This is a genomic window from Rhizobium leguminosarum (assembly GCF_019798305.1).
Lineage (GTDB): Bacteria > Pseudomonadota > Alphaproteobacteria > Rhizobiales > Rhizobiaceae > Rhizobium > Rhizobium leguminosarum_U.
This window is the reverse complement of sequence record NZ_JAAXDD010000007.1, coordinates 1-354,777: the sequence shown is the minus strand read 5'-3', so window position 1 is coordinate 354,777 and position 354,777 is coordinate 1. Positions and strand designations below refer to the sequence as shown.

At 61.6% G+C, this 354,777-nt stretch carries 318 protein-coding genes, 2 tRNA genes, 1 other RNA gene, 6 pseudogenes and 1 riboswitch; of the genes and pseudogenes, 169 read left to right on the top strand and 158 right to left on the bottom strand.

Features of this window, described 5'->3' with window-relative positions:
* Positions 1-464: 464 nt before the first annotated feature.
* From HFO99_RS15255 to HFO99_RS15190, 14 genes and pseudogenes are all read left to right on the top strand, one after another.
* A complete protein-coding gene (locus tag HFO99_RS15255; RefSeq protein ID WP_020051470.1) occupies positions 465-803 on the top strand; it encodes a hypothetical protein in 339 nt (112 codons plus the stop codon).
* Between the two features lie 139 nt (positions 804-942).
* Positions 943-1,149 (top strand): hypothetical protein, encoded by a 207-nt coding sequence (locus HFO99_RS15250; protein WP_003542611.1) that lies wholly within the window; start codon positions 943-945, stop codon positions 1,147-1,149.
* Positions 1,150-1,371: 222 nt separating this feature from the next.
* On the top strand, positions 1,372-2,178 hold the full coding sequence (locus HFO99_RS15245) for a pseudouridine synthase (RefSeq protein ID WP_222334348.1): 807 nt from the start codon (positions 1,372-1,374) through the stop codon (positions 2,176-2,178).
* Complete coding sequence (locus HFO99_RS15240; protein ID WP_261323161.1) at positions 2,175-2,879, top strand: phosphoribosyltransferase; 705 nt, start codon at positions 2,175-2,177, stop codon at positions 2,877-2,879. Before HFO99_RS15245 ends, HFO99_RS15240 begins: the two co-directional genes overlap by 4 nt.
* A gap of 102 nt (positions 2,880-2,981) precedes the next feature.
* A pseudogene (locus tag HFO99_RS15235) lies at positions 2,982-4,713 on the top strand (SLC13 family permease).
* Between the two features lie 84 nt (positions 4,714-4,797).
* Complete coding sequence (locus tag HFO99_RS15230) at positions 4,798-5,742, top strand: phosphoribosylaminoimidazolesuccinocarboxamide synthase (protein WP_222334346.1); 945 nt, start codon at positions 4,798-4,800, stop codon at positions 5,740-5,742.
* 210 nt (positions 5,743-5,952) lie between these two features.
* Positions 5,953-6,555 carry a TetR family transcriptional regulator gene (locus HFO99_RS15225; protein WP_222249986.1) on the top strand — a complete coding sequence of 201 codons (603 nt, stop codon included), beginning with the start codon at positions 5,953-5,955 and terminating at the stop codon, positions 6,553-6,555.
* Between the two features lie 167 nt (positions 6,556-6,722).
* Positions 6,723-7,934: an efflux RND transporter periplasmic adaptor subunit gene (locus HFO99_RS15220; RefSeq protein WP_222334345.1), complete on the top strand. Its 1,212-nt coding sequence runs from the start codon at positions 6,723-6,725 to the stop codon at positions 7,932-7,934.
* Between the two features lie 48 nt (positions 7,935-7,982).
* Positions 7,983-11,093, top strand: a complete 3,111-nt coding sequence (locus HFO99_RS15215; RefSeq protein WP_222362078.1) for an efflux RND transporter permease subunit — start codon at positions 7,983-7,985, stop codon at positions 11,091-11,093.
* A gap of 149 nt (positions 11,094-11,242) precedes the next feature.
* Positions 11,243-12,676: an efflux transporter outer membrane subunit gene (locus HFO99_RS15210; RefSeq protein WP_222362077.1), complete on the top strand. Its 1,434-nt coding sequence runs from the start codon at positions 11,243-11,245 to the stop codon at positions 12,674-12,676.
* Positions 12,677-12,851: 175 nt separating this feature from the next.
* On the top strand, positions 12,852-13,895 hold the full coding sequence (locus HFO99_RS15205) for a LacI family DNA-binding transcriptional regulator (RefSeq protein ID WP_222362076.1): 1,044 nt from the start codon (positions 12,852-12,854) through the stop codon (positions 13,893-13,895).
* A 34-nt stretch (positions 13,896-13,929) separates the two neighbouring features.
* A pseudogene (locus HFO99_RS15200) lies at positions 13,930-14,058 on the top strand (ABC transporter ATP-binding protein); the annotation flags it as partial.
* Between the two features lie 4 nt (positions 14,059-14,062).
* Entirely contained in the window at positions 14,063-14,983 is a 921-nt protein-coding gene (locus HFO99_RS15195; protein ID WP_222362075.1) for a nucleoside hydrolase, read from the top strand.
* A complete protein-coding gene (locus tag HFO99_RS15190; protein WP_222362074.1) occupies positions 14,980-16,767 on the top strand; it encodes an adenine deaminase in 1,788 nt (595 codons plus the stop codon). Before HFO99_RS15195 ends, HFO99_RS15190 begins: the two co-directional genes overlap by 4 nt.
* A 172-nt stretch (positions 16,768-16,939) precedes the next feature.
* Here HFO99_RS15190 and HFO99_RS15185 read toward each other — a convergent pair whose 3' ends face one another.
* The 8 genes from HFO99_RS15185 to HFO99_RS15150 all read right to left on the bottom strand — a co-directional run bounded on the left by HFO99_RS15185 (position 16,940) and on the right by HFO99_RS15150 (position 25,894).
* Positions 16,940-18,109: a M20 aminoacylase family protein gene (locus tag HFO99_RS15185; RefSeq protein ID WP_222362073.1), complete on the bottom strand. Its 1,170-nt coding sequence runs from the start codon at positions 18,107-18,109 to the stop codon at positions 16,940-16,942.
* 214 nt (positions 18,110-18,323) lie between these two features.
* A complete protein-coding gene (locus HFO99_RS15180; protein WP_222250392.1) occupies positions 18,324-19,829 on the bottom strand; it encodes a tripartite tricarboxylate transporter permease in 1,506 nt (501 codons plus the stop codon).
* Between the two features lie 9 nt (positions 19,830-19,838).
* Complete coding sequence (locus HFO99_RS15175; RefSeq protein WP_222362072.1) at positions 19,839-20,300, bottom strand: tripartite tricarboxylate transporter TctB family protein; 462 nt, start codon at positions 20,298-20,300, stop codon at positions 19,839-19,841.
* A gap of 222 nt (positions 20,301-20,522) precedes the next feature.
* Positions 20,523-21,506, bottom strand: coding sequence for a tripartite tricarboxylate transporter substrate-binding protein (locus tag HFO99_RS15170; RefSeq protein WP_222334334.1), 984 nt, complete (start codon positions 21,504-21,506; stop codon positions 20,523-20,525).
* 209 nt (positions 21,507-21,715) lie between these two features.
* A complete protein-coding gene (locus HFO99_RS15165; protein ID WP_222362071.1) occupies positions 21,716-22,165 on the bottom strand; it encodes an SRPBCC family protein in 450 nt (149 codons plus the stop codon).
* A gap of 167 nt (positions 22,166-22,332) precedes the next feature.
* Positions 22,333-22,656 (bottom strand): ArsR/SmtB family transcription factor, encoded by a 324-nt coding sequence (locus HFO99_RS15160; RefSeq protein ID WP_222362070.1) that lies wholly within the window; start codon positions 22,654-22,656, stop codon positions 22,333-22,335.
* Between the two features lie 110 nt (positions 22,657-22,766).
* On the bottom strand, positions 22,767-24,101 hold the full coding sequence (locus HFO99_RS15155) for a sigma-54-dependent transcriptional regulator (RefSeq protein WP_222306892.1): 1,335 nt from the start codon (positions 24,099-24,101) through the stop codon (positions 22,767-22,769).
* Positions 24,098-25,894 carry a sensor histidine kinase gene (locus HFO99_RS15150; protein WP_315860482.1) on the bottom strand — a complete coding sequence of 599 codons (1,797 nt, stop codon included), beginning with the start codon at positions 25,892-25,894 and terminating at the stop codon, positions 24,098-24,100. Before HFO99_RS15150 ends, HFO99_RS15155 begins: the two co-directional genes overlap by 4 nt.
* A gap of 191 nt (positions 25,895-26,085) precedes the next feature.
* On the opposite strand from HFO99_RS15150, the gene HFO99_RS15145 reads away from it, so the two are divergent.
* Complete coding sequence (locus tag HFO99_RS15145; RefSeq protein WP_222334330.1) at positions 26,086-26,748, top strand: sulfite oxidase-like oxidoreductase; 663 nt, start codon at positions 26,086-26,088, stop codon at positions 26,746-26,748.
* On the opposite strand, the gene HFO99_RS15140 is transcribed toward HFO99_RS15145, so the two are convergent.
* From HFO99_RS15140 to HFO99_RS15130, 3 genes are all read right to left on the bottom strand, one after another.
* Positions 26,733-27,365, bottom strand: coding sequence for a hypothetical protein (locus HFO99_RS15140; protein WP_222362068.1), 633 nt, complete (start codon positions 27,363-27,365; stop codon positions 26,733-26,735). The genes HFO99_RS15145 and HFO99_RS15140 overlap by 16 nt on opposite strands.
* 69 nt (positions 27,366-27,434) lie before the next feature.
* Entirely contained in the window at positions 27,435-28,181 is a 747-nt protein-coding gene (locus HFO99_RS15135; protein WP_222362067.1) for a CbtA family protein, read from the bottom strand.
* A 13-nt stretch (positions 28,182-28,194) separates the two neighbouring features.
* Entirely contained in the window at positions 28,195-28,404 is a 210-nt protein-coding gene (locus tag HFO99_RS15130) for a CbtB domain-containing protein (protein ID WP_003542661.1), read from the bottom strand.
* A 13-nt stretch (positions 28,405-28,417) separates the two neighbouring features.
* Positions 28,418-28,555: riboswitch (adenosylcobalamin (AdoCbl) riboswitch) on the bottom strand.
* A gap of 76 nt (positions 28,556-28,631) precedes the next feature.
* Here HFO99_RS15130 and HFO99_RS15125 point away from each other — a divergent pair.
* Together HFO99_RS15125 and HFO99_RS15120 are read left to right on the top strand one after the other, a co-directional pair.
* Positions 28,632-29,186, top strand: a complete 555-nt coding sequence (locus HFO99_RS15125) for a histidine phosphatase family protein (protein WP_222362065.1) — start codon at positions 28,632-28,634, stop codon at positions 29,184-29,186.
* Between the two features lie 455 nt (positions 29,187-29,641).
* Complete coding sequence (locus HFO99_RS15120; RefSeq protein ID WP_222362063.1) at positions 29,642-31,213, top strand: putative bifunctional diguanylate cyclase/phosphodiesterase; 1,572 nt, start codon at positions 29,642-29,644, stop codon at positions 31,211-31,213.
* An 8-nt stretch (positions 31,214-31,221) separates the two neighbouring features.
* Here the strand turns inward: HFO99_RS15120 and HFO99_RS15115 are convergent, their stop codons facing one another.
* Positions 31,222-32,823, bottom strand: a complete 1,602-nt coding sequence (locus HFO99_RS15115; RefSeq protein WP_222362061.1) for an inorganic phosphate transporter — start codon at positions 32,821-32,823, stop codon at positions 31,222-31,224.
* A gap of 293 nt (positions 32,824-33,116) precedes the next feature.
* Between HFO99_RS15115 and HFO99_RS15110 the strand changes: the two genes are divergently transcribed.
* The 3 genes and pseudogenes from HFO99_RS15110 (at position 33,117) to HFO99_RS15100 (ending at position 37,135) form a co-directional block, all read left to right on the top strand.
* Complete coding sequence (locus tag HFO99_RS15110) at positions 33,117-34,295, top strand: acetate/propionate family kinase (RefSeq protein WP_222334321.1); 1,179 nt, start codon at positions 33,117-33,119, stop codon at positions 34,293-34,295.
* Between the two features lie 71 nt (positions 34,296-34,366).
* Positions 34,367-36,751, top strand: a complete 2,385-nt coding sequence (locus HFO99_RS15105) for a phosphoketolase (protein WP_222362059.1) — start codon at positions 34,367-34,369, stop codon at positions 36,749-36,751.
* A 79-nt stretch (positions 36,752-36,830) separates the two neighbouring features.
* A pseudogene (locus tag HFO99_RS15100) lies at positions 36,831-37,135 on the top strand (hypothetical protein).
* Between the two features lies 1 nt (position 37,136).
* On the opposite strand, the gene HFO99_RS15095 reads toward HFO99_RS15100, so the two are convergent.
* A complete protein-coding gene (locus tag HFO99_RS15095; RefSeq protein ID WP_222362056.1) occupies positions 37,137-38,027 on the bottom strand; it encodes a helix-turn-helix domain-containing protein in 891 nt (296 codons plus the stop codon).
* Between the two features lie 117 nt (positions 38,028-38,144).
* On the opposite strand from HFO99_RS15095, the gene pobA reads away from it, so the two are divergent.
* The 3 genes and pseudogenes from pobA (at position 38,145) to HFO99_RS15080 (ending at position 41,027) form a co-directional block, all read left to right on the top strand.
* Entirely contained in the window at positions 38,145-39,317 is a 1,173-nt protein-coding gene (gene pobA / locus HFO99_RS15090) for a 4-hydroxybenzoate 3-monooxygenase (protein ID WP_222362055.1), read from the top strand.
* Positions 39,318-39,394: 77 nt separating this feature from the next.
* Positions 39,395-39,816, top strand: a pseudogene (locus HFO99_RS15085) (ABC transporter substrate-binding protein); the annotation flags it as partial.
* Positions 39,817-40,193: 377 nt separating this feature from the next.
* Positions 40,194-41,027 (top strand): VCBS domain-containing protein, encoded by an 834-nt coding sequence (locus tag HFO99_RS15080; protein WP_222362054.1) that lies wholly within the window; start codon positions 40,194-40,196, stop codon positions 41,025-41,027.
* Positions 41,028-41,476: 449 nt separating this feature from the next.
* Here the strand turns inward: HFO99_RS15080 and HFO99_RS15075 are convergent.
* The 3 genes from HFO99_RS15075 to HFO99_RS15065 all read right to left on the bottom strand — a co-directional run bounded on the left by HFO99_RS15075 (position 41,477) and on the right by HFO99_RS15065 (position 45,420).
* Positions 41,477-41,553: transfer RNA gene (locus HFO99_RS15075), tRNA-Met, on the bottom strand.
* Between the two features lie 135 nt (positions 41,554-41,688).
* Positions 41,689-42,888 (bottom strand): tRNA 2-thiouridine(34) synthase MnmA, encoded by a 1,200-nt coding sequence (gene mnmA, locus HFO99_RS15070; protein WP_222334281.1) that lies wholly within the window; start codon positions 42,886-42,888, stop codon positions 41,689-41,691.
* Between the two features lie 447 nt (positions 42,889-43,335).
* Positions 43,336-45,420 (bottom strand): putative bifunctional diguanylate cyclase/phosphodiesterase, encoded by a 2,085-nt coding sequence (locus HFO99_RS15065; protein WP_222362053.1) that lies wholly within the window; start codon positions 45,418-45,420, stop codon positions 43,336-43,338.
* A 231-nt stretch (positions 45,421-45,651) separates the two neighbouring features.
* On the opposite strand from HFO99_RS15065, the gene HFO99_RS15060 reads away from it, so the two are divergent.
* Complete coding sequence (locus HFO99_RS15060) at positions 45,652-45,915, top strand: hypothetical protein (RefSeq protein ID WP_222334279.1); 264 nt, start codon at positions 45,652-45,654, stop codon at positions 45,913-45,915.
* A 77-nt stretch (positions 45,916-45,992) separates the two neighbouring features.
* Here HFO99_RS15060 and serA read toward each other — a convergent pair whose 3' ends face one another.
* The 14 genes from serA to ybgC all read right to left on the bottom strand — a co-directional run bounded on the left by serA (position 45,993) and on the right by ybgC (position 62,011).
* Positions 45,993-47,588, bottom strand: a complete 1,596-nt coding sequence (gene serA, locus HFO99_RS15055; RefSeq protein WP_170279767.1) for a phosphoglycerate dehydrogenase — start codon at positions 47,586-47,588, stop codon at positions 45,993-45,995.
* 81 nt (positions 47,589-47,669) lie between these two features.
* Positions 47,670-48,848 carry a phosphoserine transaminase gene (locus HFO99_RS15050; RefSeq protein ID WP_222362052.1) on the bottom strand — a complete coding sequence of 393 codons (1,179 nt, stop codon included), beginning with the start codon at positions 48,846-48,848 and terminating at the stop codon, positions 47,670-47,672.
* A 187-nt stretch (positions 48,849-49,035) separates the two neighbouring features.
* On the bottom strand, positions 49,036-49,872 hold the full coding sequence (locus HFO99_RS15045) for an outer membrane protein (protein WP_222306941.1): 837 nt from the start codon (positions 49,870-49,872) through the stop codon (positions 49,036-49,038).
* Between the two features lie 264 nt (positions 49,873-50,136).
* Complete coding sequence (gene glmM / locus HFO99_RS15040) at positions 50,137-51,489, bottom strand: phosphoglucosamine mutase (RefSeq protein WP_017968094.1); 1,353 nt, start codon at positions 51,487-51,489, stop codon at positions 50,137-50,139.
* A gap of 241 nt (positions 51,490-51,730) precedes the next feature.
* Complete coding sequence (gene ftsH, locus HFO99_RS15035; protein ID WP_064247630.1) at positions 51,731-53,662, bottom strand: ATP-dependent zinc metalloprotease FtsH; 1,932 nt, start codon at positions 53,660-53,662, stop codon at positions 51,731-51,733.
* A gap of 96 nt (positions 53,663-53,758) precedes the next feature.
* Positions 53,759-55,234: a tRNA lysidine(34) synthetase TilS gene (tilS, locus tag HFO99_RS15030; RefSeq protein WP_222362084.1), complete on the bottom strand. Its 1,476-nt coding sequence runs from the start codon at positions 55,232-55,234 to the stop codon at positions 53,759-53,761.
* An 11-nt stretch (positions 55,235-55,245) separates the two neighbouring features.
* Positions 55,246-56,232: a tol-pal system protein YbgF gene (gene ybgF, locus HFO99_RS15025; protein WP_222362050.1), complete on the bottom strand. Its 987-nt coding sequence runs from the start codon at positions 56,230-56,232 to the stop codon at positions 55,246-55,248.
* Between the two features lie 163 nt (positions 56,233-56,395).
* Positions 56,396-56,923 carry a peptidoglycan-associated lipoprotein Pal gene (gene pal, locus HFO99_RS15020; RefSeq protein WP_162118843.1) on the bottom strand — a complete coding sequence of 176 codons (528 nt, stop codon included), beginning with the start codon at positions 56,921-56,923 and terminating at the stop codon, positions 56,396-56,398.
* Between the two features lie 153 nt (positions 56,924-57,076).
* Positions 57,077-58,384 (bottom strand): Tol-Pal system beta propeller repeat protein TolB, encoded by a 1,308-nt coding sequence (gene tolB / locus HFO99_RS15015; RefSeq protein ID WP_222362030.1) that lies wholly within the window; start codon positions 58,382-58,384, stop codon positions 57,077-57,079.
* A 22-nt stretch (positions 58,385-58,406) separates the two neighbouring features.
* Complete coding sequence (locus HFO99_RS15010) at positions 58,407-58,835, bottom strand: hypothetical protein (RefSeq protein WP_222362028.1); 429 nt, start codon at positions 58,833-58,835, stop codon at positions 58,407-58,409.
* Positions 58,836-59,981, bottom strand: a complete 1,146-nt coding sequence (locus HFO99_RS15005; RefSeq protein ID WP_222362026.1) for a hypothetical protein — start codon at positions 59,979-59,981, stop codon at positions 58,836-58,838.
* Between the two features lie 8 nt (positions 59,982-59,989).
* Positions 59,990-60,442, bottom strand: coding sequence for a protein TolR (gene tolR, locus HFO99_RS15000; protein ID WP_017968102.1), 453 nt, complete (start codon positions 60,440-60,442; stop codon positions 59,990-59,992).
* An 18-nt stretch (positions 60,443-60,460) separates the two neighbouring features.
* A complete protein-coding gene (gene tolQ, locus HFO99_RS14995; protein ID WP_222362024.1) occupies positions 60,461-61,180 on the bottom strand; it encodes a protein TolQ in 720 nt (239 codons plus the stop codon).
* A gap of 375 nt (positions 61,181-61,555) precedes the next feature.
* Entirely contained in the window at positions 61,556-62,011 is a 456-nt protein-coding gene (ybgC, locus tag HFO99_RS14990) for a tol-pal system-associated acyl-CoA thioesterase (protein ID WP_018495087.1), read from the bottom strand.
* A gap of 119 nt (positions 62,012-62,130) precedes the next feature.
* Between ybgC and HFO99_RS14985 the strand changes: the two genes are divergently transcribed.
* The 7 genes from HFO99_RS14985 to HFO99_RS14955 all read left to right on the top strand — a co-directional run bounded on the left by HFO99_RS14985 (position 62,131) and on the right by HFO99_RS14955 (position 68,835).
* Complete coding sequence (locus HFO99_RS14985; protein ID WP_222334266.1) at positions 62,131-63,351, top strand: NAD-dependent epimerase/dehydratase family protein; 1,221 nt, start codon at positions 62,131-62,133, stop codon at positions 63,349-63,351.
* Positions 63,352-63,679: 328 nt separating this feature from the next.
* On the top strand, positions 63,680-64,519 hold the full coding sequence (locus HFO99_RS14980; protein ID WP_222362022.1) for a glycosyltransferase: 840 nt from the start codon (positions 63,680-63,682) through the stop codon (positions 64,517-64,519).
* Positions 64,516-65,433, top strand: a complete 918-nt coding sequence (locus HFO99_RS14975) for an NAD-dependent epimerase/dehydratase family protein (RefSeq protein ID WP_222362020.1) — start codon at positions 64,516-64,518, stop codon at positions 65,431-65,433. Before HFO99_RS14980 ends, HFO99_RS14975 begins: the two co-directional genes overlap by 4 nt.
* A 59-nt stretch (positions 65,434-65,492) precedes the next feature.
* Positions 65,493-66,191, top strand: coding sequence for a hypothetical protein (locus HFO99_RS14970; RefSeq protein ID WP_222362019.1), 699 nt, complete (start codon positions 65,493-65,495; stop codon positions 66,189-66,191).
* 117 nt (positions 66,192-66,308) lie between these two features.
* Positions 66,309-66,896, top strand: a complete 588-nt coding sequence (locus HFO99_RS14965) for a 5-formyltetrahydrofolate cyclo-ligase (protein WP_222362017.1) — start codon at positions 66,309-66,311, stop codon at positions 66,894-66,896.
* 3 nt (positions 66,897-66,899) lie between these two features.
* Positions 66,900-67,724, top strand: coding sequence for a TIGR00282 family metallophosphoesterase (locus tag HFO99_RS14960; RefSeq protein ID WP_222362015.1), 825 nt, complete (start codon positions 66,900-66,902; stop codon positions 67,722-67,724).
* A 265-nt stretch (positions 67,725-67,989) separates the two neighbouring features.
* On the top strand, positions 67,990-68,835 hold the full coding sequence (locus HFO99_RS14955) for an MBL fold metallo-hydrolase (protein WP_222362013.1): 846 nt from the start codon (positions 67,990-67,992) through the stop codon (positions 68,833-68,835).
* A gap of 135 nt (positions 68,836-68,970) precedes the next feature.
* Here HFO99_RS14955 and HFO99_RS14950 read toward each other — a convergent pair whose 3' ends face one another.
* Positions 68,971-69,474 (bottom strand): pyridoxamine 5'-phosphate oxidase family protein, encoded by a 504-nt coding sequence (locus HFO99_RS14950; RefSeq protein ID WP_222362011.1) that lies wholly within the window; start codon positions 69,472-69,474, stop codon positions 68,971-68,973.
* Between the two features lie 140 nt (positions 69,475-69,614).
* On the opposite strand from HFO99_RS14950, the gene HFO99_RS14945 reads away from it, so the two are divergent.
* On the top strand, positions 69,615-70,049 hold the full coding sequence (locus HFO99_RS14945; RefSeq protein ID WP_222362009.1) for a DUF6636 domain-containing protein: 435 nt from the start codon (positions 69,615-69,617) through the stop codon (positions 70,047-70,049).
* Between the two features lie 116 nt (positions 70,050-70,165).
* Positions 70,166-70,912: a YebC/PmpR family DNA-binding transcriptional regulator gene (locus HFO99_RS14940; RefSeq protein ID WP_222334255.1), complete on the top strand. Its 747-nt coding sequence runs from the start codon at positions 70,166-70,168 to the stop codon at positions 70,910-70,912.
* 96 nt (positions 70,913-71,008) lie between these two features.
* On the opposite strand, the gene HFO99_RS14935 is transcribed toward HFO99_RS14940, so the two are convergent.
* Both HFO99_RS14935 and HFO99_RS14930 read right to left on the bottom strand, forming a co-directional pair.
* A complete protein-coding gene (locus HFO99_RS14935; RefSeq protein ID WP_222362007.1) occupies positions 71,009-72,010 on the bottom strand; it encodes an LLM class flavin-dependent oxidoreductase in 1,002 nt (333 codons plus the stop codon).
* Between the two features lie 125 nt (positions 72,011-72,135).
* On the bottom strand, positions 72,136-74,451 hold the full coding sequence (locus HFO99_RS14930; RefSeq protein ID WP_222362005.1) for a methyl-accepting chemotaxis protein: 2,316 nt from the start codon (positions 74,449-74,451) through the stop codon (positions 72,136-72,138).
* 243 nt (positions 74,452-74,694) lie between these two features.
* Between HFO99_RS14930 and ruvC the strand changes: the two genes are divergently transcribed.
* From ruvC to HFO99_RS14880, 10 genes are all read left to right on the top strand, one after another.
* Positions 74,695-75,204, top strand: a complete 510-nt coding sequence (gene ruvC, locus HFO99_RS14925; RefSeq protein ID WP_222362003.1) for a crossover junction endodeoxyribonuclease RuvC — start codon at positions 74,695-74,697, stop codon at positions 75,202-75,204.
* Between the two features lie 57 nt (positions 75,205-75,261).
* Positions 75,262-75,513, top strand: coding sequence for an AbrB/MazE/SpoVT family DNA-binding domain-containing protein (locus tag HFO99_RS14920; RefSeq protein WP_222362000.1), 252 nt, complete (start codon positions 75,262-75,264; stop codon positions 75,511-75,513).
* Positions 75,513-75,926, top strand: a complete 414-nt coding sequence (locus tag HFO99_RS14915) for a type II toxin-antitoxin system VapC family toxin (protein ID WP_222361998.1) — start codon at positions 75,513-75,515, stop codon at positions 75,924-75,926. Before HFO99_RS14920 ends, HFO99_RS14915 begins: the two co-directional genes overlap by 1 nt.
* A 13-nt stretch (positions 75,927-75,939) precedes the next feature.
* Positions 75,940-76,554: a Holliday junction branch migration protein RuvA gene (ruvA, locus tag HFO99_RS14910; RefSeq protein WP_222250071.1), complete on the top strand. Its 615-nt coding sequence runs from the start codon at positions 75,940-75,942 to the stop codon at positions 76,552-76,554.
* Positions 76,555-76,608: 54 nt separating this feature from the next.
* Complete coding sequence (locus HFO99_RS14905; protein ID WP_017968119.1) at positions 76,609-76,869, top strand: AbrB/MazE/SpoVT family DNA-binding domain-containing protein; 261 nt, start codon at positions 76,609-76,611, stop codon at positions 76,867-76,869.
* Complete coding sequence (locus tag HFO99_RS14900; RefSeq protein WP_017968120.1) at positions 76,866-77,264, top strand: PIN domain-containing protein; 399 nt, start codon at positions 76,866-76,868, stop codon at positions 77,262-77,264. The genes HFO99_RS14905 and HFO99_RS14900 overlap by 4 nt, the downstream gene beginning before the upstream one ends.
* Complete coding sequence (gene ruvB, locus HFO99_RS14895; protein ID WP_017968121.1) at positions 77,261-78,301, top strand: Holliday junction branch migration DNA helicase RuvB; 1,041 nt, start codon at positions 77,261-77,263, stop codon at positions 78,299-78,301. The genes HFO99_RS14900 and ruvB overlap by 4 nt, the downstream gene beginning before the upstream one ends.
* The gene (locus tag HFO99_RS14890; RefSeq protein WP_222361996.1) at positions 78,302-79,204 is read left to right on the top strand and encodes a metallophosphoesterase; all 903 of its coding nucleotides are present in this window, start codon (positions 78,302-78,304) and stop codon (positions 79,202-79,204) included.
* Positions 79,205-79,211: 7 nt separating this feature from the next.
* Entirely contained in the window at positions 79,212-79,724 is a 513-nt protein-coding gene (locus tag HFO99_RS14885) for an NUDIX hydrolase (protein ID WP_222361994.1), read from the top strand.
* Between the two features lie 91 nt (positions 79,725-79,815).
* Positions 79,816-80,379 (top strand): DinB family protein, encoded by a 564-nt coding sequence (locus HFO99_RS14880; RefSeq protein ID WP_222250079.1) that lies wholly within the window; start codon positions 79,816-79,818, stop codon positions 80,377-80,379.
* A 90-nt stretch (positions 80,380-80,469) separates the two neighbouring features.
* On the opposite strand, the gene HFO99_RS14875 is transcribed toward HFO99_RS14880, so the two are convergent.
* The 3 genes from HFO99_RS14875 to HFO99_RS14865 all read right to left on the bottom strand — a co-directional run bounded on the left by HFO99_RS14875 (position 80,470) and on the right by HFO99_RS14865 (position 84,769).
* Positions 80,470-81,852 carry a virulence factor family protein gene (locus HFO99_RS14875; protein WP_222361992.1) on the bottom strand — a complete coding sequence of 461 codons (1,383 nt, stop codon included), beginning with the start codon at positions 81,850-81,852 and terminating at the stop codon, positions 80,470-80,472.
* Positions 81,849-84,452 carry a bifunctional lysylphosphatidylglycerol flippase/synthetase MprF gene (gene mprF / locus HFO99_RS14870; RefSeq protein ID WP_222361990.1) on the bottom strand — a complete coding sequence of 868 codons (2,604 nt, stop codon included), beginning with the start codon at positions 84,450-84,452 and terminating at the stop codon, positions 81,849-81,851. The genes HFO99_RS14875 and mprF overlap by 4 nt, the downstream gene beginning before the upstream one ends.
* Positions 84,453-84,544: 92 nt before the next feature.
* Complete coding sequence (locus HFO99_RS14865; protein WP_222362086.1) at positions 84,545-84,769, bottom strand: hypothetical protein; 225 nt, start codon at positions 84,767-84,769, stop codon at positions 84,545-84,547.
* Here HFO99_RS14865 and HFO99_RS14860 point away from each other — a divergent pair.
* Positions 84,689-85,066, top strand: a complete 378-nt coding sequence (locus tag HFO99_RS14860; RefSeq protein WP_222361988.1) for a DoxX family protein — start codon at positions 84,689-84,691, stop codon at positions 85,064-85,066. The genes HFO99_RS14865 and HFO99_RS14860 overlap by 81 nt on opposite strands.
* A gap of 6 nt (positions 85,067-85,072) precedes the next feature.
* Here HFO99_RS14860 and HFO99_RS14855 read toward each other — a convergent pair whose 3' ends face one another.
* The 3 genes from HFO99_RS14855 to HFO99_RS14845 form a co-directional block, all read right to left on the bottom strand.
* Positions 85,073-87,181, bottom strand: a complete 2,109-nt coding sequence (locus HFO99_RS14855) for a mechanosensitive ion channel family protein (protein WP_222361986.1) — start codon at positions 87,179-87,181, stop codon at positions 85,073-85,075.
* A 272-nt stretch (positions 87,182-87,453) separates the two neighbouring features.
* Positions 87,454-88,485: a phosphogluconate dehydrogenase (NAD(+)-dependent, decarboxylating) gene (gene gnd, locus HFO99_RS14850; protein WP_222361984.1), complete on the bottom strand. Its 1,032-nt coding sequence runs from the start codon at positions 88,483-88,485 to the stop codon at positions 87,454-87,456.
* A gap of 135 nt (positions 88,486-88,620) precedes the next feature.
* Entirely contained in the window at positions 88,621-89,103 is a 483-nt protein-coding gene (locus tag HFO99_RS14845) for an SRPBCC domain-containing protein (protein WP_222334234.1), read from the bottom strand.
* Positions 89,104-89,158: 55 nt separating this feature from the next.
* Here HFO99_RS14845 and HFO99_RS14840 point away from each other — a divergent pair, with 55 nt between their 5' ends.
* The 3 genes from HFO99_RS14840 (at position 89,159) to HFO99_RS14830 (ending at position 91,211) form a co-directional block, all read left to right on the top strand.
* Positions 89,159-89,491: an ArsR/SmtB family transcription factor gene (locus HFO99_RS14840; protein ID WP_162119440.1), complete on the top strand. Its 333-nt coding sequence runs from the start codon at positions 89,159-89,161 to the stop codon at positions 89,489-89,491.
* 77 nt (positions 89,492-89,568) lie between these two features.
* Entirely contained in the window at positions 89,569-90,105 is a 537-nt protein-coding gene (locus HFO99_RS14835) for a multiprotein-bridging factor 1 family protein (RefSeq protein ID WP_222334233.1), read from the top strand.
* A gap of 98 nt (positions 90,106-90,203) precedes the next feature.
* Positions 90,204-91,211, top strand: a complete 1,008-nt coding sequence (locus HFO99_RS14830; protein WP_222361982.1) for an NAD-dependent epimerase/dehydratase family protein — start codon at positions 90,204-90,206, stop codon at positions 91,209-91,211.
* Between the two features lie 84 nt (positions 91,212-91,295).
* Here HFO99_RS14830 and ssrS read toward each other — a convergent pair.
* From ssrS to HFO99_RS14815, 3 genes are all read right to left on the bottom strand, one after another.
* A non-coding RNA gene (gene ssrS, locus HFO99_RS14825) (6S RNA) lies at positions 91,296-91,454 on the bottom strand.
* A 59-nt stretch (positions 91,455-91,513) separates the two neighbouring features.
* Positions 91,514-91,900 carry a cell division protein ZapA gene (locus HFO99_RS14820; protein WP_222334232.1) on the bottom strand — a complete coding sequence of 129 codons (387 nt, stop codon included), beginning with the start codon at positions 91,898-91,900 and terminating at the stop codon, positions 91,514-91,516.
* Between the two features lie 16 nt (positions 91,901-91,916).
* Complete coding sequence (locus HFO99_RS14815; protein WP_222334231.1) at positions 91,917-92,192, bottom strand: DUF4164 domain-containing protein; 276 nt, start codon at positions 92,190-92,192, stop codon at positions 91,917-91,919.
* A gap of 333 nt (positions 92,193-92,525) precedes the next feature.
* Here HFO99_RS14815 and tkt point away from each other — a divergent pair, with 333 nt between their 5' ends.
* From tkt to HFO99_RS14775, 8 genes are all read left to right on the top strand, one after another.
* Positions 92,526-94,499, top strand: a complete 1,974-nt coding sequence (tkt, locus tag HFO99_RS14810; protein WP_222334230.1) for a transketolase — start codon at positions 92,526-92,528, stop codon at positions 94,497-94,499.
* Between the two features lie 81 nt (positions 94,500-94,580).
* Positions 94,581-95,591 carry a type I glyceraldehyde-3-phosphate dehydrogenase gene (gap, locus tag HFO99_RS14805; RefSeq protein WP_222361980.1) on the top strand — a complete coding sequence of 337 codons (1,011 nt, stop codon included), beginning with the start codon at positions 94,581-94,583 and terminating at the stop codon, positions 95,589-95,591.
* 220 nt (positions 95,592-95,811) lie between these two features.
* Entirely contained in the window at positions 95,812-96,129 is a 318-nt protein-coding gene (locus HFO99_RS14800) for a hypothetical protein (protein ID WP_222361978.1), read from the top strand.
* 240 nt (positions 96,130-96,369) lie between these two features.
* Positions 96,370-96,549, top strand: a complete 180-nt coding sequence (locus HFO99_RS14795) for a hypothetical protein (protein ID WP_222361975.1) — start codon at positions 96,370-96,372, stop codon at positions 96,547-96,549.
* 491 nt (positions 96,550-97,040) lie between these two features.
* Complete coding sequence (locus HFO99_RS14790; protein ID WP_222361973.1) at positions 97,041-98,915, top strand: potassium/proton antiporter; 1,875 nt, start codon at positions 97,041-97,043, stop codon at positions 98,913-98,915.
* Between the two features lie 70 nt (positions 98,916-98,985).
* Positions 98,986-100,188, top strand: a complete 1,203-nt coding sequence (locus HFO99_RS14785; RefSeq protein ID WP_222361971.1) for a phosphoglycerate kinase — start codon at positions 98,986-98,988, stop codon at positions 100,186-100,188.
* 225 nt (positions 100,189-100,413) lie between these two features.
* Complete coding sequence (locus tag HFO99_RS14780) at positions 100,414-101,439, top strand: class I fructose-bisphosphate aldolase (RefSeq protein ID WP_222334223.1); 1,026 nt, start codon at positions 100,414-100,416, stop codon at positions 101,437-101,439.
* 156 nt (positions 101,440-101,595) lie between these two features.
* Entirely contained in the window at positions 101,596-102,519 is a 924-nt protein-coding gene (locus HFO99_RS14775; RefSeq protein WP_222334222.1) for a PhzF family phenazine biosynthesis protein, read from the top strand.
* A 45-nt stretch (positions 102,520-102,564) separates the two neighbouring features.
* Here HFO99_RS14775 and HFO99_RS14770 read toward each other — a convergent pair whose 3' ends face one another.
* Positions 102,565-102,729, bottom strand: coding sequence for a hypothetical protein (locus HFO99_RS14770; protein ID WP_165406136.1), 165 nt, complete (start codon positions 102,727-102,729; stop codon positions 102,565-102,567).
* 173 nt (positions 102,730-102,902) lie between these two features.
* On the opposite strand from HFO99_RS14770, the gene HFO99_RS14765 reads away from it, so the two are divergent.
* From HFO99_RS14765 to HFO99_RS14755, 3 genes are all read left to right on the top strand, one after another.
* Positions 102,903-104,201, top strand: coding sequence for an MFS transporter (locus tag HFO99_RS14765; protein ID WP_064247672.1), 1,299 nt, complete (start codon positions 102,903-102,905; stop codon positions 104,199-104,201).
* Between the two features lie 214 nt (positions 104,202-104,415).
* A complete protein-coding gene (locus tag HFO99_RS14760; protein WP_018481035.1) occupies positions 104,416-104,607 on the top strand; it encodes a DUF1192 domain-containing protein in 192 nt (63 codons plus the stop codon).
* A gap of 390 nt (positions 104,608-104,997) precedes the next feature.
* Positions 104,998-105,513, top strand: a complete 516-nt coding sequence (locus HFO99_RS14755; protein ID WP_003542804.1) for a DUF1465 family protein — start codon at positions 104,998-105,000, stop codon at positions 105,511-105,513.
* A 190-nt stretch (positions 105,514-105,703) separates the two neighbouring features.
* Here the strand turns inward: HFO99_RS14755 and rpmE are convergent, their stop codons facing one another.
* Positions 105,704-105,925: a 50S ribosomal protein L31 gene (gene rpmE, locus HFO99_RS14750; protein ID WP_003542805.1), complete on the bottom strand. Its 222-nt coding sequence runs from the start codon at positions 105,923-105,925 to the stop codon at positions 105,704-105,706.
* A 192-nt stretch (positions 105,926-106,117) separates the two neighbouring features.
* On the opposite strand from rpmE, the gene HFO99_RS14745 reads away from it, so the two are divergent.
* The 5 genes from HFO99_RS14745 to HFO99_RS14725 all read left to right on the top strand — a co-directional run bounded on the left by HFO99_RS14745 (position 106,118) and on the right by HFO99_RS14725 (position 111,279).
* Positions 106,118-107,920 (top strand): ABC transporter transmembrane domain-containing protein, encoded by a 1,803-nt coding sequence (locus HFO99_RS14745; RefSeq protein WP_222361969.1) that lies wholly within the window; start codon positions 106,118-106,120, stop codon positions 107,918-107,920.
* Between the two features lie 143 nt (positions 107,921-108,063).
* The gene (locus tag HFO99_RS14740; protein ID WP_222361967.1) at positions 108,064-109,056 is read left to right on the top strand and encodes a Bug family tripartite tricarboxylate transporter substrate binding protein; all 993 of its coding nucleotides are present in this window, start codon (positions 108,064-108,066) and stop codon (positions 109,054-109,056) included.
* Between the two features lie 174 nt (positions 109,057-109,230).
* On the top strand, positions 109,231-109,419 hold the full coding sequence (locus HFO99_RS14735; protein WP_017968150.1) for a YegP family protein: 189 nt from the start codon (positions 109,231-109,233) through the stop codon (positions 109,417-109,419).
* 275 nt (positions 109,420-109,694) lie between these two features.
* Positions 109,695-110,033, top strand: coding sequence for a YciI family protein (locus tag HFO99_RS14730; protein ID WP_222334215.1), 339 nt, complete (start codon positions 109,695-109,697; stop codon positions 110,031-110,033).
* Between the two features lie 7 nt (positions 110,034-110,040).
* Positions 110,041-111,279, top strand: a complete 1,239-nt coding sequence (locus tag HFO99_RS14725; RefSeq protein WP_222361965.1) for an RNA polymerase sigma factor — start codon at positions 110,041-110,043, stop codon at positions 111,277-111,279.
* 110 nt (positions 111,280-111,389) lie between these two features.
* On the opposite strand, the gene HFO99_RS14720 is transcribed toward HFO99_RS14725, so the two are convergent.
* From HFO99_RS14720 to HFO99_RS14665, 12 genes are all read right to left on the bottom strand, one after another.
* Positions 111,390-112,421 (bottom strand): peptidoglycan -binding protein, encoded by a 1,032-nt coding sequence (locus HFO99_RS14720; protein WP_222361963.1) that lies wholly within the window; start codon positions 112,419-112,421, stop codon positions 111,390-111,392.
* A 3-nt stretch (positions 112,422-112,424) separates the two neighbouring features.
* The gene (locus HFO99_RS14715) at positions 112,425-113,528 is read right to left on the bottom strand and encodes a MotA/TolQ/ExbB proton channel family protein (protein ID WP_222250115.1); all 1,104 of its coding nucleotides are present in this window, start codon (positions 113,526-113,528) and stop codon (positions 112,425-112,427) included.
* Between the two features lie 112 nt (positions 113,529-113,640).
* Positions 113,641-114,441, bottom strand: a complete 801-nt coding sequence (locus tag HFO99_RS14710) for an inositol monophosphatase family protein (RefSeq protein WP_221951001.1) — start codon at positions 114,439-114,441, stop codon at positions 113,641-113,643.
* Between the two features lie 197 nt (positions 114,442-114,638).
* Positions 114,639-115,736, bottom strand: coding sequence for a chemotaxis response regulator protein-glutamate methylesterase (locus HFO99_RS14705; RefSeq protein ID WP_222334211.1), 1,098 nt, complete (start codon positions 115,734-115,736; stop codon positions 114,639-114,641).
* Between the two features lie 61 nt (positions 115,737-115,797).
* A complete protein-coding gene (locus HFO99_RS14700) occupies positions 115,798-116,652 on the bottom strand; it encodes a CheR family methyltransferase (protein WP_222361961.1) in 855 nt (284 codons plus the stop codon).
* A 27-nt stretch (positions 116,653-116,679) separates the two neighbouring features.
* A complete protein-coding gene (locus HFO99_RS14695) occupies positions 116,680-117,162 on the bottom strand; it encodes a chemotaxis protein CheW (protein ID WP_222361959.1) in 483 nt (160 codons plus the stop codon).
* Positions 117,159-118,964 carry a methyl-accepting chemotaxis protein gene (locus HFO99_RS14690; RefSeq protein WP_222361957.1) on the bottom strand — a complete coding sequence of 602 codons (1,806 nt, stop codon included), beginning with the start codon at positions 118,962-118,964 and terminating at the stop codon, positions 117,159-117,161. The genes HFO99_RS14695 and HFO99_RS14690 overlap by 4 nt, the downstream gene beginning before the upstream one ends.
* A 185-nt stretch (positions 118,965-119,149) precedes the next feature.
* Positions 119,150-120,859 carry a methyl-accepting chemotaxis protein gene (locus tag HFO99_RS14685; RefSeq protein ID WP_222361955.1) on the bottom strand — a complete coding sequence of 570 codons (1,710 nt, stop codon included), beginning with the start codon at positions 120,857-120,859 and terminating at the stop codon, positions 119,150-119,152.
* 31 nt (positions 120,860-120,890) lie between these two features.
* The gene (locus tag HFO99_RS14680; RefSeq protein WP_064249493.1) at positions 120,891-121,400 is read right to left on the bottom strand and encodes a chemotaxis protein CheW; all 510 of its coding nucleotides are present in this window, start codon (positions 121,398-121,400) and stop codon (positions 120,891-120,893) included.
* Entirely contained in the window at positions 121,397-123,442 is a 2,046-nt protein-coding gene (locus HFO99_RS14675; RefSeq protein ID WP_222361954.1) for a chemotaxis protein CheA, read from the bottom strand. Before HFO99_RS14675 ends, HFO99_RS14680 begins: the two co-directional genes overlap by 4 nt.
* Positions 123,439-123,807, bottom strand: coding sequence for a response regulator (locus HFO99_RS14670; protein WP_222334200.1), 369 nt, complete (start codon positions 123,805-123,807; stop codon positions 123,439-123,441). The genes HFO99_RS14675 and HFO99_RS14670 overlap by 4 nt, the downstream gene beginning before the upstream one ends.
* Complete coding sequence (locus tag HFO99_RS14665; RefSeq protein ID WP_222361952.1) at positions 123,804-124,133, bottom strand: STAS domain-containing protein; 330 nt, start codon at positions 124,131-124,133, stop codon at positions 123,804-123,806. The genes HFO99_RS14670 and HFO99_RS14665 overlap by 4 nt, the downstream gene beginning before the upstream one ends.
* Before the next feature lie 340 nt (positions 124,134-124,473).
* Between HFO99_RS14665 and HFO99_RS14660 the strand changes: the two genes are divergently transcribed.
* Positions 124,474-126,216: a chemotaxis protein gene (locus HFO99_RS14660; RefSeq protein WP_222361950.1), complete on the top strand. Its 1,743-nt coding sequence runs from the start codon at positions 124,474-124,476 to the stop codon at positions 126,214-126,216.
* 156 nt (positions 126,217-126,372) lie between these two features.
* Here HFO99_RS14660 and HFO99_RS14655 read toward each other — a convergent pair whose 3' ends face one another.
* Positions 126,373-127,455, bottom strand: a complete 1,083-nt coding sequence (locus tag HFO99_RS14655; protein WP_222361948.1) for a tetratricopeptide repeat protein — start codon at positions 127,453-127,455, stop codon at positions 126,373-126,375.
* 10 nt (positions 127,456-127,465) lie between these two features.
* Entirely contained in the window at positions 127,466-128,119 is a 654-nt protein-coding gene (locus tag HFO99_RS14650; RefSeq protein WP_164578633.1) for a thiamine phosphate synthase, read from the bottom strand.
* 107 nt (positions 128,120-128,226) lie between these two features.
* Here HFO99_RS14650 and HFO99_RS14645 point away from each other — a divergent pair, with 107 nt between their 5' ends.
* Both HFO99_RS14645 and HFO99_RS14640 read left to right on the top strand, forming a co-directional pair.
* The gene (locus tag HFO99_RS14645; RefSeq protein WP_064249487.1) at positions 128,227-128,991 is read left to right on the top strand and encodes a sulfite exporter TauE/SafE family protein; all 765 of its coding nucleotides are present in this window, start codon (positions 128,227-128,229) and stop codon (positions 128,989-128,991) included.
* Between the two features lie 137 nt (positions 128,992-129,128).
* The gene (locus HFO99_RS14640) at positions 129,129-129,389 is read left to right on the top strand and encodes an ArsR/SmtB family transcription factor (RefSeq protein WP_003542830.1); all 261 of its coding nucleotides are present in this window, start codon (positions 129,129-129,131) and stop codon (positions 129,387-129,389) included.
* A 204-nt stretch (positions 129,390-129,593) separates the two neighbouring features.
* Here HFO99_RS14640 and HFO99_RS14635 read toward each other — a convergent pair whose 3' ends face one another.
* Positions 129,594-129,767, bottom strand: coding sequence for a YdcH family protein (locus HFO99_RS14635; RefSeq protein ID WP_003542831.1), 174 nt, complete (start codon positions 129,765-129,767; stop codon positions 129,594-129,596).
* A 227-nt stretch (positions 129,768-129,994) separates the two neighbouring features.
* Between HFO99_RS14635 and HFO99_RS14630 the strand changes: the two genes are divergently transcribed.
* From HFO99_RS14630 to HFO99_RS14605, 6 genes are all read left to right on the top strand, one after another.
* Entirely contained in the window at positions 129,995-130,198 is a 204-nt protein-coding gene (locus HFO99_RS14630) for a YdcH family protein (protein ID WP_017968168.1), read from the top strand.
* 18 nt (positions 130,199-130,216) lie between these two features.
* A complete protein-coding gene (purE, locus tag HFO99_RS14625; protein WP_222361946.1) occupies positions 130,217-130,711 on the top strand; it encodes a 5-(carboxyamino)imidazole ribonucleotide mutase in 495 nt (164 codons plus the stop codon).
* Entirely contained in the window at positions 130,708-131,784 is a 1,077-nt protein-coding gene (locus HFO99_RS14620) for a 5-(carboxyamino)imidazole ribonucleotide synthase (protein ID WP_222361944.1), read from the top strand. The genes purE and HFO99_RS14620 overlap by 4 nt, the downstream gene beginning before the upstream one ends.
* A 164-nt stretch (positions 131,785-131,948) precedes the next feature.
* The gene (gene ykgO, locus HFO99_RS14615; protein WP_003566454.1) at positions 131,949-132,074 is read left to right on the top strand and encodes a type B 50S ribosomal protein L36; all 126 of its coding nucleotides are present in this window, start codon (positions 131,949-131,951) and stop codon (positions 132,072-132,074) included.
* Positions 132,075-132,186: 112 nt separating this feature from the next.
* Positions 132,187-132,822 carry a hypothetical protein gene (locus tag HFO99_RS14610; RefSeq protein ID WP_222361942.1) on the top strand — a complete coding sequence of 212 codons (636 nt, stop codon included), beginning with the start codon at positions 132,187-132,189 and terminating at the stop codon, positions 132,820-132,822.
* 114 nt (positions 132,823-132,936) lie between these two features.
* Positions 132,937-134,013, top strand: a complete 1,077-nt coding sequence (locus HFO99_RS14605; RefSeq protein ID WP_222362083.1) for an alpha/beta fold hydrolase — start codon at positions 132,937-132,939, stop codon at positions 134,011-134,013.
* Between the two features lie 50 nt (positions 134,014-134,063).
* Here HFO99_RS14605 and HFO99_RS14600 read toward each other — a convergent pair whose 3' ends face one another.
* Positions 134,064-134,780 (bottom strand): SDR family oxidoreductase, encoded by a 717-nt coding sequence (locus tag HFO99_RS14600; protein WP_222361940.1) that lies wholly within the window; start codon positions 134,778-134,780, stop codon positions 134,064-134,066.
* A 117-nt stretch (positions 134,781-134,897) separates the two neighbouring features.
* Between HFO99_RS14600 and HFO99_RS14595 the strand changes: the two genes are divergently transcribed.
* The 3 genes from HFO99_RS14595 to HFO99_RS14585 all read left to right on the top strand — a co-directional run bounded on the left by HFO99_RS14595 (position 134,898) and on the right by HFO99_RS14585 (position 138,727).
* Positions 134,898-135,755 (top strand): helix-turn-helix transcriptional regulator, encoded by an 858-nt coding sequence (locus HFO99_RS14595; RefSeq protein WP_222361938.1) that lies wholly within the window; start codon positions 134,898-134,900, stop codon positions 135,753-135,755.
* A 138-nt stretch (positions 135,756-135,893) separates the two neighbouring features.
* Positions 135,894-137,630 carry a gamma-glutamyltransferase gene (gene ggt, locus HFO99_RS14590; RefSeq protein ID WP_222361936.1) on the top strand — a complete coding sequence of 579 codons (1,737 nt, stop codon included), beginning with the start codon at positions 135,894-135,896 and terminating at the stop codon, positions 137,628-137,630.
* 122 nt (positions 137,631-137,752) lie between these two features.
* Complete coding sequence (locus tag HFO99_RS14585) at positions 137,753-138,727, top strand: threonine/serine dehydratase (protein WP_222361934.1); 975 nt, start codon at positions 137,753-137,755, stop codon at positions 138,725-138,727.
* A gap of 116 nt (positions 138,728-138,843) precedes the next feature.
* Here the strand turns inward: HFO99_RS14585 and HFO99_RS14580 are convergent, their stop codons facing one another.
* Positions 138,844-139,662 carry a phytanoyl-CoA dioxygenase family protein gene (locus HFO99_RS14580; RefSeq protein WP_222361932.1) on the bottom strand — a complete coding sequence of 273 codons (819 nt, stop codon included), beginning with the start codon at positions 139,660-139,662 and terminating at the stop codon, positions 138,844-138,846.
* 198 nt (positions 139,663-139,860) lie between these two features.
* Positions 139,861-140,793: a LysR substrate-binding domain-containing protein gene (locus HFO99_RS14575; protein WP_222361930.1), complete on the bottom strand. Its 933-nt coding sequence runs from the start codon at positions 140,791-140,793 to the stop codon at positions 139,861-139,863.
* Positions 140,794-140,910: 117 nt separating this feature from the next.
* Between HFO99_RS14575 and HFO99_RS14570 the strand changes: the two genes are divergently transcribed.
* The 3 genes from HFO99_RS14570 to HFO99_RS14560 are packed head-to-tail and all read left to right on the top strand — an operon-like array spanning position 140,911 to position 142,285.
* Positions 140,911-141,330 (top strand): tautomerase family protein, encoded by a 420-nt coding sequence (locus HFO99_RS14570; protein WP_222361928.1) that lies wholly within the window; start codon positions 140,911-140,913, stop codon positions 141,328-141,330.
* Entirely contained in the window at positions 141,327-141,731 is a 405-nt protein-coding gene (locus tag HFO99_RS14565; RefSeq protein WP_222361926.1) for a cupin domain-containing protein, read from the top strand. Before HFO99_RS14570 ends, HFO99_RS14565 begins: the two co-directional genes overlap by 4 nt.
* A complete protein-coding gene (locus tag HFO99_RS14560) occupies positions 141,728-142,285 on the top strand; it encodes a DUF4865 family protein (RefSeq protein WP_222361923.1) in 558 nt (185 codons plus the stop codon). Before HFO99_RS14565 ends, HFO99_RS14560 begins: the two co-directional genes overlap by 4 nt.
* A 2-nt stretch (positions 142,286-142,287) precedes the next feature.
* Here HFO99_RS14560 and HFO99_RS14555 read toward each other — a convergent pair whose 3' ends face one another.
* The 3 genes from HFO99_RS14555 to HFO99_RS14545 all read right to left on the bottom strand — a co-directional run bounded on the left by HFO99_RS14555 (position 142,288) and on the right by HFO99_RS14545 (position 144,973).
* Positions 142,288-142,923 carry a LysE family translocator gene (locus HFO99_RS14555; protein ID WP_222361921.1) on the bottom strand — a complete coding sequence of 212 codons (636 nt, stop codon included), beginning with the start codon at positions 142,921-142,923 and terminating at the stop codon, positions 142,288-142,290.
* 125 nt (positions 142,924-143,048) lie between these two features.
* Positions 143,049-144,488 (bottom strand): pyruvate kinase, encoded by a 1,440-nt coding sequence (gene pyk, locus HFO99_RS14550; protein WP_222361919.1) that lies wholly within the window; start codon positions 144,486-144,488, stop codon positions 143,049-143,051.
* Positions 144,488-144,973, bottom strand: coding sequence for a DUF1036 domain-containing protein (locus HFO99_RS14545; RefSeq protein ID WP_017967841.1), 486 nt, complete (start codon positions 144,971-144,973; stop codon positions 144,488-144,490). Before HFO99_RS14545 ends, pyk begins: the two co-directional genes overlap by 1 nt.
* A gap of 201 nt (positions 144,974-145,174) precedes the next feature.
* On the opposite strand from HFO99_RS14545, the gene HFO99_RS14540 reads away from it, so the two are divergent.
* From HFO99_RS14540 to HFO99_RS14530, 3 genes are all read left to right on the top strand, one after another.
* Positions 145,175-145,963: an N-formylglutamate amidohydrolase gene (locus HFO99_RS14540; protein ID WP_222362082.1), complete on the top strand. Its 789-nt coding sequence runs from the start codon at positions 145,175-145,177 to the stop codon at positions 145,961-145,963.
* Positions 145,964-145,995: 32 nt separating this feature from the next.
* Positions 145,996-146,301 (top strand): DUF1244 domain-containing protein, encoded by a 306-nt coding sequence (locus tag HFO99_RS14535; protein ID WP_164578625.1) that lies wholly within the window; start codon positions 145,996-145,998, stop codon positions 146,299-146,301.
* A gap of 91 nt (positions 146,302-146,392) precedes the next feature.
* A complete protein-coding gene (locus HFO99_RS14530; protein ID WP_007631616.1) occupies positions 146,393-146,656 on the top strand; it encodes a DUF2312 domain-containing protein in 264 nt (87 codons plus the stop codon).
* Between the two features lie 163 nt (positions 146,657-146,819).
* Here HFO99_RS14530 and HFO99_RS14525 read toward each other — a convergent pair whose 3' ends face one another.
* Both HFO99_RS14525 and HFO99_RS14520 read right to left on the bottom strand, forming a co-directional pair.
* Positions 146,820-148,661 (bottom strand): DUF882 domain-containing protein, encoded by a 1,842-nt coding sequence (locus HFO99_RS14525; protein ID WP_222361917.1) that lies wholly within the window; start codon positions 148,659-148,661, stop codon positions 146,820-146,822.
* A gap of 178 nt (positions 148,662-148,839) precedes the next feature.
* Positions 148,840-150,384: a sigma-54-dependent transcriptional regulator gene (locus HFO99_RS14520; RefSeq protein WP_222361915.1), complete on the bottom strand. Its 1,545-nt coding sequence runs from the start codon at positions 150,382-150,384 to the stop codon at positions 148,840-148,842.
* 311 nt (positions 150,385-150,695) lie between these two features.
* Here HFO99_RS14520 and HFO99_RS14515 point away from each other — a divergent pair, with 311 nt between their 5' ends.
* From HFO99_RS14515 to HFO99_RS14465, 11 genes and pseudogenes are all read left to right on the top strand, one after another.
* Complete coding sequence (locus HFO99_RS14515; RefSeq protein ID WP_222334172.1) at positions 150,696-152,552, top strand: M3 family oligoendopeptidase; 1,857 nt, start codon at positions 150,696-150,698, stop codon at positions 152,550-152,552.
* A 93-nt stretch (positions 152,553-152,645) separates the two neighbouring features.
* Positions 152,646-153,806 carry an aminodeoxychorismate synthase component I gene (locus tag HFO99_RS14510; protein WP_222361913.1) on the top strand — a complete coding sequence of 387 codons (1,161 nt, stop codon included), beginning with the start codon at positions 152,646-152,648 and terminating at the stop codon, positions 153,804-153,806.
* Positions 153,803-154,432 (top strand): aminotransferase class IV family protein, encoded by a 630-nt coding sequence (locus HFO99_RS14505; RefSeq protein ID WP_222361911.1) that lies wholly within the window; start codon positions 153,803-153,805, stop codon positions 154,430-154,432. Before HFO99_RS14510 ends, HFO99_RS14505 begins: the two co-directional genes overlap by 4 nt.
* A 2-nt stretch (positions 154,433-154,434) precedes the next feature.
* Positions 154,435-154,719: a YciI family protein gene (locus HFO99_RS14500; RefSeq protein WP_222361909.1), complete on the top strand. Its 285-nt coding sequence runs from the start codon at positions 154,435-154,437 to the stop codon at positions 154,717-154,719.
* Between the two features lie 238 nt (positions 154,720-154,957).
* Complete coding sequence (locus HFO99_RS14495) at positions 154,958-156,409, top strand: homospermidine synthase (RefSeq protein WP_222361907.1); 1,452 nt, start codon at positions 154,958-154,960, stop codon at positions 156,407-156,409.
* A gap of 171 nt (positions 156,410-156,580) precedes the next feature.
* On the top strand, positions 156,581-156,949 hold the full coding sequence (gene omp10, locus HFO99_RS14490) for an outer membrane lipoprotein Omp10 (RefSeq protein WP_222361905.1): 369 nt from the start codon (positions 156,581-156,583) through the stop codon (positions 156,947-156,949).
* 24 nt (positions 156,950-156,973) lie between these two features.
* Positions 156,974-157,295, top strand: a pseudogene (locus HFO99_RS14485) (hypothetical protein).
* Positions 157,296-157,470: 175 nt separating this feature from the next.
* A complete protein-coding gene (locus HFO99_RS14480) occupies positions 157,471-159,459 on the top strand; it encodes a bifunctional metallophosphatase/5'-nucleotidase (RefSeq protein WP_222361903.1) in 1,989 nt (662 codons plus the stop codon).
* Positions 159,460-159,580: 121 nt separating this feature from the next.
* Positions 159,581-160,615 carry a ferrochelatase gene (gene hemH, locus HFO99_RS14475; RefSeq protein ID WP_222334166.1) on the top strand — a complete coding sequence of 345 codons (1,035 nt, stop codon included), beginning with the start codon at positions 159,581-159,583 and terminating at the stop codon, positions 160,613-160,615.
* A gap of 184 nt (positions 160,616-160,799) precedes the next feature.
* Positions 160,800-161,840 (top strand): SPFH domain-containing protein, encoded by a 1,041-nt coding sequence (locus HFO99_RS14470; protein WP_011653489.1) that lies wholly within the window; start codon positions 160,800-160,802, stop codon positions 161,838-161,840.
* Positions 161,841-161,843: 3 nt separating this feature from the next.
* Entirely contained in the window at positions 161,844-162,299 is a 456-nt protein-coding gene (locus HFO99_RS14465; protein ID WP_222361900.1) for an NfeD family protein, read from the top strand.
* Between the two features lie 14 nt (positions 162,300-162,313).
* On the opposite strand, the gene HFO99_RS14460 is transcribed toward HFO99_RS14465, so the two are convergent.
* Positions 162,314-163,309 carry an SIS domain-containing protein gene (locus HFO99_RS14460; protein ID WP_221946888.1) on the bottom strand — a complete coding sequence of 332 codons (996 nt, stop codon included), beginning with the start codon at positions 163,307-163,309 and terminating at the stop codon, positions 162,314-162,316.
* A 143-nt stretch (positions 163,310-163,452) separates the two neighbouring features.
* Here HFO99_RS14460 and HFO99_RS14455 point away from each other — a divergent pair, with 143 nt between their 5' ends.
* A complete protein-coding gene (locus HFO99_RS14455) occupies positions 163,453-164,985 on the top strand; it encodes an outer membrane beta-barrel protein (RefSeq protein WP_222361898.1) in 1,533 nt (510 codons plus the stop codon).
* A gap of 215 nt (positions 164,986-165,200) precedes the next feature.
* Here the strand turns inward: HFO99_RS14455 and galU are convergent, their stop codons facing one another.
* Positions 165,201-166,088, bottom strand: coding sequence for a UTP--glucose-1-phosphate uridylyltransferase GalU (gene galU, locus HFO99_RS14450; RefSeq protein ID WP_003542870.1), 888 nt, complete (start codon positions 166,086-166,088; stop codon positions 165,201-165,203).
* Between the two features lie 204 nt (positions 166,089-166,292).
* On the opposite strand from galU, the gene HFO99_RS14445 reads away from it, so the two are divergent.
* Together HFO99_RS14445 and HFO99_RS14440 are read left to right on the top strand one after the other, a co-directional pair.
* On the top strand, positions 166,293-167,516 hold the full coding sequence (locus HFO99_RS14445) for a lytic murein transglycosylase (protein ID WP_222361896.1): 1,224 nt from the start codon (positions 166,293-166,295) through the stop codon (positions 167,514-167,516).
* 174 nt (positions 167,517-167,690) lie between these two features.
* Positions 167,691-168,932 carry an SGNH family hydrolase gene (locus tag HFO99_RS14440; RefSeq protein ID WP_205931693.1) on the top strand — a complete coding sequence of 414 codons (1,242 nt, stop codon included), beginning with the start codon at positions 167,691-167,693 and terminating at the stop codon, positions 168,930-168,932.
* Between the two features lie 128 nt (positions 168,933-169,060).
* Here HFO99_RS14440 and HFO99_RS14435 read toward each other — a convergent pair whose 3' ends face one another.
* Both HFO99_RS14435 and gltB read right to left on the bottom strand, forming a co-directional pair.
* Positions 169,061-170,515, bottom strand: coding sequence for a glutamate synthase subunit beta (locus HFO99_RS14435; RefSeq protein WP_168269737.1), 1,455 nt, complete (start codon positions 170,513-170,515; stop codon positions 169,061-169,063).
* 226 nt (positions 170,516-170,741) lie between these two features.
* The gene (gene gltB / locus HFO99_RS14430; protein ID WP_222361894.1) at positions 170,742-175,466 is read right to left on the bottom strand and encodes a glutamate synthase large subunit; all 4,725 of its coding nucleotides are present in this window, start codon (positions 175,464-175,466) and stop codon (positions 170,742-170,744) included.
* Positions 175,467-176,003: 537 nt separating this feature from the next.
* On the opposite strand from gltB, the gene HFO99_RS14425 reads away from it, so the two are divergent.
* Complete coding sequence (locus HFO99_RS14425) at positions 176,004-177,056, top strand: threonine aldolase family protein (protein WP_222361892.1); 1,053 nt, start codon at positions 176,004-176,006, stop codon at positions 177,054-177,056.
* Between the two features lie 55 nt (positions 177,057-177,111).
* Here the strand turns inward: HFO99_RS14425 and HFO99_RS14420 are convergent, their stop codons facing one another.
* Positions 177,112-177,966 (bottom strand): LysR substrate-binding domain-containing protein, encoded by an 855-nt coding sequence (locus HFO99_RS14420; RefSeq protein ID WP_222361890.1) that lies wholly within the window; start codon positions 177,964-177,966, stop codon positions 177,112-177,114.
* An 89-nt stretch (positions 177,967-178,055) separates the two neighbouring features.
* On the opposite strand from HFO99_RS14420, the gene HFO99_RS14415 reads away from it, so the two are divergent.
* On the top strand, positions 178,056-179,060 hold the full coding sequence (locus HFO99_RS14415; RefSeq protein ID WP_222361889.1) for a bile acid:sodium symporter family protein: 1,005 nt from the start codon (positions 178,056-178,058) through the stop codon (positions 179,058-179,060).
* Positions 179,061-179,121: 61 nt separating this feature from the next.
* Here HFO99_RS14415 and HFO99_RS14410 read toward each other — a convergent pair whose 3' ends face one another.
* Positions 179,122-179,592, bottom strand: coding sequence for an Hsp20 family protein (locus tag HFO99_RS14410; RefSeq protein ID WP_064249454.1), 471 nt, complete (start codon positions 179,590-179,592; stop codon positions 179,122-179,124).
* A 407-nt stretch (positions 179,593-179,999) separates the two neighbouring features.
* Here HFO99_RS14410 and HFO99_RS14405 point away from each other — a divergent pair, with 407 nt between their 5' ends.
* Positions 180,000-180,974 (top strand): alpha/beta fold hydrolase, encoded by a 975-nt coding sequence (locus HFO99_RS14405; protein ID WP_222361887.1) that lies wholly within the window; start codon positions 180,000-180,002, stop codon positions 180,972-180,974.
* Between the two features lie 24 nt (positions 180,975-180,998).
* Here HFO99_RS14405 and hisN read toward each other — a convergent pair whose 3' ends face one another.
* Positions 180,999-181,772 (bottom strand): histidinol-phosphatase, encoded by a 774-nt coding sequence (gene hisN / locus HFO99_RS14400; RefSeq protein WP_222361885.1) that lies wholly within the window; start codon positions 181,770-181,772, stop codon positions 180,999-181,001.
* A 275-nt stretch (positions 181,773-182,047) separates the two neighbouring features.
* Positions 182,048-182,929 (bottom strand): N-formylglutamate amidohydrolase, encoded by an 882-nt coding sequence (locus HFO99_RS14395; protein ID WP_064249451.1) that lies wholly within the window; start codon positions 182,927-182,929, stop codon positions 182,048-182,050.
* A 186-nt stretch (positions 182,930-183,115) separates the two neighbouring features.
* On the opposite strand from HFO99_RS14395, the gene cpdR1 reads away from it, so the two are divergent.
* The 4 genes from cpdR1 (at position 183,116) to HFO99_RS14380 (ending at position 184,633) form a co-directional block, all read left to right on the top strand.
* Positions 183,116-183,478, top strand: coding sequence for a response regulator CpdR1 (gene cpdR1 / locus HFO99_RS14390; RefSeq protein WP_003542883.1), 363 nt, complete (start codon positions 183,116-183,118; stop codon positions 183,476-183,478).
* Positions 183,479-183,562: 84 nt separating this feature from the next.
* Positions 183,563-183,637, top strand: a tRNA-Val gene (locus HFO99_RS14385).
* Positions 183,638-183,820: 183 nt separating this feature from the next.
* A complete protein-coding gene (locus HFO99_RS33805) occupies positions 183,821-184,015 on the top strand; it encodes a hypothetical protein (RefSeq protein ID WP_315860481.1) in 195 nt (64 codons plus the stop codon).
* A 123-nt stretch (positions 184,016-184,138) separates the two neighbouring features.
* The gene (locus HFO99_RS14380; protein ID WP_261323150.1) at positions 184,139-184,633 is read left to right on the top strand and encodes a hypothetical protein; all 495 of its coding nucleotides are present in this window, start codon (positions 184,139-184,141) and stop codon (positions 184,631-184,633) included.
* A 71-nt stretch (positions 184,634-184,704) separates the two neighbouring features.
* Here HFO99_RS14380 and HFO99_RS14375 read toward each other — a convergent pair whose 3' ends face one another.
* A complete protein-coding gene (locus tag HFO99_RS14375; protein ID WP_222361881.1) occupies positions 184,705-185,430 on the bottom strand; it encodes a hypothetical protein in 726 nt (241 codons plus the stop codon).
* Positions 185,431-185,662: 232 nt separating this feature from the next.
* On the opposite strand from HFO99_RS14375, the pseudogene HFO99_RS14370 reads away from it, so the two are divergent.
* Positions 185,663-185,827, top strand: a pseudogene (locus tag HFO99_RS14370) (MgtC/SapB family protein); the annotation flags it as partial.
* Positions 185,828-185,841: 14 nt separating this feature from the next.
* Here the strand turns inward: HFO99_RS14370 and HFO99_RS14365 are convergent.
* Complete coding sequence (locus tag HFO99_RS14365; protein ID WP_222361879.1) at positions 185,842-186,018, bottom strand: hypothetical protein; 177 nt, start codon at positions 186,016-186,018, stop codon at positions 185,842-185,844.
* Positions 186,019-186,079: 61 nt separating this feature from the next.
* Entirely contained in the window at positions 186,080-186,325 is a 246-nt protein-coding gene (locus tag HFO99_RS14360; protein ID WP_222334152.1) for a hypothetical protein, read from the bottom strand.
* Positions 186,326-186,678: 353 nt separating this feature from the next.
* Between HFO99_RS14360 and HFO99_RS14355 the strand changes: the two genes are divergently transcribed.
* Positions 186,679-187,770: a DUF475 domain-containing protein gene (locus HFO99_RS14355; protein WP_222310682.1), complete on the top strand. Its 1,092-nt coding sequence runs from the start codon at positions 186,679-186,681 to the stop codon at positions 187,768-187,770.
* Between the two features lie 103 nt (positions 187,771-187,873).
* Here HFO99_RS14355 and HFO99_RS14350 read toward each other — a convergent pair whose 3' ends face one another.
* From HFO99_RS14350 to HFO99_RS14320, 7 genes are all read right to left on the bottom strand, one after another.
* Positions 187,874-188,044: a hypothetical protein gene (locus HFO99_RS14350; RefSeq protein ID WP_222361877.1), complete on the bottom strand. Its 171-nt coding sequence runs from the start codon at positions 188,042-188,044 to the stop codon at positions 187,874-187,876.
* A gap of 262 nt (positions 188,045-188,306) precedes the next feature.
* Positions 188,307-189,824, bottom strand: a complete 1,518-nt coding sequence (locus tag HFO99_RS14345; protein ID WP_222361875.1) for a tripartite tricarboxylate transporter permease — start codon at positions 189,822-189,824, stop codon at positions 188,307-188,309.
* An 88-nt stretch (positions 189,825-189,912) separates the two neighbouring features.
* Positions 189,913-190,404, bottom strand: coding sequence for a tripartite tricarboxylate transporter TctB family protein (locus HFO99_RS14340; protein ID WP_222250197.1), 492 nt, complete (start codon positions 190,402-190,404; stop codon positions 189,913-189,915).
* Positions 190,401-191,345 carry a Bug family tripartite tricarboxylate transporter substrate binding protein gene (locus HFO99_RS14335; RefSeq protein ID WP_222334147.1) on the bottom strand — a complete coding sequence of 315 codons (945 nt, stop codon included), beginning with the start codon at positions 191,343-191,345 and terminating at the stop codon, positions 190,401-190,403. Before HFO99_RS14335 ends, HFO99_RS14340 begins: the two co-directional genes overlap by 4 nt.
* A 371-nt stretch (positions 191,346-191,716) precedes the next feature.
* Complete coding sequence (locus HFO99_RS14330) at positions 191,717-192,763, bottom strand: ABC transporter substrate-binding protein (protein ID WP_222361873.1); 1,047 nt, start codon at positions 192,761-192,763, stop codon at positions 191,717-191,719.
* Between the two features lie 89 nt (positions 192,764-192,852).
* Positions 192,853-193,365: a GNAT family N-acetyltransferase gene (locus HFO99_RS14325; protein WP_222334145.1), complete on the bottom strand. Its 513-nt coding sequence runs from the start codon at positions 193,363-193,365 to the stop codon at positions 192,853-192,855.
* Between the two features lie 70 nt (positions 193,366-193,435).
* Positions 193,436-194,305, bottom strand: coding sequence for an ornithine carbamoyltransferase (locus HFO99_RS14320; protein ID WP_222361871.1), 870 nt, complete (start codon positions 194,303-194,305; stop codon positions 193,436-193,438).
* Positions 194,306-194,643: 338 nt separating this feature from the next.
* Between HFO99_RS14320 and HFO99_RS14315 the strand changes: the two genes are divergently transcribed.
* From HFO99_RS14315 to HFO99_RS14250, 14 genes are all read left to right on the top strand, one after another.
* A complete protein-coding gene (locus tag HFO99_RS14315) occupies positions 194,644-196,512 on the top strand; it encodes an adenylate/guanylate cyclase domain-containing protein (protein ID WP_222334144.1) in 1,869 nt (622 codons plus the stop codon).
* 197 nt (positions 196,513-196,709) lie between these two features.
* The gene (locus HFO99_RS14310; RefSeq protein ID WP_017967883.1) at positions 196,710-197,387 is read left to right on the top strand and encodes a response regulator transcription factor; all 678 of its coding nucleotides are present in this window, start codon (positions 196,710-196,712) and stop codon (positions 197,385-197,387) included.
* Positions 197,384-198,766 carry a sensor histidine kinase gene (locus HFO99_RS14305; RefSeq protein WP_222361869.1) on the top strand — a complete coding sequence of 461 codons (1,383 nt, stop codon included), beginning with the start codon at positions 197,384-197,386 and terminating at the stop codon, positions 198,764-198,766. The genes HFO99_RS14310 and HFO99_RS14305 overlap by 4 nt, the downstream gene beginning before the upstream one ends.
* Positions 198,767-198,873: 107 nt before the next feature.
* On the top strand, positions 198,874-202,200 hold the full coding sequence (locus tag HFO99_RS14300; protein WP_222361867.1) for a DUF2126 domain-containing protein: 3,327 nt from the start codon (positions 198,874-198,876) through the stop codon (positions 202,198-202,200).
* Positions 202,201-202,227: 27 nt separating this feature from the next.
* Positions 202,228-204,645: a circularly permuted type 2 ATP-grasp protein gene (locus tag HFO99_RS14295; RefSeq protein ID WP_222250212.1), complete on the top strand. Its 2,418-nt coding sequence runs from the start codon at positions 202,228-202,230 to the stop codon at positions 204,643-204,645.
* Positions 204,642-205,529 (top strand): transglutaminase family protein, encoded by an 888-nt coding sequence (locus HFO99_RS14290; RefSeq protein ID WP_222361865.1) that lies wholly within the window; start codon positions 204,642-204,644, stop codon positions 205,527-205,529. Before HFO99_RS14295 ends, HFO99_RS14290 begins: the two co-directional genes overlap by 4 nt.
* A gap of 117 nt (positions 205,530-205,646) precedes the next feature.
* Entirely contained in the window at positions 205,647-206,882 is a 1,236-nt protein-coding gene (locus HFO99_RS14285; RefSeq protein WP_222361863.1) for a pilus assembly protein, read from the top strand.
* A gap of 273 nt (positions 206,883-207,155) precedes the next feature.
* A complete protein-coding gene (locus tag HFO99_RS14280) occupies positions 207,156-209,618 on the top strand; it encodes a glycogen/starch/alpha-glucan phosphorylase (RefSeq protein WP_222361861.1) in 2,463 nt (820 codons plus the stop codon).
* The gene (gene glgB / locus HFO99_RS14275) at positions 209,615-211,822 is read left to right on the top strand and encodes a 1,4-alpha-glucan branching protein GlgB (protein WP_222361859.1); all 2,208 of its coding nucleotides are present in this window, start codon (positions 209,615-209,617) and stop codon (positions 211,820-211,822) included. Before HFO99_RS14280 ends, glgB begins: the two co-directional genes overlap by 4 nt.
* 19 nt (positions 211,823-211,841) lie before the next feature.
* A complete protein-coding gene (gene glgC / locus HFO99_RS14270; RefSeq protein WP_222361858.1) occupies positions 211,842-213,104 on the top strand; it encodes a glucose-1-phosphate adenylyltransferase in 1,263 nt (420 codons plus the stop codon).
* A gap of 3 nt (positions 213,105-213,107) precedes the next feature.
* Positions 213,108-214,550: a glycogen synthase GlgA gene (glgA, locus tag HFO99_RS14265; RefSeq protein WP_222361857.1), complete on the top strand. Its 1,443-nt coding sequence runs from the start codon at positions 213,108-213,110 to the stop codon at positions 214,548-214,550.
* 6 nt (positions 214,551-214,556) lie between these two features.
* A complete protein-coding gene (locus tag HFO99_RS14260; protein WP_029871878.1) occupies positions 214,557-216,188 on the top strand; it encodes an alpha-D-glucose phosphate-specific phosphoglucomutase in 1,632 nt (543 codons plus the stop codon).
* Between the two features lie 12 nt (positions 216,189-216,200).
* On the top strand, positions 216,201-218,180 hold the full coding sequence (gene glgX, locus HFO99_RS14255; RefSeq protein ID WP_222361856.1) for a glycogen debranching protein GlgX: 1,980 nt from the start codon (positions 216,201-216,203) through the stop codon (positions 218,178-218,180).
* 90 nt (positions 218,181-218,270) lie between these two features.
* The gene (locus HFO99_RS14250) at positions 218,271-218,759 is read left to right on the top strand and encodes a MaoC family dehydratase (protein ID WP_222334136.1); all 489 of its coding nucleotides are present in this window, start codon (positions 218,271-218,273) and stop codon (positions 218,757-218,759) included.
* Positions 218,760-218,774: 15 nt separating this feature from the next.
* Here the strand turns inward: HFO99_RS14250 and HFO99_RS14245 are convergent, their stop codons facing one another.
* The 6 genes from HFO99_RS14245 to HFO99_RS14220 are packed head-to-tail and all read right to left on the bottom strand — an operon-like array spanning position 218,775 to position 224,758.
* Entirely contained in the window at positions 218,775-219,173 is a 399-nt protein-coding gene (locus HFO99_RS14245; RefSeq protein WP_222334135.1) for a VOC family protein, read from the bottom strand.
* A 48-nt stretch (positions 219,174-219,221) separates the two neighbouring features.
* A complete protein-coding gene (gene soxG / locus HFO99_RS14240) occupies positions 219,222-219,770 on the bottom strand; it encodes a sarcosine oxidase subunit gamma family protein (protein WP_222361855.1) in 549 nt (182 codons plus the stop codon).
* On the bottom strand, positions 219,763-222,753 hold the full coding sequence (locus tag HFO99_RS14235; protein WP_222361854.1) for a sarcosine oxidase subunit alpha: 2,991 nt from the start codon (positions 222,751-222,753) through the stop codon (positions 219,763-219,765). The genes soxG and HFO99_RS14235 overlap by 8 nt, the downstream gene beginning before the upstream one ends.
* Positions 222,750-223,091, bottom strand: coding sequence for a sarcosine oxidase subunit delta (locus HFO99_RS14230; protein WP_222361853.1), 342 nt, complete (start codon positions 223,089-223,091; stop codon positions 222,750-222,752). Before HFO99_RS14230 ends, HFO99_RS14235 begins: the two co-directional genes overlap by 4 nt.
* A 12-nt stretch (positions 223,092-223,103) precedes the next feature.
* On the bottom strand, positions 223,104-223,505 hold the full coding sequence (locus HFO99_RS14225) for a hypothetical protein (RefSeq protein WP_222361852.1): 402 nt from the start codon (positions 223,503-223,505) through the stop codon (positions 223,104-223,106).
* Positions 223,505-224,758 carry a sarcosine oxidase subunit beta family protein gene (locus tag HFO99_RS14220; protein WP_064249426.1) on the bottom strand — a complete coding sequence of 418 codons (1,254 nt, stop codon included), beginning with the start codon at positions 224,756-224,758 and terminating at the stop codon, positions 223,505-223,507. Before HFO99_RS14220 ends, HFO99_RS14225 begins: the two co-directional genes overlap by 1 nt.
* Positions 224,759-225,012: 254 nt before the next feature.
* On the opposite strand from HFO99_RS14220, the gene HFO99_RS14215 reads away from it, so the two are divergent.
* A complete protein-coding gene (locus tag HFO99_RS14215) occupies positions 225,013-226,002 on the top strand; it encodes a FecR domain-containing protein (protein WP_222334131.1) in 990 nt (329 codons plus the stop codon).
* Positions 226,003-226,008: 6 nt separating this feature from the next.
* On the opposite strand, the gene HFO99_RS14210 is transcribed toward HFO99_RS14215, so the two are convergent.
* On the bottom strand, positions 226,009-228,180 hold the full coding sequence (locus HFO99_RS14210) for a CHASE2 domain-containing protein (protein WP_222361851.1): 2,172 nt from the start codon (positions 228,178-228,180) through the stop codon (positions 226,009-226,011).
* Between the two features lie 287 nt (positions 228,181-228,467).
* Here HFO99_RS14210 and HFO99_RS14205 point away from each other — a divergent pair, with 287 nt between their 5' ends.
* The 5 genes from HFO99_RS14205 to HFO99_RS14185 all read left to right on the top strand — a co-directional run bounded on the left by HFO99_RS14205 (position 228,468) and on the right by HFO99_RS14185 (position 234,111).
* The gene (locus HFO99_RS14205; protein WP_222361850.1) at positions 228,468-230,069 is read left to right on the top strand and encodes an adenylate/guanylate cyclase domain-containing protein; all 1,602 of its coding nucleotides are present in this window, start codon (positions 228,468-228,470) and stop codon (positions 230,067-230,069) included.
* Positions 230,070-230,246: 177 nt separating this feature from the next.
* Positions 230,247-230,462 carry a 30S ribosomal protein S21 gene (gene rpsU, locus HFO99_RS14200; protein ID WP_003542939.1) on the top strand — a complete coding sequence of 72 codons (216 nt, stop codon included), beginning with the start codon at positions 230,247-230,249 and terminating at the stop codon, positions 230,460-230,462.
* A 134-nt stretch (positions 230,463-230,596) separates the two neighbouring features.
* Entirely contained in the window at positions 230,597-231,466 is an 870-nt protein-coding gene (locus HFO99_RS14195; protein WP_222361849.1) for a tetratricopeptide repeat protein, read from the top strand.
* 448 nt (positions 231,467-231,914) lie between these two features.
* Entirely contained in the window at positions 231,915-233,567 is a 1,653-nt protein-coding gene (locus HFO99_RS14190; protein ID WP_222361848.1) for a sensor histidine kinase, read from the top strand.
* Positions 233,568-233,628: 61 nt separating this feature from the next.
* A complete protein-coding gene (locus tag HFO99_RS14185) occupies positions 233,629-234,111 on the top strand; it encodes a DUF992 domain-containing protein (RefSeq protein ID WP_222361847.1) in 483 nt (160 codons plus the stop codon).
* Positions 234,112-234,194: 83 nt separating this feature from the next.
* Here HFO99_RS14185 and HFO99_RS14180 read toward each other — a convergent pair whose 3' ends face one another.
* The 6 genes from HFO99_RS14180 to HFO99_RS14155 form a co-directional block, all read right to left on the bottom strand.
* Entirely contained in the window at positions 234,195-235,589 is a 1,395-nt protein-coding gene (locus tag HFO99_RS14180; protein WP_222334126.1) for an NAD(P)(+) transhydrogenase (Re/Si-specific) subunit beta, read from the bottom strand.
* Positions 235,590-235,596: 7 nt separating this feature from the next.
* Positions 235,597-235,995 carry a proton-translocating transhydrogenase family protein gene (locus HFO99_RS14175; RefSeq protein WP_222361846.1) on the bottom strand — a complete coding sequence of 133 codons (399 nt, stop codon included), beginning with the start codon at positions 235,993-235,995 and terminating at the stop codon, positions 235,597-235,599.
* Positions 235,995-237,143, bottom strand: a complete 1,149-nt coding sequence (locus HFO99_RS14170; RefSeq protein ID WP_222334124.1) for a Re/Si-specific NAD(P)(+) transhydrogenase subunit alpha — start codon at positions 237,141-237,143, stop codon at positions 235,995-235,997. Before HFO99_RS14170 ends, HFO99_RS14175 begins: the two co-directional genes overlap by 1 nt.
* Positions 237,144-237,297: 154 nt before the next feature.
* The gene (locus tag HFO99_RS14165; RefSeq protein ID WP_003552834.1) at positions 237,298-237,522 is read right to left on the bottom strand and encodes an aa3-type cytochrome c oxidase subunit IV; all 225 of its coding nucleotides are present in this window, start codon (positions 237,520-237,522) and stop codon (positions 237,298-237,300) included.
* Between the two features lie 225 nt (positions 237,523-237,747).
* Positions 237,748-238,500: an N-acyl amino acid synthase FeeM domain-containing protein gene (locus tag HFO99_RS14160; protein ID WP_064249417.1), complete on the bottom strand. Its 753-nt coding sequence runs from the start codon at positions 238,498-238,500 to the stop codon at positions 237,748-237,750.
* A gap of 145 nt (positions 238,501-238,645) precedes the next feature.
* A complete protein-coding gene (locus HFO99_RS14155) occupies positions 238,646-240,949 on the bottom strand; it encodes a putative bifunctional diguanylate cyclase/phosphodiesterase (RefSeq protein ID WP_222334123.1) in 2,304 nt (767 codons plus the stop codon).
* A gap of 329 nt (positions 240,950-241,278) precedes the next feature.
* Between HFO99_RS14155 and HFO99_RS14150 the strand changes: the two genes are divergently transcribed.
* Both HFO99_RS14150 and HFO99_RS14145 read left to right on the top strand, forming a co-directional pair.
* Positions 241,279-241,818: a TRAP transporter small permease subunit gene (locus HFO99_RS14150; RefSeq protein ID WP_222334122.1), complete on the top strand. Its 540-nt coding sequence runs from the start codon at positions 241,279-241,281 to the stop codon at positions 241,816-241,818.
* Between the two features lie 21 nt (positions 241,819-241,839).
* Complete coding sequence (locus HFO99_RS14145) at positions 241,840-243,333, top strand: TRAP transporter large permease subunit (protein ID WP_222361845.1); 1,494 nt, start codon at positions 241,840-241,842, stop codon at positions 243,331-243,333.
* A gap of 76 nt (positions 243,334-243,409) precedes the next feature.
* Here HFO99_RS14145 and HFO99_RS14140 read toward each other — a convergent pair whose 3' ends face one another.
* On the bottom strand, positions 243,410-244,516 hold the full coding sequence (locus tag HFO99_RS14140) for a TRAP transporter substrate-binding protein (protein WP_017967915.1): 1,107 nt from the start codon (positions 244,514-244,516) through the stop codon (positions 243,410-243,412).
* Between the two features lie 291 nt (positions 244,517-244,807).
* Between HFO99_RS14140 and HFO99_RS14135 the strand changes: the two genes are divergently transcribed.
* A complete protein-coding gene (locus tag HFO99_RS14135; protein ID WP_222334120.1) occupies positions 244,808-245,587 on the top strand; it encodes a gamma-glutamyl-gamma-aminobutyrate hydrolase family protein in 780 nt (259 codons plus the stop codon).
* 63 nt (positions 245,588-245,650) lie between these two features.
* On the opposite strand, the gene HFO99_RS14130 is transcribed toward HFO99_RS14135, so the two are convergent.
* From HFO99_RS14130 to HFO99_RS14120, 3 genes are all read right to left on the bottom strand, one after another.
* Complete coding sequence (locus HFO99_RS14130; RefSeq protein ID WP_222334119.1) at positions 245,651-246,607, bottom strand: 2-hydroxyacid dehydrogenase; 957 nt, start codon at positions 246,605-246,607, stop codon at positions 245,651-245,653.
* Positions 246,608-246,636: 29 nt separating this feature from the next.
* Positions 246,637-247,659, bottom strand: coding sequence for a LacI family DNA-binding transcriptional regulator (locus tag HFO99_RS14125; RefSeq protein ID WP_024322297.1), 1,023 nt, complete (start codon positions 247,657-247,659; stop codon positions 246,637-246,639).
* A 117-nt stretch (positions 247,660-247,776) separates the two neighbouring features.
* Complete coding sequence (locus HFO99_RS14120; RefSeq protein ID WP_222362081.1) at positions 247,777-248,289, bottom strand: MarR family winged helix-turn-helix transcriptional regulator; 513 nt, start codon at positions 248,287-248,289, stop codon at positions 247,777-247,779.
* A gap of 85 nt (positions 248,290-248,374) precedes the next feature.
* On the opposite strand from HFO99_RS14120, the gene HFO99_RS14115 reads away from it, so the two are divergent.
* The 5 genes from HFO99_RS14115 to cysE all read left to right on the top strand — a co-directional run bounded on the left by HFO99_RS14115 (position 248,375) and on the right by cysE (position 252,789).
* Complete coding sequence (locus HFO99_RS14115; protein ID WP_222361844.1) at positions 248,375-249,163, top strand: creatininase family protein; 789 nt, start codon at positions 248,375-248,377, stop codon at positions 249,161-249,163.
* A 148-nt stretch (positions 249,164-249,311) separates the two neighbouring features.
* Complete coding sequence (locus HFO99_RS14110; protein WP_222361843.1) at positions 249,312-250,412, top strand: CobW family GTP-binding protein; 1,101 nt, start codon at positions 249,312-249,314, stop codon at positions 250,410-250,412.
* Positions 250,412-251,401, top strand: coding sequence for a WD40 repeat domain-containing protein (locus HFO99_RS14105; RefSeq protein ID WP_222334116.1), 990 nt, complete (start codon positions 250,412-250,414; stop codon positions 251,399-251,401). The genes HFO99_RS14110 and HFO99_RS14105 overlap by 1 nt, the downstream gene beginning before the upstream one ends.
* 15 nt (positions 251,402-251,416) lie before the next feature.
* Positions 251,417-251,881 (top strand): GNAT family N-acetyltransferase, encoded by a 465-nt coding sequence (locus tag HFO99_RS14100; protein ID WP_222361842.1) that lies wholly within the window; start codon positions 251,417-251,419, stop codon positions 251,879-251,881.
* Positions 251,882-251,970: 89 nt separating this feature from the next.
* On the top strand, positions 251,971-252,789 hold the full coding sequence (cysE, locus tag HFO99_RS14095) for a serine O-acetyltransferase (RefSeq protein WP_222334115.1): 819 nt from the start codon (positions 251,971-251,973) through the stop codon (positions 252,787-252,789).
* A gap of 67 nt (positions 252,790-252,856) precedes the next feature.
* Here cysE and HFO99_RS14090 read toward each other — a convergent pair whose 3' ends face one another.
* From HFO99_RS14090 to odc2, 3 genes are all read right to left on the bottom strand, one after another.
* On the bottom strand, positions 252,857-253,885 hold the full coding sequence (locus HFO99_RS14090) for a serine hydrolase domain-containing protein (RefSeq protein WP_222362080.1): 1,029 nt from the start codon (positions 253,883-253,885) through the stop codon (positions 252,857-252,859).
* 265 nt (positions 253,886-254,150) lie between these two features.
* The gene (locus HFO99_RS14085; RefSeq protein ID WP_222272660.1) at positions 254,151-254,741 is read right to left on the bottom strand and encodes a GNAT family N-acetyltransferase; all 591 of its coding nucleotides are present in this window, start codon (positions 254,739-254,741) and stop codon (positions 254,151-254,153) included.
* A gap of 94 nt (positions 254,742-254,835) precedes the next feature.
* Positions 254,836-255,969 carry an ornithine/lysine decarboxylase gene (gene odc2 / locus HFO99_RS14080; RefSeq protein WP_222361841.1) on the bottom strand — a complete coding sequence of 378 codons (1,134 nt, stop codon included), beginning with the start codon at positions 255,967-255,969 and terminating at the stop codon, positions 254,836-254,838.
* Between the two features lie 527 nt (positions 255,970-256,496).
* Here odc2 and HFO99_RS14075 point away from each other — a divergent pair.
* The 3 genes from HFO99_RS14075 to HFO99_RS14065 all read left to right on the top strand — a co-directional run bounded on the left by HFO99_RS14075 (position 256,497) and on the right by HFO99_RS14065 (position 259,242).
* Positions 256,497-257,390 (top strand): LysR family transcriptional regulator, encoded by an 894-nt coding sequence (locus tag HFO99_RS14075; protein WP_222334114.1) that lies wholly within the window; start codon positions 256,497-256,499, stop codon positions 257,388-257,390.
* Between the two features lie 140 nt (positions 257,391-257,530).
* Positions 257,531-258,172, top strand: a complete 642-nt coding sequence (locus tag HFO99_RS14070; RefSeq protein WP_222361840.1) for a DUF1007 family protein — start codon at positions 257,531-257,533, stop codon at positions 258,170-258,172.
* Positions 258,166-259,242 (top strand): nickel/cobalt transporter, encoded by a 1,077-nt coding sequence (locus HFO99_RS14065; RefSeq protein ID WP_222361839.1) that lies wholly within the window; start codon positions 258,166-258,168, stop codon positions 259,240-259,242. Before HFO99_RS14070 ends, HFO99_RS14065 begins: the two co-directional genes overlap by 7 nt.
* 1 nt (position 259,243) lies before the next feature.
* Here HFO99_RS14065 and HFO99_RS14060 read toward each other — a convergent pair whose 3' ends face one another.
* The 4 genes from HFO99_RS14060 to HFO99_RS14045 form a co-directional block, all read right to left on the bottom strand.
* Positions 259,244-259,450: a hypothetical protein gene (locus HFO99_RS14060; protein WP_017962148.1), complete on the bottom strand. Its 207-nt coding sequence runs from the start codon at positions 259,448-259,450 to the stop codon at positions 259,244-259,246.
* Positions 259,447-260,142: a GNAT family N-acetyltransferase gene (locus HFO99_RS14055; RefSeq protein WP_222361838.1), complete on the bottom strand. Its 696-nt coding sequence runs from the start codon at positions 260,140-260,142 to the stop codon at positions 259,447-259,449. Before HFO99_RS14055 ends, HFO99_RS14060 begins: the two co-directional genes overlap by 4 nt.
* Positions 260,143-260,286: 144 nt before the next feature.
* Complete coding sequence (locus HFO99_RS14050) at positions 260,287-261,006, bottom strand: tellurite resistance TerB family protein (protein WP_222334109.1); 720 nt, start codon at positions 261,004-261,006, stop codon at positions 260,287-260,289.
* Between the two features lie 265 nt (positions 261,007-261,271).
* Positions 261,272-261,910 (bottom strand): 2-dehydro-3-deoxy-phosphogluconate aldolase, encoded by a 639-nt coding sequence (locus tag HFO99_RS14045; RefSeq protein WP_018483505.1) that lies wholly within the window; start codon positions 261,908-261,910, stop codon positions 261,272-261,274.
* A gap of 155 nt (positions 261,911-262,065) precedes the next feature.
* Here HFO99_RS14045 and HFO99_RS14040 point away from each other — a divergent pair, with 155 nt between their 5' ends.
* The 4 genes from HFO99_RS14040 to HFO99_RS14025 all read left to right on the top strand — a co-directional run bounded on the left by HFO99_RS14040 (position 262,066) and on the right by HFO99_RS14025 (position 265,072).
* Positions 262,066-262,554, top strand: coding sequence for a CYTH domain-containing protein (locus HFO99_RS14040; RefSeq protein WP_164577290.1), 489 nt, complete (start codon positions 262,066-262,068; stop codon positions 262,552-262,554).
* Positions 262,532-263,440 carry a CHAD domain-containing protein gene (locus tag HFO99_RS14035; RefSeq protein WP_222361837.1) on the top strand — a complete coding sequence of 303 codons (909 nt, stop codon included), beginning with the start codon at positions 262,532-262,534 and terminating at the stop codon, positions 263,438-263,440. The genes HFO99_RS14040 and HFO99_RS14035 overlap by 23 nt, the downstream gene beginning before the upstream one ends.
* Positions 263,441-263,594: 154 nt before the next feature.
* The gene (locus HFO99_RS14030) at positions 263,595-264,071 is read left to right on the top strand and encodes a VOC family protein (protein WP_222361836.1); all 477 of its coding nucleotides are present in this window, start codon (positions 263,595-263,597) and stop codon (positions 264,069-264,071) included.
* Between the two features lie 71 nt (positions 264,072-264,142).
* A complete protein-coding gene (locus tag HFO99_RS14025; RefSeq protein ID WP_222361835.1) occupies positions 264,143-265,072 on the top strand; it encodes a rhodanese-related sulfurtransferase in 930 nt (309 codons plus the stop codon).
* 52 nt (positions 265,073-265,124) lie between these two features.
* Here the strand turns inward: HFO99_RS14025 and HFO99_RS14020 are convergent, their stop codons facing one another.
* Both HFO99_RS14020 and HFO99_RS14015 read right to left on the bottom strand, forming a co-directional pair.
* Positions 265,125-267,338 carry a putative bifunctional diguanylate cyclase/phosphodiesterase gene (locus HFO99_RS14020; RefSeq protein ID WP_222361834.1) on the bottom strand — a complete coding sequence of 738 codons (2,214 nt, stop codon included), beginning with the start codon at positions 267,336-267,338 and terminating at the stop codon, positions 265,125-265,127.
* Positions 267,339-267,536: 198 nt separating this feature from the next.
* The gene (locus HFO99_RS14015) at positions 267,537-268,910 is read right to left on the bottom strand and encodes a GH1 family beta-glucosidase (protein ID WP_222361833.1); all 1,374 of its coding nucleotides are present in this window, start codon (positions 268,908-268,910) and stop codon (positions 267,537-267,539) included.
* A gap of 239 nt (positions 268,911-269,149) precedes the next feature.
* Between HFO99_RS14015 and HFO99_RS14010 the strand changes: the two genes are divergently transcribed.
* Complete coding sequence (locus tag HFO99_RS14010; protein WP_222361832.1) at positions 269,150-269,584, top strand: DoxX family protein; 435 nt, start codon at positions 269,150-269,152, stop codon at positions 269,582-269,584.
* A gap of 41 nt (positions 269,585-269,625) precedes the next feature.
* Here HFO99_RS14010 and HFO99_RS14005 read toward each other — a convergent pair whose 3' ends face one another.
* The 5 genes from HFO99_RS14005 to HFO99_RS13985 all read right to left on the bottom strand — a co-directional run bounded on the left by HFO99_RS14005 (position 269,626) and on the right by HFO99_RS13985 (position 275,953).
* The gene (locus HFO99_RS14005; RefSeq protein WP_222361831.1) at positions 269,626-270,813 is read right to left on the bottom strand and encodes a Gfo/Idh/MocA family protein; all 1,188 of its coding nucleotides are present in this window, start codon (positions 270,811-270,813) and stop codon (positions 269,626-269,628) included.
* Positions 270,814-271,005: 192 nt separating this feature from the next.
* The gene (locus HFO99_RS14000) at positions 271,006-272,061 is read right to left on the bottom strand and encodes a sugar phosphate isomerase/epimerase family protein (protein WP_222361830.1); all 1,056 of its coding nucleotides are present in this window, start codon (positions 272,059-272,061) and stop codon (positions 271,006-271,008) included.
* A 249-nt stretch (positions 272,062-272,310) separates the two neighbouring features.
* Positions 272,311-273,258, bottom strand: a complete 948-nt coding sequence (locus HFO99_RS13995; protein WP_003543021.1) for a substrate-binding domain-containing protein — start codon at positions 273,256-273,258, stop codon at positions 272,311-272,313.
* Positions 273,259-273,342: 84 nt separating this feature from the next.
* On the bottom strand, positions 273,343-274,347 hold the full coding sequence (locus HFO99_RS13990) for an ABC transporter permease (protein WP_222361829.1): 1,005 nt from the start codon (positions 274,345-274,347) through the stop codon (positions 273,343-273,345).
* A gap of 79 nt (positions 274,348-274,426) precedes the next feature.
* The gene (locus HFO99_RS13985) at positions 274,427-275,953 is read right to left on the bottom strand and encodes a sugar ABC transporter ATP-binding protein (RefSeq protein WP_222361828.1); all 1,527 of its coding nucleotides are present in this window, start codon (positions 275,951-275,953) and stop codon (positions 274,427-274,429) included.
* A gap of 170 nt (positions 275,954-276,123) precedes the next feature.
* Between HFO99_RS13985 and HFO99_RS13980 the strand changes: the two genes are divergently transcribed.
* On the top strand, positions 276,124-277,155 hold the full coding sequence (locus HFO99_RS13980) for a LacI family DNA-binding transcriptional regulator (protein ID WP_072640525.1): 1,032 nt from the start codon (positions 276,124-276,126) through the stop codon (positions 277,153-277,155).
* Positions 277,156-277,236: 81 nt separating this feature from the next.
* On the opposite strand, the gene xylA is transcribed toward HFO99_RS13980, so the two are convergent.
* From xylA to HFO99_RS13955, 5 genes are all read right to left on the bottom strand, one after another.
* Positions 277,237-278,547 carry a xylose isomerase gene (gene xylA / locus HFO99_RS13975; RefSeq protein WP_222361827.1) on the bottom strand — a complete coding sequence of 437 codons (1,311 nt, stop codon included), beginning with the start codon at positions 278,545-278,547 and terminating at the stop codon, positions 277,237-277,239.
* A 181-nt stretch (positions 278,548-278,728) separates the two neighbouring features.
* Positions 278,729-280,183, bottom strand: a complete 1,455-nt coding sequence (gene xylB / locus HFO99_RS13970; RefSeq protein WP_222361826.1) for a xylulokinase — start codon at positions 280,181-280,183, stop codon at positions 278,729-278,731.
* 21 nt (positions 280,184-280,204) lie between these two features.
* Positions 280,205-281,227: a LacI family DNA-binding transcriptional regulator gene (locus tag HFO99_RS13965; RefSeq protein ID WP_222361825.1), complete on the bottom strand. Its 1,023-nt coding sequence runs from the start codon at positions 281,225-281,227 to the stop codon at positions 280,205-280,207.
* A gap of 210 nt (positions 281,228-281,437) precedes the next feature.
* Positions 281,438-283,036 (bottom strand): DHA2 family efflux MFS transporter permease subunit, encoded by a 1,599-nt coding sequence (locus HFO99_RS13960; protein WP_222361824.1) that lies wholly within the window; start codon positions 283,034-283,036, stop codon positions 281,438-281,440.
* A 129-nt stretch (positions 283,037-283,165) separates the two neighbouring features.
* Positions 283,166-284,380: an HlyD family secretion protein gene (locus HFO99_RS13955; RefSeq protein ID WP_222334076.1), complete on the bottom strand. Its 1,215-nt coding sequence runs from the start codon at positions 284,378-284,380 to the stop codon at positions 283,166-283,168.
* A gap of 151 nt (positions 284,381-284,531) precedes the next feature.
* Here HFO99_RS13955 and HFO99_RS13950 point away from each other — a divergent pair, with 151 nt between their 5' ends.
* From HFO99_RS13950 to lysS, 5 genes are all read left to right on the top strand, one after another.
* Positions 284,532-285,224, top strand: coding sequence for a TetR/AcrR family transcriptional regulator (locus HFO99_RS13950; protein WP_222361823.1), 693 nt, complete (start codon positions 284,532-284,534; stop codon positions 285,222-285,224).
* A gap of 93 nt (positions 285,225-285,317) precedes the next feature.
* Positions 285,318-286,157: an AraC family transcriptional regulator gene (locus HFO99_RS13945; RefSeq protein ID WP_222361822.1), complete on the top strand. Its 840-nt coding sequence runs from the start codon at positions 285,318-285,320 to the stop codon at positions 286,155-286,157.
* A gap of 219 nt (positions 286,158-286,376) precedes the next feature.
* A complete protein-coding gene (locus HFO99_RS13940; RefSeq protein ID WP_222361821.1) occupies positions 286,377-287,126 on the top strand; it encodes a TerC family protein in 750 nt (249 codons plus the stop codon).
* Between the two features lie 246 nt (positions 287,127-287,372).
* On the top strand, positions 287,373-288,839 hold the full coding sequence (gene gltX, locus HFO99_RS13935) for a glutamate--tRNA ligase (RefSeq protein ID WP_222361820.1): 1,467 nt from the start codon (positions 287,373-287,375) through the stop codon (positions 288,837-288,839).
* A 21-nt stretch (positions 288,840-288,860) separates the two neighbouring features.
* Positions 288,861-290,357: a lysine--tRNA ligase gene (gene lysS, locus HFO99_RS13930; RefSeq protein ID WP_222361819.1), complete on the top strand. Its 1,497-nt coding sequence runs from the start codon at positions 288,861-288,863 to the stop codon at positions 290,355-290,357.
* Positions 290,358-290,424: 67 nt separating this feature from the next.
* Here lysS and HFO99_RS13925 read toward each other — a convergent pair whose 3' ends face one another.
* Complete coding sequence (locus HFO99_RS13925; protein ID WP_222334067.1) at positions 290,425-291,165, bottom strand: hypothetical protein; 741 nt, start codon at positions 291,163-291,165, stop codon at positions 290,425-290,427.
* A gap of 179 nt (positions 291,166-291,344) precedes the next feature.
* On the opposite strand from HFO99_RS13925, the gene HFO99_RS13920 reads away from it, so the two are divergent.
* The 6 genes from HFO99_RS13920 (at position 291,345) to HFO99_RS13895 (ending at position 297,953) form a co-directional block, all read left to right on the top strand.
* Positions 291,345-292,253: a LysR family transcriptional regulator gene (locus HFO99_RS13920; protein WP_017967962.1), complete on the top strand. Its 909-nt coding sequence runs from the start codon at positions 291,345-291,347 to the stop codon at positions 292,251-292,253.
* Positions 292,254-292,372: 119 nt separating this feature from the next.
* On the top strand, positions 292,373-293,533 hold the full coding sequence (locus tag HFO99_RS13915; protein ID WP_222361818.1) for an ABC transporter substrate-binding protein: 1,161 nt from the start codon (positions 292,373-292,375) through the stop codon (positions 293,531-293,533).
* A gap of 228 nt (positions 293,534-293,761) precedes the next feature.
* Entirely contained in the window at positions 293,762-294,748 is a 987-nt protein-coding gene (locus HFO99_RS13910) for an ABC transporter ATP-binding protein (protein ID WP_222361817.1), read from the top strand.
* A complete protein-coding gene (locus tag HFO99_RS13905) occupies positions 294,745-295,710 on the top strand; it encodes an ABC transporter permease (protein ID WP_222361816.1) in 966 nt (321 codons plus the stop codon). The genes HFO99_RS13910 and HFO99_RS13905 overlap by 4 nt, the downstream gene beginning before the upstream one ends.
* Positions 295,700-296,512, top strand: a complete 813-nt coding sequence (locus HFO99_RS13900) for an ABC transporter permease (RefSeq protein WP_130701620.1) — start codon at positions 295,700-295,702, stop codon at positions 296,510-296,512. The genes HFO99_RS13905 and HFO99_RS13900 overlap by 11 nt, the downstream gene beginning before the upstream one ends.
* Positions 296,513-296,525: 13 nt before the next feature.
* Positions 296,526-297,953, top strand: coding sequence for a gamma-aminobutyraldehyde dehydrogenase (locus HFO99_RS13895; protein WP_222361815.1), 1,428 nt, complete (start codon positions 296,526-296,528; stop codon positions 297,951-297,953).
* 138 nt (positions 297,954-298,091) lie between these two features.
* On the opposite strand, the gene HFO99_RS13890 is transcribed toward HFO99_RS13895, so the two are convergent.
* A complete protein-coding gene (locus tag HFO99_RS13890; protein ID WP_222361814.1) occupies positions 298,092-298,706 on the bottom strand; it encodes a YjbE family putative metal transport protein in 615 nt (204 codons plus the stop codon).
* A 167-nt stretch (positions 298,707-298,873) separates the two neighbouring features.
* On the opposite strand from HFO99_RS13890, the gene HFO99_RS13885 reads away from it, so the two are divergent.
* The gene (locus HFO99_RS13885) at positions 298,874-299,047 is read left to right on the top strand and encodes a DUF1328 domain-containing protein (RefSeq protein WP_004678026.1); all 174 of its coding nucleotides are present in this window, start codon (positions 298,874-298,876) and stop codon (positions 299,045-299,047) included.
* A 285-nt stretch (positions 299,048-299,332) separates the two neighbouring features.
* Here the strand turns inward: HFO99_RS13885 and HFO99_RS13880 are convergent, their stop codons facing one another.
* Genes HFO99_RS13880 through HFO99_RS13870 form a run of 3 tightly spaced genes read right to left on the bottom strand, consistent with a single transcriptional unit; the run spans position 299,333 to position 301,296 of the window.
* A complete protein-coding gene (locus HFO99_RS13880; protein ID WP_222250326.1) occupies positions 299,333-299,779 on the bottom strand; it encodes a DoxX family protein in 447 nt (148 codons plus the stop codon).
* 57 nt (positions 299,780-299,836) lie between these two features.
* Entirely contained in the window at positions 299,837-300,301 is a 465-nt protein-coding gene (locus HFO99_RS13875) for a tetratricopeptide repeat protein (RefSeq protein ID WP_222361813.1), read from the bottom strand.
* Between the two features lie 20 nt (positions 300,302-300,321).
* Positions 300,322-301,296: an MBL fold metallo-hydrolase gene (locus tag HFO99_RS13870; protein WP_222361811.1), complete on the bottom strand. Its 975-nt coding sequence runs from the start codon at positions 301,294-301,296 to the stop codon at positions 300,322-300,324.
* A gap of 298 nt (positions 301,297-301,594) precedes the next feature.
* On the opposite strand from HFO99_RS13870, the gene HFO99_RS13865 reads away from it, so the two are divergent.
* Positions 301,595-302,350: a sigma-70 family RNA polymerase sigma factor gene (locus tag HFO99_RS13865; RefSeq protein WP_222361810.1), complete on the top strand. Its 756-nt coding sequence runs from the start codon at positions 301,595-301,597 to the stop codon at positions 302,348-302,350.
* Positions 302,347-303,147, top strand: a complete 801-nt coding sequence (locus tag HFO99_RS13860) for an anti-sigma factor family protein (RefSeq protein ID WP_222361808.1) — start codon at positions 302,347-302,349, stop codon at positions 303,145-303,147. The genes HFO99_RS13865 and HFO99_RS13860 overlap by 4 nt, the downstream gene beginning before the upstream one ends.
* Positions 303,148-303,201: 54 nt before the next feature.
* Here HFO99_RS13860 and HFO99_RS13855 read toward each other — a convergent pair whose 3' ends face one another.
* Positions 303,202-303,870, bottom strand: a complete 669-nt coding sequence (locus HFO99_RS13855) for a DUF1345 domain-containing protein (protein WP_222361807.1) — start codon at positions 303,868-303,870, stop codon at positions 303,202-303,204.
* Positions 303,871-303,963: 93 nt separating this feature from the next.
* Entirely contained in the window at positions 303,964-304,929 is a 966-nt protein-coding gene (gene tal / locus HFO99_RS13850; protein WP_222310136.1) for a transaldolase, read from the bottom strand.
* A 425-nt stretch (positions 304,930-305,354) separates the two neighbouring features.
* Here tal and HFO99_RS13845 point away from each other — a divergent pair, with 425 nt between their 5' ends.
* Complete coding sequence (locus HFO99_RS13845) at positions 305,355-306,335, top strand: sugar-binding transcriptional regulator (protein ID WP_222361804.1); 981 nt, start codon at positions 305,355-305,357, stop codon at positions 306,333-306,335.
* A gap of 198 nt (positions 306,336-306,533) precedes the next feature.
* On the opposite strand, the gene HFO99_RS13840 is transcribed toward HFO99_RS13845, so the two are convergent.
* Positions 306,534-307,406, bottom strand: a complete 873-nt coding sequence (locus HFO99_RS13840; RefSeq protein WP_064249366.1) for a methylated-DNA--[protein]-cysteine S-methyltransferase — start codon at positions 307,404-307,406, stop codon at positions 306,534-306,536.
* A gap of 179 nt (positions 307,407-307,585) precedes the next feature.
* Complete coding sequence (locus HFO99_RS13835; protein ID WP_222362079.1) at positions 307,586-308,083, bottom strand: DUF2244 domain-containing protein; 498 nt, start codon at positions 308,081-308,083, stop codon at positions 307,586-307,588.
* Between HFO99_RS13835 and nth the strand changes: the two genes are divergently transcribed.
* Entirely contained in the window at positions 308,082-308,888 is an 807-nt protein-coding gene (gene nth, locus HFO99_RS13830) for an endonuclease III (protein ID WP_222334047.1), read from the top strand. The two genes, HFO99_RS13835 and nth, sit on opposite strands and share 2 nt — an antisense overlap.
* Before the next feature lie 39 nt (positions 308,889-308,927).
* Here nth and HFO99_RS13825 read toward each other — a convergent pair whose 3' ends face one another.
* Complete coding sequence (locus HFO99_RS13825) at positions 308,928-309,641, bottom strand: sulfate transporter family protein (RefSeq protein WP_222361802.1); 714 nt, start codon at positions 309,639-309,641, stop codon at positions 308,928-308,930.
* A gap of 235 nt (positions 309,642-309,876) precedes the next feature.
* On the opposite strand from HFO99_RS13825, the gene HFO99_RS13820 reads away from it, so the two are divergent.
* Positions 309,877-310,731, top strand: coding sequence for a MurR/RpiR family transcriptional regulator (locus tag HFO99_RS13820; RefSeq protein ID WP_064249362.1), 855 nt, complete (start codon positions 309,877-309,879; stop codon positions 310,729-310,731).
* 53 nt (positions 310,732-310,784) lie between these two features.
* Here HFO99_RS13820 and HFO99_RS13815 read toward each other — a convergent pair whose 3' ends face one another.
* The 9 genes from HFO99_RS13815 to HFO99_RS13775 form a co-directional block, all read right to left on the bottom strand.
* Positions 310,785-312,368 carry an FGGY-family carbohydrate kinase gene (locus tag HFO99_RS13815; protein WP_222361800.1) on the bottom strand — a complete coding sequence of 528 codons (1,584 nt, stop codon included), beginning with the start codon at positions 312,366-312,368 and terminating at the stop codon, positions 310,785-310,787.
* The gene (locus tag HFO99_RS13810) at positions 312,368-313,057 is read right to left on the bottom strand and encodes an HAD family hydrolase (protein WP_222250339.1); all 690 of its coding nucleotides are present in this window, start codon (positions 313,055-313,057) and stop codon (positions 312,368-312,370) included. Before HFO99_RS13810 ends, HFO99_RS13815 begins: the two co-directional genes overlap by 1 nt.
* A 97-nt stretch (positions 313,058-313,154) precedes the next feature.
* Positions 313,155-314,636: a mannitol dehydrogenase family protein gene (locus tag HFO99_RS13805; protein ID WP_222334039.1), complete on the bottom strand. Its 1,482-nt coding sequence runs from the start codon at positions 314,634-314,636 to the stop codon at positions 313,155-313,157.
* A gap of 83 nt (positions 314,637-314,719) precedes the next feature.
* Entirely contained in the window at positions 314,720-315,718 is a 999-nt protein-coding gene (locus tag HFO99_RS13800) for an ABC transporter ATP-binding protein (RefSeq protein ID WP_164579363.1), read from the bottom strand.
* Between the two features lie 18 nt (positions 315,719-315,736).
* Positions 315,737-316,567 carry a carbohydrate ABC transporter permease gene (locus HFO99_RS13795; protein WP_222250345.1) on the bottom strand — a complete coding sequence of 277 codons (831 nt, stop codon included), beginning with the start codon at positions 316,565-316,567 and terminating at the stop codon, positions 315,737-315,739.
* 1 nt (position 316,568) lies between these two features.
* Positions 316,569-317,441: a carbohydrate ABC transporter permease gene (locus tag HFO99_RS13790; protein ID WP_222310120.1), complete on the bottom strand. Its 873-nt coding sequence runs from the start codon at positions 317,439-317,441 to the stop codon at positions 316,569-316,571.
* A 139-nt stretch (positions 317,442-317,580) separates the two neighbouring features.
* Positions 317,581-318,891: an ABC transporter substrate-binding protein gene (locus HFO99_RS13785; RefSeq protein WP_222250350.1), complete on the bottom strand. Its 1,311-nt coding sequence runs from the start codon at positions 318,889-318,891 to the stop codon at positions 317,581-317,583.
* Positions 318,892-319,037: 146 nt separating this feature from the next.
* Entirely contained in the window at positions 319,038-319,991 is a 954-nt protein-coding gene (locus tag HFO99_RS13780; RefSeq protein WP_222250352.1) for a sugar-binding transcriptional regulator, read from the bottom strand.
* A gap of 150 nt (positions 319,992-320,141) precedes the next feature.
* The gene (locus HFO99_RS13775) at positions 320,142-320,720 is read right to left on the bottom strand and encodes an exopolysaccharide biosynthesis protein (RefSeq protein WP_196767119.1); all 579 of its coding nucleotides are present in this window, start codon (positions 320,718-320,720) and stop codon (positions 320,142-320,144) included.
* A gap of 396 nt (positions 320,721-321,116) precedes the next feature.
* On the opposite strand from HFO99_RS13775, the gene HFO99_RS13770 reads away from it, so the two are divergent.
* Positions 321,117-322,028, top strand: coding sequence for an ROK family protein (locus HFO99_RS13770; protein WP_222361798.1), 912 nt, complete (start codon positions 321,117-321,119; stop codon positions 322,026-322,028).
* Positions 322,029-322,079: 51 nt separating this feature from the next.
* Here HFO99_RS13770 and HFO99_RS13765 read toward each other — a convergent pair whose 3' ends face one another.
* From HFO99_RS13765 to HFO99_RS13720, 10 genes are all read right to left on the bottom strand, one after another.
* Complete coding sequence (locus HFO99_RS13765) at positions 322,080-323,990, bottom strand: beta-N-acetylhexosaminidase (RefSeq protein ID WP_222361796.1); 1,911 nt, start codon at positions 323,988-323,990, stop codon at positions 322,080-322,082.
* Positions 323,991-324,219: 229 nt separating this feature from the next.
* Complete coding sequence (locus HFO99_RS13760) at positions 324,220-327,363, bottom strand: efflux RND transporter permease subunit (protein WP_222361794.1); 3,144 nt, start codon at positions 327,361-327,363, stop codon at positions 324,220-324,222.
* 27 nt (positions 327,364-327,390) lie between these two features.
* A complete protein-coding gene (locus HFO99_RS13755) occupies positions 327,391-328,530 on the bottom strand; it encodes an efflux RND transporter periplasmic adaptor subunit (protein ID WP_222361792.1) in 1,140 nt (379 codons plus the stop codon).
* A 50-nt stretch (positions 328,531-328,580) separates the two neighbouring features.
* Positions 328,581-329,189, bottom strand: a complete 609-nt coding sequence (locus HFO99_RS13750) for a TetR family transcriptional regulator (RefSeq protein ID WP_222361790.1) — start codon at positions 329,187-329,189, stop codon at positions 328,581-328,583.
* A 268-nt stretch (positions 329,190-329,457) separates the two neighbouring features.
* Complete coding sequence (locus tag HFO99_RS13745; protein WP_017967997.1) at positions 329,458-329,889, bottom strand: OsmC family protein; 432 nt, start codon at positions 329,887-329,889, stop codon at positions 329,458-329,460.
* A 207-nt stretch (positions 329,890-330,096) separates the two neighbouring features.
* Positions 330,097-330,876 carry an SDR family oxidoreductase gene (locus HFO99_RS13740; RefSeq protein ID WP_222361788.1) on the bottom strand — a complete coding sequence of 260 codons (780 nt, stop codon included), beginning with the start codon at positions 330,874-330,876 and terminating at the stop codon, positions 330,097-330,099.
* On the bottom strand, positions 330,877-331,767 hold the full coding sequence (locus tag HFO99_RS13735) for an aldose 1-epimerase (RefSeq protein WP_222361786.1): 891 nt from the start codon (positions 331,765-331,767) through the stop codon (positions 330,877-330,879).
* Positions 331,764-332,714 carry an L-arabinose ABC transporter permease AraH gene (araH, locus tag HFO99_RS13730; protein WP_222361784.1) on the bottom strand — a complete coding sequence of 317 codons (951 nt, stop codon included), beginning with the start codon at positions 332,712-332,714 and terminating at the stop codon, positions 331,764-331,766. Before araH ends, HFO99_RS13735 begins: the two co-directional genes overlap by 4 nt.
* Before the next feature lie 17 nt (positions 332,715-332,731).
* Positions 332,732-334,237, bottom strand: a complete 1,506-nt coding sequence (gene araG, locus HFO99_RS13725; RefSeq protein ID WP_222334021.1) for an L-arabinose ABC transporter ATP-binding protein AraG — start codon at positions 334,235-334,237, stop codon at positions 332,732-332,734.
* A gap of 70 nt (positions 334,238-334,307) precedes the next feature.
* Positions 334,308-335,291, bottom strand: a complete 984-nt coding sequence (locus tag HFO99_RS13720; protein ID WP_222361782.1) for an arabinose ABC transporter substrate-binding protein — start codon at positions 335,289-335,291, stop codon at positions 334,308-334,310.
* Between the two features lie 213 nt (positions 335,292-335,504).
* Between HFO99_RS13720 and HFO99_RS13715 the strand changes: the two genes are divergently transcribed.
* From HFO99_RS13715 to HFO99_RS13700, 4 genes are all read left to right on the top strand, one after another.
* The gene (locus HFO99_RS13715; protein WP_222361780.1) at positions 335,505-336,260 is read left to right on the top strand and encodes a FadR/GntR family transcriptional regulator; all 756 of its coding nucleotides are present in this window, start codon (positions 335,505-335,507) and stop codon (positions 336,258-336,260) included.
* Positions 336,261-336,326: 66 nt separating this feature from the next.
* Entirely contained in the window at positions 336,327-337,475 is a 1,149-nt protein-coding gene (gene dgoD, locus HFO99_RS13710; protein WP_222361778.1) for a galactonate dehydratase, read from the top strand.
* Between the two features lie 153 nt (positions 337,476-337,628).
* Positions 337,629-338,024: a DoxX family protein gene (locus tag HFO99_RS13705; RefSeq protein ID WP_222361776.1), complete on the top strand. Its 396-nt coding sequence runs from the start codon at positions 337,629-337,631 to the stop codon at positions 338,022-338,024.
* Between the two features lie 82 nt (positions 338,025-338,106).
* On the top strand, positions 338,107-338,883 hold the full coding sequence (locus HFO99_RS13700) for an SDR family oxidoreductase (protein WP_222361774.1): 777 nt from the start codon (positions 338,107-338,109) through the stop codon (positions 338,881-338,883).
* Positions 338,884-338,900: 17 nt separating this feature from the next.
* On the opposite strand, the gene HFO99_RS13695 is transcribed toward HFO99_RS13700, so the two are convergent.
* Together HFO99_RS13695 and HFO99_RS13690 are read right to left on the bottom strand one after the other, a co-directional pair.
* Positions 338,901-340,118, bottom strand: coding sequence for an adenylate/guanylate cyclase domain-containing protein (locus HFO99_RS13695; RefSeq protein WP_222361772.1), 1,218 nt, complete (start codon positions 340,116-340,118; stop codon positions 338,901-338,903).
* A gap of 64 nt (positions 340,119-340,182) precedes the next feature.
* On the bottom strand, positions 340,183-341,208 hold the full coding sequence (locus tag HFO99_RS13690) for a LacI family DNA-binding transcriptional regulator (protein ID WP_222361770.1): 1,026 nt from the start codon (positions 341,206-341,208) through the stop codon (positions 340,183-340,185).
* Between the two features lie 95 nt (positions 341,209-341,303).
* On the opposite strand from HFO99_RS13690, the gene HFO99_RS13685 reads away from it, so the two are divergent.
* From HFO99_RS13685 to HFO99_RS13675, 3 genes are all read left to right on the top strand, one after another.
* The gene (locus HFO99_RS13685) at positions 341,304-342,491 is read left to right on the top strand and encodes a phytanoyl-CoA dioxygenase family protein (RefSeq protein WP_222361768.1); all 1,188 of its coding nucleotides are present in this window, start codon (positions 341,304-341,306) and stop codon (positions 342,489-342,491) included.
* A gap of 202 nt (positions 342,492-342,693) precedes the next feature.
* Positions 342,694-343,515 carry an SDR family oxidoreductase gene (locus HFO99_RS13680; protein WP_222361766.1) on the top strand — a complete coding sequence of 274 codons (822 nt, stop codon included), beginning with the start codon at positions 342,694-342,696 and terminating at the stop codon, positions 343,513-343,515.
* A gap of 95 nt (positions 343,516-343,610) precedes the next feature.
* Complete coding sequence (locus HFO99_RS13675; RefSeq protein ID WP_222361764.1) at positions 343,611-344,522, top strand: SMP-30/gluconolactonase/LRE family protein; 912 nt, start codon at positions 343,611-343,613, stop codon at positions 344,520-344,522.
* Position 344,523: 1 nt separating this feature from the next.
* Here HFO99_RS13675 and HFO99_RS13670 read toward each other — a convergent pair whose 3' ends face one another.
* From HFO99_RS13670 to HFO99_RS13650, 5 genes are all read right to left on the bottom strand, one after another.
* A complete protein-coding gene (locus HFO99_RS13670) occupies positions 344,524-345,273 on the bottom strand; it encodes a ThuA domain-containing protein (RefSeq protein ID WP_222361762.1) in 750 nt (249 codons plus the stop codon).
* A gap of 18 nt (positions 345,274-345,291) precedes the next feature.
* Positions 345,292-346,374: an ABC transporter ATP-binding protein gene (locus tag HFO99_RS13665; RefSeq protein WP_222361760.1), complete on the bottom strand. Its 1,083-nt coding sequence runs from the start codon at positions 346,372-346,374 to the stop codon at positions 345,292-345,294.
* Between the two features lie 19 nt (positions 346,375-346,393).
* A complete protein-coding gene (locus HFO99_RS13660) occupies positions 346,394-347,305 on the bottom strand; it encodes a carbohydrate ABC transporter permease (RefSeq protein WP_222361758.1) in 912 nt (303 codons plus the stop codon).
* Position 347,306: 1 nt separating this feature from the next.
* Positions 347,307-348,194: a carbohydrate ABC transporter permease gene (locus HFO99_RS13655; RefSeq protein ID WP_003543165.1), complete on the bottom strand. Its 888-nt coding sequence runs from the start codon at positions 348,192-348,194 to the stop codon at positions 347,307-347,309.
* Positions 348,195-348,300: 106 nt separating this feature from the next.
* Positions 348,301-349,593, bottom strand: a complete 1,293-nt coding sequence (locus HFO99_RS13650; protein WP_222361755.1) for an ABC transporter substrate-binding protein — start codon at positions 349,591-349,593, stop codon at positions 348,301-348,303.
* Positions 349,594-349,795: 202 nt separating this feature from the next.
* Here HFO99_RS13650 and HFO99_RS13645 point away from each other — a divergent pair, with 202 nt between their 5' ends.
* The 3 genes from HFO99_RS13645 to HFO99_RS13635 all read left to right on the top strand — a co-directional run bounded on the left by HFO99_RS13645 (position 349,796) and on the right by HFO99_RS13635 (position 354,157).
* Entirely contained in the window at positions 349,796-350,803 is a 1,008-nt protein-coding gene (locus HFO99_RS13645; RefSeq protein ID WP_222361753.1) for a Gfo/Idh/MocA family protein, read from the top strand.
* 9 nt (positions 350,804-350,812) lie between these two features.
* Positions 350,813-351,811 carry a LacI family DNA-binding transcriptional regulator gene (locus tag HFO99_RS13640; protein WP_222333995.1) on the top strand — a complete coding sequence of 333 codons (999 nt, stop codon included), beginning with the start codon at positions 350,813-350,815 and terminating at the stop codon, positions 351,809-351,811.
* A 102-nt stretch (positions 351,812-351,913) separates the two neighbouring features.
* Positions 351,914-354,157, top strand: coding sequence for a glycoside hydrolase family 2 protein (locus HFO99_RS13635; RefSeq protein WP_222333993.1), 2,244 nt, complete (start codon positions 351,914-351,916; stop codon positions 354,155-354,157).
* 104 nt (positions 354,158-354,261) lie between these two features.
* Here HFO99_RS13635 and HFO99_RS13630 read toward each other — a convergent pair.
* Positions 354,262-354,777: TOBE domain-containing protein (locus tag HFO99_RS13630; RefSeq protein ID WP_222361751.1), on the bottom strand; the 516-nt coding region annotated here is incomplete at its 5' end.

Genomic DNA, 354,777 nt, shown 5'->3' with positions numbered 1-354,777 from the left:
GTTCCAAACTCGCGCCCAGAACACAAACCAGCAATCCGCCAATCCGCTTGAGTTTCTTTAGAACGAAAGACTTCGTCGCCAGCAGCGCCGCCGCCCTCGTTCAGTGAGTGGGCTTATAGAACTAACCAATCTCATCCGTCAACACACCCAACCAAAGTTTTTTGACATTTTTGTAACAGGTTGATTCGGCTTGTGTTTTGCTGATGGGCATTATCCACAGGACGCGTTTTCGGAACGGATTCTTGAAAATTCCTTTACCGACTGGTCAAAAGTCCATCGGAAAGTCGCTCTTAGCCACCGAAAGATAGTGAAAAAACAGGATCTTGCGCGGCTTTATGGTTAACAGAGGATTAAAGTGGCTCCAGCCGGCAAGCTTTAAATTTCCGTCACACATCAGCGACTGAGATTTCGGAACCTATCACCGAGTTGGGTGTTGTCTTTCCCATTGAAGGAAGGAGACCAACATGGCTGCCAACACCGATGATATCAGAGCATCTGTCAGCAAGGACATTGCCGCACTTCAGCAGGAAGTCTCGCGCCTACAGAAGATGATTTCCGCTCAGGGCGCCGAAGCCTATTACGAAGTGCGCGGCCGCGCCGGCAAGGCTTATGATGAAGCCCTGCCTCGGGCGAAGAACGCGGTCGCCCAGATCAGGGCCGAAGGTGTCGCTGCCGCCGACGCCGCCCGCGAGCATCCAACCGCAACGACCACTGCTCTGGTGCTTGCGGGCGCCATTGGCTTCCTTGCCGGATACCTGCTTTCCGGCAGCCCGCAGCCGCAGCCTCGCCATTGGTGGCGCTAAACAGGCCAATCCACCCATAAACCGGCTTTTTTACGCACCCGCCGATCCGTTTTCGGCAGGGTGCGTAAATGCTTATGTCTTACAAAAACCAATTTTTAATGTGAGCTATGGGAACATAAAAAACGAAGGGAGGACTACCATGGAAAACAAGAGGGCCAACTGCATTATCGAAGTCAGCGTCGACAGCGCCAATGGCCGCTATGCGGTCGGCATCATGAATATGCGCCAAGCACTCGATCTGCCGGAAATGCCTAGTCTGTCCTACACCCATCCGGACCCGGTCAAGGCCGCCGCCGGTATCGTCGTCAGCCGTAAGGAACTGGCCGGCTTTATGGCCTGCCGCTAAGGCAGCGACACCCTATCAAGCCATGACGGCGCTTTATCCCAAAGCGCTGAGCCTCTTTTGCCGCTGCGGTTATTCCCTCTCATTTTTAATTTGCCTTGCTGGCATCCTTACGCCGTTCATGCCAAGAAAGCGGCAGCAAAAGCAGGACTACAGCGCCGCGCGCGTCTTTTCAGACGCGCAGACGACGCTGCAGCACATTGAATTATGCAGTAAGGATGGCAGATGAGGGAGCGGCGCCCACCGCACAAGACGCGTGAGCGGACAAAGCCCGCCGACAACGCCGCGGCTAAGCGGGTTACCCTTCCTCGCGCCCTTTCCAAGCTCGGTTATTGCTCCCGCACGCAAGCCGAACGTCTGATTGTCGAAAATCGCGTTGCGGTTGACGGCCGCACCGTCAGCGATACCTCCGCATGGGTCGATCTTGCCACGGCAAGGATCAGCATCGACGGCCTCGTCATCGCTGCCGAAGCGAAAATCTATCTGATGCTTAACAAGCCCCGCGGTCTCGTCACCACCCGCCACGATCCCGACGGTAGGCCGACGGTCTATGATTGCCTCAGGGACTTCGACATCCCGCATCTCTCTCCGGTCGGCCGGCTCGACAAGGCGAGCGAGGGCCTGCTGCTTTTCACCAACGACACCGAATTCGCCCAGATCCTGCTCGATCCGGTCACGCATGTGACAAAGACCTATCATGTCCAGATCGACCGCATCATGGAGGATGAGGACATTGCCGCCATGACATCGGGCATCCGCCACGATGGCGAGTTGCTGACGGCGACCGCCGCGCGGCGCCTGCGCCAGGGCGACAGGAATTCATGGATCGAGGTCGAGCTTGACGAGGGCCGCAACCGCCAGATCCGCCGCATGCTGGAGGCGCTGGGAACTGAATGCATGCGCCTCGTGCGCGTCGCAATCGGCGGGCTCGAACTCGGCGAACTGCCAAAAGGCGCCGTGCGTGCGCTGAGCGAACCGGAATTGCAGGCGCTGCGCCGGAGAACCGGCATGGAAAGGACGAGACGCAATTGACTGCTGCGACGGAGATGGCGCCGCACGATTTCTGGCAGGAGCTTCACCCGCCCGGCACCTTTGCCGGCAATGGGGAATTTACCTCCTTCTATGTCGCCGTGCTCGAAGACGGTCGTCAGCTTTGCCTGCCGATCCGTGTGCTGGCGGATGGCGATCACGCCCTCGCCTCGCTGATCGTCAACCAGGCAAGCTTCGCCGTGCTCGATGCGCTTGCCGAAAGCCTTGCCGAAATGATCAGCTCCATGCGCATCGATGTCGTCGCCGGCCTGCCGACACTCGGCCTGACGCTGGCCGCCGCCGTGGCGCAGAAGCTCGGCCATGACCGCTACGTTCCGCTCGGCACCTCGCGCAAATTCTGGTATCGCGACGAGCTCTCCGTTGCCCTGTCTTCGATCACCACGCCGACACAGCAGAAACGCCTCTATATCGATCCGCGCATGTTGCCGCTGCTTGAGGGACGGCGCGTCGCACTCATCGATGACGTCATTTCCAGCGGCGCATCGATCGTCGCCGGTCTTCATCTGCTGACAGGCTGCGGCATCGAACCCCTCGTCATCGGAGCGGCCATGCTGCAATCGGAGCGCTGGCGCGAAAGCCTCACAGCTGCCGGGCCGCAATGGATCGCGCGCACCGTCGGCGTCTTCGCAACCCCCATTCTGGAGCGGAACGCCATGGGCCGGTGGCAGGCACCACCAGCCTGACGCGAGATATGAGGATTGTTCAATCTTTGCCTGAAGGCGCTCTGTACAGCGCATGAGGAACGATTACAGTCCCGCCTGATCGATGAAACAACGGACCCGCCTATGTCGTTCGAGCAAGCATCCCTGCTGATCCTTCTGCTGGCGATGCTCATTCTCTTCTCGCTCGATCGCATCCGTATCGAAGTGGTCTCGATCGCCGGCCTGCTTGCCGGCTATGCGCGGCCTTTATCCCGCCGACCAGATCTTCACGGGCTTCGCCAGTCCCGTCGCCATTACCGTCGTCGAGATCCTGCTGATCGTCCAGGTGCTGGCGCGCGCCAGGCTCTTCGACAGTCTCGCCGCCCGTTTCGCGGCCGTAAAACCCTCGGACTTCACGGTCATCGCCGGCACTTCCGCGCTCGCCGGCTTCATGTCCATCTTCATGAACAATATCGGCGCCTTTGCGATCACCCTGCCGGTGGCGTTGCGCCTTGCCACGGTCCTGACGTTCCCCCGCCGCCAACTTGTCATGCCGGTCTCGTTCGCGGCCCTGCTCGGCGGCCTCGTTTCGCTGATCGGTACGCCGGCCAACCTGCTCGTCAGCGATGCGCTTACCAGGACGACCGGAACCGGCTTTCGCTTCTTCGATTTCGCCTATGTTGGCCTGCCGGTCGCAATCCTTGGCATTCTACTCGTCGCCTTTCGCGTGCAGCACCTGTTTCCGGAACCGGACGAAACACCCGCAACGATCTCCCCGGCGGCGCGGCGCATCGTCGTCGAGCGTCGCATCCCTGACGTCTCGCCGCTGATCGGCGCAACGATTGCCCGGCACGGTTCGCCATCAAGCCGCACGCGCTGATCCGTGACGACAACTTTGCATTCGGTCCACTCGACCAGTTGGTGATCGAACCCGGCGACGTACTGCTTGCCGAGGGCGCCGATGCGACCTTGCCGATCTTGCCGCCACACAGTCGCTGACGGCCGACGTCCACGCGCTTGGCCTGCAGCCGGATTTCACCCGTATCGAAGCCGTGGTCATGCCGGAAAGCACGCTGGTCGGTTCGCGCGTCCGCTCGCTTGAAGTCTTCCATTCTCGCTGCGTTGCTGTCACCGCTCTTTCCATGCGCGCGCCGCGCATCGAGGGCCGCTTCCTCGACCTGCAATTGTCAATCGGCGATATATTGATGCTCGAGGGGCGGCGCGCGGCGATTGCCGAAGCGCTGGAGGGAAGCGAGTGCCTGCCGCTCGCCTCGACAGCACCGGCCGAACCGGCTCTCTTCTCCTGGCGGCCCTTCGCGCTCTTTGCCTGCGGCGTCGCCGCCTCCGCGGCCGGCCTGCGTCCCGACGTCGCTTTTGCCGGCGTCGTGCTCGTGCTCGCCCTGCTCAATCACCTCAACATCCGCCAGGCGATGGCCGATCTCGATTGGCCGATCATCATCATGCTCGCGGCGATGATCCCGATCGGCCAGGCGGTGGCGAGCACCGGAGCGGCCGAGACCATCGCCGGCTGGCTGAGCCTCGTCGTGCCGATCATCCATCCGCTCATCGGCATCGCCCTCATCCTCTTCCTCGCCATGACGTTGACGCCTTTCGTCAACAACGCGACGGTCGCAATCGTCCTGACCCCGATCGCACTTGAATTCGCAAGAGCCGGCCGGCATCCGCCTGACGCTTATCTGATCGCGGTCGCCGCCGGCGCCTCCCTGGACTTCCTGACGCCCTTCGGCCATCACAACAACACGCTGGCAATGGGGATCGGCGGCTACCGATGGGCGATTTCCTGCGCGCCGGCTGGCCGCTTGCCGCCACAAGTTACGGCCTCGCCCTGCTTCTTACCGCTCTGTTCTGGCTGTGATGCGATACCCGATCGGCTTGACTTCCCCAGCAATGAAACTAGAGCAGGAAGTCTTCACCCAATAATAAAGGACAGTCGAACGCCGTGCGAATTCTCTCCGAAGCCCATTTCCCGGAATTGCCCAACTATTACCGCGGCAAGGTGCGCGAGAATTACGATCTTCCGGACGGACGGCGCATTATTATCAGCACCGACCGGCTGAGCGCTTTCGACCGCATCCTCACCTGCATCCCCTATAAGGGCCAGGTGCTCACACAGACGGCGCGCTACTGGTTCGAGGCGACGAAGGACATCTGCCCGAACCACGTTCTCGACTATCCCGATCCGAATGTCGTCATCGGCAAGCGGCTCGACATCCTGCCGGTCGAGATCGTCGTGCGCGGTTATCTTGCCGGCACCACCGGCACCTCGATCCTGACGCTTTATAAAAAGGGCGAACGCGAGATGTACGGCATGCGTCTGCCCGGCGGCATGCGCGACAACCAGATCCTGCCGGAACCCGTCATCACGCCGACCAGCAAGGAATTCGACGGCGGTCACGACGAACCGCTGACGCCGGCCGAAATCGTCACGCGTGGCCTTCTCACGACAGAGCAATGGCAGACGCTGTCGACATATGCGCTCGCCCTCTTTGCCCGCGGCCAGGAGATGGCGGCGAGAAACGGCCTGATCCTGGTCGATACCAAATACGAATTCGGTACTGATGGTGACGGCAACATAATCCTCGCCGACGAGATCCACACGCCGGACAGTAGCCGCTACTGGCTTGCCGAAAGCTATCCGGCAAGCTTTGCCGCCGGAAAACGCCCGGAAAGTTTCGACAAGGATTTTGTCCGCGCCTGGGTGGCGGAGCGCTGCGATCCCTATAAGGACGAGATCCCGGAAATTCCCGCCGAACTGATCGAGCAGACCTCGGCCGTCTACATCAAAGCCCACGAGGCGATCACCGGCGAGCGTTTTGTTCCAGACAACAGCGGCGAGACGCCGCTTGCCCGTGTCCGAACCAACCTCGCCCGCTATTTCCCTTGAAAAGACGAATGCGAAGGCCGCCAAGCCGTTCACCGGCTTGCGGCGTTTCGCCCAATCGCGCTAGAGCGCCGCGCGTCCGACAGGACGCGCTAAGGACGCTTTATCACTTTGAATTGGCGCATAATCCTTTCCGAAAATCGATTCCGATTTTCGGGGTAATGCGCTAGCATTGCCAAAAAGGGGTATCGGGCTCAGCCCGGCGGGGAACAAATGACAAGAAGGCCAAGACGCAAGGCCGAGGAAACGCGGGAAGATATTCTCTCAATGGCGGAGATGCTGTTTCGCGAGCGGGGCTTCGTTGCGGTGTCGATCGCCGATATCGCCGGCGCGCTCCACATGTCGCCCGCCAATGTCTTCAAGCATTTTCGTTCCAAGGTGGCGCTCGTCGATGCGATCGCCGGACGCCATCTCGACGATGCCGCTGAGCGCTTCGCGGCCTTCGATGAGAAGCTGCCGCCAAAGGAAGAACTGCTCCGCTTCATCCTGCGCCTGCTGGAAAGCCACCTGCAGGACATCCAGAAGAACCCTTACATCTTCGAAATGGTACTTTCGACGATCGAAGCCAAACTCGAGGCCGGCAATCGCTATCGCGCCCGCATCGAGGTGAAACTCGGCGAGATCATCCGCGAAGGCATGGCGGAGGGAAGTTATCATTGCCGCGATCCCGAGAGCGCGGCGCGTACCGTTGCAGACGTCCTGGCCTGCGTGCTGCACCCTGTCCTGATCGCTCGCGACGACAAGGAGACCCTTGTGCACCGCGCCGAAAAAATCGTGTGTTTCGTCGATGCCGCACTGCAAAATAGCGCTTGCTAAGTGATGATTGCTGAATTACGTCACTTCGTAAAGCTTTTGTTAAATTCGGATAACGGCATTTGAACCCAAACCAATCCTGACGCTTATACAAGCCTGTACTCGGCCCAGCCGAGCGCTGGACCGAGCGCGTAGATTGAATGGCGAATGCCACCGCACAGGAATTCAGCATGATACGGCGTGCCCTCCTCGTCTCCTCGGCCCTGGCATTCGCAGCCCTTCTCGCCGCCTGCAGCGACAGTGGCTCCAAGCCCGCGGGCAATGCGGGCGCAGGCGCGGCACAGCAGGCTGCCCCGGTCGGCGTGATCGCGTTGACGAAGGGCACGTTCCCGATCACCACGATCCTGCCTGGCCGTGCCGAGACATTTCAGACCGCCGATATCCGGCCGCAGGTGAGCGGCCTGATCCGCGAGGTAGCTTTTAGGGAAGGCGGCGAAATCAAGAAGGGTGACCTTCTCTACCAGATCGAGGATGCACCCTACATAGCTGCCGTCGAGCAGGCCAAGGCGGCAATCTCTAAGGCGCAAGCCAGCGTACCGAGCGCTGAAAGCAATCTCGACCGCTACCAGCGCCTCGTCGGCAGCGGCGCCACCCAGATCGAATATGAGACGGCAAAGACGACGCTGCTCCAGGCCAAGGCCGAAGTCGAGTCGGCGAAGGCCGCGCTTTCCGCTGCACAGATCGACCTCGACCATACCAGGATCGTCGCCCCTTTCGATGGCATCATCGACCAGACGGCCGTTAATGTCGGCAACGTCGTCTCTGCCAACCAGACGACGGCGCTGACGACGATCCGCCAGCTCGATCCGATCTATATCTCTCTGACGGAATCGAGCACCAACCTGCTGAGGTTGCGCGATGCGATGGCCGCCGGCGACATCGAGGGTGCGGAGAACGTCGCCTTCCACCTGATCCTCGAAGACGGCAAGGAATACAATCAGCAAGGCAAGCTCGACATGTCGAAGCAGGTCGTCAGCGAGACCACCGGCACCTTCATCATTCGTGTGCTCTTTCCCAATCCCGACCGTATCGTGCTGCCCGGCATGTATGTCCGCGCAACCGTCGAGCTCGGCGCCGAGGCCGGTTATGCGCTGCCGCAGTTGGCGACAAGCCGTGACGCCAACGGCAGGCTGACGGCACAATTCGTTTCCGCCGACGGCAAGGTCGAAACCCGCGCCTTCGAGAACAGCTCGCCCTCCAACAATTCCTGGCTCGTGACCGAAGGCATCAAGGACGGCGATCAGCTGATCGTCAGCGGCCTGCAATCGATCACCTCCGGCATGCCGGTGAAGCCGGTCCCGATGAAGATCAACGACAACGGCGTGGTCGTGGCTGCCGAGCAGCCCGCGGCCGGTGACGCGCAGAAGCCCGCAGCGAAATAATCGCTGCAGGCCCGCATCGTCACCGTCTCAGCCGCACAGGAACAACCGATGGCCAAGTTTTTCATCCGACGTCCGATTTTCGCCTGGGTCATTGCGATCACCATCATGCTCGCCGGCCTGCTGGCGATTTTCACGCTGTCGATCTCGCAATATCCCGACATCGCCCCGACGACGGTTCGCATCAACGCCACCTATCGCGGCGCCAGCGCCGAGACCGTCGAGAAATCGGTGACGACGATCATCGAGGACGGCATGACCGGCCTCGACGACCTCACCTACATGACCTCGACCTCATCGACGGGTTCGGCCAGCATTCAGCTCACCTTCGGGACGAGCGCCGACCCCGATATCGCCCAGGTGCAGGTGCAGAACAAGCTGCAGCTGGTTCAGTCGCAGCTTCCAAGCGATGTCATCGATGCCGGCATCAGCGTCACCCGCTCGACCTCGAGCATCCTTCTGGTCGGCTCGCTCGTTTCGACCGACGGCAAACGCAACTCCGTCGACCTCGGCAATATCATGTCGACCTCGATCGAGGATCAGATCCAGCGCCTGGAAGGCGTCGGCAGCATCAACGTCTTCGGTTCAGGATACGCCATGCGCGTCTGGCTCGATCCGTTCAAGCTGCTGAAATACCAGCTGACGCCGAGCGACGTGACGTCAGCCATCCAGGCGCAGAACACCCAGGTCTCCGTCGGTTCGCTCGGTGCCCAGCCGACGATCCCCGGCCAGCAGCTTAACGTCACCATCACCGCCCAAAGCCAGCTGACCACCGTCGCCGATTTCGAGCACATCATCCTGAAGGTCGAAAAGGACGGCGCGACGGTGCGCTTGAGCGACGTCTCGCGTATCGAGATCGGCCAGGAAAGCTATGGGGGCAGTTCGCGGTACAACGGCCAGCCGTCGACCGGTTTCGCCGTCAACCTTGCGATCGGCGCCAACGCCATCGATACCGCCGCCCGCGTGCGCTCCGCGCTTGAGGTTATCGGCCGTGGTCTGCCGGCGGGCGTCGAGATCACCTATCCCTATGACACGACACCCTTCGTGGAGCTGTCGATCGAGAAAGTTGTCCACACGCTGATCGAAGCGATCGTGCTCGTCTTCGTGGTGCTGCTCGTCTTCCTGCAGAATCTGCGTGCGACGCTGATCCCGACGATTGCCGTTCCCGTGGTGCTGCTCGGCACCTTCGGGGTGCTGGCGGTCACCGGCTACTCGATCAATACCTTGACGATGTTCGCCATGGTGCTGGCGATCGGCCTTCTCGTCGACGACGCTATCGTCGTCGTCGAAAACGTCGAACGCATCATGTCCGAAGAGAAGCTTTCGCCGCTCGAAGCGACGGAAAAATCGATGGGCGAGATCACCGGCGCCATCGTCGGCATCGCGCTCGTGCTGACCGCGGTCTTCATTCCAATGGCCTTCTTCGGCGGTTCGACCGGCATCATCTATCGGCAGTTCTCCATCACCATCGTCTCGGCCATGCTGCTGTCGGCGCTCGTCGCCCTCGTGCTGACGCCTGCACTTTGCGCCACGATGCTGAAGCCGGTCAGCGAACACAGGAAGCACCGCGTCGGCGACTGGTTCAACCGCAACTTCACGCGTTCGACCAACCGCTATATTAGCGCCATCGGCTATCTGCTGAAACGGCCGATCCGCGTCATGCTGCTCTTCCTTCTGGTCGGCGCCGGCTGCGCCTATCTCTTCACCCGCCTGCCGAGCTCCTTCTTGCCGCAGGAAGACCAGGGCGTGCTGTTGACCATCGTCACCACGCCGCCTGGCTCGACTACGCAGCAGACCCAGGCCGTCGTTGAGAAGGTGGAAAACTATTATCGCCAGAATGAGAAGGATGCCGTCGAATCCGTCTTCGGCGCCCTCGGCTTTGGCTTCAACGGCTCCGGCCAGAACAGCGCCATCGTATTCACCAAGCTCAAGGATTTTTCGCTACGCACCGATCCAAATTTGAGCGCCCAGTCGGTTGTCAGCCGGGCGCTTCGCAGCTTCTTTGCGATGCGCGAGGCACAGGTCTTCGCGCTCCTGCCGCCGGCAATTCAAGGCCTCGGCGTGTCGAGCGGCTTTTCCATGTATCTCGTCGATACCGGCGGCCACGGCAACGACGCTTTGACGGCAGCCTCCAAGCGGTTGATCCAGATGGGCAACAGCTCGGGTAAAGTCGTTGCGCTGCGCAGCAGCAACAAGGAAGTCGAGCCGCAGATGCGCATCGTGCTCGATCAGGAAAAGATCGGCGCCATGGGCGTCGACATCGCCTCGGTCAATTCGATGCTGTCGATCATCTTCACCGGCCGCGACGTCAACGACTTCACGTTGAACGGCGAGATCAAGCCGGTCTACGTCGAGGGCGATGCGTCCTTCCGCATGCAGCCGAGCGATCTCAACCACTGGTACGCCCGCAACAATGACGGCGAAATGGTGCCCTTCTCCGCCTTTACCCGCACCGAGTGGGTGAAGGGCGCGCCCTCGCTTGCCCGCTTCAATGCCGTCAGCGCCATTCCGCTTGACGGCGCTTCCGCACCTGGGGTTTCCTCCGGCGATGCGATGAACGAAATGGAAGCCCTGACCAGTGAGCTCGGCGGCGGCTACACAGTCGCCTGGCAGGGAATTTCCTATCAGGAGCGCCTTTCCGGCTCGCAGGCGCCGATGCTTTATGCGATCTCGGTTCTCGTCGTCTTCCTCTGCCTGGCAGCGCTTTACGAAAGCTGGTCGATCCCCTTCTCGGTGATCATGGCGGTGCCTGTCGGTATTCTCGGGGCGCTGTCGGCGGCAACTCTCTTCGGCCAGGCGAACGACGTCTATTTCAAGGTCGGTCTGCTCACCACCATCGGGTTGGCGGCGAAGAACGCGATTCTGATCGTCGAATTCGCCAAAGATCGCATGGAAAGCGGCATGGGGCTCTACGAGGCGACCTTGGAAGCGGCCAGATTGCGCCTGCGGCCGATCATCATGACCTCGCTTGCCTTCATTCTCGGCGTCGTGCCGCTGGCGATCGCGACAGGCGCGGGCTCGGCGGCACAGAATGCCATTGGTATCGGCGTTCTCGGCGGCATGCTGGCGGCGACGATGCTCGGAATTTTCTTCGTGCCGTCGTTTTTCGTCGTCATTCGACGCATCTTTGCCACACGCGGCAAAAATGCGGCAGGACTGTGATATAAATGCACTGTGATATTGCTGTTCCCGTTGCTACATTGCGCCCGACTGCTTCGGAATGGTGTTTTGGCAGATCGAGGCGCGGCGGCCGATAGTGAAGCATGAAGCTTCGGACAAGAATTGACTTGCTCGAGTACAGGATGAAATGAATGGTATCTCTTCGTTTTGCCACACCGGCATTATTGTTATTGTTGTCGGGCTGCGTTGTAGGCCCGGATCATGTTCCTCCTGAGATGCCGCTGCCCGCCAAATTCGGAGAGGGTGGGACCAAGAGTGATGGCGATGTTGCTACTGCAGCATGGTGGACCGCCTTCAAGGATTCAAGACTGAACGGCTACGTCAAGGCCGGCCTCGATCAGAACCTGACAGTTCAGCAGGCGATCGAAAGAATCAACGCAGCTTCTGCAAACGTCACCACCGCCGGCGCCGGCGGCCTGCCGAGCCTGACGGTCGGCGCCTCGCAGACGGTCAGCGGCGAAAAGGGCGAGCTGCGCACGCAGCTCGACACGCGCCACACCAGTGCCGGCGAAGTCCAGCTGAGCTGGCTGCTCGATCTCTTCGGGCTCTACAAGCGCAGTACGGAGAGCGCGCTTGCCTCGCTCGATTCCGCTTACGCATCGGCTGACGTTGCCAGGCTGACCCTCATACAGGACCTTGTCTCGAGCTATATCGACGTTCGCTTCTTTCAGCAGCGCCTGGCGCTTTCGAAGGCCAACCTGAAGTCTCGCCAGGAAACCTACGAACTCACCAAGTTCCAGCTGGAAGCCGGCGCCGCCTCGCGTCTTGACGTCGTTCAGGCAGAAGGTCTCGTCCAGTCGACGCTCGCCGAAATTCCCGGCCTCGAAACCAATATCCGCATTTCCGCCCATCACATCGCCACGCTGCTCGGCCTGCCGGCTTCGGCTCTTGTCGATGAATTGCTGAAGGGCTCCGGTCAGCCGGTATTCCGCGGCGGCATCACCTCCGGCATCCCGGCCGACCTGATCCGCAATCGTCCGGACATCCGCGTCGCGGAACGTGATCTTGCCGCCGCAACGGCCAATATCGGCGTTGCCCAGGCGCAGCTTTATCCGAGCATCTCGCTTAGCGGCTCGATCTCGCCGACCTACATCAACCAGCGTGGCGTCCATGGCGGCCTGACGCCCTGGTCCTTCGGCCCGACGCTCAACCTGCCGATCTTCGATGGTGGCCGGCTTCGCGCCAACGTCAAGTCGGCACAGTCCGATGCCGCCACTGCCTATCTCAACTGGAAATCGACGGTGCTGACTGCGGTCGAGCAGGTCGAGAATGCGCTTTCGGCCGTCCGGCGTGACGCACAAACGGTCGCGGCGCTTCAGGCCCAGGTGAAGACCACGCAGGAAACGCTGGAACTTTCGACTGCATCCTACAAGGACGGCGCCTCCTCGCTGCTCGACGTTCTCGACGCGCAGCGCCAGGTTTCGCTGGCCCAGGCAAGCCTTGCCGCATCCGTCCAACAGATGGCAAAGGACTATGTCTCGCTGAACATCGCAGTCGGCGGTGGCTTCGCCCCCGGCGGCAAGACGACCGCACCGGCGGCGAAGATTGTGGCTGTCAAGGGCTGACAGCTGCTGCAATCGAACTGAGAAGTACAAAGCCTCGCGATCGCCTCGCGGGGCTTTTTCTTGTCTGCGGCGTGCCGCAACCGAATAATTGCGCATAAGATGCATTCGGATTCGACACGCGGAAAAAGCTAAGCTATCACTTTGATTAAACGATTAATCAGAGTGATCGTCGATCATGGCAGCACCGCGCCCGGGACCGAACCTCAGCAGGATAGCAACGTCGCTCGGCGTCTCCGTCGCCACGGTCTCCAATGCGCTTTCCGGCAAAGGCCGGGTCTCCGGCCAATTGGTCGAAAGAATTCGCGAGCATGCGGCCGAACTCGGTTACGTCCCGAGCCAGGCTGGCCGGGCGCTGCGGACCGGCCGCAGCGGCGTTCTCGGCCTGGTGCTGCCCGATATCGCCAATCCGCTGTTCCCGAAGATCGCGCAGGCGATCGAATTCGCGGCCTCCGCCGCCGGCTACGGCGTGCTGATCGCCGATTCCCGCGGCGATGTCGCCGCCCAGACCGAGGCGATCAACCGGCTGGTCGAGCGCGGCGTCGACGGCATGGTCATCATTCCCCGCCGCGCTCCCCGCATTTCGGCCGCCGCCTGTCCGGTCGCCGTCATCGACACTCCCTCGACGCCTGGCAACACCGTTGCCGCCGACCATTGGCAGGGCGGCCACGAAATCGCCGTTCATCTCGCGGGCCTCGGCCATCGCCGTATCCTCATCATCGGCAACAATCAGGAATCCAACGTCCAGAATGACCGCGCCGGCGGCATCCGCTCCGGCATGCGCCCGAGCATGCATTCGGAAACCCTGTGGATCGACTGGCTGGAGCAGGAGAACGGCAGTGGCTGCTCGCTCGGCCTCGCCGAGAAAGTCAGGCAGGGTTTCACCGCCTTTGCCGCTCTCTCTGACCTGCAGGCGCTGCGGACGCTGACGGAGTTGCAGCAGGCTGGCATCAACATTCCCGCAGATGTCAGCGTCACCGGTTTCGACGACCTCATCTGGTCGCCTGTTGTCACGCCGTCGCTGACGACGGTCCGGATGGACATGGATAGGATTGCCGAAATTGCCGTATCGGCGCTGGTGGATACCATAAAAGCAAGCACCATCCGGGAGGGCATGCTAGTTACCGCGGAGATCGAACGCGTCGCCATGCAGCTGATCGTCCGCCAATCATCCGGTCCCGCGAACCTGGCACAAAAGACTTCAGAGATGGAGAATATGTGAGATGAAAAAAGCTTTCATTGCCTCGGCAGCACTCCTCCTCGATACCGCGCTCGGCCCGATCAAAGCCGAGATCGATGCAGGCCTGCCGCCGCACGAGCTCGGCAGCGCGCTCCCCTTCGATCTGCCGGTTGCAGGTGCTGCAAACCTCAAACATTTTGGGTGAAATCATGGGCGTCTGGATCGACACGGATATGGGCTTCGACGACATCGCCGCCATTCTGGTGGTGGTGCAGTCGGAATTCGAGATCGACGGCGTATCGCTGGTCTTCGGCAATACGCCGCTACCGCAGGTAAGGGTGAACGCCGCCGGCGCCGCCAGTGCCTTCGGCTGGAAGTTCCCCATCCACACCGGCCGCGCGATGCCCGTGCTCGGCAAGCTCGAAACCGCGCAGGCGATCCTCGGCGAAACCGGCATCCCGACATCAGGCAAGAGCCTGCCGAAGGCGGCGGCCCTTGCCGACAGCGATGCCTTCGCAGCACTCTGCCGTTGGCTGGAGCGCCAGGGCCAGCACCGTATCCTGGCGCTCGGGCCCCTCACCAACATCGCCGCCGTGGCGCTTGCCCGGCCCGATCTTGCCGGCAGCATCACCGAACTCGTCTGGATGGGCGGCGGCGTCACCAGCGGCAACCACACCGCCTCCGCCGAATTCAACGCGCTCGCCGATCCCGAGGCCCTCTCGATCGTCGTCGCCCATGGCCTGCCGCTACGCATGGTCGATCTCGACCTTTGCCGCAAGGTGCTGGCAGGGCCCGAAGACGCCGAAGCGATACGCCAAGCCGGCGGCGCCAATGCCGAGCTGATCGCCGATATGTTCTCGGGTTATATCCGCATCGGCACCAGCCGCGGCCGCCCGGCCATGGCAATCTACGACCCCTCTGCCGCCGTCGCCTTCGTCGCTCCAGATATCTTAAGCTTCCGTCCCGCCCGCATCGACGTCGAGCTACAGGGTGCCCTCACCCGTGGCCGCACCGTCGTCGAGACCCGCGCCACGCATGCGACCTTCAATGCCCAGTTCGCCGCCGACATCGATGCCGACATGGCGCGTGTCATCATTCTCGCCGCTTTGGTCAACGAGGCCCGTAAATGAACGCCACCCCTCGTCAGGAACCCGCCGATCTAAATGATCCCGTCCTGCGCGCCCGCGCCGTCACTGCGGCGCGCGGCGATGCACCCTTCGACATGCTGATCACCGGCGGCCGGCTGCTCGATGCGGTGACGGGCCTGATCCGGCAAGCCGATATCGGCCTCGTCGGCACCCTCATCGCCAGCGTCCATCCCCCGGCAAGCCGAACGGATGCCGTCGAGACGATCGATGCGTCGGGCGGCATCCTGACTCCCGGCCTGATCGACACGCACATGCATGTCGAAAGTTCGATGGTGACGCCGGGCGAATATGCGAGCGCCGTCTTGCCGCGCGGCGTGACTACGATCGTCTGGGATCCGCATGAATTCGGCAACGTCCATGGGCTCGACGGCGTGCGCTGGGCGATCGAGGCGGCGCGCGGCCTGCCACTGCGCGTGATCCTGCTCGCGCCCTCCTGCGTGCCTTCCGCGCCAGGCCTGGAACTTGCCGGCGCCGATTTCGATGCTGCCGTCGTCGCCGAGATGCTGCGCTCTCCAGCCGTCGGTGGCGTCGCCGAAGTGATGAACATGCGCGGCGTCATCGACGGCGATCCGCGCATGACCGCCATCGTCAATGCCGGCCTTGCCGCCGGCAAGCTCGTCTGCGGCCATGCCCGCGGCCTCGAAGGCGCCGATCTCAACGCCTTCATGGCATCGGGCATCACCTCCGACCACGAACTTACCTCCGGCGCCGATCTCCTTGCCAAGCTTTCCGCTGGCCTGACGATCGAGCTGCGCGGCTCTCACGACCATCTGCTGCAGGAGTTCGTCGAGGTGCTGAACGGTCTCGGCCACCTTCCCCCGACCGTCACGCTCTGCACCGACGACGTCTTTCCCGATGAGCTCCAGGAAGGCGGCGGCCTCGACGACGTCATCAGGCGCCTGGTGCGCTACGGCATGAAGCCGGAATGGGCCATCCGTGCAGCCACCTTTAACGCCGCACAACGTCTAAAGCGCTCCGATCTCGGCCTTATCGCCACCGGCCGCCGCGGCGATATCGTGCTCTTTGCCGACCTCTCTGAATTCCAGGCGCAGCTCGTGATATCAGGCGGCCGCATCGTCGCCCGCGCCGGCAGAATGCAGGTTGCCGTCCAGCAGATCGATACGGCGCCGCTCGTCAATTCCGTGAAGCTGCCACCGCAGGCCGAGAATGACTTCCGAATTCCGTCGAGAGGCGAACGCGTCCGCGTCGCCACCATCGACCGTCCGCGCTTCACGCAATGGAGCGAGGCCGAAACCGAGGTCAGGGACGGTTTCGTCGTGCCGCCGGCCGGCAGCGCCATGATTTCAGTCGTCCATCGCCACGGCAAGACCGACGGGATTCCGCGCATCGGCTTCCTCACCGGCTGGGGTGAATGGCGCGGCGCCTTCTGTACCACCGTTTCGCATGACAGCCACAACCTCACCGTCTTCGGTGGCAATGCGGGTGACATGGCGCTCGCCGCCAACGCCGTCATATCAGCTGGTGGCGGTATGGCGGTCGCCAGGGACGGCCGGATCGAAGCGATGCTGCCGCTACCGCTCTCCGGTCTGGTGACGGATGCATCGCTGAAGGACACCGCCTTGGCCTTCGTCAGCATCCGCAGTGCAATGGAAAAGATCGTCGACTGGAAACCACCCTATCGGGTCTTCAAGGCCTGCTTCGGCGCAACGCTCGCTTGCAATACCGGCCCGCATCAGACCGATCGCGGCATTGCCGATGTGGTAACGGGGACAGTGATGGAGAGCCCGGTGCTGGAGGTTCTGTAAGCCGGGATGCACAGACAACGTGACGATGGGTGCGCCGTGTGGCCCCTCATCCGGCTGCCGCCACCCTCTCTCCGATGGGGAGAAGAGACTCGCCGCAACGTCTCGATTCCACCTTCTCCGCTCGGGGAGAAGGTGCCCGTAGGGCGAGTGAGGGGGCGGCAAACGCCGGAGCTTACCCTTGCAACTCCCGCTCTACCAACGCCACCCAAAAAGCCGCTCCATAGCCAAGCGCTCCATCGTTGAAATCATAAGCCGTATTGTGGTGCAGCGCCCCGTCCACCGCCGGACCATTGCCGAGCCAGACATAGCAGCCCGGCGCATTCTGCGCGAAGAAGGCGAAATCGTCTCCCGCCGTCGATGGCGGAAAGCTTGTCCGCACCTTCTCATTAAAGACCGCACCAGCCGCACCAAGCGCCCGTGCCGTCGCATCCGCATCGTTGACGACAGGTGGAATTCGCCGTTCGAACGCATAGTCCAACGCGATGCCGTACATGGCCGCCGTGCCATGCGCCAAGCGTCCGATCTCGGTCTCGAGCTGATCGCGCACCTCAGGCGAATAGGCCCGCGCCGTTCCGCCAATCTCGACGATATCAGGAATGACGTTCAGCGCCTTCGGGTCACCAGCCTGCAGGAAACAGGCGCTGACGACCGCCGGTTGCAGCGGATCGATCACCCGTCCGACAATCGTCTGCAGCGATGACAGCAAGGTGCCGGCGGCCGTGATCGGATCGCGGCCGAGATGCGGCTTGGCGCCATGCGTGCCGGTCCCGCGGAAAGTAATCCGCCAACTGTCGGAGGAGGCAAGCTGCGGTCCCTCGACCACGGCGATCTCATCGACCGCAAGCCCCGGCATGTTGTGCAGCCCATAGATGGCATCGCAGGGAAAAAGCGTGAACAGCCCCTCCTCCACCATGCGCCTTGCCCCGCCTCGCCCTTCTTCGGCCGGCTGGAAGATGAAATGCACCGTGCCGGAAAAATTCCGCGTCGCCGCAAGATGCCGGGCAGCGCCGATGAGCATTGCGGTATGGCCGTCGTGGCCGCAGGCATGCATCTTGCCAGGCGCCGTCGATTTATAAGGCCGCTCCGCCATCTCAGGTATGGCAAGCGCATCCATGTCGGCGCGGAGCCCGATCCTGTGCGTGCCGTTACCGATTTGCAGCGTACCGACCACGCCAGTTCCACCGAGCCCGCGATGCACTGTGACACCAGCCTCTTCGAGAAGCTTCGCGACGATGCTGCCGGTGCGTTCCTCCTCGAAACCGAGTTCGGGATGGGCGTGCAGATCGCGGCGCAGGGAGGTGAGAAAAGGCAGATCGTCCTTGATCCGGGCGGGGATGCTCATCGGGCAATGCTCATGGGCCTGGATATCCTGTCAAGCGAAATGGGCGCCCAACCGGCGCCCGCGTCAGATCATCCGTTGTTCATCAAACGGCCCACAAGTTCAACCCCCAGAACAGGATGATTTTTGGCTGGGGCTAAAATCTGAATCCTGTTCTCAATTAAAGAGTTAGAGCATGATGTCGTCCGAAAACCGGCACACTTTTCGGCATCATGCTCTAGGTCTCTTCGACGAACACCTCCTCGCGCTTCTTCTTGACGCTCGGCAGGAAGACGACGATGAGGACGGCGGCCGCAATCGCCAGGAGAATGGCGCTGATCGGTCGCGTGACGAAGGTCGTGGGATCGCCGCGCGACAGGATCATGGCGCGACGCAGGTTCTCCTCGAGCAGCGGCCCGAGCACGAAGCCGAGCAGGAGCGGCGCCGGCTCGCAGCGAAGCTTCGCCAACACATAGCCGATGAGCCCGAAGAAGGCGACGGCATAGAGGTCATAGACATTGGCGTTGACGCTGTAGACCCCGATCGAGCAGAAAGCCATAATGACGGGGAAGAGCACGTAGTAGGGAACGGTCAAGAGTTTCACCCAGAGCCCGATTAGCGGCAGGTTGAGGATGACCAGCATCAGGTTGCCGATCCACATCGAGGCGATGATGCCCCAGAACAGCGCCGGCTGTTCGGTAGCGACATTCGGCCCCGGCACGATGCCCTGGATGATCATCGCACCGATCATCAGCGCCATGACAGGATTGGCCGGAATGCCAAGCGTCAAGAGCGGAATGAACGAGGTCTGCGCGCCGGCATTGTTGGCGGATTCCGGTCCTGCAACGCCGGCAACCGCACCCTTGCCGAATTCCCCCGGCGTCTTCGACATCCGCTTTTCCACCGTATAGGAGGCGAATGAGGCAAGGATGGCGCCACCGCCCGGCAGGATGCCGAGCGCCGAACCGATCGCCGTGCCGCGAATAATGGGTGCGATCATCTCCTTGAATTCCTGGCGGGACGGCAAGAGGCCGGTGACCTTCGCCATCAGCACCGTGCGTGTCGACTCGCCCTCGAGGTTGCGAAGGATTTCGGCAACCCCGAAGACGCCGACGGCAAGCGCCACGAAGTTCAGACCGTCGGCATATTCGCGGATGCCGAGCGTGAAACGCGGCGTGCCGGTATAGATGTCGGTGCCGACGAGACCGAGTAGCAGCCCGAGCGCGACCATCGCCAGCGCCTTGACGACAGAACCGTGCGCGAGAGCGATCGAGGAAACGAGACCGACGATCATCAGCGAGAAATATTCCGCCGAACCGAATTGCAGCGCGATTGCGGTGAGCGGCGGCGCGAAGATCGCGACGAGGAAGGTTGACACGGTGCCAGCGAAGAACGAGCCGAGGGCCGCGATCGCAAGTGCTGCCCCCGCCCTGCCCTTGCGGGCCATCTGGTAACCGTCGATCGCGGTGACGGCCGAGGAGGATTCGCCCGGCATGTTGATGAGAATCGCCGTCGTCGAGCCGCCATACTGTGCGCCGTAATAGATGCCGGCGAGCATGATCAGCGAGGAGACTGGTTCGAGCTGGAAGGTGATCGGCAGGAGCATGGCGATCGTCGCCGTAGCGCCGATGCCGGGCAGCACGCCAATCAGCGTGCCGAGCAGCACGCCGATCAGGCAGAAGAACAGGTTTTCCGGAGTGCCGGCTGTTGCAAAGCCGAGCGCGAGATTGCTGAAAAGATCCATCATCGCCTCCTAGAACCGGACCCAGGGGCCGAAGCGCTCGAACGGCAAGCCGAGCCCGTAGCTGAAGACCGCCGCCGAAAAGATCGTCAGCAGCAGCGAGAGGATGATCGCGAAGAACACGTTCATCTTTTGCGATGCGAAGCAGGCGATGAAGGCGGTGAGGAACAGTGACGGTGCAAATCCGAGACCCCGCACCGTCAGCCCGAAAAAGACAGGTGCCGGCAGGATGAAGAGCATGCCGCGCCAGGCAAACGGGTCGATAGGCTCGCCCTCGACGCGGAGTGCCTGAATGAAGATGATCGCGCCGAGAAGCACGAGCACACCGGCAAGCACCAACGGAAAATAGCCAGGCCCCATGCGCACCGCCGTGCCGAGGTCGAGCCCCAGCGACTGGATGGCGAAGAAGGCACCGGTCGCGACGAAAAGCGCGCCGCAGATCGCATTGGTGGTATCGAAACTGATGGACTTCATGGTGTCTCCTGGGGTTGGAGATGGTTGATGTGACGCGGTCACAAAGAAAGTAGCCCCTCATCCGCCTGCCGGCACCTTCTCCCCGCACGCGGGGAGAAGGGGATACGCCGCAGACCTCTCGCCCTTTCCCACCGTTGTGTTAGGCAGGTCCCCTCTCCCCGCACGCGGGGAGAGGGTTAGGGTGAGGGGCTTGGCCGACACGCCCAGGATGTGGGTATACTCTCAGTCGGCATACTCGCCGGCGGCCTCGATGATCGGCTTCCACCGGGCGATCTCGCTTTCGAGCTTGGCCTTCAGCGCTGCCGGCGTCGCGTCAGCATCGGAGGATGGCGCCGTGCCGAGCTCGGCGAAGCGGGCGCCGACATTCGGATCCTTCAGCGCGACCTGCAGCGACTTCGACAGACGTTCGTTGATCTCAGCCGGCGTGCCCTTCGGTGTATAGATGCCGTGCCAGATGCCGACTTCAAAACCCGGCAGGCCGGCTTCGACGGCCGTCGGAATGTCCTTCATCACGTCGAGCCGCTTGGGCGAGGTCACGGCATAGGCCTTGATCGTGCCGCCCTGAATCTGCTTCGTCGTGTTGGTCGTCTGGTCGCACATCACGTCGACCTGACCGCCGAGCAGATCGGTCATGGCAGGGCCGGTGCCCTTGTAGGGAACGGTCGTCAGCGGAGTCTGGATGGCGCTCATGAACATCATGCCGCAGAGATGCGAAGCCGCACCGATGCCGGCATTGGCGACCGTCACCTTGTCCTTGTTGACCTTGATATAATCGATCAGCCCCTTGAGGTCGGCCGGCTCCATGTCCTTGCGCGCGACGATCGTCATCGGCACCTCGGTGACGAGGCCGACATAGTCGAAGGCGCCGAGCGTGTCGTAGGCAAGCTTGCGATAGAGTGTGGCGCTGGTCGCCATGCCGATATGATGCAGCAGGATGGTGTAACCGTCGGGATCGGCACTCGCCACGCGGCCAGCGCCCAGCGTGCCGCCGGCGCCGCCGACATTTTCGACGACGATCTGCTGGCCGAGATCCTTCGACATGGATTCGGCGACCAGGCGCGCGACGGTATCGGTGGGGCCGCCGGCCGCAAAGGGCACGACCATGGTGATGGTGCGCTCGGGATAGGTCTGCGCCGAAGCGGCGCCGGCGAGAAGAGAGACCGCGGCAGCCGCGGTCAAGCCGAGCATGGCCTTCAGAATTTTCATCGTTTCCTCCCTTGATGAAATAAGCGAGCCCGCCGACGCATCCTCCGCGCCGGGGATGACCTATTTGCCGCCGGGAAAAACCGACCCGCAATCATTGTAGCCGATTTCGAAAGACGATTTTGCGACAGTGCGATGCAGCATGGGTCGATTCGGAAACAAACGGCCAGTGCGATGGGTGGAAATCCACCCATCGCACTATGACGTCTGCCTTATTTTTTGGGAGGCAGCACCACTTCGCCGGTCTCGATGAGCGACTTGAGGTTGGAGAGAATGCGTGGCCAGCCGCCGGAAACGGCGTTGATAAGCTTGGAATTCTCGACTGCAATGGAATGGGTCACCGTCAGCTTGGTGGCCGTGTCGTTGACCGCCTCGATCTCCATCACGCATTGCGAATAGCCCTCGGCCTTCAGCTCCGGCATGAACTCGTTCCGCCATTTCAGCACGAGCCGTTTCGGCGGATCGCATTCCAGGATCTCGCCGGTATCGGCGACCGATCCGTCCTCGAACAGAAGCTTCCAGGCAGCGCCCGCTCGCCACTCGGTCTCAAAATGAGCGCCGAGCCAGAATTTCTTCATGAACTCGGCCGTCGTCAGTGCAGCCCAGAGCCGCTCCGGCGTCGTGCGGATAAAGGTGACATAGTTGTATGTACTGCCAGCCATGATGATACTCCCTTTTGACCAGGACCAGAACAGAATGATTTTAGGCCGACCCGGCCTAAAATCTGAATCCTGTTCTCAATTAAATGGCTCGAGCATGATGTCGTCCGAAAACCGCTTACAATTTTCGGCATCATGCTCTGGATACTCTCGATGGCCAGGCCGCGCATCTAGTTGCCGCCCTTGCCTTCGAGGGTCTGCTTCAGATCGGCGAGCGCATTCAACTGCTGCCGCTCGAATTTGTTGATCCATCGTTGCGCGATTTCGTTGATCGGCACGGGATTGATGAAGTGCCGTTTCTCCCGGCCCTGGCGCTGCGACGAAACGAGGCTCGCCTCCTCCAGGATCCCAATATGTTTGGCCACGGCTTGGCGAGTCATCGTAAGCCCCTCGCAGAGCTCAGCCAGAGTCTGGCCGTTTCTTGCATACAGCCGATCTAGCAACTGCCGCCGGCTCGCATCCGCCAGAGCCCGGAAAACTGCATCATCATCCATGTTTTAATACGGAACCATTTGGTTGCCTATTGCATTCCTTATAGGCAACCAAATGATTGCATGTCAAGTCGCAAAATGTAGTTTGGAACGCATGTGCTATAAAAAAGGCGCTAACCTTCGGTGATCAGCATCCGCTTGTCGAGACCGTATTTCTGCATCTTTTCGTAGAGTGTCTTCCGGGAAATGCCGAGCGACTCATAGACCGGCCTGAGGCTGCCGCCATGTGCCACCAGCGCGCTGGCAATGACCCCGCGTTCGAATTCAGCGACGCGCTCCGCGAGCCCGGTCGCCTCCTCGGCTTGGCGCCCGCCATTGTCGAGACCGAGGACCAGACGGTCAGCGGCATTCCTCAATTCACGCACATTGCCGGGCCAGTCGCGCTGAGCGATGTCGGAAATCACCTCCGGCGGCACGGCCATCTCATCGCGGCCGTAGCGGGCCGCCGCTTCTCGCATCAGTTGCAGGAAAAGCAACGGAACATCCGCCCGCCGCTGCGACAGCGACGGAACATGCAGTGTCGCGACGTTCAGCCGATAGAAGAGGTCGGCGCGGAAGCGCCCCGCCGCCACCTCCGCCTCCAGATCGACTTTGCTTGTCGCGATGAAGCGCACGTCGAGCGCCACCACCTCGTTCGATCCGAGCCTGGAGATCACCCGCTCCTGCAGCACCCGCAGAAACTTGGCCTGCAGATCGAAGGGCATGGAGCCGATCTCGTCGAGAAGGATCGTGCCGCCGCGCCCATGTTCGAATTTTCCATAACGCGGCCTCACCGCGCCCGGAAAGGCACCTACCTCATGGCCGAAAAGTTCGCTCTCGATCAGGTTTGCCGGCAGTGCGGCACAATTGATCGCGATGAACGGCCTGCTCGCGCGGGCGCTGATGTCGTGGAGCGCCCGCGCCACCACCTCCTTGCCTGCCCCCGTTTCCCCGACGATAAGCGTATCGGCATCGCTCGCCCCGATCGCCCGGATGCGATAGCGCAAATCCACCATCACCTGCGTGCGCCCCGGCAGCCGCGCCTCGAGATCGTCGCGCTTGCCGGCGACCGCCTTCAGCAGCCGGTTTTCGAGCACGAGGCCGCGCCGCTCCATCGCCCGGCGGATGACGCCGGCAAGCATCTCCGGCGTGAACGGCTTCTCGATGAAATCATAGGCGCCCTCGCGCATCGCCTTCACCGCAAGCTGAACGTCGCCGTGGCCGGTGACGAGAATGACCGGCACCTCCGGGTCGAGCTCGCGGATCTTCTGCATCAGCGTCATGCCGTCGATGCCGGGCATGCGGATATCGCTGACGACGACGCCGGGAAAGCTGTAGCCGATCAGCTCCAGCACGTGGTCGCCGTTCGAATAGGTCTCGACGCTGAAGCCGGAGAGCTCCAGCGCCTGCGCCGTCGAGCGGCGCAGTTCCTCCTCGTCGTCGACCAGCAAGATCTTCGCGTCGTTCATTCCGCTGCCTCCGGCATCAGTCCTGCCGCCGATTGCAGCTCGATGCGGAATACCGCGCCTCCTTCGGAATGATTGGCAGCAGTGAGGCTGCCGCCGAAATCCTTGATGATGTTATAGGAGATCGAAAGCCCGAGGCCCAGACCCTTGCCGACGCCCTTCGTCGTGAAGAACGGGTCGAAGATGCGCTCGGCGATTGCGGCTGGCACGCCCGGCCCATGGTCCCGCACCGTCAGCACCACCTTGCCGGCCTCCTCAAAGGCCGAAACCTCGATGCGCCGGTCACTAAGCTCTTCCACGGCATCGGCCGCATTCGAGATCACGTTCACCAGCACCTGCTGCAGACGCACCGAACCGGCGCGCACCACCGGCGGACGCGGCCCGAGATCGAGCAGCAGTTCGGCATCTGCCGCCTTCAGCCGCCAGGCGATGATCTCGAGCGTGTCGCGCATCGCCTCGTCGAGGGAAACGGGACCGAGCTTCTCGTTCGGCTTGCGGGCGAAGTTGCGCAGGTGCCGGCTGATCGACGCCATCCGGTCGATCAGCCCGCCGATACGCCGGATATTGTCGCGCGCCTCCTCCGTCCGTCCGCGATCGATGAGCACCGAGGTACTGTCCGTATAGGTCTTGGCCGCGGCGAGCGGCTGGTTGAACTCGTGCGAAAGAGCAGCCGACATCTGTCCGAGACCGGCGAGTTTTCCGGCCTGGATCAGGTCGGCCTGCGTTTGGCGCAGCTGCTGCTCGGTCAGCCGCCGCTCGGCGATCTCTTCTTCGATACGGCTGTTGACGCGGGCAAGATCGGCCGTGCGCTCATCGACGCGCCGCTCCAGCTCGTTGCGGGCCTCGGCCTGCATCTGCATGCGCTCGGCAAGCCCCGCCCGCCGCTGGCGAAGGACGGCCACCGTAAGCCCGGCAATGCAGAGGATGAGAAACACGGCAGCAAGCGCCGTGCGCGCCTGGGCGCGGATGGAACTCGTATCCATCAGCACGTTCACCGTCCAGTCCTCGGCCGGCATGTAATGCGAGAGCACCAGATATTCGCTCGAACCGCGCTCGCTGGCCAGCGTCATCAGCTCATGCTGCTCGAAGTGGTGACGCGTCACCGGCAACGCCGCCAGCCTGGCATTGGCATAACGCCGCGAGGACTCGGTGCGGGCGATACGATCGGCCGTCAGCGGCAGGATGGCGCCGTAAAGCCATTCCGGGCTGCCGGACATGAAGATGATGCCCTCGGGATCGGAGACGAAGATCTTGTATTCGCCGCCGCCCCAGGAGGATTCGATCGTGTCGATATCGACCTTGAAGACGATGACTCCGCGAATATCCGCACCGGTCCGGATCGGCGCGGCAAAATAATAGCCGCGCTTCAGCGAGGTGGTGCCGAGCGCGTAAAACCGTGCCTGCCGGCCTTCGATTGCATCCTGGAAATAGGGCCGGTAGCTAAAGTTCTGTCCGACGAAGCTTGCAGGCCCATCGTAATTGCTGGCCGCGATCGTCTCTCCGTCTGGCTTGACCACATAGATATCGGAGGATTTCAGCAGCCCGTTGATCTCCTTGAGATAGAGATTGGCCGCATCGCGCAGCGCCACATCCTCAGGCGCGCTCACCAGTTCCTTGATGTCGTGGTGATCGGCGATCAGCGCCGGCAGCGCCTCGTAGCGGTTGAGATGGCCGCTGAGTGCCGAAACGGCAAGGCGCAGCGCCGTTCCTGCCTGCCCCGAGGCTTCCTCCATATAGGCGCGCGTCGCAATCGCGCTCCCATAGGTGAAGAAGGAGAAGATGATCAGCGGCGCCACCAGCAACGCCGCTATCGCACGATATTTCGAAGACAGAACCGGCTCCTCCCCTTTCTGCCTCCACTCCCCAGCGAGGCATACCCGACGGACCGAGTTTAGTGGGGTGGGTAGGGATTTCCAAGGGGCCGTCGAAACTTGACACCCGGCAGGGGTGGATGTCCTATTGCTGCACCGCAAGGAGGCCCCCGCCCATGAGCGACGACCAGACGCCCGCCGATAACAAACTCACTACATCCAAGCGCCGCTGGGCGGCAGAGGGCAAGTTCCTGACCGGCCGTATCAGCCGTCCCGAAGCCGAGCGCCTGCCGCCGGGCCAGCACCTCGTCAAGAACTGGCCGGTGCTCGATCTCGGCCAGCAGCCTGTCATCTCGACCCATACATGGCGGCTCGACGTGCGCGGCCTCGTCGAAACGACGCTCACCCTCACCTGGGCTGCCTTCCAGGCGATCGAGCAGAGCACCAAAGTCAGCGATATCCACTGCGTCACGACATGGTCGCGCTACGACAACAAATGGAAGGGCGTTTCGACGCGCGATCTGCTCGACCTCGTCATGCCCAAGCCGGAAGCAGCTTACGTCATGCTGACGAGTTATGACGGCTATACCACCAACCTCCCGCTTTCCGATTTCGCCGCCGAGGATGCGATCCTCGCCACCGCCTGGGAAGGCCTGCCGCTGACGCCGGAGCACGGCGGCCCGATGCGGCTCGTCGTGCCACACCGCTATTTCTGGAAAAGCGCCAAATGGCTGCGCCGCATCGAGCTGATATCAGCCGACCAGGCAGGCTTCTGGGAAAAGAACGGCTACCACATGTATGGCGATCCGTGGCGCGAGCAGCGCTATTCCGACGATTGAGCCTTCGGCTGCGAGAAGCGGCGAAGCGCAAACACACCGAGGCCGAACAAAGAGGCAAGCCCCGTCAGAGACGCCATGCTGGCGGCATGGAATGGGATTCCGCTCCAGCGCGGCTTGACGATATCGGCTGTGTTGAAGGCCTCGCCGCTGAACCGGCAGGTGATAAGCGCAAGACCGCGCCGCACCATATCAGCATCGACAGCGGAAATGATTTCGCCTGCAGCAGCCCTCTCCCGCGGCATCTCGCGCATCGAAAGCAAGACGGCCTTTGTCGCCGCCAGATAGGCATGGGCGCATTCGTTGAACGGGCTCTCCTCATCCGTCACGCTGTCCGGCATCCGCCCCCACAGACAGTAGGAATACTGGATTTCGGCATAGTTCAGCATGCGGCGGAACGGCTCGTTCGTATCGACTGCACGGAATGCAAGGTCGATAATCCCACTGCGATAGTCAGACATGACAACCATCTCGCCATGGGAAATTTCCGGGATATCCAGGCCCGCATGGCTACCGCCATCGCTGCGGCTATGAGCAAAAGCGCTTCCGGCAGCCACACAAAAAACGGCAGCCGCTGCAAATGCCGCCGACAGGAGTGGTGTGGTTCTGCTGCTTTTCATACTCGCTCGAAAAAGTCAGGCCTGCTCTAAAAGTTCAGGGCGCCGGCAAAGCGGCGCCCTTCGATGCTTTCAGTGGAATGCCGTTGCCGGCCGACCTCGTTGCCCGCCCTTAACCGCAAGCCGCCTTTCGGCAAGCGCTCCGAAGGCCAGCCCCAAGGCTGCCCAGAGGATCACATGCATGCCAAGCGAGGTCGTGCGGAACCGCCAGAGCACCATCGCCGAGAAGTTCTCCGGCACCTCGTTGATCGGAGGCAGCAGATAGAGCACGACGCCGATGAAGACGAGATAGACGATGCCGGCGACGATCGCGCCGTTCCAGAGACCGAAACCCTCGGAAAGGCGGCGCGACAGCGCCACTGCGGCAACCAGCGCCGCAAGCGAGACGACGACCATCAGGAAGAACAGCTCGGTCCTGGCACCGATCGTGTCGGGATTGCCGACCGCCGGCGGGTTGGCCGGATACTTGATACTGGGAACGAGGACAACCGCCACGAAGGCGGCAATGGCGATGACGGCCGAGGTGCCGCGCGGCGAAAGGCTGCTAAACCGGCCTTGCACGAAAGCGAAGGCGAGCGCGAAGAGCCCGCCGACGGCGACGCTATAGGCCATGACGCCGGTGAAAAGGCCAAGACCGGCCTGTGTGGCCCGGCTGACGATTTCGAGTTCGGCAGCCTCGCCGGCGGCCTGAGCGCTTGCCTCCTCGAAGGCGATCGCCGCATCGACCAGCGGCTCGCCGAAAGTATAGGCGAAAGCGAAAACGAGGATGCCAGCCATCAGGCCCGCGAGCATGCCGCGAAGCAGAAGGTTTCCAACCATGTCAGGAACTCCCTTAGTGGCAGGGAAAGCCGAGGAGATGGCGGCCGTCATGCACGAATTCGTGCACATACATGCCGTTGAACAGCGCCATCGCGCCTTCCTCGGTGCCGACGAAATAGAGGACGATGAGCATCAGCAGGCCGCCGAAGATCGCCCAGGGCAGGATCTCGCCTACAGGGATCGGCGCCGGTACAGCAACGGGCGCGAAAGTGGTGTCAGACATGTATTCCTCCGGGAATGACGCGTTCAGTCGAAAGAGTGCTTGTGCAGTAGGGTCTGACTTCCAGCGCGAAGAGCTCACGCTGGTCACAGTGGCGCGACCGCGCCGGACTTACACCGGCTTCCAAACCCGCAACAGCACGGTTATATCTGCACGCCGAAGAGACTGTCAACGAAACTTCACAAGCCGGCGAAGGACGCTGTCGCCGCATTCGGGAGACAAGAACGACTGTGAACACGCGCCTCACCTGGATCTGCCACGGCGCGACGGCAGCAACCCGCAAGGCCCTGTTCCCGCTCGACGAACCGCTGGAGGACAAGGCAGTGAAGAAGGCCGGCAGGATGATCGCCCCGCCCCGCGCCGATCGTATTGTCACGAGCCCCGCCTTGCGCGCCCGTCAGACTGCTGATGCGCTGCGCCTCGAAGCCCGGATAGATCAGGCGCTTTGCGACTGCGACCATGGCCGCTGGGCCGGCAGGTCGATCGCGGCGATCGGGACCGAAGAGCCGGAAAACCTCATGGGGTGGATGAGCGATCCGGGAGCGGCTCCGCATGGCGGCGAGAGCCTTCTTGATCTGCGCACACGCATCGCCGGCTGGATGGATGGACAGACCGCCCTCGACGGCCACATCATTGCAATCAGCCATGCGGCCGTTATCCGGGCAGCGATCGTGCATGTGCTTCAGGCGCCACTCTCCTCCTTCTGGCTGAGCGACGTCGAGCCGCTTTCCGTTATCCGCATGACCAGCAACGGACAGCGCTGGTCTCTGCGCTTCCAGCATTAGAGACTGCTGATCTTATCCAGCTTTGCGCAAGCAAATCGCGTCATCTCTGTTGAACCCGGCTTTGCGGGGACTACTTCCTTGTCCAAAGGAGATGGAAGAATGACATATGATTGGAGTGGCGAGCGCACACGACGCCTGCGTTTCATGCGTGTCGCCACAGTCACGGTTCTGGTCGGTCTCATTGTCAGCGTTCCGCTGCTGATCGTCACCGCCTGAAGCACTGGAAAGGGCGAGCGATGCATTAGCACGCTCGCCTTCGTTCTTTCCCGCATGAGCCAGTCTTCCGAACCATGAAGGGGATCGCGCTGATAACGACGCCCTGATTCCCCACAAGCCTGTCGGGTCTCTCTGCGGCACAGCAACAGGCTGCCGCCTCTGATAATTCGGCTTCTGGTTTCAACAAACATTTCAGACTTTCGTGATATTTCCGCGAAGGTGGAGATGGAGATGGCATAATGCCGGTGTTTTTCCAAAGCAGGGCCGGACGGCAATGCGTGTCGATCTTGGTGTCTGGAGTGACCCTCTGGCTTCTCGGCACGTTGCTACAGCTCGACGACAGCCTGGTCGCCTTCATGACCGGTTTCGGCGAGTATGGCGCCGACAAGCTCGTTCTGGCGCTCGGCATCGCCGGCGCCATGAGCTTCATCTATTCGGTGCTGCGCATCGCCGACCTGCGTAAGGAAATGGAACTGGGCGCGGCCGCCCAGGCAAAAGCCGATTGGACCGCGACCCACGATCATCTCACCAAGCTGCCCAACCGCTACGCCTTCGAGCGCAAGATCCTCTCACGGCCGATCAAGGACGACGAGGCCGAGATCGAGGAGTGGGACCGCAACGTCACCATCTTCTCCGTCGACCTCGACGGCTTCAAGAAGGTCAACGATCTTGTCGGCCACAAGGGCGGCGACATCCTGTTGATCGAGGTTGCCAGACGCATCTGCGCGCTCGGCAATGCCGACTGCGTCTATCGCTTCGGCGGCGACGAATTCATCATCGTCGCCTTCGCTCTGACGGCACAGCGTGAGGAGCGTTTTGCCAAGCTGCTGATCCAGGCCGTCACCCGGCCCATCCATATCGATGGCTTTGCCGTCGAAGTCGGCGCCAGCGTCGGCTATGACCGCTGGGCCGAGGAAGCCGAACCGCTGGAAGATGCCGCCCACCGTGCCGATCTCGCCATGTACGAGGCGAAATCACGCGGGCCCAACCATTATTTGGTCTTCGAACCTTCGATGCAGGACAAGGTAACGGAACGCGCCGCGTTGGAAACCAGGTTGCGCGCCGCAATCTCCAACAAGGCAATCAAGCCCTTCTATCAGCCGCTGATCGACCTGAAGACCGGTCAGCTCTGCGGCTTCGAGGCGCTGGCGCGCTGGATCGGCGACGATGGCATCAACATCCCGCCGCCGGTCTTCATCGATATCGCCGAGGAAACCGGCATGATCACGGCATTGTTCGAAGATCTTCTCGCCCAGGCCTGCAGCGACGCCCTCACCTGGCCGGAGCATGTGACGTTGTCCTTCAACGTCTCGCCGGTGCAGATGGAAGACAGATTGCTGACGTCGCGCATTCTCAAGGTGCTTTCGGCAAGCCGGCTGCCGCCGCAGCGCCTGGAAGTGGAGATCACCGAAAACGCGCTGATCCAGGATCCCGCCGCCGCCGCCCTCATTCTCGACGAACTGCACGCCGCCGGCATCCAGATCGCACTCGACGATTTCGGCACGGGCTATTCGAGCCTCGCCCAGCTCTCCCGCTATCGTTTCGACAAGATCAAGATCGACAAAAGTTTTATCGCCACCTATCGCGACGACGAGCGCCAGGAAAAGATCGTTCGCGCCATGCTCGGTCTCGGCAGGAGCCTCAACATCAAGACGACGGCCGAAGGCATCGAGGAGCATGGCCAGCTCGCCTTCCTGCTGCAGCTCGGCTGCGATATCGGCCAGGGTTACCTTTTCGGCAAGGCGATGCCCGCCGCCGAAGCGGGCATCTTCATCGGCGATCGTAATGCCAGCCTGGCCTCCACGGCCTGACGGGATGCCTAAAAAATCTGACGCATGATCACGAAGAGCACGAAGGCGATTGCGATCGAGGCCGGCAGCGTCAGCACCCAGGCCATCAGCATGTTGCGCACAGTCGACCATTGCAGGCCGGACCCGTTCGCCGCCATAGTGCCGGCAACGCCCGATGACAGCACATGCGTCGTCGAGACCGGCAGGCCGAGATGATCGGCCGAAGCGATGGTGACCATCGCCACGACTTCGGCTGCCGCACCCTGACCATAGGTCAGATGCGTCTTGCCGATCTTTTCGCCGACGGTGACGACGATGCGCTTCCAGCCCACCATCGTGCCGAGGCCAAGCGCAATCGCGACCGCCACTTTCACCCAGAGCGGGATAAACTTCGTCGCGTTGTCCACCGCCTTGTGATAGTTCGTCACTGCGCTGAGGTCGCCGGCATCCATCGGCAGCAACTTCTGCTTGTCGATCAGCTTCAACGCCTCGCCGATCAAGTAGATGTCGTTGCGGACGTTGCCGACCAGATTGGTCGGCACCGCTTCGAGCGTTGGGAAGGCGGCGACTTCGGCACTGGTCTGGTGGATATATTGCTGCAGGGCCGGCGTCGTCGCATCCGTCCAGATCTTGTTCTTGACGGCGTTGCTGACCTCGGCCTTGTAGTCCGCAACGGTCACCCCAGGCTTCACATATTTGCCGAGCGCGGCTTCCATCTGGGCCGATGCCGACTTGTAGGCTTCGAGATAGTTGACGTCGGGCGTGCGGTTCAGCGCGAAAGCCGTCGGCACCAGGCCGATCAGGATGAGCATGATGAGGCCCATGCCCTTCTGGCCGTCGTTGGAGCCGTGGGCGAAGCTGACGCCGGTGCAGGTGAAGATCAGGATGGCGCGGATCCAGAGCGGCGGCGGCTGGTTGCCCTTCGGCTCCGCATAGAGCGCCTTGTTGCGCACCAGAAGCTTCATGACCAGCAGGAGAACAGCGGACAGGCCGAAGCCGACCAGCGGCGAGATCAAAAGCGACAGGCCGATATTGGTCGCCTGCGACCAGTCGACGCCGCTGGTCGCGGTGCCTGCCGGCGCCAGGAACTGGTTGGCAAGGCCGACGCCGATGATCGATCCCACAAGCGTGTGCGAACTCGACGACGGCAGGCCGAGATACCAGGTGCCGAGGTTCCAGAAAATCGCGCCGATCAGCAGCGCGAAGACCACGGCAAGGCCGGAGCCGGAACCGACCTGCAGGATCAATTCCACCGGCAGCAGCGCCAGAATGCCGAAGGCGACGGCGCCGCTCGAGGTCAGCACGCCGAGGAAGTTGAAGAAGCCGGACCAGATGACGGCGAATTCCGCCGGCATGGAACGGGTGTAGATCACGGTTGCGACGGCATTGGCCGTATCATGGAAACCGTTGACGAACTCGAAGCCGAGCGCGATGAGCAGCGCAAGGCCTAGGAGAATCCAGGGAACGGCGACTGCGGTTGTCAGGTCGCGGCCGAGTGCATAGGCGACATAACCAAGGCCGCAAACCAGAACGAGCGCGAACAGCGGCAAGAACCACTTGCCGGCCGAATTCGAACTGTGGAGCGGGTGGGAAGCGTCGCTATGAACCTGGCTGGGCGCAATATCGGCCATGGCATAGTTCCTTGTTCCGTTTTGCAATTTGCCTTTTGTTAATAATTCCGCAGCGTGAAGCTCTCATGACGCCTTCCCGGCCCGCCTCGTAAGCCACTGACATCGGCCAATATTCACTGTCACATGCCTCCATCCCGGCACGTTCATGCAGGATGCCGCAGCACGATTCCGGCGGCACAAGAGGATAGGCCGGGCAGCGACAAAAATGAGGGAATGGCGATGAGATACCTTTCCGTCCAAGGCCCCGGCACTAAGTTCGGCCATCGTCACCTCCACACGGAGTCTGAGAGGACATGTCATCGACCGACCTCCTGCTGACCTTCAACGCCGGCTCCTCCACGATCAAGATCGGCATCTTCGCGATAGACGGCGCCGAGACGCGGCATATCGGCAAGGGCGTCATCGATTTCCGCGCCGAACCGCTATCGCTCGGCCTGACAAAAGGACAGCAGATAGTCGAGATGCCGTTGAAGGCCGAGGTGACGGAAGACCTGCACGGCGTCATCGATGAGACTTTTGCGCGTCTCGCCGATCACTTCGACATGACCGCGACGCGTGCTGCCGGCCACCGTGTCGTCCATGGCGGAGACCGCTTCACCAGGCCGATCGCCCTCGACGCCGCCGCAATCGATGCCGTCGATGCGCTGACCCCGCTTGCGCCCCTGCACCAGCCGCAGGCGCTGCGTTTCATCCGCGCCCTCCGGCATCTGAAACCGCGTCTTGCCCAGACGGCCTCCTTCGACACGGCTTTTCACGCCACGCAGGACGATCTCGTTCGCCGCTTCGCCATTCCCCGGGCGCTGCATGACGAGGGCATCAAGCGCTACGGCTTCCACGGCCTCTCCTATAGATTCATCGCCGGAGAGCTTCGCCGCAAAGCGCCGCACGCGGCAAAGGTGGTCGTCGCCCATCTCGGCAGCGGCGCCAGCCTCTGTGCGCTGGATGACGGCGTCAGTCGCGATTGCAGCATGGGCTTTTCGACGCTCGACGGCATCCCCATGGCGACGCGCCCGGGCTGGCTCGATCCCGGCGTCATCCTGCATCTGGCCGGTCAGAGGAAACAATCCTTCGCGGAGATCGAGGACCTGCTCTATCATCGCTGCGGCCTGCTCGGCGTCTCCGGCATCAGCGCCGATACGCGCGACCTGCTGAAAGATGGACGCCTGGAGGCACGCCAGGCGATCGACCTCTTCACGCTGCGCATTGCAGGCGAAATCAGCCGCATGGCGGCGACGCTAAACGGCCTTGACGCCATCGTCTTCACCGCCGGCATCGGCGAGCATCAGCCGGAGATCCGCGCAGGCGTGGCCAAGCGGCTGTCCTGGCTTGGCCTTGCCATCGACGAAAACACCAATGCCGCAAATGATTTCACGATCAGCACCAGGGAAAGCCGCATCGCCGCCCATGTCATCGCCACCGATGAGGAGCAGATCATCGCCGAGGAGGCGTTGACCGTTCTTGGCAGTGGCTGATCCAGGTCAACAGCTTGCCGGCATCAGCCGGTAGAATTGACGTTGAAGACGTTTTCGAACGGGAGAAACCCATGGAAAAGCATGTCTCGACCGCCGCCCTGACCGACACCGAACTCACGCTCATCGACCGCTACTGGCGCGCCGCCAACTATCTCTCGGTCGGCCAGATTTATCTGCTTTCCAATCCTCTTTTGCGTGAGCCGTTGAAGGCCGAGCATATTAAGCCCCGCCTGCTCGGTCATTGGGGCACGACGCCCGGCCTCAACTTCATCTATGCGCATCTGAACCGTCTCATCCGCGCTCGCGACCTCGACATCATCTACATCTGCGGCCCCGGCCATGGCGGGCCGGGCATGGTCGCCAACACCTATCTCGAAGGCATCTACAGCGAGATCTATCCCGATATTTCCGAGGATACAGAGGGCATGCGCAAGCTCTTCCGGCAGTTCTCCTTCCCCGGCGGCATTCCGAGCCACGCAGCACCCGAAACACCGGGCTCGATCCACGAGGGTGGTGAACTCGGTTACGCCCTGGTCCATGCCTATGGCGCCGCCTTCGACAATCCCGATCTGATCGTTGCCTGCGTCGTCGGCGACGGCGAGGCCGAAACCGGGCCGCTGGCTGCGAGCTGGCACTCCAATAAGTTCCTGAATCCCGCCCGTGACGGCGCTGTGCTGCCGATCCTGCATCTGAACGGCTACAAGATCGCCAATCCGACCATTCTTGGCCGCGCCAGTCATGAGGATTTGCAGAGCCTCTTTGAAGGCTACGGCTACGAACCTTTCTTCGTCGAGGGCCACGAGCCGCGCGACATGCACCAGCAGATGGCCGCGACCTTCGACAGGGTCTTCGACCGCATTCGCGAAATCCAGGAGGAAGCCCGCAATGGCAAGGCGCCCGATTTCCGCCCGCGCTGGCCGATGATCGTGCTGCGCAGCCCGAAGGGCTGGACAGGACCGAAGGAAGTCGACGGCAAGAAGGTCGAAGGCTTCTGGCGCGCCCACCAGGTGCCGGTCTCCAATTGCCGCGAGAACGAAGGGCATCGCAAGATCCTCGAGGACTGGATGCGCAGCTATGATCCGCAGGACCTGTTCGGCAGCGACGGCCGGCTGAAACCCGAGCTGCGGGCGCTCGCCCCTATCGGCGAGCGCCGCATGGGCGCCAATCCGCACGCCAATGGCGGTTTGCTGCGCAACGAGCTCGATGTTCCAAGTATACGCGACTACGCGGTCGATATCGGCAAGCACGGCAGCGCCATGGTGCAGTCGACCGAAATCCTCGGCCATTACCTGCGCGACACGTTGAAGCGCAACGCGAAGGCTGCCAATTTCCGTATCTTCGGCCCCGACGAGACAGAATCGAACCGTCTCGGCAGCGTCTTCGAAGTCACCGACCGTGTCTGGATGGAGGGTATCGAACCCTACGACGTCCACTTGTCTCGGGATGGACGTGTCATGGAGGTGCTGAGCGAACATCTCTGCCAGGGCTGGCTGGAAGGCTACCTGCTGACTGGCCGGCACGGCCTGTTCTCCTGCTACGAGGCCTTCATCCACATCATCGATTCCATGTTCAACCAGCACGCCAAATGGCTGAAGGTGACGCGGGAACTCGAGTGGAGAAAGCCGATCTCGTCGCTGAACTACCTGCTGACCTCGCATGTCTGGCGTCAGGACCACAACGGCTTCAGCCATCAGGATCCCGGCTTCGTCGACCTCGTCGCCAACAAGAAGGCCGATATCGTCCGCATCTACCTGCCGCCGGATGCCAACACCCTGCTCTGGGTCAGCGACCATTGCCTGCGCACCTATGACCGCATCAATGTCATCGTCGCCGGCAAGCAGCCGGAGCCGCAATGGCTGTCGATGGACGAGGCGGTGAAACATTGCGAGGCCGGCATCGGCATCTGGCACTGGGCGAGCAACGAGGACGACACCATCCTGCCTGATCTCGTCATGGCCTGCGCCGGCGATGTGCCGACCATGGAGACGCTTGCCGCCATAGACCTGCTGCGCAAGGCAATTCCGGAACTGAAGATCCGCACTGTCAACGTCGTCGATCTCCTGGCGCTGCAATCCGGGGATCAGCATCCGCATGGCCTGACCGACGAGGCCTTCGACGCAATCTTCACCGCCGACAAGCCTGTCATTTTCGCCTATCACGGCTATCCCTATCTCATCCACCGCCTGACCTATAAACGCACCAACCACCGCAACATCCACGTCCGCGGCTTCATTGAGGAAGGCACGACGACCACACCCTTCGACATGACCGTCCTCAACGAACTCGACCGCTTCCACCTTGCCATCGAAGCGATCGAGCGTGTACCAGGCCTGAAGGAAAAGGCAGGCGAAGCGCTCGCCGCCTTCCGCGGCAAGCTTGCGGAGCACCACGACCATGTCCGGGAATATGGTGAGGACATGCCGGAGGTGCGGAAGTGGACATGGCCGACGGCGTGAAGCGAAAACCAAACAGAATCGCGCGGAACTGGTCGGCGGAGATCATTCGGCGGGAGCAAGCGTCACGCAAAGTCTAAAGTTGGTGAAAACCGTCGGCGCACTGTCCCTGGAAGACCGCATCGTAGCTATGTGTCTCGGGCAAGCTTCAAGGCCGTCGACCGAGGAAACGACATGAAAAGTTTCGCTGCCACGCTTACCGCCGCCCGGCTCGAAAAGGCGCTCGCCTTCTACGTGACGCCCGAAGCCCAGCGCGATGGCTCAGACGATGCCGTCAAGTCAGCTGAGCAACGAGACGCATACGAGACCCGCGCCGGCGAACGCGCCCGCGACACGGAAGAGGGCGTCGAAGCCTGGGCAGTTGCACTCCGCAACCCTTGCGGGTGACCTATACACCTTCAAGCCGAACCTTCTCCTTCATGCGCCAGACCCGCGGCGTTTCTCCGGTGTATTTCACGAAGAATCGCGAGAAATAGGCGGGGTCGGCAAAGCCGAGCCGAAATCCGATCTCCTGAACGCTGCCCAGCGTAAAAACCAGCTGGCGTTTCGCCTCTTCGACGAGTTTGCCGGCGATCAATTCATGAGGAGTATTGCCGGTCATCGACCGGACGATACGGGTAAGATGTGTCGGCGAAAGCCCAAGCTCCCTGGCGTAGAAGGACGAGGGCTTGTGTGATCGGAAATGTTGCTGGATGAGCTCGCTCAGCATTTCCATCCGCCGCTCGTTCTCGTTTGCCGGAAGCTCGTGCGCATTCCCCTCATGGCAAATCCTCGCCGTCAGCCGCAGCGCCAAGGCGACATAGGCGGCCAAGGCCTCGTTGCGGCCGCTGCGGCGGTTTTCGAATTCGTCGCCCAGCCGTCTCAACGTCTGCATGACATAGGCAGCCTCGGCATTATCGGGATCAAGCGGCGTCAGATGCGGCGTCGCAAACCAGTCGCCGAGGTGGCTTCGGTCGCCGGGCGGATGGCTGAGATGGGATCTCAACAGGGTGATCACCAGGCCGTCGATATCCCGTGAAAAACGAAAGCCGTGATTGAGCCCAGGCGGCACAGTGATGATTGCCGGCGGACGGATGGCATGGCTGTTTTCGCCGAAGATCGCATCGCCCGACCCCCCTTCGATGTACAATATCTGAAAGAAACTCTCGTGACGGTGCGGGCGAATCTCCCATTGATGCAAGCTGCTGCGGGAGCGAATTGTTTCGCAATGCAACCAAAAATCGGGCTTTCGTCCGGTATTCTCACCGTAGAGTTCGTAGGTAGGGATATGTCTGCTCATAGGGCTTCTCCCGCACCAATGTTCGATTAGTGCAATTTTTTGGCCGGAATGTCCATTGCTGCGGCAGGGACGACACGGCAGAATCTGGCAAAACGCAAAAATGCAGGGAGGAAGCAGTTGCGAACGCAGGTCGCCATCATTGGTTCGGGACCATCCGGCCTGTTGCTCGGCCAGCTTCTGACCGAAGCCGGCATCGACAATGTCATTCTCGATCGTGTGAACAAGGATTACATCCTCGGCAGGGTTCGTGCCGGCGTTCTGGAGGGAGGCACCGTCGGGCTGCTGGATCAGGCAAAAGCCGGGACACGGCTGCACGCCGAAGGCCTGCCGCATGACGGTTTCTCATTGGCCTTCGACGGACGCGACCATCGCATCGACCTCCACGAATTGACCGACGGTAGACGCGTGACGGTTTATGGACAGACCGAGGTGACGCGCGACCTCATGGAGCGGCGTGAAGCGAGCGGCTCCCTGTCGATCTACGATGCCGTCGATGTTGCGCCGCATGATTTCGACGGCCATTCTCCCTTCGTCACCTATGTGAAAGACGGTGTTGCCAAGCGCATCGGTTGCGACTTCATCGCCGGCTGCGACGGGTTTCACGGCGCCATCCGCAAGGCCGTCCCGGAACGGGCGATCAGGAGTTTCGAGAAGGTCTATCCCTTCGGCTGGCTGGGGGTGCTTGCCGATGTGGCGCCTGTCAGCCATGAACTGATCTACGCCAACCATCCAAGGGGCTTTGCGCTCTGTTCGATGCGCTCGGCGACCCGCAGCCGCTACTACATCCAATGCGCGCTCGACGAGAAGATCGAGGACTGGAGCGACGATCGCTTCTGGGACGAGTTGAGGCGGCGTCTGCCGATGCATCACGCCGAGGCCTTGGCGACCGCGCCGTCCTTCGAGAAATCGATCGCGCCGCTGCGCTCCTTCGTCACTCAGCCGATGCGTTTCGGCCGGCTTTTCCTGGCCGGCGACGCCGCCCATATCGTCCCGCCGACCGGCGCCAAGGGATTGAACCTTGCGGCCAGCGACGTTCATTATCTTTTCTCCGGGCTGATCGAGCATTACCGCGAAGGCTCGAATAGTGGCATTGACGCCTATTCGCAGAAGGCGCTCGCCCGCGTGTGGAAAGCCGTACGGTTTTCCTGGTGGATGACAACGATGATGCATCGTTTTCCGGATACTGGGGATTTTGACCAGAAGATCCAGGAGGCGGAGCTTGACTATCTCACCCATTCCCGCGCCGCCTCGACGGTGCTTGCGGAGAATTATGTGGGACTGCCATTCTGATAGAAGTGTCTGAGGTGGGCCATGGACCAAATTCGACCGTAGAGCAGGCCGGCGATAGTACAACTCCTCGAGTCACAATCATAATCAAGGCCGGCATCGACGCCTATATGACGGTCAACGGCAACACGGTCGGCAGCGATACGGTGGAAATCCTCTATCGCCACGTGCCGTAGGCCGATCCCGCCCAATCCAAGGCGCTGGCGCAGGAACTGATCGCCAAGGAAAAGGTCCAGTATCTGGCCGGCTTCTATTTCACCCTGATGTCATGGCCGTGACGCCGATCCTGAAACAGGGCAATGTGCCGATGGTTATCATGAACGCCGCCACCTCGGCGATCGTGACCAAGAGCCCGCTCGTCGTCCGCACCTCGTTTACCACCTGGCAGACATCGACGCCGATCGCCAAGGTCGCCTTCGACGCCGGCGTCAAGAAAGTGATCTCGGTCGTCAGCGATGATTACGGCCCCGGCATCGACGCATCAAGTTCTTCGCGCCGGGCGATCTGACCCAGAAATCCGATCTACCGGCGCTCGGCGATGCGGGCAATTCATGCAGTATATCGTCATGACGACGTCATGATTGACCCGTCATTATTATCCTGCCTTAAAGTTTTCCGCTGGCCAAATTGATGGATCGCCTGAAAAGGCGAGAAACACGATGGTCGCTGAAGCGGCAGCAACGTAAGACAAGACGTAAATCCTGGTTCATAAAACAGAATCGACGTTTATGCCGCTCTCTTTACTTGTACAGTTGAGCTGTAATCGACCGGAATTTGTGGCGTTGACGGGCGGAATTGCTCTGACGCTCCATCAATTTCGGTTGCCAGATACCCGATATGGTTGCATAGTCGAATAGAACATCAAACGGGGGGATAGAAATGGCAAACCACAAGCCGGTCGCAGGTGACGTATACCAGCCTATTTTCAACATCGACAACCCGATCGACGGCAACATCCTGGACAATACCAGTTCCACGGATGCCGACGGAGATCAGGTGCGTCTCAACTTCGTCAATGGACAGCGAATTCCGCAACCGTCCGATCCGAACGGGCCTGCCACGACCACCACAGTCGAGGGAAAATACGGCACGCTGACGGTCTATTCCAACGGCAATTATACATATGAGCTCGATCACACCAACCCCGTGGTATCAGCGCTCGGTCCGGGAGATCAACTCGTCGACCAGTTCAATTTCAAGATCTCGGATGGCAAAGGCGCCACCGACTTCGGCTTGCTCAATATCGCGGTCGACTTGCCGGAGCACGGCGACGTCTTCGTGAATTTCGAGGATGTCGGCAACCACGACTTCCCGACGGGCTACAAAGGCTTCGATTGGGGTGCCTGGCACGATGGTGACGACGCGACTGTGCGGGAGGAAGCGGATGGCAACCACTATCTGGGAGGAGGCGTGTTCTGGACACCCATCCAAGCCGCCGATGGCGGCCACTTTCAGATCGAGCAATTCAGTGTCGCAAACGGCACGTCGGACTATGACAACGTTCTGACGATCGAAGGTAAACTGAACGGCGATACCGTATTCTTGGTCACGGTCAACGTCGCCGCCGACAGCATTCATGACCCGCAAGTGATCGATCTCAGCGCCTACGGCGAAATCGACTATCTCATCCTCGACACGGAGCCCGTCATCACAGAGACGAGCGGCCCGGATTATTACGGCGCGCAATACGACAACTTTCATTTCATCGTTTGACGGAGGGGGAAAGCGCGCGCCGCATCACCGGAATCTGTGCACCTTCACCGACTGCGCTCTGCGGCGGCTATCTGGGTACCAATTTCTTGCGATAGCTGACGGGCCTGCATCTTGCTAGCATTGGATCGTTCGAGGGGGCACGATTATGCTGGGATGGAGGAAATGATGCAGCCAGTCGGGATCAGGTTAGCGGCGGTCATGTTCTCGCTCGCCGTATGGGCTATTATTATCGCTGTCGCATCTCACTTTTGGGCGACAAAGATGCCTCTGTTGCTTTTGACGCTCTACAGATAGGCCTGTTCTTGGCGTTGGCGGAAATGCTGCAGATCAGGGCGCAACGGGTTTGGTCCCCTCGCCGCCACGTTTGGCGCTGCGACCAGTATGCTACCACGGCCGTCGGAACCGGCCCAAAATCGAGCTGCAAAAACCGCTAATTCTGCGATGAGGAATGGTAGCGGAGGAGGGATTTGAACCCCCGACACAAGGATTATGATTCCTCTGCTCTGACCTACTGAGCTACTCCGCCACTGGTCAACGATACCCGCTCGCGAAGCGATGCCGGTTCGTGGGATGAGCGGCTTATAAGGTGCGCTTCGGCTTTGTGTCAAGCGCATGATCGAGAAAAACGGTGGGCTTTGCCGCCTCCCGTTTCCGATGGATTTCAAGCGGCGACGGGACTGGCCAAAAGGGCCTTCAGGCAGGCTTCCGCCGAAGGTTCGCGCTCGGAACGTTCGATGAAACCGCCACCGAAGACGCGAGCGTTGTCGCCGGGGGCCGAATAAAGCGCGCAGGCCTGGCCGGGCGCGATGCCCGCCTCGCCGACCGTCAGGTCGACATAGGTGCCTGTTGCATCGACATGCAGCACGGCGGGCGCCGGCGCCCTTGTCGAGCGGACCTTGGCATAGCAGGCAAAGCCCTTGCCGGAAGCGGCTTCCGCAAGCGTCTCGTCGCCCAGCCAGTTGATGTCGCGCAGGTAGACGCGGTGCGTTTCCAACGCCTCCTTCGGTCCGACGATGACGCGGCGCGAACGGGCGTCGAGAAAGACGACGTAGAGCGGCTCGCCGGTAGCGATGCCGATGCCGCGGCGCTGGCCGATCGTGAAGTGCAGGATACCCTCATGAGTTCCGAGCACGCGGCCATCGAGATGGACGATCTCGCCGGCGAGCGCCGCATTCGGCTTCAGCTTGGTGATGACGTCGGAATATTTGCCCTGCGGCACGAAGCAGATGTCCTGGCTGTCGGCCTTCTTGGCAACGACGAGGCCCATCTCTTCAGCAAGCCTGCGGGTCTCGGCCTTCGGCAGGCCGCCCAGGGGAAAGCGGAGATAATCGATCTGTTCCTGCGTCGTGGCGAAGAGGAAATAGCTCTGGTCGCGGTCGGCATCGGCCGGGCGGAAAAGCGCGCGGCGGTCGGGATTGTCCGGCGAAGGGTTCAGTCCCGAGCGGATATAGTGACCGGTCGCCAGCGCATCGGCGCCAAGTTCCTTGGCGGTCGCCAGCAGATCGGCGAATTTGACGGTCTGGTTGCAGGAAACGCAAGGGATCGGCGTTTCGCCCGCCACATAGCTCTCGGCGAAGGGATTGATTACCGTCTCGCGGAAGCGCTTTTCGTAATCGAGCACGTAATGCGGGATGCCGAGCGTTTCACAGACGCGGCGCGCATCGTCGATATCCTGGCCGGCGCAGCAGGAACCGGCGCGGTGAACGGCGGCGCCATGATCGTAAAGCTGCAGCGTAATGCCGAGCACATCGTAACCCTGCTGTTTGAGAAGGCCGGCGACGACGGATGAATCGACGCCGCCCGACATGGCAACGACGACACGGGTCTCTTCCGGCTTCTTGTCAAAATCCAGTGTGTTCAACGATGGTGCCATTCTGCTTGGGTCACGATCCGCCCTTGCGCTGCAATTGCGGCGGATTGCTGATCTCCGGCGGGATCGGCCGCCGTCTCTCGATGAGGCACCGATATAGAAAGGATTGTCCTTGGGCGCAAGGGGCAGCCTTCGGGCACCGATATTTCGCATTCCCGCATGAAGAGAAGGCGCAGCCAAAGCCGCGCCTTGGAGGCGGGGGTGCGGCTCAGGTGCCGATCAGCTTGTTGCAGGCGAACGCGATGCCCGGATTGGCGACAATGGCGGTCACGAGCGCCAGTCCGATTATCGAGAATGAAAAGCGTTTCATAGACATCCTCCTTTTCAGCCCACGGGAATTATGCCGCTTCTGCCGTCGTTCTCAAAATGACGAATGCTTGATGGCATCAGGCGGCATGCCTCCCCCGGACGGCTGATCCAGCTACAGAACAAGCGCTTCTATCTGCGTGACGAAGCGGCCTTGAGAGCGCGGCCGCGAATCAGCGCCTCCGCCTCGTGCTGCGGCATCGGCCGGCCGAGCAGATAGCCCTGCACCTCACTGAAACCTTCGGCGCGCAGCTTCTGCAACTGCTCCTCCGTCTCGATCCCTTCGGCCAGCGTCGTCGCATTGAAGCCGGAGCCGATGCCGACGACGGCGCGCACGATGGCGAGATTGCCGGCATCCGTTTCGATGCCCGAGACGAAGCTGCGGTCGAGCTTGATCTTGTCGAAGGGGAAGGACCTGAGGTAGCTCAGCGACGAATAGCCGGTGCCGAAATCGTCGATGGCGATGCGGACGCCGAGCGCCTTCAATGCCCGCAGCAGCGGCAGGCTTTGGTCGGCATCGGCCAGGAATACGGACTCGGTGATCTCGATTTCAAGCCGGTCGGCATTGAGGCCCGTCTCGTCGAGCGCCGCGACCACGGTCGAAAGCAGGCTCGCATGCCGAAACTGGCTGACGGAGAGATTGACGGCGATCCTCAAATGAGCGGGCCAGCCGGCAGCCGCGCGACAGGCTTCCCGGATCACCCAATCGCCGATCGGCACGATGAGGCCGGTCTCCTCGGCAAGCGGAATGAATTCCATCGGCGCCACCAGCCCGCGCTTGGGGTGGCGCCAGCGGATCAGCCCCTCGAAGCCGCCGATGCCGTCATTGTCGAGCCGCACGATCGGCTGGTAGTGCAGCTCGAACTGGCGCTTCTCTAGCGCTTCCCACAGTTCGGCGGTCATCACGTGCCGGCGCTCGGCGGCAAGCCGCATTTCCGTCTCGTAGAAACGATAGGTCGAGCGTCCGCTCTCCTTGGCGGCATAGAGCGCAAGATCCGCGTGCCGCATCAGCACATCCGCGTCGCCGGCATGATCGGGCGCCAAGGCGATGCCGATACTGCAGGTGACGTGCTCCCGGACGCCGTCGAGATCGAAGGCACGGCTCAGCGCCTTGAGCAGCCGCTGCGCAAAACGCACGGTCCGCTCCGGCTCGTCGAGCTCCAGTACGACGGCGAATTCGTCGCCGCCGAGACGGGCGACAAGATCGCCCTCCTCCGCCAGTTGAAGCAGCCGCTCCGACACCTGGCAAAGCAGCGCGTCGCCGGCGGCATGTCCCTTGCTGTCGTTGATATGCTTGAAGTGATCGACGTCGATATAAAGCAGCGCAATCGGGCTGTCGGCGGCCGCTTCGACCGCCCGCTGGTTGATATGCATGGAAAATGCCGCCCGGTTCGGCAGGCCGGTAAGCGGATCATGCATGGCGAGATGGGCAAGCTTTGCCTCGACGGCGCGCTCCTCCGTCACGTCCTGCGAGATACCGAGCAGATAACGCGGCGAATGGCCCTCGGGCGTCGGCAGGGCGCGCTTGACAGTGCGCAGGAGGCGCGGCGCACCGTCGGCGCGCAGCATGGTCTCCTCGAAGCTGATCGTCGTATTGGCTTCGAAAGCCCGGCGATCCTGCTCGCGGAAGGCGTCTGTCTGGCCGGCGGGAAACAGCGCCCGGTCGGTTCGGCCGACCACGTGCTCCGCCCTCATGCCGACGATCTCGCCGCAGGCCTCATTGAAGAGAATGTAAAGCCCGTCGGCTTCCATGTCCTTGACGAAGACGCCGACCGGCAGGTTGTCGACGATGCTGTCGAGAAGCGAGCGTGTATCGCTGATCTGGCGTTTGGCGGCGTTGACCTCGCTGCGGTCCTGCACGATCGCCAGGATTGCGGCCCGGCCCTCGAAACGCACTTCTCGGCCATAAGTCAGCACTTCGAACGTCTCGCCGCTCGCCTTGAGGTGAATCCAGCGCTCCGCCCTTTCCATGTCGGTACGGCCGCTGACGGCGTCGATCATCCGTTCCCGCTCATGCTCAGGGCGAATTTCCAGAACCGTCATGCGCCGGTATTCGTCCGCACCGTAGCCGTAAAGTGCCGCCGCCGCCTCGTTGACGATGAGAAAACGCAGCGATGTCGGATCATAGACCCACATCGGCGACGGATGCGTTGCAAACAATGACCGGAAGTCGTCGTTTAATGCTTCGATCTGCTCGGTCTTCTGCAAGGGGGCCATGGAATTCGCGTGTCATTGATGCCGATGCCGGGGATATATCGAAAAAAGTTAAATAAAATCAGAATCATACTCAGGGTTAAACTTTAGGCTTCCGCCTTCAGAATGTGCAAAGCGGCGGTCTACCATCACGATCTCGGCCCTCGACAAAATGATTGGGGCGCCCTGGAACAATTCCGTCGATCGTGCGTTGCGGCCGATCGATGTCGCATTCGAATTGCTGAAGAGGGTTTCATGGGCAGGTTCGGCACGACGACGGATTACAACAGAATCAGACATTGGATCGAGGCGCGCGGCGGCCATCCCGCCCGCATCAAGAACGCACCGGACAGCGAAACCGTCCGGGTCGATTTTTCCTCGGAACCGGAAGAGATTTCCTGGGACGAATTCTTCCAGGGCCTCGACGGCAGCAGGCTCGCCTTCCTTCACCGCACCAAGGCTGAAGACGATGTCGCCCGTTTCGGCAGGCTCGTCCGCCGGAAACGCCGGCACCATTAATTTATCTGTTTCTGAAATAGCAATAAACCCGGCGCCGTTTCCAGCGCCGGGTTTTTCATTTCCTTGGGAGGAAAAACTCAGTCGATATTGAAGGTCAGCGGCTTTGCCTGGCGTACCGCCTGGTGGGCGGTCAACTCAGCAAGCACCGCGTCATCAACCTTGCCGTCGACATAGAGCAGCGCGATGGCGTCGCCGCCCTGCTTGTCACGGCCGAGCTGGAAATTGGCGATGTTGACGCCGGCAGCACCAAGCGTCGTGCCGATGAAGCCGATCATACCGGGAACGTCGGTATTGGTGATGTAGATCATGTGGGAGCCGACATCGGCATCGAGGTTGATACCCTTGATCTGGATGAAGCGCGGCTTGCCGTCCGAAAACACCGTGCCGGCCACCGAGCGGGTCATGCTCTCGGTGGTCACCGTCAGCTTGATATAGCCGTCGAAGACGCCTGTCTTGTCGCGCTTGACCTCGGAAAGCACGATGCCCTTTTCCTTGATCATGATTGGCGCCGAAACCATGTTGACGTCGGCGACCTGCGGGCGGATGAGGCCGGCGAGCACGGCGCTCGTCAGTGCCCGCGTGTTCATGTTGGCGGTGACGCCGTCATAGAGGATTTCGATTTCCTTGATCGGCTCTTCGGTGACCTGGCCAACGAAGGCGCCGAGAACGTCGGCAAGACGGATGAAGGGCTTCAGGATCGGCGCTTCCTCAGCCGTGATCGACGGCATGTTGATGGCGTTGGAGACCGCACCATTGACGAGGTAATCCGCCATCTGTTCGGCCACCTGCAAAGCGACGTTCTCCTGCGCCTCGGTCGTCGAGGCACCGAGATGCGGCGTGCAGACGACGTTCGGCAGGCCGAACAGCGGGCTTTCCTTGGCGGGCTCGACCTCGAACACGTCGAAGGCGGCACCCGCGACATGGCCGGACTTGATCGCTTCGGCAAGCGCTGCCTCATCGACCAGGCCGCCGCGGGCGCAGTTGATGATGCGCACGCCTGGCTTGGTCTTTGCCAGCGCTTCCTTGTTGAGGATGCCGCGTGTCTTGTCAGTCATCGGCACATGCAGCGTGATGAAATCGGCTCGGGCGAACAGCTCTTCGAGCTCGACTTTGGTGACGCCCATCTCCTCGGCGCGCTCCTTGGAGAGGAACGGATCGTAGGCGACGACGTGCATCTTTAGGCCGATGGCCCGGGCGCAGACGATCGAGCCGATATTGCCGGCGCCGATAACGCCGAGCGTCTTGCCGGTGATCTCGACGCCCATGAACTTCGACTTCTCCCACTTGCCGGCCTGCGTCGAGGTATCGGCTGCCGGAAGCTGGCGGGCGACGGCGAACATCAGCGCGATCGCGTGTTCGGCCGTCGTGATCGAGTTGCCGAAGGGCGTGTTCATCACGATGATGCCGCGGCGCGAGGCGGCCGGGATATCGACATTGTCGACGCCGATACCGGCACGGCCGACGACCTTGAGGTTCGTCGCCCCCTCGATGATCTTTTCCGTCACCTTGGTGGCGGAGCGGATGGCCAGGCCATCATACTTGCCGATGACTTCGAGCAGACGGTCTTTGTCCTTGCCGAGCTGCGGTTCGAAATCGACTTCGACGCCGCGGTCGCGAAAAATCTGGACGGCGGTTTCCGACAATTCGTCGGATACGAGAACGCGAGGTGCCATGAGGGCCTCCTTCAAAAGTGTTCAGCGATGAATGAATCAGGAATGCTGCTCCGCCCTATGGCGGAGCCGAATGCGATCACCTCAGGCGGCGGCCTGAGCGAGCTGCGCCTTCTGTGTTTCGAAGGCCCAGGAAAGCCAGGGCATCAGCTTCTGCATGTCGGATGCCTCGATCGTGGCGCCGGCCCAGATGCGCAGACCCGACGGCGCGTCGCGGTAGTGGCCGACGTCATAGGCGACACCTTCTTTTTCCAGGAGGCCGACCAGGCCCTTGGCGAAATTCGCCTGGCCGTCGTCGTCAAGCGCTACGATGTCCTTGTCGACGATCTTCAGGCAGACGGAGGTGTTGGAGGCCGTTTCCACCTTGATGGCGAGATTGGCGATCCAGTCGTTCGCCGCGACGAAATCGTGGATGACCTTGGCATTGGCATCGGCACGCGCAATCAGCCCCTTGAGGCCGCCGACCTGCTTCGCCCAGACAAGCGCATCGATATAGTCCTCGACGCAGAGCATCGACGGCGTGTTGATCGTCTCACCCTGGAATATGCCCTCCGTCAGCTTGCCGCCCGAAGTCATCCGGAAGATCTTCGGCAGCGGCCAGGCCGGCGTGTAGGTGATCAGACGCTCGACGGCACGCGGCGAAAGAATGATGATGCCGTGGGCACCCTCGCCGCCCAGAACCTTCTGCCAGGAGAAGGTGACGACGTCGAGCTTGGCGAAATCGAGTGCCTGCGCGAAAGCTGCCGAGGTGGCGTCGCAGATCGTCAGTCCCTTGCGGTCGGCCGGGATGAAATCGGCATTCGGCACGCGCACACCCGAGGTGGTGCCGTTCCAGGTAAAGACGACGTCGCGGTCGAAATCGACGGCGGACAGATCGGGAAGCTCGCCGTAACCGGCTTCGAGCTTGCGAACATCCTTGATCTTCAGTTGCTTGACGACATCGGTGACCCAGCCGGCGCCGAAGCTTTCCCAGGCGAGCATATCGACGCCGCGTTCGCCGAGCAGCGACCAGAGCGCCATTTCGACCGCGCCGGTGTCGGACGCCGGAACGATGCCGATGCGGTAATCCGCCGGCACTTCGAGAATTTCACGGGTAAGGTCGATGGCCTGCTTGAGCTTGGCCTTGCCGACCTTCGCGCGGTGCGAACGGCCAAGGGCCGCGTCGGAAAGGGCTTCGAGCGACCAGCCGGGGCGCTTCGAGCAGGGGCCAGAAGAAAAATGGGTATTGTTCGGACGGATGTCCGGCTTTGCGGTCTTCGCCATGATGCTATCCTCTCAGATAGAAAGCCCTTCGTTGGGGAAGGGTGTCCCGCCGCCGTGTGTATGGATCCGGCGCGTCATAGTCAAGATCGAAGTGTCGCGGGCGGAACATATTTTGACGCAGGGCGGGACGGCCGCAATACAAAAAGCCGCCCGGTCGCGGCGGCTTTTAGATGCTAGGGGATTGGACTTACTTGTAGACAGGCTGCTGCAGCGGGATTTCCGGCGGCGGTTCGTAGCTCGCCTGGGCGCAGCCACCGAAGAGATAGCGGGCGCCGACGCGGGCTTCGTGGGCGCTCAGACCCTTGTCGCGGCCCGGGCCGCCATTGTCGGCATAGCCGAACATGTTGCCGCCATCGATATGCAGGTAACGGTAGCCGACATCGGCCTTGATGTTGCAGGTCACATCGATCGAAGCGCCGGCCATGAGGGCGTAAGTGAAGCGCCAGTTGCCCTTGCCGCCATGGGTGACCTGGTCGTCGCAGAAGCTGCCGTCATCGGCGCAGGCGACGTTGCTGAGGTTCTTCCACTTCACGTAAGAACCGCCGATACCGGCGCCGACATAGGGCGTGACGTAGCCGTAGGTGCCGAGATCGACATAGGCGTTGGCGAGCAGCGTATAGGCTGTCAGCGAAGAGCGGTCGCTCGAGGTGCAGTCCACCAGCGGAAAGCCGCACTGCCCGACCGTCGAGCCGTTGAAATCCGCCTGGGTGAGATAGTCGAAGGTCAGATCGGTGCGCAGATAGCTGTTGATCTGGTAACCGACACCACCGCCGACAGTCCATGTGTCATCCAGATCGGCGTCGTCGAAATCGACCTCCGTGGCGTTGCTGCCCTGGAAATAGCGGGCGCCGCGCAGATCGGTGAAGGCATAGCCGACATCGCCGCGCAGGTACCAGCCGGTCGCTTCGGTGACCGTCACCTCAGGCGGCTGCTCCGGGATAGGCTCGGCAGGGGCGAGGTCCGCGGAATAGGCGTTTGTCGCGATCAACATTGCGGCGAAGATGCCGGACAAGCTTCTTTTCATGGATCCCACTCCAAAATCCCGTTGCGTCGGCAGGCTCGGTCGCTGCCAATCTGGTACGCTTCGGATGGATAATGAATGGGAAACGTTAAAAGCTGCTTAACCACGATTATTTACCTTGATGCCAGGCATCAAGGCGGCCCGAAACATAGATCGGTTTGGCTCATCGGGATGGTTTGGCCGCGGCGATCAGCTCAAAATAGTGCGCATGCGTAACAAAAAGGCCGGCACTTGCGCACCGGCTTTTGACATCTCGCCCCGAAAAAATCAGGCGGCAGTCCGGACGTTCGAGATCGTGCCGATCAACTCGTTGACGATGCGCTCGATCTGGGCGCGGTCGTCGCCTTCGGCCATGACGCGGATCAGCGGCTCAGTGCCCGAGGGGCGGATAACGAGGCGGCCGTTCCTGGCAAGCTCGGCTTCGGCATCGGCGATCGCCTTCTGCACTTGGATATCCTCCAGCGGCTTGCCACCGCTGATGCGGACATTGCGCAGAAGCTGCGGCACCGGCTCGAAGCGACGGCAGACCTCGCTGACGGTCCGGCCGGTGCGTTTGACTGCGGCCAGGATCTGCAGGGCCGCGACGAGCCCGTCGCCGGTCGTGCCGTAATCCGAAAGTACGATATGGCCCGACTGCTCGCCACCGACATTGTAATTGTGCTGGCGCATATGCTCGACGACGTAGCGGTCGCCGACTCGCGTGCGGGCAAGCGCCATGCCGCGCTCATCGAGAAAGCGCTCGAGTCCGAGATTGGACATGACGGTCGCAACGATACCATTGCCGCGCAGCTGCTGGCTCTCGGCCCAGCTTTCGGCGATGACGGCCATCAACTGGTCGCCGTCGACGATCGAACCGTTTTCATCGACGATGATGACGCGGTCCGCGTCGCCGTCGAGCGCAATGCCGATATCGGCGCGCACCTCGTCGACCTTCTTCTGCAGCGCGACGGGACTGGTGGAACCACAATTGAGATTGATGTTGATGCCGCTCGGCTCGTTGCCGATAGTGACGACCTCAGCACCGAGTTCCCAGAGCACGGCGGGCGCCACCTTGTAGGCGGCACCGTTGGCGCAATCGATGGCGATCCGGAGACCCTGCAGCGTGACGTCGCGCGGCAGCGTGCGTTTGACGTGCTCGAGATAGCGATAGATATCGCCATCGACGCGCTTGGCTCGGCCGATTTCCTCAGCCTTGGCAAGCTGCCCCGATAGATCCTTCTCGAGCAGATCCTCGATCTGCGCTTCGATGTCATCGGAGAGCTTGTAGCCGTCCGGACCGAAAAGTTTGATACCATTGTCTTGGAACGGATTGTGCGAGGCCGAAATCATCACGCCAATATCGCATCGCAGGGAACGCGTCAGCATGGCAACCGCAGGTGTCGGAATAGGGCCGAGCAGGAACACGTCCAGTCCAGCCGCGGTAAAGCCGGCCACGAGGGCATTCTCCAGCATGTATCCTGACAGCCGCGTGTCCTTGCCGATCACCACACGATGACGGTGGGCGCCGTTACGGAAAATCGTTCCTGCGGCGATGCCAACCCGCATCGCAAGGTCCGGCGTCATAGGGAAGACGTTGGCCTGGCCGCGAATGCCGTCCGTACCGAAATAGCGTCTTTTCATCTGCACTCCTGCGCTTTCCGCGCGCCATTCAAGGCAGCGCACCGTTCCAAGCGAATCCGGCTTCAGTGAATTGTCGTCAATCCACGAGCGTGATTCATGCTTGCCTCAATTCAGCGGAATGCCACAAAATGCGGCGATCAGCACGTAAATTAGCAAGAAAAATGATTATATCCCGTTACCAATAGAAAAGGCCGGATCTCCCACTTCGGAAATCCGGCCTTGTTCAAAGTCGTGCCGCTGTTCAATGCGGCTGCGGTTCGAGGCCGCCCTCGGGCTCGTCACCCTTGGTGGCGGGCCGTGCGCCGGCCTTCGGAACGGCTGAGCCGCGGCTTGGCGGCGAATCGTCACCGAGATCGCGGGAAGGTTTCTCGCCGCGGAGCAGCGCCTTGATCTCTTCGCCGGTCAACGTCTCGTATTCGAGCAGACCTTCGGCAAGCACGACGAATTCGTCATGCTTTTCCGTCAGGATCGTGCGGGCCTGCGTATAGGCTTCGTCGATCAGGCGGCGCACTTCATTGTCGATCTTCTGCGCGGTTGCTTCCGAAACATTCTTCGACTGCGAAACCGAGTGGCCGAGGAAGACTTCCTGCTGGTTCTCGCCGTAGGCGACCTGACCGAGCTGATCGGAAAAGCCCCACTGCGTGACCATGGCGCGGGCAAGCTTGGTGGCCTGCTCGATGTCGGAGGAGGCACCCGAAGTGATGTTTTCCTTGCCGAAGGTAAGCTCTTCGGCAACGCGGCCGCCCATCATGATGCAGAGGCGTGAGACCATCCACTTGTAGCTCATCGAGTAGCGGTCACCCTCGGGAAGCTGCATGACCATGCCGAGCGCACGGCCGCGCGGAATGATCGTCGCCTTGTGCAGCGGATCGGCGACGGCGACATTGAGCGCGGTCATGGCGTGTCCGGCCTCATGGTAAGCGGTGAGCTTCTTTTCCGCCTCGGTCATCGCCGAGGACCGGCGCTCGGCGCCCATCATGATCTTGTCCTTGGCGTCCTCGAATTCCTGCATGGTGACGACGCGCTTGTTACGGCGGGCGGCCATGAGGGCGGCTTCGTTGACAAGGTTCATCAGGTCGGCGCCGGAGAAACCGGGCGTGCCGCGGGCGAGGATCTTGAGATCGACATTCGGCGCCAGCGGAACGTTGCGGGCATGCACCTTGAGGATACGCTCGCGGCCGACGATGTCGGGGTTCGGCACGACGACCTGACGGTCGAAACGGCCGGGACGCAGCAACGCCGGATCGAGCACGTCGGGGCGGTTGGTGGCAGCGATCAGGATCACGCCTTCATTCGCCTCGAAGCCGTCCATTTCGACCAGCAGCTGGTTCAGCGTCTGCTCGCGTTCGTCATTGCCGCCGCCGAGACCGGCGCCGCGATGGCGGCCGACGGCATCGATTTCGTCGATGAAGATGATGCAGGGCGCGTTCTTCTTCGCCTGCTCGAACATATCGCGCACGCGGCTTGCACCAACGCCGACGAACATTTCGACGAAATCGGAGCCCGAAATGGTGAAGAAGGGCACATTGGCTTCGCCGGCGACGGAGCGGGCGAGCAGCGTCTTGCCGGTACCCGGAGGACCGACGAGCAGCACGCCACGCGGAATCTTGCCGCCGAGACGCTGGAACTTCTGCGGATCACGCAGGAATTCGACGATTTCCTCGAGATCCTGCTTGGCCTCGTCGACACCGGCGACGTCTTCGAAAGTCACGCGGCCATGCGCTTCGGTCAAAAGCTTGGCCTTGGACTTGCCGAAGCCCATCGCGCCGCGTGAGCCGCCTTGCATCTGCCGCATGAAGAACAGCCAGACGCCGAGAATCAGAAGCATCGGCAAAAGTGTGCCGAGATAGCTCAGGAAGCCGGAAGAACCATCAGTCTCCGGACGCGCGGTGACGGCCACGTTCTTGCCCTGCAGGCGGTCGAGCAGACTGTCGTCGATCACAGGCGAATAGGTCTGGAAGGTATTGTTGTTCTCCAGATATGTCCCGGTCAACCGGTTACCGGTGACCACGACATCCTTCACGCGGCCCGCATCGACCTCACGCAGAAACTGCGAATAAGGGATTTCGCGGGAGCCCGTCTGTGCCGGCGCCGTCTGGAACATACTGAAAAGGGCGATCAGCAGAAGCGCGATGATCGCCCACAAGGCGAAATTACGTAAGTTAGGGTTCATTGAACTCCCCAGCATGGAACAGCCGCCTCATGGCGACCGTCTTATTCGTTTCTAACATAGGGTTGCGCCGCACGATTGCCAAGGCGACACCCCAGGTCAGATGGTTTTTCCGTCAATACTTCTTAAAGGCAGCCTCGCATAGGGCGCCGTCGCGAAAACCGCCGAAAGCCTGTTGGCGAAGATGAAGTCAAATCGTGTCAAAAAGCGGTCGAAGGGTGCGAAATAGGGCGTCAGTTCGACCTTACGGACGGATTCCTCAGATAATGGGGCTCCTTCGGCAGATAAAACCGGCGCTGCGGCGACGGCGCGCTTCCATGCACCCTTAGGAAGGTCCCTGCCCAACCCTCCCTCATTCCTGTGCTCGTCACAGGAATCCAGCGCGCCCAAGTCCTTGGGCGCAGGAGACTCTTCACGCATTGTTGAGTCATTCACCGCGCCGACGCGCGGTGGCTGGATTCCTGTGACATCCCTCGGGTTGGACCCGAGGGCGGGAATGAGGGAGTGTCCGGCCTGAGCTTCCAACCCTATAGTCATTCCAGACCTATTTACGGCCCCGAACCTTCCATCCCAAACCCCAGCCTCTCCCGGCTGCAATACCAGCGGCAATATTCCCCGGCTCTCACGCGCCAAATAAAGCCCGTCACGTCGCAAATCGAACACCACCCTGCCAACGGTCATACGTCCGGGCTCACTGCCGGTGACAAATGCCAGGATATGCTCCATATGCGCCCTGCCCGGTGCAAACTGCAGCCCACCGAAAACGGCTGTCAGACGGCCGAGTGCATAATCGAGGACCGCCCGATCCTGCCGCAACCCGTCGGACGTCACCTGCCCGAGCAGACCGCCGTGAAGCGTGAAATGACGATCCAGCCATTCTGCTCCCCGAGCCGAAAGAGCCAGTCGCGCTTCCCAGGCCGCGCGGATATTCCTCTCGGCACCTGCATCGGTCGAGAGCTTCCGGCGTGTCCGCACGCGCTCATAGGTCACATCTTCGTTGCTCGGATCATCGATCCACGGCACGCCCCGCTCCTTGAGGAAAGCGCGGATATCTGCCCGGCTGGAAAAAAGAAGCGGCCGCAAAATCCAGAAGCGCCGGTTGAAGAGCACCGCATCCGCAATGCCGGTCGAAATCCGCTCCGCTCGCATCCCACGCATCTGCAGTGTTTCACGCTGGTCGTCGAACGTATGGCCAGTGACGATGAGATCGGATTCGCAACTTTCGGCGGCGGTTGCCAGCAGACCATAGCGCGCCTCGCGGGCCGCCGCCATGATGCCGGTTTTCGGCTTGTCGCCCTCCCAGATCATGGTGGTGTGGGGAATGCCAAGCAATGCGCAGAGGGCTGCGACTTCACGCGCCTCGTCTGCCGAGCCGACGCGCAACGCATGATCGACAGTCACAGCGCAAAGGGACATCTTGAGATGGGGTGCGGCCTTCACGGCTTCATCGAGAAGAAGCACCAGGCCGGTGGAATCGCTGCCGCCTGATATCGCGACGAGAATGCGCGCGGGGCTTTGAAGCGACGAAAGAAACTGGAGGATTGCCCGTTGAGGCGATGCGGTTTCCGGAGACATTCCGGAATCCCTTAGCAGGCGAGGCGCTTCTGTTCGCTCGCAACCTTGCTTATGACGGCGCGCGAGGCCTTCGGATAACGCTTCGACACTTCGCGCAGCGTCGCGCACGCCGTCTCGGTATTGTCGAGGGCGGCAAGCGACATGCCGAGCTTCAGCAGCATTTCCGGCGCCTTTTCCGATGTGCCGTATTTCTGATGTGCATTGAGAAAGGTCTTGGCCGCCTCATTGTACTTGCCCTGCGAATAGAGTGCTTCGCCGAGCCAGAAATTGGCATCCGCCGCCCGCGCGCTGCTCGGGTAGTGGGTGATGTACTGCGTGAATTCCTGTTCGGCTATGCTGTAATCGCCGGATAGCACGTGGCCGTAGGCAGCCTTATACTGGTCGGCCTCGCTGCCGAGCGAGGCGGTCTGCTGCGGCGTTTTGCTATTGGCATCGGGAATCGGACCGGAACCGATCTTGGCATTTTCGTCGACGCTTCCGCCGATCGGATTGCCGTTCTGATCGAAATCGATCGAGCCGAGCTCCTTCGGTGGTTGGCCGAGACCGCTATTCTCCGGCACGCTGGTGGAGGGAGCCGTTTCGGCTCCCTGCGGTGCTTGGATCACCTTGGCAATATCGTCGCCGCCGGAGGCTACTGGAGCGCCATCGGTCTCGCTCTTCTTGACAGGTGCCTTGGCGGCACCGCCGCCACCGGTCTTTTCGAGCTGCTGGAAGCGGAACTCATTGTCTTCCTGCTGCTTGCGCATCGTCTCCTGCATCTGCAGAAGCTGAAAGCTCATCTCTTCGATCCGGCCGTTCAGCTGCCGCAACTGCTCTTCGAGTTGCTGCACGCGGACCTCCGCGTCGCCGCTCTGCACCTTGATGACAGGCGCCGCCGCCTGGTTTTCCGCGGATCGGCCGCCGAGATGGAGCCCGAAGAACGAGGCCGAATAGGCCGCCCGTTCGCTTCCGGTCACAGCCGCCAGGCACAGCATGCCTGCCACGACAAATTTCTTCATATGTATCGTCCTGTCCCAGTGATTCTTCGCACCTCGATGGCACGAACAGGAGATTTTTCCAATTGCTTTCAAAAAGCAACGGAGTCTGGCCAAAGTGTGGTCAAAAAGAAAAGGCGGACCCACGCGGGACCGCCTTTCGAAAAAGCGAATTGTCGCTCGGCAATTACATGCCGGCGCCGCCAAGCACGGTAACCGCGCGGCGGTTCTGCGACCAGCAGGAAATATCGTCGCAAACGGCGACCGGACGTTCCTTGCCGTAGGAGATCGTCTTCAGGCGCTGCGCCGGGACGCCGCGCGAAGCGAGATAGTCCTTGGCAGCAGCCGCACGGCGGGCGCCGAGAGCAAGGTTATATTCGCGCGTGCCGCGTTCGTCGGCATGGCCTTCAACGGTGATCTGGTAGTTCGGGTAGCGGGCGAGCCACTGGGCCTGACGGTCGAGCGTCTGCGAGGCATCGGCGCGGATCGAGGAGGAGTCGGTATCGAAGAAGATACGGTCGCCGACATTGACGGTAAAGTCCTGGGCGGAGCCCGGCGTTGCCGCACCAGCGCCGAGGCCAAGATCGCCGGCACTATTCGGCGTATTCTTCTTGGCGCAGCTTGCGAGCGCGAGACCGGCGATAAGCGCGATCATGACGGGGTTGCGGGCGAAATTCTGCATGCGGCTCATTGCCGGGGTATGAATTCGGCTCATGGCCGGTCTCCTTGCGATTTCATCAGGGTTTCCGGACAGTAACCGCACTCGGTTAACCGCCCCTCAAAGATTATGGTTAACGATTTACTGATTTGTCCCGTGATCGCCCGGTTTTCATGATTTTGAGGCGACATGAAGGCATTGCCGGACCTGCTACTCCATAAGTGGCGACCAGGCCGGGTCGGAACCGTAGGTCGGCGTCTTCACGAGTTGCTCGTTGTAACCGGTCAGATCGATCGAATAGAGCTGCGGACCACCTGCGCCTGCCGCCTGGCGGAAGAACATCAGAACGCGGCCGTTCGGCGCCCAGGTCGGGCCCTCATTGTGGAAGCCGGTCGTCAGGATGCGTTCGCCGGAACCATCCGGCTTCATCACGCCGATCGAGAACTTGCCGCCGGCCTGTTTGGTGAAGGCGATGAGATCGCCGCGCGGCGACCAGACCGGCGTCGAATAGGAGCCGTCGCCGAAGGAAATACGGGTCTGGCCCGAGCCATCGGCATTCATCACGTAGATCTGCGGTTTTCCGCCGCGGTCGCTCTCGAAGCTGACGCGTGCGCCGTCAGGCGAATAGGAGGGCGAGGTGTCGATCGCCGCCGTCGAGGTCAACCGGGTCGTCGTGCGCGAGCGCAGGTCCATCGTATAGATGTTGGAATTGGCGTCCTGCTGCAGGCTCATGATCACCTTCTGACCATCAGGCGAAAAGCGCGGCGAGAAGGTCATGCCCGGGAAATTGCCGACGACTTCGCGCTGCCCGGTTTCGAGCTGCAGCAGATAGACCCGCGGCTGCTGGTTGGCAAAGGACATGTAGGTGACTTCCTGCCGGCTCGGCGAGAAGCGCGGCGTCAGCACGAGATCGCTGCCATCGGTCAGCATCCGCACATTGAAGCCGTCCTGATCCATGATCGCCAGCTGCCGCTTGCGCTGCTGCTTGGTGCCGGATTCGGAGACGAAGACGACACGGGTGTCGAAATAACCTTCCTCACCAGTGATCTGCTTGTAGATCGCATCGGCGATGATGTGAGCCACACGGCGCCAGTTCTCCGGTTGCGTATAAAACTGCTGACCGGTCATCTGCTGCCCGGCGAACGGGTCCCAGAGCCGGAACTCGGCGCGAAGACGGCCATCCGCTTCCTTGGTAACCCGTCCGGTGACCAGCGCCTGTGCATTGATGACCTTCCAGTCCTCGAAACGCGGCGCGGCATCCGGATTGGAGATCTTTTCGATAAAGGCCGTCTTGTTGATCGGGGCAAACAGACCGGACCGCTGCAAGTCGTCGGCGATGACTTGCGAGACCTGCGCGCCCATATCGCCCTGGAAGTCGGTCACCGCGATCGGCATCGGCTGGACATTGCCCTTTCGAAGATCAAGGGTGACCAACGCGTTCGCCGGCGTCGTAAAGGCTGCGACCCCAATCAGGCCTGCAATGACCATCAGAGCGCGGATGAGGGAACACTTGACCATATCAAACAAGCCTTTCAGCATTTTATTGGGCAAAAGCGCTGGTTTCGAAGTTCAAAACGACTTCCGTCCAGGCATCGTATTTATCTCGTGGAAACATCGTGAAAGGAGCTGCGAGACGAACTGCGCGAACGCCGGCATTGGCAAGGCTTTTCCGCGTGCTCTCGCTGCCACCGCTAACTTCCACATCAGGCTCGCCTACGATCTGGCCATCTCTAGCAAGCTTTAGGTGAATCTTCATATGTGCGCTGACAATGTCTTTCAGCTTGGTATCGATGGTGAGATGACTGGCGATCGCGGCGCCAGCACTGTCAGCTGAGGCATTTGCGCCGCTATTCCCGCGACCGACCGTCTCCGCATTCGCATTAAGCGGAAAGGTGAAGCCAACGATCAACCCTGTCAGCGCCGCGTATATCCCGAAAGATTTCGCGAAATGGAGCGGATTCCTCGGCATTTAAATCCCCATATCGCTGAGGTCGAAGTTAACGACGACCTCGCTCCACGCATCATACTTGTCCATTGGAAGCGTCGAGTGAAAGGAAGAGGCAGATTTCATCACGGCACGGTAGGCGGCGCTTTCCACTGCACGGCGCGTTGAGTCGCTGCTGCTTCCGCCGGACGACTCGATCTCAGGTTGCCCGATGATGTTTCCATCTTTGTCGAGCTTGAAATACATCTTGACGACCATGCCGGAAAGACCTTCCATTCCAGGAGTCGTAAGCCAGTTGCTGAATATGAGGTTTTTTAGCGCTTCCTCTTCGCTCTGGCTGAGTTTCGAGCCACCATTGCTCTTCTTCGCCCCCAGTGATGCCTCCTGCGTCGAACGCTTGGCGCCGCCGGCGGACGGATCGGTCTTGTTCAGCAAGATCGAAATCTCGTCGGCATTGAAATCGCTCTTCATCGAAGAAGCAGCCTTCGCCGTTTCCTGCTTCTTGTCCGCCTTCTTCTTGTCGGTCGGCGTGTCGGCGGTCTTCGGTTGGTCCGGGGTCTTTTCCGGGGGCTTTTCGGCGGGCTTCTGCGGTTCCGGCGGCTTTACCTGCGGCTTGGCGACTGGGGTCGGCACATTGTCCGGCAACGCCTCGGCGTCCGGCTTCGGCGGTTCCTCCGGCTTAGCCTGCTCTTCCGGCGGTTTTTCCTCGGGCTTCGGCGGCGTCACTTCGACGGGCTTCGGCGGCGGAATGGAAGCCACTTCCTTCGGCTGCTCGACTTCCGTTTCCTCCTTGACGATCTCCTTGACGTCGTTCGGCTTGGGATCGGTCTTCGGCAGCGGCTTTTCGCTCGAATTCGCTGCGGCAGCCTCGCTATTGCTGGGCTTGGCGTTCGGGACCGGCGGCGTCTTCAGGTCGACATTGTTGTCGCCGGCATTCTCCGCCGGCTGCGCGATCGGCGGCCGCGTCGTCGGCACCGGCGCTGATGTCTCCTTCTTCGGAGCCTTCTTGTCGCCCTGCTGCAGCTGGGTGATGGATTCCACCGGCACCAGATCGACCGGCATCGCCTCGAAATCCTCCACCTTGAAGGATTCAGGGGCGCCGAGCGATACCATCGCCCAGGTGAGCACCAGGCCGTGCAAAACAGCAGATGTGATGACACTGGCCTTCATTTTGAGCGCTATTGGTCCTTCTTCTGCTGCGTCACGAGGCCGATATTCTTGAAGCCCGCGCCCTGGATACGCGCCATGACATCGGCGATGACGCCATAAGGCGCGGTCGCGTCACCGCGCACGAAGATACGTTCATTATAGCCGGTGGTGGCGATCGCCTCGAGCTTGGCGGCGATCTCCGCGGCCGGGATCGGCGTTTCCTGCAGGAACACCTCGCCGTCATTCTTGACGGAGATGGTAATCGGCTGCGTCTCGGAATTCAGCGCCTTGGCCTGCGTTTCCGGCAGGTCGATCGGCACGCCGACGGTCATCATCGGTGCCGCGACCATGAAGATGATCAAAAGCACCAGCATGACGTCGACGAGCGGCGTCACGTTGATTTCGGAAATCACGGCCCTGTTCCGACCGCCGCGACGGCGGCGTCCGCCGCCTCCGCCATTGCCTCCAACAGCCATACCCATGTGAGAATACTCCGTTGGTTACTGAGCGGCAGCGCGCGGCTGCAGTTTCTCGTCGATCTGGCGCGAAAGTATGGCGGAGAATTCATCCGCGAAACCTTCCATTCGACCCGAGAGCTTGCCGGCATCGGCAGAGAACTTGTTGTAGGCGATAACGGCCGGGATAGCGGCGACGAGGCCGATCGCGGTGGCAAGCAGGGCTTCGGCGATACCGGGCGCGACGACCGCAAGGTTGGTCGACTTCGAACCGGCAATCGCCTGGAACGAGGTCATGATACCGACGACCGTGCCGAACAGACCGATGAACGGACCGGCCGAACCGATCGTTGCGAGCGACCCGAGACGGGCGCCGAGAAATTCGGTCTCACGGGCGAGCGTCACATCCATCGCCCGGTCGATGCGCATCTGCAGGCCGATCGGCGAGCGGGCGCCGCGTTCGAAGGATTTCTTCCACTCGCGCATGGCAGCCACGAAGATTGCCGCGAGCCCCGTATTGTTGCGTTCCGACAGCGAGCGGTAGAGTTCTTCCAGCGACTGGCCCGACCAGAACACCTGCTCGAACTTGTCGAACTGGCGCCGCGCGCGGCCATAGGCCAGGTATTTGTCGATGACGATCGCCCATGTCCACACCGAGGCCGCGATGAGCCCGAGCATGACGAGCTTGACGACGATGCCGGCCTGCATGAAAAGCGACCAGAGGCTGACGTCCGTCGCTGCTGCTGCCAATCCTACTTGTTCCATTGGTCCAAAATCCCCGAATCCAAACGCCCGGTGCTGGACCGGGCGGCACAAACTGATCTCGCAAGAAGTGTCCGGCGGCCGCCGCCCAAAGCCCTGGTCAAACTTCCAAGCTCATCTTCCGCCTTCTTGCCGTCAAATTTGGTCAAAGGAAGGCGTGCACCGCACAAACTCCGACTTTCCCAGTAAGACACTATTATGGTTAATAGATCGTTAGTGCCAGACTGTGACAGTAAGCCTGTATTTGGAAGATTTCGTTCCATGGATTACTTGACCGGAGCAAGGTCCGGCTGCCGAAAGAGCGCTCATCCTGCGGCGCGGGAATTCCTTCACATAAAGATCAAGTTTTGACAAGGTCCGATTTTTCGGCAATTCGGACTATAGTGGCGTGCTGCCTTCCAGGAATTTCGCTGCCAGTGTTTCCGGCAACCGCCTCGGCCGCCCTCGGGCGTTGATGACGGCGATGATCACCCTGGCGGCGATCAGCAGCGTCTCGCCCGAGCGGATCTGCTGATTGAGCACCATCTTGGCGCCGCCGGCTTTTTCCGTATGCGTCAGGATCGTCAGTACATCGTCCATGCGCGCCGGGCTCTTGAAGTCGATCTCCATGCGGTGGACGACGAAGACGAGGCCCTCCTCGTCGGCACTGACGAGCTCGCGCTGCTCGACGCCGAGGCAGCGCAGATAATCGGTGCGGCCGCGCTCCAGGAAATGCAGGTAGCGGGCGTGATAGACCAGGCCTGAGAAGTCCGTATCTTCATAATAGACCCGCTGGACGAGGCGGTGCCCAGCCTCCGTCAGCTCTCCCGAAATGGAAAAAGGGCGTTCCGTCATAATTTTCTCCAAACTGAGGTGCCCTCTTTGGCGCAACGCTTCCAGACAGGCAAGCATTGAATAATTGTCACAATTCCTAACTATTCCCGACAACAAGCGACCAATCAGGAGACGATGCGATGAAGATTGCGGTTATGGGCGGAGACGGTTTCATTGGTTGGCCAACATCGCTGCATCTCTCCGATGCCGGTCACGACATCCATATCCTCGACAATCTCTCGCGCCGCTGGATCGACACGGAACTCGGCGTGCAGTCGCTGACGCCGATGGATTCGATCCAGGAACGCACCCGCATCTGGCATGCCGAAACCGGACGCCGCATCCACTTCAATCTGATCGACCTCGCCAAGGATTACGAACTCCTCAAGAACTGGCTTTCCGAACATCGACCGGATGCCGTCATCCATTTCGCCGAACAGCGGGCCGCGCCCTATTCGATGAAGAGCGACCGCCACAAGAACTACACGGTCAACAACAATGTCACCGCCACGCACAACCTGCTGAACGCGCTGACGGAGCTCAATCTCGATACCCATCTCATCCATCTCGGCACCATGGGCGTCTACGGCTATTCGACGGTCGGCGCGGCGATCCCCGAGGGTTACCTGCCGGTCGGCATCGAAACCGCAGGCGGCGAGATGGTCAACCAGGAGATCCTCTACCCCTCCAATCCCGGCTCGATCTATCACATGACCAAGTGCCTGGATCAGCTTCTCTTCCAGTTCTACGCGAGGAATGATGGTCTCAGGATCACCGATCTGCACCAGGGCATAGTCTGGGGCACGCATACCGAGCAGACACGCCGCCACACGCAGCTGATCAACCGTTTCGACTATGACGGCGATTATGGCACGGTGCTGAACCGCTTCCTCATCCAGGCGGCGATCGGCTACCCGCTGACGGTGCACGGCACCGGCGGCCAGACCCGCGCCTTCATCCATATCCAGGATTCGGTGCGCTGCATCGAGCTGGCGCTGAAAAATCCGCCGGCTCGCGGCGCCCGCGTCGAGATCTTCAACCAGATGACGGAAACCCACCGGGTGCGCGACCTTGCCGAGATGATCGCCAGGATGAGCGGCGCCAAGATTGCCTGGCTGCCCAACCCACGCAAGGAAGCCGCAGAAAACGAGCTGATCGTCCGGAACGAAAAATTCCGCGATCTTGGCCTCGACCCGATCACGCTGGAAGCAGGTCTGCTCGGCGAAATCGTCGACGTGGCGACGAAGTTCGCCTATCGCGTCGACCGCTCGCGCGTGCCGGCCGTCTCCGCCTGGACCAAGGACATCGCCACGACGATCAATCACGATCCGGAAGGCAAGCGGCTGAAGTCGGTTTCATGAGTGCGGGCGTGTCCATATTGGAAGGCTCCATAGAGACTCTCTCACCAAGTCACTTTATGTGGGAAGGAGACGGCATACAGTGTGAGCCCCCCTCTGCCCTGCCGGGCATCTCCCCCACAGGTGGGGAGATCACAAGCGGCTCGCACTTCGCACCCATATACCGTTTCGCTGTGCTGGGCGCCGGTTGCTGGGGGAAGTCGTCGCGCCTAGCTAATCTCCCCACCTGTGGGGGAGATGCCCGGCAGGGCAGAGGGGGGTGGCCACGGCACACCCTCTCCTCCATCCTGTCCTTGGGCCTGATCAAGGACAGAAACAAGGAAGTGTGGTAATGGCCGACGTAACCACGCAACCGCCTCATCGCTTCGCCTATGTCACGCTCGTCACCAATGCCGATTACGCCACGGGCGCGACCGCGCTTGCCCGCTCCTTGCGCCGAACCGGCACCGGTGCCGACATCGTTATTCTCCACACCGGCGGCGTGGATGCGACCGCCCTCGTGCCCCTGAAAGCGCTCGACTGCCGCCTGATCGAAGTCGAGCATCTGCCGCTTTCCGACGCCTTCAACCAACGCCACGCCCGCGGCCAGCTCCATTCTGCAGCCCCTTTCACCAAGGGCCGCAAACCGGATTTCCATTCGCCGCTCGACAATTTCTGCAAGCTCAGGCTCTGGCAGCTCGTCGAATACCAGCGCTGCGTTTTCATCGACGCCGACGCCCTCGTGCTGAAGAACGTCGACAGGCTCTTCCTCTATCCGGAATTTTCCGCCGCCCCCAATGTCTACGAAAGCCTCGCCGACTTCCGCCGCATGAATTCCGGCGTCTTCGTCGCCACGCCCTCGCATGACACATTCCGGCACATGCTCCAAAGGCTTGACAGGCTGGACGCCTTCTGGCGGCGCACCGATCAGACCTTTCTCGAGACGTTCTTCCCGCATTGGCACGGTCTGCCGGTTTATTTCAACATGCTGCAATATGTATGGTTCACCATGCCGGAGCTTTGGGACTGGAAGAGCATTTCGATCCTGCACTACCAGTATGAAAAACCGTGGGAAAAGGATCATCCCAAGGCAGCGCGACTACAACCTTTGATCGATCTGTGGCACCGTTTCCACGATGGCGGCGATGTGCCTGAGGTGACGGCGCTGGACAATCCGGAAGGGGCAGCATGAAGGTATTGGTATCGGGTGGAACGGGTCTCGTCGGCCGGTATGTAGTCGAGGAATTACTGGCCGCCGGACATCAGGTGATCGTCGGCGGGCGCCGCGCGCCGCTGCCCCGCCTCTTCTCCCGCGCGGTGGAGTTCGCGGCGCTTTCGCTCGATCCCGACAAGGATCAGATCGACGTCTTCGACGACGCCTATTTCTTCGTCCACGCCGCCTTCAGCCATGTTCCGGGCAAATATCGTGGCGGCGAGGGCGACGATCCGAAGACCTTCCACAGGTTGAACCTCGCCGGCACCGTCCGACTTTTCGAAGCCGCCAAACGCGCCGGCACGCGCCGCTGCGTCTTCCTGTCCAGCCGCGCCGCCTATGGCGAACACCCGCCAGGAACCGAACTGACGGAGGCGATGCTGGCCAAGCCCGAAACACTCTACGGCCAGGTCAAGCTCGATGCCGAACGGGCGCTTGCCCACCTCTCGACGCCGGGTTTTGCCGGCGTAAGCCTGAGGCCGACCGGCGTCTATGGCGATCTCTCGCCGAACAAATGGGACGGCCTCATCGCCGACTACCTCGCCGGCCGGCCGGTTGTTGCCCGCGTGGGAACCGAGGTTCACGGCCGCGATCTCGGGCGGGCGGTACGGCTGATGCTGGAGACGGAAAGCACCCGCATCTCCGGCGAGGTCTTCAACGTCTCGGACATGTCGGTCGACACGCGCGATATCATTTCACCCATCCGCAGCGAGACGGGCTGTCGGCACGCGCTGCCGGCCCCGGCCGACAGCGCGGCGCTCAATCTCATGAGCACGGCGAAAATTCGCGCGCTCGGCTGGACGCCCGGCGGAGCGCCTCTGTTCGACGAGACGATACGGCGGCTGGCCGCTGCGCTTCCCGAATCTCCAAGACACAGGTCCACGCAAGTCTGACGTTGCAGAATGCGCCCGAATTGCAATCGGGGCCCGAATTAAAAGTCGGGGAATTGTCCATGCAGGTCGCAACCACGTCTGCCTCCATCATCTTGCGCGGCACGTCTTCGACGGCAGCCATTTCAGCCGCCGGAACCGAGACCGATCAAGGCGTGCTGAAGCTGCAGCGCGCCACCCAGGCGCTGCAGCAGATGCGCCAGACCTTGGCGAACTCGGGAGACGAGGCCAAGGCCAAGGCGCAACGCAAGCTCGAAGAGGCAAAGCAGCAGTTGGAGATGCTGCGCAGCTCCAACATGGCACCTGAGGTGGTCGCCCGGCGGGCCGCCGAACTGGCGCGCAAGGTCGGCACCGCCGCCTCCGAATTCGCATCATCAGTCGCGACCGGCAGCCCGGCAACGGCTGTTCCGGTGGATGCAACAACCACGGATGCGACAGCAGTCGCAACTAGCGGGGCCGCCGCTGCGCCGACGGATACTTCAGGAGAAACTGCGGCCGGCGAGACCGGCTCGCAGGAACCGGACTCCGCCACCAACGCCCGCAACGCCTATGCCAGCGTCGCCGAGGATGCCCCGAAATTCTCGGGCATTTCGGCCGATGATCGCGAAACGATGGAAGAGTTCAAGGCGGTGGTGCGCGAACTCAAGCAAGTGCTCGAAAAGGCGATGCGCGAGTTGCGGCAGCAGGACCAGCAGGCCGGGGCCAATGTGGCAGGCTTCTCCATCGCCACGGCGACAATACCGACAAGCATCGTCGTCTGACGCTCGCTGCCGCCGGCGGCCGAGGCGTGAAACGCGCGTCATGCTGTCGCATCCGGCATTTGCATCGAACATCCAGCCGTCTATGCTCGGGTAAATCTCTCAGAACCGGCAGATCGAATGACCTCTAGAGAATTGAAAGCGCAGTTACGCAACGAGCGGCTGTCCGCACGCGACGCCATCCCCGCCGAGAAACGCGCCTCCAAGAGCCTCGCAATGGCCGAACATGCCGGCCAGGCCGTCGGTTTTGCGCTAGGTACGATCATCTCCGGCTTTCTGCCGATCCGTTCGGAAGCCGACCTCAGGCCACTGATGGCGCGCTTTGCCGTGCGTGGCGCGCGGCTCTGCGTGCCGGCTATCCTCGATCGGCAGACCATCGTCTTTCGCGAGTTGGCGGAAGCTGCACCCCTCGTCGATACTGGGTTCGGCACGGTCGGCCCCGGCACAGATGCCGCCATTCTTGATCCCGAGATCATGCTGGTGCCGCTTTCGGCCTTCGATGCCCGCGGCCACCGCATCGGCTACGGCGCCGGCCACTACGACCGCGCCATCAGCCGGCTCAGGCAAAAAGGCCTGCATCCGAAGCTGATCGGCATTGCATTCGACTGCCAGGAAGTGGCACATGTGCCCGCTGAGCCGCACGACATAAGCCTGGATGCCATCCTGACAGAAAGCGGCCTTCGCTTTTTTGCCTCTTGGATTGGATAGGGAATGCGGCTGCTTTTTCTGGGTGACATGGTCGGCAAGACGGGACGCACGGCGGTCTGGGACCGTCTTCCCGGCCTGATTTCAGACCTCAAACTCGATTTCGTCATCGTTAACGGCGAGAACGCCGCTGGCGGCTTCGGCATCACCGAGGACATCTTTCTGGAAACGATCAATGCTGGCGCCGATGTGGTGACGACAGGCAATCACGTCTGGGACCAGAAGGAAGCCGTCGCTTTTGCCGGCCGCCACGATCAGTTCCTGCGTCCCGCCAACTATCCGCAAGGCACGCCCGGCCGTGGCTCCGGCCTTTTCTATGCCAGGAACGGCGCGCGCGTGCTCGTCGCCAACGTCATGGGCCGGGTCTTCATGCATCCGGAACTCGACGACCCCTTCAAATCGGCGGAGGTCATCCTCGACGCCTGCCCGCTGAAGGAGCAGGCCGATGCGATCATCTTCGATTTCCATGCGGAGGCGACCAGTGAGAAGCAGTGCTTCGGCCATTTCGTCGACGGCCGCGCCAGTTTCGTCGTCGGCACCCACACACATGTACCGACCGCCGATACACAGATCCTGAACGGCGGCACGGCCTATATGTCGGATGCCGGCATGTGCGGCGACTACGACTCCTCCCTCGGCATGGACAAGGAGGAGCCGCTCAACCGCTTCATCTCCAAGATGCCGAAGGGCCGCATGGAGGCCGCGAACGGCCCCGCGACGATCTGCGGTGTCGGCGTGGAAATCTCGGATACGACGGGACTTGCCGAAAAGATCGCGCCGCTCCGGCTCGGGCCGCGACTGTCCGAGACGGTGCCGGAGTTCTGGCGATAGAGCATGATGCCGAAAAGTGTGAGCGGTTTTCGGGCGACATCATGCTCTAACTTTTTAATTTAGAACAGGATTCAGATTTTAGGCCAACCGGACCTAAAATCATCCTGTTCTAGCCGCCCCGCCAACACGCAATTGTGAGCATCCTCCGTCTGGACCCCTGCGGCCTCATGCCGCATCCTCCGCCATTCGCGCATAACCCGAAAAATCGCAATTGATTTTCGGGTTATGCGCCGGTCAAAGGGTGATAGAGCGCCGGAGGGGTGGCATGAAGCCGCGATATCTTATCCTCGCTATCGCATGCCTTGCGGCCTTCGCCGCGCCGAATCTTGCCGGGGCGCAAGAGCAGCGGCCACCGGTCAGCCAGTGCCAAGCGATCGCGCAAACCATCCCCAAGGTGACCTTCGCAAGCTTTTCCGGCGCTCCGCCGCTGATGCCTGCCGTCTCCGAGGGCGAGGACGTCAAACTCACCTTCCTCGGCCACTCCACCTTCGAGATCGAGACCCCGGGCGGTATCATCATCGCGACAGATTATAATGGCTGGTATAGGCCGGCGACGATGCCCGATGTCGTGACCATGAACAAAGCGCACACGACCCACTATACCCTGACCCCTGATCCCGGCATCAAGCATGTGCTGCATGGGTGGAGCGATGTTCCAAGCGAGAAGGCCAATATCAATCTCGTCGTCGGCGATGCCTATATCCGCAACGTCACGACGGATATCCGCTTCAGCTACGGCCTCGGCGGCGCGCACGAGAACGGCAACTCCATCTTCATTTTCGAGATCGCCGGCCTGTGCATCGGCCATCTCGGCCACCTGCACTACGAACTCACGGATGCCCATTATACCGAGATCGGCCGCCTCGACATCGTCATGGTCCCCGTCGATGGTGGCCTGACGATGGGCGCCGACAGCATGAGCCGCGTCATCAAGCGGCTACGCTCGTCTTTGATCCTGCCGATGCACCGGCGCGGCCCGCCGGTCGAAGCCTTCGTCTCCATGTTCGGCAAGGATTTCGACGTCGTCAATGCGCCCGATGATAGTATCACCGTCTCGATGCGCACGCTGCCGAAAAAGCCGCTGATCTATGTGCTGAAGGGTGTGCAGTAAAAGGCCCGGCGGTTCTCTTACTACAGCGCCGCGCGTCTTTTTAGACGCGCTAAGAACGCTGAGCACTTTGAATTGCTGCATAATTCTATCCCTAAATCGATTCCGAATTAAGGAGTTATCCGGGAGCCTCGCGCATCAGGCGAATTGCAGATGGCGCTTGATGCCGACATCCGGCATTTTGTCGTCGTCGAGATTGGCCTTGGCGATTTCCCAGCCGAATTTCAGCGTGTTGCCTGTGGAAACCCAGATTTCGGCGTCGTCGACATGGAGGGACAGCATGGTAAGCTTGGGGTCCTTCTTGCCGCCGTCATACCAGGCCGCGACGATCGAACTCCAGTATTCCTCGATCTTGGAAGGGTCGGGGCGCACGTCGATCACGCCGGCAAGGCAGGCGTGATAGTCGTGATCCTTGCCGATGACGCAGAAATGCGCGCGGCTGCCGGGCTTGATGGCGCGCACGATGTCGGCATCGGTCTTGGTGTAGAACCAGATGGTGTTGGTGGTAGGATCGGCATGCGGTGCCATCGGCTGCATGTGCATGTCCAGTCCGGTAATTCCGAGCATGCCGGCATGAACATCGTTGACCTGATCCCAGAGCTGACGTGCTGGATGTTCCTGCGCCTCGCTGAGACTTGCCATGACCGTTCCTTTCCGTTGTGTGGAGTTCGGTTTGAAACGTCATCCCATCGCCTTTGTTCCGTTCGGAAGCAGCGGACGGTGCCCTCTTTTCCGCGCAGGGGAATATGCGATAGTGCGCGCCTGACCGGGAGAGGATCATAATGGGAACAGGACATTCGATGCTGGCTTTGATCTTTTGTGCAGCCTTTGCGCCCACAGGCCTTGCGGCGGAAAAGACTTTCAAGCCCGACGGGAACGGTCAGGTCGTCTTCGTCACGCCCACGAGAAATATCGGCTGTGTCTATACGCCAAAGGGCGGCGTCGAAATGTATGTTCCGGGAGACGGCGGCCCGGAGCTTGCCTGTGATCGCATCGAGCCGCTCTACGTCCGACTCATCCTGCCGGCGAGCGGCAAGGCCTATATCTTCAAGATGGTCGGCGACACCGCCTGCTGCAGCGAAGAGCATGTGCTCGACTATGGCGACAGCTGGAGGGACGGGCCCTATTCCTGCACCTCCAGCACGGAGGGGTTGCGCTGCCGACGCCACGACGGACATGGTTTCTTCGCTAGCCGCAAGCGGCTGACGGTTGACTGAGACAGGCGACAGACCCGTGCATCATGCGGCAAATCTACCGCTTTTTCCTTGAACGGGTGCCGTTTCGCTCTTATAAGGCGGCCCATTCCGAACAATGAGACGTGAACAGGGGTGCCATGGCTGGCCATTCACAGTTTAAAAACATCATGCACCGCAAAGGCCGTCAGGATGCCGTGCGGTCGAAAATGTTCTCCAAGCTTGCGCGCGAAATCACCGTTGCCGCCAAGGCCGGCCTGCCCGACCCGACGATGAACGCCCGCCTTCGGCTGGCGATCCAGAACGCCAAGGCCCAGTCCATGCCGAAGGACAATATCGACCGCGCCATCAAGAAGGCAGCCGGCGCCGACGGCGAAAACTACGATGAAGTTCGCTATGAGGGCTATGGCCCCGGCGGCACGGCGATCATCGTCGAAGCCCTGACCGACAACCGCAACCGCACCGCCTCCAACGTTCGCTCGAGCTTCACCAAGGCCGGCGGTGCTCTCGGCGAAACCGGTTCCGTGTCCTTCTCCTTCGACCATGTCGGCGAAATCACCTACAAGCTTTCCGTCGGCGATGGCGACAAGGTGATGGAAGCCGCGATCGAAGCCGGCGCTGACGACGTCGAAACCGACGAAGACGGCCACTACATCACCTGCGCCTTCGAAGCCCTCGGCGAAGTGGCGAGAGCGCTGGAATCGAGCCTCGGCGAAGCCGAAACCGTCAAGGCCGTCTGGCGTGCCCAGAACAACGTTCCGGTAGACGAGGAAAAAGCCCAGTCGCTGCTGAAACTCATCGACAGCCTGGAAGACGATGACGACGTGCAGAACGTCTATTCAAACTTCGAAGTCTCGGAAGAAGTCCTGGCGAAGCTCTCGGCCTGATCTCCTCAGGCAGGTGCCAAATAAAAACCCGGCTGCATCGCCGGGTTTTTTTCTTGCCGGAAAGGTGGCGCCGTCAAAGTGCGCCTTGCGTAGATCCTAAGCGGCGGCTCGCATAAAACTCCCCAGCCCCGCGAATAATTCCACCGATGTCAGCCGCGCCTCGAGGTCGTGGATCGGCATCGAGATGATCACCTCGTCGGCCCGCGTTTCCTGTAGAAATTCTGTCAATTTCGCCTCCGCCGCCTTCTGCGAGCCGACCACGGCATAACGCAGCGTGTGTTCGACATTCATCTTTTCCATCGGCGACCAGAAGTCCCCCATATCGGCCACCGGACGCGGGAACGGGCCGCGGACATTGCGGCGCAGATTGACGAATTGCTGCTGGGCGGAGGTGAAATGATAGCGTGCCTCCTCGTCCGTCGCCGCCACCGCACCCATCACGCCGACCATCACATGGGGCTTGTCGAGCGTCGCCGAAGGCTGGAAGCGGTCGCGGTAGATCGCGATCGCATCGAGCAGCATGTCGGGCGCGAAATGCGAGGCGAAGGCATAGGGAAGCCCCAGCATGCCGGCAAGCTGGGCGCTGTAGAGACTGGAACCGAGAAGCCAGATCGGGATATGTGAGCCATTGCCGGGAACCGCGAGGATCGCCTGGTTCTCGATCGGCGTATCGAGGAGTTGCTGCAGTTCCACCACGTCGTTCGGGAAGCTGTTTGCACCGGCCTCGAGATTGCGCCGCAGCGCCTGTGCCGTGCGCATGTCCGTTCCCGGCGCGCGCCCGAGGCCGAGATCGATGCGGCCGGGGAAGAGCGCCTCCAGCGTGCCGAACTGCTCGGCGATGACGAGCGGCGAATGATTGGGCAGCATGATGCCGCCGGAGCCGATGCGGATGTGCTTTGTCGCGGCCCCGACATGGCCGATGACGACGGCGGTGGCAGCGCTGGCGATGCCTGGCATGCCGTGATGTTCGGCAAGCCAGAAGCGTTTGTAACCGAACGCCTCGGCCTTCACAGCCATCCGCGCCGAGCCCTCGAGGGACTGGCGCACGGTGCTGCCTTCGGCAACGGGGGAAAGGTCGAGTATGGAGAAGGGAACCATGGGAAACCTGCCGGGCAGTTGGACGATGCCGTCTATGTAGGTTCGCGCCCACACCATTCCAAACCATGCGCGCAACAAAAAGGGCCGCGCGAGCGCGACCCTTGTGCAAGGTCAGAAGCGATCGTTTACCGATGACGGCGCAGCACATGCACCTCGGCGCTCGGCTGGTGGTGGCCGGGCGGCAGCGTGAAATTGCCGAGCTGGCGGTCCATTTCCACGGCTTCCGTCGCCAGCCGGTGGATCGCCGCCGTCGTCTCCTCGACCATCGAGGCGTTCTGCTGCGTCATCGCGTCGAGTTCGGCGACGGCGCTATTGATCTCGCGCAGCGTACTCGCTTCTTCGCGAGTCGTTTCCATAATTTCGTTGATCTGCCCGTTGATCGCCTCGACATGGGCGCCGATGCCCGTCAACGCAACGCCCGCTTTTTCCACAAGCGCAACGCCGCTTTCGACCTCATGCGTCGATTTCTGCAGCAGGCTGGAAATCTCCTTGGCCGCACTCGACGAACGCTGGGCCAGCTCGCGCACTTCCATGGCGACGACGGCGAAGCCCTTGCCGGATTCACCGGCACGCGCTGCCTCGACGCCGGCATTGAGCGCCAGGAGGTTGGTCTGGAAGGCGATGTCGTCGATGACTGAGATGATCGTGTTGATTTGGCGCGAAGAGGCCTGGATTGCCTCCATCGCCGCGATCGTCTCGCGCATGATCTGGCCTGAGCCGGTCGTCTCCTTCTTGGCGTCGCGGGCGATGCACTCGGCCTGTTCGGCTCGCTCGATCTGCCGGCGGACCGACTGTGTGATGGCGCTGATCGCATTCGCCGTCTCGGTGATCGAGCCGGCCTGGCGCTCGGTGCGCCCGGCAAGTTCGTCGGCGCCGGTGCGCATCTCCTCCGAGCCTGCGCGCACCGCCATCGAATTACCGCCGATCGCCGTCATGGTTTCGCTGAGCGTCGCCAGCGCCTCGTTGAAATTGACGCGCAGGCTTTCGAGCTCGTTCGGGAAGCGGGTATCGATCTGATAGGCGAGATCGCCGTTCGCCAGATGATGCAGGCCCTCGTCAATCGCCTCGACCACCTGCTGCAGCCTCTTCGCCTCGGCGTCGCGCTCGGCCAGATTCTGCTGGCGGTCTTGCTCGGCCTGCAGGCGCGTCTTTTCGCTGGCCGCCTCGAACTCGCGGCTTTCGATCAGCGAGTGGCGGAAGCGGTCGAGCGCGTTGGCCATCGTGCCGATCTCATCCTTGCGGTTCAGGCTGCCGACCTCGCTGTCGAGCTTGCCGTCGGCGACATCGCGGGTGACGCCGGCAAGCCGCGCAAGCGGCGAGAACAGTAAATTGGTGACGAGCCCGGTCGCTATCGCCATGACGACGAGTACGCCGATGCCGATCATTGTCAGCAGGGTTGCGATCTCGATCGAGCCGGCATTGAGCTCGCTCAAAAGCACGCTTTCGACCACGAGGAAGCGGTCGCCGCGATAGTCGATACCGCGGACATAGGCGCGAGCCGCGCCATCCGCTCGGCCGAAATCGGCAACGGTCATCGCCGAACTGGCAAGCGCGCTCTTGATGAAGGTGAAGGGCGTCGCATCGAGCGTCGCAAGCTTGCCGCTTCCGTCGAGCCCGACGGCGGAGCCATCGCCGGAGACGATCGCCGCCCGCGCCGTGCTGCCCTGGACGATGCCCTTGGCGAGGATGCCGGTGACGATCTCATCCCGCACCTTGAAGAGGATGATGCCCTTGGCCGCCCCAAGCTTGACGATCGGCACGGCATAGAAGATCGCCGACTTGCCGCTGCCGGCATCGACGCGAAGACCGGAAAAGCCTGTCGGCGCGGCGTCATCGGTCGCCTTGGCGGTATTCTCGATCGCCTTGGCGAAAGCAACGCCGGCGCCGGTCGCCTTCCAGGCGTCCGACTTCAGATTTTCGGCGAAATCGTCTTCCTTCTTATAGGAATAGAGCACCGTACCCTCGAGATCGACGATCAGCAGATCGTTGAAGGCGGTATCCTCGAGGTCGCGGGCGACTTCGCCCTGCGTCTTCTCGTGGCTCGAATAGTAAAAGCCGCTCGGCCCTTCCGGTTTGATCAGCTTCTCGCGCTGGTCGGCGGGGTTGGGGTTGCCTGCTATGAAAACCTTCTTCAGTTCGGCGCGCGCATCCCCCGCGGTCTTCTCGATGGTCTTCCAGCCGCTCTTCAGATTGGTGATCGACATCTGCAGCGCCTCGATGCGCGCGATGGAATTGGCCTGGTTTTCAAGCTGTGTCAGCTGGTCCTGCAGCATGTCGCCGCGAAAGATCAGCACGCTTTCCTTGGCCTTCAGCGCCTGCTCGTCGGAAATGCGGCTGCTGGCGAAATAGGCAAGCACATCGATGACCGCGATCGACAGCACGGTCAGCAGAATGAATGTGACGATGACCTTGAAGGACAGGGATTGAAATCTCCGAGCCATGTACAACGAACCCCTTCTGAACGCGCCTGTCAGCGCGGGCACGCTGCGCATGGCAGATCAACTGGCCTATAAACAGAACATCGGGGGCTTAAATCTTCGCGAAAGAAGCCCCTCCCGTATTCGATGACTAGAATTCAGGCATCTGTTTTAATTCGCGGTAAATGGCAGAGCCGAAATCCGCGAACGTTTTTGTTTTGTTCACACATCAATGGCAGTTATTTCGCAATCGCTATAGGTTGAACCATGCAAAATACGATTCGCATCGTCGGCATCGATCCCGGGCTTCGCCGCACCGGCTGGGGAATCATCGAGACATCAGGCAATTCCCTGCGGTTTGTGGCATCTGGAACCGTGACCTCTGATGGAGACATGGACCTTGCCTCCCGCCTTTGCCAATTGCACGACGGCCTGGCGGAGATCGTCCACAGTTACAAGCCGGATGAGGCCGCCGTCGAACAGACCTTCGTCAACAAGGATGCGGTAGCGACCCTGAAGCTTGGCCAGGCCCGCGGCATCGCGATGCTGGTGCCGGCGCGCGCCGGGCTGCCGGTCGCCGAATATGCCCCGAACGCCGTGAAGAAGGCCGTCATCGGCGTCGGCCACGGCGAAAAGCAGCAGATCCACATGATGCTGAAGATCCTGATGCCGAAGGTCGAATTCAAGGGCAACGACGCAGCCGACGCCCTGGCGATCGCCATTTGCCATGCGCATAATCGCGGCAGCAACCGGATGGGGCAGGCACTGGCTGGATAGCTTGTTCTTGACTTGTTCTACCAGTAAGGATAATTCTTACTGCGAAGGAGCAACAAGATGCGTGTTACGTCCAAAGGGCAGGTCACCATTCCTCGCGATCTCAGGAAACTTGTCGGCATCGAGGCCAACAGCGAGGTCATTTTCTCGATAGAGGGCGGCAAGCTCGTTCTCTCGCCGAAGAACGGCAAGCAGGAGATCGAGGATCGGGGCCGCCTGGATCGTTTCATACAGACGATCCGTCGTCTCGAGGGCACTGGCGATCAGGAGATCGATGCCGAAGACCTTTTAGCGATGACCCGTGATCGCTGATGGCCACACTGATCGATACGAACATACTTGTCGATCTGGCCATGGTCGGTTCGGACTGGCACGGCTGGTCGCGTCGAAAGATGCTTGACGTCTTCAAGGACGGTCCTGTCCTCATAAACCCGATCATCTATTCCGAATTTTCCGTTCGGTACGACGACGTGGACGAAGTCGATCGACTGCTGCCGCAGGATGAATTCCGCCGCGAGAATCTGCCTTGGCCGGCTGCATTCGCCGCTGCTGCGGCCTTCCGGCTTTACCGTCGCGCCGGCGGTGGACGCGAACGGATCTTGCCCGATTTCTTCATCGGCGCGCATGCGGCGATAAGGGGCTACAGAATTTTGACCCGCGATCCCAACGGATACCGCTCCTATTTCCCCTCCGTTGACCTTATAACCCCCGAAACGCATCCTTGAGAGACCGCGACCCATGATCGGCAAGCTGAAAGGCACCATAGACGAGATCGGCGAAGACTATGTGCTCGTCGACGTGCACGGCGTTTGCTACGTCGCCCATTGCTCGGCCCGCACCCTGTCCAAGCTCGGCTCGACTGGTGAGGCCTGCGTGCTCTTCATCGAGACCTATGTGCGCGAGGACCAGTTGAAGCTCTTCGGTTTCATGACGGCGCTGGAGCGGGAATGGTTCAACCTGCTCCAGAGCGTCCAGGGCGTCGGCGCCAAGGTGGCGCTCGCCGTGCTCTCGACGCTGACGCCAGGCGAACTTGCCAATGCAATCGCCCTGCAGGACCGCGCCGCCGTCTCGCGTGCGCCGGGCGTCGGTCCGAAAGTGGCGATGCGCCTCGTCACCGAGCTCAAGAACCGGGCACCGGCCTTTGCTGGGGAAGCGATCAATATCGCCCTCAAGCAGGAACTCGGCGAAGGTGTCGCGGCCGCGCCTGTCGCCGATGCGGTTTCCGCGCTGACAAACCTCGGCTACAGCAGAGACCAGGCGGCGAACGCGATTGCCGCGGCAATGAAGACGGCAGGCGACGGCGCCGATAGCGCGAAGCTGATCAGGCTGGGATTAAAGGAACTGGCGCGCTGATCTCCTTGAATATACCCCAATTCCTTACTAAACTCGAATGGTAAGGAGAGCCGCATGAATATCTACTACGGTACAATGACATCGAAGGGCCAGACAACAATTCCGGCCGAAGTTCGTGAATTGCTGAATCTGAAGTCCGGCGACAGGATCCGCTACATCAACCGCGATGGCGAAATCATCATGAAAGCCAAGAACAAACGCGCCATCGACCTTGCAGGCAAGTTTCACGATCCGAACCGACCGACGATCACTTTGACGCAAATGGACGAGGCGATTGGGGAAGCCATCGCCGATCACGTGACTAGTGCAAGATGATTGGCCTCGACACCAATATTATGCTGCGCTTCCTCCTGAAGGACGATGTCGTCCAGACGGAGAAGGTCACAACGCTCTTCGCGAGCCTGTCCGATACGGCACCCGGCTATATCAGTTGCATCACGCTGATGGAATGCGCGTGGTTCTTGAGACAACGGATCAAGCTGAAGAGAGAACAGATCATGGAGGCGATTTCGGACTTGTTGGACTCGGCCGACCTGATCCTTGAAGATGAAAGAGTAGTCGAGGAGACGCTCGCAATCATGGTGCGGACGAATGCAGAATTCGCAGATGTCTTCATCGCCCTTCGTAATCGTGATGCGGGTTGCGTGACAACCAGGACATTCGATGCCCAAGCCGCAAAAACCATACCTGGAATGGAACTTTTGACATGAGCGAATCCGCCCGCCTGATATCGCCGGAAAAGCGGGGCGAAGACCTTGATATCACGTTGCGCCCGCAATCGCTGGACGAGTTCACCGGCCAGGCGGAGGCGCGCGCCAATCTCAAGGTCTTCATCGAGGCGGCGAAAAACCGCGGCGAAGCGCTGGACCATGTGCTCTTCGTCGGTCCGCCCGGCCTCGGCAAGACGACGCTGGCACAGATCATGGCCAAAGAACTCGGCGTCAACTTTCGCTCGACGTCGGGCCCCGTTATCGCCAAGGCCGGCGATCTCGCTGCCCTGCTCACCAATCTCGAGGAGCGTGATGTGCTCTTCATCGACGAAATCCATCGCCTCAATCCGGCGGTCGAGGAAATCCTCTATCCGGCCATGGAAGATTTCCAGCTCGACCTCATCATCGGGGAAGGCCCTGCTGCTCGCTCGGTAAAGATCGACCTGTCGAAATTCACTCTGGTGGCGGCCACCACCCGCCTTGGCCTGTTGACGACGCCGTTGCGCGACCGTTTCGGCATTCCGGTGCGCCTGAGCTTCTACACCGTCGAGGAGCTGGAACTGATCGTGCGCCGTGGCGCACGGCTGATGAACCTGCCGATCACCGAGGAGGGCGCCCGCGAGATCGCGAGACGCGCCCGCGGCACCCCGCGCATCGCCGGCCGGCTGCTGCGGCGCGTGCGCGACTTTGCCGAGGTGGCAAGGGCGGAAGCCGTCACCCGCGAGATCGCCGACGAAGCGCTGACCCGCCTGCTGGTCGACAATGTCGGCTTCGACCAACTCGACAAACGTTACCTCAACATGATCGCCGTCAATTTCGGCGGTGGCCCGGTCGGCATCGAAACCATCGCCGCCGGCCTTTCCGAGCCGCGCGACGCGATCGAGGACATCATCGAGCCCTATATGATCCAACAGGGTTTTATTCAGCGCACGCCACGCGGCCGTGTTCTGACCGCAATCGCGTGGAAACATCTGGGAATGCAACCGCCCAAGGATATGGAGGCTGCGCAGTTCCGGCTGTTCCAGGAGGACAACTGAGTGATCACCCGCCGCGGATTTTTCAAGGTTCTGGGCGGCGGTATCGCAGGCGTCATGTCCCTCGGTGGTTATGCCTTCGCCTATGAGCCGCTTGCGCGGCTCGCCATCACCCGCTACCGGCTGACGCCGCCGGGATGGACGCCAGGGCTCAAGCTCCGCGTCGTCGCGCTCGCCGATCTCCATGCCTGCGAACCCTGGATGTCGGCAAGCCGCATTGCCGCGATCTGCCACAGGGCAAATGAACTCGAAGGCGACGTTACCGTCCTGCTCGGCGATTATGCCGCCGGCATGAACATGGTGACGCAGTACGTGCATTCGAGCCAATGGTCGAAGGCGCTCGCCACCTTGCAGGCCCCTCTCGGCGTCCACGCGATTATGGGCAACCACGATTGGTGGGAGGACAGGACCGCCCAGAAGAACGGCGGGATGGAAACATTCGGGCACCGGGCTCTCGCCGACGTCGGCATCCCGGTCTATGGCAACCGTGCCGTTCGGCTCGAAAAGGATGGCCGCGGTTTTTGGCTCGCAGGCCTCGAAGATCAGCTGGCGCTGCTGCCGGGCCGGAAGTGGGGCCGCACGCAGATGCTCGGCCTCGACGATCTCGAGGGAACGATGGCGCAGATTACCGACGATGCGCCCGTCATCCTGCTCGCTCATGAGCCCGATATCTTTCCGCGCGTGCCCGAGCGCGTCTCGCTGACGCTATCGGGCCACACCCATGGCGGACAGATCCGTTTCCTCGGCCGTTCGCCGATCGTGCCCTCGCGCTACGGCAATCGCTACGCCTATGGCCATATCGTTGAAGAGGAGCGTAACATCATCGTTTCCGGCGGCCTTGGCTGCTCCATTGCACCGGTGCGCTTCGGCGTGCCGCCGGAAATTGTCGTGATCGATCTTGGATAAGAATGGCATGACCAAGCGCATTCACATCCGCCTGAATGCAGGCGGTCGGCGTTTCAACTATCGCATCGCCGGCCTCGGTTTTCGCGATGGCCATGTGCTCGTTCATCGCGCCATACACGAGCCCTTCTGGACTTTTCCGGGCGGTCGGGCGGAGATCGGCGAAACGTCGGAAGAGACACTGAAGCGCGAGATGGTGGAGGAACTGGGCGTTGAGGTGACCGTCCGTCGCCTGCTGTGGATCGTCGAGAATTTCTTCCACTACGAACAGCGCGATTGGCACGAACTCGGCTTCTATTATCTGATGGACATCCCGCCGGAATTCCCCTTCCGGCCGGACGAGATCATCCATCGGGTAGAGGACCACGACAACCATCTCGAATTCAAATGGGTGCCGGCAACGCGCTATGCCCTGACCGCACTCGACATCCCGCCCTATTTCATTGCCGACGAAATCGAAACCCTTCCCGTTTCGCCACGTCATCTCGTCTGGCGGGACGGCGATCTCGACGGCAAAGACTGACGCAAGCAATTCAAGGTGTTACCGCGCCCGTTGCGTACCTCAAGAGGCGCCCGGAGTTGTAGCCAAAAGCGCTTAAAGAGGAGATGCGCCGATGCCGACCTTCGATCCTGTCAGGCCATTCCGCAAACTTGCCTATAACAACGCCCTTGCCAACCGCCGGCTGCTTCAGACCTGCGCGACATTGAAGCCTGGCGAATTCGAAGCGCCGCGCACAAGCTTCTTTCCCTCGATCAAGGAAACCTTGAACCATATCATCACGGTGGACTGGTTCTATGTCGACGGCCTGGAAGGCGGCACGCTCGGGCTCAAGGCCTTTGAGGTCGACGAACCATTCGATGACGTCTCCTCGCTGGCAGAAGCCCAGGCGAAGGTCGATCAGCGCCTGGTGGCACTTTGCGAGGCCCTGACGCCGGAGAGGCTCACCTCGACCATCAGCCTCCATCGCGGCGACCGCATTCAAGAAGAGCGGATGGACGACGTGCTCGGCCACCTCTTCCAGCATCAGACCCATCATCGCGGACAGGTGCATGCGATGCTCTCCGGCACCAGCATCGCTCCGCCGCAACTCGACGAATTCATCGTTGCCGACGATGCCAGGTTCCGCGGCAGCGAACTCGCAGCGCTCGGCTGGAGCGAAGAAACTTTGATGCGTTAGCGCGTCCTGCAGGACGCGTGGCGCGCTTTAAGTCTTTATCTGATGCCTGTCGTGGTCCGAAAACCGCTGCACGGTTTTCGGCATCATGCTCTAATCCTGCAGCCGTCTCTTCAGCCCGTCGATGATCGTCTTGGTGAGAAGGTCGTAATTCTCGTCGAAATGATGGTCGCCGGGCAGCTCGATGACCTCGGCGCCGCTGTCCTTCAGCGCCGGACAGGCGACATCGTCATCGTCGTCCTTGCCGTAAATGCATTGCACGAGCTTCGGATCAATGTTCTTCAGATCGCCGACGGGATCGCCTCCCGCCCCTTCCGTCTTCTGGCCGAGCCAGCCGAGAACGGAGATGACGTAGTCGACTTGGTGCGAAAGCGACAGCAGCGACAATTGCGCCACCGCCGATTTTTCGGCTGGCTTGAGGAGCTGGTAGGTGGCGGGCACGACATCGGCACCGAAGGAATAACCGACGAGCAGCACATGCTTCACCTTCCACTGCTTGCGGTAGAAATCGATGATCTTGGAAAGATCGGCGGCGGTCTCCTCCGGCTTGCGCTCCGACCAGAAATAGTGGAGCGAATCGACGCCGACGACCGGAATGCCTTCCTTCTGCAGCGTACCACCGACCTCCTTGTCGATGTCGCGCCAGCCGCCGTCGCCGGAATAGATCACCGCCATCGTATCGAAGGCCGGTGTTGCCTCGAGCACCGCCAGCGGCAAGCCGAGCGGGTTGCCGAAGGCACCGGAGGCGGTGACGAGATCGTCGAGCGTATCGGCAAACGCCGTCTGCGCATCGTCGGTGGAATCGCGGATCTCGATCGCGTCATGGGCCTTCTTCAGCGCCTCGGCGTGCGCCCGGCCATCCTTGTTGGCATCAGGCGTGAAGACAGTAATGATCGGGTCCGGCAGGATCCCGTCGCTGAGGCCATAGACCGCGCGTTCGCCAACCACCTGCTTGGACGCCGGCGTGCAAAGCTCCTTGGCAAGCGGAATGCCGGCGACCGGGTTAACGGCAAGTGTCTGGCCGATCGTCGCATCCGGCGTTTGCGCGGCGATCGCCAGCGCTAAGGCCCCGCCCTCGCCGATGCCGGCGACGATCGGCAGGTGATAGGCGTTGTTGCCGGTCGCACGCTGCACCTGCTGGCTCAGCGATTCGATGTCAGAGACCATATAGAGGCAGCCGTCGTTGAGGCTGACGTCGTATCGGCCGAGCGCCTGGATATAGGATGGAAAATCGATGCCGATGACGACGGCGCCTTCCGCGACCAATCTGTCGGCTTCGGCCTTCTCATAGTCGCTCCAGCCGGCGGCATCCGAGATCAGCATCACCGTGCCCTTCACCTCCCCTTCCGGCAGGAAGATGTGCGGCGACGGGATGAGCCCGGTTTCGAAACTCTGCGTGGTCTGCTCGGCGGCATCAGCCGGTGCGGCCGCGAGCATGCAGGCACATGCCGTGGCAAGAAGGATTGTCCTGATCATTTTCTCACTACCCCTTTCAATCCGCCCCCAATCAGCAATGTCGCGTCCATCAACGCGATCATCGGATTGCCCCCTCCGGAGACCGCAAGATAGCGCGGTTGCCAGTGCGGATGAAACTTGGATTTGAATGCCCGAAGGCCTTTGAAGTTATAGAAACGCTCGCCGTGTTCGAAGACGGTGCTGCCGATGCGGTCCCAGACGGGCGCCGCCTCGCGTTTCGACATGCCGGAGAGAGGCGCCATGCCGAGATTGAAATGGGCAAAACCCTCGCCGCGCAGATATTCCATGATCTGCACGAAAAGAAAATCCATCGATCCCTTCGGCGCGGCCGGCGAGAAGCGCATGAGATCGATCGTGCCCTCCTCTTTGGACTCGGTGATGAGGATGTTGGCGAAGGCGACGATCCTGCCCTCCTTCTTCAGAATGCCGACGGGCTGCGAGGAGACGTAATCGGGATCGAAGGAGCCGAGCGAGAAACTCTTTTCCTTGGCATTGTGGTCTTCCAGCCAAGCCGTGGAGACGGCGGCGAGATCGTCGATGATATCAGGCACGTCCTCGGGTTGGACCACGGCGAATTCCAGCCCGTCGCGCTGGGCGCGGCTTGCGGTCTGGCGAAGGTTCGCCCATTTGCCGCCCTTCATCTCGAAAGTCCTGAGATCGGCCACCGCCAGTTCGCCGAGCTTGAAGGCGCGAAGGCCGGCATCGGCGCAATGGGACAGCAGCGCCGGCGAGATCTGGTAGAACACGGCACGGCAGCCGGCGGCACGCGCCGCTTCGACGAATCGCCAGACGAGTTCCTGCACGGCGCGATGGTTGCCGACCGGATCGAACAGCGCGATCCAGGAGCGGCCCTGCCGGCCATACATGATGAAGGCGTCGCCCTTTTCCGAGAACATGATGCTCTTGTCGCCCATCCGCACCAGATTGGCGTCGGCATTGCCCTGCTTCATGACGATCTCGACGGCGCGCGCCAGCGCCTCGTCCGTCGCCGGTTCCGGCCGGAAGGTCGCCGGTCGAAGCAGGCTGAAGACGGCGATCGCGGACGAGATGATGGTAATGCCGAGCACGGCGCGCAAGCCCCGCGGCGCTTCGGCGGTGAACTCGAATTGCCACCAGAGCTGGTTGCTGTATTCGACGTCGCGATAGACGAAGAGCAAGATGACGACGGCGCCGACGACGATCACCGCGATCGCCATCAGCCAAGACGCCGTCAGCGCTTGGTTGAGCAGCGAGGCCTGTCGGCTAAAGAGCCGGCGGCTGACGAAAAGCCCGAAGATGAGGAAGGCGAGAAAAGCGGCTTCGACAAGCGCGATCGCCTTCAGCAGCGACAAAGTCAACGCGGCAAGCGCCGAGAACACGGCCACCCACCAGGCGCCGTCGAGCCGCTGGCCGAGGCCGCGCGCGGCGACGACGAGTGCCAGCCCCAGCAGGCTGGAGAGGAAATGCGCGCCTTCGACCATCGGCAGCGGCAGATAGTTGGAGAGGAATTCGAGATTTTGGTCAGGCGTCGGCGTGACGCTCGAAAATACCAGCATGACGCCGAGCAGCAGCGCGAGAGCCGACAGCAGCTGCGGCATCAGCCGTCCGCCGATGCGCCGCATGCTGGAGGCGGCCGGATGGTCGACGAAACGACGCAGCTCCGCCGCCGAGACCGCGAGCACCGCGATCAGCAGCGGCAGCACATGATAGATCAGGCGGTAGAGCACCAGCGATCCGAGCACGGCATCGATGTTCACAGCACTGCCGAGCGAGGCGATGATCACGGTCTCGAACACGCCGAGCCCGGCCGGCACATGGCTGAGCACGCCGAGACCAACGGCGATCGCATAGACGGCGAGGAAGACCGGCCAGCCGATGGCCGTCTGCGGCAGCAGCACGTAGAGTACGGACGCCGAGGCGGCGATATCGAAGGCGGTGACGAGGAACTGGCGCGACCAGGTGCGCGAGTCCGGCAGGCGGATTGCTACCGGCCCGAGATCGAGCACGCGCCCCTCGCGGCCGATGATCATCACTGCGCCCAGAATGGCGACAATCGAGCCGGCGATCAGCCGCAGAAGGAATGGGCTGACGCTAACGAGGGGGCCGATCTCGTCGGCGATGACGATGAGCGCGATCGCCGCGACGCCCGCAAGCCCCAATCCGAAGGACAGCGTGACGAAGGCGATGATGCGGCCGATATCCTCTGGCGAGAGCCCGAGGCGCGTATAGGCACGGTAGCGGATCGCGCCGCCCGAAAGCGCGCCGAAACCGGCGGTGTTGCCGACGGCATAGGCGCTGAACGCTGTCAGCGCCACATGCGGAAAGGGCAGCTTCTTGCCGATGTACTCGATGGCGTTGAGATCGTAGAAGATCAGCGAGAGGAAACTAAGCGCCGTGAAGAACAGCGCAAACAGGATCGCGCTCGGCCTGGTCGCCGCCAGCGCACCGACGACGTCGTCATAGCGCACCTCGTTGGTGAGCTGCACGATCGCGTAACCGACGAGGCAGAAAGCCACCAGTGACGCGGCTGCCAGCAAAGGCGTTCTGTAACGCCTGAAAAGCCCGCCAAAAGAAAACCCGTCCGTTTCTTCCATCTCTTCCAAATTGCCGTGCCCCGACATTCTCGTACCCTGCTGCAACTGCCAGCTTGGCGGGAATCATTTCAGATGACGTAACATGAGAGGCATATGAGCTCTATGAAGCCATGCCGCCGCTACCCCAGCCCCGCCGCCTGCGCCTCAATCATCCTCAATTGGGGCGAATTTGCGCAGGCGGGCGTCGCGGCACATTGCATTTTCGTAAGCTTCAGCAGAGCCTTGCCCTGAACGAGATTTGAGACGCGGGAGAACGGTTCGATATGCAGGATGGCCCAGCCTTCGTAATGCTTGCCCTCGGACGTCTGCTGCTGGGCGGCCTCTATGTCGCTGGCGGCATTCATCATTTTTTCGTTATCGTGCCGCTGTCCGACGCGATCGAAGCCCGCGGCGTCCCTTTTGCGAAAGGAGTGCTGGTCTTGGGCAGCCTGTTTCAGATCGTCGCCGGCATCCTGCTGATGCTCGGCCTTTTTGTCACAGCAGCGGCATTCGGTCTCATCATCTTCACGCTGGCGGCCACCGTCATGCTGCTGAATTTCTGGGACATGCAAGGAACGGCGCGCGACAGCGCGATCAATACCTGGAAGACGAACATGGTGATCATCGGCGGCCTGCTGATCGCAGCCGCCGGCGCAATGTGAGGCGGTTCATGCGGCCGGCTCGCCCCCCGCCCGCGCATGCGCGGCGTAGCGAGAGACGGCAGCATCCACTTCCGCGTCGTGGTCGCCCGCCACCTGCACCGTCGGCACGGCGAACTCGATGCCGTTTTCCTGGAAGGCATTGCGGATCATCGCCAGCGCATTGCGGCGGATGACGAATTGCTCGCCGGGCTTCGTCATCATCGACAGCCGGATTTCGATGGCGAATTCGCCAAACTGCTCGACACCCTTCATCTTCAGCGTCTCGATGATATGAGGGCCGAATTCCGGATTTTCGAGCAGCGTCTGGCCGATCTGCTTGATCACCTTCTTCGCCTTGACGAGATCGGTGTCGTATTTGACGTTGAGGCTGATCTTGTCGATCGTCCAATCGCGATTGAGGTTCTTCACCGCGCCGAGTTCACCGAACGGCACCGTCGTCAGCGGCCCGCGATGATGCCTGAGCTTCACCGAGCGCAGGCTGAAAGCCTCGACCACGCCCTTGTGGCTGCCGCTTTCGATATATTCGCCAATGCGGAAGGCATCGTCCCAGAGATAGAACATGCCGCTGATGACGTCCTTGACGATCGTCTGAGCGCCGAAGCCGACCGCGACGCCGACGACACCGGCGCCGGCAATCAGCGGCCCGATCTCGATACCGAGGCCGGAGAGCACCATCAGAGCGGCAATGACGGCGATCACGACGGCGAGAATATTGCGGAAGATCGGCAACAGCGTCTGTATCCGCGCGCGTTTGGCCTTCTCTTCATCCGTTGCTCCGCCATTCACGGATGAATCGAGCAGCTTGCCGTCGATATAAGCCTTGATGACATGCCAGAGCAGATCGGCGGCAAGCAGGATAACGATCCCGCCGATCACGCCGCGCGCGATCTTGTCGATCATCGTTTCGCCAGCGGCCATCGTATCGGCACCGACGCCGAGCATATGCCCAAGCCAGACGGCAGCAACGGCAATGATCAACGCCCGCACACCCCGGTCAAGCAGCACGGCTGCAATGCGGCGCGTGGCAAGGAAGCTCGCTTCGGTCTGCTGCAGCGATTTTACCGCAATCGTCGAGACGGCGAGCACGCGCGGCAGCAGCAGCACATAGACGCCGAGCCAAAGCAGCCAGTTAAAGCCTGCGACCCAGAGGCTCCAGAGCACCAGGAAATAGACGGTAAGTGCCCAGGAGGTCCCGTGACCGCGCTTCTCGTCCTTGTGCGGCCGCGACCAGACCGCAGCGATGGCGATCAGCAGCAAGCCGATGCCCAGGATATAGCCGACGAGGAGCCGCACACTCGAGGAATAGCCGAGCGGCTCCATCGACTGGATCACCGCCCAGCCGAAAATGAAATAGATGACGAAAGTCGCACAGCGCCGGTACCAGAACAATGCAACCGCGCGCGCCGGCATGATCCCAACAGTAATGCCCTGCCGTTCTTCCTCCACCCGCGCCAGCCCGATGAGATCGACCAGGACGCCTCCGAGGCAAATCGTGAAGCGCTGGACCACGAGCGCGACAACGCAAACGATCGCGATGCTCTGGCTGACCGGCGGCCAGCTGACGCTGAGAAGAGCAAGCGCCGTCGCCACGGCAAAGATCAGCGCCGGGATGACGCGCGGGGCAAGATGCATGCCCGCCATCTGCGCCGCCTGGCGGCGGCGGCGAAAGGCATAGCGGGCAATGCGCTCGACGATGGTGCCGAGCAGGAAAATCGCCAGAAGCTGTGCCGCCATGCGCGGCCAGCCGGCGGCGGCGATTTCACCGAAGAACAGCGAAGAAGCATTGCCGACCTGTGAGGGCAGCATCATCGCCGCATCGGAAACCATCGAGACGTGCCGGCGGGCATGCTGGAGCAGACCTGACAGCACCGACATCTGGTCGCTGGCCGTGGAATCGCTCGCGGGCGCCGCCGCCATCTGCGTCGACATCCATTGTTTGACCTGAGGCGTCTGCATCAGCTCCATCATCTGACGCACCTCGGCCGGCGGACCTGCCGTAACAGGACCCGCGGGTGGGGTCTGCGCACCACCCGGCGAGACTGCCGAAAAAAGCGCGGACAGCGCTACTATGCAGAATAGGACGACTCTCGAGATCCCTGCCATGCCACGCTTCATTGCCGTCCTCCGATGGGCCGCCGACCGCCGATGCAAGGCCAACGTCTTTCGATAGCATCGATAGCCTCGACCGGTGCTGCCAGCAAGGAGTGTGGAGGCGAAGATCATCGGGAAGGCAGCCGGTGGAGCAGCGGGACCGTCGATCTCAAATTCAGAGCCCAAATTCAGGGTCAAAATTCAGGAACTGACGGCCTCAGCTATGACGGCGGGCGCTCTACAGCGCCACGCGTCTTTTCAGACGCGCAAAGGACGCTGTAGCACTTTTAATTGTTTCAGGATTTCGCGACCGGTTTTTCCACGTGGCCACCGAAGCCCGCGCGCATCGCCGACAGTACTTTGTTGGCGAATTCGTCGTTATCGCGCGAGGAGAAGCGGCCGTAGAGCGCAGCACTCAGCACCGGCGTCGGCACGCTTTCGTCGATTGCCGCCATGATCGTCCATCGGCCTTCGCCGCTGTCCGAGACGCGGCCGGCATATTTCGAAAGTGCGGGATCGGCATGCAGCGCATCGGCCGTGAGATCGAGCAGCCAGGAGGTGATGACGCTGCCGCGGCGCCAAACTTCGGCAACATCCCGCAGGTTGAAATCATATTGGAAATGTTCCGGATGAGCCAGCGGCGCGGTCTCCGCATCGGCCTCGTGCGAGGCGGCGCCGATATTGGCATGTTTCAGAATATTGATACCTTCGGCATAGGCGGCCATCAGGCCGTATTCAATGCCGTTATGCACCATCTTGACGAAATGACCGGCGCCATGCGGGCCGCAATGCAGGTAACCCTGCTCCGCGGTGCTGGCAGCAGCCGCTTCGCCGCTCCGGTTCGGCGAGGCCTCCGTCTTGCCGACACCGGGCGCCAGCGTTGCGAAGATCGGAGAAAGGTGTTCGACGATGCCCTTCTCGCCGCCGATCATCAGGCAATAGCCGCGCTCGAGGCCGAAGACGCCGCCGCTGGTGCCGACATCGACATAATGGATACCTTTGGTGATGAGTTCGGCGCCACGGCGGATATCGTCGTGGTAGTAGGAGTTACCGCCGTCAATGACGATATCGCCATTCTCAAGCAGCGGCATCAGGCTCGCCAGCACCTTGTCGACGATCGCCGCCGGCAGCATCAGCCAGATCGCGCGCGGATGGGTGAGCTTCGAGACGAACTCCTGGAGCGAAGTACTGCCGGTCGCGCCGAGGCTGGCGAGTTCGGCAACGCTTTCCGGCCTGGCGTCGTAAACGACGCATTCGTGACCGCCCCGCATCAAGCGCTGGACCATGTAATTGCCCATGCGGCCCAAACCAACCATGCCAAGTTGCATAATGAATCTCCTGGAAGCCGAAATGAAGTATCGAATCCGGAAATTAGCACCCGCAGTGTGACAGGCAAGCAAAGTCTCGGTGATATCGGCGAATGCGACGATTGCACCGCCGACGTCGGTGAGATCGACGTATCGTCAAATGTCCGGCGCGCTGGCCGGCTCACCCTTCATTTCGCTGAGGAACATGCCCTCGCGCAGATTGATGCCATATTCGACGAAAGCCTTCATGCAGCAGAGCATCTGCGTCCAGCCTTCGCAATTGAGGTAGGTGCCGCGCCGGCCGGCGTCGTCTTCGCGCCAGCCGGTCTCGGCGATCGTCACCAGCGTCCCGCCATCCTCCAGCGGCTTGAAGGTCATTTCCACCAGCGTCTTGTATCTTGCCCCGTCCTCGCCAGTGCCGCCATCCCAGCGCAGCACGATGCGGCTTTCCGGCATGAGTTCGACGACCTCGACTGGCGCGTCCTTCCACCAGGTCACCGTCGTGCCCTTCACGAGCGGCGCGCTCGCCCCACCGATCGTGGTGAAATAGCTGCTGAGCTTCTTCGGATTGACGACGGCATCGAACACCTCTGCGACGGGACGGCCGATGCGGCCGGAAACGCGGATTCCGAGAGACATGATACTTCTCCTCTTCTCCATTGTGCCTGGGCTCATTATGTTATAAAAATATAACATGTCAAGTGAATCAGCCGACGACCCGGTTTTCAAGGCGCTGGCGCATCATCGCCGCCGCGACATCCTCGATCTGCTCAAGGATGGCCCCAGAACCACAGGAAACCTTTGCGAGATGTTTCCGGAGATGGACCGCTGCACGGTGATGCAGCATCTGAAGGTGCTGGAGGAGGCCGATCTGGTCGTCGCCAGGAAGGAAGGCCGCGAGCGCTGGAACCACCTGAACAGCCTGCCGATCAAGCACATCTATGACCGCTGGATCAGCGCCTATGCCGGCCATGCGCTCTCCATCCTCGACCGGCTGAAAGGCGACTTGGAAGGTCAGCCCGAATAATGACCCGGCTGTGAACCGGACTTGCCGCCCGATCTGCCGAAGCCTTATGCTGACAAAAACGGCATGGGATCAGGCAGATGATGATATCGGGGGCCGGCATACGCCGCATGCGGCTGCTGCGCAGCATGAAGCAGGAACATCTCGCCGAACTCCTCGGCGTCAACCAGGCAACGGTCTCACGTTGGGAGCGCGATCAGCTCGCTCTCTCGCCCGAACAGGCCATCAAGCTGGAACGGATTTTCGCCTCCCCGCAACATGCAGCAGTCGATGCGGCGCTGAAGCGGCTGGTCGAGGATTCTGTCCGGCCAGTGCATCTGATCTGCGACCGCACTCACCGGCTGCTCTCCGCCTCCCGCCCGCGACAGGCGGAATGGCGGGCGCCGCTCGCTGCCTTTCTTGGCCGCTCTCTGTTCTCCTACGCCTCCGCCGAAATCGCCGCCGCCGAGCAGTCGCTGGAGGAGCGCGGCTGGCATGAGGGCAGGCTCTCGTCGCTGACGCTCGATACCGGCGCCAACGGCAATGCGCTGCTGCCGATCTCCGCCGGCCATCTGACCTGGGAACGGATCATGCTTTCCGATGGCAGCACCGGCCGCCTTGTCACGACCATCGGCTAAGCCTCAAGCTTTTCTGCATCCCCATGCATAATTTATGCGTTGTCCGGAAACCTTAGCCTTTATAGCGTCCGCCGCCGAAACGGTCGGGAGACGATGTGATGACGATACTGGTGACGGGAAGTGCCGGCCATCTCGGCGAGGCGCTGATGCGGACCTTGAGGGCGGAAAGCCGCTGGGTGCGCGGCATCGATATCAAGCCCTCGGCTTTTACCGACATGGTCGGCTCGATCAGTGATCGCGCCTTCGTCCGGCAGGCAATGTCAGGCATCAGCCACGTCATCCATGCAGCAACGCTGCACAAGCCGCATGTGGCAACCCACGGCAATTACGATTTCCTCGATACCAATATCGCCGGCACCCTCAACCTGCTCGAAGAAGCCGTCGCCGCAGGCGTTGCAAGTTTCATCTTCACCAGCACCACCAGCACCTTCGGCGCGGCATTGACGCCGGCTGCCGGCGAACCGGCGGCATGGGTGACCGAGGACGTGCTTCCCGTTGCGAAAAACATCTACGGCGTGACGAAACTCGCCGCCGAAGGTCTGTGCGAACTCTTCGCCCGCAAATCCGGCCTGCCGGTGGTCATTCTCAGAACGTCGCGCTTCTTCCCCGAAAACGACGACGATCCTGACATTCGCAACGGCTATTCGGCAGAGAATGCCCAGGCCAACGAGCTTCTTCACCGCCGCGTCGATATCAGCGACGTGGTCGGCGCCCATCTGCTGGCGCTCGAAAAGGCGCCGGCAATCGGCTTTGGCCGCTACATCATCTCCGCCACGACGCCGTTTTCGGCAAGTGATCTCGCCGCGATCCGGCGCGATGCGCCTCACGTCGTCGAACGACTGTTCCCAGGTGCAGGCGCCCTTTACGCATCACGCGGCTGGAAAATGTTCCCGACACTCGACCGCGTCTACGTCAACGAACGCGCAAGGCGGGAGCTCGGCTGGCAGCCGCGATATAATTTCCGTTTCGTGCTTGATTGCCTGCGCGACAACAGGGAGTGTCGAAGCCCTTTGGCGCTGAATGTCGGCTCCAAGGGCTATCACGACGAGGTCTTCGCCGAAGGACCTTACCCGGTATGCCAAGGACAAGACGGCGATCGCCGCTGAGAGCGAAATCGTTGCTCTTTCCGACAAGAACCTTCCTGATGCTCGCTGTCGATCCCGCGTCTTCGCAGAAACTAGAAGGAAAGGGTGCGATCCACGACCACCGATGGATGTTTACGATCCTGGGTGCCTACAAACGTAGGTGGGCGCCGTGTGTCCAGGCCCACGGGCCTGGCCAGGGACAGCTCCCTTTGGATCGAGTATGGCCCCAGGGATTGTGGTTCCTGTCGAGAGGCGCAGACCGCATGGCGATATATAAGGTCGTTTGTGCTGGCGCGCCAGTGGCGACGGAAGGCGGCCCCTATTTAATTGAGATCAATTGAGTTCGGGGCCGGCCGGCCGTTCAGCTTGTCGGTGATGCCGCGGATGCGGCTCGAAACCTCACTGAGCGCCGCGGCTAGGTTTTCCTCGGTGCGGGCGGTCGCTGCAAGCACCGTATCGCGGTTGCCGCGCAGCGTCTCGATCTCGGATTCCAATCCGGCGACGCGGCGCGTCAGTTCGGAAATTTCATCCACAACCATGATGCCGGCCATGACGGTGATCCTGAGATCGCCGATTTCCCCGAACTGATCCTTGAGATGGCCGACATAGCCGTCGAAGCGGTTGGCGAGATCGGTCAGGTGATCCTCCTGCCCTTCTTCGCAGGCCATGCGATAGGCCTTGCCGTCGATCGTAACCGTCACCTGCGCCATGCGAAACTCTCTCTCATCAGCGATCCAGAACCGCGCGGATCGTTTCCATGGCCGTCACCAGCCGCCGCGAGACCTCGCGATTGACCTCTTCCAGCCGGTTGGCGCGGAATTCGGCCTGGTCGAGCTCCTGCGCCAGCCGGGAGCGATCGGCATGCACGCGCCGCACCTCGCCCTCGATCTCGCCCTGCTCGCGCTGGCGCTCGACGCGCATGTCGATGGCGTTTTCGAGGCTCGATATCGCCTGTCTCAATTCGTTGAGCGCTGCTTCCATGGTTTTGCCTGTGGGCATCATGTCTTTCCGATTCCCGCGCAGGATCCGCGAATCGGCACGCCGCGCCGATCCTGCGTTTTCAAAAGGATATGCCGCTCGTAAACGGCCCGTCAATAAATCCTGTCACTTGCCCACCGGCCTATCCTGTGGATGAGCGTTCTACACATGTCGGCCACATCAGATTCGTCATTTGTACAATCGCGCGATCAAATGTCAAAAATCGCCGCTGCACGCCCGGATTTGGCCTGCCATTTATTGACTTGCCCGTCCCAACTGCTATGTCTCTGCCGCTTTCACTCGATGGTCTTGGAGGCTCGAGGCCATCCCCCGACACCCGGAACTTGCGGAAAAGCCATGACCTCTCCCGAACAACACGACCGGATGGCGAATGCGATCCGTTTTCTCGCCATGGACGCCGTTGAAAAGGCGAACTCCGGCCATCCGGGCATGCCGATGGGCATGGCTGACGTGGCGACGGTTCTGTTCACCAAATATCTGAGGTTCGATCCGAAGAAGCCGCACTGGCCGAACCGCGATCGCTTCGTGCTGTCGGCCGGCCATGGCTCGATGCTGCTTTATTCGCTGCTGTATCTGACCGGCTATCCCGATATGACGATCGAGGATCTGAAGCAGTTCCGTCAGCTCGGCTCGAAAACCGCCGGCCATCCGGAATACGGTCATGCCACAGGCATCGAAACGACGACCGGTCCGCTCGGCCAGGGTATCGCCAATTCCGTCGGCATGGCGATTGCCGAACGCAAGCTGCGCGAGGAGTTCGGCTCCGATCTCCAGGATCACTATACCTATGCGATCTGCGGCGACGGCTGCCTGATGGAAGGCATCAGCCACGAAGCCATCGCGCTCGCCGGCCACCTGAAGCTCAACAAGCTCGTCCTGTTCTGGGATAACAACTCGATCACAATCGACGGCGCCGTCTCCCTGTCGGATTCCACCGACCAGGTCGCCCGCTTCAAGGCGGTACACTGGAACACCATCGAGATCGACGGTCACGATCAGGCCGCCATCGCCGACGCGATCGAAGCGGCCCACAAGTCCGACCGCCCGACCTTCATCGCCTGCAAGACGATCATCGGCTTTGGCGCCCCGAACAAGCAGGGCACCCACAAGGTTCACGGCAACCCGCTCGGCGCCGAGGAAATTGCCGCCACCCGCAAGGCGCTGAACTGGGAATCCGAAGCCTTCGTCATCCCGTCTGATGTGCTCGACAGCTGGCGTGCAGCCGGCGCTCGCTCGGCCGACTTCGTCAAGTCCTGGGAAGACGGTCTTGCCAAGGCTCCGGCCAGGGCCGAGTTCACCCGCCGCATGGCAGGCGATCTGCCGGAAGGCTTCGACGCCGCGATCAGCGCATATAAAAAGAAGCTCGCCGAGACCAAGCCGACGGTTGCGACCCGCAAGGCTTCGGAAGACGCGCTCGAGGTCATCAACGGCTTCCTGCCGGAGACGCTCGGCGGCTCCGCCGACTTGACGCCGTCGAACAATACCAAGACCAGCCAGATGCATTCGATCACCCCGACGGATTTCGCCGGTCGTTACATGCATTGGGGCATCCGCGAGCATGGCATGGCGTCTGCTATGAACGGCATTGCGCTGCATGGCGGCCTCATCCCCTATAGCGGCGGCTTCCTGATCTTCTCGGATTATTGCCGCCCGCCCATCCGCCTTGCTTCGCTGATGGGCATCCGCGTCATTCACGTCCTGACGCATGACTCGATCGGCGTCGGCGAAGACGGCCCGACGCACCAGCCGGTCGAGCAGCTCGCCGGTCTGCGCGCCATCCCGAACCTGATGGTCTTCCGTCCGGCCGATGCCACGGAAACAGCGGAATGCTGGCAGATCGCCATCAAGACGCACAACCGTCCCTCGGGCCTTGCTCTGACGCGCCAGAACCTCACGCCGTCCCGCACCGAATACAGCGAAAAGAACCTCTGCGAACAGGGCGCCTACACGCTGGCCGGCAATGCCGACGCCAAGGTGACGATCTTCGCATCCGGCTCGGAAGTCGAAATCGCCGTTGCGGCGCGTACGGCCCTCGAAGCCAAGGGCGTCACCGTCCGCGTCGTATCGGTTCCCTGCACGGAACTGTTCTTCGAGCAGCCGGAAGCCTATCGCAAGGAAATTCTCGGCAACTCGCCGGTCAAGATCGCCGTCGAAGCCGCCGTTCGCGAAGGCTGGGATGCGTTCATTGGACCGGAAGGTACCTTCATTGGCATGAAGAGCTTCGGCGCTTCCGGCCCGGTCAAGGAAGTTTACAAGCATTTCGGCATCACCGTCGACGCCGTCGTTGCGGCCGCCGAAGCAAAGCTTTAATGAGGGCGCCTTGAGGCGCTCTCCATCTCCTCAATTCCAGGCCCTCGCTATCGGGCCCTACTCTATCGGGAGTGAATGAACATGACAGTCAAGGTTGCCATCAACGGTTTCGGCCGCATCGGCCGCAACGTCCTTCGCGCCATCGTCGAATCCGGCCGCACCGACATCGAAGTCGTCGCCATCAATGATCTCGGCCCGGTTGAAACCAACGCCCACCTGCTGCGCTACGACTCGATCCACGGCCGCTTCCCGGCAACGGTGAAGGTCGAGGGCGACACGATCATCGTCGGCAACGGCAAGCCGATCAAGGTCACGGCGATCAAGGATCCGGCAACGCTCCCGCACCGCGAACTCGGCGTCGACATCGCGATGGAATGCACCGGCATCTTCACCGCCCGCGACAAGGCTGCCGCTCACCTGACTGCCGGCGCCAAGCGCGTCATCGTCTCGGCGCCTGCCGATGGTGCCGACCTCACGGTCGTCTTCGGCGTCAACCATGACCAGCTCACCAAGGAGCACTTGGTCATCTCCAACGCGTCCTGCACCACCAACTGCCTGGTGCCGGTCGTGAAGGTTCTCGACGACGCCGTCGGCATCGACCACGGCTTCATGACGACCATCCACTCCTACACCGGCGACCAGCCGACGCTCGACACGATGCACAAGGACCTGTATCGCGCCCGCGCTGCTGCCCTCTCGATGATCCCGACCTCGACGGGTGCAGCCAAGGCAGTCGGCCTCGTCATGCCGCACCTCAAGGGCAAGCTCGACGGCACCTCGATCCGCGTTCCGACCCCGAACGTTTCCGTCGTCGACTTCAAGTTCGTCGCCAAGAAGGCGACCAGCGTTGGCGAAATCAACGAAGCCATCAAGGCTGCTGCAGACGGCAAGCTGAAGGGCATCCTCGGCTACACCGACGAGCCGCTCGTCTCCCGTGACTTCAACCACGACAGCCACTCCTCGATCTTCGCAACCGATCAGACCAAGGTCATGGAAGGCAACTTCGTGCGCGTCCTGTCCTGGTACGACAACGAGTGGGGCTTCTCCAGCCGCATGTCCGACACGGCAGTCGCTTTCGCCAAGCTCATCTGAGCGCTCTTGAGGCATCGACATGCAAGCGGCCCGGGAAACCGGGCCGCTTTTTATTGCCGCGCCTGAGAACGAAACCGGCCCTCCCGCACCGGCATCTTTTCGCCCATTGCCCGGATGAGATCTGCTAGAATACGTCACCCGCGCATTGGCTACCGGCCAGGCGTGGCCACGCCAATACCGTGCGGCAACACTGTCGCCCGCATGAAAACGAGAGAGATGGATGGATTACTTTACCGTTGAAATCGCCGGCCGTGCCGTTGCCAGTTTTCGCTCGGAAAATCACGAGGAAGCGACGCATTTCTTCGAGGCGGAAGACTTTCGCGACGATTTGACCGTCTTGGAATCCGAAGGCAAGCCTCTTTGGGACCGCAAAGCGGCCCTGAGCTTGCGCAAGGCGACCACCGAGGAAGCAAGCGAAGTCGAGCACGCCTATGAATTCGACGACGATCCCGAACGGACCATCGAGGACGAGTTCGTCGTGTTCCTCGTGCCGGTCGCGGATCTGATCGATGGCGAAGACGATACCGTCGAAGACTGATCGACGATCCGCATCTTTTTCCGGTTTCGAAGTCATATCGAAGCGGCGGGCTCGAGATGGCGGTGCAGTTGAGCCTGCCTCGGGTTCGCATTCGATAGGCGTCCTACGGGAAACAATCGTCACCGAATTCCCTGGCCGCAAGGATGGATCACAGATTGGTAATCCGCTGGCCAAGCGTGTTAGATTGAGGAAATGCGCAGCGCTGCACAATGGCTGGAATGAGCCGAGTGGAGGTGATAAATGGCAGAGGCACAAAAACGCTTGTCCCAGACCTCCCTCAAACGGCGGCAACGGTTTCACCCCAAGCGGGACGTCAGACCTGCCGTGCTGGCAAAGGCCAATCGTCTGGTCATCTGGGTTGCCGCGTTCATTGGCCTCTCGTTTCTCGCTATCGTCATACTTCAGGAAGTGTTCGGATAGCAGAGCAGGGCCGGCCGCTTCCGGCACAAAACGACCGCCGGCTGCTCGCCCTGAGCGGCCGGCATTTCCACCCGATATCGAAAAATCTCGGCGCTCATTCTCCCCGCTCTCCGCATCCGCGCCTGCAATCTAGTCTTCCCGTCATCGGACGAGGCAAACGGGCCGCGTGAAAGGGGATGCGTGTCTTATTCTGTTGCCATTCGCAGATACCGGCAGGAAAAATCCGTGCCCGTCTCTTTTGCCCTGCTCTCGCCCGATTTTCCTATACATTCTTTATAGAGAATTTCTCCCGTAGCATTCCGTGTCGGTTGGCCGTCCGGCAGCCGTTCAGCAGTATGAAGCAGCATCGCGACGAGGTTAAGCCGCAAGGCCTACCCTTCTCTGACGTTTTGCCGTTTACTGACGGATTGCCGCGCGTGCCGGAGGGGTTGGATAAAGGCGAATCGGCCGGGCGGCTGTGTTCGCGAAGCAGTCGATGGAAAGGGGTGGGCATGGAAGCGTTCTATATCGTGGTGCTGGTTTCGACGGCGCTCGTGCTTCTTGCCGCTTTTTCGAGCCTGCTCGCCTTCCGCTTCGGCGCCCCCCTGCTGCTGCTCTTCCTGATGATCGGCCTTGCTGCCGGCGTCGATGGCCTCGGCATCGAGTTCAGCAACAATTATCTCGCCTATATTCTCGGCTCCATCGCGCTGGCCATCATCCTGTTCGATTCCGGCTTCGGCACGCCGATGCAGGCCTTCCGGCTGGCGGCCGTGCCCTCTCTGGCGCTCGCCTCGGTCGGCGTGCTGATCACCGCCTCGCTCTTTGCCTTCGCCGCCATGTGGCTTTTGAATTTCACTTGGCTGGAAGGACTGCTGCTCGGCTCGATCGTCGCATCGACGGATGCCGCCGCCGTCTTTTTCCTGCTGCGCATCGGCGGCATCAACATTCGCGACAAGGTGCGCTCGACGCTGGAAGTGGAATCCGGCACCAACGACCCGATGGCGATCTTCCTCACCATCGCCCTCGTCGAGGTGCTGGCGAGCGGCGAGCGTTATGCCGGCATCAATATCGGCATGCTCGCCATGTTCGTGCAGCAGATGGGCCTCGGTGTCATTCTCGGCCTGCTCGGCGGCATGATGATCGTGCTGATCGTCAGCAAGCTCGATACCGATCGCGGCCTGACGCCGATCTTCGTGCTGGCGCTCGCTCTTCTCGTCTTTTCCTTCACCGGCGCGGTTGGCGGCAGCGGCTTCCTCGCCGTCTATGTCGCCGGCATCTATGCCGGAAACCGCAAGATGCAGGCGATCGGCACCATCAAGCGCTTCCAGGACGGCATGACCTGGCTGGCGCAGATCATCATGTTCCTGGTGCTCGGCCTGCTCGCCACGCCGTCGCAATTCCCTGTCATCATCGTGCCGGCTATTCTGCTCGCCCTCTTCCTGATCTTCATCGCCCGGCCGTTGGCGATCTGGCTGTCGCTGCTTCCCTTCGATTACACGCAGCAGGAAATCGGTTTCGTCGCCTGGGTCGGCCTGCGCGGCGCCGTCTCCATCCTGCTCGCCATCATGCCGATCCTCGGCGGGCTTGAGAACGGCCAGATCTATTTCAACACCGCCTTCATCATCGTGCTGGTCTCGCTGCTCCTCCAGGGCTGGACGATCAAACCCGTCGCCAAGAAGCTCGGGCTGATCATTCCGCCGCGCATCGGCGCCGTCGACAAGGTCGAGGTCGACCTGCCGGGCGCGGCCAACCACGAACTGCTTTCCTACCGCGTCATCAAGGATAGCCCGGTGCTGCGCGGCGAGCGCATTCCGCGCTGGGCGACCCCGTCGCTCGTCATCCGCGACGGCAAATCGATGCGCTACCAATATGCCGGGCGGCTGCGCGAGCACGATCTCGTCTACCTCTTCATCGTCCCGAGCTATTCCCGCCTGCTCGACCGGCTCTTCGCCAGCCGGGCGCCTGTCGATGACGACGATGCCGAATTCTTCGGGGCCTTCGCGCTCTCTCCCGCCCGCCCCGCCGCCGATCTCGACGCCGCCTATGGCCCCGGCCTGCTCAACGAATCCGAAAAGGGCCTGACGATCGCCGAATTGATGCGGCAGCGCCTCGGCGGCAAGGCCGATTACGCCGACCGCGTCCGCCTCGGCTCGATCATCCTCATCGTCCGCGATCTCGATGAGCACGACCACGTCACTTCGGTCGGCATGTCGCTCGAAGCGGTCGAGCCGGCGATCACGCTGCCGATCTTCATCAATCTCAAGGACATCATTCAGCGCATCCGCGACCGGTTAAACGGACGCCGGAACCGAGAAACCGCAGCCTCCGAAAGCACGCCGAAAGCGCCGGCCGGACGTGACGAAGGCACACGCGAAAACGGCCGTTGAACGCCTTGCGTCTCGAATGATCCTTGCTATGTTCGGCGCAACTTTCGCCAACCACGACAGGATCCTCCCCATGCCTTCTTTCAAGACCCTCGACGATCTTTCCGACCTCAGCGGCAAGCGCGTTCTCGTCCGCGTCGATCTCAACGTCCCGGTGAAAGACGGCAAGGTCACCGATACGACGCGCATCGAGCGTGTGGCGCCGACGATCCTCGAACTGTCCGAAAAGGGTGCCAAGGTGATCCTGCTCGCCCATTTCGGCCGGCCGAAGGATGGCCCTTCGCCGGAGCTGTCGCTGTCGCTGATTGCCCCTTCCGTCGAGGAAGTGCTTGATCATGCGGTGCTGACGGCTTCCGACTGCATCGGCGAGGCCGCTGCCTCTGCCGTTGCCGCGATGAATGACGGCGACATCCTGCTTCTGGAAAACACCCGCTTCCACAAGGGCGAGGAAAAGAACGACCCCGACTTCACCAAGGCGCTTGCCGCCAACGGCGACATCTACGTCAACGACGCCTTTTCGGCCGCCCACCGCGCCCATGCCTCGACCGAGGGTCTTGCCCACCACCTGCCGGCCTATGCCGGCCGCACCATGCAGGCGGAGCTGGAAGCGTTGGAAAAGGGCCTCGGTGATCCCGCTCGCCCTGTCGTCGCGATCGTCGGCGGCGCCAAGGTCTCCACCAAGATCGACCTGTTGATGAACCTCGTGAAGAAGGTCGATGCGCTCGTCATCGGCGGCGGCATGGCGAATACCTTCATCGCCGCCCGCGGCACCAATGTCGGCAAGTCGCTCTGCGAACATGATCTCGCCGAGACCGCCAAGCAGATCATGATCGAGGCCGCGACCGCCGGCTGCGCCATTATCCTGCCCGAGGATGGCGTCATCGCTCGCGAGTTCAAGGCGGGTGCCGCCAACGAGACGGTCGATATCAACGCCATTCCCGCCGATGCCATGGTGCTCGATGTCGGCCCGAAATCCGTTGAGGCCATCAATGCCTGGATCGAGCGCGCCGCAACCCTGGTCTGGAACGGCCCGCTCGGCGCCTTCGAGATCGAACCCTTCGATACTGCAACGGTCGCTGCCGCGAAATACGCCGCTGGGCGCACGGTAGCCGGCAAGCTCACCTCCGTTGCCGGCGGCGGCGATACCGTCTCGGCGCTCAACCATGCTGGCGTTGCCGACGATTTCACCTATGTCTCGACCGCCGGCGGCGCCTTCCTCGAATGGATGGAAGGCAAAGAGCTTCCCGGCGTCGCCGTCCTCAACGCCGCCGGATAGTCGGCGCGACTGATTCCGCAGATTTTACATGTGGATAGACCGTGGAAGAAAAACAGCTTCCGCGGTCTTTTGCTCAGATGATGAAAAAAATCCCAAATTTTCAAACGATTGAATTGGATTCAATCGTTTCAATGACTTAGCCTTCCATTTTCCTCGCTATCAACTTCTGTTATCCGCGTTCTATATTCCTCAAGTGCCGATGTTTATTGTTGTGGAGAGAACGAAATGAGCGAACGACTGGAAGACATTGCAGTGCAGATGGTTACGGGCGGCCGGGGGCTGCTCGCCGCCGATGAATCGACCTCCACCATCAAGAAGCGTTTCGACGCGATCAATCTCGAATCGACCGAAACGAGCCGGCGCGACTACCGCGAAATGCTCTTCCGTTCCGACGAGGCGATGAAGAAATATATCTCCGGCGTCATCCTCTTCGAAGAGACGCTGTTCCAGAAGGCTGCGGACGGCACGCCGTTCGTCGATATCATCCGCGCAGCCGGCGCCATTCCCGGCATCAAGGTCGATACTGGCGCCAAGCCGATGGCCAAATATCCCGCTGAAACCATCACCGAAGGCCTCGACGGCCTCGGCGAGCGCCTTGCCAGATATTATGAAGCCGGCGCCCGCTTCGCCAAGTGGCGCGGCGTCATCGCCATCTCGTCGACCTTGCCGACCCGCGGTTCCGTCCGCGCCAACGCTCAGGCGCTTGCCCGTTATGCCGCACTCTGCCAGGAGGCCGGGATCGTTCCGATCGTCGAGCCGGAATGCCTGATGGACGGCAAGCCGGGCGACCACAATATCGACCGCTGCGCCGAAGTGACCGAGTTCACGCTGCGCATCGTTTTCGAGGAGCTCGCCGACGCCCGCGTCAATCTCGAAGGCATGATCCTGAAGCCGAACATGGTGATCGACGGCAAGAACGCCCGCAAGGCCTCGGTCGCGGAAGTTGCCGAACGCACCGTCAAGGTGCTGAAGGCGACCGTTCCGCCTGCCGTTCCCGGGATCGCCTTCCTCTCCGGCGGCCAGACGACCGAAGAAGCGACAGCCCACCTTTCGGCGATCAATGCCATCGGCGACCTGCCCTGGTTCGTCACCTTCTCCTACGGCCGCGCCCTTCAGGACAGCGCGCTCAAGGCCTGGAACGGCAAGCAGGAAAACGTCGCCGCCGGCCAGCGCGAATTCACCCACCGCGCCGAGATGAACAGCCTCGCCGCCAAGGGCAACTGGAAGAAGGACCTGGAAAAGGCGGCCTGATTATTAACGCTTAGGACTTGGGCAGGGACGGCAACCGCAGCGTAGCCGCCCCTGTCATCCTCTCTCCTACCTCTCATTGTCACGGCGACAAGAAACCGCTTCGTTCCGCGAAAAACCGTGATTACTCATAGCGTCCTGTCACTACAGGAGCCCGCCATGAACACCCTCTCCTATGTCACCGTCGATGTCTTCACCTCCACCCGCTTCGAGGGCAATCCGCTTGCCGTCATTTCCGATGCGCGCGGTCTGAGCGATGCGGCGATGCAAAAGATCGCCACCGAGTTCAACTATTCCGAAGTCACCTTCGTGCTGCCGCCGGAAGACGCTCAGAATTCCGCCCGCGTGCGCATCTTCACCCCGACGATGGAAATACCCTTCGCCGGCCACCCGAACGTCGGCACGGCCTATGTGCTCGGCCAGCAGGCGGAGATCTTCGGCAAGCCGGTCGGCGATACGCTGCGCTTCGAGGAAAGGGCCGGGATCGTCGAGGTCAGCCTCAAACGCAACGGCGGAAAGGTTGCTGCCGCCGCCATCCGCGCGCCGCGGCCGCTGACGATCGGCGACGCCATCGCCGTGGAAGCCATCGCCGGCTGCGTCTCGCTCGACCCCGGCGTCATCGTCAGCACCACCCATGCCCCGGCCTTTGCTTCGGTCGGTCTGAATTTTGCCGTCGCAGAGCTGAACGGGCTCGAAGCGTTGGCCGCCGCCCGCCCGAACCTTGCCGGGTTCCAGGCAGCCGCCGGTCGCCAGACGACCAGCGGCCACGATTTCTCGCTCTTCCTCTATGTCAGGACAGCCGAAAATCTATGGAATATCCGCGCCCGCATGTTCGCGCCCCTCGATAACGTGCCTGAAGATCCGGCAACGGGCAGCGCTTCCGCCGCGCTTGGCGCTTATCTCGTTTCGCTGGCGCCGGAGGCCGATATGAACGCCCGCATCACGATCGAACAGGGCGTCGAAATGGGCCGCCGCAGCGTCATCACCCTTGACGTCGTGAAATCCAACGGCATCGTCACCGATGTCGTCATTTCGGGAAGCTGCGTTTCCGTCATGCGCGGAGAAATTAGCCTGCAGGACTGACGGTCGCAGGTCGAGTCGCAGCCCCGGGTTATATGTAATTCAGGGTTACATCAGGAAATCGCGCGAAAGCAGAGCCAATGCCCAGACGCCGAAAGCGATCAGCGCGATCTTCCAGAAATCCATCCGCCGCCTGAGGCCGGGAAGCCCGAGCGGCTTGATCACCTGTATCGCCATGGCAAGGATGAGCAGCAAGGCTATCAGCTTTGTCATGCTTTATTTTTTCCGTTTTTCGGAATGTCACAGGACGGACATCTTTCCGCGCGAACAAGAGGATCTCCACACGCCGTAAAGACATTCCGGGGCACAATCAATCATCTTGAGACTGGGCTGACGCAGGTCTTGCCTTATGTCCATTGCAAATCGCTGAGACCGAGTCTGGGGAAATGAAAAGAAACCTTCTATCCGTCGCCGCGCTGCTCTTTGGCACGCTCTTCCTTTTCATGGGCAACGGCCTGCAGGGCATCCTGCTTCCTGTGCGCGGCAATCTCGAAGGCTACGCAACGACGACGCTCGGCCTGCTCGGCACCTCATGGGCCGGAGGCTTCGTCATCGGCTGCCTGGTTGCGCCGAAGATCGTGCGCCGCGTCGGCCATGTGCGTGCCTTTTCCGGCTTCATCTCGATCATCGCCATCATCGCGCTGGTCAGCGGCATCATCATTCATCCGGTCTGGTGGGTGGTCCTGCGCGCCGTCACCGGCTTCTCCACCGCCGGCACGTCGATGATTATCGAAAGCTGGCTGAACGAGCGCGCCAGCAACGAGAGCCGCGGCGCGATCTTCTCGCTCTATATCGGCATCACACTGCTCGGCGTCGTTGGCGGCCAGATGATGATCCCGCTCGAGGATGTGCGCACGCCGGTGCTGTTCATGATCTGCGGCATCTTCTATTGCATCGCGATGCTGCCGACGACGCTGTCGACCGCCGCTTCGCCGCAGCCGCTGAAGGCAGTGCGCCTCGACCTGCCGGCGCTCTATCGCAACTCGCCGGTCTCCTGTCTCGGCATCCTGCTCGTCGGTATCGCCAACGGTGCCTACGGTACGCTCGGCGCCGTTTTCGGCGCCGGCGCCGGCCTTTCCGACACCAGCATCGCCGTCATGATGAGCTCCACCATCTTCGCCGGGGCGGTGATGCAGCTGCCGGCCGGCCGGCTTTCCGATCGCATCGACCGGCGCTACGTGCTTGCCGCCATGTCAGGGATCGCCGCCCTTGCCGGCCTGCTGATCTTTCTGCTCCACCCCACGTCCCCCGCTTTTCTGATCGGGCTCGTTGTCCTTTACGGCGCAGTGGCGAATACGCTCTACCCGATCGCCGTCGCCCATGCGAACGACTTCGCGGCGTCGGAGGATTTCGTCAAGGTCTCCGGCGGCCTGCTGCTGCTCTACGGCATCGGCACGGTGATCGGCCCGACGATCAGCGGTCCCGTCATGTCGGCGATCACTCCGCATGCGCTTTTCCTCGTCACCGCCATCGCTCATGTGCTGATCACCGTTTACGCGATCATCCGAAGCCGCATCCGCGCTGCGATCCCCGCCGGCGACCGCGACGCCTACACGACGATCCCGACCGGCACCTCGCCGATGCTGACACCGCAAAGCATGTCGCTTGCCGACCGCGGCGCCAGCAAACCTCCCGAAACCGGAAAGTCTCCCGAAAGCGACGATCCTGCTGTAAAGTTCGGCTAGAAAAGGATGATTTAGGCCGGGTCGGCCTAAAATCTGAATCCTGTTCTACACTATATAGTGAGAGCATGATGTCGTCCAAAAGCCGATCACACTTTTCGGCATCATGCTCTGGAGCAATTCCAGCAAAACTCGCAGCGGTTTTGCCAGGCAAAGCGCGAAGCGATTTTGCCGGGAATTGCGTGACAAGCTATAGGCAGCCAACGGAGGACGAACCATGAGCTTCATCGATGACGACCGGCCGCAGAAGAAGGTCGCCCATGAGATCGGCGCCGATCTCTCCATGCTTTCGGTCGACGAGTTGAAGGCGCGGGTGGAATTGCTGAAGACGGAGATCGCCCGTCTCGAGGCCGAGGCCACTCGCAAGGCCTCCGGGCGGCAGGCGGCGGAAAGCTTCTTCCGCTCGTAGCCCACTAAAACCCCGAAAAACAAGCTTATAGGCGGATAAAACAGACCGCCTCAAGTCTTAATTCAGCACAATGTTAATAAAATATTAAGCTTTATAAGATATTACTATATTCATCCGGATTTTCTCTGGATCTCAGACAGTTTTCCAAGCGGTGAATTGGTCTGATTTTTCTCCCTGTTTTACCTTGAGAGCCGCGTTTGCGGCTCTTCTTTTTCCTATGGCCGGCGCACTTCCACGAAACTGTGGAGATTAACCCTTTCTTAAGAAACGGCTTGCGCATTTGGGCTAATGATACCATCTTAAAGTCATAAAGACGGGGCCCGGAAACTTTTCCGTCGGTGCCGGCGTTACCTGAATATATGTAGCTGCGTGCAAACAGGGACTATTGCGATGTCGGAAGTTGGATTGAACACGATCAGTTTTGCAGGCCGCGCCGCTGCATCCTCGCAGTTCAAGGCACTTTACGCGGAAGGCATGTCGCTGGTCGAAGAGACTGCCGCCTACCTCGATGGCCAGGGCCGCGCCGCCTCCAAGGTTCTGCCGCGGATGGCCTCGGTCCTTTACGCCGCGGAATCGATGCGTCTCACCACCCGCCTCATGCAGATGGCCTCCTGGCTGCTGCTGCAGCGCGCCGTCAACAACGGTGAAATGTCCCGCGACCAGGTACTGGCCGAAAAGAACAAGGTCCGTCTCGACGGCTTCAACGTCGACCGCGCCGCGCCCGGCTGGGGCGACCTGCCGGAATCCTTCCGCGACCTCGTCGAGCGCTCACTGCGTCTGCAGAACCGCATTGCCCTGCTCGACCGCGAGATCTACCGCCCGTCCGAAGCCGTGATCGTTCATGATAATCAGAACAGCGTCCAGGCTCAGCTTTCCCTGCTGCAGACCGCCTTCGGCAACAACTGACCGGATCCGCAAGAATTCGATATAAACCGGCTGCGTCTTACGCGGCCGGTTTTTTGTTTGCAGCTGAACACCGGCATTCCTGAAGCATCCTTTGCGCGCACGAAAAAGACGCGCGGCGCTGTAAGCCATTGCGAACGCAAAAAAGCCCGGCGAAACCGGGCTCTCTTCGAATTCCGTCGAGCAGAAGCGATTAGAGGCCGAGGCCGCCGAAACGCTTGTTGAACTTGGAAACGCGGCCACCGCGGTCCATGAGCTGCTGGTTGCCGCCGGTCCAGGCCGGATGCGACTTGGAATCGATTTCGAGGTTCATGACAGCGCCTTCCGAACCCCAGGTCGAGCGGGTTTCGTACTCAGTGCCATCGGTCATGACCACCTTGATCATGTGATATTCGGGATGGATACCTGCCTTCATAACAATCTTCCTGCGATACCGGAGTTCAATTTGCCGCATGCAGTTGCGGCCAACGAACCGATTGAATAAATGAAGCCGCAGTCGGATGGCTACGGCTTCCCATTAGGATGCGGTGCCTATACATGAAGGACGCCTAGATAACAAGAGCCAACAGGCCGCATTGCGCGGGTCCTGCGGGCGATCGGAGACGATTTGGCAGAGCAGGCACGGGCTGAGGAAAACAAGAAGCGATCGCTGCGACCGCTCGGCAGGCTGACACCCTATGTCATGCGTTACCGCGGCCTGGTGGCCGGTGCGCTGATGTCGCTGGCGCTTGCCGCCATCACCTCGCTGGCGCTGCCGCTCGCCGTGCGTCGCATGATCGATCACGGCTTCACCCAGTCGGACGGTCGTTTTATCAACAGCTACTTCGCCATGCTGATGGTGATGGCCATCGTGCTCGCGGTCGCAAGCGCGCTGCGCTATTATTTCGTCATCACCATCGGCGAGCGCATCGTCGCTGATCTTCGTCGCGATGTCTTTTCCCATGTGACGAGGCTGTCGCCCTCTTTCTTCGATGTCAACCAGTCCGGCGAGATCGTCTCGCGCCTGACCGCCGATACCACGCAGATCAAGTCCGCCGTCGGCGCCACTGCCTCTGTAGCGCTCAGGAACCTCATCCTCTGTATCGGCGCGATGGGCATGATGATCGTCACCTCGCCGAAGCTTTCGAGCCTCGTCATCGGAGCGATCCCGCTGATTGTCTTCCCGCTCGTCGCCTTCGGCCGCTCGGTGCGCAAACGTTCGCGCGCCGCCCAGGATACGCTCGCTGATGCCTCCGCCTTCGCCAACGAGACGATCGCCGCGACCCGCACCGTCCAGGCTTTCAACGGCGAAGATGCCGCAGCGACGCGTTACGGCACCGCCGTCGAATCCGCCTACCAGGCCGCCCGCGCAGCCATCCGCTCGCGCGCGCTGCTGACGGGGATCGCCATCACCCTGATCTTCGGCAGCGTCGTCGCCGTTCTCTGGGTCGGCGCCCACAGCGTGCTCGCCGGCACGCTTTCGGCCGGCACGCTTGGCCAGTTCCTGCTCTATGCCGTCATCGCCGCCGGGTCGCTGGGTGCTCTTTCGGAGGTCTGGGGCGAACTTTCGCAGGCAGCCGGCGCTGCCGACCGGTTGACCGAATTGCTCGACGAAGTCTCGCCGATCGCCGCCCCCGCCAGCCCGCAGGCTCTTCCTTCGCCCGGCTTTGGTCGCGTCGAATTTTCCGGTGTGCATTTCGCCTATCCCTCGCGTCCGGGCAAATCGGCCCTCCATGCGCTGAGCTTCGCCGTCACGCCAGGTGAGACGGTCGCCATTGTCGGCCCTTCCGGTGCCGGCAAGAGCACCGTCTTTTCGTTGCTGTTGCGCTTCTACGATCCGCAGCAGGGCAGCGTGAAGATCGACGGTGTCGATGCGCAGCTGACGACGCCCGACGAGCTGCGCCAGCGCATCGCCATCGTGCCGCAGGATGTCACCATCTTTGCCGCCTCGATCCATGACAACATCGCCTTCGGCCGTCCCGGCGCCTCGCGTGACGAGGTCCGCGCCGCAGCCCTTGCCGCGCAGGCCGACGAATTCATCGCTCGGCTGGACAGGGGCTACGAGACCGAGGTTGGCGAACGCGGCATCATGCTCTCCGGCGGCCAGCGCCAGCGCATCGCCATTGCCCGTGCCATCCTGAAGAACGCGCCGGTGCTGCTGCTCGACGAGGCGACCTCCGCGCTTGACGCCGAAAGCGAGACGCTGGTGCAGAAGGCGCTCGACGGCCTGGTGGACGGCCGCACGACGCTCGTCATCGCCCATCGCCTGGCCACCGTGCTGAAGGCCGACCGCATCCTCGTCATGGACCAGGGCCGCGTCGTCGAGGAGGGCACGCATCGGAGCCTGATCCACCATGGCGGCATTTATGCGCGGCTGGCACGGCTGCAATTCGACGCCGCCAACGAGGATGTACTCGCCGCAGCGAAATAGCCGGCGCCACTTCGCCAGCCAACAACGACTAAAGTCTGACCGCCACCGTGCCTTCCTGCGGTTGTTTTTCGCGCGTCCCGCCCTAACCTCTTCTTTCCCCGGAGTGGGGATATTGCGGCTGAAATCCTTGGGAGGAGATGGGAATGGCGCTTTCCGATATAACGCGACGTACGGGCCTTGCACTCGGTTTCGGTGTGCTTGCGGCCTTTGCCGTCGGCGCGTCTGCCGCTGCTGCGGATTTTCCCGATCGCACGATCACCATGGTCGTGCCCTTCGCGGCCGGCGGCTCGACCGATGTCGTCGCTCGCATCGTTGCGCAGAAGATGTCGGAGGATCTCGGTCAGCAAGTGATCGTCCAGAACGTCGCCGGCGCCGGCGGCAATCTCGGCGCCGGTAACGTCGCCCGTGCCGAACCGGATGGCTACACCATCCTGATGGGCACGGTCGCGACCCACGCCCTCAATCCGCTCATCCTGAAATCGACGCCCTATGACGCCGAAAAGGATTTTGCGCCGATCTCGCTGCTCGTCGTCGTGCCGAACGTGCTGGTCGTCAATCCGGAGCTGCCGGCAAAGACCGTGCAGGAGCTGATCGCGCTGCTGAAAGCCGAGCCCGACAAATACAGCTACGCCTCATCGGGCAACGGCACGCCGTTGCATCTTTCCGGAGAGCTCTTCAAATCCATGGCCGGCGTCAGCATGCAGCACATACCCTATAAGGGCGCCGGTCCGGCATTGAACGACGTTATCGGCAACCAGGTGCCAATCATGTTCGACAACCTGCCCTCCTCGTCGAGCCACATCAAGGCCGGCACCCTGCGGGCGCTGGCGGTGACCACGGCCAAACGTGCACCCTCCTTCCCCGACGTGCCGACTGTCGCCGAGTCGGGCATTCCAGGTTACGAGACCTATACTTGGAATGCACTTTTCGCTCCGGCCAAGACGCCGAACGAGGTGATAATGCGCCTCAACGCCTCGGCAAAAAAGGCGCTTGCCGACCCTGCCGTCGCTGAACGCATGAAGGAATTCAGTGCCACCGTCGTCGGCTCGACGCCGGAGGAACTGGCTGCCCATGTAAAGGCCGAGCTCGCCAAATGGGGGCCGGTCGTCGAAGGCGCGAATATCCAGATGGAGTAATGTGAAAGAGCATGTACCGGCATCCCTCCTTCACTTGCGTGCAATGGAAACGGTGGCAATTGGACGCTTGGCAACCCAATTCTTATTAAGGCAGTGGAAAAGCTCGCCATTTTGATCTAGCCTCCGCTAAGCTGATGGTTGCAATTCAGCGATTTGGGATTTCGGGAGACATCTATGTATAAATTCGAAGTCTATAAGGATAAGGCCGGCGAGTTCCGCTTCCGCTTCAAGGCATCGAACGGGGAGGCCATGTTCTCGTCCGAGGGCTACAAGGCGAAGGCGTCCGCCATGAGTGCCATCGAATCCATCAAGAAGAACACGCCAAGCGCCGAGGTCGTCGACCAGACGAAGGCCGAGTCCTGAGCAGACCGGCAGCGGCGGCGTGATTGCCGCCCTGCCCTTTCGCGCCCTTGAGCAGCGCCGGCGCCCTTGAGCCCGGGCGCTTGCTTCCGACTTTCGGCGCCATTTCTCTTTTTGCATATTTTTTATGAGGCCATGTCGAAACGACGGGTGGCCGCGCCTCATTGTCACGGAACGGATATCCCGAAAGCCGGGCCGCTCCACCGGGCAGGAGGTTTCGGATGTAGAATCCGGCCGGCATGCCTGGATCAACGCAACAACGAGATCAGGAGTTCTCCATGCAATATGCTCTCATCATTCGCGAAGCCGCCGAAGATTTCGCCCGCCGCGGCGATGCCGCCTATCGCGACGGCTGGGTCGCCTACAGCAAGGCGCTTGCTCAGGCGGGGATCATGACCGGTGGCGCCGGGCTGACCGGCCCGGAGACGGGCACGATCGTGCGCCGCAAAGGCGAGGAACACGATGTTCAGGACGGGCCTTATCCGGAAGGCAAGGAACAGCTCGGCGGCTTCTATCTGATCGATGTTCCCGATATCGACACCGCACTCGAATGGGCGACCCGCGTCCCGATCTCTGACAAGGGTTCGGTCGAGGTGCGCCCGCGCCTGCAGATGTGAGGCGGCAATGCCGCCCGATGCCGGACGCGCTGCCGAAAAGGTGGCGCGCCAGTCCTACGGCAAGCTGATCGCCTTCCTCGCCGCCCGCTCGCGCGACGTGCCGGCGGCAGAGGATGCATTGTCGGAAGCGCTGGCTTCGGCGCTTCGCGTCTGGCCGGAGCGCGGCGTTCCCGACAATCCGGAAGCCTGGCTGCTGGTGGCCGCCCGCCGCAACCTCATGCAGGCGGCCCGCCACCGCACCGTCGAAGCCAATGCGCAAACGACGATATCGGTCGCCTTCGAGGAAGCTGAGGAACGCATGAACGAAGCCGGCAATGCCGTCTTTCCCGATGAGCGGCTGAAGCTGCTCTTCGCCTGCACCCATCCCGCCATCGACAGCTCCGTGCATACGGCGCTGATGTTGCAGACCGTTCTCGGCATCCAGGCAAAGACCATCGCGCGGACCTTCGTCGTCGCACCAGAGGCAATGAGCCAGCGGCTGGTGCGGGCCAAGGTAAAGATCCGCGATGCCGGCATTCCCTTCGCCGTCCCGCCTCGCCCCGACTTGCCCGGGCGGGTCGCCGCCGTGCTTTCGGCGATCTACGCCGCCTACGGTCTCGGATGGGACGGGCTCGACGGGGGGAACGAACGCCATTCGCTGGCCGGCGAGGCGATCTGGCTCGGCCGTGCGCTTCTGGCGGTGCTGCCGGACGAACCGGAGGCGAAAGGCCTCCTCTCGCTGATGCTTCACTGCCAAGCCCGCCGCAGCACTCGGCGCGACAGCAACGGCCAATATGTGCCGCTGGACGAGCAGGATACGGCCGCGTGGAACGCGATCATGATTGCCGAGGCAGATGCGCTGCTGCGCAAAGCCGGAAACTTCGACCGTTTCGGCCCCTTCCAGTGCCAGGCTGCGATCCAGTCCGTGCATGCGGCGCGCCGGCTGTCAGGAACGACTGACTGGCAGGCGCTGACGACGCTCTACGCGGCTTTGGTGATGATGAAGCCGACGCTGGGTGCACGCGTCAGCCAGGCTGCAGTAATCGGCAGGGCCTCGAGCGCCGCGGCCGGGCTGGAGCAGCTCGACAAGCTCGATCGGCGCGACGTCGCAGCCTATCAGCCTTACTGGGCCGTGCGTGCCTATCTTCAGGCGCAGGCCGGCGACAAGACCGCCGCAGCCGACGCCTATATGACAGCGATCGGCCTCAGCGACAGCCCCGCCGTGCGCGACTTTCTCGCCGGCCGGTTAAAGGCCGTGCAGCGGTAATGTCAGCCCACTGCATAATTCCTTAAATCGGAATCGATTTTAGGAATTATGCAGCCATTCAAAGTGTTACAGCGTCGTTTGCGCGTCTTCAAAGACGCACGGCGCTGTAATCACTTCTCGGTCAGCTTCAGCTCGATGCGGCGGTTGGTAGAGCGTGCATCCGGCGTATCGCCCGGCGCGATTGGCTGGAACTCGCCGAAGCCGGCGGCAACCAGCCGGTCGGCCGGCACGCCCTGTGCGATCAGGAACTTGACGACCGAAATCGCGCGCGCCGAGGAGAGCTCCCAATTGTCGCGATAGCGGCCCGTTCCGGCAAGCGGCACATTGTCGGTATGCCCGTCGACGCGCAGCACCCAGTTGATCTCCGGCGGGATTTCCTTGGCGAGATCGAGAAGGGCGGCGGCAAGCTTTGCCATCTCGGTCTGCCCCTCCGGGTTGAGATCGGCACCACCCGAGGGAAACAGCACTTCCGACTGGAAGACGAACCGGTCGCCGACGATGCGGATATTCTCGCGGTCCGAGAGGATCTCGCGCAGACGGCCGAAGAAGTCGGAACGGTAGCGGTTCAACTCCTGCACGCGTGCGGCGAGCGCCACGTTGAGGCGGCTGCCAAGATCGGCGATCTTGGTCTGCGAGACCCGGTCTTTCTCCTCCGACGCCTGAAGGGCTGCTTCGACGGCGGCAATCTGGCTGCGAAGCGCTGAGATCTGCTGGTTCAGCAGTTCGACCTGACTGAGCGCCCGTTCGCTCACCTGCTTCTGCTCGTCAAGCTCCTGCGTCATCGAGCCGATCCGCTTCTGCGCCGCATCCTGGCCGCCCGAACCGGCATTCAGCAGCGCCTGTAGCCGCGAACGGTCGCCTTCGGCACTGGCAAGCGAGGCCTGCAGGTTGGCGACCGAATCCTGGAGATCCTGGTTGCTGCCCTTTTCGAGCGCGAGAAGCTGCGTCAGCTCGTTGATCTGGCTGTTGAGGCGATTGAGCACCTCATCGCGTCCGCTGATCTCGCGGCTGAGGATGAACTGCCCGACGACGAAGACCGTCAGCAGGAACATGATCGAGATGAGCAGCGTCGACAGCGCGTCGACGAAGCCCGGCCAGTAATCCACCGTGCGTTCGCGGCGCCGGTTGCGGGCAAGAGCCATGGCTTACTTGCCCTCGCTCTTTTCCGCATGGCTGGCGCGGTCGCGCAAACGCTCGCCCCGATCGCCTGCACGCTCCTGCACGCCGATGCGTTCGGCGAGCCGGTCGAGCGTGCGGCGCATCGCCTTCGCCTCGTCCTGCTGTGCCTCGATCCAGTCGCGCAGCATCTGCTGTTCGTTGCGCATGTTCTTGACGAGGCCCTGAATACCTTCGGCAAGGCTCGCCATGGCGGCGACGGAACGCTGGCTGCCGGCGCCACCCTCTTCGGCGACCTTGCGCAGATAATCGGAGAGCGCGCGCATGTCGTCCGAGGAAGCACCGGAAACAGCATCGAGAGCCGGGGCAAGATCGGAGCCGACATCCGTGACCGAGGACAGCCAGTTTTCCAGCTCCATGTAGAAGCGGTTTTGCGCGCGGCCTGCCTGCAGGTCGAGGAAGCCGAGAATGAGCGAACCTGAAAGGCCGAGCAGCGAGGAGGAGAAGGCCTGGCCCATGCCCGAAAGCGGCGTGGAAAGCCCTTCCTTCAGCGCCGAGAGCACGTCCCCTGTGCCGTTCGAGCCGGCATCGAGCGACTGGATGACGACGCTGATCGAACCGATCGTGCCGATGAGGCCCCAGAAGGTGCCGAGCAGGCCGAGGAAGACCAAGAGGCCGATCAGGTAGCGTGAAACGTCGCGCGATTCGTCGAGGCGGCTGGCAATCGAGTCGAGGATCGAGCGCAGCGCAGTCGTCGACAGCGACGCCGAGGACTTACGGCTGCCGAGCAGCGCCCGCATTGGCGCAAGCAGCCGCGGATTGCGGTTGACCTTGTCGGCACTGCCGGCGGCGCGGAACGAATTAAACCAGCGCACCTCGGGGCGAAGCGCCAGTACATGATTGAAAACAAGGATGATTCCGACCGCGAGAACGCCAACGATCAGGCCGTTGAGGCCCGGATTGTGCATGAAGGCGGTCTGCGTCTGGCGGAAGAGGATAGCGGCGATAAAACCGACGATGACGAGGAAAAGCAGCATCGTCCAGAGGAAGGGCATGGGGCTCGAAAGCCTGTTGGCATAAATGCCCGCCGTCTTTTCGGTGGAGCCGATCTCCGCCACATTCACATTTTCCATAGGTTACGCAGCCTCCGGATTCCCTGCTGGCGGAGACTAGAACAACATTGTGCCGAATTGAAGTATGCCGGGGCGAAAACCGTGACTTTACAACAGCCAGATTTTCGTTCGGTCACTTGGCGGGAACCGGCCGCTTGACGACTTCGATCAAGGCCTTGTGGATGATCTCGTTGCCGGCGACAATCGTGCCGCTCTCCAGCATCGTCGCGCCACCGTCCCAGTCGGTGGCGAAACCGCCGGCTTCACGGATGAGCAGGATGCCGGCCGCCATGTCCCACGGCGCAAGCTCCGCTTCCCAGAAACCGTCGAACCGCCCGGCCGCGACATAGGCAAGATCGAGGGTCGGCGAACCCAGGCGGCGGATGCCGGCAACTTCGCCCATCACGTGGCGAAGCTCGACCAGGAACTTGCCGTGATTGCGCTTGCCGAGCGCCGGCACACCGCAGCCGATGACGCAATCCGACAACGCCCGGCGCGCAGCGACGCGCAGGCGTCGGTCATTAAGGAAGGCACCGCCACCGCGCTCGGCGGTATAGAGCTCGTCGGCCGCCGGATTGAAGACGACGGCGGCAACGATCTCGCCGTTGCGTTCGAGCGCGATCGAGACAGCGAAGGCCGGGATGCCATGCAAGAAGTTGGTCGTGCCGTCGAGCGGGTCGACGATCCAGCGATGCGCGCCGTCCGTGCCCTTGATCTCTTCGCTTTCCTCGCCGAGGAAGCCATAGGTCGGACGCGCCTTGAGCAGCTCTTCCCTGACGATCTTTTCGGCCTTGCGGTCGGCGGTGGAAACGAAGTCGCCCGGTCCCTTCACGGAGACCTGCAGGTTCTGCACTTCGCCGAAATCACGCCCCAGCGACTTTCCTGCCTTGAGGGCAGCCTGAACCATGACATTGAGAAGAGCTGAACGAGCCATCGGGCATTTTCCTTGGGACTGATACGAGGTGCGCGCTGCCAGGGGCGGGAAGTCTCCCTGAACATGCATGACATGCAGCGCTGCATTGATTGGCGGCCTCAAGACCACAAAATCGCGGAAATTTCAAGGGGAGCCATGCATGGCTGCCCTGCGGTGCCGGAATCCGGCGGCTATGCTCCGTTTCGTCGAAATCGATCTCAGAACTTCTGTTGCGTCATCAGCACTTCGCGAGCGATCTGATCGAGCGGCAGGACACGGCCGACGCCGCCTTTGGCGATCGCCTCCTTCGGCATGCCGAAAACAACGGAACTCGCCTCGTCCTGCGCCACCGTGTAGGCGCCGGCCTGATGCATTTCCAGCATGCCGCGCGCGCCGTCGTCGCCCATGCCGGTCATGATGATGCCCATGGCGTTCGAGCCGGCCGAGCGCGCCGCCGAGCGGAAGAGCACGTCGACCGAAGGCCGGTGGCGCGACACCAGTGGCCCGTTCTTCACACTCACATAGTAGCGCGCACCCTGGCGCTCTAGCAGCATATGTTTGTCACCAGGCGCGATCAGCACATGACCGCGCAGCACCGGATCGCCATCGACGGCTTCCTTGACCTCGACCTCACAGAGCCCGTTCAGCCGCTTGGCGAAGGCTGCGGTGAATTTCTCCGGCATATGCTGGACGATCACCATGCCAGGCGCATTGGCCGGCAGTTCCTCCAGGAACTCGCGCAGTGCTTCGGTGCCGCCGGTGGAGGCGCCGACGCAGACGACCATCTCCGTCGTCTTCGCCATGGCCCGCCCCGTCGGTGGCGGCAGCATCACATCCGCCGTCAGTTTCTTGGCCGGCCCCTCCGCCGAAGCGGAGCGGATAGTTCCGGCGGCGCGGCGGACGTTGGAAAGCCGTGCATGCGAAGCGCTCTTGACGACTTCGCGAATGCGCATCGCGTCGTCGGAAAGGCTGTCGGCGGCGCCGATCTTCGATTTCAGGATAACGTCGACGGCGCCAGCCTCCAGCGCCTGGAGCAGCGTTTCCGAACCCGCCTCCGTCAGCGACGAGCACATCACGACAGGGATCGGCCGCTGCGCCATCAACTTGCGCAGGAAGGTGATGCCATCCATGCGCGGCATCTCCACGTCGAGCGTAATGACATCCGGGATCTCTTCCTGCAGCTTCCGCGCCGCCATGAAGGGGTCGGATGCGACCGCCATGATCTCGATATCGGGATCCTGCTCCAGCACATGGGTCAGCGTCTGGCGGATGCTCGCGGAATCGTCGATGATAAGGACGCGGATTTTCTTAGCCATGAATGCCCCTAATGCATGCCGTCCAGAAGTGCGCAGCGGTTTTGGGATAACGTGATGCGCTTTAGATACGCTGAAACACCGTATTCGAGACCTGTTTCAACGGCAGATCGAAGCCGGTGATCGATTCAGAATGGCCGATGAACATGTAGCCGCCCTTCGCCAGGCAGGCACAGAGGCGGTTGAGAACACCGGCCTGAGTCTGCTTGTCAAAGTAGATTAGCACGTTGCGGCAGAAGATGACGTTCATCAACTCGCCGATCGGGTATTTCTCGTCCATCAGGTTCATCCGGGCAAAGCCCACCTTGCTGCGCAGTTTCGGCGTGATGCGCACCTCCCGCCGATCCGGCTGCTTGGCCGTCAGCACATATTTGCGCTGCAGGTCGCGAGGCACCGGCGCGATCAGATCTTCCGGATAGATGCCCCGGCGCGCCGTCTGCAGCACATCGGTGGAAAGGTCGGTGGCCAGCACGCTGTAGGAGACGTTATTGCGGCTTTCAGCGAATTCCGCCAATACCATCGCCATCGTATAGGGCTCGGCTCCCGTCGAGCAGGCCGAACTCCAGGTGCGGATGATCCGAACGCCGCTGTTGGCGATCGTTGGCAGCGCGACAGTCTGCAGATAGTCGAAATGTTTGGCTTCGCGGAAGAAGTCGGTCTTGTTGGTCGTCACCACGTCGATCAGGTAGACGGTTTCCTGGTCGAGGCCGTCATGATTGAAGAGGAAGTCGCAATAATCGTCGAAGGTCGCATGGTTGGTTGCGCGAAGGCGGCGCCTCAGCCGCCCTTCAAGCATCGTCAGCTTGGTCGACGGCATCTTGATGCCGCTATAATCGTAGATGAACCGGGCAAGCTTATCGAAATTGCGCTTGCTGATCCGGTCGCCCGGCAATTGGGTTTCCACCGCTGCCATGCTCATAGAACGCAGTACTCCGAGTTGATGCGGTCAGGCCGCTGATTGCAGTGCCGAGGCGTCCTCGCGCGACAGCAACCGTGCGAGATCGATGATGACGACGAAGCCGTTTTCACGACGAACGACGCCGGCGATATAGTCCGAGCGCCAACGCACGCCGATATCAGGCGCCGCCTCGATCTGCTCGCGCCGGAATGGCGTGACCTCGAAGACGCGGTCGGCAACGAGGCCAAGGGTCAGGAGCCGGCTTTCCAGCGGCACGTCGAGGACGAGCACGCGCGTGTGCGGCGTCGGCACGGTCTTCGTCATGCCGAGCTTCAAGCGAAGATCGATCGTCGGCACGCCCTGCCCGCGCACGTCGCGCAGACCGAGCAGATAGTCGGGACCATTCGGAATCTTGAAAGCTTCTGCATAGTCGAGGATCTCCCGCACCACCTCAACCGGCACGGCGAAAATCTCCTCGCCGAGGCTGAAGGTCACGAATTGCGCTTCCAGAGATGTCGTGGCCATGATCATGCGCTTTCCTTGAACTCGGCGTCCCCATCATCGGGACCGCCCATGGAGAGATCGAGAGCGAAACCTTTCGCCCGCGCCTGCTGGCCGGCGACGCTATTGGCAGCCGGCTTCTTGGAGATAGGCTTGCGGCCGGCGGGAGCCGCGCTACGCACCGTGACCTTGGCGGCCGGCACGCGATGCTGGCGATGGCTTGCCGTATCGACCTTGAAGAAGGCGATCGAGGCCTGCAGTTCTTCCGCTTGGGTCGCGAGCTCTTCCGAGGTCGCCGACATCTGTTCGGAAGCACCGGCATTCTGTTGCGTCACCTTGTCGAGCTGCTGGATCGCTTCATTGATCTGTGAAGCACCGACATCCTGTTCGCGGCAGGCCGCACTGATCTCGGAGACCAATTCCGCCGTCTTGCGGATATCGGGCACCAGCCGGCCGAGCATGTCGCCGGCTTCCTGAGCGGCCTTGACCGTATCGCCCGACATCGCGCTGATTTCGGCAGCGGCCGACTGACTGCGTTCGGCAAGCTTGCGCACCTCCGAGGCGACGACCGCAAACCCCTTGCCGTGCTCTCCGGCGCGCGCTGCTTCCACAGCGGCGTTGAGCGCCAAGAGATCGGTCTGGCGGGCGATCTCCTGGACGATGCCGATCTTCTGGGCGATCGTGCGCATGGCGTCGACGGCGCGCGTCACCGCTTCACCGCTCATCTCCGCGTCCTTGGCCGACTGGCGGGCGATCTTCTCCGTCTGAGCGGCGTTATCGGCGTTCTGCTTGATGTTGGAGGCCATCTCTTCCATCGAGGCGGACGCCTCTTCGGCTGACGCCGCCTGTTCGGTGGCGCCCTGCGACACCTGCTCGGAGCTCGACGACAGCTCCTGGCTGCCGGCCGAGACATTTTCTGCGGCAGCGGCCGCGTCGGAGACGACGCCGCGCAGGCGCTCGACCATCTGTTCGAGCGCAATGCCCAACGCGTCCTTGTCGGAGAGCGGCTTTGGAGACACCGTCAGGTCGCCGTTTGAGATCTGATTGGCAATCTCCGCAGTGTTGCGAAGATTATCCGTCATCATGTTGATCGTGTTCACGAGATCCTTGATCTCGTCATTGCTCTTGATCTCGATCTTCTGGTTCAGGTCGCCAACGGCAACAGCGCCGGCAACGTTCATGATCTTGCGCAGGCCGCTGTTGATGCCGAGCGCGATCCACAATGCGGCGGCAAAAGCGATGACGGAAGCGCCGATAGCGATGCCAATCAGCAGGTTCCTGGTGGAGCCATAAAGGGTTTCGGTGTCGTCGTCGGCCTGTGCCATCGACTTCTGCTGCTGCGTAACGAGCGACGCAAAGACGTCTTCCAGTTCCGTAACGATGGCGCGAACCTCTCCTGACGACAGGGCATTGGCCGCTGCCCTGTCACCACTTTCCTGGATGGAGGCGACTTTGTGAGAGCCTTCGGTGAAACGTCTGGCCAGTTCGATCAGCCTGTCCCAGGTGGGCTTGCCGTCAGCCGTTGCGAGCAGTTCGCCGGCCGTCGCGAAGCTGAGCATTTCATCCATGCTCTTCGCCGAGTTCTGATAATTCTTCCCGGCCACCTCAGGATCCATTTCCAGGAGGGCATTCTTCTGCCAGCGAATGGCATTGAGCTCCGCAGCTTTTGCTTCCAGGGCGAGTTCCAGGCTTTTTGCAGGACCCGCGACAAGGTTGCCGACAGCATCGTTCAGCGAGCTGAGGCTGATGATCCCATACACCGCGCTGCCCACCAGCAACAAAATGACGAAGCCGAACGCGGCCGCGAGCTTAAGCTTGATCGTGATACGCATCTCAATATCCTTTGTGAGAGCGACGTAATAAGTTTGAACCGGCTATTCCTTGATGCGGCGTCATGCAGCAAAACGTTCCGGCAGGCGACGACATGTTCACGGATCTCCGTGCCGGCACCCACAAGCGCCGGAAGCATGCGTCGCGGGCGCACTGGCTGGCCCGCGACAAGAGCGAACGGGAAGCCCTATGCGCTCTCCCTGAAATCGTCGTCGCTGTCATCTGGACCGCCCATCGACATATCGAGAGCAAAGCCTTTGAGACGCTGCTGCTGAGCCGAAACCGTCTGGCCACGGCCCTGGCTGTGGGCCTGCGGGGCGGGTTTGCGGACAGCGTCCGGGGCCTTGAGCACCTTGGCCGAAGCCTTTGGCTGGGTCTTGTGGGCAGCAGGCCGCGCGCTACTTGCCGTATCGACCTTGAAGAAGGCGATCGAGGTCTGCAGTTCCTCCGCCTGGGAGGCGAGTTCCTCGGAGGTTGCCGACATCTGCTCCGAAGCACCGGCATTCTGTTGCGTCACCTTGTCGAGCTGTTGGATCGCCTCGTTGATCTGCGAGGCGCCGATATCCTGTTCACGGCAGGCCGCACTGATCTCGGAGACCAGTTCCGCCGTCTTGCGGATATCGGGCACCAGCCGGCCGAGCATGTCGCCGGCTTCGGCGGCAGCTTTGACCGTGTCGCTCGACATCGAGCTGATTTCGGCAGCCGCCGACTGGCTGCGTTCGGCAAGCTTGCGTACCTCGGAGGCAACCACCGCAAATCCCTTGCCGTGTTCACCCGCACGAGCGGCTTCAACGGCAGCGTTGAGAGCCAACAGATCGGTCTGGCGGGCGATCTCCTGGACGATACCGATCTTCTGGGCGATCGTGCGCATGGCGTCGACCGCACGCGTCACCGCTTCACCGCTCATCTCCGCGTCCTTGGCCGACTGGCGGGCGATCTTTTCGGTCTGGGCAGCGTTATCGGCGTTCTGCTTGATGTTGGCGGCCATCTGCTCCATCGAGGCAGAAGCCTCCTCGGCCGAAGCGGCCTGTTCGGTTGCGCCCTGCGATACCTGTTCCGAACTCGCCGAAAGTTCCTGGCTGCCGGATGAGACATTGTCGGCGGCCGATAGTGCGTCGGCGACGACGCCGCGCAGGCGTTCGATCATCGTGTTGACGTTACCCAGAAGCTCGCCGATTTCGTCCCGGCTGGTGATGTCGGCCATTTTCGTCAGATCGCCTTCCGACACTTCGCGAACCACGGTGTTGGCCCGGCTGAGGCCCCTGCTGATCGTGCTGGCGATCCAGAAGGCAGTAATGGCCGCAACCAACAGGGCAACGGCTGCCACCACCATCATCATCATGCGTGTGGCCGCATACTGCGCTTCGGCGCTATCGTCGGCAGCCTTCATGCGCTGCTTTTCAAGTGCCAGGATTTCGCCAAGCGTCGAGTCGATATCGTTGGCAGCGGCCCGCGCAGCCGTCACGGAAATGGTATTTGCGCCTTCGGCATTGCCGGCCTTCACATGGTCGCGGATCTGATCGTCAGCCGCATTGAAGGTCTTGGAAAGTTCGGCGATGCGTGCCCAGCGCGCCTTGCCTTCTTCCGTTGCCAGCGCCAGCACCTGGCCGAAGGCATCGTTAAAGTCCTTGCGGGCCTGATTGCCCTTGGCGATCGCAGCCGCCGTTTCGTCGGCAGTCCGGGCGGTGAGCAGGTTCTTCTGCTGGCGGATGGCCTCGAGCTGGGCAATGTTGATTTGCTGGGCGAGGTCGAGACGGGCTGCCGGACCGGCGAGGAGGTTGCCAATCGTGTCGTTCAGCGATCCAAGGCTGACGATGCCGTAGGCAGCGGTGCCCATGAGCATGAGGATGATGAAGGTGAACGCGGTCACCAGTTTTGTCTTGATTGTCAATCGCATCGGTCTAACTCCAACTTGAACTCAGCCGACATCAGCTGGCGGCTCCTGCCGCATTGTGCCTCGATGAAAAAATCGCCTGCAGATTAGGGAGAATGATGAATTCTCCGCCCCTCTTCACCAGACAGTTGATGTAGTCGGCACGCCAGCGCATGCCGATGCTCGGCGGCGCCTCGCTCGCGGACTTTGCAAGTGTCGTCACCTCGTTCACCTTGTCGGTTCTGAGGCCGACGAGCGTCTGCTCGCCCTGCAGATCGATCTCGATGACGATAATGCGGCTGTCGATCGTCGCCTCCGCTGCTTCCATCCCGAAGGCGAGACGCAGATCGGCGAGCGGAATGACCTTGCCGCGAAAATTGATGACGCTGGCGACGAAGGGCTGGCTGCCCGGCACCGCGGTCTCGGGAAGCAGATCCAGGATTTCCTGGACGATGACGGCTTCCAGCGCAAAGGTTTCGCCGTTGAGATCGAAGGTCAGGACCTCGACTTCCTCGGCATAGCTCCAGTGATTGTCGAATCGTTCGGCTGCTGCTGTTGCACTCATCCTGCTACACGCAATTGCGCCTCCTGTTGCTGACTCGCGGCAACCAGGTGCCCGACGTCGAGAATAAGCGCGACGCTGCCGTCGCCGAGAATGGTCGCGCCCGAGAAGGTCGCAACGTTATTGTGCAGTTTCGACATCGACTTGATGACCGTCTGGTGGTCGCCGATGATCTGGTCGACGACGAGACCGACGCGCTCCATGCCTGTGGATATGACGACGACCTTCTGGTGCACGTCGGGCTTGGTGCCGGTGCGGAAGAGATCGCGCAGGCGCAGGAACGGCACCAGGCTGTCGCGCAGCGAGATGAAGCTGCGGCCGCGCGAGCGGAGATCTTCCTCGAGCGACAGTTCGAGGCATTCCTCGACCGCCGAGAGCGGGATGACGTAGCGGCCGGAACCGACGCGTACCAGCAGCCCGTCGATGATGGCGAGCGTCAGCGGGATGCGCAGCGACACTTCCGAACCCTGTCCCGGCACGCTGACGATATCGATCGCGCCGCGGAGCGCTTCGACCGTCTTCTTCACCACGTCCATGCCGACCCCGCGGCCGGACAGGTTGGTGATCGCGGCAGCCGTCGAGAAACCAGGGGCGAAGATCAGCTGCAGCAGCTCGGAGTCGGAAAGCGGCTGGCCGGGCTGGATGAGACCGGAGGATTCCGCCTTGGCGCGAACCCGTTCACGATTGATGCCCCGGCCGTCGTCCTTGATCGAGATGATCACCTCGCCGCCGGCCTGGCGGGCCAAAAGCGTTACCGTGCCGGCTTCGATCTTGCCGGAGGCAAGGCGATCGGCAGGCGTTTCAAGGCCGTGATCGATCGAGTTGCGCACCAGATGCACCAGCGGATCGGCCAGACGCTCGATGACCGTCTTGTCGACTTCGGTGCTCTCGCCCTCCGTCACCAGTTCGATCACCTTGCCGGTCTCGCGGGCGAGATCATGGACGAGGCGGCGGAAACGGGAGAACAGGGTGGCGACCGGCACCATGCGCAACACCATCATCGTGTCGCGCAATTCGCCGGAGAGGCGTTCGATTTCTTCCGAAACGGAGCGTAGCGCGATATCGGTGCTGGCGCTGGCGAGCTGGCTGAGGCGCGATTGCGCGATGACGAGCTCGCCGACGCGATCCATCAACTCGTCGAGACGCTCGGCCGGAACGCGGACATTCTCGGCCGCCTTCGCCTGGCTGACGGCGGCAGGCGCCTCGCGCTTGGCCGGAACCGCCTCGACAGGACGGAATTCCGGGACGGCCGCCGGCGGAACGGGCGCCGCCGATGCCGCGGCGACAGGCGCAGGGGCTGCCTTTTCATCGGCCGGAGCGACGGCTGCCGCTGTCGGCCCGTCGATCTCCTCAACACTGAGTTCCATGTCATCGAGCACGAAGATGAAGACGTCGTCGATCGCCGAACGGTCTTGCTCGCTAGTCAGCGTCACGTCCCAGGAAATATGGAGATCCGTCGGAGTGAGCTCGTCAAGCGCCGGAATGGCCGAGGTATTGGCGCGCACGGTGCATTCGCCGAGATCACGCAGCTCGTCCAGCAGACCGAGCGGGTTGGTGCCGTTGGCCATCGAATTGGCGGGAAGGCTGAAGCGGATGCGCCAGCTGTTCTTCTTCTTCGCCGGTGTCTCGCGCACGGCTGCGGGTGCCGGAACAGCGGCCGGCACCGCTGCCTTGCCGCCGACGGCGGCCTGCAACTGCGCCAGAAGCTTATGCCCAATATCGCCATGATCGGCGTCCGGCTGGTCGACGAGAGCACGCATATGGTCCTGAGCGGCAAGGACGGCGGCGACGAGTTCGCTGGTCGCCGCGACCTCGCCCTTGCGGACGCGGTCGAAGGCTGTTTCGCAATGATGGGTGAAGGCGGCGAGCGCCTCGAAACCAAACATCGCGCCAGAGCCCTTGAGCGTGTGGAGCCCGCGGAACACGGCGTCGACGAGATCCTTGTTGTCGAGCTGGTGAGTGAGGTCGAGAAGACCGGCCTCGATCGCTTCGAGGCATTCGGCAGCCTCCGTGCGGAATACGGCGACGGGATCGAGCGTACTCATCGTCCAAGGACCTTCTTCACGATCTTCACCAGGCTTTCCGGGTCGAACGGCTTGGTCAGCCAGCCCGTCGCGCCGGCGGCCTTGGCGCGCGCCTTGAGATCGGCGTCCGATTCCGTCGTCAGGAAGATGATCGGAACGCCGGCCTGCGCCGGCAGCTTGCGCAGTTCCTCGATCATCGTCAGCCCGTCCATGACAGGCATGTTCAGATCGGTCACGATCAGATCGAAGCTGCTGCCCTTCGCCGTCGCGAGGCCCTCCGCCCCGTTGATCGCCTCGGTGACGCGATAGCCGGCATTGGTCAGCGTGACCTTGGTGGTCAGACGAATGCTGGCGGAATCGTCGACAGTCAGGATATTTGCACTCATAACGTCACCTCTTTATGCAACCAGAACTTTGCGTCTTCGCGATCGAAGGATTCGATGAAACCTGCGCGCTCAAGTACTTTCAGGACAGAGCCGCTGGCCGGCAAAGAGAGCTCGAACGTCTTTCTCTCAATCTTTGCTTGGCGGCGTGAGGATTCGATGAGTTGAATGAAACTCAGATCCGCTTCTGCGCCATCTGGAATGCTGATGATGATTGTATCACGGCTATGAAATTCGTCGTTAAGCTTGGAATATAGTTCGGACATGTTACGAATGCTGAGTACGTTCGGCAAATTTATAGATTCGTAATATTGCTTCTGAGTATCCAATGCAGCCTCCTGGGCCAGAGAAATACTTGATGACCCTAAAAGGACTCTCACGGCAGCGTTAATGCGGGGTAAACAGCGGTTGTAGGAAACTGCCGTATAACGAGTCCGGCGACTCCCAATTCTCATCCGGGATAAGTTGTATTTTTCTCTCAAAATTTAGAAATAAATAAAATAAAAACAATATGTTGAATCATCAAATCGAGCGTTGGGCTTTCACCGACACGCCATCAACATCTTTCGTTAATCACAACGCTTGCGAGTCCGGCGCGTTTACCGGACGTTTCCATCCTGCCCGTAAAAATAGAGTGGAATTGCCTGAATTTTAACAAAAGGTAAAAAAGTGGCACACGCTCTGGTATCGCCGAACGCTGCAGCCTACACATCAGGGCGGGACATCAGCCAGACGCTGGAATCCGCCCGCGGCCAGGTCGAGGAACGTTTCCTCGAAGGCGGCACCGTGCTGCTGTCGGTTATGGATGTCCTCAACCGCTTGCTGAATTCGCTCGAGAGCGTCACCAGGGCGCTCGACAACAAAGAGGCGAGCGACACGGGCGCCGATCTCAGGGCCACGGTGGCGAGCCTGACGGCGCTGCCGATGACCGAGGAAAGCCGCCAGCAGGCGCTCGTCTCGCTGGCGCATACCGGCAGCGAGCTGCGCAAGCATGTCGCTGACATGCAGGAGACGATGCGTTATCTCAGAACCTTCGCGGTGACCGTGAAGATCACCGGTGCCGGCATTGCCGAATTCGCCGGCTTCGCCCAGGAGATTCTGGAGCGTATCTATTCCGGCACCGATGAGGTCAACCGTTTCGCCGCACATCTCGACAGTCTCGATAAGGAGGTCAAGCTCGCCGCCTCCTTTGGTGCCAGCGTTTCCAAGGGTTATGCCGATACCGTTCCGGCCGTCGCCGGGGCCCTGCGTGATGACGCCGCCAAGATCGCCGAACACCGCAAGGATCTCGGGGTCATCGCCCGCGAGGTCGGCGCGATTGCCCGCGCCGTGCAGAGCAAGGTCGCCTCGACGCTGTCTGCCCTGCAGATCGGCGATATCACCCGCCAGCGCATCGAGCATGTACAGGCCACTTTTTCGTTGCTTGAAGATTTCTTTGCTGGCGAGGATGGCGTAAAGCTCGACGCCGGCGCGCGCCGGCGCCTCCAGAACGTCATTCACCATCTGACCGCAGCGCAGATGAGCGACATGTGCGCAAATTTCCAGCGGGATTCTGAAAACGTCGTCAAGACGATCGCGAGTTTCGACCACGACATGCGGGAGATCCTCAAGCTGCGCGATCAGATGAGCGGTGAGAGCGGTGAGGCCGGCGGCAACTTCATGCGCGCGCTGGAATCCAGCGTTTCGGCCGCCCACGAAATCGTCAAGCAGGTCGACACGGCAAGCCGCCAGGCCGACCAAGTGAGCCAGTCGACGATCGGCACGGCCACCAAGCTCTCCGAAGCGATCGGCAACATCCGCGCCGTCAAGACCGACATTCACTATATGGCTTTGAATACCAACCTGCGCTGCAGCCGCCTCGGTGAAGAAGGCAGATCGATCAACGTCGTCACCGCCGAGCTGCGCATCTTCGCCGGCAAGCTCGACGATTCCGCCGACGCCATCGTCAATGGCCTGCCGGCGCTCGAAGCCGCGGCCGGGCGCGTCGCTCCCGCCGCCGATGCCGGAGTCGGCAATCTGGGAGAGAGCCTGACATCGGCCGTCGGCAACATCCGCTCTGCAGCCAACCTGATGGAAAACGAGCTGAAGGTGCTCGCCGAGAATGGTCGCGAGGTCGCCACCAAAATCAGCCTGCTGATCGGCAAGCTCGATTTCCAGCATGACCTCGGCGAAGTCCTTGCCGGCTGCGCCGATCTGCTCGAAGGCGTCGCCGGCACCGATGTCGCCGATATTTCCGATCTCGCCGAGATGATCGCGCCGCTCGACCGCAAGATCTTCAAGCACTATACGATGGTCCAGGAGCGCAACATTCATCGCGATATCATCCCGGCAAGCGAGGGCAATACTCCCGCCCCCGCCGAGGCCGCCAAAGCCGAAAACGATGAAGACCTTTTCGCCGACGCGCTTTTTTAGGTTGGAAGGCTACGGCGCGCCGCGCGTCTCTTCAGACGCGCAAAGGACGCTGTAACACTTTGAACTGACGCATAATTTTGTCCTTAAATCGATCCCGATTTAAGGAATTGCGCAGTGGGCCGTCCGCCTGTCGTCGGCCGGATCGCCAAGCGGCCGCTATCGCCGCCGGAATTTGTTGGCAGCCTCGATCGCCGCCTTCTGCTGATCCTCCTCGATGCCGAGATAGAAATCCTCGAGCGCCGGATCGGCGAGCCCGGCCCGGCGCGACAGCACGTACCACTTCGCCGCCTCGATCGGATCGGGCGCCGTGCCGATGGCATTGATATAGAGATGGGCGAGCTTGTTCTGCGCGGCGACATTGCCGCCATTGGCGGCAAGTTTCAGCCATTCGAAGCCCTTGACGTAATCCTTCGGCCCGCCGACGCCGTTGACCAGCCAGATGCCGAGATCGAGTTGGGCCGTGTCGAAGCCGGCGCGCGCCGCGCGTACCATCCACTCGCGGGCGAGCTTCTTCTTTTCCTCCGGCAGGTCTTTCAGCGTCGCATAGATCTGCGCCACGGCATATTGCGAATCGGCAATGCCCTGTTCGGCCGATTTCTCGTAGAACGGCAGTGCGAGCTTCAGTCCCTTGTCGCCGGGATTGTCGGCAATGAGAAGCTGCGCCCAGTTGAATTCCGCCGAAGGATTGCCGGCCTCGGCCGCCTTGCGCATGTAGTCGTCGGCCTTGACCTTGTCACGCGGCACGCCCTCGCCTTCCATCAGGATCAGCGCATATTTGAACATCGCCGCCGCATCGCCACCTTCTGCCGCCTTGCCGTACCAGAAGGCAGCATTCTTCACGTCCTTCTTGACGCCGAGGCCTTGCGAGAGGATTTCGCCGATCAGCGTCTGCGCCGCCGGATCACCGAGTTGGGCGCGCGGTAGCGCCTTGTCCATTGCCGTCAGGTAATAACCGCGCTGGAAGGCGCCGTAAGCCTCGTCGATCGGCCCCTTGTAATCCTTCTCCGGCGGCAGATCCGGCAGCTTCGCGCCCATGCGATCGAATACGCCGACGCCATCGGAGGGCCCCGCGCCCGAGGCGGAAGGCCGGTCGGTGCGGAAGGTCGAAGCCGGCGCCGTTCCCGGTTGGCTGATGACGCTGTCCGGCGCCTGCGCCAAGACGACATCCGGTCCGGCCGCAACGAGAACAGCCATGCTGGCAAGGAGATATTTCAAAAGGCGGACGGGTGGGATCGGCATGAGCGCGATTTCAATCCTCAAACCGTGGCGCTTTTTCGTCAAGCAACGCATTGATCTCGGCGACGAGAGACGGCGCCCGGGCGGGCTCACCGAAGACCGCCAGCCGCAGCGCCACGAACTCCGCTCCGGTCTCGGCGACGGCGAGCGCCGAGGCCGGATCGGTGCCACCCATGACGATGCAGGGGATCTCGATCATCGAGGCCCACCATTCGCCGAGCGCAAGGTTCTTCGGATGCGCCTCCGGCTTGATGTCGCCATCGAGCTTGCCGAAGAAGATATAGTCCGGCCTGGCTTCGCCGATCTCCAACGCATGGTGCCGGTCGGCCGCGTTGCCGCCGCCGATGATCAGCTTCGGCGCGTGTTTGTCGATCGCTTCCGAAAGCGCCGCTACATTGCCGGAAATGTGCAAGCCGTCGGCTTTCGCGCGGCCTGCGACACGGCTGTCGCCTGCAATGAGCGCGGCTGCTCCAGCATCCTGAATCAGCGGCACCAGCTTTTCGGCATGTTTCTGGAAGGTGCCGTCGTCAAGCCCATATTGCGGCACGATCACCGAAGCGACATCGCCGCCCTTCAGCGCGTCGGCGACGACCTTTGCCTGTTCATCGGCATCGGCGATATCAGGTACGATGAGCACAAGGCGGCAGCGGTTTTCCGGTTCGGTCATGAGGTCTTTCCGTTTCCTGCGAATTCCCCTTCGAAATGAGGGATCCGCACTCGTTTTGTGTGAGTAGTTCCGTTAGACGAGGCTTGCAAGAGGAGGACGTCGAAAGCATGCCGCAGGATTTGTCATTCTACTACGCCGCCGTGCCCGCCGTTCTGCTGGTAGGCCTCGCAAAAGGCGGCATGGGCGACGCTTTGTCGCTGATCGGCTTGCCCTTCCTTGCCCTCGTCGTCTCGCCGGTCGAGGCGGCCGCCATCCTGCTGCCGATTCTGGTCTTCATGGACATGATCTCGCTCGTCATCTGGCGCAAGCATGGCGACTGGGCGACGCTGAAGATCATGCTGCCGGGCGCCGTCTTCGGCATTGCGCTGGGCTGGGCGACCTCGGCGCTGGTTCCGGGCAACATGCTGCGCATCGTCATCGGCGCGGTGACCATCCTCTTCTGCCTGCGCTATTTCTGGAACAATTTCGGCCCGGGCGCCGGCAAGGTGATCCCACCGCGCGGCCAGCGACCGGTGGCCGCCAGCCTCTGGGGGACATTTTCCGGTTACGGCAGCTTCGTTGCTCATGCGGGCGGTGCGCCCTTCCAGATCTATGCCCTGCCGCTCAAATTGCAGCCACGCGAATATACCGGCACCAGCGTGCGCTTCTTCGCGATCCTCAACGCCATCAAGCTGATCCCCTATTTCGCGCTCGGCCAGCTCGACACCCAGAATCTTGCGACCTCCGCGACGCTTCTGCCCTTTGCCCCGCTTGCCACCATTGCCGGCGCCTGGTGCGTCCGCCGCATGAAGCCACAGATCTTCTATCCCTTCATGTATGCGATGGCGCTGATCGCCGCCTTCCTGATCGTGCGCGAGGGCCTTGGCTGGTAGAAACCGCTAAAGCATGTCGCGCAAGTGTGCGGCGGTTTTGCGCTAACGACATGCGTAAAAACAAAGACCTAAAGCGCGGCACGCTGCAATGCACAATTTCCTTGCTGGCGCGGCCGGTTTGACGTAGCGTTCCCGCCATGTCGAACACGGACCCTTTCTCTGCAATTGCCGATCCGAACCGGCGGTTTCTGCTGGAGGAATTGCGTCGCGCGCCACGGACGGTCAATGAGCTTGCCGAAGGCCTGCCGATCAGCCGTCCAGCTGTTTCACAGCACCTGAAGGCGCTGCTCGACAGCAATCTCGTCTCCGTGACCTCGGAAGGCACCAAACGCATCTATACGGTCAACAACCGCGGCTTCGACAAGCTCAATTTATGGCTGGATCAGTTCTGGGCCTGATGCATGTTCCCATAAGATCTGGGATACGATGTGAATCATAAGAATGCGATGTGAGACGTGGCGGATCCAAAAGCGCCAGCCGCGATGCCGGATGCATCGGACTGGCGCAAATCTGGTGTCAAATCACCGGTTCTTGCTAATTCTTGGCGGAATGGATGGAATTACCTGTTGCGCAAGATGATCGCCCGGCGACCCTTGGGAAGATTAGTGGACGGATGACTTAAGTCGCTGAATCTCGTCCTTGATGCGCAGCTTGCGGCGCTTGCACTCGGCAAGTTCCGTATCGGAAATAGAGGGAGATGTTCTGAGCGCGTGCAACTCCTCCTCGAGAGCGACATGCTTTTTCTGGAGTGACTCAAGATGAGCTTGAACAGTCATATGACCCTTCCTTCCTCTTACCCTCCCCGGCCAACATCGTCGGGGATCAAGGTGTCAACGGCCGGACTGTGACATATTTTTGAAGGCTTGTCGAAGGCCAAAAGATGGAGACTGGATGGCAATTTCATGATCAAGACTAACTAGCCGTTACCCGTATTTGGTGATAGGAGCTTGCGGAAATCATCGCCAGATCGGACAAGATCCAGGGACGGTAACGGGGAATGCATATGGCCGATCAGGAACAGGCGGAAATCAGGCTCACGGTGGCGCGCCTGCGTCAGGAGCACGAGGATTTCGATGCCGCGATCAACGCCATGATCCAGACCGGATGCGATGCTCTGCGAATCCAGCGAATGAAAAAGAAAAAACTTGTCATCAAGGACAGGCTCTCCAAGCTGGAAGATCAGATCATCCCTGACATCATCGCCTGAGAGGGAATAGCAGCAACGATGACAGACAGACCACCCGTCGCCATCATCATGGGCAGCCAGTCCGACTGGGAGACCATGAAAAACGCCGCCGACACGCTGGAGGCGCTGGAAATTCCCTATGACGCGCGCATCATATCGGCGCACCGCACAGTGGACCGGCTGGTCAATTTCGCCAAGGGCGCACGCGCGGAGGGCTTCAAGGTCATCATCGCCGGCGCCGGCGGCGCCGCCCACCTGCCGGGCATGACCGCCGCGATGACACCGCTGCCGGTTTTCGGCGTGCCGGTCCAGTCGAAAGCCCTGTCCGGCCAAGACAGTCTTCTTTCCATCGTGCAGATGCCGGCCGGTATTCCTGTGGGCACGCTTTCCATCGGCAAGGCCGGCGCGGTCAACGCCGCGCTTCTCGCCGCCGCCGTGCTTGCCCTTTCCGACGAAGAAATCGCCGACCGGCTCGACGAATGGCGCGAGCGCCAGAGTGCTGCCGTCGCCGAATACCCGATGGATAACCTATGACGGCAAGAACGATCGGCATTATCGGCGGCGGCCAGCTCGGCCGCATGCTGGCGATTGCCGCCGCCCGATTGAATTTTCGCACGGTCATTCTCGAGCCGCAGGCGGACTGCCCGGCCGCCCAGCTCTCCAACCGGCAGATTACCGCCGCCTACGACGATCCGGCGGCACTGGCCGAACTCGCCGATATTTGCGACGTTGTCACTTACGAATTCGAGAACGTGCCCGTCGCAGCCGCTGAAAGGCTGTCGGCGAGCGTATCCGTCTTCCCGCCACCGAAGGCGCTGGAAGCCGCCCAGGACCGCCTCGTCGAAAAGCGATTTCTCAATGACTGCGGCATATCAACCGCCCGCTTCCACGCGATCGACAGCCAGGCCGATCTTGAGACCGCGCTTAAGGATTTCGGCGGCCAGGGCGTGCTGAAGACCCGCCGTCTCGGTTATGACGGCAAGGGCCAGACGGTTTTCCGCTCGGCTGCCGACAGCCCGGATGGCGCCTATGCCGCACTCGGCGGCGTGCCGCTCATCCTCGAAAGCTTCGTCGCCTTCGAGCGCGAGATCTCGATCATCGCCGCGCGCGCCACCGACGGCACGGTCGTCTGCTTCGATCCCGCCGAGAATGTGCACCGCGACGGTATCCTTCACACCTCGACGGTTCCCGCCGCGATCTCTGCATCGACGGCGGACGCCGCGCGCCAATCGGCCGAAAAGATCCTTGCTGCATTGAACTATGTCGGCGTCATCGGCATCGAATTCTTCGTGCTTGCCGATGGCGGCCTGATCGCCAACGAGATGGCGCCGCGTGTCCACAACTCCGGTCACTGGACGGAAGCCGCCTGCGTCGTCAGCCAGTTCGAGCAGCATGTCCGCGCCGTCGCCGGCCTGCCGCTTGGCAGTGCCGAGCGCCACTCAGACTGCATACTGCAGAACCTGATCGGCGACGATATTCTTGCCGTTCCCGACTGGCTGCGGCGCCCCGATACGCTGGTTCATCTCTATGGCAAGACCGAGTGGCGCCCCGGCCGCAAGATGGGCCATGTCACCACCTTGACGCCGAAATCGCCGGTTTTGGCCTGAGAAAACACCCCTGCGCCTTGGGAAAAACACCTTCATGTGGTTGACACGCAAAAGGTGACGGGGTATCTGCTCCCCCACCTAAACAGCGCGCCCGATGGCGCGCTTTTGATTGTTAAAGATACGGGCGAATGTGAATTCCCCCATAGAGATCGCGGATCAGAAAAATGAAGATCAAGAATTCGCTCAAGTCGCTCAAGGCTCGTCACCGTGACAACCGTCTGGTTCGCCGCAAGGGCCGCATCTACATCATCAACAAGCTGAACCCGCGCTTCAAGGCTCGTCAGGGCTGATTTCGCGCGTCCGGATCGCCCTGCCGCGTGAGCTTGCGCCGGCAGATATATCCGGTTGGTCGCTGCGGTGATCACGTCAAATTTGTTTGATCTTCGGCGCTGGCGGGCTAATATGTCCGCCATGCGCTTTTTTGCTTTGACATCAGCGGCGCTGCCGCTCGCCTTCATTTTGCTCACCTCCTCCTTTCCGGCTGCCGCCGCGGAAAAGCCGGCTGCCGCCGCGAAAAAGGACGTTATCGTCGAGCAGGCGGATACCAACAGTTCGCCAAAGCAGCACCTCGACCAGCTCTTCAGCCAGCTGAAGCGTGAACGCGATCCCGAAAAGGCCAGCGACATCGCCAATGAAATCCGCATGGAATGGAACGATTCCGGTAGCGCCACCGTCAATCTGCTGATGCAGTGGGCCGACAAGGCGATCGAGGAAAAGCGCAATCCCGCGGCCCTCGATTTCCTCGATGAGGCGATCGCGCTGAAGCCCGATTATGCCGAAAGCTGGAACCGCCGCGCCACGCTGAATTTCGTCATGGGCAATTATCGCAAGTCGATGTCCGACATCGAACGTGTGCTCGATCTCGAGCCGCGCCATTTCGGCGCGCTCTCCGGCATGGCGGCGATCCTCAGCAATTCCGGCAACGACCAGCTGACCTTGAAGGCTTGGGAGCGTTTCCTCGACGTCTATCCCGCCGAACGCACTGCGCAGGAACAGGCCAACACGCTTGCGGAAAAACTCGCCGGCAACCGCACCTGATTCCTGGTCTGATATCTTGACGTCGGATCGCGCCGCGCAATTTTAGCATATGGAGGGAACGATATGGCGGTTGTCCGCCAGCAGGTCGTCCCGCAATTATCGCTCGTTGAGATCATGCTTGCAGAAGTTTCCGCTCTTCTCGCCCCGCTCGCCGCCGCCATCGGCTACTCCACTTATAAGGCGCGGCAATTCGAACACGCCTATCCGAATATCGGCGAACTGACGGATGTCGGCGGCTACTGCATGAATGCCGTCCACATCGAGCGTCCCGAAAATGCTGATCTGCCGGCACTGGTCTTCATTCACGGCGCCAGCGGCAATTTGCTCGACCAGGTCGTTGCCTTCCGCGCCGCACTCGAAGGCCGGGCGGAAATGCTGTTCGTCGATCGCCCCGGTCATGGCTATTCCGAGCGCGGCGGCCCTGAGAACGCCGTCCCCTCCGGCCAGGCCGATGCGATCGCCAGACTGATGCAGAAGCGCGGCATCGAGAAGGCTGTTATCGTCGGCCATTCCTTCGGCGGCGCGATCACCGCCGCCTTCGGCCTGCGCCATCCTGATAAGACTGCCGGCTTGCTCTTCCTCGCGCCCGCCACCCATCCATGGCCGGGCGGCATCGACTGGTACTATCATGTGGCAACCGTGCCGATCGTCGGCTGGCTCTTCAACCACGCAATCGTCGTGCCTCTCGGTCTGAGCCGGCTGGAGCGCGGCACACTGAATGTGTTCCGTCCCAATCCGCGCCCGGCCGACTACATCGAAAAAACGGGGCCGTCGCTGGTGCTGCGACCCAACGCTTTCCATAACAACGCCGCCGATTTCAAAAGGCTGCTCGCCTATGTGAAGGAGCAGTCGCTGCTCTATTCGCAGATCACCGCGCCAACCGTCATCATAACAGGCGACAGCGACGAGATCGTCTGGGAACACTTGCACTCGCGCGGCCTTGCCCGCGATATATCAGGCTCCGAACTCATCACCGTCAGCGGCGTCGGCCACAAGCCGGATTATCTCGCAACCGATGTCGCCATCGCCGCCATGGAGAAGATATCAGGCAAGCCGCGCGACCTGCAGGCGATCGCCCGCAAGGCCGAAGAGAGGCTTGCCGCCACCTCACGCGATCGGACGGTCGCAACCGCGCCGTCGTTGGCGCCTGCAGCGCCGCGTGCCTTTTCAGACGCGCAAACGACGCTGTAGCACGTTGAACTGCTGCATAATTTTGTCCTCAGCATCGCCGGAAACCTGCCTCAGGCGCCGAGACGGATGCCGCCGTCGCAGGTGACGACATGGCCGCTCATGAAGCCGTTTCCAATCAGGAAGGCAATCACCTGCGCGATATCCTCCGGCCGGCCGACACGGCCGACCGGCGTGCGGCCGGCGAAATCCGCAAAGACGCTGCCGCGCTGCTCGGGCGGCAGGAAACTCCACCACGGCGTATCGACGACCCCGGGGGAAACGCCGTTGACGCGCAGCGGCTTCAATTCGGCGGCAAGCACCGGCACCATCGCCTCGATGCCGGCATTGACGGCCGCAAGCCCAGCCGTGCCAGGCATCGCAGCCTGCGCGCTGACCGCCGAAACGAAGGTGATGCTGCCGCCCGGCTGCAGCAGCGGCAATGCCGCCTGGGCTGCTGCTGCATGCGGAATGAGCTTGGTCTGGAAGCCGGCAAGCAGGTCCGTCATGTCGAGCGTCGCAAAAGCTCCGGCGCCGTGACCGCTGCCCATCGCCAGCACGAGATGACCGAATGCGCCGATCCCGGCAAAAGCCTCCCCGAGTGCGGAAAGGTCCGCCGCATCAAGCACGAGGCTGCGCAGATCGCCATCGAGCGATGCCTTCGCCGCGGCAAGTTTTTCGCCGTCGCGGCCTGCAATGGTGACCGTATATCCCTGTATCAAAAGTAATTTCGCCGTGGCGAGGCCGATGCCGGAAGAACCGCCGATGACGACCACATGCTGCAAAGACATGATGCTGCTCCTTGAATTGAACGATCCACAGGCGTTTTGAACCACCCGCGGCGCCGGCATCATGCGCGGCCTGGAAACGGCAAACAGTTCCAGTTTTATCCTGGTATCGATACTGATATGATCACCGCCATGGACCAGAGAGCCGACACATTCGAAGCCCGCCGCCGTGAATTTGCAGCCTTTCTGCGCTCTCGCCGCGAGCGGCTGACGCCGTCCGAGGTGGGCTTGCCGGAGGGTTTCCGTCGGCGCACGCCGGGTCTCCGGCGCGAGGAGCTCGCCATGCTCGCCGGCGTCGGCACCACTTGGTACACATGGCTGGAACAGGGCCGCGACATCAGGCCCTCGACACAGGTGCTCAACGCCCTTGCCGATGCACTGCGCCTCGATGAGGCCGAACGCCGGCATCTCTTCACCCTCAACAATCGCCCTGCTCCGCAGGCTGTATCGTCCGCACCCGAATGCGTCGACGAGCCGCTGCAACGCATGCTCGCCAACCTGACCCACCAACCGGCCTATGTGCTCGGCCGCCGGTGGGACGTCCTCGCCTGGAACCGCGCCGCCGACATGCTGTTCGGTGGTTACGACACGCTCGACCGCGACGAACGCAACATCATGCATCGTCTGTTCGCCGACTCGGCGCATCGCCGGCTGCTCGTCGATTGGGAATCGGTTGCCCGCGTCTCGCTGGCAATGTTCCGCGCCGACAGCGCACGTTATGCCGGCGATCCGGATTTCGAACGGCTGATCGCGCTACTGAAGCAGGCAAGTGACGAATTTCGCGACTGGTGGCAGCGCCACGAGGTCGTCAGCCCGCTATCCGGCATCAAGCGCATTAACCACCCCGTCAAGGGCCGCATGTCCTTCGAACATACCGGCCTGACGCTGACAAACCGGCCGGAGATGAAGGTCATCGTCTATACCCCGCTCGATGACGACGACACCAACCGGAAACTCGCCGAACTCCTGACGCTTTAGGATATATTTTTATCCATGTCGTCGTCTCAAACCCGCGATATTCTTTTGCACGACATGCTTTAAAGCCAACCCCTTGCATTGCCTCGGACCGTCGCAGTCCCATATGTTTTTCCATCATTGTCCATAGGAGGGGAAATCATGGGCCGCCTGCATATCGGGACGATCTCCGTCATATCAGCATTCGCGCTGAGCCTGACCTCGGCTTTCGCCGCCTCGCCTGCACCCGTCGAAGCCGAGCACGGCATGGTGGTCACCGCCCAGCATCTGGCGACCGATGTCGGCGTCGAGGTGCTGAAAGGCGGCGGCAATGCCGTCGATGCAGCGGTCGCCGTCGGTTATGCGCTGGCGGTCGTCTATCCCGCGGCTGGCAACCTCGGCGGCGGCGGCTTCATGACCATCCGCCTGAAGGACGGCACCAAGACCTTCCTCGATTTTCGCGAACGCGCGCCGCTTGCCGCGACGAAAACGATGTATCTGGATGCTAACGGCGACGTCGTGCCGCGCGCCAGCCTTGACGGTTATCTCGCCGTCGGCGTGCCCGGCTCCGTGATGGGCTTCGAGACCGCACGCGAGAAATACGGCACCAAACCGCGCGAGGAACTGATCGCACCGGCGCTCCGCTTCGCCAAGGAGGGCTTCACGCTGGAACAGGGCGATGCCGCAAGCTTTGCCGGCGGCGCCAAGCGCCTCGCCAAGGATGAGGCGGCAGCGAAAATCTTCCTGAAACCGGATGGTAAACCCTATGCATCCGGCGAAAAACTCCAGCAACCGGACCTTGCCGCCGTCCTGGCAGGCATCTCCGAAAAAGGCCCCGACGCCTTCTACAAGTCGGCACCCGCCGAGGCGATCGTCAAGGCGAGCCAGGCCAAGGGCGGTATCCTCGCCAAGGAGGATTTCGAGCAATATGCCGTGCGCGAGCTGAAGCCGATCGAGTGCAATTACCGCGGCTACGACATCATCTCCTCGCCGCCGCCGTCTTCCGGCGGCGTCATCATCTGTGAGATCCTCAACGTTCTCGAAGGCTATCCGCTTTCCTATCTCGGCTATAACTCGGCCGAAACCGTGCACATCATGGTCGAGGCGATGCGCTATGCTTATGTCGACCGCAATGCAGCGCTCGGCGATCCAGATTTCGTCGAGAACCCGGTCACAAAGCTATTGGAAAAGAAGTATGCTCTGGAGATCGCCGCCAAGATCGACCCTTACAAAGCCGGCACCTCGGCGAACCTGAAGCCGCTCGGCGGCAAGGAAAGCACCGAGACCACGCATTATTCGATCATCGACGACGAGGGCAATGCGGTCGCCGTCACTTATACGCTGAATGGCTCCTTCGGTGCCGCCGTCGTAGCACCCGGCACCGGTGTACTGCTCAACAACGAGATGGACGATTTCACTTCCAAGCCCGGCGTGCCGAACCTCTACGGACTGGTGCAGGGCGAGGCCAATGCCATTGTCCCGAAGAAGACGCCGCTCTCCTCGATGAGCCCGACGATCGTCACCCGAGACGGCAAACCCTTCATGGTGATCGGCAGCCCCGGCGGCTCGCGCATCATCACCATCACGTTGGAAGCGATCCTCAATGTCGTCGATTTCGGCATGGATATCAGTCAGGCGGTCAACGCCCCGCGTCTCCACCACCAATGGCAGCCCGACAAGGTCTTTCTCGAACCCTATGCACTTTCGCCGGATACGGAAAAGACGCTCGCCGCGATGGGCTACAGCTTCGATGGCGGCAATGACGCGCCGCTCTGGGGCCAGGCGGCCGGCATTCTTGTCGGCGGCAAGAGCCTTGCCGCTATCGAAAAGGGCGGCGGCGCGCGGTATAACGGCGCCATGGATAGCCGCGCGACGGAAGGGTCGGCGAGCGGTTACTGACGATCGTCGGATCAAGCGGGCGGAAGCATTCTCATATTCATGTCACCGTGACAAAGTCGTCGTTCACAAGTAGCTTGCCTCGCCCTATGCATGGGCGAACCCGCAAGCAGGACGATTCCCGAATGGCCAGCATTGAAATGATTGTCGCCGCCCGCGCCCGTCTGCGCGGCCATATCAGGCGCACGCCGCTTCTGTCATCCCCCTTCCTCGACGAAATCGCCGGCCGGCGCCTGTTCGTGAAGGCCGAATGCCTGCAGCATTCCGGCTCCTTCAAGTTCCGTGGCGGCTGGTCGGCCGTTTCCGGCCTTGATCCCACCACCCGTGCCAAGGGCGTCATCGCCTTTTCCTCCGGCAATCACGCCCAAGGCGTCGCACTTGCGGCCAAGCTGCATGGCATTCCCTCCGTCATGATCATGCCGAGCGACGCGCCAAAGCTGAAGATTGCCAATACGCGCGCGTTCGGCGCCGAAATCGTGCTTTACGACCGCGACAAAGAGAACCGTGACGCGATCGGTGCGAAGCTCTCGGCCGAGCGCGGCCTGACGCTGATCAAGCCTTTCGACGAACCGCTAGTGATCGCCGGCCAGGGTACGACGGGGCTCGAAATCGCCGAGCAGGCGCAGGAGGATGGCATCTCCTCCGCCGAAGTGCTCATACCCTGCGGCGGCGGCGGCCTGAGCTCCGGCATCGCGCTTGCCCTCGAGGCAAGTGCACCGGGCTTTCGCGTCCGTCCATGCGAGCCCAAGGATTTCGACGACACCACCCGCTCGCTCGCCTCCGGCAAGATCGAGCGCAACGCGTCGGTATCAGGCTCGATCTGCGATGCCATCGTGACGCCACAGCCGGGTAATATCACCTTCCCGATCCTCAAGCGCCTCGCCGGCGCCGGCATCGTCGTCACCGACGGGGAGGCGCTGCGCGCCATGGCACTCGCCTTCTCGCGGTTGAAGATCGTCGTCGAGCCCGGCGGCGCGGTGGCACTTGCCGCCGCCCTCTTCCATGGCGATGCTCTGGAAAGCGACACGGTCATCGCCGTCACCTCCGGCGGCAATGTCGATTCCGATATCTTCGCCATGGCTCTGGAACGGTTCGGCTGAGATGACGTGCCGGCACCCTACAGTCCCGCGCGTCTTTTCAGACGCGCAAAGGACACTGTAGCACTTTGAATTATGAAGTAGCCGCGAGGCATCCGGCTCTCGAGCCGGATGCCAGATCACCAATCAGATAATTGATCCTGAAGCGCCCGGCGGATCGCGATCTCGACCGGCGAATAGGCGCCGTCCTGCCGTTCAAGCCGAAGAGCTTCGGAAGGCGCGAGGCCGGGCTGCGCCATAAAACGCGGCTCCTTGCCGCGATGCATCTGCGCTGCATGGATGAGGAATGGATGGCAGAGATAGACTGTGCCCGCCTGCCCTGTTGCCAACGCCAGCGGCCGCTCTTCTCCAACATGCTCCAGCCAAAGGTGGGCCATCCCCGCCTCGCCCGCGGGCGCCAGAAGGCGGACGATATCCTTGTGTGAACCGACACGGATACGGGTCGGCGCATCCTCCTCCCCGACATCCGAAAACAGGAAGAGCATCAGCAGCGCCCGCCCGCGCGAGGTGATGTTCACCCGCCAGGCGGAAAAGTCCCGTTGCTCATCCGGATCGGAATCTTCACCGGGAAAGCTCAGGTCGACATGCCAACCGGCATCGCCGGGATCATCGGGATGGGGAAAGCGGACCGGGAAACTGCCGAGTCCATTGCGCGGCTCCCAGCGCCCTTTGCCGACGAGCTGGTCGAAGGCCGAATGCAATACCGGCGTGTTGACGGCTTTCTCGAACGGCCCGCCGCCATAGCCGGCAAGCCGCACGACCGGCTGCGTCCACGTGCTTGTATCATCCGCAGCGAAGGGAATGTCACGCCACATGATGGCACGGGCCTCCCTGGCCAATTCGCGGGGAAAAGCGTCGTCGATCCTGACGAAACCGTACTCGATGAATCGCTCGATCTGCGCAGCACTCAGTGCCGGCGGGTAAACATCTGATGTCATGATATGTCTCTCTATCGCCAATCCTGCCAGCTCTGTCTGTCCTTGGCCAGGCGCAGGGTCATTACGGTCCACGGCAACGCGCCAGCCGCAAAGGCTGGTCAGTGGCCACATCTTCTGATGCCCGAAGGCAGAGCCTTAGAGGCCCAAGAAGAAGACCGAAGCGATATTGAGGATGAACGTCTTCATAGCGGTTCGAAACTACAGCCACGCGTCCGAACGGTCAATGCTGAGATCTCGGGCCACCACCCCATGCACCGCGCCATGCACCGACTGAAGCACGAGTTCGGCAAGCCGGGCCGCAGCCGGCTGCGGTTCGGCTTCCGCTCGATGCAGAACCAGACCGAGCTTCGGCAAATCAGGCAGGCCGATTGTCCCCGGCGCCAGCGGCCGGACCTTCGCCGGCAGGCCGATCGGCGTGCGGATGGTAAGGCCGAGGCCCGCCGCCGTCGCGGCCCAAAGACCGCCGAGACTGGGACTGACGAAGGCGAGCCGCCAGGAGATGCCCGCCTCATCAAGTGCCTTGGTCGCCGCGCTCCGCAACAGACACGGCGCCTCCAACGAAGCGAGCGGCATCGGCTCGCCGCTTGCCGCTTGCCAGCCCGGCTGCCCCTCGGCAGGTCCGATCCAGCGCATCGGCACTTCGCCGATCCGCTCGCAATGCGCCGTCAGCGTGCCATCGCTCCAGGCAAGCGCCAGATCGAGCTTGCCCGATGTGACGCGCTCGAGCAGCTCGGCATTGCGCACCACCCGCGCTTCGATCCGGACCTTCGGATGCGCACGCGCAAAGCGGCCGAGCACATCAGGCAGCAGGGTCTCGCCGAAGTCCTCCTGCAGGCCGAGCCGCACCCAGCCTTCCAGCTCGACGCTGTTGACGGCCGCAGTCGCCTCGTCGTTGAGTTCCAGCAGCCGCCTGGCATAACCGAGCATCGTCTCGCCGGCATCGGTCAGCGCCAGCCCGCGCCCCACCTTGCGGAAGATCGGCGTGCCCGCCTGCTCCTCCAGCTTCTTCAGCTGCGCACTCACTGCCGAGGTCGAACGTCCGAGCCGCTCGGCCGCCTTGGCGAAATTGCCGAGTTCCATGCCGGTCGAAAAGGTTCGAAGCACATCGAGATCGAAGATCGTCCGTCGCATTAGATAATCCCATTTTTCAGGATCATTAATTCATAAAATTCTGATTTTCAGCATCATCGTGCCGTGCGATGCTTCTGCTGTCAAGGCCGACGGACGGCCTGAACCATGGAGATCCCGATGCCCTTCGTTCGCATTTCCCTTCGCAAAGGCAAGTCGGCGGACTACGTCGCGGCGCTGGCCGACAACATCCAGCGCGCCCTGGTCGAGACCTTCGACGTGCCCGAAAACGACCGCTTCCAGACCATTCACCAGCACGACGAGAACGAGCTGATCTTCGACCGCAGCTATCTAGCCGGCCCGCGCTCCGACGATTTCGTCTATATCTCGATCACGATCGGCAGGCCTCGCACCGGCGTGATGAAGGCAGCACTCTATCGGCGGCTCGCCGAACTCCTGGCGCAATCGCCGGGCCTTCGGCCCGAGGACGTGATGATCGTCATCAGCACCAGCGCACCGGAAGACTGGTCTTTCGGTAATGGCATTGCCCAGATGACCGACCCAGACTGGCGGCTTCGTCTGGCTGGAGCCCGGCAATGAGTGCTTCGAACCCGACGACCATGACCATCAGGCGCCCCGGCAAGGCGGTCCGCTCGCCGGAGGGCGTCGCAACTGCGCCTTTCTGGGTCGAGATGCTGCTCGAAGGCAGCGCCGATGGCGAGAACACCGCAATGCGCGCCACGCTCGATCCCGGCACCATCACCCGCTGGCACACGCATCCCAGAGGCCAGCTACTTTATGTACTTTCGGGCCATGGGCTGGCGCAAAACGAGGGCGGCCCGGTTGAAACATTGCGCGCCGGCGATGCCGCCTGGTTTGCGCCCGGCGAGCGTCACTGGCATGGAGCGGCCGATGACAGCCCCTTCAGCTATATCAGCGTGCAGCCGACCGAAAACGGCAGCATCGTCGAATGGCTGCAACCGGTGGAGGCACAGTCATGATCACCATGCAGTACAGCTTCACCCTGCCTGCCGATTACGACATGTCGATTATCGACCGCCGCATCCGCGACAAGGGTCCACTGCTCGACGGCTTTCCCAATCTCGGCTTCAAAGCCTATCTCAGCGCACGCAAGGGAGAGTTCGGCAGCCACGACAATCTCTATGCGCCCTTCTATCTCTGGCAGACGCCGCAAGGGGCAAGCGACTTCCTCTGCGGCCCGGGCTTCGAAACGCTGACCGACGCCTTCGGCTGGCCGCAGGTGAGAACCTGGATCGTCTGGCGGTCGGAAGTCTCATCCGACATCGCCGCAGCCAGGTTCGCCACACACGATATTCTGCAAACAGAGGCCTACACGCCGCTCGCCGACATTCGCCGCGCCGAAAGCGCGGCCGCCGAAGCAGACCTGGCGACAGGCGGCGCACTCGCCTCCGTTTCCGGCTTCGAACCGACGAGCTGGACGCGGGTACGCTTCAGGTTATGGCGAGAGATTCCCGAGATCGGCGAGCACACCCAGGCCTACCGCGTCGGCCACCTATCCCTGCCTCAACCCTGAACTCAGACGGTTGCCCGGCGATAGAAGGCCAGCGAGCCGGCGAGCGCCAGCAGCGCCCCACCGCAGGCTCGCTCCAGCCACATGGCGCCTGAGGTTTTCAGGAGACGCACCGCCTGCGAGCCGAAGAAGGCGTAGCCGAACATGATGAGGAAATCGAGCGCGGCAAAGACAAGGGCGAGTAGCACGTATTGCGTCGCCTGCGGCAGGATCGGGTCGATGAACTGGGGCAGGAAAGCCGAGAAGAACAGATAACCCTTCGGATTGGTCGCCGCGACCATGAAGCTCTTCAGCCCGATCGAGAAGGGCGATGTCACTCCCGCAGGCGCGCCGGACTTCAACGCCGCATCGATCGTGCCCTTCGAGCGCAGCAGCATGATACCGAGAAAAGCGAGATAGGCGGCACCCGCCCATTTCAGCATCGAGAACCAGAATTCCGATGCGGCGAGCAGCGCACCGAGCCCGATCGCCACAGCGCCGATCAGCACGAAATCGGACAGCACCGCGCCGATCATGCCGGCTATTGCCCGGCGCAGACCGTGCCGCGACCCGTTGGTCAGCGCCAGCAGCACCGTCGGCCCCGGCGTCGCGATGCCGACGAAGGAAACGGCTGCAAAAGCCAGAAGCGTGACGATATCCATGATGATCCCTCCGAACTCATGAATCGAAACTTGCACGCTCGACGATCCTTGGCAATAACTCGCCTTATCAACGAAAAAGCGCGCCGCCTCTTCAGGCAGCGGGCTTTCGAAAGCATGCGATCGGATCAGATGCCGCTCTGGCCGTCGGAACCGATATAGGCGATGCGGATCATGTTGGTGGCGCCGGGCGTGCCGAGCGGCACGCCGGCCGAGATGATGATGCGGTCGCCCGGCTTGCCGAAACCCTCGTCCGCGACGATACGGCAGGCGCGGTTGACCATGTCGTCGAGATCGGTCGCGTCATGGGTGACGACGCAATGCAGGCCCCAGACGACGGCAAGACGGCGTGCCGTCTTGATGATCGGCGATAGTGCCAGGATCGGCACTTGCGGACGCTCGCGCGAGGCGCGAAGGCCCGTTGTGCCCGACGAAGTGTAACAGACGATCGCCGACAGCTTCAGCGTTTCGGCGATCTGACGGGCGGCCAGCGAGATCGCATCGGCACCGGTCGCTTCCGGTTGGGCACGCTGGGCATAGATGATGCCGGGATAATGCGGCTCGCGCTCGATGGCGGTGGCAATCGACGCCATCGTCGTGACAGCTTCGACGGGATAGTCGCCCGAGGCCGACTCGGCCGAGAGCATGACGGCATCCGCACCTTCGAAAACGGCGGTCGCGACGTCGGAAACTTCGGCGCGCGTCGGAACCGGCGCGGAGATCATCGATTCCAGCATCTGCGTGGCAACAACCACCGGCTTGCCCGAGCGGCGGCAGGCGCGGATCAGCTGCTTCTGGATGCCGGGAACCGATTCGAGCGGCATTTCGACGCCGAGATCACCGCGGGCGACCATCAATGCGTCTGACAGTTCGATGATTTCCTCGATGCGCTCGAGAGCCTGCGGCTTTTCGATCTTCGACATCAGGCCGACGCGGCCGCGGGCGATCTTGCGCACTTCGGCGAGGTCGTCGGGACGCTGGACGAAGGAAAGCGCCACCCAGTCGACATCGTCGGTGGCGAGCACGGCATCGAGGTCGGCACGGTCCTTGTCCGTCAGCGCGCCGACGCCGAGCAACGTATCGGGAAGGCTGACGCCCTTGCGGTCGGAGATGCGCGTGCCCGAAATAACAGTGGTGACGATGCTCTTGCCGTCGCATTTTTCTGCGCGCAGGGCGAGCTTGCCGTCATCGATCAGCAGGCGGTGGCCAGGCTGCACCGACTCCAGGATCTCGGGGTGCGGCAGATAGACGCGGCTCTGATCGCCGAGCGCTTCGTTGTTGTCGAGCGTGAACGTCTGGCCGGGCCTCAGATCCACCTTGCCGTCGATGAACTTGCCGACACGCAGTTTCGGTCCCTGCAGGTCGGCGAGAATGCCGATCGGCCGGCCGGAGCGCGCTTCGACCGAGCGGATGCGCTGGATCAGCGTACGCATCATGTCGTGGCTCGCATGGCTCATATTGATGCGGAAGACATCGGCACCGGCCTGGTGGAGCTTCTCGATCATCGATTCCTCGGAGGAGGCTGGCCCGAGGGTGGCGAGGATTTTAATTTTGCGATTACGCTTCATCAATTCTGGCTTTCTTGCGTCCCTGGGGTGTCGGAGAGTTGAACCATCCAGCTACCCTGGCGGCCCGTATCATATTCCTTGAATCCCATCTTCTGGTAACCGCGGGCATAACAATCCTGCACACCCGTGATCTTGAATTCGTTTTCCGCCACGCACATCTGCACGTCACCCGTCCATCGTCCACCCCGGGCGGCGTCCTCTGCATAGAGGTAGTAATATCGCGACTGTAATTCTCCCTCGATCAGCGTGGCGCAGGTCGTTGCCGGCACCTGCCACCAGCCCTCCGTCACCCAGCCATCCTTGGCCCGGTATCCGATCGCGACGCCGACGAGATTCTGTGTTCCGTTGCAGACGCGAAAATCGGCGCGCGCGGCATCTGCGATGAAAAACGGCATGGCGGCTGCAAGAGCGAACAGAGCGAGACGGACCAGCGGCCCGGACCGCGTGAGGAAACTTGGCGCGGCTTGGATCAACACGGCTCCCAAATAGCTCCACGGTTATTCGTATCCGTGTCTTCTTGCGCCGCCGTCAAGCGAAAGTCAACGCAATGCTAATCGATTATATTTCCTTTCATAACCACCTGTCGAGGGTCCGGCTCAGCCTCTCCCCGCCTGCCGCGCTTGAACCTGCCGCAGGCACATGCGATCACTGCGCCCGACGGCGCAATGGCGAACGGCATTTCCTTCATGGACGACTTCCAATCCTTCGAAATCCTACCCGGCAAACGTGACAAAGGCATGGTGATCCTCGCAGATCACGCGATGAACCGCCTTCCCGCGCGATATGGCCGGCTCGGACTGCCCGACGCGGCCTTCGCTCGACATATCGCCTATGACATCGGCATCGAGGGCCTGACGCGGCAGCTTTCGGCAAGGCTCAGCGTTCCCGCCGTGCTCGGCGGCTTCTCGCGACTGCTGATCGATCCGAACCGCGGCGAAGACGATCCGACGCTGATCATGAAGATCTCCGATGGCGCCGTCATATCAGGCAATCATCCGATCACGCCGCAGGAATGGGACTACCGCATCGAATCCTTCCATCGCCCCTATCACCATGCCGTGGCCACAACGATCGACAGCGTGGCGAATGCCACCGGCAGGGCACCGCTGGTGCTGTCGCTGCACTCCTTCACGTCGGCCTGGAAAGGCATCCCCCGTCCCTGGCACGCCGCCGTCCTCTGGGACAGCGACCATCGTGCTGTCGGCCCGCTGCTTGACATGCTGCGCGCCGATCCCGATCTCGCCGTCGGCGACAACGAACCCTATGACGGCGCGCTGAAGGGCGATACCATGTACCGCCATTGCATGATCACCGGCATTCCGCATGCGCTGCTCGAAGTGCGCCAGGATCTGATCGGAGACGAGACCGGCATATCGGCATGGGCCGAACGCCTGGCGCCGATCTTTGCGGCGATGAATGCCGATCCCGCCTTGCACGAATACGACGTTCACCTGTCGCGCACCGGCCCCTATTGAACGAAGGCCCCACTTTAACGAAAGGAAGCGAGATGACCGCGCTCAGCAAGGAACAACAGACCGAATTCGAGGCCGCCGCCTTTCGCCGCCTCATCGCACATCTTCGCGAACGCAGCGACGTTCAGAACATCGATCTGATGAATCTGGCCGGCTTCTGCCGCAACTGCCTGTCAAACTGGTATCGCGAAGCCGCCGAGGCCGAAGGCGTCGCGGTGACCAGGGACGAATCGCGCGAAATGGTCTATGGCATGCCCTATGAGGACTGGAAGAATCTTCATCAGAACGAGGCTTCACCTGTGCAAAAAGCTGCTTTTGAACTGAACAACCCGCACAAATAGCTTGGCTGGCCGCGAACAGGCTTGACCGTGACGTCGCTTCGCGGCAGTCACTGGCATCCAAAATCGATCACCGAAAAATCAGGAGAACACGATGTCTGATGCTCATGGCGTCGCCCGCGATCAGCTTCGCGCTTTCATCGAGCGCATTGAACGGCTGGAAGAAGAAAAGAAGACCATCGCCGACGACATCAAGGACGTCTATGGCGAAGCCAAGGGTACGGGCTTCGATACCAAGATCCTGAAGAAGGTCGTGGCGTTGCGCAAGAAGGACGAGCAGGAGCGCATGGAAGAGGAAGCAATCCTCGACACCTACCTGCTCGCGCTCGGCATGATCGAGTCGCCGCCGGAAGGCTGATCCGCATAGCATCGCTGATATGTCGACAAGCCGCCGGACCGCCCGGCGGCTTTTCTTTTGCGGAGAACGCGCCGGGTTAAACAGTGACATTACCCCGTCGAAGCGGCCAAAGAAAAACAGCCGGATCGCTCCGGCGGTATTCGATATTCCGTAATCGGCAGGCTCAGTTCGTGTTGAACTTGCGCACTTCCATGAAATTCACAGCCGTACCGCTGAAGCGGGCCGGGTCGACCGAAGCGGTCTTGACGTTGAAGCCCTCGGCATAGACGGCGGTCGGCTGGGCGCGCATCGCCTGGCTGACGAACCGCGGCGCCTTGACCTGCTTGGAGGCCATTTCCAGGCGGGCATTGGTGAGCGCCCATTGCGAGATCATCTTTTCCGTCAGCTTCGGCTCGGTGCGCACCGTCGTGCGGCTGGCACCCGCTGCGGCGGCTTCCTTCTGCGTCGGGCGACCACCCTTGGCAGGAAGACCCTGCGCCACGGCGCTTTCGGCGGCCGGTTCGTCGAAACTATCGCCAAAGCTTGCCGATTTGGTCATCGGCGCCAATGCAGCGAGTTCGAGCGGCGGCTTTGTGGCAGGCGCCTTTTGCGTCATCGCGGCGTTGATCGCCTGCTCGACCGTCTGCGGCGGCGCCTTCGACGCGATCTGGCTTTCCCCATCGTTCCGCTGCTGGTCGAGTGCGTCGGCCACGGCAGGAGACAGCGCGTCCTGATCGGCTTCGTCGGCTTCTGCCTCCGGATCGGCCTCGGCCGCAGCAAGAAGGTTCTCGGCAACGGCAGGGCGTTCGACCGGCGTCGGAACCGGCAGCCCATTTGCGCCCGTCAGCATCGGATCGGTCGACGCGACCTCGGCGTCACCAGGCGCACGGCGCTGGCCGAGAAGCGAGGGAACCGGAATGCTGTAGGCGCTGAGGTCGGCGAACTGCTGCGGCTGGGCCTGATCGACCGGAAGGGCCGTAAGAGCCTGCTGTGCGGCATTACCCGAAGGCGGCGCTACGAGCGCGCTCGCGACTTCGCTGCCGGCGGGCTGGTTGCTGAACGCAGGGCGAACCTGCGGCACCGGCGCGTTCACATCGGCGACTTCGGTCTGCTGCGGCTCGACAGGAGCAGGCTCGGCCTTCGGCGGCGTCGCCTTGGCAACGGCAACAGGCGTCGAATCGTCCGTCTCGTCTTCCTGCTCGTCGGCCCCGCCGCCAAAGAGCGCGGCAAACAGCGTCTTGTGCTTCGGCGCCGATTCGGAAGCGCTGGCGATCTGGATCTGCGTGCCGCTGACGCGGCGCTTATAGTCGGCCATCGCCTGCTGGTAGCCCGGCAGTGGCTTGCCGTCGGCCGGAATATGGATGGTATTGCCGTTGGGGAAGAGCCGAACCAGCTCGTCTCGGCTCATGCGCGGCCAGGCGCGAACGCCGCCGACATCCATGTGAACGAAGGGCGAGCCCGACTTCGGATAGAAGCCGACGCCGCCGACCTGCATCTTCATGCCGATGCCGCGCAGCGTCGCCAGCTTGACGTCGGGAATGAAGAAGTCCATCGCCTTGCCGAGCATATGCTGGCTCTTTTCGGCGACGCCGGAATTGCGCGAGCGGCCACGCAGCATCTCGTTGGTTCCCGGCGAACGGAAACCGCAGACGACGTTGATGTAGTCCCTCGAACCGCTCTGGCGATAAACTTCCCAGATCAGGTCGAACAGCCGCGGGTCCATTTTCGTCGGCTGATTCTTGCGCCAGTCGCGCAGGAAGCGATTCAGCTGCTCCAGGCCCTTGGGGTCGAACTTGCCATTGCGCTTGTAGGTGATAACGGCTTTTTCGCCGGTATGAATGAAATAGAGCTTGAGGCTGCGGGTGTCGCCCGCTGCCTGCGAAGGCGTACTAACGAATACCGGTGAGGAAACCGCGAGCGCAAGAAGGGCGGCCGCTACCGTCCTTATTGCCTTTCCGCAGATGTCGGCGCACAACAAGCGCCAGCTCAAGCGCGAAGGCTTGGAATTCCCATTCAGATTCGGCAACTCGATCCCCGTCAGACAGACAATGTCCCGTACTGCCTCAGATGACTGTCAAATGCGGTCACACGATGGCAAAAATGCCACACATGATCAACCTTTTCTTTACATAGTGAACGCGCCACTAACAAGTGGTTTATGACTAGTAACAAAACGTGGTTGCCTTAATCTTAACGAAAAGCGCTTAGGCCGCATCTTTCTGGGGATTGTCAGGGTCTATGCCGTAATCCTTGAGTTTGCGATAAAGTGTGGACCGGCCGATACCGAGCTTGCGCGCGACTTGACTCATCTGCCCGCGATAGAATTTGAGCGCGAATCGGATGAGCTCCTCCTCGACATCGGCAAGCCTGCGCACGTCTCCGGCAGGATTGACGCTGGCAATCGCATTTTCCGAAACCTCGGACAGGCGGTGATGCACCTCTCCCGACATCGACGCCCTGAAGTCCTCGCCATAGCTATCGTCGGGATCGAGGCCGGTATTGTCGGCAACGAGGGCCAGGTGATCCACCACATCGTATTCCGGAAGCTGGGCGGCGATCTGCGGGAAATCTGCCTCGGTCAGTTCCGGCCCTTCGGCCAGAACGACCGCACGGAAGATGGCGTTTTCAAGCTGGCGGATATTGCCCGGCCAGTCATAAGCGGTCAGCAACGCCAGCGCGCCGGCATTCACCGTCATGCGGCGACCACTCTTCTGCTCGCTGGAGAAGCGCTCAGCAAAGACGCGCACCAGATTGGGAATGTCTTCCTTGCGTTTGCGCAGCGCCGGAATGGTGATCGGGAAGACATTGAGGCGATAATAGAGATCCTCGCGGAAATGGCCGTTCTTGACCTCCTCGATCAGATCCTTATTGGTCGCCGAGATCAGTCGGACATTGACCTTGTGCGCGGTGCGCGCACCGACGGTCTCGATCTCGCCCTGCTGCACGGCACGCAAGAGCTTTACCTGCACTTCGAGCGGCAGATCGCCGATCTCGTCGAGGAAGATGGTGCCGCCATCGGCTTCCATGAATTTGCCGATGTGGCGCTCGGTCGCGCCGGTAAACGCACCCTTCTCGTGACCGAAGAGAATGCTCTCGACCAGATTATGCGGGATCGCCCCGCAATTGACGGTGACGAAAGGCTTGTTCGAGCGGTCGCCTCCGGATTGGATGGCGCGCGCCACCAGCTCCTTGCCGACGCCGGATTCGCCTTCGAGCACGACGGGAATGTTGGACTGAGCCGCCCGCTGGGCGAGATCGATGACGCGGAGCATCGCCGGGCTTGCCGAGACGATATCGTCGAAGCCTACCGAGCCTGAGCGCGACCGCCGTCCGGCTCGCGCCTTGACTTCGCGCTGGTCGAGCTTCATCGCGTTCGAGATCGAAGTGGCGATGCGTTCGGGCGAGACCGGCTTGACGACGAAATCGAAGGCGCCGGCGCGCATTGCCTGCACCACCGTTTCAATGCCCCCCTGCCCCGTCTGCACAATGACGGGGATCTGCGTGCCCAATTCGTGAAGCGCATCGAGGAATTCGAGGCCGGTCATCTCCGGCATCATCAGGTCGAGTACGATGACGTTGAAAAGGCCGCTGTCGCGTTTGACCATTTCCAGGCCGATGCGGCCGTTTTCCGCCTGGTGCACGACATGGCCGTGACGCTCGATTGCGTTCTTGAGCAGACGGCGCTGCACGGGGTCGTCTTCGACCACGAGGATTTGCCCTGCTCCCTTGAGCTCATTGTAACCGGTCATTGTCGCCTCACTTCATGCGAAACCATAAAGCGCACTCTGACAGGAAGGCTTGAACATCCAGTTTTGAGAAACAATTGCATTTTAACGATTGGAACGGGTCATTTTCGTGCCGAAGCGATGCCCTTCATGCGCCGAAAACCCCTTGATCCGAGGCCTTCGCACGCTTACAGCGCCGCGCGTCTTTTCAGACGCGCAAAGGACGCTGTAACACTTTCAATCCTCGCATCGTGCTTTCCGAAAATCGATTCCGATTTTCGGGCCGATGCGGTAGACAATCAGACCTGTTATGAAAGTGGAGAGGAATTGCGCCCATGAAAATCAAGCTCCCGCACGCCGGCCTTCTTTTATCTCCAGCAGTGCCAGCTGGGGCCGCCGACCCGGCGCTCGGCGATCTGCCGGTCTGGAAGCTGCAGGATCTTTATCCCTCCGCTACCTCCACCGCCTTTGTCGCCGACATGGAAAAGGCCGGCAAGGCCGCAATCGCCTTTGAAGAAAGGTGGAAGGGCAAACTCACGGAGGCGGCAGCGAAGACCGGCGCTGAGGGCATCGGCGCGGCGCTGAAGGAATATGAGGCGCTGGACGACATCATCGGCCGCCTCGGCTCCTTTGCCGGCCTCACCTATTTCTCCGACACCACCAACCCGACCAACGGCAAGCTCTACGGCGACGTGCAGGCCAAGATCACCGAATTTTCCGGCCATCTCCTGTTCTTTGCGCTGGAACTGAACCGCATCGACGACACGGTGATCGACGCCTGCATGGTGAATGATCCCGCCGCCGGACGCTATCGCCCTTGGCTGCTCGACCTCAGGAAGGATAAACCCTACCAGCTCGACGACAGGCTGGAACAGCTCTTCCTCGAGAAGTCGATGACATCGGCGGCCGCCTTCAACCGCCTCTTCGACGAAACCATGGCGGAACTTCGCTACGACATTGAGGGCGAGAAAGTGCCGCTCGAAGTGGCGCTGAACAGGCTGCAGGAAAAAGATCCTGAAGTGCGCCGCAAGGCAGCCACGGCGCTCGCTGAAACCTTCAAGGCGAATATCCGCACCTTCACGCTGATCACCAACACGCTTGCCAAGGACAAGGAGATCGCCGACCGCTGGCGCGGCTTCGAGGACATCGCCGACAGCCGCCACCTGGCAAACCGTGTCGAGCGCGAGGTCGTCGACGCGCTGGCCGCGGCCGTCCGCGAAGCCTATCCCCGCCTTTCGCATCGCTATTACAAGATGAAGGCGAAATGGCTCGGCATGGAGCAGATGAATTTCTGGGACCGCAACGCGCCCCTTCCGGAAACCTCCAGCGCCATCATCTCCTGGCCGGAGGCGAAGGATACGGTGCTGTCGGCCTATGGCAATTTTGCCCCTGAGATGGCCGATATCGCCAGGCGCTTCTTCGACGAACAGTGGATAGATGCCCCGGTTCGTCCCGGCAAGGCGCCAGGCGCCTTCGCCCATCCGACGGTTCCCTCGGCCCATCCCTATGTGCTCGTCAATTACATGGGCAAGCCGCGCGATGTGATGACGCTTGCCCATGAACTCGGGCACGGTGTGCATCAGGTTCTCGCCGGCGCGCAAGGGGCGCTGATGTGCCAGACTCCACTGACGCTTGCCGAAACTGCTTCCGTCTTCGGCGAGATGCTGACCTTCCGCGCGCTTCTGCAAAAGACCACCGATACGCGCGAGCGTAAGGCGATGCTCGCCCAGAAGGTCGAGGACATGATCAACACGGTCGTGCGCCAAATCGCCTTTTACGAATTCGAGCGCAAGCTCCACACCGCCCGCAAATCAGGAGAACTCACGGCTGACGACATCGGCGAACTCTGGCTCTCCGTCCAGTCGGAAAGCCTCGGGCCGGCGATCAGCATTTCAGAGGGATACGAGACCTACTGGGCCTATATCCCCCACTTCATCCATTCACCCTTCTATGTCTACGCCTATGCCTTCGGCGATTGCCTGGTAAATTCGCTCTATGCCGTCTACCAGAAAGCCGAGAAAGGCTTCCAGGAGAAGTATTTCGAACTGCTGAGGGCCGGCGGCACCAAGCATCATTCGGAACTCCTGAAGCCTTTCGGTCTCGACGCCACCGACCCGTCGTTCTGGAGCCAGGGCCTGTCGATGATCGAGAGGCTGATCGACGAACTGGAAGCGTTGGACCGAGCGGCCTGATCAGCCCTGTCCCCACGCCAAACCTCTTCCCGCAAGCGGGAAGAGGCGCCGGCAGGCGGACGAGGGATCGCGCTCCAAGAAAAGACGCCGCCGATGGCCGAAACCCAACCCACTATTCTCTTCCGCGACGACGTGACCGGACAGGTGATGCTTTTCGCCGAGCCGACAGAGATCATCGTTGCCAGGACGCGCGCCGAGTTCTTTGCAGGCCTTGCCCGGATGGAGCAGGCCAAGGCCGCAGGCAAATGGCTTGCCGGCTACATGGCCTATGAGGCCGGATACCTCTTCGAGGAAAAGCTCGCTCCCTTCGCCGGGGAACATCGCGACACCCCGCTCATCTGTTTCGGCGTCTTCGACGCTCCGCAGCCGGATACGCATCCGCTTGCCCAGCCAAAACAGCGCCTCGAAAACGAGGAATTCCTCACCGCTCCGAAAGCCGCCTGGGATTTCCCAAAATATAAGGAGCGCTTCGACCGCCTCCACAAGCACCTGCGGCTCGGCGACGTCTATCAGGCGAACCTCACCATGCCGATCGAGGCCCGCTGGAACGGTGATCCACGTGCCGCCTTCTGGTCGCTGATCGAACGCCAGCCGGTCAAATACGGCGCGCTGGTCGATCTTGGCGGCCCGGTCATCCTTTCGCGGTCGCCCGAACTTTTCTTCCGCACCGATGAACAGGGCTGGATCGAGACCCATCCGATGAAGGGCACGGCAAAACGCGGCACGACTGCCGCCGAGGATGCCGAGATCATCGAGGCGATGCGCAGCGATATCAAGACGCAGGCGGAAAACCGCATGATCGTCGATCTCCTGCGCAACGATATCTCCCGCATCACCGAGGTCGGCACGCTCGACGTCCCGAAGCTCTTCGACATCGAGACCTATCCGACCGTCCACCAGATGGTGAGCCATGTCCAGGCAAGGCTCCGCCCCGATCTTTCGATCCGCGACATCTTCTCCGCGCTCTTCCCCTGCGGTTCGATCACCGGCGCGCCGAAGATGCGGGCAATGGAAATCCTCCATGCGCTCGAGGATGTCCCGCGCGACGCCTATTGCGGCGCGATCGGCATGATCTCGCCCACCGGCGCTATGCGTTTTTCCGTCGCCATCCGCACCATCACGCTTATTAAGGGCGGCAGGGCCGTCTTCAATGTCGGCGGCGGCATTGTCTTCGATTCGACCGCCGAGGCCGAATATGAGGAATGCCTGCTCAAGGCCCGCTTCGCTGTCGGCGACCAATGGATTGCGCGATGATCGATTTTTCGCTGATCGAGACGCTGCGGTGGCAGCCTGGTGAGAGCTTCATCCGGCTGCGGCTGCATCTCGCCCGGCTTTCCCGCTCCGCCCGTCGCCTTGGCTTCCCGCAACCGATCGCGGCGGCGGCCAAGCTCGACGAAGCCGTTGCAGGTGCTGCCGGTCCGCTGCGCATCCGCCTGACTCTCGATGCGCAGGGCCGTATCGAGGTGACGAGCGTCCCTTTCGTGCCCCTGGCGCCCGATACTACCTGGATCGCCCGCCTCGCCGAAACCCGTCTGAATTCCGCCGACAGGCTGCTGCGCTTCAAGACCACGCGCCGTGCGGTCTATGAGGCCGCACGGGCCGAATACAGGCCTGATCAGGCCGATGAAGTCATCCTTTTGAACGAACGCGATGAAGTCTGCGAGGGCACCATCACCTCGATCTTTCTGGACGATGGAACCGGCATTCTGCGCACCCCGCCCATCTCCTGCGGCCTGCTTGCCGGCGTGCTGCGCACCGAGCTCATCTGCCGGCGCCAGGCCCGTGTCGGCCGCATCACACTTGCCGATCTCGATGCCGGCGCGCTTTATATCGGCAACTCGCTGCGCGGCCTGATCCGCGCAATCCTCATCAGGAACTGACTATGTTCATTCTCTCGCTCACCTATGTGAAATCCAACGACGAAGCCAACAAGCACATGGAGCCTCATATGGCCTGGGTGAAGGAGGGTTATGCTAAGGGCTGGTTTCTGGCTTCCGGCCGTAAGGTGCCGCGCACCGGCGGCGTCATCCTCGCAATCGGCGATCGCGCCGCAATCGAGGCCTATGTCGCCGCCGATCCCATCACCCTCCATGGCGTTGCCGAATACGAAATCACCGAGCTTGCCGTCACGACGGCGGTCGAAGGACTGGAAATCCTGAAGGGCTGAATTTAGAGGAGCCGATCATGGATGATCTCTTCTGAAAGAGCTCGAATCCACGCGGGCTGCCGGTCCCCAGGACAGCTTCGCCGGCCTCTATCGCCGCTCGATATCTGGCCTTTCCCCGTCAACGCTCTTTATTGTGACGCCGTTTTATGATTAGAGCCGGTCACCTCGCACTTTCTGCGGCAATTTCAGATTAATTCTTCGGGCTGAACGCCTTCGTCGCCTTCCACAGGAGAAAAGAATGACGGAACAAAACTATCCAGTATATGCCGAAATTACCGGTCCGATCGTGATGATCGGCTTTGGCTCCATCGGTCGCGGCACCCTGCCCCTGATCGAGCGCCATTTCAAATTCGACAAGAGCCGGATGGTCGTCATCGATCCGCGGGAAGAACCCTCCAACATAGAGATCCTGAAGAAGCACGGCGTTCGCCACATCAAGGAATATGTCACCAAGGACAACTACAAGGAACTGCTGAAGCCGCTGCTGACGGAAGGCGAAGGCCAGGGCTTCTGCGTCAACCTGTCGGTCGACACCTCCTCGCTCGACATCATCAAGCTCTGCCGCAAACTCGATGTTCCCTATATCGACACCGTCGTCGAACCCTGGCTCGGCTTCTATTTCGACAAGAGCATGAGCAATGCCGACCGCACCAACTATGCGCTGCGCGAAACCATGCGCAAGGAAAAGGCGAAGAACCCTGGCGGCGCTACCGCCGTCTCCACCTGCGGCGCCAATCCGGGCATGGTCTCCTGGTTGGTCAAGCAGGCGCTCGTCAACCTCGCCAACGATACCGGCTTCAAATTCGACGAACCGGACCAGCACGATCGCGAAGGCTGGGCAAAGCTCATGAAGAAGCTCGGCGTCAAGGGCGTCCACATCGCCGAGCGCGACACCCAGCGCACAAAGCATCCGAAGCCGCTCAACGTCTTCTGGAACACCTGGTCCGTCGAAGGCTTCATCTCCGAAGGCTTGCAGCCGGCGGAACTCGGCTGGGGCACGCATGAAGAATGGATGCCGAAGAACGCCAAGAAGCACAAGAAAGGCAACAAGGCGGCGATCTACCTGGAGCAGCCGGGCGCCAACACCCGCGTGCGCACCTGGTGCCCGACGCCCGGCCCGCAATACGGCTTCCTCGTCACCCACAACGAGTCGATCTCGATCGCCGATTTCTTCACCGTTCGCGACAAGGACGGCGAAGTGACCTTCCGCCCGACCTGCCACTATGCTTACCATCCGGCCAACGACGCCGTGCTCTCGCTGCATGAAATGTTCGGCAATGGCGGCACCTCGCAGCCAGTCCATCACGTTCTCGACGAGGACGAGCTGGAGGACGGCATCGACGAACTCGGCGTCCTGCTCTACGGCCACGAGAAGAATGCCTATTGGTATGGCTCGCGCCTGTCGCTGGAAGAAACCCGCCGTATCGCGCCCTATCAGAACGCCACCGGCCTGCAGGTCACATCAGCCGTCCTCGCCGGCATGGTCTGGGCGCTGGAAAACCCGAACGCCGGAATCGTCGAAGCCGACGAGATCGATTACAAGCGCTGCCTCGAAGTGCAAATGCCCTATCTCGGCCCGGTCGAGGGCCACTACACCGACTGGACCCCACTCGACGGCCGTCCGGGCCTCTTCCCCGAGGATATCGACACCAAGGATCCGTGGCAGTTCAGGAACATTCTGGTTCGCTGAGAACGCCTGCACGGCTTTGACAATGCCCGCCGCAAGGCGGGCATTTTTGTAACGCCGGCTGTCTAAATGCCGCTCGCCGCCCTTCCAAGGCTTGCCTTCATACCGGGCGCGCGCCATGTTTTGCCCGAACTTGGCGGCTGTCCGCCGCGCCGATTCGCCGGGAGAAGCCTTATGAACATCAGAACTGGTCTCGTTCTTGTCGGTGCAGCGGCCGCTCTCGCCGCCTGCGTTTCATCAGAGCCGCGTCGCCTGCCGATTGCAACCGCGCCCGCCGCCACTGGTGTCGAAGGCAACTGGAGCGATCCGAACGGCATCGTCTCGACCTTCCAGGGCGGTAGTTTCACCACCCGCACGACCGACAGCAACCAGCTTCTTGCCTCGGGCACCTATATCAATACCTCACCGACCCTGGTGGAGATCAACATGACCTCGCTGGTGCGCAAGACCCAGTCCAAGGTCAATTGCGCCCTCGTCAACCCGAGCCAGCTCAATTGCACCTCCGATTCCGGCGCACAGTTCACGCTTTCCCGCCGCGGCTGAAAGATGCGGCGATAGGCTAACAGCATGCGGGCCGTCGCCTCTTACCTCGTCCGGCTGCTCGCATTGCCGTTTGCGACGCTTGCGATCGTTTCGCCGGCCAACGAATATCGTGCCCAAGGCATCGCCGATCCCGATTGCGACGAACCGCTGCAGGTATTGATGTCAGCCGTGCCGGCAGTCCTGATCCATGATGTAGGCGCGCTCCTTGCCTATCGGGCCGGCCGGCGCTTTCATCGCCTCGCTTCCCCTTCTCTGCTTGATCATCGCGCTCGCGACGGTCCCGAATATCGCAGAGGCAATGCACGAACTCTACCGAAACGCCGCCGACGGCGAATGCCGGGGATAAGCAGCCCCGCTTTTTTGTCCCGCCCCCTTGGAAAGCGTCCCGCCTGGCCCAGCTTTCTCTTGCGGTCGCACATCGTCTGATGGAACATCCGCAGGCCGGGAAACCGCCCCGGCGCACGATGAAAGGGATCGGCGAGGGATAAGGGGGATCTTTCGCCTCAATCAGGAGAACAGGGATGACGAAGTCTTTCAGCTTCGGTCTTTTGACCGCGTCCATGCTGGCGCTGAGCACGGGCGCCGCCTTTGCAGATTACGAACTCAATATTCTTCATATCAATGATTTCCACTCGCGCATCGAATCGATCAACAAGTTCGACTCCACCTGCTCGGCCGAAGAGGAAGGCAAGAAGGAATGCTTCGGGGGTGCCGCCCGCCTGAAGACCGCGATCGATCAGCGCCGCCAGGCGCTATCCGGCAAGAACGTCCTCCTCTTGAATGCCGGCGACAACTTTCAGGGCTCGCTCTTCTACACGACCTACAAGGGAGCAGCCGAAGCCGAGTTCCTGAACCTGATGAAGTTCGACGCCATGACCGTCGGCAATCATGAATTCGACGATAGCGAGGACGGACTTGCGACCTTCCTCGACAAGGTGCAGTTCCCTGTCGTGACGGCGAATGTCAAGGCGACAGCCGCCTCCAAGCTCGGCGACCGCATCAAGCCCTCGCTGGTGCTCGATGTCGCCGGCCAGAAGATCGGTATCGTCGGTGCCGTCACCAATGACACGCCAGAGCTTTCTTCCCCCGGCCCGAACGTCACGATCGTCGATGACGTCCAGAGCATTACCGCCGCCGTTCAGGATCTGAAGGGCCAGGGCGTCAACAAGGTCATCGCACTGACCCATGTCGGTTACCCCCGCGATCTCGCCCTGATCGCCAAGATCCCGGATGTCGATGTCGTCGTCGGCGGCCATTCCCATAGCCTGCTCTCCAACACCGACCCCAAGGCCGAAGGCCCCTATCCGACCATGGTCGACAATCCCGGCGGCTATAAAGTGCCGGTCGTCCAGGCTGCCTCCTACAGCAAGTATCTCGGCGATCTCGTCGTCAATTTCGACGATAGCGGCGTCGTGAAGGATGCCAAGGGCGATCCGATCCTGATCGATTCGACCTTCACGCCTGATCCTGCTGTCCTTGCCCGTGTCGCCGAACTGGCAAAGCCGATCGAAGAACTGCGCAAGAAGGTGATCGGCTCCTCCGAAAGCCCGATCGAAGGCGACCGCAAGGTCTGCCGCGTCAAGGAGTGCTCGATGGGCAACCTGGTGGCCGACGCCATGCTCGATCGCACCAGGAACCAGGGTGTCACCATCGCCGTCCAGAACGGCGGCGGCCTGCGTGCTTCGATCGACGGCGGCGAGGTCACCCAGGGCGAGGTCATCACCGTCCTGCCTTTCCAGAACACGCTCGCTACATTTGAGACGACTGGCGCAGATGTCGTCAAAGCACTCGAAAATGGTGTCAGCCAGATCGACCAGGGCGCCGGGCGCTTTCCGCAGGTCGCCGGCCTGAAGTTCTCCTTCGACCAGTCGAAGCCTGTCGGCAGCCGCGTCGGCGATGTCCAGGTGAAGGAAGGCGACAATTTCGCTCCGATCGATCCCGCCAAGACCTACAAAGTCGCCACCAACAACTTCATGCGGGCCGGCGGCGATGGTTATTCGATCTTTAAAGAAGGCAAGAATGCCTATGATTACGGTCCGGACCTTGCTGACGTGACCGCCGAATATGTCGCCGCGCATTCGCCCTACAAGCCCTACACGGATGGCCGCGTCACCGAACTGGCGCAGGCAACGCCTGCTCCGGCTCCCTCTGCCGAACCCAGTCCTGCACCGGCTGCTCCGGCCCCCTCTGCCGAACCCGCGCCCGCTGCCCCGGCCCCAGCAGCACCGGCTCCCGCGCCGGCGGCACCTGCAGAACCGACTCCTGCACCCGCGGCACCGGCGCCAGCGGCACCCGCACCCGCTGCGGAAACGGCACCGGCACCGGCAGCCCCCACACCTGCCGCGACGACGCCTTCCACCCACGTCATCGCCGCGGGCGACACCTTCTGGGATCTCGCCGTGACCTTTTATGGCGACGGCACGCTGTGGCGGAAGCTTTCGGATGCCAATGGCAAGCCGAACCCGCGTCACTTGACGGTCGGCACGGAGATCGAGGTCCCCGCCAAGTAAGACGATTTGTCCCGATGCCACTGGCCGGTCCGGGGTTTCCCGGGTCGGTTTTTCTTTCTATAGGGTGAACGACCTCGAGGCTGCGCATGAGCCGACGGGACAAAAGAGTGTTGGGGCCAGAATGACAGCAGATATTTCACTCCGCCCAGCGGACCATCCGGCCGTCAAGTCAGGCAAGGTCGGTGTCCTGCTGGTCAATCTCGGCACGCCTGACGGCACCGACTATACCTCGATGCGCCGCTATCTCAGGGAATTCCTGACCGATCGCCGCGTCATCGAATGGTCGCCCTGGAAGTGGTATCCGATCCTGTTCGGCATCGTGCTCAACACCCGCCCGCAGAAGGTCGGCAAGGCCTATGAGCTGATCTGGAACAAGGAGAGGAACGAAAGTTATCTGCGCACCTATACCCGCAACCAGTCGGAGTTGATGGCCGAGCGCTTGAAGGATCTTGATAACGTCAAGGTCGACTGGGCCATGCGCTACGGCACGCCGTCGATCGCCTCGCGCATCGACGCGCTGAAAGAAGAGGGCTGCGACCGCATCGTGCTCTTCCCGCTCTATCCGCAATATGCGGCGGCGACGACCGCCACCGTCAACGACAAGGCCTTCCAGAAGCTGCTCTCGATGCGCTGGCAGCCGGCGCTGCGCACCGTTCCCGCCTATCATGACGATGAGACCTATATCGAGGCGCTCGCCACGTCCGTCGAGAGGCGTCTTTCGACCCTCGACTGGAAGCCCGAGATGCTGCTCGCCTCTTTCCACGGCATTCCGATGTCCTATTTCAAGCAAGGCGATCCCTACTACTGCCAATGCCAGAAGACCGGCCGGCTGCTGCGCGAGCGGCTCGGGCTCACCAAGGAAAACTTCATGGTCACCTTCCAGTCCCGCTTCGGGCCGGAGGAATGGCTGCAGCCCTATACCGACAAGACGGTGGAGAAACTCGCCAAGGACGGCGTCAAGCGCATCGCCGTCATCAATCCCGGCTTCGTCTCCGACTGTCTGGAAACGCTAGAGGAGATTGCCGAACAGGCCGCCCATTCCTTTCACGAGAATGGCGGCGAGAAGTTCGCGCATATCCCCTGCCTCAACGACGGCGAGGAGGGCATGAACGTGCTGGAAAAGGTCGTCCGCCGTGAGTTGCAGGGCTGGGTCTGAGAAATCGTCTTCAGAAAGCAGCATCGGACGAGGAACTGAAAACAGCCCAGTGACTTAGCCGAAACGGGACCTCCTTTTCGCTTGGAGGCTAGCCGGTTGTGCCATCATTTCTTCCTCGCAAAGAACGTGCTAACTCACCACATGAGTTGGGCGGGCGCGCATGCGCCGATAGGAGGAATTTTTCATGCTGTTCGGCGGCTTCGACATCGTCGTGATCGTGCTGGTCATCTTCGTCATCCTGGTGCTCTTTGCCGGGATCAAGACCGTCCCGCAGGGCTACCGCTATACGATCGAGCGCTTCGGGCGTTATACCCGCACGCTGGAGCCAGGCCTCAACCTCATTACCCCCTTCATCGAGCGCGTCGGCGCCAAGTTGAACGTGATGGAGCAAGTGCTGAACGTGCCGACGCAGGAGGTGATCACCAAGGACAACGCCTCCGTTTCGGCCGATGCCGTCTCCTTCTATCAGGTGCTGAACGCCGCGCAGGCTGCCTATCAGGTCTCGAACCTCGAAAACGCCATCCTCAATCTGACCATGACCAACATCCGCTCGGTCATGGGTTCGATGGATCTCGACGAACTGCTCTCCAACCGCGATGCGATCAACGACCGGCTGCTGCGCGTCGTCGACGAGGCCGTGCATCCCTGGGGCATCAAGGTCACCCGCGTCGAGATCAAGGACATCCAGCCGCCGCGCGATCTCGTCGATGCGATGGCTCGCCAGATGAAGGCCGAGCGCGAAAAGCGCGCCCAGGTGCTGGAGGCCGAGGGCTCGCGCAATGCGCAGATCCTCAGAGCCGAAGGCGCCAAGCAATCCGCCATCCTGCAGGCCGAAGGCCAGCGCGAAGCCGCCTTCCGCAACGCTGAAGCCCGCGAACGTCTGGCCGAGGCCGAAGCCAAGGCGACGAAGATGGTCTCTGAAGCGATTGCCGCCGGCGACATCCAGGCCATCAATTATTTCGTCGCCCAGAAATATACCGAGGCGCTCACCTCGATCGGTTCGGCGCCCAATTCCAAGATCGTGATGATGCCGATGGAAGCCTCTTCCATCCTGAGCTCGCTCGGTGGCATCGGCGCCATTGCCCGCGAAGTCTTCGGCGATGCCGGCAACAGCCCGTCAACGCCGCTGCCCGTGCCGCCGCGTCCACGTCCCGCACCGGCGCGCTCGACACCGCCGATCAATCCGTCGACCCCCAATCCTTTCAACCCCGAGCAGGAGCGATAAGCCATGCTGGCGAAGATCGTCGCCGAACTCGGTCCGTGGAACTGGTGGGTCGCAGGCCTCGTGCTGCTCGCCGCGGAATTGATCGTTCCCGGCTTCTTCCTGGTCTGGATCGGACTTGCTGCCTTGATCGTCGGCGCACTGTCGTTGCTCTTCTGGGACAGCCCCTTCTGGATCTGGGAGTTGCAGGCGATCCTTTTTGCGCTTCTCGCCGTTGCCACGACCTTCGCCGGCCGCCGGCTGACGCTGCGCAACGCCACGACCGACGAGCCCTTCCTCAATCAGCGCGGCGCTAGCCTCGTCGGCCGCACGGCGACGCTGCACGAACCGATCCGCGAAGGCCGCGGCCGCATCCGCCTCGACGATACGCTATGGCAGGTGATGGGACCCGACTTGCCCGTCGGAACGCAGGTGAAGGTGGTTTCGAGCAACGGCCGCGACCTGACGGTCGAGCCCGTTTGATCAAACAACTTTGATCAGGCGACGCCGATCCGCAGCAGGTCGTGGAAATGCACCAGCCCGACCGGCCGGCGGTCGTCGTCGATGACGATCAGCGCGCCGATGTGATGCTGGTTGAGCAGCGCGAGGGCCGCGGTCGCCAGCACCGTCGGCCTCACCGTCTTCGGCGTCCGCGTCATGATGTCGTCGACGGCAAGCTCTGAAAGATTGCGCGTCAGGTTGCGTGCCATGTCGCCTTCGGTGACGATACCGCACAGCCGCCCATCTTCGTCCAGCACGCCGACGCAGCCGAAATGCTTGCGCGATAGCACCGTGATCGCCTCCGGCATCGGTGTGCCCTTGGCAACGAGCGGCAGCCGCTCGCCGGTATGCATGACATCGGCGACATGCATCAGGCTCGCGCCCAGCTTGCCGCCGGGATGGAAGACGTGGAAATCCGTGGCGGTAAAGCCGCGCGCCTCCAAAAGCGCCACCGCCAGCGCGTCGCCGATGGCAAGCTGCATCAGCGTCGAGGTCGTTGGCGCCAGCCCATTGGGACAGGCCTCCTGCTCGTTCGGCATCAGAAGGACGATATCGGCGGCGGCCGCGAGCGAGGACCCTTCGCTGCAGGTGATCGCGATCAGCGGAATGGAGAAGCGCCGCGTGAAGGAAATGATGCTCTTGAGTTCGGCGCTCTCGCCGCCCTTGGAAATCGCCAGCACGACGTCATCGCGCGCGATCATGCCGAGATCGCCGTGATTGGCCTCCGCCGCATGCACGAAAAAGGCAGGTGTCCCGGTCGAAGCGAATGTCGCCGCGAGCTTGGCGCCGATATGCCCGCTCTTGCCGACGCCGGTGACGATAACGCGTCCGGAGATGTCGCCGATGACTTCGACGGCCCGTGTGAACGGACCGGCCAATCCATTGTCAAAAGCCTGTTCGAGCGCTTCAAGACCGCGTCTTTCGGTCTCTATCGTGCGTTTTGCCGACTCGAGCACGCTGTTTTCAACGAGGTTGATCGCTCTTCTGTTCATGAAATTGCGTTAGACCTTTTCACTTTCCAAGTCCACCCCGCGCTCTTTCCGAATTGTGAACAGCGTCCGCCGCCGGCAACGAATGATTAACCACGAGGCTTTACCTTTGGGTAAGAATCGAAAGCATGTCAGGCGCGAATTGCATGGGCCAGCCAAACCAGACGAGCAGTGTGACGCCGCTCCGCGCCACGAGCCGTGCCCTCTCTTTTGCTGCGTTCGGCTGCTTGCTTCTCAGCCAGACGGCAGCCTTCGCGCAATCCGCCTCGTCGCAACCGGCAAACAGCCGCTCCGCCGCCTCCCAGGACAATCGCACCACTTATAACACCGCACCCGCCACCGGTTTCGATGACGATACCGCCGCTCCCGCGGCAAACGGCACGACCGCAAACGCGGACGATACCCAGCAGCGGCCCGCCATACCGGATGCACAAGCGGGCGACGACATTACCGGTTCCATCCTCGACAACGACATACGCCGGCTGAACACCCGTGAAGCGCCGCTCGACGAGACACTGCCACGCCGCAGGGCTGCCGAAAGTGCCTCGACAGAGGAAACGCCGGGAATCCCGATCGGCACGTTCGTGCTCCGCCCGAGCGTCACCCAGAGCATCAACACCGAAACCACCAAGGACGGCAATACCACGCAACGGCGCGCCTTTCTTGAAACCGACGCAGCAGCGACCCTGACCTCGGACTGGGGCCGGCATCAGTTGACCCTGACCTCGGAAGGCGCTTGGCAGCAGAATGTCAGCGGCGAGGGTGAGGAACAGCCCTCCTTCAAGATCAACAGCGATCTCAGGCTCGATCTTCCCGACGACACCACGGCGCACCTCATCGCCGGCTATAATTTCTACCGCGAGGACACCGATGATCCCGACGCGATCACCAACGCCGCGCAGCAGTCGGACGTCCAGGAATTTTCGGCCGGCGCCTCCGTCCAGCGCGATTTCGGGATCCTGCGCGGCACGACTGCACTTGCGCTGACACGCTCGATCTATTCGGACGCTAAACTTTCGAACGGCACGACCGTCTCTCTCAGCGACCGCAATCAGACGACGGGCACGTTGCGTGGCCGTGTCGGCTACGAACTGTCCCCCGCGCTCATCCCGTTCATCGAGGCCAACATCGGACGCACGGTCTATGACGAAACGCAAGATTCCGCCGGTTACGAGCGTTCCGGCCATAGCTATGGCGCCAAGGCAGGCGTCGAGGTCGATCTCGGTGAAAAGCTGAAGGGTGAAGTCGGTGTCGGCTACGAGATGGCGGATTTCGAAGACAGCCGCCTGTCCTCGATCGATACCGCCACGCTCGATGCGAGCCTGCTCTGGTCGCCGATCCGCGGCACCGATGTCAATCTCGACCTGCTGACCAGCATCCAGCCATCGACCACGGCAGGCGAAAGCGGCTACGTCTCGCACGCGCTGACGACGACGGTCACTCACCAGTTGCGCGACAATCTGGTCGGGACGATGATCGGCGGGGTGATATGGCGCGATTATCCCACGGACAGCACCGTCAACGACGAGCTCGTCTATACCGCCGCAACCGGCCTGACCTGGAATATCAGCCGCTATCTCGATCTGACCAGCACACTCGGCTACGAGCTGACGACGCGCAAGGAAGGGACCGACTCGCAGGAATGGCGAGCCGGCGTCGGTCTCAAGCTGAAACGCTAGAGCATGTCGCGCAAAAGTGTGCCGCGGTTTTGCGACAACGGCATGCGTAAAAACAAAGACCTAAAGCGCGAGGAGCGAATCTGAAAGATCGCGACGCGCTTTAGAGCAACTCCAGCAAAAGTGCGGGAGCAGCTTGCATCGGGAAAAGAGAAGCGCCGCGCGTCCGACAGGAAGCGCGGCGCTCTATCACTTTGAAGCTGCGCTGAGCAGGATCCTTACTTCAGGCCGGCCAGCAGTTCCCTGAAGCCGCCTTCGACGGAGGGGCGGATATCGGCGCGTTCCAGGGCGAAGGCGACGTTTGCCAGGATGAAGCCGTCCTTGGCGCCGCAATCATAGGTTGCGCCGCGGAAATGATAGCCGGCGAAATCCTGTTCCTTCAGCAGCTTCAGCATGCCGTCGGTGAGCTGGATCTCATTGCCGGCGCCGCGCTCCTGGGTTTCGAGGATCTTGAAGATCTCAGGCTGCAGGATATAGCGGCCGTTGATGAAGAAGTTGGAAGGCGCCGTCCCCTTGGCAGGCTTTTCCACCATGCCGGTGATGCGGAAACCGTCGCCGATCGCCTCGCCGACGCCGACGATGCCGTATTTATGCGCCTGGTCCGGCGCGCATTCCTCGACGGCAATGATATTGCCGCCGCTCTGGGCATAGAGGTCGATCATGCCCTTCATGCAGCCCTTGTCGCCCTTCATGATCATATCCGGCAGCAGCAGTGCGAAGGGCTCGTCGCCGACGATCTCGCGGGCGCACCACACGGCGTGGCCGAGGCCGAGAGGCTCCTGCTGGCGAGTGAAGCTCACTGTGCCGGCCTTCGGCAATTGCTGGGCGAGAAGGGTAATTTCCGCCTTCTTGGCGCGCTCGCGCAGCGTCTGTTCCAGCTCGAAATGAATGTCGAAATAATCTTCGATGACGTGCTTGTTGCGTCCGGTGACGAAGACTAGATGTTCGATCCCGGCTTCGATCGCCTCATCGACGACATATTGAATGATTGGCTTGTCGACGACGGTCAACATTTCCTTCGGAACAGCCTTTGTCGCCGGAAGGAATCGCGTTCCCAACCCGGCAACCGGAAATACTGCTTTACGAACTTTGTTGTGTTGAGCCACACCCGGCCTCCTGCTTCGATCATATCGCTTTGGAAATGGAGTTTTTTAGCTTTAACTAGTATAGAATTGCTACTCTTTTGCAAATGGTGACCGCAGCGGATCGCCATGGTAAAGAATTTGTTGACTCCGTTCCTGTAGTCTCGGGTCTGGGCGGAAATGATGCCCCGCTGCACCAGAAACTGAAGATGACGGATACGACTGTCGATGACCCAGAATCACAAAAACTCCCTTCGTGGTCTTGCTCTCGCCCTCGTTGTCGCTGCCCAGGTGGCACTGGTCCCCGACAACGCGAAAGCTGATTCCCGCTTCCAGAAATGGATCGCGGATTTTTACCAGACTGCCGCTCAGAGTGGCATCAGTAAGGCAACCTATCAAAAGGCCTTTTCCGGGGTGAGCGAGCCCGATCCAACGGTGCTCGAAAAGGCCGCCTACCAGCCGGAATTCACCTCGAAGATCTGGGACTATATCGATTCCCGCGTCAATCCCTATACTGTCAAGATCGGCCGCGAGATGGCCGTCAAGCACGCTAGAACGCTCGCTGCGATCGAGCAGCGGTTCGGTGTCGACAAGACCATATTGCTGGCCATCTGGTCGATGGAATCGAATTACGGCGCGGTCCTCGACAAGGACGACCGGCTGCACTACGTGCCGCGCGCCTTGGCAACGCTTGGCTATGCCGATCCGAGCCGGGCCAAATTCGCCAAGAAGCAGCTGGTCGCAGCGCTGAAGATCCTGCAGAACGGCGATGTGCCGGCACGCGAGATGACCGGCTCCTGGGCCGGCGCCATGGGCCACACCCAGTTCATTCCGACAAGCTACCTGCTTTATGCCGTCGATGCCGACGGCAACGGCCATCGCGATATCTGGAACTCGGTGCCTGACGCGCTGGCGACCTCGGCCAACCTCCTGATGAAAAACGGCTGGGACACCGGCAAGACCTGGGGTTACGAGGTCGTCGTTCCCGCTGCAGTCGTCAAGCAGACCGGCAAGACCCATACGCTGGCCCAATGGGCGGCACTCGGCCTGACCCGCCCGAACGGCAAGGCCTTCCGCGAGAGTGCCACCAAAGCCGTGCTGAAGATGCCGGCCGGGGCCAGTGGCCCGGGCTTCCTGATGACCGCCAACTTCTTCACCATCAAGAACTACAATGCCTCGGACAGCTATGCGCTTGCCGTCGGCCTGCTGGCCGACCAGATCGCCGGCTACGGCGGCATGCAGCAGCGCTGGCCGCGCCCGGACGGTGCCCTCGATATCACCGAGAAATTCGAGCTGCAGACCCGCCTGAAGACGCTCGGCTATTACAATGGCGAGGTCGACGGCAATTTCGGCTCGGGTTCGAAGGCGGCGATATCAGCCGTGCAGTCGCGCATCGGCATGCAGCCGGACGGCGAGCCCTCCTTGCCGCTTCTGAACGCATTGCGCCGCTAGACCGGGATGATCCCGGCCGAACTGGCCGGAAATCTCAATCCGCATTTGAATCAAGGAAATAGGGCATGATACCGCCCGAAAACCCCACACACTTTTCGGCATGATGCTCTACAACAGGCAGAACCGTGACCTAGATAATAGCGGGAGTGGACGCTGGCCTACCCGGCGTGCAAGATGCCGGCAGATGCGGAACTGCCCATGACGAAGAAAACTGATCGGACCCGTAAAATCCGTTGGCTCGTGCTCGCCTTGGCGGCGGCTTCGCTATGCCTTGGCGTGTCTGCGCCGGTGCATGTCGCCGAAGCCCAGGAGCAGCGCTATCAGCGCCGGTCGATCTTCGATTTCTTCCTTGGCCGGCGCTATCTCGACGACAGCCCGCAGGCCCCTGACGTGCAGCAGCCGAGACGCCAGCAGCGCAAACGCCCGCCGGCGCAGAAAGCCATCGTCAATACCCGCACTGCACCGCCGGTCCGCGCTCCCGTACAGGAGGTGGAGCCGGCCGTACAGAAGCTCGGCGACGCCCGAAAGATCCTGATCGTCGGCGATTTCCTGGCCAGCGGCCTCGGCGACGGCCTCACCGCCGCCTTCGAGACCTCGCCGGGTGTCGTCGTCGAAGCCCGCGGCAACGTCTCCTCAGGTCTTGTCCGCGACGATTATTACGACTGGCCGGCACAGCTGCCGAAGATGATCGACGAGCTGAAGCCGGCAATGGTCGTCGTCATGATCGGCGCCAACGACCGTCAGCAGATGGTGACCGACACCGCCAAGGAAAAATTCCGCACCGATAGCTGGTTCAGCGAATATCGCCGCCGCGTGCTTTCCTTCGGCAAGGAAGTCACCGGCCGCAAGATCCCGCTGCTCTGGGTCGGTCTTCCCGCCTTCGAATCCGATTCGATGACGGCCGATGCCGTGCAGATGAACCAGCTCTACCGCAACCAGGTCGAAAGCATCGGCGGTGAATTCGTCGATATCTGGGATGGTTTCGTCGACGAAAACGGCAACTTCATCGTCACCGGTTCGGATGTGAACGGCCAGCAGGTGCGCCTGCGCACCTCCGACGGCATCAACCTGACCCAGGCCGGCCGGCGCAAGCTCGCCTTCTATGTGGAAAAACCGGCGCGGCGTCTTCTCGGCACGCAGGCAAGCCCCGATCTGGTCCGCCTCGACTCCAGCAATTTGCCCGGTCTCGGCCTTCCCGCCAATCCAGTCGAACATACCGTGCCGATCAGTCTCTCCGACCCCAATCTCGACGGCGGCGCCGAACTTCTCGGCGCCAGGCCGCCGCCCATGGCCTTGACGAGATCGCCGCGCGACCTCCTGGTCGAGCAGGGCGAAATGACGCCGGCACCTCCCGGCCGCGTTGACGATTACCGCCTGCCTGCGGTTAAGGCGCCGGCCGAAGTCTCGGTCAAATGAAAAGGCCGCGCGAGGCGGCTCGCCGCTTCGAGAACGTCGATCCCGCGTCCTGTCAAACACGCGGCGCTATAAAAAAACTCCGCCGGAGGGGCGGAGTTCTTGTCTTCGGAAAGGTGTGCGGCTGAGGCTCAGTTCGGCAGGACGGTCGAGCCCATCAGCTCCTCGTCGATGGCGCGCGCCGCCTGGCGGCCTTCACGGATCGCCCAGACCACCAGCGATTGACCGCGGCGCACATCGCCCGCCGTCCAGAATTTGTCGACCGAAGTCTTGTAGTCGCGGTCGTTGGCGACGACGTTGGTCGAGCCGCGTTTGTCGGTGTTGAGCGTCAGCTTGCCGTCGAGCTCCTTCAGTACGCTGCCGGTGAACGGCCCGCGGAAACCGATGGCGATGAAGGCGAGATCGGCCCGGATGACGAATTCCGTGCCTGGAACCGGCCGCCGGCGCTCATCGACCTCGCAGCACTTGACGCCGGTCAGCACACCGTCTTCGCCGACGAATTCAAGAGTGGCCACCTGGAATTCACGCACGGCGCCCTCGGCCTGCGAGGAAGAGGTGCGCATCTTCGTCGCCCAGAAGGGCCAGACGGCAAGCTTGTCTTCCTTCTCCGGCGGCTGCGGCCGAATGTCGAGCTGGGTGACCTTGACGGCCCCCTGGCGGAACGCCGTGCCGACGCAGTCCGAAGCCGTATCGCCACCGCCGACAACGACGATATGTTTGGCGCCGGCAAGGATCGGGTCCGACGGCCAGCCGACGCTGTCGATGTTCTCGCGCCCGACGCGGCGGTTCTGCTGCACCAGATAGGGCATCGCATCATGCACGCCCGCAAGGTCGGTGCCCGGAATGCCCGCCTCGCGCGGCGTCTCGGAGCCGCCGCAGTAAAGCACGGCGTCGTGATCGGCGAGCAATTGCTCGACCTTGACGTCGACGCCGATATTGACGCCGCAATGGAAGGTGACGCCCTCGCCCTTCATCTGCTCGACGCGGCGGTCGATGAAGTTCTTCTCCATCTTGAAATCGGGAATGCCGTAACGCAGCAGTCCGCCCGGCTTGGTCTCGCGCTCGTAGAGATGCACCTCGTGGCCGGCGCGGCCGAGCTGCTGGGCGGCCGCCATGCCGGCGGGGCCGGAGCCGATGACGGCGACCTTCTTGCCGGTATGGACCGTGGCCGGCTGCGGCCGGATGAAGCCGAGCTCATAGGCCTTGTCTGCAATTGCCTGTTCGACCGTCTTGATGGCGACCGGCGCATCCTCGAGATTCAGCGTGCAGGCTTCCTCGCAGGGTGCCGGGCAAACGCGACCGGTGAACTCAGGGAAGTTGTTGGTCGAATGCAGGTTCTGGATCGCCGCTTCCCAGTTGTTGTTGTAGACGAGGTCGTTCCAATCGGGAATCTGGTTGTGAACAGGGCAGCCGGTCGGGCCGTGGCAATAAGGGATGCCACAGTCCATGCAGCGCGCGGCCTGTTTCTGCACTTCCGGGTCCGACATCGGGATCGTGAACTCGCGGAAATGACGGATGCGATCCGACGCCGGCTGGTACTTCGCCACCTGCCGGTCGATTTCCAGAAACCCTGTTACCTTACCCATATCTTCGTCCCTTACCCTCATGACCGCCTCACCGCAGCCAATCTGTCTATCGTCAGTCCCGGTACCCGGGGCAAGTTGCTTGTCTTGACCGTCATTGGACCATATCCCCTGAAAGACATCCGTGCGATCTGAACAGCTTTCGCCGTCGGCGTGATCGTCACGGGTCATCGAGATATTTTCGTCACCCGTCACCTGCAGTCAGCAGATGACGGATGTCCGGTGCAATTCATTCCGCGGCGATGCCCATCCGGCTGCGCTCCATTTCCTCGAGCGCACGCCGGTATTCGACCGGCATGACCTTGCGGAATTTCGGGCGGTAATCGGCCCAGTTGTCCAGGATCTCAGTGGCGCGGGCCGAGCCCGTATAATGCAGATGGTTGGAGATCAGCTGGTAAAGGCGCTCCTCGTCATGGCGCGTCATGTCGCCAGAGACGTCGACGCGTCCCTTGTGCATGAGATCACCGCCGTGATGATGCAGCTTCTCCAGCATGTCGTCTTCCTCGGGCACCGGCTCGAGCTCGACCATCGCCATGTTGCAGCGGCTGGCGAAATCGCCGGTTTCATCGAGCACGTAGGCGACGCCACCGGACATGCCGGCCGCGAAGTTGCGGCCCGTGGCGCCGAGCACGACGACGACGCCGCCGGTCATGTATTCGCAGCCATGGTCGCCGACACCCTCGACGATGGCGATCGCGCCCGAATTGCGCACGGCGAAACGTTCGCCCGCCACACCACGGAAATAGCATTCGCCCTCGGTCGCACCATAAAGCACGGTGTTGCCGACGATGATCGAGTCCTCGGCGACGATCCTCGAATTCTCCGGCGGCCTGATGATGATCTTGCCGCCCGAAAGGCCCTTGCCGACATAGTCGTTGCCGTCGCCGATCAAGTTGAAGGTAACGCCGCGCGCCAGGAAGGCGCCGAAGCTCTGACCTGCCGTACCGCGAAGCGTCACGTTGATCGTGTCTTCCTTCAGACCGCGATGGCGATAACGCTTGGCGACCTCGCCGGAAAGCATCGCCCCCACCGAGCGGTCGACGTTCTTGATGCCGACCTCGAAGGCGACGGGCGTCTTGGCGGTCAGTGCCGGCTGCGCCTGCTCGATCAGCACGCGGTCGAGAATGTCGTCGATCGGGTGCTTCTGCCGGCTCGTCCAGAAGGTCTCTTCCTTGGAAGCGTCGACTTTGTGGAAGATACGGCTGAAGTCGAGGCCCTTCGCCTTCCAGTGGTTCAGCATCTCATCCTTCTCCAGCAGCTCCGAGGCGCCGATGATCTCGTCGAGCCGGGTGAAGCCCAGCGAGGCGAGGATTTCGCGCACTTCGTTGGCGACGAAGAAGAAGTAGTTGATGACGTGCTCCGGCGCGCCCTTGAAGCGCTTGCGCAGCACCGGATCCTGGGTCGCCACACCCACCGGACAGGTGTTGAGATGGCACTTGCGCATCATGATGCAGCCGGCGGCAATCAGCGGCGCGGTGGCAAAGCCGAATTCGTCGGCTCCGAGCAGCGCCCCGATAATGACGTCGCGGCCAGTCTTCAGGCCGCCGTCCACCTGCAGGGCGACGCGCGAACGCAATCCGTTCAGCACCAGCGTCTGCTGGGTCTCGGCAAGGCCGATTTCCCAGGGGCTGCCGGCATGTTTCAGCGAGGTCAGCGGCGACGCACCCGTGCCGCCGTCGAAGCCGGCGACCGTGATGTGGTCGGCGCGCGCCTTGGCGACACCGGCGGCAACCGTGCCGACGCCGACTTCAGAGACGAGCTTGACCGAGACATCGGCGGTCGGGTTGACGTTCTTCAGATCGTAGATCAGTTGCGCCAGATCTTCGATGGAATAGATGTCGTGGTGCGGCGGCGGCGAAATCAGACCGACACCCGGCGTCGAATGTCGGGTCTTGGCAACAGTCGCATCGACCTTGTGACCAGGCAGCTGGCCGCCTTCGCCGGGCTTGGCGCCCTGCGCCACCTTGATCTGCAGCATGTCGGCATTGACGAGATATTCGGTGGTGACGCCGAAGCGGCCCGAGGCGATCTGCTTGATGGCCGAGCGTTCAGGGTTCATCGAACCATCGGCCAGCGGCATGTAGCGGTCGGATTCCTCACCGCCTTCGCCGGTGTTCGACTTGCCACCGATCCGGTTCATGGCGATCGCCAGCGTCGTATGCGCCTCTCTGGAGATCGAGCCGAAGGACATTGCGCCCGTCGAGAACCGCTTGACGATATCGGCCGCCGGTTCGACCTCGTCGACCGATACCGGCTTGCGGCCGAGCGCTTCGGCGCTCTTGATCTTGAACAGCCCGCGGATCGTGTTCATCCGTAGCGCCGAGCTGTTCACCATCTCGGCGAATTCCTGGTAACGGTCCTCGGCATTGCCGCGCACGGCATGCTGAAGGGCGGCGACCGCATCCGGCGTCCAGGCATGGCTTTCGCCGCGCATGCGGTAGGCATATTCGCCGCCGATGTCGAGCGTCGTGGCAAGAAGCGGATCGGTACCGAAGGCCGCGTTATGGCGGGCGACGGTTTCTGAGGCGATCGCCTCGAGGCCGACACCTTCGATCATTGTCGCGGTTCCGAAGAAATACTTGTCGATCAGTTCCGACTGCAGGCCGATCGCATCGAAGATCTGCGCGCCGCAATAGGACTGGTAGGTCGAGATGCCCATCTTCGACATGACCTTGAGGATGCCTTTGCCGACCGCCTTGATGTAGCGGTAGACGACTTCGGAAGCATCCACTTCCTTCGGGAATTCGCCCTTGGCATGCATGTCGAGCAACGTGTCGAAGGCGAGATAGGGGTTGATCGCCTCGGCGCCGTAGCCGGCGAGCAGGCAGAAATGGTGGACCTCGCGCGGCTCTCCGGTCTCGACGACGAGACCGACCGAGGTACGAAGCCCCTTGCGGATCAGGTGGTGATGCACGGCAGCTGTGGCGAGCAATGCGGGAATCGCGATCCGGTCCGGCCCGATCTGGCGGTCGGAGAGCACGATGATGTTGTAGCCGCCCTTGACGGCCGCTTCCGCGCGCTCGCAGAGGCGGTCGAGCATCTCGGGCATGCCTTCGGCGCCGCGCTCGATATCATAGGTGAAATCCAGCGTCTTGGTGTCGAAACGGTCTTCCGTATGGCCGATCGAGCGGATCTTTTCGAGATCGCCATTGGTCAGGATCGGCTGACGAACCTCGAGCCGCTTGGCGTTCGCCGCCCCCTCATGGTCGAGAATGTTCGGCCGCGGCCCGATGAAGGAAACCAGGCTCATCACCAGTTCCTCGCGGATCGGGTCGATCGGCGGGTTGGTCACCTGCGCGAAGTTCTGCTTGAAATAGGTGTAGAGCAGCTTCGGCTTTTCCGACATCGCCGAGATCGGCGTATCCGTGCCCATCGAGCCGATCGCCTCCTGGCCCGTCGTCGCCATCGGCGACATCAGGATGCGTGTATCCTCGAGCGTGTAGCCGAAGGCCTGCTGGCGGTCGAGCAGCGACACGTCGCGACGCAGCGCCCGCGGTTCCACCGGCTTCAGGTCTTCGAGGATGAGCTGCGTGCGGTTGAGCCAGCTGCGATAGGGATGCGCCGTCGCCAGCTGCGACTTCACCTCGTCGTCGGAGATGATGCGGCCTTCTTCCATATCGATCAGCAGCATCTTGCCCGGCTGCAGGCGCCACTTCTGGATGATCTTCTCCTCCGGAACCGGCAGCACGCCAGCTTCGGACGCCATGATGACGCGGTCGTCATTAGTGACAAGATAACGCGCCGGCCGCAGGCCGTTGCGGTCGAGCGTCGCACCGATCTGCTTGCCGTCGGTGAAGGCGACGGCAGCCGGCCCGTCCCAGGGCTCCATCAGCGCCGCATGATATTCGTAAAAGGCCTTGCGTTCAGCCGCCATCGACTGGTTGCCGGCCCAGGCTTCCGGGATCAGCATCATCACTGCATGCGCCAGCGAATAGCCGCCGCGCACCAGGAATTCGAGCGCATTGTCGAAGCAGGCCGTGTCCGACTGCCCCTCGTAGGAGATCGGCCAGAGCTTGGAGATGTCCTCGCCGAACAGCGGCGAGGAGACCGACGCCTGGCGCGCCGCCATCCAGTTGACGTTGCCGCGCAGCGTGTTGATCTCGCCGTTATGGGCGACCATGCGATAGGGATGCGCGAGCTTCCACGATGGAAACGTGTTGGTCGAGAAGCGCTGATGCACCAGGGTGACCGCGCTTTCGAAACGCGGGTCCGACAGGTCCTTGTAATAGACGCCGACCTGATAGGCCAGGAACATGCCCTTGTAGACCACCGTCGCCGACGATAGCGACACCGGATAGAAATTACTCTCCTCGCCGTCGAATTCATCATAGATGCGGTTGGAGATCACCTTGCGCAGCGTGAACAGCCGGCGCTCGAACTCGTCGTTGCTTTCGGCATCCTCGCCGGCGCCGATGAAGACCTGCACATGATGCGGCTCGGTTGCGGCAATGGCCGGCGCCTTGGAGAGCGAGGAATTGTCGACCGGCACGTCACGGAAGCCGATGAAGACCTGACCTTCCTCGGTGATGACGTCCTTGATCACCTTCTTGAAGTGCTCGATCTGCTTTTCATCGCGCGGCATGAAGATATGGCCGACGCCATATTCGCCGACCGGCGGCAGGGTGATGCCCTGCTCGGCCATCTCCTCGCGGAAGAATCGGTCGGGGATCTGCACCAGGATGCCGGCGCCGTCACCCATCAGCGGATCGGCGCCGACGGCGCCGCGATGCGTCAGGTTCTCGAGGATGAACAGGCCATCCTTGACGATCTGGTGCGACTTCTGGCCCTTCATATGCGCGACGAAGCCGACGCCGCAGGCATCATGTTCGTTGCGCGGATCGTAGAGGCCCTGTTTCTTCGGCAGGCCGGAGGCGGATTTGGAGATATTGGCCGTCGCGCGCAGCTCTGCAGCAGCAAACCGGTCAACTTCCATGGATGGCGTCTTCGTCATCATCTTTCCTCCTGTCGAAGCCCGCGCGGCCGCGGGCGGCTTTTCGTCTCGCGCCGCAACCCGAAGATAGGTTCGGCGCATGACAGCGCTGTTGCATTGTGAAGATCGGCCGCAGACATCTGCTTTAAAGGAAAGCAAACCGTCGCGTTCCGCGCCTGCCATTCGCCTCCGCGCGCCGCCCCTTGAGGCTTGACGCTCGGAAGAACTATAGCGTGAAAGCCGGTCTGTTCCAGGGCTTTCGGCGCCTCTTCGGTCATAAAGGCCAAATTAGGACAGTAACACTGTCCTAATTCATCAGTTCTATGCCAGAAAGCATTCGGCTCTGCAAGAGCGCTCAGTCAAAAAACGTCAATTTGCGACGGAAGATTGCCTATATAGCGACGATGACGAAATAAAATTACGGCACGCCGTGTTATTTTGTTTATTGATTGCGTAGTTCAATTTCCGTGATGTGTCGCCGGCGACAACCTTGATCCTCTGAAGCTTTGGCGTAATGTCCGCTGCGGACTTGCCAACCCCTTCCTTTCCAACGGTTTCCCCATGTTCTTTGCTTCCGATAACTGGGCCGGCGCCCACAAATCCATTGCCGAACGTCTGCTGACGGAATCGACCGGCTTTGCCGCCGCCTATGGCGCCGGCGATCTCGACAGAAAGGTCGAAGCCCGTTTTTCCGAGATCTTCGAGCGTGAGGTTTCGGTTTTCTTCGTCGCCACTGGCACGGCCGCCAACTCGCTATCGCTGGCAAGCGTCCAGCGCCCCGGCGGCATCACTTTCTGCCATTCGGAGGCCCATGTGATTAAGGATGAATGTGGTGCGCCGGAATTTTTCTCAGGCTCCGCCCGCCTGGTTGCCGTTGACGGCGAAGCCGGCAAGATCGACCCGGCCAAGCTTTCGGCAAAGATCGCAAGCTTTCCCGAGGATGCCGTCCGTCAAGGCCGCGCCAGCGCGGTGACCATCAGCCAGACGACCGAGATCGGCACCGTCTATTCCCTGCCGGAGATCGGCGAGATCGCCGCCATATCAAGCAAGCGCAATCTGCCGCTCCACATGGATGGTGCCCGCTTCGCCAACGCCCTGGTCGCACTTGGCGCCACCCCGGCCGAGATGACCTGGAAGCGCGGTGTCGACATGCTCTCCTTCGGCGGCACCAAGAACGGCTGCTGGTGCGCCGAAGCGATCGTCTTCTTCAATCCGGATCAAGCCCGGGAAATGCCCTTCATCCGCAAGCGCGCCGCCCAGCTCTTCTCCAAGTCGCGTTTCATCGCCGCCCAGTTCGACGCCTATTTCGAAAACGGCCTCTGGCTCGATCTTGCCCGTCATTCGAACGGCATGGCCGACCGGTTGCGCGCCGGCATCGCCACCAGCAATTCCGCCCGCCTCGCCTGGCCGACCGCATCCAACGAAGTCTTTGCCGTCATCAGCAAAACTGCCGTAAAAACCGCGGAAGAAAAGGGCGCGAAATTTTACGAATGGCCGCTCCCCACGGCAACGCCCGAACTCGTTTCCGAAAGCGAAACCCTGATCCGCCTCGTCACCAGCTTCGCGACGACCGAAGCGGATGTCGATAGCTTCTTAAAGTACCTAGCCGCCTGATCGCCTGTCCGAAAGGCTTGCGGGCCCGGCGGGCCCTTCGCTGGCGGGCAAGGACTCATGTCGACCTCAGTCCTCTCACCTTTTGCAGAATATCCTCGGAGAGTGCTGAAACCAGCGCCTGATCCGCGCCCTTGCGCGGAACCAGCACGAATTCCACATCCTCCAGCACCGGAAGTCTTCCCGCAGCGATTTCCTTCAGACCGGACGGTGCCATGCTGCGCGGCTGCACCAACACGCCCATCCCGGCCCGCGCCGCTGCCGTTAGCCCGCTCAGGCTGCCGCAGGTACAGACGATCCGCCACGGCACCCCGTTTCGACCGAGCGCTTCGAGGGCGATCACCCGCGTGACGCTCGGCGGCGGAAAGGCGATCAGCGGCAGAGGGCCGGAGGCAAGCACACGCTCGGGATCGCGCGCCAGCCAGACGAGCGGCTCGCGATAGACGAGTTTTCCGCGCGCATCGCCGAGCCGGCGCTTGGCCAGCACCAGATCGATCTCGCCATTGTCCTGCATCTCGTAGAGAACGCCGGAAAGCGCCACTGTCAGCTCGAGGTCGACGGAGGGGTGCGAACGGACGAAATCCTCGAGCACCGCCGGCAACTGGCTGGTGACGAAATCTTCCGACACGCCGAGCCGCAGACTGCCGCGCAGGCTGTTGCTCTTAAACAGCGACTGTACCTGCCCGTCGATCGAAAGCATGGCGCGCGCATGCAACAGCAGCGCCTCGCCATCGCCGGTCAGCATCACCTTATGCGTGTCGCGCGCCAGCAGCTTGCGCCCGAGTGCTGTCTCCAGCCGCTGGATGTGCTGGCTGACGGTCGACTGACCGAGGCCGAGCCTCTCTGCCGCGAGCGTGAAACTGCCCATCTGTTCGACGGCAACGAAACTGCGCAATTGCGAAAGGTCCAGCATGAATCCAGTTTCTCGATAACTGTTATTCCTTGCATCCTGGATCATAATGGACGACAGAACAAACTGTTTTATCACGCCGCGAGATCGCCATGCGCCGTTTTCTGCCCGATACATTCACTATCCTGCTTGTCTGCACCGTCATCCTCGCCTCGCTGCTGCCGGCGCGCGGCACATTCGCGGATTATTTTGGTATCGCCACCGACCTTGCCATCGCGCTGCTGTTTTTCCTGCACGGCGCCCGCCTGTCGCGTGACGTCGTCATATCAGGCCTGCTGCACTGGCGCCTGCATCTCGTCATCCTGCTGACGACCTTCGGCATCTTCCCGCTGCTTGGCATGGCGCTCGGACTGATCCCCGACGCGATCCTGCCGCAGCCGCTTTATCTCGGCATCCTCTTCCTCTGCGTGCTGCCGTCGACGGTGCAGTCTTCGATCGCCTTCACCTCGATGGCGGGCGGCAACGTGCCGGCCGCCATCTGCTCGGCCTCGGCATCCAACATCTTCGGCATGTTCCTGACACCGTTGCTCGTCGGCCTGCTGTTTTCCGTCAGCGGCCACGGCGGCTTCTCCTTCGACGCATTGGAGCAGATCCTGCTGCAGCTGCTTGCCCCCTTCATCATCGGTCAGATTCTGCAGCCCTGGATCGGCGACTGGATTCGCGCCAAGAAGAAAATCCTGATGCCTGTCGACCGCGGCTCGATCCTGATGGTCGTCTATCTTGCCTTCTCGACGGCGGTGGTCGAGGGCCTGTGGCACACCTTCTCGATCGCCGATATCGCCGTTGTCATCGTCGCCGACATGGTCCTGCTGGCGATTGTCCTGGTGCTGACAATGTTCGGCAGCCGTTGGCTGGGCTTCAACAAGGCCGACGAGATCACCATCACCTTCTGCGGCTCGAAGAAGAGCCTCGCAAGCGGCGTACCCATGGCCAACGTCATCTTCGCAGGCCAGTCGATCGGCGCGATCGTGCTGCCGCTGATGCTGTTCCACCAGATCCAGCTGATGGTCTGCGCCGTCATCGCCCAGAAATACGCCGCTGCCGCTGCCCGCCGCGCAACGCAAAAAGAGATAGGCGAAGCCGCCAGCCCGGCCTGAGCCGCAATAAAAAAACGGCGCCCCAATGGAGCGCCGTTCGTTTCATCCGACAAGGATCTGATTAGCCGTTGATGATCTGCGCTTCGATGGCCTTCGGAGCCTCGACCGGTTCTGCAGCAATCGTAATCTTCCGAGGCTTCATGGCCTCGGGAATATTGCGCAGAAGGTCGATGTGCAGCAGGCCGTTCTTCAGCGAAGCGGCGCTCACCTCGACATGGTCTGCAAGCTGGAAGCGGCGCTCGAAGGCACGCTTGGCAATACCGCGGTAGAGGAATTCGCCGCTTTCGGCAGGTTCCTCGTGCTTTTCACCCTTCACGGACAGGACATGGGCATGGGCTTCGATCGAAAGTTCGGTCTCGTCGAACCCGGCAACGGCCATGGTGATTCGATAGGTGTTTTCACCGGTGCGCTCGATATTATAGGGCGGATAGGTTTGCGCCTGCTCCGGCTGGGCAAGACTGTCGAGCATGGTGAAGAGCCGGTCGAAACCGACGGTCGAACGATAAAGGGGAGAGAAGTCTACGTGACGCATGATGTCCTCCTGTGGAAGCGACGTGTTGCGATGAAATGCCCCTGAAACCCCATCTTTGGCGGCCTCGGGACGGTTGCGCAGGCCCTTTCCGGCACCCGCAGAAAGGAGATGGTGATGGGATTTGACGAGTTCAAGACCTTTCCGGAATCGCCTTGATCGGCCTGTGAACCCCGCATGAACGACCGGTTCGGAGCGCGTTCAGGCGCATTCGCCTAGAAATTTCGGCGTCGGGTGAATCTGGTCCCGATGGCTGAAGTGCATCGTCCCTTCTTCTTCAGTCTCAACTTCGGCCGGCCGCGAGCACCCTCATGCTCCTGCCGGCCCTTTTCCCCCACCGCTTTCCAAGCCGGATGCCATGCGCTATCCCTGAAGGTGGAAGTAGTCAGCAGCGGCGCATTGGCAAAGTCATGGATCAGGTTCTCTATTCGACGCCCGACAATCCCGCTCCGGAAAACCGCACGGAGGGGTTCTTCGAAACCCATGACGGCCACCAGCTGCGTTACGCCGTCTTCCGCTCTAGCGGACAGGTTGCCATGGGCACCGTCGTTATCCTGCACGGCCGAAACGAATATATCGAGAAATATTTTGAGACGATCCGCGACCTGACGGCCAGGGGCCTCTGGGTCGCGACCTTCGACATGCGCGGCCAGGGCGGTTCGCAGCGGCTCCTGAAACGCCGCAACCACGGCCACATCCGCCGCTTTGCCGATTACGAGCGTGATCTCGATACCTTCTTGGAAAAGGTGGTGCTGCCGGATACCCGCCTGCCCTTCTACTTGCTCGCGCATTCCACAGGCGGCCTGATCGCGCTCTCGGCCGCCCCCTATCTCACCACTCGTATCGATCGCATGGTGCTGTCGGCGCCCTTCATCGGCCTGACCGGCCAGGCGGCTTCGCCCCGCGTCATTCGCACCCTTGCCGGCACGCTGAACGCCGTCGGCCTCGGCTTCCTGCCGCTGACCTCGAAACTGAAGGAGCCGGATTTCCGCGACAATCCGCTGACCTCGGACGAACAGCGCTTCGAGCGCAATGTCGCGATGATGAAGGCCCATCCGGAGCTGACACTCGGGCCACCCACAGCCCGCTGGCTGACCGAGGCCTTTCGCACCATGGACCGGGTCACCTCGCCCTACCACCTCTTCTCGATCACCATCCCGACGGTCATCATTGCCCCGACGCGTGACGGTGTCGTGCCCTACACGGCGCAGGAGCGGCTCTCGCGTTATTTCCGCGCCGGCCAGTTGGTGCCGATCAACGGCGCCCGTCACGAGATCTTCCAGGAACGCGATATCTACCGCGCCGCCGCCCTTGCCGCCTTCCACGCTTTTATTCCCGGCAGCGATGCCGAAGAAAACCAGGACGTCGCCGCCCTCGGCACGTAACCTGGCCAGCACAGCTGATCGCGATTAGCGCTGTAGCACGGCGATCGCCTGCTCGTAGACCGCCGGGCTGCCGGCGGCGATGATCGAGCCGCCATTTTCCGGCCGTCCGCCGTTCCAGGTGGTGATGATGCCGCCCGCCCCCTCGATGACGGGAATGATGCCGCCGACATCATAGGGCTTCAGGCTGTTTTCGATGACGAGATCGATGTGGCCGGCGGCAAGCAGCGCATAAGCATAGCAGTCGCAGCCGTAGCGGAAGAGCCGCACCTGGCCTTCGATCTCGCGGTATTTCTCCATCTCCTCGCCGGCAAAAAGATGCGGCGAGGTGGTGAACAGGATGGCGTTCGACAGCGCGTCGCACTGGCGCGTCTGCAGCCGCCGTTCGCCCTCCGGCCCGGTATAGATCGAGCCGTTCTGGTCGGCGAAATAACGCTCGCCGGTAAAGGGTTGCTCGATCATGCCCATGATCGCCCTGCCATCCTTCTGCAGGCCGATCAACGTTCCCCATACCGGCACGCCGGAGATGAAGGCGCGCGTGCCGTCGATCGGATCGATCACCCAGACATATTCGCGGTCGAGCCCGACATCCCCATGTTCCTCGCCGAGAATGCCGTGGCCGGGGAAACTCTCCTCGATCAGCGCCCGGATGGCGAGTTCGGCCGCCCGGTCGCCCTCCGTCACCGGATCGAAACCGGAGGAAAGCTTGTTCGTGACATCGAGGCCGGAGCGGAAGCGCGGCAGCGTCTCGGCCCGGGCGGCTTCCGCCAGGCGGTTGAAGAACGAACGGTCAGGAAACATGATGGATCCGTTTGGCTGGCGGGAATGGCGCTTTTCATAGCGAAAAGCCACGGGAATGCAAACGCAGCAGGCGATTTGGCTGTAACTGCTCAAAGATGTCGCAACGCAATATATTGCTTGACATTTGTGCAATGCAATAGTAGCGTCTTCATACAGTCTTCTGACTGTAAATACCCTCCTTGGGTGTTTCCTCCCTAGACTTAGCCGCGCTCACAAGCGCGGTTTTTTTTGGCCGGGAAGACGAAGGCCAGACGTCAGCAACATCGAAAAGCGACCTATTCGGCGGCCAGCGCCCGATCTCCGGCAAATTTCTCGACATATTCCGCCATCTGCTGCATGAAGTCCGTGACAGCATCAGCCACCGCGGCGAAATCTTCGCGTTTCTCCAGCGTCAGCTCATCGACATAGATCGCCCGGTTCACCTCGATCTGCAGCGCGTGCAGGCCGCGCGAAGGCCGGCCGTAATGTTCGGTGATGAAGCCGCCGGCATAGGGCTTGTTGCGGATCGCCGCAAAACCCATTTCCTCGAGGATGGCGATGGCCGCGCGCGAAAGCTCGGCCGAAGCGCTGGTGCCGTAGCGATCACCAATGATGAAATCAGGTCGCGAAGTGCTGCCGGCGACGCGCACATTGCCAGGCATCGAGTGGCAGTCGATCAGCACGCCGAAGCCGAACTGCACATGCGTTCGCGCAATCAGCCGGCGCAGCGCCGCATGATAGGGCTTGTAGACCGCTTCGACGCGGTCGAGCCCCTCCTGCACCGGCAGGCGCCGCGCATAGATCTCCATGTTCTCGGCGACGATGCGCGGAATGGTGCCGAGCCCGCCGGCGACCCTCAGCGAATTGACGTTGGCATAGGGCGGCAGCAGCCCGTCGAACATCCGCGGATCGAGCTCGTAGGGCTCACGATTGACGTCGAGATAGGCGCGCGGGAAGTTGGCCGCAAGAAGCGGCGCGCCGAGTGCGACGGCCGAGCCGAAGAGCTCGTCGACATAGTGATCCTCGGAACGGCGGATGGCGATGCCTTCCAGCCTGGACTGGGCAATAAATTCCGGTGGATAAATACGGCCGCTATGGGGGGAGTTGTAGACGAAGGGTATGGTCTGCGACACGGGCTCATGGATCTCAAAAAGCTCGTATTCGCGTATTTCCGGCACTTTCGGCCCTCTTTACCATGTCATGAACTGACTGCTTTGCGCATGTTGCCAGTTGCCCGGCCGCAAGTCCATACTATGTAGAAGGGATGGCGGTCAGGCACAGGCAATTCACCGGTTGTTTACCGGGTAAAGACTAGTGTAAACGGCTGGTAGCCCACCAAAACTTATGGATCGCGGTCTGGATTGATGACTCAGAAGATACTTCTCGCCGAAGACGATAACGACATGCGCCGCTTCCTGGTGAAAGCGCTCGAAAAGGCCGGCTACAAGGTCCTTTCCTACGACAATGGCGCCAGCGCCTATGACCGGCTGCGCGAGGAGCCGTTTTCCCTGCTGCTGACCGATATCGTCATGCCCGAGATGGACGGCATCGAGCTGGCGCGCCGCGCCACCGAACTCGACCCCGACCTGAAGGTGATGTTCATCACCGGTTTTGCCGCCGTGGCGCTGAACCCCGATTCGAAAGCGCCGAAGGATGCCAAGGTCCTTTCCAAGCCTTTCCACCTGCGCGACCTCGTCGACGAGGTCAACAAAATGCTTGCCGCATAAGGCGTGACGAGCGGCGCGTCACAAAACTGAAAAAAGCCTATTGACGGCTCCGAAGGTTTTGTGATCTATGCGCCGCCATCGGATGGGCGTGTAGCTCAGCGGGAGAGCACTACGTTGACATCGTAGGGGTCACAGGTTCAATCCCTGTCACGCCCACCATCCGATCTCCCTGACATCGTTGATAAATCCCCCTTGGGGATTTTTTGATTCCTGAGCCTGGCACGTGCTCCAGATCCAGCACTTTGCGGAGCGAGGGCCTGGGTGTGATTGGTCCGCGACCATGATCCGGGCCGGGGTTTCAATGGCTGTGGGATAGCCCCGCAGGTGGGAAATAGGGGACGTATGGCGCAAAGGACGCGGACGCGCAAAGCGGTATCCATAATCCTCGGCCTCGCCCTAGCTGGGGCTGGCCTCTTCGGTTTCGGATATATGCAGTTTCATGTCGCTGAACCCATTAGCATCAAGTTTTGGCTGATTCCGATCACCATGTTCGCGGCCGGGGCAGCAATCCTGTGGGACGATTTCAGAAGTTCCTAACGCCCTCTTCGACACCCGTTCGACGAAGGGTAAGACCAAAATAAGTCACAGAACCGTGCCATTGCCTGACTATCCAGCGCATGGCCGATTCGCCGTCGCAGACAGATGGGGTTGAGACAGACAATGAGACCTTTCGCACCGGCAGCCGCCGCCCTTTTTTCTGCCGTCCTCGCCGTGCCGGCCTCTGCCGCGCCGGCCGCACCCGCCGAGACCTTTCCCGGCGCTCCCGGCGTCATTACGCTTTCCGGCAAATGCGCCAAGCTGGTCGTCGCCAAATTCGACGCCACCAAGGGCTGCAAGAACGAGCTTGCCAGCGTCACGCTGGCCAATGGCTTGGTGACCTTCATCTTCACTTCAGACGGCAAGGCGCTCGGCTTCCAGGGCGACGGCAGCGGCATCAAGCCCGCCTCCAACGGCAATGCCCGCCTGCCGCTCAGCCTCGTCACCACGGGCGTCGGCAACAAGATGACCGGGGAGGTCAAGGTTGCCGGCTTCTGCACCTTCGGCAATCCCTATGCCGGCAAGCCGATCGCGATCGAATGCACGGCCGAAAGCAAGGATTCCTCCTTCACCGGCAGCTTCCGCACCGGCGGCAAGCTGGTGAAAAAGGGTAAGTAGCCAGAGCAATTCCAGCAAAAGTGCGCAGCGGTTTTGCATCGATTCCGATTTAAGGAATTATGCAGTAGCCGTCAGGCGCACCAGGCGCTGCCGGCAGCCCCTGGCTTGCGAGCCAGGCCCTCGTTGATCAGTTGCGCGCCAAAAGAGCGCCCGTCGCGCGAGACGACGCGCGGCGCGCCTGAGGGCTCGCTCTTGCCCGCAGCGTTCATGGTGAAGGGTCCGGCGTTCAGAAGCGCCAGCAGCCGCGACTTGGCGGCAAAGGCCACCCGGCGCTCGCCGTCACAGCGCGCCTGATCGACCACCGGGCTTGCCATGTCGGCGATCACGATCTTTTCGCCCTTGTACCAGAAGACACCGCCGTCGCCGACGCAATTGATATGGGCGCCCTGGCCGCAATAGCCGAAGGCCACTGTCCCGGTTTCCGAAACCGCAGGGGAGGCCGGGGACGCCACTGCCTTTATCGGCTGGATCATCGGCGTCGGGATCGCGGCCGGCGGCAGCGGCTGCGACTGAGGCATCGACGCTGCGGCTTTCGGCGTGGGGGCGGCAAGCGCTACCTGCTTCGGCGGCACGTCCTTCCTGACGACCGGCCTCGGCTCCGCCGTTTCCCGCGTGACCGACGCCGATTGCCTTGCAAGCATCGGCTGGATGGTCTTCCAATGGTCGTGAGCGACGATGCCGCCGATCGCGGCAATGCCGATCACCGCCCAGGGCAGCAATCCGCCACTGCTGCTGCGCGCTTTGCTCTTTCCTCTCGCCGGCGCCTTGCGGCGGCCGCGTGTCGCTGTCTTGGCCATCTGTCCGATTCCCGTGAGGCCGGGATTATCGCTGCCCAATCCTTTCCGAAAGGTTGGCGCAGCGACAGGATGATGCCTGGTTCGCCGATCTTTCCCTCGAATGACATGAAAACGCCGAGGTGCATCGATGGGGCCAACGTGGCGGCCGAAACACATAAGGAGAAAAAGCTGAACAAATTCCGCGCTCAGACGTCAGCCAGCGAAAATTTCATCTGTTCCGAGGGAAAAATCCATGGATCGCATCATCGCCGACATCATACCGGCATCGCGCATCCACTACCCCGTCATCTTCGCCCGTCTCTTCGGCGCTATCGTCTGCGGCGGCCTGATCAGCTTCGAGCGTGAGGCACGCGACTGCCCGGCATCGTGCCGGGCGCTAATGTCGCTAATGTCAGCGTGACTGTCTGTTGGTCATTCGGAACGTGCGACCGAAGGATCGTTTTTCCCGACCGACGCCGTGCTGCTGATGGACGCGAGCGGCTTCTGGCGTTTGCCGATATTGATGCGCTCGTCCGCCGCCTCGCGGACGGCCTGCCATTCATTTTCGTGCCGGATGAAGATCTCGCGGGGCACAAATTTGATCGTCATATGTTTCTCATCCTGTGTCAAAACTAGCGTCAGCGCGCCAAAGAGGCGTCCGGAATAGCCGTTATTTCTTGGTCTCTGCATTGGCTTTCACGCCGGGGGCCTTAATGTCGGGACCACCCTTGGAAAGATCGGCACCGGTAACATGGGCGGGCACGTGAATGTCGTGATAGACGCCGGGCGTCAGCGTCAGATCGACCTGATGCGGCGGCAGCACCTGCGCCTTCTGCATGCGGTTTGGCTTTGCCCGCTTCAAGCGGTCGGACGCCTCCGTGCGTTTATCGGGAATATGGGTCGAAGTGTGCATCATCGGCCTCCTTTTTTAAGCTCAACAGTGCCTAACGGGCGGGCATCAGGATAGTTCCAAAAAAATTACCCAATCCCGGTGTGGCGACCAGCCTTGACTGGTCGGCGAAGCTCATTACCTAGAGCCTATCCCGCAGCCTTCCAGACATCGGCTGACGGGGGAACTTTGGTGCCGGGCCCCTCTGGCGAGAGTTTTTACGGCGCTCTCGTGATGTCGGTACCGCCTGCAGCTTAGCCGGCGGATTTTTCATCGATGACCAAGCTCACCATGCCTGACCCGCGTGCCCGTTGTGGCGTGCCGCGTTTCTCTAACATATCCACTCTCTTCCACACGATTTGCGGCCGTGAGGTGCGGCCATGAATCAACCTCAGACCTATAAATCTTCGCTCAGCTATTTCCGCTGGGCTTTCATCGTTACTGCCCTCGGCCTCGTTCTCGGCGCCATGCTCGGCTGGCAGACGACCGGCACGATCGGCGGCATGGCGACCGTCTTCTTCATCTGCACGGTGCTTGCCGTGCTGGAGATATCGCTTTCCTTCGACAATGCCATTGTCAACGCCAACAAGCTCAAGGAGATGACGCCGGTTTGGCAGAAGCGCTTCCTCACCTGGGGCATCATCATCGCCGTCTTCGGCATGCGCATCGTCTTCCCGCTGGCAATCGTCGCGATCGCGGCCCAGATCGGCCCCTGGGATGCTCTGGTGCTTGCCGCACGCGAGCCGGCCGAATATGCCCGCATCATGAACGACGCGCATTTGCCGATCGCAGCCTTCGGCGGCACCTTTCTGATGATGGTCGGCCTCAACTACTTCTTCAATCACGAGAAGCAGGTGCACTGGATCGGCGGTCTTGAAAAGATGATGGCGCGTTCGGCCACCATCAAGGGCATCGAGATCGCCTTCGTGCTGGCGCTGATGCTGGTTTTCTCCTGGCTGATCGGCGGCGAGGAAGCCACCGTCTTCGTCCATTGCGCCATCTACGGCCTGCTCACCTTCCTCGCGGTCGAGGTGGTCGGCGGATTGCTCGATGCTTCGCAGCAGACGATGAGCGCTGCCGCCAAAGGTGGCCTCGGCGCCTTCATCTATCTGGAGGTGCTGGACGCCAGCTTCTCCTTCGACGGCGTCATCGGCGCCTTTGCGCTGACGCAGAACCTCTTCGTCATCGCGATCGGCCTCGGCATCGGCGCCATGTACGTGCGCTCGATGACCATCATGCTGGTGGAGAAGGGAACGCTTGCCGAATACCGCTATCTCGAACATGGCGCCTTCTACGCCATCCTGATCCTCTCGGTGATCATGTATGCGCAGACCATGGTGCACATCCCCGAAGTCATCACCGGCCTCGGCGGCGCGGCGCTGATCGGCCTGTCCCTCTGGTCATCCATCCGCCACAACAGGCGCGAAAGGGTGGAGGATCACGACGCCCAGCGGAAAGAGCTTCAAGCCTGACGTCGGGTGTCACAGCGCGCCGCGCGATTGCACCCGTAGAGATAAAATAAAAGCCCGCGACCATCCGGTTGCGGGCTAATTCATTCATGCATGACTTGGAGTCTTAGCGGGAGACCTGACCGAAGGAGGCCGGGTCGATACCGAGTGTGGTGAGGTCGTTGGCGCGCGGGCGTCGACCTGCTTCGACAGCAGCGCTGACGGCATTTGCAGCGCCAAGGATGGCGAATGCGCGGCCAAAGAAGCCAGTACGGACTGAATTACGGAGTGCGGACATTGTCCTTTTCCTCTTGCTCAATGATTGACTGCTCGCAGATGGCATCGCGCATATAGATCAACAATGCTCAGAAAATCACCTCAGCCATGCAAGAAACAGGAGGCCGGCGCATGTCTCCATGGCCAGCCTCGAGGAGGGGGTGGGTCGTCTTTTTCTTGTTAGAGCGCCGTGCGTCCTCTCGGGCGCACAAAGGACGCTCTAACACTTTGAAATCTGCGCATCGTGCTTTCCGAAAATCGATTCCGATTTTCGGGCCGATACGCTAGTCTTCGTTTGCCGCCAGCTGCGACAGTACCTGGCCCCTGCCGCGCAGCCGCAGGATCAACGGGATGAGGAAGGCGGCGGCTGCAACAATGAGCAGGCCCGCCGCGATCGGCGACATGACAAGCGTCGTGACGTCGCCCTGACTGATCGCCAGCGCCCGGCGCAGCTGCTGTTCGGCAAGCGGCCCGAGGATCAGGCCGACGACGGTAGGCGCGATCGGATAGCCGAACAGTCGCATCACATAACCGAGCAGACCGAAGGCGAGCAGCATGCCGAGTTCGAACACCGACGGATTGGCGCCGATCGTCCCGAGCGTCGCAAACAGCAGGATGCCTGCATAGAGCCATGGCTTCGGAATGGTCAACAGCTTTACCCAGAGCCCGATCATCGGCAGGTTCAGCACCAAGAGCATCGCATTGGCGATAAGCAGGCTGGCGATCAGCCCCCAGACGAGCTGCGGATTGGTGGCAAACAGCAGCGGGCCCGGCTGCAGCCCGTATTGCTGGAAGCCGGCAAGCATGATCGCCGCCGTCGCCGTCGTCGGCAGGCCGAGCGTCAGAAGCGGCACTAATGTGCCGGCGGCCGATGCGTTGTTTGCGGCCTCGGGACCGGCTACACCTTCGATCGCGCCATGGCCGAACTCTTCCGGGTTTTTCGCAAGCCGCTTTTCGGTCGCATAGGAGAGGAATGTGCCGATTTCGGCGCCGCCCGCCGGCATCGCGCCGATCGGAAACCCGATCAGCGTGCCGCGCAGCCAGGGCTTCCACGAACGCGCCCAGTCCTCAGCGGTCATCCAGAGCGAACCCTTGACCGCCTCGACTTTCTCCGCGATCCGGTCGCCCTGCGCGGCGATATAAAGCGTCTCGCCGATCGCAAACATCGCCACGGCCAGCGTCGTCACCTCGACACCATCGAGCAGGTCGGGGATGCCGAAGGAAAGCCTGGCCTGCCCTGTCTGCTGGTCGATGCCGACCATGGCGAGCGCGAAACCGATGAACAGCGACGTCAGACCCCGCAAGGCGGAGTCGCCAAACGCCGAGGAGACGGTGACGAAGGCAAGCACCATCAGCGCGAAATATTCGCGCGGCCCGAAGACCAGCGCCAGCTTGACGATATAAGGAGCGATGAAGGCAAGCCCGAGCGTGGCGATCAGCCCGGCGACGAAGGAGCCGATCGCCGCTGTCGCCAGCGCCGGTCCGCCGCGCCCGGCGCGCGCCATCTTGTTGCCCTCGAGCGCGGTGACGATCGAGGCGCTTTCGCCCGGCGTATTGAGCAGGATCGAGGTCGTCGAGCCGCCATACATGCCGCCGTAATAGATGCCGGCAAACATGATCAGTGAGCCGCCGGGATCGAGCTTGTAGGTGACGGGCAGCAGCAGTGCCACGGTGAGTGCCGGGCCGATGCCGGGAAGCACGCCGACGGCGGTGCCGAGCGTCACGCCGACCACCGCATAAACCAGGTTCATCGGCTGCATCGCAACCAGGATACCCTGCCATAGGAATTCGAATGTGTTCATCTTGGTGTCCCAAGCGGCGTTCCCGACCATCCGATTTCGGGGTCAGGCGCCGCGCAAAATCAAAAGTGCTGACAGCGCGTCGGCGCGGTCAGAAGAACAGATGTTCGAGCGGACCGGCCGGCAGCGTCAGTTGCAGCAGCTGCGAGAAGATCGCCCAGACGACGAAGCTGATGACGATGCCAAGCGGCAGCGAGATCCAGAGCTTACGCTTGCCGAAGCCGCGTGCCGTCAGCGCGAAGAGGATGCCGGTCGCGATCGAGAAGCCGGCGACGCGCAAAAGCAGCATCTGGCCGGCAAGACCGGCGACGATCCAGATGACGGGTGCGACTTCCTGCCGGTCACGTTCGGGAAAATCGCCGCGCCAGGCTTCGAAGGCGGTCCAGATCCCGAGACAGAAGAGGCCGAACGCCACCACTTGCGGCACTGTCGCAGGACCGATGCGGTCGTACTGCGCAATCGTTTTCAGATGCGAGGCGTCCCAGGCCATCACGCCGGCAACGACGAAGAGGAAAACGGCAATGATGAACGCCGCCCAATCAGGGCGGCGTATCGTTGCCGAGGAGGTGTTATCCTCGCTCATTGAACAAGTCCGATGTCTTTGAGAATGCCTTCAGTGGCCGAGACATCCTTCTCGAGCTGCGCCTTGAAGGCATCGCCGGACAGATAGGTGTCGGCCCAGCCCTTGGTCTTCAGGGTTTCCTGCCAGGTGGCGGAGGTATGCAGCTTTTCGAAATCGGCGGTAATGGCTGCGACCTGCTCTGCCGACAGGCCGGGGGCAGCGGCGACCATGCGCCAGTTCTGAATGGTGACGTCGGTGCCGGCTTCCTTCAGTGTCGGGGCATCGACGCCGTCGATGCGCTTATCGCTGGAGACGGCGAGAAGACGAAGCGTGCCTGACTTCACCTGCGATTCGAACTCGCTATAGCTCGAGACGCCGGCCGTGACCTGGCCGCCGAGAATGGCGGCGAGCGCTTCACCACCGCCGGAGAAGGCGACATAGTTGATCTTGGTCGGATCGACGCCGGAAGCCTTGGCGATCAGGCCGACGGTGATATGGTCGGTGCCGCCGGCCGAACCGCCACCCCAGGAAACCGAACCCGGATCCTTCTTCAGCGCCGCAACGAGATCAGCCATGGTCTTGATCTCGGATGCAGCAGGAACGACGACGGCCTCATACTCGCCGGTCAGACGGGCGATCGGCGTGACGTCCTTGAGCGTCACCGGCGATTTGTTGGTGAGGATCGCGCCGACCATGACATAGCCGCCGACGATCAGCGAATTCGGGTTGCCGGCAGCCTGGCTGCTGAACTGCGCAAGGCCGATGGTGCCGCCGGCGCCGGGAACGTTCTGGACCTGCACGTTGCCGGAGATCTTCTCCTGCTGCAGCGCGGTCTGCAGCGAACGGGCCGTCTGGTCCCAGCCGCCGCCGGGCGCGGCCGGCGCGATGATGGTGTAGTCGGCCGCATAGGCCGGCAGCGCGATGGTCGCTGCAAAAAGGGTTGCGATGAACGTATGCTTCACGATGTGTCCTCCGTCGGCGGCTGAGCAGACCGCCTGTTATTCTCAAGGGAATCGGGAGGAATGGCCGGCCAGCGGACGCAAGGGTCCTGAATGACGAGCGGAATACCTCCCGAGGCTTCAGCTCTCCGCCTCCACGGAGAAGAAGTAGCCAAAGCGACCACAACAAGCTGTCATTTAGCTGACATCGGTGAGATATCCAGAAGGAGAAGACACTTTTTTGCCGTAATTGGCAGTGGTGATCTAAAACCCGGTTCTTCGCTGCCGAATGGCGGTGCATTATCGCGCCGCGACGCGTGGCGGCCGCGAGCCCATCTGAACGAGAAGAGCGACCCAAAGCTTTAAGGAAGCGAACCAGCTGAGAGCTGACCCCTTCACTGCGTCCGCAGAACTTCGTTCCAGTGCGCGATCAGCCGCGCCCGTTTCACCTGGTCGAGATAGACCATCAGCCCGGGGCTGACAGGCACCGGCCGCAGTTGGGCGCCGAGCAGTTCTTGCAGCGTATTGGCGGTATTCTCCCCAGCCACCTCGGGACTGACGGCCGGGATCTGCAGCTCGCGCGCCATGATCGTCTGCCCTTCCCGCGACATGAAGAAGGTGAGGTAGCGCCGCCCGAGTTCCGGCTCGGCGGCCGCCTGCGGCACCAGCCCGATCCGCGACATCACCACGGTATAATCCTTCGGCAGCACGATGCCGACATCGGGATAGCGTGAAGCCCAGTCGGCCGCATAGGAGCCGAGAATATTGTAGCCGAGTACGAAGCGCCCGTCGGCAACACGTTCGAGGATTGCCGAACTCGTCGAATAAAGCTTGACGCCGGCAGCCCCCATCGCCCCGATCACCGACCAGATGTCGCCGAACTGCTCCTGGTCGCGCGCCATGAAAAGGAAGCCGACGCCGGAGCGCTCGATATCGTAGGTACCGATCCGCCCATGGACGTCGTTGCCCTTGCGCTTCAGATAATCGACGAATTCAGCCCGCGAGCTCGGCACCGGCTCATGCGCGAAGCTCGGCTTGTGATAGACGAACACCGCCGGCTCGAAGGTGAGCGCATAGGCGGTGTTACGCCAGTTCGCCCATTTCGGCCATGGCGCACTCATCGGCAGGTTGCTGACCTGCGCATAGCCGTCGTTGGAAAGCTTCACCTGCAGGTCCATCGCCGAGGAAAAGGCGAAGTCCGCCGTCTTCTTGCCGGCATCCGTTTCCCGGACGATCCGGTCGTAGATGTCGCCGGTCAGCATGTCCTCATATTTGACCGCGATGTCGGGATTGGCCGCCTGGAAACCCCGGATCATCGGCCGCGCCAACGGTTCGTCGAGCGAGGAATAAACCGTCAGCACCGGCGCATCGGCATTGCCCGATTTTGCCGGATAGAAGGCCTGATCCGCCAAGGAAAAACCCGGCCAGAACGCCAGCAGCAAGATAAAAACTCTCCTCATGCAGCAACAATGCCTGAGCACGCCGGGAGGAGCAAGGGCGTGGCCGAGGCGGCACGCGGTGCGTGACGGGATCACAGTTCCCGCTCGAAGAAGAGCAGGATCTGTTGGAGCTCCGGCGGAACCGGATAATAAGCATCCCGCTCCTGGAAGCCGAGGCGGCGATAGAGCCCCTGCGCTGCCGTCTGAAAAATGCCGGTATCAAGCCGCATCGAGTGATAGCCGTCAGCTCTGGCCTGGGCGATCGATGCCTTGCAGAGCGCGACAGCAACACCATGACCGCGAGCGGCGGCCGAGACGAAAAGCCTTTTCATCTCCGCAATGTCAGGCGCCTGCGCGTGATGCATGACGCAGCCGACAGGCTCTCCATCGAGCCGCGCCAGGAAGATCGCGCCCTTCGGCCTTGCGTGAATCTGCGGCAGGTCGACGAGCAGCGCCTCGAATTTTTGCGGATTGTAATAGAGATCGATCACCGGCCGATGCTGGGGGTAATTGTCATAGAGCCATTGCCGGAATGATCGGCAGAGATCTCGCACGGCCATCATTTCCGTCTCGCTCTCAGCAAGCTCGACCGTTGGTCCCGCCATCTGTCAAACCTCCTGGTCCCTCGCCTCTTCTATCATGAACATGCTGCGCGGTGGAGATCGAAGGCCGGAATTAAGCCGCTATCCACTCCATCAGCGCATTCTGCGCGTGCAGTAGAAAAGCCTTGGCGGCGCGACTTTCGCAGAGCGGATGCTCCATCGCCCCAGCCGTCACCTCCTGGCCGCGCGTCACCGGCGGGCACGGCAGGAAGATCGCATCCTCCCGCAACCGATCGAGCACATCGGTCCCGATCCTGTGGCCGGCAAGTGCGTCGGCCGCGGCATCGCCCGGCCATGAATCGGTGACGATGACGTTGGCATCCAATAGTTCGCCCATATCGGTGCTCGCGCGGAAGCGCCCATTGAGCAGCGCGCTGTCTCGGACATGCCAGCGTTCGGGATAGACCTGCACCACCTCGATCGGCAGCGCGATCGACGCTTCGACCCAGGAACGGAAGATATTCGCGTCCGCCGCCACGCCGGCTACCTTCAACCCGTCGATCAAGCCGCGCCGGCTCTTGATATAGGCAAGGTCGCCGAGCGTCTCGCAAGGGTGGTTCGAACGCGTGCGCGCATTGATGACAGGCACCGGCGAGACGGCAGCGACCGCCTTCAGTGTCGCAAATTCCTTCGTGCGGATCACCACCATGTCGAACCAGTTGCCGAGATAACCCGAGAGATCGCCGGTGTCCTCCCTGGCATTGAAGCCGATCGGCACATGCACGCAGATACCGCCCATCGCCTGGATGCCGAGATCGAAGGCGGTCGTATTGCGCCAGCCGCCAGCATCGACAATCAGCGCGACGCGTTTGCCCGCGAGGCTCTGCGGCATCGTGCGCTCATTCCAGGCTTTGGCAAGCTCACCGGCGCGACTGATGATCGACCGAAGCCCAGCCTCCGGAATATCACGAAACTCCAGAAAATTCCGGATCGAACCTGTCATTCAAAACCCCAATGCGCATGAAATGTCGCCACAATAACCGGCACCGGTCTCACGGCAACCGTTGAGGCGGTCGGTTTTATGATGCCGATACAGAAAATGTCGGCGGAAGCAGAACATTCGGTTTTTGTCCGATGTGAATTGTCTTTTCATCACAAAGGATTAGGGATTTGCTCCATCCTTCACCCATTTAGAGTATTGATGAAGATCGACGACGTTTATACGGTCCGCTGCCGCGTAAAAACGTCGAAACCGCCCGAATTCTTATTCGGGGGACGACTCTATGCGACAAAAACTCTATAAAAAGCTAGATTAAACTGGGAAGATCCATGGGAGGGGTCATGGAACGACGACTGAGCGCTATTCTTGCTGCTGATGTCGTCGGCTACAGCCGACTGATGGGCATTGATGAATCCGGCACGTTGCAGGCGCTGAACCGCCATCGCTGCGAGCTGGTCGACATTCGCATATCCGATTACAAGGGCCGGATCGTCAAACTCACCGGCGACGGCATCCTTGCCGAATTCCAGAGCGTGGTGAATGCGGTCGCCTGCGCCGCCGAAATTCAGCGCAGCATGGCGGCCCGCAACGAGAACGTGCCCAAGGACGAGCGCGTCGAATTCCGCATCGGCATCAATCTCGGCGACGTCGTGGTCGAGAACGGCGACATATTCGGAGATGGGGTCAATCTAGCCGCCAGGCTCGAGCGCATCGCAGCGCCGGGCGGCATCGCCGTGTCGGCCTCGGTGCGCGAGCAGGTCGGCTCGCGCCTCAATCTCGGCTTCGAATTCATCGGCGAACATATGCTGAAGAACATCCGGCAGCCCGTTCAGGTCTACACCGTCAGCTTGGCGCCGCCTTCCTCCGCCAGATTGGTCGCGCAGAACCGCAACACCTGCTTCATCGCGGTGCTGCCCTTCACCAATATGAGCGGCGATGCCGACCAGGATTATTTCTCCGACGGTATCACCGAAGACATCATCACCGATCTCTCCAAGATCTCCAGCCTGCACGTCGTGCCGCGCAACACCATTTTCACCTACAAGGGCATATCGGTAAAGGTGAAGCGGCTCGCCCAGGAGCTTGGCGTACGCTACGTGCTCGAGGGAAGTGTGCGCATCGTCGGCAATCGCGTGCGCATTTCCGGCCAGCTGATTGACACCGCCAATGGCGACCATCTCTGGGCCGAGCGTTACGACCGCGACATGACCGACATCTTCGCCATCCAGGACGAGATCACCCATGCGATCGTGGGTCAGTTGAAGGTGCGTCTGTTGCCGGAGGAGAAGAAGGCGATCGCGACTGAGCCGACCGCCAATGTCGAGGCCTATACCTATTATCTCAGAGGCCGCCAGCTCTCTCACACCTGGACCAAATCCTATCTGGAGCTCGCAAGGCGCATGTTCTGCAAGGCGGTGGAGCTCGATCCGGATTATGCCCGCGCCTATGCCGGCATCGCCGATTGCGACGCGGCGATCCGTGACTGGGCGCCTGACGACGTGCCGCTGAGGCGCATCCTCGACATGAGCGCCCGTGCCCTGGCGCTTGATCCTGACCTTCCCGAGGCCCACGCCTCCCATGGTCTCGCCCTGCATCAGAGCGGCTATGACGACAGGGCGGCGGCAGCCTTCGAACGTGCCCTGGCGCTCGACCCGAATCTCTTCGAGGCGAATTTCCACTATGCCCGGTTCTTCTTCATGCGCGGCAACTTCGCCGAATCCGTGCAATATTTCACCCGCGCCGCCGCAATCCGCCCGGATGATTACGTCTCGCCGATCCATCTGATGTCTGCCTACCGCTCGCTCGGCCGGGTGCTGGATACGGAAAACTGGGCGCGCCTCGGCCTGCTGCGCGCCGAACGCGCCCTAAACCTCAATCCGGAAAATTCCGGCCCCGCCCATCGCGGCGCGCTGGCGCTTGCCCATCTCGGCGATGCGGCAAGGGCACGCGACTGGGCCGATCGCGCGATCGCCATCGATCCTGATGACATCGTCGCGCAGTATAATCTCGCCTGCGTCTACTCCGTCCTCGGCGACGTCGACCAAGCGATTGATCTGTTGCAGAAGCTGCTGCCGAACAGCTCCGTCTACCATATCAAATGGTTCGACAATGATTCCGACCTCGACAACATCCGCGACGATCCCCGCTTCCAAAAACTCCTCGCCGCCGCGATGACGCAGCGCGAGCGGATCGAAAGAACCGGGAGCTGAGATCGAGCCTTTCCCGGCCGTTCACCCAGCGTATTGGCCCGAAATCGGAATCGATTTTCGGAAAGCACGATGCGTAGGTGCAAAGTATGACAGCGTCCTTTGCGCGTCTGAAGGACGCGTGGCACTGTAGATTCAAAATCGCTGTGACATCCCTCCTTCACCTCTGTAATCTCCTTTGAAAAACAGGGGAAACATCCGTGCGCATCCTGCTCACCGAAGACAATATCGCGCTGGCCGACGGCCTGTCGGCGATCTTGCGCGGCACGGGCCATGCCGTCGATGTCGTCCATGACGGGGCGTCTGCCAATGCGGTCATCGCCGCGGAAAATTTCGATCTGGTGATTCTCGACCTCAACCTGCCCGAGATGGACGGACTCGACGTGCTGCGCGCCATGCGCGCCCGGCAGAACCAGGCGGCCGTCCTCATTCTGACCGCGCGCGGCACGCCGGAAGAGCGAGTGAAGGGGCTCGATCTCGGCGCCGACGATTATCTGATCAAGCCCTTCGATATCGCCGAGTTCGAGGCCCGTGTGCGTGTGCTGCTGCGCCGCCAGGCCGGCCTGCGTTCGGCGACGGTCAGCTTCGGCGGCATCTCCTTCGATCTCAATTCCCGCACCTTTTCATCGGGCGCCACGCCCCTCGATATTCCCGCCCGCGAACTCGGCCTGCTCGAAATTCTCTTCATGCGGGCCGGCAAGGTCGTCGCCAAGGAGGCGATCATTCAATCGCTGACGGCCTTCGACGACGACATTTCCGCAAACGCCATCGAGCAATATGTCAGCCGCCTGCGAAAGCGCCTCTCGCCGCACGGCCTGACCGTGAAGACTGCTCGCGGCATCGGCTATTATCTCGACAAGCTGCCCGAGGCCTCATGAAGGCCGCCTATTCCCTCAGACGCCGATTGCTCTTCTGGCTGCTCGTCTCGACAGCCGTCATCGGCACGCTGGCACTCGCCGATACCTATCGCGAGGCCGTCCAGACATCGAACATCGTCTCCGACCGCGTGCTTGCCGGCTCCGCGCTGGCGATCGCCGAACGCGTCGTCGTCGCCGAGGATGGCACGCTGCAGGTCGATATCCCCTATGTCGCACTTGAGATGCTGACCTCGGCCGCGCAGGATCGCGTCTTCTACCGCGTCGACGGCCCGCCGGGCCAATTCATCACCGGCTACCAGTCTTTGCCGGTCCTGAAGAAAACGCCGGGCGATGCGGCCACCTTCGCCGACGATACCTTCCGCGACGAGCCGATCCGCATCGCCACACTCGAACGCTCGGCCTCGACGGGCATCCGCTCCGTGCCCTTCGTCGTGACGGTCGCCGAAACCACTATCGCCCGCCGGCAGTTGGCGCAGGCGATTCTCGTCCGCTCCGCACTCCGCCTCGCCTTCATGATCGCGGGCGCGGCCGTCATCGTCTGGATCTCGGTCACGGTGGCGCTCCGCCCGCTCTACAAGCTCGGCGACGCCATCGGCGAACGCAGCCCCGATGACCTGCATCCGATTGAGCAGACCGTGCCGAGCGAGGTCGAGCCGCTGGTCGAAACGGTGAATTCCTTTATGGTCCGCCTGCAGTCGGCGCTCGATGCGCTGCGCCATTTCACCGGCAATGCCAGCCACCAACTGCGCACGCCGCTGGCGATAATCCGCACTCAACTTGCACTTTCCGCCCGCGCTGGCTCGCTTGATGAGGCGCAGGCCGCAGCGCTGAAGGGCGATCAGGCCGTGGCGCATGCCGAGCGCATTCTTGCCCAGCTTCTGCTGATGGCGAAGATCGACGCAGCCACCGCCAAGGAGGCGCTGACCGCCTCCGCCATCGATCTTGCCGCCATCGCCCAAGAAATCACCGGCGAGCAGATCCCGACGGCCGCCGTCGCCGGCATTGATCTCGGCTTTGAGGGCGAAAGCCCGGCAATGGTCCGCGCAGAGCCGCTGCTGATCGGCGAAATGCTGCGCAACCTTGCCGGCAACGCAATCGCTTATGCCGGCAAGGGAGCTGAGGTCACCGTCCGCATTATCACCGCCTCGGAGACGATCCGCCTCGAAGTCGAGGACAACGGCCCCGGCATTCCGCGCGAAAAGCTGGAGGCGGTACGTGGGCGTTTTTCACGCGGCAATGAGGCAGGTGCGCCGGGTGCCGGCCTCGGCCTGCCAATCGTCGAAGAAATCGCCAATCTTTTCAATGCCGCACTGACGCTGGAGCCGGGTTCGGACGGCAAGGGCCTGAAGGCGGCCGTCACCTTTGCCAAGGCGGCGTAAAGCCGTCGGCCCCTTGACCTTCCACCTTGCTTTCTTTCGCTGCATTGCACACAGTGCTTTTTGGGAACAGCAAGCCGCACGACGATGCGCGCCGGATAAAAAGAAATATGTCGATCAAAGCCAGTATCTATCATCTGACGCACTACACCTATGACAAGCCGGTCCGCCTCGGCCCACAGATCATCCGGCTGAAACCTGCCTCGCATTCGAAGACACGGGTGCTCAGCCACTCGCTGAAGGTCACGCCCTCCAACCATTTCGTCAACCTGCAGCAGGACCCATACGGCAATTACCTTGCCCGCTATGTCTTTCCGGATCCGGTGACGGAGTTCAAGATCGAGGTCGATCTCGTCGCCGACATGACGGTCTATAATCCCTTCGACTTCTTCGTCGAGGAAGAGGCGACCAAGTGGCCCTTCGGATACCCTGAAACGATCGAGGAGGATCTGTCGATCTACATGACGCCGGAGCCGGCCGGTCCGCGCCTGAAGGCGCTGCTGCCGACGCTCGACTGGTCGCCCGACCAGCCGACGGTCGATATGATCGTCGGCTTGAATGCCCGTCTGCAGCGGCAGATCGGTTATGTCATCCGCATGGAAACCGGCGTGCAGACGCCGGAAGAAACGCTGGAAACCGCCAAAGGCTCCTGCCGCGACACCAGCTGGCTGCTCGTCCAGATCCTTCGCCATCTCGGCCTTGCCGCCCGCTTCGTCTCCGGTTACCTCATCCAGCTGACGCCGGACCTGAAGGCGCTCGACGGCCCCTCCGGCACCGAAGTCGATTTCACCGACCTGCATGCCTGGGCCGAGGTCTATCTGCCCGGCGCCGGCTGGGTTGGCCTCGATCCGACGTCCGGCCTGCTGACCGGCGAAAGCCATATCCCGCTTGCCGCAACGCCGCATTACCGCAACGCCGCGCCGATTTCCGGCGGTTATTTCGGCGAGGCCAAAACCCAGTTCGCCTTCGACATGAAGGTCTCGCGCGTCGCCGAACACCCGCGCATCACCAAGCCCTTTTCCGATGAAAGCTGGGACGAGCTCAACGAACTCGGCGAGAAGGTCGACCGCGTCCTCGAAGCCGAGGATGTGCATCTGACGATGGGCGGCGAGCCGACCTTCGTTTCGATCGACGATTTCCAATCCGAGGAGTGGAACACCGCCGCTGTCGGCCCGACCAAGCGCGAAAAGGCCGACATCCTGATCCGCAAGCTGCATGAACGCTTCGCCCCCGGCGGTTTTCTGCATTATGGCCAGGGAAAATGGTACCCGGGCGAAAGCCTGCCGCGCTGGACCTTCTCGCTTTACTGGCGCCGCGACGGCAAGCCGGTCTGGCAGAACCTCGATCTGGTCGCCGCCGAAGGCAAGGATACCGGTGTCAAAGCCGAGGATGCCGAAAAGCTCCTGACGGCAATCGCAAAAGAGCTGGCGATCAAGCCTGACATGGTGCAGCCGGCCTATGAAGATCCGGCCGACTGGATCATCAAGGAAGGCAGCCTTCCCGAAAATGTCGACCCGGCGAATTCGAAGCTGAAGGATCCTGAGGAGCGCAACCGCATCGCCCGCGTCTTCGCCCGCGGCCTCACGACCCCGACCGGCTATGTCCTTCCGGTTCAGGCATGGAACGCCAAGGCAGCCGAAACACGGGTCTGGGTCAGCGAGAAATGGCGCACCCGCCGCGGCAAGATCTTCCTTGTCCCCGGCGACAGTCCGATCGGTTACCGCCTGCCGCTAGGCACGCTGCCCTATGTTCCCCCGGCGCGTTACCCCTATATCCACCCCGCCGATCCGACGATCCCGCGCGAACCGCTGCCTGATGTCTTCGTACCGGCCGGCCGCGCCATGCCGGAAGCCTCCTTCCATGCCGACGAGAGCAATCGCGGCCGGATCGAACAGACGCTCGGCGAGCTTCGCGGCGCCGTGCGCACCGCCATGTCGGTCGAGCCGCGCGACGGCAGGCTCTGCATCTTCATGCCGCCGGTCGAACGCATCGAGGATTATCTCGAGCTGATCGCCGCCGCCGAAAACGCCGCCGCCGAGCTCAAGCTTCCCGTCCATATCGAAGGTTATCCGCCGCCGCAGGACGAGCGCATCAACGTCATCCGCGTCGCCCCGGATCCCGGCGTCATCGAGGTCAATATTCATCCGGCTTCGAACTGGAAGGACTGCGTCGACATCACCACGGCGATCTACGAGGAGGCGCGCGCCACCCGGCTCGGCGCCGACAAGTTCATGATCGACGGTCGCCACACCGGCACCGGCGGCGGCAACCATGTCGTCGTCGGCAGCGCCAATCCGAACAACAGCCCCTTCCTGCGCCGTCCCGATCTCTTGAAGAGCGTGGTCCTCCACTGGCAGCGCCACCCCTCGCTCTCCTACCTCTTCTCCGGCATGTTCATCGGCCCGACCAGCCAGGCGCCGCGCGTCGACGAGGCTCGTCACGACAGCCTCTACGAGCTGGAGATCGCCATGGCGCAGATCGGAGCCCCCGGCCGTGGCCAGCAGCCGCTGCCCTGGCTCGTCGACCGCCTGTTTCGCAATCTTCTGACCGACGTCACCGGCAACACCCACCGCGCCGAGATCTGCATCGACAAGCTGTTCTCGCCCGACGGCCCGACAGGACGGCTCGGCCTCATCGAGTTCCGCGGTTTCGAGATGCCGCCCAACGCGCGCATGTCGCTTGCCCAGCAATTGCTGGTGCGCGCGCTGATCGCCCGCTTCTGGGTCAATCCCGTCGACGGCAAGTTCGTCCGCTGGGGCACGACCCTGCACGATCGTTTCATGCTGCCGCATTTCGTCTGGGCCGACTTCCTCGACGTGCTTGCCGATCTTCGCGAAAACGGCTTCGACGTCAGCCCGGAATGGTTCAAGGCCCAGCTCGAATTCCGCTTCCCCTTCTGCGGCGAGGTCGAATACGAGGGCTCGAAGCTGGAACTCCGTCAGGCGCTGGAGCCCTGGCATGTCATGGGCGAGGAAGGCGCGCCGGGCGGCACCGCCCGCTACGTCGACAGCTCCGTCGAACGCCTGCAGGTGCGGCTCGAAACCGACAACGCCTCGCGTTATACCGTCACTTGCAATGGCCGCACCCTGCCGCTGACGCCGACCGGCACATCGGGCGTGTCGGTCGCCGGCGTCCGCTACAAGGCGTGGCAGCCGGCCTCGGGCCTGCATCCTGTCCTGCCGATCAACACACCTTTGACTTTTGACATTTATGATACATGGTCGAAACGTTCGATCGGCGGCTGCATCTATCATGTTGCCCATCCCGGCGGCCGGACCTATGACACCTTCCCGGTCAACGGTAACGAGGCGGAAGCAAGACGGCTCACCCGGTTCGAACCGTGGGGGCATACGGCGGGCGGATACATTCCGCGCGTCGAGACGGGTTCGCCGGAATTCCCGCTGACGCTGGATCTGAGGCGGCCCGCCGGGGTTTGAGGCCGAGGGTTTGAGGCTTAAGTTTTGATGGGCAAGAAGCCGGCAGTGGAGCGCAGGGAAGAGGCAGAGGACCGCATCGCCAAGAATGCGGCCTTCGACTATGCGCCGCATCCCGATACCGCCGATGAGATGGTCGACAACGACGGCGCCGTCCGCCCCGTCTGGCAGAATTTCCTCTCGCATCTGAGCGCAATGCCGGAAAAGGATCTCGCCGAACGTTTCGCCCGCGCCGACCGCTATCTCCGTGATGCCGGCGTCTTCTATCGCGCCTATGGCAGCAAGGGCACCGGCGAGCGAGCCTGGCCGATCTCGCATATCCCCGTACTGATCGACGAACGCGAATGGCAGACGCTGTCGGCGGGCCTCGTCCAGCGCGCCGATCTGCTGGAAGCGATCATCGCCGATATCTACGGCGACAACCGGCTGGTGGAGGAAGGTTTCCTGCCGCCGGCACTGATCGCCGCCAATCCCGAATTCCAGCGTCCGCTCGCCGGCATCAAGCCCGCATCCGGCCATTATCTGCATTTCTGCGCCTTCGAAATCGGCCGCGGGCCTGACGGCAACTGGTGGGTGCTGGCCGACAGGACGCAGGCTCCCTCAGGCGCTGGTTTCGCGCTGGAAAGCCGCGTCGCGACGACTCGTGCCTTCTCGGATATCTATGCAGAAACCCCGGTCCATCGCCTCGCCTCCTTCTTCGGCGCCTTCCGCGACGCGCTACAGGGTATGAAACATTCGGGCGACGACCGCATCGCCGTGCTGACACCCGGCCCCGCCAACGAGACCTACTACGAACACGCCTACATCGCCCGCTATCTCGGCTTCATGCTGCTCGAGGGCGAGGATCTGACCGTCGTCAAGGGCCGCGTCATGGTGCGCACCGTCGCCGGCTTGAAGCCGATCGGCGTGCTCTGGCGCCGTCTCGATTCGGCTTTTGCCGACCCGCTGGAGTTGAACCAGAATTCGCATATCGGCACGCCCGGCCTCGTGGAAGCGCTGCGCGCCGAAAGCCTCACCATCGTCAATGCGCTCGGCACCGGCATTCTTGAAACCCGGGCGCTTCTCGCCTTCATGCCGACCATCTGTCACCATCTGCTTGGCGAAGATCTGCAATTGCCCTCGATCGCTACCTGGTGGTGCGGTCAGGAGGAAGAGCGCGAGCACGTGGCAAAAAACATCGAAAAGATGGTCATCGGCCCGGCCTATTCCCGTGCTCCCTTCTTCGACGACAACGGCGAATCCGTGCTCGGCTCATCGCTGCGCGCGGCTGCCAAGGATTCGATAACCGACTGGCTGAGTTCGGACGGCCCGAAGCTCGTCGGCCAGGAGGTCGTCACGCTGTCGACCACGCCCGCCTGGGTGGACGGCAAGCTCGTGCCGCGGCCGATGTCGCTGCGCGTCTTCGCCGCGCGCACCGCAAACGGCTGGCAGATCATGCCCGGCGGTTTTGCCCGCATCGGTTCCGGCGCCGATGTCGCGGCGATCGCCATGCAGTCCGGCGGTGCGGCCGCCGATGTCTGGATCGTCAGCGACAAACCGGTCGAGCGCCACACGCTGCTGCCCGCCGAAGGCAGCTTCACCCGCAACATGCCAGGCAGCCTGCCGAGCCGGGCGGCCGACAACCTGTTCTGGCTCGGCCGCTATATCGAGCGCGCCGAGGGAGCGCTGCGCATCCTGCGCGCCTGGCATGCGCGTTACGCCGAAGCTGCCGATCCGAGCCAGCCGCTGCTCGCCGATGTCTCCGACTATCTCACGGCCGTCGATATCGATACTGCCGACGCCGTACCGGAAACGCTGCTGCGCAACATCGACAGCGCCGTTTATTCGGCCAGCAACATCCGCGACCGTTTCTCGCCGGACGGCTGGCTGGCGCTCAACGATCTCGCCAAGACCGCCCGCCGCTTCCACGTCACCGTCGCCGCCGGCGACGATGCCAGCCACGCGATGACGATCCTCTTGCGGAAGCTTGCAGGCTTCGCCGGTCTCATGCATGAAAACATGTACCGCTTCACCGGCTGGCGGTTCCTTTCGCTCGGCCGTTATATCGAACGCGGCCTGCACATGACGCGCCTGCTCGGCCACATGTCGGGCCCGGAAGCGCCTGACGGCGCACTCGACATGCTGCTGGAGATCGGCGACAGTGTCATGACCCATCGCCGCCGCTATAACGTCAACACCGCGCGGCTGACTGTCACCGACCTCTTGGCACTCGACCCGCTCAACCCGCGTTCGGTCCTCTTCCAGGTGAACGAGATCCATCACGAGGTCGAACAACTGCCGAATGCCATGATCAACGGCCAGATGTCGCCCTTCTACCGCGAGGCGATGCGGCTCCACTCCGGCCTGGCGGTGATGACGCCGGAGGGCATGGGCGTCGAAGTCTATCAGCGACTGGAACGCGAATTGGAGCAGCTCTCCGATCTGCTCGCCCAGACCTATCTCGGGTGACGGCCGTGCTCTACGATCTCTCCCTCCACATGGGTTACAGCTACGACGCGCCAGCCTCCGGCGCCCGCCACATCATGCGCCTGATGCCGCTGTCGCTGGCCAATCGGCAGCGGCTGATCGCCGGCTCGATCACCATTTCGCCCTCGCCGGACGAGCAGTCGCATTTCGTCGATTTCTTCCATCACCCCACCACCTCCTTCCTGCTGCGCGCGCCGCACGAGACGCTTGACATTCGCATGCAGGCCCGGGTGCAGGTGGAAAGCCAGCCGATCGCCGCCGATTTCTCGCCGCTGCTTGCCGACCTGCCGGAGGAAATATCAGGCATGTGGTCGCTGGCGCCGGAGTCGCCGCACCATTTCCTCGGTGACAGCCCGCGCCTCACCGAAGCGCGCGAGATCGCCGACTATGCGCGAAGCTGCGCCACGCCTGATCTGACGGCCATGCAGATCGCTCATGCGCTCTGCGCCCGCATCAACAAGGATTTCACCTACGACCCGGAGGCGACGACGGTGGACACCACGCCGCTCGAGGCGTTCAAGCTGAAGCGCGGCGTCTGCCAGGATTTCACCCATGTGATGATCCAGGCTCTCAGAAGCCTGGGCATTCCGGCCGGCTACGTCTCCGGCTTCCTGCGCACCATCCCGCCACCCGGCAAGGAACGGCTGGAAGGGGCAGACGCCATGCATGCCTGGGTGCGCATCTGGTGCGGCGAGACGATCGGGTGGATCGAACTGGACCCGACCAACAACATTCCCGCCGGCATGGACCACATCGTCGTCGCTTACGGCCGGGACTATTCCGATGTCGTCCCCGTCATCGGCGTCTTGAAGAGCTATGGCGGCCACCGCGCCGTCCAGGCGGTCGACGTCATTCCGCTGAAATAATCCCAAAACTGGAAAAATCCGACGATTCGTTAAAATTGTATTGATGCCGTAAGGACGGCGGAAAGGAGAGCGTGCCCAATATCACCTCGACAGGGCCTCCATACACGGGTGAACATGATGAGCACCTCCTTTTTGCATCCCTGCCTGAGTCGCATGCTTGGCGACCGTGGCGGTAATTTCGGTATAATGACGGCGATCGTACTACCCGTCCTTTTTGGGGCTGCCGGCATGGCGATCCAGGTGGGCGATATATTGCTCTCGAAACAGCAGTTGCAGGAAGCCGCCGATTCAGCCGCGCTGGCAACCGCGACCGCCCTGGCGAACGGCAAGATCCAAACTTCACAGGCCGAAGCCTTCGCGCGGGATTTCGTGGCGGGGCAGATGGCCAATTACCTGCAAAGCGGAACCGATATCAAGAGCACGACGGCCGTCAATGTCCAGGCAACGACATCGGGCAAATCGACATCCTACCAGGTAACGGTTTCGCCGAGTTACGACCTCACCGTCAACCCGCTTATGCAGGCAGTCGGCTTTACGACGCAGCATCTCTCGACCTCCGGCACGACGGTCGGCGGTCACTCACAGACCCAGGGCTCCATCTCAATGTATCTCGCGCTCGATAAGTCGGGATCGATGGGAGAGAACACAGCGACTGTCAGCGTGGCTTCGCCAACGGAACCCTACACCTACGACTGCAACCCCCACCTGAATGGAAATGGCACTAAGGTGGTCTACGACAAATGCACCGGCAGTCGCACGAACTATTATACGAAAATAGAGGCGCTGAAGCTCGCCGCCGGCAACCTCTTTGGTCAGCTCAATAGCGCCGATCCCAATGCCGAATATGTACGGACAGGCGCGGTATCCTACGATATCGTTCAATACCCAGCCAGCAGTCTCGCCTGGGGGACTGCCGGTGTCTCAAGCTATGTCAATGCGCTTCAGGCAAATGGCGGCACGAACTCCAGCGGCGCAATGGCCACAGCCTACTCGTCTTTAACTGCCAAGAACGCGGCTGGGAATGACGCCGAAGACGCCGCCCACCAGCAGAAAACCGGCCAGGCACCCAAGAAGTACATCGTCTTCATGACGGACGGCGATAATAACAATGATAGCAGCGGCGGCCGTTCCTACGACACCGCGACGAAGAAGACATGCGACGACGCGAAATCGAAAGGCATCGAAATCTATACGATTGCCTTTATGGCGCCCGCGGGCGGACAGGCACTGCTGCATTATTGCGCCTCCGATGACTCCCATTATTTCCAGCCGGAAAAAATGGAAGACCTTCTTGCCGCCTTCGAGGCAATCGGGTCGAAGGCCTCCGCGCAGCTGACGCGCCTTACCAACTAACGATGTCCCGGCAAAAGCCAAACGAAGAAGCCGCACCGGAACGAACCGGAGCGGCTTTTCGTTATCGCTATCCCACCCATCTGATCGGGAAAAGCGATTGAAATCAACCCCTAGACCCCCGTGAATATGAAGGTTTCGCAAATTTTTCGTTTGTCCAAATCCTTTGTTGCAAGTGCTTAGTAACGATGCATAAACTGTCGGCTGCACAAGCGACGAATTGATTGAATCAGGCATAACATCCTGAAACCAAATTAAAATTGGCGAGACCTGACGATGAACACTGTTTCCAAGCCGATCATCCCCTCCCCCGCCCCTCGCAGTTCAAGGCCGGAAATTCTCGCTGAAGAAATCATCGAACGTCTGACCTACCGCATCGGCAAGGATGCCAAGGTGGCAAAGCCGCATGACTGGCTGACGGCAACGATCCTGGTGGTGCGCGACCGCATCATCGACAGGTGGATGGCGTCCACCCGCGAGGTCTATGCGACCGGCGCCAAGCGCGTCTATTATCTTTCTCTTGAATTCCTGATCGGCCGCCTGATGCGCGACGCCGTTTCGAACCTCGGCCTGATGGAGGAGGTGCGCGATGCACTCACCTCGCTCGGCGTCGATGTCAACGTCATCGCCGGCCTGGAGCCGGATGCCGCGCTCGGCAACGGCGGCCTCGGCCGTCTGGCTGCCTGTTTCATGGAAAGCATGGCGACGGTCGACGTGCCCGCTTATGGCTACGGCATCCGCTATGTCCACGGCCTCTTCCGCCAGCAGCTGGCCGACGGCTGGCAGGTGGAACTGCCGGAAAACTGGCTCGCCCATGGCAATCCCTGGGAATTCGAGCGCCGCGAAAGCTCCTATGAAATAGGCTTCGGCGGCGCAGTCGAATTCATCACCACCCATGACGACCAGCCACGCTACGTCTGGAAACCAGCCGAGCGCGTCATTGCCGCCGCCTTCGATACGCCGGCCGTCGGCTGGCGCGGCAAACGCGTCAACACGCTGCGCCTCTGGTCGGCGCAACCGATCGATCCGATCCTGCTCGATGCCTTCAACGCCGGCGACCACATCGGCGCGCTCCGCGAAAGCAACAAGGCCGAAAGCCTGACCCGGGTTCTCTATCCTGCGGACGCCACCCCGGCCGGCCAAGAGCTGCGCCTGCGCCAGGAATTCTTCTTCTCGTCGGCCTCGCTGCAGGACATCCTGCGCCGCCATCTGCAGCAATATGACGACTTCACCTCGCTGCCGGACAAGGTGGCGATCCAGCTGAACGACACTCACCCCGCCGTCTCGGTCGCCGAACTCGTGCGCCTGCTCTGTGACGTACACGGGATGGATTTCGACCAGGCCTGGGAAATCACCCGCCATACCTTCTCCTACACCAACCACACGCTTCTGCCCGAAGCACTGGAAAGCTGGGCGGTGCCGCTGTTCGAGCGCCTGCTGCCGCGTCACATGCAGATCATCTATGCGATCAATGCCAAGATCCTGATCGACGCTCGCAAGGGCAAGAACTTCTCCGATGGGGAAATCCGCTCGATCTCGCTGATCGATGAAAGCGGCGATCGCCGCGTGCGCATGGGCAACCTCGCTTTTGTCGGCTCGCATTCGATCAACGGCGTCTCGGCACTGCACACCGACCTGATGAAGGTCACGGTCTTCGCCGACCTGCACAAGCTCTATCCCGACCGCATCAACAACAAGACCAACGGCATCACGCCGCGCCGCTGGCTGCAGCAGTGCAATCCCGGTCTCACCGGCCTGATCCGCGAAGCGATCGGCGACGAATTCCTCGATGATGCCGAGAAGCTGCGTGCGCTCGACGTGCATTCCTCCGATCCGGCTTTCCAGCAGAAGTTCGCAGCGGTAAAGCGCGCCAACAAGGTGGCACTCTCCAACCTCGTCGCCAGCCGCATGGGCGTGAAGCTCGATCCGTCGGCAATGTTCGACATCCAGATCAAGCGCATCCACGAATACAAGCGCCAGCTGCTGAATATCATCGAGGCCGTCGCGCTCTACGATCAGATTCGCTCGCATCCCGAGCTCGACTGGGTGCCGCGCGTGAAACTCTTCGCCGGCAAGGCCGCGCCGAGTTATTACAATGCCAAGCTCATCATCAAGCTGATCAACGACGTCTCCCGCACGATCAACAACGACCCGTCGGTGCGCGGCCTGCTGAAGATCGTCTTCGTCCCGAACTACAATGTCTCGCTCGCCGAAGTCATGGTTCCGGCCGCCGACCTTTCCGAGCAGATCTCGACCGCCGGCATGGAAGCATCCGGCACCGGCAACATGAAGTTCGGCCTGAACGGCGCGCTGACGATCGGCACGCTCGATGGCGCCAATGTCGAGATGCGCGACAATGTCGGCGAGGACAACATCGTCATCTTCGGCCTCAAGGCCGACGAAGTGTCGAAGGTCCGCAGCGACGGCCACAATCCCCGCGCCATCATCGAGGGATCGCGCGAACTCGCCCAAGCGCTTGCCGCCATCAGTTCCGGCGTCTTCTCGCCCGATGACCGCAACCGTTACACGGCGCTGATCGATGGCATCTATTCGCACGACTGGTTCATGGTCGCCGCCGATTTTGACGCCTATGCCCAAGCCCAGCGCGAAGTCGACCAGATCTGGACCAACCAGTCCGCCTGGTACACCAAGACGATCAACAATACGGCGCGGATGGGCTGGTTCTCTTCCGACCGTACGATCAGGCAATATGCAGACGAAATCTGGAGAGCCGGATGAAAACGCCGAAAACGATCCCTGAAGTAAAGCTTTCCTGGGAAATTTCGGCAGATGAAATCACGGCAATCCTTGCCGGCTCGCATTCCAATCCCTTTGCCGTCCTAGGTGTGCACCAGGCCGGCGACGCTTTCGTCGCCCGGTGCTTCATCCCGGGCGCCGAGGAGGTGATCGCCACGACGCTCGACGGCGGCGTCATTGGCGAACTGAAACAGCTCCATGCAGACGGCGTCTTCGCCGGCCCGGTTTCCCTCACCAAGCTCCAGCCAGTGCGTTACCGCGCCCGGCGCGGCGATGCCGAATGGGCCGTCACCGATCCCTACAGTTTCGGTCCAGTGCTCGGACCGATGGATGATTATTTCGCCCGCGAGGGCTCGCACCTGCGCCTGTTCGACAAGATGGGCGCCCACCTTATCAAGCATGACGGCGCCCAGGGAATCCATTTCGCCGTCTGGGCGCCGAATGCGCAGCGCGTCTCCGTCGTTGGTGATTTCAACAATTGGGACGGCCGTCGCCACGTGATGCGCTTCCGCGCCGATAGCGGCATCTGGGAAATCTTTGCCCCTGACGTGCCGGTCGGCGTCGCCTACAAGTTCGAGATCCGCGGCCAGGACGGCGTATTACTGCCGCTGAAGGCCGATCCCTTCGCGCGCCGCAGCGAGCTTCGGCCGAAGACCGCCTCTGTGACCGCCGCCGAGCTGGAGCAGGAGTGGGAAGACGAGGCCCATCTGAAGCACTGGCGCGAGACCGACAAGCGCCGGCAGCCGATCTCGATCTACGAGGTGCATGCCGCCTCCTGGCAACGCCGGCAGGACGGCACGATGCTGTCCTGGGACGAGCTCGCCTCCAGCCTCATCCCCTATTGCGCCGACATGGGCTTCACCCATATCGAATTCCTGCCGATCACCGAGTACCCCTACGACCCCTCCTGGGGTTACCAGACGACCGGCCTCTATGCGCCGACCGCTCGTTTCGGCGAGCCGGAGGGTTTTGCCCGTTTCGTCAACGGCTGCCACAAGGTCGGCATCGGCGTCATCCTCGACTGGGTGCCGGCGCATTTTCCGACCGACGAACATGGCCTCGGCTGGTTCGACGGCACGGCACTCTACGAGCACGAAGACCCGCGCAAGGGCTTCCACCCGGACTGGAGCACGGCGATCTACAATTTCGGCCGCACCGAGGTCGTTTCCTATCTCGTCAACAACGCGCTCTACTGGGCCGAAAAATTCCATCTCGACGGTCTGCGTGTCGATGCCGTCGCCTCGATGCTCTACCTCGATTATTCGCGCAAGCACGGCGAGTGGATCCCGAACGAATATGGCGGCAACGAGAACCTCGAAGCGGTCCGTTTTCTGCAGGATCTCAACATCCGCATCTATGGCAAAAATTCCAACGTCATGACCATCGCCGAGGAATCAACCTCCTGGCCGAAAGTCTCGCAGCCCGTTCATGAAGGCGGCCTCGGCTTTGGCTTCAAGTGGAACATGGGCTTCATGCACGACACGCTGAGCTACATGAGCCGCGATCCTATCTATCGCGGGCACCATCACAACGAGCTCACCTTCGGCCTGCTCTACGCCTATTCGGAAAATTTCGTCCTGCCGCTCTCGCATGACGAGGTTGTCCATGGAAAAGGTTCGCTGATCGCCAAGATGCCGGGCGACGACTGGCAGAAGTTCGCCAATCTGCGCGCCTACTACGCTTATATGTGGGGCTATCCGGGCAAGAAGCTGCTGTTCATGGGCCAGGAATTCGCCCAATGGAGCGAGTGGAGCGAAGAGAAGGCACTCGACTGGAACCTGCTTCAGTATCGCATGCACGAGGGCATGCGGCGCCTGGTCCGCGATCTAAATTTCACCTATCGCAGCAAGCCGGCGCTGCATGCGCGTGACTGCGAGGGCGAAGGTTTCGAATGGCTGGTCGCCGACGACCACCAGAATTCCGTCTTTGCCTGGCTGCGCAAGGCGCCAGGCCAGAAGCCGGTCGCCGTCATCACCAATTTCACCCCTGTCTATCGTGAGAATTACTCGATCCGCCTGCCGTCCGCAGGCCGCTGGCGGGAAATCCTGAACACCGATGCCGACATCTACGGCGGCAGCGGCAAGGGCAATGGCGGGCGCGTGCAGGCCGTCGATGCCGGCGGCAATATCACCTGCTCGATTACCTTGCCGCCCTTGGCGACAATCATGCTTGAACCTGAAAATTAGTGACTGGTGGGAGGAGAAAATGGTAGAAAAGCGCGTTCAGCCACTTGCCCGCGATGCAATGGCTTATGTTCTGGCGGGCGGCAGGGGAAGCCGTCTCAAGGAACTCACCGACCGGCGTGCCAAGCCGGCCGTTTATTTCGGCGGCAAGGCCCGCATCATCGATTTCGCCCTGTCGAACGCCCTGAATTCCGGCATCCGCCGCATCGGCGTCGCCACGCAATATAAGGCGCATTCGCTGATCCGCCACATGCAGCGCGGCTGGAACTTCTTCCGCCCCGAGCGCAACGAGAGCTTCGATATTCTGCCCGCCAGCCAGCGCGTCTCCGAGACGCAATGGTATGAAGGTACGGCCGACGCCGTCTATCAGAACATCGACATCATCCAGGATTACGGCGTCGAATACATGGTCATTCTTGCGGGCGACCACGTCTATAAGATGGACTATGAATGGATGCTGCAGCAGCACGTCGATTCCGGTGCTGACGTCACCATCGGCTGCCTGGAAGTGCCGCGCATGGAAGCGGTCGGCTTCGGCGTCATGCATGTCAACGAGAAGGACGAGATCATCGCCTTCGTCGAGAAACCGGCCGATCCGCCGCCCATTCCCGACAAGCTGGATTTCGCCCTCGCCTCGATGGGCATCTACGTCTTCCACACCAAGTTCCTGCTCGATGCACTGCGCCGCGACGCCGCAGATCCGACATCGAGCCGCGACTTCGGCAAGGACATCATCCCCTATATCGTCAAGAACGGTAAGGCTGTTGCCCACCGCTTCGCCAAGTCCTGCGTCCGTTCCGATTTCGAGCACGAGCCCTACTGGCGCGACGTCGGCACGATCGACGCCTATTGGCAGGCCAATATCGACCTGACGGCGATCGTTCCAGAGCTCGACATCTACGACAAGTCCTGGCCGATCTGGACCTATGCCGAGATCACCCCACCGGCGAAATTCGTCCATGACGACGAGGATCGCCGCGGCTCGGCCACCTCCTCCGTTGTGTCAGGCGACTGCATCATCTCGGGCGCCATGCTCAACAACAGCCTGCTCTTCACCGGTGTCAGGGCCAATTCCTTCTCCAAGATGGAAGGTGCGGTCATTCTGCCGAACGTGAAGATCGGACGGCGCGCGCAGCTCAAGAATGTGGTGATCGACCATGGTGTCATCATTCCGGAAGGCCTGGTTGTCGGCGAGGACGCCGAGCTCGATGCCAAGCGCTTTCGGCGGACGGAAAGCGGCATCTGCCTGATCACGCAACCGATGATCGACAAGCTGGATATCTGACGTATGAAAGTTCTTTCGGTTTCGTCCGAAGTCTTCCCTTTGATCAAGACAGGGGGTCTGGCCGATGTGTCCGGCGCCCTGCCGATTACTCTGAAAGCCTTCGGGGTCGAGACCAAGACCCTGCTGCCCGGCTATCCCGCCGTCATGAAGGTCATTCGCGACGCCGTCGTCAGGCTCGAATTCCCCGACCTGCTCGGTGAGCGGGCGGCCGTGCTCGAGGTTGAGCACGAGGGCCTCGATCTGCTCATCCTCGATGCGCCGGCCTATTACGACAGGCCGGGCGGGCCCTATCTCGATCCGCTCGGCAAGGACTATCCCGACAACTGGCGCCGGTTCGCTGCCCTGTCGCTTGCGGCCTCCGAGATCGCGGCCGGTCTGCTGCCCGGCTGGCGGCCGGATCTCGTCCACACCCACGACTGGCAGGCGGCGCTGACGTCGGTCTACATGCGCTATTACCCGACGCCGGAATTGCCGAGCGTTCTGACCATCCACAACATTGCCTTCCAGGGCCAGTTCGGTTCCGAGATCTTTCCCGGCCTGCGCCTGCCCGCCCATGCCTTCGCCACCGAAAGCATCGAATATTACGGCACTGTCGGCTTCCTCAAAGGCGGGCTGAAGACCGCCCATGCGATTACGACAGTCAGCCCCACCTATGCGGATGAGATCCTGACGTCGCAATTCGGCATGGGGCTCGAAGGCGTCATCGCCAGCCGCATCGACGACCTCCACGGCATCGTCAACGGCATCGACACCGATATCTGGAACCCGGCGACCGACCCTGTCGTCCACACCCATTACGGCTCGACGACGCTGAAGAACCGTGAGGAGAACCGTCGCTCGATTGCCGAATTCTTCGGTCTCGACAATGACGACGCCCCGATCTTCTGCGTCATCAGCCGTCTCACTTGGCAGAAGGGTATGGATGTCGTCGCCAACGTCGCCGACGAGATCGTCGCCATGGGCGGCAAGCTCGTTGTGCTCGGCTCCGGCGAAGCCGCGCTGGAAGGCGCGCTGCTCGCCTCCGCCAGCCGTCACCCCGGTCGCATCGGCGTCTCGATCGGATATAACGAGCCGATGTCGCACCTGATGCAGGCCGGCTGCGATGCGATCATCATCCCCTCGCGCTTCGAACCCTGCGGTCTGACCCAGCTTTACGGCCTGCGTTACGGCTGCGTTCCGATTGTCGCCCGCACCGGCGGGTTGAATGACACGGTGATCGACGCCAATCATGCCGCACTTGCGGCGAAAGTGGCAACCGGCATACAATTTGCCCCCGTGACAGAAACGGGCATGCTACAGGCAATCCGCCGTGCGATGCATTTTTACCAGGACCGAAAACTCTGGACCCAATTGCAAAAGCAGGGCATGAAATCGGATGTCTCCTGGGAGAAGAGCGCCGAACGCTACGCTGCCCTCTATTCAAGCCTCGTCTCGAAAGGCATGTGACCTAAAATGATCAAGTCCGTCCCCACCACGCCCTATCTGGACCAGAAACCCGGCACGTCGGGCCTGCGCAAGAAGGTTCCAGTTTTCCAGCAGCCGAACTATGCGGAGAACTTCATCCAGTCGATCTTCGATTCGCTGGAAGGCTATCAGGGCAAGTGCCTGGTCATCGGCGGCGACGGACGCTACTACAATCGCGAGGTCATCCAGAAGGCAGTCAAGATGGCCGCGGCCAATGGCTTCGGCAAGGTCATGGTCGGCAAGGGCGGCATCCTGTCGACGCCGGCCGCCTCCCACATCATCCGCAAGTACAAGGCTTTCGGCGGCATCATCCTCTCCGCCAGCCACAATCCCGGCGGCCCGACCGAAGACTTCGGCATCAAGTACAACATCAATAATGGCGGCCCGGCGCCGGAAAAGATCACCGACGCGATCTATGCGCGCTCCAAGACGATCGACAGCTACAAGATCGCCGATTTCGCCGACGTCAATCTCGACCGCATCGGCAAGGACGAGCTTCCCGGCGGCACGATCCTGTCGGTCATCGACCCGGTCGAGGACTACGCCGCGCTGATGGAAGAGCTGTTCGATTTCGGCGCCATCCGCAACCTGATCAGCCTCGGCTTCCGCATTGCCTTCGATGGGATGAGCGCCGTCACCGGCCCCTATGCCAAGGAAATCTTCGAAAATCGTCTTGGCGCTCCCTCGGGTTCGGTGCGCAATTTCATGCCGCTGCCGGATTTCGGCGGCCATCACCCGGACCCGAACCCGGTGCACTGCAAGGAACTCTTCGATGAGATGATGGGCGACGACGCGCCCGATTTCGGCGCCGCTTCCGACGGCGACGGCGACCGCAATCTGATTATCGGCCGCGGCATCTTCGTCACGCCTTCCGACAGCCTGGCGATTCTTGCCGCCAACGCCAATCTCGCTCCGGGCTATTCCGGCGGCCTTGCCGGCATCGCCCGCTCGATGCCGACATCGGGTGCTGCCGACCGCGTCGCCGAAAAGCGCGGCATCGGCATGTACGAGACGCCGACCGGCTGGAAGTTCTTCGGCAACCTGCTCGACGCCGGCATGGCGACGATCTGCGGTGAGGAAAGCTCCGGCACGGGCTCCAGTCACGTCCGCGAAAAGGATGGTCTCTGGGCCGTGCTGCTATGGCTGAACATTCTTGCCGTGCGCGGCGAGAGCGTCGCCGACATCGTCACCCAGCACTGGCAGACCTACGGCCGCAACTATTATTCGCGCCATGATTACGAAGGCCTCGACACCGATGCGGCGAACGGCCTCGTGGACAATCTCCGCAGCCAGCTTCCCACTCTCCCCGGCAAGAGCTTCGGCAGCCTGAAGGTCGAGAAGGCCGACGACTTCGCCTATCACGATCCGATCGACAAATCGGTGAGCGAGCATCAAGGTGTCCGTGTGCTCTTCGAGGGCGGCTCGCGCGTCGTCTTTCGCCTGTCTGGCACCGGCACGTCTGGCGCAACCTTGCGTGTCTATATCGAGCGCTACGAGCCGGATTCGACTCGCCACAACATCGAAACGCAGGAAGCGCTCGCCGATCTGATCGCCGCCGCCGAAAGCATAGCCAGCATTCGTGAACGCACGGGACGCGATGCGCCAACCGTGATCACCTGATCCGGGGGAAACATGCGGGGAAGCAGTTCGGCGCAAGCCGGCGCGATCGTCTTCGAGACCGGCGTCGAATTTGCCGTATGGTCGCATCATGCCGCACAGATTGAACTCTGCCTCTTCGAGGATGACGGCGACAGGGAATTCGCGCGCCTGCCGATGGCGCGCGACAGCAACTATTTCCATCGTCTCTTTGTCGACGGACTGAAGGAGGGCGCGCGTTACGGCTATCGCGCCGACGGTATCTATGCGCCCGATAACGGCCTCTGGTACGATCCTTCCAAACTGCTGATCGATCCCTACGCTAAGGAGATCGACAGGCCGTTCCGCTACGATCCCCGCCTCGGCATCTATGGCGAGGACAGCCAGGATCTGATGCCGAAGGCGATTGTCACCACGGATACCCGAGCCGCGATCGGCAAGCCGCTGTTCAAGCCGGGCGGCTTTATCTATGAGGTGGCGGTGCGGCCCTTCACCATTCTTCATCCCGACGTGCCGGAGGCTCAACGCGGCACGGTCGCAGCGCTTGCCCATCCCTCCGTCGTCGCGCATCTGAAGCGGATCGGTGTCGACGCTGTCGAACTGATGCCGATCACCGCCTGGATCGACGAACGCCATCTGCCGCCGCTCGGCCTCACCAACGGCTGGGGCTACAATCCCGTCGCCTTCATGGCGCTCGATCCGCGGCTCGTCCCCGGCGGCATGACGGAGTTGCGCGAGACAGTCGCGACCCTCCATGCCGAAGGTATCGCCGTCATCCTCGACCTCGTCTTCAACCACACCGGCGAGAGCGACCGATACGGCGCGACGCTGTCGCTGCGCGGCCTCGACAACCTGCATTATTATCGCCACGCGCAGAATTGGCCGGGCGAACTCGTCAACGACACAGGCACCGGCAATACGCTCGCCTGCGATCATCCTGAGGTCCGCCACCTTGTCATCGACAGCCTGCGCCATTTCGTGCTCAATGCCGGCGTCGACGGTTTTCGTTTTGATCTCGCCCCGGTGCTCGGCCGCATCGCGACAGGCTTCGAGCGCGACGGGGGAACACTGGCCGCGATCCTGGCCGACGATGTGCTTGCCGACCGCATCATGATCGCCGAACCCTGGGATATCGGCCCGGGCGGTTACCAGCTCGGCAATTTCCCAGCGCCCTTCCTTGAATGGAACGACCGGGTTCGCGACGACCTGCGCTGCTACTGGCGCGGCGACCATTGGAAGACCGGCGCGCTGGCAACCGCACTCGCCGGCTCCTCCGACATCTTCTCCCGCAACGGCGGCAAGGAAACGCGCAGCGTCAATTTCCTCGCCGCCCATGACGGCTTCACGCTGATCGATCTCGTCTCCTACGCCGGAAAGCATAACGACGCCAACGGCGAACACAATCGCGACGGCCATAACGAGAACCATTCCTGGAACAACGGCGTCGAGGGGGAAACCGTCTATCCGACGATCCGCAAGCGTCGCCGCGACGATGTGATGGCGCTGATATCAACCCTCTTTGCCACCCGCGGCAGCCTCATGCTGACAGCGGGCGACGAAGGCGGCCGCAGCCAGCACGGCAACAACAACGCCTATTGCCAGGACAACGAGATCACCTGGCTGGACTGGAAGGCGTTGGACGGGGATCTCATCGCCCACACCGCCTACGTTGCAGAGCTGCGCCGCCGCTTCACCGTCTTCTCCGAAACGGGTTTCCTGTCAGGAAACGGCGATGTCGAATGGATTTCGCTCTCCGGCGAACCGATGACCGTTGCCGAATGGGACACGCCGTCGCTGTCCATCCTCGGCATGCTGCTATCGACCGGGGACCGCTCCGCACGCGGCAGGCAGACCCGGCTTGGCGTGCTTTTCAACCGCTCGGAGAGCCGCCAATTTTTCACGCTTCCTTCCAGGGGCGAACCGGGCTGGCGCCAGTTGACGCGGGATGGAACGAAGAAAGCCGGCAATGGTGCAGCCGTCGAGCCACGCTCCGTCGCCTTTTTCGTAGAAAATTGACCGCCTCCCCTCGCTTGCGCAAATCCTTGTCGCAATCGTCACAAATGCACGATAAGGCTTTGCCGCGGCGGCTTGTTTCACGAGGAATTCATGGTCACGGAAATTTCACTCTCCGACGTGCGGGGATTGATCGGCATGGAAACGGGCCTATCGGACTGGATCGCCGTCGACCAGCCGATGATCGACGCTTTCGCGGCGGCGACTGACGACCATCAATTCATCCACGTTGATCCCGCGCGCGCGGCGGCCGAGAGCCCGTTCGGCGGCACCATCGCCCACGGCTTCCTGACACTGTCTCTGCTATCGACGATGAACTACAACTGCCTGCCGAAAGTGCGCGAGCAGACCATGGGCATCAATTACGGCTTCGAGCGCGTCCGCTTCATGACGCCGGTGAAGAGTGGCGCCCGCGTCCGCGGCCGTTTCCTGCTCTCCGACGCCCGCTTCCGCGGCGCCGGCATGCTGATGACCACTTATGATGTCACAATCGAGATCGAAAACGAGAAGAAGCCGGCGTTGACGGCAAAATGGATCACCATCATCCAATTCGACCCGAAGGACCGTCCCGAGGACGTCTGATCAAAACGACTTTTGTTATTCGGCCGAATTGAACACGGCTTCGAGAGCATGTCCGTCGGGATCGATGACGAACGCCGCGTAATAGTGCTCGCCGTAATGGGACCGCAGGCCGGGACGGCCATTGTCGCTGCCGCCATGCGCGATTGCCGCCGCATAAAATTGATCGACCGCCTGCCGGTTCGGAGCGGCGAAAGCCAGATGAAAGCCGGGACCGGGCGCACGCTGGCCGTCCTGCCGATGCTTGATCGCCAATTTGTCCCCGCCGCCGGGATTGCCGTAGCCGATTGCCTGCCCTGTTTGCCCCGGCCTGATGTCGTCCCAGACCCTGGCATAACCGAGCGCGGCCAGCGTAGCATCGTAAAATGCTGCCGACCGTTCAATATCGGAAACGCCGAGGGAGGCATGGTGCAGCATTTGCCTACCCTTTGAATAAAGGCCTACCCAGCCGGGATTGGCCTGGGCTTAATTCCCCGCGTCTTCGGCGGCCTCGTTCAGCAACCCGAAGACATAGTCCGAAAACGACCGCCAGCACTCGACCCGAAACGTGTCTTCTTCCGTACGGAAAAGCACCATCTCCGCCTTGCCGAAGATGGTGCGCGATGCGGCTCCGACCGGGAAGGAAGCAAGCGACAGATCCTGCGGGCAGCCGGCCGAAAGCGTCGCCTCCGCACCCGGCCCCGAGACGATGATCCCGACATTGCGGTGGGACACGTCGGTCGCCGAATGCAGCGCACCGGCACCGGAAAATGCCGCCATCAGGTCGGCGCCATCCTCGTCGATCACCAGCCATTCGTCCGGCCCGAGCCAGAGCGCCGATCGGGCGCCAGCCCGGCCGGATGTTTTCGGGGCGGCCGGCAGAGACAGGCCGAGAGCAGCGGAAAGTGCTGCAAGCGATTCTGCAGGCGCACGCAGCGCCACCCGGCTGGCAGTGCGTGCGGTCGTCAGCCGCACCGTTGCGGAGCCGCCGAAACGGCCGGCAAGAGCCGGTTTGCGAATTGCGACATCAGCCATGGATGCGGCCCCCTTCCTTGTCAAAGAATACCAGATCCGTCACTTCGACGGCAATCGTCCGGTCCGGCATCGGCACATAGAGTGTCTCCCCCATCCGCGCCCGGCCGCCGGCGACCAGCGCGAAGGCGATCGACCTATCGCAATTGTCCGACCAATAGGCTGATGTGACGTGGCCGAGCATAGTCATCGGCTTCGGCTCGTTCGGGCTCGCGACGATCTGCGCGCCTTCTTCCAGCACCAGCTTCGGGTCCTTGGTGACGAGGCCCACGAGCTGCTTGCGCCCGTCCTTGACAAGATCCGGCCGCTTCAACCCGCGAATACCGACGAAATCCGTCTTTTTCTTCGAAACCGCCCAGGAAAGGCCGGCGTCATCGGGGGTCACGGTCCCATCCGTATCCTGCCCGACGATGATGTAACCCTTCTCGGCGCGAAGAACGTGCATCGTCTCCGTGCCGTAGACGCAGGCGCCGAGCGGCTCGGCATTGGCCCAGACCGCTTCGAGCACCGATTGGCCGTAATCGGCCGGCACATTGATTTCGAATCCGGTTTCACCGGTGAATGAGACACGGAAGAGTCGCGCCGGCACTCCGCAGACCGTGCACTCGGCGACGCTCATATGCGGGAAAGCCTCGTTCGAAAGATCGAGCCCTTCGACCAGCGGCGCGACGATCTCGCGCGCCTTCGGCCCCTGCACGGCGATGACAGCCCATTGTTCGGTTACCGAGGTCAGCCAGACTTTCAGATGCGGGAATTCCGTCTGCAGGTAATCTTCCATGTGGTGGAGAACGCGCGGCGCACCGCCGGTCGTCGTCGTCACATGGAAACGGTCGTCCGCCAGGCGTCCGACAACGCCATCGTCATAAACGAAGCCGTCCTCGCGGGTCATGATGCCGTAGCGGGCCTTGCCGGGCTTCAGCGTATCCCAGGCATTGGTGTAGATGAGGTTGAGGAACTCCGCCGCATCCGGCCCCACTACCTCGATCTTGCCGAGCGTCGAGGCGTCGAAGATACCGGCCGCCTCGCGTGCCGTCCGGCATTCGCGAGAAACCGCCTGGTGCATGGTCTCGCCGGCCTGCGGATAGAACCAGGCACGCTTCCAGTTGCCGACATCCTCGAAGACCGCGCCATGGGCTTCTTCCCAACCGTGCAGCGGCGTCTTGCGTGTCGGATCGAACAGCTCTCCGCGCGAATGGCCGACCAGCGTACCATAGGTGACCGGCGTATAGGGCGCACGGAAAGTGGTGAGCCCGACCTGCGGGATTTCCTTGCCGAGCATTTCGGCGGCAATCGCCAGGCCATGCATGTTGGAGAGCTTGCCCTGGTCCGAGGCCATGCCGTTGGTCGTGAAACGCTTAATATGCTCGATCGAATGCATGCCCTCGCGCACGGCAAGGCGGATATCCTTGGCACAGACGTCGTGCTGGAAATCGATAAAGGCCCTGGCGTTGGTCTTCGGTCCGGCGCCTTCGGCAGCGCCGATCATGCCGCCCGTCCAGTCATAGGCTTGCTCGGCCGAAATTGCGATCTTTTCGCCGCTGCTTTTGCCGGTGGCCTGCGCCATCAGTTCGCCGGCGGCAAGCGATTCCTCGATCGTCCGCTGCAGGTCGTCGGTGCCGTTGCAGGCGCCGACCGAGAGGCAGTCCTGGGCATAGGAGCCGGGCAGAAAACGTTGGCTTTCGGCATCGAAGGCCACTTTGCCGCGCGACTGCGAGAACAGATGGACAGACGGCGTCCAGCCGGCCGAAACCAGCAGCGCATCGACCGCGATCTTGCGCCGCGAACCGCCGTTGCGCGCCACCGTCATCGATGAGATGCGTAGCCGCCCCGACGTATTGACGACCGATTGGCCGGCCAGAACATCGATGCCGAGCGCACGCGCCTCTTCCAGCACCGCCGTTCCCGGCGCCTGCCTGCTGTCGACGATGGCGGCGATCGAAACACCCGATCGTTTCAGATCGAAGGCCGCCTCGTAGGCCGAGTCATGCGCCGTGTAGATGCCGATCTTGGTCCCGACGGCGACGCCGTAATGATTGAGATACATCCGCCCTGCCGCAGCCAGCATGATGCCCGGCCGGTCGTTGTTCGGAAATACCATGTGCCGCTCGATCGCGCCGGTGGCGAGGATCACCCGCTTGGCCCGAACCTGCCAAAGCCGCTCGCGCGGTAGGTCGTGGGAAGGCTTGGCGATATGATCGGTGACGCGCTCGGCAAGACCGACGAAATTGTGGTTGTAGTAACCGAAGGCGGTCGTGCGGACCAGCACTTCGACATTGTCCATCGCCTTCAGCCGCGCCACGGCCGTCTGCGCCCAGCTATTGCCGTCCTGTCCGTCGATGGTCACGCCGGTATCGTAGCGCAACGCCCCGCCGGCTTCCGCCTGCTCGTCGCAAAGGATCACCCGGGCACCGGTCTCGGCCGCGGCCAGCGCTGCCGAAAGCCCGGCCACGCCGGCGCCGACCACCAGCACGTCGCAATGGGCATAGCGGCTGGCATAATGGTCCGGATCCTCCTCCGTCGGCGCGACGCCGAGGCCGGCGGCGCGGCGGATGAGCGGTTCGTAGACGTGTTTCCAGGCGGCGCGCGGCCACATGAAGGTCTTGTAGTAGAAACCGGCGGCGAAGAACGGCGACATCAGATTGTTGACCGCGCCGACATCGAAGGCAAGCGAGGGCCAGCGGTTCTGCGAGCTGACGATCATGCCGTCGAAGACTTCCTGGACGGTGGCGCGCACGTTCGGCTGCTTGCGCGCCGTATCGCGGGAAACGTCGATAAGCGCGTTCGGCTCCTCGGCCCCCGCCGACAGAATACCGCGGGCCCGGTGATATTTGAACGAACGGCCAATGAGATGCACACCATTGGCCATCAGCGCCGAGGCGACGGTATCGCCTTCGAGTGCCGTATAGGTTTTGCCGTCGAAGCTGAAGCGCGCAGTCTTGGCCGGTGTCAGACGCCCCTTGCCGGCGATACGGTTCACGCCGCTCATTGCGCCTCTCCTTCCACGGCTTCATATGTCTCGACAGGCCCATGCTGCGCGGCCGCCGCACCGATCCCAGGCTTCGGCTCACCCGCCTTGTAGGTCACGATGAACTTGTCGGTCACCGTATCGCGCGCCGCATTGAAGAAGCGCCCGCAGCCGTGAATGTGTCGCCAGCGTTCGAAGATCAGCCCCTTCGGATTGTCGCGCAGAAAGAAATAGGCCTCGAATTCCTCGTCCGAGATCGAGGCGATGTCCGTGGGCCGCGCGATATGCGCGTCACCTGCGCCACGGAATTCGAGCTCGGAGCGCTCTTCCTGACAGTATGGGCAATAGATCAGCAGCATGAGTTACCCGTCTTAGAGTTCCGACCCGGAAACATTGGTTCCCGGAGGTTGATTGCAGAGACGCTTTCCCATCGTCACATAGGGAATGAGGCGCTTGAGAAGCTGTTCGAAATTGTCGTAGGGCTCCAGCACATCGGTCATGCCGATATTGGCAAAAGCCATCTTGGTGATATCACTGTCGATCGCGAAAGCACGTCCCGGCGTTCGGCCGACCTCAGGCACGAAATAAACGGCTGGTTTGCGCAGGATCATCGCGCAAAGCAGCGTGCCGCTCCCGGCAACGAAGGGCCACTCGCTTTCGCCGGCAGCCCTGTGGATCTTCTGCAGGCGGAAATCCCCGACGCCGGGAAAGACATCACCGGCCGGCATGGCCGCGCCGTCGATCCCGATTGCGAGGAGAGCCGCCGTCCACATCAGTGCGCCACCGCCGCCGCCGCCGCCTCGTCGATCAGCCGGCCGCTGCGGAAACGATCCAGCGTCAGCCCGGCATTGAATTTGTGCGGCTCGTCGCGGGCAATCAGATGCGCAAACAAATTGGCAGAGCCCGGCGTCGCCTTGAAGCCGCCGGTGCCCCAGCCGCAATTGACGTAGAGCCCGGGAACCGGCGTCTTCGACTGGATCGCCGAACGATCCGGCGTGTTATCGACGATGCCGCCCCATTGCCGCATCATCTTGACGCGCCGGAACATCGGGAAGAGCTCGCAGATGGCGTCGAGCGTGTGCGTAATGATCTGCAGCCCGCCGGTCTGGGAGTAGGAATTGTACTGGTCGGTGCCGGCGCCGATAACGAGCTCTCCCTTGTCGGACTGGGAGATATAGGCATGCACCGTGTTCGACATGACAACGCATGGAAAGATCGGCTTCAGCGGCTCGGAAACCAGCGCCTGTAGCGGGCTCGATTGCAGCGGCACGCGCACGTTGGCCATCTGCATGATTGTTGTCGTGTGGCCGGCCGCCGACACCGCCACCTTCCTGGCGCCGATGAAGCCACGCGAGGTCTCGACCCCGGTCACCCGTCCATCTACGCCGCGCCGGATACCGGTCACTTCGCAATTCTGAATGATATGCACGCCGCGGTCTGAGGCGGCCCGCGCATAACCCCAGGCAACCGCGTCGTGCCGCGCCGTACCACCGCGCCGCTGCAGTGCCGCCCCGTTGATCGGGTAGCGCGCGCTGGCCGAGATATCGAGCGGCGGACAATAGGCCTTCGCCTGTTCCGGCGTCAGCCATTCATTGTCGATACCGTAGAGCCGGTTGGCATGGATATGCCGCTTGAAGGACTGCTGGTCGTGAATGTTGTGCGAGAGCATCATCACGCCACGCGGCGAATACATCACGTTGTAGTTGAGCTCCTGGGAAAGCCCCTCCCAGAGCTTCATCGAATGCTCGTAGATGTGCATGCTCTCTTCGTAGAGATAGTTCGAGCGGATGATGGTGGTGTTGCGCCCGGTATTGCCGCCGCCGAGCCAGCCCTTCTCGATCACCGCAACATTGGTGATGCCGTGCTCCTTGGCGAGATAGTAGGCAGCGCCCAGCCCATGGCCGCCGCCACCGATAATGACGACGTCGTATTCGGCGCGCGGCTCCGGTGACGTCCACTGCTTCTCCCAGCCCCTGTGGCCGCGAAGGGCCTCCCGTGCCACGGCAAAAACCGAATATTTCCGCATCCGCCTTCTTCTCCTTCGGGAAAGGGCTTGTTCTCCGCGCTCATACAAATCGCAAATCCAAATGCGGCACAACGGTTCTTTTGCGACGCGCGAGAGCTTTGGTTTCGACACGCTGAAGAGAATGCCGCTTCAGGCGAATGACGCAAGCGGCAGGCATTTCTGCTTGTCCATCGACCGGTGGCCTAACCCAAGAGGGTTAGAAGACAAGCAATTACTAAAATGTTAACAATCACATGTTGTGGGGTATGTGTATCATGTGGGGTTGGCGCTCAGTATCAGTCGCGACGCTTTGCATCGCGTTAAGCAGCGCATGGCCGGCACCCGCCGCCGAGCCGGTCGGCCAGGCTGTCGTCATCAAGACAGAGGTGACGGGACAGAGTGGTCCTATCGAGGTCGACACCAGCGTTCATCGCAACGAACGCATCAAGACATCGCAATCGGGGCTTGGCCAGTTCCTGTTTCGTGACGGCACAAAGCTCGCCGTCGGCTGGGGTTCGTCGGTCGTTATCGACAAATATGTCTTCGATGACTCCCAATCGGTCAAGAAACTGACTATCAGGGCGGCCAAGGGCACGTTTCGCTGGGTCAGCGGCAGCTCCAACTCCTCGGCCTACCAGATCTTGACGCCGGCCGGCACGATTGGCGTACGCGGCACCGCTTTCGATTTCTACGTCGGCCCTGACGGCACGACCGCCGTCGTGCTGCTGAACGGTGCTGCCCGTTTCTGCGGTCCAGGCGGCTGCCGGCAATTGCAACAGCGCTGCGATTGCGTGGTGGCCAAGCCGAACGGCAATATGTCGGCGGCGCGCCGGGTCGACCCCAGCATCCTCGCGACGCTCGGAAATAAGCGCGCCCTGCCCTTCCTCTCCGGCAATCAGCGGCTTGCGGGCGGCATCGGCATGCTCGGCGGTTGCAATATGGCCTCCGTCGCGCCGGAAAGAAAGGACAGAAACCCGCCCCCGCCTCCGGCTTCGCCCGTGCCGCAGAGGCAGGATCCGCCGCAGAAACAGGCCGAGCCGCAGAAGGAGCGGCCGACCAAGCCTGACACGCCGCATCACGACGAACCGGATAAACCCGACAAGCATGATGGCCGCGGCCGGCATGAACATCACGATCAGCACGATGATCACGACTATCACGATCAACGGCACCATCGAGATCATGACCGCGATCACGATGAAGATCGCGATCGTGATGGGGACAAGAATCACGACAGGGGCCGGAATTTCAATCGCAACCGCTGATGCCGCTCAATCGGCGACGCTCTTCTCGAAATCATCCGCCACCTCGCGGAAGTGATCGCTTCTGCCGGATATCCGCCGGTAGAATTCCGCCAGCCCGCCGATCACCTGCGCCGCCCTGAGCTTTGCCGTGCCGATAAGCTTGCGCGTATTTTTCGAATGTGAATGCAGCGCCCGCGTCAGCTGCTCGTGAACGACCGAAAGCGCGGCGAACTCCGCAGAGGCCGCAACGCGTTCGTCGCCGACGACGGCGAGAATCTGCGTCCGGCTGCTCTTCCCCTTGAGCGGAACGGCGCCGGCCTCGACCAGCGCCATTCCCTGCACCGATCTCGCCGTGCTGTCTGATATCAGAATATCGAAACCGACCTCTTTGCAGCATGATTCCAGCCGCGCCGCAATGTTGACGGCATCGCCGACCGCCGAATAGTTGAAGCGCGTCTTGGCGCCCATATTGCCGACGCAGGCAAGGCCGGTATGGATGCCGATGCCGATCCCGACCTCTTGTCCGGATCCGAAGCCGAAAGCGTCGCCGGCGTTCAGTTCTGCCAGCGTTTCGCGCATGGCAAGCGCTGCGCGAACGGCCTTGGTTTCATGATCCGCCACATCGACGGGTGCATTCCAGAACGCCATGATCGAATCGCCGATGAACTTGTCGAGCGTGCCTTCATTGGCCACTACATGGCGGCTCAGCGCATCGAGCAACGTATTCAGGAACGCGACCACCGCAGTCGGCGCCAGCCGCTCGCTGATCTCGGTGAAGCTCCTGACATCGACGAACATGACCGTCAGCTCGCGATCGTCTCCGCCGAGGCGCAACGCGTCGCGGGAATGCTCGATGCGATGGAGCAGCGACGGGGAAAGATAATGCCCGAAGGCACGCCGCACCTCGCGCCGCTCTCTGTCGATCACCAGAATCCGGAACGAGGTCGAGGCGAAATGGGTGATCGATCCGCTGATGATCGGAGCCAGCGGATCGAGGAGGAGCCCCGCATAAAGAAACGAGAGCCACGACGCCACCAGCGCCATGGCCGTGATCAGCAGGCCGCAGGCCAGCGCGACGGCGGGACTTACGAAGGTCGTCACCCCGACGAGCAGGCATCCGAGCACGGCGATCATCACGATTTCCAGCCCGTCCGCCCAGTCGGGCCGCGAGAGAAAGCGGGCAGAGAGGATCTGCTCGACGGCCTGTGCATGCAGCGAAACGCCGGGAACGTTCTCGCCGAGCGCGGTGACGCGGATGTCCTGCAGGCCGGCCGCCGATGTCCCGACGAAGACGATGCTGCCGTCGATGGCGGCGGCGACATCTGGCGAGGCCCCTTCGGCCGCAAGCACCTGCCGGGCGGATATATAACGCTCCGCCCGGTCGGGGGTGACATAGAGCCAGAGCTCGCCCGCCGCCGTCAGCGGAACGACGAAATCCCCGATCTTTACCGATGTCATGATGCCGGCGCGATCGGGCGCGCCTGATAGCACATAGGTCGATGCCCCTTGTGCGACACGCAGCGCCTCGATCGCGAGGTTCGGATAGAGCTGCTCGCCGTCGGTCAGAAACAGAGGGACCGCCCGTACCACCGGCGAGGGATTGCCGGGATTGAGGCTGATGTGGCCGAGTCCCGCCGCATTGGCCTCCAATTGCGGCCGCAGCGGCGTCGAGGCACCGAGATAGGGCGGGGCCGAAACGGGGCTTTCGCCTGTAAAGGCAAAGCCTGCCTTCACCGGCGGCCGGTAATTGCCTTCATTGGAAAGGCCGAAGCCGAGCACGATGGGTTTTTCGGCAATCGATCGAGCGAATATCTCGTCGTTGTCGGGCAGTTTCTCGGCAAGCGCAGGGTCTATCCCCACGACATCGCGGACAACATTGCGCGGTGACAGCCGGTCCGGCTCGGCGAAAAGAATATCGAAGGCGATGGCCGAGGCGCCCATCTCCGAAAGGCGGTTCACCAGCAAGGCCATCCGGTCGCGCGGCCAAGGCCATTGGCCGAATTCGTGCAACGAGGCCTCGTCGATGTCGATCACGCGGACCGGCATCGGCTCGAAGGTTCTGGGAACCAGCCGCTGATACTCGTCGAAGGTCACGCCGCGGATCAACTTGAAGATCCCGGGATCACTTGCTCGAAGGATCGTCAGCGCAGTCACGATCGCCAGGCCGAGAACGACACCGATATGCTGCGCGCGCGTCATGATCTCACCGGGTGTCCCCTCCCACGGCCGGCTGGGCGACCCGCACCTGCCGGCAGACAAGCTACGCCGCTTTCCTCCGAAACGCCATTCGCAGATGCATCCCGGGCGCTCTCTTTTCAGCCTCCCGCATTTCGTTTTCCGGAGATCGGCAGGCAACCGTCTTCAATACGGCCAACGCCTCCAGATTTCGCCGGGCATTTGCCTGGATGAAAAGGCTTCAACCTTGCCCGGCGCGCGGTGAAATGCTCTTGTAACGATCGAAAGTCGGATGCTCTTTCGAGAGAAGGATGAAGGTCGCCGTGATTTCCGAATCCGCCGCACGCCGAAGCGGCTACTGGCTGATTGTCGTCGTGCTGGCAATGCTCGCCGGGCTGCCGCTTGCCGTCTGGCTTGATATCAGCGATCTCTCGGGCAACACCCTACGGCGCCAGGCCGGCGACATGAGCTCGCTGATATCGAGCATCCGCTCCTATTATTCCACGAATGTCGTGGGGCGCGTTCTCGCCGCCCATGCCAGCGGCGCGACCGAGGGCACGGTGGTCTCCCACAATTATGCGAATATATCAGGCGCCATCCCGCTGCCGGCCACGCTTTCCCTGGAGCTCGGCGACGTCATCAAGGAGCAGCAGGCCAATATCACTTACCGTTTCGTCTCCGACCTGCCGTTCAAGAGCCGCGCATCCCACGAGCTCGACGACTTCGAGAAAAAAGCGCTCGCCGCGTTGCGCGCCAATCCGCAGCAGACCCTGAACGATCTCACCCGCGTCGGATTGACCGATACCTTGCGGCTCATCACCCCCGTCGTCATGGGCCAGGCCTGTGTTACCTGCCATAATACCCACCCTGAAAGCCCGAAGACCGATTGGAAGGTGGGCGACGTTCGCGGCATTCAGGAAGTGATCATCAGGCAACCCTACGCGAGCAACGTCTTCGCCTTCAAATACCTGCTCTGCTATTTTCTTTTCGTCGCCGTCATCGGCATCAGCTTCATTCTGCTCCAGCGGCAGCAGACGCGCGCGATCCATAGCGCCAACCAAGATCTGGAAGCGGCGAACGAATTCCTCGCCAGCGTTTCCATGAAGATTTCGCGTTATCTCTCGCCGCAGATCTACAAGGGCATCTTCTCCGGGCAGAAGGACGTAGTGGTCCATACAGAGCGCAAGCGCCTGACGATCTTCTTCTCCGACATCAAGGACTTCACGGCGACGACCGAGCGGCTGCAACCGGAAGCCTTGACGGAGATGCTCAACGAATATCTGACCGAGATGTCGAACATTGCCCTGGAGCATGGCGGCACGGTGGACAAGTTCATCGGCGACGCGATGCTGGTCTTCTTCGGCGATCCCGAAACCAAGGGCCCGGAAGAGGATGCGAAAGCATGTCTGCGCATGGCCGTCGACATGCAGCGCCGTCTCGGCGAACTCAAGGACAGATGGCGCAGAAACGGCACCGAAGAGCCTTTCGTCGTTCGCATGGGGGTAAACAGCGGCTATTGCAACGTCGGCAATTTCGGCAGCAATGACCGCATGGACTATACGATCATCGGGGCGGAGGCCAATCTCGCAGCCCGGCTGCAATCGATCGCCCAGGGAGGAGAGATCGTCATCAGCTACGAAACCTACGCGCTGGTGGACGAAATCGTCGACGCCCATCCCCTGGCGCCGATCACGATGAAAGGCATACAGCGCGAGATCGTGCCCTATGCGGTGGATGGGTTGACACTCGGTGCGGACCACAAAAGCCGCGTTCTCAGCGAGCACCTCTCGGGCCTTGATCTGCATTTGGACATGAGCCGGGTGGAGCCTGCCGATCGCCTCCGAGTCAGGACAGCTCTCAGGGAGGCGATCGCCGCGCTGGACGAAACCCTGCCCGAAACCGCCGGATCGTGACCGGATATCGGGCAAGCATGATTTTTCCGTCCGCATCCCATATCCATCTGGACTTCCCGTGCCCAATCTGCTATCCCGCATCACCAATCGCAAGGCTGCGGCCGCGCGAACGTTATTGTTTTGCCTCAGGCCGCTGCGCCGCCTCCGGCATCAACCAACCAAAGGAACGTGATTCTCGTGCAGGTACTTGTCCGCGATAACAATGTTGATCAGGCTCTCCGCGCTCTCAAGAAGAAGATGCAGCGCGAAGGCATTTTCCGCGAAATGAAGATGCGCGACTACTACGAGAAGCCGTCGCAGAAGCGTGCTCGCGAAAAGGCCGAGGCTGTTCGCCGTGTTCGCAAGCTGGCCCGTAAGCGCGCTCAGCGCGAGGGTCTGGTTGCAGCGCGCTGAGCATTTCCGTCGTTTTTTCGACGTTTTCAGATGCATTGTGGCGGGGGCGATGGGTTCGCCGCCGCCTTTTTAGTTTGCCGCTGAAGATCGCATATCCGCGCACCGGATATGCCGCATGGGGAAAGCGAGCCCGAATGGCTGTCAACACCTTTAATCCGTCCCGCGCTTTGCGCTTGCAGAAAACGGCATTCCTGCCCGCTTTGGCGCTGGCGGCAATATTCGGCCTTGCCGGCTGCGAGACGACCAATACCTCGGATGCCGTGATCAGCATCGATAAGGCGCAGGGTTCGGAAGAGAACATCGCCTCGCTGACGGCTGTTATCAACGCCAATCCGAGGGATCCCGAAGGTTACAACGTCCGTGGTTCCGCCTATGGCCGCGCCGGCCAGTTCCGCCCTGCGCTGAACGATTTCAACACGGCGCTGCAGATCAATCCGCGTTTCTTTCAGGCTTACGCCAACCGCGCTCTCGTCTATCGCAATATGGGCCAGCAGGCCCAGGCGATTGCGGACTACAATGCCGCCCTGCAGATCAATCCGAGCTACGACGTCGCCTATATCGGCCGTGGCAATGTCTACCGCATGGCCGGCCAGGACGACCAGGCCTTCAACGATTTCGACAAGGCGATCCACCTCGGCACCACCGATGGCCGCGCCTATCACAATCGTGGTCTGATTTATCAGAAGCGCAATCAGCAGGATAAGGCGATCGACGATTTCTCGAAAGCGATCTCGCTCGCGCCGAATTCGCCAGAGCCTTATAATGGCCGCGGCATTTCCTATATCGCGCTGAACGACGATGACAACGCCTTTGCCGATTTCAACCATGCGATCGAGCTCAACGGCAACATCGCCGAATCCTGGGCCAACCAGGCGCTCGTCTACGAACGCCGCGGCGACAAGGCGAAGGCGGCCCGCTCCTATCGCCACGCGGTCGGCCTCGATCCCAAATACCAGCCGGCTCGCGACGGACTTGCCCGCGTCGGCGTGGCCCCAGACGGCTAAAGACATAATGGGGCGGCCGGGAGCATCGGGCGGCCCGCAACCGCCACTTGCCGGTCGCACCACCCATCGGACACCGACAAAGGCCCTGATGATTCAAACGAATCTTCCGACTCTGGATATCATTGGGGTGATATCGTGCCACGCCAAGCGGTGGAAGCGACGTGGCGCAAAGGCGGCCGCACCGCCATTAAGACGAGACGCCGAAAAAGCGTCCGTCGTCATCGATGCCTGTCATAGCATGTTGCAACCTGCTCTTGCTCCCCCTAACATAGACCTGCTTCGATAGCCCGCTATCGGACGTTTGAACACGTGTTGGGGGCGGTTTGCGAGAGATGTGGATCTTTGCTGTCCTGGCCGCAAGCGAAAAACGTTGCGGGCCACGCGCATTACAGCGCTGCGCGTCTTTTCAGACGCGCAAAGGACATTGCAACATTTTGAATTGCGGCAGATGAAGATCGTCGCGCTGTTCTTTCCGAAAGCCTCGATCGGAACCTACCTCGTCGCCATGGCGGTGGCGATCGCAGTGCCGATCTTCGCCTTCGTGGCGCTGCTTCTGCTGCAGCTGGAGGATAACCAGCGTTCGACGCTGAAGCGCGAGACCGCCCAGGATGCGCTTGCACTTTCGCGCATCATCGACCGGCAGCTTCAGGATATGGCAACGACGCTACGGCTGCTTTCGAGTTCGCCGGAGCTTGAAAACGGCAATCTCGCCTCCTTCCACGAGCGCACGGAAACGGCCCTCAGAGACAACACGCTTTTCGTCATTGCCGTCGACCGCACCGGCCAGCAGCTACTGAACACGCGCCGGGCGTTCGGCACGCCGCTCGGCAAGACGGCGAATATGACAGCCCTCGAAGCGGCCATCGCTTCCGGTCGCATCGAGGCATCAGACGTCTTTCGCGGCCGGACCAGCGACGAATGGGTCTACAACGTCACCCTGCCACGGAAGAATGATCCGGTTGCGGCCCTCATCATCACGCAGGACGCCAAGGATCTGGGCAAGCTCGTGACCACCGAAGGCCTTGCGCCCGGCTGGTCGGCCGCCGTCATCGATGAGAGCGGCCACGTCGTTGCAGCCACCGGCCCTGCCAATCTCGAACCGGGCACGCCCTTCGACCCACGCATTCTACCAGCGCTCACCGTGTCCCGCGGCGTCTTCCAAGACGAGAAGATCCTGCCGCACATGCTCCTCGGTTATGCCCAAATTCCCGGTTGGTCGTGGAAGACGGTAATCTGGGGACCGATCGCCCAGGCGTCGATCCTCAGCACCTGGCGTTTCCTCATCATCGGTGGCGTGGCACTGGTGCTCGTCGCCGTGCTGGCCGCCTATGCCGTCGCACGGCAGGTACGCACTACCATCCGTGATATCGCCGACATGGCGAACCGCATGGGTGAAGGCCATATCGTCTCACCGGTCGAGACCAGCGTCATCGAGGCGAACCAGGTGGCGATTGCCCTTTCGAATGCCTCTTTCGATCGTAGCCAGACTGAGGACCGGCTGCGTTTCGTCATGCATGAGCTCGTCCACCGCACCAAGAATCTCCTGACGCTCGCCCAAGCAATGATGCGCCAGCTCGCCAAGCAGTCCGACAGCGTCGAGACCTTCCGCGCCGCCGTCGCCGACCGCCTCGAGGGATTGGTGCGTTCGATCGAGCTGCTGACCAGCGAGCAATGGGGAGGCGTCTCGCTGCGGCGGGTCGTCGACATCCATTTGCACGCGTTCCCGCAATCGCGCGACCAGATCGACATCAGCGGCGAAGACTTCGTGCTGAAACCGGATGCCGTGCAGAATCTTGGTCTCGCCTTGCATGAACTCGCCACCAATTCGGTGAAATACGGTGCGCTCTCCGTACCGCAAGGCCGTGTCCGCTTCGAATGGCGCGACGTCAAGGAGGAAGACAAGCCGGAGGCCATGCTCCGCTTCACCTGGGAAGAGCGCGGCGGCCCGCCGGTCACGGAGCCATCGCGCTCGGGCTTCGGCACGACCGTTATCAAAGCCCATGCCGCCTCCGCCTTTCGCGGCGCGGTTGAGATCGACTTCCGGCCCGAAGGCCTGTTATGGGTGCTGACGGCGCAGCGCGCCACGCTGGAGCGGGACTAAAGTCCCGGAACAATCGCTATCTCCACCCGTTTCGGACAGGTCGTTCCAAAGGAGAAAGACCATGTTCAAGCAAACGATGATCGCCGCCGCGGCACTGACGGCTGCTGCCTGGGTGAGCCCGGCGGGCGCGGAAAACTATGTCACGCTTGGCCGTCTTGTCTGCGGATCGGATGGCGGCCAGGGTCTGATCGTCACCTCGCAGAAGAACCTCATCTGCACCTACACGCCAGCGGCCGGCGGCGCCAAGGCGGTCTACGCCGGCAAAATCGAGAAATTCGGCCTCGATATCGGCCAGACCGGCAAGAGCGTCATGATCTGGCAGGTGCTGGCAAAGACCGGCACGGATATTCCGCAATTCGCCCTTGCCGGCGAATATTACGGGATCGGCGCCGACGCAAGCATCGGTGCAGGCGCCGGCGCCAAGGTCATCGCCGGCGGCACCGACAAGGCCTTCATGCTGCAGCCGTTGAACGTCCAGGCTCAGGAAGGCCTGAACCTAGCGATCGGTGTCGAAAAGATGACACTCGTGCCGGGCGAGACTTGACGAAAGCGGCCGGCCAGCCAAGGCAGACACGGCCTGCCGCATGAACAAAGCAGCCGCCCAAAAGGCGGCCGCTTCTGCGTCGATCAATGTGCGAGCGCCTTGTTGATATCCTCGGTCATCTTCTTCGCGTCACCGAGCAGCATCATCGTGCCATCCTTGTAGAACAGCGTATTGTCGATGCCGGCATAACCCGAACCGAGCGAGCGCTTGACGAAGAGGCAGGTCTTTGCCCGGTCGACGTCGAGGATCGGCATGCCGTAGATCGGCGAAGTCTTGTCGTCGCGAGCCGCCGGATTGGTGACGTCATTGGCGCCGATGACATAGGCGACGTCGGCCTGGGCGAATTCCGAGTTGATGTCCTCGAGCTCGAAAACCTCGTCATACGGAACATTCGCTTCTGCGAGCAACACGTTCATGTGGCCGGGCATCCGGCCTGCGACCGGGTGGATCGCATATTTCACCTCGACGCCGTTCTTCTTCAGATTGTCGGCAAGTTCGCGTAGCGCATGCTGGGCCTGGGCAACCGCCATGCCGTATCCCGGCACGATGATAACCTTCGATGCGTTGGCCATCAGATAAGCCGCATCCTCGGCCGAGCCGAGCTTGACCGTCTTGTCTGATGTGTCGGGTCCGCCGGACGCCGTCTCGCCGCCGAAACCGCCGAGTATGACGGAGACGAAGGAACGGTTCATGCCCTTGCACATGATGTAGGAGAGGATCGCGCCGGAAGAACCGACGAGCGCGCCCGTGATGATCAGCGCCAGATTGCCGAGCGTGAAGCCGATGCCGGCCGCGGCCCAGCCTGAATAGGAGTTCAGCATCGAGACGACAACGGGCATATCGGCGCCGCCGATCGGCACGATCAGCAGAACGCCGAGCGCCAGCGACAAGGCCACGACGGCCCAGAAGTCGAAATGGCTTTCGGTGGCGGCAAGCCCGATGATGAAGAGCACGATCAGCACCAGCAGGCTCGCATTGATCACATGCCGGTAAGGCAGCAGGATCGGCTTGCCGGACATGCGTCCGTCGAGCTTTAGGAAGGCGATGATCGATCCGGTGAAGGTCAGCGCTGCGATCGCCACGCCGAGTGCCATCTCGATGCGTGCCTCGGCGTGAATATGGCCGATCTCGCCAATGCCGAAGGATGCAGGCGTATAGAGCGCGGAAGCCGCGACCAACACGGCGGCAAGGCCGACCAGCGAATGGAAACCGGCGACGAGCTGCGGCATTGAGGTCATCGGGATGGTGCGGGCGACATAGGCGCCGACGCTGCCGCCGATGGCAAGGCCAAGGACGATCAGCACGAAGCCGCCGAAGTCAGGGGTCGCCAGCACCAGCGTCGTCAGGATCGCGATCCCCATGCCGATCATGCCGTAGAGATTGCCCTTGCGGCTGGTGGCTGGATGCGACAGGCCGCGCAGCGCCAGGATGAAGAGCACGCCGGAGACGAGGTAGAGGAAGGCTGCGATATTGGTCATCGGTCCCTCACCGGTCCTTCTTGCGGTACATCGAAAGCATCCGCTGCGTGACGAGGAAACCGCCGAAGATGTTCACCGAGACGAGCACGAGGGCGACAAAACCAAAGCCGGTCGCAACCCCGCTGGTCGAGATGCCGACCGCCAGAAGCGCGCCGACGACGATGACGGAGGAGATCGCATTGGTGACGGCCATCAGCGGTGTGTGCAGCGCTGGCGTCACCGACCACACGACGTAATAGCCGACGAAGATCGACAATACGAAGATGGCGAGCTGGAAGACGAAGGGATCGATCGCCCCGCCGGTCGCAGCGCTTGCCGCTTCCGGCGCCTGGGCCGCCGCCGTGACCACTGCGGTCACCGCCTGGTCGAGCTGCTCCAGCGCCCTGTCCATTGCTTCACTGGCCATCAGATGTCTCCCTTCTTCGCGCCGCCGAAGGCGGGATGAACGACGTCGCCGGCATAGGTCAGCATCGTCGCCTTGACGAGTTCGTCGTCGAGATTGACGACGACCCTCCGGGTTTCCTTGTTGACCATAGTCTCGAGGAAGGTGACGAGGTTCTTGGCGTAGAGCGCCGAGGCGCTGGCCGCAACCCGGCCCGGCATGTTGGCGAAACCGATCACCCTGACGCCTTCGACATCGGCGATCTCGCCAAGGACGACGCCCTCGATATTGCCGCCGCGTTCGACGGCGAGATCGACGGCGACCGCACCTGATTTCATCGAGGCGAGCATGGCTTGCGAAACGAGCCGCGGCGCCGCACGGCCGGGGATCAGCGCGGTGGTGATGACGATATCCTGCTTGGCGATGTGTTCGGCAACCAGAGCCGCCTGTTTCGCCTGATAGTCGGACGACATTTCCTTGGCATAGCCGCCGGTCGTTTCCGCCGCCTTGAACTCCTCGTCTTCGACGGCGATGAACTTGGCGCCGAGCGAGGCGACCTGCTCCTTGGCGGCGGGGCGAACATCGGTGGCCGAGACCGCCGCACCGAGACGCCGCGCGGTCGCAATCGCCTGAAGACCTGCAACGCCGGCGCCCATGACGAAGACCTTGGCGGCCGGCACGGTGCCAGCCGCCGTCATCATCATCGGCATGGCGCGGTCATAGACCGCTGCAGCCTCGATGACGGCTTGGTAACCGGCGAGATTGGCCTGGGACGACAGCACGTCCATGGACTGGGCGCGGGTAATGCGCGGCATCAGTTCCATCGCGAAGGCCGAAAGCCCGGCACTTGCCAGTGCCGCGATCGCTTCGTCATTGCCGTAGGGATCCATGATGGCGATGATCACGGCGCCGCTTTTATAGCCGGAGATTTCCGATCCGCTGGGCCGGCGTACCTTCAACACCGCATCGGCGGAGGCTGCATCCGCAAAACTGCCGATCCTGGCGCCCGCGGCCTCGAACTCCCCGTCTGGAATGCGCGAAGCCGCACCGGCACCGGCTTCGACGACGACGTCGAAGCCGAAATTCTTCATCTTCCTCACGGTCTCGGCGGAGGCGGCGACACGCGTCTCCTCGCCCGTAATTTCCCTTGCAACGAAAACGATATTGCCCAACTGCCCCTCCTCCGGGTCAGCCAGACCGCCGCAGGCTCACCTGCGCGGACCAAGCACCTCATTCACAAAGCTTCGGAAAAGCCCCTTCCCCTCAGAGCGCCGTGCGTCCTTTCGGACGCACAAAGGACGCTCTGACCACCCTGATTCTATGTGATCAGCGGAACAGGAAGATGCCGGCGGCGAGAAGAATGATGAAGACGAAGAGGCCACCGAGAAGGCCGGCGCCGCCGAAGAAACCGGCGGTCATCGCAAGCAGGAGGACGATGAGGAGCATCGAGCCGTATTTCGCGCTGGCGATGAACATGTCGTAGGTCTTTTCATGTTCTTTGTAATCCATTGGCGCACCGGTCTCGACCGGTCCGGTATGATGTTCGGCCATAAATATTGTCTCCCTGAAATGCCTCTGCGCTGCCTAATTTCCCTCTAGGCGAGGGTAATCCCTACCTGCAGGGATTACACAATGACAGGCGAAAGCGCAATGCATGAGAATGCCGCAGGCGCCCGTGGCAACCGTCACCTCAAAGCCCCGGAGCGGGCCCTGAAGGACGGCTGATTTTGCCTGCTTCCGTCGCCACGTCATCTCCCCCTCGGGGGCAAGGGCAGATCACAGCGGCAGATCGGTGCCGAGTTCGCCTGGCGGCACGAAACGCGCCGTCGGAATGATGGTGAGCGGCGGCAGCGTATCGTTGGGATTGCGCGAAAACATCATGCGCTGCTCGCTGGCGCTGGAGATGAAGAAGGGATAGCGCGTCAACAGCTTGCGCCCGACCTCGATCACATTCGTCGCCATCAGCGTCACGTCAACCCCGTAACTTTCAGCCAGTCGGCCGGGCACGATGGTATCGGCATAGAAAACCCGCTTGTAGAAGGCGGCATGCGGGGGCCGGACGGACTGAATAACGCGGTCCGCCCGGAAATGCGCTGCCGCAACGATGGCGGGTCTCAGCGTCAGATAGGGAACCCATGGCATATCGGCGGTGAACTCCGGATCGGCCGCGAACCGCGCCGGGTCGATCAAGGTCAGCCCGGCGTCCAAAAGCTCATCCATCGCCTCGGGAAAGGCTTCTCCCGACCGGCTGATACGATGCTCCGGCGTCACATAGTGAATTCGAATCGTACTGACCAGTTCGCCATAATAGTAGAGACCGAATATATAGGCATGGCTGTCGAAATCGACATCGTCCAATAGGCCTTCTGGGGCAAGCGACAGCGCGTCACGGGCCTTGTAGGCCTTGTAGCGCAGCCGCTCCACTTCCTCCATGTCTTCGCCGCTTTCGACACGGCGATATTCGACGTGATCCAGAATTTCCAGTATTTTCCTGCTGAAATCGCCACGCGTAAAAAGTGTGTCTGACATTCTCTCGATCCGCTCGTTAACGGATCATTAATCATACGCCAGCGGCACATAGGCAAGAAAATCTAAGAACTTGCGTTGAATTTAAACTATTAAGGTTAACGGAGCGCAAGATTTTCGGCTGGATAACCAGTCACTTGCAGGCGGCTCAGGCGACCTTGTTGCGGCGGCGCTGGACGGTGCGGCGGCCGATGCCCTCTTGCAGCAGCCTGATGTTCTGGGAAGGGACCGGCGGCGAGAAAACGTAGCCCTGTACCAGATCGGCACTGCGGTGCTTGTTGAGCAGCGTCAGCTGCTCCTCGGTCTCCACACCCTCGATGACAATCTTCAGACCCAGTTCGCGGGCGAGATTGACCGTGCCGCGCAAGAGCTTGAGACGGCGCCCATCCTCGACGATGTTGCGCACGAAGGAGCGGTCGATCTTGACGATATCGAGCGGCAGCGTGTCGAGATAGCTGAGGCTGGAGAAGCCGGTGCCGAAATCGTCGATGGCGATGGTGATGCCGCGGGATCTGAGCTCCGCCAGGATGGCGCGCACGGCCGCCGGCTCGTCGATCAGGCAGCTCTCGGTGACTTCAAGATGCAGCCGCGCCGCGTCGAGGCCGGAATGGGCAAGCGCCTCGGCGACCACAGAGAGAATATCGGCATCGCGCAGGTCCCGCGCCGAGAGGTTGACCGAGACGGCGATATGCTCCGGCCAGTTCATGCATTCGCTGCATGCCTTGAACAGGACGAAACGGGTGATGTCGGAGATGATGCCCATATCCTCGGCGAGCCGAATGAAGACGTCGGGCGGGATCGAGCCCCTCTCCGGATGCACCCAGCGCGCCAAGGCCTCGGCGCACTCGATCCGCAAACCGTCGGCCCGGAACATCGGCTGGAAGGCGAGATGCAGCGCCTGCGCCGAGACCGCCTCGCGCAGATCCGCCTTCAGCCTCTGCTGCTCGATATAGCGGCCATCCATCTCCCGCTCGAAGCCGGAAATGCCGCCCTTGAAGCGCGACTTGCTTTCGAACAGCGCCAGATCCGCCTTGACGCTCCACTCATCCATCGCAAACGCGGCACTTTCGAGAATCGCGTAACCGGCGCTGAGCGAAACGAGGAAGGTCAGTTCGTCGACCGCGTAATTGCCCTGGATTGCGGCGTGCACGCGGCGGATTTCGACGTCGAGCGAAGCCTGCTCCTTCGCATGCGGGAAGAACAGGATGAACTGGTCTCCCATCAACCGGCCGAGGATGGCGTTGCCGGAGGCCTGCTTGATGCGGGCGGCGATGGCGCAGAGCAGGTGGTCGCCCGTAACGTGGCCGCGCATGTCGTTGACATGTTTGAATTCGTCGATATCGAGAACCATGAAGCCGAGCGGCCCGGACTTCCTTTGATGTTTGGCGAGATACTCCTGCACCAGCTGCCCGAAATATTGGCGGTTCGGCAGGCCGGTCAGTGCATCGAAGCGGACCATGTGCATAATCTTCTGCTCCGCCTTCACCCGGCTCGAAACGTCCTCGAAGATCAGCACGGCGCCGCCGTCGGCCCTTCGGCTGGCGGAGAATTCGAGCGACAGGCCCTCGGGAAAATGAATGAGCGTGCGCGACAGATTACCTTCTGCCACTTGGGTGAGCTGGCGCAGAATGAGCTCCGGCTGCGAGGCGTCCATGAAGCTGTAGCGCGCGCCATAGCGCAGCACGGCGCCAAGGTCCCGATCCTTCAGCCGCTCCGGCGCGCCGATCTTCAGAAGTTCGCAGGCCTTGCGGTTGACCACCTGGATGCGATTCTCGGCATCGACCATCACCAGGCCGTGCGGCATGTTGTTGAGCGCCGTATCGAACCGGTCGGCGATGATGGTGATTTCCCGGCGTGCGATGACGTTCTCATAGAGGAACTCGCGCACGCCATTCGCCATGGCCCGCGTCGTCAGCCAGAAAGGAATGAGGAAGATCGACAGCACGCCGCGATAGAAGTCCATCGCTAGCAGGCTGCAGACGATCATCGGCAGGCAGCAGAAGAAGGTCTGGAGGTCGACTGCGAAGCGCGAGCCGTAGTTGCGGCCGACGACGGAAACCATGGTCGCCATGGTGACGGAAATGCAGGCAAGCTCCGCAAAGGAATCGCGGACCACAAAGATGGCGTAGCCGCTAGCAATACCGAGGAGCGCGGTGGTGCAGGCTCCACTGGCAACGAGAATCCGCTCCCAACGCTCGATTCCGGCGTGCGATAGGCTCTGCTTGTCGACACGATCGAACTGCCGGAAGATGGCCATGCGAGCGCCGAAGACCAGAAGGAAGGCGACCGACAGCAGGATGTAGATGGAGTACTGCGTCTTGGCAGCCACTGCAAGGCACGTCGCGACATGGACGATCACGCCAACAAGCAGCGTCATGCGGTTCCCGGAAAGGGAACTCACAAACGACAGATACACATCAATAGGGACCCTGTTCGGGTTATCTGGCTTCATCCACACTTTCCCTGTGCGCGGGAATTCTAAGCCCAACCCTTTAAAAATTGATTTCAATGGAATCAAAGATTTGGTCAAATTTTCTAAAACCACAGGATGAACCGCGCAGCCTACGCGCGTTAATGCAGCCTACCGGCGAGATTACTGAAATAATTTATCCACGCTTGGGTTGTTGAAATATTTGACGGCCCTGCCGCCCGGCCGGTGCGTCTAAGACTATACTCCAACGCGAGGCATTTATCCTTCCAATTTCAAAGGCCGTGGTCTACATCGATTGCAAGAGGGAAAAGCTGCCGGAAAACCGGCAGGACAAGAGCAAGGGGAGGCGAATGTCGGTACTTCTGGCCGCCAGTCGGCTGATCGACTCGATCAGTCAGTTCATGGGCAAACTTTCCGAATATATGGTGCTGTTCTGCTGTCTGATCAGCGCCGGAAACGCCATCGTCCGCTACGCCTTCAACTACAGTTCGAACGGCTGGCTGGAGATTCAGTGGTATCTCTTCGCCTTCGTCGTCATGCTCGGCGCCTCGCATGCGCTGCGCAACAACGAGCATGTCCGCGTCGACCTGATCTATGGTTCGGTTTCCGACAAGGCGAAGATCTGGATCGACATCGTCGGCCTCATCCTCTTCCTCCTTCCCGCATGCGTCTTCCTCACCTGGTTGTGCTGGCCCTTCTTCGCACTGTCCTACCGGCAAGGGGAAATATCGGGCAATGCTGGTGGGCTGATCCGCTGGCCCGTCAAACTCATCCTCGTCGCCGGCTTCGCGCTGCTCTCCCTTCAAGGCCTCTCGGAACTGGTCAAGCGGATCGCAGCCCTCACAGGCCATATCAGCATCGACACGAAATACGAAAAGCCGCTGCAGTAACGCGGGCTGGGAGAAACGGATTTGTTCGATTTCGGCATCATCCCGCCGGCCATGTTCCTGGGCATGGTCATCTTCATGCTCTACGGCTTTCCGGTCGCCTTTTCGCTCGCCGCCGTCGGCCTGTTTTTCGCCATCATCGGCATCGCCACCGGCCATTTCGGCGAGGTCTTCCTGCAGGCCCTGCCGCTGCGCTTCTTCGGCATCCTTTCCAACGACCTCCTGCTCGCCATTCCCTTCTTCACCCTCATGGGTGCGGTGCTGGAGCGCTGCGGGCTGGCCGAAGACCTGCTCGAAGGCACCGGCAAACTCTTCGGCGGCATACCCGGCGGCCTTGCCTATGCCGTCATCCTCGTCGGCGCCGTGCTCGGCGCGATCACCGGCACGGTGGCCGCCTCCGTCATCACCATGGGGGTGATCTCGCTGCCGATCATGCTGCGTTATGGCTACAATCCGCGCCTTGCCACCGGCGTCATCGCCGCCTCGGGCACGATCACCCAAGTCATCCCGCCTTCGCTCGTGCTCGTCGTTCTCGCTGATCAGCTCGGCAGGTCGGTCGGCGACATGTATCTCGGCGCGATCGGCCCCTCGATCCTGCAGGTGACGATCTTCGTGCTCTTCATTCTGGTGATGTCGATTGTCCGGCCGAAATCGATGCCGCCGCTGCCGAAAGAGGTGCGCGGCGATTTCAACTGGGCGCTGCTCGTCAAGGTGCTGATGGGCATGGTGCCTTCGATCGTGCTGATCTTCCTGGTGCTCGGCACGATCTTCATGGGCCTTGCGACACCGACGGAGGCAGGCGCGCTCGGCGTCGTCGGCGCCATGCTGCTCGCCGCCATGAATCGTCGCCTCACCTGGCCGCTGATCCGCGAGGCCATGGCATCGACCACGCACATCACATCCATGGTGGTGATGATCCTGATCGGCTCCACCTGTTTCAGCCTGGTCTTCCAGGGCATGGACGGCTCGCGCTGGATCGAGCACATGCTGTCGGGCATACCAGGCGGCCCGGTGGGCTTCCTGATCTTCGTCAACATCTTCATCTTCGTGCTCGCCTTCTTCCTCGATTTCTTCGAGATCGCCTTCATCGTCATCCCGATGCTGGCACCCGTCGCCTCCAGTCTCGGCATCGACCTGATCTGGTTCGGCGTGTTGATCTGCGTCAACATGCAGACGAGCTTCATGCACCCGCCCTTCGGCTTCGCGCTCTTCTATCTGCGCTCGATCGCCAGCAAGGACGTCAAGACCTCGGATATCTACATGGGCGCGCTCCCCTGGGTCGGCATGCAGCTGATCCTGGTGGCGATCGTGATCTTCTGGCCGCAATCGGTAACCTATTGGCTGGATCACGGCCCGAAGGTCGACCCGAACTCGATCAAGATCGAAGTCCCGGGATTCGGCGGCCAGCTCGGCCTGCCGCCGCTGGGCGGCGGCGGCAATAGCTCACCGCAGATCCCAGGCCTGACCCTGCCGCCGCTGAACGGCCTGCCGGGAGCACCGCCTCCACCGGCCAAATAGACCAGCAAAAAGCAAACCCCGGACGGAAATCCGGGGTTTTGGTATTGAACGCGTCTAAAGCGTCGACGGCGAAAGCTTAAAGTTTTCCGGCCCGCTGCTGGATCATCATGAACGTATCGAAGGTGTATTCCGACAGCTGCATCCAGAGATAGGCGTCCCGCTTGAAGGCGGCCTGGTCGTCGTAGATCTTCTTGAAATACTGGTTCGTGCCCGAGATTTCGCTGTAGATGCCCGTCGCCGCCTGGAAGCAGGCTTCCATGATCTCCTGGCTGAATGGTCGCAATGTCGCACCTTCCGCCACAAGCTGCTTCAGCGCAGTCGGGTTCTTCGTGTCGTACTTCGCCAGCATGTTGGTGTTGGCGAAAGCGCAGGCGTCGGTCAGCGCTGCCTGATAATGCTTCGGCAGGCTGCTCCATTTTTCGAGATTGAAGAACCCATGCACAGTCGGGCCACCTTCCCACCAGCCCGGATAATAGTAATACTTCGCCACCTTGTGGAAGCCGAGCTTCAGGTCGTCATAGGGGCCAACGAATTCCGCCGCATCGATCGTGCCTTTTTCCAGCGCCGGATAGATGTCGCCGCCGGCAATCTGCTGCGGGATGACACCGACCTTCTCCATGACGCGACCGGCGAGACCGGCAATGCGCATCTTGACGCCCTTGAGATCATCGAGCGTATTGATTTCCTTGCGAAACCAGCCGCCCATCTGCGCACCGGTATTGCCTGCCGGCAGCGCATACATGCCCTGCGTGGCATAAAATTCATTCATCAGCTTATTGCCGTTGCCTTCATAGTACCAGGCATTGGTCAGGCGGCTGTTCAGCCCGAACGGAATGGCCGTTCCGATGGCGTAGGTCGGGTCCTTGCCGACGAAATAGTAGGAGGTGGTGTGGGCTGCCTCGACCGTACCGGCGGCGACGGCATCGACGGCCTGCAGGCCGGGGACGATTTCACCGGCAGCGAAGGGCTGGATCGTGAAATTGCCGTCTGTCGCGGCGGCAACATGCTTGGCGATATCCTCGGCGCCGCCATAGATCGTATCCAAGCTCTTCGGAAACGACGACGTCATGCGCCACGCGATCTTCGGATTCTCTTGCGCGATCGCAGGCGCTGCCAATGCCGTTGCGGCGACCGCACCGGCGCTGGCGGTTCCCGCCTTCTTGAAAAACGAACGACGATCCATCAAAAACCTCCCATATAGATGACACTGCGCGGCCAATCTCACCCCTACCCGCAGCAAGGGCAAACCTAAGCATGGCGCAAGCCGCGATTCAAGCTTTAGTCTATTAGCCTTTGGCATCAAGACGGCAATAAGGCAACGCGCACCTATCCATCAGAATCAGCGGCTTAGCGGAAAACCGGAAAGGCAGACGCCGCTTCCGTCGCAATTTGGCCACCTGATACAGCCAAGCGTTGACTTGACGGCCGTTCAGGCGGAAGAACGACGAGAAGAAAGATTTTGACCGGGGCTGAAATGACGAAACCAATCGTTGCCATTCCTGCCGATATCCGCAGCTTCGACGGCGCGACCTGGCATGCCGTACAGCATCAATATCTGCGCGCCGCATTGAACGCATCCGGTGTCATGGCCTTCATGATCCCCGCTTTCGAGGAGGGCTACGACACCGACGCGATTCTCGACCGCGTCGACGGCCTGCTGGTTTCCGGTTCGGCCAGCAACGTGCATCCCTCGCACTACGGTGCCGAGGCGAATGACAAGGACGGCCCCTTCGATCCCGCTCGCGACGCCACCAGCCTGCCGCTCATCCGCCGCGCCATCGATCGCGCCATCCCGCTGCTCGCCATCTGCCGCGGCATCCAGGAGCTGAATGTCGCCCTCGGCGGCTCGCTGGCAAGCGAGATCCAGGAGCAGCCCGGCAACTGGGACCATCGCCGGCCGGAAGGTGTCGACCGGGACGGCATGTACGCCATTCGCCAGACTGTCCATGTCAAGGAAGGCTCCTGCATCGCAGGCATTCTCGGCCCGGGCGAGATCCGCGTGAATTCACTGCATCGCCAGGCAATCGCCAGAACCGCCCCGGGCCTGCAGGTGGAAGCGATCGCCGAGGATGGCACGGTGGAGGCCGTTTCCGTCATCGATGCCAAGGCCTTTGCCGTCGGCGTGCAATGGCATCCGGAATATTGGGCTGAAACCGACAAGTCTTCGAACCAGCTGTTCGCCGCTTTCGGCGACGCGGTCCGCAGCTATGCCGCGGCCAAGCTGCCGGTCATGTCAGCGCAGGCGATTGCCTGACTCCGGACGCCCGCGAAGCGCCATATCCGTTACTTGGCAAGCATCGTCCGCCGTGCCAACCATCTAAGCCTTCTGCGGCGTCTCCGTCACCGGCGTCAGCGCCGCACCCTTCTCGAACCAGGCGATGAGATTGTCGGCGACGAGATCGGCCATCGCATTGCGTGTCGGCACGGACGCAGAGGCGACGTGCGGCAGCAGTACGGCATTGGTCGGCTCAAACAGGTCGGCCGGCACCGTAGGCTCTTCATAGAAGACGTCCAGACCGGCAGCACCGAGCGCGCCGGAAGCAAGCGCGGCACTCAGCGCCTCCTCATCCACCGTCCAGCCGCGGCCGACATTGACGAGGATGCCGTCAGGGCCGAGTGCTGCCAGAATTTCCGCATCGATCGTCTTGTGCGTCTGCGGCGTCTTCGGAACGATGGCGATCAGCGTATCCACCGCTTCCGCCAGCCCCTTCAACGTCGAGTGATAATCGTAGGACACATCGGCATGGCGTGAACGTGTGTGATAACTGATCTTCACCTTGAACGGCTCCAGCCGCTTGGCGATTTCGAGCCCGATGCGGCCAAGGCCATAAAGCCCGACATGGCGGCCGTTGAGCGAGAAGCGCGACAGCGGATAGGCCGTGCCCGGCTTCCAGTTGCCCCCACGCAGCCAGGCTTCGGCCCGCGGCAATTCGCGGACCGTATTCAGCAGCAGGCCGATCGCCGTATCGGCGACCTCGTCGTTCAGCACATCAGGCGTATTGGTGACGACGATGCCTTTTTCTGCGGCGTGCTTCACATCGACGCCGTCATAACCGACCCCGAAATTGGCGATCACTTCAGCATGCGGCAGCTGCTCCATCCAGGCGCCCGGGAAGGAACCGGAAACGGCGACGCCGCGGATGCGACCGGCGGTCTCGCTGTCCAGCGCAAGCTTCTCCTCGCGTGCGACGGCAATAATCTCAAAACGATCCTTCAGCCTTTCGAGAACCCGCTCGTGTATCTTCCCAGGAACGAGAATGGCGATGCGGGACATGGCTTTTCCTCTTGGATGGTGGTCTTGGTTCAGGCGCGGGGCCGATGGGGACTGGTGGACTGGCGGATGCGCATTTCCGGCTTGATCAGATGCATGCCATCAGGCTCATGGCTGCCGGCAAGGCGATCGAGCAGCGCCCGGGCGGCCAGGCGCCCGACCTCGGCCTGACCGTTCCAGACGGTCGTTAGCGCAGGCGTAGCGATCGAGGCCTCCTCGAGATCGTCGTAGCCGGTGACGGAAATATCGCGTCCCGGCACCAGGCCGGCGCGCGCAATGCCGTTCATCAGGCCGATCGCTACGAGATCGTTCCAGCACACGGCTGCGGTCGGTTTCTGTGGCAGCGAAAGGAAATGCACTGCAGCCTCGAAACCGCCCTGTTTCGAGCGCGGACCGGGAATACGCAGGTTCGGATCGACCTCGATGCCGGCCTTGCGCAGCGAATTGACATAGCCCTGGTAGCGATCGCGTCCAGTGGATGTCTGGTCCGTGCCGCCGATCATGGCGATCGAGCGGTGGCCAAGGCCGATCAGGTGGTTGGTGGCGAGCGAGATGCCGTAGCTGTCGTCGCCGCGATAGGTCGGCAGGTCCTGCCCTTCCATCGATCGGGCGACCAGGATCGCCGGCATGCCGTTCTCTTCCGCCAGTTGCACGTCTTCCGGCGGTGTGCCGATCGCCGGCGACATGATGACGCCGTCACCGCCGAGCTGCAGGAGCGTCTCGATGAAGGTGCGCTGCTTTTCGACATTGTCGTAATGGTTGGAAAGGATGAAGGTGTGGCGGCTGCGATCGAGCTCGCTTTCGATCGCCTTCAGGATCTCGCCGTAGAAGGGGTTCATGATGTCGTGCACGACGACGCCGATGATGCCGGAGCGCGAGGTGCGAAGGCTGGCGGCACGGCGATTGTAGATATAACCGAGCGCGCGTGCCTGTTCCTTGATCTTCTCCCGGGTATTGCCGGCGACGAGCGGACTGTCGCGTAAGGCAAGCGATACGGTCGCCGTTGAAATGCCGAGCGTTTCGGCGATTGTCGAAAGCTTGATCTTCTGGACCACGCGTCCTCCTCCAGGCAGCACGCAAGCAACAAGACCCCGCCGTCAAACCGGCGCGACCCTTAAAATGTTTAATTAAAAGATTTAATCGGTGGAAGCAATTCGTCTTTCGGGGAAATTTCAGTCTTCGTCCGGTTCTTCGATAGGAATGGCTTCGGCCTGCAGATTGGCATCGATCGCCTTCAGCAGGCGGACGAGATTGCGGATTTCCTTCTCGGAGAACTCCTGCGTCGCCAGCCTGTCGCAGGCCGAAGCCGCCATCTCGATCCCCTGCACGCTGCCACGGCCGAGGTCGGTGAGATAGACCTTGGTCAGGCGTGCATCCTCGGCATCGGGCTTGCGCTCGAGAAAGCCCTGCGCCTCCATGCGGCCGATCGTGCGCGTCATCGTCGGCGCCTTGACGCCGAGCTTCTGGGCGAGGCCGCCTGCCGTCATGCCGTCACTTTCGGCAAGCGAGAGGATGACACCATCCTGGCCGGCATAGAGGCCGCTTTCAAGCAGGTTGCGCGAGAGCACCGTCCGCATGGAACGCGCCGCCTGGGTCAGAGCCGGGGAGAGATCGACGAGCGTATACTCGGTCTGGTCCTTCTTCTTGGACTTGTTTTTTTTGCCGTCCTTGCGCTTCTTTCCCATAGCCATCCCTTTGATCTTTAAGCCCCGACACCGCTGCGATATGACATTGCCCAGGATCTCGTCATAAACAAGAGGCAACGACCGGATGATGACACCTTCGCCGCGCTTCGAGGACAGCAGTCCGGCCTTTGCACCTGACGGGCGCCATCTGATCGCCGTGTTGCCGCTCGGCGCACATGAACAGCACGGCCCTCACCTGCCCTTCGAAACCGACACTCTGATTGCCGAAGGCATCGCCGGGCGATTGAAGATAGCCTTGCTCGCCGGCCTGCCGGTCACCTTCCTGCCCGCCGAATCCATCGGCTATTCCATAGAGCACATGGATGTTGAAGGAACGAAGACGCTTGCCTTCGACGAAGCGGTAAACCGCTGGCTCGGCATCGCCGAGAGCTTGGCGAAGCAGGGCATCCGCAAATTCGTGATGCTGAACGCCCATGGCGGCAATTCGCCCGTCATATCAGTCGTCGCGACCGAGGCGCGGGTCCGCTTTGCCATGCTGGCGGTGGCGACGAGCTGGACCCGTTTCGGCGTGCCGGATGGCGTGGTCACGCTGGAGGAAAAGGCGATCGGCATCCATGGCGGCGATATCGAGACCTCGGTGATGCTGGCGCTTCATCCCGATAAGGTTGATATGGCGAAGGCGGCGGACTTCCCCTCGCGACAGACGGAATTCGCCGAGCGTTTCAAGCATCTGCGCGCCTACGGGCCGCACGCCTTCGGCTGGAAGATGTCGGACCTCAATGCCGAAGGTGTGGCGGGCAATGCTGCGGCCGCAACGGCAGAGAAAGGTGAGGCGCTGATTACCCATGCGGTAAAAGGGCTGGTGGAACTGCTGGAGGATGTCGATGCATTCGACGTCACGCAACTCCGGTGAATACGGGTCATCTGCACCGGCCAGACAATGTGATCTTATAACATTATAAAACCCTTTGAACTGCCACGCTCAAGCCATTATATGAGACCAACCGTTCAAGCAGCCGATCCCAAGCCGCTCGGCCGCACGCCTAATCCTAGAGGTTCTCATGACCGACGCGATCTCCACTCTGAAGCCTATTCCCGTTACCGTGCTCACCGGTTATCTCGGCGCCGGCAAGACGACGTTGCTCAACCGCATTCTCTCCGAAAATCACGGCAAGAAATATGCGGTTATCGTCAACGAGTTCGGCGAAATCGGCATCGACAACGACCTGATCGTCGAGTCGGACGAAGAAATCTACGAGATGAACAATGGCTGTGTCTGTTGCACGGTGCGCGGCGACCTGATCCGCGTCGTCGAAGGCCTGATGCGCCGTCCCGGCCGCTTCGACGGCATCATCGTCGAAACGACAGGCCTTGCCGATCCGGTGCCTGTCGCCCAGACCTTCTTCATGGATGACGACGTGCGCGCCAAGACCGAGCTCGACGCCGTCGTCGCCCTCGTCGATGCAAAGCATCTGCCGCTGCGCTTGAAGGACAGCCGCGAGGCCGAAGACCAGATCGCCTTCGCCGACGTCGTCATCATCAACAAGAGCGACCTCGTGACCCCGGAAGAACTTGATGTAATCGAGGATATCGTCCGCGCCATCAACCCGGCCGCCCGCGTCTACAAGACCAGCCGCTCGGGCGTCGACCTCGCCCGCGTGCTCGATCAGGGCGCCTTCAACCTGGAACGCGCGCTAGAAAACGATCCGCATTTCCTCGAGAACGGCCATGATGACCATGTCTGCGGCCCCGATTGCGATCATGACCACCACAATCATGACCATGACCATGATCATCACGGTCACCAGCATGGTGACCACGGCCACGATCACCACCATGGCGCGATGTCGGCGATCCACGATGTAACGGTGCAGTCGGTGTCGCTGCGCGGCGGCGAGATGAACCCGGAGCGCTTCTTTCCGTGGATTCAGAAGATCACCCAGACGCAGGGGCCGAATATTCTGCGTCTCAAGGGCATCATCGCCTTCAAGGACGATCCCGAGCGTTACGTCGTTCAGGGCGTGCACATGATCATCGAGGGTGATCACCAGCGGCCCTGGAAGGAAGGCGAGAAGCACGAGAGCCGTCTCGTCTTCATCGGCCGCGAACTCGACCGCGAGAAGCTCGAAGCCTCCTTCAAGGCCTGCGGGGCAGCCGCCTGATGCCGACAGTTGCACCGCTTGATCTCGACGGCCACGTTCTGGCCGTCGAATTTTTAGGTGATGTTCCCTTCTTCGCAAGCGCAAACGGTACATTCCACCGGCTGGATGGCGGCGACAGGGTTTCCGAAGCCCACCAGGGCATGCTCACCGCCATCCGCGACCCCTACAGCGAGAGCCTGATCTCAGGCGGCGAGGATGGCAAGGTGCTACGCATTGCCGCCGACGGTAGCGTCAGCGAGATCGCGACCGCGCCGCGCAAGTGGATTTCGCAGGTGGCGGCGGGGCCGCAGGGCGCCGTTGCCTATTCCTACGGCAAGAGTGCGCTCGTGCGCCTTGCCGACGGCACGACCAAGGAATTCCCCGAGGAGCGCACGGTCGAAGGCCTTGCCTTTGCACCGAAGGGCCTCCGCATGGCGGCGGCGCGCTACAATGGCGTGTCACTGCACTGGATCGGCATGAACGCCAAGCCGGTCGATCTGGAATGGAAGGGTGCGCATACCGGCGTCACCTTCTCCCCGGATGGTAATTTCCTCGTCACCTCGATGCAGGAAAACGCACTGCATGGCTGGAAGCTGGACATCAAGCCCGGCACCGAAGCCCGCCACATGCGCATGACGGGCTACCCTTCCAAGGTGAAATCGCTCTCTTGGTCGGTCAAGGGCAAGTGGCTCGCGTCTTCAGGCGCGCCTGCGGCAATCGTCTGGCCCTTCCAGGGCAAGGACGGGCCGATGGGCAAGGCGCCGCTGGAACTCGGCACTCGCGCCAATATCATGGCGACCGCGGTGAAATTCCATCCGCTCGAGGATATCCTCGCCATCGGCTTCATCGACGGCATGATCTTGGCCGTGCGCATCGCCGATAGCAAGGAAGCGCTGCTGCGCCGACCTGGTAAGGGTGCGATCACGGCGATGAGCTGGAGCAAAAACGGCAAGCTGCTCGCCTTCGGCTCCGAAGCCGGCGACTGCGGCGTCATCGATATTTCGGCCTGAGCCCCGCTGCCGGCAATGGACGACGCCCTGACGGAACCCGAAATCGTGACGCTGACGGCCGACCACATGCAAGCCGCAGCCGAAATCAGACGTGTCGCCCTTTGGCAGCGGCTGCCCTGGCTGCCGGATGTGCATACGCCCGAGGACGAGGAGCAGTACTGGCGCATGCATCTGCTGCCGAATTGCTCGATCCTCGGCGCTGCCATGGGCAACCGGCTCATCGGTGTCATCGCCTATGGCGACAACTGGATAGAGCAGCTTTACGTTCTCCCCGGTTTCCAGGGCATGGGGATCGGCTCTTCACTCCTCGGCTGTGCCAAGGAGGAGATGAACGAGATCAGGCTCTGGACGTTCCAGCGTAATGAGGGCGCTCGCGCTTTCTACGAACGGCACGGTCTTAGCGCCGAAGAGGAGACCAATGGCGCCGACAACGAAGAACGGGAGCCTGATGTGCTCTATCATTGGCGCCGGCGACTATAATCAGGGCTTGCCAAATGCTTGCCCGGGCGAAACATGAACCGCAAGCAGGCGCGCTTTGCGCGCCGCCCTGGCTGACAGAGGAAACGGGAATGTCGAAATCGACCGGCCTCGGCTTAGCCGGGCAACAGCCGCAGCCTTTGGGCGATGCATCCGTCTGGGTCGTGATCCGCGCCGAGGCGGCCGAGCTTGCCGCACGCGAGCCGATATTGCAGCGGCTGCTTACTGCTGAGGTAACGGACACTGTCGGCAATTATGAGATCATCGCCCGCGTGTTGGCCGCGCGGCTCTCTGTGGCACAGGTGGAGACGGGTGATCTGTTCGATCTCATCCGGTCCACATTGACCCCAGACATCATGCGGAAGGTCGAGGCCGATCTCGTTGCCGTGCGCGAACGCGATCCGGCCTGCACGACATTTCTGCACGCGCTTCTCAACCTCAAGGGCTTTCATGCGCTGCAGACGCACCGCATCTCCCACGCGCTCTGGGTCGCCGGCCGTCCGGAGATCGCCAGCTGGCTCGCCAATCTCGTTTCGCTGGTCTTCGGCCCGGATATCCATCCGGCGGCGCGGATCGGCGCGTCCATCATGCTCGACCACGGTTCGGGCATCGTCATCGGCGAAACGGCTGTTATCGAGGATGAAGTTTCGATCCTGCAAAACGTCACGCTCGGCGGCACCGGCAAGGAAACCGGCGACCGCCACCCGAAGATCCGCCACGGCGTGATGATCGGCGCGGGCGCCAAGATCCTCGGCAATATCGAAATCGGCGCCTTCAGCAAAGTCGCCGCCGGTAGCGTCGTGCTCAAATCGGTGCCCGAGCATTGCACGGTCGCCGGCGTGCCAGCTACCATCGTGCGCATCCACCGCGCCGATGAAATCCCGGCCGAGACGATGGACCAGAACATCTAGAGCAGATCCCGCGGTGATGAATCGTTCCAGCGTCCTTTACGCGTCTGAAAGACGCGCGGCGCTGTCGTCAAGCGGCCCGCACCGAGCCGATAATGTCCGCCAACAGACTGTGCAGCAAGTCCCTGTAGCCATTCCGGGCAGAGGGGCCGCTCTCTTCCGAGGTCATGACGACGGTGAGATCGAGCGACGGCACGATGTAGAGCATCTGTCCGCCATAACCCCAGGCGAAATGCACCTGCTCGCCGCCGATCTGCCGCGTGAACCAGCCATAGCCATATTCATCGCCCGAGAAGCGCGAGTTTGTGCGCTGCTGCCACGACTGGGCGATCCAGTCGGCAGGGACGATCTGGCGGCCGTCGGCGGTCTTGCCGCCGTTGCGGTAGAGTTCGCCGAAGGCAACCAGGGACCGGGCGCTCATCGACATCTGATTGCCGCCGAGATAGATGCCCTGCGGGTCACGCTCCCATGCGCCGATGTGGAAACCGTCGACCGGGCCGAGCCATTCGCGCGCCAGCGCCAAGGTCGACCGGCTGCTGACCTTGGTCAAAATGGCCGAAAGCAGATGCGTGGATGCGGTGGAATAAAGCATCTCGCCACCGGGCTGATCGACGAAAGGCTGGGAGAGCGCAAAACGCACCCAGTTGCGCGAGGAGACCCAGCGGCCGTAGTTCGGCCCCGACATGCGATCGAGCCCGGCCTGCATGGAGAGAAGATTACCGATGGTGATGTCGTTGATGCGCGGGTCGGAAGTTGCAGGGAGATCGGCCTTCAAGATCGGTGCGATCTTCTGATCCGGCCCGTTGAGCAGGCCTTTGTCGATGGCGATACCGACCAGCGCCGAGATGATCGACTTCGAAGCGGATTTGATATTGGTCGATTCCGAGGGCGAATGACCATGGAACCCACGTTCGCTGAGCACGCGTCCGTCGCGAACGACAATCACCGTCTTGAGAGGCCTCATCGCGGGGTTGCTCGCCGCACAATCGAGACGCGGGCCAAGCCCGCCGACGCCGGAAGCCGTGCTCTGAGCAGTCGCCGGCCCCGCTGCGGCAAGCGATAGGAAGAAGAGAAGCAGAAGGGAAAGAAGGCGGATCATGCGACGCAAGATAGGATATCGCTGCGATATGTTCGCGTGCCGGCGACCCTTTTCACGCGATCGTGTTTCCGCGTGCTGCCGGCGCCTTTTCGAAACTTGATGCCAGAAAGACAATCCGCGCCGCAACCACACCAGGCCCGCCTGCCTGCGTGGTCAAACGGCGCGGATATTACCAGCCGGGGGAAAAATTCCCAACCTGGCCGGCCGGTCGGAGCAGCCTTACGGCTCCGCGTGACGTTTCAGGCCGATCCGGCCCAATCCCGTTCTAGGCTGCGCGGCGGACCGGGGCACCGGTCAGCATGCGTCCCGAGGGGACGATCATGCCGGCCGCGCCGTCAAGCCAGCCTTCCGTGAGCTCGAGCGCCAGAAAGCGCGAGCGTTCGAACGGGCCCGGCATGACGAGATGGCGAGCCTTTTCGGCAAAGAAGCCGAAGCGCTCGTAATAGGCAGCATCGCCGACGAGCAGGACGGCGCCGTGCCCGCGCTTCTTCGCTTCGAGAAGCGCCGCACGCATCAGCGCCGAGCCGATGCCCTTGCCGCCCTGATGGGGCGCAACGGCGAGCGGCCCGAGCAGCAGCGCATTGATCGGCGTGCCTTCGTCATTGACGCCGGCCTCGATGTTCCAGAGCCGCACCGAGCCGATGACATGGCCGTCGCGATCGCGCGCGACGAGCGCAAGGCCCTCGGCCGGGACGCGGTTGCGGCGGATCTTCTCCGACGACTTCTTGCGGCGATCCGGGCCCATGACGCGGTCGAGCAGGTTTTCACGCGCAACGACATCCGAGGGATTTTCGGCGTCGATGGCGAAAGTGGTAGGCGCAAAGAATGCGCGGACAGAATCAAGAACAGCGGCCATCTTGGCCTCCCGTACCCAATACCGTTATCAGCGGCGATGAAGGAAAATTGTGAAATTGCCGCCCCGGCTGGTTACGGGGCCGGCGGAAACGACCTTAGATGACGTAGGCCTTCAACGGGTCGAAACCGTTGAAAGCGACCGCCGAATAGGTCGTCGTATAGGCGCCGGTGCCTTCGATCAGGACCTCGTCGCCGATCGAAAGGGAGATCGGCAGCGGATAGAGGTTCTTCTCGTAGAGCACGTCGGCCGAATCGCAGGTCGGACCGGCAATAACGCAGGGCTCCATCTCGTCGCCGTCGTGTTCCGTGCGGAGCGGATAGCGGATGGCTTCGTCCATCGTCTCGGCGAGACCGCCGAACTTGCCGATGTCGAGGAAGACCCAGCGGGCATCGTCATTGTCCGACTTCTTCGAAATCAGAACGACTTCCGCCTTGATGACACCGGCATTGCCGACCATGCCGCGGCCCGGCTCGATGATCGTCTGCGGGATCTGGTTGCCGAAATGCGTGCGCAGCGCCTGGTAGATCGACTTGCCGTAAGCTTCAGCGGACGGAACGTCACGCAGGTACTTGGTCGGGAAGCCGCCGCCCATGTTGACCATCTGCAGGTGGATGCCCTGCTTGGCAAGCGATACGAAGACGCGCTTGGCATCGGCGAGCGCCGAATCCCAGGCATCGACCTTGGTCATCTGCGAACCGACGTGGAACGAGACGCCATAGGACTGAAGGCCAAGCTGATGGGCGTAGACGAGAACGTCGACAGCCATCTGCGGAACGCAGCCGAACTTGCGCGACAGCGGCCATTCGGCGCCTTCGCCATCCGTGAGCACGCGGCAGAAGACACGGGCGCCGGGAGCGGCGCGCGAAATCTTCTCGACTTCCTCGTGGCTGTCGACGGCAAAGAGGCTGACGCCGAGCGCATGCGCGCGGGCAACGTCACGTTCCTTCTTGATCGTGTTGCCATAGGAGATGCGGGCGGCTGTCGCACCGGCGTCGAGCGCCATTTCGATTTCGGCAACGGATGCGCAATCGAAATTGGAGCCGAGGCCTGCGAGCAGCTTCAGCACTTCCGGGGCCGGGTTGGCCTTGACGGCGTAATAGATGGCGCTGTCCGGCATGGCGTGACGGAAGGCGTGGAAATTGTCGCGAACGACATCGAGGTCAACCACGAGGCACGGACCATCGGGACGTCGGGTTGCGAGAAAGTCGCGGATGCGCTGGGTGGTCATATCGATTCCCTCTTCCAATTCCAGAGCTCCGGCATGCACCGGAGGACAAAGGGCATACGATAGCTCGCATTGGAACCAGCCGGTGGAGACCCCGGAACCATAGCAAGCGCTCGATGCGCGGATAGTGAACCAACGCCGCGATGCGGTGTAAGTTCGGCTTTGTCTGCCATGGATTGGAGGGGGAATCCCAACCGCACTTCCGGCAATGATGGTGTGCCTCTTCAGTAACCCCCGCTGATGGAAAGCAGGGAGAGAACAAAAAGGCCCGCACCGTCGTTGCTTCAGGCGTCCTCGCATTTTCCGGTTGGCCGGAATAGCGACTGGAGGGGTTAATTCCAGGTACCTTACCGATTTCCTCACCAATTCGAGGGTTCGGCGGACACCCATGGGCACGTGCGACTTTGGGCTGAGTGGGAAATAAGAATATTCGCCTTCATAATCAAGCGATTTTTTGATCTTGGGCCAAAAAAATAATTGAACAAGACGAGCCAATTTGTTCAACATTCCGAAACAAACTGAGGGGTGCCATGGATACCTTGACCCGCATACGCGCCTTCATCGATGTCGTTGAGGCCGAAGGCTTCTCCGCCGCGGCACGGCGCACCGGCCGCTCGAAGGCGCTGCTCTCCAAATATGTGCGCGAATTGGAAGACGAGCTCGGCGCGCTGCTGCTCAACCGCACCACCCGGCAGTTCTCCATGACCGAGGCCGGCCACACCTATTACCGCACCGCCTCCGATATCTTGAAGGAGATCGACAACCTCGCCGATCTCGTCCGTGAGAACAATGCGCAGCTCAAGGGACGGCTGCGCATTTCCGTGCCGCGCACCTTCGTCGATGCCGATGTCGGCCAGTCGCTGATCGATTTCGCCAAGGAGAACCCGGACCTTTCGCTGGAGATCGCCGCCGACGACCGGTTCGTCGATCTGATCGAGGAAAGCTTCGACGTGGCGATCCGCATCACTAAGCTCGAGGATTCCGGCATGATCGCCCGCAAGATCTCGGATTTCCGCATCCATATCTGCGCTACCCCCGATTTTCTCGAGCGTTATCCCGATCTCGATCACCCGACGGCCCTTTCCAACGTCCCTTTCATCGTCGATACCAATGCGCGCACCCAGGCAAGCATCCGCTTCCACAACCCCGACAACACCTCGTTTGCAGTCGCCGTTTCCGGACCGATAGAGGTGAACAGCCCGCATGCGACATTACGCGCGGCACTTGCCGGCATCGGCATAGCCTTCATCCCGGATTTCATCGCCCGCAAGCCAATCGAGAGCGGCGAACTGGTAACGTTGTTCAATGATTACATCCCCACCGATCGCGGCATCTATGCCGTCTACCCGCACCGGCGCTACCTGCCGGCCAAGGTGAGGATTTTCGTCGATTACCTGCACAACTGGTTCAAGAAGCACCCATGATGCGACAACAGGTTCCATGTTGATCCAGATGGCTGAGACGATCGGGCGGCGACAATCGGGGACCCGCCAGTGAAGCCCGTCCCAATTCCGTCCCAATTTCTGGCAAGAAGTCAAGGCCACCGAACAGAGCAGCGGAATAGATGAAACATTCGACGATACTGATGGCGGCGCTTCTTTCGCTGGCGCCGGCCGCCGCCTTTGCCCATCCGCACATCTTCGTGGAAGCACGCCTCGAAGTCGTGGCCGGCAAGGACGGCAGTGTCGAGGAACTGCGCAATGTCTGGCGCTTCGACGAGGTCTTTTCGTCCTCCGTCGTCATGGATTTCGACAAGAACACCGACCTGAAGCTGGAGCCGAACGAACTCGCTGAGGTCGGAAAGACGGTGAAGCAATCGCTTGCCGACTACGATTACTACATGAACCTGACGATCAACGGGAAGAACATCACCGTCCAGAAGCCCGACATCATCCATGTCGACTACAAGGATGGCCAGCTGCTGATGTTCTTTGCGGTAAAGCCGGTGGAGAAGATGCCGCTCAAGGGCAGGCTCACCTTCGGCGTCTACGACCCGACGCTCTACACCTCGATCGATTTTCCCACAGACAACGAGCTGGCGATCGTCGGAGACGGCTTCAAGGCCTGCAAACATCAGGTGGTGCGGCCGGATGCCGACGATGTGATCTCGCAAAACAAACAGTCGCTGACCGACGCTTTCTTCAACGATCCCACCGGCACCAACATGTCCAAACTCTTCGCCACCCGGCTGGAGGTCACATGCTGACGAAACGCCTGCCCCTCATCCTTTCCGCTGCAATCCTTGCGCTGGTAACGGCTGCAAGCCTCGCCCATGCGCAGTCGCCGCTCGGCATCGGCACGGCAGAGCCGAGCTTCCAGCCGACCGGCGGGCCGTTCGCACCGCTTTTGCTCTATGTGAACTATGAGCAGCAGGCCTTCTATCGGGCGTTGACCGGCGCCTTGAAGGCGATGCGCCAAGACCCGTGGCAGCTGGCATCACTGATCGGCCTGTCCTTCGCCTATGGCGTCTTCCATGCCGCCGGCCCAGGCCACGGCAAGGCGGTCATCTCCTCCTATATGATTGCCAACGAGGTCGAGTTGAAGCGCGGCGTGGTGATTTCCTTCATTTCGGCCTTCGTCCAGGGCGTGGTGGCGGTGGCGCTCGTCGGCGGCGCCTGGCTGGTGCTGCGCGGCACCGGCATCACGCTGACGGCGGCGACCCACGCGATGGAGATCGCAAGCTTCGTCATGGTCATCCTGTTCGGCGGCTGGCTGCTGTTTCGAAAACTGCGCTCGATGGCGGGCAATATGCCGCGCCGCCGGCTGATGGCGACGCCGGCCGGCCCGGTCAGCATGATGCTCGACTGGAAGGACAATGCCGTCGAACGCCAGGCCTATGCCTTCAACGGCAAGGCGCAGGCTGTGGAAGCCGGCCACAATTTCGTTCCCGGTATGGTCTGCGAGACCTGCGGCAATGCCCATGTGCCCGATCCGGCTCTGCTGGGCGGCGACAGATTCAGCGCCCGCGAGGCCTGGTCGGCGATCGTTGCCGTCGGGCTGCGCCCCTGCTCCGGCGCATTGCTGATCATGACCTTCTCACTGCTGAACGGCCTCTATCTCGGCGGTGTGCTTTCGGTCGCCGCCATGTCGCTCGGCACGGCGATCACCGTTTCCCTGCTTGCTAGCCTTGCCGTCACCGCCAAGAGTACGGCGGTCCGTCTCTCTGGACGCGGCTCGACCGCCTCGATCTGGATCGGCAATGCCATCGAAATTCTCGGCGCCGTACTCGTCATGCTGATGGGCGCCCTGCTGCTCGCGGCCTCGTTGCAGGGATAAGCTACTTTCCCCGGCTGCGCTGGTATCGCGCCCGCAACCAGAAGACCGCGAAAAACGCCATGATCAGGCAGACGCCGACGACGATTGCCAGCGTCGGCGAGAAATTGCCGATCCAGAGCACGATGGTCGGCAGAAAATAGATGACCAGGGCAGCGCTAAGCAGGATGATGCCGGCGGCGGTCGCTTGCGAGCGGCTTTCCGGGCTCATACGAGCCTTTCCTTTTCGAGATCGGCGCGGATATCCTGCAGGCGGCGAACCTGGTTGCCCTCGGCGTCGAAATTCCCGGGCGAAAGCCAGGCTTCGAAGGCATCGTTGATCACCGGCCATTCGGCGTCGATCATCGAGAACCAGGCGGTGTCGCGGTTGCGACGCTTGGAAATCATGTGCTGGCGGAAGACCCCTTCGAAGCTGAAACCGTAACGCGCCGCCGTCGTCTTGCTCGCCTCGTTCTTATTGTCGCATTTCCATTCGTAGCGGCGGTAGCCGAGATCCTCGAAGACGTGCTTGGCCATCAGATAATGCGCTTCGCTCGACAGCGGCGAACGCTTCATCTCGGCCCCATGCGCCACACCGCCGATCTCGACGACACCGTTTGCCGGGTCGGCGCGCATGTAATTCGCCATGCCGACGATCTTGCCGGTGGCGTTGTCGCGGAAGATATGGGTGAGCCAGCCGGACTTGGTATTGACGGTTTCCAGCCAGTTGGCGAAATCGTCGATACCGGAGAAATCGTCCTGTGCGAAATAGAGAAGCAGCGGGTTGATGCCCATGCCGCCGAGCCCGCCCCACAGCGCCTCGAGATGTTCCGCGCGCCGATAAGGCTCTACGGTAACGAAACGGCCCTTCAGCGTCACCGGCTTCGGCGCCGGGCAGCCCTTGAAATTTGCAAGATCGCGCATGGTCACTCCCCTTTCGGAAGAGTGGTAGGCCAGCCGCCTGGCAAAGGCAACCGGCCTAAAGCGCGTCGTGCTTCAGGTCCTCATTTCCAACGCATGTCGTTTTAGCAAAACCGCAGCACACTTTTGCGCGACATGCCTCAGATGTCACTGTGACAAGGTCACCTTGGCGGACGACACCGTCGCCTCGATATGATCGACCAATTGGTCGGCAAGGCCGAGGCGGCCGGCAAGCAGATCGAGATAACCGCGCTCGGCGCGCGAATCCGGGTCAATGGTGAGCCGCGAGGCGGTGTAAAGCTCGATGCGCTGTTCTTCCGTCGTCGCGGCGGCAACGAGGGCATCGATATCCGTCGGCGAAGCGAGTTCATGTTCGATGAAGGCCGCAGCCTCGCCGCTGACGTCGGCGGCCTTGACCTTGTCCATGATGAGGGCGCGTTCGGCATCGTCGATATGACCGTCGGCCTTGGCGGCGGCGATCATCGCGCGGATCAGCACCAGCACGAATTCATTGCTGCCGGCAGGCGATGTCGGTCCGAAACCGGACTCGGCAGGCGGCGGCAGGAGAACCGGATTATTTGCCGACGGCGCATCCGAAGGGGCTGCGGGCGCCTGTCCCGCCTGGTAATTCTTGTAGGCCTGGTAGCCGAGGCCGGCAATGGCGGCAAGACCGCCAACCGCCAGCGCATTGCCGGCAAGACCACGACCGGTCTTGGTGCCGAGGAGCACAGCGGCTATGGCGCCGGTCGCCAGCGGATTGTTCCTGGCCGTCTGCACGGCATCGCCCGCCCTGTCGCGGACCGAGCCGCCGAGACCCGGCACCTGCGAACCCAAGAACTGGTCGAGAAGCTTCTTTGCGTCGAACATTCCTCGTCGTCTCCCTGTTGAAGCTGGAGGGAACATAGGTTTGCGACGGCTGAAATACAAATGCGACGTGCCGAGTTGCCACCCCCCTCTGCCCTGCCGGGCATCTCCCCCACGAGGAGGGAGATTGGCTGGGCGTGAGGGTTTTCTCAATCAATTGGCTCAAGCGGCGGATCGGGAGAAAGAGCTGGCCTCCTGCCGATCTCCCCCTTGTGGGGGAGATGTCCGGCAGGACAGAGGGGGGTGTCGCACCCGCCGAACAAAGGTTTTAGGCCTTCAGCGCCGCTGCTTCTGCCGCGAGTTTGGTAATGCCAGCCCAGTCGCCGGCCGCGACCAGTTCTTTCGGCGCCACCCACGAGCCGCCGACGCAGATGACGTTCGGCAGCGAGAGATAATCATTGGCGTTCTTCAGCGAAATGCCGCCGGTCGGGCAGAACAGCGTGCCTGCAAGCGGTGAGGACAGCGCCTTGAGATAGGCGGCGCCACCCGCCTGCTCCGCCGGGAAGAACTTCAGCACCTGGTAGCCTTCCTCGCGCAGCGCCATGACTTCGCTGGCAGTCGCAGCTCCTGGAAGCAGCGGCACGTCGGAATCGGCGGCGGCATCGAGCAGTTCCTGCGTCGTACCCGGGCTGACGATGAACTTCGAACCGGCCGCGACGGCGGCTTCCCAATGGGCGACATTGAGGATCGTGCCGGCGCCGACTTCGGCGCCCTCGACCTCAGCGGCGACGGCGCGCACGGCCTCGAGTGCCGCCGGCGTGCGCATGGTGATCTCGATCGCCTTCAGGCCGCCCGCGACGAGCGCGCGGGCCAGCGGCACCGCCGTCTTCGCATCGTCGACGATCAGGACCGGAACGACAGGCTGGAGTTTCAGGATGGAAAGGAGCTTCTCTGTTTTCTCGCCCATGGTCGCGCGACCTCCTTGAAACGGTTGAATTCGGACCCCGAATAACGCCCCGGTGGAACCTTGTCGAGATAAAACCGGACCGCATGGCGAGAAGGGTATGAAATGCGTGGAAATTGGGCTACCGTGCCGGTAATCGTCACAAAAGGTTCACCGATATGGCGAAAGAGATCGAGCGGAAGTTTCTCGTACGCAGCGATGGATGGCGTTCCGCCGTCGAGACGAAGTCTGTCCTCAGGCAGGGCTACATCGCCTCGATGGACGATCGTTCCGTGCGGGTACGCGTCCTCGACGGCAAGAAGGCGAGACTGACGATCAAGATCGGCCGCAGCACCATTACCCGTGACGAATTCGAATACGATATACCGATCGCCGACGCCGAAGAGCTGTTGCAGAACGCGATCGGCGTCGTCATCGAGAAGACTCGCTACCGCGTTCCGCATGAGGGGTTCGTATGGGAAGTCGACGTCTTTACCGGCGAGCATCGTGGACTGGTAATCGCCGAGGTCGAAATGACAGCGGAGACCGACGATCCGGCCCTGCCCACTTGGCTCGGTCGCGAAGTGACCGGCGATTTCCGCTATTCCAACCAGGCCCTTGCCACAGAATACGGGCACGACAGGCATGGCCTATCGCATTCGGCCTGACGCCGATTTTACCGAGGCGTTTCGCAACGTCGCCACCGAGCAGCTGGAACACGCCGTCACGGTTCTCGAGGAGCGGCCGGACGGCGCGCATGAGGCAATCCATTCCTTCCGCAAGAACCTGAAACGACTACGGTCGCTCTACCGCCTCGTGGCCCGCGAGGTTCCGGATTTCCAGGCTCATGAAAATGCAAGGCTGCGCGATGCCGCACACTCGCTTTCGGCGATCCGCGACGCTGCCGCCCTGATCGGCACCGGGCAATATCTGCAGCACTCAGCACGCGGGAACGAGGAGAGCGAGGCGCTCGGCCGCATCGTCACCATTCTTGAAGGACGCCGTGACTGGATGGCGGAAGCCGAAAGCGGCCTGGAACAGCGGCTCACGGAAACCTCCGACGTTCTGAAGCAGGCGATCGCCGCCTTGGACGCAGTCTCCTTTGATCGCGGCCATCGCAAGAATTCCCGCATGCTGGCGAAGAGCTGGCGCCGCACCGCGCGCAAGGCCAAAGCCGCGCTTGCGGCTTGCCATGGCGAAGCATCGGCCGACGATTTCCACACTCTGCGCAAACGCACCTACGACTATCGGCTCTACCATGCCCTTTTGCGCGACGTCTGGCCGGCCGCGATGAAGGCCAAACGTAATGCGGCCAAGGAGCTCGCCGAGGATCTCGGCCACATCCACGATCTCACCGTGCTCTCCGAACTGGTCGAGTCCGAACCGCAGCTCTTCACCCGCAATGACGATCTGGCGCATCTGCTCGACATCATCATCTTTCGCCAGCAGGAAGACCGGCGGCAAGCGCTGATCAAAGCCGAGGCCGTCTTCGCCGATGATGCCGACGAGGAAGCCCAGCGCATCGAGCTTCTCTGGCTGATGGACGGGAGTTGAGAGACGGCGAAACCGGAAGTGCTTGTGTGCTGCTCTGCATTTCCGATTGCTTCAGCATCTGAAGATTTCGCAAGGAAACCTGTTGACCTCAACCAATCTTGAGGTCCTAGCCTGCGGTGGTCGAATAAGCAGAGACTTGATCCGCGAGGAAAAAATGACCGCCGGAAATGCCGTGATGCCGAAGGTGCTCGGGCTCTACGAGACCCATCTGACCGTTGCCGATCTCAAGACCTCCACGGCTTTCTACCGCGATGTCGTCGGGCTCGAAACTGCTGCCTCATTCGAGGAGCGTAAAGTCGCTTTCCTCTGGGTGGACGACAGGAAGACCGGCATGCTCGGCCTTTGGGAAACAGGAACCGGGCCGCTGAAGATGCGGCTGCATATCGCCTTCCGCATGACCGCCAACGGCGTGCTTCAGGCGCCCGCCATTCTCAGGGCCAAGGGTGTGGAACCTCTCGGCTTTGCCGGTGAACCGGTGACGGAACCGGTGGTTCTCGGTTGGATGCCGGCGCTGTCGATCTATTTCAAGGATCCGGACGGGCACTCGATCGAGTTCATCAACGTTCTCGACGACATCCCCGACCCGGGTTTCGGCGTGCGGCCGTTTTCCGCGTGGCAGGCGCGAGCGTAATCGATTAGCGATCAAGGCCGCCGCTGGCGAAGGCAATTGCGCGGCCCGCCGATTTTCTGTATTTCCGGCCCATGACCGACAGCCTGACACACACCAGCCCGTTCCTCGTGGCCGCACTTTACCATTTCGTTTCCGTGCCGCGCTTTGCCAGCCTGCAAGCGCCGCTGCAGACGCTTTGCGAGGAGAACGGCGTCAAGGGAACGCTGCTTCTGGCGCATGAAGGCATTAACGGAACGATCGCCGGCCCGGATGCCGGCATTCACGCCGCGCTCGCCTTCCTGCGCGCCCAGCCGGAATTTTCGGGCCTGGAGCACAAGGAAAGCCGCGCCTCGAAAATACCCTTCCTGCGCATGAAGGTGAAGCTGAAGAACGAAATCGTCACCATGGGGGTCGAGGACATCGACCCCAACAAGGTGGTCGGCACCTATGTGGCGGCCAAGGACTGGAACGCGCTGATCTCCGATCCTGATACCATCGTCATCGACACCCGCAACGATTACGAGACGGCAATCGGCACCTTTCGCGGCGCGCTCGACCCGAAGACCAAGACTTTCCGTGAATTTCCCGATTGGGTGCGCAACAATAGCGGGCTGCACAACAAGCCGAAGGTCGCCATGTACTGCACCGGCGGCATACGTTGCGAGAAGGCCACCGCTTTCATGAAGGCTGAGGGCTTCGACGAGGTCTATCATCTGAAGGGCGGCATCCTGAAATATCTGGAGGAAGTGCCGCAGGAGGAAAGCCTCTGGGATGGCGCCTGCTTCGTCTTCGATGAGCGCGTCTCCGTCGAGCACGGTCTGAAGCAAGGCGAACACCGGCTGTGCCACGCCTGCCGCAACCCGATCACCGCCGAGGAAATCACCTCGCCGCTCTACGAGGAAGGCGTTTCCTGCAGCCACTGCTACCACTACCGCACGGAGGAAGACCGGCTGCGTTACCGTCAGCGTCAGCACCAGATCGCCCTGGCGAAAAAGCGTGGCCAGCGACATATCGGCAGTTAAGCCGGGATTCTGTTGGACCTACCTTGCTGCCTGAGGATGATCGGGCCGCCGGTTAGACTGCGCCGATGCGTCGCCGAGCTGTCGGTTCCGCAGCACGTCGCTCGTTCAAAATCTCGGTGATAAGGTCCGAGGTCACAGGCTTTCCGAACAAATAACCCTGTAGGCAGTCACAGCCGAAGAGGCGGATGGCGATCGCCTGCTCCTCGGTCTCGATACCTTCGGCCGTCACTGGAATGTCGAGCGAGCGGGCGAGCGCTACCGTCGCCTGCAGCATCTCGCGCTGGCGTTTGTCTTCGTTGACACCCATGACCAGCGAACGGTCGATCTTGATGCGGTCGAAACCGAACTGCCTGAGATAACCGATCGAGGAGAAGCCGGAGCCGAAATCGTCGAGCGCCACCTTGACCCCCAGCCCCTTCAACCGTTCGATCGACTGGCGGGTGCGCTGCGGGTTCTGGATCATGTAGCCTTCGGTGATCTCGAGCGTGATGCGACCGGCCTCGATCTCCGTCTGCTTCAGCACGTAGCGCACATAGTCGGTGAAGGCGGGATTGCGGAACTGGCCGGGCGAGACGTTGACCGAGACGTTGAGCTCAGGCCATTGTTTGGCCGTCTCGCAGGCCTTGCGCAGCACGAACAGACCGAGCGATTCGATGAGGCCGCTAGTCTCGGCAATCGGGATGAACACCTCGGGCGAAACGGGGCCATGGCCCGGACGGTTCCAGCGCACCAGTGCCTCGACGCCGGTCATGGCATGCGTCGCCGCATCGATCAGCGGCTGGTAGGCGAGCGTCAGGTCGCCGCTTTCGATCGCCATCCGAAGATCGAGCTCCAGCGCATTACGCTGCTCGCGATCCGCATCCATCGACGGATCATAGAGCATCATCCGCGCGCGGCCGGCCTCCTTCGCCTTGTACATGGCAAGATCGGAGCGGCGCACCAACTCTTCGCGCCCGACCGCACCCAAAGGCGACATGGCGATGCCGATACTAGCTCCGACGACGACCACGCGGCGGCCGATCTCCAGCGGCTCGACCAGAAAATCGAGAATCTGCTCGGCCAGCTGCAGGGCGGCGGCATTCTCTCCGTCGGAAAGAAAGGCGATCGCAAATTCATCACCGCCGATACGAGCGAGAACCGCACCCTGCGGAATGAGTACATCGAGCCCGGCCGCCACTGCACGGATCAACTGGTCGCCGGTGCCGTGGCCATAGCTGTCATTGACTTCCTTGAAGCCATCAAGATCGAGATAGAGGAGCAGCACATTGCGCTTGGTCTGGCGTGCCTCGACGACAAAACGATCGACGGCGAGCCCGAGACCATCGCGATTGGAAAGACCGCTCAGCCTGTCACGCAGCGCTTCCTTGCGAGCGCTGTTTTCCTCCGCCTTCAGGCGGCGGCCGGCAAGCCAGCCGATGACCAGCAGCACCACGAAGAACAATCCGACGAGGCCGAGCGCCTGGATGACCATCGGCCGCACTTGCGCATAGGCGATATCGCCGGGTGAACGCGAAGTCCAGACGAGCTTGCCGAGTGTTGCCCCCGTCGGATCGACGATTGGTACGAGATAGTCGGCAGCAAAACTCGGCGGCGCCAGCCTCAGCCCGCCGATGACATAGGTCTGGCCGAGCGCGGTCACTCTGTCGTCATCAAGATGGCGGGCGAAAATAAGATAGCGATGCTGGCCAGCGGGCGCATCCAGCGCACCGGACTTTTCCCGCACCAATGCCACGCCGACAGCGGCAATGCCCCGTTTGGTGGTAACGAAACTCACCGCTTGAGGACGATCGGCCGGGCCGGCCGCCTTCACTCTGTCGAGCAGTATCCAGAGCGACGGCGCGAAGAAATCCGCGAGCGGCTCCTCCATCGGTTTGCCGTCGCGATAGGTCATGATCGCCTTCTTCTCACCATCGACGACGATCGCCATGTCGAACAGTGAGCTATTGACCGACATCTCGCCGTAATTGCTCACCGTCCAGGCCATACCGTCCGGCGCGTAGACGTTGACGGCGGCGTCGTCCCAGGCAGCGTAATCGTCGAGCGTCGCGCCAAGCTGATCCTCGAATGTCTTCACCGCGCCGATCGTCGTTTCGCGCGAGCGCTCGTCATCGAGGAGATTGGCGTTTTCGGTCACGCGTTCGAGCGCAGTCAGCACCATGACGGTGACGACGGCGACGATGATCGCGAAGGAGAAAAGTACGCCGGTGACGGTAATGTGACGGCCTATTCCCGATACCTTGCTCTGCGACTTTCCGACTGCCTGCATAATAGCTCCCTGACCGGTGTACTTTGCCAGCCAAGGGTTCAAAAACGTTTAAACAACCGCCTGTTGCACGTGGCTGGCGATCTATTTTTGTCCATGCCGCCGGTCGCGAAATTGACGGCAAGCAGCTTCAGCTTGCCGTTCCGCCGGAAGGGCAAGTTCAAAAGGCGCCTGGATCAAGTGCCCGTTGGAGTAATTGCGCTAACCCGCTTTGTGATTGCCCTTCGGGAACTGAGCCGCCAGTTCGCGATACCACTTGCCGCTCTTCTTCATCGTACGCAACTGCGTCTGATAATCGACATGCACGAGGCCGAAGCGCATGCGGTAGCCTTCCGCCCATTCGAAATTGTCCATCAGACTCCAGGCGAAATAGCCGCGCAGGGGATAGCCGTCCTTGATGAGGCCGGCGACGATGTCGACGTGATCGCCGACATAGTCGAGGCGCATCGTATCGTCGACCTCGCCGTCGACGACATCGGTGTTGTCGCAGGCGCCGTTCTCGGTGATGTAGCATTCCGGCAGTTCGTAGCGACGGTAGAGATCCTCGACCGAGAGCTTCAAGCCCGGCGCATAGATTTCCCAGCCGATATCGGTCTTGACGTCGCTTACCGGCGGCGCCTCAACCGTCCAGGGGAAATCGCCCTTGCTTTCGGCATCGTCGGTGACGCGCTCGGGCTTGTAGTAGTTCAGGCCCCACCAGTCGAGTTTCTGGCTGATGAGCTTCATGTCGCCATCCTCGATGACGGGCATGCGATCGCCAAGCGCCTCGACGAATTCCTTCGGATACTCGCCCTTGAAGACGGGGTCGAAGAAAGCGCCGTTGTGGAACTGATGCGCACGCTCGGCGGCGGCAAGATCAGCCGGGCTGTCGGAGCCGGGAATGATCGAGGCGGCGTTGAGCACAAGTCCGACGGGCACATTTGGGGCTTCCGAGCGGATCGCCTCGACGCCGAGGCCGTGGGCAAGGTTCATGTAATGCATGGCGTGAAGGGCAGCCTGCATGTTGCGCTCGCCCGGAGCATGGATGCCGTAGAGGTGGCTGAGCCAGACGATGCACCAGGGTTCGTTGAAGGTCGCGACCCGGTCGAGGCGGTCGCCAAGGCGGTTCATCACCGTCTTGGCATAACGCTGAAACGCATAGGCGGTCGAGCGCGCCGTCCAGCCGCCCTCGCCGGCGAGCAGCAGAGGCAGGTCCCAGTGGTAGAGCGTCGCGAAGGTCTTGATGCCGCGCGCCTTGCAGCCGTCGACCAGCCGATCGTAGAAATCGAGGCCGGCCTCGTTCACCGGACCCGTGCCGTCGGGGATAATGCGCGGCCAGGCGATCGAGAACCTGTAGGCTTCGACACCCATCTCCTTGATGAGATCGAGGTCCTGCTCCAGGCGATTGTAGTGGTCGCAGGCAACGTCGCCGTTATCGCGATTATGGACGCGGCCGGGCATATTGCAGAAAGCATCCCAGATGGATGGCTTGCGGCCATCGGCCTTGCTGGCGCCTTCGATCTGGAAGGCGGCGGTGGCAACGCCGAAAGTGAAGTCGCCGGGAAAGCGCTCCGCGAGTTTCTTCGGATCGATCATCTGGGAATCCTATCTCTCAAGTTGAGCCGTTTGCGCCGGATTTAGCCAAGCCTAAAGGCAAAGTACAGGCTGACGGCGAGAAAAACTGCAACGTTGCAGGAGGAAAAACAGAACAGCCGCAACTGACCTTCCCTCACCGCGCAGCCGACCTCATAACAGCAATATCAGCAGTCGTGACTTGGCCGTTGAGACCGCGATCCTTACACGGGAAATGGAATCACAAATGTGAAAGGAATCCAATGCTCTCTTCTATCCATTCGTTGCAGCCTCATCTGCTGGGCCTGTTGCGCATCGTCTCGTCACTTGTACTTTTCAGCTACGGAACACAGAAAATCCTGCATTTTCCGGCTGCGGCAAGCGTGCCGCCCGCGGGCTCGCTCTCCTGGATTGCCGGGCTGCTCGAACTCACCTTCGGCTTCCTGGTCCTGGTGGGATTCCAGACTCGTATCGCAGCCTTCGTGCTCTCGGGCCTGATGGCCTTCGCCTATTTCATCGGGCATGCGTCGAAGGGCATCTACCCTGCGCAGAACGGCGGCGTCGCGGCGATCCTGTTCTGCTTCGTGTTTCTTTATCTGATGGCGGCAGGTGCCGGACCGTTGAGCGTCGACAATCTGCTCAAGCGCGGGCGCACTGCTACTGCCCGACCAAATAAACAAAATGCCGAGGTGGCTTGACCCCGCCTCGGCGCTTTCATGGCGCAATCCGGATCGGTAATTCAGACCTTGACCCAGGCGCCGTTCTTCTTCGAAGACGCGACGCAGGCTTCGACGAAGGCTACACCTTTCACGCCGTCATCGACGGTGGGGTAGACCACTGCCTTGTCGACGGCCTTGCCCTTCTTGCGGGCGTTGATCGCATGCGCGGCTTCGGTATAGATCGTCGAAAAGGCTTCGAGATAGCCTTCCGGATGCCCGGATGGCACGCGCGTGACACGGCCCGCAGCTGCGCCTGAACCAGCGCCGCCGCGGGTGATCAGCCGCTTCGGCTCACCGAAAGGCGTGTACCACAAGTAGTTCGGGTCCTTCTGGGTCCATTCGAGCCCGCCCTTGGTGCCGTAGACGCGGACCATCAGGCCATTTTCATGACCGGGCGCCACCTGGCTGCACCAGAGCATGCCCTTGGCCGGCTTCTCCGAACCCTTCGCCTTGAAGCGCAGCATGACATGGGCGTTGTCGTCCAGCCGGCGGCCCGGAACGAAACTGTCGAGATCGGCGGCGAGGCTGTCGAGCTCGAGGCCGGTGATGAAGGCGGCGAGATTATAGGCATGCGTACCGATATCGCCGGTCGAGCCGCCGACGCCGGACTGCGCCGGATCGGTGCGCCAGGCGGCCTGCTTCTGGCCGGTTTGCTCGACCGCTTCCGTGAGCCAGTCCTGCGGATATTCGGCCTGGACGACGCGGATGTCGCCGAGTTCGCCGTTCGCGATCATCTCGCGCGCCTGGCGGACCATCGGATAGCCGGTGTAATTATGCGTCAGCACGAACAGCGCGCCGCTCTCGTCGGCGATCTTCTTCAGCTTCTTCGCATCGGCAAGGTTGGACGTCAGCGGCTTGTCGCAGATGACGTGGATGCCGCGCTTCAGGAATTCTTTGGCCGCATCGTAGTGAACATGGTTCGGTGTGACGATCGCCACCGCCTCGATGCCGTTCTTCAGCTTCGCCTCGCGGATCGCCATCTCGCGATAGCTGGAATAGGTCCGCGACGGATCGAGGCCGAGATCGCGGCCGGATGCGATCGCCTTTTCGGGCGAGGCCGACAGTACGCCGGCAATGAGATCGTACTGATCGTCGATGCGTGCCGCGATACGGTGCACTGCGCCGATAAACGCGCCCGCGCCGCCGCCCACCATGCCGAGCCGGATGCGCGGCTCGCGGGTCTGTTCGGATGATGCTTCGATTGCCATTGATTCCTCCTGAAATTTGAACTTGGTGCGGATATGCCCCTCATCCGGCTGCCGCCACCTTCTCCCTGCTCGCGGGGAGAAGGTGTATGCCGCGGCGTCTTTTCCGCTCTCGACGCTTGGTCGGGCAAGTCCCCTCGCCCCGTTTACGGGGAGAGGGTTAGGGTGAGGGGCAACCAACCAATATGAACTGATTTAGGAAAGCCCCAGCATCCGCCGGTTCGCCGCTTGGTCTGTGCCGCTGCCGGCGAAATCGTCGAAGGCTTTCTCCGTGACCCGGATGATATGGGCGGCAACGAATTCGGCGCCTTCGCGGGCGCCATCCTCCGGATGCTTCAGCGCGCATTCCCATTCGACCACGGCCCAGCCGTCGAAATTATTCGCCGTCATCTTCGAGAACACCGCGCCGAAATCGACCTGGCCGTCGCCGAGAGAACGGAACCGGCCAGCACGTTCGACCCAGCCCTGATAGCCGCCGTAGACACCCTGGCGCCCGGTCGGATTGAACTCCGCATCCTTGACGTGGAACATCTTGATGCGGTCCTTATAGATGTCGATATTGTCGAGATAATCGAGGCACTGCAGGACATAGTGCGAGGGATCGTAGAGCATGTTGGCGCGCGGATGGTTCTTCACCCGCTCCAGGAACATCTCGAAGGTGATGCCGTCATGCAGGTCCTCGCCCGGGTGGATCTCGTAGCAGACGTCGATACCGTTCTCGTCCGCATGGTTGAGGATCGGCGTCCAGCGGCGGGCAAGCTCGTCGAAGGCAGTCTCGACCAAGCCGGCAGGACGCTGCGGCCAGGGATAGATGAAGGGCCAGGCAAGCGCGCCGGAGAAGGTCGCATGCGCCGTAAGCCCGAGGTTCTTGGATGCGGTCAGCGCCATCTTGACCTGCTCGACCGCCCATTCCTGACGCGCCTTCGGATTGCCACGCACCTCCGGTGCAGCAAACCCGTCGAAGGCTTCGTCATAGGCCGGGTGAACGGCGACGAGCTGGCCTTGCAGATGGGTGGAGAGTTCGGTGATCTCGATGCCGTTGTCGCGAGCCTTGCCGGCGAATTCGTCGCAATAGGCCTTGGATGTGGCAGCCTCTTTGAGATCAATCAGCTGGCTGGCCCAGGTCGGCACCTGGACGCCCTTGTAACCGATGTCGGCCGCCCATTTGGTGATGGCGTCCCACGAATTGAAAGGAGCAGTATCGCCCGCGAACTGGCCAAGGAAAAGGCCGGGGCCCTTGATCGTCTTCATGTCAGATTCCTCCCTGAATATCGACCGTAAACGTTTCTGAAGTGTTGTAGCACGCTATTTGGCGGGAGCAAGGCGCCTCCTCGCCCTTGCGTCGAATTTGGCGCGAGGCCAAATGCGATATGGCTGCGAGCTAATCATGATGAGCTTTGGCGGGCAAGAGGTACGTGCAGCATTTTCGGCCAGCCGCTGTGTGGAAGCATAAAAAATGCGCCCATCCTTTCGAATGGGCGCTTGTCTCAAGTCGATGGATTAGAACGGCGAATCCGGGAAATAGAAGTCCTTGGCATTCTCCTTGGTGACGAGCGTCGCATCGAGAATGTAGCTGCCATGAACCGGAACCTGATCGTAGAGGGCCGCCGCCGTCAGCTCCATTGCCGTGCCGACCATTGCCGGCGGATAGAGAACGTCGACCGGGATCAGCTTGTCGCCGTCCATGACCTTCTTGACCATGTCCTTGGAGCCGGCGCCGGCGACGACATACTTGATATCGGTGCGCTTGGCCTGCTCGATCGCCTGAAGAACGCCAACGGCCATGTCGTCGTCCTGGCACCATACGACGTCGATCTTCTGGTACTTGGTCAGGTAGTCCTGCATGACCTTGAAGGCATCGTCGCGGTTCCAGTTGCCATATTGGCGGTCGAGAACCTTGACGTTCGAGCCGGCAATGCCCTTGTCGAAGCCGTCCTGGCGCTGCTGATCGATCGGGATCGGCAGACCGCGGATGATGACCACTTCGGCGTCCGGCGTCGTGTCCTTGATGTACTTGCCGGCGACTTCGCCGAGAGCCGGGTTGTTGCCGGCGACATAGAGGTCGCGCACGGAATTGTCGTTGTTGCTCGGCGCGCGGTCGACGAGGGCGACGAACTTGCCTTTGGCCTTGACTTCCTTGATGGCGTTGACGAGCGGATCCGGGTCCGACGGCAGGATGACGAGGGCGTCGATGCCTTGCGTATCGAGATCCTGCACGGCGTTGGCCTGGCTTGCGGCGTCTGGCGAAGTCTTGACGATGACGTTGAGACCGGGATGTTCGGCCATCAGCAGCTTGGCGACGCGTTCGGCATGGAACACTACGCCCGACGTCCAACCGTGGTCGGCGGCCGGAATGGATACGCCGATTGTGAATTTCTTGTCCTGGGCGTGAGCGGCGCCGGCGAACGTCACCGCCGCAACCGCCAGGCCCAACATCAATTTACGCATGCTATTTCCTCCCAATAACTTCAGGGACTTTTCCATACGGGACCGGACGCCCTGTAAGCCCGATCAAATGTAAGCCGGTTCAATTCATGATTTACGCACCAGCGAGCGCTGGACGAACATTGCGATGATGATGATCGCACCCTGGATGGCGCCGATCAGATACTCGCTGATGAAATTCGAAAGCAGCATGATGTTGCCGACCAGTTCGAGAATGAAGGCGCCGCAGATCGTGCCCCAGACCCTGCCCGCGCCGCCCTTGAGCGCCGTACCGCCGACGACGACGGCCGTGATCGCCTGCAGCTCCCACAGGATGCCCGTCGTCGCCGATGTCGAGCCAAGCCTTGGAACATAGAGCAGCACGGCAATGGCAACGCACAGTCCCTGGATGACGAAGGCGATCGTGCGCACGCGGTTGACCGCAATACCGGAATAGCGGGCGACGTCGCTGTTTGATCCCACAGCCACGACATGGCGCCCGTAGCGGGTGCGATAGAGGATGAAGGCCGCAACCGCCGTCACCGCCAGGATCACCACGATCGGCACCGGTATGCCGGCGACATTGCCGAAATAGACAGGGCGATAGAGCGTCTGGATATCGGCGGAGCGAAGCGTGATCGCGCCGCCCTGCGACAGCCATGTCGTCAGGCCGCGATAGATGCCCATTGTGCCGAGCGTCGCGATGAACGGCTCGATCTTGCCGACCGTCGTGATCAGGCCGTTCGCCAGGCCGCAGAGCGCACCGGCGACGATCGTGAAGACGACCGCGACCACGAGCATCAAAGCCGGGTTTGCGATGGCGCCCGAATTCATCAGCAGGATCATCAGGCTGGCGACGAAGGCCACCATCGAGCCGACCGACAGATCGAGATCCCCTGCTGATATCACGAAGGTCGCACCGACCGCGATGATGGCGATGAAGGCGCTGCGTGTCGCGACATTGGCAAGGTTGGTGATGCCGATGAAATTGGGATTGACCAGGGCTCCGACAATCAGCAGCAGCGCCAGGGCGACGAAGGGCGCGACCGCACGCAGGTCGACATCCCGCCAGGATCGGCGCCGGATTTCCCGGGTCTCCTCGTTGACACTCATTTCCAAAACCAACCTCCCGTCCCATATTTTCTGGGAATCTTAATGTGTCGCCCTGATCGGCAAAGCCCTGCTTCAGCCTTCAGGCAGCCGCCTTCTTCTTGAGCCCGGCGGCGTAACGCATGATCTCCTGCTCGGAAATCTCCTCGCCCTCGAGCACGCCGACGATACGCCCTTCGCGCATCACCGCCACTCTCGTGCAGAGGCCGATGACCTCCGGCATCTCCGACGACACGACGATGATCGACCGGCCGTCCCGGGCGAGTGCCGAGATGAAATGATAGATCTGCTGCTTGGTGCCGACATCGATGCCGCGCGTCGGCTCGTCGATGATGATGATCTGAGGTTCGGTCTCCATGACCTTGGCGAGCAGCAACTTCTGCTGGTTCCCCCCCGACATCCGGCCGGCGACGATATTGCCGTCGCGAACCCTGATATCGAAGCGGCGTTTGGCCTTGGCCATCGCGGCCGCCTCGCTGCCCGGGCTGAGATAACCGTGGCGAGCGTGCCTTCCGAGCGATTGCAGTGTCAGATTGGTCACCATGCCGGAGCGCAGCAAGAGGCCTTTCGACTTGCGGTCCTTGGTCATATAGGCGAGCCCGCAGCGGTTGGCGGCATGGACGTCGCCGGAGGGAACTGTTTCGCCCTTGATGACCACCTCGCCCTCGAGACGGGTCCGCAACCCGGCGATCGCTTCCATCAGCTCGGTGCGGCCGGAGCCGATCATGCCTGAAAAACCGATGATCTCGCCTTTGCGCACCTCGAAGCTTGCGTCCTTCACATAGCCCGTGGACAACGACGCGACCCTGAGGACAATCTCCTCGTCGACATCAGGCTCGACCTTGGCGGGATAGAGGCTTGAGAGTTCGCGGCCGACCATCAGCTGCGCGATCGATTCCCCGTCCAGAACGGATGTCGGCGAGGTCTTGATCCATTGGCCATCGCGAAGGACGGTGACCCGGTCGGTCAACTCCATCACTTCGTCGAGTTTGTGGGACACGAAGACGAAGCTGGTACCCTGGTCGCGAAGCTTGCGAACCTGCTTGAACAGCATACCGGTCTCTTCACTCGACAGCACTGCGGTCGGTTCGTCCATGAACACCACCCGCGCATCGCGGCTGATTGCCTTGGCGATTTCGACCATCTGCTTGTCGGCGATGGAAAGCGTGCTGATCAGCGCATTCTCATCGACATGCGAACCGAGCACATCGAGAACCTTGCGTGTCTCCGACCGCATATACTTGCGGTCGAGAACGCCGAAGCGCGTGACTTCGCGCCCGAGAAAAAGGCTCTCCGTCACGGTCAGATGTTCGGCGAGGTTGAATTCCTGGTGAATGATGACGATGCCGAGCGCCTCGGCGGCGCCATTGGGCGGCAGCACGACGGGCTTGCCGTCGAGCAGGATCTCGCCGGAGCTCGGCTGTTCGAACCCGGATAAAACTTTGACCAGCGTGGATTTGCCGGCACCATTTTCACCCATGAGCGCATGGATTTCGCCGGCGCGGAGATCGAAGTTCACGCTGAAGAGGACCTGCACTCCACTGAAGGATTTGCATATGCGCCTGGCGGACAGCACCACGGGTGCGGTGTCGGCAGCTTCCACAGTCATCCGGTCCTCCCAAAGCGGCATCCCACCCGCTCTGGAGGCCTATGTAAACCTTTACATACATCGTGTAAAGGTTTACATCGTTGATTTACACAGAACAGTTGAAGCCTGCCTTTGACCTCTCGACAAGTCTGTGTAGTGTCGCGGCGAAGACAGCCCCAAGGCAGAGCCAAGTGTCGAATTCCACGCCCGCAACCATCGAAGACGTCGCCCGGATCGCCGAGGTCTCCATCGCGACGGTTTCCCGGGCAATCCACATGCCGGAGAAGGTCGCCAACTCCACCCGCCTCAAGGTCAACCAGGCGATCGCCATCACCGGCTATACGACCAACGCCATGGCGCGCAGCCTGAGGCTCGGCCGCTCCAACATGATCCTTGTGGTGGCGCCCGATATCGGCGATCCCAATTTCTCCAACATTCTGGTCGGGCTGGAAAACGAAGCGCGAGCTCACGGCTACGGCATCCTGATCGGCCACACGCAGAACGATGCGCAGCGCGGTCTGGAATATCTGAAATTCTTCAATTCCAACCAGGCGGCCGGATTGATCCTATTCACCGGCATCCTGCCCTTCGGGCATCAGACCATGACCGCCCGGCTGCCGCCGAGCGTCGGCGTTTTCGAGCCCGTCTTCAACGGCGGCATTCCCTATGTCGGCGTCGACGACACCGAGGGCGCTCGCAAGGCGGTGGACCTGCTGCTGGCCGAAGGGCATCGCAAGATCGCCTTCATCGGCGATTCGCGCACCCGGCTTGCCTATACCAGGCGCCGCATGGGTTACGACGCCGGTCTCGACGCCGCCGGCATCCCGCCCGACACCAGGATCGTGCTCGAAGGCGACGGTACGATCGAAAGCGGGCGGCATGCGGTCGAACAGCTTTTCATGCGCGACACGCTTCCAACCGCCTTCATGTGCGTCAACGACCAGACGGCGATCGGCGTCATGGTCGGGCTCGGCGCGCGAGGCTACGATATTCCGCGGGATTTCTCGGTGACTGGTTTCGACGATGTGCCGCAAGCCGTCTTCATATCGCCGCCGCTGACCACGATTCGCCAGCCGAGAACGGCAATCGGCAAGCAGGCGATGGCACTGCTGCTGGAACTCCTGTCCGATGGCCGGCCGACCGAAACGGAGATCCTGTTGAGGCCCGATCTGGTGGTTCGAAACTCCGTCTCGGCGCCGTCGCGCAACTGGTTGAAACGGTAAGCCGATATAGGCTGGAAGCTTCCGGCCAGCGCGCGGTCAGATAGGGTTGTGCCGGCGGTCGATGACCGCCGGCACGCTTTATCAGACGTAACGGTTGACGATGTTCTCCAGCAGTTCCTGCTTGCCGGATCTCGGCTGCGGGTTCACGTCGTGGCTCTCGACATAGTGGGTGATCTCATCCAGCGAATACTCGCCGCGGAAGAGCTTCTGCGCCTCGGCGGATTCCCAGCCGGCATAACGATCGGCGAGCGGCTGCGACAGAGCCTTATCCTCGATCATCTTGGCGGCGGCCTTCAGGCCACGGGCGCAGCAATCCATGCCGCCGATATGGCCGATCAGCAGGTCCGCCGGGTCGAGAGACTGACGGCGCAACTTCGAGTCGAAGTTGGTGCCGCCGGTCTTGAAGCCGCCGCCTGCCAGAACATGGTAGTAGGCGAGCGCCATTTCGGGAACATTGTTCGGGAACTGGTCGGTATCCCAGCCGGACTGGTAGTCGTTGCGGTTCATGTCGATCGAGCCGAAGATGCCGAGCGCGTTGGCAAGCGCCAGCTCGTGCTCGAAGGAGTGGCCGGCAAGGATCGCGTGGCCCTGCTCGATATTGAGCTTCACCTCGTTTTCAAGGCCGTGCTTCTTGAGGAAGCCATAGACGGTTGCGACGTCGTAGTCATACTGATGCTTGGTCGGCTCCTGCGGCTTCGGCTCGATCAGGATCGTGCCCTTGTAGCCGATCTTGTGCTTGTATTCGACGACGAGGTTGAGGAAGCGGCCGAGCTGGTCGAGCTCACGGCCGATATCGGTGTTGAGCAAGGTCTCGTAACCTTCGCGGCCGCCCCACAGCACGTAGTTTTCGCCGCCGAGCTTCTGCGTGGCGTCGATACAGGTCTTTACCGTCGCGGCTGCGAAAGCGAAGACGTCAGGATCCGGATTGGTCGCAGCGCCCGACATATAGCGGCGGTGGGAGAAGAGGTTCGCCGTGCCCCAGAGCAGCTTGGTACCGGTTGCAGCCTGCTTCTCGGCGAAATAATCGACGATCTCGTTGAGGTTTTTCGTGTTCTCGGCAAAAGTCTTGCCTTCCGGACGCACGTCGGCGTCATGGAAGCAGTAATAGGGCGAGCCGAGCAGCGAGAAGAATTCGAAGGCGACGTCGGCCTTGAGCTTGGCGGCCTTCATCGTGTCCTCGAACCAGGGACGCAGGAAGGTCTGCCCGCCGAAGGGATCGCCGCCCGGCCAGGTGAAGGTGTGCCAGTAGGCCACAGCAAAGCGCAGATGGTCTTCCATGCGCTTGCCAATGACGATCTCGTCCGGCTGGTAATAGCGGAAGGCCAGCGGATTGGTGCTGTCCGGGCCTTCGTATTTCACTTTCTGGATATCGCCGAAAAATCCGGTGCTCATGTTAGGTCTCCTTGGGTTCGTAATTCAGTCTTATCGTTCGTGCCGTGCAGCCCCCTCATCCGACCCTTCGGGCCACCTTCTCCCCCAGGGGAGAGGGGGAATGAGGCGCCGCTGCGAACCTCTTCTCCCCAGCGGGGAGAAGGTGCCGGCAGGCGGATGAGGGGGCCACCGGCACCAGTGCTCAATGGGCCAGCGACTTAATCGCAGGGTAGGTCGCGCGGTAGCGCGTATACGCATCCTCATATGCGCCGCTCAGCGACGACACCGGCTCGATCGTGCCCGCCGTCACCGGCGGCGTGCAGACGGCAATGGGATCGGCGCCTGTTGCCGCAATCAGGCCGAGACGGGCAGCGCCGAAGGCCGCGCCGAAATCGCCGTCGGCCGGCAGGTCGACCGGAACGCCGAGCGCGGTCGCGATCGACGCCAGCCAGTAACGCGAGCGCGAACCGCCGCCGATTGCCGTCACCCGGGATATGCCGGTGCCGGCCGAACGCAGCGCTTCGAGATTGTCGCGAATGGCGAAGGCGACACCTTCGAGCACCGCCTGGGTGAGAACGGCACGGCTGCTTTCATGTTCGAGGCCGATGAAGGCGCCGCGGATGACCGCATCATTGTGCGGCGTGCGCTCGCCGGAGAGATAGGGCAGGAAGGTGACTCCGGTGGGCGCCTTCAGCGTCTCGCCGAGTTCGCCGGTGAGATCGGCGGCCGACTTGCCGGTCACACCGGAATGCCAGTTGAGAGCATCGGTGGCCGACAGGATGACACCCATCTGGTGCCAGGTGTTCGGCAGCGCGTGGCAGAAGGCATGCACGGCACTTTCCGGCTTCGGCAAATAGGAAGCGTTGGCAGCAAAAAGCACGCCTGATGTGCCGAGCGAGACGAAGGCTGCGCCATCGCTGACCGTACCCATGCCGCAGGCCGAGGCCGCATTGTCGCCGGCGCCGCCGGCAACGACGACATCACCTGACATACCCCATTGCGCCGCCAGTTCGGACCGCAGCTTACCAGCCTGCTCGGTGCCTTCGACGAGCGTCGGCATCTGCTCCTCGGAGAGGTTGGTGGCGGCGAGCAGTTCGGACGACCAGGCGCGCTTGCCGGTGTCGAGCCAGGAGGTGCCGGCCGAATCCGACATTTCCGAGATATAGTCGCCGGTCAGCCAGAGACGCAGATAATCCTTCGGCAAGAGCACCTTGGCGATTTTGGCGAAGACATCGGGCTCATGCTTTTCGATCCAGGCGAGCTTCGGCGCCGTAAAGCCGGGGAAGACGATGTTGCCGGTGAGCGCGCGAAAGCGCGGATCGGCATCAAGTGCCGCGGCCTCGACGTAGCTGCGCGTGTCGTTCCAGAGGATGCAGGGGCGCAGGACCTTGTCGGTGGCATCGATGAGCGTTGCGCCGTGCATCTGGCCGGAGAGCCCGATGCCCTTGACCGCAGCAAGCTCCTTCGGATGTTTTGCCTTGAGGCCGGCGACAGCCTCCTCCGTGGCGCGCACCCAGTGGGCCGGCTCCTGCTCCGACCAGCCGGAATGCGGACGCGACACGTCGAGCGAACCATTGGCCGAGCCGACGATCTTCTGATCACCGTCGATCAGCATCGCCTTGACGCCGGAGGTTCCGAGATCGAGACCCAGATACATGTGGCATTTCTCCCTTTGCCGTTACGGCAGATTGTCTTTCAGGAATATGTCGAGACGGATGCGTTCCTGCGCTTCGATGACGGCAAGCCCGTCCGCCTTGGCTTTCAGCACGCGGATTGCGCTGCGCACCTCGTGGCCGGCGTCCTGATTGAGGATCGCATCGATGGTATTGTCGATCAATGCTGCGCGCGTATGGGCGGTCAGCTCGTGGGCAATCACGGTCAGTATGCGATCGACGGCCTTCTCCTTCAACGCCCGGATGAGGCCGCGATTGCCGGCGCCGAGACTGTAGACGCCGATGATGCCGGCATTCCCGAGCGCGTCGGCAACGAGCATATGGGCGACCTCCGGGTCGTCACGGCCTTCGAGAACCGGCAGGATCGCCAGATCGGGAAATTCCTGCGCCATGACGGCGGTGAATCCCTCCAGCCGCTCGCGATGGTCGCGCACCAGCATGGAGCCGGCGAGCACGGCGATTTCGCCCTTTCGCGGCCCGAGGAATCGTCCGAGCAGGCGGGCCGCAGTGCGGCCGGCTGCGATATTGTCTACGCCGGCATAGTGATGGCGTAGCGACCCCGTAAGATCGGAAACCAGGGTGACGACGGGAAAGCGCTCGCGAACCAACCTGTCGACGGCGGCGCGTACTTCGGGCGCATCTGTCGCAACCAGCGCAATGCCGCATGGCTTTTCCCGGGAAAGCCCTTCAAGCACGGAGACCAGGGCGGCGGGATCGAAGGCCGGCACCTCGATGGTGCGGATATCGGTGCGTTCGGCCGACGAGCGGACGATCGCCTGGCGGATCTCGGCATTGAGCCCGTGCATGAAGGAATTGTCGCTGGCCGGAAGGATGAAGACCAAGGGATAGGTGCGCCCCTTGGCAAGATTGGCGGCGGCGACGTCTCTGATATAACCGAGCTCGCGGATCGCGGTCTCGACCTTTTCGCGCGTGACGTGGCGCACACCGGGCCGCTGGTTGAGAACACGGTCGACAGTCGCCAGACTGACACCGGCGGCAGCGGCGATATCGTGAACGGTTGGCCTCATCATTCCTCCTGATGAGACCATTAGCGTCAATTTTGATGTACGTAAATCAAAAAAATCGAGCGAGCCGATTCCCGCTTCGTTTTCCCAGTATTGCCTACCCGAGTCGGACCGATCCAGCCGACGATCATCCGCCTGATGACACAGCGGCCGGAAAACAGCAACAAAAAGGCCCTCCGGAGAGGGCCTTTTCAAGGGGCGGCAGGCCGGAGGTCAGTGGCCGCCACCGCCTCCCCCGCCTTGCGGCGCGGGTTTCTTGATCATGGCGACACCGAGGATCATGGCAAGGAAGAGTGCGGTCAGGATCAGGAACACGTCGCTGAAGGAGAGGATGATCGCCTGCTTGGTGGCAAGGCCGACCATCTGCTTGATCGCGAGCGAGGCGCCATCCATGCCGTAAGTGTTGAAATTGGCGGCCATGTTGTTCATCTGGTCGATCGCCGCCGGATTGCCCCAGTCCATATTCTCCCGCAGCCGCTCGTAATGCACGTCCTGCCGGTTGGTGAGCACGGTGTTGATGACAGCAAGGCCGACGGCGCCGCCGAGATTTCTGGTGAGGTTGAACAGGCCGGACGCGCCGCGGATGCGCGAGGGCGGCATCGTTCCGAGCGCGATATTGTTGATCGGCACCATGCACATCATCAGCCCGAAGCCGCGCAGGATCTGCGGGATGAAGAGTTCGTAGAAATCCCAATCCGCCGTCAGATGCATCATGATAAAGGTGCCGGCGGCGAAGCTGACGAAGCCGATCGCCATCATCAGGCGCAGGTCCATCTTGGTCGACAATCGTCCGGCGATCGGCGCGGTGAAGAACATCGCCAGCCCGGAGACGAACATCGTCTCGCCGATCATTAGTGAATCATAGCCGCGGATGCGCCCGAGATAGACCGGATAGATATAGGTGAGGCCATAGAGGCCGATGCCCATGACGAAGGAAAACACCGAGCCAAAGGAGAAATTCCGATTCGCGAAAGCTTTCAAGTCAACGACGGGGAAATCCACCGTGAAGGCGCGATAGAAGAAGACGATGGCTGCAACGGCGGAGGCAACCGCTGCGATGGTGATGGAGCTGTCGTTGAACCAATCGTTCGAATTGCCCTCTTCGAGCACATATTCCAGCGCGCCGAGGAACACGCCCATCGAAATCAGCCCCCACCAGTCGAATTTCTTGAAGAGCGACAGTTCCGGCTTGTCGAAATCGATGAAATTCCAGGTGACGATCGTGACGATGATGCCGGGAACGATGTTGACCAGGAACAGCCAGTGCCAGGAGAAGGCGTGGCTGAGATAACCGCCGACCGTCGGGCCGATGGTCGGTGCCAGCGTCGCGATCAGGCCGATGATCGGCGAGACAATGCTGCGCTTCGAAGGCGGGAAGATGGTGAAGGCAGCCGCGAAAACCGACGGGATCATGCCGCCGCCGATGAAGCCCTGGATGACGCGGTAGACGATCATCTGGTCGATATTCGTCGCCGTCGCCGCAAGCGCGCTCGCCATGGTGAAGCCGGCGGCCGAGATCGCGAAGAGATAACGCGTCGAAATAATGCGCGCCAGCGTGCCAGACAACGGGATCATGATCACTTCGGCGATCAGATAAGCCGTCTGCACCCAGCCGACCTCGTCGCTGCCTGCCGAAAGGCCGGCCTGGATCTCCGCAAGCGAGGCCGAGACGATCTGGATGTCGAGGATCGACATGAACATGCCAAGCACCATCGCGAAGAAGGCGATGAGCTTCTTCGGATCCATGCGGTCGTCGGCATGGGCAGGCGCTGCCGGAATCGTTCCCGCTGTTGCTGTCGCGCTCCCGGCCATCAGATCACCTCCGCCTTTTCCAGAGCAATTCCGTTTTTCTTCGAATCACGGAATTGCTCTATCTCTTTGTTTTCACGCAATTCCGGACGCAAAACCGCTGCACACTTTTGCTGGAATTGCTCTGAAGGCCTACTTGCTCGGCGCCGTACGGGTGTCGACGTCGACGACGACGCTCAGGCCCGCGCGCAGGCGCCCGCTGTCGAGCGCATCCTGCGGCAGCGCTATGCGCACTGGTACCCGCTGGATCACCTTGGTGAAATTGCCCGTGGCGTTTTCCGGCGGCAGCATCGAAAAGACCGAGCCTGAAGCCGGTGAGATCGATGCGACGGTGCCGACGATCGGATGATCGCTATAGGCATCGACATGGACGTTGACTTTCGAGCCCGGCACCAGATGCTGGATCTGCGTTTCCTTGAAATTGGCATCGATATAGAGCTGGCGCACCGGAACGAGCGCCATCAGGCGCTGGCCGGGAGAGACGAGGTCGCCTTCCTGGACGGAGCGGTTGCCGACAATGCCGTCATAAGGCGCCTTGAGCACTGTGAAAGAAAGGTCGCGGACGGCCTTGTCGCGCGAGATCTCAAGCGAACGGACCGAGCCTTCGGCTTCCTTGCGCTGAGCCTGGAGAATGGTGATGTTGGCCTGCGCAGCGGTGATGTTGGCGTCACCGCCGGCAAGATTGGCCTTGGCCTGGTCGAGGGCGATATTGGCGTTGTCGAGATCGGCGGCGGTCCCGACCGACTTCGCATGAAGATCGCTCTGGCGCTTCTGGGTGATCTCGGCACCGCGAACGGCCGCTTCGAGTGCCACCTTCTGCGCCTGCGCCTGCACGAGGCTCGCATTCGCGCCTTCGATCTGCGCGTCGATACGCTGTAGCGAAAGCTGTTCGGTGACGATCTGTGCCTGGGCCAAGTCGAGGGCGTTCTGATAGTCGCCGTTATCAAGCGTGGCAAGCACGTCGCCCGCTTTGACTTCCTGGTTGGCGACGACGTTCACCTTCGCGACGTAGCCCGTGACCTTTGGCGAAATCGTTGCGATATCGCCTTCGATATAGGCGTCGTCGGTCGACACCATGAAGCGGCCGTTCGTCCACCATTCGTAACCATACCAGCCGCCGCCTGCGAGAAGGGCGAGCACGACGATCGGTAGCACCGGGCTACGGCGCTTCTTCGCAGTTGCGGGTGCGGCGACCGAAGCCGGCGCCAATTGCGCGGGGGCAGACGGCACTTCGCGAGCTTCCGCCACCGGAGCTTCTGCAACGCCAGCGACCTCGGCCTTTAGCTCTTCGGTCTCGGCGTTTTCGCTGACGATCCGCGCGACATTGCTCTTCTGGTTGCTCGACATGGCCACTTTACCGATCTTGGAGTAAATAATCGAACTGAACGGTTCGGTTCAGTTGACTTAAACCTGTTTTATCGTCATATCAAGATGTATAGAACCAATCGGTTCGGTTTCTTTAAAGAAAATGCGAAACCGTCAACACGGTTAAGAGGATATGACGCTGAAACCCGACCACGCCGCCGTATTCAGTCCTCCTGCTGCCGGAGGCCGATTTGCCGCAGGCGAAGATCCGGCCAAGCGCCAGCAGATCCTCGCCGGCGCCAAGCGTGTCTTCATGAAGATGGGTTTCGACGCCGCCAGCATGAACGACGTGACGCGCGAGGCCGGAGTCTCCAAGGGAACGCTCTACGTCTATTTCACCAACAAGGAAGAACTGTTTTCGGCGATGATCGAGACCGAGCGCGCCGCCTTCGTGGCGGCCGTGCGCACGGCGCTTGCCGAACATGACGATCCCGAGGCCGGCCTGTACGAATTCGGGATAAGCTTCGTCACCCACATGACCGATGAAAAGGTCATCAGCGCGATGCGCACCGTTCTCGGCGTTCGCGACCGTATGCCGGTGCTCTGTCAACGCTTCTTCAGGGGCCCGGAAAACCTGCGCACCATCATGCGCGACTTCCTGGAACGGCACATCGCCGAAGGCGCACTCGAGATCGACGACATCGATCTCGCCGCCGGCCAGTTCCTCGATCTCGCCAGCGGTAGTTTCTTCAAGCTCCGCCTGTTCGGAAGCATGGAAGAGCCGCCGCCGCGTGACGAAATCGAGCGCGTCATCCGTGGCGCGATCCGGGTCTTCATGGCCGCCTACGGCGCGCGCCGGCACGAGACCGCCCGACCGAACACTTGACCGTCGCGCTCCATCGGCCAAAATCCCGCAACAGCGATCAAGTCCGGCTGCCGGCCTTCCTCTAAGGAAGAAGCTGCAATCAGGAGAATGAGGATGAGCGCCGTCGGACGGGCGATCTGGTTCATCGAGAGCCATTTCGAAAGCGATATATCGCTGGAAGAGATATCGGAAGCAGCCGGATCGTCGCGCTACCATCTGTCGCGCGTCTTCGGGCTCGTCACCGGCCACTCGATCAGCGGCTATATAAGAGGGCGGCGCCTCAGCCGCGCCGTGCCCACACTGGTCGGCGGTTCATCCACCATTCTCGAGGTTGCCCTTTGTGCGGGCTACGGCTCGCACGAGGCCTTCACCCGTGCCTTCCGCGACCAGTTCGGCATGACGCCGGATGCGGTGCGCAGACAGGGGCACGCCCGTAACCTTGTCTTGCTGGAGCCGATCAGAATGGACCCCGCCTACCTCAACGACCTCGAACCGCCCCGCTTCGAAACCCTCCAACCGAAACTGTTTGCCGGCTTGCAGGAGATCTACCCCTATGGCGGCAACGCCGCCATTCCCTCTCTCTGGCAGAAATTCAATGCCCATTTCGGACATATCTCCGGTCAGAAAGGCAATGTCGCCTACGGCATCTGTACGCATATCGACGGCGAAGCGGAGAAATTCCGCTATATGGCCGCGGTCGAAATCTCCGATGCCGGCGATCTGCCGGCGGATTTTGCAACGCTCAAGCTTCCAGGCCAGCGCTACGTCGTCTTTGCCCATCGCGGCCACGTCTCCGGCATTCCAGCGACAATGAACCGGATCTTCGGCACGTGGTGGCCGACCTCAGGGCTGGAGCATGGCGAGACACCCGACATGTTCGAACGCTACGACGAGCGCTTCGACCCCTATACCGGCATGGGCGTCACCGAAATCTGGTTGCCGATCAGAGCCTGATGCCGAAAGGTGCGAGCGGTTTTCGGACGACATCATGCTGTAACTCTTTAATTTAGAACAGGATTCAAATTTAAGGCCGACCCGGCCTTAAATCATCCTGTTCCAGGGAATAAAAGTCACATCGGTTTCGTATACCCCCTTGCGGCGCTTGCCTGGCAGGCCGGCAACATTACATTGCGAGCGTCATTCACGTATGTGACGCGAAAGGGATATACGCTGATGCAGGAAATCATGACGCTCATTCAGGATCCGGCCGCCTGGGTGGCGCTCATCACGCTGGTGGTGATGGAAGTCGTTCTCGGGATCGACAACCTGATCTTCATTTCCATTCTCACCAACAAACTGCCGCCAGAGCACCGGGAGAAGGCCCGCAAGATCGGTATCGGTCTTGCGCTCGTCATGCGTCTCGTCCTGCTCGGCACCATTGCCTGGATCGTGCAGCTGACCGAACCGCTGTTTGAAGCCTTCGGCCACGGCTTCTCCTGGAAGGACCTGATCCTGATCGCCGGCGGCCTGTTCCTCGTCTGGAAGGCCACCAAGGAAATCCATCACACCGTCGATCCGGAAGATCATCAGGAGGATTTCATCGCCAAGTCGACCACGACAGGTTTTGCATCGGCCATCGGCCAGATCCTGCTGCTCGACCTCGTCTTCTCCGTCGATAGCATCATCACCGCCGTCGGCATGACGCCGCATCTGCCGATCATGGTGGTCGCAGTCGTCGCCGCCGTCACCGTCATGCTGGTCGCCGCGACGCCCCTCGCCAACTTCATCGAGCGGAACCCGACGATCGTCATGCTGGCGCTCGCCTTCCTGCTGATGATCGGTACGACACTGATCGCCGACGGCATGGGCTTCCATGTGCCGAAGGGCTACGTCTATGCCGCCATGGCCTTCTCGGCGCTGGTCGAGGTGCTGAACATGTTCGCGCGCAACGCCCGCAAGCGCAAACGCGACGCCGCCCATTGAGGCTTGGGCAGGAGGGCGCGGCGGAACCGGCGCGCCCTCACGCACCGCCATCAGGCCTTTGCAGGCGTGGTTTTTCTTGACGCGACCGGTTGAATATGGCCTAAGGCCAGCCGAACGGACGATCGGCGGATGGTGCGGGCGCATGCCCGTTTCCGGCCGGTTTGCCGATGAAGATATCTGCATCCTTCCGGCCGAACGTCGCTTTCCCCATAAAAGCCGTCCGGCACTTATCGACGGGCACACACAATGACAGTTTCCGGGACAGCTACCGGCGTCCGCGTCCGCATCGCTCCCTCGCCGACCGGCGAGCCGCATGTCGGCACTGCTTACATCGCTCTTTTCAACTACCTTTTTGCCAAGAAGCACGGCGGCGAGTTCATCCTGCGCATCGAGGATACAGATGCGACGCGCTCGACCCCGGAATTCGAAACGAAGGTGTTGGACGCACTGAAATGGTGCGGGCTGGAATGGAAGGAAGGCCCTGATATCGGCGGCCCCTACGGCCCCTATCGCCAGTCTGACCGCAAGGAAATGTACCAGCCTTACGGGCAAGAATTGCTGGACAAGGGCCATGCCTTCCGCTGTTTCTGCACGCCCGCGCGGCTGGAGCAGATGCGCGAAACCCAGCGCGCCGCCGGCAAGCCGCCGAAGTACGATGGTCTCTGCCTCAACCTCACGGCCGAGGAAGTCACCTCGCGCATGGCCACTGGCGAGACGACCGTCATCCGCATGAAGATCCCGGCCGAAGGCTCCTGCGACTTCACGGACGGCGTCTACGGCGATGTCAGCATCCCCTGGGATTCCGTCGACATGCAAGTGCTTGTCAAGGCTGATGGCATGCCGACCTATCACATGGCCAACGTCATCGACGACCATCTGATGAAGATCACCCATGTGGCGCGGGGCGAGGAATGGCTGGCTTCGGTGCCGAAGCACATCCTGCTCTATCGCTATTTCGGCTGGGACGAGCCGGTCTTCATGCATTTGTCGCTGATGCGCAATGCCGACAAGTCGAAGCTGTCGAAGCGCAAGAACCCGACCTCGATCTCTTATTACTCCGCGCTCGGCTATATCCCGGAAGCGCTGATGAACTTCCTCGGCCTGTTCTTCATCCAGATCGCCGAAGGCGAAGAGCTGCTTGATATCAACGAACTCTCCGCGAAGTTCGATCCGGAAAACCTCTCCAAGGCCGGTGCGATCTTCGACATTCAGAAGCTCGATTGGCTGAATGGCCGCTGGATCCGCGAGAAGCTGTCCGAAGAGGAATTCCAGGCCCGTGTACTGACCTGGGCGATGGAAAACGACCGCCTGAAGGAAGGTCTGCGCCTGTCGCAAACGCGCATTTCCAAGCTCGGCGAGCTGCCCGATCTCGCCGGCTTCCTGCTGAAGTCCGATCTTGGCCTGCAGCCTTCCGACTTCGCCAAGATCAAGTCACCGCCGGAAGAGATCCTGGAGATCCTCAACACCGTTCAGCCGGATCTCGAAAAGATCCTGGAATGGAACGTCGAGACGATCGAGGCGGAGCTGCGCGCGATCGCCGACCGTATGGGCAAGAAGCTGAAGGTCGTGGTCTCACCGCTCTTCGTCGCCGTATCCGGCTCATCGCGCTCGCTGCCGCTCTTCGATTCCATGGCGATCCTCGGCCGGTCCGTCGTGCGACAGCGCCTGAAGCTCGCCTCGCAGGCGGTCGCCGCCCTCGTCGGCGCGAAGTAAGAACAGTCAGAGGATTCGATAGTGGCTGACAACAAGACCGAAAACCCCCTTTCCTCCGACGCGACGGAAGTGCGCGCCCAGAAGCTGAAGCTATTGCGCGAGCAGATCGGCGAGGTCTATCCGGCGCATTTCCACCGCACGATGACCAATGCCGAGCTGATCGCGAAATACGAGAACCTGGAACCTGACGTCGAGACGCAGGATGTCGTCACCGTCGCCGGCCGCGTATACTCGTCGCGCAACTCCGGCATGTTCATGGACGTCCACGATGCCGGCGGCAAGATCCAGATTTTCAGTCACAAGGACACGACCCCGGCAGAAGCCCGCGCGCTTCTGCCGATGATCGACATCGGCGACATCATCGGCGTCACCGGTATCGTGCGCCGCACCAAGCGCGGGGAGCTGACGATCAACGCGCAGACGATCACCATGCTGACGAAGTCGCTGCTGCCAATGCCGGAAAAGTGGCACGGTCTCTCCGACATCGAGTTGCGCTATCGCAAGCGCCACCTCGACATCATGACCAACGAGGATTCGAAGCTCCGCTTCCAGCAGCGCTCGAAGATCCTCTCCGGCATCCGCCGCTTCATGGAAAATGACGGCTTCATGGAAGTCGAGACGCCGATGCTGCATTCGGTCTATGGCGGCGCCACCGCCGAGCCGTTCAAGACGCATCACAATACGCTGAAGCTCGACATGTACCTGCGCATCGCGCCGGAATTGTACCTCAAGCGCACGCTGGTCTCGGGGCTGACCGACAAGGTCTTCGAGATCAACCGGAACTTCCGCAACGAAGGCGTCTCCACCCGGCACAATCCCGAATTCACCATGATGGAGTGTTACTGGGCCTATGCCGATTACGAGGACATCATGGACCTCGTCGAGCGGCTGTTCGAAAGTTTGGCGCTCTCCATTCACGGCACGACGGAATTCCCCTTCGGCGACAAGACCATGTCCTTCAAGGGTCCGTTCAAGCGCGTTCCGATGCCCGATGCCGTCAAGGAAGCGACCGGCATCGACTTCCTCGCCATCAAGACCGATGAAGAGGCGCGCGCCGCCGCCAAAGCTGCCGGCTTTGCGGTCGAGAAGGATTGGACCTGGGGCGAATGCCTCGCCTTCATCTTCGAGGAAAAGGTCGAATCCACGCTGATCCAGCCGTCGCATGTCACGCATTTCCCGAAGGACATCTCGCCCTTCGCCAAGGAAGTGCCGGGCGAGCCGCGCCTCGTCGAGCGCTTCGAGACCTATTGCAACGCCTGGGAACTCGGCAACGCCTTCTCGGAACTGAACGATCCCGAGGAGCAGCGCCGCCGCATGGTCGAGCAGCTCGAACTGGCGCATGCCCGCGGCGAAAAGGAAAAGCAGCTGGACGAGGAATTCCTCGACGCCATCGACCAGGGCATGCCGCCAGCAGGTGGCCTCGGCATCGGCGTCGACCGTCTCATCATGCTTCTGGCCAATGCGCCGTCGATCCGCGATGTCATACTCTTCCCGGCCCGCCGCAACAAAGCCGACTGACCGGAAGACAGGTCGAAAATGGCAAGCGGAGTGCCTCTCGGCGCTCCGCTTTTTTCATGACCGCTGTTCAGTGGGCCTTGGCGGCTTCAGCCGGCGGCTCTTCGGCCGGCGCCTCTGCGACCGCATCTGCGCCGTGGCCGCCTGCAGCCGGCGCGGCTTCGCTTTCGGCTGCCGGCGCTGCGCCATGCCCGCCGCCTGCGGCCTTCTTGACCTTTTCCTCGCTTTTAGTCGAGGCAACCGCGACCGGGTCGACGCAATCCTCCGGATCCTTGAAAGCGGCGCTGATCATGGCGATCTCATCAAACGGCATCTCTATCCGTTCACCAAAGAACAGTCCGTTTTCGCTGGCCTTGCCGTCGTAGTAGCGCGCTGTGTAGGATTTGTCGTCGAGGCCGGGAACGGTCTTGTCGGGATGCGGGATATAGACGACGTCGGCGCCGATCGCCCGGCCGCGAATGTCGGCACGCAGCGTCGGGCCATTCTCATCAAGCACCACCACCTGGACCAGATCCGGCTTTTGCGCGGCATAAACGGCCTGGGCGACCCGAAGCGCGGTCTTGACGCGGGTCATCCCATCGGTCGGTTCGGTCTTGATGTATTTGCGTACCCAGACGTGGTCCTGCTTCCGGATCGTCACCAGGTTGACGTCGCTGCATTCGAGCCCGTAGCCACCACCAGCTGCGCCGATCAGCCTGTCCTTGCCGACATAGACCGCCGCACCGCCGGAAACGCCCGTGAGAAGAGCGACTCCACCGATGATGATTGCCAATTTCCGGGAAGGCCGGAAGATGCGCAGTAAGGCCTTCACGCCAACTGCTCCGCCATCTGAAACTCCAACGCAGGACAAGTGTTGAGAACGCTAAGGAAATGACGTTTCCGAAAGTTTAAGTGGGCATGCGAAGCCTGACCCATTTTGGGAAAACACCAAAAAAGGTCCGCTTTTTCCGGCCGCTTGTCATGGCCTGTTCCGCCATGCTCTAAACGCCCATGGCCTTCACGCTTCGCCAGGTTCAATATTTCGTCGCCGTCGCCGAACAGGGTTCGGTGACGCGAGCCGCACAGAATCTTTCGATCTCGCAATCCTCGGTGACCGAAGCACTGAAGGAGCTCGAAACCGACCTCGGTGTCGAGCTCTTCGAGCGCCATCCGCGTGGCCTGACGATCACCCATAACGGCCACCAGTTCCTGCGCCACGCGACGAAGATCCTCGCCTCTGTTTCCGATGCGCGGACCAGCTTCTCCGGCCAGCAAAGTGCTCTTTCCGGCACACTGAACATCGGCGTCACCTCGCTTGTCGCCGGCTACGTCCTCTCCGATCTCTTGGCGCGATACCGCCGCGCCTGCCCAGGCATCGAGGTCAGCGCCATCGAGGACAATGGCGGCTATCTCGAACATCTGCTGGTCGGCGGCGAATTGGATGTCGCCGTCATGGTGATATCAAACCTGCGCGACCGCATGGCGCTGCAGGCGGAAATCCTCGAAACCTCGCCCTATCGGCTATGGCTGCCGATGGGCCACCCGCTGGTCTCGGCCGACATCATCTCGGTCGCCGATATCGCCCGCGAACCGCTGATCATGCTGACGGTCGATGAAATCGAGGAGAACACCGGCAAGCTGCTCTCAGCACTCGGCGCCCGCCCGCATGTCGCCTTCCGCACTCGCTCGGTGGAGGCGGTGCGCAGCCTGGTTGCGACAGGCGCCGGCGTGGCGCTGCTTCCCGATCTGGTCTATCGCCCGTGGTCGCTGGAAGGCGACCGCATCGAAAGCCGCGATGTCTCGGGCTCGCTGCCGGTCGTCCAGGTCGGTATGGTCTGGCGCAAGGGGTCCAGCCTGCCGCAGGCAGCACGCGATTTTGTCGGCATCGCAGAAAGCATGCGCTCCGGCCGCGTCCGCTGATATCGGAATTTCCGATATCGCCTTTCTGATAAATGAATTTGCGAAAGCGAACTTTTCACGTCACCTTTTCAACCGGGAACAAAATGCCACAGAAGTGGCGCCAAACCGGGAGACGGATGATGACGAATCTCTTGAAATCCTGCACGGCAGCTATCGCCTGCGTGAGCTTCGCCACGCAGGTGATCGCCGCAGAACCGCTCAAGGCACTCGGCAAGGGCGAAGGTGCGGTCAGCATCGTGGCCTGGGCCGGCTATATCGAGCGCGGCGAAACCGACAAGAATTACGACTGGGTCACCGATTTCGAGAAGGAGACCGGCTGCAAGGTCTCCGTCAAGACCGCCGCCACCTCCGATGAAATGGTATCGCTGATGAACGAGGGCGGCTTCGATCTCGTCACAGCATCGGGCGACGCCTCGCTCCGCCTCATCGCCGGCAAGCGTGTCCAGCCGATCAACACCGATCTGATCCCGAGCTTCAAGACCGTCGACGAGCGCCTGCAGAACGGCCCGTGGTATACGGTCGGCGGCGTGCATTACGGCGTGCCCTATCTCTGGGGACCGAATGTGCTGATGTATAATACCGATGCCTTCAAGGACAAGGCGCCGACCAGCTGGAATGTCGTCTTCGAAGAGCAAACGCTGCCCGACGGCAAGTCGAACAAGGGCCGTGTCCAGGCCTATGACGGCGCGATCTACATTGCCGACGCCGCGATGTATCTGATGGCCCATAAGCCGGATCTCGGTATCAAGGACCCCTACGAGCTGAACGAGGACCAGTACAAGGCCGCCCTCGACCTGTTGCGCGGCCAGCGCAAGCTCGTCTCCCGCTACTGGCACGACGCGATGATCCAGATCGACGATTTCAAGAACGAAGGCGTCGTCGCTTCCGGCTCCTGGCCCTTCCAGGTGAACCTGCTGCAGGCCGACAAGCAGAAGATCGCCTCCACCTTCCCGGATGAAGGCGTGACCGGCTGGGCCGATACTACCATGCTGCACGCCGACAGCGAGCATCCGAACTGCGCCTATATGTGGATGGAACATTCGCTGAAGGCCAAGGTCCAGGGTGACGCTGCCGCCTGGTTCGGCGCCGTTCCCTCCGTTCCCGCTGCGTGCAAGGGCAACGAACTGATGGGCGATGCCGGCTGCGCCACCAACGGCTTCGATCACTTCGACAAGATCAAGTTCTGGAAGACCCCGGTCGCCAAATGCGCCACGCAGAGCGAATGCGTGCCGTACCATCGTTGGGTGTCGGATTATATCGGCGTGATCGGCGGGCGGTAATTTACGCCCTCACTGAGATGACCGTTGTAGCGTGAGACCCCTGCCCTACCCCTCCCCACAAGGGGGAGGGGCTCCGAGTGGCACCGCCGAATTCCTGCCGAAACGCCAAGGTATTTGCGAAAGGGGTACGGCAGATTAAGCCCCTCCCCCTTGTGGGGAGGGGTTTGGGGCGGGGTCATATAAACCAAGACCGCAGCCTCTCTAAAGGCAAAGAAGCCGGAGCCCCCAATGACGTCAGCCGTCCGTTTCCAGCAGGTATCGCGCCATTTCGGTCAGGTTCGCGCCGTCGACGGCGTCGATCTCGAGATCGCGCCGGGCGAGTTCTTCGCAATGCTTGGCCCCTCCGGCTCAGGCAAGACCACGTGCCTGCGATTGATAGCCGGCTTCGAACAGCCGACATCGGGCCATATCCAGATCTTCGGCGAGACGGCCGAGGGCGTCCCGCCCTATCGCCGCAACGTCAACACCGTATTCCAGGACTACGCGCTCTTCCCGCATCTCAATATCCTCGACAATGTCGCCTACGGGCTGATGGTCAAGGGCATCGGCAAGGCGGAACGGATGAAGGCGGCAGGCGACGCCCTCGAGCTCGTCAAGCTGCCGGGTTACGGCGCCCGCCGCCCCGGCCAGCTGTCCGGTGGCCAGCGCCAGCGCGTGGCGCTGGCCCGCGCACTCGTCAACAAGCCGAGGGTGCTGCTGCTCGACGAGCCGCTCGGCGCCCTGGACTTGAAACTGCGCGAACAGATGCAGGAGGAGTTGAAGAGCCTCCAGCGCGCGCTCGGCATCACCTTCATCTTTGTCACCCACGATCAGGGCGAGGCCCTGTCCATGGCCGACCGCGTCGCCGTCTTCAACGATGGCAACATCGTCCAGGAGGGCACGCCGCAGGATATCTACCGCCGCCCGAAGAACCGCTTCGTCGCCGATTTCGTCGGCTCGTCGAACGTCATCGCGCCTGATCTGATGGCCTCGCTTGGCGGCGAAAGACGCTGGGCTAGCCTTCGTCCCGAAGCAATCCGGCTGGCCGGCGACGGCGTCGAGGCGCAGGTCGACAATGCGAGCTTCCTCGGCGCAGCCACGCGCCTCACCGTTGGCCTGCGGGGGGCGCGGCTGCATGTGATGCTGCCGGCGGGCGCAGATGTGCCTGTCGTCGGCGCCGGCATTTGCCTTGCCTGGCAGCCCGGCGATATCCACTACATGGATGACGCGGCATGACGGCGATCTTCATCACCACCAATGAGGCGACATCGATTCTTCCGGGGCGCGGCGGCCTCTTCGGCCGGCTATCCGATGCCTTCTGGCGGCACCCGAAACTGCTGCTCTTCCTGATGCTGACGCCGCCGCTGCTCTGGCTCGCCATCATCTATATCGGTTCGCTGCTCGCCCTGCTTCTGCAGAGTTTCTTTTCGATCGACGATTTCTCGGGCCTGGTGAATTACGAATTCACCCTTTCGACCTATGCGCAGCTTCTAAACCCGACGAATTTCGACATCATCATCCGCACGTTCGTCATGGCAGCGCTTGTGACCATCGCTTCCGCCTTTATCGCTTTCCCGATCGCCTACTACACAGCGCGTTATGCGCAAGGCAAATGGAAGGCGCTTTTCTATCTCGGCATCATGCTGCCGCTCTGGTCGAGCTATCTCGTCAAGATCTACGCCTGGAAGCTGATCCTCGCCAAGGAAGGCATCCTCACCTGGATCTTCGAGAAGCTGCATCTCTCCTGGCTGCTGGACGGACTCCTGAACCTGCCTGTTATCGGCGGCAATTCGCTCTCGGTGAGCTACCTCGGCACCTTCATCGTCTTCGTCTATATCTGGCTGCCTTATATGATCCTGCCAACACAGGCAGCCCTCGAGCGTGTGCCCGGCAACCTGATCGAGGCCTCGTCCGATCTCGGCGCCACGCCGCGCCAGACCTTCCGCACCGTGCTGCTGCCGCTGGCATCGCCCGGCATCGTCGCCGGCTCGATCTTCACCTTCTCGCTGACGTTGGGCGATTATATCATCCCGCAGATCATCGGCTCGTCCAGGCTCTTCATCGGCCAGGCGGTCTATACCCAGCAGGGAACGGCCGGCAACGTGCCGCTGGCGGCCGCCTTCTCCGTCGTGCCGATCGTCATCATGGCGCTCTATCTCTGGCTCGCCAAGAAACAGGGGGCCTTCGATGCGCTCTGACCTCAAGACATCGCCGCTTCCCCTGAAGATCGCAGCTGCCGGCGGGCTGCTCTTCCTGCACCTGCCGATCCTCTTGATCTTCGTCTACGCCTTCACGACGGAGGAGAAGAGCTATCAGTGGCCGCCGCCTGGCCTGACGCTGCAATGGTTCACTGTTGCCTGGAACCGGCCTGATGTCTGGTCGGCGCTTGGGCTTTCCGTGCAGGTCGCCGTCATCGCTACGGCGATCGCGCTGGTGCTCGGCACGCTCTGTGCGGCAGCCGTCAGCCAGACGAAATTCTTCGGCCGCGAGGCGATCTCACTGCTCGTCATCCTGCCGATTGCGCTCCCCGGCATCATCACCGGCATTGCGCTACGTTCCGCCTTCAGCCTGTTCGATATCCCGTTTTCGGTCTGGACCATCGTGCTCGGTCACGCCACTTTCTGCGTCGTGGTCGTCTACAACAATGCGGTCGCCCGCTTCCGCCGCACCTCAGGCTCGCTGATCGAGGCCTCGATGGATCTCGGCGCCGACGGCTTTCAGACCTTCCGCCATGTCATCCTGCCGAATATCGGCACCGCACTTCTTGCCGGCGGCATGCTCGCCTTCGCGCTGTCCTTCGACGAGGTCATCGTCACGACCTTCACCGGCGGCCAGCAATCGACCTTGCCGATCTGGATGCTCGAAGAACTCATCCGCCCGCGCCAGCGCCCGGTCACCAACGTGGTCGCCATGGTCGTCGTGCTCGTTACCTTCCTGCCGATCCTGGCAGCCTATTACCTCACCCGCGACGGCGACCAGATCGCCGGCGGCGGCAAATAAAAGGGAGAACATCATGGATATCCAAATGTTGATCGGTTCCCGCTTTGAAAAAGGCACGGAAACGGAAGAGCACGTCCTGAACCCCAAGACGGGCGAGACGGTGCTGGACCTTGCCGAAGCGTCGCTTTCCCAGGTCGACGCTGCCGTCGACGCCGCCGAAAAGGCCTTCAAGACCTGGTCACAGACAACGCCCGGCGAGCGCTCCGGCTACCTGCTGAAGATCGCCGATGCAATCGAAAAGGATGCCGTCGGCTTCGCCACGCTGGAAGCGCTGAACTGCGGCAAGCCGATCAATGCGGTGCTGAACGACGAAATCCCGGCGATCGTCGATTGTTATCGTTTTTTTGCGGGCGCCGTGCGCAACCTGCACGCACCAGCAGCCGGCGAATACCTGCCCGGCCACACCTCGATGATCCGTCGCGATCCAATCGGCATTGTCGGCTCGATCGCGCCGTGGAACTATCCGCTGATGATGATGGCCTGGAAGCTGGCGCCAGCGATCGCCGGCGGCAACACCGTCGTCTTCAAACCCTCGGAGCAGACGCCGCTGACGGCGCTGAAGATGGCCAAGCTACTCTCCGAAATCCTTCCCCAGGGCGTCGTCAACGTCATCCTCGGTCGCGGCGAAAGTGTCGGCAATGCGCTGATCAATCACGCCAAAATCGGCATGGTCTCGATCACCGGCGATGTCGCCACCGGCAAGAAGGTGCTGCAAGCTGCTGCCAAGACGGTCAAGCGCACGCATCTGGAACTCGGTGGCAAGGCCCCGGTCATCATCTTCGACGATGCCGATATCGATGCCGTCGTCGCGGGCATCCGTACCTTCGGCTATTACAATGCCGGCCAGGATTGCACGGCTGCCTGCCGCATCTATGCCGATGCCAAGGTCTACGACAATTTTGTCGCCGACCTCTCCTCCGCCGTCTCGAGCATCCGCTTCAACCAGGCCGATGATACCGAAAACGAGATCGGCCCACTGATCTCCAAGCGCCAGCGCGACCGCGTCGAAAGCTTCGTCGCTCGTGCTTCCGAGCACAAGCACATGGAAATCACCGCCGGTGGCAAGGTCTCCGGCGACAAGGGCTACTTCTTCACCCCGACCGTCATCGCAGGCGCCACGCAGGACGACGAGATCGTCCGCCGCGAGGTCTTCGGCCCGGTCGTCTCGGTCACCCGCTTCTCCGATACCGACGACGCCGTTGCCTGGGCAAACGACAGCGACTACGGCCTGGCCTCTTCCATCTGGACCAAGGATATCGGCCGCGGCATGAAGACCGCCGCCCGCCTGCAATATGGCTGCACCTGGATCAACACACATTTCATGCTGGTCAACGAGATGCCGCATGGCGGCCTCAAACAGTCGGGCTACGGCAAGGATATGTCAGTCTACGCGCTGGAAGATTACACGGCGGTGCGCCACGTGATGATCAATCACGGCTGACGGCGAAAGATATCCCATGGATATGAACCGCGCCTCGGGCCGACCGACTGCTCGACGGCGACATCCGCATCCTCGACCGCGAACTCGTTTCCGGCAGCCAGGAGAAGACCGGCCTGCTGCCACACGGCCGGAATTATCTCAGGCCGTGTGGCCGTAAAGCGCCAGCAATTGGCCGCCGCCGCTCCAGATCATGTCAAGCGCGACATAGACGATGATCGCAAGGCCGATCCAGCCGATCCACCTGAAGCGGTTGAGCAGCTTGGCGACGAAATTCGACGCGACGCCCATCAGCAGCACCGAAACGATGAGGCCGAAGATCAGCGCGTTGACGTTCTCTTTCGCAGCGCCGGCGACGGCGAGCACATTGTCCAGCGACATCGAGACGTCGGCGAAGATGATCTGGCCGATCGCCTGCCGGAAGAGCTTCGGCTTGATGTGGGAGACGTCATGCGCTTGCTCCTCGTCGGCCGAGAGAAGCTCGCGGCCCATTGTCCAGCAGATCCACAGCAGCATCAGGCCGCCGGCAAGCGTGATGCCGGTGATGACAAGAAGCCTGGCGGCGATGACGGCGAAGATGATGCGGATGACGGCCGCCGCTGCAATGCCGACGGCGATCGCCTTGCCGTGCAGCTCGCTGACGAGGCCGGCCGCGGCCATACCGATGACGATGACATTGTCTCCCGACAGCAGGAGATTGATCATGATGACTTCGAAATAAGCGGAGATTGTATGTTGGTCCAGAAAAGCTGGCATGATGGCGGAGCTTTCATCGATGGGCAAATCGACAATCTCTTGAAACAGATCATTTAGGCTTTGAAAAGAGCCGCATTTCCCTAGAGAGAACGCCAGCCCATTTCAAACGAACTGGAACAATTTGCCGGTTGCTGCGTCTTTCCCAGGCAACCGTAAAGGATGACGTCATGTTGAAATGGGCTCTGATATTTTTCGTGATTTCGATCATCGCCGGCTTCTTCGGTTTCTCCGGCGTCTCCGCCGCCACCGCGACGATAGCCCGCGTTCTCTTCGGCATCGCGCTGGTGATCTTCCTGATCTTCCTTGTCCTTGCACTGATGGCTGGCCAGGCGGTTCTGTAAGCGGACGGACTGCTCGGCGCAGCCTAAGGCATGTCGCGCAAAAGTGTGCAGCGGCCTTGCAAGCACGACATGTGGAAAGCAAAGGGAATTGGAAAGATCACGACGCGTCTTAGGCTCGTTCCGACACACGATTCGAAGGAGAGGTTGAGATGGAGGGGCGGCGCGGCTTCTCGCCCCTCTAGTCGGCCCTCCGGTAATGGGCGGCGCCCCTTTTGATCCCGCCGCATATTCCACGTGCCATCGTCATTCGTTCTCTTGCCAAGGTATGCTGACTTCGGCGCATATTCACGACAACGCCGCCCTGAGCCAGGAATGCATCCCGGCCCGCTTTCTCAGCAGCCTGTCGATCGATATGGCTCCCGCGCCCGAAGCGGCCAGGACGAACATGCCGCCGGCAATCGCCAGGTCTTTCTCGAAATGCAGCAGCTCGTTCTGGCTCGCAAAGTTCGTGTGAAAGAGCAAGGCGGTCGCCAGGCAGAAGAGCCCCAGCGCCAGTGCGCCCAGCCGAGTGAGGAAGCCTGTAGCAACGGAAAGGCCGGCGCCGATCTGAAGGGCAATGGTGGCAAGCGCGACCGGCGTCGATAGTCCCAGTTTCGCGAAAATGTCGATGGTCGCAGTGATATCTGCCGCGAGCGACCAACCTTCGTGCAGGAAGATCAGCGACAGTAGGAGCCTGCCGAGGAAGAGAATGAGATCGGCCGGTCCGGGCCGACTTGAGGCGTTTTCCATCATACCCTCCAGTTAGAAGAGCAGGCGGCTCTCCCGCCTGCTCTTGCGTTCATATGCTCGTCAATTGCCACCCTTGGCCGCAATGACCTTTTCCAGATCTTCGAGTTCCTCGCAGCCGCTCGGACAAAGTTGCTTCAGCGATGACACCTGCTCCTCCGCCTTCGCCATCTCGCCTGTCTCGACATAGAGTTCGCCGAGATATTCACGCGCTGCCCTGTGATCGGGCTGCAGCTCCAGCGCCTTGGTATAGTAGGTCAGCGACGTTCTGTAGTCGCCGGTCTTGCGCAGCGTATATCCCATCAGATTATAGACATCCGCCTGCTGGTTGTCTTCGGCAAGGCCGCGAAGCTCTGCCAACGCACCAGCATAGTCCTTGGCATCGATCTTGGCGCGCGCCGAGGTCAGGTCGGGAGCGTCTGTCGCTTGCATGTTGTCGACGGCAAAGGCGGGAAGCGCCGTCACTGCGGAGAAGCCTGCGGATATAGCGCAAAGCCAGATGTATCCGAGAATTGCATATTTCGTCATGGTGATCTCCTTTCGGCCTTTCAGGCCTGGATTGTCGGCGTGAAGCCATAGGCGCTTCCGTCCTTGACAAAGGTGCCGGAGCCAGGGAATGGAAAATGAGAGCCGCAAATCGCGATATTGTCGGCAATGACGCGGTCGATAAGACGGCGGCGCGTGTCGATGGCCGTCGGCCCATCCTGGTCGTAGCTGCCTTGCCATTCAGGATGGGGTGCGAGCAGCGCCGGCACATACATGATATCGGCCGAGACGAGCAGTTGCTTGCTGCCGGAGGCGACAAGATAGGTCGAATGGCCGGGCGTGTGGCCGGGCGCGGCGACAAGCTGCACGCCGGGTGCGACTTCGGCGCCATCGGCGACGAGCTTCCAGTTCTTCCATTTCGGAAAGACCTCGGCGATGCGCTTACCTGCCGGCTTGCGGCCTTCGGCGAGCTTTTCGACGCGGCCGGGCGCGGTCCACCAATTGTATTCGTCGGCATTGACGATGAGCTCGGCATTCGGGAAGATGGGATTGTTGGTGCCCTTTTCCATCAGTCCCCAGACATGGTCGGGATGGAAATGCGAGATCATGATCGTATCGATCTTCTTGTAGTCGATCCCCGCTGCGGCCATGTTCGCCGGCAGATGGGTGGCATTTTCCTGCCACTGGCCGACGCCCGAACCGGCATCCATCATGATCAGGCGGTTACCGAGCTTCAGGACCACGACGGTCAGCGGGATCGGCATGAACTCGGTGGGAAGCCCGGCCTTCGACAGCGCCTCCTCGGTATCCTCGATCGAGGCATTCTTGATGAAGGCCGGGTCATGCGGCTTTCTCCAGATGCCGTCGTAGATTGCCGTGATCTCGATATCGCCGACCTTGTATTTATAAAAGCCAGCCGTCGGCTCCAGCGGTGTTGCAGCAAATGCCGGCATGACGAATTCAAGCTTCGACGACAGCCCGAATGCAGCAGCCGCAGCAGCCGACCCCAGGACGGCGCGACGTGACATGGTAAACATGATATGCCTCCTCTTGTTGATGGCATTTCTGGTGGCGAAGACGGCTATTGCTCAGATGTCCTCGCTGACAAACTAGATCGCCGGCGGGGAACGCTTATTCCCGATCTTGGGCGTTATTTCTTCAAGCGATTGAAAAACAAGCGTGATTTCTATCGCATGCGACCAGCATCCCGCTGCATGCAGAAAAATCGGCGCCGGCGTGGAATAAAACCGCGCGCCGATCGGTCTAGACGGCAGGGGCCGCATTGCATGCCTGCCGGTCTCACGCCTAAATTCGGCTGCTGTTGAGGCAGGGAGGATGATGACAAACGTTCAGATCACCTATCCCGTCGGATCGACCGATTGGATGCTGCTGTTGGCCCGGCACGCGTCAAGAACCCGCATTCGACCATCACCGCTAGCGGTGTTTCTCGGCGGCCTGGGCCGACTATTGCACCTCATGGTCTCGGAGAAATCGAGCAGCGATCCGATCGCTTCGACGGCGGATGCGACCATGCAGCACGAGTTTATGCAGCGCTTTCAGGACATGATCGTTCCGCATCTTGACGCGGCCTATAATTTTGCCCGCTTCCTCAGCCGCGACGCCGATGCCGCACAGGATATTGTTCAGGAAGCGTTCCTGCGCGCCTACCGCAATTTCGAAACCTATCGTGGCGGCGATCCGCGCGCCTGGCTCTTTGCCATTGTGAGGAACTGCTGCCACGTCTGGCGCCAGCAGGATCGCCGCAAAGCGCGGTTCGAGCAGCCTATGGGCAATGACGGTAACGCTGACCCTGATGAGGGTGGTGAGTACCAGATCGCCTCAGAGGAGGATTCGCCGGAGACAGAAACAATCCGGCGAAGCGAGCAGCAGCGCGTGCGCGCTGTTATCAGCCGGCTGCCGGAGGCGATGCGGGAAATTCTTGTCTTGCGCGAGCTTGAGGATCTCTCCTACCGGCAGATCGCCGAGATCATCGATGCGCCGATTGGCACTGTCATGTCGCGGCTTGCCAGGGCGCGGCGTGACTTTGGCGAAGCCTGGGATGCCTGCAACAAGAGCGAGACCGCAGGATGAGTGAAGCCCAACGGAAAGGCTGCCCGGAATGGCGCATCATGCTGCACGGCTTTGTCGATGGCGAACTGGATTCCGCCCATGCAGCGCAGTTCGAGAATCATCTTGCCACCTGTGCGCATTGCAGGGCGGAGATGGAAAGGGTCCGTGCCGTGCGAGAGATCATCGATCAGGATGGCGTCAAGTGGCCGCCGCCGGAGGCACTGCGTTCGCAGGTCCTGTCGATGCTGTCATTCGAACAGGCAGCGGCGGCGTCCAGCCTGCCCCCGCCGCACCAGGCGCCTTTCTGGCACCGCGCTTTGGATTTCATTCGGCAATGGAGCTTCGTGCCTTCGCTCGCGGTCCTGGCGGCAGGCGCCATCCTATTTGTCAACACGCCGTCGCAGACCGTGCTCTTGCAGGACCAGATCATGGCAAGCCATGTCAGGTCGATGATGGCCGATCATCTGACTGACGTGCTGACTTCGGATCAGCATACAGTAAAACCTTGGTTCAACGGCAAGGTCGATTTTTCGCCGCCGGTCAGCGATCTCGCCAAGGATGGCTTTCCGCTGGTCGGCGGACGTGTCGACTATATCGGTGATCGCGCCGTTGCGGCCCTCGTCTACCGGCGCCATGGCCATGTCATCAACCTGTTCATCTGGCCGACGGCATCGGCCGCGCAGACGACGACGGTGCATGACGGCTACAACATGACGCAATGGTCGGATGGCGGGCTCGTGTTCTGGGCAATTTCGGATGTCGCCGCAGGCGACCTGGCCGAGTTCGAGTCCGTCTTCAGGGCGGCGGCGAGAGCATGATGCCTAAAAGTGTGAGCGGTTTTCGGATGACATCATGCTCCACTTTTTGATGATCTAAAGCAAGCTCGCCCCGACATTGACCGCAAGCGCCAGGATCGTCGTGTTGAACAGGAACGACAGCACCGCATGCAGCAGCGTCAGCTTGCGCATGCTGGTCGAGCTGACCGCGACATCCGCCGTCTGAGCGGCAACGCCGATGGTGAAGGAGAAATAGAGGAAATCCCAGTAGCCGGGCTCCTCGATTCCGTCAGGAAACTTGAGCCCGCCTTCTTCGTTCGAACCACCATAGAAATAGTGGGCATAATGAATGGTGAAAAGCGTGTGCAGGAAGATCCAGGAGATCAGGATCGTCAGCACCGCGACACCTGCCCGTGCCAGCGCGACATCTGGTGCCGCCTCCTTGATCGAATGAAGCTCGAGGCCGATGCCGGCAACGCTGGCAAGTGCGGCACCGATCGAAAGAGCCAAGAGGACGGTGTCGGAGAAATCGAGATCCGCCGAGCGTTTCCGGATGCTTTCAACCGTGGCCCGCAGCATCTTGCGCCAGCTGAGAGCGACAAAAACACCGGCGCTGACATTCCAGCCGAACAGGATGTTGCCGGCGCTGACCTCACGCGAGGTCACAGCCAAGAAGACCACCAGTCCGGCAAGGGCGGCGATGATGAAGCTCGCATGCTTATAGGCAAATGCCGTGAGCGAATTTGCTCGTTCCTCATCCGCCATATCAGTCTCCGACAGCATATGCCCTTGATAACAGCACGAAAAAGACGCGCCTGCCAGCCGGCAGCCGCGCCTTAGATTGCATGCCGTGCCTTATCAGGCGGCGGCGAGCTGCAGTTCCTTCTGCACCATGGTGCGCAACGTTCCCAGATCCTTGGCGAAGGCGCGGATGCCTTCGGCGAGTTTTTCCGTCGCCATCGCGTCTTCGTTCATCATCCAGCGGAAGGTCTTCTCGTCGACCGAGACCTTCGGGTCCGGCTTGCGGCTCTCCGGCGAGAGCTTGCGCTCCAGCTTGCCTTCATCCTTGGCGAGCTCGTCGAGCAGGTTCGGGCTGATGGTCAGGCGGTCGCAGCCGGCAAGGGCTTCGATTTCCCCGGCGCTGCGGAAGGAGGCGCCCATGACGATCGTCTTGATGTCGTTGGTCTTGTAATAGTTGTAGATTTCACGGACGGAGATGACGCCCGGATCTTCCTCAGGGGTGAACTCCTTGCCGGTCGACTTCTTGTACCAGTCGAGGATGCGGCCGACGAAGGGCGAGATCAGGAACACCTTGGCGTCGGCGCAGGCGATCGCCTGGGCCTTGCTGAAGAGAAGCGTCAGGTTGCAGTCGATGCCTTCCTTCTGCAGCACTTCCGCGGCGCGGATGCCTTCCCAGGTGGAAGCGAGCTTGATGAGGATACGGTCCTGGCCGATGCCGCGATCCTTGTAGGCGGCAATGATTGCGCGCGCCTTGGCAAGCGAAGCCTCGGAATCGAAGGACAGGTCGGCATCGACCTCGGTCGAGACGCGGCCGGGGACGAGCTTCACCAATGCTGCACCAACGGAGATGGCGAGACGATCGGCGACGGCAGAATAAACGGCTTTGGGATTGCCGCCCTGCTTCTTGCCCCAGGCGACCGCTTCCTTGACGGCGTCGGCAAACATCGGCGTGCCGAGAGCCTTGAGCACGATGCTGGGGTTTGTCGTGCAATCGACCGGCTTCAGGCGGGCGACGGCTTCGATGTCGCCGGTATCGGCGACAACGGTGGTAATCTCACGGAGTTGGTCAAGCTTGGATGTCATGGTCAATAATCCTTGTTGAACTTGGGCTGCGACCGGCGCGAGTTCCGCCGGGCGAGGTGATCTACCGACAGGTTGTTTGCATGCTGCAGGCGAAAATGCGCGCATCCGTCACGGATGATTCATAAACGTGAAGGACAGTGGCCCTGTTCCGGCCGCGAACGAACGGCTGCTCAAACGCAAGCGATGCCGCTTGGGGCTGGAAGGCCGGTCGTGACTTTCGGCATGCCCGCACTATGTCCTCCTCGGACGGACAAGAACGACGTATGTCACCCGGACTATCGCCATTCGTCTAACGAAAAGTCAAGGACATTTGTGCATTTCAATTGACATAAGTGTCACACCCGTCATTATCCCCGGCAACTAAAGCGTCGCTAAGGCCTTTCATCCCACGAGGGATCTAGGGCGCGAAATCGTGCGGAGGAGATGTGGTCAAGCTCAAACGCGGCACGCACACGGCCTATTCGGAGGCATCCTCGCTGCGGCTAAGGGCGGCATGGCTCTATTACAACGAGGGTCTGACCCAGAAGGACGTCGCCGAACAGCTCGGCATCAGCCGCACCACGGTGATCCGCCTGCTCGACGAGGCGATGAAACGCAGCGAAGTCCAGATCTGGATCAACGATTCGATCGGCGACTGCGTTGAACTTTCGGTGAAGCTGGAGCGTGCCTACGGCCTCGACGAGGCGATCGTCGTCCCTGCGCCGGTCAATGGCGACGTCAATTCGCTGGCTAAAAATGTCGGCCTGGCGCTTGGCCAGTTCCTCTCCGAAGCCATCCCGGATGACTACACCATCGGCGTCGGCTGGGGCCGCACCATGACTGCCTCGCTGTCGAGCTTCCGACCGCCGCGCCGCGCCAATTGCAAGGTCGTCTCGCTGCTCGGCGGCATCGTCGCCGTGCATCAGACGAACCCGATCGATTACACATGGCGGCTGGCAAACCAGCTCGGTGCCGAATGCTACATGTTCCTGGCGCCGCTTCTCGTCGATTCCATCGAGACCAAGCGCAATCTGATCGAGAAATGCGGGCTGGACACGATTTATCGTCTCGCCGAGAACCTCGATCTGGCAATCGTCAGCTGCGGCGATATCGGCCCGCATTCGACCTCGCTATCAGAAGGCTGGATATCGAAGGCCGAGTTACAGGAGTTGATCGATGCCGGCTGCGTCTGCGACACCATGTTCAACTTCCTCGACAAGGACGGCAATTCGGTCGACCATTCGATCAACCGCCGCGTCATGTCGGTCGACCTCGACACGCTGAAGGAGGCAAAGCACATCGTGCTCTCCTCCGGCGGCGCCCATCGGGCCGTGGCGATCCGTGCGACGATCAAGCGCATCGGCTGCAACACGCTGATCACCGACGAAAGTGCGGCACGAGCGTTGCTGGAATTGGCAGAGACATAACAGCTTGCCTCTTCTCCCCAGCGGGGGTTCGACGGACGGGTCGAGACCCGTGGCTCGACCCCGGTCGGTGCCGGCAGGCGGCTGGGGGTGAGTGACGCAAGGAGCGAACGGTCAGAGCGACAGGCGACGAACGAGCTACGTCACCGCCCTCGTCCATCCCTTCTTGCCACCTTTGCCGCCAGAGGAGGCGGCACGCTATCAGGCGTGCGCCGATTCCCAGCCGAGCATCGCCCGTTTGCGGGTGAGGCCCCAATGGTAGCCCGTCAGCGCGCCATTCTTACCGAGCGCCCGATGGCAAGGCACCACGAAGGAGATCGGGTTTGCCCCGACCGCCGCACCCACGGCGCGTTGCGCCGTCGGCCGGCCGATATCGTTGGCAATATCGGAATAGGTGACGGCCTTGCCGAACGGGATTTTCAGCAGGCTCTGCCAGACGCGCACCTGAAAATCTGTACCGATCAGCACGACACGCAACGGCTGGTCGCAGGACCATTTGCCGGGCTCGAAGATGCGGGCGGCATAGGGAACCGTCGCCTGCAGGTCTTCGACATAACAAGCGTTCGGCCAGCGGCAGGTCATATCCTCGAGGCAGGCCCTCTCGTCGCCGGAATCGCTGAAGGCAAGGCCGGCAAGGCCGCGGTCGGTCACCATGATCAGCGCCACGCCGAACGGGCAGATGTGGAAGCCGTAGCGGATGGTGAGACCACCGCCCTTCGCCTTCCATTCACCGGGCGACATCGCCTCATGCGTGACGAAAAGGTCGTGCAGGCGGCTCGGCCCGGAGAGGCCGACCTCGATCGAGGTCTCGAGCAGCGGCATATCTTCCTTGCGCAGCAGCCGCTTGGCGTGGTCGAGCGTCACCGCCTGCAGGAAGCCTTTGGGCGATAGCCCAGCCCAGCGGGTGAAGGTCTTCTGCAACTGGGTCGGCGACTGATTGAGCCGCGCAGCGATCGCTTCCAGCGAAGGCTGGTCGCGGTAATCCTCGGTGATGAGCTCGATCACCCGACGGACAATGTCATAATCAGGGCCGCCAGGCGTGATGTCTGTCTGCAGGTTGGCAATCATATTCATCGTCTTTCTCCTTGTAACGAGGAGATAGTCAATAGGGGGTGAGCAAACCACCCGATTCTTGCGTAGCCGCTGGATAGAGCAATGCCAGAAAAAGTGCGAAGCGGTTTTCCGTCCGGAATTGCGTAAAAACAAAAGCTAGAGCGGTTCTGCGCTTCCATGAAAAGCTGAACCGCTCTAGCTCAGATCCGCTGCTTGACCGTCGCCAGTGCTCCCTTGAAGGCCTTGGCGAAGCTTTCGCGATCGTCGGGATTGAGGAAGGACCCGATATCCGTACGCCGGCCCTCGCCGAAGATATGCATGGAAAGGATGCCGATCTCCTGGTGCCGGCGAACGAGGAAGCGCGCCCAGAACGGATTGAAATGATGCTCCACCATCCGTCCCGATGGCGCAAACTTACGCACCGACACATCCGTGCGCGACACCGTCACCTGTTCACGCGCTTTCCCGGAGCGATAATTCAGCCAGAAGGCGCCGTAGAGAAGTACGAAATCCATTCCGAAGAAAAAGCCGATCGGCCAAGCCCCGGTCGCGATGAAGAACATGCCATAGAGGAAGCAGACGGCGCCGGACAAGGCAAGTAGCACCTTGAAGCCCCGGCGGCCGAGCGACCGGTGGGGAAAGAGCTCGGCGACGAAAACAGGCTGCTCGTTGAAGCTGTCGGCGTTGCTTTCCATCATGGCTGCTGAGTATAGAGTTTCCATGGCAAATCCGAAACTCAAATCCGTGACGAAGATGGCTCAGGGCACGAATGTGATCGTCCACCGCAAACCGGCAGCCGCAGTGCGCACGGCCTATTCCCTGGCCGAGCGCGAGGAGATCTTCCGCCGCTTCTCGGTGCAGCGGCCGGAGCCGAGGGGCGAGCTCGAGCACACCAACCCCTTCACGCTCGTCGTCGCCGTAGCACTTTCGGCGCAAGCGACCGATGTTGGCGTCAACAAGGCGACCCGCGCACTCTTCAAGGTTGCGGATACGCCGGAAAAGATGCTCGATCTCGGCGAGGAGCGGCTGCGCGATTACATCAGAACGATCGGCCTCTACCGCAACAAGGCGAAAAACGTCATCGCGCTCTCGCAGATGCTGGTCGACCAATTCGGCGGCAAGGTGCCGGAGACACGCGACGAACTGGTGAGATTGCCGGGCGTCGGCCGCAAGACCGCCAATGTCGTGCTTTCCATGGCCTTCGGCCAGGCGACGATGGCCGTCGATACGCACATCTTCCGCATCGCCAATCGCATCAGGCTTGCCCCCGGCAAGACGCCCGACGAGGTCGAGGCGCGGCTGATGAAGGTGATCCCCAGCCACTACCTCTATCACGCCCATCACTGGCTGATCCTGCATGGCCGCTACACCTGCAAGGCGCGCCGGCCCGAATGCGAGCGCTGTATCATCGCCGATCTCTGCAAATCGCCGGAGAAGAGTTGGGATGTGCCGGCACCCCTGGTCGAGCTACCGCCGCAGGTGATCGGCGAGGCCGTTGAATAGATCGCGATGGACGACGTCTCCGCCCTGCCCGGTTGAAGCTCAGGCTCGAAGACCTGGATCCTTAGCGGAAATCAGCTTGTGCAGATGCACCATCATGCCCGCGGCAAAGAGCGGCGTCAGAAGATTGACGATCGGGATCGCCAGGAAAAGGGCGATCACCAGCCCGCCGAGAAAGACGGTCGGCGCATGCTTGGTGCGGAAGAGCCGCGCCTCATCCGGCGAGCGGAAGCGCATGGCGGCGAATTCGAAGAATTCCCGTCCGAGTAGATAGCCGTTCACCAGAAAGAACGCGACCAGATTGACGCCCGGAATGAAAAGCAGCAGCAGCGCCACGATGTTGCCGAGGATCACCACGCCGAGGAACTTGACCGAGCTTGCCATCGCCGGACCGAGTGGCATGGCGGTGCCCGGCGCGTCCTTGGGATAGTCGCGTTTTTCGATGACATCGGCGACATCGTCGAGAAACAGGCCGGCGATCAGCGCCGTGACTGGCGAAAGAAGCAGCGCCAGCATTAGCGCAAGGCCGATACCGGCCAGGATCGCGAAGAGGAAAGCGAACCAACCCGCCCAATCCGGCATATCGGGAAAAAAACCCGTGAGCCAGGGAAAAAGGAAGGCCATGAAGGCCCCACGCAGCGCGAACCAGAGGCCGACGAGCACGAGAATCGTCAGGCCGAGCACCTTCCAGAAGACAGAACGTGTTTCCGGCGCGAACAAATTGGTGAGCGATAGTCGAGCGGCGTCAAGAATCATGTCTCAGGCGTCTCCGGTTGCGCCGAAGATGTAGGAAAGATGGAGGCCACCGACAAGAGAGAATAAAATTGCATTCTGTAATAGAAAACTTGTCGAAAACCAAATACTAATATAATATTGTGACGCATATGAAATACGCACGGGCCTGAGAAGCAGCTTCCGAAATAGTTGCAAAGACAAGGGGTCGCAACAGCGCATCCACGGAACGCCTCTGAGGGAAGACGGGGAGGCTGACGTGGAAGACTTTGTGCACAAACTCAGGCAATACGCAAAAACCGGCACACCGGCCGAACGCCGTATCGCGAAATATTTCACCGAACACCTCAACGATCTGCCGTTCGAGACGGCTGCGTCCGTCGCCGACAGGCTGGATCTCTCGCCGATGACCGTCGGGCGCTTCCTGCGCGCGCTCGGCTATCAGGGATTGGACAGCGTCAAGGTGGAGTTTCGTGAGACCGTGACGACATCGCCGGCGCAATTACAGAGCGCCATGAGCGAGCTGCATGCCGACGCCGCGGAGGGCAAACCGCTCGCCGTGCTGGTTGCCGAGCAGATCCAGGCCCTCCATCATATCTATCATCTGACGGCGCAGCCGCACTGGTCAGAAGCCGTGAGTTTGATCAGCACTGCCCGCGAAGTGTCGATCGCCACGCATGCGCGGCTCTCGAGCCTGGCCAATCATTTCTGCCAGCGGCTGACGCAAGCCCGCGACGGCGTGCGCACGCTCGACGCCGCCGACAACCGTTTTGCGGAACTCTTCGCCCGGCTGGCAGTCGACGACGCACTGCTTGTCATCATCGACTGTCGCCGCTTCGCCAAGGCACGGCTGTTGGCCAGAACCGCGCGGCGCTACGGCTATAAGGTCGTCCTCATTTCGCCGCAGCAAGCGGACTGGATGGCGGACCAGTCGAACGTCATGCTGGCCTTGCCGCCCGCTCGCGCTCCCGATCTCGACAACCTTCCGCCGCTGATCGCGCTGCTCGATTGCCTGTCGGAATCCGTCATCCTCCAGGTCGGAGAGGAGGCCGCACTTCGCCGCCGCCGCATGATGGAATTCGCGACCGTCCTCGGCGAGACGGCAAGCCATTAATTTGAAAGCTTATGCGCAGATTCAATTTAATGGAGCGTCCTTAGAGCGGCGCTCTATTGCATCGTTTCCAATTCAACGCGGTGCCGGTGCATGGCGAGAAGACGGCGGTAGTCGCGATCGTAGAGCGCCTGCTTCGCTTTGTCGGGAAGTCGTTCGTCGCCGCCCGGATACATCGCTTCGCCGGCCGTCGCCAGATCCTTGTACAAGCCGCAGGCGACGGATGCTGCGATCGCCGTGCCAAGCAGCACAACCTCGTTCATCTTCGGCACCACGACCTTGCAGCCGGTCGCATCGCTATAAAGCTCCATCAGCACTGGGTTCTTCACATGCCCGCCGGCAATATGCAGCGTATCGGGCATGTAGCCGTATTCCTTCATCATTTCCAGGATATGGCGGATGCCGAGCGCAATCCCCACTGCAGAGCGCCAATAGAGCGCGCAGAGCCCGTCGAAGGACGTGTCGAGCGTCAGCCCGCTAACGACGCCGACGGCATGCGGATCGGCGAGCGGCGAACGATTGCCATGAAAATCCGGCAGCACGAAGATCCGTGCACCGAAGTCATCGCCCTCCTCGGCCCGCAATTCGGCGATGCGCGCGACGATCTTCTGATGCAGCGCTGCCGTCGGCTCGCCACCGGCCGCATGCATGCGCGCGATGTGGTCGAGCAACGCGCCGGTCGCCGATTGCCCGGCCTCCACCAGCCACGACTGCGGGAAGACAGCCTCGTAATAGGGACCCCACATGCCATGGCTCGGCTTGCGTTCCCGCGAGAAGCTAACGATGCAGCTCGATGTGCCGGCAATCAGCGCCAGCTGGTGCTCGCGTTTGACAGGATCGGCGGCATAGCCGCCGAGCGCGCCAAGTGCGCCGGCATAGGCGTCGATCATCCCGGCAGCGACATGGCAGTCCGTCGTCAGACCCAGCGCTTCCGCCGCTTCCTGCGTCAGCCGGCCGACGCTGTCTCCGACAGGCGTGGTCTCATCCGGCAGATGGCCGCGCGCCTGGAGGTCCTCGAGGCCGATCCGTTCCAGGAAATCCTGCTGCCAGCCCTTTTCGAGATGGGCGAGATAGTTCCATTTCGCGGTCAGCGTGCAGCGTGAACGGGCGGGCGATCCGGTCGATTTCCACGTCATGAAATCAGCGAGATCGAAGAAGTAGCCGGCCTTTTCCCATGTGGCGGGCAGCTTCTTCTTCAGCCACATCAGCTTCGGCATCTCCATTTCCGGCGACATCACGTGGCCGGAATGTTCGAGCACCCTGTGCTGCGTCGCCGTGCAAAAATCGGCTTCCTTCAGCGCCCGATGATCGAGCCAGACGATCGTGTCGAAACGCCTCTCCCCGCCTGTGGAAACGCTGAGCTGCCGGCCCTCGACGTCACGGACGACGAGCGAACAGGTGGCGTCGAAACCGATCGCTCCGACCGAGGCGGCGGCGATGCCGGATTGCTCCATCGCCCTGCGCACTGCCGTGCAGGCGGCCGACCAGATATCTTCGGAATCGTGCTCGGCATGGTTTTCGCGCGGCCGGTTCATCACGATCGGGTGCTCGGCCTTGGCGAGCAGTCGGCCACGTGCATCGAAGACGCCGGCGCGCGCACTGCCCGTGCCGATATCCACCGCAACCACATGATCACGCATCAAGTCTTGGTCCCGTCCAGCTTATGGTTGCGGACAAGGTGTATCAAATCCGGCATGGCGTCAAACACCACTTCCGGCGAAAGGCGGTCGAGTTCGGCACGGTATCCGGCAAAGTTGGCGTGTGATCCGCCGGTGAAGGCGAAGACCGTCATGCCTGCCGCCTTGGCGGCGGCAACGCCGGCCGGGCTGTCTTCAACGACAAGGCAATGAGCCGGCTCGACCTGCATTTCACGTGCCGCATGCAGGAAGAGATCGGGTGCCGGTTTGCCGCGCTTGACCATCGTCGCGCTGAAGATGTCGGGCAGCTTGTCGAGAAGTCCGGTCACCGACAGCGACAGCCGGATTCGCTCCATCTGGCTGGACGAGGCGACGCAACAGGGAACGCCAAGCCCGTCGATCGTCGCGGCGATACCCTCGATCGGCTTCAGTTCTGTGCGAAAACGGACGTAGAGATCGGTGCGGATCCGCTCGAGGAATTCCTCGCCAGCATGGACGTTGAATTCGGTTTCCAGCGTATCGATGAGGGTCGACAGGCTGCGGCCGAGAAAACGCTCATAAGCCTGGTCCTCGGTGATCGAGACGCCGAGATCGTTCATCGCCCCGACGAGCACGCTAATCGAGATCGGCTCGCTGTCAACGAGCACGCCATCGCAATCGAAGATGACCAGCCGTGTTTCAGCATCAGCCATGGAAGACCCAATCTGAGTTCAATTCGGACGCGATACCGTCCCGCTTTACTCGCAAGGCCGGATGAATGGCGGCAGCAGATACCGCCATCGGGTATCCTTACACTGCGAGCTTGCTGTCGAGATAGAGCTGCAGCGTCTCCCGCGTGCCCTTTTCCCACAGGGTTTTCAGAGCATGGGCGAAACGCTTGCGGAAAATTTCGGATTTCGCCACTTCGCCGAAAATATCGTCGAAGACGAGGAAGGCCGACGGGTCGTCCTTGGCTTTGAGCGCCGCCGCATGCAGGCGCTCTGCGCTTGCGTCGTTGAAGACGATATCCTGGCCGCTGTCGGTCTTGCCGGCGAAATAGCGGCACCAGAGTGCTGAAACCAGCGCCAGGCCAACGACGTCCCTGCCCTGACGCAGATTGTCGAGCGTCGACGGCAGGATGAATTTCGGCTGACGGTTGGAGCCGTCTTGCGCCAGCCGCGGAATGGTGTCGGCGATCTTCGGATTGAGCAGGCGGTGTTCGATCAGGGCGAAATAATCGGTCAGCGACGTATTCGGCACCGGCGGCACGATCGGGATGATCTCGTCCTTCTCGAGCTTGGCGAGGAAGGCGCGGATCAGCGGGTCTTCCATGGAATCATGAACGAAATGAATGTCCATCAACGCCGCCGGATAGGCGATCGCGGCATGCCCGCCGTTGAGGATGCGGATCTTCATGTGCTCGTAGGGCGTGACATCGGGGACGAAGGTGACGCCGACCTTTTCCAGCGCCGGCCGGCCGGCGGTGAACTTATCCTCGAGCACCCATTGCTTGAATTCCTCGCAATAGACTGGCCAACTGTCCTCGATCTGGAAATTGTCCCGGAGGAAATCGACCTCGCGCTGGCTGGTCGCCGGCGTGATGCGGTCGACCATGCCGTTCGGGAAGGCGACATTCGCCCGAATCCAGTCGGCAAAGGCAGGGTCCGAAAGTGCGGCCGTGCCGACAACGGCATTGGCGGTCACAATGCCATTGTGGGGAATGTTGTCGCAGGACATGACGGTGAAGGGACCGATGCCCTTGTCCTTGCGCGCCTTCAGGCCGGCGACGATCAGGCCGAACACCGTCTTCGGCGCGTTGGGATTTTGTCCGTCGGCGGCGATCGCCGGATGGGTCGGATTGAAGGTGCCCGACGCGTCGATGAAGTAGCCGCCTTCGGTGATCGTCATCGAGACAATGCGGATCTCGGGATCGGCAAGCTTGGCGATGATGGCAGCGGCATCGCCGACCGGCAGGATATCGATCATCGGTGCGGTGACGCGCGCCGCCGTCTTGTTATTGTCCTGTTCGACCACCGTCGTCAGGAAATCCTGCGCCGCAAGCTTTTCGCGCATGGCCGCGTCGGAGGGAAGCACGCCAGCGCCGACGATTGCCCAGTCGTGATCCGTGCCCGCGTTGAAAAGATCGTCGAGATAGATCGCCTGGTGGGCACGGTGGAAATTGCCGACGCCGAAGTGCACGATGCCGGCTTTCAGCGATGCCCTGTCATATCCAGGGATGGCAGCCGTGCGCGCCACATCCGAAAGTGTTGCCAGCGATAATTTGCACGTCATGTTTCAGTCCTCTTGAAGGTCTTCCGGAAACGGCCGGGCGCCATCGTCCGGCTCACATGCCTGCCCCAGCCCGGCAGCCTGCTTCAGATGGCAAGGCCGCCCTCGTTGAATTTGTGAATGCGCGAACGGTCCGGTGTCAGATAGACCGTGTCTCCCGCTTTCGCCGCGAAATCGCCGCTGCCGCGCGCCGTCAACATGCCGATGTCCTCGGCATCGATATGCAGGAAGGTGTCGGAACCGAGATGTTCGGCGACCACGACCCTGCCCTTCCAGTCGCCGCTCTCCATCGACAACAGCATATGTTCGGGACGAATGCCGATCGTATGGGCGCCGAGCTGGACCGCATGTTGGCCTGTGATGAAGTTCATCTTGGGCGATCCGATGAAGCCGGCGACGAAGAGGTTGCGGGGGCGGCTGTAGAGTTCGAGCGGCGAGCCGACCTGCTCGATATTGCCCCTGTTCAAGACGACGATCTTGTCGGCCATGGTCATCGCCTCGACCTGGTCGTGGGTGACATAGACCATCGTCGTCTTCAGCTGCTGATGCAACTCGCTGATTTCGAGGCGCATGTTGACGCGCAGCGCCGCATCGAGGTTCGACAGCGGTTCGTCGAACAGGAAGGCCGAAGGCTGGCGCACGATGGCGCGGCCGATCGCGACGCGCTGGCGCTGGCCGCCGGACAATTGGCGCGGCTTGCGCTCGAGATAGTCGGTGAGGTTCAGCACCCGGGCCGCATCCGTCACCTTGCGGTCGATCTCCGCCTTGTCGACGCCGGCCATCTTCAGCGGGAAGGCGATATTGTTGCGCACGCTCATATGCGGATAAAGCGCATAGGACTGGAACACCATGGCAAGGCCACGCTCCGAGGGCGCCTTTTCGGTGGCATCCCGGCCGTCGATGACGATCTTGCCGCCGGAGACGTCCTCAAGCCCGGCGATCAGCCTGAGCAGCGTGGACTTGCCGCAGCCCGACGGGCCGACGAAGACGACGAACTCGCCGTCCTTGATGTCGAGATCGATCGACGGGATGACCTTGGCTTCGCCGAAGACCTTGGAAACCTTCTGAAGGGTAATGCTGCCCATGTTTCTCTCCCTTTTACGTTATTTCACAGCGCCGAAGGTCAGGCCGCGGACGAGTTGTTTCTGGCTGAACCAGCCAAGGATCAGGATCGGCGCAATCGCCATCGTCGATGCCGCCGAAAGCTTGGCGTAGAACAGGCCCTCGGGGCTGGAATAGGAGGCGATGAAGGCCGTCAGCGGCGCCGCCTTCGAGGCGGTGAGGTTGAGCGTCCAGAACGCCTCGTTCCAGGCAAGGATGATGTTCAAAAGCAGCGTCGAGGCAATGCCGGGCACGGCCATCGGCGTCAGCACATAGACGATCTCCTTCATCAGCGACGCTCCATCCATGCGCGCCGCTTCGAGGATCTCGCCGGGGATTTCCTTGAAGTAGGTATAGAGCATCCAGACGATGATCGGCAGGTTAATCAGCGTCAGCACGATCACCAGGCCGGTGCGCGTGTCGAGCAGACCGGAATTGCGGAACATCAGATAGATCGGGATCAGCGCGCCCACAGGTGGCATCATCTTGGTCGACAGCATCCACATCAGCACGTCCTTGGTCCGCTTGGTCGGCGAAAACGCCATCGCCCAGGCGGCCGGAATGGCAATGATCAGGCCGATCAGCGTCGAGCCGAAGGAGATGATCACCGAGTTCATGAAGTGGCTGAGATAGTTCGACCGGCTCTGCACCTCGGCGTAGTTTTCCGTCGTCCAGTGGAAGAACAGGAACTGCGGCGGCGAGGCGATGGCGTCGGCTTCCGACTTGAAGCTGCTCAGGAACGTCCAGAGAATCGGGAAGAAGATCAGGATGCCGAGCGTCCAGGCGATCGCGGTGACGATGAGCTTGCGCTTCGTTGTAACTTTTCTGGCCATCTCAAGCCTCCAGATTCTTGCCGACGAGGCGCACGAGGAAGATCGCGACGATATTGGCGAGAATAACAGCCACGATACCGCCGGCCGATGCCCCGCCGATATCGAACTGCAGCAGCGCCTGGGCATAGACGAGATAGGTGAGGTTGGTGCTGTCGGTGCCCGGCCCGCCATTGGTGGTGACGAGGATTTCGGCAAAGACCGAAAGCAGGAAGATCGTCTGGATCAGGATCACCACGGTGATGGCACGCGCCATGTGCGGCAGGATGATGTAGATGAACTTCGAGATCGGACCGGCGCCGTCCATTTCGGAGGCTTCCTTCTGCTCTTCGTCGAGCGACTGCAGCGCGGTCAGCATGATGAGGGTGGCAAAGGGCAGCCACTGCCAGGCGACGATCAGAATGACGGAAAACAGTGGCGCATTCGCCAGCCAGTCGATCGGCTGCAGGCCGAGCGCCTTGGCAAGATGGGCAAACAGGCCGTTGACCGGGTTCATGAACATGTTCTTCCAGACGAGTGCTGCCACCGTCGGCATGACGAAGAACGGCGCAATCACCAGGATGCGCACGATGCCCTGACCGTACATCGGCTGGTCGAGCAGCAGCGCAAAGGCGATGCCGCCGATGACGGTGATCAATAGAACGCCGGCGACGAGCAGCAGCGTATTGATCAGCGCGGCGATGAAGGCCGGATCGGACAGGAAATATTCGTAGTTCAGAAAACCGACGAAGCTTTCCATGCCGGGGCTGAGCAGATTATAGTTCAGCAGCGAGAAATAGATCGTCATCACAAGCGGGACGATCATCCATGCAAACAGCAGCAGCACGGAGGGCGCAATCATCAGGCGCGCGGCGGAGCGGGTATGTAAGGTTGCCATGGCAATCACCGATCTGGACTGAAGCGGGGAGCGGCCGCAAGGCAGCTTTGTCTGAAAAAAGCGGCCGCCGATGCAGTTCGGGCAATCGGCGGCCCAGAGGGGCGGAATGTCAAGTATCCCGCCTCTTGCTCAGGAGGTTTTATTTAATGTAGCCGGCCTTGGTCATTTCGCGGGTTGCCAGCTGCTGTGCGCTCTTCAGCGCCTGGTCGACCGAAAGCTGGCCGGCAAGGGCTGCCGAGAACTGCTGGCCCACTGCCGTGCCGATGCCCTGGAATTCCGGGATCGCCACGAACTGGACGCCGACATAGGGAACCGGCTTGACGGTCGGCTTGGTCGGATCGGCCGACTCGATCGAGTCGAGTGTCATCTTGGCGAACGAAGCCGCCTTCTGGTAGTCCGCATTCGCGTAGAGCGATTTGCGAGTTCCCGGAGGTGCGTTCAGCCAACCTTCCTTCTCGGCGACGAGGTTGCTGTATTCCTTGCTCGTTGCCCAGGCGACGAACTTCTCAGCAGCTTCGGCCTTCTGGGTACCTGCCGGGATGGCGAGGCTCCAGGCCCAGAGCCAGTTGCCGCGCTTGCCGAGACCCTTGTCCGGGGCGAGCGCGAAGCCGACCTTGTCGGCGACCTGCGACTGCTTCGGATCGGCGACGAAGGAAGCGGCAACCGTTGCGTCGATCCACATGCCGCACTTACCGGTCTGGAATAGCGCCAGGTTCTCGTTGAAGCCGTTGGAGGAGGCGCCCGGAGGGCCTGCATCCTTCATCAGCTTGACGTAGAAGTCGAGCGTGTCCTTCCATTCCGGCTGATCGAACTGCGGCTTCCACTTCTCGTCAAACCAGCGTGCGCCGAAGGAATTGGACATGGCCGTCAGGAAGGCCATGTTCTCACCCCAGCCGGCCTTGCCGCGAAGGCAGATGCCGTAGATTTCCTTGTCCTTGTTGGTGATCTTGCGGGCAGCGTCCGCTACGAAGTCCCAGGTCGGCGCGTCGGGCATCTTCAGGCCGGCAGCTTCGAACAAGTCCTTGCGGTACATGACCATCGAGCTTTCGCCATAGAACGGCGCAGCATAGAGCTTCCCGTCTACAGTCAGGCCGCTGCGGATTGCCGGCAGCAGGTCGTCGACGTCGTAGTTGGCGCCGAGATTGTCGAGCGGCAGCAACCAGTTCTGTTTTGCCCAGATCGGAACTTCATAGGTGCCGATCGTCAGAACGTCGTACTGGCCGCCCTTGGTCGCGATGTCGGTCGTGACCTTCTGGCGCAGCACGTTTTCTTCGAGGGTTACCCATTCAAGGTCGATGCCGGGATTCTTCGCCTTGAAATCATCCGTCAGCTTCTGCATCCGGATCATGTCGCCGTTGTTCACGGTCGCGATTGTCAGCGTCTCGGCCGAAGCCATGCCGGCAAACGCCAGTGCTGAGCAGGCGCCCAGCAGAAAAGTTCTCAATGTCATAATCTTCCTCCCAGAAGATGGGGTGTGAGCATTCGCTTCGCTCATGGGCAATTACTCAACAAACGATAAAGAATGTCAATCGGCAATCGTTGCTGCAACGCCGAAGGCAGTAGTGATCCCCTTGATTTAGATAGCATATTTTTTGCTCAGCTCTTGAGCAAAAACTCGGCCGTCTCTTCGTCAGTGATCAGAGCATTGATTTGATGACCGATAACGGCGGCCCTGATCGCCTTGAACTTGCGCTTGCCCTTGGCCAGCCCAATGACCATCGACGCATCGCGGGACGGGATCGGGGCAGACGCGACGCGCTCGTTGATCGGGTTGTCGATCAACTTGCCGTCGACATCGAAGATCCAGCCGCAGATCTCGCCGACGGCACCCCCGCGCATCAGCTCCATCATCTCGTCCTTCTCGAGAAAACCATCGACGCAGAGCGGCCCATCGATGCCGAGCTCGCCGATGCCGACGAAGGTGACATCGGCTTGCGCGCTCATATTAAGCGTCGAGCGCACCAGCTGCTGGCCATGCAGCAGCTCCCGCTCCTCCGCCGAGGTGACGAGCACCGGCAACGGCATCGGATAGTGCCGCGCCTTCACGGCATCGGCCATGCTGAAGATGACGTTGTAATAGGCGGCCGATCCGTCCGGGGCGATATTGCCGGTCAGCGAAACGATGCGGTGATTGGGACATTCGATCGCCGGAAGCTGGTCGACGGCCGCCTTCAGCGTGCGGCCGGTACCGATGGCGAGTACGATCGGCTCCGGCCGTTTCAGCCACCGCTCGATCTCGGCCGCGGCCGCCTCGGCAATACCGACCGTCGTCGACGACGACGCGGGATCGCTCGGCACCACCTCCACATGTTTCAGCCCGAATTTCCGACGCAGCTGATTGCCGAGTTCCAGGCAGGCGGCGATCGGATGATCGAGCCGCACCTTGATCAGGCGCTCGGCGACCGCCAGCGACACCAGCCGCTGCGCCGATTGTCGTGAAATGCCCATCGCCGCGGCGATTTCATCCTGCGTGCGCCCGGCGACGTAATAGAGCCAGCCGGCACGCGCCGCATCGTCCAGCCGTGCGGGGGTCTCGGATCTTTTTACCATCTAATGCCTATCGCGCAAAGTGAGCCGGCGGGCCGGCGCCGAACATGATTTGAAACTGTATCGCGCCAGATCAAAACAAAAATCCGGCAAATGTCGAGCCTATTGCAAAGAGCCTCGCCAAATAACTGCCGTCACTCAAGCAAACTCCGTTTAGGCAAACCATTGCACGACGAGATAGATCGCCGCCTTCACGAGACCGTAAATCACCCCGCCGGCGACGACGAGCGACACGGCCGTCATCACGAAGCCGATGAGCGCGAAGAGACCGTCACGGCCCAATATGCCGAAAGCGAAGACCGAGATCGTGATCGCCGGCAGGATGTTGCCGAGCGGGACCGGCAGCAGCAGCACAATCGCCAGCAGCAGGCATGCCGCCCCGGCGAGATATTCCGCCGGCGGTTCGGCGAAGATCGCAAGCCGTGGTTTCAGCATGCGTTCGGCCCAGGCGAGCCAGCGGTGGATGCGGCCGACAATGGCCTCGAAATCCTCCCGGCGCATCGAACGGTTGGCAATCACCTTCGGTAGCCAGGGTTTCAGCCCGAAGGTCAGTTGCGCTGCGAGGAAGACCAATGGCGCCCCGAGCACGGCCGAAGTGCCTGGCGGAGTGGGAAAGGCGTTCGGAAGCGCGAAGATCAGCATCAACGCGCTGATCGCCCTGTCGCCCATCGTGTCGAACAGATCGCCGATCGAGATCCGTTCGCGGCTTTGATCGGCGGCCATTTGCCGCAAAATAGATGAGAGGCGGCGGCCTTTGGGACGTGGTCTTCGGATGGTACTGTTTTCTCTCGTATCGATGGGTCTGGCAGTTGATGAAAGTGTAGGGCCGGATTCTGGCGATGCAATATGCTAATTGAATGACTATCAGGGTTAGAAATTGCGGCTGCGATCGGAGCCCATAGGCTTGGGCTCACCAGACTTCTCCAACGTCTTGCCATGACGGATGGAAGACGGAAACCCGTCCCGCCTATCTGATCCCCCACCTGTGGGAGAAACGTCCGGCAGAACAGAGGAGGCGCCACACGGCACGACCCTAAACCCGGCGACACCGCCGCCGAATCAGCGCTTGAAAATCCCCCGCCAACAATGCAAGCAGACGCGGGAGACCAGAGAAACGGCAGAGTGGCAATGATCATTTCATTCGACATCGGCGGCACCGCCATCAAGGGCGGCATCGCTCGTTCCGAGACAGACATCGTTCCCCTCGGCCGCCGCCCGACGCCCAGGGATGATTTTGCCGCTTTCGTCGAGACCCTGCGCGACATCATCGCCGAAACCGGCGAACAACCGAACGGCATCGCCCTCTCCATCGCCGGCGTCGTCGATCCCGATACGCAGCGCCTGATTTGCGCCAACATTCCCTGCATCCACGAACGCACGCTTGGCGCCGATCTCGAAGCCGAACTCGGCCTGCCGGTGCTGATCGCCAATGATGCCGACTGTTTCGCGATGGCCGAAGCCGGTCTCGGCGCCGGCCGCGGCCACCGCATCGTCTTCGGCGCCATCCTCGGCACTGGCGTCGGCGGTGGCCTGGTCGCCGACGGGCGCCTCGTCAACGAGGCCGGCGGCTTTGCCGGCGAATGGGGTCACGGGCCGATCATCGCATCCGCGGTCGGCAACCCGCCCGTCGCCATTCCCGCTTATGCCTGCGGCTGCGGCCAGAGGGGCTGCGTCGACACCGTCGGCGGCGCCCGCGGCCTGGAGCGCCTGCACAAGACGCTGCACGATCTCGACCTTGCCAGCGAGGAGATCATCGCTCAGTGGCGCCATGGAGAGGAGAAGGCGACACGGACGATCGACGTCTATGTCGATCTCGTCGCCTCGCCCTTGGCGCTGACGATCAACATCACCGGCGCGACCATCGTGCCGGTCGGCGGTGGGCTTTCCAATGCCGAGCCGCTGCTTGCCGAGCTCGACCACGCGGTGCGCGCCCGCATCCTGCGCAAGTTCGATCGCCCGCTGGTGGTGCGCAGCGAATGCCGCATCGAACCCGGTCTGATCGGCGCGGCACTGCTGGGACTGAAGGCCGAGGCGGCCTGAAGCAATTCCACGAAAAGTGCGAAGCGATCTTCCGTCCGGAATTGCGATTCCTTAAAGCACCGGCCACATCCGCACGATCGCTGCGAACCGATCCCAGTCCTTGCGCGTCAAAGGCGTCCAGGCAGCCTCGGCGATTGCCGGCAGACGCGGAAAAACCAGCCGGTTGAAATAGGCGCGCGAGACGAAGTTCTCGGTCCAGATGCAGGCCTGGATGCCGCGCATCTTCCCTTGCAGCGCCTCCGGGAGCTCGCCCTCGGCCTCGTAAGCATAGGTGTGTTCCGGCGGTGCGTGGCCCGCCCAGCTGGCGCCCGGCTCGGCCCAGGCCTCCGCCTGCGCCATGTCGAGATAATAGGCTTGCCCCGGTGTCATCACCACGTCGTAGCCTTCTTGCGCGAGCTCGATGCCGACGGCGGGCTTTTCCCAGGCCATCAGCAGCGTGCCGTCGCGATCGACGCCGCCGCCATGCGAGACCTCGTTCCAACCGACGAGCTTCTTGCCGCGCTCCGACAGCATGGCTTTGATACGTTTCAGGAAATAGGATTGCAGCTCGGCAGTGCCGGCAAGTTTCTCCCGCTCCATCAGCACCTTGCAGAGCGGCGACGAAAGCCAGGAACCATGCGCCACCTCGTCGCCGCCGATATGAAGATATTCGCCGGGAAACAGCGTCACCATCTCGTCGAATACCTTGCCGAGAAATTCATAGGTGAATTCCACCGCCGGATTGAGGGCGTTGTTCGGATAACCCTGCACCGAGCGGTAACTGTCAGGCGCCTCCTGCCCGTCGACGAGTTCGGGTAACGAGAACAGCGTCGCCATGCTGTGGCCCGGAATATCGATTTCCGGCACCACTTCGATATGCAGCGAGGCTGCATGCGCAACGATCCACCTGGCGTCCTCCTGCGTGTAATAGCCGGAGCGCGTTTGCGCCCCGTCGCCGAGCTGCGGCACGAGCACTTCATCCGGCCCGTGCCGCGCGCCGATCTCCGTCAGCGCCGGATAGGCCTTGATCTCCAGCCGCCACGCTTCGTCGTCGGTCAGATGCCAGTGGAAGATGTTGAGCTTGTTCCAGGCGAGAATATCCATCAGCCGCACGACGTCTGCCACCGGACAGAACTGCCTGGACACATCGAGATGGCAGCCGCGCCAGTCATAACGCGGCTGGTCGGCGATTGTGCCGAAATTGGGGAATTTGAAGCGCTCAGGATCGGCGCGGGCGCCGTGCAGCAGTTGCGCCAGGCTGATCAGCCCGTAATGCCGCCCGGCCGCATCCGCACTCGAAAGCACGATCTCATGCGCCGTAAAACGCAATTCGTAAGCAAAGGCGGCGATCGACGATTCGGTGACGAAACGAATGGCCCGCCCGCCTTCGACGGCACTGAGCGAAAACGGCATATTGTCGGCCGGATAGAGCCGCTGGTAAAGCTCCAGAACCAGCGAGAGCGCCTTGACCGCATCGGGCCGCGTCCGCTCGGCCGGATAAAGGACGACCGGCAGCTCTCCCGCCTTTAGCCCGAGCGCCAGCGGCCAGGGCAGCAGCGAATAGGGTTCCTCGGCCCGGCCCGGCGGCAGAAGCGGCGGCGCCACGCCACCATCCCGGCCTTCGAGCATGAGATCGCCGAAAGCAGCAGAAACGTGGCGTCCGTCGTCAAGTGTCAGATAGGCCGACTTGACGCCCGATGTCATATGTTTCGGCGCCCTGGTCAGCCCCTCGACCGTGAACCGCCAGCGCCCGCCGGGCGGCACGCTTAGGTCTTCGGGCGGCAGGAATTCGTGGAAATGCGCGACCCGCCGCTTGAGGCTGCCGCCGTCGCAGACATGTTTGTCGGCAACCCGCGTCTCTGAGGTGTAGGCGAGCGAGAAGCCGGACAGCGGCTCGGTCGATAGATTGAAAAGCGTGAAGGTGAGGCGCCCGAAACTGCCCTCGATCGGGCTCCAGCTTGCTTCCAGATGGTAGTCGGCCATGGTCGTGCCCTGCCTCGTCGCTGAGTGGCCGGGATCGCGGTTGGTTTCCCGGCATGCTTTTGCAGCTTAGCTTTTTCGAGGCGGCAATGGAATCGGCGCCCGCGTCCGAGGCGGAGCGGACAGCGATGAGCCGTTCAAAGGCTGCCTGCCGAGCCGAGGCTAAGCAGCAGCGTGCTTTGACGGAGAGCTGACCCTGCAAGAAAACGGCGCGGCTTTCGCCGCGCCGTCCTCACTCTGCTGCCAACGCCGGCGGATGTCTGTCATCCGCCTCTTCCTGGATGGCGTCGGCATGCTCGCCCGGCTCGTCCTTTGCCTTCGGCTCCCGGCCGAAGAAAAGAGCGTAACCGGCGGGCAGAACCAGGATGGTGAGCACCGTCGCAACCAGGATGCCGCCCATCATCGCGTAGGCGAGCGGACCCCAGAAGACACCGCGCGAGATCGGGATCAGCGCCAGCACGGCGGTCAGCGCCGTCAGCATGATCGGCCGGAAACGTCGCACGGCGGCACCGACGATCGCCTCCTGCCGGTGCATGCCGGCCCTGATATCCTGATCGATCTGATCGACCAGGATGATCGAGTTGCGCATGATGATCCCGAGCAGGGCGATGACGCCGAGGATCGCCACGAAACCGAAAGGAGCGCCGCTGATCAGCAATGCGGCGGCCGCACCGATGATGCCGAGCGGTCCGGTGGCGAGCACCAGCATCGCTTTGCCGAAATGCTGCAGCTGCACCATTAGCAGTACGATGATGACGGCAAGCATGATCGGTGCCTTGGCGGCGATCGACATCTGGCTTTCCGCCGCATCCTCGGCGCCGCCCTGGATTTCGACATTGTAGCCGGCAGGCAGCCTGTCGCGCAGGTCCTTCATGTCGGCATACATCTTCATCACCACGTCGTTCGGCTGCACATCGTCAGGCAGCGTGGCGCGCACGGTGATCGTCGGCAGGCGGTCGCGCCGCCACTCGATGCCCTGCTCCATGACGGGCACGACCTTGGCTACCTGCGAGACCGGCACGAAGCCGCCAAAATCCGTCGGGACATAGACCGAGTTGACCGCCGACAGCAGCGAGCGGCTGGCACCCGGCTCGCGGGCGACGATCGAGACCGTCTCCTCGCCGTCGCGGAAATCGTCGAGCGCAGCCCCTGACATGGCGGTCTGCAGCATCTGGCGTACACGCTGCGAGGTGACGCCGAGTGCCCGGGCGCGGTCCTGGTCGATCACCAGCTTCATCTCCGGCACCTTTTCCAGCCAGTCGTCATGGATGGCGCCGAGCATCGGATTGGCCTGGAAGCGCGCCTTTACCTGATCGGCGATCTCCCTGACTTTCTGGCGGTCGGGTCCCATGACGCGCATCTGCACCGGCCAGCCGGTCGGCGGACCGAGAAAGAGGCGGTCGACCTTGCCGCGAATGTCGGGGAAGTCTTCCGCAAGCATCGTTCGCAGCTTGACGATCAGCCGCTCGCGTGCCGGCTCGTCATTGGCCATGACGAGCAGCTGGGCGAAGTTCGGATTGCGCAGTTGCTGGTCGAGCGGCAGGAAGAAACGCGGCGCGCCTTCGCCGATATAGGTGGCGATGAACCGCTTGTCGGGATCGTCCATCATCTTGGCTTCGAGCGCCTTTGCCTGCACTTCGACTTCCTTGATGCTGGTGCCCTCCGGCAGCCAGAGATCGACGAGGATTTCCGGCCGCGAGGATTGCGGGAAGAAATTCTGCGGAATGAACTGGAAGGCCCAAAGGCTGGTGACGAAGGTGCCGAGCGTGAGCAGCAGCACGATGACCCGGTGGCGCACCGCCCAGCCGACCGTGCCGCGCAACCGACGGTAAAAGCCGGTGTCGAAGGCGTCGCGATGCTCGCCCGCGTGATGGCGCTGCTTGAGGATCATATAGCCGAGCCACGGCGTGAAGTAGACCGCGACGAACCACGAAGTGACAAGCGCGATGCCGACAACGTAGAACAGTGACCGCACATATTCGCCGGCCGTCGAGGCGGCGAAGCCGACGGGAATGAAGCCGGCTGTGGTGATCAGCGTGCCGGTCAGCATCGGGAAGGCGGTCGAGGAATAGGCGAAGCTTGCCGCCTCGATCTTGACGAGCCCTTCTTCCAGCTTTCGCTCCATCATCTCGACGACGATCATCGCATCGTCGACAAGCAGGCCGAGCGCGATGATCAGCGCGCCGAGCGAGATGCGCTGCAGGTCGATGCCGAGTTCGTACATCAGCGCAAAGGTCGCGGCGAGCACCAGCGGAATGGCGATGGCGATGACGAGGCCTGATCGCCAGCCGATCGACACGAACGAGACAACCAGCACGATGATGAGAGCTTCGCCGAGCGCATGCATGAATTCGCTGACAGCATCCGTCACCACGTCGGGCTGGTTGGCGATCTGATCGACGGCAACGCCATAGGGCAGCGCCTCCTCGAAGCGCTGATAGGTCGCCTCCACGCCCTTGCCGACATCGGTCACATTGAAGCCCTTGGCCATCACGACGCCGACCTGAACGCTGTCGTGGCCGTTGAAACGGTACTTGCGCTGGTAGGGATCTTCGAGCCCGGAACTGACGGTGGCGATATCGCCGAGGCGCGTCACCTGACCGCCGGCGCGAAGGCGCAGTTCGCGGATATCCGCCGCCTTCTTCACGTCGCCTTCGACCGAGATGCGCACCGAGCGCAGGCCGGTATCGATCGAGCCGGCCGGATCGACATTGTTCTGGCCCTTGATGGCGTTCTGCAGATCGAGGATCGTCAGGCCGCGCTCGGCGAGCGCCTTGGATGAGACGTCGATATAGATCTTCTCAGGCTGGTCGCCGATGATGACCGCTTTCTCGACGCCCGGCGTCGTCAGCAGCATGTCGCGCGCCTGGATCGCGAATTTCTTCAGTTCCGGATAGGAATAGCCGTCGCCGCTGATCGAATGCAACGTGATGAAGGTATCGCCGAACTCGTCGTTGAAATAGGGGCCGAGCAGGCCCTGCGGCAGCTCGTTGGAGATGTCGCCGACCTTCTTGCGCACCTGGTAGAAGGCATCCGCCACCTCTTGCGAATTTGTGTCGCCCTTGACCTGCAGGGTGATGATCGCACTACCCGCCCGCGTGTATGACTTGACCCAGTCGATATGCGGCGTTTCCTGCAGCTTGCGCTCGATCTTGTTGACGACCTGATCTTCCATTTCCTGGATGGAAGCACCTGGCCAGATCGCCTGAACGACCATGACGCGGAAGGTGAATTCGGGATCCTCGCGCTGGCCCATGCGCATCAGGCCGAGTACGCCGGTGACGATGATCAGCCCGAAGAGGAAGCGGGCGATGCTCGGATGCCCGATCGCCCAACGCGACAGATTGAAGGGCCGCTTTTCGGTGGTGACGTCCATGGTCTTGTTTCCTATCCTATGGCGCGATCAGCGGACGGTCTGGTCGGTGGCGGCCAGGGCCGATTGCTGGTCCGGCACCTTCACCTTCAGGTTCTCGGTCATGAACTGCGTGCCGGCCGAAACGACGAGATCGCCGGCATCGAGGCCCTCGGTCACATGCACGCCGTCGCCGGTGAAATCGGCGACCTTGATGTCGCGGCCATGCACGGTCGCCGTGTCGCGGTCGACGGTCCAGACCATCTGCTTGCCGTCCTTCTCAGCCAGCGCACTGAGCGGGATCGAGACATAGCTGTTGCCATTGCTGACGTCCGCCTCGATCGTCGCGGTCATGCCGAGCAAGACGCGCGGATCGTTCGGCAGGCTCACCCGGACGGCGAAGGTGCGCGACTGCTGGTCGGCGCTGCCGGAAACTTCCCGCACCTTGCCGTCGAGCACCAGCCTGTCGTCGGCCCAGAAGCTTGCCTTGACTGTCTTGCCCGGTTTGAATTCGGCAATGTCGTTTTCCGGAACGGCGATCTGCACTTCCTTCTCGCCGTCGACGGCAACGGTGACAACGGCGGTGCCGGAACCGACGACCTGGCCGGTATCGGCATTAATCGCAGTGACGATGCCGTTCTGACCGGCCTTGAGCTCGGTATAGCTCACCTGGTTCTTCGCCTGATCGAGCGCGGAAAGTGCGGCATCGCGCTGTGAGATCGCCTGGTCATGGCTGAGCGAAGCCTGTTCGACCTGCGACTTCGGGGCGACGCTCTTGTCGAAAAGCTGCTCGGCGCGTTTGTTGACGAGATCGGTGGTTTCGACGCCCCTTTCCGCCGAGGCGAGATTGGCTTCCGCCGTCCGGACCGCCAGCTGGTAGTCCGTGGCATCGACGCGGGCGAGAACGTCGCCCGGCGTCACCCGGTCGCCGATATCGACGAGACGTTCGGTGATCTTGCCGGCGACACGAAACCCGAGGTTCATCTCCGTGCGCGCCTTGACCGAGCCCGAATAATCGAGCTTGCGCATGTCCCCGGCCTTGGCGATCTCGACGACCTTCACCGGCCGGATAACTTCCTTGACCTCAGCCTTCTCTTCCGAGCAGGCGGAAACGCCGATGCCGATGGCGCCCACGAGCACGAGACTGGCGACGGACGGCATGCGATGGCTGAGGGTCTCGAGCGAAAACATCTTCCGCACTCCTGGATCGTTTAGGGGGTTCCGACGGCGGCCGCCGTCCATTATTTCTTCAGCGCCCTGATCGCATAGCTGATCAGTTCGTCGACGCTCGCGCGATTGGTTTTGGCAAGACATTGCGCCACCATCTGCGGATGGCAGAGCGTGTTCGTCGCCGCGCCGAAGCAGCGCGAGGCAACGACCGGGTCCTGCTCGGCGAACTCGCCGGATGCAATGCCTTCGGCAATGATTTCGGCGAGGAGATCATGAACGCGGTCGATATGTTTTTCGATGACATGCCAGTCGCGCTCAATCGCGACGATGATCATCTCGTGCACCTTCGTCTCGTCGAGCATCACATCCAGCGTCCACTGATACTGGGTCTCGACATAGCGGCGCAGCCTTTCGCTGGCGCTGGCCGGCTGATGGCGGACGTCGTAGGCGATCTGATAGCACATGGCGAGCATGCGCCCGCAGAGCGCCTGGTGGATCTCTACCTTGGAGGCGAAGAAACGATAAATATTGGCCGGCGACATGCCGAGATCGCGGGCAATATCGGCCACCGTCGTCTTGCTGTAGCCATAGTGACGGAACAGCCGCTCGGCCGCATCGAGAATGCGCGTGACATTCTCCTGCCGCGTGATGTCGAGTGTATTTTCCGCGAGGTCGTTCATACGTTTTAAGGCCCAATTTTACGACTGACGATTTTCGAATTTCGTCAGTTGTAAAATATCAAACGTTACTTGTCAATATGCCGCAGCGCAGCACAAATTGCGGGACGCGCGCGATCCGGTGGAAGCGACAATCAAGCGGTGAGAAGGCCTGTACCGCCCGCGTCCTGCCGACAGCCGATGACTTCGGATAGGCGACCCGAGAATGCAGGCCACAAATGGAGAGTGCCGCGGCGAGAAGCGCGCGGCACTTCGTCAATGGAATGACGTGTCAGACGATCTTGACGTCCAGTGTGATCGGAACCGATGCAAGCGCCTTGGAAACCGGGCAGCCGGCCTTTGCCTTGTTGGCGAGTTCGGTGAAGGTCGCCTCATCGGCACCGGGAATACGGCCGGAGAGCGAGAGATGGATGGCGGTAATGGCAAAGCCGCCCTCCACACTTTCGAGCGTTACCTTGGCAGAGGTTTCCATATGCTCGGCGGTAAAGCCGGCTTCACCGAGGATCAACGACAGCGCCATGGTGAAGCAGCCGGCATGGGCGGCACCGATCAGTTCTTCCGGGTTGGTGCCGGCAACGCCTTCGAAGCGGCTCGCAAAGCCGTAGGGATAATCCTTCAGGGCGCCGCTCTGTGTCGAGATCAGGCCTTTTCCGTCCTTGAGGCCACCGGTCCAATGAGCCGAAGCCGTGCGATTGATCTGCATGCCGTCCTCCTGTTTTCAATTGTGTTTTCAGAGCATGATGCCGAAAAGTGTGCGCGGCTTTCGGACAACATCATGCTCTAACTGTTTCCAGAAGCGGCAGGGGCCGCTCCATGCCTGCGGGAGATCAGATAGCCTTCCCGATGGGCAATATAATGCTCTATATCGAGAAGACGACAGGCTTGTAAAAATAGCGAGATTGACGCCCCTTCAGGCGGAATGCTGCAGCACGCTGAGGCCGCCGTCGATCGTCAGGCATGTGGCATTGATGAACGGGCACTCGTCTGAGATCATGAACACGGCCGCCATGGCGATCTCCTCCGGCGTCGCGATGCGTCCGCCGGGATGCAGCTTCATCGTCTCGGCCTTAGCCGCCTCCGGATCGGGAAAGCTGTTCCAGTAGTCGATCACCTTCTGCGTCGAGACATAACCCGGCGCCAGCGCGTTGACGCGAATGTTGCGGGCCGCATATTCGAGCCCCAAGGATTTCGTCATTCCGAGCAGGGCGTGTTTTGCCAGCGGATAGGGAAACGTGTGCGGGATGATGGTGAAGGCGTGCGTCGAGGCAATGTTGAGTATGACGCCGCCGCCCTGTTCGATCAGGCCCGGCAGCACCGCCTTGCAGCAGTTCCATGCGCCCTTCAGATTGATGTCGAAGCAGCGGTTCCATTCCTCGTCCGTCGTCTCGAGCGGTTCGGCAAAGACATTGACCCCGGCATTGTTGACGAGCGCGTTCAGGTGACCGATTTCTTCATTCGCCTGAGCGACCAATGTCGTGATCGTCCCGGCATCGGTAATATCGGCCGGCAGATAGCCAAGTCGGCCGCCACTGCTCTGGAGCTCTTTCGCCGCCTGCGCCAGCAGCGCCGCATCGCGATCGACGAGAAAGACGGCAGCATCCTCCCGCATGAAAGCCTTTGCGATCGCAAGGCCGATACCCTGCGCAGCACCTGTTATCAGGATGTTCTTGCCCTGCAGGCGGCCGCTCATCTATCTCTCCTCCGGTTGAACCGGCAGCGTCGACATCAGCATCGTCACCGTGCCGGCGAGCGCCTCCCCCGGTGCAAGCGGCGTGAGCCCACCGAAATCAGGAAGGTGATGGCCGTTTGGCAGGTGGCTCATCGGCTCGAGGCAGAAGAAGTCGCTCCGGTTGACCGGCATATACAGCATAAAGCGATCGAGCGCACCGTCGGCTTCCAGCGCCGCCTGAAATCCAAGTTCCGGCCAGGCGATTGCCGCCCGCCCGTTCCAGCCCTCGAAGGCATTATTCATCCATCTCTGCGGCAAAAGCTTTTCCGATCTGAAATCGAAATAGTCCGGCACAGGGCCAGGCATCTCTGGCAGATGGTCCAGCCGCTCGCTCCAATAGCGATCGGCCGCAATCGTCAGTCGCGTCTTTGGCGTCCGCGCGAAGAAGGGATGTTGACCGAGCCCGAAAGGAAGAGCCGCTTCGCCGCGGTTTTCCACGGAAAGCCTCAGCACCAGAGCATCGCCGGTGAGACGGATCTCCTGCCGGGCAAGATAGGCATAGGGTGAAACCCCGTCGGCATTACGGGAAAAGGAGAACTGCGCATGCTCCGCGCTGGCATCTTCAAGCTGCCAGAAGCTGAGCCAGCCGTCGCCGTGCCGATAGAGCGGATCTGGAGTATTGGGCTGGAATGCATAGTCGCGGCCGGCAAAGGACATGGCATTGCCTTCCACGCGATTGCCGAACGGCACCATCGCGAAATTCGCCATCATTTCATCCGGCCCGCCGGCCGCCACGAGAAAGGGGATGCCTCGATAGGTCGCGGCGGTGACGGCGGCACCCCGACGGCTGACCCGGACGGCGAAATCGCCGTGCCTCAGTTCGATGTCATCGCCGGCTTGTCCCTGGTTCATGTGCGCCGTCCCGCAGCCGAAGACCTCAAATTGTCGAGCAGCACTGCGATCAGCAGGATCAGCCCGCGGACCACATACTGATAGAACGCCTGGATATTCAGGAGGTTCATCACGTTTTCGGCGATGCCCATGATCAGCACGCCGACGATGACGCCGCTTATCGCCGCCCGGCCCCCGGCCAGCGAAACGCCGCCGAGAACGCAGGCCGAAATCACCGAAAGCTCAAGCCCTGTCGCCGCATTCGGCTGGCCGGAGGTGATGCGCGAGGCAAGCAGGATGCCGGCAACGCCGCAGACGAGCCCCTGCAGCGCAAAAATCCAGATGCGCATATTGACGACGTTGACGCCGGCAAGCCGCGAGGCCTCCGGATTGCCGCCGATCGCCAGGGTGTTCTTGCCGAAGACGGTGCGGTTGAGCACGAAACCGAAAAGGATGAAAAGGATCAGCATGATCCAGATCGGCGTCGGCACGGTGAGAAATCGCGACAGGGCAAGCTGGTAGAAGGCGGGATCGTTGATGCCGACGGCGCGGCCATCGGAAGCGATCAGCGCCAGCCCGCGCACGATCTGCATGGTCGCAAGCGTGGTGATCAGCGCATTGATGCGAAACCGCGCAATGACGATACCATTGACGAAACCGACGACGGCGCCGCAAAGCAGGGCGGCGAGCAGCCCGACGGGAATGGAGCCCGTCGCATTCGAGACCATCACCGCGATCATGCCGGAGAAGGCGACGATCGATCCAACCGAAAGGTCGAAATCGCGCGACGCCAGGCAGAACATCATCGTGCAAGCAACGATGCCGATCGTGACGACCGATTGCAGCAGCCCCAGCATGTTTCGCTCGGTCAGGAAGTTCGGAACGAAAAGCGAGACGATCACGAAGGCAGCAGCGAAGATCACCACCAGCCCCTGTTCGCCGAGAAGGATTTTTTTCAACGAATTCATCGTCCGTATTCCTGGTTCTAAAGGGTGCCTGCGGCATTCTTGTCGGGAAGCGCTGCCGTCAGAATGCTGCGCTCGTCGAAATCCGGACGGGTGACATTGGCCGCCACCCTGCCCTGGCACATCACCATGATGCGATCGGAAATGCCCATGACTTCGGGCAACTCGCTGGATATGACCACGATCGCCATGCCGCCGGCCGCAAGTTCGTAGAGGATTTCGTAGATTTCCGATTTCGCCCCGACATCGATGCCGCGCGTCGGCTCGTCGATGACCAGCACCTTGATACCCTGCTCGGACAACCAGCGGCCGAGAATGACCTTCTGCTGGTTGCCGCCCGAGAGATTGATGATGTCCTGCTTGCGCGACGGCGTCCGCACCCGAAGCTTGGCGATGAACCGATCGGCCAGCGCCGCCTCTTGCCTCGGGCTCAGAATGCCGAAAGGCGAAAAATGCCGGCGCGACGAGATCGCGATATTCTCTTCGATCGATCGCCCTTGGACGATGCCGTCGAACTTGCGGTCCTCGGGGCAGAGCACCATGCCGGCATTGATCGCCGCTTTCGGATTGTTCGGCGAAACGGCAACGCCGTCGATCGTCACCTGGCCCTGATGCCTGGCATCAGCGCCGTAAAGCAGCCGCGCCATCTCGCTGCGGCCGGCGCCGATCAGCCCGAAGAAACCGAGGATTTCGCCCTGGCGGACGGAAAAGCTGATCGGATGGCGCAGCCTCGGCCCCGAAAGGCCCTTGACCTCCAGCCGTATGCCGCCGAGCGGACGTTCGCGCCAGCCCCAGACGTTGCTGATCTCGCGTCCGACCATTTCCGAGATGATCTGCTCGCGCGTGGTTTCGGCGATCTGAGGATGGTGGGCGGCAAGTTTACCGTCGCGCAGCACCGTCAAGCTGTCGCAAAGACGGAAGATTTCGTCGAGACGATGCGAGACGTAGAGAATGACCGTTCCCTGCGCCTTCAGTGTATCGATGAGCGAAAACAGGATTTCGCTTTCACGCGATGAAAGCGAGGAGGTCGGTTCGTCCAATGCAATCACCCGTGCATCGAGCATCACGGCCTTGGCGATCTCGACCATCTGCCGAGCGCCGATCGAAAGCGAGGCGACCTTGGCCGACGGATCGATATCGATGCCAATCTCTTCGAGCTTCGACCGCACCGTCTCGATCAGCGCCTTCGAATGGATGACGCCGCCCTTGGCCGGAAAGCGTCCGAGCCAGAGATTTTCGGCGACCGTCAACTCCGGAACGAGTTGCAGTTCCTGATGGATGACGATGACGCCGGCATGGAAGGCGTCACGGACTGACCCGTATCTCTGCTCCTCGCCGTCGATGAGGATGTTGCCGCCATCGGCGGCCTGATCGCCTGACAGTACCCGGATCAGCGTCGATTTACCCGCGCCGTTTTCACCCATCAAGCCGTGGACGGCACCCTTCTCGACAGTGAAGGACACATTCGCCAGTGCCTGCACGCCGGGATAACCCTTGGAGATATTGCTGAATTCGAGGAAAGCCATCATCGCTCCGCCGAGGAAGACCCGGCGGCACGCTAAGCGGCCGCCGGACGATATCATCTTGGAAGGACGATCACTCGATGCCAAGATCCTTGCGGACCTTTTCGTAATCGCCGCGCAGCGCCAGGGAACCGGAGGTCAGCGTCAGCTTTGCCGGCTCCTTGTCGTTGGCGATCCAATCATACATGTTGAGCGCCGTCTCGTAGCCGTGACGCTTCGGCGAGATGATGACGGTACCGAAGAAGCCCGTCGCCGCCGGCTTCTTGAATTCGTTGATCGCCGATTCCGCACCGCCGATGCCGACACCGATGACGTTGGCGGCCGGAATGCCGACCGATTCGGAGGCACGGACGGCGCCGAGGACGGCTTCGTCATTGAGGCCGAAGGCGACCCAGTATTTCACGTCGGCATGTTTGTTGAGAACAGTGGTCGCCGCGTTGAGCGCCGCTTCCGTATCGGTCTTCGCCTGCGGCGCGTCATAGATGTTTTCGGCCGGGAAGCCGGCGGATTTCAGCACCGAGATAACACCTTCGACGCGGTCGACCGCCGTCGGCAGCTGGTCGTAGGAGACGCGGACGGCGCCGACATTCTTCATGTCCCAGCCGCGCTTCTTGATTTCGTCGACGATCGCCTGGCCGACGGTCTCGCCGATCTTGGTGGCTGAAATGCCCATATGCGGCACGTCTTCCAGCGGCTTGCCGTCGGCGCTGACGAGGCGGTCGTCGACCGTCATCAGCTTCAGCTGGTTGGCTTCGGCCTTGGCGACGATGCCGGGGCCGAGCTTGACGTCGGGCGTGCAGATGATGAAGCCCTGCGCACCCTGGGCGCCGAGATTATCGATCGCCGATTGGACCTTCTCGCCGTCTTCGGCGCCGATCTTGACGACGGTGAAGCCTTTTTCCTTGGCGGCCTGGTCGGCGAATTTCCATTCGTCCTGGAACCACGGCTCCTCAGGCTGCTTGACGATAAAGCCTATCTTGACGTCCGCGGAAAATGCCGAGCCGGCTGCCAGAATGGCGAAAGTGCCAGCCAGAACGGCTGCTTTGAACAAGCGCATGTCTCTCTCCCTAAACTCTCAAAACCGAGCAGCTGCCTCCCAGGCAACGTCCAATGAATTATGATAAATCATCATACCAGTCAATTGCCAATGTATGATGATTGGAATAATAGGATTATTGACCAGGTGGCCGGGAGGAAGCGTCGCAAAGCGGATCGAATTCGGATAATCAGGTTCGGTTGCCTAGCACGCGAGACAGAGCGGAGAGGTGAGTTGGAAACAATCGAGCGACAGAGCGGGGCCGAAAGCCGCCGCATCGAGCGCCGCCCGCGCGTACGCCGCAACGTCACGGCGGCGATCGCTCAGGATATCTGTGCGGACCGCTATCCCGCGGGCTCGCCGCTGCCCCGCGAGAACGATCTCTGCGAACTCTACGGCGTCAGCCGCACGGTCATTCGCGAATCGCTGAAGGTGCTGGAATCCAAAGGCCTTGTCCGTGGCAAGCCGCGCATCGGAACCAGCGTCTGCGACAAGGACGACTGGAATATCCTCGACGCTGACGTGCTTGAATGGATGGGTCCCTATATCAAGGATTTCGACCTGCTCGGCTGCATTCTCGAAGCCCGCCGCACCATCGAGCCGGCAGCCGCCGAATATGCCGCCGAGCGCGCCAGCGCCCAGGAGATCGCCGATCTCGACAATGCCTGGCGGCAGATGCGCGACAGCGCCCGCGACCCGGAAAGCTTCACCAATGCCGACGTCATGTTCCACACGGTGCTGCTCACCGCCAGCCACAATCAGGTCTTCCGCCGCCTGTCGAGCGCCATTCACGCGGCGCTGAAATATGCGCTGCATGCCTCCAATATCGGCGTCGAGAACCGCGAGGATGCGGTGCTCGTTCATGGCCAGCTGGTCGAGGCCCTGCGCATGCGCGACAAGGCTGGCGCCCGCGAATGCACCAACCGCATGCTCGATCTTGCGGTGCGCGATCTTGCCGCCGCCGAAAAAGCGATCGGCAGAACAAAATGACCGACCACGACAAAACTGCGGACGCGCCGCCGATCGCAAACCCTGGAAGAGACTGAAAGAACAGCGATGAAGATCACCAAACTCACCACCTACATCGTTCCTCCGCGCTGGCTGTTTTTGAAGGTCGAGACCGATGAAGGCATCGTCGGCTGGGGCGAACCGGTCGTCGAAGGCCGCGCACTCACGGTTCAGGCCGCCGTCCATGAGCTGGAAGACTACCTGATCGGCAAGGATCCTTTCCTGATCGAGGACCACTGGACCGTGATGTATCGCGGCGGCTTCTATCGCGGCGGCGCCGTCCACATGAGCGCGATCTCGGGCATCGATCAGGCGCTGTGGGACATCAAGGGCAAAGCGCTCGGCCAGCCGATCCATTCCCTGCTCGGCGGCCAGCTCCGTGATCGCATCAAGGTCTATTCCTGGATCGGCGGTGACCGTCCCTCGGATGTCGCCAACAATGCCAAGGAAGTGGTTGCCCGCGGCTTCAAGGCGATCAAGCTCAATGGCTGCGAAGAAATGCAGATCGTCGACACCAACGAGAAGGTGGAGAAGGCGGTCGAGACCATCGCCGCCATCCGTGAGGCAATCGGCCCGCATATCGGCATCGGCGTCGATTTCCACGGCCGCGTCCACAAGCCGATGGCGAAGGTTCTCGCCAAGGAGCTCGATCCCTACAAGCTGATGTTCATCGAAGAGCCGGTGCTTTCCGAAAACAAGGAAGCGCTGCGCGATATCGTCAACCACACCTCGACGCCGATCGCGCTCGGCGAGCGGCTCTTTTCGCGCTGGGACTTCAAGCAGGTCCTATCGGACGGTTATGTCGACATCATCCAGCCGGACCTCTCCCATGCCGGCGGCATCACCGAATGCCGCAAGATCGCAGCGATGGCCGAAGCCTACGACGTGGCGCTGGCGCCGCATTGCCCACTTGGTCCGATCGCGCTTGCCGCCTGCCTGCAGGTCGATGCCGTCAGCTACAATGCCTTCATCCAGGAACAGAGCCTCGGCATCCACTACAACAAGGGCAACGACATCCTCGACTACATCTCCAACAAGGAGGTGTTCCAGTATGCCGATGGTTTCGTCTCGATCCCGCAGGGTCCGGGTCTCGGCATCGAGGTCGACGAAGCCTATGTCATCGAGCGCGCGAGGGAAGGCCATCGTTGGCGCAACCCGATCTGGCGGCACGCCGACGGCAGCTTCGCCGAATGGTGAACCCGCATAACCCCGAAAATCGGAACCGGTTTTCGGAAAGGATTGTGTGCAATTCAAAGTGATAGGGTCGCGCAAGCGGCCCTTTTTCATTCCTCGTGTCGGATATCGCGTGTCTCGTCCGTCATAGTGGAAGCTCAAAGAGGAGATTTCAAAATGGCCAGAGCAATCGCAATCATCGCCGCCCGCATCATCTTCAGCTTCGTCTTCTTCATGGCCGCCGGCTTCAAGTTCGCCGATATCGGCGCAACGGCGGGCTATATCACCGCTGCCGGCTTTCCGATGGCGACATTCCTTACCTGGGTCGCCGCCTTCTTCGAGATCGCGCTGGCGCTCGCTTTCATCTCAGGGGCCTTCTTCACCGAGGCCAGCCTGCTCGCAGGCATCTATGTGATCTTTCTCGCTTTCGCTTTCCACGGTCCGTCCCATTGGCAACAGAACCAGGCCGAATTCGGCTTCTTCATCGATCACTTTACCTTCCTCGCCGGTCTGCTCTTTGCCGCCGTCCACGGGCCGGAGAGATGGGCGTTGAAGCAAACGCTTCTAAGATAACCGCGACGACCCGCCTCCTTCCGGAACCAACTGCCGCGCCGAACAGTTGGCATGTCGGCAAAACGGCAAGGAGAGCCCATCCATGGAGCTGAAGGGAAAGATCGCATTGGTGACAGGCGCCGGTTCGGGCATCGGCAAAGCGGCAGCGTTGCGGCTCGCTGCCGAGGGTGCAAAGGTCGCAGCATTGAGCCGCACCGCCGACGAGGTCGAAAAGACCTGCGCCGAGATCAAGGCCGCCGGCGGCCAGTCGATCGCGTTGACGGCAGATACCAGCGACGAAACTCAAATGCGGGGCGCCGTCGCGCAACTGACCGACACCTTCGGCGGCCTCGACATCGTTGTCGCCAATGCTGGGATCAACGGTGTCTGGGCGCCGATCGACGATCTGAAACCGGAAGAATGGGACAAGACCATCGCCGTCAATCTGCGCGGCACCTATCTGACCCTGCATCTGACGGTTCCGCATCTGAAGCGCCACGGCGGTTCGATCGTCGTCGTCTCCTCGATCAATGGCACCCGCACCTTCACCACGCCGGGCGCCACCGCCTACACCGCAACCAAGGCGGGCCAGGTCGCCATGGTCCAGCAGCTCGCCCTCGAACTCGGTCGACATGGCATCCGCGTCAATGCCGTCTGCCCGGGCGAGATCGACACCAATATCGGCGCCAATACCGACAGCCGCCATCGCCAGGAGACGGAGGTTCCGGTCATCTGGCCTGAGGGGGATATTCCCATCGGCGGCAAGGCAGGCAAGAGCGAGGATGTCGCCGAAGCCATCCTCTTTCTCGCATCCGAGCGCGCCCGACACATCACCGGTACGCCGATCTGGATCGACGGCGGCCAGGGCCTGTTGCGATAGCCTTTGGAGTCAGGAACTCACCCGTTCAGCCGGGCGCTGTCGAGTGTATACAGTTCCTGCGCGCGCTGCACGCCGCGCAACGCATAACGCCCGATGCAGGCGAGTGATGCGCGCTCCTCCTCCGGTATTGCTGCGGCGAAATCGGAGGACATCAAGACGTTGAGATCGACCGAGCGGCAGATCGATGCGATGCGGCTGACCTCGTTGACGGCAGGTCCGATGACGGTGAAGTCCAACCGGTCCTGGCTGCCGATATTGCCGTAGAAGACGTCGCCGATATGCAGGCCGATATAGACGTCGGTCGTCGCCCGGCCGTCGGCCGCGCGCGCCGCATTCAGCGTGATTAGCTTTTCCCGCAGCAGCGACTCGGCGCTCAGCGCCGCACGACAAGTTTCGGCCGGCACTTCGCCCTTGAAGATGGCGAGCACACCGTCGCCGATCAGCTTCAGCACGTTGCCGCCGGACTCGTGGATCGCCGTGATAACCGCCTCGCTATAGTCGTTAAGCAGCGGGATGATTTCCTCCGGCGGCACGCTGTCGGAAATTTTGGTGTAGTTCAGCAGGTCGGAAAACCAGAGTGCCGCGGAAATCCGCTCCGATTTGCCGCGGCTGATCTTGCCTTCCATCACCTGGCGCGCGGCGTCCTCGCCGAGATAGACCTCGGCGATGGTGCGGGCGATACGCCCGAGAGCGATGCATTTGATCGCCAGCCCCAACACCGGTACCAGCTTGCGCAGGATGGCGAGGTCGTGATCGGAAAAGCCCTCTGGATGTTTCGTCGCGAAATGCGAGAAGAAGCAATCCATCTCGCCGATCGTGCCGGCCTCGGAAAATCGATGCATCATCGCCACGAAATCCGTGTGACCGGCTTCAGCGATCGTATCGAGCATGGAGAAATCGATCGGATCGCCGAAGCCGAGACGCCGGCGTATCTCCCGCTCGTTGCGAGACCAAAGATGATAGAAGGCCGAACGCTGCCAGTTCGACGCCGCCTCCCCCGAGATCGTCGGACCATATTCGAATTCGGTCTCGACTTCCTCGACGCTGTCCCAGCGGAAGGCGCGGCCCTCATGCACCGGATGCAGCGTATCCATCAGCGCCAGACCGCGGTCGAGCGGCAGGCCGGCGTCCCGGCAAGCCGAGCAGAAACCGGTCATCAACTCGGCCTCTGAAGCGCCTTTCAGTCCCTGCTCCGTGATCCAAGCTGCAATCGTGCTGACGTCGCTGTAATCCATGCCGCTCACCTATACTCGCTTCAAAGCTGTAGCCCGAATTCGGCATCGAAGGAAGTCAATTGGCTCAATCGGCCGCGGGCATATTGTAGGGCGTGATGATTTCGACTGATGAAAGCGAGGGCGTAACCGCGCGCGGTAAGGCAGTCGCCCGGCTCATGATCGCCCGGAAGGCCGAACGCGCATCGGTTCTGAGATCATGATGCAGCACGAAGCCGATCCGACACGCAGCAAGCAGGGCGCGATTATCGGCATCGAGATCATGGGCGACGAAGACGCGCACGGGACGTTTGGCCGTGTCGAAGGCCGCCAGCACCGCGCGGTTGCCGCCACCGATCGAATAGACGGCGTTGATGGCGGGGTCGGCCGCAAGCGCTGCCGCGGCAAGCGTTCCCGTCGCAGCATCGGTGCCGTGCCCCTCGCTGATTTCGGTAATTCCGATATCGGGATAACGGGCGCGGATGACACGGCGAAAGCCGATTTCGCGCTCCTCCTCGCCACGAAACCGTCCGCTCGACAGTGTCACCAGCACCTTGCCGCCACCAGTCCCGAGGAATTCGCCGATCAGATAGGCGGCGGTCTCTCCCGCCGCCCGGTTGTCGGCGCCGGCATAGGCGATGCGGGCCGAATTCGGCAGGTCGGTCACCAGCGTCACGACGGGAATGCCGGCCGCATCCGCGCGCGCGACGGCGGCAGCCACCTCGGCGACGTCAGCCGCCTTGAGCACGATGCCGTGCGTGCCACGCAGCCGGATGCGATCGAGAAGCTGCACCAGTTCGGCCGGCTTCATCACCTCGGCAAAATGGAACCGGCAGCGGAAGACACCCGGCAGGAAGGTCGCCATCTCCGCCTCGAAGGCGGTCCGCACCGCATCGCTGAAACGCTGCGGCGTCTCCATGACGATATCGATCGCCAGCATGCGGCCGCTGCCCATCGCCCCGGCTTGCTGCTTCTCCAGCTCCGCGATCGCCGCCTTCACCCGCATCTCGGTCTGCCGGCGCACACCCGGCCTGCCGTTCAGCACCCGGTCGACGGTCGCGGTGCTGAGCCCTGCCTGGAAGGCGATATCCTTGACGAGAAAGAGGTGTGCCATGCGATCGGCCTGATGGTTTTTTGATGGATTTCTGATCTATATCACCTGGCATCACGGCGTATAGTGCCTCCATTGGAAAGAGGGAGGAGCCCGCCATGAAAACCGACAACCAGCAGAAACTGCGCGCCAACCGCGTCTGGCTGAGCGAAGACGGCTGCGATCTCGATGAGTTTCGCGCCCTTGCGGAAAAGACGACGGCACTTGCCGATTACCCCTCGGCGTCTACGGTCGAAAAAAACGTGCTGATCTATGACAGCCGCAAGGTGATGACGGCGGCCGCGACGCCAGAAGGCCGACGCGCCGTGTTGGCGGAAATCTGCGACGCCTTCGGCGAGGGTCCTGGTGTCGTCGTGTTCAAGCGCGCTTACGAAGACACCGGCATCATCGACCGCGCCAGCACGATCTTCGATGCGATCATCGAGGAACAGCATCGCACCGCGACCGGCGGCGGCGACCACTTCGCCAAGCCCGGTGCAAACGACCGTATCTGGAACTCGCTGGAAAAACATTGCCTCGCCGATCCGGCAAATTTCGCCGAATATTACGGCAACGCCATCATCGCGCTGGCGAGCGAAGCCTGGCTCGGCCCGAGCTACCAGATGACGGCGCAGGTCAACCGCGTCAATCCGGGCGGTTCGGCGCAGTCGGCGCATCGCGACTACCATCTCGGCTTTCAGTCCTCAAAGGTGATCGAGCAGTTCCCGGCGCACGTGCATCGGCTCTCGCCGGTACTGACATTGCAGGGTGCGGTTGCCCATTGCGATATGCCGCTCGAAAGCGGCCCGACGCTCTTTCTGCCGCACAGCCAGACCTATGTGCCGGGTTATCTCGCGCTGAAGCGGCAGGAGTTCCGGGATTATTTCGAGGCCAACCATGTCCAGCTGCCGCTCGAAAAAGGCGACCTCGTCTTCTTCAATCCCGCCCTCTTCCATGCCGCCGGCACCAACCGCTCGGCCGACATCAAGCGTGTCGCCAACCTCCTGCAGGTCTCCTCCGCCTTCGGCCGGGCAATGGAAACAGTTAATCGCGAGCGGATGAGCGCCAGACTGTTTCCCGCCTTGAAGACCTTGCAGGACAGGCTCTCGCCTGACGAAATCGCCAACGCCGTCGCCGCCTGCGCCGAGGGCTACTCCTTCCCGACCAACCTCGACCGCGACCCGCCACTCGGCGGACTGGCCCCGAAGACACAGGCGCAGCTGATGCATGAGGCGCTGAAGGAAGGCTGGAGCGATGCAGCCTTTACGGCAGCACTTGCCGAGCAGGCGGGCAAGAAGTTGAGCTGATCTGGAGGCAGGAGGCCCCCTCATCCGCCTGCCGGCACCTTCTCCCCGAGGGTAGAAGGGATATGCCGCAACGTCTCGATTCCCCCTTCTACCCAGCGGGGAGAAGGTGCCTGTAGGGCGGATGAGGGGGCATCCGCACTGACATAAAAGCCTCCCGCACCCGCGGGAGGCCATTCGCACATCATCACAATGGAGGAACCACATGAGCACAGACCACGGCCGCCTCGACGGCAAGATCGCCATCGTCACCGGCGGCACGCAAGGATTGGGCGCAACCATTGCCCGTCTCTTCGCCGAACGCGGCGCAAAAGGTATCGTCATCTGCGGCCGCAACGAAGCCAAGGGCAAGGCCAAGGCGGCGGAGATTTCGGCTGCGACCGGCGCCAGGATCGTCTACGTCAAGGCCGACCTCGGCAAAGTCGAGGAAGCACAGAATGTCGTGCGTGCCTGTGACAAGACCTTCGGCCGCGTCGACGCGCTGGTCAACGCCGCCGCCATCACCGATCGCGGCACCATCCTCGACACCAGCCCGGAACTCTTCGACGCCATGTTCGCCGTCAATGTGCGTGCGCCGTTTTTTCTGATGCAGGAGGCGGTGAAGGTCATGCGCCGCGAAAAGATCGAAGGTACGGTCGTCAATATCGGCTCGATGTCGGCCAAAGCCGGCCAGCCCTTCATCGCCGCCTATTGCGCCTCCAAGGGCGCGCTGGAAACGCTGACGAAGAACACAGCCTACGCGCTCCTGCGCAACCGCATCCGCGTCAATGGTCTGAATATCGGCTGGATGGCCTCCGAGGGCGAGGACCGCATTCAGCGCGAATATCACGATGCCCCCGCCGACTGGCTGGAGAAGGCGGCGGCAAGCCAGCCCTTCGGCCGCCTCGTCGATCCGCACGAGGTGGCGCGCGCGTGCGCTTACCTGTCGTCTTCCGAATCCGGCTTGATGACCGGCTCGGTCATCTGCTTCGACCAGTCGATCTGGGGCGCTTACGACGGCTCGCCGCATCCGGTCGCGGCGCTCTGAAAAAGCCCGAGCCCGGCATTTCCATTGCCGGGCTCTGGCACCTCCAGCTTTTTGCCGCTAGGAAAAGAACGGCAGCATTCAGGGAGGAAACTGGCATGGGCGACAATCCGATTTATGAGATCCGCGACGAACGCTTCGGTGCAATGGTCATCGGCAGCGCCGGCCTCGAGGAGCTTTATTCCGGCTGCCGCTGGACGGAAGGCCCGGTCTGGTTTTCCGACCTGAACTGCCTTCTCTGGAGCGATATCCCGAATGAACGCATGATGCGCTGGACACCAGATGGGACGGTCTCCATCTTCCGCTCGCCCTCCAATTACGTCAACGGCAACACCCGCGACCGGCAGGGCCGGCTGGTCTCCTGCGAACATGGCGGCCGCCGCGTCACCCGCACCGAGACGGACGGCACCATCACCGTTCTTGCCGACAGCTACAAAGGCAAACGGCTGAACTCGCCGAACGACGTCGTCGTGCACTCCGACGGCGGGATCTGGTTCACCGATCCGACCTACGGCATCCTGTCGGATTACGAGGGACACAAGGCCGAGCCCGAGCAGCCGACGCGCAATGTCTACCGGATCGACCCGGCAAGCGGCGCGATCCACGCCGTCGTCGAGGATTTCATCCAGCCGAACGGCCTTGCCTTCTCGCCCGATGAGACGAAGCTTTATATTGCCGATTCCGGCTCCGCAAAACATGAAGTGCCGCGCCATATCCGCGTTTTCGACGTCATCGACGGCAGGGCGCTTGCCAACAGCCGCTACTTCTGCAGCCTCGATGTCGGCCATCCCGACGGCTTCCGTTTCGATGTCGCCGGCAATCTCTGGACGAGTGCCTCCGACGGCGTGCACTGCTTTTCGCCCGACGGAACCCTGCTCGGCAAGATCAGGGTGCCGCAGACGGTGTCCAACCTCACCTTCGGCGGCCCCAAGAAAAACCGGCTTTTCATCACCGCGACGCGTTCGGTCTATTCGATCTATCTCAAGACGACCGGTGCACAATATCCATAGATCAGACCTTCACCTTGCCGGGGCGACCGTGCAGCGGCTCGGCCCGGTGCCAGTTTTCCAGGATGCGGCCATCGGTATGTTTCTGCCGCGCCCAGCGGATGCCGTTCGAGATCACCTTATGCACGGTCTTGTCGTGATAGATCGGGTAGGTCTCGTGGCCGGGACTGAAAAAGAAGATGCGCCCGCGGCCGCGCTGGAAGGTGCAGCCGCTGCGGAACACTTCGCCGCCGGAATACCAGGAAATGAACACCAGCTCGTCCGGCTGCGGAATGTCGAAGGGCTCGCCATACATTTCCGAGGCATTGACCTCGAAATAGGGCGGCAGCCCCTCGGCGATCGGATGCGAGGGATTGACCACCCAGACGCGCTCCAAGTCGCCTTCCGGCGTCTCGCGCCAGGAAAGGTTGGCATTGGTCCCCATCAGCCGGCGGAAGAGCTTGGAATGATGGCCGGAATGCAGGACCAGCAGGCCCATGCCCTTCAGCACGCGCTGCTGCACGCGGTCGATCAGCCCGTCGCTGACCTCCTCATGCGCCATATGCCCCCACCAGAGCAGCACGTCGGTATCATTGAGCACGCTGTCCGGCAGCCCTTCATCCAGATCGTCTAGCGTACCGCGGCGGACCTCGAAATCGGGGTGGGCGATACCGGCAGCGATCGCTCCGTCGATACGATCGGGGTAGATATCCTGAACTTCCTTGTGGACCTGCTCGTGGCGTCCTTCGTTCCAGATCGTGACCTTGATTGTCATGTCATTCCTCGATGTGTTTCAAGCGGTTGCCGAGCGGATTACCCGGCCGGCGGAATCAAACAGATGGCAACCGGCGCGCTCGGCAGTCAGCGACACGCGATCGCCGGGGCGAATGGTCATGTCGCCTTCCGTGCGTACGACGATCGGCTGCTGCTGCGAACCGACTGTCAGATAGGTCTCCACGCCCAAACGCTCGACGATGACGACCTCGGCCGAAAAATTACCCTGCCCTTTGGGTGCGAGCTTCAGATGTTCCGGCCGAATGCCGAGTTTCGCCTCGCCGTGCTGCACGGCGCCATTGGCGTCTGAAAGGTCGATGGAAAGGCCGAGCGGGCTTTCCAGATGCACCTTGCCGGCATCCCGGCGCGTCGCCGTCATCGGCAGCACGTTCATCTTTGGCGAGCCGATGAAGGTTGCGACAAATTCATTGTCCGGCTGATGGTAGAGATCCATCGGCGCGCCCTGTTGAGCGACGACGCCCTTGTTCAGCACGACGATGCGGTCCGCCATCGTCATCGCCTCCACCTGGTCGTGGGTGACGTAGACGACCGTCGCCTTCAGCTCGCGGTGCAGGCGCTGCAGCTCGGCGCGCATCTGCACACGCAGCGCCGAATCGAGGTTCGACAACGGCTCGTCGAACAGGATCAGCGCCGGTTTCTTGATGATGGCGCGGCCGATCGCCACGCGCTGGCGCTGGCCGCCGGAAAGGGCGGCCGGGCGGCGGTCGAGGTAGTCGGTGAGCTGCAGGATTTCGGCGACAGCTTCCACCTGCCGGCGGATCTCCGCCTCCGGCACCTTCTTCAGGCTGAGCGAAAAGCCGATATTTTCGGCAACGCTCATATGCGGATAGAGCGCATAGGACTGGAACACCATGGCAATGCCGCGCTTGTCGGGCGGCACGTCGTTGATGCGTGCGCCGTTGAGGATGAGGTCACCCTCGTCGATGCCTTCGAGGCCGGCGATCATCCGCAGCAGCGTGGACTTGCCGCAGCCGGACGGACCGACGAAAACCGCGAATTCGCCGTCTTCCACCGTGATGTCGACGCCCTTGATGACCTCGAGCGCGCCGTAGAACTTGCGAACGTTTCTGAGATTGATCATCTGTTTCTCTTTCTTGGTCTCAGCCCTTCACACCGCCCGAAAATGTCTGGACGAGGAAGCGCCGCGCAAAGCCGAAGGCGACGACGGCAGGCAGCAGATAGATGAATGCAAGTGCGGTCAGCAGGCCGTAATCGATCTCGTTGATGCGCAGGAAGGCGCGGAAGAGACCGAGCGGCAGCGTCTGCAGATCCGGCGACGACAGGAGGATCAGCGGCAGCAGGAAATCGCCCCAGGCCGACATGAAGGCGAACAGCCCGGCCGCAGCCAGCCCCGGCAGCGCCAGCGGGATCAGCACCCGGCGGATGCGCTGGGTGAGTGTTGCCCCATCCATCAGCGCCGCCTCCTCATAGTCCCGCGGCAGCCCGTCGAAGAAGGTCTTCATGATCCAGAGCGCCAGCGGCAATTGCATCGTCGCAAGCACCAGGATCAGCCCGAGATAACCGTCGATGAAGCCGGTCCAGCGCATGATGTCACGCGCATAGCTGCCGAAGATCGGCCTGAGCACCGCCGCCTCCGCATTGTTCAGCGTCAGCAGGAATTTGTAGAGCGGCACGACCAGCGCCGTCGGCGGCAGCACCCGGATGAGCAGGATCGCGTAGAGGAAGGGCAGCTTCCACCAGGCCCGGGTGCGCGACAGCGCATAACCGCCGAGCCCGGAAAGCACCATGACGAGCAGCGTCGCGCTAGCAACCACGAAGAGCGAATTGAACAGCCACTTCGCCCCGTCTTCCTTGGTAAAAACCCTGATATAGTTGGCGAAAATCCACTGCTCTGGCCAATGCAGGAAGAGCTGGGCATTGCCGTCGAGCGAGGCAAGCAGCACCCAGAAGAAGGGCACGGCGCAGAAGATCGAGATCAGCGACAGCGTCGCATAGGCGATGAGGTCTGATCGACCCTTGTTTGCGGTTTCGCTCGGGGAAACGACGGCCATGTCAGACCTCCACCTTCATGGCCCGGACATAGGCGATGCCTAATATCAGCGAGATGACGAGCGCGACGACGGCGACCGCAGCACCATAACCCAGCTGGAACGACGTAAAGGACTGGTTGTAGATATAGATGCTGACCACCTCGGTTGCTCCGCCCGGTCCGCCGCGCGTCAGCGCATAGACGAGGCCGAAAACGGCGATGGTTGAGACGGCCGAGATCAGCATATAGAGCAGGATCGTCGGCATCATCAGCGGCAGGGTGATGCGTCGGAACATCTGCGACGGTGTCGCGCCGTCCATGCGGGCCGCCTCGTAGATCTCCGCCGGAATGGTGCTGAGCCCGGCCGTCAACAGGATCATCGCCGTGGCGATGCCGCGCCAGGTGTTGACGACGATGATCATCGACAGCGGGAAGACCTGCAGCCAGTCGGCCGGCGTGATGCCGAAAAAACTGACGATGCGGCTGAGTGTGGCATTGTCGCCGCCCGCCAGCATCGAGATCCACATGAAACCGGCGACGACTTCAGGGGCTGCATTCGGCAACAGGATGATCGACGAGAACACCCGCCGAAAGCGGATCGGCCGGCGCAACGCAATTGCCGAGATCAGGCCGAGCACGAACTGGCCGATCACCGCCGAACCGATGACGAAGACGAAGGTGACGAACAGCGAATTCCAGAACTTCGCGTCGTTGAAGAGCCGCGTGTAATTCCTGAAACCAACGAAACGGGGCCGAAGGGCCGCGGCCCCGGTCAGCGCCTCATTGGTGAAGCTCAGATAGATCGAATAGAGGGCCGGATAGATGACGAAGGCCAGAAGCAGCACCAGCGAGGGCAGCAGGATCAGCAGCCATTGCCGCTCGGCGCGCTTTTCATGAGAGTTTCGGGCCATGGAAGCTCACAAACCTTATCGATGGAACCGGCTTATCGAATGAAAGCGGGAAGACGCGGGCGTTGGCGCCGCGTCCCCGTCGTGGCGGAAGAGAGGGTGGTGGAGCTTACTTGACCATGTCGTCGCCGAGCGTTTCCTTGACGTAGTCGACAAGGATCTTCTGGGCGCCGGCGGCATCGGTTTCCTTGCGCAGCAGCGCTTCGGTGGCGCGCGCGACACCTTCCGAGACCGTACCGAAACCGGAGGCCTGCTTCAGGAACACGCCGTTCCCGGCCGCCGCATGGATTGGAACCAGTTCCGTCAGCTTCTGAAACTCGGCATTGTTAGCCGCATCCTTGCTGGCCGGGATGTTGCCGATGCGGGCGGCGTAGGAAACCTGCGTCTCGATCGAGCCGATCTCCATCAGCGCCTTGATTGCCAGCTCGGTATTGGCCGACTTGGAATTGACGGCCCACGGAGCAGCGAGATTGGCCAGCACGTACTGTCCGCTGCTTTGGCCGGGAACGGTCCAGGTGCCGACCACCTTCGTCACGTCAGGGATCGGGTTCTTGCTTTCGCGACCCCAGTCGAAAATATAGCACCAGGAACCGCAGGTGGTCGCGACAAGCTTGCCTTCCGGGAACATCTGATATTTCGGAATGACCCACGGCTCCGGCCCGAGCAGCGGCTGCGTCGGCATCAGATCCTTGTCGATCAGTTCCTTGTAGACGTTGAAGACATCCTTGATGCCTTCGCCATTCAGATCGAGCTTACCGTCGGCATCGACCAGCTGCGGCGTCTTGGAACCGACGAGCAGATGCTGGAAGCCTTCGTCGAAGGCGCCGCTTCCCCAGGAGACGCCGGCCGGAAAGAGCAGGCCGTAGGCGCCGGTCTTCCGCTTGATCTCCGCCGCGCGGTCGAGAAGTTCCTGCCAGGTCTTCGGCTGTTCGGTGGAGATGCCGGCTTTTTCGAGAACGTCCTTGCGGTAATAGATTTCCTGAATGCCGAGCATGAACGGCATCACATAGGTTTCGCCATCCGGGCTGACGGCAAGCTCCTTGGCGATGTCATAGAGGTTGGCGTAGCCGTCCCAGGCCTTGAACTCCTTGGTAACAGGCGCGAGGTAACCGGCTTCCACCATGTCGGCGACGGCAGCCGTCGTCGGGATGGAGAACAGGTCGGGCGCGTTGCCGGCGCCGAGCTCGGTCAGGAGCTTGGTCAGGTAATCCTTGTCGGGTGCCGGATATTCGATGACCTCGACGGTGACGCCATATTTCTTTTCGATCCGCTCGACCGTCGACTTCATAGCATCGATGCCGGCCTGACCATGATTTGCAATTCGGATTGTTTCTGCCTGTGCCAGCGTCGAAACCGCGCTCAGCAGAATGGCGCATAGGCCGCCAAGAACCATTTTCTTCAACGGAAGTCCTCCCTTTTGTAGAGACACGGCGCCCTCCAGCACCGGTTGTGAAAATGTACACGCATTCCAAATGCTGACAAGGCGGTTTTTGAAAAGATTCGAATGCTAGTTTTAATATGCTGATATTGCTTACCTATTTAGATATTGCCATCGCCATACCGTTTGTGTAATCGTGTGCACAATGCATTCAGGGAGGAATTTCATGTCTGAGAAATTGCGCCTCGGCGTCATCGGCGCTGGCTTGAAGGCGGCGGAATATGCCGAGAGCTGGGTCAAGATGCCGGAGATCGAATTCGCTGCACTCGCCGACACCACGGCGGCGTCGCGCCAGCGCCTGATCGACGTCTGCCTCGCCGCCGGCACACCCGAACCGAAGGGCTTCGAGGATTATCGCCAGATGCTTGCCGAATGCCGGGGCGAACTCGACATCGTCTACGTCTCGACCCCGCACGCCTTCCATGCCGAGCAGGCAACTGCCGTCGCCGAGGCCGGCCTCGACCTCTTCCTGGAAAAGCCGATGGTGACGACTGTCACCGAAGCCGAGAGGCTGATCGCCGCGCAGAAAAAGAGTGGCGTCACCATCGTCACCGCCTTCCAGGGCGGCCTGTCGCCGCTGGTGCTCGACACGCGCCGGCGGGCTCTCGCCGGCGAATTCGGCGCGTTGATCGCCATATCGGGCATGATCTGGGAAAGCTGGTCGTCCAATTACGACGGCCACTGGAAGCAGCAGCCTGACATCTCCGGCGGCGGCTTCATGTTCGACACCGGCGCCCATATGATGAACACCGTCTGCCTGCTCGCCAATTCCGATTTCGACAGCGTCTCGGCCTACATGAACAATCACGGCAGACAGGTCGATATCGCCACCGCCGTCTCCGCCCGGCTGAAGAACGGCGCGCTGGCGACATTGACGGCCGCCGGCGAAGGCCCTCCGGGCTGCGCTTCCTATATCACCTTCTTCTATTCGAAGGCGATCGTGCGCATCGACGCCTGGGGCGGCTGGCGCGAGATCAGTATCGGGCGTACCGCCGAGCCGCGCGAGGAAGCCGAGATTCTCGGCAACCCGATGAAGAATTTCCTCGCCATTCGCGAGGGAAAGATGGAAAACTCCGGCTCCGTTGAAATGGGCCTCAGATTCGCTAGGCTATGGGATGCAATCAAGGAATCGGCAGCGGCCGACGGCGCTTCCGTCAGGATCGTCGCCCAATAGGCGCTGAAGATGAGCGGAATGAACAGACGGCGGATCACTTCGAAGGAACTGGCGAAACTCGCCGGCGTCTCCTCCGCCACCATTTCCCGCGCCTTCTCGCCGGATTCGCGCATCGGCAGCGCCACGCGCGATCGCATCCTCGCCGTCGCCCGTGAACATGGCTACCAGCCAAACGCGATCGCCCGCTCGCTGAACAACCAGCGCTCGCGGCTCGTGGCCCTCGTCGTCAATGCGATCGGCAACCCTTGCGAGGCCGAGGAACAACAGCTTCTCGTCCACCGCCTGCAGGCAAGACAATTGCTGCCGATCATCCTCTGCTGCGCCGATCATTCCGACCGGCTGCAGCTGATGCGCCTTGCCTCCACCTATCAGGTCGATCACGTCGTCGTCTTCTCCGACATGGTGTCGATGCAGGATGCGGTCGACATCTTCCACACCACGAAGCCGATCATCGTCTCCTTCGAGCCGCTCGAAAACGAAAGCGTCTCCAGCATCCGCATCGACGGTGCTAAGGCCGCCGACGAGATCATCGACAAGATCGTCCGCGACGGCAAAAAGCGTTTCGCCTACCTCTCCGGCACCAATTCCAGCTGGATCGACAAGCTCCGGCGCAAATGGTTCGCCGATGCGCTGGCCAAGCGCGGCCTTGCCTTCGAGGCCCAGGCCTTCGGTGACTACTCCTATGATTCCGGCTTCAAGGAAGCCGTGCTGCTGCTGCACCGGGACAAGGTCGACGCCATCATCTGCGGCAACGACGTCATGGCGATCGGCGCACGCGATGCAGCCCGCCGGGTGCTCGGCAAGAACACGCCTGATGATATCGCCATCGTCGGCCAGGACGGCATCGCCATGGCCGCCTGGGATTGCAACGACCTCACCACGCTGAGCCTCGACCATGTCGCCTTCATCGATGCCGTCGTCGAATTGATCGAACGCCATGACGCCGAGATCGAAGGCCCGCACAGCATCACGCTCACCTGCACTGCCCGCTGGGGCTCGACCGCCTGACAGCTCGCATACCCATTGCATCAAGGAGGAATACGATGACTCAATTTTCACGCGCCGAAAGGCGCCGCACCGTCCCTGATGCCGTAACCTGGAGAGCCTGAAATGCGTTCCGTCGTTTCTTTCAACGAAGGCTGGAGTTTCCATGAGGGCTTCGGCCAGCGTTTGCTCGAAGCTTTCGATGCTGCCAGGTCGGTCAGCCTGCCGCATACCGCCGTCGAACTGCCCTTCAGTTATTTCGACGAGACCAGCTATCAGCGCGCCTTCACCTATCAGAAGGTGCTGCGCTGGCTGCCGGAATTCGAGGGCCGCGAGGTTTCGCTCGTCTTCGATGCCGCCATGGCCGACAGCGTCGTCTATCTGAACGGCGAAGAAATCATTGCCCATAAGGACGGCTACACGCCCTTCGAGGCCCGCCTCACCGGCAAGCTCGTCAAGGGCGAGAACCTCGTCACCGTCAAGATCGACGGCAGCGAGAACCCTGACATTCCGCCTTTCGGCGGCCGCATCGATTACCTGACCTATGCCGGCATCTACCGGGATGTTTGGCTGAAGGTCACCGACCCGGTCTCGATCCGCAATCTCAAGATCGAAACCACAGACGTTCTTCGCCCGGAGAAATCGGCGACCATCCGCGTCGACATTGCCAATCCGGAGGGCCGCAGCTTCTCGGCGACCGTCACCGCCACGCTGAAGCAGGCCGACGGCACGGTAGTCGCCACCGCCGCAACCGAAACGATCGGCAGCCGCACCACGCTCTCCTTTGGCGGCCTCACCGGCATCGCCCTCTGGGACATCACCGATCCCACGCTCTATGACGTCACCGTCGAGCTCAGGACCGAACACGGCTCCGACCGTATCTCGACCAGGTTCGGCTTCCGCACCGCCGAATTCACGCCGGAAGGGTTTCTACTCAACGGCAAGCCGCTGAAGCTGCGCGGCCTCAACCGTCACCAGGCCTTCCCCTATGTCGGTTATGCCGCCGGCCGCTCCGCCCAGGAGCGTGACGCCGACATCATGAAGACGGTGCTGAAGTGCAATATCGTCCGCACCTCGCATTATCCGCAGTCGAAATGGTTCCTCGACCGATGCGACGCGATCGGTCTGCTGGTTTTCGAGGAGATCCCCGGCTGGCAGCATATCGGTGACGCCGACTGGCAGCAGGAATCGATCGAGAACGTCCGCCGCATGATCGAGCGCGACTGGAACCACCCCTCGATAATCATCTGGGGCGTGCGCATCAACGAATCGCAGGATAGTCACGATTTCTACGCCGAGACCAATCGGTTGGCCCGTGAACTCGACAGCACCCGCCAGACCGGCGGCGTGCGTTATCTCACCGAGAGCGATCTGCTCGAAGACGTCTACACGATGAACGACTTCATCCTCGGCAATGAAGAGCTGCCGGGCGCCAACCGCCCGCGCACAGCGCTACGCGCCCAGCAGGAAAATACCGGACTATCGCACAAGGTGCCGTACCTCATCACCGAGTTCAACGGCCACATGCACCCGACGAAGATTTATGACCAGGAGCAGCGTCAGGCCGAGCATGTGCGCCGTCACCTGGAAGTGCTGAATGCCGCCTATGGCGATCCTGATATCTCCGGGGCTATCGGCTGGTGCATGTTCGATTACAACACCCACAAGGACTTCGGCTCCGGCGACCGCATCTGTTATCACGGCGTCATGGACATGTTCCGCGAGCCGAAATTCGCGGCTTATGCCTATATCAGCCAGTGCGACCCTTCCGAGGAGATCGTCATGAAGCCGGCGACCTTCTGGGCGCGCGGCGAACGCAATATCGGCGGCGTGCTGCCGCTGATCATCCTGACCAACTGCGACGAGGTGGAGCTGCAATATGGCGCGCTCAGCAAGCGCATCGGTCCAGACCGCGAGAACTACCCGCATCTGCCGCACCCTCCGGTTGTGCTCGACCATCGGCACTTCACCGCCGATGAGCTCGGCACCTGGGGTCTCGAATGGATCGACGGCACCTTCACCGGCTATATCGGCGGCGAGCCGGTGGCCAGCCTGACGCTGGCGGCCGATCCGTTGCCGACGACCCTGGAAGTGGTTGCCGATAGCTCGACGTTGAAAGCCCGCGAACGCGACAGCACGCGCGTCATCATCCGCGCCCTCGACCAGCGCGGCCAGCGCCTGCCTTTCATGAATGACAGCATTTCGCTGAAGGTGCACGGCCCCGCAAGGATCGTCGGCCCGACCAACGTGCCTCTGCAGGGCGGCACCGCCGGCTTCTGGCTGGAGGCGACGGGGTTCACCGGCGAGATCACCGTCGAAGCAGTCTCCTCGCGTTTTCCCCCGGTGAAGGTCGGCGTGACGGCCGCCTAGCGCATAACCCCGAAAATCGAAATCGATTTTCGGAAAGGAATTATGCGACAAGTGTTAGAGCGTCCTTAGCGCGTCTTTCGAGACGCGCGGCGCTCTAACGGTCGTCACCCAATCCTGAGCTGGCTCTCGGGATCGAAGAACACGGCCTTGTCGAGATTGAATGCGAGGCGGGTTTGTTGTCCTGGAGCAATGCCGGTATCGGCGCGCAGGCGGGCGACGACGGATTTGCCGCCGAGTTTGGTGACGGCGAAGGTGTCGGAGCCGGCGGGTTCCACCACCTCGATCAGGCAATCGCCTTCGGTCAGCGAGCGCGCCTTGCGGTCGGCGCCATCGGGATCGGTCAGCGCCTCCGGGCGGATGCCGAAGATCACCTGTCTGCCGGTATAGGCGGTCAGGCCGTCATTGCCTGATATGACCGGCAGTCTCAGCGGGGCGGCATTCGGCCGCTCCAGCGAGACTTCGAGGCCGCCGGCGCCGTTTTCGACGGTGGCGTTCAAGAGGTTCATCGCCGGCGATCCCATGAAGTCGGCGACGAAGATGTTGGACGGGCTGTTATAGATCTCGGCCGGCGTGCCGAACTGCTGCAGCACGCCATCCTTCAGCACGGCGATCTTGGTCGC

What these genes read in the sequence shown, in the direction of transcription:
- HFO99_RS15255 (WP_020051470.1), top strand. Translation starts at nt 465, where the DNA reads ATGGCTGCCAACACCGATGATATCAGAGCATCTGTCAGCAAGGACATT.
- HFO99_RS15250 (WP_003542611.1), top strand. Translation starts at nt 943, where the DNA reads ATGGAAAACAAGAGGGCCAACTGCATTATCGAAGTCAGCGTCGACAGC.
- HFO99_RS15245 (WP_222334348.1), top strand. Translation starts at nt 1,372, where the DNA reads ATGAGGGAGCGGCGCCCACCGCACAAGACGCGTGAGCGGACAAAGCCC.
- HFO99_RS15225 (WP_222249986.1), top strand. Translation starts at nt 5,953, where the DNA reads ATGACAAGAAGGCCAAGACGCAAGGCCGAGGAAACGCGGGAAGATATT.
- HFO99_RS15220 (WP_222334345.1), top strand. Translation starts at nt 6,723, where the DNA reads ATGATACGGCGTGCCCTCCTCGTCTCCTCGGCCCTGGCATTCGCAGCC.
- HFO99_RS15215 (WP_222362078.1), top strand. Translation starts at nt 7,983, where the DNA reads ATGGCCAAGTTTTTCATCCGACGTCCGATTTTCGCCTGGGTCATTGCG.
- HFO99_RS15210 (WP_222362077.1), top strand. Translation starts at nt 11,243, where the DNA reads ATGGTATCTCTTCGTTTTGCCACACCGGCATTATTGTTATTGTTGTCG.
- HFO99_RS15205 (WP_222362076.1), top strand. Translation starts at nt 12,852, where the DNA reads ATGGCAGCACCGCGCCCGGGACCGAACCTCAGCAGGATAGCAACGTCG.
- HFO99_RS15195 (WP_222362075.1), top strand. Translation starts at nt 14,063, where the DNA reads ATGGGCGTCTGGATCGACACGGATATGGGCTTCGACGACATCGCCGCC.
- HFO99_RS15190 (WP_222362074.1), top strand. Translation starts at nt 14,980, where the DNA reads ATGAACGCCACCCCTCGTCAGGAACCCGCCGATCTAAATGATCCCGTC.
- HFO99_RS15185 (WP_222362073.1), bottom strand. Translation starts at nt 18,109, where the DNA reads ATGAGCATCCCCGCCCGGATCAAGGACGATCTGCCTTTTCTCACCTCC.
- HFO99_RS15180 (WP_222250392.1), bottom strand. Translation starts at nt 19,829, where the DNA reads ATGGATCTTTTCAGCAATCTCGCGCTCGGCTTTGCAACAGCCGGCACT.
- HFO99_RS15175 (WP_222362072.1), bottom strand. Translation starts at nt 20,300, where the DNA reads ATGAAGTCCATCAGTTTCGATACCACCAATGCGATCTGCGGCGCGCTT.
- HFO99_RS15170 (WP_222334334.1), bottom strand. Translation starts at nt 21,506, where the DNA reads ATGAAAATTCTGAAGGCCATGCTCGGCTTGACCGCGGCTGCCGCGGTC.
- HFO99_RS15165 (WP_222362071.1), bottom strand. Translation starts at nt 22,165, where the DNA reads ATGGCTGGCAGTACATACAACTATGTCACCTTTATCCGCACGACGCCG.
- HFO99_RS15160 (WP_222362070.1), bottom strand. Translation starts at nt 22,656, where the DNA reads ATGGATGATGATGCAGTTTTCCGGGCTCTGGCGGATGCGAGCCGGCGG.
- HFO99_RS15155 (WP_222306892.1), bottom strand. Translation starts at nt 24,101, where the DNA reads ATGAACGACGCGAAGATCTTGCTGGTCGACGACGAGGAGGAACTGCGC.
- HFO99_RS15145 (WP_222334330.1), top strand. Translation starts at nt 26,086, where the DNA reads ATGAGCGACGACCAGACGCCCGCCGATAACAAACTCACTACATCCAAG.
- HFO99_RS15140 (WP_222362068.1), bottom strand. Translation starts at nt 27,365, where the DNA reads ATGAAAAGCAGCAGAACCACACCACTCCTGTCGGCGGCATTTGCAGCG.
- HFO99_RS15135 (WP_222362067.1), bottom strand. Translation starts at nt 28,181, where the DNA reads ATGGTTGGAAACCTTCTGCTTCGCGGCATGCTCGCGGGCCTGATGGCT.
- HFO99_RS15130 (WP_003542661.1), bottom strand. Translation starts at nt 28,404, where the DNA reads ATGTCTGACACCACTTTCGCGCCCGTTGCTGTACCGGCGCCGATCCCT.
- HFO99_RS15120 (WP_222362063.1), top strand. Translation starts at nt 29,642, where the DNA reads ATGCCGGTGTTTTTCCAAAGCAGGGCCGGACGGCAATGCGTGTCGATC.
- HFO99_RS15115 (WP_222362061.1), bottom strand. Translation starts at nt 32,823, where the DNA reads ATGGCCGATATTGCGCCCAGCCAGGTTCATAGCGACGCTTCCCACCCG.
- HFO99_RS15110 (WP_222334321.1), top strand. Translation starts at nt 33,117, where the DNA reads ATGTCATCGACCGACCTCCTGCTGACCTTCAACGCCGGCTCCTCCACG.
- HFO99_RS15105 (WP_222362059.1), top strand. Translation starts at nt 34,367, where the DNA reads ATGGAAAAGCATGTCTCGACCGCCGCCCTGACCGACACCGAACTCACG.
- HFO99_RS15095 (WP_222362056.1), bottom strand. Translation starts at nt 38,027, where the DNA reads ATGAGCAGACATATCCCTACCTACGAACTCTACGGTGAGAATACCGGA.
- HFO99_RS15080 (WP_222362054.1), top strand. Translation starts at nt 40,194, where the DNA reads ATGGCAAACCACAAGCCGGTCGCAGGTGACGTATACCAGCCTATTTTC.
- HFO99_RS15065 (WP_222362053.1), bottom strand. Translation starts at nt 45,420, where the DNA reads ATGGCCCCCTTGCAGAAGACCGAGCAGATCGAAGCATTAAACGACGAC.
- HFO99_RS15060 (WP_222334279.1), top strand. Translation starts at nt 45,652, where the DNA reads ATGGGCAGGTTCGGCACGACGACGGATTACAACAGAATCAGACATTGG.
- serA (WP_170279767.1), bottom strand. Translation starts at nt 47,588, where the DNA reads ATGGCACCTCGCGTTCTCGTATCCGACGAATTGTCGGAAACCGCCGTC.
- HFO99_RS15050 (WP_222362052.1), bottom strand. Translation starts at nt 48,848, where the DNA reads ATGGCGAAGACCGCAAAGCCGGACATCCGTCCGAACAATACCCATTTT.
- HFO99_RS15045 (WP_222306941.1), bottom strand. Translation starts at nt 49,872, where the DNA reads ATGAAAAGAAGCTTGTCCGGCATCTTCGCCGCAATGTTGATCGCGACA.
- glmM (WP_017968094.1), bottom strand. Translation starts at nt 51,489, where the DNA reads ATGAAAAGACGCTATTTCGGTACGGACGGCATTCGCGGCCAGGCCAAC.
- ftsH (WP_064247630.1), bottom strand. Translation starts at nt 53,662, where the DNA reads ATGAACCCTAACTTACGTAATTTCGCCTTGTGGGCGATCATCGCGCTT.
- tilS (WP_222362084.1), bottom strand. Translation starts at nt 55,234, where the DNA reads ATGTCTCCGGAAACCGCATCGCCTCAACGGGCAATCCTCCAGTTTCTT.
- ybgF (WP_222362050.1), bottom strand. Translation starts at nt 56,232, where the DNA reads ATGAAGAAATTTGTCGTGGCAGGCATGCTGTGCCTGGCGGCTGTGACC.
- pal (WP_162118843.1), bottom strand. Translation starts at nt 56,923, where the DNA reads ATGAGCCGAATTCATACCCCGGCAATGAGCCGCATGCAGAATTTCGCC.
- tolB (WP_222362030.1), bottom strand. Translation starts at nt 58,384, where the DNA reads ATGGTCAAGTGTTCCCTCATCCGCGCTCTGATGGTCATTGCAGGCCTG.
- HFO99_RS15010 (WP_222362028.1), bottom strand. Translation starts at nt 58,835, where the DNA reads ATGCCGAGGAATCCGCTCCATTTCGCGAAATCTTTCGGGATATACGCG.
- HFO99_RS15005 (WP_222362026.1), bottom strand. Translation starts at nt 59,981, where the DNA reads ATGAAGGCCAGTGTCATCACATCTGCTGTTTTGCACGGCCTGGTGCTC.
- tolR (WP_017968102.1), bottom strand. Translation starts at nt 60,442, where the DNA reads ATGGGTATGGCTGTTGGAGGCAATGGCGGAGGCGGCGGACGCCGCCGT.
- tolQ (WP_222362024.1), bottom strand. Translation starts at nt 61,180, where the DNA reads ATGGAACAAGTAGGATTGGCAGCAGCAGCGACGGACGTCAGCCTCTGG.
- ybgC (WP_018495087.1), bottom strand. Translation starts at nt 62,011, where the DNA reads ATGACGGAACGCCCTTTTTCCATTTCGGGAGAGCTGACGGAGGCTGGG.
- HFO99_RS14985 (WP_222334266.1), top strand. Translation starts at nt 62,131, where the DNA reads ATGAAGATTGCGGTTATGGGCGGAGACGGTTTCATTGGTTGGCCAACA.
- HFO99_RS14980 (WP_222362022.1), top strand. Translation starts at nt 63,680, where the DNA reads ATGGCCGACGTAACCACGCAACCGCCTCATCGCTTCGCCTATGTCACG.
- HFO99_RS14975 (WP_222362020.1), top strand. Translation starts at nt 64,516, where the DNA reads ATGAAGGTATTGGTATCGGGTGGAACGGGTCTCGTCGGCCGGTATGTA.
- HFO99_RS14970 (WP_222362019.1), top strand. Translation starts at nt 65,493, where the DNA reads ATGCAGGTCGCAACCACGTCTGCCTCCATCATCTTGCGCGGCACGTCT.
- HFO99_RS14965 (WP_222362017.1), top strand. Translation starts at nt 66,309, where the DNA reads ATGACCTCTAGAGAATTGAAAGCGCAGTTACGCAACGAGCGGCTGTCC.
- HFO99_RS14960 (WP_222362015.1), top strand. Translation starts at nt 66,900, where the DNA reads ATGCGGCTGCTTTTTCTGGGTGACATGGTCGGCAAGACGGGACGCACG.
- HFO99_RS14955 (WP_222362013.1), top strand. Translation starts at nt 67,990, where the DNA reads ATGAAGCCGCGATATCTTATCCTCGCTATCGCATGCCTTGCGGCCTTC.
- HFO99_RS14950 (WP_222362011.1), bottom strand. Translation starts at nt 69,474, where the DNA reads ATGGCAAGTCTCAGCGAGGCGCAGGAACATCCAGCACGTCAGCTCTGG.
- HFO99_RS14945 (WP_222362009.1), top strand. Translation starts at nt 69,615, where the DNA reads ATGGGAACAGGACATTCGATGCTGGCTTTGATCTTTTGTGCAGCCTTT.
- HFO99_RS14940 (WP_222334255.1), top strand. Translation starts at nt 70,166, where the DNA reads ATGGCTGGCCATTCACAGTTTAAAAACATCATGCACCGCAAAGGCCGT.
- HFO99_RS14935 (WP_222362007.1), bottom strand. Translation starts at nt 72,010, where the DNA reads ATGGTTCCCTTCTCCATACTCGACCTTTCCCCCGTTGCCGAAGGCAGC.
- HFO99_RS14930 (WP_222362005.1), bottom strand. Translation starts at nt 74,451, where the DNA reads ATGGCTCGGAGATTTCAATCCCTGTCCTTCAAGGTCATCGTCACATTC.
- ruvC (WP_222362003.1), top strand. Translation starts at nt 74,695, where the DNA reads ATGCAAAATACGATTCGCATCGTCGGCATCGATCCCGGGCTTCGCCGC.
- HFO99_RS14920 (WP_222362000.1), top strand. Translation starts at nt 75,262, where the DNA reads ATGCGTGTTACGTCCAAAGGGCAGGTCACCATTCCTCGCGATCTCAGG.
- HFO99_RS14915 (WP_222361998.1), top strand. Translation starts at nt 75,513, where the DNA reads ATGGCCACACTGATCGATACGAACATACTTGTCGATCTGGCCATGGTC.
- ruvA (WP_222250071.1), top strand. Translation starts at nt 75,940, where the DNA reads ATGATCGGCAAGCTGAAAGGCACCATAGACGAGATCGGCGAAGACTAT.
- HFO99_RS14905 (WP_017968119.1), top strand. Translation starts at nt 76,609, where the DNA reads ATGAATATCTACTACGGTACAATGACATCGAAGGGCCAGACAACAATT.
- HFO99_RS14900 (WP_017968120.1), top strand. Translation starts at nt 76,866, where the DNA reads ATGATTGGCCTCGACACCAATATTATGCTGCGCTTCCTCCTGAAGGAC.
- ruvB (WP_017968121.1), top strand. Translation starts at nt 77,261, where the DNA reads ATGAGCGAATCCGCCCGCCTGATATCGCCGGAAAAGCGGGGCGAAGAC.
- HFO99_RS14885 (WP_222361994.1), top strand. Translation starts at nt 79,212, where the DNA reads ATGACCAAGCGCATTCACATCCGCCTGAATGCAGGCGGTCGGCGTTTC.
- HFO99_RS14880 (WP_222250079.1), top strand. Translation starts at nt 79,816, where the DNA reads ATGCCGACCTTCGATCCTGTCAGGCCATTCCGCAAACTTGCCTATAAC.
- HFO99_RS14875 (WP_222361992.1), bottom strand. Translation starts at nt 81,852, where the DNA reads ATGATCAGGACAATCCTTCTTGCCACGGCATGTGCCTGCATGCTCGCG.
- mprF (WP_222361990.1), bottom strand. Translation starts at nt 84,452, where the DNA reads ATGTCGGGGCACGGCAATTTGGAAGAGATGGAAGAAACGGACGGGTTT.
- HFO99_RS14860 (WP_222361988.1), top strand. Translation starts at nt 84,689, where the DNA reads ATGCAGGATGGCCCAGCCTTCGTAATGCTTGCCCTCGGACGTCTGCTG.
- HFO99_RS14865 (WP_222362086.1), bottom strand. Translation starts at nt 84,769, where the DNA reads ATGAATGCCGCCAGCGACATAGAGGCCGCCCAGCAGCAGACGTCCGAG.
- HFO99_RS14855 (WP_222361986.1), bottom strand. Translation starts at nt 87,181, where the DNA reads ATGAAGCGTGGCATGGCAGGGATCTCGAGAGTCGTCCTATTCTGCATA.
- gnd (WP_222361984.1), bottom strand. Translation starts at nt 88,485, where the DNA reads ATGCAACTTGGCATGGTTGGTTTGGGCCGCATGGGCAATTACATGGTC.
- HFO99_RS14845 (WP_222334234.1), bottom strand. Translation starts at nt 89,103, where the DNA reads ATGTCTCTCGGAATCCGCGTTTCCGGCCGCATCGGCCGTCCCGTCGCA.
- HFO99_RS14840 (WP_162119440.1), top strand. Translation starts at nt 89,159, where the DNA reads ATGTCAAGTGAATCAGCCGACGACCCGGTTTTCAAGGCGCTGGCGCAT.
- HFO99_RS14835 (WP_222334233.1), top strand. Translation starts at nt 89,569, where the DNA reads ATGATGATATCGGGGGCCGGCATACGCCGCATGCGGCTGCTGCGCAGC.
- HFO99_RS14830 (WP_222361982.1), top strand. Translation starts at nt 90,204, where the DNA reads ATGACGATACTGGTGACGGGAAGTGCCGGCCATCTCGGCGAGGCGCTG.
- HFO99_RS14820 (WP_222334232.1), bottom strand. Translation starts at nt 91,900, where the DNA reads ATGGCGCAGGTGACGGTTACGATCGACGGCAAGGCCTATCGCATGGCC.
- HFO99_RS14815 (WP_222334231.1), bottom strand. Translation starts at nt 92,192, where the DNA reads ATGATGCCCACAGGCAAAACCATGGAAGCAGCGCTCAACGAATTGAGA.
- tkt (WP_222334230.1), top strand. Translation starts at nt 92,526, where the DNA reads ATGACCTCTCCCGAACAACACGACCGGATGGCGAATGCGATCCGTTTT.
- gap (WP_222361980.1), top strand. Translation starts at nt 94,581, where the DNA reads ATGACAGTCAAGGTTGCCATCAACGGTTTCGGCCGCATCGGCCGCAAC.
- HFO99_RS14800 (WP_222361978.1), top strand. Translation starts at nt 95,812, where the DNA reads ATGGATTACTTTACCGTTGAAATCGCCGGCCGTGCCGTTGCCAGTTTT.
- HFO99_RS14795 (WP_222361975.1), top strand. Translation starts at nt 96,370, where the DNA reads ATGGCAGAGGCACAAAAACGCTTGTCCCAGACCTCCCTCAAACGGCGG.
- HFO99_RS14790 (WP_222361973.1), top strand. Translation starts at nt 97,041, where the DNA reads ATGGAAGCGTTCTATATCGTGGTGCTGGTTTCGACGGCGCTCGTGCTT.
- HFO99_RS14785 (WP_222361971.1), top strand. Translation starts at nt 98,986, where the DNA reads ATGCCTTCTTTCAAGACCCTCGACGATCTTTCCGACCTCAGCGGCAAG.
- HFO99_RS14780 (WP_222334223.1), top strand. Translation starts at nt 100,414, where the DNA reads ATGAGCGAACGACTGGAAGACATTGCAGTGCAGATGGTTACGGGCGGC.
- HFO99_RS14775 (WP_222334222.1), top strand. Translation starts at nt 101,596, where the DNA reads ATGAACACCCTCTCCTATGTCACCGTCGATGTCTTCACCTCCACCCGC.
- HFO99_RS14770 (WP_165406136.1), bottom strand. Translation starts at nt 102,729, where the DNA reads ATGACAAAGCTGATAGCCTTGCTGCTCATCCTTGCCATGGCGATACAG.
- HFO99_RS14765 (WP_064247672.1), top strand. Translation starts at nt 102,903, where the DNA reads ATGAAAAGAAACCTTCTATCCGTCGCCGCGCTGCTCTTTGGCACGCTC.
- HFO99_RS14760 (WP_018481035.1), top strand. Translation starts at nt 104,416, where the DNA reads ATGAGCTTCATCGATGACGACCGGCCGCAGAAGAAGGTCGCCCATGAG.
- HFO99_RS14755 (WP_003542804.1), top strand. Translation starts at nt 104,998, where the DNA reads ATGTCGGAAGTTGGATTGAACACGATCAGTTTTGCAGGCCGCGCCGCT.
- rpmE (WP_003542805.1), bottom strand. Translation starts at nt 105,925, where the DNA reads ATGAAGGCAGGTATCCATCCCGAATATCACATGATCAAGGTGGTCATG.
- HFO99_RS14740 (WP_222361967.1), top strand. Translation starts at nt 108,064, where the DNA reads ATGGCGCTTTCCGATATAACGCGACGTACGGGCCTTGCACTCGGTTTC.
- HFO99_RS14735 (WP_017968150.1), top strand. Translation starts at nt 109,231, where the DNA reads ATGTATAAATTCGAAGTCTATAAGGATAAGGCCGGCGAGTTCCGCTTC.
- HFO99_RS14730 (WP_222334215.1), top strand. Translation starts at nt 109,695, where the DNA reads ATGCAATATGCTCTCATCATTCGCGAAGCCGCCGAAGATTTCGCCCGC.
- HFO99_RS14725 (WP_222361965.1), top strand. Translation starts at nt 110,041, where the DNA reads ATGCCGCCCGATGCCGGACGCGCTGCCGAAAAGGTGGCGCGCCAGTCC.
- HFO99_RS14720 (WP_222361963.1), bottom strand. Translation starts at nt 112,421, where the DNA reads ATGGCTCTTGCCCGCAACCGGCGCCGCGAACGCACGGTGGATTACTGG.
- HFO99_RS14715 (WP_222250115.1), bottom strand. Translation starts at nt 113,528, where the DNA reads ATGGAAAATGTGAATGTGGCGGAGATCGGCTCCACCGAAAAGACGGCG.
- HFO99_RS14710 (WP_221951001.1), bottom strand. Translation starts at nt 114,441, where the DNA reads ATGGCTCGTTCAGCTCTTCTCAATGTCATGGTTCAGGCTGCCCTCAAG.
- HFO99_RS14705 (WP_222334211.1), bottom strand. Translation starts at nt 115,736, where the DNA reads ATGGCTAAGAAAATCCGCGTCCTTATCATCGACGATTCCGCGAGCATC.
- HFO99_RS14700 (WP_222361961.1), bottom strand. Translation starts at nt 116,652, where the DNA reads ATGAGCATGGCAGCGGTGGAAACCCAATTGCCGGGCGACCGGATCAGC.
- HFO99_RS14695 (WP_222361959.1), bottom strand. Translation starts at nt 117,162, where the DNA reads ATGATCATGGCCACGACATCTCTGGAAGCGCAATTCGTGACCTTCAGC.
- HFO99_RS14690 (WP_222361957.1), bottom strand. Translation starts at nt 118,964, where the DNA reads ATGCGTATCACGATCAAGCTTAAGCTCGCGGCCGCGTTCGGCTTCGTC.
- HFO99_RS14685 (WP_222361955.1), bottom strand. Translation starts at nt 120,859, where the DNA reads ATGCGATTGACAATCAAGACAAAACTGGTGACCGCGTTCACCTTCATC.
- HFO99_RS14680 (WP_064249493.1), bottom strand. Translation starts at nt 121,400, where the DNA reads ATGAGTGCAACAGCAGCAGCCGAACGATTCGACAATCACTGGAGCTAT.
- HFO99_RS14675 (WP_222361954.1), bottom strand. Translation starts at nt 123,442, where the DNA reads ATGAGTACGCTCGATCCCGTCGCCGTATTCCGCACGGAGGCTGCCGAA.
- HFO99_RS14670 (WP_222334200.1), bottom strand. Translation starts at nt 123,807, where the DNA reads ATGAGTGCAAATATCCTGACTGTCGACGATTCCGCCAGCATTCGTCTG.
- HFO99_RS14655 (WP_222361948.1), bottom strand. Translation starts at nt 127,455, where the DNA reads ATGCCGATCCCACCCGTCCGCCTTTTGAAATATCTCCTTGCCAGCATG.
- HFO99_RS14650 (WP_164578633.1), bottom strand. Translation starts at nt 128,119, where the DNA reads ATGACCGAACCGGAAAACCGCTGCCGCCTTGTGCTCATCGTACCTGAT.
- HFO99_RS14645 (WP_064249487.1), top strand. Translation starts at nt 128,227, where the DNA reads ATGCCGCAGGATTTGTCATTCTACTACGCCGCCGTGCCCGCCGTTCTG.
- HFO99_RS14640 (WP_003542830.1), top strand. Translation starts at nt 129,129, where the DNA reads ATGTCGAACACGGACCCTTTCTCTGCAATTGCCGATCCGAACCGGCGG.
- HFO99_RS14635 (WP_003542831.1), bottom strand. Translation starts at nt 129,767, where the DNA reads ATGACTGTTCAAGCTCATCTTGAGTCACTCCAGAAAAAGCATGTCGCT.
- HFO99_RS14630 (WP_017968168.1), top strand. Translation starts at nt 129,995, where the DNA reads ATGGCCGATCAGGAACAGGCGGAAATCAGGCTCACGGTGGCGCGCCTG.
- purE (WP_222361946.1), top strand. Translation starts at nt 130,217, where the DNA reads ATGACAGACAGACCACCCGTCGCCATCATCATGGGCAGCCAGTCCGAC.
- HFO99_RS14620 (WP_222361944.1), top strand. Translation starts at nt 130,708, where the DNA reads ATGACGGCAAGAACGATCGGCATTATCGGCGGCGGCCAGCTCGGCCGC.
- ykgO (WP_003566454.1), top strand. Translation starts at nt 131,949, where the DNA reads ATGAAGATCAAGAATTCGCTCAAGTCGCTCAAGGCTCGTCACCGTGAC.
- HFO99_RS14610 (WP_222361942.1), top strand. Translation starts at nt 132,187, where the DNA reads ATGTCCGCCATGCGCTTTTTTGCTTTGACATCAGCGGCGCTGCCGCTC.
- HFO99_RS14605 (WP_222362083.1), top strand. Translation starts at nt 132,937, where the DNA reads ATGCTTGCAGAAGTTTCCGCTCTTCTCGCCCCGCTCGCCGCCGCCATC.
- HFO99_RS14600 (WP_222361940.1), bottom strand. Translation starts at nt 134,780, where the DNA reads ATGTCTTTGCAGCATGTGGTCGTCATCGGCGGTTCTTCCGGCATCGGC.
- HFO99_RS14595 (WP_222361938.1), top strand. Translation starts at nt 134,898, where the DNA reads ATGATCACCGCCATGGACCAGAGAGCCGACACATTCGAAGCCCGCCGC.
- ggt (WP_222361936.1), top strand. Translation starts at nt 135,894, where the DNA reads ATGGGCCGCCTGCATATCGGGACGATCTCCGTCATATCAGCATTCGCG.
- HFO99_RS14585 (WP_222361934.1), top strand. Translation starts at nt 137,753, where the DNA reads ATGGCCAGCATTGAAATGATTGTCGCCGCCCGCGCCCGTCTGCGCGGC.
- HFO99_RS14580 (WP_222361932.1), bottom strand. Translation starts at nt 139,662, where the DNA reads ATGACATCAGATGTTTACCCGCCGGCACTGAGTGCTGCGCAGATCGAG.
- HFO99_RS14575 (WP_222361930.1), bottom strand. Translation starts at nt 140,793, where the DNA reads ATGCGACGGACGATCTTCGATCTCGATGTGCTTCGAACCTTTTCGACC.
- HFO99_RS14570 (WP_222361928.1), top strand. Translation starts at nt 140,911, where the DNA reads ATGCCCTTCGTTCGCATTTCCCTTCGCAAAGGCAAGTCGGCGGACTAC.
- HFO99_RS14565 (WP_222361926.1), top strand. Translation starts at nt 141,327, where the DNA reads ATGAGTGCTTCGAACCCGACGACCATGACCATCAGGCGCCCCGGCAAG.
- HFO99_RS14560 (WP_222361923.1), top strand. Translation starts at nt 141,728, where the DNA reads ATGATCACCATGCAGTACAGCTTCACCCTGCCTGCCGATTACGACATG.
- HFO99_RS14555 (WP_222361921.1), bottom strand. Translation starts at nt 142,923, where the DNA reads ATGGATATCGTCACGCTTCTGGCTTTTGCAGCCGTTTCCTTCGTCGGC.
- pyk (WP_222361919.1), bottom strand. Translation starts at nt 144,488, where the DNA reads ATGAAGCGTAATCGCAAAATTAAAATCCTCGCCACCCTCGGGCCAGCC.
- HFO99_RS14540 (WP_222362082.1), top strand. Translation starts at nt 145,175, where the DNA reads ATGGACGACTTCCAATCCTTCGAAATCCTACCCGGCAAACGTGACAAA.
- HFO99_RS14535 (WP_164578625.1), top strand. Translation starts at nt 145,996, where the DNA reads ATGACCGCGCTCAGCAAGGAACAACAGACCGAATTCGAGGCCGCCGCC.
- HFO99_RS14530 (WP_007631616.1), top strand. Translation starts at nt 146,393, where the DNA reads ATGTCTGATGCTCATGGCGTCGCCCGCGATCAGCTTCGCGCTTTCATC.
- HFO99_RS14520 (WP_222361915.1), bottom strand. Translation starts at nt 150,384, where the DNA reads ATGACCGGTTACAATGAGCTCAAGGGAGCAGGGCAAATCCTCGTGGTC.
- HFO99_RS14515 (WP_222334172.1), top strand. Translation starts at nt 150,696, where the DNA reads ATGAAAATCAAGCTCCCGCACGCCGGCCTTCTTTTATCTCCAGCAGTG.
- HFO99_RS14510 (WP_222361913.1), top strand. Translation starts at nt 152,646, where the DNA reads ATGGCCGAAACCCAACCCACTATTCTCTTCCGCGACGACGTGACCGGA.
- HFO99_RS14505 (WP_222361911.1), top strand. Translation starts at nt 153,803, where the DNA reads ATGATCGATTTTTCGCTGATCGAGACGCTGCGGTGGCAGCCTGGTGAG.
- HFO99_RS14500 (WP_222361909.1), top strand. Translation starts at nt 154,435, where the DNA reads ATGTTCATTCTCTCGCTCACCTATGTGAAATCCAACGACGAAGCCAAC.
- HFO99_RS14495 (WP_222361907.1), top strand. Translation starts at nt 154,958, where the DNA reads ATGACGGAACAAAACTATCCAGTATATGCCGAAATTACCGGTCCGATC.
- omp10 (WP_222361905.1), top strand. Translation starts at nt 156,581, where the DNA reads ATGAACATCAGAACTGGTCTCGTTCTTGTCGGTGCAGCGGCCGCTCTC.
- HFO99_RS14480 (WP_222361903.1), top strand. Translation starts at nt 157,471, where the DNA reads ATGACGAAGTCTTTCAGCTTCGGTCTTTTGACCGCGTCCATGCTGGCG.
- hemH (WP_222334166.1), top strand. Translation starts at nt 159,581, where the DNA reads ATGACAGCAGATATTTCACTCCGCCCAGCGGACCATCCGGCCGTCAAG.
- HFO99_RS14470 (WP_011653489.1), top strand. Translation starts at nt 160,800, where the DNA reads ATGCTGTTCGGCGGCTTCGACATCGTCGTGATCGTGCTGGTCATCTTC.
- HFO99_RS14465 (WP_222361900.1), top strand. Translation starts at nt 161,844, where the DNA reads ATGCTGGCGAAGATCGTCGCCGAACTCGGTCCGTGGAACTGGTGGGTC.
- HFO99_RS14460 (WP_221946888.1), bottom strand. Translation starts at nt 163,309, where the DNA reads ATGAACAGAAGAGCGATCAACCTCGTTGAAAACAGCGTGCTCGAGTCG.
- HFO99_RS14455 (WP_222361898.1), top strand. Translation starts at nt 163,453, where the DNA reads ATGGGCCAGCCAAACCAGACGAGCAGTGTGACGCCGCTCCGCGCCACG.
- HFO99_RS14445 (WP_222361896.1), top strand. Translation starts at nt 166,293, where the DNA reads ATGACCCAGAATCACAAAAACTCCCTTCGTGGTCTTGCTCTCGCCCTC.
- HFO99_RS14440 (WP_205931693.1), top strand. Translation starts at nt 167,691, where the DNA reads ATGCCGGCAGATGCGGAACTGCCCATGACGAAGAAAACTGATCGGACC.
- HFO99_RS14435 (WP_168269737.1), bottom strand. Translation starts at nt 170,515, where the DNA reads ATGGGTAAGGTAACAGGGTTTCTGGAAATCGACCGGCAGGTGGCGAAG.
- gltB (WP_222361894.1), bottom strand. Translation starts at nt 175,466, where the DNA reads ATGATGACGAAGACGCCATCCATGGAAGTTGACCGGTTTGCTGCTGCA.
- HFO99_RS14425 (WP_222361892.1), top strand. Translation starts at nt 176,004, where the DNA reads ATGTTCTTTGCTTCCGATAACTGGGCCGGCGCCCACAAATCCATTGCC.
- HFO99_RS14420 (WP_222361890.1), bottom strand. Translation starts at nt 177,966, where the DNA reads ATGCTGGACCTTTCGCAATTGCGCAGTTTCGTTGCCGTCGAACAGATG.
- HFO99_RS14415 (WP_222361889.1), top strand. Translation starts at nt 178,056, where the DNA reads ATGCGCCGTTTTCTGCCCGATACATTCACTATCCTGCTTGTCTGCACC.
- HFO99_RS14410 (WP_064249454.1), bottom strand. Translation starts at nt 179,592, where the DNA reads ATGCGTCACGTAGACTTCTCTCCCCTTTATCGTTCGACCGTCGGTTTC.
- HFO99_RS14405 (WP_222361887.1), top strand. Translation starts at nt 180,000, where the DNA reads ATGGATCAGGTTCTCTATTCGACGCCCGACAATCCCGCTCCGGAAAAC.
- hisN (WP_222361885.1), bottom strand. Translation starts at nt 181,772, where the DNA reads ATGTTTCCTGACCGTTCGTTCTTCAACCGCCTGGCGGAAGCCGCCCGG.
- cpdR1 (WP_003542883.1), top strand. Translation starts at nt 183,116, where the DNA reads ATGACTCAGAAGATACTTCTCGCCGAAGACGATAACGACATGCGCCGC.
- HFO99_RS33805 (WP_315860481.1), top strand. Translation starts at nt 183,821, where the DNA reads ATGGCGCAAAGGACGCGGACGCGCAAAGCGGTATCCATAATCCTCGGC.
- HFO99_RS14380 (WP_261323150.1), top strand. Translation starts at nt 184,139, where the DNA reads ATGAGACCTTTCGCACCGGCAGCCGCCGCCCTTTTTTCTGCCGTCCTC.
- HFO99_RS14375 (WP_222361881.1), bottom strand. Translation starts at nt 185,430, where the DNA reads ATGGCCAAGACAGCGACACGCGGCCGCCGCAAGGCGCCGGCGAGAGGA.
- HFO99_RS14365 (WP_222361879.1), bottom strand. Translation starts at nt 186,018, where the DNA reads ATGACGATCAAATTTGTGCCCCGCGAGATCTTCATCCGGCACGAAAAT.
- HFO99_RS14360 (WP_222334152.1), bottom strand. Translation starts at nt 186,325, where the DNA reads ATGATGCACACTTCGACCCATATTCCCGATAAACGCACGGAGGCGTCC.
- HFO99_RS14355 (WP_222310682.1), top strand. Translation starts at nt 186,679, where the DNA reads ATGAATCAACCTCAGACCTATAAATCTTCGCTCAGCTATTTCCGCTGG.
- HFO99_RS14350 (WP_222361877.1), bottom strand. Translation starts at nt 188,044, where the DNA reads ATGTCCGCACTCCGTAATTCAGTCCGTACTGGCTTCTTTGGCCGCGCA.
- HFO99_RS14345 (WP_222361875.1), bottom strand. Translation starts at nt 189,824, where the DNA reads ATGAACACATTCGAATTCCTATGGCAGGGTATCCTGGTTGCGATGCAG.
- HFO99_RS14340 (WP_222250197.1), bottom strand. Translation starts at nt 190,404, where the DNA reads ATGAGCGAGGATAACACCTCCTCGGCAACGATACGCCGCCCTGATTGG.
- HFO99_RS14325 (WP_222334145.1), bottom strand. Translation starts at nt 193,365, where the DNA reads ATGGCGGGACCAACGGTCGAGCTTGCTGAGAGCGAGACGGAAATGATG.
- HFO99_RS14320 (WP_222361871.1), bottom strand. Translation starts at nt 194,305, where the DNA reads ATGACAGGTTCGATCCGGAATTTTCTGGAGTTTCGTGATATTCCGGAG.
- HFO99_RS14315 (WP_222334144.1), top strand. Translation starts at nt 194,644, where the DNA reads ATGGAACGACGACTGAGCGCTATTCTTGCTGCTGATGTCGTCGGCTAC.
- HFO99_RS14305 (WP_222361869.1), top strand. Translation starts at nt 197,384, where the DNA reads ATGAAGGCCGCCTATTCCCTCAGACGCCGATTGCTCTTCTGGCTGCTC.
- HFO99_RS14300 (WP_222361867.1), top strand. Translation starts at nt 198,874, where the DNA reads ATGTCGATCAAAGCCAGTATCTATCATCTGACGCACTACACCTATGAC.
- HFO99_RS14295 (WP_222250212.1), top strand. Translation starts at nt 202,228, where the DNA reads ATGGGCAAGAAGCCGGCAGTGGAGCGCAGGGAAGAGGCAGAGGACCGC.
- HFO99_RS14285 (WP_222361863.1), top strand. Translation starts at nt 205,647, where the DNA reads ATGAGCACCTCCTTTTTGCATCCCTGCCTGAGTCGCATGCTTGGCGAC.
- HFO99_RS14280 (WP_222361861.1), top strand. Translation starts at nt 207,156, where the DNA reads ATGAACACTGTTTCCAAGCCGATCATCCCCTCCCCCGCCCCTCGCAGT.
- glgB (WP_222361859.1), top strand. Translation starts at nt 209,615, where the DNA reads ATGAAAACGCCGAAAACGATCCCTGAAGTAAAGCTTTCCTGGGAAATT.
- glgC (WP_222361858.1), top strand. Translation starts at nt 211,842, where the DNA reads ATGGTAGAAAAGCGCGTTCAGCCACTTGCCCGCGATGCAATGGCTTAT.
- glgA (WP_222361857.1), top strand. Translation starts at nt 213,108, where the DNA reads ATGAAAGTTCTTTCGGTTTCGTCCGAAGTCTTCCCTTTGATCAAGACA.
- HFO99_RS14260 (WP_029871878.1), top strand. Translation starts at nt 214,557, where the DNA reads ATGATCAAGTCCGTCCCCACCACGCCCTATCTGGACCAGAAACCCGGC.
- glgX (WP_222361856.1), top strand. Translation starts at nt 216,201, where the DNA reads ATGCGGGGAAGCAGTTCGGCGCAAGCCGGCGCGATCGTCTTCGAGACC.
- HFO99_RS14250 (WP_222334136.1), top strand. Translation starts at nt 218,271, where the DNA reads ATGGTCACGGAAATTTCACTCTCCGACGTGCGGGGATTGATCGGCATG.
- HFO99_RS14245 (WP_222334135.1), bottom strand. Translation starts at nt 219,173, where the DNA reads ATGCTGCACCATGCCTCCCTCGGCGTTTCCGATATTGAACGGTCGGCA.
- soxG (WP_222361855.1), bottom strand. Translation starts at nt 219,770, where the DNA reads ATGGCTGATGTCGCAATTCGCAAACCGGCTCTTGCCGGCCGTTTCGGC.
- HFO99_RS14235 (WP_222361854.1), bottom strand. Translation starts at nt 222,753, where the DNA reads ATGAGCGGCGTGAACCGTATCGCCGGCAAGGGGCGTCTGACACCGGCC.
- HFO99_RS14230 (WP_222361853.1), bottom strand. Translation starts at nt 223,091, where the DNA reads ATGCTGCTGATCTATTGCCCATACTGTCAGGAAGAGCGCTCCGAGCTC.
- HFO99_RS14225 (WP_222361852.1), bottom strand. Translation starts at nt 223,505, where the DNA reads ATGTGGACGGCGGCTCTCCTCGCAATCGGGATCGACGGCGCGGCCATG.
- HFO99_RS14220 (WP_064249426.1), bottom strand. Translation starts at nt 224,758, where the DNA reads ATGCGGAAATATTCGGTTTTTGCCGTGGCACGGGAGGCCCTTCGCGGC.
- HFO99_RS14215 (WP_222334131.1), top strand. Translation starts at nt 225,013, where the DNA reads ATGTGGGGTTGGCGCTCAGTATCAGTCGCGACGCTTTGCATCGCGTTA.
- HFO99_RS14210 (WP_222361851.1), bottom strand. Translation starts at nt 228,180, where the DNA reads ATGACGCGCGCGCAGCATATCGGTGTCGTTCTCGGCCTGGCGATCGTG.
- HFO99_RS14205 (WP_222361850.1), top strand. Translation starts at nt 228,468, where the DNA reads ATGAAGGTCGCCGTGATTTCCGAATCCGCCGCACGCCGAAGCGGCTAC.
- HFO99_RS14195 (WP_222361849.1), top strand. Translation starts at nt 230,597, where the DNA reads ATGGCTGTCAACACCTTTAATCCGTCCCGCGCTTTGCGCTTGCAGAAA.
- HFO99_RS14190 (WP_222361848.1), top strand. Translation starts at nt 231,915, where the DNA reads ATGAAGATCGTCGCGCTGTTCTTTCCGAAAGCCTCGATCGGAACCTAC.
- HFO99_RS14185 (WP_222361847.1), top strand. Translation starts at nt 233,629, where the DNA reads ATGTTCAAGCAAACGATGATCGCCGCCGCGGCACTGACGGCTGCTGCC.
- HFO99_RS14180 (WP_222334126.1), bottom strand. Translation starts at nt 235,589, where the DNA reads ATGACCAATATCGCAGCCTTCCTCTACCTCGTCTCCGGCGTGCTCTTC.
- HFO99_RS14175 (WP_222361846.1), bottom strand. Translation starts at nt 235,995, where the DNA reads ATGGCCAGTGAAGCAATGGACAGGGCGCTGGAGCAGCTCGACCAGGCG.
- HFO99_RS14165 (WP_003552834.1), bottom strand. Translation starts at nt 237,522, where the DNA reads ATGGCCGAACATCATACCGGACCGGTCGAGACCGGTGCGCCAATGGAT.
- HFO99_RS14160 (WP_064249417.1), bottom strand. Translation starts at nt 238,500, where the DNA reads ATGTCAGACACACTTTTTACGCGTGGCGATTTCAGCAGGAAAATACTG.
- HFO99_RS14155 (WP_222334123.1), bottom strand. Translation starts at nt 240,949, where the DNA reads ATGAAGCCAGATAACCCGAACAGGGTCCCTATTGATGTGTATCTGTCG.
- HFO99_RS14150 (WP_222334122.1), top strand. Translation starts at nt 241,279, where the DNA reads ATGTCGGTACTTCTGGCCGCCAGTCGGCTGATCGACTCGATCAGTCAG.
- HFO99_RS14140 (WP_017967915.1), bottom strand. Translation starts at nt 244,516, where the DNA reads ATGGATCGTCGTTCGTTTTTCAAGAAGGCGGGAACCGCCAGCGCCGGT.
- HFO99_RS14135 (WP_222334120.1), top strand. Translation starts at nt 244,808, where the DNA reads ATGACGAAACCAATCGTTGCCATTCCTGCCGATATCCGCAGCTTCGAC.
- HFO99_RS14130 (WP_222334119.1), bottom strand. Translation starts at nt 246,607, where the DNA reads ATGTCCCGCATCGCCATTCTCGTTCCTGGGAAGATACACGAGCGGGTT.
- HFO99_RS14120 (WP_222362081.1), bottom strand. Translation starts at nt 248,289, where the DNA reads ATGGGAAAGAAGCGCAAGGACGGCAAAAAAAACAAGTCCAAGAAGAAG.
- HFO99_RS14115 (WP_222361844.1), top strand. Translation starts at nt 248,375, where the DNA reads ATGATGACACCTTCGCCGCGCTTCGAGGACAGCAGTCCGGCCTTTGCA.
- HFO99_RS14110 (WP_222361843.1), top strand. Translation starts at nt 249,312, where the DNA reads ATGACCGACGCGATCTCCACTCTGAAGCCTATTCCCGTTACCGTGCTC.
- HFO99_RS14105 (WP_222334116.1), top strand. Translation starts at nt 250,412, where the DNA reads ATGCCGACAGTTGCACCGCTTGATCTCGACGGCCACGTTCTGGCCGTC.
- HFO99_RS14100 (WP_222361842.1), top strand. Translation starts at nt 251,417, where the DNA reads ATGGACGACGCCCTGACGGAACCCGAAATCGTGACGCTGACGGCCGAC.
- cysE (WP_222334115.1), top strand. Translation starts at nt 251,971, where the DNA reads ATGTCGAAATCGACCGGCCTCGGCTTAGCCGGGCAACAGCCGCAGCCT.
- HFO99_RS14090 (WP_222362080.1), bottom strand. Translation starts at nt 253,885, where the DNA reads ATGATCCGCCTTCTTTCCCTTCTGCTTCTCTTCTTCCTATCGCTTGCC.
- HFO99_RS14085 (WP_222272660.1), bottom strand. Translation starts at nt 254,741, where the DNA reads ATGGCCGCTGTTCTTGATTCTGTCCGCGCATTCTTTGCGCCTACCACT.
- odc2 (WP_222361841.1), bottom strand. Translation starts at nt 255,969, where the DNA reads ATGACCACCCAGCGCATCCGCGACTTTCTCGCAACCCGACGTCCCGAT.
- HFO99_RS14075 (WP_222334114.1), top strand. Translation starts at nt 256,497, where the DNA reads ATGGATACCTTGACCCGCATACGCGCCTTCATCGATGTCGTTGAGGCC.
- HFO99_RS14070 (WP_222361840.1), top strand. Translation starts at nt 257,531, where the DNA reads ATGAAACATTCGACGATACTGATGGCGGCGCTTCTTTCGCTGGCGCCG.
- HFO99_RS14065 (WP_222361839.1), top strand. Translation starts at nt 258,166, where the DNA reads ATGCTGACGAAACGCCTGCCCCTCATCCTTTCCGCTGCAATCCTTGCG.
- HFO99_RS14060 (WP_017962148.1), bottom strand. Translation starts at nt 259,450, where the DNA reads ATGAGCCCGGAAAGCCGCTCGCAAGCGACCGCCGCCGGCATCATCCTG.
- HFO99_RS14055 (WP_222361838.1), bottom strand. Translation starts at nt 260,142, where the DNA reads ATGCGCGATCTTGCAAATTTCAAGGGCTGCCCGGCGCCGAAGCCGGTG.
- HFO99_RS14050 (WP_222334109.1), bottom strand. Translation starts at nt 261,006, where the DNA reads ATGTTCGACGCAAAGAAGCTTCTCGACCAGTTCTTGGGTTCGCAGGTG.
- HFO99_RS14045 (WP_018483505.1), bottom strand. Translation starts at nt 261,910, where the DNA reads ATGGGCGAGAAAACAGAGAAGCTCCTTTCCATCCTGAAACTCCAGCCT.
- HFO99_RS14040 (WP_164577290.1), top strand. Translation starts at nt 262,066, where the DNA reads ATGGCGAAAGAGATCGAGCGGAAGTTTCTCGTACGCAGCGATGGATGG.
- HFO99_RS14035 (WP_222361837.1), top strand. Translation starts at nt 262,532, where the DNA reads ATGGCCTATCGCATTCGGCCTGACGCCGATTTTACCGAGGCGTTTCGC.
- HFO99_RS14030 (WP_222361836.1), top strand. Translation starts at nt 263,595, where the DNA reads ATGACCGCCGGAAATGCCGTGATGCCGAAGGTGCTCGGGCTCTACGAG.
- HFO99_RS14025 (WP_222361835.1), top strand. Translation starts at nt 264,143, where the DNA reads ATGACCGACAGCCTGACACACACCAGCCCGTTCCTCGTGGCCGCACTT.
- HFO99_RS14020 (WP_222361834.1), bottom strand. Translation starts at nt 267,338, where the DNA reads ATGCAGGCAGTCGGAAAGTCGCAGAGCAAGGTATCGGGAATAGGCCGT.
- HFO99_RS14015 (WP_222361833.1), bottom strand. Translation starts at nt 268,910, where the DNA reads ATGATCGATCCGAAGAAACTCGCGGAGCGCTTTCCCGGCGACTTCACT.
- HFO99_RS14010 (WP_222361832.1), top strand. Translation starts at nt 269,150, where the DNA reads ATGCTCTCTTCTATCCATTCGTTGCAGCCTCATCTGCTGGGCCTGTTG.
- HFO99_RS14005 (WP_222361831.1), bottom strand. Translation starts at nt 270,813, where the DNA reads ATGGCAATCGAAGCATCATCCGAACAGACCCGCGAGCCGCGCATCCGG.
- HFO99_RS14000 (WP_222361830.1), bottom strand. Translation starts at nt 272,061, where the DNA reads ATGAAGACGATCAAGGGCCCCGGCCTTTTCCTTGGCCAGTTCGCGGGC.
- HFO99_RS13995 (WP_003543021.1), bottom strand. Translation starts at nt 273,258, where the DNA reads ATGCGTAAATTGATGTTGGGCCTGGCGGTTGCGGCGGTGACGTTCGCC.
- HFO99_RS13990 (WP_222361829.1), bottom strand. Translation starts at nt 274,347, where the DNA reads ATGAGTGTCAACGAGGAGACCCGGGAAATCCGGCGCCGATCCTGGCGG.
- HFO99_RS13985 (WP_222361828.1), bottom strand. Translation starts at nt 275,953, where the DNA reads ATGACTGTGGAAGCTGCCGACACCGCACCCGTGGTGCTGTCCGCCAGG.
- xylA (WP_222361827.1), bottom strand. Translation starts at nt 278,547, where the DNA reads ATGAGCACCGGATTTTTCGGCGATATCCAGAAAGTGAAATACGAAGGC.
- xylB (WP_222361826.1), bottom strand. Translation starts at nt 280,183, where the DNA reads ATGTATCTGGGTCTCGATCTCGGAACCTCCGGCGTCAAGGCGATGCTG.
- HFO99_RS13965 (WP_222361825.1), bottom strand. Translation starts at nt 281,227, where the DNA reads ATGAGGCCAACCGTTCACGATATCGCCGCTGCCGCCGGTGTCAGTCTG.
- HFO99_RS13960 (WP_222361824.1), bottom strand. Translation starts at nt 283,036, where the DNA reads ATGGCCGGGAGCGCGACAGCAACAGCGGGAACGATTCCGGCAGCGCCT.
- HFO99_RS13955 (WP_222334076.1), bottom strand. Translation starts at nt 284,380, where the DNA reads ATGTCGAGCAACCAGAAGAGCAATGTCGCGCGGATCGTCAGCGAAAAC.
- HFO99_RS13950 (WP_222361823.1), top strand. Translation starts at nt 284,532, where the DNA reads ATGACGCTGAAACCCGACCACGCCGCCGTATTCAGTCCTCCTGCTGCC.
- HFO99_RS13945 (WP_222361822.1), top strand. Translation starts at nt 285,318, where the DNA reads ATGAGCGCCGTCGGACGGGCGATCTGGTTCATCGAGAGCCATTTCGAA.
- HFO99_RS13940 (WP_222361821.1), top strand. Translation starts at nt 286,377, where the DNA reads ATGCAGGAAATCATGACGCTCATTCAGGATCCGGCCGCCTGGGTGGCG.
- gltX (WP_222361820.1), top strand. Translation starts at nt 287,373, where the DNA reads ATGACAGTTTCCGGGACAGCTACCGGCGTCCGCGTCCGCATCGCTCCC.
- HFO99_RS13920 (WP_017967962.1), top strand. Translation starts at nt 291,345, where the DNA reads ATGGCCTTCACGCTTCGCCAGGTTCAATATTTCGTCGCCGTCGCCGAA.
- HFO99_RS13915 (WP_222361818.1), top strand. Translation starts at nt 292,373, where the DNA reads ATGACGAATCTCTTGAAATCCTGCACGGCAGCTATCGCCTGCGTGAGC.
- HFO99_RS13910 (WP_222361817.1), top strand. Translation starts at nt 293,762, where the DNA reads ATGACGTCAGCCGTCCGTTTCCAGCAGGTATCGCGCCATTTCGGTCAG.
- HFO99_RS13905 (WP_222361816.1), top strand. Translation starts at nt 294,745, where the DNA reads ATGACGGCGATCTTCATCACCACCAATGAGGCGACATCGATTCTTCCG.
- HFO99_RS13900 (WP_130701620.1), top strand. Translation starts at nt 295,700, where the DNA reads ATGCGCTCTGACCTCAAGACATCGCCGCTTCCCCTGAAGATCGCAGCT.
- HFO99_RS13895 (WP_222361815.1), top strand. Translation starts at nt 296,526, where the DNA reads ATGGATATCCAAATGTTGATCGGTTCCCGCTTTGAAAAAGGCACGGAA.
- HFO99_RS13890 (WP_222361814.1), bottom strand. Translation starts at nt 298,706, where the DNA reads ATGCCAGCTTTTCTGGACCAACATACAATCTCCGCTTATTTCGAAGTC.
- HFO99_RS13885 (WP_004678026.1), top strand. Translation starts at nt 298,874, where the DNA reads ATGTTGAAATGGGCTCTGATATTTTTCGTGATTTCGATCATCGCCGGC.
- HFO99_RS13880 (WP_222250326.1), bottom strand. Translation starts at nt 299,779, where the DNA reads ATGATGGAAAACGCCTCAAGTCGGCCCGGACCGGCCGATCTCATTCTC.
- HFO99_RS13875 (WP_222361813.1), bottom strand. Translation starts at nt 300,301, where the DNA reads ATGACGAAATATGCAATTCTCGGATACATCTGGCTTTGCGCTATATCC.
- HFO99_RS13870 (WP_222361811.1), bottom strand. Translation starts at nt 301,296, where the DNA reads ATGTTTACCATGTCACGTCGCGCCGTCCTGGGGTCGGCTGCTGCGGCT.
- HFO99_RS13865 (WP_222361810.1), top strand. Translation starts at nt 301,595, where the DNA reads ATGATGACAAACGTTCAGATCACCTATCCCGTCGGATCGACCGATTGG.
- HFO99_RS13860 (WP_222361808.1), top strand. Translation starts at nt 302,347, where the DNA reads ATGAGTGAAGCCCAACGGAAAGGCTGCCCGGAATGGCGCATCATGCTG.
- HFO99_RS13855 (WP_222361807.1), bottom strand. Translation starts at nt 303,870, where the DNA reads ATGGCGGATGAGGAACGAGCAAATTCGCTCACGGCATTTGCCTATAAG.
- tal (WP_222310136.1), bottom strand. Translation starts at nt 304,929, where the DNA reads ATGACATCCAAGCTTGACCAACTCCGTGAGATTACCACCGTTGTCGCC.
- HFO99_RS13840 (WP_064249366.1), bottom strand. Translation starts at nt 307,406, where the DNA reads ATGAATATGATTGCCAACCTGCAGACAGACATCACGCCTGGCGGCCCT.
- nth (WP_222334047.1), top strand. Translation starts at nt 308,082, where the DNA reads ATGGCTGCTGAGTATAGAGTTTCCATGGCAAATCCGAAACTCAAATCC.
- HFO99_RS13835 (WP_222362079.1), bottom strand. Translation starts at nt 308,083, where the DNA reads ATGATGGAAAGCAACGCCGACAGCTTCAACGAGCAGCCTGTTTTCGTC.
- HFO99_RS13825 (WP_222361802.1), bottom strand. Translation starts at nt 309,641, where the DNA reads ATGATTCTTGACGCCGCTCGACTATCGCTCACCAATTTGTTCGCGCCG.
- HFO99_RS13815 (WP_222361800.1), bottom strand. Translation starts at nt 312,368, where the DNA reads ATGCGTGATCATGTGGTTGCGGTGGATATCGGCACGGGCAGTGCGCGC.
- HFO99_RS13810 (WP_222250339.1), bottom strand. Translation starts at nt 313,057, where the DNA reads ATGGCTGATGCTGAAACACGGCTGGTCATCTTCGATTGCGATGGCGTG.
- HFO99_RS13805 (WP_222334039.1), bottom strand. Translation starts at nt 314,636, where the DNA reads ATGACGTGCAAATTATCGCTGGCAACACTTTCGGATGTGGCGCGCACG.
- HFO99_RS13800 (WP_164579363.1), bottom strand. Translation starts at nt 315,718, where the DNA reads ATGGGCAGCATTACCCTTCAGAAGGTTTCCAAGGTCTTCGGCGAAGCC.
- HFO99_RS13795 (WP_222250345.1), bottom strand. Translation starts at nt 316,567, where the DNA reads ATGGCCAGAAAAGTTACAACGAAGCGCAAGCTCATCGTCACCGCGATC.
- HFO99_RS13790 (WP_222310120.1), bottom strand. Translation starts at nt 317,441, where the DNA reads ATGGCAACCTTACATACCCGCTCCGCCGCGCGCCTGATGATTGCGCCC.
- HFO99_RS13785 (WP_222250350.1), bottom strand. Translation starts at nt 318,891, where the DNA reads ATGACATTGAGAACTTTTCTGCTGGGCGCCTGCTCAGCACTGGCGTTT.
- HFO99_RS13780 (WP_222250352.1), bottom strand. Translation starts at nt 319,991, where the DNA reads ATGGTAAAAAGATCCGAGACCCCCGCACGGCTGGACGATGCGGCGCGT.
- HFO99_RS13770 (WP_222361798.1), top strand. Translation starts at nt 321,117, where the DNA reads ATGATCATTTCATTCGACATCGGCGGCACCGCCATCAAGGGCGGCATC.
- HFO99_RS13765 (WP_222361796.1), bottom strand. Translation starts at nt 323,990, where the DNA reads ATGGCCGACTACCATCTGGAAGCAAGCTGGAGCCCGATCGAGGGCAGT.
- HFO99_RS13760 (WP_222361794.1), bottom strand. Translation starts at nt 327,363, where the DNA reads ATGGACGTCACCACCGAAAAGCGGCCCTTCAATCTGTCGCGTTGGGCG.
- HFO99_RS13755 (WP_222361792.1), bottom strand. Translation starts at nt 328,530, where the DNA reads ATGTTTTCGCTCGAGACCCTCAGCCATCGCATGCCGTCCGTCGCCAGT.
- HFO99_RS13750 (WP_222361790.1), bottom strand. Translation starts at nt 329,189, where the DNA reads ATGAACGACCTCGCGGAAAATACACTCGACATCACGCGGCAGGAGAAT.
- HFO99_RS13745 (WP_017967997.1), bottom strand. Translation starts at nt 329,889, where the DNA reads ATGCAGATCAATCGCACGGCTTCGGCTCATTGGACCGGTGGCCTCAAG.
- HFO99_RS13740 (WP_222361788.1), bottom strand. Translation starts at nt 330,876, where the DNA reads ATGAGCGGCCGCCTGCAGGGCAAGAACATCCTGATAACAGGTGCTGCG.
- HFO99_RS13735 (WP_222361786.1), bottom strand. Translation starts at nt 331,767, where the DNA reads ATGAACCAGGGACAAGCCGGCGATGACATCGAACTGAGGCACGGCGAT.
- araH (WP_222361784.1), bottom strand. Translation starts at nt 332,714, where the DNA reads ATGAATTCGTTGAAAAAAATCCTTCTCGGCGAACAGGGGCTGGTGGTG.
- araG (WP_222334021.1), bottom strand. Translation starts at nt 334,237, where the DNA reads ATGGCTTTCCTCGAATTCAGCAATATCTCCAAGGGTTATCCCGGCGTG.
- HFO99_RS13720 (WP_222361782.1), bottom strand. Translation starts at nt 335,291, where the DNA reads ATGCGCTTGTTCAAAGCAGCCGTTCTGGCTGGCACTTTCGCCATTCTG.
- dgoD (WP_222361778.1), top strand. Translation starts at nt 336,327, where the DNA reads ATGAAGATCACCAAACTCACCACCTACATCGTTCCTCCGCGCTGGCTG.
- HFO99_RS13705 (WP_222361776.1), top strand. Translation starts at nt 337,629, where the DNA reads ATGGCCAGAGCAATCGCAATCATCGCCGCCCGCATCATCTTCAGCTTC.
- HFO99_RS13700 (WP_222361774.1), top strand. Translation starts at nt 338,107, where the DNA reads ATGGAGCTGAAGGGAAAGATCGCATTGGTGACAGGCGCCGGTTCGGGC.
- HFO99_RS13695 (WP_222361772.1), bottom strand. Translation starts at nt 340,118, where the DNA reads ATGGATTACAGCGACGTCAGCACGATTGCAGCTTGGATCACGGAGCAG.
- HFO99_RS13690 (WP_222361770.1), bottom strand. Translation starts at nt 341,208, where the DNA reads ATGGCACACCTCTTTCTCGTCAAGGATATCGCCTTCCAGGCAGGGCTC.
- HFO99_RS13685 (WP_222361768.1), top strand. Translation starts at nt 341,304, where the DNA reads ATGAAAACCGACAACCAGCAGAAACTGCGCGCCAACCGCGTCTGGCTG.
- HFO99_RS13680 (WP_222361766.1), top strand. Translation starts at nt 342,694, where the DNA reads ATGAGCACAGACCACGGCCGCCTCGACGGCAAGATCGCCATCGTCACC.
- HFO99_RS13675 (WP_222361764.1), top strand. Translation starts at nt 343,611, where the DNA reads ATGGGCGACAATCCGATTTATGAGATCCGCGACGAACGCTTCGGTGCA.
- HFO99_RS13670 (WP_222361762.1), bottom strand. Translation starts at nt 345,273, where the DNA reads ATGACAATCAAGGTCACGATCTGGAACGAAGGACGCCACGAGCAGGTC.
- HFO99_RS13665 (WP_222361760.1), bottom strand. Translation starts at nt 346,374, where the DNA reads ATGATCAATCTCAGAAACGTTCGCAAGTTCTACGGCGCGCTCGAGGTC.
- HFO99_RS13660 (WP_222361758.1), bottom strand. Translation starts at nt 347,305, where the DNA reads ATGGCCGTCGTTTCCCCGAGCGAAACCGCAAACAAGGGTCGATCAGAC.
- HFO99_RS13655 (WP_003543165.1), bottom strand. Translation starts at nt 348,194, where the DNA reads ATGGCCCGAAACTCTCATGAAAAGCGCGCCGAGCGGCAATGGCTGCTG.
- HFO99_RS13645 (WP_222361753.1), top strand. Translation starts at nt 349,796, where the DNA reads ATGTCTGAGAAATTGCGCCTCGGCGTCATCGGCGCTGGCTTGAAGGCG.
- HFO99_RS13640 (WP_222333995.1), top strand. Translation starts at nt 350,813, where the DNA reads ATGAGCGGAATGAACAGACGGCGGATCACTTCGAAGGAACTGGCGAAA.
- HFO99_RS13635 (WP_222333993.1), top strand. Translation starts at nt 351,914, where the DNA reads ATGCGTTCCGTCGTTTCTTTCAACGAAGGCTGGAGTTTCCATGAGGGC.